Here is a 461,373-nt window from a genome sequence, read left to right on the forward strand (position 1 = left end):
AAGGAAGAAAAAAGAGGAATCATTATAGCAACTCATGACGAAGATATTCTTGCTCTTTGCAATACAATAATCGATTTGGAAAAATTAAATAGTTAGAATTTGAACTCAAAAGATATATAACATTAGATGATAAAAGTATTGAATAGATAGTCCTATATAAAGTTGAATAACAAGTTAAATTTTACTATCCTTGATGTAGCTTGAGATTTATCTTATAACGAATAAATCAGTGGCCTACGTGATCTTCATCCCTTCAGTTGCAAGGTTAATCATCACTAATAATAATGATAATGAAAGGAGAATTAAATCCATTCTAGTCGGTTTCAAGTTTCTTTTTCCATTAAACTTACCGTAAAGTTTTATCGTATATGAAGTGTAAAGATCTTCGGCTACTTTAACCATCTGAACAACAAGAGGTAACACTAACTTAGTTATATGGAAACCAATTTTTCTTGCCCTAGCGTTAAAACTTATTTCAGAAGCTATTCTGTAAAAAAGAGGATAATACGCAAACCCAACAACTAATGGAACTCCTTTTTCTCCTAAAATGTTTATGATTGAGTTATAATCAACATATTCACTCATTATAAAATAAAGGTTAATATAGGAAATTGCTCTTATCGTGTAAATAAATAAACTTTCTCTTCCAACCAAATGAAGAAATATAAAAGAGATTAGAGTAATTATAACTTCTACTACTAATATTCTCCATCTTTTATAAATAAGTCCTCCAGTAATGATAAGAGAAAAGTATGTGGAGTATATGGTTGTTTCTACAGCAACAATTACAAGAAAAATTATTGAATAGAGAAAAGTTGACTTTGGCAAGCTCATCCCTTAATTATTCCACTCTTAAGTAAATATGAACCCAACTTATAAGATATTATACCCATTATTGCGCTTTCTATTAGATATATCACTGTGAATACTATGTAAGCTAACATAAGGTCATTGAAGGGTGTTACACCATAAAGTTTAACCATTATTATTCCAAAAACTACACTTAAAATTCCAGCAAGAGTTCCAACTACTGTTGTATTTATTAGAACAGCTCTAAAACTTCTATATCCAACAAACCAAGTTATTACCTCATCTACAACGCCAGCAATTATTAAAGTTGGAACCATAAAGAGTAATCCAGTAGCAGCATATAATGCTGCATTAATTAACGTTAAAAGTAATACGCTAAATTTTTCGTTCATTGCTTGTAATCCTATTGATATTAAAATTAAAGGTACTGTAAGGGTTACTATAGGGTCAGCAAAAGAGCTTAATACATAAGCACCTATACCTAATGCTAGAACTGCAGCGGCTGCGTAAGATGCTATAGAAAAGATAACTCCATAAATTATTGTTCTCCTTTTCATAAGATGAATTTTAGCATTGTAGTTTTTAAATGTACTTATCAAATTTTGTTAATGTGTTAAATAAAATAGCTAGTGATACTTAGTATTCTCTTTTTGAAAAATTAATCCTTTAAAAATTAATCTCTGATCATTTTATTATGAAAAAGTTAAAAGCTTAAATTTTAAGTATGTACATATGCAGTATAAGTGGATTGCATTAAGTAATACGACTGTTGGAGTTTTAATGGCATCAATAAATGGTACTATTACAATAATATCCTTGCCAGCGATATTTAATGGAATCCACATTAATCCCTTCACCTCTTTTCAATACCTTCTTTGGATTTTAATGAGTTATAACATAGTAACGGCAACTCTTTTAGTTTCTTTCGGAAGACTTTCAGACATTTATGGAAGGGTAAGGTTGTATAATTTAGGTTTTTTAATATTTACAATAGGCTCTATTCTTCTATTTATTACACCAAATACTGGTGACTTAGGTGCTTTAGAACTAATTTTGTTTAGAGTAGTTCAAGGTATTGGTGGTGCCTTTTTATTTGCTAATAGTGCTGCGATTTTAACTGATGCCTTCCCCCCAAATGAGAGAGGAAAAGCTTTAGGAATTAACCAAATAGCGGCTTTAGCTGGTTCATTAATTGGTTTAATCTTAGGAGGAATACTTTCAACTATAAACTGGAGGTATGTTTTCTTAGTTAGTGTTCCTGTTGGTTTATTCGGTACTGCATGGAGTTATTCTAAGTTAAAAGAGCTCTCAAAGCCAAACAAAAACGAAAAGATAGACTGGATAGGAAACACTTTATTTGCTGGTGGTTTAATTTTAATTCTTATTGCAATAACTTATGGTCTCTTACCTTATGGATCCTCACAGCTAGGTTGGGGCAATCCTTACGTCATTGCATCCTTAATTAGCGGATTAGGGTTAATTGCTGGTTTTATTTACGCTGAAACTAAAGTAAAATACCCTATGTTTAGGCTCGAACTATTTAAGATAAGAATTTTCGCCGCTGCCAATATTGCTAGTTTTCTAAGATCAGTTGCCTATGGAGGATTAATGATTATGTTAGTAATATTCCTTCAAGGAATATGGTTACCTTTACATGGTATACCTTATTCAGAAACTCCATTTTGGGCTGGAGTTTATACAATTCCCTTAATGTTAGGTTTTGTAACTATGGGACCAATTAGTGGTTGGCTTTCAGATAGATATGGTAGTAGACTTTTAGCTACTCTTGGCATGGTCATTGTAGGTATAGGATTTCTTTTGTTAACAACTTTACCTTATGACTTCAACTACCTAGAATTTGCTTTAATTATCTTTATGCTAGGAATAGGTAATGGAATGTTTGCTTCTCCAAACACAGCATCAATTATGAATAGTGTACCATCACAGCATAGAGGAGCTGCCTCTGGCATGAGAGCTACTTTGCAGAATACGGGGCAAACTATGAGTATTGCAATATTCTTTACTATTGTGATAATATCTTTAACCTCATCTTTGCCATCAGCACTGCAAAATGCTTTAATTCAAGCGGGAGCACCTCAATTAGTTCCTTACGCTCAGCATATACCAGTAACTGGTGCTTTATTTGCTGCTTTCTTAGGTTATGATCCAGTAAAGACTATGTTAGCGTCTCTACCCCCTGGTGTTAGTATTCCACAATCAGCTATCCAAATAATGGAACAACGTACTTGGTTTCCTACTGCTATTGCACCAGCATTTATGTACGCTTTAAGAAATGCATTTTATATAAGTGCTATATTAGTATTTATAGCTGCAATTGCTTCAGCATTAAGAGGAACTGAGGTGAGGCAAAGTGTTAGAGAGTAATGAAGATAGAATTCAAGTAATGTCAAATATTGCTAAGATATATAGGGCTATGAGTAGGGAGTTAAATAGGAGATTAGGAAAGCTAGGGCTTTCTTATCTAGACTTTTTAGTTTTAAGAGCTATTACTGATGGTCCTAAAACTATGGCTTATTTAGCAAATAGATATTTCGTCACTCAATCTGCAATTACAGCATCAGTTGATAAGCTCGAAGAAATGGGGCTAGTAAAAAGAGTTAGGGATAAGGAGGATAGGAGAAAAATACTAATTGAAATAACAGATAAAGGAGTTGAAACATTTAAGCAAGGCATTGAAATTTATAAGGGTTTAGCTATGGAAGTCACTAAAGATCTAAAAGAGAGTGATGTTCTTATCATTATCGATTCTCTATCTAAAGTACTAAAGAGATTCGAAGAAATGGAATAATCAGTTGGTAACCACACTGTCATCAATCCATCTCCCCTAAAAATCATCATTAAAAAAGATTCTTAATTATTATGATACATAAATTATTATCTTAAAAAGATTATTGAAAATCTCTCCCGACTTGTGGGTCATAAAATTCTGTTGGATATAGTGAAATAAACGGAATTAAGAGTAAGACAAATATTTTTCTGAGACTTAATATTTATTATGTCAACTAACAGCACGGTGATTAACTCTTCTTCTTTACTTTCACAGTATATTAACTTTATTGAGTTAGGAATTGTAATACTCACCTTTGTTATCCCCCTAATTTATTTAATATATTTTATGAGAATGATGAGAATAGGTCATTCTCAGCAAAAACAATTAGAGAAAAGAATGATTAGAGTACCCTCTATAACCTGGGACCAGATATTTGATATGAAGGAATTAAAACAGAGACTTGAAGAAATAGCTCAATATGTAACGACAAAGAATAAGGCTTATGGTGTTATCTTATTCGGTCCACCAGGAACTGGCAAAACAAGTATTGCAAAGGCCCTAGCAAACAAACTTAGGTGGAATTACTTTGAATTAAAAGCTACAGATATAATGAGTAAATGGTATGGCGAAAGCGAATTTTTACTTGATAACTTCTTTAATACAGTAGAATTAAATGCACCAGCAGTAGTTGTTATTGACGAAATAGATAGCTTTACTTTAAAAAGGGAAGGAGACATTCATGAGGTTACTCATAGGTTAATTAACATTTTTCTTATGAGGCTTCAAGATTTGCATGATAAAAATTTGCCAATAATAATTATAGGAACTACTAATATACCACAAGAGATCGATGAAGCTCTCTTAAGACCAGGCAGATTTGATGAAGTCATTTACGTACCTTTGCCGGATGAAAAAGCTAGGGAAGAAATATGGTGTGGTTACACTCAGAATGTAGATTGCAGAGAGTTAGCTAAGAGAAGCAATAGACTTTCTCCAGCTGATATAAAGGAAATAGCTGAAGAGGTAAAAATTAAGGCAGAAAAAGAAGGAAGACAACCAACTACTGAGGACTTTTTAAAAGCATTAGAGGACTACAAACCCTCTGTATCAATTCAAACATTAATAAAGTTTGAGAACATAGCCAAAAAATACACGAGACATAAATTAGGAGAAAAACCCTTTGGGGTCCCAGATGTTAAATGGGATGATTTAGGTGATTTAGAAGATGTTAAGAAAGTGATAAGAGAGTCCATTGAATTGCCTTTAAAAAACAAACAAATTGCCGAAAAACTTAATATAAAACCTGTTAAGGGAATCTTACTTTATGGCCCTCCTGGGACTGGTAAAACAAGTATTGCAAAGGCCCTAGCAAATGAACTGAACGCAACTTTCATAATACTTTCTGGAGAAGAGATTTCATCAGCTGGTCCATTTAATGCTGGTGAAATTATTGCTGAGAAGTTTCATATAGCTAGAGATAATGTTCCAGCAGTAATATTCATAGATGAAATAGATATGATAGCTAGGGCAAGAGGAGAAAATGAATGGAGAACTGCATTAACTGAACTACTTTCTCAAATGGATGGTGTCAGAGAGAATGAGGATATCATTGTAATTGGTGCTACAAATAGGCCTTGGGATTTAGATCCAGCAATCCTTAGACCTGGGAGATTTGATAAAATAATTTATGTTCCTCCGCCAGACGAAAAGGGAAGAGTAGAAGTTTTAAAAGTACTATGTAAAGGATTAGAAGTAGATGAAGATACACTTCAGAAAGTTGCTAAGATTACAGAGGGTTATACTCCAGCTGATTTGAAATTGGTAATTGATGAAATAAGGAGAAATTTATTAAAAGAAGCTACAACGACTGGAGTAGTGAGAACAAAAATAAACTTTAATGATTTTGTTAAAGTTTTAGCCAATGTCAAACCTAGTGTTGATAAAGAGACTGTGAAAATGTATGAAGATTTTAGAGCTCAGAGACTATAAGTTTGTTTTACTGTAATTATTTTAGCATATATCCATTATTAGTTCATTCTAGAAAGCTTCATACATTACTTTGTTTAACTTTAATTTTATTATCATTGTGTTTTATAATTTATAAACTTTATTATAATTTAATTTGAATTATTGGCATTTATCTTAAAACTGGAATTATTTGTGAAAAATGTATTTATAAATTAAATAAAATAATATCTATATAATTAAAATATTAACGAAGATTATTAAAAGTATTTTCTCATGTTAATCTTTATGACTAGCTTTCACAAAAAACTTAGGTTTCATGAGAAAAGTTTATATATAGCCAGACCTTAAGGTAATAAGCTCTTAATGTTTTAATACTTATTATTATTAATACTAAATTAAAAGATATCATTAAATTTATTTATGATAATTATAATATAATTATTATTTGAAAAAAGAAATATTATTACCAAAGTTAATTTCTAGTAAACTATATAATCTTATTTAATTTAAGAATGATATTGCTAAAACTGGGAAAAACTAAGATTCCGAGTGCTCATAACTCAAATTACGAGAACGTAAGAATTTTACTCATATCCAGCGATATAAGAAGTCCTATAACATAAACATTAATAAGGGTGTTCTCTTGTTTTCTTACGCTCTACTCTTGGCTCATTTACTAATCTATTTTTGTATTCATGAACTTTGGAACCCCCCTTGGCCTTAAATGCTACATTGGGCAGTTTTCTGATTTTACTTCTAAAGTCTAATTAACAAGAGTAATATTTGCATAATCTACTATCGTATTATTTATTGTGAATAAAGGAATTATGGATTGTTGGGGAATAAAGCCCTGAATTCCAAAGAAAATGGTTATATTATAATATCCTTTGGGTAATGGTACAAGTAAGTAATAATTATCTGAGGTTAAGTTACCGTAAAGTCCGCCAGATAAATTGAAAATATTATAATAAAGTAACATGGAACTATTATTAGGAGAATGCCAACCAATATAATACAAATTTGAATTATAGGATATACAAAAGGTAATGTTTTTCCAATTGCTTGGAGTGTTCTTTATGAAGGTTATGTATCCCTCAGAGAGATTAAATAACAGGATTGTATTCTGTGTTACGTTTAAGGAGAGTATTCCAATATACTTACTGCTATAATACTCTGAAGGGTTTGTAATATTCACTGTCAGATTAATGTTATATGTTCTAATAAAAACTATATTATTAATATTTATATAATGCTCACTTTTAACATTATTCTCTTTATTCTTAATTATTGAGAATTTTATATTTAATAGTGTTTGAGTATAAAATGAATAAACTACTAATGAAATTAAAATAGCTAGAATTATAAATATCGAAATATAGGCTTTCATATGAGTATATCTGAATAAAGTTATATATTAAAGTATGGTTTCAGTAGAAAAGTTTATATATAACCTTGTTTTGAAACCGAGCCAACTTTTATATGAAACCTTTTAGAGAAAGTAACTTGAGAAAAAATGAAGACAAAAATATTAATTCCAGCTATAATAGGAATAACAGTAAGTTTAGTAGCTTTAGCATCTTTCGTTTTTATTGGAAATCTGGTAAATGTAACTTTTACAGTTAATCCTTCATATGCGCAATTTAATTTAATAACAATTAATCTAGGAAATTTAACAACAAGCCAGTATGGTTATGCTACATCAACTATAACAATTAATATAGAGAAAAGTGGAGATTACCAATTTGTGTTAGAAAATCAACAAATACTACAGCAAGAGTTTTCCAATTTCACTATTGTGTTATCAGTAGTAAATTCAACTGCGTATTCAAGAGTAATTATCGGGGGCTCTAATATAACTGGCTGGATTGCTAATGATACGCTTTACTTTAATACTGGGACTTACACAGTTTCAGTGGCAATATATTATACTGTCTCGTCTAATGCGCAACCTCTAACCTTTGATGGAAACATTGTAGGTTTAAGATATGTATCTTAAAAGTAAATCTTTTTTTATTTTTTCCATATCTAATCATGTGATAACTCTCTTACAGTTTATACCAATCGATATATTATTGGGAGTTTTGGCTTTTTTCATTTCATGGTTCATTATAAATAGAAAAGAAAAAGATAGTGAGGAAGTAGTCTTAGTAGATAAAGACAATTTAGATGATAAAGAGGTAATTGTATTAGAAGCAGTTAAGAATGGTGCAAAGAATTTAGGTGATGTGATGAGAATGACTGGGTTACCTAAGGCTACAGCTTATAGGAAGATAAAAAGTCTCATAAAGAAAGGGAAATTAAAAGTAAAATCCGAAAATGGTAAGAGATATATTTATATTAATAATGAAGAAAAAAAGAAAAATAATAATAATAAATAAAATTTGAAATATATTAAATCTTGAAATTAACATTAAATAATAAATTAAAGAAACATGCTAAATTATCTTATTGAATAAAACTCCATAAAGCTACTGAAACACTATTCATTGACATAGCTAAGGCTGCATACTCTGGTGGTAAGTAAAAAGGATACAAGACTCCAGAGGCAATAGGTATTAAAATAGCATTATAAGTAAATGCCCATACTATATTTTCCTTTACTTTCCTTACTGTTTTATTAGAACGATTTAAGAGGTCTCTTAAAGAGAGGACAGAAGGTATTATTATATCTCCAGCGTATTTAGCAATATCAGTACCACTAGAGACAGCAATACCCACTAAAGCTTCTTTTATAGCTTGAGCATCATTAACTCCATCGCCAATAAATATTGCTTTTCCTAATTTCTTTATTAATTCAACCTTATCGTCTGGCGTTAAACCTTTATACACCTTAACCCCTAAAATCTCACCTATTTTATCTGCAAAGTTACTTGAATCCCCGGTTGCAATTATAATCTCATATTTTTTCTTTAGCTCATCTATTAACTCCTTCACTCCTTCCCTTAGCTTATCCTCTAAAATAAATCCAGCTTTAACTTTTGAATCAACACAGACTAATATATCAGCGTTTAAATCTCCCTCACAGTTCCTTAGTATAAACTCTCTCTTGCCAACAATTACATCATGATTATTTACTTTGCCATAAACCCCTTCGCCTTCAAATTCATTGAAGTCTTTAATTTCTGCAGAGTAATTAGAAATTGAAGCAATTACTTTTGCCACTGGATGTGAGCTTAACCTTTCTACAGCAGAAGCTAACTTAATTGCATCTTCATCACCAACCTTCTTAAGACTAAACTCTCCAGTTGTAATAGTACCAGTTTTATCAAACACTATGTATTTTGCTTCACGTAATTTCTCTAAACTTTCTCCATCTCTTATAATAATACCTTTCTTCACTAACTTTCTTATTCCAACCATTATAGCCATAGGAGTGGCTAAACCGAAACCACATGGACAAGCTGATGCCAATACTGAGACTGATATAAGGATTGAAAAATCTAAGGAGCGAGTTAAAAGATACCATAAGGAACCGACAGTTACAGAAATTAAGATCACCACGGGAACAAATATTGATGAAATCTTATCAACTAAACTTTGTATCGGTAGCCTTGTAGTTTCAGCCTCTCTTATAGCTTCAATTACTTGAGAGAGATAAGTTCTATTTCCACTTCTTGTAATATAAACCTTTAAGTAACCAGAAACTAATATTGAACCACCTATTACTGGATCTCCTTTTTTCTTTAGCACTGGTAAAGTTTCTCCGGTATAAATAGATTCATTAACATATCCTTCTCCCTCATCAATCACTCCATCAGCTGGTATTACCTCTCCAGACTTAACTATTACAATATCACCTACTTTTACATCATTAATGATCTCTTCTTTTCCGTTTCTTAATACTCTAGCTTTTACTGACTGAAGTTTTACAATATCATTACTTGTCCTTTCTTTAATGTAGGCTTCAAGAGTTTTTCCAGCCAAAATGAAAGTAATTAATAAAGAAGACGCATCAAAGAAAGTTTGAGTATGAAAAATGAAAAGAGAAAGTACACTGTAAAACCATGCAATGTTTGAAGATAGGGAAACTAAAGTATCCATATTACTTGTCTTATTCTTTAATGCCCTAATGAAACCTAAATGGAATCTTAGTCCAGAGTAAAACTGTACTGGAATAGATAAGATAAATTGTAAGTATACTGGGGTAATGAGAATAAGGGGAGAAAGTATTACTCCAACAATTAATCTTTTCAATAAGTCTTGAAAATCACTTTTACCTTTTACACTTTGAGTAACTATTTCAGCCTTATATCCTTGTTCTTTCAATTTCTCAACAATCTCCTCAGCAGAAGTAGATACTGGATTAATTTCTATAACTATAATACCAGATGCTGGATTTATCTTAACATCAATAACTCCCTTTTGACTTTCTATTAATTTAACTAATTTTCCACTTTCCTCTTCACTTATGTGAACCTTAAGTGTAGCTTTTTGTGTTATTACATCATACCCAGCTTTTCTGACAGCATTAATAACCTCTTTAAGCTTAACGTTATCTTTAGCAATTATCTTTGCCTCTCCAGAGGCTAAATTTACATTAACATCTTCAATTCCTTGTACACTCTTTATTGCTTTTGAAACAGTATTAACACAAGTTGCACAATGCATTCCAATTATTTTTAACTCTTCCTCCTTCTTTATCCTCAAACTCACATTGGCATCCCCTTAGGTCCTTCTCTTAAATAGGTCTCCGGATCTTTTTCAAACGCTTTTTTACAATGTGGACTACAAAAATAGTAAACTTTTCCCTTATACATTGTCTTATAGGGAGAAGATTCATCTACTTCCATCCCACAAACTGGATCTATCATATGATAAAATTGTTTACAAAGTTTATTTATTCAACGTTTACAAAGAGACTTTTATCCCATAAATCTTCGTCATAAAAATAAAAGTGTAAATTCATAAAGGATATATAATGGCAAAAGTAAATCAACTTGAATATAAGATTTTACAAATGTTAAAGGAAGACTCAAGGAAAAGCGCAAGCAAAATAGCAAAAGAATTAAACATTAGTAGAGCAACTGTAGCAAAAATAATTCATTCATTAAAAGAAAAAGGGGTTAAGTTCACAGTAGACTATTATGAAGAAGGAGAGTTAACAGCATTTATAATTTCTGACAAATGTTTGGAAAATTCTGAGTGTTACAAATTGATTAACGGTGAGTTTCTGAGCTTAGTAAAGGGTGATATGAAAGAAATACATAAGAGACTCTCAGATATTAAGGCTGAAAAATTCTTCCTATCTATAGAAAAAATGAACACTGAGAAAATCGAAAGGAGTGAATTATATTGTGATTATTGTGGTAATGAAATTAAGGGAAATCCATTTCTTTTAAAGATAGGAAAAAAAGTCTATTACACTTGCTGTAAAACTTGTCAAACTCAATTAAAGAAAAAATTACAGAAAGAATAGAGAGATAAAGATGTCCACATTACAAAAAGTGTGGAAAGAAAGCCTCACCCCTTCAGGGCGTGGAGGAAGTCAGTTCACATATCCATCTTTCTGAATCTCCATATTCCAATAAGCAGAGGGATGGTAATCCACAAAATTTCCGATAAAATACTAATTCCTACGTTAAATCCAGAGAAGTTATAATTGGTAGCGTAATATGTTAATGCACTTTGTAAAGATGTCGGACTTATGTAATATTGTAATGATATAGCATCCTTAGGGAAAACTAATACTAGTATAGAGAATAAAACGTTTAAAATAAAATATAATACTATACCCAGTCCTAAAGATGCTATTGGTGATAGTAATGTTGATAAGAAGAATTCTAGTGTATACCAAACTATAATTCCTACAAATATAGATATAAAGAAATAGATAATGAGTAAAGAAGGAACTAACTTCAGTAAAATTAAAGAAGAAATTCCTATTGCTAAACTAAACACAAGGGATGATAAGAGAATTGATAAGATTCCTGCAAAATACCTAATCAAATAAAACTGAGTCCTAGTTATCGGTTTAGATAATATGAAAATTAATCCAGCGTTTTTAAGTCTTCCAAATATACTGTATGCAATATAAATAAAGATTATACCAAACCCAAATAAGAATATTCCTGCGCTAGAGAACATTGCTTCTCCTAGCTCACTTTCAATTTCTGGAATTGGTAAGAACCTAAAATTTTGAGTATATACCTTAGAGGTAATAACACTAATATAACTGGTTCCAGAAGGAATATGAATAATGAAGTTACCAATTCCATTTACAGTAACGTTTGTCTCTCCCAATAATTTTCCACCAACTTTATTGTAGAATTTTACAGCGAAAGTTCCATTACCCGCTACTATTAAATGAGCTGTTTCTCCGTTATATCCAAAGATTGTAATTATTGGATATCCATAAAAGAAGGATTCACCTAGTCCAAATGGTGAAATGAAAGATGTTGGTGTGTTAGTAAATTCAGTAATATTTTCAAATGTAAAAATATAAATAGGGCCACTAGGATAAGAATACGGAGCAATTCTAGCAAGGGAAATAGAAGTCTCATTCTGTTTATTATAATTTACTATTAAGACAATCGTTAATGGTATCTTTATAGATGTTAAATTATATGAGAAAATTCCAGAAGCATTAGTAGTAAAAGAATACATTTCGGGATCTTTAACACTATTATAATATACGATATTAATATTCGAAACTGTAGGATAAATCAACTTAAGATAAACTTTAACATTAGATAAGGGATTACCATTATTATCAAACACTAATCCTAAAACATGAAGACTATGCGTGATATTCGAATAAGTTGCATAACCTACAAAATTAAAGCTATATAGAGCTGATGACGAAAGTGAAAGAGTTTTATATGCTAAGTATGTTAGTCCAATTCCACCTACAATAAAGATTATTAGAAATAAAAGTACTGAAACGCGTAAGAATGATCTTTTAAAGTCATAAAGAATAGGATTCATACTTAATAAGCTCAACAATGAAGAAGTATTTAAAATTAATCAAAATAAAAGAATTGTGCCCAAAAATTCTATTATTTCAATAAAAACTTGAGAAAAATTCTACTTATAAAGATTTAAGCAAAAACAAAATATTGAACAGGGAAAAACCAAAGAGTATAAGAATGTTTTACATAGCGTCTTTATGTAGTTAAAAATTTTACATATTTTATTTCTCTTCATTAAGTTAAATGGGAAAATACCTATACTTGAATGTTCTAAAAATAATTTACGTCCATTTAACGATGCTATGGACACGCACGCTTTATTTATAATATTAGCCGGTGGTTCTGATACTCGTCTTAAGCCTTTAACTTATACTGATAATAAGCTCACTTTATAAATAGCTAATGGTTCTATACGCTTTCGAAACCTCGTTAACGCTGGGATAAAGGATATTGGAGTAATTATTTATCCTCTTAAGGAAACCACGATTGAAATTCTATCACCCGTTAATTTTTCTAACATTTAACTTACTTCTATTAAGCAAACAGATCCTCTCGGTCTAGCTCACGCTGTTATAGCAACTGAACCTTTTCTGAAAGACAAACCTTTGAGTGTGTTAAACAATTTTTATTAATAATTTTATTAAATAAATAGACTTAAAACAGAATAGTGTTATCATAAAGATATAAATTACTTCTAGAACTCTTTAGTTATTTAATTTCGTCTTATCTTGATGAAGATACATTACATAATAAAATTTTCAACTATCTGATGACAATATGGACACATGTTCACGGGAAAATTATATCAATGCCCATTGTTTTTGCTATTGCTTTTACCTTGTCTGGATATTTATCATGAATGAAAGGAGTTACTACTATGACTCTTGTAATTTTAACATTCTTCTCTTTTTCGTAGAATTCCTTTTCCTTCTTTATTGTTGGTAAGTCACCTCTCTTCACAGCCGAGGTTACTTCCACCATTATTATCTCATGATCCTTTATCACTATGTCATATTCAACATCTGATGGTTCTCCATAAGCATCCTCTTGCTTATCATAAAGAATTTCATAAGTAACGTCAAAGCCCTCTGTCTTTAAAATCTCATACATCCCACGTCTAAAAGCGTCCTCGCCTATTAGTCCCCATCTGGCACCCAAACCCACTATTATTGTTTCCAGTCTATTAATTTCTTTTTTGAACTCATCTTTTGTAACAAAGTTTTTAGCGTCCTCATTCGTAACCAAATTCTTGAGATCTTCTTTAGTTGCCATATTGCGTTTGATCTCCTCAACATCACTTTTTAACTTCTCTACTTCGCTTAGGAGAGTTTGCCAAGGCATTAACTTAGCTAACACTTCATATAAAATTGCTGGTTTTTGCATTAAAGCCTCCACTATAATTGATGGGTTCTCCTTTAGCACTTTCTTAATCTCTTCTTGTAATGACATCTAATTAAACATCGCATTTATTCAATTAAAACTTGACTATATTCATTATTCTGAGAATTCATAAAACGACTAAGTCGCAGGGAGTTACTCAAATAAACGTTATATTTTTAGAAAATGATCCATTAGTATGCTAATTTAAGCTCATTATTTTATATGAAAATAAGCATATATTCCTTAATATGGAAGTGTTTCCGATAATTAAATCTAATGTAATATTATCTGTAATTATTTTCATGTTTTATAGCGTAGTTATTAGATAGATATTGTTTTTCATGATAAGTGCAAACTCACTTATAATTACCTTTAATAAAAGATTGGCAGATTTATTAACGATATAAGGAACAGCATTATTTATAATATCTAAGGAATTCAATATCCTATTCAAAGTTTAAAAGATATTATACATCTTGTAGAAGATTTTTACATTTATCGGAAAGTTTTAGAACTTTAACAATGTGAGAACAGTTAAAAACTTATCATAATTGAAATATGAAGAGAAACAAATAACTAAAAGGTAAAATTACATTAGATATATTAAAGGATCTTCCATTTTTCTTTTTCTTATGCTATTGTAATAGCTTGGAAACTCGTTTTTAAGATACTCATCTGGTAATTTTGCTAGGTCATATAGTGGAAGCTCTACTTTTTTGCTCTTTGATTTTAATATCATATTTTTCATCATTTATATATTGTATATTATAGTTTAAAAAACTATGTCCATCATTTTAACATAAATAAATTTTTCAACACATGCATAAGCATACTATAAAAAACTGAGTAGATAATACTTCAAATTGTTCTATCTTTTTTATTTTTGAAATCGCGTACGAGTGTATAGTAATATTTTTAAAAAGATACGTATTACGAGGAATTATGAAAAGACTAATTTTGTCTCTATTATTTTCATTATCAGTAGCGTTAATTATCAGTAGTAATCTTAACTCTAACAATGGCTATATTATATTTAGTTCTACTTTTTTAATGGACTTTATTCTATCTCTAGTTTCATTCATTCTTGTAATTTATTCTTTATTAAGAAAGCTAAGCATTTAACCTAAGACCCATTCTTTTTGATTTAATTTTGAAATCAGAAAACCCTTTAGATATTCAAAGTGGAAATCTAAAAATTCCTTAAATTTATTTTTTCTTAGATCTTTTAGATAATATTCAATGCATACTAGTATTCCTACTCTACCTTTATTTATTGCATAAATTTCTATGAAATCGTTAAATATTACTCCTTCATGATTTCCTAAAAGAGATAAAGATAACTTATAAGGAGATAACCTAAGCTGACTTTTGAATAAAATGAAAGGAGCTTCATCTATTATTATATCATACAATAGATTTGATGCAGAAACACTGAATGCTAAATACATTTTTCCTTTTCTATGACTAAAGAATGAATAAAGAAGTAAAGAAAAAGAAATAAAAACTATAATTCCAATTTTTTCGCTTAAAAAGAATATAGAAGAAAATAATAAGTAAAAAGAAAGAAATTTAGGATCAACATTCTTTGCCACTTCAGTGCCTAATAAGTACCATAAAGGAATGAGAATTAATGAAAAAAGATAGAAGGAAAAAAAGGAAATAAAAATTATAATAATTGAAAGTATAGTATAAGTAAACAATAGGAGAGGAGATGTTTTCTTTATGTTGATCTGTTTAGTATCTTCATAAATAGGTTTTATAGAACTAATCTTAGAAAGATACTCTTTATGACTCAAATAAATATTCTTGTCATCAATAACGTTCCATGGAATTGACATATTTGTAAATTCAAATGACTTACCTAGATATATTATTTTCGAATATAAATAAATCTTAAAAAATCATTCATAGCGTTCAGTAATAAATCTTTTGGTCAGAAATTTTGCATACTCCCCACTTATATAAGTGTCGTTAAGTATGTAAAAAATTTAAAGTGTTTATAATCTATTTATAAAAATCAAAGAGAAGATTCATATGTTATTAAAACATTTTGAGAAATCGTAGAAATTATTCATTGTGTAGCCATTAAGGGGTAATTCAGGTTTTCATTGCTATTTGTATTTATCTCATTCAATTATAATAATGCAGTGAAGAAATACGTGAAAATATGTATATTGTGAGTACGATTGTTTTTATATTCATTGTGTTGATGGCATTACGTAATGCCCTTGCCCTTATCCCAATCACTTGCAAATATTCTCAAAATTTTTTTACTGTTACTGATTTTTTTACAATTAGCAATGGAGCCCTGAATGACTCCATTAAGGAATAAAATTAAGATATCTATAGTCTTTACACTAAGGTTGAAAGAAAGTTTATGTATAATGAAGGTTAAATTCTATCGAGAAAATCATAGAAATAATTTATATCTTAGTAATGACATAATGAAATTATTTCTACTTTAATGTAGTATATAATCATCTATCTACTTTTTAACTTGTTCTAATGCCCACATCATGGGGCAATAACCTCCACACATAGTACAAGCTTTTACTTTAGGTTTGCCAAATTGAGTATAAACTTTCATAGCTCTTTCTGGGGCAATTAACAGGGAAATCATCTTATCCCATTCTAATTTTCCTCTATAATAACTTACTAAATCATCCCATTTTCTTGATTTCTTACCAAGCTTAACTATATCACCAGCATGAGCTGCTATCCTATAAGCAATTGCTCCTTCTTCGACTTGTTGCACATTTGGTAAACTTAAATGTTCCGCTGGAGTGAGGTAACATAAAAGATCAGCACCACTGGCTGAAGCAATAGCAGCTCCTATAGCTGAAGCAATATGATCATAAGGAGCTCCAACATCTATTGGTAGAGGTCCTAAAACATAATATGGCACACCATTAGTTAGCTTTTTCATTAATTTTACATCCCAAGCTATTTCGTTTAACGGCACATGCCCTGGTCCTTCTACCATTACCTGGACTCCTTTAGATAAAGCACTTTTTACTAATCTAGCTGTCTCTAATAATTCACCTATTTGAAATTCGTCATGCGCATCTCCAGTTGCTCCAGGCCTTAAGGCATCCCCTAAAGATATGACAGCATCGTATTCTTTAAACATTTCTAAAATATAATCCCAATTTTTCCTATATGGATTTTCAGAATTATTGTGAATCATCCATCCAGCTATCATATCTCCTCCTCTTGAAACTATAGGAATTATTCTGTCACTTTTTAGAGCCCTTATTGCAAGATCCTTAGTTAAGCCAGCATGAATAGTCATAAAGGCTACACCATCTTTCAAATGTTTTTCTATAGTATTTAACAATTCGTCTTCAGTAAAGTATGCGCCACCTGATTTTTTCTTAAAAGATTCTATAAATACTTGATAAACTGGTACAGTGCCTACTGGCAATTCTGAGTTCCTTATAATTTCTTTCCTTATATAATCAAGATCTCCACCAGTAGATAAATCCATTAAAGTATCTCCCCACTTATTAGCTACCTTAACTTTCTCTAATTCCATATGTAGATCTACTACTTCGCTTGATGTACCAATATTTACATTAACCTTTGTAGTTAAGCCTTTTCCTATTGCGACAATCTTCTTGGAAGGATACTTTACATTTCTTATTAACATAATTTTTCCTTCAGCAATTCTCTTCCTAATTTTTTCTACTGATACTTTCTCTATTTCACTTATCTTTTTCATTTCATCTGTAATTATACCTTTTCTCGCATCATCAATTATAGCCATGATTTTAATTCATATAAGTAACTTATAAATTTTATTATATTCAATTTGACTATGACTTTTTGATTTTTCAAAGATTAAGTTTAATTGCTCTAGTTCTGACTTTACTCTATGATAGTAGTTATAGGTTCTGGTCCAGCCGGATTATATGGAGCTCTTACTGCGTCACTATTGGGAGAAAAAGTGAAATTAATTGAGGAAAATGAAAAACTTGGAGGAACATGTGTTCTTTATGGTTGTATACCATCGAAAGCAATGCTTCATCCCTTAGCTTTAAAGTACTCTCTTGAAAGAATAGGAAAGAAAGTTGACTTTACCTATGAAGAGTTAACTAAATTAGCTCAAGATGCAATAAATAGGCTTTCTAAAGGAGTTGAATATATGTTAGAGAGTGCAGGAGTAGAAGTAATTCATGGTAAAGGTATTTTAAAAGGAAAAGAAGTTGAAGTTAGTGGACAAGTTCTATATCCAGATAAAGTATTAGTCGCAACTGGAACATTAAAGCCTGAAATAAAAGGGACTATTGCTTCAGATGACTTGCCTTATTTAACTAAAGATTTCAACGTTGTTACAGTTATTGGAGGAGGAGTTGGTGGTGTCGAATATGGTTGGTTATTACATAAGGTTGGTAAGGAAGTACACATAGTTGAAAAGGATAATCTTCTTTTACCTAAACATGATATGGATTTAAGAAATAGTGTAACAAATCATTTTAAGAGAATAGGTGTTAAGCTTCACTTAAGAACTGAGGCTAAAATAGAGGAAGGAAAAGTAAAACTTTCTGATGGAAGTGAAATTAAATCAGACATAATACTAATGAGTTTTGGAAGAAAACCTAACTTGAACGGAATAGAAAGCCTACCACATGATTATTGGATTAAAGTAAATGAATACATGGAAACTCCTTTAAAGGATATATATGCTGCCGGAGATGTAACGGGGTCATTTACTGCACATGAAGCAATACATAAGGGTTATATAGCTGGCTTAAATATGAAAGGAGTAAAAAAGGCGTATGATGGAACTGCAGTTCCTAAGGTTATTTATACAATGCCTCAAGTTGCTTATGTAGGCAATACTGATAGAGGTAGGTGTGTTAAGGTAGAATTATCTAGTTTAGGTAGGGCAATAACTGAAAAGAGGACTGAAGGCTTTGTAAAAATATGTGAAGAAAATGGTAAAGTAATTGGTGGTGTTGCTTTTTCAGAAAGAGCTGAAGAGATTATATCACTTATTGCCTTAGGAATAAAATTAAAGGCTACTGTGGATGAGTTATTAGATTTTCACTATCCGCATCCTTCTTACCTAGAAATAATTTGGGAAATACTAAGACGTTTTAAGTTGGGATAAGTATTTTCTTTTTATCTAACTCTTTCAAGAATAATGCGTTTTGATATACTTCATTTTCATTGAATTTTAAATCATTAAGAAGTTTTTTTGCAATGCTACAATCATATTTAGTTCCTTCATATCTTATTAAACTCCTAATTTCTTTTGGTAATGCTGATTTTACTATGCCTTTAGGAATTGGGATTTTAATTGTCTTTTTACCTAAAGCCTTAGAGTATATTTCAAAAAAGGAGTCTAAAGATACTGGTTCACACTCAGTTGCGTAAAAATAAAGTAATTCTGGTTTTTCCTTAATTAATTCTAAAATCATTTTACCAATATAATTAGCACTTATAGGCATAAACGATATACCAGTTTTAGGGATTATTCCCATTTTTACAAGCCTATACATAATTACGAATTGAATATGTGCAGCATATTTTCCATAAACTAAAGTTGGCCTAAGGATTACTAAAGGAAAATTACCTTTAGCAATTGAATATACTTCTTTTTCACCTTGTAATTTTGTTATCTCGAAAGGTGTCTGAGGATTGAACCCTTCTCCTAATTCTTTTTCAATTTTCACTTCCCCGGTAATTCCATATGTCGAACCGGAAGTATGGATAAAAAGAGCCTTGTTATTTACTTCCTTTATCGTCATTGCAATTATTTTAGGTATTTCTACGTTAGCAATATAAAGAGTTCTCTCATCACCACTAATTTCACCTATAAAATTAATTATTACATCACTCTTCTTTATTTCTTCCTTTAATTTATCTCTTTCTGTCAAGATATCAAGTTTTATTAATTTGACACCTTTTTCTTCCAATATCTCTTTATATAACTTTTTAACAGGATTTAGGTTCCTATAAGTTAATATAACTTCATTTGAAGAGGATAAAATTTCAGCAACATGAGTTGCAATAAATCCTAAACTAGTTATGAAAATTCTCATAAGAGATAGGAAGAGGGAAAAAATAAATTATTTTATCAGTTATTGTTGTTTGCCTAATTCTCTCGGAATTAATTGACCAAAAAGTTCAGCACATCTCTTGAAGTCATTAACAATTTTCTCAATTAATTTTTCTGTGGGTATAGCTTTGTATATGTACCTTGGTCTTCCTCCCTTAGAAGAAGAGTCCTTAACTCTCTCTACAAATCCTAAGGAAACTAATTTGTTAACACTCCTATTTATGGAAGCCTTGGATAGTTTTAACATTTCAGCTAACGAATCTTCGTTTTTACCTTCGCTATTTAGTAAAACTTTAAGAACTTGGAAATCTGTGTCCGAGATATCGTAGCAGAAACTAAGGGCCTCAATTATTCCTACTTCTTTCCCGCTAGGAAGTCTTATTTTAGTTACTTCTAATTCCATACTTTATCATGATATATACTTTAAATACAAGTATTTAAATCTTTGTATTTTAAGCAAATAGATTACCCAAGTATTAAAACCTAATCTTCACATTTCTAATTATTTAAAAGAATAAAACTAATACCACAAGTATAGAAATCCTTGGTAATATCAAGAATCTCTTAAACATAAAGGTTAATTATAACCTAATAAACTTTATAATGTGGATCAACCAGAGGGAATACTAATCGAAGAGAAAGAAATTAAGGACCTTAAAGATAGGAAACGATTAGAAGAACTAGGATATAAAATAATTAAGGAGAAAAGTGACGAAAACATAATAAAAATATTTGATGAAGATAAAACAGTATTACTTTGTGATAGAAATGAAACTATTTTCAGAGTTAAACTGTTGAATTCTACTCTTTGTAGGATTATGATAACAGATAAACTTACTTCTATTATCATTTTCTCAACTAAGAGAATAAGGACTTTTAGTTTTAAAATTCAGAGATCGACCTCTATTAAGGGACTGAGAGAAACTTATTCAAGATCTAACTCATATTTAGACTTTATAGAAAAATATATTAATTTCCTAAAGGAAAACAATGACGAGAAAGTAATTGAATGGTTAAAATATTTTATGAAAGAAAAAGATGGAAGAAAAGAGGAAGAAGAAAAATAAAGAACTTTTACAAGTACCTCTTTAATACACTCATTGGATTCGTCAAGTTCGCATTTAACAATGCTTCCTCTGGGGAGTGACCAAATGCAAAAGCTAACAACTGACTGAAATACACTACTGGCATTCTTAGATCTTCACCGTATAGTTCAGCAATCTTATTCATATTATTCTCAAAAGCTACACCACCTAATGGACAGTCAACAACTAACAATTCAGCACCGTTCCTTCTCGCTTCTTTTAATATTCTTGCTTCCAGATTTAGAGCAACATTTGCATCAGAATATACATGAGGTCCTCCACAGCACATAGTCTTTGCTTCAAATGGAACTGGTTCAGCTCCGGTAGCCTCTAATAACTTGTCCATGAAGAATGGTCTTTCTGGGTCATCCTTAATTTTCATATATCCAGTGAGTATGTATTGCTTAGGTCTTGCATATAAACAACCATAGTAAGGGGCAACCTTAAGCCCATTTAATGGTCTCTTGACTCTAGCCTTAATTCCTTCTGGTCCTACAGTGTTATAAATAAACTCAACAGCATGAATCATTAATAGTTTTAAATCATATGGTTTTTCTCCCATCTTCTCTAGATAAGCGTTTACTTTCTCTTTTAATTTAGGATACTTTGTCATATAATAGTGAGTTCTTGATAGAGAATAGTGACAACCCGGACATGCAGACATTACAGTGTCTGCTCCCATTTGTCTTGCTAATGATAGATTTCTTGCAGGTAGTAATAAACCAGCCATTGTATTAACGTTCTTAACTTCCAATGCACCACAACAGTTATAATCTTCAATTTTTTCATATTCTAATCCTAAATCTTTCGCTACTAATGCTAATGATACATCATACATTTTCCCCATACCATCTAAGGAACAACCAGGATAGAAGGCTACTTTACCATAAGGATTATTTATTCTGAGACTCATTCTGGTAACACCTCCTCTTGCATTGCTTCTTCTAAAACTTTCTTTATTCTATCCCAATTCTTTACTTTATTTGGTTTTAACAAATCTTTAACTAACCCAGATCTTAACATAGCTCCACCCATAACTATAAGATCCTTAAGACTTAACGTTAAGAATCCAGCTTTAGCTGATGCTGCACCAAGTGTCAATTCTGAAATTCTTCCTCCATTACTCATAACAGTCTCTAGAAATAGCTCATCAAATACCGTACCCGGATCTTTCTTTACTAAACCATGTTTTAGTAAGTAATTATGAATTGCATGTACTACTTCCTCTACTAATACTCCTTTAGGACATCTGTGAGTACATTTTTGGCAGGATACGCATCTCCATAAACTGTTTTGTAATTCAATTAATCCTTGTTTGTCTCCTTTTCTAGCTAAGTCAATAAACCTTCTTGGGCTGTAGTTTGGATCGTATTCTCTCATTGTACAACCTGAGGTACAAGTTCCGCACTGCCAGCATGCACTAATAGTATAGCCTTCTAATGTATTTGCTATTTCATCCCATACTGAGGGATCATAACCAGTTTGTGTTCTCTCTATTAAAAATGCGTTCCAAGTACCGTCTAATTCTACACCATCTACTATTACTTTATCTTTTTGAATAACTCCTTTTATAATTGGTTTTTCTAACTCAGGAATGGGCATATTTTATCACCTTAATAAAGGGTTTTAACCCAAGAACTAAAGCTGTAGTTGTGAGATGAGTGGGGAGTAACCCCGCGGCTTTTTTATCTATTGCAAGGTGTGTAGTATAATCTAAAAGCCTAACATATGCATAAACTAAAAAAATTGAAGTAGGATAATAATTTCCAGTATCTAAACCAAAAACATTTAATACTGATTTAAGTTCAGATAAAGCTTCAAAAAATTCTGAAGGAGATGTAAGCGTAATATTATCTTTTAACACATAAGTAATTGATCCAGTGTTTCTCTCCTTATTCCAAATCCATCTTGTCCATAGAGGATATTTATCTGGCTCAATAAAGTGAATTATCTCTTTTGCCATATCTTCTATGTCTTTCTTATTTCCTCCTTTAACAATAGAAACAAATCCTTCTACTCTTTCATCATATGATTTAGAAGTATCTTTTAATAAAGAATAAGCTTTAGATAATTGTGGTAATCCAGTTTGTGAAATTACTTCATCTGCATATTTCTTTGCATAAAATATAATCTCAAATAATTTCTTTGCATCTTCATGAGTAGTTATGGTAAGTTTACTAAGAAAATCTGACTTCATTTTCATTGAATCTAAAATTAAAGAAAGTGATTTCTTTGGATCTGATGCAGTATTATTTATATCCTTATCTAACATAGCATTAAAAATATCTCTAACATAATCAACGTTTAAAAAATTCATGTTAATGATGAGCCACCTCAGCAGTAGCTACCTTTACTGGTTCCTCCCATGTACCCTTCATTATATATTCATAAGCCTTCATAGCAGCTGCATATCCTTCGGTTATCGAATCTGATATTGTCTTAGGACCAGTTATAGCACCAGCTAAGAATATTCCTTTCTTTGTTGACTGTACTGGTAATCTATCTGGATCTAATGGCTTTACGAAACCATGACTTTCAAACTCTAATCCTAATACTTTAGCTACTTGTTTTGATCCTAAACCTAGCTCCATACCATTTGCCAATATTACCATATCGTATGGAACTACTAAAGCTCTGTTAAGATTCATTGTGTCTTCTCCCTTAATTATTACTGTATCATTTGGCCCTCTCATGAACTCAGAAATTCTTCCTCTAATAAATCCTACTCTATAATCTAATTGTGCTTTCCAATACAATTTATCCTCCATTAATCCATAAGTTCTTATATCCATGTAGTAAATGTGAACTACTGCGTCAGGAATTCTTTGCTTTATCTCCATAGCTTGTTTAATTGACACTGCACAGCATACTCTTGAACAATAAGTATTTCCAACAGTAGCATCTCTTGAACCTACACATAATAATATTGCTACTCTCTTTGGTGGAGTTCCCTTAGTAGTTACTAATCTATTTTCTGATAACATTCCCTCAATATCAGAAATCTGATAAATGTTTGGTATTATACCATAACCATATTCATATTTTCTCCTTGAGTCAAAATGTTCAAAACCAGAAGCAGCTATAATAGCATTTACTTTCTCAGTAGTTATCTTTCCACTCTTATCCTTAATATTTACTGTAAAACCATTTCCTTCTTGCTTAACACTATCTACTATGCTCTCAAGATAGATCTTAACATTTTTATTTTCTTGAACAGATTTAATTAATGGATCAATTACTTCAGCAGCAGGCCTTAATTCTGGAAATAATAAACTATACTTTAATCTTTTAGGAGTTCCACCTAGGAATGATTCCCTTTCAACTAGTACTACATTAATACCCAAATTAGCTAACTCCTTAGTAGCAGATAATCCTGCTGGTCCAGCACCTATTACGAGAACTTTTTCACCGGCCATTTTTTCACCAACTGCATATTAATTAAATAAAAATAATTTAAAAAACTTTGCTATTCACTTTTGAACAGCTTGCTCTCCCTTATACCACTTAACTCTATCTGGTAAAGCTAGGTAGAAGTCAATCTTTCTATGTGGTTTGTATATATATTCTGGTTGCCTCTTACCTTCTCTTAGATCAGCTAAGTATTGCAAGAACTGCTCCTTATATTCATCTACTGGTACTCCTACTTTTCTTAAGAATCCTTCTACGTCAGTAGCATGCCAATGTATTTGACCAATCTTGTATGGATCCGCACCCATCATTATTGCTGCAAACTGAGCATCAGCCAATACTGGTAAGTTATAGTTAAAACCATGAGCCTTTCCAGCCCACTGGCTCTTATCTAATGTAGTTACACATCCAGTGTCAGAGGTTACAAATACATCAGCATGACCTTCTTCTACTGCTGGAATTACTTTCTTAAATAATGCAAAGCTTCTACTGAATTCTCTCTCAGTTAATATATGCCTAAATCCGAAACCACAGCAGTCCCACCAGGTTGAGTAATCAACAATCTTAGCACCAAAGTTTAATACTGTTCCAGTTGGTGCTGCTGGTCTTCTTCCCTCAAATACTGATGGATCATAAATTGTATCTTCTGGTACTAATTTGTAAACGTGACATGGTGTGTGAACTGCTGCTTTTATGTTGCTTAAATCGTATTTCTTATGCTGAGCAGCTTTTTTACTCATAACGAATAGCCATTCAGAATAGTGTACAACTTCCTCTGGAACTACAATATCCATATCTAATTTTCTCATTATTGGTCTTAACTTATCTCTAATTTCCTTATGTAATACTATCATGTTTCTTACTTCTTTGTAATGTCCAAATGATGTTCCACAGTGTATTAATGGGAAGTATCCAGTTTCATAAGCCCTCCACATGTTTCTTACATATACACCAGCTAAGGCTACTGGATTAGAGGCACCAGATGCATGATAATTCCAACCAGTACATGAAGTCTGATGAGGTTCATCCAAATAATCAATCTCTAGTTTATTCATTATCCAGAATACTGATGTTGGGTATCCAGGAATATGACCACATTGTCCACAGCTCTTATGATTCCATAATTTTGTAGTTGGTATTTTCTTTGGAAAACCATTTAATGTTTGTACTTCTACTGGATTGTTATAAGGCTTTATATGATGGACAATTATTTCTCCTTCATCCTCTAATTTGTATAGTTCTTCTTTAACGTGCTGTAAACCGTGAGGAGTACTATATTTGTAAATAATTCTTTGATATACTTCATTCCAGTCTACATCTTCGGCATAAGGAAAGGCCTCTTTTATCTCTTCATGCAACTTTTTTTCTTCTTGAGTAACCATTTTACCACCTTTACATACACCTATGTTTTTTGACATATATAAATTTTTATTTTAAACATTTTATGAGAACATGTAAATTAGCTAAATTTCAATTAAATAATACAAAAAATATATTTAACTTATAAATCCATCCAATTATCGGGTAGTTCGTCTTCGTTGAGTTCTCCTTTCATATACTTCTCTTTTATTTCCTCTAGTTGCTGCTTTCTTTCTTCATACATGTCCATAATCATTTCATACAAATCCTCATCAACGTTCTTTATTGCATCTAATACTCCAGACTCTATGAATATGGTCATTAATTCTACTGCTGTCTGAAGAGAAGTTTGCCAACCAATATCTGTTCTTTGCATTAAATCTACTGGAACTGCTTTTCTATAAACATCCATATTCTTTGACTCTTCAACTGCTTGTGGGCCCCAATCTGGGAATGCCTCTGGCTGAATCATATTTGGTGTAACTTGGTTACCAGTAGTCATTACAGTATACAAAACTCTTCTATATGGAGCTAAGATTTCTTTAGCTGATGGTAAACCAAATTGTACTGCATATTCTCTCAAAAGCATGATTAACCCAGCTATTTCATTGTTAAATGGACACCTCATTGAGCATGTGTAACACTGTACGCAAGCCCAAACTTTCTTATTAACGAATTCCCATATCTTGTCTACTGCATCTCTCATCATATATTGGATCATTTCTCTTGGTCCAAAATCGTAGAACTTAGCTGCTGGACAACCTGATGTACAAACACCACAATTTAAACATCCTCTTAAGTATTCATTAAACCTAAAATCTGATTTTACAGCTTGCCAATATTTAATTGCAAGTTCCCTTTCTTCCGGTTTTAATTTGCTTTCAAAATTTCTTAGTTCTTCTGGTTCTATCGCTTGAACATCATAAGCCATATCCATAACTCTTGGATCGTCTGGTAGAGGAATAGCTTTTACTGAAGCCATCAAATAAAAGTAGGAAAACTAACTTATAAATTTTGTTAAAAAAATAAATTAATATCCTTTACTTAACTCTCTTTATTAGTATTCTCGTTACTCCGCCTTGTTGTTGAATATCTAAAATTTGTTGGCCAGTCCTTCTAGCCCAGGCCTCAATATCTGGTTTTGCAGCTGGATCTGTTGCTAATACTTCTAGTACTTCTCCAATTCCAATTTGCTTAATTGCCTTAGCAGTTTCCATCACTGGCCCTGGACAATACATTCCCTTTACATCTAATGTTTTTGCAATCTTAATCTCTGCCATTTTTCTCACCTCAAATGAACAAAGTTGTTCCTCCTTCTGCTCTATCTAAGAATGTTGCAACTCCTACTACATCATCAACAAATTCTGCTAAGTCTTCTCTCTTTATGCCGAAGAATTCCATTGTGGTACTGCATGCAAATACTTTAACTTCTCCTACTTCCTTTGCTTGCTGAATTAATTGATACCACATTGGATATTTCATTTCTTGCATTTTTTGCATCATCATTGGACCCATTTGTTCATAGTTTTTATCTATTGGAGCTGGTTGTCTCTGAAGTCCAGATTTCGTTATATTTGTTAACCCCCAGAATGTGAAGAATAGGTTTACTTCATATCCAGCTGCTGCAGCGCCTGATGCTAATATTCCTACTGGCATTAACTTATCAATTGTTCCAGAGAAGACGATTATAGATAGTTTTTTCTTTTGTTCAGCCAAGGTTTTTTACCCAAATACTCTTTTTTATCTCAAATTATATAAGCTTTTCTCATATTCATTTTTAAAATAATTTCGTAAGGATTTTCACTTTTATTTAGTATAAACTAAACTTAGTAAACTAAAAATATCTATTTCTTTTACGTTAAAAGAATAGAAAATTTACATTTTCTTACTATAAGAAAAAATATTTTGCCAAACTTTCATTGAGTAAATTTGTTTGATAAAAAATTTAAGTTGGTGTTTTTAACTATTATTTAGGAGGATTTAAGATGAGTGAAGGAGAGAAAAAACAAAAAGTTCTAGTAGTAGTGACTCATGGACCAGAAGATTTAGATAGAACATATGCACCTCTTTTTATGGCCTCAATAGCTGCCTCAATGGAATATGAAACATCAGTATTCTTCATGATAAAAGGACCAAAGTTATTAGATAAGAAATGGCAAGAGGAGGAGAGGAAAAAAGGAGGAAATCCATTCATACACTTCTTCGATATGGCTAAAGACAATGGAGTAAAAATGTATGTATGTGTTCAAAGCCTTAAAGATATGTGCCATATGAATGAAAGTGATGTAGTGGATGGAGTTGAAATAGTTGGCGGTTCTACATTAATAGATTTACTATTCGATGCTGACAGAGCATTATTCTTCTGACCTAACATGGAATATGATGTTGTAATAATAGGTGGAGGAACTGCCGGCTACACAGCTGGTATCATATTAAGTAGAAAAGGTAAAAGAGTAGCAGTAATAGAAAAAGAAAAGTTTGGAGGAACATGCGTAAATTACGGATGTGTTCCAAGTATTTTTTTGTCAGATATTTCTTTTTTGTATTCACGACTTTCTGAATTAGGTAATTATAAAGGAATTGAAATTAATTTAAAATTAAATAATTTCTTTTCTAAAAGGGACGAAATAATAGATTATTTGAGTTCGGCGGGTAAAAAACTTATTAAGAACGCTGGCGGAGAGACTATCGAAGGAGAGGCATTTTTGCATGATAATCATAATGTAGAAGTAAATGGAAAGATACTTAACACTAAGGAAATATTTTTAGCTACTGGTTCGAAACCTAAACCGCCAAGAATTGAAGGAATAGAAAATACAATAAGTGAGGATCAAGCTGTTAGGCTTACATCAATACCTTCATCAATGATAGTTTTAGGTGGAGGAGTTGCTGGAACAGAAATTGCACAAATTTATGCTAAATTGGGCACTAAAGTTACTCTTATAACTAGAGGAAAAGTCCTAAAGGATTTGCATGAAGAAAGTAGAAAATTATTATTAGATTCATTAGAGTTTGATGGAGTGGATATTGTCGAGAATTCTAAAGTCGAGAGAATCCATGGAGAGAAAGTGTATACAAATAAAGGCGAATATGAAGGGGATATCATAGTTTATGCTACTGGTAGAGAACCAAATTATCCTAAAGGTTTTGAGAAATTAGGTATTGAAATAGGTAAAGAAGGAATAATAGTTAATGAACGAATGCAAACTAACATTAAAAACGTTTATGCAATAGGAGATATAGTAAATAAGGAAAAGAAAGTTGCTCATGTAGCTTATATGGAGGCTATAATAGCATCTCTAAATTCACTAGGAACTTGCGAATATATGGATTATTCTGGTACTCCACAAGTTATTTACACAGACCCTCAAATAGGAGTAGTCGGAGAAAAAGATAAGGTGGTAAAATTCTTAAAATTCCCATATAATGCTAATACTAGAGCCATAATCAAAGGACTAAGAGAAGGCTTTGCACTAATAGGAATAGATAAAAATGGTACTGTAGTTTATTCAGAAATTGTTGGAGATAATGCTGAAGAGTTAGTAAATATAATGGCATTAGCTATAAGGAAAAGAGTGACTATAAGGGACTTAGCATTTACGATATTTGCACATCCTTCATTAAGTGAAGTTCTAATTAACTCAGCCAGAGAAGAATTTGATTTAGATGTTGATATATATAAATGAGAGGAATCATGTCTTCACTTGAGGAATATCTAAAAAGGAAAGGTTTTCAGTTAATTAATGAAATAAGAAAAGAAAAAGTAGTTATGGATGATTATGAGTTTTACATAGAAGAAAATAGTGTTAAGTTGCCAATTCCTTTACCAACTGGAAAAGAAAGTCTTGATGATTTAGTCTCTATGGGAATTAAATATGCTAGAGCATCAAGAATATCGCAAGGATTAGGAGCTCCTCTAGAATATTTAATTTCTGGTAATGTTGTATTTGTAATAAAGACTTTTAACGATAGGAAAGAGTTAGAAGAAAAATTAATTAAAGCGTTAGAAGGAATAGAGAGTTTGAGGTACTTTTTATGAGTTACGATTACATAGTCTCGCAATACTTGTCTTATATAAATGGTTTAACATTAGAAGGATGTAAAATCGAAGAAATTTTCGATTATTTCAAGGATAAACTAAATATAGTTAATAAAGAAGGTTGTAATAAACCATACCTAAAAGTATATAAAAACGATAGACTTTATTTTACTTATTACGGTATACCCACAGTAAATGAGTTTTGGCCATTTTTAAACGCATTGGTTAGGATTTCAAATAACGTTATTCAATTAGATGAAAAGGAAAAAGAACTTGCATCTAAAATTTCTGGTAACATTAAATTATTTGTAACACCAGATTGTACTAAATGCCCAATAGCAGCAGAACTACTTTATCAACTTCCCATCTACAATCCAAACGTAAGCTTAGAAATTATAGACGTTACAATGTATGAAGAAGAGGGTAAAAAATATAGGGTTCTTAATGTACCTAAAATTATATTAAATGAAAAAGTGGAAATACCAGGTAGTTTTCCTCCAACAATAATTCTGAAAATGTTAGCTAAGGGTAGCGAACAACATTGATTCCCATTTCTTTTGCAATCTTTTCTATCTTTTCATCTGAAGTAACCAGTTGTGCAGATAATTCTTGTGCTACAAGTATTGCCTCTGAATCAGCTTCATCTAAGTCAAAAATTTTTACTGGTTTATGAGAATAGGCTCTTATCCAAACATTCTCATAAATTAATGGGTTTAACCCTTTTTTTAATGCCTTGGAATAAGTTAAAGTAGTAACAATAACTTTCTTATTCTTATAAATGTTAATTAGATCTTTAAGATAGTTAAGAGAGCTAAATGTAATTACTACAAACTCAGCCATAATTAAACTATATAAATAAAAATGTTAATAAATTTGTGGAGATAGAATTGGCTCAAACGATTACAGACCCATTGGAAAAATTAACATCCCCAGAAAATATACAAAGATTATCAAAATTGGTAGATGAATTGCCAACAATAGAAAAGTTAATGGATAAATTAAGTGAATTAGATAAGAAAGGAGAGTTAGATCAATTAATAGCATTAACTGATCAAGCATTATCAATAATTGATGCTGTTCAAAAGGCTGACCTAATAAACGCACTAATATCCTTCGGAATGGACCAAGTAACAAAAATACAAGCACTATGGCCACTAATAGAAAAACTAACAAGCGATAGAGCATTAAATCTTATACAAAGCCTTGATGTTGATGGACTCCTTACTGCAACAGAGAAATCATTACCATTACTTCAAAAATTAACTAGTGATAAGGCATTAAAAGTAATTGAAAGCATAGACATAGATTCACTCCTAGGAGCAACAGAAAAACTAACACCAATACTACAAAAACTAACAAGCGACAAAGCACTAAAACTACTAGAACAAATAGACATAGATAATCTATTAGATACAACTGAAAAAATGCTACCATTACTTAACAAATTAGCAACGATGACAGCGGATATGCAAAAGAAAGGACAATTAGATATGTTAATTAACTTAATGCAACAATCATTAGACCTTCTTGATGCTGTTCAAAAGGCTGACCTAATAAACGCACTAATATCCTTCGGAATGGACCAAGTAACAAAAATACAAGCACTATGGCCACTAATAGAAAAACTAACAAGCGACAAAGCACTCACATTATTACAATCATTAGATATTGACAGTTTGCTCAACGCAACAGAAAAGATGTTGCCATTACTTAATAAGCTTACTAGTGATAAGGCATTAAAAGTAATTGAAAGCATAGACATAGATTCACTCCTAGGAGCAACAGAAAAACTAACACCAATACTACAAAAACTAACAAGCGACAAAGCACTAAAACTACTAGAACAAATAGACATAGACTCAATGTTAAATTCGTTAATAGCATTAACCCCATTACTTAAGCAATTAACAAGTGAAAAAACAGTAAAGCTATTAACTCAAATAGACATGACATCCATGCTTGCATTATTAGAGAGAATGGCTGAGTTACAAAAAGCCGGCGTTCTTGATAAATTAATGAAAGTATTTGAAGTATTAGGAGACCCACAATTGATAGACGGTTTAGTTATGATAACGCAGAAGATGGGTGTTGCATTAAAGATGTGGATTAATGATCTACCAAGTGTTAAACCAGTAGGAACATTCGGATTAGTTGGTGCACTAGGTAATAAGGATACTAGTTATGCTATGGGAGCGTTGCTAAAGTTTGCTGAGGACTTAGGAAAAGCCTTGAAGGAATAAATTAACTTCATTTTTTACCTTTTCAATTTTCTCTTTATCAGAGGATGTTCTAGTTTCAATCTCTTCTTTTTTACCTTCTAATCCTAACAAAAAAGAAACCATACACTCTGAGCTCATTTTCCCATAACCGCCACCACCATAGCCTATTATCTTCGACTTATGAGCAATTCTTTTAACCTTTAAGCCAAGTAAATTGTAGGAATTACAAGTTAGGTTTAGGGATTTTAATCCATCATCCTTATGTCCGTCAACGCCAGCAACGACAATAATATATGTGGGATTAAAATCTGGAATAATTTCTAAGATGCGTAAAGCCTCTTCAAAAACATCATCGCCAGAATATAAAGGAAGCTGAACGTTGTAGTTTAGTCCTTTCCCCTCTCCAATACCCCTTTCCTCTATTTTCCCAGTTCCTGGGAAGAATTTTCCATCATATGCAAAAATGTTTATCTTCAATATCGGTTTATCGTAAAGATATTCTTGCAAACCATTACCATGATGCGCATCAATATCAATAATAGCTATCCTTTCTCCCTTTTCCAACAAAGTTAAAGCAGAAAAAGCAACGTCATTTATAGGACAAAATCCCATTGCTTTCTCTCTTAATGCATGATGAAATCCTCCTAATGGAATGAAAATCTTTTCAATAAATTTAGAATATTTTATTGCAGTAATTGATGCTCCAAGAACAAGTAATATATCATCAAACATTCCAGGGTAATGAATGGTATCACCACTATCTAGAAAGCCTATATAAGGAATCTTACTTACTTCCTCAAGTTTCTTAATGTATTTCTCGTCATGAATCTTTAACAGATCATATACAGTAGCCTTTTCTGGTTTAATCTCTACGAAATGTAATTTCCTCCTAGCAATTTCAATGAACCGTCTTATTCTCTCCTTCGATATATCCCTAATCATTGGATGTGAGAATGAGATTTCTTTAAATTTCTCATCCCATACGATCCCTAACATTTTACATCAGCTCTTTTATTAATTTAAGTTCTATTTCGTCGCCTTCCTCTAAATCAGTTTTCCTAAAAACTCTTATTCTTGGAGGTATTTTGTAACCTAATACTACTTCAACAAAGGCGAAACCACATATAGGCTTATTAGCCAAAACTTTAAATGAGGCTGATTTCTCCCAGTTCTTTATTATTCCCTTCTTTCCCTCAAACATGATAAGATTCTTTCTTTTTAATTTATAAGGAAAGCCTAAATTAAAACCTAAAAAGTTAAGGGTATTATTCCAATTTCCGATAATACCACCATAACAGCTGTAAGGAAAGCTAACATTTAATAAACCACCACAGCAACCTAAACCATAGAAGTTGCCAGCAACTGCGTAATCTTTTATTTCAACATCAAAGTATTCCTTTTCTTTATTTACTATTCTTCCTAATGTTGATTCTCTATAAAATTTTACCTTAGGAAATTTTAGCGTTATTCCTTCTATATGTGCATGCTTAAAATCTCCTCCGGTGTATGGAGATTCTAAAAACTTACCAATTTTCTCTCCTTCCTTTATTTCGTTCCCTTCGTTTACGAAAGGTTCTATATGAAGAATCTTAATCCTTTTCCCATTCACATTAACTTGAATTAAAACATCGTAATCTACTTTTGCATATTTATTTGGCCTTCCTATGTTAAACTTTTCTATTCTCTCTATAAAACCATTAAAGGGAGAGTAAAAATACTCTTGATCTGGAGAACTTAAATCTATAGCTTTTACTTTAACATGTGAAGGAAAACCACTCGAGAAAAAACTTAAGAGACTTCCCTTAAGGATTTTCATTGTTTTTGCTCAAAGTATTTTATAACTGACGGTAATTTACTTTGTTTAATTGCCTTTAATGCCTTATCCCTTGAAGGATACCATGGGATATTTCTAAACTCCATGTTAGGCCTTTCATTAGAGTAAGGCCTATTGCATCCTGGACAACCAGAAGTCATAAATGCTGGTGCAATTTCATCAATAGTTAAATCTGGGGGTAAATCGATATCTATTAATACTCCATCATCGTTAAACTTAAAAGCCGAATAATCGATTAAGTCGTTTTCAATAAGCCATCTAGCTAATTGCATTCTCCTATATACATTTACTGGAGCTGGCTTTACTTTTTCCATTGGAGTACCTTGCTCTGGATAGAATGCAAATAGCGTTATTTTGGCTCCTCTAGTGTGAGCGTACCACATAATATCTATAGCCTCTTTCTCAGTTTCTCCTAAACCTATAATTAAATGTATACCGGCATTTCCTTTTCCAAACACTTCCACAGCTTCATCAATACCTTGCAAATATCTTTCCCAATTATGCATACTTCTTACTTTTTTACCCCTTGTTTCTTCGAATACTCTTTTACTAGCAGCGTCTATTGCAACATCAACCATGTCTCCACCAGCTTTTTTCATTTCTATTAAATGATGCTTAAAAGTATAAGTCGGAGTAATTAATTCTGAAATTGAAAGTTCAATTCCAGCTTCCCTTATTCTTCTAGTAATTTCAATAGAATCTTGGGCAGCTCTAGGGTGAGCTAATTGACCTACACAAATTCTTTGCAAACCATATCTAGGATCTCCTTGCCTTTCTTTAATCTTCTTTATCACATCATCAAGCCTTCTTAAAGGCCATTCTACTCTTATTAATGTTTTACACTCTGGACCTTGAGCAACTTCTCTAGCTTGACCACAATAAGAGCAGTTAGCCTTACATCCATCTGGATAGTATTGTAGTAGGTTTATTGTTGTATTTAATGCATTATGTAAAAAAATTCCTGGACTAAAACCTAATACCATATCTGCTCCAAAACTTAACCTAACCCAATCTGGACTACTTACCATTCTTAACATTTAAAACACCCCCCAAAGCATCAAAAATTACATTCCCACAACACGCATTACTAAAAATAACTTCCCTTTTATTCATAGCATAAGGAATAATTTCTTCTTCTGGAAAGGCTATCCCATCAATTTCATAATCTACTGCAAACTTATCTACCTCAACATAACCTTTACCTCTAGGTCTAGCACATCCCAGCATGATGGGAACTGAAAATTCGTCTCTAACTTTCTTTAATGCAAGCTTTAATTCATCTGGCGAAGGTTGTCTAGTGTTCCTAGTACCGACTAACGGCATTAAACCAACTATAATAACAGTATCTGGATTTACTTCTTTTAGAAGTTCAATAGCGTGCAAATCTCCTTCTATTCCTCTTTTACTTAAACCAACAATGACATGAGGAGCAATTTTTATTCCAACAGACTTTAGGTATTTGAAGGAGTTAAGATAATCATCAACTGTAAATGGTTGTTTTAACACTTCTTTTATTGTTTCATTATCACCGACCATGTCTAAAAGGGCTATTTTTATCCCCGCTTTTGCAAATTTTTCAGCTATTTCCTTGTTTTTAACAACTCCAGTATGTGCAATAAAAGTCAGCTTGTTAGCATATTTACTTAAAATTTCCTCATAACGCCATATAGGAACTTCTCCTCTTATTGTAGAACCTCCTGACAAAACCAAACCTTTATGACCTTCCTTTATAACTTTCTCTATAATACTTTTCATTCTCTCTTTATTTGAAGCATCTTCCATGCCTTCTAAAATTCTCCTATTACAATGATCACAGTTAAAAGCACAAGCAGTACCAGTAACTGAAACCATTTTCCAACCATTATCAGATGTGATATAATCTGTTTCATATTTCTTTAAAGCTGGTGCATAAAGATATAACTTTTTCATTTAGACAAAACCTCCTTAAATATATTTACTAAGTCATCAGCAGATATACCAATGATTTTAACTTCCTTATACCAATCTCTAATTTCTTTTTCAACATCTTCAACTCTCGACCATTTTAACCTAGCTTCAAGGTCATAAATTGCCCTTCTTGGTTCAATAAAGAAATCACCAGTTATTAGGACAGACTCAATAATCTTTTCCCCAGCCATTTTAACTTGAACCTTTACTAATCCTCCGGGTAATTTCTTTTCTATGTATTTTATATCACCTTCTAAAGGTTTCCTTAAGTTAAATATCCATTCTGGAGAAGAGTATTTCATTCTTAACTCAGAAATAAGCTTTTCTTCCGTTTCAGTATATGTGGAATTTTCAAGCTTAACGTTAAGAGCTTCTTCGAACGATGCCTTAGCTAATTCAATTATTTGTGACATTTCAATACTTTTGCCTAATTCTCTATTTATCCAAGTGAGTCTATCTCTAAAGTCTTTTGCTAATTTATCCTTCAATTTTTCAGAAGTAAGTCTTAAAACTGAAACCATAGACTCAGCATTAAAATCAACTAGAATTGTACCAGTAACCGCGATATATTTTCCTTGAGAGAAAGCACCAATTCCAGATATCTTTCTTCCGTTTACTTCTACGTCATTTTTAGGTCTAAAATTAGCCTTTATTCCTAATTTTTCAAGAGTCTTAATTACACCTTCTGCACCTCTTTTTATTGCTTCCTCTGGAGTATAACCAACTAAAGAAGCATCAGCATAAATTTCCCAACCTAGTTGTTCTTTTCCCATTATTATTGTTCCCCCTCCAGTTGGTCTTCTACCTATATCCCAGCCTCTTTTCTTTACTTCGTCAATATTTACTTCCTGTTCCACAGCTTGATGATATCCAACTAAAACGGCAGTAGGATCAAATATTACAAATCTAAGGATTGGCTGTGCTCCGTTGCTTATACTTTCTAATAGTGCCTCTTCACCGGCTAGTATTTTATCCTGAGATCCTTGTTCTACAATAAATCTAAATAGCGTCATCCTTAAAAAATAAAGTTATTTTATTTATTTAAAGATTTCTATTAAGAGTACGTACTGAGTAAATTAAATAGTCATTATATTAGTTAACTCGTATCTATCATACGTTTTAAACTTTGAGAAATTTTTAAATATTTAAAAAGATAAGGTATTTAATGATGAAAGAAAAATTAGAGTCAAAAAAGGAAGAGATTAGATGTTGTTATAAAATTACAGATACAGATGTAGCAGTGTTATTAAAAATGGTAGAAATCGAGAAACCAATAACATCAGAGGAATTAGCAGACATTTTTAAATTAAGTAAAACTACAGTAGAAAATAGTTTGAAGAAATTAATAGAACTTGGACTAGTAGAAAGAACTAAAACTGAAGGAAAGAAAATAGGAAGACCAAAGTATTACTATTCTATTACCTCAAATATTCTAGAGAAAATAAGAGCTGACTTACTTGACTGTGCAAAAAGAATGGAATTAGCAGCCACCTAGTTTAACATCTTTAATTTCTTTACTACTTTCTCCTTTTTCAATTATCATTGAATAGATTCCATCTTGATTTACAGTTTCTACAATTTTACAATCCATTAATTTAACTGCTTCAGTTATCATATCCACACATTTAGGATCTTTAAAAATAACTTTGACAGTACCAGATTTAATACTCATTAACTTTGCTACAGTTTTCATAAATGGTTCAGGGCATTCAGAGTTAGTTGCATCAATTACTTCCATAACTTACATTAAGAGTGCAAACTTAAAAATGTATTTAGTTTTCTTATGAATATGAAAGTTGTTTGTCCAGTGTGTAACAGGCTCTTTGAGGCTGAATGTACACCTTATAAAGTAACATACAATGAGATTGTATATTATTTTGATACAGAAATATGCCAATTAGCTTTTATGAAAGAGCCAGAAAGATTTGTTTTTAACTGCCAAAAGAAGAACGAATAAATGTAGGCAGTGTATTAATAAACATTTCTGAACATTTCTTGAAATCTTCAGTTATTTTTTTGATTAACTCTTCTTTCTCTAATGATTTATATAGATACTTTGGTCTTCCTCCCTTGCTTGATTGCACTTTTTCTCTTTCTATAAATCCTAGTGAGACTAATTTATTGAGACTTCTATTTACAGAAGCTTTAGACAATTTTAATATTTCTACTAGTTCGTCCTCTGTTATAGTTTTCTTCTCAATTACAGTTTCTAATACCTTAAATTCTGTATCTGATATGTCATAACAAAAACTTAATGCATCGATTAATTTTGCCTCTTTACCAGAGGGTAACGTTATTCTTTCCATTTCTACTTGCATATAAAATATTTCATAAACCATATATTTAAATTTTATCAAAAAAACTTATTTAGTAAAGTCTACTGGTTAAGCCCAATAACCTTTATTTATATCCTCAATTTTTGTAAAGAGAGCGATTTGGAAATACCTAAATGCTTCTATGGTAAATTTTACTGCTGTCTGATCATCAAATTGCGAAATTTTATTTAATAACTCATTAAAAAACCTTGATAAATCATTATAAGTTGCTTTATCTAAATCTGGATATTGAGATAAATCAAGGGCTTTCGTTATATCTTCTTTAGTCTTAGCTGCCTTCACTTTATCATATATAAGAATAACAACTCCTCTTCCTCCCTGTTTTCCAAATAATGCCTCTTGCGGGTTCCTAAGCCATCTAGCATAAGTTGCTGCTAATTTCTTCGCTTCGTTTTCAACAGACACAATTTATAATTAGAATAAAAAGTATTAAAATATAATTATGAAAGCATTACTTTTAATGTCCGGTGGACTAGATTCGTCCTCTGCAGCTTATTACTATACAAAGAAAGGGCTTGACTTTGATTGCCTATTCGTAGATTATGGACAAAAATCTGCCAGAATGCAGTTAAAAAGTAGTAGCATAATTTGCGGAAAATTGAACAAAAAACTGTTGGTAGCTAATATAAAGAAGCTAAGAAACTTATTTATTTCATCAGAAGATTGGTTAAAACCACATGAACCAATAGTTCATAGGAACGTGATAATAATTCCTATTGCAATAGCTTTCGCTAAAGAGAAAGGTTACCAAGAGATAATCATAGCAAGCGTTAAGGAAGACTGTGAATATGAACAAAACAGGTATGAAATTATGAATGAACTAAAACGCTTAGGAGAAATACTAGGAGTTAAAGTCTCTACTCCCTTTGCTGGTATGCCAAAGTCTTTTCTTTTAAAGATAGGAGTATCATCTGGATTAGATCCCTCGCTAACTTATTCTTGTTTATTAGGACATAAGTATCATTGCGGTCAATGTAGTCAATGCACAAAAAGAAAAGAAGCTTTTAAAGCCGCAAATTTGCCAGATCCCACTAAATATTTAAAGTTTTCTTAATCTTCTTAGAGAATTAAGTAAAGAAGGAAGATCTTTTCCTATTATATATGGACTGTACCTAGAACAATCACTAAATCTCTCTATACAAGCGACTTTTATTCTTGAATCATAAAATCTAGCTGAAAGTAAGTCAAGTGGAGATGAACCAATTGTAATCACGTTAATAGGATCCCAACCAGTCCTTCTAATTAGTTCCTCATAAGGGGTCTTAGATGGCTTTGTTTTACCATTATTACTTATATAAGGAACATTAATGCCTAATTTAGTTATAATTTCTTTTGTGTTTTTCTCGTCATAAGGTGACAATAAATAAATCTTATCTTTAATATTGAAGATCTCTTTCCAATCCTCAAAAGTCTCTGTAGTGATAGGTATATTTGCTGGTTCTCCTTTATAAATTCTATAAAGAATATCAGTTAAATCTATCTTTAGAATTACCCCATCTAGCCATACTGCGTATTTCATTAATTAATAATAAAAGTTAATAAGATTAAATTTTATACCTTTATCTATGCAAGTAGAAGGTTTCGATTTTCCGGACGATCTCTATTACTATCCAGAGGAACATGTTTGGCTAAAAATTGAAGGGGATATTATAACTGTGGGAATAACTTCTCTAGGCCAATATATGGCTGGGAAAATATTCCAAGTTACAACTAAAAATAAAGGAGAGAAAGTTAATTCAAGAAGTGTTTTATTCACTCTTGAATCAGCAAAGTGGATCGGAAAATTTAGGTTACCAGTTGAAGGTGAAATAATAGACGTTAATGAGGAAGTAATAAAAAATCCTACTTTACTTAACGAGAAACCTTATGAAGCTTGGATTATTAAAATAAAAGGGGCTGTTAAAGGAAAAATAATGCCTGTTTCAGAGGCCATAAAACTCTTTGAAAATGATGCTAAAAGAGTAATAAGATAATTATTTTAAATTTCTTTTTCGAGCAAAACATTTTTATTATATTTCTTAGATATAGTAAAGAGAGGGTTTCGTATGGCAAACGTTTCAAATTGTGAAATTCCAGAAAATTTATTATATTTCATTGAAGGAAAAAACACAGTTTGGGCTAAGCAAGAAGGAACAGACGTTATTGTAGTTGGAATAACTGATATAGCTCAAACAATGGCAGGGAAAGTTGTTAAAGTAAGATTAAAGAAAAAAGGAACAAAAGTAGAAAAAGGCAAACCTGTAGCTACTATGGAGAGCGGAAAGTGGGCAGGACCAGTCCCAGCTCCTGCCAGTGGAGAAATAATTGATGTTAATCCAGACGTTGAAAAGAATCCAGTTTTAGTAAATCAAGATCCTTATGGAAAAGGATGGCTAGTAAAAATGAAAGTAAATAACCCGGAAGAATTAAAACAACTAGTAACTGGTAGTGCTGCTGTATCAAAATTAACTGAATTAATAAATAGTGAAAAATTACAATGTAAGAGGCTGTGAAATGTCTTGGAGATTTGTGTCTCTCCCTCCCCAAGATGGCTATCATATGGTAACATCTTTTGTTGCAGTGGCTGATTACGTATCAAGGGGAGGGAAAAATACACTCCTAGTTTTTTACTCTGATAAACCTTTTGTTAATGTTGGGGTTCATCAAGAAGTATGGTTAGAAGTTAACCTTGACTTCACAAAGAAAATGGGCATACCAGTAGTTAGAAGAGATTTAGGCGGAGGAACTGTTGTAATAACGCCGGGTGAACATGACTATTTTATAGTAGTTAAGGCTGAAGAGGTACCATCAAATCCTAAAGCACTTTATGAAAAGTACTTAACTCCAGTAGTTAATGTTTTACGCTCTTATGGTGTTAACGCACAACTTAGAGACCAGGATATTGTTGTTAATGGTAAAAAGATAAGTGGAAACGGTGCTATGACATATAATAAAGCTGTTGTTATAACTGGTAATATTCTACTTCATTTAGATGTGGATTTGATAAGCAAATGCATTAGAGTCCCAACTGAGAAATTCAGAGATAAAATGGCTAAAGAGATGAGTGAATGGTTAACGAGTTTAGAGAAAGAGCTAGGATACATACCTCCTAGAGAAGAGATAAATAAGAAATTAAAGGAGGAATTTGAAAAATATTTAGGAATTAAATTTGAAGAATCTAATTTAACTCCAGAAGAAATAGAAATTTGGGATAAATTAGCAAAAGAAAAGATGAATGAGGAGTGGATTTACTACAAAGATAATAGACACCCAGAATTACATACTGAAAGATGTGTTAAGATAAATAGTGCTGTAGCTTTATGTCATTTAGATTATAAGGCTAGAAAATTATTAAGAATCACAGTTAAAATAGTAAATAAGAAATTTGATGAAGTGTCAATCTCTGGTGATTTCTTCTTAATGGGACCAAAAGATTTCATAGAGTACTTAGAAGACTCGCTTAAAGGAGTAGAAGCTACTGATTATGATAAAGTAATTAAGAAAGTATTTGAGGAGAAAAAACCAAATATCTTTGGTTTTACAGCTGAAGACTTAATTAATGCTTTTAAAGAAATTATAAATAAGCCAGAAGTCCAAGAAGTTATATAGATAATACTGCTAATATTTCTCTTTCACTTATACTGCCTAATAATGAGATAGCATCTACTACTGGAAGAAAGCCTATGTTTTTCTGAGCCATCAGTAGTCTTGCTGTTTCTAATGAAGAATCTGGAGTAACTTTGTAAACGTTTATACTCATAAATCCTTCTGCATTTACTTGAGAAAGATCTTTTTTGGCTAAAAGCGCTCTTCCTATATCTTTAGCAGAAATTACTCCTATTGGTTTTTTATCATCTACAATAACTGCATGTCTTTGCCAGTAAGATTTCATAAAGTCAGCTATATCTGATAGTTTAGCATTTTTTGTTGCAACTAATGGATCCACATTCATAACATCTCCAACCTTTGTATCCCCTTTAACTTTACAATTTCTAATTAGATCTCTTTCAGTTACTATCCCTACTATTCTTACTCCATCACCAACTATTAAAGAACCAATTCCCTCGCCTGTCATAATTCTACAGGCCTCTTTTATATTAGAAGTCGGGGTAATGAATACCAGATCTCTATTCATAATTTCATCTACTGTACCATTGATTTTTTTCCAGTTATATACAATATCTCTGATCGTTATTATACCGTCCTTCTCTACAAGAAGCCTTCTAATATTATTTCCAATCATTATTTCGAGAGCTTTAAAAATTGGAGTACCTTTTGAAACAGTAACTACATCTTTTGTCATTATATCTTTTACTATCATTAAGTAGCCCTCTGTGGATTAACACCATGTGCTTTAAAACATTCCTCTATAGAGACATATTTCCATAATGCTTCAGGTTTGTAACATTCTAATGCTGGATTTTCATAATCCTTTTGTTGAGTAGTAACCATCATGTGAATTCCCAGATAAAATTATATTTTAAAAAAGAAAAAAATTTTACTCATATGAAAGTAAAAGTTGGAAACCTTGATTTAGAGATTGTAGGTGAAATAGAACTTAATGGAAAGACCTATAAAATTGTTGAAGTGCCTAGCGCTGACGAGTATAAAGGTTTTCCTCCTTCTTGGGAATTTGTTAAGAGCTCAATGCTTAATTGGAGACCTTATTTTAAAGGTAAAATGATAGAGGTCGATGAAAAATTAATACCAGTTGTTAATGATGAATACGTTTTATATCTTGATGAAGAAACTTATGAGCTTTTAATTGACCTATATTATACTTTTAAAGTAAATAAACCTCCTATTGAAGTAAACGTAAGTACTGTTGTTACAAGACAAATAGAAAATTATGAGGCTAAATTAAATAAGAATCTTACACCAGAAGAGAAAACTAATTTATATTTAAGATACTCTATTGAATTGGCTATTTTAAAAGATATTGGGATGATATCATGATAACCTTTACTGCTGAAGGAACTCTAGAAGGCGATAAGGTTAAAATAAATATTAAAGATACCGATTTTATCATAGGACTCCTAGGCTCCGATTATCCAACACCAGAAGAAGTTTTACTTGCTTCAGCCCTATCATGTTTAATGTTAACTGTATATTATGTGGCTAACGAAAAGGGGTTAAAGATAGAGAAAATGAATGGCTATATTGAGGGAAATTTAGACCCAAAGGGATTTCAAGGAGACCCCAATATTCCACCTGGATTCCTTGATATATCTTATGAAATAGAAGTGAAAGCAGATAATAAAGAGTTACTTGAAAAAGTTCTTGAAGAATCTGAAAGAAGATGCCCGCTTAAGGATACTCTTACGAGGAGTATTAAAGTTAATGTGAAATGGAAGGTAATTTAAAACTTTTTAATTTAAAAAATTAAATTATAATTATGATGGTAGAAGAAGAACTTCTCAAACCTGGGGAAAGAGAATTAAAAGAAATGCAACCATATATTTTTGATCTCATAGATCAATTAAACAATATACTAACACAAAACGAAGACATTTTGACACAAAATGGTTTAGCAAGGAAAATTTCAGTTGTTCTCTCTATAATGACTATACATAGATATTATCCTGATGTTTTCATGAAAGAAGTATGGGATGACGTAATGCAAATCGTTGATGAATTAAAGAAAATTCCACAAATTTCAAATCAATTAAATGATCTTCTAGCTGATGTAGATAAATTAAACGAATTAAAAAAACAAGCTGGTTTATAATTTTTTCTTTTTTATAGAGCATTCAATATTTTTAATATTACAAAATTTTCCGAACTAATAAAAAAGTCTTAAAAATCCAAAATCTTCTTTGAATTATTGTTAAAATTAGTTTTATATTCTATTTAGAGAATTTAACCTTTCATAACTTTCTACGCAGATTGCCAAAACTTAAGGGATAAAGCTTATTAGTAGCATTGAATATATTTCTTTACGATGTGGCGTAAAAGAATTACGACAAGTGAAAGAACAATTAATTTCATAAAATTCTTTGGTCCCGCATGGCTTGTAATGATGGCTGATATGGATGCTAGCAGTATAATTGGAGCTGCACAAACTGGAGCTGTGTATAATTATGGTTTAATATGGGTTCTTTTACTTCTAATCATCCCTCTTTATATTATTCAAGAAGCATCTGGTAGAATTGGTATTGCTACTGGTAAAGGGTTAGGCGAAGTAATTAGAGAAAATTATAGCAAAAAAATAGCTATCTTAATGGCAATGCCTATGGCAATTACAGATGCTTTCACTTACGCAATAGAATACATGGGAATCGCAATAGGTTTCGAAGTTCTTGGTATTCCTCTTTTTATAAGCATACCTTTAATCTTCATAGTTCATATAATTGTAGTGACAACAAGAAAATATATACAAGCAGAAAAAGTACTTTTAGGTATTTCCTTTGCATTAATTGCTGGATTAGTTGCTACTTTAGGACTTAGAGGAATAAAGTCCTATTCTCCAATATATTTTAGGCCGACTCCACTCTTTTTCTTTCTGGTTGCAGCCAATGTTGGTGCTGTAATAATGCCATTTATGCTTTATTTCCAAGCCTCAGCAACTGCAATTAAGCTAAATGAGATAGGCGCTTCTGAATTTAAAAATGATGCTATAAGACATATGAGAAAAGAAACCTTAATCGGTGCTATTGTTACTGAAGTACTAATGGTTATTGTGGAAATGACATTTGCTGGAATTAAAGGAGCTTCTGATCCTTCAACTTTTGCTAGCGCATATCAACTTTCAACCGTTATGGAACCGCTAGCTGGTAAATACTCTCCTATATTTTTCTCCATAGGTCTAATAAGTGCAGGATTTTTAGCACTAGTAGTAATTTCTTTAGGTAGTGCTTGGGGTGTAGTAGAAGCTTTAGGTATACCTCAAAGGAATTCATGGAAAGTTTACGTTATTGAGAGTATACCCGCTGTCTTAGCTACTCTGTTGTTACCATCAGATATGTTAATTAATACAATTCTTGATCTACTAGTATTCTTCGTATATGCACTAATAGGCCCGATTATTATTCTTGGAATAATTTCAAGAAATGAAAAAATAATGGGAAAGTTTAACTCTAAAGGGTTAAGAGAAATAGCTTATTGGCTATCGGCTATAATAATTCTTATGGTTGCAATTATTGCAACCTTTTAAAAGTTGAAGTTAAGCCATTTGGTATTATACTTCCTCTCCTTTCCTTAATATCGAAACCTTGTTGTTTAGCATAATTAAAAAATATAGCATCTAAATTCTCTTTATTAACTTTATCTAACTCTCGAAGTAATTTATTTAAACTGCTTACTAACTGAGATAAATATTGCTTGTCTTCTTCAATAGGTAAATCCTTATCTGAATGATACCAAGGTATTAAATCGTCATTATACAGAACTAGTGCAGGAAAGCCCTCAATTACAAAAGGAAAATGGTCTGAGTAAGGAGTTGGCATTTCAATTCTCTTTAAATTAAAGAACTTAGAAAAAGCAAAAAGATCTGGCGTAGCAGAAAAAACAACTCTGCTAGGGAATAATGCATCTAAAGATATCATAACGAATGTACCCTTTTTATCATATTGTATTGACCCATTACAGCATCTTGGACCTTCTTCAGAAGAGAAAAATACAAATTTGAGACCGTGATGTTTTAAATCTGCTTTTATATTTTCTATTATATCAAGTGAAAATAGATTATCATGATATCCGGATAACCAATGATCAACATGAGCTCCAACAATGATATAATCTTCTCCTGGTATTACTTCAACTTCAAGATTATAACTAATTGAATCAACTAATTGCGACTCTGCATTAATCTCAATCTCGTCATCATTTTTAAGAGAAATTGAGGAAAAAATAGCCGGAATCTTAGTTCCTACGGCAATTCTTCTTAACTTTCCTTGATCATAAAAAATTACAGCATCAGCTCCCTCTTTTATGGCTCTATCATAAAGATCTTTTACCATAAAAGGATGAGGGGGCATCTCATAATATTTTATATTTTTACCCACTTTTCCTTTTACATATCCAGAAGTATAAGGAAGGAGAGAAGCTTTAACTCTTTTACCATTAGCATAAAAATCAAAATGGCTTAAGATCCATTCTTTAGTTCTTACTTGATGAAGTGTACCACCAAAATGTTGTCTAAGTATTTCTAAAACCTTTTTCTCTTTTTCACTACCATGAATAATTTCTCCCAATTTAAACAATTCTAAAGAAAGCACAAAAGAAAAATACAAAAAGAAAAATAAAAACTATTTTTCAAAAAATGACTTTATTTAGCACTCTCGTGTTCCTCTTTTTCTTCAATAGGTTTCCCTAAAACTGATGGTGGAAATTGACTATAGATCACACCAGCTATTACTAAAAGTAATGCCACTATATATCCTACAGTAGCTACTTGGGATGGAGTAGGAGAAAATCCATTATAGTTCTGTGTTTCAGCAATTGCAACTGCAAAGATTACTATAAGTCCAATGATAAATATTATCTTAAATGTTTTGTCAAGTTTATTCAAATATTCTTGATTTTGAATGACTGCCATCTTTTCACCCCCTATATACTATCTTAGCAGTTATGATCATTGCGACCATAACCATGACACCAAACCATAATCCGCTTATTGCCATCTGTAATGCTCCACTTAATATATGGCCAGAAGCACATCCATCAGCCATTCTTGCACCGAACATCATTAATGCTGTACCTCCAAATGAGCCTAAAGCTCTTATAGCCTCATTATTCCCAAATCTCTTTGCCCAACTTGGAGGTATATTCTTTCTAAATACAGTAAATCTCCTTGTTAAGAACGTAGCAGCAAAGAATGCACCTAGTAATGTACCTATATCACTAAATGGTTCCCAACCAATTCCTTTAAACACTATTTGGCTATACTTAAAGTTTGGTAAAAATAATGCACCAGCCATCCATGAATATGTTGTTGATTCGCCAAAGATTTGATGCAAAAACATCTCAGCAACTACTGTTAATCCTACTATTGCACCAACAGAAACCATATAATATCTAGTAACGTTGCTTTCAACAGCCCAGTATTCATTTAGTTTCTTTGCCACGCTCTTTTCATCATAAGGTAATCCACCATAAGTTAGGAACATTGCAGTATCAAGTCTTTTAGCTTTTTCAAAATCAGTTATTTTCCCTTGTAATGTACCTCTTAAACAGCTATGAGCACCGCCCTTATATCTTGGCAGATAATATGCTATAGTAAAGAATATGCCAGCATATACTAATGAAATTAGAAATAAATCAACTGGTGTTAAACCTCCCCATGGTATTAAGTATTCTTTACCAGCTTGATGAGTTGCACCAATTATTACACTTCCAAAGTTCAACGTATTAACTAACCATTGTCCTGCCGGAGTCTGATATAAAGCGGTCCATGCAGCAGCACCTACTAAACCTCCTAAGATTGCATATATCGCATCCCTTCTTCCTTCGCCTAGAGCCATCCATGTAGAACCAGGGAAATAACCACTAATTGCTAAACCAATACCAAATAGAAATCCACCTAATCCTACACCAATTACGTATAAAGGCTTTGGCGACCAATGAAAACCTACTCCTAAGGCATAAAGACCAAACATAACTGGAGTAGCTACAGCAGCACCTAGCAATATACAATCAACAAAAAGTCTATCTTCCCATTTTGCTAATCTTATTAATGTTTCAGGATTTCCAATTCCCCATGCTTCTGCTGCTGCTCCGATTATAAAACCAATAACTATTCCAACCCATAACGGTGCAGTATAGGTTATCATTTTTTACTTTCACCAATTTTTTTATATTTAACAGGGTAAGTATAAATTTTAGTTACTAAAATTTGTTCGATTTTAATTAACTCTGTTAATCATAAGAAACGATATATCTATTTAAATAAATATTACTTTTTATAATTCTCTCTAAATATATTTTATCTTTAACTAAAGAAGTATAAAGATATTGCTAACTTTATTAAACTAGAAAACAATCCTTCAAGTAGTAAATGTGTGATACCATTCATTATGAAAAAATATCTGTCGTCTAACCTAGTCCTTTAAGTTCTTAGAACTTAAATATACTGAATAACCTAAGCATTTATGAGAATTTACTTAACTATTATAATGAAGTTTAATATTATATTACATTTAGTGCATACTTTAAAGTATAGAGTAAAGTTAATAAATAGGTAATACAATTAATACTTATGCAAACCTACATTTTACAAAAACAAGAAACAAAATTAAAAAGCGAAGAAGAACTTAATGAAAGAGTTGTTGATTTTACAACGATAACAGAAAGAAGAAACTTAGATTGACTTTTTAACCCTAAAGTCTTTTTCTTATTTTTTGATGATTAAACCGCTTACTTCTGGTCAACAAGAACTATTAAATGCCCTTAATGATGATAAATATCAAATAGTAGGCGTCTTTGGACCTACAGGTACGGGTAAAACATTGTTAGCTTTGTCTTATGGAATTGAAGCTATTAAACAAGGAAAATTTAAAAAATTTGTAATAGTAAAACCAATCGTTGATGTAGTAACTAAAAAGGAAATAACAGTAACTGAATTAACAAACTATGCTGAGGTAATCCTTAGCTATGTAAAAGATGTAATTGGAGAAGAATATTACAGCACGGTTGATGAATTATATAAAACTGGAAAACTTGAAATCCTTGACTCAAGGTTTTTGAGAGGGAGAACTTTTGATGATTCTTTGATCTTTATTGATGAAGTTCAGGAATTACAACCAGAAAGCATAATTGAATTAATTATTAGAATTGGAAGAAATAGTAAACTAATTGTTGCTGGTGATCCCATTTTTCAGTCATTACAAATGCAGACAGTTAAAGATCCTTCAGAGTTAATTAGAGAAGTTTTACTAAATGAAGAAGACGCAAAAGTTGTAGATCTAGGAGTAAAGGATATTATAAGGACTGGGGCAAAAAGAGGCCTTAGACTTTTAATTGAATATAGGTTAAGGAGTAGAAGTTTATCTGAAGATGAAAGTAAGATACTAAATATTGTAAAACAACATTCGCCAGATGCTGACATTGTAACTATAGTGGATTTAAGTAATGAAAAGAAAAAATTAGGCTTAGAAAATCTTACCACTTTGCCAGATAGTGTAATAGTAGTTAAAGAAGGAAATCTGGGAAGGTTGGTTGGAAAAGGTGGTGAAAGAATAAATGCTTCTGAAAAAGATTCTGGCAAAAAACTTAGAGCCTTAGAGCTTTCACTAGATTTTAAGGAGTACATTAAGGCTATGCATCCTTTACCTTGGGTAGTAAAATATATTGAAGATGCGGACTTTAAAGGAAATGAATTAGCCGTTAAAATTAGAAAAGAAACTGGTGCTTTTATGGGACAAAAAGGATCTTATGTAAGATTCCTTGACGAGGCAATTAGAAAACTTTTAGGAGTTGGTATCAGAGTTATAACAGAAGAGAATGAAAATAGTTAGCTGGAATGTCAATGGACTTAAAGCAATTACTAAGAAAGGAGCATTGGAATCAGTATTATCTTATGATGCGATTTTATTACAAGAAATAAGGAGTAGCGATTTACCTTTAGACCTATTAATGAGTGGGTATAATATCGTTTCTTTTCCAGCAAAGAAAAAAGGGTACAGTGGAGTAATGACTTTAGTGAAGGAGAAACCTAAGAGTGTAGTTAAGGGATTAAATCAAAAAGAGTTTGATGAAGAGGGAAGAACAGTTACTGTTGAATTAAGCAATTTTTATTTAATAAATGCTTACTTCCCTAGGGCTGGTGATGGTTTGTCTAGGTTAGATTTTAAGATAGCATTTGATAAAAAAATTGAAGAGTTTATGGACGAGTTACGCAAAACAAAACCAGTAATTATATGTGGAGATTTTAACGCTGTGGTTGAACGAAGAGACTCTTCTTTCTGGGACGAAAACGAGCCTGGTCTTTCACCTAAAGAAAGGGAGTGGATGGCTCATATTTTAAGTAAAGGTTATGTTGACGCTTATAGGTTTAAAAACCCTAATAAAATTGAATATAGCTGGAGAAGTTATAGGTTTAAGTGGAAGGCTATGAGAATAGATTATTGCATTGTTTCGGAGGAACTTAAAGATAAAATAAAAGATTGTAAAATTTTAAACATTGAAGGCTCAGATCACTACCCTATCCTTCTTGAGATAGATGTTTGATAGATATTTTGCAATATTGCAACTAATTGAGTTATTATTTGTTTTAATTCAATATAATTATCTTGCATTCTTAGAGTAAAAGCTTGTTGATACAAATAGTTTATTTGAGGATTTTGTATCGACAATGTTTGAATAACTCTATCAATATCTTCCTTTGTATAATATGGCAAACCCATTTTTATTGCTATAGCCGATATTAAATTAATTAAAGACACCCAAAGATAATTCATTGCCATATTAGCATCTCCTTGAGACTCATAAGTTAACGCTTTTGCCCAATTTTCTCTATATTGGTTATAATACTGATAGTCAGGTGGATTGAATAATGGAATTTGTTGGTAATATTGTGTAACAGGCTGTTGAACTTCAACGTATTTATCGGCAATTTTTTGTAAATATTGATAAAGAAAATATAATCCGACTAATATTGGTGCAGAAGCAGCCCACATTATGTAAGGATTTGGAACAAAGAATAAGCTGGCCTCTACTAATGCAGCTAAGAAAAGTTCTATAGGAACTATAATGAATGTTATTAATCCTCTCTTCCAATCTTTTCTTCTTAAGAGAATATAAGTACCAGAACCGGCAGCGATAGCATATGAAGGTAACTCCACAAATGAGTGAGGAAGCGTTAGTAAGGCTAAGGCTGCAACTATTCCTGGAATATGATTAGCTGTCATAACAGCACTAAGGATCATACCAGTATCGACTATCGAATAGGAAAGCATAATTATTCCTATTGCAGGAATAAAGTCAAGTATTGCAACTTTGATATTGTTTGCAAATATTGATAAAGCTATTGAAATATACGATTGATTACGTATTGAACTTTCTATGCTATTATATTGTTGAACTAGACTTGGAGAATTTACTGGTATTCCAGCAGATATTAGAAATATAATAATCTCGGCAACAAAGAACATTAAGATAAGCTTACTTATTGGTCTCATAATTTTAAATTTTAACTCCATTAAATAAAAGCTTTCATAAGTTTGTTTATGCTTTCTCTTAATATTTCTTCTACCTCCCTTGGTGTTTTACCTAGACTATAACCTATATGGGACCAACTTTTTCCTTGTAAAACTCTCCCTACGAGAGTTGCTTCTTCAATTATATCTAACTGCAAGGGCATTTCCCAAAAATACTTCTCCACAAGAATACTTACTGAATCAGCAACAGAGTTATATGGCAATATCCCTTCTAAGTAAGCTTTAATCTTTTCTATTTCTGTGTCTTCTATTTCTTCGACCTTTTTATAAATTTTCAAACTATCTAAAAGTTTAGCTAAAGTTAAAGGTGAAACATTGAAGTAAACTTGGTGAGAAGTTCTAAGAATTTTTCTTTTTAAATTATATGCAAGCTTTTGACTTATTTCTTTAGCTTTCTCTGTGATAGGATAAATCACAATGACTGAATAACCATTTAATCCTTCATTTTTTCTTGTAGCTAAATAAACTGGGTAAAATGCATTTTTAACCCAGAAATTTAATACTCTATAATCAAGAACAAAAGAAGAGCCTACCCAGTCAAGTCCTTCTGATATAGCTTTTTCTTTAATGTAAGAAAGTAACTTAGAGCCCAATCCTTTATTTTGAAGTTCTGGTAATACAGCAATTCTTATAACTCTCCATCCTTTGAGTGTTCCAAACTCCTTTATTCTTTCATACTTTATTAATCTGTGAGGAATTAGATGTCCTAAATTACTTTCTCCTTTCAATATTGAATTAATTCTTTCTTCATTAAGACCACCTTCATATATAACTTGAGAGACAGCAACGTCATCTAACGAAAAAATACGTTGAAAATGTAAATCGCCAAGAAGCATTAAATCGTCTGGAGAATTCCTATAATGCGCTGAAACTAATATGCCATATATTTGCCTTAATCTTCCATCGTTCTTAAAAAGTACTTGCCTGTCTATTTCTTCTATCTTATATTCAAGCTTTTTAGTCTTAGGTTCGGCATCTAAAAGCATAACGTCGTATATAAACCTTTCAATAGGATCTCCTTTAGAGTATCTTATTGGAAAATCTAAGGTAATATGTTTAAAAATGTACTTATTTTTTAAAGAAAGAAGATATTTTAGGAAAGCTTTCCCTGAGCCTTCATACCCATGAATAGTAGTTATCAAAATTATTTTGTCCCAACTTCTTGTTATATATTCTAATGTTTCTAAACCTAATGCTGCAGCCTCATCTACAACAATTAAATAGCCATTGAAGTCTTTCGCTAAGTCTGGGGCAAGCCATCTAACTATAACTTCTCCGGCAGATATCCTCATTATTTTTCCATCCCTCGATTTAGTTACAGTATGTCTAATATTTAGACTATTTAATCCTAGTAGTAAAAACTTGAAAATTTCAGAAGAAGAATAATAAGAAGGAGAAGTTATAATAATAATTGTAGGTTCTTTTAGTCTCTCTTTTATTACATAAGCAAGAAAGAGACCAATAACGGCACTTTTCCCTCTACCTCTTGGTGCAGTTAACGCTATAGTCCTTTTTTTATCATCATGAAATAGGAACGTCAATTCTTCTAAAGCCTTATTTTGATCTCCACTTACACATAACTTATGAAGTGTCAGAGGGACAGAAGAATTATCATAAATTTTTGGTTTTGGTCTCTTTAATTCATCAACTTTAGGTTCTTTAAAACTCTTTAGATTGCCATCTTTAATGTATAATATAGCTGGGTATGATTGAATTTTATTAAGAAACCTATCCTCAAAAAAATTATCTACAACTCCATCTCTGATTAAACTATTTTTATAGAGCTTGTTTTTATAAATATCATCACTATATATTGCTATTAAACCTCCTCCTTTTGCCATATCCACAAGACGAGAGATATAATTAGGTCTAAAATCATCAACAGAATCTAATATAACAATATCAAAAGTTTCTCCAAGGTATTTTTCGGAAGAGGAATAATCAATATCAACCATTGGTAATCCAATTTGTTTGAAAAAGTCTAATCTTTCTTTTGCCTTGTTTACCCAAGGGTGAAAAGCATATGCAATTTTTGGATTTTTGTTAACTTCAAGATATTGATTTAAAAAATTCAAAGTAGAATTAAGGAAATCTTTACCTTGAACAAAGAGTAAATGCCTATAATAAAAATCAATAGCTTTTTGAAACTCCTCTTTCATATTTTAATGTTTCCTCCTACCTCTTAATGCTAATGCTATCACTATTAAAATTATTATGATAACAACAACTATTATAGCTATCCAACTAATTGTGTATTTTGTGCCATTTACTTCTACTATAATACCTTGAGATAATAAGTTACTTAGGGCTGATGGTGAAACTTGTACAGTGAATTTATCATTTTGGACAAATGGGAATAATCCACCAGTCTGATTCCATAATAATGTTACAGCTAAAGAGTAGTTACCAGCTGAAATACCACTACTTACATCTACAACATAAGTTACATTTACTTCTTCTCCTGGTGCAATATCACCTAGATAGGCCTCTGAGGCAGTTAAAGCCATTAATGGGTTTGAGCTACTTACATATGGATAAATGACATCACTAGAACCTAATATTGCTTTCACATTTTTTGCAGTAGCATTTCCAACATTTTTAATAGTAATAGTTATGGGTACTTGGGATGCACCAGAAGTAAGGCTAGGATAATATACTCCAACAATTTCTAAGTTAGCCTTAGGATAAACCTCAATTTTTACTGATTTAACATACTTTCCTCCATCATAATTAACTGTAAAGTTGAAATAGTAATAGCCTGGCTTAGTATCATTAGGTATATTAATTAGGAATGTTGTATTTGCTGGAACTCCTTGAGGTAAGGCACCTATTGTAAATTGGTTTGAGGATATTACTGGAAAAGGAGAAGATAAAGATACAGTCACATTATTAGCTAAGGCTTCCCCATAATTAACAATAATAGCCTTTAATTCCACATCATAATAGCCTGGAAATATTTGTGGAGGTACTGTAAACGCATTCAACGTTATATTCGGAGAGTAAATTAGAATTGGTGTATAGATTGTAGTTTTAGTCTGGAAATATTGTAAAGTTACCGGAATATAATAAACGCCAGGAGTTGCATTTGGATATACATTAACTGTAACAGTCACATAATTGTATTCACCAGCTGGTACAATACCTAAATATGCTGTTTTTTGTGTAAAGTAAATTGGATATGAGGAATCTAGGTCAAGTGAAACATTAAGTGCATTAACATCACCTAAGTTTCTAACTATAAACGTCAATGGTACTTGAGTCTGCCCAGAGGAAACAGTTATCGGAGAGTTTATTGACCCCCAAACGGTTGAGACAGAGAAATTCATATAACCATTTACACTAACCGTCATATTGGTAGTTATTTTAGAACCATCAAAATAATCTATTTCTATTGGAACTTGATATACTCCTTCTGATGCATTTGGATAAATACTTGCATAAGTAGTTACTTCTACTGGCTCACCAACAGGTAAGTATCCTACATGAATTATCTGATCCTCAAATTTTACTGGAAAAGTAGATTTTAAGATAACTGATACGTTAGATGCAATTACGTTTCCAGTGTTTACTAAAACTATAGTTAGTGGTAAGTTATTTTCTCCGGAGCTTACTACAAGTGGAGAGCTTAAAGATCCCCAAACAGATTGTGCAGAAACTGAAACGTAACCTAATATTGGAACTGTGGCGGAAACATTTTTACTTACTGTAGTTCCGTTAGGCAATTCTCCAGTTACTTTAAAGTATACTTTATAAATTCCATCTGAGGCTGTTGGTGAGACCTTATATAAGAAAGTTACGTTTAATGAATTTCCAGATTGTAACTCTGGTATTGTTATGTTCTCAGTTTGATTATAATACTGGTAAACTGTAAATGGATAAACTGATAATGGCGTTACATTAACATCAAACAATGTTGATCCTAAGTTGATTAAAGTGTAAGTTATTGCTACTGGGCTCATCCCTGGTGCAATAAGTTGAGATGGATGGGCTATTGCCATTAAGTTTACCGAATAACTAGATGGAAGTGAAAAAACTGTTAAAGATAATATGAATAACGAAATTACAAAGAACCCTAAAGCCTTGTTTAATATCTTAAATTTCATAGGAGAAATAGATATATCGAAATTAATAAAACTAACTCAGCAGGATCCTTTCATTCACCTATCATCCCTTGTAAGGCTCATCATTCTTGGCCACCAGTTATATTTCTTCAATATTGACATTATTGCTGGAACAAATATAGGCCTTACTATAAAAGTGTCGAAAAGTATAGTTAATCCCACTCCTAATCCAATTTCCTGAAGAAAGTGCATATCTGAAGATAGTAAAGATAAAAATGCTCCAGAAAGAATTAATCCAGCAGCAGTTACTACTAGTCCAGTATTTTTTACAGCGTTTACTATTTTATTCTCTTCCTCTCCCTTTTCTTCAATTATTCTTATAATTATGAACATATCATAGTCTATTCCTAAACTATACATTATTGCAAATACTATTAATGGTGTTAACCAATATAGAGAACCATAAATTAGATATAGAACCGAAACACCAAATAGAGAACTTAAGAGTAAAGTTAAACTTAATCTTATTGGTACTATGACTGAACCTAATGAAATTACCAAGTATAATGTGATTATCAATATAGTGAGAGGCAAAACTTCCTTATAATATAAACTTACTGTATTATCAACAATGTTTACTCTTTCTGCATTGCTTCCTCCTACTAAATAACCTTGCTTTATTAGCTCTTTTGTTAGGTTAATAGCTCCCTTGCTAAATACTGGATAAGGTAAATAGACTTCAAGGAGAGTATACCCATGAGAATAGTAATAAGTAGTAATCAAGGTTTCATTCTTAATAATAGTTTTACCAATAGAAAATGGACCATAAACTAATGCTCCTTCGCCTATAAGTTTCTTTGTTAAATTATATATCTGTAAGTATGACTGGTTAGGATTACCTTGTATTATAATATAATCCAGACTATAATTATAGAATTTAGAAAGTTCATTTTCACCTATTACAACTTTAGAACTGGAAGGAACTATCTCACTTATAGCTACATTAGTATGATGAGATATAAAAATTCCATAAGAGATTATTCCAAGGATGATCATTAATACCAAGACTAAGTATCTATAATGTATTGCCTTTTTAGATATTTTTTCTAGATATTTTTGCCTAACGTCAACTGGATTAGGAATTTCCTTCTTAGGAAAACTAAGAAACCTTAATGGAATAGATGAAATAGCTGTCTTTATAAACAATAGTGCTGGAATCAAGGAGGAAATTGACGATATAACTAGAGCAATACCTATATTTCTAAGTAACGGAGAATTTGAAATAATAAAAGAGGAGAAACCTAAGGTTATACTAAGCCCACTAAACAATACGGCTTTTCCAGCAGTTTTAAACGATCTATATACAGGATCTTTTGTTCCCTTTCTTACTTCCTCAAAATATCTGTAAAGGAATAATATAGAATAATCCACTGTTATTCCAAAAACTATAGGCGGTATAACAAGCCCAGAGATATAATATATTGAATAACCAAGAAATGTGGCTAAATATAACAAAGAGTAAGCAATTACTAAACCTATTAATGCAGTAGTTACTAGTATTAATATTGGTATTATAGATCTTATTAGAACTATAAGAAGAATAATTAATATTATTACAGTAACTATGTCAATAGTTTTTAAATCATCTTCAGTTACTACAGCGGATTCTGCATAGATCGGTAAGTGCCCAGTTATAATAGCTTCATTAAGATTTTTCATAAAGTTCTCTACGTTAATCAAACTTTCATTCGATGGCACTTGAACAATAAAGAGCCATTTATCTCCCTTATGAAACTCATTTAAACTTATTGGAGGTGGTGGAAATTCTTTCTCTACATAAGTAATAGAGAAGTTGTATGGATCTTCAATCTCGTCATTAGTTACATTCTCTTTAGTTATCAGACTCACTAAGTAAGAATAATTAGAGAAATTATATAATGTCTCTCTTATCAAGGTTAGATTAGTATAGTTATTAAAAGAGAAAAGGAACACGAAAGGATCCTTAAATACTAAATAACTGGCATTCCGAGCTCTTTCCAAAGAACTTCCATTTAAGTGCGAGTAAATAGCTAGGAACTTTATTGCCGTAGAGGAATTAGATTTAAACATCATTTTAGGAATTCCATAAGTTACGTTAAGTTGATATTCTAAAAACGTAAGATTACTTAGAAGTTCATCTCTTAACAAAGTTAAATTTTGATATAAAGCATGCAAAGAAAGAATTTTATTGTAAACTTTTTCTATTAAAGGCTCTATTGTAGCAAAATAAGTTTTGTTAGTTTGATTTAGAAAAGAATATGGTGAAATTACTTGAGCGTTACTTAAATATCTTGGTGCTGTTTCATTAATTAGCTTTTCAGCATAAGTATAGTTTCCTTTAATTATAATGTAAATATTATCTTTACTTGAATAATTAAAGTACTTTATTAATATGTTTTTGACTTCAACACTACCATATTGATTAGTAAGGAATGGAGAATCAGAATATACAAATAAATGTTGAATGTTAATTGCAATTGGAGCTAATGCTACTAGAAGAATAAACCACAAAATTAGATAAGGTTTCATAAGTCAAGAATTGTCTTATTAATTAAAAACGTTAGTCATAATAATTATTACATTAATCGTTCAAACTTTAACCATTACTACCTTATTTATCACCTTTTTTGTTAATTGAGAAATCAGATTATTCCAAATTTCATTCAAGGTTCTTCCTTTCGGTTTAATCCTTAACTGAGATGCAACATTTTTTACTCCATATTTACATTCAGCCTTAACAGGGCAAGTTTCACATTCATACTTATTTGAATTTAAGTCAATTAGGACTAGACCATTCTTAGTTACACCTAATAAAGCTTTATCTAGGACAATTTTGTCATTTTCAGCTATAAAAGGAATTATAATACTTGCAGTTAACGCATTATCTTCAATTATACCAATACTTTTATAAAAATCTAAAATATAGTAATAATAACTTTTACTTAAACCATTTCTATTTTGAGAAACTAACACCTTTAAATATTTTTCATCAAATATTTTGTTAAATATTTCCCTATTCACTAATAATACTCTTTCAGTTTTTTTCAAAGGTCTATCATATTTAATTAACCTATAATCACACATCAAATAAATATTTTGAAAAAGTGAATTATATTTCTTAAACGTTGGACTGATTAAAAATCTTATTAAAGTCTGAAAATCATTGCATATAAGAAATCGCAAGCTTTGCTTACAACTGCCTATAGTAGTAAATCGATTTTATGAATTCTGCATGACTCCAAACTAAGGGAGAAACTGAAGGGTAAGAACCCTTAGGACTAATTTGTTCTGGGATTACTCCAGTTGGTAGCATATGGCTTACCACCCAGTCAATATAACCTTTTGCTTTCTCCTTATTTCCTTCTAAAATATATTGCTGCGCTAACCAAAGCGTAGTTATAAACCAAGCGTTCGGCTTCTCATCTTGTTTTAAATACCAATCATTTTCATATCTAGCTATACCACCATTTACATTTAGCCTTTCTTCAACTATCTTTCTATTACTTATTACTCTTGGGTCCTTGGGATCAAAAGCACCTAATATGGATGCAAATAAAGTACTTGCATCAACAGTTTTATCAATACTTTTATCTTCATAAATAGTCCTTGCAAAATGATCCCCCACATAGAATTTTTCTAATCCTTTTTTCACCTCATTGGCTGCAGTTAGATACTTATCCTTAAGGTTCTCATCTCCAAAAAACTCAGCAAATCTGTGAGCTGCTACTAATCCGGCATAAACTGCAATAGAGGTAAAGAAATGAGTTCCTAATCTTTCCTCCCATAAATCATATGAAGGTAAGGGTAAACCTGTTTCTTCATCTCTATATTCAACTAAGAATTCAGCAATTCTTTTTACAAAAGGAGCATATAAAGGTTTTACAAAATCAATATCAGTAAATCTACTAAAGTGAACCCACAATGCATACAGCATTAATGCTGTTTCGTCTTCTTGAATAGGTATACTTCTTGGACTCCAAGGATGCCATGTTGAACCCCAATTACCATCACAAGTATATTTCTGAAATAGAAATCCATTAAAAATCAGAGGCTTAGTGAAATGAAATAAATTTCTTACCGGATCTTGGTAACCATAAAGGGTTAGTGCTATTGCTGAAAAGGCAGCGTCTCTATGCCAAACATAATTATACGTATCCTTATTAAATCTCATAATGTCTGTATCTAATGAAGCTGGTAAAGCACCATTGTTCTGCCAATGCGCTATAATAATAAGAAGACTTCTCCTTACTAAAGTATCATAATCTCTAGCTTTTACTAACCAAGCCTTCCAATAATTATCTGTTCTTCTTATTAATTCTCTTGGCGATTTTCGCAATACGTAATTGTTCTTTTGAAAAACCTCATTATAATTTTTTCCACAAACCAGCCAACAGTAAAAGACAGTGTTTGAGGAAATCCTTATGCTTGCTACTGAATCAACAGCACCTTGAGCTATTGGATTTCCAGATAGTTCTCCATCTTCAGCATCTTTCCAGGTACCTAAATATCCTCCGGTTTCTTTATATCCAGTAGCAAACTGATAGAATGGAATATCACATTTAAATAAGAACCATTTATCCCTTTTGTAATGAATTATAGAAGATGTGAAAGGATCATATAATGCTGTATCCCCGATCTCATTTCCATTTATATGAAAATCCCAATGGAAAAATATTCTAGTTTCTTTATTTGTTGTAACGCTAAATTCCCTAACGAAAATCTCATATGCCATATCAACAGCGTCCTTGACCTTAATTTTAACACCATTAAATTCAGTTTCTGCTAAAACGGATAAACTATCATCTTCATAAGCTACTTTAATTGGTAGATCATTAAACCATGAAAATTTACCTTCTACCCATAAGCCAATCTTACTCTCATGTAGATGATTATCTATTGGAAGAGGATAATATAATTCTCTATAATTTAATTTTGAATCAGATAGTAAAGTTAAAGAACCATTGCCTAGTATAATATGTCTAACCATATAAAAAAATTAAAATTTAAACTAAAAAAACATTTAATGGTGATGATGCTCTTCATGAGTAGGTTTAAGTATCTCTGGAAGCTCTCCTCTGATAAATTTCTCTAACGCAGTCTTCACGTCTAATCCTTGACCTAAATAGGCTTTAATTTTGAAATTTTGTATTAATCTAAATCCAGGTGGACCCATTTCAGCTACTATTAAAGCATCAATTTTTCTGTCTATTGCGGATTTTAACATATGAGCTCCTCTAGCAGCCATTGCGCTTAACGCTGGGTTATCATATTCTTCAACTAGCTTATAACTTCCATCTTTAACTTCATATATTTGTACTTTTAGCGCTTCTCCAGGACCTTCTACATAACCATTTGTGACTGGAATTGCTACTCTCATTTCAATATCTATTTTGATATCAGAAATTAAAAAGTTATCTCATTTGTTTGAAATTAAATAAAATTCTATAAACTATCTAAGTTTTCTTCTTCTTTATTAAATAAAGTTTTTATACACTAATCTGTGAAGTATAAGCAAACTTAAAAAATTTATATTACTCAACGTTATTTATTCTTATGTCAGTAAACTGGGCCCTACCATTCGAAGAGAGAATTATACCTAGTAAATATCAAAGCAAAGTAATTTCTCCTTCTACATATAAAGATTTACATAAAATTGCTACTGAAAATTATAGAGAATTTTGGGCATCTATTGCATCACAATTAGAATGGACTAGACCATGGGATAAAATTCTTGATGAGACGAATCCTCCATTTTATAAGTGGTTTGTAGGCGGGGAAATTAATGCGTCTTATTTAGCAGTTGATAGACATGCGAAAAGTTGGAGGAAAAATAAAGTAGCTATAATTTGGGAAGGAGAACCAACAGAAGGGGATAAGCCTAAAGATATAAGATATTTAACTTATGGAGATTTATATAGAGAAGTTAATAGAGCTGCTTACATACTAAAAGAAGTTTATGGATTAAAGAAAGGTGATGCTATATCCCTCTACTTACCGATGATTCCAGAACTACCAATATTTATGCTTGCTGCTGCAAGACTTGGTATAGTGTTTTCAGTAGTTTTCTCTGGCTTTAGCGCACAAGCATTAGCAGACAGAATCAATGACGCAAAAGCTAAACTATTAATAACTGCCGATGGTGGATGGAGAAGAGGTAAAGTAGTCCCATTAAAGGAAATTGCAGATAAGGCACTAGAAAGCGCACCTTCAGTCAAAAATGTCCTAGTAGTTAGAAGGACTGGAAATAATGTAAATATGAAAGAAGGTAGAGATGAGTTCTTTGATTCTGTATATAAGCAAGTTCCATTAAATGTTTATGTAGAACCAGAAAGAACAAAAAGCGAGGATCCTTTATTCATACTATATACTTCTGGAACTACTGGAAAACCAAAAGGAATAGTTCATGACATTGGTGGATATATGACTATTCTTCATGCTACTATGAACTGGGTATTTGACATAAAAGATACTGATATAATGTGGACTAGTGCTGATATAGGATGGATCACCGGGCATTCATACATAGTATTTGGCCCATTATTAGAAGGAGCAACAACCATTATGTATGAAGGAGCATTAGATTATCCAACTCCAGATAGATGGACCTCAATAATTGAAAGATATGGAGTAACAATATTATACACTTCGCCCACAGCAATTAGATCCTTTATGAAGTTTGGTGAAGATACTTATAAAGGAAAAGACTTTTCCACAATAAGGTTAATGCACTCAGTTGGTGAGCCAATAAATCCAGAAGCGTTCAAATGGTTCTTTAAATTAGTAGGAAAAGAAAGCATACCATTCGGAAGTACTTGGTGGATGACTGAGACTGGAGGTATAATGATTAGTCACTTACCCGGGTTATATTTAATCCCATTAAAGCCAGGGACTAACGGTATGCCTTTACCGGGTATTGATGCTGATGTAGTTGATGAGAATGGTAATCCGACAAAGCCAGAGGAAAGAGGATATTTAGTCATAAAGAAACCTTGGCCTGGAATGCCATTAACTATATGGGGAGACCCCGAGAGATACATAAAAGTATATTGGTCCAAATTCCCTGGAATATTCTACCCTGGTGATTTCGCTGTAAAGGATAGTGATGGATACTTCTGGATTTTAGGAAGGGCTGATGAGGTAATTAAAGTTGCTGGACATAGATTAGGTACATATGAGCTTGAATCAGCACTAATACATCATCCTGCAGTCGCAGAAGCTGCAGTAGTAGGCATTCCAGATCCTTTAAAGGGTGAAGTACCAGTAGCTTTTGTAGTTCTAAAGGTTGGTCAAAAACCATCTGAAGAGTTAAAGAAAAACTTAAATGATTGGGTGAGAGAACAAGTGGGACCAATAGCTAGCTTAAGCGGTATTTACTTTGTTACAAAACTACCTAAAACTAGAAGTGGAAAAATAATGAGAAGAGTTGTAAAGGCAGTATTAACAAACCAACCAATAGGAGACGTGACGACATTAGAAGATGAAGCTTCGGTTGAAGAAGTTAAAAAAGCATACGAAGAGTTAAAGAAGGAAATTTCATAAATTGTTTTTTATGAATATTAAGATTCTTTCGGTTACAAAAAAGGATAATTTGTATGAAGTAGAAGGATTAGTTCCAGCTAAATGTGCTGTAGGTTATTATCACGTCAAAATTAAACTCCAAGGATTTAGGATAATTGAATCTAAATGTGATTGCGGAGAAAATTTTTGTACCCATGCAATAAAACTTGAATTCGCTTATGTTAAAATGAAAAATAAATTATCTAGTTAACCAATCCTGCCACCAGAAGGTTATTATTGCATATAATGAGGCAACATATTGTACAGCCAATGCAATGGAGCCAAATATTAAAGTTCTCATTTTATCTTCTGGAATTAAATATATTATAGTTAAAACGAATGGTATAATCGATACTATACTACCATAATGTATAAATAAATATAGTAAATAGCTTTGGGAATGAAATCTTGCTTGAATATCTAGCAGAAGAAATATTTTTGATGATATTATTTTAGTTGAAGAAAACAATTTCATAATCTTCGAAAAGTCCATATATACAAATAAAATTGTAAAAAGTGGTAATAAGTTAGTATATATAGCATCAAAAACGTAAAGCGTTCCCCTTTTACCTATACTTCCATCAGCTATCTCCCTTATAAAATTCAAATAATTAGCTCTCGTCCACCTTATAACTTGCTTAGTAAAAACTTTAATATCAGAGGGACATTTTGTATAAACTATGGCATCAAAGACTCTTACCGCTTTATAGCCAGATTTTATAACATAATTAGTAAGGTCCCTATCATCAGAAATTACTATACGTTTACCTAATAGTTTAGGCTCTAAAAATTGGCTTGAAGTAACATAAGGTTTGACTAAATCTGTTCTATAAACTGCACATTGACCGCTTAAAATTATAGCACTACCAAAATAGCTTACAGCCCTATTTACTATTTCACTTAATCTTTCAAAAAATTCACTATAATAGTAAGCATACTTATTTCCTTCGCTCATAATTCTTATATTAGGTCCAACTCCGCCTACATCTTCTGTAAATCGTTTTATCATTTTTTGTAAAGCATCTTTAGTCACTATAGTATCACTATCCAAAAACATTACTAGAGGAGAATTTACATATTTAATTCCCTCAGCTAAAGCATATCTTTTTCCTTTGTGCTCTTTTAGATGAATAAACTTTCCTCCATATCTTTCAGTAATAGATTTATAAGGCTCTAGAGAACTATCACCTACAACAACAAATTCTATGCCTATATCATATAATGCTCTTATAACTCTTTCGAATAAATTAGCGTTCTCTTTATAAACTGGAATAACGGCCGTTAAATCAGAAAGAGTATACATACTGTGTTTTTCAATTTTTTTCTTGCTTTTAATTGCAAAAAATGAATTTAATGAAAAATAAAGAATAGTTATAATTGTGAAAGAAAGAGAGTAAACAAAATACGAAATTCCATGAAATAAATGCAACATTATACTCACTTAATTAGTCGATATCGAAATATATAACGATTTTCATTATTTTACCACTCAAATTCTCCATTAAGGAAGGGATTAGTTATTTTTTCGTAACCTAAAGTTGTAAAGAAACCATGACCGGGATAAACTGTTAACCCATCGTTAAGATGCATGATTTTATTTAAACTCTTCTTTAATAATTCCTTATCTCCGCCTAAATCATATCTTCCAATACTTCCATTAAATAACGTATCACCAGTAAATATTCCTTCATCAAAAAGATAACATACACTACCTAATGTATGGCCTGGGGTCTCAATAACACTCAATACTTCATTACCTATTTGTATTTTTGTATTTTCATCTACGAAGCCGTCAACAGTAATATCTTTAGTTCTTTCATCATTATTTATTAATTTAAGATCATTTTTATGTACAAAGAAAGGAACATTAAAGTATTGCTTTATTTGTTTAACTCCTAAAACATGATCAAAGTGCCCATGAGTAGCATAAATAGATTTTAGTCTTATGTTATTTGATAAAATATAATCTACTATTTCACTAGGATTATCACCAACGTCAATTAGTATAGCCTCATTTCCAGAAATCAATAAGTAAGAGTTCGTAGAGTATTCCCCTACAATAAAGCGCTTAACTATCATTAATTAAAAGTTTTTTAAAAGCCTAAATAAGTTAACGCAAAAGTAATTAATGATTAATACTTTTCTTATATGATGAAATACACTGAGACAGCCCCAAAACTTTTTATGAACACTGGAACAAAATTCCCTAGAAAAATTATTTGGGCAATGGGATTAATAAAATATGCCTGTGCTAAGGTTAACTCAGATCTATCACTACTAGAAAAAGATATTGCAAAGGGAATTATGCAAGCTGCAAGAGAAGTAATGGAAGGAAGACATGATGATAAAATAGTCCTAGATGTCTTTCAAACTGGCTCGGGTACTGGACTAAATATGAATATAAATGAAGTCATAGCTGATAGAGCAACGGAAATTATTGGCAAAAAAGTTCATCCTAATGATCACGTAAACTTAGGGCAATCCTCAAATGATACAGCACCTACAGCTATGAGAATAGCTGCCGTATCAGCAGTTGAAGAGCAATTAGTACCAGCTCTTAGTAAGTTTATCTCTTTCTTGAATAAAAAAAGTGAAGATTTCAAAGATATTATAAAATCTGGAAGAACACATCTAAGAGATGCTTTACCAGTAACTTTAGGGCAAGAACTTTCAGCATATGCAGATGCTTTTTATCACGATATGGTTAACTTACAAGAAGTTCTTGAGTACGTAAAAGAACTTCCTATAGGTGGAACTGCTGTAGGGACTGGATTGAACTCGCACCCAGAATTTCAAATACGAGTTGTTCAAGAGATCAATAATGAAACTGGATTAGGGTTTAAACCAGCTAATAAGTTTAGAGGGCTCAGGCTCTTAACTGATTTATTAAGCTTAAGTGGTATAATGAGAACTATTGCTGTAGACTTGTATAGATTAGGACAAGATATCAGATTAATGTTTTCTGGTCCTATAACTGGATTAAATGAGATTGACCTACCAACACAAGAAGAGATTGCTGGAAGTAGTATCATGCCCGGGAAAACTAACCCTGTAACAGTTGAAGCAACGCTTTTAGTATCTGCCCAAGTGGTTGGCTTAGATCACGCTAATCAGTTTGCTTCAATGCTGGGAGAATTTGAATTGGCAATGGGAGTTCCATTAATAGGATATAACGTAGTTACTGAGATAAACTTACTTACTGAGGCCTTAAACAAGTTTGGAGAGCTAGTAATAAATGGCATGGTACCTAACGTCGAGAAGATGAAGAGATACGCTGAAAGTAGCCCCTCTTTAATCACAGTTATATCACCAATAATTGGCTATGATAAGGCTAGTGAAATCGGTAAGAAATTAAATAAAGGAATGTCTATTAGGGAGGCATTAAAAGAGTTAGGATTTAAGGACGAAGAAATAGATAAAATATTGGACTTAAGTAAATTAGTTAAACCAGGGTTTCCAGCTAAATGAAAACTTGCTTAGTTATAATAAAGAAAAACGATTTTTTTCTGTTTATACGAAAATTGAGGGGTTTAGGTAAGGGTTTTATTACTTTTCCCGGAGGTAAAATTGAAGAAAACGAATCTGAAAAAGACTGTGCCGTAAGAGAAACAAAAGAAGAAATAGGTATAAAAATAGTTGAACTAATTCAAGTAGCTAAAATAGATTTCTATTTAGAGGACAAACTAGCAGAAGAAATGACAGTTTTCATAAGTAGCAAATTTGAGGGAATCCCTACAGAAACGGATGAAGCAATACCTATGTGGTTAAACTATGTACCTTATGAGGAGATGTGGGAAGATGATAGGATATGGTTACCATTGGTTCTAGAAGAAAAGAAAATCTATTGTAAATTCACTTTTAGTGATAATTGGAAAAAGTTCCTAGGAGGAAACTGTAATTTATGCGAATTTACATGATTTTTTCTTCGCAAAAAATATATTATAAACTTTGCTTAGACAAATTTCTTCATCATCCTTACATTCAAATAATTTGAAACCATTAGAAATCGCATCTTTTAGATCTTCGTCTTCAATTTTTTTGACAACTAGAACGTCAATCTTGATATCTTCTTTCGTTAATTCAGCTATTGTGTTCTCGTCAATACTGAAGAGTCTTCCATTCTTAAATTTTATTATTGGCATCACAAAATACCTTGCTAATTAAGGATAAAGAGATATCATATCTAAAATTAGTATTAAAATGCCCTCCATCATATTCCTCGAATTCGTGCTTAATATTATACTTTTGCATTTTTTTATGCAGAATTCTTAAACCATAGTTTATCTTAAACTCGTCCTTGTTCCCCACATCCATATATATTAACTTTAGTTTTCTTAGGTTTTCACAATATTTATCTATTAATCTTACAGGATCTTTTTCTAGCCATTTTTTCCACACATCCTCAATAATCTCCCCCGTATCCAAATCGAATGGTAATACTATTTTATCTCCATCTGGAGAATAGAAAGCTGACATTGCAATGATATTTAAAGTATTTAGATCTTCTTTGTCTTTTTTATTTGCCTTACTCCAATATTTTTCTAACCATTTATAGTGATCTCCCTCCTTTCTAATATGCCTTATAACGCTAGGGAAGTAAGGAAGATAAACATACTCAAAATACGCATCACCAGAATGGTTAATAACTCCCTTAATAATTTCAGAGTATTTCATTCCTAATACGATAGAACCATAACCACCAGAAGACTTACCCATAAGTATTATATCTTTTTTTCCGTAAATGTCAAACAGATATGGTATTAGTTCTTTAACTATAAAATCTTCATACATTCCTACTGCCGTAGAATTTATATACTGATTTCCTCCTAATTTCGTAAACAAATCTGGAAGGATAAAAATTAGATTTTTAACATTTCCTTCTTTTTGTAATCTCTGTAACTTCTCCGTGATTGACTCTGAAAGAGGATCATAATTAAGTAAAGTAATCGATGAAGACAAGAATCCACTTAAATAAATAACTATAGGAGCACTTTCAACTTCTCCTACTTCTATTGAATAAATCTTCCTTACATAAGGGTCCTTTAAAGGATTGTCTTTGAGAACGTTACTTTCTATTTCAAAACTTTTAATTAACATACAATAATAGTTATATTACAATAAAAATAATTATCTATTGTGACAAGTGAGCTTACTAGCTTAGCTGAAATATTAGTTATCGCTAGTTTCTTAGGCTTACTACTTAGACGAATTAATGTTTCTCCAGTAATAGCTTATCTAATTTCTGGATTTATTGGAGTAGAACTTGGATTAAATTATAGTACTTCTGTATTTCAATTCTTAACTTTCCTTGCTGTAAATCTTCTCTCCTTCGAAATGGGAGTTTCTGTTAACCTAGTTGATTTAAAGAAGATATTTCGAAGAGCAGTATTTATAGTATTAATAGAATTCATTGTAACATCTTTAATCGTATTACTTATATCTTTAATAGTAAAGTTAAATTTCTTGAGTACAATTTTACTTATAGTTATTGGATTTAACACAAGTTCTTCAATTGCTTATAAATTGGCTGAAGGAAAATTAGATCCAAGCGATTTAAAGTTAGTTCTTTCTGTATCCTCTTTGGAAGATACACTAGCTTTTGTAGTTTTAGGCATAATAACTTCCAGTAACTTTAATTTTCTAGAGATAATCTTAGCTTCTTTTATATCATTAACGTTGGGTTACTTAATTTCAAGATTACTTATAAATCCTACAATTAATTTTTCAGAAGATTCCATAGTTTTATCTGGCGTTGCTTCAGTATTCTTATTTAATATTCTTAGTCAGCTATTAAACATCCCATCAAGTTTAGCTTCCTTTTTATTAGGTATAGGAACCTCATATGCATCTACAAATAATGAAAAGATTGTAAATAGCATAAAACCTTTAACAGATTTTACATTGATTCTCTTCTTCTTTGTTGCAGGAAGTTACATGAGATTTTCGCCTTACATTCTTTTTGCAATACCCATAGCAATAATACTTATACTAACAAAATATATTGCTTTTAGTACTGCTTATTGGGTATCTGGCGTAGAATTTATCAGAGCATTTAGGACTGGACTTTTCATGAGTTCATTGAGTGAGTTTGGAATTGTTATATCATTAACTGCATTACAAGAAGGCTTACCAGTTTTACCAGCATATAATATCTCGACAATAGTCGTTGCTATATCTTCAACAATAGCGAGCATAGTAACTTATAGAAATAAAAAAATTATTCCTTTGATAAACAAGATTTATAATAAACTTGAACTAGAGAAACTAGATTCTATTATTAAAAAATACTCTTCTTCTTATCATATAAAGATACCAAGTATTATAATTTATTTGGCTAAATATATAATCCTTAGCATTACAATTACCTTTAGTGGAGCATCATTAATATATTTATTGTTAACTCTTAGTCCTTATTTAATTTATCTTTCTTATATTCTTGTCATATTAATTCCTACAATGTTATTTATCTTACTTTTAACTAGTATAAATAACATAAAAGGTAAATACGCAGAATTTGAATTTATTCTTGAGTTCGTTCTAGTAATGGTTTTTGTGTTTAATGTCCTAGAATTCGAAATATTTTTCTTGAAGATAGTGTCCTTCAATTTAACAGTATTATTATTAGCAATAGGGGTAAGCTCATTAGTAACAATAATATCTTATTCTAGGATTAGAAAGCTACTTGAAGAGATTGAGAAGATATTTTGAAGCAATTATTACCTATCTTTGTTATACTAATTTTCTCTTTTGGCAAAATATATATTTTACCGTCAATTGAAGAAATTTCTTCTGCCTTACCTATGTAATAATAAAGAGAAACTAAGGAACAAAGAACTGCATCCACAATATCCTTCTTATTAGCTAAAGATTTCCAATTTAGGCTAATGTTTTTCATTGAGGAAGTTGGATGAGTTTCTATAACTGTGGTTTTGAACATATTTTTTAAAGTTATAGCCCTTTCAACTAAACTTTTCATCCATGATGGTGGTAATACTTTATAGCCTCTTCTTATCATCTCTCTATCTACATTCCTAAATCCATTAGAATAAGTTAAAGGAGAATCGATAGAAACAACTAAAGAATTCTTACACTCTTCATAAATTTCATCATTACTAATTAGTTCTTTCACACATACAATATCCCCTTCTAAAATCCCTACAGCAGAAGGTCGTTTTACAGCTAAATCAATACCGCAAAACTTCAATATTCCCTTACCAAAGATTAATTGTGAAACCACCTATAATATTAATAAACTATAAGGCATATGAAAACTCCTATGGAGAGAAAGCAATAGAAATTTCAAAAAAGATAGAAAAAATTAGCAAAAATTATGGTATACCAATAATAATATCAGTACCAGCAACTATGATTTACAAGCTATCTCAAGAAGTAGAATTGATTATCTATGCACAGCATGTAGATAGCGTTAGACATGGTGCACATACTGGATCAATCTTACCAGAAATGATCAAAGATTCTGGAGCTAAAGGATCTCTATTAAATCATAGTGAAAAGAAAATTAGATTAGATGAAATACATGAAGCTTTAACAAGAATGAAAAACCTTGGATTGGAAAGTGTAGTTTGCATAGACTCATATGAACTAGTTCACCCTCTAGCATTATTAAAACCTGATGCAATTCTAATAGAACCGCCTGAGCTTATTGGAAGTGGAAGAGCTGTCTCAAAAGAGAGACCAGAAGTTATAACGAAAGCAGTTGATGAGGTCAAGAAAGTGCCCGGAGTATACTTATTGGCTGGAGCTGGAATTACTACTGGAGAAGATGTATATAAGGCTATACAGTTAGGTGCAGACGGTATTGGAGTAGCGAGTGCAGTGATGAAAGCTGAAAACCCAGAAAAAGTGGTAGAGGATTTTGTAGCTAATGCAATAAAGGCTATTGATAAAAGGCAATAAAATCTGTTATAATATTAAGATAATCATGATATTTATTAATTATCTCTAGTATAATTTCTTTTTTATTTTGTATTCTCATTTTAAGATTTATATATAAGATTAATGAGTATAAGATATCGCAAAAAGAATAATATCTAGTTAAAAACTCTATTACGATTATATTTATTTTTATCTTCTTATCTTCTATGTAAAATGGTTTAATTCCGGAAAATAATTCTATTTCATAATCTCTAAATTCATCTATTTTATTGGAACATAATATCGATAAGTCGATAAACAATGGAATTTTCACCGAAATACTTTTTTATAATATATCTAGTTTTCTCTACGTCATTTAAAAATGCATAAATAATAGCTATTAACAGATAAGAAGAAGAGATCTCATATTCTCCGCTACTCTGAACAGAAAAACTTTCAAATCTCACAGAATTTATTTTAACTGTATTACCATCTAATTTAGATATACTATTGAATGGTAGGTCAGTTATTAAGACATTAAAATCTTTATAGATGCCTTCTTTTTTGAGAACATCCGCAGCTATTATTTTTACACAATTTAAATCTTTACATTTTAACATCATCAGTTGAACAACCCATCATCACTTTTCAGTTAAGGTTGGTTTCCTCATTAATTAATTTTCTTCTCTCATTATTTTTAAGTCTCACGTTTAAAACTAAAATAAACAAATATCCTAGTAGCAACAACTAAGATCAATGAAAACAATATAAGAGTTGCTGCTTCTACGATAGATGCATTAAAATAAGTTAGAAATGTATTATACACACAAACAGAAGCTACAGGATCTCCATTAAATATCCAACCTGAAACATAAGGAGCAACTATTACTACTGATCCAAACTCACTTATTGCTCTCGCCATAGAAGTAAGTCCAGCTGAAATAATTCCCCTAATAGATGATGGTAATACTATCCTGAAAAATGTCCTTAATTCTGATGCTCCAAGACTTAAAGCAAAATACTCATGACTTCTAGGAAAACCCTCATAAAAGTTTTGCATTGCCCTTATATAAATTGGAGAAGATACAATAATTAATGCTGTTATCAAACCTAGATAAGTGTAAAAGAAGTTTATTCCATGATGGAGAAGAAATTTACCTAGTGGGTTTAACGGACTATCGATGAACAGAAGAGCAATACCCACAACTGGGTGAGGAACAGAAGCTGGAATATCAACTATAGCTTCAATAACAGGATTCTTATGCCTTGCTAAATAATAAGCTAACGGAGTAAATAATAAAATAATAACTAGTATGCTAATTGTTGATGCAAAGAATGTAAGTTCAATAGAAGTTATTATATTTTTCCCAAATGCATAAGATTTTACGAAATATGGACCGTAACCATAATATAGAATTGCCAAAATTGGAAATATAAGTAAAAATGCAAGGAAAAAAGCGACTGCCTTAAAAAAGTTAAACTGCACTGAAATTCCCGCCATATTGTAATACTCCCTCGTTAAGCAAATTAAGTATTTGCGAAGGAACATAGCTCTTAGATTGATAGAATAATATTGGATGAGTTACTGGAGTAACTCCAAAAATCGATAACTCTTGTACATGCTGAACTATAAATTCAACAAATTCTATTGCTCCTTGCTCATTAGTCGCATTAACTGGGATTGTAATATATAGATAGACAGGATTACCATAGATCTTTAACGTTTGTCCATTTACATTTATCTTATAGAAGAAGAAACTATACCATTTAGTCTCATTAGGATAATATCCAAAGCTTAACCATGGAGGTAATTTTAGATAATCTAGATGCTGGGATATTGCGTATGAGACATATGAGAATGTAAAGTCTAGTTGACCACTCTTTAAAGGAGCAACGAAATCAGCAGTGGTAGAAGCATTTCTTAAATTAGGATTCTGATCAACTAATTTTATGAAGTAATCAAAACTCTTATTAGCGTATAAATACCCAGCCATCTTTAAGATTAAATATGCATACAAGCCTTCTGGATCACTACTAGGATTAGATATTCCTAAACTAAATTTTGTCGTGAGTAAATAGAAGAAATTGTACCAATACTGACTCTCATTAGTTTTCATAGCCATAGTGTAATTAGAGTATAATTCATTCCAATATGGACTCTGAGTAGTATAATTAGAGTAAATTATTGCCATTTGATCAGATATAAATGCTATAGCCCAGCCTGGATCCCTATTCCCTTCAAGTTCTACTGCTTGTATATAAGCTACTGGAACAAACACACTAACTTTATCACCAGCAGCTATCTGTGAAGCTAAACTAAATGATCCCCCAGGAACTACATCAACAGTAATACCAGTTTGATTTTTAAATTGTTGAGCTAAATAGTCAAATATGGCTTTGTAAGCACCTGCTACATAAACGATAACTGGGCCACTTGAAGTTGTAGAGGTCGTTGGCACAGTTGAAGAAGGAATACTCGAAGAGCTTACTGGGCTAGTAGTTGTTGTTTTAGAAGGATGATAAAATAATAATACTGCAGCTACTGCGACTATTGCTATTACTATTATTGCGATTATTAGATAAGAAGATATAGCCTTATATAGTGTTTTTAACGCATTTTTACCTTCAGCCATTTGTGTATAATAAGTAATATTCCAATATTTAAATATTTTCATATTTCCATAAATGAAAAGAGCATATTTATATAGTCAAAATTTTTTTAAACTTTTAGATAAGAATTAGAAATAATGATTGAGACTGAGGTTGAAAAGCATTATCCTAGTTTTACGCTTAATATCAAGTTTAAAGATGAAGGCATACTTTCGATTATTGGAAGGAATGGTAGTGGAAAAACTACATTCTTAAAGATTCTAGCTGGACTCATAAAACCAGATAGGGGTTTTGTGAAATTAGACAATATAGATATAACAAATTTACCTATAAATAAAAGGAATATAATTTTAGTTAATCAAGAAACTTATATACCTAACTTTAAAGTAAAAACTCATTTACTATGGGGTGCAAAAATTAGAAAAATTAAGATTGATGAAAAAGAAGTGTACGAGATCGCTAAAATGTTAGATGTACCCATAAATGAAAATAAGAAAGTTTCAGAATTAAGCTTAGGAAATAAAGAAAAAGTAGCCTTAGCTACAGCACTTATAGCAAAACCGAAGGTAATTCTAATAGATGAAGGATTCAGTAATATAAGTAATAGGAAAACTTTCATAGAAAATTACATAAATTTGGCTAGAGATTATAAAATAGAAATCATTTACGTTACTCAGGATATTGAAGATGCAAAACTTAGTGAAAAAGTTTATAGAATGGAAAATGGTACCTTAAGATTCTTCGATTCTATTAGTTAGTTCAACTACATAAATATTGTTCACATTAGTGTAAGTATAACCAGTCTTGATCACATTTCCTATTTTCTCTAGTGCCTCGTAAGAGGAATGAGTAGAAATATAATATTCAATGTTTTCTATTGTCGTATTATTATCAATAAAACATCCTGCATATTCACTATTTCCATCTATTCCATCAGTTGCTATTGCATATAATTTAAATCTATATTGAGGATTCTTTTTTACCCATTTTAAGAATCCTAAACAAACTTCACCGTTTCTTCCACCCTTTCCAGCCTTTGCTTCAATCTTAACATCAGGTTCACCTCCAGCAAGAAGCGTATAAGGGGGGGTAAACCCTAATCCGTTTATGGATGTGTTTACTATCCCAGCTAAGTTTTGACCAAAAGAATACGCATCCCCCCTAACCTCACCAGATAGTACTATTGGATTTCTTACCACTTTTTTCAATTTACTAAGAACAATATTCACGTCAAGAATCAAATAATTAAATACGTTCTTTGTTTCTTTTTCAGTTTCAGTTAAATATTTAGAATAATCTTCAAGTCCAATTCTCTTTAATATTATCTTAGCGTCTTCTACTGTACTTTTATCTGGAACTGTCGGCCCACTTCCAACAGAACTTAAATCTCCTCCAGGTACATCACTCACAATTAAAGAAATAATAGGACCTTTTGAATATCTAGAGAGTTTCCCACCTTTTATTAATGATAGATGTTTTCTTACAACGTTTATTTCATTTATACTTAAGCCAGATTTTACGAGCTTTTCGTTTATTTCCCTTAAAATCTCATATGGGGCTGTCGAATATTCCATTAAAGCTGATGCACCACCAGATAAAAGAAACAAAACGATATCATATTCTTCATCTTTAAGAAAACGTATTACCTCATATCCTGCCTTTATGCTATCCTCAGAAATCTCAGGATGAGTAGACTCTATAACTTTAAGTCGAGGTAAAGAAACAGAAGAACCTTTAGGTACTATAACTATGCCATCTATATTCATTCTATCTATGAAAAACTTAGCCATTTTATATGAAGCTTTACCAACTGCAATAAGAATTGGTTTCTTAAACGTAAATCTGTCAGAATTAACTATTATTTCTTGGTCATGTACTATTACTTTTTCCTCTAGAGCTTCATATGGATCAGAAAATTTAAGAATTTTATTCACTAACTCTTCGACTTTCATTCTTCTTTAATCTCCTTATATAATTCTGAGGCAATCTTCTTACCTTTTTTTGTTAAGTCATAGTATATACCCTTAGGTTTATGATCTAACTCCCTAGCCTTAACTTTTAACCAGGGTTTGACAGATGATGTTACACTTCTCTTCAAAGCACCTTGAAACCTTTGGAGTAAACCTTCATCTTCTAACTTTTTGCATGCTTTTTCTATTTCATCTTCGTTATATTTTGGTGCCCAACCACTCTCTCCTAATAATCTCCTTGCCATATACCAGGGGTTATCTGGTCCATATTTGTAAATATGAACTAAAATTTTCTTTTCTAGGTCAGAAAGTTCATTCATTTATTAACACCTCTTCAGCTAATGCCTTAGGAATAGTTCGTATCTGATTATTAATTTCAACAATAAAATCATTTTCATTCTTTTTAATTATTTTTATTTCATTTCCCGGTTTAATATCTAGCTCATCAGCCATGGAAAGAATCCATTCATCTTCTCTTATTATCATAACAACTTTATACGTCTTTCCGTTTTCAGCTTCACTTAATTTAATCCCAGTTATTTTTACTTCTCTGCCTGGAATAGGGTGACCGTGAGGACATGTTAATGGTTTGCCTAAGACTTGATCCATTTTATCAATGACATCTTCTGGCCAAATGTGTTCAAGTCTATGAGCTAATTGATGAGCTCTAATCCAATCAAGCCCCAATATGTCAGTAAGTAATCTTTCAGAGAGTCTATGAGCCCTAATAAGTCTTTCCGCTAATTTTTTCCCTTCTGGAGTTAATTTTATTCTTTTGCTATTTCTTTCTATAAGGCCAAGTTTTTCCATCTTTTCAAGAGCTTTACTTATAGTACCAGGAGAAACATTAAATGAGAAAATAAGATCAGATACCCTTGCATATCCTTTCATAAGTTCTAGTTCATAAATCTCTTTTAAATAATTCTCCAATGCTTCGGAAAGTTCCATGCAAAAAATTTACTTCACAATAATTTTAGTTTTTACTGTTTGAATAAGCCTTGGTGTTTCCCCTTCTTCTCTAACGAAAACATTTACATTAGCTTGAAATTTTCCTTCATATCCTTGATTCTTAAGATATTCTTTTACCTTATCAAGGGCCTCATCGATAGCTGATGAAATATGTTCATGCATTTTAGAAGAAATTTGAGGAATATCTAAATCTAATTCAGTTATTGCATAATATTTTTTTCTTTCTTCAGATAGGCCCATGTATATCCAAAATTAAAATCGTTTTCATCAAATTAAAATTTAAGGTTTTATTTTCGAACTAGAAAGCTTAATATAAAACGAAATGAATTTTATTATATATGTACAAAGTTGTTTTTAAGGTCTTCAGCAATAACTCTTACATAAACTCCCTTAGAGAACTAAGAAAAGCAGGATTTATTCCTATTTATTTCAGAAGAAATAACGGAATTGAGGAATATACTACTCTTTATAATTCTAATGATATTAATGAAATAAAAGAAGCAATTGTAGATTTTGCATATTTAATTTCAAAACAAGGTAAATCTGGAGGTTATGATTTTGCAAAAATATACAAAGTTGAAGATAAGTATATTGGCAAGATAGCTGGTGGAAGTTTAGGTGCATTGCTTGGTTTTCAATTTGCTGGTATAGCTGGTTTAATATTAGGAACATTAGGGGGAATATTTTTAGGTGAGCTATTCGATATTGAATATGGACAAACACTTGTGGGGTTAGTAAATTGGCCAACCCAGTTAGTCAGTTAACAAAAAGAAGTTTTAGCATACTTCTAGGAGTTCTAATGTTTGTGACTTCAATCTATCTTATCCTTAAAGTTCATGTGGGTTTATCAGAAATAATGTTCTCCTTTAATCCTTACCCTTTCTATTTCATTGGCTTAATATTTGGAATTGAAAGAATATTTTATGGAGTATCTGGTAGTTCAAAACTCCTTTCCTTAATGATGGGAGGAGGAGAGTATTCCTCACTAAGTACTTTGGCTTTATTCATATTCTTCCTAAGTTTTGGAATTTATGTTCTTGTCTATACTATTGCTTATACTCAAGTATTAATAGAAATATTAAATGCACTTAACGGAATTAGTTATTTACTATTCTCTCTATCAATATTTAAGGCTTGGCACACGTAAAGAATGTCCATGCTCCAATTTTTTCATATTCTACTTCCATATTCATTTCTTCAAAAATCTTAATATAATAGTCTATTGGATAAATATTCAGTTTCCAAATTTTTGCAAGGAAATTACTTATAGCATTATTTTTAGTAAGAACTGTAGCTACACATTTTTTACCATGCTTTAACACTCTGTTAATTTCTCTAATCGCCACTAAAGGAGAAGGGAGCATATGAAGGACAAACATTGCAGATAAACCATCTAAAGATTCATCAGCTACTGGCAACTTTAATGCATTTCCTCTAACAGCTAAAACATTAGGTCTTTTCTTTTTAAGAATGTTAAGAAATTTAAACGAAACATCTAAACCTATGCAGATTTCACATTTGGTATAATCAAAAATTTTCCCTGTACCTGTACCTATATCTAATACTATTGTTCCAGATATTAGTTCACCAGCTTTTTTCATTATCCAATTATAACTTTTACCTGCAGTAAGAGTAAAACCAATAGGTGCATAAACAGACTCATATAAGGGTGCTACAATATCTAATAATTTTTCAGTTTTTATGTCTTCAGTAAGTAAATCTATAACTCCATTAGATTCAGAAAACCGATGCCCTTTTTCACAAACCCATTTGTCAACAAATTTACTTCCATCAATTGGACATCTTAATATGTCACTCATTAATCTTACTTACTCTAACTAGTATATTAAATTTCTTAAAGCAAAATCAACTAAATCTTTTAAAGTTACAATCTCTATGGTTTTAGAATTAATCACAACAACACTTCCTATATTTCTAGTAATCATAGTACTTACAACTTTTGAAATTGGCTCCTCTTTACTAGTATAAAAAACTTCTACTACCATAATTTTACTTACGCTAAGATTAAGATCAATATCATAATTATAAACTAAGTCTCTAGCCGAGATTATACCATACAAGGACTTTTCGTACACTGGTAAATGTCTTATCTTGTTTTTAATCATTATTTCTCCAGCAGTTTTTATCTTTGTATAAGGTTCTACAAAAATAGCTTGTTTTGAGATTTCACCAATTAATCTATCTGTTTTATTCCAGTCAATTTTAGAGACAATATCTTTATAAGTAATTATTTTATCATCATAAAGCACAGAATCAACATCATATCTTACCATGCTTCCCATAACTTCTCTTAACTCGTTATCGCTTACTCTAATTGGATTTTTTAGTTTAGCATCTTTAAGTTTACATTCAACGTCATTATTAATTATATGATATAAAGCTTCATCTACACTAAAAATACCTAAAATATCCTTGCCTTTACTTACTACTATTCTCCTAATGTTATTTCTCTTCATAAAGAATATGGCATCTATTACGTATGCCTCTGGATCTATGCTTATTATTTCTCTCCCTTTAATCTTCAATCTTTACTTCCCTTATATTCAGATACCTTAACAAATTATATAACAGTAATGTTATTGTATCATTACACTCAATTTTTTTACCATCAACTATTATCTTCCCTTTTGTCTTACAATTTTTAGTTTCTTCTATAATCCTTTTACTAACTTCGTCAACTTGATTAGGATTACTAATTTCAATTTTTTTACCCAGATCTAATTCTTTATAACCCTCAATTAAAACTACATCAACTGGTAAAAAATGAATTAGATCTGGGTTGCATTTATAAAATAATACACATTTAGAATTGTTAAAAGTAACTATATCTGAACCAGCGTTCCAAAACTTGTAAGTATCTTTTCCTTGTAAATCAATTTCATGATGAGAATGTTTTACAACTGCAACTGTATAGCCATTTTCTTTGAGAATTTTTACAGCCTTTTCTATTGCTGAAGTTTTTCCAGTATCTTTTTTACCTATAACTTGTATTATACATGGCATAAGATAATTTATACCACTAAGTAATATTTTATCTTGTGCTAATAAACTTAGAAGAAGCTAGAAAAATAATAGATGAACAATTTTCCATGAAAGATATTTATTATAGATATGAAAACGTTTATAATTCTATAGGGAAAATTATTTTAGAAGATATATATGCAATAAAAAGTATTCCTGAAGTAAATTTATCAGCTATGGATGGATTTGCCTTTAGAATTAATGACTATAAAAAGTATGGAAAATTAAAAATAGCTGGAAAGCTTTTTCCTTCATCAAAAAACATACCAGAACTTAAAGAAAGAGAAGCATATTATGTAGCTACAGGCTCTCCCATTCCAAGAGGCGCTGACGCTGTTGTTAGAATTGAAGCATGCAAAGTAATTAATAATGAGTTGATTATAGGCGAAGAAGTATATGAGGGAAAAGATATAAAGTATGCTGGTGAAGATATTAGAGAAGGAGAAATAATATTAAGAAAAGGAGAAATTTTGACTCCTTACTATTTAGGTATTTTAACCTATCAAGGTATCACAAAAGTTAAAATTGGTAATCTAAATAGTTGTGTCATAGCGTCTGGGGATGAGATAACTCCATTTACTAATCCAACTGAAAATCTTATTCCAGATTCAATATCACCAATATTAATTCCACTACTTGAAAAAGTAGGAAAAGCTAATTATTTAGGAGTAGTAAAGGACGATAAGGAAAGTATAAGGAAGACATTAGTAAAGTCAAAAGATTCTTGTGATATTATTTTCTTTATTGGGGGTTCTTCAGTAGGCGAAAAAGATTACGTTAAGAAGATTATAGGAGAACTAGGATCATTATTGTTTGAAGGAGTTAGTGTAAATATAATAAAAAGGGGTGGAGTAGGAAAAATTGAAAATAAACCTATTATAAGTCTACCCGGACAAGTTGTTTCTGCAATAACTGTATTTCATGAACATGGTTTACATATTATATCTAGAATGTTAAACACCGAAATTAGAAGATTTGTAAAGGCAAAACTAGGTAAGGATATAAATGTTGAACATAAAATGGATTCTACTTACTTATTTAAATTAGAAAATGGGGAAGCATTTCCTTTAAGATGGGGAACAGGTTTATATAGTGAACTTATTAAAGCTGATGGCTTTGGATACTTAACTAGAGGAAGGCTACATAAAAGAGGAGAAGAAATTGAAATTCAAAGATTTCTTTGACGTAATTATTCTAGCTGGAGGGGAATCAAAAAGATTTGGTTCTGATAAGTGTTGTTTTGAATTTAATGGAAAAACATTCTTAGAAAGGATAGTTGAGAATTTTAATAATCCTATAATAGTCACCAATAAACAAAGGAAAGTTCAAGGTATACAAATTATAGATAATATCAGAAAAGGACCAGTTAAAGCAATAGAATTAGCTTTATCATGTGTGTTTAGGGAAAAAGTCTTTATAACTGGTTGTGATTTTCCCTTTATTACTTATGAATTAGCAAGCTTTATTTGTAATAAAGAGGCAGATATAAGTTTAATTGTAGAGGAAGAAATACAGCCACTATTAGGTTGTTATTCCACAAGTTTTCTTAAAAATTACATAACTCATGTTAAAACGCTATATCAATTAATTAATTATGCAAATACAGTTTATTTTATAGGGACTTATGAGTTAAAATTACACGGTTTTTCATCAATTCAACTCAAAAATATTAATTCATGGAAAGATTTTTTGATAAATCAAGATAAATACACACTAAGCAAATATGTGATAAAGGGTAACAAAAGTGCTAGTACCCTTTGTGCCAACACCAGACGAAGTAGCAATTGAAATGTTAAAATGTGCAAATGTTAGAAAAGAAGATATAGTTTTAGACTTAGGTGCCGGTAACGCAAGACCCCTAATAATAGCTAAAAAACAGTTTAACGTAAGACTAGCTATTGGCGTAGAACTCGATAAGAGATTATGTAAGGAAGCATATGAGGATAAATCTGTAGAAATAATTTGTGGTGATATGCTTACATTGGCCCCAATTTTAATACCAAAAGTTAACGTCTTGCTTTCCTATCTTTCTACAAGAACTAATGAACTTCTAGAGCCTTATATCATAAACTATGGTAAAAAAGGATTAAGAGTGATTTCACATGATTTTAGATATGATCATCTAACACTCTATGATGTTAAAAGAGTTAAAGCGATGGGATTATTAGGAGAAACCGAGCATACAATTTATTGTTACAAACTATGAAAGTATGCGTATTGTACTCTGGAGGAAAAGACAGTACTTATTCTTTACATTGGGCAGTATTTAAAGGATTTGAGATTAAGTGTCTAATAACACTCTTGCCAGAAAAAGAGTACTCTTGGATGTTCCAAGTACCAAACGTTGAACTAACAAAGTACCAAGCTGAGGTCCTTGGATATAATTTATTACAGATAAAAACTTCTGGAATAAAAGACAGAGAATTGAAAGATCTAAAAATAGCATTTATCAAAGCTAAAGAACTAGGTGCAGAAGGTATTGTAACTGGAGCTTTACTTTCAGATTATCAGAGACTAAATATAAATTTAATAGCAGAAGAAGTTAATCTAAAAACTTATTCTCCTTTATGGAGGAAAAACCAAGAGGAATACTTAAGGGAAATTGTAAAAGAGGGATTTAAATTCATTATAACTTCAGCTACAGCTTATGGGTTTCCTTTTCATCTATTAGGTAAAGTGATAGATGAACAAGATGTTGAGGAAATAATAGAAAGAGCAAGAAAATATGGTTTTAACCCAGCCTTTGAAGGCGGAGAAGCTGAAACATTTGTAATTTACGCACCACTGTTCAAAAGAGAATTAAAAGTAGAAGGATATAAAAAGAAAATAAGTGAATACGAGTGGAGATTTATAATAACTCATATACACTAGAAAATTGCAGTTATATTATTAATTTTGATTCTGTTATGAGAGACAAAAATATCGTAATAGAAGATGGATTAATTAAAAGCATAGGTGAAGAGAAAGAAGGAGATGAAATAGATTGTACTAACTATATCGTTATCCCTGGCCTAGTGAATGCCCATACTCATACTCCTATGAGTATTTTAAGAGGATATTATGACGATGCAGAACTTAATGAATGGTTAAATAAAATCTGGGAATTTGAAAGAAACTTTGACAAAAGGTTAATGAAATTAGGCTCAGAAATCTCTATACTTGAAATGTTGATTAACGGAACAACAGCTTTTGTTGATATGTACTTTAATCCTCTTGATGTAAAGGAGTTGGCTGAAAAATATAAGATTAGAGCATTTGCTGGTTACACTTTCTTAGATTCTATGTTTGAACCTTATGAAATAGATAAACTTCAGAGAAATTTAACACCATCAACCTATTTTAAACCTATAATAAATGTACACAGCATTTACGCAGTTAACGAGAAAACATTAAAAATAGCAAAACAATTAAGAGATGAATTAAATGAATGGATACACATTCATGTTTCGGAAACAAGAAAAGAGATTTATGAAATAAAGAAAAAAACAGGCTTATTCCCAGTAGAATATCTTAATTCGATTGGGCTACTTAACGGGAAAATTCAATTAGTACACTTAGGTTGGATAGCTAGTTGGGAGATCAACTTATTAGATAATGCTACAGTAACATATTGTCCTACATCTAACATGAAACTTGCAACTGGAGGATCTTTTCCTTTATACGAAATGTTAAACAAAACAAATATTACTTTAGGTACTGATGGGCCAGCAAGTAATAATTCACTTGATTTATTTAGAGAAATGAAAATAGGTGTTTTACTTCAAAGACAAATGTATTGGAATACTAACGTTAAAGCACATCACTTATTTAAAATCGCTACTTATAACGGTTACAAATTATTAGATATTCAAGGAGGGTATATTAAGCAAGGTAATGTTGCAGATTTAGTTTTATTAGATAAAAATAGAATTTATCCTTTATTTAAAGACAGACTTCTATCCCATTTAGTATATTATATTTCAGGAGATTACGTAAAGGGAACTATAATAAATGGTATCTTTAGAAAAAGGGTAGACATAGAGAAAGTTTTACTTCAAAAAATTAAAGAGCTTTACGACATACTAAACTCTTGATCCACTAATTGAGCCATTTTATCAGCACAGTCTTTAATGTCATTAAGTATTTTTTGCTTTAATTCATTATAATCTTTTGTTTTATATAAATATCTAGGCCTACCAGCTTTATTACCAGGTTCCTTAATTCTCATTACTAATCCCATTTCTAGAAGTTTATTTAAACTTCTATTAATAGAAGCCTTTGATAATTTTAAGTCCGTCTCTAAATCTTCTGTTCCTCTAGCTTCGGATTTAGCCAAAGCTATTAATACTTGCACATCAGTTTCTGATAGGCCATAGCAAAATGATAGTATGTCGACTAACCCAGCATCTTTTCCGGAGGGTAATTTTATTCTTGTCCCACTAATCTGAGTTTGAGACATTTATATCACAAATAAAGATTCTATTATTACCTCTATTTATATTTTTTCGTTATAATTAATGAGACCTTTACTAATCAGTTAAACTTACATATCAATATTTATTGCATAAGGAATTGAAATTAGCATTTTGTATAAATGAAGAATTACCACATTTACTACTATTTTTGCTTTATCTATTTAAATCTGACTTTTGCCTACTATAGTAAAGTTTTAAATATGAGTATCAATATACATTAAATTGTGAAGTATATGCCTGTGGAAGAAATAGTTAAAGTCTCAAGAAATTATCAAGTAACAATACCGGCCAGAATAAGACAAAAATTCCAAGTTAAAGAAGGAGATCTAGTAAAAGTAATTTTCGATGAAAACGAAAATGTAATAAAGATCCAAGTCCTAAGGGAACCTTGGAAATAAATATATTTTATTTTTCTCCTTTCTTTTAATATGCTAATAGATGTACATGCACACATAGATACAAAAGAATTTGATAAAGACAGAGATGAAATAGTAAGAAAATGCAATATCCTTATAGTTAATGCAGGAGTCGACCTAGAAAGTAACTTAAAGTCATTAGACCTAGAGAAAAAATATAACAACGTAATTGCTGCAGTAGGTTTTCATCCAGAATTCATTAAGGATAAAATAAATGAAGTAGAAAAATGCTTACAACTTACGAAAAATGCTAAGATAATTAGTGAAGTAGGAATTGATTATTATTGGATAAAAGAAGAAGAATACAGGAAAAAACAAATCGAAATATTAGCTAAATTCCTTGAAATAGGAGAAAAAGATCAAAAACCAGTTATAATACATGTGAGAGGAGGATTAAGTGATTTAATTAATTTAATAGAATCTTTTAAAGTAAAATTTGTTATTCATGCTTTTGAAGGAAGTATAAAGAATGCTAAAAAGATAATTGATTTAGGTGGTTATATATCAGTTCCACCTATACTTTTGAGAGATAAACAAAGACAAGAAATAGTAAAAAACATTGACCTTGAATATATACTTACCGAAACCGATTCACCATTTATGGCTCATGAAAAAATGATAAGAAATGAACCTTGCAATGTTAAACTCACTATAGAAAAATTAGCTGAACTTAAAAAAATGAATAAAGAAGAAATTGAGAAAAAAATAGAAGATAACTTTAAAAAATTAGTTCATTTATGACTTTCTTCTTCCTCAGTAGGAGCAAAATAGACAAACAAGAAGTACGCTAGAAATCCTATAAAGGCGGATATTGTAAATGGCAATACATATGGTACGGCAGCTTTATGTAACGTTATCTCACTTATTTCCCAAACTAATCCAGCTATTGCTAATACATAACCAATTCCTAATAACCTAAAGAAACTTACCATATTTTATCACCCCTCTACTAAAATTGTTCCCCACAAAGACATTAAATATCCAGCTTGCTCACCAGTTAATAGGTTTGACATATCATCTAGGTTATAGACATAGTATGCTGGATATATTATTCCATATACATACGCTGGTGCTGTTGCCTTGAAAGTAAATGTCATATAGGTATTGTATGTTGAAGAGTTCAACACTTTATAAGCTACTGGAGTTATAGTACCATTCCACCATACAGCATATACTCCTACATAAAGTCCTGTCATTGGCTGAGGAGTGCCTGCAGATGTATAGTTATATAACCAATTGTGATCATTATTTGGAGTCGGTATATATATTTTCAACGTTGCAGTAGAATTCGCATTTATTACAAATGTTGGTCCTGGTATAGAATCATTAAATGCTGCATATTTATCGCTTACAGCATATAGTACTGGTGAAGAGCCACTAACAACTACTATTGGAGGATTATATGGATCGCCAACTAAACCAGATGAATGAGCAGTATTAGAAGAACTAATATAACTGCTAATATCTGATGGAGAGAAATAACCAGATGTTGGAATCACTAAAATTTCACCAATATCATATGAGAACCATGGACCATTATACTCACCATCAAGAAAAGCATATGCACCCTCAGCAATTGGTGAACCACTAGGAGTACCAGCATACCATACTGCATACTGTGTTAACCCTGGCACTATCTGAGTGTCTACAACATATTTTGAATTATAAACTGGAATAAACATATTTTCCGTAGCTGTTTTTCCCATTACAGCATACATAGTCATATTAAGATATTGACCAGGGTGAACAACCATTAAATTATAATAATATGGTAAAACAGTTCCATTCGGTAAAACTAATTCTGAAGATATTCCACCACCTTTTTCATGAATCATAAATACATATTGTTCAGCATATACGGTAGTTTGTACTACCATTGATGAGGGAGTATTAGCTGGTATATCAACTTTAAATACTGATGGAACACCACCAACAGTAAAAACTTCTGGTAAAGTAGTTACCACTACTATAGCTAAAAGTAAGATTGCAAATCCAGTCCAAATCCATTCCCAAGTTTCCTTTTTCATCTATTATCACCCAACTTTACAAGTTTTAAAATAAACTTCATTTAATAAAAAATTAACTAACTTTAAACCGTATTAGCCCCCTTAAGGGCACCAACAGCAGATAAAATAATACCTAAAGTTAACATACTAATCCATGCCCATTCTAATGGATCAGCTGGATTAGAAGCATTACCTACAAGGACTAATGGAATGGCACTTATAATTATTAATATAGCACCTAAAGCAGCAAGACCCCACCATGCACCCAAAGCCCTCTTTGATATTTTTGAATGATTAAACACACTCTGAATCCCTCTTATACTAAATCCAGCATTGTTCCAATCTAATTGCATTGCAACAGTATTTATTAATTGTCCTAATGATAATCCTTCAGCTTTTAATACTTTACCTTTTACTAATGTCATTACTAAATTAAGGAACCATACTAATGTAGCTAATTGTGCTATTACTGCACCTACAGTAGCTAGATTCTCTGCATCAATAACATATGGAACTCTTGGTACAATTTCAGCCCTTCTTAAAATACCATCAAGACCTAATAACTCAAAACCGATAATCAATAGTGCTGAACCAATTAAATATCCCCAGAAGTGAATCCATGCAGCCTTTATTGAATACCAAGTTCTTCCAGTCATCATTGGTAACATGAAGTATAATACAGCCATAGCCTCTGGTACAATACCTAATAATATCATAGCGTGGAAGTGTCCTACTACCCACATTGTGTTATGAACTATTGCATCAACAGATATTGTTCCATTTGAAATTCCAGTTACACCAGCCAATATAGATCCAGCCCAACCAGTTGCAGTAAATGCAGTTATAACGTTCCAACTTACATTAGCACCTTTAGCAGTAGCCCATAAGTTTAGGAATGTCATAAAAGTTGGTATAGTTACTGCATAAGTAAGTATTTCTTGAAGTACCTTCAGATCAACTGGCAAATTAACCATATAGAGGTGGTGTATGGGGATATTGTTAGAGAATATTAAGTATAATACAGCAGCAACTCTACCCATTTTATCACTATATAATGGTTTGTTAGCTAATGTTGGAATTAGTAAGTACATTGCACCAACTGCTGGCAACCATGCCATATAAACTACAGCATGACCAAATATCCAGAATGCTATTTGATTGGCAATAACATTTAACCCTACAACACCAGCAAAAGCCAATATATCCCATACATCAGCCACTGTTACACCAGAGTATCCTATCATGAATAATAAGATAATCATTAAGAAGAATACTAATGGGACTGGTAATTTCTCTTTAATTTGCTTCGAGGCTAAGTAATAATGATAAACAATCCAGAAACCAGCCAAATAAACGAAAGCATCATTCAATATCCAGCCTATAAAGAATAATGGACTCATTACATATAGAGAATAACCCGGTATTCCAATAGGTGATAAGTAATACCATGACCCAGCAGAGAAGTAATTATCAAAACCTTGAGCAGCTGTTATTAAAATTGGTCCTTCCATAAACATCATAGAAATATTTAATAAAACAAAAGATAAGTTTAATAACCATTTTGCTCTAGGTTGCAAATTAAGTAATTTTATAGTAAAGTAAATAATAATTGCATAAATTACTTGTTGCGCAAAACCAAATAGGTCTCTTTCAGCATGTAATGTAATACCAGCATAATACTCTTGTGGTGTAAATGGTAATACTCCATAAGTACTCCACATAGTCTCTTGTATTCTTACCATTAATGAATCTATAACACCCAGTAATCCCCATATTACACCTAAGACTAACATTCCCATAACAATTCTAGTAGTCCAATCCTTATCTAATTGGAATAATGCAACTATTAAATCCTTAAGTCCCACTAAAATTCACCAATTTTAGTTATTCCTTACCCTTTTTAAATCTTATTTTGATAAAAGTTACGTTTTTTATGATTAACTGAGTTTAATACTATTTAATGAATCAAATATATTATTAATTATTTTTTTTGTGAATATTGTTTTTATCAAATTATATGAATTTATATTAAAAACTTTATATTCTAGCTTTAGCTCACAGTTGAGACTGTTTCCATGAGAGTATGTACTACAATTTCTAGGCTTTGAATGTTTAGTGGAGAAAGATCTACAAATTTCCTTTCTTCTTTAGATAGTATAAGTTAAAATGTAATTAATTTCTAGGTTAATTAGATGTTTAAAGAAAAGGGAGAATGTAATTATTTTTTGATAAAAATTAAATTGTTGAACACCTTATTTTTAGATCTCACTCTAAATGTGTTTTGTAAATACCTAAATAGTAATAAAGAAGCTCAATGTGCTAATCTCATTTGAGGTTTCCCACTAGAGGGATGAAGAAGGATGATTTAGTATCCATTACTTAGGTGAAATTCAAGGACAGAGTTTATGAAACTCAATGAGACCAAAAACCATGTAAAAGAGTTAAAACCACATCAAGTTATTTCTAAACATGGATAATATAACTACCTTGATAGCTAATTTCATGATATAGCGATGTACAAAGTCTGCAAAGCATTTTGCATATACTAAATTATATAAGAACCATGAAACATCTGATTGCCATTTACTGTGATATATCGTAAAAAATTATAACCATTTAAATATGTTCTTAATAGCATTTGTAACATCATTAGCAATTGTCTCAATAGACTTACCAGCTTGAACACCCTCACTAACAATCTCACTAACTATATCATGACCCTCAGTACCAAGATTATTTATCACAACACTGCCCAGCTGAGAAGTAACAATTTGTAAAACTGTACCAATAGTCGCTAACAACTTTATGGTTGAATTGAAGAAATTGGAAGCACCAAAACTGTTCGCTAAATTCATAGCCCATGATAAAGTAGGATTATCTGAAATAGAGAATTTTAACATTTGATAAATAGCACCAGAATTCTCATTAGCCTCAACTCCGTTAACCATACCTACAAATGATGGTTCATAACAATTACCACCACACTCTGAAGCAACAAAAATAGGAGCACCAATAATAGCATTACTACCAAGAATCTTACCCCAACGTATTGCTGTTCTGTCACCAATTTCCATAACGTCCGCGAGCTCGGGAGCTAATTTCTCTAGTAATGGGTAAAGTAAGCTTTTGTTAAATGAACCAATCATTGATGGTAAGAATGTGACAAGTTGAAAAGTTCTTATTTCATCCTCAATGATGGAAATTGGACCACCTAAAATTAATTCGGGAAACCATAAGGATGGACTATCCTCAGAAATATATCCTAAAGCGCTATCTTTTATGATAACTTGAGGTCCTTTACTAGTTTCAGAAACAAAGCCTAAAGAAGGACCAGAACCTAGAATAGGATTAGTAACCCTTGGGGATGTAGCCATTTGTGCTGAGTAATTAGGCATAGTTGCAAGTATCCCAGCCCAGTTCAGAACTGTATTTTGTGGAGATAACTGATTTCCACATGGTGTAGTAGTTTTTGGATTATACCACTCCTTGTTACCTATTAGATAATTGTCTCTTGTAGCAACAGATTGAGGTTTAATTACACCAACAACTAAATTACCAAATGTTTGTTGAAGAGCACCAGTATCGAAAGGTAAATAGAAGCCAGCACCACCTTGATATACTCTTGCGGGTCTAGCTCCTAATGCATAGGCTGGAGGTTTACCACCTATATAAACAAATGCATAATTATAATTTGTATTACCCCCATAAATTTGTTGAATTTTATCTTGCATAGTATCTACTTTTACCCTTAAGACAATACCATGCCTAATAATCTCATAACCGGGAGTACTATAATACCGTTGCATAAAAGATTCTGCTGCTGATAAACGTGCTGGTATCATAAGTGCTGGCCAATATGCAAGGTTTTGATTACCATATCCAAAGAAATAATTTCTTTCTTGCCAAGTACAAGTAGCATTTTGTATACTTTGCAATACGGTAGTGAATATTATAGTACCTATTGCTCCTCCTTCTACTAAATCACTTAAACTTATCTTTGTTTGCGGACCTGTATATTTATCTGTAGACATTCAGATCTAATTATAATTTATTCTTGTCATTTCTATATTTTTCTCCCCTATAAATTGTAGCTATAACATATTTAAAATAACTAACTACACTCATTCTCTTGGGCTTTAAATCACTAACATCATTTTTACTATTCTACAAGATTAAGCTCAGATTAATACTATAGGACTATAAAATATTGCCCTTTAACAATGAGTAACATATGTAAAAATTATAGGCGCCGGCGGCGGGATTTGAACCCGCGCGGGGACGGACCCCAGCGGCTGCCCGCCCTTAATTAGCAGGCCGCCGCCCTACCAGCTAGGCCACGCCGGCATTATTAATTATTTTTTGCAAATATTTAAATCTTAGGGTCGGCCCCCTTATACCATGACCCTTTCCTCCCCAGATTTACCTCGGCCCTTCTCACACCGGTGACCGGTGAACGCGGACGGCCGGACACGGTTGCTCCCTTCCGGACCTGGCCGATTCCTCCGGTTGGCGTGATATCCCCTCTCCCTCCAGAGAGGAGATTCACGCCCGTCTCGCCCCACCGGGCGGTGCTCATCGTTAGACCGAGATCTGAAGGAGGTAGGTATCATGGTATAAGGGTTACTGGTGCCCCTTTACGCCATGAGGTTACAGGAGGTGGCGAACCTCCCCACCCTACCCGACCCAATTATATTTTAACAACTTACCTTATGAGTTTAACTCCTTAAGTATCTCGCAAAGGGAGTTAACAATTTTTGCCCCTAAAGCTATGACTTTGCTATCATCTATAGGAACCTCTGACCTGACAAGGTATATTTTATATAATCCGGCATTTTTAAAGGCTAATACATCTACTTCAGTATCCCCTACACCTATAGATAAAGAAGGATTAAGATTTAGCTTTTTTAAGGCTAGAATTACACCTTCGGGATCTGGTTTGCCATTCTTTACTTCATCTGATGTAATAAGTAAATCTGGGTTTATTCTTATACTATTCAAAACTTCTTTAGCTGAAATATAATTAGAAGAAGTAACTATAGCAATTTTATATCCGAGTTTTCTCGCTTTATCTATAAGTTCAATCGCACACTCTCTACCTTTAGCTTTCTTCTTTACTAAATCAAGGTAAATCTTATTTTTAATTTTCATTAATTCTTCCCATCTTTCTTTTGCTAGAATCTTTGCAATATCTGCTGTTTTTCTCCCTAATAACGTCTCTATTCTTACTTCACTTTTTATATTAAGGCTAGATAATGCAAGTTCCCATGCTTCTTTATGAATAAAAGCAGTATTAGCTAATGTACCATCTAAATCAAAAATAATACCTTTCATGGAATTATCAAACTTCTTATAGCTTCCCCTTCCTCTAATAATTTTACTGCCTCATTAATTTCTTCTAGTTTATATCTTCCAGTTACAAGCTTAGAAGGATCGTATTTTCCAGTTTTTACTAATTCTAATAATCTAGGCATATCTATTCTGGGCCTTCCGCCATAATTACCAATAATCTGTATACCGTTTCTAACTATCATTGCAATTCTGAGAGGAATTTGAGCAGAAACTGGAGGCAGGCCTACTAAAACTACCCTTCCCCCTATCCTAACGCCTTCAATAGCCATTTGTATGGTTTCTTGTGTGCCTCCAGCTTCAATAACTACATCCGGACCTCCACCAGTCATTTCTTTTAATGCCTTAATAGGATCAGTCTCTTTAGTATTTATAACGTCAGTAGCACCTAATTCCATAGCTTTCTCTAATTTCCATTTCTTAGTTCCTAAGGCTATTATCCTACCAGCACCACTAGCCTTTAGAAGCTGAATTACTGATAAACCAACACCACCAACACCAATTACAGCAACTGTTTCACCTGGTTCTATTTTTGCTGAATTAACAGCTCCATATCCAGTTATGCCAGCACATCCTAAGACAGCAACTTTCTCTAAATTCATATCTTGTGGTACGACTGTTAATGCATTTTCATGGACAATTGCATATTCTGCAAATCCTCCACCGAGAAAAGTCCTAACTGGAGTACCATTTTTTAATCTTAATCTAGTTGTGCCATCAAACATTGTACCTTTTAATCTTACAGAAGAAAATGTTTCGCAAAGATTTTCATGACCAGATATACAATTCCTACATTTTCCACAAGGATGGATAAAAGCTGAAATAACCCTATCTCCAGGTTTAACCCTAGTAACATTTGGGCCTACTTTCTTTACAATCCCAGCTATTTCATGTCCTGCAACAACTGGAGGAGGGACTGGTGTGGCTCCAACAAATACATTAACGTCTGAATGACATAAACCGGTAGCAACTATTTGTACCATTACTTCATTTTCTTTAGGATCATCAATTTCTATGTCTTCAATCTTTAATGGCTCCTTATAGTTGAAAAGAACTGCAGCACGCATGATTTAATAATTTGCTTAAACAGTATAAAAAATTTATATCCTTATCGTTATAGTTTGGAAAATTATAGCTAATATTGCAAATATTAACTCAATTCCCCATAATATTGCAACAACTTGATATTCTTTAAATTTACCCATTTTCATAACAATATGGGTTAATGAGTTTGGTTTTTCATCCCAATAAAGATATCCTTCTGGAGATACTTTACCAAAAGATACTCCTTTAAATTTTGTTCTAGCTTTGAGAATAAATTCTATAGCATATGGTATATATAAAAAGAATAACGCAGTATACATAAATCCGGCTATTCCTATAGATCCAATAACTGATCCTATGAAATAAGTACCTATATTACCCGGAAAAACCTTTGCTGGATATTTATTAAATAGAAGAAAAGCGAGTAAAACGAAAGCTAAAATTAAAGCAAGAATGCCAGCATAAAATGAAGGACCATCTGATCTAAGCCCTATATAAGCTAAAGCAGAGGCCATAATTAGCCCCATTCCAGCACCTAAACCATTTAAACCCTCTAGCATGTTAAATGCATTAGCTGTTATAGTTAAAACAGCTGGTAAAATTAAAATGTAGAAAAATATTCCAAAGTCAACTTCTCCGAAAAATGGGATCGAAATTATAGAGTGTCCAGAACTATATAGAATTAAGGGAACTGAAGCGAACACTGGTAGGAAAGCCCTTATTGACTGTCTTAAGCTAAAAATGTCATCTAAAATTCCTAAATAACCTATTAACAAGGAAGATAAAAGAACTGATATTATGACTTTTTCTATTGTTTCTGAAGCGTTCGATCTATCTGTGAATATTAAATAGGCAAATGAACCAGAAACAAAACCAGCAACTATGCTAATTCCTCCCAGTACTGGAATTTCTGGTTTATCTAATTTATTAATATCTTTACCTACAAAACCCTTAGCTTTTGAGATGTTAATTATCCATTTAGTTACTATATAGGTGATCAGATATCCTATAATTGCAGAAATTACTATACTCGCTGGATTCATTTTCTCCTTTTAACCGTAAACTCAGCTAAATATTTTAAAGCCTTTCCAGCCTCATTATTTTTCCAGCTAATAGACTCTAAACTATCTATAGCTTTTTTCATATATTCTTCAGCTTTAGTGTAAGCGTATTCTAATGAGTATTTTTTAATAATTTCAGCAACAGCACTTAATTCATCTTTTGTAGCATTTTTATTGCCTAAGGTTTTTAGTATTTTTTCTTTTTCATCTTCCTTTGCTTCTTTAATCGCTTTTATAACTAGAATTGTCTTCTTTCCCTCCCTAATATCACTATACACTGGTTTTCCTAATTCTTTTTCATCAGCTACCAAACCTAGAATATCATCAATGATCTGAAATGCAATACCTAGATTCAAACCATATTGAGCTAATGCTTCTACCTCTTTTTCATTTTCAGTAGCAATTAGACCTCCTAATGCTGCAGAAGCGGAAAATAACATTGCAGTTTTCCTAGTAATCATATCTAAATATTCTTCCTCACTTACTATGCTTCTGTCTTCAAATTGCATATCTAATGCTTGACCCTCAGATATTATTATTATTGCCTTAGTAAAAATTTCAAAAGCCTTACTTATTTTATTGTTTGAAGTTCCTTTAAACGAGTCATTAAGAATTTCAAAAGCCTTGGCATGAAGTAAATCACCAGCTAGTATTGCCATTGGTATTCCCCATTTTACATGAACAGTTGGCATTCCTCTTCTTGTTGTATCTTCATCCATTATATCATCATGAATTAAAGTAAAAGTATGTAGAACTTCTACTGCAGCACCAGCTAAATATGCTCTCTCTCTTTCACCGCCTAAAAGGTCAGAAGAGGCAACAAGAATTAGTGGTCTAAGTCTTTTCCCTCCAGCTTTAAATAAATAATAAGAAGCTTCATATAATTCTTTTACATTCCCTTTTATATATTTTTCAATCCTTTTGTTCACGTTATCGACTATGGTATTAAAATAATCTTCAAAACTCATGTTCTTCTCTTTCTAACACTATCATAATAAGATAAATTTATCCCCCTAGAGTCTAGCCATTCCCTAAGTTCCTTAGTTATAACAATTGGAGTCTTTTTTAGCCCTTGCAAATCCTTATTTCCACTGAGAAACATTGCTACCTTAAGTTCAAAGATAACTCTCTTCAGGAAATTCATTAAAGCTTCTTTCCCTTGTATTGCAGCCTTTAATGCTGGCAAAGCAAAACCTCCAATATCTGCCCCTAAAGCTATAGCCTTAGCTACTTCTAAGCCATTTCTTATTCCACCACTACCAATAATTATACTATCTGGTGCGCTAGTTCTAACTTCAATTATAGATGCAGCTGTAGGAATACCCCAATCTAAAAATAATTTTGCACTATCGGCTTTCCAATTATTTTTCCTTATTCCCCTATACATTTCAACTGATACCCAACTTGTTCCTCCTTTTCCAGAAGTGTCAAAATATCTTATTCCATTTTCGTAGAACAATTTAGCTATCTCCATAGATAAGCCTGAACCAGATTCTTTAATTATTATTGGAACTTTAAGAGATTTTGAGATATCAATAAGTTTATAAAGGATTTCAATAGAATAATTCGGTTCTCCTTCTGGTTGAAATACTTCTTGGGCAGAGTTGAAATGTATTGCTATAGCGTCAGCCTCTATCATCTGGATAGCTTCTTCGACTTGCTTAATATCATAACCCTTAACAAATTGCGGAGCTCCTAAATTTGCAATTAATGGAGAGTTTGGCGCTTTTTTTCTGGTTATAGCAAAGGTCTCTCTAGTTTCTTTTCTTTCTATTGCAATTCTTTGGCTACCAACTCCCATACCTAATCCTAATTCTTCAACTACTTCAGCAATGGTCTCGTTAATTTTACCTAATTCTGGAAGTCCCCCAGTCATTCCAGTTATTATGATAGGAGCACTCATCTTTTTTCCCAGAAAATTTGTTGTAGTATCAACATCAGATAATGAAAAACCTGGCAAAGACTGATGAACTAAGCTAACATCCTCTAGCAACGTACTTCCAAATTCAACATCTTCATATAAGCATATTTCTACATGTTCAATTTTACGATTAGTTATTGAAATTATCCTCACCCCTTAATTCAATAACACTAGCCCAATTTAAATCCCAAATTATCTTCCAGTCTAATCTTATTGGTGGGGGAATAGAATACAAGGAAAACCATAGTCCGTTTTCCATTCTAATTAAGTTAAGATCTTGAGTTTCAGCAAACTCAACGGGTAAAATACCTACCAGATGAATTAACGAGTTATCTATATAATTAAAACTTTGGGGAATTGGATATGAATAGAGTAGTTGAATCTTAAACTTTTTAACGTTAACTTCAACGGGGTCTTCACCATCTCTATAAAGAATGTCTTTGCCCATTAGTAAAGCTTTTCTTAGCCCACGTATAACTTCGGAATTGTATAAAGTATCATCTATCATTATAAGAACGTCGTTCATTTCATTATCCGAGATTGGTAAATTACACTTCTTTATTGCTTCTTTAAAATAAAGATAGGATAGATAAACATATTTAGATACAAATGGTATCTTTCCTTTCAAATTAACATTTACTGTACATTCAAATCCAGTTGCCTCCTTAAAATACTCGAAAAACTCTTGTGGTAAATCCGGTGTTTCATTAGTTATTTGAGAATTGGTAAATGCAAACATTATAAGAATAGGGTTATTTACACCTTTTAAAGGAATACCGAAAAGAGGTATAGGTAAACTAATCACCGAACCTCACTGAAAGGTAACCAACAACAGAGCTTTTGTCTCCAGAAGTATCACCAGAGGTTGCATGCTTTAAAATATATGGTTTCTTATTGAACTTCTTTGCTAATATTAAAACTGTCATTATAGGACCGTAACCACAAGCAGTAACATCTTTTTCCTCAACTACGTTAAAAAGACCTTTATAATCTAACTTCTCTATTTTTTCAATAGCCCAGCTATCTTTTTCTAACGTTCTCTCATGTGGTTCATAATGATTAAGATCACTACTAGCTATTACTACTATATCTTTCTGATTATATTTTTGTATTATTCTATAAATTCCTTCAGCTAAATATTCTGATACTTCTGGAGTTTGCATCATTATAACAATTGGTACAATTTTAAATCTAGAATCAAAGAAATACTGCAAAAAAGGAACCTGAACTTCAATAGAATGCTCATACAAATGTGCTTTTTCGTCGATGTCTATCATTTCAGTCTCTTTTACTAAATCCATAGCTATTTGTTCATCTATTTCAACTTCTCCCAAAGGGGTCTTCCATTTACCTTTAGGCCAAACAGAAACATAAGAACCTAAACCAGTATGATTAGGACCCAAAATTATTACAGTATCTGGAGTACCTTCTGAAACTAAATAATAATAAGCGTGAGCAGCTACTGGTCCACTATACATATAACCAGCATGTGGGACTATAAAGAAAAGATTATTTCTTCTACCTTTCTGTTCTGGAACTTGAGGAATCTTACCTGGTCCTAATGGGTGTAAAAAACTCCATTCAATTTGTTTCTTTAACTTATCTTCATCTCCTTCATAAAATGACCCAGCCACCGCAGGTAATCTTATCATTCCACAAGCCTCGTTTCAAAGTCTTCTACCCTTTGTGGAATATCTCCTTCTGGAGGAATCTCCTTTCTCTCTCTAAGAATTTGCCTTGCTAAAATCCAGTAAAGTAATGCTAAAGATTTCCTTCCCTTATTATTTGCCGGAATTATAAAGTCTACAAATTCAACCTTAGCATCAGTATCTGCAAATGCAACTACTGGTACACCAACGCTAGAAGCTTCCTTAATTGCTTGTAAATCAGTCCTAGGATCAGTAGCTACAATTACTTCTGGTTCAATATGATTAGGTAATTGTGGATTAGTTAAAATCCCTGGTGGAAATCTACCAACAATAGCTTTTCCTCTGATAACCTCTGCAAATTTTGATACTGGAGTAAAGGCATAAGGTCTTGATGTTACAGCAATTATATTTTCTGGATTAAAACGAGCTAAGAACTTTGCTGCAATTCTAAGCCTCTCGTCTATTTTTCTTACATCTAAAACATAAAGTCCTTCTGGTCTAACTCTATACACAAATTTCTCCATATACTTTGTACACGTATGAGTTCCTATGTGAACTCCAGCAGATAAGTAAGTATCTAAGGGTACTAGTAGTTCTATTACTGCACCTTTTTCTGACTTTTGTAGTTCAGCTTTTTCTTCTTCACTTAATTGACCTTCTTTTTCTTTTTCAGACATAAATTACACCTCAAATCGGTCTTGTATAATGAACTACCTCTCTTATGATATCTACATGAGATAAAAGCATTCTCCTACAACAATACCTTTTAACCCCTAAATCATCTAATACTTTACCAGGATCTTCACCTGCAGATACTCTGTTTATAAATGGTTCCCATTTATCTCCAATTAAAGCTCCGCAAGTAAAGCATCTAATAGGGATAATCATACAATTTCACCTATAAGCCTTCTGCCTCCATCTTCTAGCACTATATCTCATCCATTTCTCTGATTCAGTTTGTCTAGGATCTCCAGCCAACATTGTCCTATCATATACTCTGTAAATTTCTAAAAGCTCTTTACTTCCAGTAAACCTTACTAATGCTCTAGCTAATGCCATTCTTGCTGCATCAGCTTGACCCATTACTCCTCCACCATTTACATAAATCTTAGCATCTATAGAAGATGATATTTTATTACCAGCTAAAAGTAAAGGTTCCATAATTTTCATCCTTACAACTTCCATAGGAATTATCTCCAATGGTATATCATTTATGAAAACCCTACCCTTACCTGGTGTTAATATACATTTAGCTCTAGCCATCTTTCTTCTTGCATAAGAAATTATAACCTGGGATTGTTGGCTCATTGAGCGAAACCTCCTAATAATTTCGATAATTCACCAACAGTTATATATTTACCTTTCAATCTTTTTACATCAGCATCTTCAAATCTTATCATTTGCTTATCTTTATATTCATTAGGTACTCCAATGTAAACAATTAAATTCTTTAACATCATTTTACCAGACTTATTTTTTGGTAACATACCTCTAACAGTTCTTTTCACAATATTAATTGGATTTCTCGGCCTCTTTATTGTATTTTTCTCTGGATTTTGGAATTTTCTAACAGTAAAGATTAAACTATAACCTTGAACAACTCTAGCTCTAGGACCACTAATAACAGCTTTTTCAGCGTTAACAACAACAACTTTCTTACCTTGAATTAACAGCTTAGCAATATGAGTAGCCATTCTTCCTAAAATCTCATTTTCAGCGTTAACAACTACTATCTGTTCACTCATTGCTTCATCAACCTCACATTCTTAAAGTCTTTTATTTCTTCAACAGCTTTATATAAACTCATTACTTTACCACCGCTTTTCTCTATTTTCTCTTTAGCCGATTTTGAAAAAGATAAAGCCACAACTGTAACAGGGTGATCTAAATTACCTATTCCTAAAACTTTACCAGGAACAATAACGATATCATTAGACTTGGTATATTTGTTTATCTTATAAATGTTAATATATGCACGTTTTCTGCTTGGTTTCTGTAATTCCTCGGCTACTTTTTGCCACAATGGTTTTTCTTGTTTATCTAACAAATCTATGAGTTTTCTAATCATTATATTAGTGCTTCCAGTTCTGGCGACCATGTCACAATCCCTCTGCTAGCTTTTTTAATTGATCAAGTTTACGTAATAAACTTTTCCCAGCCTCTATTAAAATTCTCTCTGGCCTTAAACTTCCTACAGATTCAATTTCTAAAATATATTTATTATCAACTGACGAAAGGAAAATATTATTTTCACAGTACTTTAAGCATTCCTCACAAAGTGTACAAGCAAGCTCATTTTTGACTATAAGTTGATTATTTTCTATAGCAAAAACACCTTCAGGACAAACTTCAGCAGCTTTTTCGCAATTTCCTTTTACTTCAACATGAGGATAATATCTTACTATAGAAATAGAAACTGGACTAAACTTTATATGCTCTTTACCATATCCTAAACGTAATCTAGCTTCTAAAGTAACTTTCTGTTTAGGCCCTAATAATACAATTGGAATGTTACCAGAAATAGGAGTTATAGCCGGATCATCAGACTTTAAATCTTTAGAATATATCATTAAAGTCTCTCCTTCTCCAGTACCTACATCTAAATAAACTCTCGCATAACATCCTTCACAATTTTCTTTACATTCTACACATTCCTCTGGTGGTCTATAATGGTCTATTGCTTCTTCAGAAGAAAAAGGTATCATAGCCAGTCTATGAGCTAATATTTCATCATAAAGAGGGCTATTATTCTCTATAAAGTATACTTCATCCACAGCCATAACTGGAACATATAAAATTGTTGATCTTCTTATTGAGTTAACTAATTCTAATGGATAACCCTCAACTACTAATTTAAGGGAATTTTTGTCTTTACTAAGTAAAGAAATAGGCATAGTACGTCAGACTCTTCTCCCTCTCCTGCCTCCAGGCCTTCTTATACTATCATGAGGAATTGGTGTTACGTCTTCAATTCTTCCTATTATAAACCCTGCTCTTGCTAAAGCTCTAATTGCTGGTTGTGCGCCAGGACCAGGAGTTTTTGAACCATAACCACCTTGAGCTCTTACTTTTATGTGTATAGCTGAAATACCTTTATCAAAGGCTTCTGTTGCTGCTTTATTAGCTGCTAACATAGCAGCATAAGGTGAAGGTTTCTCTCTATCAGCTTTTACTACCATCCCACCAGAGGCTCTAGAGATAATCTCAGCACCAGTTATATCTGTTATTGTAATTAATGTATTATTTTGAGATGCATATACTCTTGCTATTCCCCACCTAATTTCACGCCTGCTGGACATTTTCCTCACCTTGTTGAGTTGGAGGATGTTGTTTGAATGGAGAGGTTGGATAGAAGTCTATTAAATCTTCCTCTCCTCTCATTACGATATATCCCGGAGAAGTAACCCTCTTTCCACCAACTGCTATATGCCCATGAACTATAAGTTGTCTTGCTTGATAGATTGTCCTTGCTAGTCCTTTCTTATATACTATAGTTTGAAGCCTTCTTTCGAGATAGTTTTCCTCAGTTAGACCTAATACGTCATCTAATGTTGCATTATCTTTTTCTATAATACCCATCCTATATAATTTTTGTATTAATTGTTTTTCTCTAGTAGCTCTTTCTGCTGGTGGTAATGCTAGCAAAGATCTAGCTTGATGCCTAAAGTTTCTAATTATTGTTTGTGCTAACCACAGTTCTCTTTTGTTTCTTAAACCATATTTACCTACTAAAACTTGTTCTTTTTCTAAGTTTACTCTAATCCAAGGATGACCAGGGCCTTCCCATTTTCTTCTGCTTTTCTTCGGATCACCCATTCATATCACCCTTGTTTCTTTTCACCACCAGAGGAAGAAGCCTGAGCTTTCTGCTGTTGTGCAGCAGGTTGAGCGGCTTTTGATCTTCTTACTCCGACTGTGGTACCAGTTCTGCCAGTTGTTCTTGTTCTTTGACCTCTAACTTTTAAGCCTAATGAGTGCCTAACTCCTCTCCAACTTTTGATTTTCTTTTCTCTCTCTATATCATTTCTAACATAGAAAATAAGGTCTGAAGTAACTAAATGTAAATCAATTCCATTTTCATAATCCTTTCTTCTATTATACATCCAATACGGGACATCTGGAATTTTCTTCTCTGTTAAATAATTTTCAATTTTCTTTATATCCTCATCACTTAATTCTCCTAATCTTCTATCCTTATCTAATCCAAGCTTAAAAATGATTGCCCTTGCCGTGTTATACCCTATGCCTTTAACCATTGCTAAAGCATAAGGGACTTTCATAGTACCATCTACGTCTTGGCCAAAAAGCCTAACTATGTATTTAAACTGCTGTTGCTGAGACATTAAATATCAACTGATACACCTAATATTTAACTCCCTTTTAAAGTTTTCAATACTTTTTCCTTCTTAGCTTTAGCTAGTTTTGTAGCGATATTAAGAGCGTTTGCTAAGGACTCCTCAGTGTATGGAGAATAATTTCCTATAACTTGTTTTATTGGAGTATAAGGAGATTCTCTAAACATTGGTTTAATAGGATTGTCATTTTCATCAACAATAGGAAACTCATGAAACTCAGTTACTTTCCCTATTATTTCTGCTCTTATGCCTCTTGAATTAAGTTTACTTTTAATTAATTCTGGATATTCCGTGAAAATCAATATAGAATCAATTGATATTCCAAAAGGATCTATTTTAAGTTTATGTAACATGTCCAAGACTTTAGAATTTATTAGTGAAAGGAACTTTTCCTTATCAATTTTAAAACTTACATTATTTTCAGATATTTCGAGAGCAGAAGCCCTAATTCCACCATTAGTTACATCTGTCATAGAACTTACATATTGATAAACATCCTTATTTATCATGTCACAAGTTAGTAGATCCTTTATACTTAGAGTTTCACTAACTACCTCATAAAATCCATTATATATTGCTGTGGTAGTTATTGTACCTCCACCACTTCCTTCTGTCATAACAATATATTGCCCCACTTTAACGTTCTTTCTAGAGAAGTAGTTATTTTTCAAAATTCCAATAGCTCCTATACCACCACTTATCCTCTCCCCTATTACCATATCTCCGCCTATTCTTAAGGTGCTTCCAGCTAATATAGATACATTTAAGGCTTCTGAAACAGTAGCTACTCCAGCTTCAAAATCAAGTAACATCCCTACATCACTATCGTCTGATAAATGAATATCGACAAGTATTCCTAATGGTTCAGCACCTTTAACCATAATATCTCTTAACGCTGCTTTGGTAGCATGAAAACCAGCAAGAAAAGGAAAATAAGATAAACGTGAATGAATACCATCTATCGATGCTATTATATTTCGATTAATTCTAGCATCTTCATATCCTTCTAAATTAGCTAATTCTAGTACCTTATTATGTATAATATGATCGCCAATCCCTCTTGATCCTAACCCGGCCTCTCCAGCCTTTATGTTTGTTCTTGGAAATTCAAAAATTTCCCCCTTTGCATTTATTGATGTTTCTACTTCTTTAACTATTGCCTCAATTATCTTATCTTTTAACGGATAATTTTTACCTTTATAAAACTCTATTTCTTCTCTGAGTTTCCGTTTAATCTCTTCCTTATTTGGATAAAGTTTTCTTGCTATACCCTCTAAATCCATATATTTCCCTTATACTATTATAGCTTATGAAAATAATTACAAAGGAATTTACAGTTAAGACGAGAAGTAGATTCGACAGTATAGACATTACTGAACAAGTGAGTGAAGCTATAAAGGGAATTAATAATGGTATTGCTTATGTTATTGTAAAACACACTACTTGTGCAGTTATTATTAATGAGGCCGAAAGCGGGTTAATGAAGGATTACTTAAGCTGGGCTAAAAAATTAGTTCCACCAGAAGGAGAGTTTGAACATAATATAATAGATAATAATGGGCATGCACATATCATTTCTTCAATTATTGGTAATTCTAGAATAGTTCCTATTATAGAAGGGAAATTAGATTTAGGAACTTGGCAAAGAATCATTTTGTTAGAATTTGATGGACCCAGAACAAGGACAGTATTAGTTAAGAGTATGGGAGAATAATAGCTTTTTTACCACTTTTTTATTAATTATCTCTGATATTCCATGCCTCCTGGGTTTTTCTCTATATTTGATAAAATTCAATATTGTTACACTTCCGAGTGCATAGAAAAGGTAGTTAATGAATATCTTTATTCGTTAATTAAAGAAAGAGAAAATTCTACAGAAATGAGGTTATTCGATGATGAAGATTCAATAACTGAAAAAGAGTTCTTTAACTATTACAAATTTAGTGAAACTTTAGTAGAAAAAGCGATAGAAAATGATATAGATTTGTCTGTAGTTATAAATGACTTAGAAGGAAAACTTGGTAAGACTCATCCAATTGTAGTTCTTTTGAAGCAGTTTCTAATTGAGGAATAGAATTTTTTACTACCTCTACTTTTCTTTAGTTTGGGGATACTTACTTTGAATGTAGAAGAGAAGATTAAAATTATATCGAGAAATACAGCAGAAATTGTAACAATAGAAGAGCTTAGGAAAAAACTAGAGGAAAATCAAAAATTAAAAGGATACATTGGATTTGAACCTAGTGGACTATTCCATATAGGTTGGCTAATATGGGCTCAGAAGCTTAAGGATTTAATAGAAGCTGGAATAGACATGTCAGTTTTAGTGGCAACATGGCATGCTTGGATAAATGATAAACTTGGAGGTAATTTAGACAAGATTAAATTAGCTGGTCAGTACGCATTAGAAGTCTTAAGTGCCTTTGGAGTAGATATGTCAAAAATTAAAGTAGTTTACGCTGAAGATTTAGTAAAAGACAGTAATTATTGGGCTTTAGTAATCAGAATAGCTAAGAATACAAGTCTAGCAAGAATGAAGAGAGCTTTAACTATTATGGGAAGAAAAGCAGAAGAAGCAGAATTAGACACCTCTAAACTTATTTATCCGGCAATGCAAGTTGCTGATATTTTATATCAAGACCTTGATATAGCTTTAGGTGGTACTGATCAAAGAAAAGCCCACATGTTGGCTAGAGATGTAGCTGACAAACTAAATAAGAAGAAAGTAATTGCAATACACACTCCATTATTAATAGGCTTACAAGGAGGACAAAGAATGGAAGGAGTTGAGGAAGATGATTATTTGGCCAACGTAAAGATGAGTAAATCAAAACCAGAAACAGCAATATTTGTTCATGATTCCCCAGAGGTAGTAGAAGCTAAACTGAAAAGCGCCTATTGTCCTAAAGGAGTAATAGTAGATAATCCAGTACTTCAGATTAACAAATATCTTATCTTCTCAAGAGACGGTGCTACATTAAAAGTTGAAAGGGATATTAAATACGGCGGAGACATAGAATTTAAATCGTATGAAGAATTAGAAAAAGTTTATTCAGAAGGGAAACTACATCCATTAGACTTAAAGCTTGCGACAGCGAGAAAATTAAATGAAATACTAGACCCAATTAGGAAAAAATTAGAATCAAAATCCGAGTTCACACTTCTCATAGAAGAACTTGAAAAAGGGATAACAAGGTGAAAAAATGAAATACAATATAGTACTCAAATTTGAGGTAGAAGGTATCGTAGATAAACCAGACGTGATTGGAGCAATATTCGGCCAAACCGAAAACTTGTTTGGAGAAGAATTTGATTTAAGAGAATTGCAAGATAAAGGAAGATTAGGAAGAATCTATGTTAACATTAATACAAGTAAAAATAAAACTGAAGGAGAAATAATAATACCATCTAATCTTGATCGAATAGAAACAGCATTAATAGCTGCTATGGTTGAGAACGTTGATAAGGTTGGTCCTTATAATGCTAAGTTTAAACTAGTTGAAATACAAGATATAAGAGAAGAGAAAATAAAGAAAATCATTGATAGAGCAAAGGAAATATTAGGAACTTGGACTAAAGAAAAGACTCTAGATATTAAAGAGGTAATTTATGAAATTTCTTCTGCGGTAAAAGCTGGTGAACTGATAGAATATGGACCCGATAGATTGCCTGCAGGGCCAGACGTCGATAAAGATCCAGAATTAATCATTGTAGAAGGTAGAGCAGATGTAATAAACTTACTAAGATATGGTTATAAAAATGTAATTGCTATTGAAGGGGCTACCGGAAAAATACCACAAACTATAATTGATTTAGCTAAACAGAAAAAGACTGTAATAGCATTTCTTGATGGAGATCACGGAGGAGATTTAATCCTTAAGGAATTACTTGCAAATAACGTGAAAATTGATTATGTTGCTAGAGCACCAACTGGAAAAGAAGTAGAAGAATTAACTGGAAAAGAAATTAACAAATCCCTTGCTAACATGATGACAGTAGCTCAATTTCTGAAGAAACAACAAGAAGCCCAACAAGCATTAAAAGAGGCTTTAGCCCCAGAAAGTCAACCACCAGTAGTAGTTACTAAGCCAGCAGTAGAAGAAGAAGTGAAAGAAATAACAATTAAAATACCTCAAAACATTATTGAAGAAATTAAGAAATTACCAGGAACATTAGAAGGAATAATGTTTGATGATAATTGGAATCCAGTTGAGAGAATTCAAGTAAGAGATATAGTACAAAGACTAGAAAATTTAGGAGAGAATCATAATATTAGTTATATAATATTTGATGGAGTCATTACACAGAGACTATTAGATTTAGCTTCGGCAAAGAATATTAAGGCTTTAGTAGGTGCTAGAATAGGTGGAATATCAAAAAGACCTAAAAATGTTGAAATATTAACAATAACTGACTTACTTACTTCTTAAAGAAGCTGAGAATATCAACTCCTCCAGTCTTAAGGGAACTTTCTTTTATTCCAAATCCTTCCAAAATTCTCATAGCTACCGGGATTATTTGTTTATCCACATAATATTCTACGTCAATTTTGTTCTTCTCCTTTACCATAAAGTAAGGCTCAGCTCTATCAGATATTTTTCCAGCACCTTTTACTATAACATATCCAATTTTAACACCCTTAGAAATTAAATAACCAGCTTTAGCTGCTTTCTTAGCTGCAACGACATGAGGAGCAGTAACATCATATTCATCTAAGTTTTTATCTATACTTTTCCATATTATTAAATCCTCAATCTTAAAGTTATATCTTCTTAAATCGAATATAACTGATTTAACATATTTAACGGCATCATCTACTTTACCAGTTTTAAGTATAAGCTCAATAACGTTAATTTGGACTTGTTTAGCCAAGTCACACCAGTCTCCTCTCACTGCTTCAAAACCTACTATATCTATTTTACCGTCCTCTGTTAAGCCAGCATAACGTTTCTTGTTCTCCGTAAAGAATACACGTTTATATACTTTATCTATCTTTATCTCAAGACCGAACTTTGTAGAAATTTCATTAATCAGAGAATTAACATCCCCTTTTCCTTTAACAAATATCGAATCAGTATCCCCATAAACAACTATAAAACCTTTCTCTTTTGCCATTTTTGCCGCTTCAGAGATTATTGCCCTACCCCAAGAAGTAACAGCTTCAGCACCTTCTTTGCTATACCATCTTGCCCCTAACCAACCCATATAACCATAAAAAGCATTAGCCATAATTTTTAATGCCCTTTGCCTAGCATCTAGTACTCTTCTTTCATATTCATCCGTAGTCTTTTCCATTAACTCTTTTACTTCTTTTCTTTCTTTAACTAATTTTTGCAAAACGTTCTTATATAAACCTGGAGGCTCTTTTCTAAACTTATACCCTGCTGGAGAAACCCAACAATCATCGCAATCTCCTTTAATTAAAGTATCTGGACCAATGTTATACTTAATCATTATAGAGGGATACATAGAAGAGAAATCTAATACGGTAACTTCTTCATGAATTCCAGGTAAAGGAGAAATTACAAGACCTCCTTCGTAACTTTCATATTCTCTTTCCTCTTTATTAGGTATTAATTCATTATACTTAAAAGCCTCCCTCATTAATAACCATTCTACTCTATACCCTACACTCGCCATGGAAAGTTGATCTAATGGCAAACCACTAATTTTTGTTAATTCTATACCAAATGGTACAAATACTTCGCCTAATAAATAAGCCGATTTTGCATCATCCATGTTGTATTTGAGGAGAATATCTCTTTTCTTCTCATCATCCCAATACTTAGGAATATCGTACCATTCTATAAGAGACCTTTTTTCCTTTGGCAATACCCCAAGATAATCAGCAACATTTTCTAAAGTTTTGACTTTTACTTCTTGAATGGATTGTGCAAATCCATAAATATCAACATTTAATCTCCCTGTAACTGAATAGTGACCATAAACACCTTGTGAAGGTTCTCCATTTATTCTTCTACCTACATCTAGTTTTAATCCTCTTATGTTTGCCCTTTCTAATAAATATGGCCAATCAAAATTATTCACATTATAACCAACTATAATGTCTGGGTCATATGTCTGAACAAAGTTTATGAAATCTCGGATTGCCTTTATGTCATCATATTTATCAGCTAAGAATTGTTTACCTCCTTCTTTAGTCCACACTCCTATTATAATTATAGGATCTCTCCTAGGATTAGGAGAACCGTACTTATTATAAACTTCGATATCAAAAGCCATCATTTTTAATTCTGGCATTTTATCCTCATAAATTCTGTTTATTTTCTTTAATTCATAAACCTTCTTTACTCTAAAATTATTCTCTTTCGCTTCTTCTATTTCAGCTTCTATCCAATAGAACGGTTTTAGATCATTATCTATTGCATATCTCATGTAAAAGCGAATATCAGCTTCTAATACATTTTTTACTCCATTGATTTTTGTTACCTCGTCACGGTAAACTCTGACATATGCTGGGATAACTGTTTCTATTCTAAGTACTTTTACTGGAGATCCAAAGTATTTCTTATCTTGTACTTCTTCTACTTTAGTTATAGGAGAATAAGATTTACTTAGTTTCAGAATTTCTTTCTTTATTTCTTCTATGTTAGCATTTTCATCTACTAATACATAAAAGTAAGGACGAAATTTCTTTTCAAGTAATACTACCCTATCATTATTCTTATCAATTGCCCAAATATAAATAACTGGCTTATTTTCAACTACATCATAAGAGAAATCAAGTATAAAGAAATTATCTATCATAAATAATTACTACTTATAATGAGATATATTTTTAATCATTCAAAACCTTTATCTCCTATAAAACTTTTAACCATTATAAAGGCGTGCTTTCCTTTTCCGTAATAGTTTTTCTGTAACTTAACTACCTTATAACCTAGCTTATTATAAAACTGTATTGCTGCTATATTTTTGTAATTGACTTCTAGATAAGAGTAAGTACATTTATATTCCCTAAATTTACGTTCTAACTCCATGAGTAATAATTTTCCTATTCCCCTCTCCCTAAATTCAGTTTTAACAGCGATAGATACGACATGTCCTCTGTATCCAAACTGAATTATCCCTAAGCTGTAGCCTAACACTCTTTCTCCTTCTTTTGCCACTAGAAACAATTCACGAGACAAATAATAATATGCTTTTAGCAAGGAATAAGGATACGGATCTTCAAAGCTTTCAACTTCCACCTCATATACCTTCGGCAAATCTGCTTCGGTTACATTAGTTATAATTACCACTATCTATCGTATTAAATATGAATTATGAAGATTTTAGAGTTTGATGATAAGAAAGGCATAATGAAATTACATGTAGAGAACGAGGATGATCTGTGGGTATTACATTTAATTCTAAAGAAAGGAGACAAAGTAATTGCAAAAACTACTAGAGATGTTAGCATGGGCAAGGAAAGTAGAAGAGTGCCTATGATAATAGAACTTGAGGTCGAACACACAGAATTTCAGTCTTTTACAAGTAGGTTAAGGATTCATGGTAAAATAATGGATGCGCCAGAAAGATTCGGAATAAAAGGAGCTTATCATACTATAAACCTCGATATAGGTGACGAAATAGTTATCGAAAAAACACACTGGAGTAAATTTGAGTTAGATAAAATAAAAAGACAATCAGAGAAACGCATAAAGCTTTTGATAGTCTTAGTTGACTTTGATGAATATCTTATTGCATTACCGATGACACAAGGAATAAGAATCTTGTCAGAGAAGTCTTTAAGGACACCAAATAAGGAAGAAGAAAGCATTATCGAAGATAATGCTAAGGAAGTTGCAAATGAGATTTTATCTTACGTAAACTCACTAAGAATAGAAATAGTATTACTTGCTGGTCCAGGACCATTTAAAGAAATAGTATCTAAATACCTTAAAAATATAAAAGTTTACATAGACAGTGTCTCATCGGCAACAAGAGCGGGATTGAATGAAATTCTCAGAAGAGATATTATTGACCAAATAAATAGAGATTATGAATTATCAGAAGAAACAAAAATAATGGAGAAAATAATGGAGAATTTAGCTAAAAATACTGGATTAGTGGCTTATGGAAAGGATGAAGTTAAGAAGACTGCCGAGTATGGAGCTATCGATAAATTATTAGTCATAGAAGATTTATTATCACCAGAGAATGAAGAAGAAAGAATACAAATAGAAGAAATAATGGAAAATGTAGAGAATAAAAATGGTGAGGTGCTCATAGTCCCTAAAGATTCGCCAATTTATTATGAAGTGAAGAACTTAACTGGACTAATAGCTTTACTTAGATTTAGAATAAACTAACTTTTCAGATACTTTTAATCTCCTAGAATCTGGATGCTCTTCTACTAACCAAACTTCATCAGCGTTTATAGAGGAAATTAGATCTGGAGATATGCTCCAATAGTCTCCTTCTTTCTCTCCATAATCAGAGAGATCATCTTTACTTTTAACAATAGCTCTAACAATAGTTCCTTCACCAGTGTAATTCTCATAAGGTTTAGATGAATATTTTATAATTCTGAGAAACCTTGTCCTTGTTTCTACTATATCTTTATAAATAGAGCTACAATAATGTAGAGCAATTTTAGAGTCTTCAAATTTGCGTAAAAGTTTTAACGCCGTTTCAAAACTACCTTTCACTCCAGCAACTCCATGAGTTATTTTAAATCCCTTAGCATTGAGTTTTTGATAATTTCTTTCTGTGAGTTCAAGTTCATTTATATTAACGAATTTGACCTTTTTTTCTATTGCCCATTTTATTAATTTCTCGGCATACTCTTCTTCCCCGGGAATAGATGGAATCTCTAAACCAACATCAAAATTAAACTTTAAAGCTTTCTCTACAGCGATCAAATACTCTTCTTTGACAGGATGGAAACGAATCTCATCTAATCTTACTTTCTCTAACTCCCTTAACACGTCTAAAGTTACGTATCTTCCACTAGTATAAAGATGAATATGAAAATCTTTACCAAACTCCTCCTTTAGCATTTTTATTAAATTAACTACTCTATCTAAAGCTAAAATAGGATCTCCACCGGTTATTCCAGCACCTAATGCATTCATTCTGTAAGCTTCATAAATATAATCAATTAACGAGGTAACTTTTGCTTCATTAGCATACATAACATCTTTACCAAATCTTTCTAAACTAACTGGACAATAATAGCAAGAATCACCGCACTCTCCAGTTATGTAAACAACTAACTTCCCTCCCAATCTACATAATTCACAACCCTTAGGTAAGAACAGATTATAAAGGCCTATATCTGGGTTACCTTTCAGCAAGTTTACTCTCAATATATCTTCTTACACATTCCCTTTTAACTTCATCTAAAAGTCTTCCTAATTGTCTTTTTTCATCCTCTTTATTAAGCGGTTTATTTGCTTGCAATTTAGGTGAGCCTTCATTTCCACCCTCTGGATAGTACCAATCCTTAAACCATGTAAATCCAGCCTTCAGTAAAGAGAAACCTAATGGAGTATCTGGCGGAGAAAAACCCTTATACAACATCTCTCTTGTTTCATTATCCCTAATGTAAGTTACAAATAATTTTCCGCCTGCTGGTAAGAAATGATAAATAAAAACAAAAAATTGTTCTTCTAATCCTTCCTTTCTTAACCAAGGATCATAATCAATTTCTAACCAAGGTGAGTAATATCCTCTTCCAGAAAAGTAAAACGCTAAGCCTAATTTTTTACTATTAACGTAAATGTCAAACTTTTTTAGTTCTCTTATGTGAGTATTTGAAATGTTCTTACTCTCAATTAACAAATTTCCAATTTTACCGTTAAGCATTCATCATCCTCCTAAAAAACTTGTTATTTTTACTTAAATTCCTAATAGCATACTCAAAACTTTCATTCTCGTCTAACTCATATTTTAGGAAAACACCCGTATGCCCTCTTTCTTCTCTTTTTTCAAGCAGTTTTTCTCTTTCTAATATAGTATCATGAGATATTTTGAGCAATTTAACAGCATAATCTTCATTTCCAACTAAAGGAAGTTGGATATGTCCTTTTTCAGAAGGAATAATTAATTCTAATATCTTGTTGACTCCAGCTACTCGTTTATTTTTAAGCAAATCATCAAATGATACTAAACCACCAAAATGATAGAATTCTATTTCTTTTCTTTTCAGTTTATTAAGTGGAAAAGATATTATTTCTTTTTCTTCTTCATCAAGTGAAATATAAGCTTTAGGAGTAGAAAAAGGAGTGGCTTGAACAATAAATTTATGGTGATGAGGAACAAGTTCAAGTTTCAACAGATCTGGGTTAAAAACTATAATATCTATATCACTACCCTTTTTTACATCACCTCTTGCTACTGAACCATAAACATAGCCTTCTATTCCTAATTCCCTTAAATTTCTAAGTATTTCTATTGCTCTATCTCTTTTATTCTTTAAAAGTTCCCAATGTTCTCTACTATACTCTATTTCCATAACTATTTAATAGTTTGAAATACTCCTTATATTTTGTGAATACAGCCGAAATATTTGGTATTTCACTTATTGTCTTTTGGGGAATAATGTACTTACTGAGAAAGAAACTTGAAAACAGAGGTTTTCAGATCTATCCTTTTTTACTATTATGGAGAAAAAGTACAAGAAGTGAGTGGCTACCAAATATAGCTAAGAGCAAAGGGTACAGAATATTTGAAAAAGTTGGAATAGGATTAGGAATAATATCTATGATAGCTGGTATTGCATTAATTATATATGTTATAAGTGAATTTATTACACCTAAAGCCCCTCAAGCAGCTTCTTTACGATTAGAACCAGTTATACCTGGAGTAACAATCGGAATTGACCAATTACCTTACATTCTTCTTGCAATTGGAATATCTGTAACTCTTCATGAACTAGCACACGCAATCTCAGCCACGTCTAACAATGTAAAAGTAAGGAGTGGTGGGTTCTTATTCTTAATCTTTTTCCCTGGAGCATTTGTCGAGCCAGATGAAGAGGAATACAATTCTTCAAGTTCTTCTGTTAGACTAAAAATATTATCAGCCGGTTTAGCTGTAAATTTAATATTAGCAGCAGTGTTTTTCCCATTAGCTGTATATTTACCTCCACTGGCATCACAAGGATTACAAATCGTAGGAGAATTAAAAGGATATCCAGCTTATAATGCATCAATTCCAGTAAATAGTGTAATACTAAAAATAGATGGACATGCAACTCATACTCCTTCTGAATTAGAAGCTTATTTACATCAAGGAGGAATACAGACACTTACGCTTTTGTATCCTAATGGTAGTATCAACAACGTTAAAGTTAATATTTCTGACCCTCAACATCTATTAGGAGTCTATTTAACATACTATTTCCCTTCATGGCTTTATGCAATACTAGATTTTATAACTTGGATGTTCACAATTAATTTTAGTTTAGCCTTATTTAATGGTGCTCCGTTAATAATAACTGATGGAGGAAAAGTATTCAATGAAATCCTGAAAAAACTTGGAGTAAATGAGAGGACTTCTTATCTTATACAAGGTGTAATAACAATGTTATTTATATCCGCAATTTTGCTCTCAATCAATCCTCTTCAATGATTTTAGCACTTAACATTGGGAATGGAATTACTTCTTTTATACTATAATTATTTGTTAATAACATTACTAATCTATCAATACCTATTCCTAAACCTCCAGTTGGTGGCATACCATAACTTAAGGCCCTAACAAAGTCTACATCATATGGGTGTGCCTCTTCATCTCCTCTTCTGAACATCTCTTGTTCTTGTTTGAATAATTTATCTTGAAGGAGAGGATCATTCAGTTCAGTATATGCATTAGCCAGCTCCATGCCTGCAATAAACAATTCAAATCTCTCCACTAATCCCGGTTTAGATCTATGAGGTTTACATAGTGGTGTTGTCTCAATAGGATAATCAAGAATAAATGTGGGCTGTATAAGATTTGGTTCCACTAATTTATCGAATAATTTCTCTATCATTAGACCTCTTATGTACATATTACCTCTTGGTTTTAACCCGTACTTGTCCATTAAGGCCTTCAACTCATCATCACTTACATTATCAATATTTTTACCTAAAGCTTCAGAAAGAGAGTCGTATAAGGTTATTTTCCTAAACTGTGAAAAGTCAATTACAAATTCCTTCCCGCCTAACGAGTATTTAATTTTTGTATCGTTAAAGATACTTTTAACTACATATTGTAGCATGTCCTCTGTCAGTTTCATGATATCATTATAATCTGCATAAGCCCAATATAATTCCATCAAAGTAAATTCTGGGTTGTGAGTGACATCTATATCTTCATTTCTGAAAACTTTACCTATTTCAAAAACCTTATCAAACCCACCTACAATGAATCTCTTTAGATAGAGTTCCAACGATATTCTTAAATACCAATCTTCATCTAGATAATTTACATGACTCTTAAATGGTTTAGCTAAAGCTCCACCATAAACTGGTTGTAATATTGGTGTCTCGACCTCAATAAAACCTTTAGAGTATAAATATTCCCTAATAAGTCTTATCACTTTGAACCTAATTTCCATAGCTTTTCTCGCACTATCGTTATAAAGGAAATCAACATATCTATGGGCATATCTAAACTCTGGAGAGAGTTTGCTCCAATCTGGTGGTTCTATTAAAGACTTAGCTAGCATTGTATAATCCTTTATTCTTAAAGTTAATTCGCCTTTAATCGTATATAGAAGATCACCTTTAACTCCTATTATATCCCCCCTATCTACAATTTCAAAGAATTTATCATATTTTTCACCTAGCTCATTTACCCTAAGTTGCAATTGTAATTTTTCACCTTCATCAAAAATATCGACAAAAGATATTTTCCCATGCCTTCTTATATTAGCAACTCTTCCAGCAGTTGATATATCAAACATAAATGGATCTTGTGGTTTATCATTTCTTTCAGAGGCTATCTTCCTTATTTCCGTAATAGTATGAGTTATTTCATATTTTTGCGGATATGGGTTTATTCCTTGTTTTCTTAGCTCTTCAATAACTTTTATCCTTCTTTCGTCCCACTTCAATTGTAATCAATATAAAGGGATAAAAAGGAGATTAAAATATTTCCGTAGATAATCAAAGTGCTCAACGTTAGGGGTTTGGATCCTATTGAATCTCACATAGTATTCAGTTCTAGTTATTGAATTTCATCGAAGTCATGTTACTCAATCTTCCCCATTCCTTTCGCAATAAGCCTCATGAAGTAAAACACTAGTAAATCGATTCCTAAATTATCTGATCTAAAGTAGCTCAAAACTTATCGCAATAATTACTGCACATTCTACAAGTATTCATGCAGACAGCATAAGCCGTATAGATTACCCCCTTCATAAAATTATGAATAGCAGAAGCATAAGTAGAACATAAAAATGATAAACCAACAAAACCCTTCCTTTAGCAAATTAGTCTTCACATTACCAAACTGCATCAATTATATCGTTATTAAAGTTCAAGTCTCTTCATATGTCTCTCTAAGTTTTTGCCGTATGTATCCATTATATTGTTATTAAAGTGTAAATTATTTCTACAACTTCCCCTATAGGACTTAGCCTTGGTTTTCTTTCATCCTTCATATAGAGATTGTAGTTATCTTAATTTCGTACTTAAACGATGACATAATGGACACACTTAGAATAAGTCCTAGAAAACACTTGAGATAATCAGAGTTAAGCTTATTTTATAAAATCACTATTAATTAGTTAGTGATCGATAAAGGGCCCGTAGCTCAGCCAGGTAGAGTGCCGGGCTCCAGCTTTTCATCGGGTCTGCTGACCCCATTTGGGGGATGAGTTAAAGCTGGAAAGGAGAGACCCGGTGGTCCGGGGTTCAAGTCCCCGCGGGCCCATTATTTTCTTCTTGTTCTAAGTTAAGAAGATACTTTCATGAATTCTAATTCTCTACAAAAGGGAAGAATCAGCGCTTGCAGTCCTCTTCATCTATCTAGAGCCCGGAAGCTCATCATGATATATCATAAGGACATGCTTGCTCTTGCTTTAATATTTTTCTCCTTGCATAACTGCATAAAATACAAAGAGATAAGGGATCTGCACCATTGTCATTAGAAACAATCTTTTGTGTAAATGAATTTAGAAGGTCCATAAAATCTGCGTCACTACTCAAAATTTTCTTCAATTGTTCATCTCCTCTCTTACCTTTTAATAGGTAATTCACTTCTGCTATAGAAATGGTTAATATTTCAGCTATTTCTTTCTGACTAAAACCTCTAGCTGATAATTCAGTTGCAATTAGAGCTTTTATTGCAGGGATTACATCTTTTACAGCAACTTCACAAGGTACTATTATCTTCTTAGGCAAGATTCTCATTTAACAATATGTAATGACATTTAATAAAATTACTTTTATACTATCTTACTATGTTTTTTCTAAAATAACATTCTCGTTATTCAAATCTAGATATGCATACACTTCATCTTCTCTTTCTATTATTTTAAAACCTAATTTTTTACCTATTTTTATCATAGGATAATTTTCAGGTAAAGTATAAAATTTTACTTTCTTAATTCCAGTCTTTTTTGCAAATTCGATAAGTCTTTTTACCAATTCAGTGCCTATTCCTAATTTCCTATAATCTGGGTGAACTACAACAGCAAATTCTCCGTCAAAATAAATTGAAGCCTCTCCAATTATTTTTCCATTTATTTCTGCAATAACAGTATAATGCTCTCTAGTATCAGCAATCTTCTTAGCTTCTTCTTCTGTTAATTTATGAAATGTAAAGAATCTTAAGTATAAATCATCATCAGAGAGAGAATTGTACAGTTCAAGAATTCCTTTCCAATCATCTTGCTTAGCCTTTCTGTAATTTACGTTTAAAGTCAAGCTCACACTTATATCTTACAATTCAAATTTAAAAATTTATACTACTGTTTAATTCTTAGCAAACAGACCGTGATATTTAATAATCAATAAACTGTTTTACTCATAATGATACAAAAAATAGTTGTCGTAGGAGCAGGAACGATGGGTCATGGAATTGCAGAAGTGGCAGCCTTATCCGGTTTTAGAGTTGGCGTGATAGATGTTTCGTGGGATTTCCTCAATAGAGCAAAAGATAGAATAAAAGAATCGGTAGTTAGATTATATGAAAAAGGTCAGCTAAAGGAAAAAGCGGAAGATATCCTTGCTAGAATAGAATTTAACACTTCTTATGATATCGCTAAAGATGCAGATTTTGCTATTGAAGCAGTACCAGAAAACTTAGAATTAAAGAAAAAAGTTTTTACAACATTAGATGAAATTGCACCTCCTCATGCTATTTTAGCAACAAACACTTCATCTATTCCAATCTCTGATATTGCAGAAGCTACTAAAAGAAAAGAAAAAGTAATTGGAATGCATTTCTTTAATCCTCCAGTTATAATGAAGCTAGTAGAAGTAATCCCAAGTAAATACACTTCAGAAGATGTAACTAACATAACTGTTGATCTTGCAAAGAAAATGAACAAAATACCAGTAAGGCTAAAGTATGAAATACCAGGTTTCGTTAGTAATAGAATATTCATAAGGCTACTACAAGAAGCATGTAGGGAAGTAGAAAGTGGTGAAGAGACTATTGAAGAAGTAGATAGTGCTGCAAGAAATAAATTAAAACTGCCAATGGGATTATTCGAGTTAGCTGATTATGTTGGTTTAGATGTAGTTGTAGATATATGGAATGTTTTAACAACAAGAGGCACTCCAGACGTTAAGTGTAGCATGTATAGGAATAAGGTAAATGAAAAGAACTTAGGTGTCAAAACTGGTAAAGGATTTTATTCTTATCCGTCACCCGGCAAATATTCAAAAGTTCAATTGCCTAATGAAAGTAAAACAGACCCAGCAAAGTTAATATCATTAGCAGTTAACGAGGCTAGTTGGATGATAGAAAATCAAATAGTTAATGCCAAAGATGTAGATACCGTAATGATATATGGTTTCAACTTCCCTAAGGGATTACTTGAAATGGCAGATGAGCTAGGTTTAGATAATATTTACAAGTACTTGAAAGAGATTTATGCAAAAGGATATGAAGCTTATAAGCCTACTTCAATCTTAGAAAAAATGGTAAATGAAAGAAAGCTTGGAAAGAAGACTGGGGAGGGTTTCTACAAGTATTAATATTTTTTAAACTGCTTATACAATTTAAGCATATGTCTAGTGTTTTATCTGAATATGAGGCTATCCACAAAGAATTAAGAGAACAGGGATACATTAGGACAGATTATCCTCCAAATCCCTCTGAAATCCTATGGAATAAAAAAATAATGTCAATGCCAAGAGAAGAATTAAATAAGATAAAGACTTTTAGACTAAAAAGAATTGTAAAATGGGCCTGGGATAATATTCCTTTTTATAGAAGATATTGGAAAGAAAAAGGATTTGAACCAGAAATGATAAAAGACTGGAAAGATATAGTTAAAATTCCTATATTAAGGAAAGATGAATTGAGGAAAGATTTACAACAGAATCCTCCCTTCGGAACAATATTTCACCCAGAACTAGCTAAGAGAATAAGATTTGTAGGAGCTACTTCTGGTTCTACTGGATTGCCGACATTTCAAGGATGGGGTGCATTAGAGATGGACTACTTCCAGGAAGGGCAAGCTAGATATTTATGGACGTTTGCTGGAGTAAAACCAACAGTAGTTTATGCAAACTATCTAAACATGAGCGGATTCTATAGCTGGGGACCCCCAGTAGTTGAAACTGCCATGTGGAGATGTGGTGCTACAGCAATTGCTGGCGGTGGAGAAACCTTCTTTAGTTGGAAAAATAGACATATGTTAATTTTCAAGTTGTGGAAAATTGATGTGTTTGCAACTACACCATGGTTGCATAGATTAATTGGCGAAGAGGCAAAGCTAGAAGGATGGGATACCCCATTTAAAGTCTTATTGCTTCATGGTGGTGCAGCAGCTGAAAATACAAAGAAGAAATTATTTAGTGTTCATCCTAACGCAGAATTAGCAATAAACGTATGGGGAACTACTGATGGTCATATGGCTATTGAGGTACCTGGTTCTGAAGGACAGTTAGTTATATGGGAAGACATGGAAATATTTGATATTGTAGATCCTAAGACTGATGAGCCAGTGAGTGAAGGGGAAAGAGGAGAATTAATAGCAACACTTCTAAATCACTTTACAATGCCATTAATCCGTTACAGTCTCGGTGATTATGTTAAAAATGAGTTTATTACTGATCCAGATCCTAGATTTGGAATCACCCATATGAGGTTTGCTGAACCAATTCCAGGGAGAGTTGAATGGATGTTTAGAGTAAGAGGAAAACTATTATTCCCAATATATGTGGAAGATGCAGTAAATGAAATTCCAGATACTACTGGAATGTATAATATTATCATATATGATAATGAGATGGATAAATTAAAAATAAAGATTGAGACCAGAAGAGAATTTGTTGATTCACAATATGATAAGCAAGCAAGAGAAATACTAGGAAGTAGACTTGGAATAAATCCAGATGATGTAGAAATTGATTGGTTAAAACCAGGAAAAACAGTTTGGACTGGATATAAATTACAAGTGTTCCTAGATCAAAGAAAGAAAAAGTAAAATAAAATATTGTTTTTGTTATCAAATTTTTACTTTATTTCTTTCCAGATTTTTCTAACATTTGTATTAGTTCTTTTGGTGCATCTTTTTCGCTTACAGCACCTCTGCCAGTTTTACCATTGTCGTCATAAGTGAATGATATCATTTTTCCTACTCTCCAAACCTTCTTTATCTTTGAAATGTCTACTTCTTTTTCCTCTCCCTTATACTTGAACTTTACTGTTACCATGTTTCCTCAAGATATCTTACGATACTCAGATAAATAAACCTTACGGTATTAACTTAAGGATTACTTATGATATTACCTTAGAGAGATTATAGGGTTTTAGGGTTTGAATTTTAATGAGAATAATGTATTAAAAAACGGTTTGCATAATTAAATTCTCTTAATAGACATAAACTAAGACATGAAAAATATCTATAGCTTGTAAAGATTTAAAGACTATGTAGAGAATTTTCTTTTTACCTTATTTTACTTGCCAGACGAAATTATCATAAATTATTTATCAATTATTAAATAATTCTCTATCTAGATATCCTAGGATAAAAATAAGATTACCCTACTATTGAATGAGTGTGTTCATAGCATCTTCGTTAAGGTATTAATTATTCCTATAACTTTTCAATATTCACTAAATGTCTAGCATATATAAACATTTTCATTTAATCTAGATATAAAGATCAGTAATTCCTTGAATTTATACCTAAAAGACGACATTATGGACATACTCCGCCTGAGGGAAAAAAATTTAAAAGCATACTCATAAGTATAGGATAAATGTAGTGGGGCCGTAGTCTAGCCTGGACTAGGACGCAAGGCTTGGGCCCTTGTGGTCGCGGGTTCAAATCCCGCCGGCCCCATTCTATATAAAAATTCTTAATGTGTATCATACTAAAATTTAAGCAATTTAAACTTACTATATAATGATGAGCCAAAAGAGAATTAAAGTTCTAGTTGCGAAATTAGGTTTAGATGGTCACGATAGAGGAGCTAAAGTAATAGCTAGAGCATTAAAAGATGCTGGTATGGAAGTTGTATATACTGGATTACGACAAACACCAGAGCAAATTGTTAAAGCAGCAGTTCAGGAAGACGTTGACGTTATAGGTATCAGTATACTAAGTGGAGCTCACTTAGAGTTGGTCCCGTATGTAGTTAACTTAATGAAGGAAAAAGGCCTAAATGATGTTGTCCTTGTAGTAGGAGGAGTTATACCACCACAAGATGTGCCAAAATTGAAAGAAATGGGAGTTGATGAGGTATTTTTACCTGGTTCGAGTTTGAAAGAAGTTGTAGAAAAGATAGCGAAAGCTGTAGAAACCAAAAGGGGTATAAAAGTTGCTTCTTGAAAAAGCGTTAGCTGGTGAAGAATTAGCAATTTCTAGGCTTTTAACTAAAATAGAGTATTTTACACAAGAAGGATTAGAAAGTTTACAAGAATTAATTAAAAGGTCTGGAAAAGCACATGTAATAGGCATTACTGGTTCTCCGGGAGCAGGAAAAAGTACGTTAATTTCTGAATTAATAACAGAGTATATCAAACGTGGTCATAGAGTTGGAGTTATTTTAATTGATCCTTCTAGTCCATTTAGTATGGGCTCCTTTATGGGTAATAGAATAAGAATGGTTGGGAAAGATATAAACGGGAATGTTTTTATCAGAAGTATTGCCTCAAGAGGTAATTTAGGTGGTATATCATCAGAAGCCTTAATGTTAATTGAAGCTCTTGATGGCTTAGGGTTTGACAGGATAATTGTAGAAACTGTTGGTGCTGGCCAAACTGATACTGATGTTGTAAGTGGTGTACATACAATTGCTGTAGTTAGTGTTCCAGGCACTGGGGATGAAATTCAAGCACTTAAAGCTGGAATTATGGAAATAGGAGATGTTTATGTAGTAAATAAGGCGGATAAAGTTGAAGCAGAGATGTTATATGACGCAATTAGATTTGCATTAGATTCTTCTGAAATCAATTTTAGAGATGGCTGGACACCTAAAATAGTAAAAACTGTTGCAATAAAAGGAATTGGAATAAGGGAATTAGTAGATAATTTTGAGGAACACTTAGCCTTTATTAAAGAGAAGGGATTGTTCGAAAAAAGGATTAAAGAAAGAAGAGTTAAGATGATTGAGTTAATGTTGCGAAAAAAAGTGAATGATGTGATAAATAATGTGATTAAAGCAAATTCAGATTATATATCGAATGAAATTAACGAGAAACATAATTTACTTAACTTAATAAATGAAATGTATAGTAAAGTAAGAGAATCTTTCTAGTTATTTTGGTAATATACCTTTTCTTTTTAATTCTCTTACTACAAGTTCACCTATTCTAGATAAACCATAATACTTATGATGAGTCCTAGTTTCTTTTTTAGGTTTAGATCTTCTGTCGATAAACTTAATTATCTTTGCATTCTTTTCCTCGATTAACCCAGTCATTTCAAGTTCTTCTAATTTTGGAGTAACTTCCTCTAAAGTCTTATGCAATAATTTGGCATATGTTAATGCATGATCAGCGTTAACTTCATCAGCTATTCTTAAAATGTCTAAAGCGAATTGATCATTCTTCACTAATTCGATATAGCCTTCAATTAAGGTGTTTTCATCTAATTGTCTAAGTAAATGATCTCCTTCTCTTGTTAATCTATAATACGTGTGATGTTTATGTACCTCTTTACTTAACTTAAATTTTGCTTCAGTGTTTTTTAAAGTTGCACCATGAACTCTTTCAATTAAACCAATTTTCTCTAATTTGTCAAGTAAGTCTACGACTTCTTGTATAGGTATTTTAGTGTTAAGCATTATTGATTTTCCATAATCTACATTAGCTTTTTTTAAATGTTTAAGGATCTCTAGCATTCTTTTGTCTTTAAGTATTTCGATAAGTTTTTGTTTTAACTCTTCATCCATTATTCACTCTCCCTTTAAGAATTTTGTTAACTCGTCATTAAATCTCATTGGATCATCTAAATAACATGCATGTTGTTTCCCTACTATAACCAGCTTAGCAGTTTTAACATGATTTAGTATTATTTCTGCGTTTCTTCTTGGTGATACTGAGTCCTTCTCGCCCCAAATTAAAAGTATAGGTTTACCATCTAAGCTTTTCAATTTACTTTCGTAAGAAGGAACTCCAACAGCACCAACTAAAACTAATCCTTCTACCATTTCTGGATTATTAACAGCAAATCCTAATACAGCTTCACCACCCATTGAAGCACCCATAAGATAAGCTTTCTGAATACTCATTGCGTCCATAAAATCTTTTATGAAATCTGAAAGAGAATCAAAATCTCCATTTTGTGATTTTCCAAACCCTGGAAAATCTACCGATATTGCTTTGAATCCCGCTGATGATATACTTTTTACAGTGTTTGTCTCTACCCAAGTATATGCGTTAAATCTTGCTCCATGAAATAATAAGAATGGTTTTCCTTCTCCTTCTTCTACAAAATGTATTTTTACACCTTTCACACTAATAAAATCGTCTTTCATAGATGAATAGTTAATTTTTAAGACTAAAAAATTTGTTATCTGGTTAAAGATTTATTTTCAGATTCTAACTTTTATACTTTTCTTCTTCCTCTATTTTATTAGAAATAAAATCAATTAAGCTCTTATCTATTACGTTAACTGACGGATATATTTTCCAGCTAGTTACTTTAGAGTATTTTATGAATGTTGATACTTTTATATTCCATGGGGGAGAAGAAAACAACTGGAGAACTTTTTTGAAATCCTCCAGAAGAAAAACTTTACCAGGAGATACAGCAAATACTAAGTCAACATGAGTTGAAAGGATTGTAGGGGCTAATGCATCATTGTAAGATTCTATTATTAAGTTTGAATTGGATAGTAGCGATACAACATAATCTGCAATATGAGGAGAAGAATCAACTAATTCTTTTAATTTCTCTGGCTGTAAGTTTATTGCATTAACTTCATTAATGAAATCCTTAAGATATGTTTTTATAGAATCTGGAATAATCGACAGATAAGATGAAGAGTAAAAATGGTATACTTTGCTTCCGTCAAAGTATCTTACCATAATTGGTAAGCCTAAGTTAACTAATTCGTTATATAATCTAACGTCCATTCTAAGCTTTTCTAAGTCAGGTGGGGCTATTAATAGAGCAAATGGATTAATCTCTTCAATTCTTAATCCAGTGTCGTCATAATATTTTAATGCATCATTTCCAGCTAAAATTCCTAGTTCCTTACTTCTAAGTAAAGTAGAAAAACTAAACCAAACGTTGTGTCCAGCAATAGGCTTTAATGGCCTAAAATTATAACCTAGATTTTTCAGCTCTCTTAATAGATGTAAGGAAAAAGTAGTCTTACCAGAATCGTATTGTAGTAAACCATTGACTAATATTTTCATCCTAATGATTTTCTTATTTTAGCCATCTCTAAAAGATAACTCTTTGCCTCTTCAACATTCCCTTCCTTTAAGGCTATTAAAGCTAAAGAAGACATTAGAGCATGCTTTCTTCCCACAGAATTATTATCTCCAATTCTTATACCTAGTGTGTGTTCTGCATATGATAAATCGTCCTTAATTTTCTTTATAACTTCGTTATTTATATTCCAAATCTCTTTTATTAGTTCTATCGACTCAAAACTTACATACTTAGCTGCTGTTTGTAAATCATGCCTCATATACTTATAATTCTTTTCTAGAATATCCCATTCATTTTCTGATAAAGATGAGAGAGATGAAATCCCTATTAACTCTGGTGGAATACCAACTGAGTACAATGCACCAGTGAATGAAATGGCTCTAGGCAAGGTCACCTTTCCAGTACTTCTTGAATAGCCAAACAGACCTATATGAAGTTTTCTAGCTCTTCTCCTAGGTAATAATAACGCAATCTTATTTATTACATCTGCTAAGCTTTCTATTATTGGTTGATAGACAGAAGTATATACGTTAGCTATTCTATTCAATATTTTTTCTTCTTCCTCGCTTAATATCTCAAAATCTGATATTTGCCTTTCATTAATTTTTCTTATTGCATTGGCAACTTCATCATCTTCATAATCATACTTGAAAGCTGATTGAACTGTAAAAGTATAAACTCCCCTATATTCATCGATGGTTTTTTCAAAATTTTGAGGATTAAAGTGTCCTCTAAATGGTAATGAACCAACGCCAATTAATGGAAATATCTTTAAGCTAAACTCTTTCTCAATTTTTCCTAGTCTGTTTAAAGCATATTTTACCGCAAGAACTGCAGAAATTAAACCATAATTCATTGCAGGATCAGATCTCGCTAAGAAGACTCTCATATAAGGAGGTTTGATTGCTTTTATGTAACCTCTAACTATATCATCAATTCTAAACATTGAATCTTTATCTTCTATCAAGGGTATGATTTCAATTGATTTTGGATTTATTTCTCCTATCAAATCTTTCACATATATATCATCAACAAGCTTTACGTTTTCTTTGCTAACTATCGCAATCTCGTAATACTTCACTATCGCAACTAACTCTTTATAATCAGTAGTAAATGGAAGAATAACTTCAAAGACTGGTGGAGTTGGTTTTGTTCCAAAGAATTTTTCAGCTAAATCATAAGTGATTGGTATACTTTCCATGGTTTCAGCAAAGACTTTTTTCTCAGCTCCTTCAATCTTAGGGTTTGGTATTCTATATGTTAGAAATATATCTCTGCCTAAAACTCTCTCTTTAAAAAACTCAGGGTATTGAGTTAAAAGTTTCCTTACCACATGGGTATCTACATCTTTACCTTCAGCATCCCACATCACTTCATCAACATTGTAGTGCTCGTATGCGAGATAAGCCTCAATAACTTCAGCTTCACCACTAATTACTTCACTTTTACTCCACTCTGGAACTCTAGCATTATCTGGATGTTGAGTAGACATAGTTTTCGGAATCTTTCGCATTTCCTTAATAACTCATGTTTTGCCTTTTTAAACTAAACTATAAAAATAAGTTCGAATTTAGTTTCCATATGCCAATAAATGTGGGAGAACCTGCACCAGATTTCGAAGCAGAATCAACTACTGGTAAAATAAAATTATCTGATTTTAAGGGAAAAAATGTTGTACTTTATTTTTATCCTAAATCATTTACCCCTGGATGCACAAGAGAAATTCAAAGATTTGTTGAATTATATGAAGAGTTTAAGAAATTAAATACAGAGATTATAGGAGTAAGTGCGGATAGCTTAACGACACAAAAGAGATTTGCTGAAAAGTATAATGCAAAGTTCCCAGTTGTTGCAGACAAAGAAAAGAAAATTATTGAGATGTACAGAGTTTTAAATGAAAAAGGGACTAGTGCGCAGAGAGTGACCTTCATAATAGACTCTGAAGGTAAAGTAGTTGAAGTTCTTAAAAATTTGAAGAAAGCAGAAGAGCATGCTGATAAAGCTTTAGAAGTAATAAAGAAAATTACTTCTACAAAGTAATAACTCTCTTGTATATTTTTTTCTTGAATGACTCTATTGGATCATTGAGCACTACTGGTATTTTATTTAAAACATCCGTAGGAGTTATATGAGGCCCTAATTCTGAATAAGCTAAAGTCCCGGCTAGACTATTTATAAAAACTCCAATAGATGCAGCATCTAGTGGAGAAAGTTTTTGTGCTAACAAAGTTCCAACTACCCCAGTTAAAGTATCTCCCGTACCTCCAACAGTCATCCCAGGATTTCCAGTCTTATTTAACCTAAAGTCTTTTCCATCACTTATTACATCTACATATCCCTTAAGTAGTATTGTACAATTATATTCTTTGGCTTTCTCTATTACTTGTTGAATTCTTTTTCTAATTTCTTTTTCGGCTTCTTCTTTAAAAAATATCTTAAACTCTCCTGCATGAGGAGTGATAATTGCATTACTATACAGCTTGGTCCCGGATATTGCTTTTAGTGCATCAGCATCAATTACTGCTGGCTTATTATTTTGCTTCAAATAGTTAACTATTAACTTAGACGCTTCTATTGTTTCTTCTGCTAATCCCATTCCAGGTCCTATTATAACGACATCAGCCTTATCTATCCATGGCTTAAGTTCTTCAAAATTTTGAGGAGAAATATTTTTACCAGAAAGTTTTATCGTAATTAAATCTGGCGAATAACCAGCAATTATCTTTGCTGTTTCTTCTGGTGATGCTACATAAACTAGATCGGCTCCAGTTCTAAGAGAGGCTAATGCTGATAATGTAGGGGCACCAGTAAAAGTATAACTACCACCTATAACTAAAACCCTTCCATTGTCACCTTTTTTAGATTTATAATCCCTTTTCTTTACATTAACTATAACATCTCCTGGACCTACGTAAATCTCTGCCTCTGGAGGGATACCTATTTTCTTTACAATAACGTTAAAATTGTATTTTGCCAAACCTTTCTTTATATCATGAAAAGTAACAACTAAATCTGGTTTTACATACTCTCCTTGAGCTTCTCCAGTATCAGCATCTATTCCAGAAGGGAGATCAATTGACACTTTATAACCTTTACTTTCGTTAAAAACTTTTATTGCTGTTGCAAAAGGTTCTCTTGGTTTTCCTCTAAACCCTGTTCCTAGCATTGCATCTACTAACACATCAGCCTCTAATGGTTTTAGATCTGAAGGATCTTTAATTTCTATTAAATCTATGCTATAATCCATATCTTCTATTGCATTAAAGTTTAAAACTGCATCTTTATGCTTATTTTCGCCCAGCGTAATTACTTTCACTTTAACCCCTTCTCCAGCCAGATGCCTTGCAGCTACTAAACCATCTCCTCCTTTTCCACCATGCCCAACAAAAACTATAGCATCTTTTGGCTTAGTTCTACTCATAATTTCGTCCTTTACACTTCTTCCAGCATTTTCCATTAATAATAAAGTGGGTACTCCGAAGGCTTCACTATTTATTTCTATGGCTCTCATTCTTTTAGTGTCTATCATATGTAGAAAAATGTATAAAGATATTTATCTCAGTTTCGGGTTACTTCTTCATCCTTCAGTATTGAAGTCATTCATCATTTCTTTTTAAATATTTTTATATTTCCACTAATATCCTTTACTTATGAAGGGAACAAAAACCGAAATGGGATTAAAAGAATTATTCTTAGCTAATAGTGAAGATCATCTTTTCCTATACTTTTTATCTGAAAAACTTGAAGAACTTAATAAAAAAGAAGAAGCGAAAATGATAAGAGATAAGGCCTTAGTTGAATTAGGTCATGCAAAGGGAATTTTTGAGAAAATGAACAAGTATTTAGGAACTGAATATTTGCAAAACTGGCTAAATGAGTTAGAAAATACAGAAGCTAAAGAAATTAAAGAAAAATTTGCATATACAGCTACGCAATATATGTTAAGTAAAATACTTTCAGAAAAAGTAACAGACGAAAAAGTTAAACAAGAGTTATCAGCTAAGGCTAGTCAAAAATATAATGAAGCTAAACAATGGTTTGAAGAATTGTTAAAGAGTGGATCTGAATTAATGTAAGAAAAAATATTTTTAAATATAAACGTAAATGAATAAACAAATCTTTATATATTCAGAGAGAACATATTTAGTAGGGGGTTTTCCATATGGCCCTCGTAGAAATAAAACAAGTTCTAAATAAATTTGTAGAAAAGGAAAGTGAAGAACACGTAAGTACATATAATAATGTTGCCTTAACAGCAAAAGCAGAAGGATATGCAGACATAGAAGCAATGCTATGCGCATACGCTGAAGAAGAGAAAAACATAGCTGAAACAGCTAAAAAAGTACTCGAATTACTATCTGTAAAAGATGTATTAAGCAAATTTGCTGAGAAAGAAAGTGCTGAGCATGTTGCAACTTATAATAATGTTGCCTTAACAGCAAAAGCAGAAGGATATGCAGACATAGAAGCAATGCTATGCGCATACGCTGAACAAGAAGCTGAGATCGCAAAAACCGCTAAGAAAGTAGCGAGCGCACTTTAAAGCTAATTTTTTTGGTATTACCTATTTTTATAACGAAATCATTTAAGTCACGATATTATTATCTATTTTTATATGATAATTGGTTATGTAGTTGGTTCAGCAACAACTCAAGAAGCTAACGTATTACTTGAGAAAAAAGTTAGATCAGGTTATTATGTTACCCTTGAATACGATGATGAAAAAGTTCTTGGTTTAGTAACTTTAATTACTACTGGAAGTCCGTTAGTTGATGATAATTTAAATGATATTGAACTCATCCAAAGAATAAAACAGATGGGCAACAAAATACCATTCTATATGAAGGCTAAAGTTAAATTACTTTGTAAACTTGATGGAAAACTTTCACAACCAGATTTACCTCCTGTGGCTGGGACACCAGTAAGATTAGCTACTAGAGAAGAGCTCAGTAACATATTTTCAGAAGGAACAATAAAAATTGGAAATTTGATTGGAAGTGACGTAGAAGTTAAACTTAGAGTTAATGCACTAACAAGACACTTAGCTATATTAGCTGCAACTGGGTCAGGAAAATCAAATACTGTAGCTGTTCTCTCCTCAAGGCTTTCTGAGATTAATGGCTCAGTAGTTATTTTTGATTATCACGGAGAATATTATGAGAGTGATATTAAGAATTTGAATAATATAGAACCTAAAATTAATCCTCTAAATTTAACACCTAATGAATTTGCGACGTTACTTGAAATTAGAGAAAATGCTATAATTCAATATAGGATTTTAAGGAGAGCATTCAAGAGCTTCTTAAATGAAATAAAAGAAAAATTAAACCAGAGTACCATTAATTATGAAGATCTAAATAATAAATTTAGAGAATACATTATTAAAAAAGTTGAGGAAGTCAGCAAAACAGAAAAAAGAAAAGATAGTAAGGACGAAGTCATAAACAAAATAGAGGATTTCTTAGATAGATATTCCGATATTATTGATTTCACTGCCGGTGATGTAATAGAAAAAATTAGAATTGGTAAAGTTAATGTAGTCAATTTAAGTTCTTTAGATGAAGATGCGATTGACGCAATTGTTTCTCACTATTTGAGAAAGATATTGACTTCTAGAAAAGAAAATAAGGTAAAAAGAAAAACAGGTTTAAGATTTCCAGTACTAGTAGTAATTGAAGAGGCTCACGTTCTTTTGTCAAAAGATAGTAATACACTGACAAAATTATGGGCTAGTAGAATTGCTAGAGAAGGTAGAAAATTTGGTGTTGGATTAATCATTGTTAGCCAAAGACCAAAGGGAATAGACGAAAACATTTTGAGTCAAATGACAAATAAAATAATTCTTAAGATCGTAGAACCGGCTGATAAAAAGTATGTTTTAGAGACTAGCGATAATCTAAGCGAAGATATAGTTGAAGGTTTATCATCTTTAGACACTGGTGAAGCTGTTATTGTTGGAAACATCGTAAGAATGCCAGCAATAGTTAAGATTGACAAATTTGAAGGTAGATTAGCTGGAAGTGATCCTAACTTAATTGAGGAATGGAAAAATGCTAAAGAAGAAGTGGAGGAACACAGTGATGTGTTAAATTGGGGTGAATAGATGCATATTCTTCACATTTCTGATACTCATCTAGGGAAAAGACAGTATAACCTTGATTCAAGAGAAAATGATGTGTATGAAGTTTTTCACCAGCTAATAAATATTGCCATAAAAGAGCACGTTGATGCAGTTGTCCATACTGGAGATTTTTTTGACGTAAATGATCCTCCAAATAAGGCAGAAGTAGAGGCTGTTAAAGGATTAAAGAGACTTAAAGAAGCTGGAATTCCCTTTATAGTAATTGCTGGAGATCATGATAGTCCCAAGAAAAATTATGCTATTTATCCACAAAAATTACTAGAAGAATTTGAGCTAATCAAATTTTTATCAAAACCTACTACACCTTACAAGCTAGGCGATATCAGCATATATGGCTTATCTCATATCCCTAATGTAGCCAGAGAGAGATTAAAAGACGTCTTTAGTAATTTAAAGCCAGAAACAAAAAAGAGTATATTACTATTACATCAAGGTCTAAAAGAAATACTTCCTTATGAAGGAGCTTGGCAAATTCAAATAGCAGACTTACCAAAGAATTTCACTTATTACGCTTTAGGACATTTTCACTCTAGGAAGATTATGCATCTAGACGGAGGAAGAATAGTTGAAATAGCTGGATCTCCAGATATTATGAGAGAAGAAGAGATAGAAGGTTATGAAAAAGATGGGAAAGGAGCTACTCTCATAGATTTTTCTGGAGATTTACCTACAATTCAGTATATCAATGTAGATATTAGAAAACAATATGTTATCAATATAGATACTGGAAAAATAAAAGATGATATAAGAAAAATAAAAGAAAAATACAAAAACAATAATTCAAAAAAGCCAATTTTTCACATTATTCTTAGTGGAATTACTATACCTAAAGACGAATTAATGAGACAGCTTCGTGAGCTAAATGAAGTTGCAGAACATTGGAGGATTTATAAAGATAATACAAAAAGAAAAGAAGAAAAAGATACTAGTGATTTACCCAATGAAACAACCATTGAAAAACTCATTTTCCATTATTTAACTAAAGTAGCACATTTTTCAGAGAATGATGCAAAAATAGTTTTAGACATTATTGAAAAAGCTGACGATAGAGCGTATGTAAAAGAGCATCTTAGAAAAATGATAGGTGTTGAAAATGATCATAAGGAAAATTGAACTTAAGGACTTTTTAAGTCATAAAGATACAACAATAGAATTTAATGGTACTATAAACGTTATCATTGGCCATAATGGGGCCGGAAAAAGCTCCATAATAGACTCTATAATGTTTGGTCTATTTAGAAAGCCCTTAAGAGATGTGAGGAAACAAGAGGACTTAATAAGAAAAGGAAGTTCTAGGGGGTCAGTAATTTTAACTTTAGAGAACAAAGGAGTAAACTATACTATAAAAAGGTATTTGCAGAACAGAGGAGGTTCAACTGAAGATACTATTTCTATTAAAGACCAAAATGGATCGAAAACTTTAGGATATGGTGCACAAAACGTCACTCAGAAAATAAAGGAAATGTTAAACTTAGATGACGAGGTACTAAGATCTACAATAGTTGTAGGACAAGGTAAAATTGACTCAGTATTTGAAAACTTGCCCAATACAATTAAGGCTATTCTAAAATTAGATAAGATAGAAAAATTAAGAGATAGTAACGGACCTATTAAGGAGTTAATAGATGAAATTCAGTTAGAAATTAAAAATCTTAATACAATAGAAGAATGGCTAAAAAAATATATACAAGAAAAGAAAGAAAAAGAACAAAGATTAACATTTTTAAAAAACGAGCTTTCCACTTTATCTAAAAAAGAAGAAGAAGTTTCAAAAAGATATGATGAAATTAAAAAGCGAGTAGAAATAGAAGAAGAGAAAGAGAGAAAGTATTCAGAACTCAACTCTCTCCTAGGAAAACTAAACGAAGAAATTAGTAGGTTAGAAAAAGAAATAGAGAAAGAAAAAGGTTTGAAAGAAGAGAAGGAGAAATTAAGTTTAGAAACTATACAGCTTGACCAACTAAGAAGAGAGAAGGAGAAATTAATTGAGATACAAAATAAATTTAAGTTGCTTGACTCAGAACTTAACAATTATTCATTATTAATTAAAGACTTAGAAACTCTAAAAGAGAAATTAAATAAAAAGAAGGAGTTTTTGCCTTATTATAATGAGTATCAGCAGATTGAAGAAAAAATTGCCACCCTAGAAGAAAAGGAGAAAGAGTACGATACTCTTCTAAAGCAAATACAAAAGTTAGAGAATGATATTGAACAAATTAAGGCTAAAATAATGGGAATGGGTAATATTCCTGATCCTAAGAAAATTGAAGAAGAGATAGAAAAATTAAACAAGGAAATAGAAGAAAAAAGTAGACAAAAAGAGGATCTTAATAATCAAATTGGAGAAATAAAAGGAAAAATTAGTGAGTTAAATAGAATACTTGAAAACTTAAATGAGGTAAAAGGAAATACATGCCCAGTATGTGGAAGAGAATTAGATGCTCACCATAAGATTAAAATTTCAACAGAAATTAAGGTAAAGACAGAAGAATTAAAGAAAGAGCTTCAAAATAAACTATTAGAATTAAATTCCATAAGTAAGCTAATTTCAGATTATAATCAAAAAATAAATGAAAAAAGAAAAGAACAACAGATTGCTATCAAGAAGAGCTCAGATTATGAAAGTCTTAACTCAAGAAAAGAGGAACTAATTAAAGAAAGAGAGAAGATTTATAACAGAATAGAAGAGTTAAAGCAATATCATGAGTTATATAACGAACTAAAGAAAAAGGAAAAAGAGCTTAGACCTAAATACGAAGAGTACTTAAAGTATTCTGACGTAGATGAAGATAAAATAAAGGAAAAAGAAGAACAAGTCGCTAAATTAAAAGAGGAAATAGAAAAACTAAAAAAAGAAACTTCAGGTTATGATAAGAATACGATTGGAGAACAAATAAAAAACATAGAGAAAAAAATTAAAGATTTAGAAGAGAAAAAGAACAGATTAAATGAGATAGAAAAAGAATTGGCAGTAATAGAAAAGTATAAGCAAATTTTAGTGCAAGACAAGGAACAAGTAGTGAAACTAAAGACAGAAATAGAAAATCTTAATTTTGATGAAAACAAACTAAAGGAACTAAAAAATACAAAAGATGAAATAGAAAAGAAACTAAATGATATTAGAATTAAAAAAGGTGAAGTTAGCGGAGAAATTAATGCTATAGAGAATAGTATTAGAGAAATAGATCAAAAGATTAAGGAGTTGGAAGGAAAATTAAAAAATAAGCAGACTTTACTTTCTGCATTTGATAAACTTAAGAAACTTAGGGATGAACTCTCTGAAACAAATTTACAAGCATATCTTATGAATACAGTAAGAAACTTAGTGGAAGATTCTCTTAATAATATTCTTTCTAGATTTGATTTAGCATTTAGCAGAGTAGAGGTAGACTTTAATGGTAAGGAAGGAATTTATGCCTATAATACTTCTGGGCAAAGATTGTCTATAAATCAGCTAAGCGGTGGTGAAAGAGTTTCTATAGCTTTAGCTTTAAGATTAGCGTTAGCTAAATCACTAATGAATGAAGTAGGTTTCTTAATACTTGATGAACCAACAGTTAATCTTGATGAATATAGAAAGAGAGAATTAATTGACATAATAAGGTCTACAGTAGAGGTTGTGCCACAAATCATTGTAGTAACTCATGATGAAGAATTATTACAAGCTGGAGATTATGTAATAAAAGTAGAGAAAAAAGGAGACTCAAGTAAAATAGAGGTGATTAATGTTGATTAAAGATGTTTACGAATTACTATTAAAAAACAAAGATGAGATAAAAAATGAAATAAGATTACTTTATGAGAAAAAAGATGATAATTTAAATAAAAAAGTCCTAGAAAAATGGACTGAATATTGTCCAACTGAATTTAAGTTTTCTACATTTTTAGCCATAGATGGAGGATTATGGACTAAGGAGCTACGTTATGGTTTTGTATATATAGTAGATGCAGAAATTGTAAAAGCAGAGGGATATAATACTACTCCAATAGATTCAAAAGCGTACATAGGTGTTATAAGACCAGGAAATTTAGCTAAGGAAAGAGTGTCTCTATTAATGCAATTACTTGAACTTAAATTAGCTCTTAAACATGGAAACGAAGCAGATTATATTTTATTTGATGGGAGTATTACCAAAAAGATCGGTAAATATAAGTTATCTTCTAAAATATCATTGCTAGATGATATAGATCCTTTATCAGATAAAATTTATTCACTAGAAGAGCAAGACGAAGAACTAATGTATAAATATTTGATCGCTGAAAACCATCTAGTTATATCAGAACTTGTAAATAGATATAAAAATAAACTAATTTGGGTATCAAAAAATAGTAAATCAATTGAACTATTCAAGGAAGGTATAAGTGATATATCTATTCTTGAGATGTTTACCAGAAACTGTGGATATACAAAACCTTTACAAAAACAGATAAGTGGAGAAAATATAATTTCCACAAAAGCATCACAAACATTAGATCAACAGACTTACTATTCATCATATATAAGACTAAAAGAAGGCGAGAAAGTATTGAAAGTAGACTCATTTACTAATAATGTTGAAGAAATTATGAACATTTTGACTCCTATCAATATAAAAGGTTATCCTTATCCATTATTAAAAGTACATACAGACGTAAAAGTGTCTAAAGAAGATAGACAAAGAATAGAGCAATTGTTAAACATAAAGAAAAGGGATATTGAGTGGTGGCCTAATCAACTCTTTTAGATTCAAATTGTACAGTTATATGATCTATATCATATTTTTCTCTAAGAACTTTTTCTATTTTTTCTCTTTCCTTATCTAATTCCTTAACTGTTAATTTCTCGTCTACTTCAACATGAATAGTAGCCACTTTTATATGCCCACAAATTGCCCAAACGTGAATGTGATGAACTCCCGAATTTATATTTTTAAGATCTTTTTCTAATTCCTCAGTATTAACTGTAGACCCCTCCAAAATAATTAAAAACGACTGCTTTAATGGTTTCATCGAAATAACTATACTTAAAATTACAATACCAAATACTCCGATTATTGTTATTATTGTATAAGGTACAAAGTAATATACAAGTAAGATTATAATACCAATCACGTAAGCTAGTACGTCAAAAAGTGCATGAGTAATTACGGATTTTTTATTTAGATCTTTTTCATCTTTATCTTTTATCGTAAGTAACAAAAATATTGCAATTAATGAAAGAATTGCTACAAGCAAAGAATAATTCTCAATTGGATTTAAGAAAGTTAAATAAAGAGTAAGTAAAGCTCCTACTATTATGACAACAGAATTAATTATTGCAGAAAACACTTCTAATCTATGTAAACCATAAGTGAAAGTTGATGAGGAAATATTAGCAATCTTTGTTACATAATAAGAAAATGTGACAGTAACTGCATCAATTAAGTCATGAAATCCCTCGGCTAATGCTATTATGTTTTTGCCTAATATAAAAGGAATTAGAAACTCAACAAATATTATCCAGTAAATTATTACAGCACGTTTCATCATAATTTATTACTTTAAACTTGGATAAAAGTGTTAGGTCTGGTAGGATCACTCCCATGAGAGGCTACAAAGCTTCGATGAATGGGAGGCCGCTATTTTGCTTTAGCTTCGATACACACAAAAGAACCATTATCATTGTCCTCTATTTTATCTACTTTTTCACCCTCAGATGGTGTTATAAACAATGTAGATTTTACCTTAACTATTTCAAAATATTTCTTTAATATATCATATAGTTCTTTTTTCTTTATAAAATTAGCATAAGAATAATACTTATGACCTTTTAATCCTAATTCATAATAATGCTCTCCCCATGGTGAATCACGAGGTACAAAACAAGTTATGACTCTACCCTTCAAAACTCTACTTATCTCCTTATAAAAATCTTCTATATTACTGAGAAAACATATAGTAACTGAGATAAAAGCACATTCAAGTGATTTGTCTCTAATGGGAAGATAATGAGCGTCAGCTAATATCTTATCTTCATTTTCACCTAATTGCTTAAGCATAAAAATCGATATATCAAGAGAAATTATTCTACCAGAAAACACTTCATGAAATATTCCTGGACCAGAACCAATATCTAAGCAATTAGTGGGTTTAAATTGAGAAACTAAATTCCTTTCTGACTCGTAAATCTTTTCATGAAGTTCATACCATTTTTTATAACCAATTGGATCAGTAAAAATCTCCATTATTTAAATGTTTTTAATAATTCCTTTAATACTTTTATTTTAGTAGATACATCATTGAGAAGAGCAATTAGATCGTCTCTTCTTCTCCTAAGGGATAAAGGAAAATTTATTCCAATCATTTTATTTTCAATAAAATTTAATTCTCTTTCTATCGTCTCTCTGAGTTCTTCATAGTATAATAAAATGTCAAATAAATCTAAAACTATCTCTTTTTCCTCAAATCTTATTGAAAAATAAGGACAAATATAACATATTATTGGATGAGGATTCATTCTATTGTTACTTATCCAATTTGCCGGAACGTTAGTATTTGTAACTTTAAATTTCTTACAGTAATTGCCATCATAATATGCACATAAATCTCTCTTCTTCTTTCCTTCAAAAAGCAAATCCCGGTAATTAGGAATGTGTGAAGATAAGGTAATGTCTATTAAAATTTCTCTAAACTTTTCCATCAAATAATAAACTAAGCTTTTATGTACTTAAATTTTGTATACTAAATTGATGAGTATAATTAGAGAGCCTATAATAGTGAGACCACATGATAGTTTATTACATGCAATAAAGATTATGACAATGGAATACGTACCAAAGCTTGTAGTAGCAGATGAAAATGAAGTTCCTTTGGGTTCTTTATCTCAAAAAGATGTACTTAATTTTATTTATAAAATGGGGGAAAGAGACTTAGATAACGTTTATGTTTCAGAAGTAATGAGAAAAGATATTATAACAGTAAATAACTCAATTGAACCATTAGAAGCATCACAAATTATGATAGAAAAGAAAGCTCCATTGTTAGTAGTTACTACAGATAGTGGTAAACTTTTGGGAATGATTATTAAAAGTGATCTAGCACAGTATTATGCTTCACTGGTTAAAGGTATTCATAAAGTTAATGAGTATATGAGCAAAAATCCTATCTCAGTCAATAAGAATTCGACACTAGATGAAGCAATAAAAATACTTCTAGATAAGAATGTCGGAAGATTAATAGTAGAAGATGAAGGAAAAATATTAGGTACTATAACAACTACTGATCTATTATATTTAGCTCCTGTCTTGAAAATAAAGGATATAAAAATAAAAGTTAAAGAAGTTATGACACCAACTATTGTAGTTATGGACGAAAACGAGGACTTGAGTTATGCTGCCAAGTTAATGGCTAATAGAAAGGTAAAAGGAATACCTATCGTTAGTGCTAATGGAGAAGTTAAGGGAATTGTTACAACCACTGATATAGTTAAAGCTCTTGCTGATGAAAAAGTTCGAAAATACTTACTAGAGTTAAAACTATACACTTCTACTTTTTAATTACTTCTAGTTTATGATCTATACTATTTTCTTTATCTCGTCTATCGTCTATTTTTAATAAAGTTACCACTCTTTTTACTCCCATTTTTTCTAGCTCATCATTAATTTCTTTAAGTAAATATCCAAGTTGTGTTAAATCGTCTAATTCTATCGTTGTCATTGAAGGAGCGGGATAATACTTTATACCTTTCTTATCTAATATTTCTAACACCTTCCTAATATATTTTGAAATACTTGTAGATGAGGTTCCCAGAGGTTCAATAGCTATATCAACTAGAACTTTCATATATTATACTTTCTCATTTTATTTTTATCTTTTATGCTATTAAAAAACAAGTAGTTTAAAGGAAATTTTAAATGGTTTTGTTATAATAGTTATTACTTGATGGAAGTAGAACTAGCTAATCTATTAAGAAGCCATGGACTAAAAGTAACCCCACAAAGATTGTCAATACTTAGAATGCTTTATAAAGGAGGACACTTTAGCGGTGAGCAAATATATAATGAATTAAAGAAAACAGAACCTAGCATAAGCCTTTCTACAGTTTATAATACTCTTAACTCATTAGCAGAAGCTGGAATACTTAACTCATTTGAAATTAATGGGATTACTTGGTACGAAATAAAGAGAGATTTACATGTAAATGTGTATTGTCAGGACACAAATGAAATAATAGATATTTCGAATGTAGATCTGAAATTCCTATATGACGAACTAGAAAAAAACGGAATTCATGTTAAAACATTAAATATAGTAGCTATTGCTGAATGCTCTAAGCTTTTGAAAGAGCCTCAAACAAGTACTTCTTAAACTTTAATGAGTCTACCTTAGTTACTATTTCAGCATTAGGTTTGCTTTTCTTTAAATTATACCAGTCTATTAGCATTGCACCTCTAGATTTAGAACATAGATCTACTGTTACATATTTATTTATCTTTTCAGCTATTAATGAGTTATCATAGGCAATAGTTACTGTAAGAGAGTCGGGATGAACACTTCCTTTTGATCCTACTGACTTAGAATATTCTCTTAGTGTACGATTTACTCTTATAAAAAATTCCGATCTTTTACTTCTAATTTTTTCTATCTTATCCCATTCCTCATCAGTTATAGTTGCTGTCTCTTCAGCAACCTCCCAAGGCACAATAGTAATGTTAAAGCCAGCATTAAGAATAATGTCTACTGCCTCTGGGTCTACCCAGAAGTTAAATTCTGCTAATTCTGTTGTATTTCCTCTAGAAAAAGCTCCTCCCATTACCCATATTTTTTTAATTCTATTTGCAATATGAGAATCTTTTAGATAGGCTAACGCTATATTAGTTAGAGGAGAAACGGCCAAAATCTCTAACTCTCCATTATATTCCTTAGAAAGTCTAATTATTGCATCCACAGCAAATTCACTTTCAGGTTTTTTTGACGATTTAGGATATTCCCAATCTCCAAATCCGTTTTTACCATGTACCTCTTCTACAGTCCTCCATTGACCTAATATAGGCCTTCTCGCACCTAAAAAGACTGGAATATCTGATTTACCTAAATACTCCAAAGTAAATAGTGCGTTATTAACCTCATTTTCGTATTTCACGTTTCCTGCTACTATTGTAACACCTACAACTTCAAAAAAATCTAATGCTAGCATTAAGGCTATTGCATCATCACTTGCTGTGTCTGTATCAAATATTACCTTTCTCATTTGATTAAATAATCTTTAAAAGAAATTTTATCCTTATGGCTAGACTAATATGTCTAGTTAAAAATTTTGTAGTAAATTCAGTTTATACTTTTTAACCTCTAATTTATGATTATTTCTATAGTATATGTAATATGTAGGCATAATATTTTTAAGGTATAAAAATAAAAAGCAATCAATGAAGATAAGAGTATCAAATATAGGAGGAATAACTAGAGAACTAACTTTGTATATGGAAAAAGGACTAACGTTATATAAAGCACCTAACGCCTATGGAAAAACTTCTCTTACAAAGGCATTAATTTCATTGCTAACCTCATCAATAACCCCTGCAGATCTCTTAAACGTATTTAGTGATGAAGGCTATGTGGAAGTAGAATTGGATGGAAAACTTTATTATAGAAGATTTCACAGAGTTAAGAATAGAATAGAAGAAGAAAAGAACTTAATAATGGACGATGATAGAGCACTATTACTTTCTTATTTCTCCCCAGAGAATCAACTATTAGCTAGAATTATAACAGGAGATGAAAACGTAGAATGGTTCATATCTAAAACATCAAAAGTACAAGAATTAAAAACTAAAAAAGAGGATTTAGAGAAAAAATTAAATGAATTAAAAGCTCGACATGAAGATCTAAATAAAAAGTATCAAGAGATAAAGGAAATAACTAGGGAACTTGAAAGAGTAGACGAGGAAATTAAAAAACTGGAAAGAGAGAAGAAAACCGCTGAAATAAATACAACGCAGACTATAATACTGACTAGACAAAATAGATTAGCTGAACTTAAAGCCAGAGTAGATGCTAGGCAAAAAGATCTTAAAAATTATAAAGCTAGATTAGAAAAAATAGAAAAAGAAATAGAAGATTTAAAGCAAAGAGCTAATCCTGAGCTCAAAGAGAAAATTAAAAATGAATTAAGCGAAATTAATAAGAAACTTCAAGATTTAACTTCTAAGCGTAATAATATTGAAATAGAATTAGGTGTGTTAAACCGAGTATTAGATGAAGTTAAAGAAGCAGAGAAAGCGCATGCATCCACATGCCATGTTTGTGGAAGCAAAGTAGATCCTTCAATCTGGAAAACTAGAATTGATATTATATTAAAAGAAATAGAGGAAACAAGTAGAGCTAAAAATGAAATAGTGAGTGAACTAAATACATATCTATCAAAGAAAAATGAGTTAGAAGCTAAACTTAATGAAATAGATAAAGCTGAAAAGTTACTAACTGAAAAGATGACACAAAAAGAAAACTTAGAAGCAAATATAGAAACCCTTCAACACCAAGTAGCTGAGCTAGAAAAACAAATTAAAGAATTAGAAGAAAAGATAAATGAAATAACTACTTCTTACTCTATGGAGACAACTGAGAGCGAAATAGATAAGAAGTTAAATGAACTAAGGAAGAAAAGAGGAGATTTAGAATATCAGTTACAAACCTTAGGTGTATCTAGTAAGATTCTTGAAGAAATTACTTCAATACAAAATCAAATAGAAGATTTATCTAAGCAAATAGATGAGTTACAAAGAGAGTATATTAGAAGACTTACTGTAATAAGAGAAAGATTCACAGAAATGGCCACCTCATTACTTAGAGAACTAGAATTTGATTTTACCGCTGAGATAGATAATAATTATAGGCTTATTATCAAGAGAAAAGGAGCTCAACTAGAAATTAGAAAATTATCTTCTTCAGAAAGGACAACTGTTGCCCTCATATTAGTTCTTGTAGCATTAAAAGAATACTTTAAGACACCATACTTCATCGTTGACGAATCATTTATGACATTTGACCAAAGAAGATTTGAAAAATTACTAAAATATTTAAATGGAGTAGTAGATTACATTATCATAACAAAGAGTGATGAAATGGTGCAACTAACTAATGAGACAGTTCCGGTGACCATGGCACATCAAGTTGTTTCATAAGCAGTTTATTTAAATCTGTTTTTACAGCCTCTTCAACATCTAGAGGAACTTTTGTAATTTCAGTAAACCAACCTACTAAGGCAACCATTCCTAATTCTTCTGCTTTTTGTTTTAACCACAAAGCTACAGCTAAACTAGCTTTTGTTGGTTTAAATATAACTACGGAAGCGCCTATAGACGAACTAGAAATTTTTATTGCATGTTTAGATACTGTCTTCCATCTAGTCTTCGTTATTATCTTAACCAACTCTTTTGCTCTGTCTCTTTCACCTATTGCATAGAATATTATCATTAATTTAAAAACCGAATTCTAAGTACTTAAATCTATTTACAAAAAACTAAGAACATTATAATGTCTAATTTATTAATTAACCAGAACCAGCTCCGCAACCGCAGTATCCATATTCATCTATTTCCATACCACATACTGGACAAATATATCCAGTGCCCTTTACTTCTTCAGCCCCTTTTTTAAATTGAAAGAAGTGAGGATCTAAAATAGCTTTCGATAAATCTCTAATTGAAACTATTCCTATAACCTTTCCATCTTTACCAATTATTGGTAAATGTCTAAAACCATGATCTAACATAACATCTAAAGCATCGGTAACTGGAGTTTCTTCTGTTACGCCAATAACATTTTTTGTCATGTAATCTTTTACTTTTGCATCTATTTTTCCATCAGCTACAACTTTAACCAAGTCCCTTTCAGTTATAATTCCAGTGACTTTTCCAGTCTCATCTATAACTACAAGTGCACCTAAATTATGCTTTTTCATTTCTTCGGCTGCATCCTTAATACTGTCATTTTCTTTAATTACATGGACAACTTTATTTCCTATAATACCTACTGTCAGATCCATATTATTTATACTGTATTTATAGTTGAAAAATCTTTCTTACGATAATAATATTAAGATTTAACGCAAAAAAGATATGATGACATTAATAGCTTTCATAAGACATGGGCAGTCAATTTCTAATGTAAATAGAATTCTATCTGATGAGTTGAACGCTTATCCATTAACTGATGAAGGAAGAAGACAAGCTCTTAATACTGCTAATGAATTAAAAAAACTTAATCCAGATAAGATATACAGTAGCCCAGTTCTTAGAGCATATCAAACAGCTATGATAATAGGGGAAGTCCTTAATATTATTCCAATAATTGATGAAAGATTAAGAGAAAGACAATTGGGTGAATTAAATAACACAAAAATTGACCAATTAGATCACTGGAAATTAAAAATAGCAAGAAAGGAGATTAATGTTAAAGGAGTAGAACCATGGGATTCTTTAAAGAGAAGAATGGTAAACTTTGTCGAAAGTATACTTAATGAAGGTAATACAATAATAGCTGTAAGTCATTTTGATCCAATTAGAGCATTTTTAGCTTATATTTTAGATCTTGATGATATCTCAGCTTGGGGAATTCATATTCCTAATGCAAGTATAACTCTTGTTAATTGCAAAGATATATATAAGTGTAAGATTTTATCAATAGGCGCGCCAATTATCACAAGTGAGTTATTATCGAGATTGAAACTGTAATTTATACCTAGATAAAACTCCGATTATCTTCTCTCTTATTTTCAAGTTCACATTATCAAATATTACTGTATCAATTTTCTCTGCTGTTTTTTCGATAGTCTGCAGAATTACATTCTCAGTTAAATCTGTAATGTAATATTTAGAGATAATATGACCTATGCAACTCTTGTCAGCCAGTTTAGAAAAATATGGAGTATAATGAGTTCCACCGAAACCTACTATTCTCCTTTCACATTCTATCTTATCCAAGTTATCTATTCCTTTTAATGTAGCTTTAACAAGCTTATTAACTATATTTTCGTTTTCCCAATATTCTTCTGAACTCCCTACTTCTACAAAAATAATGGGAATATTCTGATAAGTAGGACCATGATGTGTTGCTTCTATAGTTTTTTCTATATTAATATCAATCTGTTTTATTTCCCTAAAAATTGAAGTTAAAAGAGAAGGAAATGCAATTGCTAGTTTTCTTGGTTCTCCTCCCATTGTTTTGTCACTAGGATTTCCGGGATAATGAACAGTTAATGATGGGATTTTAGACGAACTCTCATGCCTAGAAAAAATTACAATTACATCTCCTTTTTCATACTTAAAATCGATTACATCTTCGTTTATTTCTTCAAATTTATATCCAAGTTTTTTTATTGTCCTTCCTACAGCATCAGAAATAGAATATAAGATCCTAATGTCCATTTACATCCCCTCAATTATTTTTAAAGCTTCCCTAGCTAGAAAAGGAGCTAATGCAAAACCAAACCTAAAACCAGAGACTATAATAGTATTTTTAAATACCTTTTTTATAATAGGCTCGCCATCATTTGATACACTTCGAATACCTACTCTAATCTTTACATTTTTACTAATTGGAATAATTCTAGATACGATATTTAAATGATCTCTTACTATGTTGTAATTTATTTCTAACGAAGCATCCTTATTTGAGTCCCCGTTTATGTACAAATTATTCTCACCTTTTACTATAATTTTGCCCTTATAATGAATAATTCCATTTAATGAATAGTTAGTTGATGTCACAATAAGATGACCTTTAAAAGGATTTAAATTAATTGGATAAAGTTCATTTATCCAGTATCCTCCAGCAATAATAAGCCTTTCTACTGATACTCTCTCATTTGAGCTAAATCTTATATATTTAACTTCTTCATTTTCTACTTCTAATGAAATAACTTTCTTTCCTAAAAATACGTTATTTGTTGAAACTAATTTTTTGATCAATTCTTCCCCTTCTATGAAGAAACTATTTTCTATTTTTCTTATCTCACCATTTAACCTTATATTCGGTTCTAATTCATGTAATTCGTCTTCACTTAATAGTGTACCATTTAGTTTCTGATCAGTAAGAGTATAAGTTATTTTACTATATACGCCATATCTCTTACTAATATCTTCATAAAATTTAATTGAGTCTAAACATTCTTCCATATACTTGCCACATAAAGGGGGTATAATGGTCCAAAGACTAGCATTAGAATTAAGGTTTTCAATATTCTTAACTTCTTCATATATTTCACTATTCCCTTTATAAAGACTTGAAATTAATAACCCCGTTATTCCCGATCCAATAATAGTCAAATCAGCCATAAATTATTTATAAAACATAAGATAAAATAAACTTTTTAAACAACGAGTAAAGATAAAATTAGTATGACAACTGAAAAAGACCCCGAATTAGAAAAGCTATTAGAGGAGAAAGCAAAAAAACTAATAACACAAAAACCTAAAGGAGAAGTAGTTCATTTGGATAGCAAGAACTTTGATTCTTTCTTGGCATCCCATAAAATAGCAGTAGTGGATTTTTGGGCGGAATGGTGTGCTCCTTGTCTAATTTTAGCTCCAGTAATTGAAGAACTTGCAGAAGATTATCCACAAGTAGGATTTGGGAAATTAAATAGTGATGAAAATCCAGATATTGCCGCTAGATATGGCGTTATGAGCTTACCTACAGTTATATTCTTTAAAGATGGTGAACCAGTAGATGAAATAATTGGAGCAGTTCCAAGAGAAGAAATAGAGATTAGAATAAAGAACTTATTAGGTGAGTAAGTTGAAGCCTATCCTTTTAGGGATACCAGGTTTAAGTTACTCAAGTTTTATGAAATGTAATCCTAGATTTTTACTAATGCTATTTAGTAGTACTTTTAGAGGAGTTGTACTAAATAATAATTTAAATTATCATCCTACACCAGCATGGTTAAGTGTTCTACAAATGGATTATGTAAAAACTGATCAGTTTCTGACTGCAATACCAGATCTTAAATTAGCCAAAATGACTGATGCTGTTTTAATAAATATACCTGTTACTAATCCTACTTATGGAGTAGTAAAACTGCCCTATGATAGTTCAATTTCTGTAGAAGAAGAATTAGGCAAAGTAAAGGAAGCTGTCTTTGAGTACATAGACGAATATCCAGTTATAGCTAGTGTAAATGCCATTGATAGATTACTATTAAATGATGGGAAAGTGAACAAATGTGAAATATATAAAGCTGTGGACAACTTCGTTAAAGAAATTATAAATAAAGTAGAAGACTTCATATTATTCTCCCCGTATGGAGAACCAAAAGAGAATAAGCTTAGAGAACAGTACGGAATATTCTTAGCCTCAATACCTAGACCGAATGAACACGAAACAGTAAAGTTACCAGAAATTGGACAACTCTTCTTAAGGCTTTCTGGAAGATAATTACTCTATCTTGTTATAAAATGGATAAAGTGCTGCAATAACTGGTTGAACATAAAGATCTTTCCTTGTAATAACTTTTGTTAAGTAGCCAATAGCACCCTCATGTTGTTTGCTTCCTTTTGTGGAAAAAATTAAATCAGTAGCTTCTCCTAATTCTTTTCCTTCAAGAATATGTTTTACCATGATAGAAGGTAAGGAAAAAGCCATAGAAAAGGAAAAGTTTTCTTTCCCTTCCTTATTTGCAGCATAGACTACAGCAAAAGCCATATATCGTTGTTCATAAATACAAATTCCTCCTTCAATACCTATACCTATATCAGCATTAGCAAGCTTTAACGCGTTATAAGCACGGTTTTTTGCTCCTACAAAAGTCTCGTGACAAAAAGGTTGAGACGAAACATTAGAGTCTACATTAACACTTATCACCTCGGCCTTTATTCCAATAATTTTCAATGCCTCCTTTACGGCTTCTACTTTTGCCCTATTTGTTGACCCTACTGCAACAAACATTTTTATTATCACGCAATATACACTTTAGTATGGTAACAATAAAAGTTGGCCCATTAGCAGATTCTGGTGATTTGTACCCTTTTATTCCATTAATTGAAGGTATAATAAAACCGGAAGGTATTAATCTAGAATTTGAAGTGATTTCTACAGTCCAAGATACTAATGAAAAAGTGTTAAAGAAAGAGGTTGATGTCGCAGTTCCATCTGCTGCTATGTACCCTTATATTCAAGATGATTACTACATACTAGGAAATGCAATAGCATCAGCAATAGATGGAATAACAGGGATGCCAATAATTTCTATATCTCCCCTTTCTATAGAAGACTTAAAGAATTCAAGGATAATAGTACATGGTCATAATACCACTGCATTTACTTTATATAAACTCCTAATAGGTAAGTACAATAAACTAGTTATCGTAAAGAAAGTATTAGATGAAATAAAAGCTTTAGGAAAAGAAGGTGATGCATTAGTAGCTGTTCATGAACTAAAGATGATGTATGCACTAGAGAAATTAGGAGTTAAAGTTCATAAGATAACTAGCATGTGGGAGATGTGGAAAAACTTGGCTGGAAATGTACCTATGCCTATGGGAACAGTGGTAATTAATAAAGATTTAGGAAAAGACGTGGCCTTAAAGTTTAAGGAAGCATATGAGAAAAGTAAAAGATATGCAGAAAAGCACATAGATGAGATAATAAAGAAGGATGCTGAAATAATGAGAGAAGCACATAAAGAAAATATAGACGAAGAAATAATAAGGAAAACAATATGGGCTGATATACAAGAATATAATGTGCCTTTAGAAGATGTTAAAAGAGGTATGGAAATATTTTATAATTTAACAGCAGAAAGAGGAATTTTACCTAAAGTGAAGAATATAGATATCATATAATCCTTTTTGAAGAGAAGAAGCTATCTGTTGCGACAATTATTTGACATTTATTTGCTTCACATATTTCCTTTACTGTTTTGATAACAACTTTAAAGTATCTTTCAGGTACAAATAGTTCTACTAAATAAAGTGGTAAGTCCTCCTCATTTATTAAAACGTATTCATATCGGATAAAAGGAATGTACTCTAAGACCTCAATTACTCCTAAATCATAAGTTAACACGTCTACATAAAAATCCCTTTTACCATAATCAACAATAAAACCTTTTATAACAGAAGATCTCACCATGCTCGCTAATGGTTCTTTTAAAGATAGATATTTAAGAGTAGAAACTGTTTCATGTCTCGCAAATTCATCTGGTAGAATACTTACATAGTTACCTCGTTTATCTAATGATAAATCCCAATCATCTGTTAGAATATTAAAAGCCTCAGCGACCCCTGAAAAATTTCTTATCTCCTTGACTTTAAGATTTCCTTGAATAGAAACTCCTTTGTTATTTTTTATACTTCTTCTTATCTTACCATCTTCCTTAATAGACAACGAAGTTATTTTAGTTATCGGTGTAAATTCTAAATATGGAACTTTTTTCAGAAAATTAAATAAAAGTTTCTCATCGTGTTTAGTTAATACTGATAAAAGTCTAATATTAGGACCTATGATTCTAAGTATTTTTACTATTTCAGCAAAGTCCACATAAGTTTATTGGGCTAAAGATTAATTAACTTTACAAAGCTCACAGAGTTTAATGGAGTTTTTATAAGATATTGGACAATAAATTTATTAATGATAAAAATAAGTATTTTTAGTTAGGTGAAAATTATGGCTGAGAAGAAAAGTCAAGAATATGAAATTAACTCTTTCGGCGATTTAATTAAAGCTTTATTTAAATATGATAACTGGTACTTAGGAGGTTTTGTGATCCTTCTAATACTTTTCGTAATATTTGATATAATAGCCTTCACTCCACATCATTGATTTTTTATAAATTAGGAAAGATAAGCTATTTAACATTCATTTTTTAATAGTATTTTGTGGTGTAAATTTGCCGAGAGTGAATATTGCAGCAGACTCAGATATATTAGATGAACTTGAGCAAGAGGCTAAGAAAAAGGGTTATACTTTATATGCTATTACTAATCTTGCATTAAAAGCTGTAGCTGAAATACTAAAAGAAGGTGGAAATTCTGAAACTTTAGTATCATTAGTAGAATATTATAGGATAATTAGAGACTTAGAAATAGTTCCAGTTACCGTATGGTACCTTGAAAATTTAATTAAAATAGCATATGAGAGCGATCAAAAGAAAGCAATAGAAATTTGTGAAACAACGGGAATGCAAGTAGCCTCTTATTTAAAAACAAAAGCGTCAACTCTTAGTGAACTTTTAGATATATATGATAAAATTAAAGAGATGTTGCCGATAAAGGATATTTCAGTAAAACAAAACGGAGATTCCATAGATTTTAGAATTACGGGAACTGGATTCGGATTAGAGTCAACTACTTGTGCTGCCCATATACTTAAGAAAATACTTGAAGAATACGGATTTAATATATTATCAATAACTCCTTCTCCTGGCGGTATAATATTAGTTAAAGCTAAGGCCAACCTAGCTGTTGAAGACAGGAGGAAATAAGTCTACAAATGACTTGATGAGTCTCTAATTTATAATTGCTTATAGAGAAATATTCATCTGCTACTTCCTTAACTTCTTCAGAAAAATCACCATGAGGAAAGGCTCCAATTCCAAGCAACCATTTTTCACCTAAATTACATAGCTCTTCTGGCTTTACTCTTTTTCCGCCTTCACTAAGTACTCCTAATTTGTATTTTTGTTTTAAATCCTTTAATCTAATGTCTAATACTTTCATTAAACTTTCATTACTATTCAAAGGGACTTTACCATAAACTAAAAGTTGTTCTGCTAAACCAACAAATCTATTGTAGTTTTTTGGAGGCCTCATTTCATTGTTAACATATATGAGTTTACTATCTATAGTGTGAATATAAAAATCTCCTTTTATTGGAGCTTGTTCTGTTAAAAACATTAACATTGCTAAATGTACGATGTCTGGTCTTCCTCTTTTTTCTCTATTAGGTAAATCTTTCATAGCGTGGTAATGTAATGATATATCAAGAAGAGTATGTTCTGCCTTTTTATTTCTCTTTTTAGCATTTCTGATAACAGCTGGATGAGATATTATCTCTTTTGGTACAAGCTCTAGGGAGGAGTCAAGCAATATAAGGTTAATTTTCACAGTAATAATGGATAATGGCAAAAGTAAAAAATGTGAAGATTTACAAGAAAAGAGCGATACAGCTCATAAGGCTTGCTATTGAATTAGCAAAAAATAACGATGTTGAACTGGCTAGGATGTATATTAAGCTTGCTATACTTTATTCTAGGAAAATAAAATTTAAAATACCATTGGAATATAAAAGACTGTTCTGTCGGAAGTGTTTTACCCCACTCATTGTAGGATTGACAGAAAGAAGAAGAATAAAAAATAAAGTCTTAGTAAGAACTTGTTTATATTGTGGCTGGACAAGAAGATATAAATTACAATATCAAACAACTCATAAAAAAAGCAAAAGCTAATCATGCTGATGTTAGAATAGGAAAGAAAGGAGTTACGGATGAAGTCATTAATGAAATTAAAAAACGTTTAAAATCACACAAAGTAGTTAAAGTAAAAATAGGTATTGACGTAGATGATAGAAGAGAATTTGCTAGAAAAATAGCTGAATTGGCTGAAGCTAAACTTATTGAAGTTAGAGGTTTTACATTTATATTAGCTAAGGAAGATGATAGCAATTGATTTAATTAAAGCTTATGGGCATCCAAATGTTAGAGGTACTCATAAGACAACATTAGAAATAACTAAAGATGATTATTTAACACCAAGAGGGGACTGCATAATAGGAATAAAGGCAAATAAAGGAGCATTTGACCTTTCTTCAGAGGTCAAACTTATGATTAAAAGCAATTCTTATGTTTATGTTGTAATAAAAGTAGACAACTTATTTGATATTATTCATGGATATGGAGATGAAAAATTGAGCTTAATTGACGAAAACAAGATAATACTTCGAAAATCTACTTACATTTCAGATGCAACAATTATGATAAAAGCTGATAAATCAGCCAGAGATATTAAAAGAGAAATTTTAGATAAAATGAGAAATGAAAAGACAGAACTAAATGCTTTCATTATTGCATCTGACAAATCCCTTAAAGATTCTGAGATCCTTAGAATAGTCATTAATAGGTATCCATCTATATCCACCTAATTTTTCTTTAGCTTCTTTTTCGTCTTTGGCAAGTACATAAAATAATACTTCATGGTCACTAACCCTACATAGTTCTTCTTTAAAACTACTTATCACTGTTGGATTATCTGCTATAACTAAATAAAATGCCTTATCTCTAAAAGGGAGAAAGAAAGCATCATATTGCACTATGTCTACATACCCTGGCAACTTGTTTAATGATAAGGATTTTTTTAACATATAAAGTCCATCTAAGTTTAAGTCACCAGCTACTACATAACTACACTTCTTTAATAAATAGAGAGTAAATGCACCATAGCCACAAAAAGCATCCAAAATTATTCCTTTACATTCAATTTCGTCCGAAAGATTTTTTCTTTCTGCTGATAAGCTAGGATTAACATAGACTTTACTTATATCAACGTAGAAATTAATACCATTTTCACGATATACAGTGGTTGTTTTATATTCTCCACTAATAAACTCTAGTTCATTTATTCTTAATTCTCCTTTAACTTTTTTCCTCACGAAAATACTTTTCACTCTAGGATTTACTCTTAAGATTACTTGTCCCAAGAGTTGCTTGTCAATTTCCTTTTTTGGGGAAATTAGTAAAATATCTCCAAGCAGATAAAAACTCCTTATCCCTTCAAATATATCACTTAATTTAGGAGTCCTTTTCTTTATTTTGTCACAATTAACAATTTCATATCCTTTATTTTCAAGATCCTCTATTTTATCATTTAGTTCTATATAAATATTTTTTCCGTCTGTAAATATAGAAGAAATATTAGAAAGAAAATACCTAATTTCTTCTATTATTTTATTTTTATCTATTTTTACACATATCATTTCTTGAACTTATCCATTTCAGAGCTATGACCAGCGAATAAGGAAGCGTTTGGATCAACATACTTTTTAGCTACGCTAATAGCTATTGCAGCTTGCCCAAAACCTACTGCTATTAATGCTAATTTTGGTGCACCTTCTTGAGATGCAATATCTCCAGCTGCATATACTCCAGGCAGATTGGTTTCCATCCTAGCATTAACAATAATATCTCTCCCTTTCATGTTCATACCCCATTTTGGCATATTGCCTAAATCTCCTTTAAAACCAATACTTATTATAACAGCATCTACATCTAACACTTTTTCATCTTTAGTCCTATTATCAAATATTACCGCTTGAGTCACTCTATTACCGTCTCCTTTTACTTCTTTTAATTCGTGCCATGTATACACTGTTGCAACTTGAAATAGCTGTTTTACACTTCTTTCATGTGCTCTAAACTGATCCCTTCTATGAATTAATGTTACAGATTTTGCCACGGGAGCTAAAGTTAATGCCCAATCTACTGCTGCATCTCCTCCTCCTACTATCAATACTCTTTTACCTTCAAAGTCTTTTTTCCTTCTTACAGTATAGTAGACTCCTTTATTTTCATATTCTATCTCTCCTTTAGCTCCTAACCTTGAAGGAGTCATTCTTCCTATTCCTGCAGCTATTAAAATAGTTTTAGTTTTGAATGTATTACCCTTATCAGTTTTTACCATCCACATATTATCGGATGTTCTCTCTATCATATCCGCCCATTCTTTTATTCTAATATCTGGAGAGAACATCTTAGCCTGTTCAACTAGTTGTTGTGCTAATTCATATGCAAGTATTCCCGGAAATCCACCTACATCGTATACCATTTTTTCTGGATATAAAGTAACTAATTGGCCACCTAACTCGTCTTGTGCATCTATTAATAATGCTTTCATATCTCTTAATCCTGCATAAAAAGTCGCATATAGCCCTACTGGACCTCCTCCTATTATTACTATATCGTATTCTGTCAAAATAATTCCCCATAATCACCTTTTGCTTATACTATTTAAACCTTAATGTCTATGTTTATATCGGACAAATAATGAGCCTCTTCATATTTATCATTACAATTTATTTCCTTGGTTTTATATTATTAATAAATATGTGGTTTAGATATTATAGAAAAGTAATAAGAGCTGGAATAGACTATGTTGGCAATAACCCCTCGCAAAAAATCATAATTTTAAAGCCTAGTGAAATCGTTAAAATCAATCTTAATGGTAAAGCGACTATAATTGTTTCTGGGGTAAATCCTTGGCTAACCATAAAATATAATGGAATAAAACAAAAAGTCTACAAAATAAGGTTATTAAACCATGTAGGCGAGATAGAGTTAATAAACGAAAGTAAAATATTTACCTTATCTGTAACTATTTTAACGGAATAGAGGAGAAAGTACAAATGAAATTAAAAATATTTACAAAAAACTCACCAGATGCAATTGAGTTTAGTAAGTATGTTAAAAACCTAGCTGAGGATTTAGGTTTTAAAATAAGTGAAAATGACGCAGATGCAATCATTGTAATTGGTGGTGATGGAACTCTTTTAAGGGCAGTAAAGGAGGGTTTACCAGTTATCGGAGTAAAATTTGGAAGAAGATCTGCATTGTTAGATATTAGACCAGAAAATATAAAGGAAGCGTTAGATTTACTTTCCAAAAATAAATATGTAGTAGAAGAATATTCAATGTTAGAAGCAAAAAGTAATAATATAAATACAATAGCGTTTAATGAAATTGCTATACTATTCAATAACCCAGAAACGGTTTACGGCAGTGTATCTATAAAAGAAAGGAAAATACTCTTTGAAGGAGATGGAATTATGGTTTCTACCCCCCAGGGAAGCTGGGCATGGAGTTATTCAGCTACAAGAGTATTACTTCACAAGGACATAAATGGAATTGAAATAACGTTCGTAAATGCTATACTTCCAAGTATTAAAGCTATAATAATTCCTCAAAACGAGAAGATAAAAGTTAAACTAGAAGATAAGGGAAGAGTTCAAAACGTTAGAGTAATTAGTGATGGTGAAACAGTAGGTAATTTAATAAGCAGAGAAGATGAGGAACTTCTTATATCAATATCTGAAAAGAAAGCAAAAATATTAAGATTCTTTAACCTAATAGAGTTTGATGGATTACTCTCATAATATAATCTTTGATACGGCTGGGTTTCTTGCTGGTTTACAAAATTACTACAACAAAATTTACACTACTTCATTTGTTGTAAATGAGGTAAAAGATCTCAAATCACGTGAGTTGCTAGATCTCGCAATTTATGCTGGTAAAGTTATTATTATGGAACCACAGGAGAAGAGCTACAGTATAGTTAAAGACGTAGCTAAAAGATCATTGGCATTAAAGCTATCTGCAACAGATTTAAGTGTTGCATCTCTTGCTTATGAATTAAAACCTAGCCTGGTTTTTACTGATGATTTGATGCTACAGAATTTATTACTAAATTTAGGTATTGAATACAAATCTGTTAAACTCAATATCAAAATAAAGAATAAGAAGATATATGAGTATGTTTGTACTGGATGTGGGAAGAAATTTACCAAATATGTTTCTATATGTCCTTATTGTGGAAATAAAATTATAACTAGGAGTATATAGATAAAAAACCCTGATTACATTGTATATATTCTTAACTAGAAAAATAAATATAATTCAAACCCTTCAATCTTTGAAATTATGTTATTTTATTTTTATATATTCTATATAAGCTTATTTATTTTCTTTGTTAAGTACTTTATAATGGAAGATGATAACTTTAAAAGGAAAATAATTAAGAAGATAAAAAGAGTAGGAGGAAATTTACATTACATTTCATATGTCACAGATATACCTATCTCAAAAATACAAAAATTATTTAAAGATCTTCTATTATTTCATAAATTGTCTATTTTTCCGCTTATCGAGATGGAAAGAATAGGATTAAATAAAGCTGTTATATGGTGCAAAAAAACCTCGTTAAAATATGAAACAGCTAAAAGTCTTATGGGACCTCTAGCAAGTCTTTTTAGAGGAGACTTAGAAGAAAACAAGTTTTTATTAATGTTCTATACGAATACTTCAAATTATAAATACTATAAAGAGAACCTTGATACCTTATTTGAAAGAATCGGTTCTGAATGCGAGATTCTTTATATAAAGAAATATTATAGATATATAAATGATGAAGAATGTTAAGATTTTAGTAATAAGAGATGGATTTGTGATAATAAATCAGTTTATGTTTCATTTCCTTTGGATACATTAGTAAATTTACATAAACAAGATGTAGATTTATTAGTAAAAATCCAAGTGAACCCCTATTCACCATTTATGAGAGATCTTCACTACACTCACATAAAGAATTACGTTAAAGGATTTATGTATACACTAGGAAATTTAGATTACTTAGTTACAGTAAGAGGAAATTACTTTATTACTTCACCTTACTTAATGTGGACGATAGAACTAGATGATGGAACTTACATATCTGAATATCATGTAGATAAGCAAAATTTAGTGAATTTAACCAAAGAAATTAATGAAGGAGATATAATTGTTTCAACAAAAGAGCTCACATTTGCTCATGGATTTAGTGTTCCTTATGAAGTATTTAAATCTAATAAATGGGAAATGCCTAAAATAGTGATAGAATAGTATGGATTATTTCAGCCTTTACCAATTCTCCATTGAAAAGCCGGAAGAATACTGGAATCAATACGCAAAAAGATTGTATTGGTTTTCTGAGTGGAACAAAACAATACAAAAAGATAGATATATTGCAAAATGGTTTGTAAATGGAAAAACTAATATAGCTTATAATGCCATTGATACTCACCAGGGTACTGCATTAATATGGTATGGAGAAAACGAAAAAAGAATAGAACTATCTTTTGATGAACTAAAGAGGCTAAGTAGTTCTATTTCAAATTTGTTACTAAAAAAAGGAATATATAAAGGAAATAGAGTAGCAATATATTCTCCCAATTCAATTTTAACAATAGCTTCAATTTTAGGATCTGCAAGAATAGGTGCAATCTACAGTCTTATTTTTGCTGGTCTAGGAATAGATGCAATAAAATCAAGATTAGATGATTTTAAACCAGATATAATAATAAGTTCTACTAAAACATTTAGAAGAGGAAAAGAAATACCTCTTCTTATTCAAGGGGATATAATTTTTGATAGAAAAAATGACGAAGAGGAAATAAGAAAGCACTTAGATTCTGAGATTATTCCCCCTATTGAAGTTGAAGCTAATGAACCTCTCAAAGTCATGTATACGTCTGGCACCACAGGAAAACCTAAAGGTGTTATTTTATCTCACGGAGCCTGGATGGTTGGAGATTATACAGTTTTTGATCTACTATTTGATTTAAAACCCGGAGATAAAGTATTAACTACAACAGATGTAGGCTGGATAACATTTTCTAGGATCATGTATGGTACATTACTTCATGGTTCAACTTTTATCTTTTTGGAAGGAGCACCAGATTATCCTAAAGATAGGTTGATTAAAATAATTGAAGAGGAACAACCAAAAGTATTATTTACATCTCCTACCTTAATTAGACTCCTTATGAAGTACGATATAAGACTACCAAAGGTAGAATATATTGCAACTGCTGGAGAAATTTTTGATGAGAAAAGTTGGGAATATGCACTAAAAATTGCTGATAAAGTTACTGACGTTTATGGTCAAAGTGAGTTAGGCTATGTCGTAGGAATTCCTTATGCATTAGAAGGAGTAGAACCTAAAATAGGCTATGCAGGAGTTCCTTTACCCGGAGCAGTACTAGATACCTTGGATGATAATGGTAAACCTATAAGGAATAATCCCGGATATTTAATTGCTAAATCTCCTTTCCCAACACAATTTATAGGAATATTAAACAACGAGAAGAAGTTTTTAGAATACTTCGATAAATTTGGATATCATGACACGGGCGATTTAGCAATATTTGATGGCACTTATATTAAAATTGTAGGAAGATCTGATGACATGATAAAAGTAGCGGGACATAGAATAACTAGCGGAGAAGTAGAGAGTGTAATTTCAAAAATAGATGGGGTAAAAGATGTAGCAGTTGTTGGTATTCCAGATGAAATCAGAGGAGAAAAGTTAGCTATATTTGTAGTAGGTAATGTGAACAAGGAAGAAATAAAGAAGAAAATAGTTGAAGCTTTAGGCCCTATTTACGTTATTCATGACGTATATTTAGTTGAAAGATTACCTAAGTCAAGAAGTGGAAAAACAGTGAGAAGGATACTGAGAGATATACTACTTGGAAAAGAATTTGACCCTTCAATACTTGAAGACCCAGAAGTTGTAAAGGAGATAAAAAATGCAATTTCATGAAGAATTCAGAAGTCTAGTTCCTGTAGTTAATGAATATATATATTTAAATCATGCAGCCATATCACCAACTCCTTTGCCTGTCCTTTATGAGAGTCTAAGATATCTACTTGACGTTGCTAAGTATGGTTCTTTACCAGTGAATAATGAAGAAAATGATGATTTTTATCATCTGAGGGAGAAAGTTGGAAGACTTATAAATGCAGATCCAGATACAATTTCATTCATACCAAATACTAGTTTTGGAATTAATATTGTTGCTCATGGACTAGATTTGAAAGAAGGAGATAATATAGTTACTGATAGTTTAGAATTTCCTGCAGTTACATATCCTTTTTTAAAGTTAAAAAACAAAGGAGTTAATGTAAAGTTAGTAAAACCTAGAATAGAAAATTTCGAGGATGATATTCTTTCTGCATTAGATAATAGGACTAGATTAATTGCAATAAGCCATGTAAGTTTCAATACTGGAATAAAAGTTGATCTAAAAAGAATTTCAAAGGAAGCAAAATCAATGGGAGCATATATGCTTGTTGATATTATACAAAGTGCCGGTGCAACTGATATTGACGTTAGGAAAACAGACATTGACTTCGCTGTAGCTGGAGGATATAAGTGGTTGATGAGTCCTCAAGGTTCAGGCTTTATGTACGTTAAGAAAGGTTTATTACCAGATCCGCCATTTTACGGTTGGAAATCTTCATCAACTTATTTGGAATTTAATGCTGAAAAGTTTATCTTAGAGAACGGACCTAGAAGATTTGAAATAGGTACAATAGATGTTGCAGCAAATTTAGCTTTAGCAAAATCATGCGAAATCATTACACAACATAAAGAAGAAATATTCAGCCGAATACAATATTTATCTGATTATACTATAAAATATGCAGAGGAAAATGGATTAGAAGTAATTACACCAAAAAACAAGAAAGCCGGTATTATAGTAATCAAAGTGAAAGAACCTAAATATATAAGTAAAGAACTGTTAAAGAACAAAATAGTAGTATCACCTAGAGGAGATGGCATTAGAATTTCTACTCATTTTTATAATACAGAAGACGAAATAAAAATAACTATAGATAGGATTAAGAAGTTAGCAACGTGAAGATATACTTATATAAAGTTCTTCTAAATCTTCCATAATTCTAACTAACATGCTATAAATTATACTATCATCAATTTCATCAATTTTATTAACTAATTCTATCACATCTATGAGTTCTTGAACAATATTAGGACTTATTATCTTTAGTTTAGCTAACTCCCATATTGCCTCCTCTCCTTTCTTATTTACACATCTTTCAACTAATGCCATTACGTCAGTATAAAGACCTTTAATTCCCTTTTTGACCTTCTTTTTTAATTCCTCATTGCTTAAAAACTCATCAAGATTAACCTTTGTTCCTTGTTCAATTAATCTATAATGGTCCCAAAACACACATTTCAACTTTAAAATAAAGAGTATAAAATTACCCCCGATGGACATAAAAACATTTAACGGAGATTTCTTTATACCTAGTAACGCTAAAACTGCGTTTGTTTTAGTTATAGCTACAACAGATGTAAGTTTAATCCCTGGAATAACCGTTGCTGGTGCTACACCGGAATTAACTCATTTTACTCCTGCAGCAGATGCAGAGTTTCTTATAAAGGGGAAATGTTTCGTAATAAATACTGTTCCAGTTACTCCTACTGGTATACCTACTCCAGCAATAATATCTAGAGCCTCATTAGAACTAGTCAAGATACCTAAATTTGTGGTTAATGCTGGTAGTAGAGTAAAGCCAAATTTGCCTTTTATTGATCTTGGCGGTGAGCCAGGAAAAGATATTAGAAGAGGTAGTATGGAGAGAGAAACTGCCGATAGATTAATTAAAAATGGAATAACTTTAGGAGAAGAATTATCAAATGCTTTTGATTTCTTAATAATTGGGGAATCTATACCTGCTGGTACGACTACAGCTATGGCAGTGTTAGTGGGCTTAGGTTATGATGCATTAGATAAAGTAAGTTCTGCATCACCAGAAAACCCTAAAGATCTTAAACGTAGAGTTGTTTTAGAAGCAATAAAAGATCTTCCTTCAGAACTGTTATTAAAGTTAGCTAAATTATCCGACCCCATGCTATTGGGAGTTGCAGGAATAGCACTTGGATTTAAGGGAAAAATAATGCTAGCTGGAGGAACTCAAATGACAGCTGCAGCAGCAATTATTAAAGAATTTGATAAAGAAAAACTAAAGAACATAGTCATAGGAACAACTAAATGGATAATTAATGATCCTTCCTCTGATATTCTCTCTTTAGCAAAAGATATAGGCATTCCCATATTAGCGGCATGGTTAGATTTTAGTAACTCAAGGTTTGAGGGTTTAAAAGTTTACGAGAGAGGTTATGTAAAGGAAGGCGTTGGTGCAGGAGGATCTTCGATTTATGCAATTAGCAAAGGATATACTGCCACTCAAATACTTCAAAAAGTTGAAGAAATATATGAGAGTATAACTAAATAGTTTAATATAATGCAAACAGACTTCGATTTTTTATCGGTGAGAGAGAAGATAGTGATATTACTGAAATATTCTGAGAAGCCTCTAACCGCAAAAGATATAAAGAAAAATCTCGGTATTAAAAGAGAAAAAGAAGTGTATGAACATTTATATCACATTGCAAAATCATCTAAGCATAAAAATTATCAATTAGTTGTTTATTTACCTTACTGTAGGGATTGTGGATATGTTTTTAACTTAGATATACCAAAAAAACCGAGTAAGTGTCCTAGATGTAAAAGTGAAAACATTGAACCACCTAAATTCCTCATACGGGATAAAAGATGAGAAGAGTTATCTTTGTAGATATGGGAGAAACTCTTGTTAGCTTCACACCCAAGTTTCATCAACCTATTTACTATTTTCTAGTAAAAAAAGGGTATAATGTGACTGAGAAGAAAGTATTCAGAGCAGTCTACAAAATTCTTGGAAGAGATCATTTTCCGGATCCTATATTAGGGGGATTAAGTGTATTAGATTATAAAGAGCTTTTATCAGAATTAAAGATAAATCCCAAACAATGTTTAATAAAAGAATTAGAAAAAGTTCCTTTACTTTCAAATAAATGGGATCTTTTTAAGGACGTAGAACTTTTTCTTAAAGAATTGAAGAAAGAGAACTTTAAAATAGTGATGATAACAAATGCTACAAGATCTGTTTACAAAATTATTCAAGATCTAGGATTAGATAAATATATAGATGATGTTATAGCCTCATGTGATTATGGAATAATGAAACCACATCCAAGAATATTTAGAATAGCAATAGAAAAATATGGAACTCCAATATTTCATATTGGCGATGTTTATGAGATTGACTACTTAGGAGCTTTGAGAGCTAACATAACTCCTCTACTTTTAGATAGATTTAATTTTTATGAAGATCTTAATATAAATAAGGTGAATAATCTATTTCAAGCCCTAAAATTAATAAAAAATCCTTAGAGATTTTCTTGGAAAAAATACCTTTACATCCTAATCCAAATTATGAATTAGAACAATATTTAACACCTTCTGATTTAGCTTCAGAAATAATTTGGACCGCTTTCTTAAGAGGAGACGTAAAAAATAAAGTGGTCGTGGATTTAGGTTGCGGAACTGGAAGACTTTGTGCTGGAATATCACTCTTAGGTGGTTATTGTATTTGTGTTGACATAGATTATGAAAGCTTAAAAGTTGCAAAAGAATTTTTTGAAAACGAAAATATAATTGCAGAATTTGTAAATGCAGATGTAAATAACTTAGAAATTAGAGCCGATACTGTAATCCAAAATCCTCCATTCGGAGTAGTAAGAAAAGGTGCTGATCTAATTTTTTTAGATAAGGCACTTAGTATAGCTAAGACAGTTTACAGCATACACAAATCTAATCCCGAGACATTACAGTTAATAACTAAATTAGCTACATCTAAAGGATTTCAAGTTGAATATTTAACCCACAAGTTTAGAATGAAAGCATACTATCCATGGCATAGAAAAAAGATTCATGAGTTTTTAATCGACATATACCTATTTACTAAACCTTTTAATAGGCAATGAATCTATGTTAATCTCTCCATTAAGAATTCTTAATAAAAAATCCTTAACTCCTTCTCCATCCTCTTTATCTAAAACGATATCTGCCATACTTTTTATCTCTGGTAATGCATTTGCAACAGCAACTTTTAAATCAACTACATTAAAAAGAGGAATATCGTTTTGGCTATCACCTATTCCTATAGTTTTTCCTTTAAATCCGAGATAGCTCTTTAGAAAGAGTACCGCATTACCTTTACTAACATTATGTGGCATAATCATAGCATCATTTCTATTCCACTCTACTTTCGCCTCAACTATTTCTTCTAATTTCCTCTTATTTTCAAAAGCAGAATTAACATAAATTATTACTTCTCCTACGGAATAAGGTATTCCTTCTTTATCTAATTTCTTTATTATTTTTTCTCTTATAGAATACCAATTTTCGTCAGTGAGCTTTATTTCTTTATCTTTAATTAATATTATTCCTCCGTTTTCGATTATCCAACCAGTAGGTGAAAGGCCCCTAGCTAATATATTTATATATTTCCTTTCTCTACCAGTTACTACAAAGAATAAATATTTTGCTGAAAAGTAATTTACTATCTTAGCTACATCCTCCCTTAATATGAAACTTTCCCTATCGCTAGAAAGCGTTCTATCAAAATCAGATAATACCATTAAGCTCAAAATTTATACCCCAAATCCTCTAATATTTTCTTCATTTTTAATGCGTCCCTTTCTAACTCAGGACTCTCACATATAAGTGTTATAGATATATCTCGTTTTAATATCTCTCTTGCTAAAGGTTCAAAAGGTGGAGAGTTATTATCTATAGGTAAATGCTCATCTACATATTTGCCGTTTCTGTAAACTAAAGACTCAAAATGAGAGTTTATGTGAGAAAGGCCTAACTCTTTTATAAGCCTATCAATTATTTCACCATAATCTATTTTACCACCTTGTCTTGCAAAAGTATGAGCCCAGTCAATGTAAGGAACAACTCCTTTTATCTCCTTAGATATAGAGATAACCTCATCCAAAGTTCCAAAAGCTGAATCTTTTGCCATAGTTTCAACCCCAAATTTTACGTTTTTAATTCCCATAGATCTAGCCGTGTCAACAGTAGCTCCTAATTCTGATTTTACTATTTGATAACATTCCTCTGGCGATTTTTTACCATAAAAGGCTATATGAATAGCTATTGTGTCAGCCCCCATTCTTTCAGCTCTATCAGCAGCGTCTAGGAGTCTTTTTTTAGATGCTTCTACTTTTTCTCTCTCTTCAGAACATAAGTTTATAAAGTAAGGTGCATGAACTGATAATCTGACACCTAATTCTTTAGCAACTTTTCCGGCTTCCTCAGCACTCTCTGGACTCATTCGTACTCCTTGAACAAATTCTACTTCCATAGCATTTAAACCAAGCTCTTTTACTGTCCTTATTCCATCAATAGTATTCCTTTTCTTTGAAGAATGAGGAACTCCAGCAGGTCCAAGGTAAATTTTAGGCATAATTATAGTTTACGTTTAAAAATTAATAAAAGGATTGAGCTTATTAAACGTTAATTACCTTGACGCTCTTCTCCTTTAGCATTTGCTCATTATCCCGTATTAAGAATATTAAGGAAGACTTAAGTACAGAAGCATCAAACTCTTCAGTACTTTGCCTTTTTACTTGTTCTACGATTCCGTCAACAACAGTGTCAAGTTGAATTGTTGAAACTATAGCATTTAATTCCTTAGTTAAACTTCCTAGATAAGCAATTAGATCTTCATATTTCATCCCGTTCTTTTTCTTTTCCTCAACCAAAGATGAAATATAATTGCTAATTTGTAAAGTTGCCTCTTCAATTGCTTCTTTGACTAATGGTTCTATGATTTTCTTATATTCATCTACTCCACTTGATGTAAATGTTACAGTATCAACAATTAAGCTAATACGTTTTGTTAATGCACTTACTATTGAGTTTAATATGGTAGCTTGTAACGCATTTTTTTCAGTTGCAGAGAGCTCTATTTTAGTAACCTTAATTTCTGTAGGTACAGCTATTTTGAGCTTTTCAGCTAAGAATTCAACTAATGTTTTTGCTAGAACACCACTTTCTCTAAACTTAGCAGCAGCTAGCGGACATAAAGTTATTAACATAGGATATTTAGAACCTAAAGCTCTTGCCATCATATCTGCTCTTTTACCTATATTCTTTTCTAATACAGCGCCAGAACATCCTTCAACTTTTCTTACTCTAAATCCCATTTCAGTCAATCTTCTTATAATTTCATTAGCATAAGAGGTTGAGAAGCATGCCACATGAAGATAAATTTCCTCTCCTTTTCCATCTAATTGAATAGACTTTAATACTCTAATTTCAATTGGAGACACTTCATAGCTAATCCTTAAACCAAGCATATTTGAATAATCTCTATATACTTCTGATAGTACTTTATAATCCTCTGGAGCTATTGTAATGACTTCTAAAGAAGTATTAAGAAGTTCCTCATTTTTCTTAATATGTTGTTGAAGCCTTTCTCCCCCACTTATATAACTCATAAATCCACTATCATAGGTAGTTCCAGCTAATCTCACTTTTAGACCAAGCATCTTTATAATTTTTAATGCAGTTATTGCTACTGTAGGATTGTCGGTAAGATATTTACCTACCCATAAAACTATATCACTATTATTATTAACAACACTTGCTACATCTGGGTCTTGTGTTAAAGGTATATCTACTGGTGGTTCTTCTGGAACTTTCTTTGCAACTATACTATTTAATTTTACTAAAAGAGATGATATCGGAATCTTTGCTGGACAAACACCATCACATAAACCACACTTATGACAACCAGAAATTTCAGCAATAGCTGAATCTGGGATATCAACACTACCATTTAAGTGATAATAAGAGATAGCACCCTTTACAAAGTCAAACATACCCTTTGGTGCATAAGGCGCTTGAGGAATTAACTTAAACTGTGGACATACTGTAACACACATAGCACAATCTATACATTCCAGCGAGTAATCTGTGAAAATATCAAGAAATCTTTTAACTGCTGTAAATCCGCTAATTTCTCCCCCAGGAACTATCGCTTTTACAAAACCAATCCCAAACCTAAATTGTAAAGCTTCTTGTTGCCTTTTAACTATCTCAAATACTATTCTTCCTCTTTTTCTAGGCTCTAACACTTTTCCCGGATTAAATAATTCATCTGGATCCATTTCCTCTTTGTATTTCTTAATTACCTCGTATCTGTCAATACCTAATTGTTGGAAAGTTTTGCCCATTGCTGATAATCTATTTCTAGAATATTTATGCCCAAACATTCCAATAGAGAGTAAGGAACCTCCAACTTTTATGAACGAGTCCATCATTAGCGTGTTTTTAGCTAGATCATAAATCAGCTTCTTATCGTTAGGTTTTAAAGATACTTCTGTAAAAGCATTAACTAACAGGACCTCTCTCTTTTCTAGGTCTATATCCAAATCGAACCCTTGATTAGGAGATAATTCACCTAATTGACCTAAGAAGTTTTTTAGTTCATTTACAAGTTCATTAATCTTAGTATAATGAATTAATCCGTGCTGATGAATTAACAACCCTTTAGTTCTTAGGGCAGCCACAACTCCATGATTAAATGACCACCAGCCAGTCCACTCTCCTTCATTTATAGTAGCTCCAAATGCTTGTGCTATTCTATAGAGTTTAGGTTCAACTAAGGATGAACGTAAAGAAGGATAAAGTACTATCATATTCCATTTGCCTGGTGATAACTTCGCATTAAACTTTTGAGCTATATAGGAGGAAATTGCAGGACCTCTAACTTGAACATGCCAGGCTGGTATTACCTCTCTATAAAATTCACCAACAGCCCTCATTGCTGTGTCGAATGAATCAAAGGAAAGAACCAAAGCCTCTGTTGGAGAATATTTTCTAAGTCTTATTCCGGCTTTAACTATAAAACCTGTTATTCCTTCAGCACCAGACACTAAAGCTAAGTTACCTCCTTCAAGGTGAACTAATTCTCCTTTTGGATTAACCATGTCAACAAAACTTACATTATCAGAAATGAAACCATATTCATAAGAACCTATTCCTAATGCGTCACCAGCTATTCCTCCACCGACAGTAGAATCATACGATGAAGGGAAAGTCCTTAACTGTAAACCTTTACTTTGAGCTGCTAAATCAACTAATTTCCAAGTAGCCCCTGGTTCTGCAATAGCAACCATATTGTTTTCATCTACATCAACTTTATCCATCTTAGAGAAATCTAATAATATTCCTCCTTCTGTAGTTAATGCATTACCATATCTATTAGTACCTCTACCATATGGTGTAATAGGAACCTTATATTTTAAAGCAATCTTAACAGCATCAATTACGTCCTCTACAGATGTGGGATAAATAACATAATCCGGAATGATATTAATTTTAATATTTGCCCAAACTAATTGAGGTAAAAATCCCATATCAGCCGAATGTGAAAGACGTTCTACAAGGCTATCTGAAAAGTTATTGCCAAATCTAGCTTCTAATTCTTCTTTTAGCCCCACTTATCATCACCAGTTTTTCTTTTTAACTTTTCGATTGACTCCCTAATAATCTTTTGCAATAATTCATAATATTCCTTACTCTGTTCTCTTCTAGGTTTGAATGACTTAAAAAGTTCTGGGTAATCTCCTTCCCATGTGGGAATAACATGAATATGAAGATGAAAAATTACTTGCCCAGCACTTTCTCCTATATTAGTTAGTATTCTTAACCCATCGGCTTTTACTGCATCTTTAACCCCCAAAGAGACTATTTTAACAACTTTAGCTAACTCAGAGAGTGTATTATCATCAGCGTCTAAATAGTTTTCAAAATGCTTTTTTGGTATAACTAAGGTATGTCCAGGGGAAATTGGATACTTGTCCAAAATAGCTACATAATTATTATCCTCATAAATAAAGAAACCTTCCAATTCTTTATTTATAATACCACAAAATAAACACATATGGATTAATTATATAACATTTTGCTTATGAATTTTTATTTATATGAGTATCCCTTTAGCAGTACTATTACTTATATTTAGTATAAGCTTTATTACTAACATATTGCCATTTGCCGGAGCACCATATACTTTAATTGCTACAGACTTTCTACTAGCTTATGGAAAAAACATAGAAAATATTCTAATCGTAGTTTTAATTTCTGGAATAGGGGCAGCTTTAGCTAAAACTTTAACATATGTTTTAGGAATTGCTTTGAAAAAACCCTTAAGAGACAACAAGAACATACCATTAATACATAAGTTTATTAAAAGTAAATACTTTCCTTTAGCTCTTTTTATTACTGCCATACTTCCTGGATTACCACTCGACGACTATTTATACATTGGCGGAGGAATAGTTAGGGAATCTCTTAAAAAGATGTTAATTATTACTATTCCATCAAAAATTCTAAAAAGTATGATAGAAATTCCCCTAGAACTTTTTGGTATTATAAAAATAAGTGATTTAGCAGATATAAATCCCTTATATCTTTCTATCGCACTCACTGTTATTTTCATTATTTTAGGTATTCTATTAATTAAAATTGATTGGTATAGCTTATACGAGAAAGTTAATGAAAAATATTTAAATAAGAGATTGTAGGTTTAACTATGCGAATTTTCTCATCACAGAAGTTTGATGTGATTATAGATAAATTTTCATTACCTAATGGAAAAGAAGTAGAAAAAGCTTATGTGAAACATAGAGGTTCTGTGGTAATTGTTCCTTTCCTAGACAAAGAGACAATAATAATGATAAAACAATATAGGCCAATAGTTGGAAAATGGCTATATGAATTACCAGCTGGAACTATTGAGGAAAATGAAATTGAAGAAAACACTGCCAAAAGAGAGCTCGAAGAGGAAATAGGATATAAAGCTAATAATTTGAAGAAGCTATTTTCATTTTATGTTTCTCCAGGTGTTACTACAGAGATAATGCACGTTTATATAGCAAAAGATCTAGTGAAAACTTCCCAACACCTGGAGGAATATGAGATTATAGAGCCTTTCGAAATAAAACTTGGTGATGCTATAAAAATGGTTTTAGACGGAAAAATAGAGGATGGTAAGACTATGTTAACTCTACTATTTATTTCACAAAAATATCAAGAGCTCCTAACTCTCCAACTAATATAGGCTCTTCTAAAGTAATCCATTTTCTTGCTTTTGCTTCTCTTAATTTTTCAACAACATTTGTCCATCTATATAAATCTGGAATTTCATAAATAACAACAAATTCATAATCTCCTATTCCAAAAGAATAAGTAGTATAAGATCTTATCCCTTCATTATCTGGATGCGTTCTAGCAATCTTTATATGCTCAGCCATTATATCTTTTCTCTCGTTGAAGGGTAATAAATACCAGTCTGGTGATTTTTTCATAGGATAAGCAACAAAATACTTTAAAGGAGGTATTTTTAAGAAAGATGACAAATCTTTATTTCCTCCCATAGTATAAGGAGATTCCTTAAAGACAGAAAATAGAGATATTTTCTCTTCGAGATAAGAAGTTGAAAGCAAATCGTATCTAAATTCATTTAATGGTGTAGTATTAAAATCTGAAAGCCAATAGATTATATCACCATCATATCTTAATGAGATAAACCTCTTTAATGAAATTATTTTCTTTTCATAATCTTTTTCCATTTCGTCTATTTTTGAAATTATTTTCTTTTTCTCTTCTTTACCTAATTTCCACCATTCATGAGAAAATTTAAACATATTAACAGTCATATAAACATAATTCGACATTCATTTCACAAAACTATATAATGACAGCTAAATAAATAAACCTAATGAAACTAATCGGTGTAATTCATTTACCACCTTTGCCTGGGTCTTTCTTTTATAATGAAAACTTTGAAGATATAATTAATTTTACCTTGGAAGAGACTAGAAAGCTTGAAGAAGGAGGTTTTGACTCATTAATTTTAGAAAATTTTAACGATAAACCGTTTAGAAAAAAAGTGAGAAGAGAAACTGCAATTGCGATGGGTATAATAGCTAGGGAAGTAAAAAAATCAACGAACTTACTTGTGGGCATTAATTTATTACGTAACTCAGCTTATGATTCAGCAGTTATTGCGAGTTTAACTGGGGACTTTATTAGAGTAAATGCATTATGCGAAACAATTTCTTCACCAGAAGGAATAATTGAACCAGCAGCAATTGAAGTTCAAGAAGCATTGTACTATACTAAGAGGAAAATAAAAATATTAGCTGACATTCATGTAAAACATGCGAGCCCTTTACATCAAATGGATATATATAATATCATAAATGATTGTAAAGAAAGAGGTTTAGCAGATTATATTATTATCACAGGAGAAAGAACTGGTAAAAGTCCTAATGTGAACTCTTTTAATAAAATAAAAGAGATCTCCCCTTTACCAATATGTGTAGGAAGTGGAATAACGCCACAGAATATCAAAGATTATAAAGCTGATTGCTACATTATCGGAACATACTTAAAAGATGAGAATGGAAGAATTAATATTGAAAGAGTGAAAGAAATTGTCAGAGCGTTTAAGAGTATACATAACTGGTGAACCTGGGGTAGGGAAAACTACTTTATTTTTAAAAGTAGTTAAAGAACTTGAAAATAAAGGATTTAAAATATCTGGATTTTATTGTCCAGAAGTAAGAGAAAAAGGAATAAGAATCGGCTTTAAGATAAAAAGTCTAGATAATGAGATTGAGGATTGGCTAGCTAGCGTTAATTTAAGAAGTAACATTAGAGTTGGGAAATATTACGTAATAATTAATGATTCTACAATAAAGAAATTATACGAAAAAATCGAAAAGGCTAATATAATAGGAATTGACGAAATAGGTCCTATGGAGTTTTCAATACCGAGTTTAAAGTATTTAATAAATTATGTATTAAAAGAGAAAAAATACGTTATTGCTGTAGTTCATAGAAAAATATCTTTCAAAGATGGTAAAAATTTTGTAGTAACTCGTGATAACAGAGATCAATTACCTTATCAAATACTTAACTACATAATATCTTCCTTGAATTCTCTTGATTAGTTATTTATATTCTATTTCTGTTATTAATATGTGGACAACCAATTAAGACACAAGATTGTTTACTTAATATTAGCTTCAGTAATGCTTTACACACTCTATTTTATTAATTACAAATTCAGTGTCTTAAGTAATCCTGTTTCTGCTGCAATAGTTTCTATCTCTTTTTTCTCAGTAATATCTATAATTATAATATCTATTTACCCAGAATTACTTAACCCTAATAGAAATCTATCAAAAGTTGATGATTACGTTGTATTTATAGCGACTTCAACTTTTCTTATAGTTAGTATTTCTTTAATAACTAGTTTTGGTACGGATGACATGGAATATATTTATCAAGCTTTAAATTATCTCTTTAGCGGAAAAGACCCTTACACTATGATATATCATCCGGTGTCTGTAAGTCCTACATATTTAATATCAGGAAACATAGCCACTAATTATATTTATCCTCCTCTTTCATTTCTAATTTATATTCCGTTTTACTTTTTAGCTAAACTAGTAAATGCTCCAGGATATTATATTAATGTTATAAATGTTATATTTGATGTTATCCTTGTTATAATGATTTACATAGAGGGAAGAAAAAAACAAGATCCATTTGCTGTTTTACCAGTTATTTTTCTTTATTTATTAAGTGCAGTAGCAATTCCTCCATTCTATGGAGTAAATGCGGTCATACCAGCAACTTTTTTACTTATCGCCTATTTACGCAATGATAAATGGGGAGGAATAAGCTTAGCGTTAGCTACTTCCTTTAATCAAATAAGCTGGTTGGCTTTACCATTCATTTTAATCTATAAAATAAAAGATAAAATATCATCTTTTAATTCCTTTATACTCTATTTCATAATTACCATATCAATATTAAATATTCCATTTTTACTAATGAATTTTAAAGATTTTGTAACCAATATATTTACAACTGATATAAATACCATTCCGGTTGGTGATTTAGGTTTAACAGTCATAAATTATTCTGGTTTATTTCAACTTCAGCCCTGGTTCTTTACTTTTTCTGAAATTGCAGTATCTTTATTTCTTATTTATATCTATTATAAATTCTTTGACATTATAAAAAATACTTTGTGGATTTTTCCTATGATTATTAGTTGGTTTTTATGGAGAACGCTTACAGAATATTTCTTTTTATGGATTCCTTTGCTTTTTGTTGTAATCTATAAAATGGATTATAAACTTTCTAGTATACATGTAAATGTTAGAAGGGACATTGGACTCCCATTTTTAATGCTTTTTGTAGTGTTATTTTCAGTAGGAGCATATGCACATGAATCATACATCACATCAAATCCAATTAGAATTTTAAACGTACAACCTCTTGGTAAAGAACCAATTTCCTCAATTCTTATTGAAGTAAAAAACATAGGAAATAAACCACTTAATATAACCCTTGTAAGAGTTTCTTTACCAGATAACTTGAATATGATATGGAATTTTACATATGCTTATGTTCCACCGAATTCAACCTCTGTGTTTTATGCCTATGCACCTTACTATAATGAATCAATAAATTCAACAGTTTTTACTGTAGAAGTTTACTCTTACTATTACTTCGCAACATATAAGGTTAATGTTAGTAACATAACTTAGTATGATGCCAGAATATGTTAGACAAAAGCTTACGTTAGATTTTGGACAAGTATCTTACTATCTTGTAAAGAGAATAAGAGAATATATTGAGGAAAGTAAAAAAGATGGAGGAATAATTGGATTAAGTGGGGGAATAGACTCATCAGTTACAAGTATTCTTCTTTCCAAGGCTACTTCTAATTTTCATATATTACTTATGCCTTCTTCTTCTACAACAAAAAAAGATATGGAAGATGCAATGAAAATAATAAAACTAACAAAAGCAGAAGATAAATACACTTTAGTAAATATTGATGAAATTGTAAACAAATTTTCTTCAGCTGTAAATACTTCAAATAATGTAATTATCGGTAATATAAAAGCTAGAGTTAGAATGATTTTGTTATATGCATTTGCTCAAAAAATGAACTATTTAGTTGTTGGTACTGGAGATAAAAGTGAAATTATGTTAGGTTATTTTACTAAGTATGGCGATGGTGGAGTAGATGTTCTACCCATAGGGGACTTGTATAAAACTCAAGTAAGGATGTTAGGTAGTTACCTAGGTGTTCCAGAAGAGATCGTTGAAAAACCTCCTTCACCTGCATTATGGGAAGGACAAACAGCCGAAGGTGAAATAGGCTTAGACTATGAAACCATTGATTCAATCCTATACTTAAAATTCGAAGAGATGAGAGAACCAGAAGAAATAGCTGAGTTAACGAAAGCAAGTTTAGATAAAGTAATGAAAATAATTAACATGGTTAAAACTTCACAACATAAGAGACTTCCACCAGAAATTTTTAGATTAAGTGGAAGAGCAATAAACTCTGATTGGAGGTATCCTAGACAATGGGGCTAAAAGTGGAATTAGCACAAATAAGACCTAAGTTAGGAGATGTTAAACGTAATTTAGAAAAACACCAGGAGATAATTCAAACATCAACCGCTGATTGTATAATATTCCCAGAATTATCCTTAACTGGTTATGTACTAAGAGATTTAGTTTATGAAGTATTTAAAGAAAGTGAAAGAGCAATAGATAAATTATCTGAGGAAAACAAATGTATTATAGCAGGATTAATAAAGGAAGTTAGGCCTGGAATACTTAGGAATAGTTCGGCTATAATCATAAATCATCAGGTTAATTTTACATATAAATTTTATTTACCAACTTATGGTTTATTTGAAGAAAGAAGATATTTTCAACCCGGAGATCCTAAAAAAGATCTTAAAATATTTGAATATAACGGAATAAAATTTGGTGTTATTATATGCGAAGATGCATGGCACTATGAACCTATTGAAGCCCTAACACTAATGGGTGCCGATGCTATTTTCATTCCTTCAGCATCTCCAATGAGAAGAATGACTACAAAACTAGGTATTCAGGATAATTGGGAGGCATTATTAAAAGCTCATTCTATAATTAATGGTATTTGGACTGTATTCGTTAATAATGTAGGTAGTCAAGAAGAGGAATTCTTTTGGGGAGGTTCTATGGTTGTTTCTCCCTTTGGAGAAGTAGTAAGCAGAGCTAAATTGTTTGAAGAAGATCTGATAATATCTGAAATTAGGCTAGATGAAGTTAGGAAAAATAGATTTTTCAGCAGTTTCAGAGAACATAATAGGGATTTTCACGGAGTATTAATGAGCCTCTAAATTTATTTCCTCTTATGCAAAAATATATTTAGTCATGATAACTCAGAGAGTAAATATCTTAGAATTATTAATTCTTGTAGTATTAATAATACTTCTTATAGCCTCACTAATTAACCCCCTCTTACTATTTCCTGCTATAGGAGTTTCAATGTTACAAGCAGGATTCAATAAAGGTTTTTTACCAATACCTTTCTCCTTAATCTTACTGCTTTTATTAGGCTTAAGAGGGGATTATTACTCAATAGCAATAATGACAATTCTTGCATTTCTATTGCTATTACTTATTACAGATAGGATAAAGTATTATCCTTTTAGATAAGCATATTTTAATAAACGTCCTTTTTAAAAATTACATATGAATAGGCTAATGTTTATTCTAGTCATAATAGATATAATTTTTACATTAACATTGTCTAATCTTTTTGTATTTAATCTCACTTTTCCTGCAATAAAAATAATTTTAAGCATTAACAAAAGAGAAAAATTGAAGCAAAAAAGAGCTTAGATTTAATCAATATTTAGGACAAGTAATAACACATGAGCATACTAAAAATCGATGATATATTTGAACTCCCTGGCTGGGATACAAGAAAAAGAATAATGGAAGAATTAAGAAGCGGTCCAAAGAATGCGTATGAATTAGCAAAGATATTAGAGCTTAATTACTCTACAGTGAGATACCATTTAGAACTCCTACAAAAATTTGGTTTAGTAAATGTTAAGAAGGGTAAAAAATATTACTACGAACTAACTAAAACAGCCTTACAAATACTAAATGAGGAAAAGTAATACACCCATTTGATTTTTAAATACTCTTTTTCAAACATTAAATTATGAAATGTAGTACTGAAGGAAATAGGGATATTAGAGGTTTTAATTTTCTTTTAGATAATTGTAATAAAGAATATTTAAGCAATAAATTTCAAGAATTTAGAAAATTATCGAATGATAGTAATAAAACTTATATAATAAGACTTGCAGATAGTAACTATTATAGATTTGAAGTAATTATGATACCTAATTCTGTTACCTTGCTCTCAATAGCAACAGCTAGAGGTGTAAATAATATAAACCTTAGGGATTTTTCAGCATTAGAAGAATTAGCAACATTAAGCTGTTGTGCATACCAAAACGAGAAATTAAAAGAATTAGCAACCCAATTTTTAGGAGAACAAAGAGAATATGAATCTGAAATCGTTGATTTAGAGGAGAAAAAGATTGAACTTGAGATAAATCCAGATTGTAATAAAGTTGAATGGAATGAATTAAAATTACCCGAACAAATAGAAGGAAAATGGACTACCTCAGAATTAGCCTATACAGATAGATTAATACTTAAGGCTTTGGTTGGGCAAGGAAAATTTATAACAATATCAACAGAAAGACCTCAAAATTCAATAAAGTTCAATTCATTTGAAAGACTTGGCAGTCTTTGCTGTTTTGTAAACATAATTCTTCAGAAACTAAAGGAATGTAACGGGTTAATAGAAGCATTAACACCATTATTGCAACAAGAAACTGGAAAAAGGAAAAGGAGAAAAAATGAGTGAAAATATAAAACCAATTTACGCTAGAGGCTTTTTTAATATGAATAATTTGGGAGAAACTAATCAATTGGTTATTTTTTATTATTATGATAAGGATTCTTACTATGCTTCTCTTAAAAAAGACGAAATAAAAAATGAGCTAAACAAATTAAAAGATAATATGCAATATTACTTAGATAGAGAAATAATTAAGGTAAATGGCAAAAGAGTAAAAGCAAAAGTTCTTTTTACAAGATTAGGTTTACTTGATGTAACTCATCCTTATGTCGAATTTATTATAAGATTTTACGGAGAATTAAATCAAGGTGAAAATCTATATGAAGATATATATGAAGAGGAGATTGCTGAATACCCCTATGAAGCAATCTGGGTTTTACCAGGTAAAATTATTTCATACTCGTTATCTGGGAGAGTTAAAATAAAGAATAATATTCTTTTTGTAAAGGTTAAAAAAGGTACAAAAATTAAAGGGAATGAAAAAATAGTGTTCTTTATAGAGTAATTTCATCAATTTTTTTAGCCAGCTCTATATCTAAATCTGTAAGTCCACCTACATCATGGGTAGTTAATTGAACAATAACCTTGTTATAGTATATACATACATCAGGATGATGATCCATAGAATCCGCTATTGGTTGTATTTTTAAAACAAAAGATACCGATTCCTTAAAATCATTAAATTGAAACGTTTTTTCTATTGTATTTCCTTTTAAAATCCATCCTTTTAATTCCTTTAAAGCTTGGTATACTTCAGAATCTGATAGCTTTTTCATAGTTTAACATATTGTTTTAAAGGTATAAAAAAATCAGCACTTAAAGGACTCTTCACTATTCAGTCTGGGGAGTTTTCATCCTCATTTTAACTCTGCTGACATCCTCTTAATAAGTGTATATATTAATGGTACTAAAAGTATTGCAAAAGCAATAGCTAAACCCCAAGCTAAAGTTTGTAAAATTGACAAAACTGAACTAAATGGTTGAACAATTATTGCAATAGCTATTATAAGAAATATTGTATATAGTAGAAATCTTCCATATGTCGAGATATATGAAGCATTAGGATCTGTTTTTGCTATACTATCTATTGCTTTATCTATTATCGTAAAGCTAAATAGTAGCACTATTGAACCAATAATAATATCATAGAAAAGATATGGACTTATAAAAGGTATCCAGTAAAATATAGCCAATGTAGCTGCTAAAGTTATAATTATAGCATATAATCCAAATTTAAGGACACTAAATATTGTTGTCATAAATGGATCATTAGTAATCATTTGTTTACCCATATAATCTATAAGGACATTTACTAATGTTATCCCTAATGTTAGTAATAAAATGGCTCCGGCAAGATAAGGTAAATATCTTGCCACATCCTCTATATAAACACTAGCTGGACCTAAACTAACAACAGTCAAACCTATTGATAATGATATAAGAATTATTAAAGCCTTTACAGTTCCAGCAACTAAGCTGGCACTAATTTGAATAGTAGAGTGAGAGAATAATCTTACAAGAACTCTTTGAATAACAGAACTAACTATCTCCGCTATTACGTACCCTACAAAAACTATAATAAGAAATAATATAATTGATGGAATTGCATCTATAATTTCTGTCGCTAACGTTGTTAAAGCTTGTGAAATTGTTTCATCAATTACTATCATGGTTGTAGTACTATCACATTTCAAATTTATAAGATTAGCTATTATTATTTTCCTCTACAATTTTAGAAATTCTATATAGAATTCTATCAATTTTCTCTTTTTCCTGCTTTAAAGCTGAAAGTTTGCTCCTATATTCTATTGCTTTTTTAAGCTTATCTTCAATTTGGCTCGGATCCTTACCTATATATTTGCTTTTTAGCCTACCATCCTCCCAGTAACGAAGATAATAATATTTCTTCCCATTAATTTCCTTAACTTCTAAATGTCCTGTAGGTAAAGATTGAAGAGCTTTCTCTAGTTCTTGAATTTGGTCCAAAAGAACTTTTTGCCTATCTTCAAGTTCCCTAATCTTTTCCCATATCATGAAAAACACCAATACAGTATATAAGCAGAGTTACATTTGATCTTCATACCCTAAATCCATTGTATCTTCAATAGCTTTTCTTATTTTTTCTTTATCAGTTACTTCTATATATTTTCTTATACCACCAGCTCTTCCTTTATTTATGATTTTAACTTTTATTATTCCAAACATATCTAACTCTGATATTATATCAGAAAATCTTCTATATGATAACGGTTTTTGCTTATATTGGTTACATAAATCAGTATAAATTTTATGTGCTGTAACTACATCTTCAGCTTCCATAGTAGCCATTAAAGCTAGTTTGTAATGAAATGGAAGTGCCTTAATCGCCTCAATTAATCTTTCTTGTTCATATTCTATTATTGCTCTATCCACATGTTCCTTTCTTATAAAACCTTCTCCAGAAGCTAATTGTGCAGCTCTGAACAATAAGTTAACTGCTTTTCTTGCATCTCCATGTTCTTTAGCCGAAATAGCTGCAATATAAGATAGAATATTATCATCATAAGTACCTCTATAAAGACCGTATTCAGCGTAAATTGATAATATGTGCTTTAATTGTTCTGCATCATAAGGTTTAAAGAATACCGTAGGACCTAAAGAAGAGAGAACTCTTGGTTCCATGTAATCTCTTATATTTATATCATTACTGACCATTATTACTGATATATCTGCATCAGCTCTCAATAGTTGATAAAGTACAATATCTCCTCCTCTTCTTTTTATTAAAGTATCAACCTCATCTAAGTAAACTAAAGCTTTCTTATTAGCTAATTCTTCTTTAATTTTCTCTAAATATTCGCCAAGATTGATCCCATGTTTAGGCACCTCATCATTAGTTAGCCTCTCTGTTAAAGCAGATAAAACAGCTTGAGGAGTACCTCCAACTTCTCTACAATTTACATAAGCTTGTTTCACTTTACTATAATCTTGATCTTCATGCTTTACCTCTTCAATCTCATTTAGCATATATCTAGCTACAAATGTTTTCCCTGTACCAGTTAATCCTAAAAATAGAGTAGAAAAACGAACATCAGACTTTACAAAATATCTAACTGCGATAGCAACCTCTCTCAATATATCTTCTCTAAAAGGAATATCTTTAAATACAGTTAAAGGATCAATGAAAACCCTAGGATCCTTAATAACCTCTCCTTTTCCACCTTTCAAGGCATCTCTAATTGACACATTTACTTCTTTGTTTCCTACGTTATTTTAGTTATCAATTATTTCTCATGGTGTTACCGCGTCATATGAAACGAAAAGATTACTTTTGTTTAACTCCCCAGTTTTACAGTAAATTTCCTTCGTTTCCATAGTATTATATTCTCTAAAAAATGAAAATTAATTATATTCGTATTATTTTTTCGATATATTGTTTTAATTCTATATATTAAAAATACCATCTCTAACAGTTTATATAATATAGGTCAACAGAGAGTGTGAATTTCCAATGTTTCTATACCACTTATTATAATATATACTAGTAAAATGTTTGTATAAAGTATAATAAGGTTGATAGAAAGAAAATAAAAAACATTTGAAATTCTGAGTCAGTCTCTTTTGATTAGGGAACGGAAGACAATGGAAACAAATGAAATTTACTGTAAAACTGGGGAGTTAAAGAGTATCAATTATATTTATTAGCTCGTCTCCATATTCTTTTGTACCTAATGCTTTTACTCCCATAAATCTAGCTATATCTTGTGTAACTTTCTTTTGTTTAATAGCTATATTTATAGACTTTTCTATTAGCTCTGCAGCTTCGTTCCACCCCATCCATCTGAGCATTAGCTCTCCAGCTTTTATAATACCAGTAGGATTGGCTACATTTTTCCCTGCATATTTTGGAGCAGTTCCATGTATTGCTTCAAACATTCCTCCTTCATCACCAATATTAGCCCCACCTAGCATTCCAATATTTCCAATTAATGCTCCAGCAGCATCTGAAATATAATCACCATTAACGTTAGGGGCTAAAATTATATCATACTCCTCGGGTCTAATGATTATTTGTTGGAACATATTATCAGCTATTCTATCATTTAATACTACTTTTCCTTCATGGCTTTTTCCTTGATTAATTTCTTCTTCTGTTACTATAAAGTCTCTAAATTCGTTTAAAGCAACTTCATAAGCCCATTCTCTAAATGCTCCTTCAGTATATTTCATTACATTTCCCTTATGCATTACAGTTATTTTCTTCCTCTTATGCTCTATTGCATATTGTATTGCTAACCTAGTTATTCTCTGAGTTTTATATTTACTCATAACTTTTATTCCAATCCCTGTATCATCTTCTATTTCAACTTTGAACTCATTTCTTAGGAATTCTCTAATCTTTTTTGCCTCTTCGCTGTTAAATGGATATTCTATTCCTCTATATAAATCATCCGTATTTTCTCTGAAAATTATCATATCTACTTTTTCAGGGTTTTTTAATGGGCTTTCAAGTCCTTCAATGTATTTTACGGGTCTGATATTAGCATAAAGATCTAACATGAGTCTTATAGCAACATTAACTGATTTCCAGCCTTTCCCTATTGGTGTTTCTAATGGTCCTTTTAATACAACCCTATATTTTAATAACATCTCTTGTGTATCTTTAGGAAATCTATCTCCAGTTAGCTTTTCGGCTTTTTCTCCAGCATATACTTCTAGCCATTTAATTTCTCTTGAACTTTTATAAGCTTTTTCTACTGCTTTATTAATTACCCTTATAGCTGTAGTAGTAATCTCTGGTCCAATTCCGTCTCCTTCTATATATAATATAACAGGTTTACTAGGAACTATCCACTTACCTTTATCGAATTTTATTTTTTCTCCATCATCTGGTTCTTTATACAACATTTGTATTTAACGTAGTCGTATAACCTATTATATCTTACTTAACTCAAAAACATTCTTGTCCAAATGTTTCTCGCAATAGTGAATTTTAATTTATGGATACTGTTTTAAATTCTATTAATCTCATGCAAATATAGCTGGTTAATTTTTAAAAGATGACTAGATCAAATTATCATTACTCCAACTCTGTTAAGATAAACTAAGATATAAATTTATCCTACTAATATTAATTTAGTAAAATCATAAACCTAAAACTATTCAGTGATACTCAATACTGATGGAATAAATGGAATAATTAGTCTTTACCTTTCTTGTTAACTTGAAAAAGATTGTTATTAGTAATCGAAAATGATATCAAATTATATTGTGTGTGTTTCTTTAAGTTTTAAGTATATGGAAAAGTTATAAAATATGTGTTCAAGTAATACTACTTGATGTGGTCCTTATTATTCTTAATTTTAATAGCATCATCAGTTGTTCTTCCTTTATATCTTCAGCCTAATGTTTCTGAAATTTCTAGTAATCAGATTGTAAATGTTTCTATTGTAATTCCGCCAAAGAACCTAGAATTATTACAGTTATATGTAGAGGAACATCATATAGTCAATTCATCTGAACTAGAGACCTTATTCATTCCTAATTCTACAATTAATAAAATTGTCAACATGTTAGTAAATAATGGGATTCAGCCCGAGGTCACTTTAAACGTTATATCATTTCAAGCAAAAGCTGGAATAGTTGAAAAGTTATTTCATGGTCAATTTATTACCACAGAAATTTTAGGAAAGAAAATATATTATTTTATTAGCAGTAGTACTTCTTTCCCAGGAATTATATTAGCAACTAATTTGACTTATCTATTTTTGTCTAAACCAAATAATCTAGTTAACATTACACAAGCTATAGCCTATAATATGATAACGCCAAGCGAATTACAATCAGCGTATAATATAACCTTTTTAATAAAGCATGGAATTAACGGAAGTGGAGTAAATATTGGAATCCTTGATTTTGAAGGTGATCCATATATTTATCAGCAATTACAAGATTTTGACTCTCAATACAATTTGCCAAATCCTCCAATATTTAAAGTAGTGCCAATAGGTCCTTATAATCCAAATGATGGTATCCCTAGTGGATGGGCTTTAGAAATTTCATTAGACGTTGAATATGCTCATGCTGCAGCTCCAGGTGCAGGTATAATACTTTATGTCGCGAATCCATCAATATCAATCCCTCAAGCTATAGCATATATTGATCAGCAAGATCAAGTAAGCGTTGTTTCACAAAGCTGGGGAATTCCTGAAATTTACTTTCTATTAGGTCTTTTACCAATTTCTTATTTACAATCTATGATTTATGAATATTGGCTTGGAGAGGCAGAAGGGATTACTTTTATAGCAGCTTCTGGTGATGCAGGAGGAAATGGTTATAATTTCTTTCTAAGTCCCTTAGGCTCCACTATTGTTCCAGCATCAATTCCTTATGTTCTAGCAGTCGGAGGTACAACGCTATATGTATCTGAAAATTCAACCTATCAAACAGCATGGAGTGGTGAAAGTATAATAGGATCTACGACTGGTGGCTACAGTGCAATATTTCCTTCTCCACCTTATCAAGGATTAGAAGGATTTAGAATTACTCCAGATGTTGTAGCTGACGCAAATCCATATACGGGAGTACCAGTAGTTTACTATTATAATACAACTTATCTGGTTGGAGGTACATCTTTAGCTACTCCAATAGTTGCTGGAATAATAGCTCTAGCAGATCAAGTTCATGGGAAATTAGGGTTTATTAATCCTTTAATTTACTCGTTAAATGGAACGAAAGCTATAGTTCCAGTAAGCTTAGGGTATAATACACCTTATATAGCAAATAATAGTTTAAATCCCGTAACTGGATTAGGATATATAAATGCAGGATATTTTGTGTCCTTATTAAGGATTCCTACTGCTTCTTTATCATTAGCTGTTCAAAATACTACATATTTGCCTGGACAAGCTATAAAAGTAATAGGCTATCTTAATGGAGTTTCATCTCCGCCTGTAACCTTGACAGCCTACGTATATAATGGTTCTGCTATAGTTTCAACTTTTACACTTTCATATAATGGTTCTGCTTATATAGGAGATATTACATTATCTAAATCTGGAATTTATGAAATTTATAGTAAGTTTAATAATATTTATGGGTTTACTTACGTTACTGTTGGTTATCAAGCAGTATTTGTTTTTCCAATAGTAGCTATTTATCCTATACCCTCAAATATTCCAGTAATAGTCATGATAACATATCCAAACGGGACTCTTGTTTCTTCGTTTAATACTACTAATTTGACAGTGTATAAAGAAAATCAATTAAACGGAAAGATACAAGAAGTTACTCAAGTGAAACTTAATAATTTACCAATTATTAATATATCTCAGCTCGGCATATATATCAAGTTTAAATCTGGGATATTAGAAGGTTATATTAATTTAACTAGCAAAGAATTCGGAGGAGTATATGTTTTAAGTGTGAACAATACTATAGGTCTAGATGAAATAGTATTAGGAATGTACGTTGTACCAGCAGTAATTCCAAATTCATTTAGTGAGCCAACTTCATTGTATTCTGGTGAAAACGTAACATTAGAAGTTTTAGTTGAGAGTCTAGGAATGCCTAATGTAACTGTATCATTTATAAAGGATGGTAAGATCTATTATTCAACGCCAGTTAATTCTATAACAGTTGGTTCATCATCCTATTACATTGCTCAAGTAAATATCCCAAGGCTACCTAGTGGATATTATACCATAGAAGCTTACGCAGATTACAGTAATGGAACTTATATTGCTTATGGAGTTGGTTACACACAGATTTACATTTCTAACGAGAGTTTAGTTTTGCATGCAAAAGTAAATTCAGTAACGTTTGAGAACGATACAATAACTATTTCAGCAAATATTTACTATCCGAATGGAACTCCAGTAAAATATGGTGTATTTAGTGCAATATTTGTGCCAAGCTACTTACTAAGTGATATAGATTCTTTGCAAATATCATATTCTGTCCCTTTAACATATAAAAATGGAATTTGGATAGGTAATTTCACTGTACCTGCTGGTAGTTATAGTAACTCTGGAGTTACTGTTGGAGAAATAGCTGGGACTTGGAATGTTTATATAGTTGGTTTATCAGCTAATGGAATCCCACTTCCATTTGATTCAACTATTAATTATAATACTTTAAATATAGAACCTACATCAACAGAACTATCATTTTTAGTTTTACCATTCAATTATATTCCAACTTTTACTGGTAGCTATGCTTATCATATATATACTCCAAATGCTATAATATCCAATAAAACGGTTGTCTTAGTTAATTCGATCATAGATAATTTAACAGCAATTAACTCTGTGATTTACTCCTATAATTCTGAGATATATCATGTAACTTTAATTAATTCTAAGATCGTTAATATCTCAAACATTTCTAACATCTCTAATAATATAAAAGTAATAAATGATACAATCATTTCTACTTCAACTTCTATTAGTACTTCAAATAATATAACTGCAAGTCAATTATTAGGATTTGGAGATTTATTCATGATAGAATTAGTTATAGCCTTAATAATAAACAGCATAGTAGTTATGATCTTTGTTATTGGTGATAAAAATAAACGGTAAACTATTTTACATCAGTTATTATTCCCATCCAAGCATTTTCATCATAAATTAAATATTCAACTTCTAGGTAAATTTTTTTGATTCCATGTTTAGTCTTTATTTTTAAAGGATAGACAAAGTAATATACATCTCCTTCGACGTCTTTCTTTGCTCTTTCTGGGAACTCTACTTCATATCCGTAGCTTTCTATTATTTCTTGAATTTTAGTTGTTAGCTTTGCAGCAATTTCCTTTAAAGTCTCGCCATAAATGGGTTCAAAAGTTAAAGCCCTTAATTCTTTTTTAAGTGCTGCAATGCTTTCAGACGCTCTTTTACGTCCTTTTTGCTTTGATTTGTTCTTTTCCACAAATAAAAGATGTGAAACAATGCTTTAAAAAGAATTGTGTTAAACGTAATATTCGTTCAAAGTTCTTCTGACCCCCCATCCTTCATTATATAACTCCTCGAGACCCTGTTCTATTAGTGGCTTAATTGCGGGATTTCTTAAGTTATCCTCAATTCCACCATATTTAGTTGCTAATATATTTAAAAATGTATTTAAGTTAATTTTCATATTATCAGTCATTTCTGACGGATCCCTCTTAAAGAAACCGAAGAAAGAAGATTTTTTAGTATTATTGTAAATTTGAGGTGGAACTATTATAATATTGTTATTCATATCGACAACAAGTAAAAATGGTAAAATTACTTCTACTTTATCTTTATCAAATGGAGCTCTTCTATAAAAGGATTTAATTTTCTCCAACTCATCATTACAAATTGCCTTTATGCTTTCTAACTGATTTATGATGCTTTTCTGTAATTCATCTAGTTCTCTTATTTTAGAATCAATGCTTTCTAATTCCTTTTGTTTTTGAGTGTTGAGTGATTCAATTTCATGAACAATATTTCTTATCTCTATTCTATATTTGTTCTTAATCTCAGCTATCTTGCTTTGTATTTCACTAAGATACTTCGATCTTAACGAAATTAAATTATCTAAATCTTTTTGTAAAGATGGATTTGCTTCATAATCAAGCTCAGCTTTTCCAATTAAAACTTCAATATCTCCCATTTTAGAGTAAAGCTTGGACGCTTCATTAAGTATTTCTGTTTCAAGATTCTTTTTAGAAGTTGAAAGACTTTTCTTCAATAATTCACTCTTTTCTTGAATTAGTAAATTATACTTGTCTTCTATTTGCTTTCTTTCTTCTGCTCTTTTTCCCTTAATTATGGTTAAGATCGTATTTATTTTTCCTTCTACATCGTTTATTTTATTGATGTTTTCATTAATTAAGTATTCTCTATTATTAAGGTCGTTAATAGTAGTTTCGACATCCAATTGAGTGAGAGACTTTTCCAATATTCTTAATGGTAACTCCGGGCTTCCATAAGAAAGAATGGGAGCTAAATCATCAATAACTACTCCTTTAAAAATTTCTTCTTCTTTGCCTTTAACGTCTTTCCATCTATAAGACTTTAGAGTTGCTAACACTTCTGTCTCGTTTTTATTATTCTCCAGATTATCTATAATTCTTTTATAGTCTTGTAAAACTACAAATTGAAGCTTAGTTTCTATATTAATAGTTTCATCAAATATTATATATCCACCGGATTTTTCATGTTTAACTAATAATAGTGGCCAGCCTATTAGAGTGGCTTTTTTAATTCGTGTATTCCTTAAAGTTGCCTTAACTAGTGCAACAGCTAATTGCTTACTTACGGGTAAAGGTTGATATGCAGAGTCAACGGCTAATGGTAAGTATACACTACTCACAAAATAAATTTAGATCAGTAAAATATATGTGTTTTTATTTGACCATATAATTATGAGCTTTAAAGTACTTATAACATTTAAGTTCTTCCAGAATTGGATAGAAAAAATAAAAGAGCACGCCGAAGTAATAACATGGAACGAAGAGAGAGCACCAGATAAAAAGTGGATAATAGATAATATTAAAGATGTCGATGGACTATTATGTACTTTAATAAATAAGATTGATAAAGAAATAATTGATTCAGCGAAAAAATTGAAAGTAATTAGTACTTATAGTGTAGGGTATGATCATATTGATGTAAAATATGCTAAGAGTAAAAATATTAAAATTGGTTACACACCAGAGGTATTAACTGAAACTACTGCAGATTTAATATTTGGATTGTTATTAGCTGTTTCAAGGAGAATAGTTGAAGGTGACAAATTAATTAGAGAAGGGAAGTGGAATATTCCTTGGCAACCCGACTTTTTATTAGGTTATGATGTCTATGGTAAAACTTTAGGAATCATTGGTATGGGAAGGATAGGTAAGGCTGTAGCTAGAAGAGCTAAAGGATTTAATATGAGAATTATTTACAATAGTAGGACTCCTAAAAATGATGTTGAGGCCGAATTTGTTACGTTAGATCAATTACTTAAGGAAGCAGACTTTGTAGTAGTTACAGTTGATTTAAATGAGAGTACTTATCACTTAATTAATGAAGAAAGACTAAGATTAATGAAACCAACCTCGTTCTTAATAAATGCATCTAGAGGAAAAGTAGTTGACGAGAATGCGTTAATAAAAGCGTTAAAAGAAAAGTGGATAGCCGGAGCAGCAGTTGATGTATTTGAAAATGAGCCTATTAGCTCTAACCATCCCTTAGTAAGATTTAATAACGTTGTTCTTACTCCTCATATTGGAAGTGCTACAATAGAAACTAGAAATAAAATGGCGGAAATAGCTGTTAATAATTTATTAAATGGTCTTTTAGGTAAAAAGCTTATTTACGAAGTTTAAAAATAATTTAAATCATTATTTATTTGTGAATAAAGTTTTTCAATTTCTTCTTTTAATTCTTCGTTTTTCAATTCTCTTATATCATTAATTGTCTCATTAATTCCTTTTTCTAATAAAAGTTTGTCGAATATTAAGGTTTTAGATGCGATTAGATATCTTAGTTTAATTTTCTCTTCTTCTAGAAAATCTATAAGTTTATTTTCTAAGTAAAGTGCTTTAAGTATATTCTCTCTATTAATAACTCTAATCCAATCTTTTTCCCCTTTTATTTTAGTTAAATAATCGCTTTCATACGCCATTTCTCCTAGTATCGTGTATATATCAGATTTTATCTCATTCTCTCTCCTATTTAGAATATCTTTAACAAAGTCTGTAACAAGAGATTCATTCAATTTTAAGTCAATTCTTTGTGGATAATTAGAAAATCCTAATCTTGATGCAGTAGAGGAAATTTCGGTAAAGACAAAATCTATATCTTGATTTATTTTATCACTTTCACTTCTTCTTGATAATAAAATAGAAGAAACTGAATGAATTACTTTAACATCTAACGTAATAAAGAGCGAGATGATTTCATCTATTGCTGAATCAAAATGAGAATTGTACCATATTATAAATTTTTTAGAAAGGTATTTCTTTGGCCAATTGTCTAACGAATAAAGAATCGGATATTTTGCATAATATAGAGAAATATAATATCCACCAGAAATTTTCTTATATATATTAACAACAAGACTTTTATCAAATCCTAGACTTTCAGCTACTTTAATGTAATCCAAAAATAATCAGCCCTGCCACTTTATTCATCAAATCATAAAAGGGTGAGTTCATCAGAAAAAAGAAAGAAAAGATGAAATAAAAAATTTACTTTTCAATGTAGCCTTTTTCGATAAGTAATTCAGCAGCTAAGATTCCTCCTCCAGCGGCTCCCCTAACTGTGTTATGAATTAATGATACCATCCTTATCATTCTCTTATTCACTTGCTTTACTCTACCCACTACTATACTCATTCCAGGTACATCTCCAGCCCATCTGTCAAAGTAAACTTGTGGTCTTGTGTCTTCATTCATTACAATAATTGGCTTTGATGGTGCAGTAGGTAATTTTAGATCTTGTGGTTCTCCTCTAAAGTTCTCTAAAGTTTCTTTAACTTTTTCAACTGGAGTTTCCTCTTTGAAGGAGACGTATAATACTTCATAATGGCCATGTATTGTTGCAATTCTGTGAGTAGTAGCAGCTAAGCTTACATCTTCTAGTTTTGGTTCATTTACGTTCCTTTTAACCTCACTTAATATTCTTGTTATTTCTTTGATTGTTTTTGCATCATATCCGTCTCCTAACGGTAGAATGTTGTCTACAACGTCAAGTGATGGAATACCAGGATAACCAGCACCAGATAAAGACTGAATTGTTGTTATATATGCACCATCCATTTTATAATCCTTAAATATTACTCCTAATGGAATAGCAGCACCTTGTGCAGTACATAATGGTGTAGTTACGATAAAACCTTTCCATTCTCTTCTCTTTCTTTGCTCGTCTATTAAGCTAATAGTATGTGGATTTAGTTCTGGAACTAATAAAGGTACATCTGGATCAAATCTATGATCTGGAGAGTTACTAATTACTGGAAATCCTTCTCTTGCAAACTGTTCTTCAACTGGTCCAGCAGCTCCTTGAGGTAACGGGGAAAATACAATATCAACATCGTCCATCAATTTAGGATCCGTCGGTTTAACTTCCATATCTGCTACTTCTTTTGGAACTTGACCAATTGTTTGCCATCTTACGACTTCTCCGTACGGTTTCCCTACAGAACCTTTACCAGCTAAATAAGCTGGCTTAATGTATGGGTGATTTGATAACATTCTTACATATTCGATTCCTACTAATCCAGTTGCCCCTAATATTGCGGCTTTTAGTGTTCTCCTCATGAGTATCACCATATATATGAATTTCAAAAATATAAGCTTACTTTAAAAATATAAGCTTTACAATTTAGTAAAATACAATTAAGTTAAAAGTACAGCACCCATTGATGACGATGACACTAATTTAGCATATTGTGCAAGTAGTCCGCTTTTATATCTGGGTGGTGGTGGTGTCCATTCGTCAGCTCTCTTCTTTAGCTCTTCTTGTGATAACTCTACATCTAATTTTCCTTTGTTGGCATCAATAATTATAGTATCGCCATCTCTTAGTAATGCTATAGGACCTCCAACTGCAGCCTCTGGGGCAACATGTCCTACCATAATTCCTCTAGTAGCTCCAGAAAATCTTCCATCAGTTATTAGTGCTACTTTTTCTCCTAATCCTTGACCTACAATTGCACTTGTAACTGCTAACATCTCTCTCATACCGGGACCTCCTTTAGGTCCCTCATATCTTATTACTACTACGTCATTTTCCTGGATTTTACCTTCTAATACTGCTTTAAATGCCTCCTCTTCTGAATTGAAGACTTTTGCAGGTCCCTTATGATATCTTACTTTTGTGGCAGAAACTTTTATTACAGCACCTTCTGGTGCTAGGGATCCTTTAAGTATTCTAATACCACCGGTTGGATTGAAAGGATTAGAAACATCCTTTACGATGTGATCATGTGGTACATTTGGTAATTTATATTCCTCTAAGTTTTGTTTTAGTGTTTTACCAGTTACTGTAATTACGTCTCCGTGTAGTAATCCAGCTTCAAGGAGTTTTTTCATTATTAGAGGAGCTCCACCAACTCTATGTAAATCATACATTGCATAATCTCCACCAGGTTTCATGTTTACTATTTCCGGCGTTCTCATACTTATTCTGTCAAAATCATCCAATGTTAGTTTTACACCGGCTTCATGTGCAATAGCTAGTAAGTGAAGTACAGCATTTGTTGATCCTCCACTAGCCATTAACACAGTTATAGCGTTTTCAAAAGCTTCAAAAGTCATTATGTCTCTAGGTTTTAGTCCTATTTCGATTAAGTTCATTAACGCTTTGCCAGTCTCATAAGCATACTTAGTTCTTGCTGAGTCTACAGCTGGTGGAGAGGCACTACCCGGTAAAGCTACGCCTAGAGCTTCAGTAATTAATCCCATTGTATTTGCTGTATATAATCCTCCACATGTTCCTGGTCCAGGAATAGCGTTATCTTCCATTAATCTAAGGTCTTCTGCTGTTATTTTGCCTTTTGAATAGGCACCAACTGCTTCATAAACATCTTGAATAGTTATTGGTTTACCCTTAAAATTACCTGGAAGAGTAGTTCCTCCGTACATAATTATTGAAGGAATGTTTAATCTAGCCATTGCCATCATCATTCCCGGAGGTGTTTTATCACATCCTGCTAAGGCTACAAAACCATCATATCCATGAGCGTTTACAACTAACTCTACAGTATTAGCTACAATCTCTCTACTAACTAGGGAGTATTTCATTCCTTCACTTCCCATCGCAATTCCATCTATAACTACAGGGGCAGTAAATACTCTTGGAGTTCCTCCACCACTCCTTATTCCTTCTTTAACTACATTGGATAACCCTAAGAGATGTATATTGCAAGGCCCAGCCTCATTCCATGCTACTGCTACTCCCACTATAGGTTTTGCAATGTCTTCATCTGTTAATCCCATAGCTTTTAAGAAAGCTCTGTTAGGAGCTTTTTCGTATCCTCCATAAACTAAATTTGACCTTTTTTTCTTTTCAGAGCTCATTTCAAAGATTTATACAGTATAAGCAAATTAAAAGGTTTGTAGCATGTTTGTTTATTTATTTTGAAATAAAAGTCTAAAAAATTTTAAATAGAAAACAAACTGATTTATATTTGATGATTGAAAAAGAAATAACATTTACGCTTAATGTTAAAAAACAAGACTTTATGACACTTATTGCCAGTCCTTTAAATTTACCTCAGTTTTGGATGTTCCTTAAAGATATAAGGATAATTAATGAAACTGAATATATAGCAAAATTCAAAGTTTTTATGAATTTTAATTTTAAAATGAAGAGAGTTATCTTACCTAATCAAATCATTCATGAAGGTATAATGGATTTTCCAAAGGCTTTCTTTAGATTTACTGTTACTCTATTGGAAGGGAGAAAAGAATTAGTAGTTAATGTTAAGGGTGAGTATCAAGGTCCTTTTGAGTTTTTAGCCAAATCTCCTATGAAATCTTTTCTCGAAAACTTTAGAGATAAAGTTATAACATATTACGAAAAAAGACAGCAAGCTTTTACAGTACAAGAATTATTTAAGAAATTAAGTGAAGATAGCAAAGATAAAATCATAATGGCTACGATAGAATTTAACTCGAAACCTTATGATTTAGTCTTTAAAAAGGGAAAGTTAGAAAGAGTAGAGGGAGAAGATTATAATACTTTCTTAACACAAATACTAACTTATACTGGATTTATTAAACTTTTAAAGGAAGAAGAAATATATGAGGAGGAGTTTAACAGTTTAGATGAACTTTTAGAAAAATTAAAAAGTGAAAGTGAAAATAAAGAGATAGTTGCTATAGTTGAGATTAAAGACAAAAAATATACTGTAATAGTTAAAAATGGACGCGTTATATACAGCGAGATTGACCCTAAGTATATTGGGAAAATAAGGTTAGTTGAAGTAAATGAAAAATAAATTTTTTAAAACCTTAGTTTTCTTTGTGCGATTAGAAAAAGTTACAGAGCCTATTCCTCTTATTGGGCATATAGCTTTTGGAATAATTGATCGTGGAACTAATATGCTTCAAGTTAGACCTTTTAGTAATTGTCCTATGTCTTGTATATTCTGTTCTGTTGATGCTGGCCCTAAATCAAGATCAAGAGTTACTGAATATATTGTTGATGCAGATTATCTGATTGAATGGGTTAACTATGTAGTTCAAAAGAAAATTCATCAAGTGTCTATTCTAATTGATGGGGTCGGCGAACCGATTTTACATCCAGACATTATAAAAATAGTTAAAGGGATAAGAGAAAACAAAAAAGTTTTTGAAATAGCTGTAGAAACTCATGGTCTTCCTTTGACAGAGAGATTGGTTAAAGGTTTAGCTAACGCTGGCTTAGATAGAATAAACTTATCTTTGGATTCATTAGATGAAAGCAAAGCTAAGTATTTATCTGGGCATCAAGGTTATAATGTTTCTAACATTCTGCGAATAGTAGACATAGCTTTAAATGAAGGAATAAAAATTATGCTTACTCCGGTGTGGATTAAAGGGATCAACGATGAGGATATAATAAACATTGTAAAATATGGGAAAGAAAAAGGGCTATTTTTTGGAATACAAAAATACGTTGAACATCCTAGAGGTAGAAAAATAGGAAAAGAGGTTAGCTGGAAAGAGTTTAGCGAATTTCTATCTGAAATAGAAAAAATGCTAGATGTAAATCTTTTTCTTTCTCCTTCTCAATTTAAGATTTACCCGGATGTAAGATTAGGCCCTGTGTTTGAAATTGGGGAAAAAGTTATTGGAGAGATAGTGCTTGATGGATGGATGAAAAATGAGGTAATAATTTCAGCTAGGAATAGGGTAATAACAGTAGTTGGCGTTAATAATATTCCTAAAGGTGTTTCAATGAAAGTTAGAATAACAAGAAATAAAGATGAAATATATTTAGCTAAAATCAGTTAGGTTTAGCAATAATAGTCATTTGTGGATCATTTATTTCGAAATTCTTCCACGAATAGCCACTAAACACGTCTAATATTTTAAATCCTGCTTTTTTCATCAAATTAACTATTTCATGAAGGCTATAATATCTTTGTGAAAACTCTATTTTTTCTATTTCTTTTCCATCTTTAATATAGGTTCTAATTACGTAAAGCCTTGAAGTATATGGGTCAAATCTATTTTGATCAATTATTAGAAATGGTGGAACAAAGGAGTGGAGTATTTCTGGCTTATTATAAATCATAAAATCTCTATTTTCTAAGTTTACTATTACTATTCCATCTTGTGAAGTTACTTCTCTTAATTCCCTAAGAATTTTTAAGTCGTCTTCTTCTTCATAATAACCAAGGCTATTAAAGATATTTATCACAATATCAAATTTCTCTTTTACTACTTCGCTTAATTTTCTCATATCTCCTCTAATGAAAATTCCTTGTTTTACATTTTCTTTCGCTTTATTTATCATCTTTTCAGATATATCTACGCCAGTTATATTATATCCTAGTTTATTTAAGTAATAAGAAACTCTTCCAATACCACATGGAACATCTAGAACTTTATTTCCTTTTACATTGTATTTTTTTGTCACTTCATTAATCCATTTAGCCCACTTTTCTCCTTCCTCCCAAATCTTTAGCATCTCACTAATGTAAAGGTCTGACTCAAATATCTTTAGCCAATACTCTTCCATTAAACTCTTTTAGGAAGAAGACATAAATAAAATTGATGATGAAAAGTGAAACCATTAATCATTCTTCTTCTTTTCTTGTTAATGTCACTAGCTTTCCCTTTAACCTCTAATGAGGTTTTAGTATATCAAGTTGTAGTAACTCATGGAAATGAAGTCAATGTTTATAACTATACGTTTATTATAAATTCTATTAAAAATAATTTCGTTAATTTCACTATGATTGTTACAAATGAAAATAATGGTAGCGTAATTGTTAATAATACTTATGTTTATCCAGAGGATAATCTGAAAGTACTACCAGTTAATGGCATAGTCTTTAACGGAGAGAACTTCTCATTTATAGGTTATTCCAAGTATAATGGACAAAACGCTACAATGTACAAAGGTTATTTCGTTATAAATAGCATAAAAATACCATCAACAGCATTCTTTGTAAACAATACACTATACTATTTAAATGGAAGTTATGATGGATATTCAGTAAGTGTCTCTTTAACTTCAAAATATAGCTTAATATCTTCTCCAGGTTTTGGAGACTACTTAATAATAGGGATTATAGTAGCTTTTATAGTAATTGGTGTAATACTATTAATAAAAATAGGGAAAATATAACTAACTCATTAAATCTACTCCTACCTTATCTAAACTCTTCAGCCAATTAATGAATTTCTTTACGTTTTCTCCTTCAAACACTGAACCATGTTGAGGAGCGATCACATTTATTTCTAATCCTTCAATTTTCTTTAACCAAGCATCAATTGCCTTTTTTGACGCAATGTATCTTCTGTGAAATGGTTCCATAAGTTTTACATGAGAATCGAAATCCTCTACAATTAGATACCATTTATCTTTAAATATTGCTGCACCTAAATCACCAGAAAAGTAAATTTTTGAGTATGTGTCATAATAATGGAAGTTTCCTGGAGAATGCATGAAGTGTGCTGGAATAGCTTTTATAAAATCTATCACCATACCTTCGTCTGGGATATCTACAATTCTGTTTTTTAGTTCAGCTCCTAAATGTGGTAAAAATCTTTCCCATAATGCAGAGACATAAAAAGTTGCATTAGGAGCAACATCAACCCAAAGGTTTAAACTACCTATCACATCCGGATCCTGATGGCTGAAAAGTATTGCTGTAATTTTTTCTGGTTTAACGTATTTAACTGTATTTTCATAAACTCTTTCAAATACAAAATATCCTCCAGGGTCTAGCAAGTAACCTTTATCATTATGGACTATTAAATACTGATTAGTAAGTATGCCTTTCTCATTTTCACTTTCATCTAAGCCTAACCAAATAAACTTATGTTTTTCGTCTTCAAATAAAATATATGGTTCATGCACCTTCATTTATAACACCTTTTAAAATCTCTTCTGGCATTAGAGAAACGTAAATGTTAATCTTAAAATGACCTTCTAACTCATTTAATTCTTTTTCGTCAAAACTTTCTTTTCCTTCAATATTAACATAAACTCCCTTTTCTTCTCCATTTATGAAAATTAATCTAAACGAAGAACTTACAGATGTGCCAGAGACATAGATTATCTGATATCGTAAAAATTCTTGAATTATATTTAAAATTGAAGAAACAAGTTGTCCTTTTCCTACTGTTATTTCATCTGTTTTTACTAACCTTGATTTCATAAGAAGTTTTGTAAGGAAACTTAGCTTACTAAGGTTTTCTGAGAAGTTAGTTGAAATTGTTATACTCTCTGCTCTTTTGCTTTCTTCTTTTATTCCATGAGATATCGAAGATGCAATTTCATGTAAGAATTTGCCTACTATCCATTCTTTCTCTCCATCATATTTAATGGCAATGTTAACATTAGTCTGATTAGGCTTTTCTTCTTTAATAGAAATAAATATTTCTAAAATGTCTCCTTTGCTTGATTTCAAAACGTAAGTAACCATAGATTTAGTATCAATTTTATTTTCTAGTTTAAACGTCTGCTTATAACTAAATAAAAGAAATCTTGTAAAGCGTAAAGTTATTTCATTGTATCCTCTTTCTACTTGATATGGTATATATGATAATATATTATCAAAGTTTTTAATAATTGAGATTATTAAATTAGAATTTCCGCTAATTTTTTCTTCTACTATATAAGTTTTCACATTCTTCATTTCTCAATGGTCTAATATAACACTATCTTAGTAAAATGTAATGATAAAATCTTTAACAGAGTTAATTCATAAAAAATAATATGATTATATTAAATTCAAAGGATTTAGAGGAAGTTCTGACACCAGAAGTAAGTATAAACGCTATAAAAGATGCTTTTTCCTTTTATTCGTCCGGAAAGATTATTCAGCCTCAAAGGCAAGTATTAACGATAAAAGGGAATTGGTGGGGAATTATGCCATCCTATACGGATTTTTCTTTTGTAACAAAAATAGTAAATGTAATTCCGTCGAATAAAGAAAGAAATTTACCATCAGTTCAAGGTGTAGTAATATTAATGTCACCAGATACAGGTGAGCCATTAGCAATTATCGAAGGTTCAACATTAACTGCCATAAGAACTGCTTCAGCTAGTGTTTTATCTACAGAATTAGCGTTAAAAAGAAGAAGTATAGGTACTTTAGGAGTAATAGGTGCTGGAATGGAAGCAAGATATCATTTAAAGATAGCCTTAAAATATTTTTCAGTTTCTAAAGTTTTAATTTCAGCAAGGAAAAATCATTATCAACTAGCTAAAGAGTTTGGAGGAGAGGCAGTAGAACTAGAGAAATTGTTAAGAGAATCAGAGGTGATTTATGCTACTACATCTTCAGATAAACCAGTAGTTTTAGGTAAATTTCTAAGTGAAGACTTTCATGTATCAAGCATAGGAGCACATACACCTAACGCCAGGGAAATTGATGATGAGACAATTAAGAAAGCTAAAACATATTTTGTTGATTCAATTCAAGCTGTTTTAAATGAGACTGGAGATTTTATTCAACCAAAAAATTTAGGCATATTACCAAAAAACGTTTATGAGATTGGTGAAATAATAAACAAGGGGATATCTATAGAAAGACCCTCAATATTTAAAACAGTTGGTATAGCGTCACAAGATAACTTGACAGCTTATGTAGCTTATAATGAAGCAATAAAGAAGGGCATAGGTATACAAGTTTTCTTATGAGCCTTTACCTTTCCATATTACATTTGGATTGTTAGTTCTTTTATTAACAACTAAAGCCATTACGAAAAGTAATGAAGAAAGTCTATTTAGATATCTTACATGTTCTTGTTTGCATTTATTTTCCTTAAGGAGAGAAACTACACTTCTCTCTGCTCTTCTGCATATAGCTCTTGCTAAATGTAGAAAGGATGAAGCTATATGTCCTCCTGGCAATACAAAGTTCCTTAAAGGTTCAAGCTCCTTACTTAATTCGTTTATTAAAAATTCTAAGTAAGTTATTTTACTTTCATCAAACTTCATATCAAATCCAGCTATTTCTGATGAGATCTCAAAAACATCACTCTGTAACTGTTTTATTATTTCTGAAAATTCAGGATACAGAGATGACACAACACCTAATACAGAGTTTAACTCATCTAAATTGCCCAATGCTTCAGTGATTAGACTATCCTTCCATACTTCTCCTACTGAAGGTACCTTAGTTTTTCCCGAATCACCAGTACCAGTATACCACATTACTAGTTGATTTTTAATTATTGGATAATAATATAGGTTTCGCATTGAGGCAATATTTACCCATTTTAGGAGTTGTTTTAGTATGGAGTTCAGCATACCCACTAATTAAGATTGCTTTAATGTACATGTCTCCAATTATTTTAGCAATAATTAGGCTTACTATAGGTGGCCTTATCTTACTAATTTATGGTAAAGGTTTAATTTATGGTATTAAAGAGTTTATAGGAGCTTTACTAAATGTAGCTATTTTCATGATATTTCTAAATCTAGGCGTGCTTCTATCAACTAATCCAGCCTTATCAGCAACTTTAATTTATACACAACCAGTATTTGTAGCAATATTTAACTACTTTCTTTTTAAAGAGAGAATTGGAAAACTCAGATTTTTAGGTATTATAATAGCAATTAGTGGAGCTATTTATGCCTCTGGAAATATTTCTATAAATATAGGAGCTCTAATTTCATTATTAGGAGGATTTTTGTGGGCTATAGGTACAGTATATTATAGAAAATATTTACTTGACAAAGATGTGATCAAGCTTAACTCTTTTTTCGCTTTAGTTTCCGTTCCAGTATTACTTCCATTGGTTCCTTACCAAAATTACTTTAGATTTTCATTGTTAGGCATTTTTACGGCTATTATAATAGGTTTAACTGCACAAGCCATGGGTTTCATTTTGTGGTTTACTTCTGTGAAAACTTTAGGAGCGTTTAAATCAAGTAGCTTATCATTGCTAGTTCCAGCATTATCTTACTTTTTCTCTTATCTAATTCTAGGTGACATACCAACAATAACTGAAATTCTAGGTTCTTCTTTAGTTTTAATAGGTGTTATTCTAACAAATTTGGCAAGTATAAAGCATTAAATTTTCGCTCCAACTTTTAGTATTTCTCCATGCTTTATTTCAGTTTCTGGAGAAATCAAAGCACCTAATTTATTTACCTTTCCTCTCACAACCTTTGCAGGATAGCTTGAAGTTATAACATTAGCACCTATTTTAGCTTTTTCACCAACAATGGTGTAAGTTAAATAGGATTTAGAGCCAATTTCAGCTTCAGGTTGGATTAAACTATGTGTAATTTCACAATATGCACCTACTTTAGCTCCTCTCTCTATAGAAGAATAATCTCTTATTAATGAGAAATTACCTATATAAACGTTTTTACCTATATACGCTGGACCTTTAATTATTGTATAATCATCTATAATAGCATTATCATCTATTATAACTCCTTTACCTATGATTGCTGTTTTTGAGATTTCTGCAGAGTCTGAAATTATAGATTTTTTATTATCTAAAAGAAGTTCTACTGCATTTATTAAATCTTCTGGATAACCTATATCAATCCATTTCTCACTCCAGACGAAGTATTTTAACTTATCTTTCCTAGAATTAAGATATTCAAGAAAATCGTCAAATGGTTCATTCTTTATTACATAAGCTCCAGCTAAAGCTAAAGTTGAATCGCTTTCTGTAATTTCTATTTTATCCCCCTCAATTCTTGCCAAACCATAAGTTGATACTCCTTCACTAACTGGCACTAATGGGACAACGTAATCAGCTCCTGTAGTTAAATAAGTATTAATTAGACTAACGTAAAACTCCTCCGGAGCAACAATGTCACCAAAAGCTATAACTACATTATTATCAGAAACTTTTTCTAACCCATCTTTTATCGCTCCATTTATTCCTTCCCTTTTCTGTATTATAACTTCAGCAGAAACGCTTAATTTTGATAATTCTTCTTCTATCTTATTTTTCCCTTTATTTGAGGTAACAATTACAAAATCGTTTATCCCAGCTTTCTTTAACCCATTGATACTATAAGATATAATAAGATTGCCTAGAAGACTAATTGTTTCTTTTTGATATTTTTCAGTATAAGGTAATAATCCCTCTCCTTTTCCTCCAGCTAAAATAACAGCTTGCACATTTAATTCTCTTCCGAAGTCTTATTAAATGTGATAGAAGTTAAAGTTCCCCTGAAACTTACACTTTTTGGAGAGCATGCAGTAGTTTATGGTAGACCAGCAATAGCTTATACTATTTCAGAATATTTAACGATAAGATTTAAAGAAAGTAATAAGTTTTATATTAAGTCAGATAATTTGCAAATAAAAGGTGTGAAAGTAAATATAGATGAATTCAAGGTAGAAAATGAGAACATAAAGAGAGTCTTATCATACATTATTGAGGCAATAAATTACTTTGAAGCTAAAAAACCGGTAGAAATTGAAATCGAATCACCTGTTGAACCTTCAGTAGGTTTAGGTACAAGTGCTGGAGTAGTTGTTGGTACAGTAGCTGGGTATTCTGCATATTTAGGAATAGAGTTAACTAACGAGGAAATAGCTAAAATATCTCATGAAATAGAATTAAAAGTTCAAGGAATAGCTAGTAGAATGGATACTTATACAGAAACATTCGGTGGTTTTATTTTTATACAGGGAGATAAGTTTGAGAAAATAGAGAGTAATTTATCATTTTCTGGAGGGTACTTCAAGAGAATAATGACGACCGCTGAAATGTTACGAAGAGTTAAAGAAATGAAAGAAAAGAGAAAGGAACTCTTTGAAACGATATTAGATACGATAGGAAAAGTCACAGTAGAAGCTAAAGACGCTCTTTCAAGTAATGACAAAAAATCTGTGGGAGAGTTAATGTATATAAATCATGGTCTTTTATTCTCTTTAGGAATAACAGTACCTCAAATAGATGAGTTTATCTCGACGGCTAGAATGGCTGGAACTGATGGTTGTAAAATAAGTGGAGGAGGTGCTGGTGGAGCTGTAGTTTGTACTAAAGATGAAAGGGCTGAACTTTTAATGAATGCAATGGGTGGAAAAGTAATAAATGCTACACCCTCATTTGGGGGTGTTAGAGTAAAACACTTAGGATAAAATTAATTTTAATGTAAACTGATTATTTAATGTGTGCGGAATAATAGGAATAGTATCACTTAACGAAAGTAAAAAACTTGCTGAAATGACTGTTTCCGCTTTGAAGAGACTAGAATATAGAGGATATGATAGTGTGGGAGTTGCATCTTTAAGTGCTTCTGGTTTAGAGGTAAGAAAAGCAAAAGGAAAAGTGGAAGAAGTAGTTTATCAGAAAAAAGTAGAAGACATGAAAGGTTATGTATTTCTCGGCCATACTAGATGGGCAACTCACGGCCCACCAACAGACTATAATGCCCATCCTCACATAGATTGCAGTGGTAACATAGCTGTAGTTCATAATGGTACAATAAAAAATTACAAAGAATTAAGAGAAGAACTAGAGAGTTTAGGTCATAAATTTAAGAGCGAAACCGATACAGAAGTTATTCCTCATTTAATTGAAGAGTTTATGAAAAGAGGCATGGAACCATTTCAAGCATTTAAGAGTGCAATCAAGAGTATTGACGGTAGTTACGCGGTTTTAGCAATTATAAATGGTGAAAGGAGAATTTTCTTTGCTAAGAGAGACAATCCATTAGTCATTGGTTTAGGAGAAGGGCAAAATTACATAGCAAGTGATATTCCAGCATTTTTACCTTATACTAGAAGAGTAGTTATAATTAAAGACGGTGAAATAGGCTTTATAACACCAGAAACGGTTTACATTGAAGACCAAGAAGGAAATGTAGTAAACGTAAAGGAAAGAGTGAGGGTAATAGATTGGGACATAGAAACAGCTACTAAAGAAGGATACCCACACTTTATGATAAAAGAAATTCATGAATCTCCAAAAGCTGTAAAGGATACAATTGAAGGTTTTATCTCAGAAATTGACTTAATAAAGGAAGTTGCTGACGAGATAAAAAATGCTAATAGAATAATTGTAATTGGAGCTGGAACAAGTTATCATGCTGGTTTATACTTCTCTCTTCAGCTACAAAGGCTAGGATATACTTCAATACCCATTATAGCATCTGAGTATTACAACTTAAAAGCGAAAAAAGGAGATATAGCATTAGCAATTAGCCAAAGCGGAGAGACAATAGATGTCCTTCAAGGAATAAGGAAAATGAAAAATGAGGGGGCAAAGATAATTTCTTTGACCAACGTTATCGAAAGTGCTATAGCTAGAGAAAGTGATTATAAGCTTTATATGAAAGCTGGTCCTGAAATAGGAGTAGCTGCTACTAAAACTTTTACCACGCAGTTAGCTTCCCTATTGTTTTTGACTGAAGTCTTACAAGGTGGTAATATAAACAAACTAGAGAAATTGCATCAAGAAATTAGGGATACAATAACTAAAGTAGAAGGTATTACAAAGAGAATTGGAGAAAAGCTCTCTAAAAAGGCAAATATTTATTACTTAGGGAGAGGTCTATCGTTACCATTAGCTATGGAAGGAGCATTAAAAATTAAGGAAATAGCTTATGTACATGCTGAAGCTTATCCTGCTGGCGAAAGCAAACATGGTCCAATCTCATTGGTAGAAAAAGGTTTCCCTGTTGTGATCATAAATGATGGAGAATTAACTGATCTCTTGCAGAACAACTTAATGGAAATGAAAGCTAGAGGTGCAGAAATTTATACAGTGAGCGTAAATAAAAAAATGAAGGATTCAGACATAGAAATATACTTAGAGTCTGAATTTCCAGCGATAGTAATTTCTCCAGTAATTCAGTTAATAGCCTATTATGCATCAGTCTCAAAGGGTTACGATCCCGATAAACCAAGGAATTTAGCAAAAACAGTTACTGTGGAGTAAAAAGACGAAAAATCTTTTCTAGAAGAAATTTATTAAACTCTTCCCCTCGTTAAAAACACAAGTATAAATGAGAAAACTTAAATTCACTTAAACAATTTGTTATCATTTTAATGTTTGATATTTCTTATTTCTTCTAGATAACATTAACGGTAAATTACTCTTTAATCTTAATGTATCTTCACTTTCAATTTCTCTATTCAATTCATCAATAGTATAACTTCTTTGCTCACTCCTCTTTCTTACCTTTACTGTTAAAGAAAGAGTTTTTACTTCTCTTTCTCCTAAAACAATGACATAAGGTACCCATTCCTTACCAGCCCTAGCTATCTTTCCTCCTAAACCATCTTGTAAATCATCAATATCAACTCTTGCGTTAAGCTTTTCAGCTATTGAAATAGCATCATTCACAAATTCGGACTTTACTGGGACAATCCTGACTTGAATTGGAGAAAGCCATAGAGGAAGAACAGGTGGTGATTCCTTTTGCGAAGATAAAATAAAATAGTAAGTCAGAAGATTTACATCATATTCAAAATAACCTTTTCCCTCCTTCACGATCTGATAAATATTCTTTGAGTCAGAAAAAGAATCTGGTATTCCCTCAATTTTATTTTTAACTCTAACTAGAATATGAGGAGACTCATTAATACAAGGTAATCTTCTGCCTAAAGGTTCCTTATAAATTACTGAAATTTCACTCTCTCCAAACTCCTCATCTTGGGTAATTGATAGAGCATTACTTTTCATTCTTAAAAACTCAAGGACAGCATTCCTCATAAAATAAGCGTGAGGAGAAGAGGGAAAACCAAACTTTTCGCAAATTGAAAGTTCATCACTTTTTTGATATTCAATCTCGTGTCTAATTCGTTTACTTAACTCACTTAGTGGATGGCCATAACAGTTAATCATAAACTGTTTATACCAACCAAATGGAGTTCTATAAACTTCAACGTTACTCTCCTTTATCTTTTTCTCCATCCTTTCTAAAATAGAAATTGCTAAAGAGGGAGATTCCAAATTATCTGAAAGATGCGCGTAAGGATAAATAACTATTGATGAGGCCTTCACTTGCGAATAAACATTAAGAATTTCCTTAACGGCCCTTTCAACTATTTCCTCATCATCACCTTTTTCAACAGTAGTAAAAGCAACAAGAACATTCTGTTTTTGTAAAGATTGAAGTTTAGGTTCCTCCGGATTTTTTATAGCTTTTTCCTTTATAGAAAAGGAGAAATCAGATGCATGAATCAAAAGAATTATCATCTTTAATCACAACTTGATCTCCTGTCCATTTTCAGCAATTATAACTTCTACTCCGATCTCTCTTTTTAACTCTTCTGCCAAAACTGATGAACTGTCCGGTGAACCATGAACTAAAATAACTCTTTCAAGGTTTTTAGCACTCTTTATCATTTCTTTAAGTTGATTCTTTCCAGCATGACTTGAAAAATCAAATATTTGAAATCTAGCTTTTAGCATTGGCGAGTATTCATCAAATTTTCCAGTCTCCAAAAGTCTTCTTCCTGGTGTATTTTCAGCTTGATAACTTACTAAAAACACTGCATTTTTAGGATTATCTGAAATCTTTTTAAAATAATAAACAGCAGGACCACCTTTTAGCATACCTGCACTACTTACTATAACTCCTTCCCCTTTAGTTGCTTTATTCCTATCGTTCCAGCCATTTACGTACTTGAAATAATTGTAAGCCTTCTTCAACGACTCATAATCATTAATAAACTCTGGGTTTTGAATCATCAATTCTGTAATTTCTTTAACCATACCGTCGTAATATACTGGATAGTCAAAGTTTCTACTTGATAAAACAGAAAGAATTTCTTGGCTCCTTGATAAGCTAAAGGCTGGAACTAACACAGTTCCTCCTCCTTCGACAACCTCTTTAATAGCTTCAAAGAACTCATCCTCTACGACTTTTCTTTCTGGGTGATTAAATCTTCCGTATGTACTTTCTATAACTAAAGTGTTGGCATCTCTTAAAAAATCAACCTCAGCAGACTTTACTAGATGAGTATTAATTACATTAGTATCACCAGTATAGACAATATTACCTTTTTCAGTCTTTACTTTTATCATAGCACTTCCTGGGATATGGCCAGCATCTCCTAACTCAATTTTAAAAGTTGATAATTCAAATTCTTCATGATAGTTTACTGACCTAAAATTATCCATTACTTTCCTAACTTCAGTCCACTCAAATGGAACCTTTGGACCAGAAAGCTTTAGAAAGTCCTTTAGCATTAATTCTGTTATAAGCCTAGTTAATCTAGTTCCATAAACTGGATAATTGCCAGAAATTTGATATAAGGGTAAAGCTCCTACATGATCTAAATGAGAGTGAGAGACAATAAACCCCCTAACCTTGCTAGGAACTTCTTGTAAAGGCAAATTTGGATTATCATTTGGATCAAAGTTAACCCCATAATCAAGGATAATACTATCTGTAGATGTAGAAACCTCTATAGCAGATCTTCCTACCTCTTTGCCTCCTCCTAAGATCTTAATATAATACTCCATTATGCTTTAAAAATTAAACAACAAACTATTAAGTTTGTTTTATAATATTAACTTGTGAAACCAAAACCTAACCAGTTCAAAAACTTAGAAAGAATGTTAGGTTTAAAGACAGAACAACTTGACGCTGTTAAAGTTACAATCGAATTAAAAGATAAAGTATTAGTCATTGAAAATCCTACAGTAGTCAAAATGATTGCTCAAGGACAAGAAGTTTATTCAGTTATTGGCTCAGCTAGAGAAGAGGCAAAAGAACAACCAAAAGTTGAAATAAAAGATGAGGACGTAAAGTTTGTAATGGAGCAAACCGGTAAAAGCGAAAAAGAAGTAAGAGAAGCACTTGAAAAAAGTAATGGTGATATAGCAAAAGCTATACTTTTACTGACTGGGCAAGAGACCTAATCCTTTTTACTATTTCCTTTTCGTCTTTGGAAGTTGAAATAATTATTGCCATATTATCCTTTTCTGCTAAGTAAAGGGCCAAAGGATCAAACTTAACTGGCCTATGAAAAACAACTAAAGGAGGCTTAATTGGTGCAATCTTTAAAGCAATCATTGGAGATCTACCAGAAGTGACGTTAGTGAAAACTACTACTCTTCCTATCATAAAGTTCAAAAGTTGATAAAACTCCATTCCCTTTAAACTCGTTATAGCCTTAATACTATCAGTAACCAACCAACCGTAAATCTTAACGTCAGGAATTGAAGAGTTAGGAATAAAACCGTTTACAGCAGTCACGATTTCATCAACACTAACAGGGGTAGGGAAATCGCCTATGTCATCTATGTAAGGTAACATCAAAGTATAACCCTTCAAAAGTTCATTAACTATTTTATAACCTCTCGAAGCATCAATCTCTAGTAATGCTTGAACATATTTTCTGAGAAACTCAACTCCAGGCTTCCTTCTACCTCTCTCATAATCTGCAATAACTGACTGAGTAATTCCTAAGTATTTTGCTAATTCTCCTTGGCTAATCTGAAAAGCCTCCCTCCATTTTTTCATAACTTGTCCTGGTGAAGGACTCCAACTAATATCACCAAGAATTCTCTTAGCTAAACTTTCAATTAGATAATCCACAGAAAAAGCTATAAAATCGAAAGAAAAATAATTTATGGGCCCGTGGTCTAGCCTGGACTAGGATGCAGCGCTCGGGCCGCTGTGGTCCCGGGTTCAAATCCCGGCGGGCCCAAGGGCCGGTAGCTCAGCCTGGAAGAGTGCCTGGCTCGCACCCAGGAGGTCCCGGGTTCAAATCCCGGCCGGTCCATAAATAACATAGTATTGCCATCAGCTAATAAGTGATTTTTATATAGTGCTTTTCATAGTAAATGCAACGCCAGAGTGAGAGGTCGTATGATAGAAATTTATCCGTTGCATTTTCAATGAAAATGACTATATAGCTCTTATCCTTTGGTCTCTTTATAGAGATAACTACTGCACTTAATACATCCTTATATGTAATAGTTTAAGTAAATAAGACGAAGAATAAAAAAGAATTAAATTATCTTCTTAACACAATTACAGCTGCTATAGCTGCTATTATTATAACAACTACTACAATTATAATATCTGTCAAAGGTAAGCTACTTGTTGTTGTAGAAGGAACTGGAACAGATGTACTTGTTGTTGTACTAGTTGTAGTGGGACTTGTTGTAGTTGTTGATGACGAAGTAGTTGTTGTTAATGTGCTAGTTGTAGTAGTTGGAACTGTTGTACTAGTTGTTGTAGTAACAACTGGCTTTACATTTATCGTTATCGTTCTATTTGTACTAACACTATTATATTCAGCAGTTATTGTTAAAGTGTAAATTCCGGGAGAACTAAATGTGTAACTTATCTCATACTCATTCTTGCTTATCTCTGTTACACTTACTGGCATACCATTAACTTTCACAGTGACATTTGGAGTTATGTTAGAATTAGTATTTACTGTAAAAGTTATAACAAGTTTAGTATTTACAGTAGTATTTACTATTGGAGTTATAGCAGATCCATTTACTTCTATATTACTAATTGTTATTTGTATTGGCGTTAAATAAATCTTTACTAATGTTGAAGAGGAAACTGTAACTGTTGTTGAATTTGACAAATAGCCTAAAGCAGAAGCGTATATTTTAACTTCTTCTCCAATAGGTAAAGTAAGAGTTACCATTCCAGAAGAATTAGTAGTTAACTTACTTATCAATGAATTAGTAGTTACATTATAAATACTAACAACAGCATTTGGAATTGCCACTCCTTGCTGGTTTACTACTTCAACATTAAGCTTTCCTAAGGTTACCTTTGGTGGAATAGAAACAGATATTGTTCCAGTAGGTGTTGAGATGGTTATAGATGCAATTCCAAATTGAGGTAATTTCACTATTATACCGTTAGGACTTATTGCAAAAGGAACAGAAGAACCATAGAATAATGCATAATATCCTGGACTACCTCCTCCATATGCATAATTCGTTGCAGTCATATTTCCAATAGTATAAGTTTTAGAACCTACAGTTATCGTATAACTATTCTCATAGGAGAATGGGTATTTAATATATAAGTAAGTAAAACCGCTGATGTTTTGCATACTTATTGTTACTCCATTTTCCGTTAAACTTACTGGAGAGGATAGTTGTGAGATTCCATAAGAAACATTTAATATAATGACACCTAAAGAATAGCCTAAAACTTGATTAACATTAGTATAATTAGTATACTCTAGATACACATATGCAAAGTAAACTCCTTGAGGGATTCCTTGAGGAACTTGAACCTCAATATAACCATTTTCATAAGTTGCGCTAACTAATGGATAATATGTAGGATTTACGTGGAAAAAGCCTAAATCACCAGTTACCATGCTAAATCCAGGTGTTGTGTTAGGAGGCATTTGAAAAGTAACATTAAAGTAGTAGATCCCTCCAGGCTTTACATTAGCCACAAAAACGTTCTGAGTTCCATTAATATATACTGGAATTTCTCCGTAAGGTGCTTTGATTACATTAACTAAGAGATAATTGCCGTTTACAGAGACATTATAAATACCTAAACCTAACTGCAGTTGTTCATCAACATAACTATATGGTGAAATTGTAACAACAGTACGTTCACTTCCATTTACATATATTGGTACCGACTCTGAGACAAATGTCGGGTTAAAAAGATATAGATTTAATATAGCTTGTGATTGAGTAGTAGTTAATGTCATTTCTTCTAAAGATAAATATGAATGTTGATACATTAATGGTGCAGTAGTAACTATAACATTAGAGTTAGTCTGCGCATTTACTATAAAAAATCCCTCTAATATAAAGATTCCTAAAAGTATTATTGGCAGAAATTTTCTTAACATCATGTTGTAAAACTTGTTTGTATAAGGGTAATTAAGTCTTTTGGCAATAGAAAAGATCTTTAAACAAAGTCGTTTACAGTTCCACAATGAATTGTAAAATTACAACCAACAAGGAAAATTTTAAATGTGATATTTTTAAGGCTACGTGCTTTTACTCAATTTTTGAATTTAATTATCCGATATGACTAACAATTTTGTTTTTATAAAGTTTATTAAAAATAAGATAGTTACGTTACTTGATTTTTTCCTATTTTTATAATTATTTTTTCACGTTTTATGATTCGGGCCGAGAACATAGTTTTACAACTTTCTATCGCAATAATAAAATTATTATACAAACTCATATCGTCTTTAAAGTATAAATTCAAGGCGTTACTGATCTCTATGTAAAGACGAGAATGTTTATATACACTAAAAGAATATATTGAAAAGTTATAGAAATAATTTGTACCTTTATAATAACGCTATGGACACATTCATAGAGTAATTAAAAAATTGAAACAAAAAATTTTTGCTTTCATTAAGCAATTTAAAGTTTGTCATTTTTCATTAAAAATTATAATGACTTAATTTCAGCCTATAAACCCTTCGCTTCAATATAAGGTTTATGATAAAAAGTAGCATATTTAAGTACTTGGTGCGTTAAACTCAAAAGAAAACTAAAACTTGTATACAATTGTATAACCAATTTTTTAAACCCATTCTCTTTCTTTGATTTTAGAAGTGTCATGAATAAGACCCTAGGTTTAATTCTATCTATACTATTTGTATTTGAAGTATTTCTATTTGGAATACCATTAACAACACAAGCAGCGTTACCACCAATACCACAAGGAGGAGTAGTAGCAATATATCTGCCACAATACAGTAGTGTAGCATTTATTTTTAACGTATCCAAAATACCAGTAACACCTAATAATATATCCACATTATTAAATGATCTAATGTCTGACTTCTATGTGTTACTAACATTTGACAGCAGCACTTATAATTTAATATTCCCACCAACGTATGGATATTATTCAACTCAATTAAAAAGCGTAATAATTGTAACTACTGTACTAGGCAATGATGTGGTTACTACATCCAATCAAGTTCCAATTTCTTATTTGCAAGAATATACTGGACCTTTAGGAGCAGTGTATAATTATTCTGGTATAGCTGTAACAAATTTAACCTCTCCTGGTGTTGGAACTCTGAAGTGTCCTAATGGAAAAACATTACCATCTCAGGTTATCACCTATTTAAGCAATCCTGCTGGCAAGAGCTTTTATGAATATGTTCAAGGCCAAATAATTAACACTATTACAATAAGTGGTGTTACAATAACTCCAACATTATCTAACCAGTTATTAGTATTTGCTCCATTCTCATTTGTTTCACCCTTATTTATACCAACTCCAGAAGCAACTGGATTCTTTAACACTATGCAATTGAATGGTTTCTTAGGTGCTACATTACAATCTGAAGCATCAACTAAACCATATATTTGGGGTAGAGCGTTAGTTAATGTCAGTATAGTAGATCCATTTGCCGTGAGCGGAAATTATGATAACATATCATTCCAGTTAAACTATTCTACTCCAGGACCATTACAAATTAATTTAGCACAAATGGGATATGTCGCTGCAATAAATAATTATCCAGCTAAATTCTCATATCAGTCCTATAAGTTTGTATCTGGATATTATAGTTTCTTAGGATTCATAACTGATGGTGATAATCTAACAATAAATGAAGTGCCTGCTCCTGAAAGCGGTAACTTTACTTTACCTGCTTTATCTGGAGATCCATCTTTCTATGTTACATTGATAGCGATTTTACCATTAACTTCAACTAGTCCTCCAAATGGCACTGTGTTAGAGTACTTTAGTAATTTAACAATTTATTACCTTAACCTTAGCAGTGGAAAACCTGTTCCTGTTAATGTAACTCACTTCAAAGCTAAGAATTATACACTACCAGTTTATGTGTATTCTTACCCAGTTGGATCAACATTAACAATAACTGGTTACTTTAATGGTCAACCATATACTACAACTATAGTTGTTAGTAGCACTCCAACTTTAGTATCTTATACTGCATTGACAACTTTATCCGCTACAGCATACGAAGCTGGTAATATTACCGGCGCTTCATATTATCTAACATCTGGAATTATGTCAACACCACCATCAGAAGTAGCTATAAAGGGTCAAACTCAATTTACTGCAGAAGGTACATTTAATTCACAAGAAGCAACAGCGAACGTAACATTATTAACAAATGCAACATTATTATTTGAAAATGTTCCATTACCAGGATATTCATTTTCTGGAATTATTGTAACTCCAGAATATCCAATAATTAATGGTAGTATAGCAATGCAATATATGGGAACAGCACAGTACTTTACTGTTGGTAGTGAATATGAGTTAGCAATATTAGGTTCTGAATTACCAATGCAAATATCTACATTTAATGGAGAACTTAACTTCATATTATCTGCTCCAAGTTATCTAAGCATGCCGTTCTCATTAACATTAACAGTTCCAACTGTACCTGCTGTAGAAACTGGTACTGGTCCATTATTAATAGTCTTCGAGACTATTCCACAATATACTTATATAACTCTAGTTGACTTTGGATTATGGGGAAATGAGACAGCAGTTGTAGTAACTGGATATTCTCTTAAAGGTGGTATAACAACAGTTAATAAAGGATATTTCTATGGTATTGTTATACCTCCTCAAATAACTACATTACCTACACAAATAACTGCACAAGACTTTGAGTGTTACAATGCACCTGATGTGGTATTATATGATCCTGATGCAGTTCTAGTACCAGGTTATCCAAATGGTCAATACACTTATGCTGTAAATAATAGTGACATTAACTTTAGTAATACGCATTTCACTGGAGCTATAATATTCTATGGTGGTAATGTATATAAAATAAGTGGAACATTCGGAAATAAAGGATTTTCAAAGACTTCAGTAGGCACTTTCAGTTATGAGCTAGAACCAATTCCTAATTCTAAATTCTCAGCATATCAATTAACATTTAATGGAAAGACTATAATGCCAATGCCAAATGCTCCAGATGGACAAACTAATGTTACAGCATTGCAATACTATGCTGATAATAATCCAACTGATAACATGTATTTTGAAGAGTCATTTATTACTGCTAATGGTAATGAGATTGAACCAGCATATGTTGCAGGATTAAATGTAACAAGTGGAAATAACATATTGTCTCCATTTATGCAAATTGGATATGAAGAAATAATTCCAGCGCCAGCACCAATAACTACATTGATACCTGGCTCTTCTGAGCCATATTATGATATTGCTAATTATGTAACATTCAAAATAGTATCTACTCCATCTACACCCTCAGTACCAGCTGGACTATATCCAGCAGATGAAAATACGTTTGTAACTGTAACAACTAATTCCACATTTGTTGGTACTACTGATAATTATAAGTACGTATCAACTGACTATGCAGTATACTATTACTTCTTACTAACTAAGATGTATAAGGTAGAATTAACTGTACAAGTTCCTAATATAACTACATCATTATACTTCTCCTCTTCAGTAACACCATTATATGCACCATATGCTACATTATACTTCAATGAATCATACTATGGAACTAACTTACCAGATTACTTAAGCATTGGAACTAATGGATTATTAGTCTGGAATGCACCATTATATCAATTATTAGGTGTCTCTGCTACAAGCCAGTTATTATCAAAGATGATGTATGTAAATGTTACATTACCATCTGGTACAAAGTACAGTATAATGCTAACAACTAAGAACTTAACCACCTTATTCCCACAATTAGTTGCACAGCAGTTACAGTACTGTAATGGTACATATGAGTTTGAGTTAAGCATTTCCGGTTTAGAGTCAATATTACATCTAACTGTAACTCAATTAAATGGTTCGATATTAACTGTTGGTGTATATGATTATGTAACTCATGAATTAGATGTTGCAACTACTAAATTAGTTGCACTAAAGACATTAGCATTGGTGCAAACTCAACCAGGCTTAGTATTCTACTTCTTAACATTCAAGCCATCACCAGTAACGATAACTGGTGAAATTCCATGGTTTATTGCCTCTGCAATGTATAAACAACCCTTCATGAGCTTCAGTGATGAAGAATATGCTCATACAAATCCAACATCAATATTGCATCTAAATGTGTTAAACATAACTATATATCATAACGGAAATAAGGCTATGATATACTATAATGCAACTGCTAAGGAAACTGTAATAGTTAATGTATATGGGCAGATGATTACTATACCTGGTAATGTTTTACCAACAATACCAGAAACTGCCCCATTAAGTGGATTATTCAACGGAACATTACCATTAACTATTATACAAAATAATACTTTAACTACATTAACGTTCAAAGGTGAGCCAGTATATACAAATGGAACATTAGCTTTTATATTGCCAAATGGTACTCCTGTTCCATTAGGTCCTGCTGGTCTCTTCGTTTTGCCAGAAGTTGAAGCATATCCAAATATAACTGTAGGTTATAATGCTAATGTAAGTGTAACTGTAACTGATTCAGTCACTACATTAACAGTATCTACATACATATCCTCAGCTAATATAACACCAATAAGATTAGCTCCAATTCCAATTATTCCACCATTATCTAAGAGCTTATTAACACCAGAGGATACATATATTGATAATCAAACAATAGTTATTACAGCAACAAGTCCAGTAATTGACATTTATGCAACTAGCGTGCTAAAGTATCCATATGAGTTCTTCGTGTATGCCTTAGTATATAAGCATGGAGTTTACACTGGTGCACCATTATATGCAGCATATCAAGCTATAGTTCCTGGTCCTGAAGGTTTAGGAACCTCTGCTATTCCATACTTAGAAATAGCTGTCCAAATGGCTGGAATAACATCATTACCAGCGGGTAACTATACTGTTGTAATGTATGCTGTACCATATCCAACTGCCATAATAACAATATCAGAGTATCCAATAGCATTAATATTCTATAACGTGGAGCTAGTTTCATGAAGTTAGGAAAAGATTTAAGTTATGTTCTTTTTTATTATGTTTTAAAAGTGTATATGGTGAATAGGTTATGAGGTTTACTCTCGTTTTGGGATTAATTTTGTTGATATCAATAGTAGGATTAATATGGGTAGATAGTAATATTTTAGCTGGAACTAGCTCTTTAACTATAGTAACGCCATATCAAGGTGAAGTATTTCATTATGGTCAAGAGTTAGTCATTGAAGTTCAAACTACACCAAATACTCCAGTAAGTATTGGTGTTGTTAATCCTTTAGGTAAGGAGACTCCATCAGCGCCAGTAGAATCTAATTCTACTGGATATGTGGTTGTTAACTTCTGGACATGGGGAACTATTGCTGGTGTAAACAATTATACTGGTGCTTATGAAGTTATAGTTACTGCTCAAACTCCATCTGGTATAGTAACTCAAACAGTTACTGTTTACTATGAACCATATACTGCTACTATAGAAGTAACTGTTGTAAATGAGCAAAATGTTCCATTAGCTGGAGCTACTGTTAAAGCATATAATGTAACTAATGGTCTTCATGAGTTTTTAACTAGTGCTGTTACTAACGCATCTGGTACTGCTATACTTCATGTATACGCTTTTAACTTTACTGAAAATATAGAGATAGTAGCTTCTTATCCAGGTTATGTGAATTCTAGTGCCACTGTAGCTGTAAAAGCTATGCAGACTATTCCAGTTACGATAAAGTTATATCCTGCAGTCGTAACAATTTTAGCCGTTGAAGAACTGCAAAATAATAAGATAATTGCTCCACTCAATCCATCTGGTTATACATCATTTACTGGATATGCAGGCGATGAAATTTCTATATTATTTGAAGTTCTATTTGCTAATATGAAGGTTACAAATGCTACTGTAAGTGCTATGGTAGTAACTCCGGAAGGAACAGTTAGCATAACACCAACTTTAACTTCATCTGGTTATTATAACGTAACTTTCATGTTGCCATCAATAAATTCAACATATGAGGGTTATGTTGAGATTAATGCTACTTACAGTGGAGTTACAAATACATTGTCAGTTCCAATTGAAGTACAAGTAAACTTTACACAACTTATTGATCAAGAAATTAACAAATTAAATGCTGAAATTCAGACTCTTAATACCACAGTTTATACTTTAATGAATGAGATTAAATCATTAAATGACTCTATATCTTCATTAAGTGGTGAGTTATCAACTGTTAGTAGTGATATATCTACTTTAGAGAGTGAGATAACTACTCTAAAAACTTCAGTTAGTTCATTAAATACTACTGTATCTAATCTAAAAGGAACTGTTCAAAGTTTGTCTAGTGAGGTAAATAGCTTAAATAGTAAATTAAATAGTATTACTCCATTAGTATATGGCGGTTTGATAGCTGGAATAATAGGTTTAATAGTTGCGATAGTTGCTATAGTGTTAGTTTATAGAAAGATAAGCTAAACTTTTTTTATTGATTTTGTTTTTTATAGTTTGAGTATTTTTGTTTTAGTAATTTTTTTATATAGTTTAACTTAACAGTATGGTGATTGATTTTATTTCTTAATCTTCATTAATTTAGACAGATTCTCTTAATCTATACTTATAAAGTAGTTATAGAAGTTATCTTTCATTCTATTTATGTATTGTCAAAAAATTGAGGGGATTTCAAAAAGGTTTAATTTTATAATGCGGCCGCCGGGATTTGAACCCGGGATTACTGGCTTTCTTCGTCTAGCCTTGGAAGGCCAGCGTCCTAATCCAGGCTAGACGACGGCCGCATTATAAAATATGAAGTTGCCAATTTAAAAATTTGTTGTTGGAAAAAGTTTCCCTAAAGGATATTTCTTTTAGTGTAAATTATTTTTAGCTTTCTTATCTCAAGTGTGAATGATTAATTCTCGAATAGTGAATGGAACTTAGGATGTGCGATTTTCCGCGAAATGAAGAGAGAAGAATGATTAGGTAACTATGGCTTCGATGAAATCAGATAGCCGATGTTATATGCTGTCGCCTCTAACTAATTTACGCTTTTAAAATTAGTAGGATACAAAATATAAGGGATTTAAAGATATGCAAACTCACTTAATATATGATTCTCTTTCGAAATATAAGGTTTTATAGCTATTTACATATATCTAGATTGTATAGTGTTAAAACTTTCCTTTACTAGATTCTGTCTATAGGAAATTTTTATTAGAAATAATTTGCTACATTCTTCAAAAAGTATCTATAGAATTTTCGATGATTAAATTAAATCCTCTTGTAATTGGTAATTATTAAAAGTAAAAATTTATTTTTAATGGAGGGAGTTATGGTTTTAATTTTTTTCGTTTTATTTTTGTTTAAAGACTCTCATAAGTGTTTTAAAATCTTTTAATTTATTCTTTTAATCTCTGAACTATTTTGATTTTTAATGAACAGATATCCTGTGTTGTTTAAACAATGGTAAGTAAGAGTTTCTATTAACGTAAGTTAATTTATTAGATTAGAACTCTATTTAGTCGTTTTTTGTACTTATGTCTACCTAAATAATCCTATAAACAAATATATAGTGTTATATTATATTTAGATTTTGACCCCGATTGCTTGTCATCAAGCAATACTTACCTATACCGAAACAAACTGATAATGAATTTTGGACTGTTGAGAGAATTGAACATATTCGTAAGCTTGCCTTGACTGGTAAGCCACAAATGATTTTTCCAAAATGGAACTCTTTAAGAATTCTTGATCGAGTTCGTTTTAAAAAAGAAGATGGAAGTATTTCTGATTCTCCTAAGGCTAAAACTTTAACTAAAATTGCTGGAATTGAGATGTCAGCTCCTCTTTACCTAGGAGATATGTCTTATGGTGCTTTAAGTGGAAATCCAAATATTATAATTGCTAAGGTTGCCGATCTTACGGGTACTTTAGCTGGCACTGGTGAAGGTGGTCTTCATCCAGAAGTTGCTAAGTCAAAAAGAATTTTTGTTCAGTGGGCTTCAGCAAGGTTTGGGGTTGATTTTGATGTTTTAATGCATGGAGCTGGAATAGTTATTAAGATTGGTCAAGGAGCTAAACCCGGTATAGGTGGACATTTACCAGGCAGTAAGGTGACAGAACCTATTTCTTTAACTAGAAGAATTCCGATTGGTATTGATGCTATTTCTCCAGCACCTCACCATGATATTTATTCAATAGAGGATTTAGGTCAAAGGATTGAGGCTTTAAAGGAAGCAACTGGCAAGCCAGTCTTTGTAAAAGTCGCTGCAACAAATTACATTCCTTATATTGTGTCTGGTATAGCAAGAATGGGTGCTGATGGTGTTATAATCGATGGACATGGCGCTGGTACTGGAGCTACTCCTATTGTTATAAGGGATAACGTTGGTATTCCTATTGAGTTAGCTGTTGCATCAGCTGATAAGGTTTTAAGAGAACAAGGAATGAGAGAAAAGTTTACAATTATAGCAGCTGGAAGGGTTGCTGATGCTACTGATGCTGCTAAGTTGATTGCTTTAGGTGCCGATGTAGTTAGTGTTGGTACTGGAGCTTTAATTGCTATGGGCTGTGTTATGGTACATAAATGTCATATTGGATCTTGTCCAACAGCGTTAACAAACAAAATAGACGGAACTAGAATGATTGATATTGATTTTGGTCTTAAGGTTTTAGTTAATTATATTCAAGGCTTTTCCCTTGAGCTTGCTAATATATTAGATAATTTAGGTTTATCTAGTATTAACGAGCTTAAGGGAAGGAGAGATTTGCTTATAGGTAAAGGTCTTTCAAGAGAGACTTTAACAATCTTAGGCATTGAAGGAGAGGAAGAGGAACTTCCGCCTAAGCTAGGTGAACTGTGGTCTAGGAGGAGAAAAGTTTACTTACATGAGTTGGTGAATAAGGGAGATCCAGTGATAACTAGTATGGGAAGTACTGCTCCACCAGATGTTGAAAAGCCTGCAAGGATCGTTGATTGGTTAAGAAGTGATGGTGCTCAAGTAACTAGACCCTCAATAGATCCTTATAGGGAGGATATAGATACTAGCTTTTATTTAGCTGGTGGTAAAATATATCTCTCTTTGCCGGTAATTTTTGATATAATAGATGCACCAGAGGATGAGAAGAACGCTTTGCAATGGGCATCTTTAGCTTTAAGCTCAGCTGTCTTTACTTATGAATCTTCTCGTTTCTATGAAGAGATTTCAATAAGTCATGATGAAAAAGGTATAATGAAGTGGAGTAAGGATTATGAATTAGGTAGTTATATATTATTGCCTAGTGATGAAAAATCAATAGAGGAGGTTGTTGAACTTAAAGGTATTCCTGGCTTCATAATTGATGAGGATTTAGGAAATCAAGATCTTGAAATTGTGATTTCAGAAATTGATACTAAGTTAAAGAAGATGGGAATTAGGAAGAAGTTTGATTTAATAGCAAAGTCCTCAAGGATTAGAGATTCTGGAGATGTGTTTAAGTTTATAGCCTTAGGTGCTGATTCTGTTATAATGTCTTATAAAGTGTTTGAGGTAGCTTTAGGAGAGGGAAATAGGTCTGATTTGAAGAGTAAGGCTTTCAATTTAATTGCTGGTTTTAAGAAGGAAATTGCGTTATTAGCTGGTGCAGCTGGAGTTTATTCTGTTCAATCTACTTTAACTGGAAATAGGGAGTTATTAAGGGCTGTGAATTTGAACTCTTACATTTTACAAAAATTAAGGGTTAAGGTGGCTGGTTCTCTATGATTCATCCATCTGGTTGTGGGGTTTTAGGAATACTAAGGAAAAAGAACGCAAGAAAAATTACTGGGGATGAAGTTGTTAGAGGAATTGAAAGGGTTAGATATAGGGGTAGTGATAGGGGTGCTGGATTTGCTGTTTTTGATAAGGACAAAGGGAATAAGTACATTCTTAAGGTTTTTTATGAGGGAGATCCTTTAAGTTTAAGGAATATTTTAGAATCTCATGGTTTAAAAGTTGATAAATATGAAATTGAATATACTGACACTGATGTTTGTGATTGTAAGTACTACATTACTTTAGACGATATTACTCAGGGTAAAAAAGCATTTAGGAATATAAATGAGATTATATGGTCAAATAGGAAAGGAAGGCTTTATAGTTTTGGTACTTCTCTTCAAGTGTTTAAAGGTGTTGGTTATCCTAAGGATGTTGCACAAATGTATAAGGTTGAAGAATATGAGGGTGACTTATGGTTGGCTCACACTAGGCAACCTACTAATTCTCCGGGACATTACCCTTATTGGTCTCATCCTTTCTCAACTTTTAATATTGCAATAGTTCATAATGGTGATGTTAGTTCTTTTGGTGCTAATGTTGAGTATTTGTTAGAAAGAAACTGGGAAGGGTTTGTAGGTACTGATAGTGAGGTTATTGCTTTTCTTTTTGAAGAGTTAATTTCAGAAGGCTTTAGTGTTGAAGAAGCTGTAAAAATTTTAGTTAATCCTTCAAGGCGTTTTTCAGCTCTTCCAAAGGAATTAGATTATTATTACAGAAACGCTAGGTTAGATGGCCCATTTACAGCTGTTATCGGTTATGATTCTTGTGATGATCTTTATTTGATTGCCTTAGCTGATAGATCTAAATTTAGGCCAGCAATTATTGGTGAAGATGATAATTTCTATTATGTTGCTAGTGAGGAAAATGAGATTAGAGAAATTAGTCCTAATGCTCGGGTTTGGACTTTAAAGCCTGGTTCTTATTTCATTGCTTCTCTTAATAAAGGGGTAATTAGTTACGGAAGAGATGAGGCAGAGTTAAAGAGTTTTTCTCATCCACCAATTTTTACTCCTCCAAGTTACGATATAAACGCTAGAAATGTTGGTTATAAAGAGTTAAATGAGTTGATAGTTAAAGAAATCAAAAGAGGTAAAAGAGAGGTAACTGTTGCTAACGTGTTAGGTCACCGTTATATTGGTATTAATTTTAAGCGTTTTGGAGTTTCTAACATTAGAGTAAATCTTTATGGTGTTGTTGGTAATTCCTTAGCAAATCTTAATGAGGATAACTACTTTTACGTTTATGGGAATGTTGCTGATGACTGTTGTGATACTATGCATGGAGGTAAAGTAGTTATATATGGTGATGCCAGAGATGTTTTAGCTCAAACTTTTCAGAACGGTAAAATATTTGTGAAGGGGAATGCTGGTAATAGGGTTGGCATACAGATGAGAGAATATAAGGATAGAAGGCCTTATTTAGTAATTGGCGGTATGGTTGATGATTATTTAGGAGAATATATGGCTGGTGGTGTTATTATTGTTTTAGGGACTAACATTAATCATGAACCAGTTGGAAATTTTGTAGGTACTGGCATGGTTGGAGGAAGAATTTACATTAGAGGTAAAGTATCTCCATCTAAGATAGGTTTACAACCACCGAAGGTTGAAGTTATAAAGTTATTAAAGGCTTTATACATAGATAGTCTTATAGACGAAGATACATACGAAAGGTTAAGAGAGAAAGACTACATAGAAATTATGGACCAATTAGAGGGTAAAGCTAAAGAGTACGCTAAAAGGTTATTTGAAGAAAAAGTGGGTATTCCTAAAGTTGAGTACAGAGAATTAACAGAGGAAGAGTTTAAAGAGGTGTACCCTATTCTCTCTGAGTATAGTGTTGATATGGGAAAAGATTATACAGAGTATTTAAAAGACAAATTCACTGTCATAACATCTAGAGGTAAGCTTTAAAGAGGTTTTTAGTCAGTTAATAGATTTTTATAATACGAAGTAGAAAAGTATTATGGGTTGTATTTTACTCGAGTTAGAGTTTTAGGAGAGGGTGAAATAGCAAAGAAGATTTCCTCTATTCTTTCTACTTTAGGTTACGAATTAAAACCAGAAAAACCTAACTTATATATTATTGTTGGAGAAATAGAGAGAGCTTTAAGGTTTAGTAATAAGAAATCTGGTTTGATCTTTGTTTCAGAAGATGGAGAATATGTAATACCTTTAAAAGGAGAAAGTAAGGGAGTCTCTTTCATAGCTTCAATTATTGCAGACACTTTAAATTCAAATTTGATTACAACTTCTAAATTCTCTCAATTAGGATTATACAGTGTAGAAGAGTTCTCATGGTTAAATGCACTTTTCACAAGGCATAAAGAGGAAATTAGGCAATTAAATAATAAATTGATTGAGAAGAGGAAACTATATGTTTATACGGACGGATTAAAGTTAGTTTTTCCAGAAGGATATATTAAAGTAGAAACACCTTGTGAAGCTGACTTAATAATAGGAGAAGGAAAATGTAATGGTTTAGTATTAAAGCCTATAAAGATTATTGTTGGGTTACATTATATTGAAAGGGTTCCTTTTGAGGTTCTTTTGTATTCTATAAAATTAACGATGAAAAGCCTATATATTAATGAGAATAGAGTTGATGTTATTGTTACTCCAGTTAATGATAGGAATGTTAAAGAAGTTAGTAATTTACTAAACGCTGAACACGTTGTTATTAATGCTGAGACATGTGAAGATATGTTATATAATTATGGTGGAAAAATTTTACTTAAAGAGGTTCAGAGAGCTTATGGAGTTATAACTTGTTTAGCCGGGTTATTTCTCTAAAAAAAAAAGTTAAATTTAGGTTGGTTAAATAAACTCTATGAAAGTTTATAACGAGATACTCGATGAATACGTTGATGTTCCTAGGCCTATAAAGAAGATTGTTAGTTTAGATCCAGCAACTACTGAAACGTTATTTATGTTAGGATATGGTGATAAAATTATTGCAACGGATGCCTTTAGTTATAGGCCAGAAGAGGCAAGAAGAATACCAAAAATTGGGAGTTATACTCACGTTAATGTAGACTTTTTAGAGAGAAATAAGCCAGACATAATTTTCTCAACAACTGGTGCACAAAAGGAGTTAACAAAGAAGTTAATCAATTTGGGTTTTACTGTTTATCCTATTGGTGTAGCTACTTCTATTTCAAGAATTTTAAATAACGTAATAATTATTTCAAACGTTATCGGTGCCTTAAATGAAGGTAGAAAATTGTACATGGAGTTATTCTCTGCCTTATCATCTTTTATAAGAACTTCGCCTATTAAAAGGGTTAAAGTATATATAGAGTTTGATTTAGGTGGTCCTATAACTGCTGGTTTTCCAACTCACGTAAGTGATGCTATTTATCATGTAGGTGGTAAGAACATTTTTGATGACAAAGAAGACGCATACTTTACCCCTAATCCAGAAGATATACTATCAAGAGAGCCAGATGTTATAATATATGAACCTAAGATGTATAAGGATTATGAGGTTGAGAGATTTAAAAAAGGACTTATAAATAGAGGTTTATCATCTCTTCTTGAGAAACCTATTTTAATTACTAAGGGTGATTTTTTAGCACACCAAGGCCCTAGTTTTATAACTGAAGGGGTTAAATGGTTATTTCTTTCTCTTGAACCTTTTACCAAAAAATGATGCAATTAAACCGTAACCAGCAGCAACTACTCCTAATGCAATGAAGAATTCACTTATAGTAGTTATAACTCCTAAAGTTGAATATAAGCTATTTATTTCGTCATAAGTAAAGATAGCATGTCTAAGAGTAACATATTGATATGTATTTGTTGGATTTGCAATTGCAATGTAATAAGTACCAGGGTAGACTTTTGTTATTAAAACTTCTGAACTATTTGCAACTAACCCAGAGGAGTTTATAACTTGTAAATAGACTGAGGATGTATTTGCAATAAGGTATATAGTATTGTTTGATTCTGTAGTGTTAATAGTTAAAACCTTTATAGTTTTACTAGGGGGAACTTCAACAATTGTGTAATTATTTTCCAATGCTTTATCGACAACTTTATAATAGGGTAAATAAACAGGTGTTAAGATATATACGGAAAGAAATATAACAATTAACAAAACACCTACGACTATAAATAGAGAGTTTCTGTTCATAATGATATCACTTCTGACTATAAGGTTTATAAGCATTAATAATAAAATTGATCTCATGTCCGGTGTTTACGAAATCTGTTGAGGTATTGGATACTACTTTAAGAGATGGAGCACAGTCTGCAAATGTATCTTTCACATTAAATGATAAAATAAGGATAGCACTAGCATTAGATGAATTAGGAGTGAATTACATAGAAGCTGGCTGGCCTGGATCAAATCCAAAAGATGAGGAATTCTTTAAAGAAATAAAAAAATACTCTCTATCTAAAGCAAGGATTGCGGCTTTTGGAAGTACTAGGAGAAAAGAATATAGTGCAAAGGAAGATCCTAATTTAAATGCTATAATAAAAGCTGATGTAGATGTTGCTGTTCTTTTTGGGAAATCTTGGCTTTTACACGTTACTGATGTTTTAAAGATAAAACCAGAAGATAATTTAGATATAGTTTATGATAGTATAAATTATTTGAAATCTCACGGATTAACAGTAATATTTGATGCTGAACATTTCTATCAAGGATTTAAAGATAATAGAGAATATGCATTAAAAGTTGTTAAAACTGCAGAAGAGGCTAAGGTTGATGTTATAGCATTAGCTGATACAAATGGTGGAACTCTTCCTCATGAAGTTTATGAAATAACTAAGGTTGTAGTTGGAGAAGTTAAAACTAAGGTTGGATTACACATGCATAATGATTCTGGCTGTGCAGTAGCTAATAGTTTAATGGGTGTATTAGCTGGAGCAAGGCATGTTCAAGGAACTATAAATGGAATAGGAGAGAGGACTGGAAATGCAGATTTAGTTCAAATAATTCCTAATTTAGCCTTAAAGATGGGCTTTAATGTATTAAAGGGAAAGGAAAGTTTAAAGAAACTAAGAGAAGTTTCTAGGCTTGTATATGAATTAGCTGGATTGCATCCAAATCCATATCAACCTTATGTTGGTGATTTTGCATTTACTCATAAGGCTGGGGTACATGCAGATGCGGTAATGAAAGTTGCAAGGGCTTATGAACACATTGATCCTTCACTAGTAGGAAATACTAGGAGGTTTGTAATCTCTGAACTATCTGGAACTTCTAATTTAGTTACTTATTTAGAGAACATAGGAGTTAAAGTTGATAAGAAAGATGAAAGGCTTAAGAATGCTTTAAAGAAGATAAAGGAGCTTGAAAATAAGGGTTATAGTTTTGATTTAGCTCCATCATCAGCCATATTAGTTGCTTTAAAAGAACTTGGACTTTATGAAAAGAAGATAGATGTCGAATATTGGAAAGTAATAAATGAAAGTAGTAATCTATCAATTGCTGTAGTTAAGGTTAATGGTCAATTAGAAGTTTCTGAAGGTGTTGGTCCAGTTCATGCTGTTGATTTAGCCTTAAGGAAAGCATTACAAAAGGTTTATCCAGAGATAACTAATGTAAAGCTAACTGATTATAGAGTAATACTTCCCGGAGAAATAAAGAACACTGAAAGCGTTGTAAGAGTTACAATTGAATTTACTGATGGTAGTATAACTTGGAGAACTGTTGGAGTTTCGAGTAGCGTTATTGAAGCTAGTATATTAGCCTTAATTGATGGTTTAGATTATTATCTTCAGTACAAGAAGTTAAAAACCCTAAAAAGTAATTAATTCTATGCAGTGGGATCCAGGAGGAGCGACTGAAAGCAAAAGTAAACTTTACATTTATTTAAGGTTTCTTAGGATTGAACAAACTTTCTTTAGTTTACCTATGGCCTATATGGGAGCTTTTGTTGCTATTAAAAAAATACCTCCAATTTACATTTTGTTTTTAATATTTTTATCTCTCTTTTTCTTAAGAATTGCAGGAATGACTAATGATAATTTAGCTGATAGAGATATAGATGCTAAGAATCCGAGGACAAGAACAAGACCCTTAGTTACTGGAAAAATTACCGTAAAAGAGGCTAAGCTCTTGATAATAATTTCCCTAATAGCTTTCTTTATATCTGCATTTTTTGTTAATTTTTACGCTTTCATACTTTCTCCACTTGTAGCTTTAGTTGTAATGACTTATCCTTACATGAAAAGATATACGGCATTTGCTAATTATCAAATCGCCACTGTTCAAGGATTAGCTGTATTTAGTGGTGCTGTAGCTTCCTTAGGTCTATTTGTCACTTCTTTTTCTCAGTTAATTTTAGAAATACCATGGTTATTTGTAATAGCAACAATATTTTGGGCAGTTGGTTTTGATCTTTATAATCATATTCCAGATGCAGAATTTGATAAAAAAATGGGATTACATAGCTTTGCTGTTCTTTTAGGGAATAAGGCATTGCCTTTTGCTGGAATTAATCAAATACTTTCTGTTGCTTTAGCTTTTGCTGGTGATTATTTTTACCATTTAGGCTATATAGCATATTCAGCTACTATTTTACACGGTTTAATTATGGCTTATGCATATTATTTAGCGAGTAGAGGAGATTTTGGAAGAGCGTTCTATTATAACATCTACTCTTCAGTGGTTTTAGGAATTGGAGTTATTTTAGCTGTTGTTTTTAGTTAATTTTTTCTAAATTTTTGAACAAATAAAAGTCAGCGTCGGCCAAGGTCATCAAAAATCAGTGAGGGGTTCTTTCATCACTCAGACTCGGGTTCTCTCTTCATTAATCCGCTAAGGGCGGGCATCATCACAAAAGTCCAGAACTTATACAGTTATTTCCCCATCCTCTCTTTAAACCTTGGATAATTAAGCTTAAATATTCTTCTGAGGGCTTTTCTTGATTTCCTTTGTCTGGAGAAACATAAGCATATGCGTAATATTCTTTTCCCTTTTCGTCAATAACTTTAATAACTTCTCTCATATATTTCACTAGATGTTGCTCAGCCTTATCTAGTGTATTTAATTCATCTTCGTGCATTACATAAATATAACCACAGACTTTTCCCTTTTCATCTTCTATTAAATTTGCACAATATTTCCATCTACAAGGTATGTTGAATATCATTTTGTAACCATAAGCAATTGCATTAATTTTTTTCAATATCTTTTTTACTCCTCTTTGTCTAAGTACTTCCTCATTAGTATTTTCAGCATAGGCAAAGTAATTTAGAATTACTGGCATTCTAACATATTTAGAATAATCCCCTTCATCGATGAGATCTCTCCCAGAAATATCTTGATTATAAACGTAAATATATACGTCAGATAAAGAGTATTTTCTCTTATCATCAAAGTAAACTTTAGTCTTTTCTCTTATATACAAATCATCAGGTCTTCCTCTATAATCTTCAACTCTATCAAGAAGGTTAATAGTATCTTCATCTACCTCATAAACCTCTCCATAAATTATTCCATCTCCTTTAATCACACCGGGATAACTTCCTAAATCATACATTTTATAACCTTCAGTAAACGCTAAGCCCACGAATCTTGAGTTTGATAATAAATGATGTAATTCAAATCCATACCTTAATGACCCATAAACGAATAGGTAGGGCACTTTTATTCACCTAAATATTCTATCCATAGCTCTAATTCACTTTCATCAAGTTTTCTCTTTTTAATATTTCCTTCCATTACATATGCTTCAGTTATAATAACTTCATCACCCACTTTTTCTCCTAAGATTTCAATATATCTATTAACGTTTTCAACATCTTCATCTGAGCTCATAGCTTCATTGATAGAAGGAGGAGTGTAATGAATTATTACTTTATCTTTATCTTCAGTTACTGAATATCCGGAGTTTTTTAACTTTTGAAGTACTGTAAGCTTAATTTTTATCATTATCTGTAAGCTTTTTAACTTTTAATTTTAAACCTTCCATTCCAGTAACTATTACTTTTTCTCCCTCAACTATAGGCTCTTCAGCAATCGCCTTCCACATTTCTCCCTCAATCATTACATACCCTTCTCCGTTTTTTGGTATATCCTCAATAGCTTTCCCTATTTTACCTACATAAGTATAAAGATTTCTCCTCCTAGTCTTATATATAACGTAAGCTATTCTATATGATATAAAACCTACAATCGCCATTGAGGGTACTGCAACTATAGGATTTGCATATTGTCCAGTTAAAATAAGTGCAGCTACCACAATTGCGATAATTATGATCGGAATTACAACATGGCTTACCATAATATTTAATAGGTAATGATAGAAAAATATTTTTGTGAAAATTTTAGCGTTAATACTAATATTATTTCTTTTAGTAGAACCGTTAGTTTCATTTTCTCTTTCTAGTTCAGCATTTACTATATCTTACCCTATGGGAATGTCATTTTATTCTTTATTTTCAACGTATTTTACTAATGAGGTAATGGGAGTAATAAATATAACCTTTATGAGTATTGGTTCCTCGTATCTACCGAATGGTCAGTATTTAACTACCGGTAATGCTTCTTTACAGTTAAATGCTATGATTAATGGCTTATATTGGGCTCAAGATGTTATTCTTTTCCATCAGATTTCCAAAAATGAGTTTGAGGCAAGTTTAGTTTTAAACTTATGGAATTTAACTGGTCCTTTCACAATTCCTTTGAATGGAAGTGCAACAACATACCAAGGTTTAGGGGTTATATGCTATAAAGGTCCGACATTTAATGTAACTTTACCAATATCAATATCTTTGTTTATGATAGATAATTCTTCGTTATATTTTGGTTATATTATTCATAATAAATCTGGAATATTCTATAAAGCTCCTATAAGTGGGGAGTTTCAGATTGGAGGACTCTCTATAGCTGGAATTCCAAATGATTTAGAGTTTGTTTTTGGCGGTCCAGGAGGTGGAAGCGTTGTTGATATGCAAGTTGAAGGTTCAATGAACTTATATTTTATGCAAAATGGAAAGTTAAGTTTAGTTCCTTATGCTTATTCAATTGGTTTCGATACAGCAGAGTCAGCTGTTGGAGTCCAATCAACTGCAAACCTAACTAATTTATGGAAACCAGATACAATTCTCTCAAGCGGGCCAGACGATGCTATAGTTTTATGGCCTATAAAACCTAACATTTCAACTTATGAAAAAAACAATAGTATTTATGTTAATATCACTTTTGAAGGAAAGCCATTAGCAAATCAACCTATATATATAGAAGATGTAGGACTAACGGGACTAAATATAATAGCTGAAAATTATACCAATCAATCTGGTTATGTAAAATTTGAGAATGTGTCTCCTTCCTTATATGTAGTTTATTACCCTGGGAACTTCACATTATCATCTGATTATATAGTTTCTTCTCCCATTATAAATTCTATTATAATTCACCTTCAAACAATATATGATAAGATGGTAAACTTTTTGAAGAGTTATAACTTTAAAAAATCTCTTTCTTCATTTTTCAACAACATTCATGAAGTAACTTATAATCAATCAGCAGGTAGTATAAACTATGTAATTCTAATTTACATATTAGGATTTAGTGCAGGTTTAGTAATTTCAGCTTTGCTAATAAGATTTAAACTCTGAAATGTATATTATATCATGGTATCTGTTGCAGATATAATAGGATTAGTATTTCTTATCATAATAATCCTTATATTTCTAGCTATGTCTTTTAGAGTTGTCGCTGAATGGCAAAGGGCTGTTGTATTAAGATTAGGAAGAGTTTTAGGTGTTAAAGGCCCTGGAATAATATTTCTAATACCTTTTGTAGATAGACCTCTTGTCGTTGATTTAAGAATAGTCACTGTGGATGTTCCACCTCAAACTATAGTAACTAAAGATAACGTCACTGTGACAATTGATGCTGTAGTCTATTATAAAGTTGTAGATCCTATGAAAGCTGTAGTAAGTGTTAGTAACTATCCAGCAGCTGTGTTAAACTATGCTCAGACTTCTCTAAGAGACATTGTAGGACAAATGGAATTAGATGAAATCCTGACAAAAAGAGAAGAGATTAATAGGAGATTACAAGAGATATTAGATACTGTAACTGAAGGTTGGGGAATAAAAGTTACTCAAGTCACTGTTAGAGATATAAGACTATCTCCAGAGCTTTTATCAGCAATGGCTGAGCAAGCTAAAGCTGAAAGGCTTAGAAGAGCTAAAATAATTTTAAGTGAAGGAGAAAGACAAGCTGCGAATATATTAGCTGAAGCCTCTTTATCTTATCAAAATAACCCAGTTGCCTTGCAACTTAGATTCTTGGAGATGTTATCTGACATATCACAGAGAGGTAATATGGTAATTGTAGTCCCTGCTGGACAAGAGTTTTTTGCAACTCTTTCAGTACTTAAAAATACAGTAAAACAACAATAATCAGCTGGACTAGGACACTTCATCTTTCAAGGTTGTGGTCTCTTCATCATCTTTTTAATTATTTTTGATTTACTTGTATATATGAATGAGAGAGAAGAAGTTTTAATAAAACTAAAACAAGCTGTAGATAACTTTGTAAGTGAAGATAGGGCATTTTTGCTTATCCCAGAAATTCGTACTAATATAGGTTATGCTTTAAGTAATGCTAAAGGAGTAGAAGATGTTGCTGCAATTCCGGGTAGGCTTTCAGTGGCATTTAATAAAGTCATTTATTGTTTACCTCCCGCTTTTGGTGCTTCAGATCACGTTGCAAGAGTAATTCTTACTGCAATGAGTTTTGATAAAAAGAAAAGAAGTGCAATTAACGTTAAATATTATGATGAAATAGTTAATAATCTTCCTAAGGATAATGTATTTATATTCAATAGAAAAGAAGAACCCGAAGAAAGTAGAAAAATGGAAGGACATACTATGAATTATATGATAAGAAAGGCATACGAAAAACTTGGCAAGATCCCAAATTTCGTTGTAGATTTAGGAGACTACGGCAAAGAGCCTTCTATTTTCGTAATTGATGAGGATCCTCTAATAGTTGTTAAAAAAACTTTAGATCTACTTAGATTTCTCAAATAAGCTAACAACTTCTTTTTTACAATTCTGCAAAATAGTATTAATTTGTTTAAGTTTTTCACTATCAATATTCTCTCTATTTATATAAATTAAATATCCGATTTCGAATAAAACATCCACTATTTCTCTTTTTATTTCGCTGTTACTAGAAAAGAAGTCTTCACGTTCTTTCTTTATACGGTTAAATTCCTCTATTCCTTTTTCTGTCAGTTTGTACATTCTTTTCCCGTTGTCTTCAAAGGATTCAACTAGTCCATCCTTTAGTAAAGACTTTAAAACTGGATAAATTGATCCTGGACTGGGTTTATAGAATCCATGAGTTTCAGAATGAATATTTTTTATAATTTCATAAACATACATAGGTTTCTTAGCCAAAGATGATAATACTAAAGATCTAAGTGCACCTCTTTTTATGCGATCTAGTGAGATTTTTCTCATCAGAAATACATTAAGATTTCTCCTAAAATAATTTAATGCCATATAAAGTGATAAAAATTGGAGATTTAGGGTTATCCTAAACTTTATAAAATAAGTTTTTATGGAATAAATGATAAAAAGGATAACGTCATGAAAAGTGTATTAGTTATAGGAGCAGGTAATGCAGGAACTGTTGTTGCAAATAATTTAGCTAAAGATCAAAACTTAAGTGTAACAGTAGTAGAACCTTCAGAGTATCATGTATATCAGCCTGGAATAATAGATGTTGCCATGGGATTAGAAAAAGAGGAAAGTATTAGAAAAAGAGTAGGTAATATTTTAAATCAAAAGATTCAGTTAATTCAAGATAGAGCAGTCAAAGTTGACATAGAAAATAGAAAAGTTATAACTCAAAAAGGGAAAGAACTAACTTATGATTATTTAGTTTTAGCCCCTGGTGTTATAAATAGAGAAATAGGCTTACCTCATTGGCATAATATAGACGGTGCAATAAAAATAAGAGAACAAGTTAACTCTTTTAACGGTAAAAAAATTGTAGTTGGATATTTCGGAGTTATAAAGTGTCCAATGGCTCCCTTTGAGTTTGCCTTTTTATTAAGGCAGAAGTTTCCTAAAGCAGATATTACTTTAATTAATCCAGTTTCTCAACCTCCTGAATTACAAAAGCCTATGGCTGAGAAGCTTGGAAAAAGGGCTAAAGAGTTACATATAGAAGTCTTAAGAGGAGTGAAAATTAAGGAGTTAGATAAGGAAAAGAAAATAATTTATACCGAAGACGGGCAGAGTATTAACTACGATTTGGCTTTAGTTGATACACCAATAAAAGTTAGTGATGAGTTCTCAAATTTAGTAGATCAAAGCGGTTTTATTCCAGTAGATAAAGAGAGCTTAAACTACAAGAACTACTCTGATGTTTTTGTTATTGGAGATGCCACTAATATTCTATCACCACCAAAAACTGGGGCTATAGCTCATTTTCAAGCTCTTACTGTAGCTAAAAACATAATTAATGATGTATTAGGTTATGGAAAAGAAAAGTTTGATGGCAAAGCTATGTGTGCTGGATATGCTGGTTATAATGAAGGGATGTTTGTGTATATGGATTATAAGAAAAGCAAGGCGTTAGGTCCTTCAAAGATATTTGACTCTGCAAAAAGAAGCTTTCTACATTTGTATTGGTATTCACTTACTGGAAAAATTGATTTTATGTTAGATTTAGTTTCAAAACTAATCAGTGGTGGTCCGACAATCACCTCTCAGTAGTGCTCGACGTCATCATCAGCTTGGGAGCGATCTTCATCTTAATCTGTTTCTTCCCACTTCATCACTCAGAAATTGCGGGTTCAATCACCTCTCAGTAGGGGTGGAACAACATCATCGTTTTTAATTTCAAATTTAATTTTTAACTTATGATTTTAGATGAGATTATCGAGGAATTAAAGTTTGCTATTAAAGGTAAGAAATTAATAAACACTTGTGTTGGTGTTTCTTTTACAGCTTCTTTAATAAATGATGGAAGCTTAGGGATTGCACATACTGTATTAGATGGAGATAATTCATTAGCTGGAGATTTAATGGGAATGGACTTAGAGGAAATAGTTAATTCTCTTAAAAACAACTCGATTGAAAGGAGTATTTTATTATCAATATTAAATGCTGTAAGCGATATACCAAATCCTACTGAGGGAGACCCATTGGACACTTTAGAAGGAGGAAAACTATGTGTTTTTGGTTATTCACCTAAAGTTGATACTACGAAATTTTCCTCAATAGTTGCATACGATTTTGTAGCGAATAAAGAGGCTAATTTAGGTAAAATTATAATTAAGCCTTTTTCTTCATTTTCCAGTGAAGTTTGTGATTCTACAGTTATTTTTGGCTCAGCTTTGGTTAATGGTACTATTGATAAAATTGTAAAGTCTATTTCAACAAACAATTTAATCCTAGAAGGAATTTCTTCTGTTTATGCTCCGAAGACACTAAAGAATTATGGATTTTCTATGATAGGAAAAATAGTGGCTATTGATAAAATGAAGGCATTTAGAATAATTTGTGAGGGAGGGAGTCCCATAAAATTATCAACTTATACTAAGAAAATCTATGTTAAAATAAGTTAAATTCTATTTTATCTAGCGAGTCATAGCAAGAGTCTTTATATTTATAGTCTTCTTTACATCCATTATCTTTAACTATTTCAACTCTTATATCATTTTTTACTTCTTTCTTACTCTTTATTAATTCATTTAATTTTATATAAGCAATGGCAACTCTTGATAATACTCTTATGTCACTACCTAAAGTAAAGGCAATTTTTAATGCCTTTTCAGCTTTCTCTCTTATTTTTGAATCATCTGTAATAGCCCATAATTTTGTAAAGAATATAGAAGCTTCAGAATTAGCTAAGGGTTCAAAATATTCATGTTTAGTTATTGGGTCATTTACTGGGGAATCTCTAAACCCTATATCGCTTTCTAAGTTTTTTATTATCCAATCATAGATTTTTAGAGAGAGATTTAGATATTTATCGTCAAAAGTTCTTTGATAAAGTGATAGTAATGCAGATCCTGTTATAGCCTCATCAACTAGTAATCCAATAACTTCTTTCCTCGAACTTCTAAAAACAGTCCCATCATCTTTAATCCTCTCTAAGAGTTTATCTTTAACATCAGAAATGTTATAAATTGTCTCTATAGCTAGGATGTTAGTGTAAGTTTCGTCCAATGTAGTTTCTAGTTTTCCATTAACGAGAAATTTTCCTATAGGATCTAATGGTGTTATAATGTTTAGTAATCTCTCATAATCTTTATGGACTTTTGCATAAAAGAGAAGAAATTCAATACCTCTGAAATCTATTGGATTTCCATCCATAGCGAAATTAACTATATCGAAAAATTCTGCAACGTTAATTTCTTCAACAGATTTTGGCTTTGGGAACTCTATTCCGGGCAATTTGTCTCTTTTAGAGTAAATTTCTCTTAATTTTTCTTGAATATAATCTATATCTATAGATTCTATAACTGCTATCATTCTTCCTTCTAAATCAATAATACTTAAGGAAGGAATTATACCTCTTGTTAGTCTAACTGTATATTGTAAATACTCATTAGCATTTACTTTAAAAAGGTAATATTTTTGTGATATTGGCAATTTCCTTATTTTTTCAAATAACTCATCACATATACTGCAGTTTTCACTTGTGAAGAAGATTCCAACTAATTTATCATAAAACTTCGCATCCAATAATACTTTTTCGCTTATCATGAATACCGCAATGCTTATTATGAATTAATGTTTTACTGTCTGTGATGAGTAGGCCACAAACTAAATGGACATGTGGATTTTGCGGAAAACCAATTTATTGGGATGAGCTTTTCACTTTCTTATCTAATAAAGCAGTAGTTCATTATACATGCCTAAGAGAAAGAGCTGTAAAAACCAGCAAAGTAAGCCAAGATGTAATCAAAGTAGTTTTGGATTCTCTTGAAGATGAGTTAAATAAAATTGTGATATATAAGCAAAGAATTAATCAAGTAGGAGACAATGAAGAAATCAAAAAGGTTTTAGATCAAACAGAAAAAGACGCAGAAAAGAATGCTGCTCAATTCACTCGTCTAGTAGAAAAATTAAGTAATGTGATTGGTTAAGATAGGTTTTGGATTAATAAGTAATGAGCAAAAAGTTTTTTCACTCTAAACTCATAATGTATTTTTTAAATGAAAGTTGAACTTGTTTCTTATACTAAAGATGGAGAGAGAGTTATTGCAATTGCCTCTAAAATGAGTAGATCTAGGAAAGGTTGGGATTACCATGCTCAAACTATGACTGATGAGGAGATTGAAACATGGATAAAAGATGCAATACTTCATGGTTATTGGAGTGTGTTAGAACATTCTGTTTATACTTTTTCCATAGAGGGTATTTCAAGAGTAGCTTCACACCAGCTTGTGAGACATAGGATAGCATCTTATACTCAAATGTCTCATAGGTTTGCAAAACCAGTAGATGAGTATTATAAACCCGTCATACCGCCATCAACAGAAAAAAGGGCTAATGAAATTATAAATGAAGCTTACAAATCAGCTTATGAACATTATTATAAATTACTAGAGAACGGTGTGCCAGAAGAAGATGCTAGATATGTTTTACCTAATGGGGTAAACACTAACATAGTTGTTACGATGAATGCTAGAGAGTTGTATAATTTCTTCGCACTTAGGCTTTGTAGTAGAGCACAATGGGAAATTAGGGCTATAGCATGGAAAATGTTAGAAGAAGTAAAGAAAGTTCACCCGCGTTTATTTAAGTATGCTGGTCCAAATTGTATAATTCATGAAAACTTCATAAGGGAAGAACCAATAACTTTAGATGAAGTTCTTTCAAACGATAAAGTAGAATTTATTTCACAGAGGTGTATTGAGGGAGTAGTAAGAGATGGAATTTTAAAATGCATAAGAAACTCTAAACAGATATTGGAACATTTAAAGTAAATTCACTTTTTTTGAAAGAGGTTATACAAATGCTCTAAATTAATTTTTGCTTTTAAATTACCTTTTTCAAACAATTAGTAGAAAAATATATTAGGACTCTACTTTAATGGTTATTGATGGCATTAACTCAAGCTTTGCTCGCTTTTGGCTTACCCGTTATATTATTTCTTTTGGCAGGATATGGTGGTTATAAAATTCTTTCAATGATTGTTCCTAGTGAATATAATCCAATAAAAGTTAGTAGGTTTGAAGCTGGAAATATACCTTATGGTGAAGGAAGACTTTGGTTTCCATTACAATATTATGGTTACATTTTAGTCTATACTTCAATTGAACCAATTGTGGTTTTACTCTTTGCGATAGCTGAGGCTGCTTATGATACTTCCTTTATTTTATTTAGGAATCTTTTAATAATTATTCTATCAAGCATTGTAATCTTATATCCAATACTTTATTATGCGGTGAAGCAAGTTAACACTATTGAATATTGGCTCTTAAGGTGATTACATGGCTCAGACTCAACAATCTATTTTGAATAGCATTATTGCTCAAGTACAGCAAAAATTCAAAGTTGCTGGTAAAGCTGAGAGTGACAAAAGAGGATTTATTCAAGTAGATAAATCACAGATTCTCCAAGTTGCTGAGTTTCTTAAAAGTTTAGGTTATGATCACGTCAAGAGTGTTACTGCAATTGATTATCCAGAAACTCAAGAATTTGAGATAGTTTATCATGTATCTTCTTATTCTAACTTAGACTTAGCAAAAACAATACTAGCTTTAAGAACAAAAATAAAATATGATAATCCTAGATTGCCATCTTTATATTCTATTTGGGAGAGTGTTTGGACTGGAGAAAGAGAAACTTACGAGATGTATGGAATAATTTTCGAAGGTCACCCAGATCTTAGAAGGTTGTTTTTGCCAGAAGATTTTGAGGGAGTATATCCTATGAGAAAAAGTTATAAAATAAAGACGGAGGGGTTATTTGTTGACAAACCAGGCTGATATTCCTTACCCCACTGGAATGGAAGTTGAGTTTATTCCAGTTGAAGGAGAACTTAATGTAGGGCCTCAACATCCTGGATCTGGCCACATGAGAATTTATGTAAAATTAAATGGTGATATTATTGTTGATGCCGATTTAGATGTTGGATATGTCCATAGGGCAGTAGAAAAATTAAGTGAAGTAAGGAATTATATGCATTTAATACCGTTAGTGGAAAGGCCAGCTATCTTAGATTCTATACATATGAACTTAGGTTATATAATGGCAGTAGAAAAAATTCTTGGAGTTGATGTTCCAGAAAGAGCTCAATACTTACGCACTTTGGCTGCAGAAATAAACAGAATTGCTAGTCACTTATATGGTACTGGCATTTTGGCAATTTTCTTAGGGCACTCTACTGGATTTATGTGGGGATTTGGAGATAGAGAAGTTTGGGTTGAAATACTTCAAGCACTTACTGGGGCTAGAGTAACTAACTCTTACATCATACCGGGAGGAGTTAGAAGAGATTTAACACCAGCAATAAAGGAGATGATAGAAAAAGCTATCGCATATCAAAGGAAAAAAGTCCAAGATTGGTATAAAATTTTTGTAAGAAATCCTAACATTAGGGATAGGCTTGAAAACGTAGGAGTTATGAGCAGAGAAAATGCAATAAAGTGGGGTGCTGTTGGACCAAACTTAAGAGCTTCTGGAGTTTATTATGACGTAAGGAAAATTGAGCCTTATGCAGCTTACGATAAAGTTGATTTTGAAATTCCAGTCTATAAAGAAGGAGATGCTTATGCTAGGCTTTTAGTAAGATTTGAGGAAATAGAGCAAAGTATGAGAATACTAGAGCAAGTTATTAAAAATATACCAGAAGGCAATATACTAAGTGATAGGTTCTTTAAACAAATTCCTCCAACAAGACTAAAAAAATGGTGGGAAGGGCAAAGGAGAATTGTTTTTCCAGGATATTATGCATCATTTAGACCACCTAGAGGAGAGGCAATTTCAAGGGTTGAAGCGGCTAGAGGTGAACTTGTATACTACTTAGTTAGTGATGGGTCTCCGCATCCATATAGGTTAAGAATGATAACTCCTTCGTATCGTTTAATTTATGTTTTTAAAGAATTAGTAAAGGGAGCTCGTTATGCAGATTTAGTTGCAATTTATGGTAGTTTAGATTATTTCCCTCCGGAGGCTGATAGGTAATGGTTGATATTCTTTCTGCAATTAGATATTATTTCTTTTATCCATCCTTTTTTGCTGTAATTATATTTCCAGGATTAATTTTTACAACAATAATACTATTACTTACGATATGGTTTGAAAGAAAAGCTGCTGCTAGAGTTCAAATGAGAATAGGTCCTCTTTATGTTTCAAAGAGAACTGGTGGAATTCTTCAGTTAATTGCTGATGCTGTAAGATTAGTATTTTCAGAAATAATAGTACCAGTAGGAGTTAATCCTACTTTATATGTTTTAGCTCCAATATTTCCAATAGCATTCTCTTTTATACCAATGGTTCTTATTCCATTTTCATCAATTCCACAATCAGGATCTATACTTTCACCTTACTATCACTTCTTCTATGATTCTAACATAAATATGGGTGTTTTCGTTGGTTATTTTGTTCCTTATAATATGGTTCTAATATTCGGATTAGCATCTATTGTACCAGTTTTTATACTATTGCAAGCTTGGGCTACTAATAACAGATTTGCTGTAGTTGGTGCAGTTAGAGAAGCTTTGTTGGCTGTTTCTTATGATGTTCTATTAATAATGTCAGTTGTTGCTATGGCTATTGAGTATCATACGTTAGATATAGCGAAGGTTGTTGAGTCTGGGATACCTGGAATAGTTGCAAATCCTTTAGCTGCAATAGTATTCTTAGTTGGTATGCTTATGGGAACTGGTAGATTTCCATTCGAAATAGTCGAAGCTGAAAGTGAGTTAGTTGTTGGCCCTGCAACAGAGTACAGTGGATTTTTATTTGTTCTAGCTATGGGTGGTAGTTATATTGCTACTTTTGCTTTGTCCTTTGTTTTCTCTGACTTATTCTTAGGTGGTTGGTTACCACTTAACGGCTTACCAGGGGCTTTATTAAATGCAATAAAAGCAATAATTGTTTTATGGTTTACAGTGTTCTTAAGAAGTGTTTATGGTAGATATAGAATAGATCAAGCATTAAGAGGTTCGTGGAAATATTTACTTCCCGTAGCTTTCGCATCTTTAGTTTTAGGAATGGTGGTGGGATGGTTATGGATAAAGTAAAAGAATATAAAAAGGAAAAAAATCCATTTAGATTATTTGCAGATCATCTTAATGCAGTAGGCACCGGAATAAAATATATGATTCAACCTCAAAGAATAACAGTAAAGTATCCTGAAGAATCACTCACTTTGCCAACTGGCTATAGAGGAATGATTAGGCTATATAAAAATGTATGTATAGGCTGTACTTTATGTGCTCTTATTTGTCCAGCTGATGCGATGAAAATGGTAACTGAGGGAGGTAAAAAGTTTCCTACAATAAATTATGGCAGATGTGTTTTTTGTGGTTTTTGTGTAGATGTGTGTCCGGTAGATGCGTTAAAGGAAACTAGAGTTCATGATGCTGTATTTACGAATAGAAGAGATCTAGTGTTTAGACCAGATAGGTTTGATCAAGATTTTGATCAACCAATTCCTTCTCAAGGTGTAGTAAAGAAACTTAAAACTGTGATAGATGAGAAGAAGGGGATAAAATATGTCCCTGACGAGTGATTTTGAAATATCATTTTTCATATTTTTTGGTGTAATAAGTATAACATCAGCATTATTTATAACTAGGCAAAAGAATGTGTTTTATGCTGCTATAGGTTTAGTCTTCCTTGGCATTTCTGTAGCAGCTATGATAGCATTAATCAATGTTTCTTACGCTTTCTATTCAGCATTTCATATTCTCCTTTATGTAGGTTCTACTGTAGTCTTTCTTGCTATTTCTTTAGTGATGTTTAGAGGGCTAAATGTTAAAGAAGTGAAAATTCCATGGGCTCCAGTAGTAGCTTTAGTTGTTGGAGTTTTCATATTTGTTGATTTACTTATAACTTTCTCTGGAATAACTCCAGTCTCATCGTTACAAGCATTTAGTTTACAAACGTTAGCTAATGATATATTACAAAATTATTGGTTTCCAGCAATCATTCTAATAATAGCTTTACTTACAACAATGATCGAGGCAATTTCTTTGGCTAGGAGGGATTAAAATGCTTCTACCATATCTTGGTTTGGTTGTTGGAATCTTAATTGGTAGTATTGGTGTTTATGGACTGTTAAATAGCAAAAATATTGTTAGAATACTATTATCTTCAGAGATTATTTTCAATTCAGCTATACTTCTTGTTTTTTCTGCTTCTGCAATTCTAGGTAGAGTTTATCTTCCTATTGTTTTTTCTATTTTTGCAGTTAGTATGGGTTTGGTTGAAGTTGTAGTAGCTTTTGCAGCTATAATTCTCTATTATAGAAACAAGGATAGTTTGGAGGTTGAATGAAAAATGATGTCTCTTTTAATTTTCATAATATCCTTTTTAATTGTATCATTAGTATTTTTTGTAAAAGATAAAAAAATAAGTGCAATATTATCATTTTTATCAATAGTTGTTAATGTTTACTTTTTATTTAGATATGGTTTATTTTATGAATTTTACGTAACTAATTATATAGGAAACTTTGGATTTACAGTAAATGATCTTAATTATCCATTTATAGTAACTATTCTAGTAGTTACTCTAGTTACTGTATATTACTCCTTAAGATACATGGAGAAAAGATTTCATGAACTTAAATATGGAAATTGGGGCTTGTATTACGGGCTTTACTCATTGTTTGCTATATCTATGCTTTATGTTGTGATTTCAACCAACTTATTAGAATTATATATTTTCCTAGAGATTTCTCTAATAACTTCATTTTTGTTGATCCTTCTTTATGGTTATGGCGATAGAAGGAGAATTAGCTTACTTTACTTTATTTGGACTCATGTAGGTACAATACTTACTTTATCATCAATCGTTATTTTAGGATTAATATCTGGGAAGATGGATATTTACAGTGGTTTTGGTGAAGTATATAATTACTCCACAATACCTTACGCATCTTTAGTCTTCTTAGCAGGAGTAATAGGAATGTTAGTGAAAGGAGCTCAAGCAGGATTTAATATTTGGTTACCTTATGCACATGGAGAAGCTCCTACTCCAATTTCCATACTGTTAAGTCCTAATATGGTAGGGTTAGGAATTTTTGTAATAATTGAATATTATTATCTATTTCCATCATTCTCATATTTGGCTCCTATCTTTATAGGCTGGGCTTTAATAACGATGATTTATGGAGGTATCAATGCTTTAGCTCAAAGAGACTTTAAGAGATTCTTAGCATATTCTAGTGTTTCTCAAATGGGATATATGCTACTTGGTGCATCAATAGCCTTCTTTATGGGCTTATCTTCTTCAACGGTAGATTTGCCTCTTGGTGTAATTGCATCAGTTTTAATCTATTCATCTCACGGTTTTGGTAAAGCTTTACTTTTCATGAGTGCTGGTGCAGCTATAACTGAATTAGAGGAAAGAGATATAGAAAAGTTAGGAGGACTATATTTGGTATCTCCTTTGCATACTACTTTATCATTTATAGGAATTCTGAATATCATAGGATTACCACCAACTATTGGATTAGTTAGTGAGGTTCTTCTGCTTCTTTCAGCTGGTCAATTAATTCCATTAATAGGCGAGGGATTCTTTATACTTCTTGTAGCTCTATTAATGATTGCAATTGGTATGTCTTCTGGCTATGCTACTTATTTATTTAAGAAAGTATATAGCGGAGTAAAAGAAAGGAAACAAAGCTTAGATAATATTAATGAATATTCTATTCCAATGTTATTAATAGCAATAGCAAGCATAATATTCTTCTTCTTTCCTCAACTCTTAGTTCATTCATTTAATAACTTTATACAATACTTCACTAACACTTCATTCAATTTATTCTTTATAGTGTTCTTACCAGCAATTGGTTCTCTTCTGTCTTTGATAATCCCAATGAATCAAGATGTTAGAGGAAGTTTAGTTACTATTTTGATAGGAGTATCTATGGGATTAGCCATATTAAATCTAATCAATTCATTACATTCTTCTCTATTTATTCCTGAAAGTGGGGTTACAGCATTTAGTTACTTTACATTCAGCTCATCACTACTTCAAGCAATCTTAGGAGTATTTGTGTCTTCTTTAGCTTTCTTTATCTCTATCTATAGTATAGGTTATATGAAAGAGGACAATGTTTTAAGGAGGTACTGGGGCTTTTTCGGCTTTTTCGTTTCTTCGATGTTAGCGGTAATTTATGCTGATAATATCATATTGTTTTTGGCCGGTTGGGAAGGGACAAGCCTAGCCTCATATGGTTTAATAAGCTACTGGCTAGACGATAATGAAAGAAATGTGGTAGGAGATTTTGGAAGAAAGGTATTTGGTATAGAATATTTATCTAAACCAACAACAAGTGGTATACGAGCCATGATATTTACAAGAATAGGTGATGTAGGTCTAATTACTGCGTTAGGATATTTATTATACCTTACTACTATGTCTGATTATTCTGGTATAACTACTATTTATTCTGGTTTGTTTACGACTTTCAATTTATTATATAAACTTCCTTATGCATGGGTTATATTACTTTTAATGTTCTTAGGTGGATTGGGTAAGAGTGCGCAATTCCCATTAACTCAATGGTTATTAACCGCAATGACTGGCCCTACTCCAGTAAGTGCATTAATACATGCAGCTACAATGGTTAATTTAGGGGCTATATTAACTTTCTTTGTTTATCCCTACTTAATTTATCCAAGCTCACAAACTACTCTATTCATGAGTATTATGGTTGGTGTTTCAATGTTTACTGCAATTTACACAAGTACATCAGCCTTAGCTTCTAATGAGCAAAAGTTAATACTAGCTTACTCTACTGCAGATCAGATATCTTTAATGATTTTATCATCATCAATAGGAGGTTTATTAGCTTCAATTTATTCTAATTCATCTTATCTATATGCTGGTATAATTATTGGCTTAATCCAAATGTTTGCTCATGGCACTTACAAAGCCTCATTATTTATGAATGCTGGTAGCGTTATTCATTATACTGAAAACAGATATGTAGGTGTTTTCAAAAAACTATATACGAAATTAAAATCAGTATTTGTACTTCAGTTGCTCGCTGCGTTAAATTTAGCAAGTATACCTCCACTTGTAGGTTTTTGGGCTCATAATCTAATAGGAGTTTTAGCAGCAAACACTCCAATATTCCCATTATACGTTATAACAGAATTCTTAGGAGGTGTTTATATAATAAGATACATTGTAAAAGCCTTTTTATGGGGAAATGGAGAAGAAGTTCATGAGGAAGGTCATGTACATCCATTAATGGTTATAGCTCCAGCGTTTTTAGTTTTGGCATCAATAATTTTAGGAGTTATATTTCTGCCAATTTTGGTTCCATTCTTTACAAGTATTGGTCTAAGTTCTTCTTATGTGACTTTTGATATACCTTCACTGTCTTTAGCGATAATAGGTGTAATTATAGCATTAGGAATATATCTTAACGGTCTTGATTTAGGTAAATATAATAGTGCAAGACCATTAATTAACTTCCTATATTACGGCTGGTTTATAAATCCAGCTTTTGATAAGTTTGGCATTGCTAGCTATAATTTTGCTTTAGGAGTTTATCAGAAATTTGAATATGGGGTTATTGATTTGTCATTAAATTATAATCTTCCACAAGGTCTAATTAAGGCTGGAAACAATATTTTCAAAAGGACTGAGACTGGAATATTGAGAGATTATATTTTTATGTATCTAGTTGGTTTAATTATCTTAGCTTTTCTTGTAATATTCTTCTTGATAGGGGTGTGATGAAAGATGATACTTCAATATATTCCGATAGTCCTTCCCTCAATATTAATAGTATTTTCTTCAATAGCGGTTCTTTACATAGATGATGGAAGTCGTAAGAGATATATGATGTCAGTAGATTTAAGTTTAGGAGCTCTGTTAATATCATTCTTAACATTGATAATATTTTACTCTTTGGGCTTCTATGATTATCCTTTATTTTCCTCTACCTTATATTTAACTAACTTTGGATACTTTATTTCTATATCTGCTATTATTGCAACAATCATAACAATTTATGGAGGAATCGATCATCTTGAGAGTTCTAGAACAAGATCGTCATTTCTATCACTAGCTATGTTAACTGATCTAGGAGTAATGTACTTAAGTTTTGCGTATAATGTAGTTACTATTTTGGCATCTTGGGGAATAGCTTCAGCTGCTACGTATGTAATAGCAATGATAAGGAAGGATTATTCATCTACCATAGCTGGAGTAAAGTATATTGTAATGGGATTGTTGTCAAGCTCATTAATGGTTTTGGGCTTTGCGTTCTATATCTTAGGAATAGGTTCTTTGGCTCTCGACGCTTCAATAACTTATCAAACGTTAATTATTCTAGGTATTATGTTATTGTCTATTGCGTTTCTCTTCAAAATTGGAGCATTTCCATTTCAAGCTTGGCTACCTGATGTTTATTCAATGTCAGATAGAGTATCAGTAGCTTTTGTATCTAGTGTTGGAAAAATAGTTGGCATAACCCCATTATTTGTCATTATTTACTTCTTGAAACCTACTGGTTTACTTGCTCTTTCAATTTTCGTTATATTTGCATTGATCACTGTTATGAGTCTAATATTTGGAAATATTGTAGCCTTCTCAAGGCAAGATTTTGCTTCGATGTTAGCTTATAGTAGTATCACTCAGGTAGGATTTATGTTAATTGCAATAACTATGTTGCCTTATAATCCTACAGTAGCCACAAGCGGTTTAATGATCTATTTATTAGCTTATTCAATTGCTCAAGCTGGTTTATTTATAGCCTTATCTCACATAGAAAAGGTTACTGGTACTAGTTATATTGAAGGTTTTAGAGGGATGAGCTCAGCTGATAGAGTATTAGCATTCTCTGTTACTGTGCTTTTACTAAGCCTTTTAGGTATACCACCAATTTTAGGCTTTTGGGCAAAATTATTTGTTTTAGAAGCATCTTTCTCCCAGCCATGGCTTACTGTTATAGGATTTCTAAATAGTGCAGTTTCCGCTGGTTATTATATTCCTCCCATTAGAGAAATATTCAGAGAAGGTGAATTTAAAAAGGTTAATTCTACAGAAAGAGAGGCATCTATTATAGCATCAGTTTTAAGTATTGCTTTGGGTATAGTTGCTCCATTGATAGTAGGTGTTATATTTTGATCAAGGTAGCTATTTTTGGTGTAGGAAATGTTGCTAGTGCTCTTTTACAAGGATTAGAATGGATAAAACAAGGTAAAAATTTGCCTGGTTTATTAGATCTTCCTTACTCTCCAGCAGAAATCGAAATCGTAAAGGCCTTTGATATAGATAAAAGAAAGGTTGGGAAAAAGCTCTCTGAAGCAATATTTATGAAACCAAATGTTGTAAACAAATATGTTGAAGTTAACTCAGATGTGATTGTAGAAAGAGGTCCAACATTAGATGGTTTAGATGGCTCTTTAATGAATATTATTGAAGAATCTGAAGAAAAACCAGCTGATGTTGAAAGTGAATTAAAAGGTGTTGATGTTTCTATTAGTCTTTTACCAGCTGGAACTCAAAAAGCAAATGAGTACTATGCTGAAGCCTCTCTTTCAGCTAATACAGCTTTTATAAATGCCTCTCCAGCAGAAATAGTGATAAATTATTCTAATAAGTTTGCAGAACGAAAAATACCTTTACTAGGGGACGATTTACTTAGTCAAATAGGTGGAACTATACTACATACTGGTATAGTTGAGTTCTTAAAAAACAGAGGAGTAAAAGTTACAAGGACTTATCAAATAGATATTGCGGGTACAACTGAAACGTATGTTACATTAGAGGATTGGAGAAAAGATTTAAAGAAGGGAATTAAATCTAATTTTATTGCATCTCATGCTGATGATGCTGAGGTTGTTGCAGGCACTTCAGATTATGTGGAATTTCTTGGTGATAGAAGAGTAAGTTATATGGTTATTGAGGGATATTATTCTTTTGGTGTTCCTTTCAGAATTGACATTTCCTTCAAAACACAAGATGCACCGAATGCTGTTGTTCCTTTAATAGACCTGATAAGGATAGCTAAATTTGCAAAAGATAAGGGAATTGGTGGTGCTATTCCTCAAATATGTGGTTATTATTTTAAGAGACCGCCAAAAATTTATTCAAGCTTAGATGAAGCTAAAAATGAGTTAATGAAGTTTTTGAAAATGATGACTGAACCCCGGTTAGATAGATGATATGGCCGTGTGAGAGCTGATCAGATCTCTACAATTTCGGCTTCTTCTATCAATTTTTTATAATCAATGTTAGCTTCTTCTTCAGCTTTTATTACTTCCTCTAATTTGGCGCTTGTTGTTGACTTAGAGGAAATTGCACAATACTCAGGCATTTTTGATGAGTATTCATAAGTACCAATCTTTCTAGAGAGTTCTATAATTTCTTGTTTATCAAACCCAATTAGGGGTCTAAATATGGGTATATTTATGTTATACTCAGTTACAAATAAGTTCTTCATCGTCTGGGAGGACACTTGAGACAAAGACTCTCCGGTAGTTATTGAGTACGCATTAATTTCTTTTGCTAACGTCTCTGCTGTTCTGTACATTATTCTCTTTAATGTTATGACTCTAATATAACTATTCACTTTTGTTAAACTAGTAAGCACTTTAATTCCATCTACAAAGAAAATCCTAATTTTATGTCCACTATTCCATTCTGAAAGTATCTTTGCTTCCTCAATTACAGTGTTCTTATGAATTTCACCACCTAACTTAAAATTCAAGAGAATAACTAAAGCTCCTCTTTTCATCATCATCCATGTAGCAACTGGTGAATCAAATCCGCCAGAGAAAAGTACAACTGTTTTTCCAGTAGTTCCAATTGGGAGACCTTGAGGGCCATGAAAGACTTTATCATACACATAAGCATAATCTTGTCTAATATCTACAAAGATTTCAACATCTGGATTTTCTAAATCAACACCAGAAGAATAAGGATATAATGTGCTTCCAATTACTTTTGCTGCATCTAAGCTAGTAAAATTGTGCTTTCCAGTTCTTTTAACTCTAATTGCAAATTTCTTTCCTTTTACAACCTCTGAATATTTATTCCTAACATATTCTGAAATATCCTTCAAACTAGAAAAAGAGATAACATCTGCTGGAGAATATGAAGAAATTCCAAAAATTTTATTTAGTTTGTTATAGTCTCCTTCTACGTCTAATATTATGTAGCCTTGATCTATTTTAGCGTTTTTAACATTTATCACATTTTTTATGTTATTTATTAATGAATATTCAAAGTTAGCTCTTGACCTAGGTGATTTAATTCCTATCTCTCCAGCAAGTCTAACAATAATTAACATTATGTTAAAGATTATTAACTGACTTTAAATAACTTCTCTATTGGCCTTAGAATTCCTCTCCTTTCCATATCAACTGTAAAGTATGCTATCCAAGAACCTAATAACCATCCTCCAAGAATATCGATTGGCCAATGAACTCCCACATAAACTCTTGAATAAGATACTATCAAAGCCTCAATCATGAAAGGAATCCACAACCATTTTGGCGAAGTCTTATAGAGAACCATAGCACCATCTCCAACTATAAGTGCATGACCAGAAGGATAACTATAATCAGTAGGTTTAGGAACTAAAAGATAGTCTGGATAAATATAATAAAATGGTCTTAGTTGTGCCATTAGAATTTTTGATGCTTCTCCAAGAATTATTGCTACTATAAATGATGCTGCTAATGTTATTGCTATTTTCCTAGTTTTTTTAAAGATAAGCAAGATTGCAGTTAATGGTATCCAAACATATTCTCTTCCATATTTAGAAAAAAAGACGAAGAAAGGATTTAAGTAAGAGACTTGATGATAATTGATAAGTTTAAAAACTGTTGCATTAAGAGGAAAATTGTTTTCTCCAACAATTTTTAAATAAATTGATATAATTAGGAAAATAATTAGAATGATCCAGTATTTAGGCATATTCATTTAACTTACAAAAATGCTTATAAATTTATTACAAAAACGGAGCGTCTACTTCATAATGTAGGATAAAATAAAGTGTATATTGCGAGTAATTAAACAAATGATGTTCTCTATCGTTGTTTTGGGTAAAAGTTTAAAAATACTAATTTACGAACTTTTTTTGACCTAAAATGAAAGGGATTTCGAACATAATTTTCGCAGTAGTTGTTGTAATATTATTAATAATAGCGGCAATTGGTTTCTACGAATACTCTACTGTTTCAAGCAAATACTCTTCTCTACAATCCTCTTATTCATCTCTTTCAATGATGTCTTCAAAATACATGAATTTAAGTAACGAGTATATGTCGTTACAAACAAAATATAATCAGTTAGCTAAGAATTATTCAGCATTAGAATCAATGTATAATGCTTTACAAATGTACTTAAAAGGTAATGAATCATTGCTTCAAATGTATCAAAGTTTATACATGCAAGCTGAACATAATATAAGCCAATTAGAAGCTCAATTACAAGCTACTAAGACTACTTCCGGCAAAGAAGGGGCAGCATTGGATGTCGTTATGCTATTTTACGACGGTATTGCAATTGAAAATCCAAATGACGTTACTCCCTTCCTAGCTCCTAATTTCACAGCAACAATAATAGGTGTTCCATTTGCTGGAACATATACATTATCAACGTTTAATTCAACCTGGTTATCAGATTTCTTTTCTACTTATGAAACTGTGTACTTCTACACTACTGCTTTACCAACAGTTACGGCAATGAATAATAATACTTACCAAATAACCGATGTTGTTCAATACTTTGTAGCACCAACAAATGATCCAGTATATTTGCAAGTCTTTAACGCTTCTAACATAATCACTGTTCAATATATTCACGGAGTTCCTTATATAACGAGTTTAATGTGGAAAGGAAATGAAGTTCCTCCATCTGCTGTTATTGCAGGTTATCCATCACAGCATACGTTACAGTCAAATCAAGTTTTAGAAGAGTATTTATACGAAATTAATGCATTAGGTGCAGAATTCCCACCGAACGTTATTGCTCAGTATTTCTCACCATCTGCAACTCTAGTTATTAATGGTTCATTGCCACCTGGATTAAAAGCTGGAACTTATCAAGGTTTAAGCAATATAGAGAACTTCTTCAGTAGTTGGGATAATTACTTTATATTTGTACTTGAATATTTACAAAACTTGCTACCAAATGGAACTGTCGTTCCACCAACAGTCCAAATTAACTTATCTCCTTCTGGAGCTAATGCTACATTAACTGTTAACGATACTGTGATATTTGGTTTTGTTAATCAAGGCCAACCTGGATTCCCAGCTATATATGATATGCACTCTGTAGTTACTACATACTTCATATACAATTCAACTGCTGCAGAATGGCAAATAGTAAAACAAGTATGGAATGTTCAGATGGTTCCAATTGCCTCTGATACTATATACTATCCATTAGGGCCAGCAACATTCATAGTAAATAGTGAAAGTACTGTAACTGTGAATGCATCACAAGGAGCTGTTGTAACTGACGGTAATATAATAGTAACTATTGAGCCAGGCACATATGCTTATAACACAAAGACTAATACAACTTTATCAGTATACAACTTCTCAGTTATAACATTTAGTATGGAGGGAGTTTACGCACCGCCAAATACATCTTACACACCATTGTATGCATTTGCATTTGCAATTAACGGTCAAATTTCACCAGTATGGGAATTAGTTACTGCCTCTAAATCCCCATCTCCAGCAATAACTGTAGTATTGGGCGCAACAGATACATGGACTTCATGGACATGGTTTGGTGGAACATTTAATGGAACTACTTATGTTGGAGGAGGTTACAAGTTCGCTGACCACTGGTTATACGGGAATGGTGTAATAGCTAATATACAATTCTTCAAACCAGTCATTTGGATATTTGAAGCATCTCAAACTCCAGTAGGACAACCACCAATGTCAGCTTCAGTTTCAGTTTCTCCAGTATATGGAATGAACCCAGTGATGGCATATACTTATACTGTAAATGGAACGGAAGGTGGTGTAATATTTGCTGGTAATATAATTACTATAATTAAACCAGGCTCTTATATAGTAAATACTTCAAGTAACACAACATTAAAGACTTATGAATTCTCAATAATTTATTACCAGTTAAATAACTTGCCAAATGCTCCCAATGGTCAAACTCCAATATTAGGATTTGCCTATGCTATAAATGGACAAGTAACAACTAAATTATACTCTACTGAGCCATGGATTACCTTAATAATAACCCCAGATTCACAGCAAGTTACTATGTGGACATGGTTATCTAGCGGATATGCGTTTAAAGATCCGATAGTAATAGGAAATGGAGTTGTAGTGAATCTAACGTTCTTCAGACCAGTACCATGGATACTCACAATGCCAGCAGTAACATCAACCACCTCATCCACTACATACTCATCAACTGTTGGTTATTGGGCATAAAAAGCTAAATAAAAATTTTTTATTCATAATTTTTATTCTATTTTTAGAAATATTCTTCCATCTCTATTTTTATCAAATAATGCTTTTAATGCTTCTTGTCCCTCTTCTAATTTCATAACTTTCCATGTTTTCACTCTCAGTCTTTTTGCAATTCTTGCTAACTCAACTAGTTCTTTTCTGTTTCCTCCAGTTGTTCCAACTAGACTTGCATGTTTTCCATATATCATTCCTAAATCTAAGTTTACGTTACTTCCAGTTATTCCTCCGAAGAATAGGAGTTTACCATTATTTCCTAAAACTGAAAGACTCTTATCCCAAACAGAAGATCCGACCGAATTTATTACTATATCTGCCATCTTACCATCAGTTAATTTTTTCACTTTCTCCTCAACTTCATTATAACTTACTACTTCATCTGCACCAAAGTCTTTTATCCAGTTTTTACTAGTTACAGCTATTACATAACCTCCCATCATCTTCGCCAATTGAACAGCAAATTGACCAGTGTTTCCGCTAGCCCCGAAAACAACTACAGTTTTGTTAAATACTTGGACTGTATTTAGCGCATGATAAGCTGTTAACCCAGCTACTGGTAAACTAGCTGCAATTTCTTCACTAATGTCTTCAACTTTTACTACATTATGTTCTGGTACTGAAAAATATTCTGAGAATCCGCCGTTAGTAATTACACTTATGATTCCGCCATTTCTGCATAACATTTCCATGCCTTCTAAGCACATATCACACTTTCCGTCAAAGACTCTATTATAAACAACTACTCTATCTCCAATTTTAATATCTTTTACGTGATCTCCAACTTTTACAACTTCTCCGTAAATTTCTGCACCTGGTATGTGAGGTATTGGTTTTACTGGAATGAAATTAACAACAAAATAATCAATAGGATTTACTCCAGTCATTTTTACCCTTATTAATACATCGTGTGTTCCTATCTCTGGTTGATTCACGTCTGATAGTTTTAGGTTTTCTAAACCAGATTTTTCAAAAACTAAGGCTTTCATAAGAGAATATTGGATCTATTTATTTTAATTCTAACTTAACTTAAGTAAAGCTAGTTTCCTTTAATTTATAAATAGCCATGTTTATTAAAAATTACATTTTTATAAATTTTTTCCTTCTTTCTAATGCTTCCATATATGCTTTCTTTTCTTCTTCAGTTAAAGGTTGGTATTCTTTTACTTTAGCCGGTTTTCCATTTTTATCTATTCTTACATAATTAAAATAAGCAGTAGTTACATGCTCTTCAACGAAGTTTTTTGTATCTAGTCTTATTACGTTTAATATAACTTCGAATGAAGTGCTTCCTACATATGAAATTCCTGCACGTATTTTTATTATATCTGACAATCTAATAGGAGTGTAAAAACTAGTACTGTTTACGGATACTGTAACAACAGCCCCGTTTTCTGGGTTATAGTTCTCATAATTTATGTAACTTAAACATAAGGCTCCACCTATATCATCCATAAGTTTTAATAATTTTCCAGCAGAAATTATCTTTCCATCATATGTCATTTCTGGAGTAATAAAGTAAGTTGATTCTGATCTATATCTTAACCCTACTGTAGGGTCTGAAGTATCATATCTTTTCTTTATTCTATCCTTTATGCTTTCTGCTTTTTCTTGCCTTCTATGTAATGCTTTGTTAAACTTATCAAATTCTTCTTCAGTTTCTGGTACTATTTTGTTTTCTATAATAGTAGGTCTTAAAAATTCATCAACTTTAACATAAGTGCCAGTAGCTTCCACTAAAGTTTCGTTTCCTTTTAATGCTCTCATTGAAACTTCCATAGATGTATTTCCTACATAATCTACTTCTGCTTCAATATCTATTATATCTCCAAGCATTATTGGTTTTTTAAATACTACGTCATCTAATGACGCAATTACTGCCAATCCTCTAGCAACTCTCATTGAAGCAATCATTCCAGTATCAACTAAGAAACTTAGCATGTCTCCGCCATGTAGTCTACCTAGGAAGTTAGTATTCTCATAATGTATAATTCTTTTAGTAATTACTTTAGTTTCAGAGATTCTCAAATATGACACCGTTAACTTCATCTGCAACTTTTAAGAATTTTTTATCTAACTTTGAATATTCTATTGCATAATCCCTTAATTGGTCTAGTATTTCTTTCCATTTTTCTTTTACTTCTTTTAATACGTCGTCTGGCACTTTATCTATATCTATTCTTTTGTGATTAGCAGAAAAATAAGGCAAAAATTCATCTTCCGATAGGGAAATCACAACTATTCCTTGCCTATCTAAAACATATTCATGAACTCCTTTTTTTGTTATAGTTATACCAAAATCGTCAGAAGGGGGAAGTAATCTCATAACTTCTCTTAGGAATTGAAGAATGCTTTCTTTATCTCCTTTTATTTTCATTTTTTTTAAAGATTGTGAAAGTTCATTCATTTTAACCAGCCTTAGATAAATCGTAATGCCCTAATGGAGGTGGTACTGGTACTCTTATTTTAATCTTTCCTTCTCTTAACCAGGGCGAAAGAAGGAAAGCTACACCATTCTTTTCCCAACTTAAAATTTTTGCATCACTTTTAGATATTCCTAAGTTCTCAGCAACTTCTGGTTTTATTCTAAAAATCACTTTTGTGTTTGCTAATTGAACTATTATATCTGAAAGGTCGTTAGGATTATGGGTTGAAAAGATGAAACCAATCCTTCTTCTCCTACCTAATCTCATCATGGTAGATATTTTACCAGCTACTCTTCTCACATAATTAGCATCTTCTTCTCCTCCTTTACCAGAAGGAAAGAACTTATGAGCTTCATCTATTATAAGGACCAGTCTGTCCTTAAGATTTCCTTTTTTCATTTCCAGTTCTCTTAATTCGAAAATTTTATCAAGGAAATAATATGTAATTATCTTCTGGGAGAAATCATCTAACTCACTATTGTACAAATCTAAAACTAATAACTTGTAAGGTTCATTAAGTATCTTCTTAAGCGGTTCTTTTTTCACTCCGACATCAAACAATCCTGTTTCTTTCAGTAGATATAATCCTCTAATTATGTTTTCCTTAGTACTTTTATGAATACTTATCTTTTCTATGTCGTCAGTATCCATAGCCTCAATTAAATCGTCTAAAGAATTGTATTGCGACCCTTTCTTTTTTATTAAGATTTTAAGAAACTGAGTTGCTTGTTCAGAAAAATATGGATTTAGTCTATGTAATATTTTCTTTATATCATTAAATTTGAAATAAAAAGGGTAAATGTAAGTTTCAGCTTTCCACTCACTATTACTTATAACAATATTACCTGGATTAACTGAGATATAAAAATTAAACCCTTTTTTTCTTAAATAATTCACAATAGGTTCTACGTATAAATTATAATAAGAAGAAGTAATTGATAATAAGTCTTTCTTTCCACCAGTATATTTTTTGAGCCATTTTCTTGAAATGGGATAGATAATTCCAAGCTTGATTTCATTAAACTTAGAATATAAAGATTCAAACATTGAAAGGCTCTCCTTAACGCTCTTATTATTTTTATCTGGTGGTAAAAATATGTGATAGTAATCTCCAGTTGCATCAAAGACAAAGACCTTTGTATCATCAGCTATTTTGTATATTCCAGCTATAAGATCTTTAACGAATGACGTTTTACCAGCTCCAGTAGTACCTAAAATTAACATATGATAATTTAGATCATCGAGACTAATACTAACTTTAATTTTATTTTCTGGTGAATCAAGAAGACCCAATCTTAACAATCCTCTATTTGTATCTAATGCTCTCTCTATTATATCAGGATTAGGAAGAATGACTGGTGATTGAGGTTCTATGACTATATCAGCAGCCTCTGGTTCAGTAGACTCAAGTACATTTATCTTAGTTAACATTTCACATTTAACTACTACATTAGAAACTAATGATCCAGGTTCTTCATCTCCAGTTTCATTGACTGAAATTAAAGGAGAATCGGAAAAGAGTAACGAAGATACATCACTTCGTTCATAACCAATTACTCGCAAAAGAACAAAATACAAAGTTTTAATATCAATTGCACCGAGAAGAATGCCAATTCTTCCTAAGAAGGGATATTTATAATAAGTTTGTGCATCTAAAACAATATTTACTGTATTGTTTTCTTCATCAATTTTATTTGGTATATATTTCGCTACTCTTCCTACTATAGTGCCTAATGTTATGGCTAAAGCCTTAGCTTTCTCCATACGGTCTTTAATAGATGATATAAAATCCTCAGACAAGATTATACACCTCAAATTTACTCTTGAAGCTTTCTTGAATTCCTAACCTGTCTATGGAATAAATAATGTACTTCAGAATTCCACTAGAAAGATCTTTTGCTGTTTTGTCAGCTACAGACAAAATCTTAGGAATTCCATCTACTGAAAAAGGTAAAGAGGCCACGAGATTTATAGCTTCTTTGTTTAAGGATTCTATTCTTAAAATAGAAAATTTAGGAATATATTTATGATAAGGAATAATTAAGTAATTTATGTAATACCTAACTTTTTCTACTTCTCTTATTAATGGTCCTACAGCTAAATTAGGATAAGGAGGATTATAATTAAATCTCACTAATTGATATAAAAAAGCCTCATCTGATAGGAAGCTACTCGGACTAATTTTATATTTATTTTGAAAATCCTGGCTATTTCTTAATGCATTGACTAGAATGTTTGATTTATCTAATCTTTTAACTATTCCTATATAGTTATTGTCTATTATTTTAGTTCTTTCTTTGAATAATATAGTTTTTACTTTATCGGGCAAATAAACGTATGAAGGAAATAGGGGACCATCAATGATCGTAAGTCCCTTATCTTTGGTTATTTTTAATCCTTCAGTTTCAAGTACACTTCTTATCTCAGTTTCGATTCTTTCAGGCTCATATGTAGATAAAAAGGGTTCTCCAGTAAGCGAGATAGATGTAACATAAGGATTAGAAGAATATATGAAAGGTTCTATTTTACCTTTTGATGGATTAGTGGAAGCGAGTCCGATAAAAGGTTTTTTTATTGGTAAAGAAGGTAAACCGAAAACGGAAGGATAAACGCCATAAATAGGATAAATATGAGAAGAAATAGCTAAAGTACTAATACTAATTATACCACCTGCTGAAATTAGGCTTCTACTACTTCCATCAATAGCGTAAATGCTTCCGTTATATTTTCTTGGTGAAACTTCAGTTACAATCTCTTTTTCTTTTACGCCTATCTGTATTTCAGTATTAATTTTCTCTTCATTACCACTTACAAGGAGATTAAAGTAATCTCTTACGTATTTTTGAATGATCTCATCGAGTAATACAAAGAATCCCTTGTTCTCAGCCATCTTTCATATAAGAAATATCGATAGAAATATTTAAATATGGCGTAATACCAACGGGTATTACCACTTCTTATTCATCTTTCATTAATTGTCTTATTGCAACAATAACAGGATCCCATACTCTACTTATTGCTGGTAAGTAACCCATTTCTATAAAGAATGTATCCTCAATTATGAACCCTTTCATTATTGCAGCTGCTAACATATCAATTCTGCCTAGTACTTCTTCTCCACCAACTATTTGCCCACCTAATATTTTCTTGCTATTCTCGTCAGCAATAATTTTTATATGAATATCTTTTGCATCTGGGTAATATCTAGCTCTTGTTTTCCCAGATATAGTTGCTGCAATCGGTTTAAATCCATATCTTTTTGCTTCATCTTCTTGAAGACCAACTCTTCCTATGTAAAATTCTTTGTACTTTGTTATTTGTGTATTTACAACACCTGGGAATTTCATTTCATGACCACCAATATTGCTTCCAGCAACATATCCCATTTTATTTGCTACTGGTGCAAAGGGTACCCAGTATGGTTTACCGGTAACTATATGAATTGATTCCGTATTATCCCCAGCAGAATAAACCTCTCTATAATTTGTCCGCATATGTTCATCCACTTTAATTGCTCCAGTTTCCCCTAGTTTTATCTTATCTTTTACTAATTCAACATTGGGCGTTACACCAACCGCAACTATAGTTCCATCAACTTCATATTTACCCCTATCAGTTATTATTAACCTTCCTCCATTCTTTATGGTTTCCACTCTTTCATCTAACCTTACTTCAGCATCTTTCATTATCCTTTGAGTGATAATATTTCCTAACTCTTGGTCTAAAGTCCTATTAAGCAAATATTTTCCTCTATGGATCAGAATTACTTTCTTTCCTAAGTGAGTTAAAGCCTCGGCCATTTCTACTCCAAGTATACCTCCACCAATAATTGCAATATTATTTAAAGACCATAATTTCTCCCTAAGCTCAACTGCATTAGCTGGATGATGGGCATAAAATATTCTATCATTTCCGTCTTCTACTGAAAGTTTTTTTGGTAAAGAACCAGTGCTTATAACTAAATAATCATATTCAGCTTTTATCTTACCATCTTTAGATTCAGCGTATACTATCCTAGAATCCAAATCAACCTCAGTAACTTTAGTATTAATCTTTACATTTATCTTTCTTTTTTCTTCAAAAAATTGAGGCGTATAGGTCATAAATAAATTTTCATCATTAAATAAGCCCTCAACAAAATAAGGGATTCCACATGGTGCATGACTTACCATTTTAGTTGCTTCGAACACTGTAATTTCCATATCTGGTTTAAGCTTCCTCGCTCTAGAGGAAGCACTCATTCCAGCAGCTCCACCACCAATTACTACAAGTTTATCCATAGATTAAAATAAGAGAAGACCTTTTTATATAGTATTTATAAGATTCTTTTATGGAGACTACAAGATCACTTTTTGAGGATTTAATAAAAAAACTGGAGAATACAAGTGAAGCTGGACTAAGTTTTAATGAAGCTGAAATATTAAAATTTCTAAAGGCTGAAAGTAAAAAGCAATTAGAGATATATGATAAGCTAGAAAATGCTATCAAATCTCAGAATTGGAGTGAAGCAATATCAAACTTTTTGATTCTTGTAGAGAGAATAAATGTTTCATTACTATTTCTTATGCAACCTACTAATTATTCTGTTTTGGTAAACAGTAGAATATCTCCTTTATTTGAGGAATATCTTTCAATTATTTCACTTTATGTGTCATCTTCACTCCTTGAATTAAGACCTAATTTAAAGAAGATAGGAATAGAGAGTATAACTGCATCTATTTCCTCTAATCCCCCCTCTGTGAATATATCTATGGTGATAAAGAGTGAATAATCCTTATGAAAAGTGGCCTGATTACTTTCAAGAGGCAAGTAATCATGATATACCTTCTATTTGGAAAATTGAGGATCTTGTATATTTAGGGATTGGAGGAAGTGGAATACCCGGTAAAATATTAGAACTTCTTAATCTTCCAGTAAGCTATCGCTTATATCGAGGATATAAGGTAAATGTTAGTGAGAAAAGTACAGTTTTTGCAGTAAGTTATTCTGGTAATACTACTGAAACAATTGTTGCTCTTTTATCTTCTCTAAAGAAAACTAAAAAGATAATTGTTATAACTTCTGGGGGTAAAATAGAGGAAATAGCTAACAGGAATGGTTTACCAATAATTAAGCTTCCTAAAGGTTTGCAAACTAGATATGTCTTTCCATATATCTTTACTTATTTAATAAAGTTGCTTAATGAAGGATTAGGAACTAACTATAACATAAATGAACTCTCAGAGAGTGTTAAAGAAAGCTATTCTAGAATGAATGAGATAGGAGGACTTCTAGCGTCACAAATAGTAGGGAAAATACCAATAATTTATTCATCTACTTATCTTCCAATTGCTGAAAGATTTAAACAAGAGATAAATGAAAATGCAAAATATCCTGCATTTTATAATGAATTGCCAGAAGCAAATCATAATGAGATAGAATTGTATTCTTCTTCGTCAGATTTTTATCCAATAGTTTTAGTCTCTGACAAACTTGATGAAGAAACTGCAAATCTAATTAATGCATACAAAATTTATCCACCTTATTCATCAGTGCTGAAAAACATAGCTAGTTTAACATTATTAGCCGGTTTAGCATCAGTTAAATTAGCTTTATTGTTAGGGGTTACCCCCGAAAGGCTAAATATCATTCCTAAAATTAGAGAGAAGACGTTTAAGTTATTTGAAGGTGAGATAAATGCAAGTTAGAATTTTCAATACAATGGGTAAGAAATTACAACCATTAGAAACTGTTGAGCCTCAGACAGTAAAAATGTACGTTTGTGGTCCTACAGTATATGATTATCTTCACATAGGTCATGGTAGAACCTTTGTCGCATTTGATGCTATAGTTAGATATTTAAAGCTTAGAGGATATAACGTAATTAGAGTTCAGAATATTACAGATATTGACGACAAAATTATAAAGAAAGCACAAGAAACTGGTAAAGATTGGACAGAAATAGTGGATTTTTATACTAAAGATTATTTAGAAGCATTAAATCAGTTAAAAGTCGAAATTGATCAACATCCAAGAGTAACTTATCACATAAAAGAAATTATAGATTTCATACAAAAATTAATAGATAAGGGGCATGCATATGTGGCTCAAAGTGGGAGTGTCTATTTTGATGTTGACTCCTTCCCTTCATATGGCTTACTTTCTGGAACAAAAAAAGAAGAATGGAATCAGGGAGAAGAATTTATAAAAGAAAAAAAGAATCCTTATGATTTTGCTCTATGGAAAGCATGGAAACCTGGAGAACCATATTGGGAATCCCCCTGGGGTAAAGGAAGGCCTGGATGGCATATAGAGTGTTCTACAATGTCAATGAGATATTTAGGTGAGACTTTTGACATACATGGAGGAGGAATTGACCTAGTATTTCCTCATCATGAAAATGAAAGGGCACAAAGTGAAGCGTTATTAGGTAAAGAATGGGTTAAATACTGGGTTCACGTATCATATTTAACTATAAGAAAGGAAAAAATGAGCAAGTCTTTAGGAAACATAATCCCATTAAATGAAGCGTTAAAGAAGTGGGGACCAGCAACTTTGCGATATTGGTATTTGTCTTCACATTATAGAAGTAGTCTCGATTTTAATGAAGAATCATTAGAACAAGCAAAGAATGCCTTAACAAGGTTAAAAGACTCAATGAGTATAATTAGAAGTGTAATCAAAGAAGGACCTAAATATTATTCAAAGGATGAAGATATTCAAGTCCAAAGAAGTATAATAGAATTAGTTAAAGGATTTCATGCTGCTATGAGTGAAGATTTTGATACAGCTAAGGCTTTATCATATATTCATGAGATTGTAAGTTTAGTTTTTTCAAAAGTTCAATACAGTAGAGACTTTATGTCAGCTATGCTTGCTCTTGATGCACTAAGGCAATTTAATTATGTATTTGGTGTTATGGACGAGGAGTTTTTCCCTACTTATGAGATGTTAAATAAAGTTATTGATGCAGTTATTGAAATTAGAAATCAATTAAGAGCAAAGAAAATGTATGATTTAAGTGATCAAATAAGAGCTATTTTATCTGCTGCTGGAATAAAAATCCTTGATAGTAAAGATAAATCTACATGGAGATTTGAGTAACCTTCTCTAAGATCATTAAAGGTATTTTTTCTCCATTAAAATATTTTCGTAGCATATCGATAGTAGTAGGACTAGAATTTATTTTATCTAGCTCAGCAAAACTAAAATACTTAGCATCCTCAGCATCGCTACCTGGTTTTAAAATACCGTTTTTAACTTCACAAATAAAGTCTAATATAACATAATGAAAGCCTTCCTTAATTATTTGAATTACTGCTAATAAATCTTTAACTTCTACTTCAAGGTTAGTTTCTTCTTTAATTTCCCTCTTTACAGCCTCTTCTAAGGTCTCTCCAAATTTTACTTTTCCTCCTGGGATTGCCCAGCTTCCCTTGTTGGGTGGATTTTTTCTTTTTACCAATAAAATTTCTTTATTTTGATTTAAAATGACTCCACCTACAGCAACTAAAGGATATTCCATATAAAGTTTTCATAGGAAAAAAGTTAATATAAAGTTCGTTTACGTAGAATTGATATGATTAAAAGTATTTTCCTTCTGAGCTTGATATTCCTTTTGCCAGCTGTTTTAGTTCACTCATTACCATCGATATATACAAATTATAATCAAGTTAAAGTCATAAGTACTATTACAATATATAAGAATCTAGAGTATAAAATTGAATTACAGAAACAAGTTTCTATTAATCAAACAAAAACTAGTTTAGTAAATACAACAACCACAACAGTGGTTACAACTACTACTATTCCTAAAATAACGGCAGTTTATTTAGCTAACTATAGTATTACTGGAATTAATGGAACTGAAATAAGTGTGGAAATAACAGGTAATTTCACTAAGAACTTTACTTTCATAAGCCAGGGTAATTTCAGTATTAACTTATTTGAAGATGTAATAAATCTTCATTATCCTTATATTTTACCATTTCTTTTACTTAATAATACTTACGCATTATTGAATAAACAGTCTACATATGTCATGATTTATGATAAATCATTAAACTATACTTTAAATGGTAAAAATATTACAGCATATGATTTCTTTATTGTATATAACTCTTCATACTTTGCATCCTATGAAATTCTAAGCTCTGGCTATTTAGCTAACTATACAACAACATATAACGGTTCTACTCTTATCATGAGCCTTGTAAACTACTACAATTTAGTCAACATTACATTAAATACTAATTCTAATCCGTATTTGTCGAAGCCATATCTTTATCTAGAATATTTATATAGTGGAGAATCAAAGACATTACAAGCGAATAGCTATGTAGAAACTTATTATCCTCTAATAGCTGGAAATTATATAGGTCAAATAGTTTACTTATTATATCCTCAAGAGGGAAATTTAGTAGAACCTAATACATTTTATGGAATAAACGTTAATTATGAACTATATTTTAAGCCTATTGGAGATGAAGTTTTAACTTATTTACCGTCAAATTCCTCTACCATAATGTGGAATGGGAGAGTTTACACTCTTGTAAATACTACCTCAATTAAATTAGTTAATGGAAGTACTGTTCCCGCTTTACTTTATAGAAATGCTAGTGAAAATGTTACTGTTTACATTTATTTCTCTAAGAGTTCTAATATTTTACTAGAAGAACTTGTATATAATGCACTATTTCATAATTATACAGTAGAATTAAAATATCTTGGTAATGAATATATTAGTCCTAATATGAAATACATAAATGTAACTTTACCTAAATACACAACATTACCATATTCTTTAATAAATTTCAATGAAGGATTAGTTATTGCCATTGTTCTAACAGTTATAATCTCAGCATTAATTATTCTTTTTAGACAGAGATAAATTGGAAGTTAAAACATGTAAAGTAAAGTATATAGATAAGTTAAAATTTTTAGATTAGGAATATAGAGAATGAGAATATATGAATTCGGCCATACAAGAAACTCTTTCTTCCAATCTTTATGATCAACAAGTTAAAAAGTTATATCATGTAGGTCAAATTCTTGGGTTATCACAAGATGTTATGCAAGATCTGGCAACACCAGAAAGAGTAATTCAAGTTAAGATTGAAATTAAAGGAAATGATGGCAAAGTAAAAACGTTTATTGGTTGGAGATCTCAACATAATAGTGCTTTAGGTCCTTATAAGGGTGGAGTGAGATATCATCCAGATGTTACACAAGACGAAGTAATCGCCTTATCAATGATGATGACCTGGAAGAATTCGCTATTACAATTACCTTATGGAGGGGGTAAGGGAGGAATAAGAGTAGATCCTTCTAAGTTAACAAAAGAAGAACTTGAAGCATTATCGAGGTGTTATATTGATGCCTTATACAAATATATTGGAAGTGACATAGATGTACCAGCGCCAGATGTAAATACTAATCCGCAAATTATGGCATGGTATCTCGATGAATATATAAAAATAACCGGAAAAGCCGATTTTGCTGTTTTCACTGGTAAACCAGTCGAATTAGGAGGATTACCAGCGAGAATTTACAGTACTGGACTAGGAGTAGCTACAATAACTAAAGCTGCTGCAAAGAAATTTATAGGTGGAATTGAAGGAGCTACTGTTATAATTCAAGGCTTTGGTAACGTTGGTAGTTATACAGCTCAATTTTTGCAAGAAATGGGAGCTAAAATAATTGGAGTTAGTGATTCAAAAGGAGGTGTAATAGATCCTAACGGCTTAGATATAAAGAAATTGCTAGAGGTAAAAGAGTCTACAGGATCTGTAATTAATTATCCTTCTGGCAAAAAAGTTACAAATGACGAACTTCTTATTTCGGAATGTGATATTCTGATACCAGCTGCCTTAGAAAACGTTATACATAAGTTTAATGCACCCAAGGTAAAGGCGAAGCTAATAGTCGAAGGAGCTAATGGTCCTCTTACTGCAGATGCTGATCTTATTATGAAAGATAGAGGGATACCAGTAGTTCCTGATATTTTAGCTAATGCTGGTGGTGTAGTAGGAAGTTACGTAGAATGGGCAAACAACAAAATGGGAGAGATAATGAGTGAAGAAGAAGCAAAGAGGTTAATCATTCAAAGAATGGAGAACGCTTTCGAAGGGGTATATCAGAAATATAATAAGCTAGAGGATCAAGATTTAAGAACAGCAGCTATGGCTATATCAGTTGAAAGAGTAGTTAATGCTATGAAAGCTAGAGGTATGTTATAAGAGTAAAGATAAGAAATAGAACGAAAATTATTACTCCTATAATTAACATTACTCTGGCTATTTTTTTACTACTACCAAATACAATAGGGATTGGGCCGATAAATATTACTCCTCCATATTCGGTTCTTTCTTCGTTTTGTTTATTTTCTTCTTTTTCGTTTTGTTTTTTCTTATTTAGTTCAAGTAATAATCCACCCATTATAAGAAGAAGGCCTAAAAATACAACTGTCAAACCTATAGCAAAAAGTAGCTCGTTCATAATAGGTTATATTGATTCTAAAGATTTAATTTTATTTGCAAGTATCTCCATTTCTTTTGGCATTTCAACTCCATCATTCATAGTGACCAATTCTCCTATACTGTTTCTAATTTTATCATAATCTAATCCTCTCTTCTTAAATACATTTACTAACCAACGATAAGTTTCTTCTTTTGTTAAGTCCCTTAACTCTTTTTCATCTGGATACACACCAAACTTTCTTATTACATCTATTAATCTACTCTTTGTATAGTAATTTTCTATTTCTCTTCCTAAAGGTACACAATAATCCTTTAAGCTAACATCAATTTTATCACAAAGGCCTAAGAATATAATATCTAAGCCTAACATTTCTCTCATTCTAAGCCATAATTGTAATTCTAGTTCATTATTTACTTTGTAAATTCCTATTCCTAGCTCTTCATTTGATATACCTATTCTTCTTAACCAATTTAAAATAACTGAAGGTTCGGCTAATTCACTAGTTAGAACAATTAACTTATTAAATAAGAGTTCTCCTAAGCTTACCCTTAATATTCCATTAATAGTCCTTAATTGCTCGTCTAGCTTTACTTTTATAGCAGAAGAGATTCCGTTTCTTTTCTTCATTATGATATAGTTGTCAACATTAGAAGATATTACATATGGTGAATGAGTCGTTATAAACACTTGAAAAACATTATTATTTGTCCATTCTTTAATAAGCTTCATTATTCTTGATTGTAATGTAGGGTACATATTTACTTCTGGTTCTTCAAGTAATAATATCTTTCTTCCACTCAGCCATAAAATGAATAGCATAAGAACAACTCTTTGAAATCCACTAGCGGCTAAGTCAATATATATAGGTAAATTTTGGATGTTTAATACTAATTTCCCAGAATCCCAAAACTCAATACCTTTAATTTCTGGTATAACTTCTCCTATCAAGTTAACAAAATCATACCATTTTCTTCTCATGTTTATTGGACTTCTGTTCATCTCGATCATTTTCTTTAACGTAGCATCGAAATAGGTCTGATCAAATATCGGAACATATTCTATTGACTGTGAAGCTAAAGAAAATAATGATTTAATTTCTTCAAACTGATCTCTAGTTGGGGGAGAATTATTTATGGTAAAAGATTCTAAACTCCATTCAATAAATTTGTTATTATATCTTAATTTGTTAATTATCTCAACTTTTAATCTTTGAGGTTTTCCCAAACTTTTTATTACTTCTTCTTCTGAAAATTCAATAGTACCTCCAATAGTTATGGGCTTTGTAATATCATAGTCTTTCCAAAGCAACATGTATTCTTGGTCTCTGTCTTCAATGCTTCTTTTCTCTATTCCAGAACTGAGATTCTTAACAAATAAGTATATTGCTGTTAACAAGTTTGTTTTTCCATAACCGTTGTAACCAACAATTACGTTTAGACCGCCAAGGTCCTCCAGCTTTACATTTGACAAACTTCGGAAGTTGTCCACGTAGAAGTTGATAATCTTCACTTTTCCTCACTCTACGCATATTTCTCCTTCCTATAATATAATCGTTAACCAGCTATTTTATGTCGTACTCTAAAAAGAGAAAAAAAGGAAGTATTATTAGTACTAAGAGTTTTAAAGGGTAGCTTTTATTAAACCACCATCTACTGGTATTAAAACTCCGTTGACGTAACTAGCTAAATCTGAAGCAAGAAATAGAATAACATTAGCAACTTCCTCTGGTTTAGCCATTCTCTTTAAAGGAACTTCTTTAACAATTTCTCTTATTACTTCTTCTTCTTTTCTGTTTTCTCTTCTTGCCCTATCTTTAACTAATTGATCTACTCTATCAGTTAACGTCCAACCTGGCATTATACCATTAACTAAAATACCTCTTTCACCTAATTCCTTAGAGGCAACTTTAATTAAACCAGCAAGAGATAATCTTACCACGTTAGAAAGATCCAAATTACTAATAGGCTCTTTAAGAGTCATTGAAGTAGATAATATTATTCTTCCATTTTCACGCATTAGTTTTCCTGCTTCTCTAACAGCAACCACAGCACTCATTAAAAGTAGATAAAATGCGTTAATCCAATCATCATTACTTAACTCAAATATATTACCAGGTTTAGGACTACCGGTTACATAGACTAAAACGTCTAAACCTCCTAGTATATTGTAACCATTTTTTATAAGATTCTCAACTTCATTTGGTCTTGTTAGATCCGTTACTATATAGTATACCTCTCCAATTTCTTTTAATTTTTCATATGCTTTCTTTAAATTATTCTCATCATGAGATGATATAATAACTTTGGCTCCTTCTTCCAAAAATCTTTTCGCAGTTGCAAAACCAATACCTTTACTAGCTGCTGTTACTATTACTTTCTTTCCCTTTATCCCTAGGTCTATTTTGACCACCTAGGAAATAGTCAATAGTATATCTTTTTGACGTTTTCGTAAGCTCCCTAATTTTCTTAAAATCTTCCTCTAATGTTTTCCTCAAGTTTGGGTTATATAATGCTGCAGCAGGATGATAAGTAGGGAAAACAATTATTTCTTTATCTTTATATTTCCACGAATAGCTTTTTCCTCTTACTTTTGTAATCGAAGAAAAACTCTCTCCCATTTTATTAAAAATATATTTTGTAGAATGTCTTCCTAATGTTACTATGATTTTTGGCATAATAATTTCAATCTGTTCGTCTAAGTATGGAGAACATGCAGTTATTTCATCTTCTTCTGGATCTCTATTATTTGGCGGTCTACATTTGAGTATATTAGTTATGAAAACTTGTTTTCTATCTAGTCCTAAAATCTCATTAATTAATTGAGTTAAAAGTTTCCCAGCAGCACCAACAAAAGGTCTACCTTCTTTATCCTCACTTTCGCCAGGGGCTTCTCCAATGAACATTATCTCTGCGTTAGGATTACCTTCGCCAGGGACAGCATGAGTTCTTGTTTGCCACAATTTACATTTTTTACAAGTTATAATCTCTTGAGCTATTTCATCTAATTTTTTCATCAGAAAATCGACCCCTCTTCATTTTTCAGTTTATGTCGGCGTCATCACATGTTCCCCACTCGGCTGGGGATCCTCATTGTATAAAATGAACTCAGATCCCGGAGGAGAGTGGGGTACCTAAGATTTTAATTTCAAATGTAATTATTAACTTTAATGTCCGTAAACAAAAAGTATTTTCAACTACAAGATTTAATCTTAGTAAAAACTTCTATAGAGAAAGTATTACTTCATTTGAATGAAAGAAAAGAGAAGAGCGTTTTTAAGTGGATAGATAGAGAACTAACTGGTTTATGGAATTTAAATGATGAAGAATTAAAAGCTGACATTTCAGAGCTCAAACAATACATCAAAAAAGAAGATTACACTAATGTAAAAAATAAATTAGAAAAAATAAAGACTAAAATAGAAGAAAAAATAGATAAACTATACAAAGAAATGTTAAATTATTAGTGTGCTAATGCTATGATTGCGTAATAGTTTTGATACATAATATATATTGCCACAGCAATAATAATTATTGCAAACACTTTTCTCAGCATTCCTCTAGGCATACTAGATGCTATTTTTGCTCCTACATAACCTCCCGCAATTCCTCCAACTAGATATAACACACTTATTATTGGATCTATTTCACCGGCTAAAGCATAAGTAAGCGCACCAGTAACACCAAAAGTTCCTACTGATATTAATGAAGTACCAACAGCCTTAATCATACAGATCCCAGTACTGAAGAGCAATCCAGGTACTATAAGAAATCCACCACCAATGCCGAAGAAACCAGAAGCAAAGCCTACAGCAAATCCTATTGGAATAATTCTTTGCAATTTAACCCTTTGTAACAAACCTTTAGGAGTTTCCCCACCATTTGTATAAGTCTTTGACACAGAAGGCCTATCTTTTCCTCTAAATACCATAACAGCAATAACAATCATTAATATTCCGAAAAGAAATAGTAATAAGCCACCATGCACAATTAAGCCTACTCTAGCCCCTACATAAGTCCCCACTATTCCGGGTAAAGTGAAAAATACACCTTCCAGTAACCTTACATTTCCCTTTCTCCAATGAATAAACGCATTAATATAAGCATTTAAACCCACAGCTAGCGCAGTAGTACCAATTACAACATGATCAACATAATTTTCATTCACTCCAGGCAAATAGGCTAATCCAACAAAGTAAAGTAAAAGTGGTATTGCTAATATTGAGCCTCCTCCACCTATTAAACCTAAACTAAATCCCACAAGAAAGCCAGAAACTATTGACAAAACGTATTGCAAAAATGTTAGCTCAAGCATGTGTTACATATTTTTATTTTTTGTTTAAAAAGTTTTGTTTAATCAAAAGTTGATTTGCTAATAAGGAATATTTTCTCCATGAGGACATTTTTCAGGCTTACCTAAATATTCATAAATTCTTTCTATAACCTCTTCGGGCACAGAATAGTCGAACTGCTTTGTGTAATTGCATGCCTCCTCTGGAGTTAGACCAAGCTTTACTAAAAATGTCTCAATGACTCTATGAGCCCTCAAGAGGGAGTCAATTGCTTTTTTACCCTCTTCAGTTATTACAATACCTTTATTAGATTTCTTTAAGAAACCTTTACTTTCTAAATGAGAAATTTCTTCATAAGCACTTGCTGGACTAACATTAAGATCTTTAGAAATCCATACCAATTTTGCTGGTTTTCCTTCATCATTATATTTTTTTATTGATAATAAGTATGAGAGCTCTCTTCTTGATAGTTTCACAATAAGAATATTTGCTTTAAAACTATTTAAAATTAGGTGGTTATATGAAAGGAATAATACCAGCAATAGTAACTCCTTTTAAAGAAAATGAAGAATTAGATTTAGATGCATTAGAAACTTATATACAATTTTTAAAAAGAAACGGAATAGAGTACTTTTTCGTACTAGGTACTACTGGAGAGTTTAATATGTTAACATTAGAGGAAAAGATTCAATTTCTCAAGAAATTATCAAATATAACGAAAAATGCAATAGTAAATGTAACAGAGAATTCTCTTTATAACGCGCTAAAATTAGCAAAAACAACATTAGACTTAGGATTTCAAGAACTAGCAAGTTTACCTCCATTATATCATAAACCATCAGAAAAAGGAATTATAAAATATTATGAAGAACTATCAAAATTTGGACTTCCATTGAACATGTATTATTATCCTCAAAATTCTTATTCTATATCTCAGAACGTGATAGAAACATTAGTTGAAGAGGGAATAATTCAAGGGATTAAATACACTACAAACGATCTAGTTAGCTTTAAAAATCTATTATCTTTAAAAGAGATAAATAAAGAGTTTAATCTATTAATAGGAAATGACGAACTAATCTTAGATTCCTTTTTAGTAGGAGGAGATGGTGTAATTTCCGCTGTAGCAAATATAGCTCCAGAAATTGTGATTAAAGAGTATGAATTACTAAAGAACGGAAATATAAGTGAAGCAATAAAGATTCAAAAAATAATTGACAGAATAAACAAGGCAATTCAAATTGGAGACTATCCAGCTACATTAAAAAATGGGTTAAAGTACAGAGGCATTTATGTTGGTAGAGTTAGGAGTCCGTTACAAGAAAGTGTTGATGGTAATTCATTAATATATGGAATACTAAAAGAAATTGGTTTATGATGAAGGTCGATGTACTGACTGATGACTGAATATATCCCCGGCTGATTTATTTCATATTTTTAAGAATTTTTTCTTTAACAGAAGAATCTAAAGAACTCACAACTTCGTTTAAGATTTTACTATCTCTTTCTGCTAAATTCTTAGGTAGATTAGAAACAGCTTTAGTTCTTAGTAAAATAACTGCCTTAATTACGTTATCATCATACATTGATACGAGCCTTAGCATACTATCACACCAATTTTTATATTCTTCATCTGTAGCCTTAGACGCTAAAACAGTAAGAACATCCGTTAATGTCTTAACTATTGTCTGTTCGTCTAATGTTAGTAAAAATTGTAGCGTTTGATTTAATATTTCATTTCTTTTTGTATATGGAAGCCTTGCTATATCTAATGGGTTAAATTGTTGGCTCATAATATTTAATTATTATTATAATTAATAAAATTACTCTTCACTTTTAGGCTCTTTTATAGTTCTTTCAAATTTTAAATATCTTTTTATTGCGTCAATTAAAAATATACCACTTGCAATAAAACTTATTAGAGAAGCAAAAATTTCCATTGCAAAAGGATGAGATAACATAAACAAAATGATAAGCAAGGTTGATGTTAAAAAGAAGGAAGCAAAGAAAATACTCTTAGGTAGAATACTATTGAAAATCATTATATAATCATCATCAAGCACTATCCTATTTATAGTATATTTTCCATCAAAGGTTTCTCTTACAAGACCATATTCAATTAACTTTTTTACATGATATCTCGCAGCACTAGTAGAGGCAAAACCTAAATCTTCTTGTATCTGTCTTAATGATGCTTCCTTCTTCTTTAATAAGTAATAATAAACTCTTCTTGTCGGTGGTGATAATTCTAACTCCATTAAGTATAATTAGAAAGATCTTAAAATAAAATTTTCCCTTGTTAATTGGAATAGTTATTTAAAGTATTTCACGATAAAACTATATTGTGAATAAATTATTATTAATAGCAGCTGCTACTGGAGTATTATTTGCTATAGCAATTGCATTTGCAATCATAATTTTTACTGCTAACTATGATACTTCTACATTTGTAATTAAATCAACTTTTAGCTCTGCCTTTAATGAATCTAGAGTGATAAATGCTCCAGTATATATATTAAGTAATGCTAATTATATTAAACTTGAAAATGTTTCATTAGCTCAGCTTAATTCAACTATAGAAAATTCGAGTGACAGTATAGATGAAGTTAGAGCTAATATTAGTTTAGGACCAGCATTTACTTATAATTATTATGCCTTACTATCTAATCAATCACAAAAAAATAACGTATTTTATGTTCAACCTAACCTTCTGATTGCAAAGCCTAACACTACTGTCAGCTTCACTCTGTATTTCAATATGACATATTACAAGCTATATAATGACTCTATATATTCAGATGAAATCAAAGGATACGTGTATAATTTTCATATTACTCCTTTAGGTATGGTTTCTAATGGTCTTTATGAATATCAAGTTACTATGCAAATAGGTAATGTTAAACCTGGTACATTAATCTTACTCCCAGTCTATGATATGAAACTACTTGAAATACAGTATATTATAATTTTAGTTAATTAAAATTAAAGAAAAATTTCAATTTCGAAATAACAATTTTAGTTTTAAAAACTAAATAGATAAAAACTAATTATTTGTGTTTATACTAAAAATAAAAAAAGAATATTAATTTTATATTTTCAATGATTTTAGTAGCGAATGTGTTTTCTAGCATAAAAGAGATAAATGAAGGTAAATTTAATGAGTTATAGGATAGAAAAGCGCCGCGGGGAGGACTCGGACCTCCGACCACCGGGTTTCTATACTTTTTGAATATTTTCTATTTAACAGCCCGGCGCTCTGCCAGCTGAGCTACCGCGGCAATATAACATATTTCACTCAACCTTTTATGATTTTCTGTCCAGTATGCATAAGGAATGTAGCTTATTCTTGGGAATTTTAACTTAAGTTAAATCTATTGAGGAAAACTGATATTAAAGAATGTATACGTTATATATATGCATAATTATTTCTTATAAACAAGAATTTGAATAAGATTTACAAATTCAAAGTAAGATGTTTATATATGTCTGTTAAAACTCCACCAGCTCCACCAGAAACAGATTTATCAAGTTTAGCAGAGGCATTAGGGGCAATATTAAGTATATCATTGTCTTTAGGTTATGCTCAAGAGCAGTGTGTTATAAGTAGTTTAAAGAGATATCGTTCTTTAGCTGTTTCTGGTTCTTATCAGAAGTATGAAATTTATCCAGCAATAGCTGCTAGTCAGAGGGTTGTTAGTGAAGCCTCAAATGATCCTACAAAGATTTTTAGGCAAGGCATAGTTATTAGAACAACTGATACTGGAAAATGGTATTATATAGGTGGTATCTCACCTTATTGGGGTAGAGATACTTTAATAATTTATCAAGGAGGTAGTAAAGTAACATCAAGTGGTAAGATTGCAAAATCAGTATATGAAAAATTCTTAGAAAAAACTGGGGGATTAGGAGTAATCCCTTTAGTTAAATATAGGGTTCCCGAACCGAGGTATAATCCACCATTATTTAAGAATTGTCAAGGAAGTTTTGGCTTATTCTGGGATTTTCTAGCTGAAGCCTTCGAAGCTGGAATATTAGCAATGTCTACCTTAGCCCCTTTGATAAATATACAAGCTAGCCTCAAATCTTTCATCCAATGGACTTATGAAAGTGATTCCCATTATTACTTAACTAGAGAAGCAGAAGATATTATGAGGACTGCTTCAGATTCTTATCCATACTTGCAAATATTGTTAGGAACAAACCCACAAGTAGCTAAAACTCATGGCTTACTTGTATATCCATCTTTTACAACTAATTATCCTATTAAGCCTATGGTTAGTGAGTGTGACGATCTGATGAGTGACGCTGTATGTGGAAATCTTGAGTCAGGCAGACTTTATCTTTTTCAGTTAAATGATATGGATATAGGTGCTCCAGTGTTTGCTCAAATTCCGTGTGGTATAAATAGTTGTTCTCAATTTGGTTTGGCTGGTTTTGTTTTAGGTATAAATAGTTATAGATTAGTGAAAATAGACAATATTGATGTTACTATTTATTATGTAAGGATTGTTCAACCGCCTAGTGATTTTACTGAAACGGCAATAAAAAATTATGCAGACACTTTGGGGATTCTTGATGTTCTAAACGTACTAGAGAATGCCTCTAGTAAGGCTGAGAAGGGTGAAAGTGCTTTATCTGCTATATATCCTTTGCCTATTGCTGCTTTAGCAGTTACAGCAGTTGATTGGATAGAAAATTCATATGATGAAGCATATAAAGAGGCTGAAAAGGTTGCTGAGAGGCTTTATCAAATTTACAATAACGTTTTATCTTATGCAAATTCATGTATTGAGGCTCAACCTAACTTGCCTAGGAATGCTAAAGTGATGTATGAGCAACAGGTGCAACAGTATTTAAATAGTATTTTCTATGATATAAGCCCAGATTGGAATGATAATGAGATACAAAACTACCTAGAAAATAAAGTAAATGAATATCTATCAAATCAAGGAATATATTGTTAGTGTAAAATAGATTTAATCTTCTTAATATATAAAAAGATATTATCTATTCTTTTTTTGTAATTATTAATAGAAATTAAATCGTGTTTTGATATAAGGTTGAATGCTTAGCTGTCAAAAACTGTTTCAGTTAAAGTGTGAAATCAGCATTTCTTAGATCTTTATCCTGATGTTGATGATAAATTCTCGAATAATGATGCAGAGAGAAAAAGAAACGTAAGATGCGTGGGTTTCATTTGGGGTTTCCCCGCTAAAGGGTGGAGAAGAATGATTTAAGAACAACGACTTCGATGAAATCAAAAGGTCTAGAGTCGTATACGTTTCTAATCATTTTTTATTAGTGTATGAAATTTAATGAGAGTCAAACTCTCTGTCATAATAGTCTTAGGATAATATTCTAAAGATGCCGTAAGATATCTTATATGTTTCTAACCATAAAAAGTCAGAATCACGTATTCTCTTTATATCAAATTATAAAGGACTATAATGCCGTTTTATTTTAAAATATGCTTCACGTCCTTGGTAGGACTAGTTCTAGGTTTATAAGCTCCTCCTCTTAATATAGATGCACTAGCTCTTTTTACAGTCTTTGTATTACTATACAAATGAGTTATCTATAGTCTTTCATGAAGATTAAATGAAAGTTTATATATAATGAATACTAATTCTATAGGTAAAGTTATAGGAATAATTTATACAAAATGAGGACATAATGTTATACTCTAATAAAAACTAGATGAATTCATGGTCTTTTGTATCAAGAATTTTCATTCTTGTATTATTTTAATTCTCTTATTCAAGTAGTCTAGCCAAATAAAGAAAGAGAGGGAAAATCCAAAGAATCCCATAATATAAGCTTGAGTTATGTTATCTGGAGTTATTAATGCTGACAATGCGCTTCCTCCTGCACTGGCAATGCTTTCTCCGGCGTTAAATATTCCTAATATCGCACCTCTATTTTTCTTTAAGTTTTTAAACATTATTGAAAAGAATGAGGTACTATATATTGGGTAGAGGGAACCAAAGGATACGAATGGTATTACTATTCCTTCTTCTATGTTTATTCTGAAAAAGAGTAAGACAGCCATTGTTAACATTATTATTCCTCTTAAACTAGGAATTAAAAGGCTATAGTAGATTTCATTTCCCTTGACTAATTTAATTGATTTGTTATATACATATTCGTTTATGACATAGAGTAAAGAATAACTAGTAAAGTAAACATAATTAGGAACTTTAAATAACGTTATTGTTGGAATGTAGACTACATAAAATATTTCTGCTGACAAGTTAAATAATGAAAAAGATATTATTGCTTCCATTAATTCTCTCATTGTTTTTATCTTTTCAGTTTTGTCTTCTCTAATTTCACCCTTATATCTAGGTACTAAAGTAGCGTTAAGGAAAGCTGAAATTCCAAATAACGCTAAAGTTATGCGAAAGTCAGGTAATATTGCACCTAATATACTACCTATTATGTTACCGGCTAATGATAATTGAGATAATCTGACATTTCCAGTAACTGTTTTTTCTGCTTCAAGTTGTTCTAGTAAAAGTACAGAGTATAGTGGTCCATCTAGGGCTGAAAAGAATCCTAATATAGTGTAGCCTATAATTCCTAAAGATGTTCTGAAGATAAGGAATGATATTACAATTCCACTTACTGGTAATAATAGAAAATATGAATATCTTTCTTTTCCTTTATCTAGAACAGAACCCCAAAAATAAGAGCCTATTCCATTAGCTAAGTTATTTGCTGTTATGCTTATTCCTAAAAGTGCCATTGAGTGTGTTTCTTGATAGAGTGATATAGGGTATAATAAAGAAAGTAAAGTTAAACCAGCAACAATAAAGGTTTGTCCTAGGAAGAACTTCACAAGTTTGGGCTTATATCGGTTTGTTTAAAAGGAATTGACCTCATCATTAAATAATCTTTTAGCCTTTAATCTGTTTGTAAAAATGTGTGTATATATTAGCCTTAATTATTGCAATAGTTGTTTATGGTATGATTGCTTTTAGAGGTTTAACAAAAGTTCCACCATGGACTTCTATGTTTTTTGGTGGTGTGTTAATGATTGTAACTGGTGTGCTAACTGTTGATGAGGCTCTTCAATCTATTAATCTTGACGTAATTCTTTTTCTTATCACACTATTTATATTTGCATCTTCTCTAGAAGTTTCTGGATTCTTAAAATATCTTGCATATATGATCGTAAATAAGTATAAAGAGTCTAGGAAAGTTATGTTTTATATTCTTTTTTATTCTGGTCTTTTATCAAATTTAGTAACTAATGATGGTGTTTCAGCTAGTTGGACCCCAGTGATTTTAGAGGTCTCTAAATACATGGGAGTTGATGAAATGCCTTATCTTTACTCATTAGCTTTTGGTGTTACGATAGGGAGTGTAATGATGCCTACTGGAAATCCACAGAACTTACTTATTGCTTTAGAAGGAAATTTAAGGGAACCTTTTGTTATCTTTTTAGAATATTTGGCAATACCAACAATTTTGAATTTATTTGCGTCTTATTATGTTATGTTAATACTCTTTAGGAATAGAATAAAAGATATAAAAATCGATGATGTTAAAGTAGATATAAAACTGAATAAAAGACTAGCATATTCTTCCTTAACTCTTCTTATAGTTACTGTAATATTGTTCTTTATCCTAAGTTTTGCTAGAATTGATATCCTTCTAGGTTCTCTTACTACATCCTCAATTCTCTTACTTGTAAGTAAAGAAAGGAGAGAAATAATGAGTAAAGTGGACTGGTCAACTATCATTTTCTTTGTTGGATTATTCATATTTACTGAAGGTCTTTATAAGGGTGGTGTTATTCAATTAATTTACCGAGTCTTACCTCCACCTACTAATGTTTTGTTAATCATGATCTCAAGTATTATACTGAGCCAAGTTTTAAGTAATGTGCCACTAGTAGCAATTTATATTCCAGAAATGTATCAAATAGGGGCTACTTCTATAGTAGATTGGATTGCATTGGCTGCTGGAAGCACAATAGCTGGTAATTTTACATTAATTGGGGCTGCAAGTAATATAATAATTTCAGAAGCTTCAGAAAGCAGAGGGGGAAAAAGTTTTAATTTCTTTGAATTTATGAAATATTCTTTACCGATTTTAGCTGTAAACTTTGTTATTTTGTACGTTTTTATTTCTTTGGTTGGAAGAGTCTAGAGACTGCAACTAACTGCATCTCATTTGTTCCTTCAGCAATTTCCATTATTTTTGCATCCCTATATAATCTCTCAACTTTTGATCCTCTATTAAGTCCATGTCCTCCGAAAATATGCAAGGCTAGCCTTGTTACTTCAGTTGCTGTTACTGCTGCAAAATACTTAGCCATTGAGGCTTCTGTTGTCGCTTCATAGCCATTATCGAATAGTTGTGCTGCCCTCCAAGTTAGTAGTCTTGCAGCTTCAACTTTTATATAAGCATCTGCTAAATTAAATGATATCCATTCTTGCTCAATTAAAGCTTTACCAAATTGTTTTCTGCTTTGTGCCCTAGCTATAGCTTCTTCTACAGCTCCTCTTGCAATTCCTACAGCTATTCCAGCATAACCATTTCTACTAACCATTAATGCTTTTAATGCACCTCTATAAGCATCTCCTTCTTTTCCTATAATACTGTCTTTTGGAATTCTAACATTGTTAAACTTTACATAAGATACTCCAGCACCTCTAATACCCATTAAGTCAAGTTTATGTATTTCAATTCCAGGTAATTTAGAGTCTATTAAAAGTAAAGAAATTCCTTGTCTATCTCCAGGATTTCCACTAGTTCTTGCCAATACTACCATTTTAGTAGAGAATGATGCTGCACTTGTGAATATTTTTTCTCCATTAAGTACTAATTCATTACCATCTGGTTTAGCAGTAGTTTGTAATGCTCCTAGATCAGAACCAGCTTGGGGTTCAGTTAATGCTACTGCATAAATTTCTTTTGCTTTAATTCCCTTTTCAATCCACTCTTGGGCGGAATCTCCTCCAACAGATATTAGCAGTTGTAAAGCATTTTGCTGAGTATGTAAAGAGTGAGAGGCTCCTCCGCTTTCTGCTCCTAATTCTTCTGTAGCAATTGCAAAAGCCATTTCACCTAATCCTAATCCTCCATATTTTGTTGGTTGTTTCATTCCTAATAGTCCCATTTCTCCTAAGTCTTTTACTATCTTGTCTCCTCCATCATTTGTTTCATCCATTTGTTTTGCATATTCTCTTACAGTCTTCTGAGCATATTCTCTAATTTTAGCCCTATATTCTTCCAACTCCTTACTGAGTGACAACATCATGTATAAATTGTATAAACAATATTAAATTTTACGAAAAAAGGGAGAAGGATTTGCAAGACAATCAAGTTAAGTAAGAAATATAAGGCAAAACAAATATTTTAATCATAAGGGGTATCTAGCCCTCAGACAGCCCCGCAGAGGGTGGAGTGATGAGGGCTTCCTGCCGTTGGGTGTAAGTTTCCTTGATGATAATCTATCTTATTCAAATAATTCTAACTTCAATAATGCTATTACATACCTCTTATTTGGATCTTAAAACTAGAGAAATTGACTTAAAAATATGGCTAATATATTCACCTCTAGTTATTCTATTTATTTTTGAGTATAAGCATCTTTCTCTTTTTCTATATTTATATTCAGTCATAACAACAAACATGTTAATTCTCGTTTTTTATTGGTTATCTTTAATGGGTGGGGCTGATTTATTCCTTTCACTTATACTTTCCTTTAGTAATGCATCAGTTAAACCCTTTCTTTTTCCAGCTCTTTCCATGTTAGGTTTAGAACCTTTAACAATTCTACTTTACTCATCTGCTATGATTTTCTTTGCTGGAGTTCTTAACCTATTAAAGAACTATAAATATACTTCTGGCTATCCATTTACAACTAGATTAACTCTTTCATTGTCTGGTAAAAGAATAACTGTAAGAGAATTCTTAAATTCTAAATTCCTTTTTCCGTTAACCCAAATAGATGAACAAAGTGGTACCATTACGCTTAGGACTACATTTTCTGTTGAGGAAGATGATGCTGAATGGAGGAAGAAGTTTAAGGAATATGTTGAAAAAGGATTGATTAAAGAAGATGACTATATATGGGTAATGTGGGGTGTACCAGTTATTCCTTTCATTGCAATTGGATATTTTCTAAGTTTAATAGTAGGATTACCAATTTAAATTCTAAGTATATAATAAAGTATTATTAACCCGATTAAACTTAATGACGCTATAACAGCTGAAGGATAAGCATACATTGGATTATCGTAAGAGGACCACATCATAAATGCTGAGAATAAAACTAGTTCTTCTGCTACTAATATAATTCCTAAGAGAGATAACGCAACAGTTAATTTTGTTTTATTGATTTTTCTGACTTGAAATAATTCGAATGCAATAAGACCGGCTACTATTATAGAAACTATAACGATCGCTAAGTTAATGGTCCAGATATGCATCATATATTATCATATCTTTTTTCGTATCTTTTAAATTTTTACCAAGATCTATAGATAAAGTGAAACATTTTAAGGTTTGAATAAAAAATCTAATCTCTCTGATTTGTTTATAAGATCTTCCTATATGTTAGTATAATTGATTACTTATGCTAATTAACAGAGGTTTAAAAATGACAACTTCTTACTTAATTGAGTATAAATTCAAATATAGAACAAAAAGTGATAGATATCTTAGGATAAGTGGAAATCCTTTGGGTTCTAATATTCTGAGAAGCGATAAACCTTTAAGTAAGTATATTTTATAAGAAATTTGTGGACCCGTAGCTCAGCCAGGATAGAGCGCCGGCCTTCTAAGTGAAGGCCGAGGTAAGCCGGTGGTCCCGGGTTCAAATCCCGGCGGGTCCGCTATCTTTTTGGGTGTTTAAAATGCCTTGGATTCCAGTTAAATCAGCTGATAAGCTAGTATATGGCCAAGTTACTAAATTAGAGAAAGGTAAAAAATTGAGAGTTGAGAGTTTTAAAGGGGATAGATGGTTAGAAATTACTAAAATTGATGAAAATACTTTTGAAATAAACGAACATGGGTTTAATAACAATGTATATAAAACTAATTTGAAGGAATTAAAGAAGTTGTTAAAGGAATTAATCGAAGAGGAATTTCCGAGAAGTCATCAGTTAAGGGTATCTATTACTTCATGATTATTCGTATTCTCTCCAAACTTTTCCACATTTTGTACACTTATAAAATCTAGTTGGTGGTTCATCTGCTCTTCTAGTTTGAAGAATCCAGAAGTAAGCTTCATCATTTCCACAAGCTGGGCATGTTACTCCTTTAGTTATTTGTGCTCCAACTGGTGGTTCATCGCCATCTACTACTAATGTTTTCTCTTTAACAGAATGCTTCACTACTGTCTTTACTTTCATTGAACCAGATGATGTTGCTATCTCTTCATAACCACACTTTGGACATTTATAAAGTGTTTTTCCATTTTCTTTTCTTGGAACCATAATGGAACCACATTTTGGACAGAATTTCATTTAAAACCACCAATAGCTATATCTACTTAACTAATAGTTTATTTAGTTTTCGTTCAATTTTTTCTAATATAAGTTTGCAATACTCTTCTTTCTCTTTATCATGACTGATGTTCTTTACTTCACCACTAACGCTAGATTTTAAGAATTTTTCTTCTAATAATTTAATATCGGATTCAAAGAATATTTTCTCTAAAAAATCTCCTCTAAAAATGCAAATTGCGTAAATGTTGTTTCCTTTAGCTACTACTGCTATTCTTTCACCTTTTTTCAATATTTTTCACTTCTTCAATGAACTTATTTGTGTCAGCCTCTGCTAATTCTATAGCTTTTATTAAAGCCTCTTTAGGAGAAATACTTCCATCTGTCATAATTTTTACTATTATACTGTCAATAAGTGGGTGAGGTTTAGCATAAGATGCAAACTTTACTCCTTGAACTCTCATAAGATATCCCTTTATTAAATTGCCCAAAGTGTGCTCTTCACCATCAATTTGTAATTCAATATAATTTTCGCCAGCTTTTAGAACTTTAATTTCCACCTTTCTTCACCTGAAGTAAGGCTATTTTTCTGCTTTCAATATTACCACAGTTAGGACACCTTAAATGTTCTTCGTCTTTTTTAACCATTTTTGTACCACAAATTGAACATTTAGCATAAATGACTCCTAAGTCCTTTTGCTTTATTGTTAAAGGAAGTGGTAATGAGAAATTCAGTGATTTTGCTCTTATTATATCCCCAACTTTTAAAGCCTCATTAATGTTATTTAGATATTTATTAGCAATTTGAGAAATATGTATATAGCCAGTTAAGGGAACATTAAGAGGTTTTTCTTCGATAGAATATACTGAAACCAAAGCTGAATCTTCCTTTATATTTGTCACTAAACCAATTACATATTTTGCTTTTTTTAAAGGCAAAAAGCCCGGTTTCTTGAAACTAATTGAATTACTTCTTCTATTTATCATATCATAAAATGCTTTTCCAACTACACTAGAGTAAACTTTTCCTTCATATTCGTAGGTACCTTCACCTGGTGTAAATTCTTCTATTATGCTTAATTCATCCCCTGGTAGTAGTAGATCTCCTTGCTTTTTCATAAGATCACCACGGGAATATATATTTATCAAAATTGTTAAATATAATCATTTTTGCTTCTCCAGGAGTTAAAACTGGTTTCTCAAAATCATAAAGATCATCTATTGGAAGTCTAGGACAAGATGTAACTACAAATACTTCCAAGGAAGGACTCAAATTCCTTAAAACGTCTTTTGTTAAAACTCTATTGAGAAACACAAAGACATTATACCCTTTTTCCTTTAGTTTTTTCTCGAAATATTTTACCATTAATGGTCTGTTTTGTCCAACCATTGTACCTTGAATAATACCCCAATTTCTTTTATCCATTGCTTCCATTATTTTTGCATAACGTATTTTAAGAATCTTATAAACTTCATTAGTTAGATCTTCAACCTTTCCAGTATAAGGATCAATTTTTACTGTAGGTTTGCCAGTAGCTAATCCTACCCCCAAAGCGTGAAAAATACCTCCAGAGACATTTACATATAAATCTGCCTCAACACTTGTAGCTGCTTTATAATCGCAGCCTAAGACTTGTCCATCAACCATAAAGCTAGAAGATGGTTTACCAATCATTACTTTGTAATACCTTGATAAATGATCAGAAATTTTCTTCAATAATTTTGCATGTTGGATTGTTGCAGTTAGACTAATTGTTCTTGCTTCGTATTTTTTGCTAAGTTCTATTACCTCATTAATTTGTTCGTCAGTAATATCTAAGTTGCTCTCTACCGGAACAAAGATTGTTGGGAATTTAGGGTAATACCAGGTATAAGGAGTGTGACCAAAATGAACTATTAAGTCAGCATTAATGTTTTTAGCTTCGTCCTCTGCTATATCACAAGCTCCCCAGTTTGGATCAGATGATATATAAAATTCTACATCTGGTAATAATTCTTTTAATTTTTCTACGATAGAAGTAGAAAAAATCTTTAAACCTTCAGGAAATTGAAGAAGAACTCGTTTAACATTTCTTTTCTTTATTTCCTCTGCAACAAACTCCTCCTGAAAATTATAACTCACTGTACAACTGCCTCTTTAGCTAAAGGTACAATCTCTATTCTAGTCTTTAAAGGTATTTTTGAGGCAGCTGCTTCAAATGCTTTCTTAGCAATCTCAAGGTGTTCTTTCTTCACTCTTGCTATCATTATAATATCTCCTAATTTTTCAATTCTTGCTGCTGTCCCTATTGGCTTTCCAAAAGATAATCTCATGCCATCTTGTAATCTGTCTGCTCCAGCGAAAGCCATCATCTTATTTTCTCTAATAACATGATGAGGATATTTTAATACTATAAGTGCAAAGTTTTGGTCCGAGCCAGTTTTATTTGTTAATTGTTTTAATGCTAATACACGCGAGGCTTCTAATGCGTTATGTCTTATTTGACCTTTTTCTAATGCAATAAGCTTTATTTCATAATCATAATTGCCATTTACATTTCCCATTGTGAATTTTGTTATTTTAGGCATTGGTACTCCTGGAATGTATTCTTTCCTTGTATATGCTGGTCCAGAAAAGTGCCTATAACATCTGCCTGGTCTAAGTGGCATGATATACACTTATTTATGCTACTTTAAATGTTTTACTAGTTAAATTAGTGGGATAGTTGGGATATAGTTTTTTCAATAGCAGATATATGTTGTAATATTTCGTCAATTGTGTTTCTAAGTGTTAAGATATTTCTAGGTTCATTAATTTCCATAGTGATATTCACTATTATTTTATCCTTTTCATAATTAGTCTCTATTATCATTCCTTGAGGTAAATTAATGTTGTCCACTTTTATACTTTCAGCTATTTCCTTTGCATACTTTGTGTCATAAGTTACCCTTATTGAGATCTTCAACTTTATTAAGACCCTCCTTTATTTTTAACACTTGGGTTCTACTTGTAAAAAATCCTTCTGGTAATTTTATAATTATTGGCTTATTTCTTTTTATTTTATTCATTTGTAAAAGAATTAGTTGAATAAGTAATGGCGATTTTAAATTTGTTTCCACGATATAATAATTGTTTGTCTCTTCCACATTTTTAATAAAAAATCCTTTGCTTAGCTCGTCTCTGAATTTATAAATAATAGTTTCAGCATAATTTGGTGAAATTGTAAATTGAAACAAATCTCCACTTCCTTTAAGATCTAGGAAATAAATTAAGGATAATGCTAACTCTAATGAGTCATATTCGAGATAATAAGCCCTATCTGTTATTAAATTTTCTCTAGAAAATCTAGGATTTATCTTAAGTGTATTAGATATAATTTTATATACCAAGGAATTTAATTTAGCTTCGTCTATATCTTCAAGTCTATCAGTTTCTGATATGTTAATTTCTTTAAGCATTTTTATTGAGTTCTCTCTGTTTCCAGTTACTTCTGGTATATAAGGGTCAAAAGATAACATTAGTGAGAAAAATAACGGGAGAGACTTATAGTTTGGTATTTTTAAGTTTTTCTCTGTTATAACTCCAAGTTTTACTAGATCATTATTTATAATATCTAACTCAAGTTCAGTATAGTTCCTTCTTTCTAGTATCATGCTAGTCGTAATTCCAGCTAATATTGGTAACACATCGTCTGTAGATACTGGAAAGATTGAAGTGAAAGCGTTTCTTCCAATGTAGAACTGTTGGTTATTTATTTTTATAATTTTTCCTGCATCATTTGTAATTAACTCAATTTTGCATTCATTTGATGTAAAAGAAATTGAATTTTGTTTTCCATATTTTAGAACAAGAAAAGCAAAGATCAAATCATCTGGTGTGTAAGATATTCTAATACATGTTTCACTTTCGCTTAATATCCTTGAGGCTAATTGTCTTAGTTCATCTTTGTTAGGTTCTTTTAAGAAGTTTTCCATATTTCTTTCACTTCTTTCTTTATTACTTCTAGTTTAATTTCTTTTGTATAAATAAAACCTAAGGAATAAGAAACTAACTCAAGTATTCTCACTTGAATCACATAAATTGGAGGTAAAATAGCTGATAATGCTAATTCTGCAATACCAGCTGCTGAAGGTATAGGAACTAAAGTTGCGACTAAGTAGGTTTGGTTAATTAAGTAATCGAAAAGAAGATTTTTATAAAGAAAATAAAAAGGTAATGACTGAAGGAAATAACCTAAAGCAGTTAGAAAAATAGAGTACAATGTTATCTTTTTATCTTTAAGTTTTGCTCTTAATATATCTTTTAAATTCATATAACTTTCAACTAGTGGTTTAAAATATTTTATGTTAAAAATTTTCTGCTCTATTCTATTTAATTTACCAGAAGTAAAATACGCATATCCTAAACCACTACTCCATCCTAAAATGTTACCTAAGGCAATAAGAATAAGTATTGTTTCTAAAGGAGACAATTTTATCCAAAAGAGCAATAAAAATAACGCTGTACCTACATTAACATCGAAAAATGATTCGTAAAGTGCTAAAGTAAAGGCTTTGTCTAACTTTACGTTTTTATGAACATAAGTTACTGCTCTACTTAAATCTGGACCTGCTGCTCCAGGAATTGCTAGGCTTACCGCATTTCCTAAAAATCTAGCTTTGAAAGACGTGTAGAAATCTAGGTTAGTTATAAGGGAGTCTCTATAAGATACAATCAAAATTTGACCTATATATGCAAGAAAGAAAGACAAAAGAAAATCTAGTTTTATACTGAGAATAGCATGAATTATATTTACGTGAAATATTTCAGAATAAGCAATAATTACAATAATGGGAATAGTGAAAGATACTAGTGTCTTCTTATCCACAATGAATTATCTAGATACTTTCTTAAAACATTTTCCATTACTATAACAGATTATTAATTCGTTATTACGCTTTTCAATACTAAATTCATTTTTTAGAATTTTATTATCAATCCTAATTATTCCACAATTAGGTTTTTGTTCTTTTCCATGCAAGAATTTAAATTCATGCAAGCTACAAGCCTGACATTTCTCATTTCTTTCAATGTTAATCTTATCAAATCTCATATTCTTGACGTCGATGTAGTAGAGATAATTATCCTCAATTCCTCTAATATGATTTAACATTAACTGAACTTGAATGCTTGCTGTAATTGTTACAACAGTGTCCAAAGTTCCTATTGTTTCACAAACGTTTTCTTCGTCTCCTTCATAATTTAAGAAACATGAGAGGCATGCATTCTTCTTCGGTAAAATAAGTTTTACTGATGAGTACTCACTCATAACTCCTCCGTATATTAATGGGATTGAGTGTTTAACGCATGCATCATTAAGGAGTAGCCTAAAATATAAGTTATCTAATGCATCGAAAACGTAATCACTACCTTCTATTAGACTTTCTACATTATTCTCGTCTATAATGTCGGTAATAGTATCAACTTCTATTTCATTATTAATTTCTTTAGCCCTTTCTTTACATACTATAGCTTTTGGTTTTCCTATATCTTTTTCTGTAAAAAGATGAGTTCTATGTAAATTGCTTAGTTCTACTATATCAGCATCAATTACTCTTATATGTCCTACTCCTAATCTAGCTAATAATTCAGTTAACGTAGAACCTAAAGCTCCACAACCAACAACAGTTACTTTCAAATCTTTTAGTTTTCGTTGTGTTTCAATACCTAATACTAATAACTGCCTTGAATATCTTTCCATATGATATTCTTCAAAAAAGCTTATAATTAAGAATTGTTTATTATCCGCGGGGGCTTGGTTTTGCACCAATGGAAGGAGGGAGACGTGATGGAATTCCAATATCAATAGAAGAATTAAATAAATTAAAGAGCATAGCTGAAAAGGCAAGAAGAAACGTTGTAAAGATGTTATTTTATGATCAAACAATACATGTGGGTTCTTCGCTTAGCAGTATAGAGATATTAACTACTCTATTATTTAGATATGTAAGAGAAGGAAAAGATCCGATAAATAGAGACTGGTTAATTCTAAGTAAAGGTCATGCAGCACCAGCGTTATATGCAATTCTAGTAGAAAAAGGATATATAAATGAAGATGAATTATGGAAAATTCAAGATATATCTGGATTATTACAAGGTCATCCGGAAATTCATATACCAGGAATTGATATGTCAACTGGAAGCCTTGGACAAGGATTAAGTTTTGGTGTTGGTGTTGCTCAAGGCATTAAAATGAGAGGTGGCAGTGGTAGAGTTTTCGTTATAATGGGTGATGGAGAGCAAGATGAAGGTGAGATATGGGAAGCTATGACACATGCTGTGACAAGAAAACTTGATAATTTAATTGCATTTATTGAAATGAACGGTTTTCAGTTAGACGCTGCAACATCAGAGGTAAAGCCTAAAGACTTCTTACCAGATGTTTGGAGAGCTGTCGGTTGGAAAACATTAAGTTGTGATGGACATGATTTCATAAGTTTGATTAACACAATTGAGGAAGCATTAAAGGCAAAGGCGCCAGTGGTTATATTTGCAAAAACAAGGAGAGGAATGGGCTTTAAGCCAATTGAAAATACTGAAAAACAGAGGGCGAGTCCAGATGATGCAAAGAAGTACCTTACCAATGCGTGATACATTCGGAAGACTTTTAGCTGATCTTGGAGAGAAGAATAAGGATATTATTGTAATAACTGCTGATGTTGGGAATTCAACTAGAGCTATGTATTTTAGAGAAAGATTTCCAGATAGATACTTTAATGTTGGTATATCAGAACAAGATATGGTTAATTTCGCTGCTGGTTTGTCAGTAACTGGATATAAACCAATTGTAGTTGGCTTTGCAATGTTCGTAATGAGAGCATGGGAACAAATTAGAAATTCTATAGCTAGAATGAATCTTGATGTAAAAATAATGGTTACTCATGCCGGATATAGTGATAGTGGAGATGGCTCTAGTCATCAGTCTTTAGAAGATATAGCATTAATGCGAGTTTTACCGAATATGAAAGTGATAATTCCAGCTGATTCAGCTGATGTTAAAAGATCCTTACCAGTTGTTGTTAATGAGTTAAGAGGCCCATTATATTACAGAATGGGACGAGATTATACACCAGTTATTACTGAAGGATTAGATTATGATTTTAAGCTAGGAAAAGCTTACGTTCTAAAGGATGGTGACGATTTAGCTATAATGGGTGCCGGAGTAGTATTAGCTGATGCATTAAAAGCTGCTGAAGAGTTAGAAAAAATGGGCATAAGTACTGCTGTCATTAATTTAATGAGTATTAAACCTATTGATGAGGATTTAATTGAGTATTATGCAAGGAAGACTGGAAGGATAATAACTATCGAAGAGCATTCGATATATGGCGGTATAGGCTCTGCCGTCGCAGAAGTTTTAGTTAAAAAGTATCCAGTTCCAATGAGATTTATTGGCGCTACAACATTTGGTAGATCTGCAAGGAGTGAGAGAGATTTACTTGATTACTATGGTATCAACTATAAATCAATTATTAATGCAGCAATGGAATTAGTGAAGTGAATGAGCTCTGAGATTGAGGAGCTCAGAAAAGAGATAGAAAATATAGACAAGCAACTTATAGAGCTTCTATCTAAAAGGCTTAAGATAGCTGCAAAAATTGGAGAGATCAAGAGCAAGGTTGGTAGGGACATCACTGATGAGAAGAGAGAGCAAAAAGTACGAGAATATTGGTATACTTATGCCAGGAATACAGGGATTCCAGATTCTTTAGTCGATAATATTTTACCTATTTTGTTTTCTTATTCTAAAATGGTTCAAATTAATCCCGGTAAAAAGAAGAACATTACAATTATTGGATATGGCGGGATGGCTAGATCACTTGCTTCCTTGTTTTCTCTAGTAGGGCATAACGTTGTCATAACTGGAAGGAATAAAGAAAAAGCTGAAAGATTAGCTTCTGAATTTAGATTTGTTTATATGGATTTAGACTCGGCCTTAAATTGGGGAGAATATATAATTTTAGCTCTTTCTCCTTCCTCTATGGATTACATTATTAAAATTTCACCTAAATTTTCAAATAAAGTTGTTATGGACATTTTTTCTTCAAAAAATGAAGTTTTTAGTCAATTAGAAAAATTATCTGAAATTTACTCTTTTAATTATATTTCTACTCATCCATTATTTGGTCCTCTTCTATATCCAGTAGGAGAGAGAATAGTTCTCATTCCTTCTAAATCAACTAAAAACTTAGAAGAAATAATAACATTTTGGAGAGAATGTGGGCTTAATACAACTGTATCAAGTGTAGAAGAACATGAAAAGGCTATGGCTATAGTTCAAGTTTTAGCTCATTTTTATATTTTGGGACTAGATAGAAGTGTTGAGATACTAAAGAAGGAGTTTAAGATAGAGAACTTGTCAGATTTTTTTACAACTAATTTTAGGGAAATAAATAAGATAATAGAAAAAGTAAACAACATTCTTCCAGTTATATTAGAGATACAAAAATCTAACCCCTATGCTTATAAAGTTAGAGAGATAGGAGTAAACGAGTTACAAAAAATAAGGAAAGAATTGGGTGAATAAAATGTTATTCATTTTGAAAGAAAAAGCAGACTACTCTACTTTAAAAGAAAAACTTCAAAATTCTTCTGCTTCGTATAAGTTTTTAGACTTATATGGAAAGAAAGTAGTAGTAGCGTGGCCAGACGAATATGTTTTGAATATTACAGATCCAAGTATAGAGATATCTGTAAAACCTAAGAAACCTTATCAGTTGGTAAGTAATGAGTGGAAAAAAGACCCTACTAAAGTTAAAGTAAAGGATGTTGAAATTGGAGATAATAAAGTAATAGTGGCTGCCGGTCCATGTGCAGTTGAAGATGAAGAACAAGTAATAACTGTTGCAAAAGCTGTAAAAAGAGCTGGTGCATCTATTTTAAGAGGAGGAGCTTATAAACCTAGAACTAGTCCTTATTCTTTCCAAGGACTAGGAGAAAAAGGTCTTCAGATTTTGAAAAGAGCTTCAGAAGAAACAGGTTTGCCTGTTGTCTCAGAAATAATGGACACTAGAGATACTGAAATATTTAAGAAGTACGTAGATATGATGCAAATTGGAGCTAGGAATGCCCAAAATTTTGATCTATTGAAAGAAGTAGGAAAAGCTGGACTACCAGTATTATTAAAGAGAGGAATGGCTAATACTGTTGAAGAATGGCTACTTACCGCAGAATACATTTTATTGGAAGGAAATGGAAACGTAGTTTTGTGTGAAAGGGGAATAAGGACTTTTGAGAAGGCAACTAGATTCACAATAGATATAGGTGGAATGGTTGCGGCTAAACTACAAACTCATTTGCCAATATGTGCTGATCCTAGTCACCCTGCAGGGAAAAGAGAGTTAGTTCACTCCTTAGCTTTAGCTGCTGTAGCTGCTGGTGCTGATATGCTATTAATTGAAGTCCATCCTCATCCAGAAAAAGCTTTAAGTGATTCAGAACAGCAATTAACTCCCGAATCTTTTGAAGTATTAATGAATAGAATTAAAGCTTTGGCTAATGCAATAGGTAGAACAGCATGAGGATAATAAATGAGAGTCTTTGTGATTCAAACATTTCAGTAATAATTGGAAAGGATGCTTTAGCAGAATTAGAGGAACTAAAGGACAAAAAGGTGGCCCTTTTTTATTCACAGAAGATTGATCCCTCTAAAGTGAAGAGTCATCTCAAAAACTTTATCGAAGTCCCTATTATTGATGGAGAGGAAGCAAAAGATATTCATTATGCATTAAAGCTTGCAAAGATTCTTTTTGAGAACGGATTTGATAGAGGAGATTATGTCATTGCATTAGGAGGAGGAACAGTAACTGATGTTGTTGGTTTTGTCGCATCTATCTATATGAGAGGGATAAATCTGATTAACATTCCTACTACTTTGTTAGGTATGGTCGATGCTTCTATTGGAGGTAAAACTGGAGTGAATTTTGAAAACGTAAAAAACGTCTTAGGTACTTTTTATCAACCATCAATGATAATTTCAGATCTTTTATTTCTAGATACTTTACCTTTTGAAGAAATAAAGAAAGGATTGGCAGAAGTAATAAAATATGGTTTAGTTCTAGATAAAGAGTTATATGATTTTTTAGCTATGAATAAAGAAAAAATCTTCTCTAAAGATGAAGAAGCATTAGAAGAAATAATATATAAATCAACTTTAGATAAACTTTCAGTTGTAAAGGCTGACGAGAGAGAGACTAAAGGTATTAGGATAGTCTTAAACTTTGGTCATACAATAGGCCATGCTATAGAGGCTGGGAGTAACTTTTCAGTTCCTCATGGTTACGCAATATCTGTCGGAATGGTCTGTGAAGCTAAAATGGCTGAAGAAGTTGGCTATGCTGAGGAAGGAGTAGTCGAAGATGTAACCTGGATTCTTTCACAATATGAATTACCATTAACAGTTGATGCATTAAATGCTAAAATCGATTTAGAAAAAGCTATGTCCGCAATTACTAAGGATAAAAAAGTTAGAGGAGGTATAGTTATGATGCCTTTTCCAACAAGAATAGGAGATTGGAAAAAAGTTGATGTCCCTATTGAAACTTTAAAGGGGTTTGCTGAACAATGCTTGAGATAAATTATAATACTAAACTTTTAGGTGTCGTTGGAGAAAACATACCTTACACTCTTTCCCCTGCAATACATAATTTCTCTTTTCAAAGCTTAGGTATAAATGCTGTATATTTGGCTTTTGATATAAAAAAGAAAGACTTTGATCAAATATTTCGTGGCTTAGTAAAGATTACTTATGGGTTAAATGTAACAATTCCTTATAAAGAGGACGCTATGAAATATGTAGAACAAACTGACATCATAAAAAGAATTGGAGCTTTAAATACAATTTTTGAGGGGAAGGGTTATAACACTGACTATTTAGCAATTAAGAGTTTAGTTAGTGAAAGGGTAGATAGCTTTAATACTTGTACAATTTTTGGAGCTGGCGGAGCTTCAAGGGCTGCTATATTTGCATTAGCTGATTTAGGTTGTTCAATCAGTATAATAAATAGAACTAAGGAGAAGGCTGAGAAATTAGCAAATGAGCTAGAGGAAAAAGGGATTAAAATAAAAATTAACTCTTATTGTAATGCTGACATTATCGTAAATTCTACTCCTAACTCTGATTTTGTACCAGATGAGTGTATTAATGGTAAGTTAGTTATAGATTTTGTTTATAAACCAGTTGTTACGTCATTAATAAAGAAAGCTCAAAGTAAAGGAATAAAGACTATAAACGGGCTAGAAATTTTAGTAAGACAGGCTATGGAGGCCGAAAAAATTTGGTTTGGGAAATCATTAGAAGATGAAGAAGTGGTGAAATACTTATATGCCAGGAAACTCGTTTGGTGAGCTATTTCGAATAACAACCTTTGGAGAAAGTCATGGCCCTATGGTAGGTGTAGTTATAGATGGAGTACCTGCTGGGTTACCTTTAAAGAAAGAAGATATTGAATTTGAATTATCTTTTAGAAGACCAGGAAGACAATTTGTTACAGGAAGAAGAGAGAAGGATGAGCCAGAAATAGTAAGTGGGATATATAACGGAAGAACTACTGGTGCACCAATTACAATTTTAGTTAAAAATACAGATATTATTTCCTCCTTATATGAGGAAGTACATTATAAACCTAGACCTGGCCATGCCGATTTACCATATATAATGAAGTACGGATTCGAAAACTGGGATTATAGAGGAGGTGGTAGAGCTAGTGCTAGAGAAACAGTTGGTAGGGTTGCAGCATCAGCAATTGCAAAGAAATTGTTAATGATTACAGACACATGGATAGCTGGCCATTTAAAAAGTCTAGGTTATGTAGAGTTAAACGAACCAGTCACTTTTGAGGAAGTATTATGTTCAAAATATAGTCCAGTTAGGGCTAGCAAAAAATGGCTTGAACAAAAGTATGAGGAGTTAATTAAACAAGCAACTGTGGACGGAGATAGTTGGGGAGGCATTGCAGAAATAATTGTTAAAAATACACCAGTGGGTTTAGGTGAGCCTGTTTTTGATAAATTAAAAGCCGATTTAGCTAAGGCTATTTTATCAATACCAGCTGTAACTGGGTTTGAATATGGTTTAGGTTTTTCTGCTGCTAAGATGAGGGGAAGTGAAGCAAATGATGAGATAATAAAGAAAGGAGATAGATATGGTTGGAGGTTTAATTATTCTGGTGGAATATTAGGTGGTTTATCTAATGGAGAAGATATCATAGTTAGGTGTGCTTTTAAACCTACAAGTTCAATAAGAAAGCCTCAAAAAACTGTTGATTTAAGAACTGGTGAGGAAACTACAATATCTGTTATAGGTAGACATGATCCTGCTGTTGCTATAAGAGGGGTTTCAGTTGCTGAAGCTATGGTATCTTTAGTTATTGTAGATCATGCTATGAGAGCTGGTTATATTCCTACGGTTAGATTAAATGAGGATCAAATAAAAATAATAGAGGATAGATGGAATAAGTATATTAGCTCATGCAAACCTACGCAGGAGTCTCAGTAGTAAACGCTTTACCTAGTTGGTATGGTTCATCAATGGCTGTAGACTTGAAAGTAAATGTTAGTATAAAAGAAACAAACAATTGTGAAAAGAAATATAATATTTTAATCGATACAATACTAGATTTTTTCAGAGAAAAGTTTAATATTCCTTGTCTTGATGTTCAGATTTCATCTGAAATACCAGAGAAAAGCGGGTTAAAAAGTAGTAGTGCAGTCTCTACGGCTCTAATAGGTGAAATAGCAAAAAAATACGGGTTAGAAATAGACGTTCCTAAATATTCAGCAATATTATCTTTAAAGGCTGGTGTCTCTTATACTGGAGCTTTAGATGATGCGTCTTCTGCCTATTTTGGCGGTGTAGCTTTTACGTACAATAAAGAGTTTAAGATTTTAGATATAATGCAACCGCCAGAGATCTCTATACTTATACTTCCTAGAGGGAATAGAAATATTAACATAAATCTACAGTATCTTCAGAAATATAGATTAGTATTTGAAGAGATATTTAGAATAGCTAGAAAAGATATAATACAAGGTATGAAGTTAAATGGGTTATTAATTGCATCAATTTTAGGTTACGAAACAAACGAAATAGAAATAGCGTTAAAGAAAGGTGCTTTAGCTTCTGGCATATCTGGTAATGGTCCCTCAGTTTTTGCCGTAACTAAAATTGGTGAAGAAGGCCCAATTATAGATTCTTTTTCTCGTTTTGGAAATATAATCTTAACGAGGCCTATTGATTATGTTAGCAGAAATTAAACCATCGAAAATACAAGGAAAAATAAAAGCTCCTCAATCTAAGAGTTTCGGAATTAGACTTGTTCTATATTCTCTAATCAAGGAAAGTAAATTAGAAAACTTAATTCCTTCGGATGATGTAAATGTTGCAATAAATGTTGTTAAACAATTTGGTGTTTCTGTAAATGGCAATCACTTTAAACTTGAAGGTAAATTAAAAGTTCCTAGTTATTTGTACTTTGGTGGATCTGCAACTACATTAAGAATGACTATACCAATAATATCTGTACTAGGTGGTGAGACAGTAATAGATGGGGACGATAGTCTTAGGAAAAGACCATTAACAGCTATAATTAAAGCCCTTCAAGGAAGTGTGAATTTCTCTTCTCAAAATCTTCCGACTAGAATCTCTGGTAAACTCAAGGAAAACTATGTAAGAATAGACGGAAGTGAAAGCAGTCAATATATTTCTGGTTTTATTTACGCTTTTTCTATGATCGGAGGAGGAGAAATAGAAATAATTCCACCAATTTCCTCGAAAAGCTACATTTATCTAACAAGTGAATTGATAAATAGTTTAGGTGGAAATGTAAAGATAAAAGGAAATAGAATATATATAGAGAAAGGTGATTTCAAACCTTATATAGGTAAAGTTCCAGGGGATTACGCTTTAGCCTCATTCTATGCCTCTTCGGCTATAGTTTCAGGTGGAGAAATTGCAATAGAAGATGTATATGAAATCCCACATTTTGAAGGTGATCATTCTATTGTTGATTTTTATGTCCAGATGGGTGCAGAATCTTATGTAAAGGATAAGGTATGGTATGTTAAGGGTGGTAAGGAACTCAGAGGTATTAAAGTTAACGTTGATGATTTTCCAGATTTAGCTCCTTCTATTGCATCATTAGCACCATTTACTAATTCTCCAACTATTATAGAGGGAGTAAGAAGATTGAAAACAAAAGAAAGCAATAGAATATTAACAATTTCTGATGCTTTATCGAGGTTTGGTGTTTCTGTATATTCTGACGATGAAAAAATAATTATTGAACCTGTTAAAGAAATAAGGAATGCGTCAATTGTATGTCCAAATGATCATAGAATTGCTATGATGGCAACAGTTTTAGCTTTTAAAGTTGGTGGAAAAATTGATAAAGCCGAATGTGTAAATAAAAGCAATCCTAACTTCTGGAAAGATTTAATTTCTCTAGGCGGTAAAATTATATTAACATGACTTTAATTGTTGCGTCTTTGCCTATAAGAAGTGAAGAAGATCTTAAAAAAATTCCTAGTTTTTATGATGCTGACTTAATTGAATTGCGTCTTGATTATTCTTCTTCTCTTCCTTCAATAGATAAAATAGAGAAGTTTAAGGAAAAAGTATTAGTTACGATTAGAGATACAAGAGAAGGAGGAATTAATTTTATAGATCCAAAAATTAAGGCTGACTATCTCCAAGAGTTGTATAAAAGAGGAATACTGTATGATGTTGAAGCTAGATTTGCGAAAGAATATAATATACCAACAGATGGTAAAATTGTATCAATTCATTACTTTGACAGAGTTCCATCATATGATGAGGTCATAGAAATTCTGAGAGATTTCGTTAATAAGTCATGGATATTAAAAGTAGCTGTAGTGGGTAAAGATGGTTATAAAGAACTTTTAGCTAAATTACTAAGTCTAGGAAATGTTGCAGTATTGCCAATGGGTACCAATCCATTAGAAAGGGTTGCTTTTTCAATTTTAGGTTCTAAGCTTATTTATGGGCATACTGGTGAAGAAACAGCTAAAGGTCAATTACATTATAAGGAGTTTAAGAAAATCTTAGATTATTTAACTTCAATTTCTATCTCGTCTCCTTCTATTTTAATGGGGTAAAGAATTAGCGGATTTTTTGTAGCCCCCTTTAGTGCTTTTCCATCTTTTAAAGAAAAGTGTGTAAAGTGACACTGACATATTAATTCCTCTCTTATAACTACACCAACTTTTGACAAATCACAGCCTAGATGAGGACATCTATTATTCACTGCATAGAATTTATCTCCGCCTAGATATATTATTAGAATCTCTTTGCCATTGATAATAATTTTCTTTTTCTCTCCGACTTTGAAATCAGATTTTTTAAGTCTCACAAGTTATGAATATAGTTTAAATCCTTTAACCCTAATTCTCTAAATTGTAGTAATATCCCTTGTTAGTTACTAAGTATTTATAATATTTCTTCAACTTTCATATGCAAAGTATTTATAATGTCAAAATCATATAGTATAATTAGTAAATGAGGTGAAAATAGTTGAGTATAAATGAAGAGAGACTGCTAAATAAGATTGACTACAGAATAATTGAAGTAAAGAATATATCACCATCGGCTGAGGTAAGAGCTATAGTAATAACTGAGAAACAGCCATCATCAGAAATTGTAAACGATATGTCAAGCTTAGTAAAAGTAGAACTAGTTATGCCATTCCTTTCAACTGTTAAAGTAAAAGCAAAAGCAAAGGATCTTATAACACTTGCTGAAAAGGATTATGTAAAATACATAATGTTAGAAGAAGTTTTAGCTAAGCTTGAAGAATTCTAAGAAGTGGAATTAAGAGAATGGCAGAAACAGTTAAAGGATAAGGTTATTGAGGCAGTTAAACAAGGTTTTTTAGTTGCGTTAAACTCCCCGACGGGGAGTGGTAAAACTCTTTTTTCTCTTCTTGTAGGTTTAGAGGTTAAGGGAAAAATTCTATATGTTGTAAGAACTCACAATGAATATTATCCAGTTTATAGAGATTTAAAGAAGATAAATTCTTCTCTAAAGTTCTCATTTATAGTAGGAAAACCTACAGCTTGCCCTTTTGCTATAAAAGATGTTGATTCGGAAGATATAAATTGTAAATATTGTGAAATAAAAAATGCTATAGAAGTAATTATAGATAAGTCACCTTTTGAAAAGTTAAATGAGCTAAAAAGAAAGGCTATTGAAGAAGGCTTTTGTCCATATTATTCATTATTTGAAACTTCTAAGGATGCAGATGTAATAACAATAACTTATCCATATTTTTTTATTGAAAAATATAGAAATACATTAGAAATAGAATTAAATGATTATTTTATAATAATAGATGAGGCACATAACATAGATAAAGTTAGTGAAATAGAAGAGCGAATGTTAAGTGATTTTACATTGAATATGGCTATAAGGCAAGTGAAAAGTGAAGAAGTTAGGAAAATACTCTCAAGAGTGAGAGAAGAGCTTAAGAACTTAACTTACCCTGACGAGAAATATATTAAGCTTAATAAAGTTCCTTCATTATCAGAGGAAGAATTATCGATTCTTGTTGATGAGTATGAAGAATTAAGAAAAGAAGCAATAAAAAATAAAGTAATCTCAAGAATATATTTAGGTTCTGTTATACGATTTTATGCAACTTACTCAACTGGTTCATTTATTCCTTTTTCTTTCTCTAATCGAATAGTTTTAAAGACATTAGATTTAACTCAATATTATAATCTGTTAAATGACGAGAGTTTATCAATTCTATTAATGTCTGGGACTCTACCTCCTAAAGATTATCTAGAAAAAGTTCTTGGTATAACAAGAAAAATATATTATATAGAAGTTGAAAAGATAATTCGAAAGAAAGTTACTGGTAATTATACTTGTGCAATTGCACTTGATGTGACTTCAAAATATGATTTTAGAAGTGAAATAATGTGGAAAAAATATGCATCTTATTTGCTTAAGATATATTATCAGGCAAGAAAGCATATTTTAGCAGTATTTCCTTCTTATCAAATAATGCAAAATGTAATGAATAATATTAATGTTAATAAAATCTTAGAAACCGAAGAAACTAAAATAGATGAGATAATTAATATAATAGGACAAAATCGTGATAAGAAATATATAATAGGAGGTGTAGGGAGAGGTAAGATTACAGAAGGAATAGAATTAACTGAAGATGGAAGAAGTTTAATCTCTGATGTTGTGTTAGTTGGAATTCCTTATCCACCGGAAGATGATTACATGAAAATGCTTTCTATGAGAATAGCGGAAAAGTTAGGTGGGAAAGATAAGGAATATTTGATAATGATCCCAGCTTTAATAACTGTGAAACAGGCTATTGGGAGAGCTATAAGGAATGTGAATGATAATGCCAAAATTTGGTTACTAGATAAGAGATATGATTCTTTATGGTGGAAGAAAAACCTAAATTGTTTTAACTCAATTAAAGTAAGGCTATGAAGGTAGAAATATTTACTCACAGAAATTGTATAGAATGCAATTTTCTAATCGAGTACTTGGAAAAAAATGGTTTATTAAGTAAAGTTACTATAATAGATACAGAACTTTATCCGTTTCTAGCATTTGAAAGAGGTGTAATTTCTACCCCTTCAATTTTTGTTAATGGAAAACTAGTATTCGCTGGTCTTGTTGACTACGATGAGTTAACAAAAATATTAAGTGGGGAAAGTGTTAGTGTTAATGTTAACAAGGATGAGCTACTTGATAAGTTAATGTTAGGAATCATTAACTCGTTTGCTGCAACAGCTTGGTTATATGTAAATAAAGATTTTGATGCTTTAATGGCACAGAAAGATTTTGTAACAGCAGTTACTGGATTGGCTTTAGTTAATGAAAAAGAATCTGAAGAATTATACAATTATCTTCGTAACGTCATAATAAAAGAAGGAGAAACATATTTTGAGAAATGGAAAGATAAAATGAAAAGGGTTATCTCATCAAACTTCATAAGGGAATTATATTGGCTCTATGAGAAGAAATTAGAGAAGAGCGAAGTTCTATCTAAGTATCCTTTAGAAGTTTTTGCCCATTGGTTAATGGTTAGAGGCGGTGCTGTAGGAAGAGTAGGTTTAAGGATTCATCCATTAAGTGAGAAAGAGGTTATTATGAGGATAAGTGAAGTTTATATGTATTTATTCGATAATTATGATAATTTATGGGATAAAGTTATTAAAGAACAAGAAGAAATTAAAAAAATAAATAAAGAGCAAGTTAGATTCTTAAGTTTTTAAATCCTCAATACAATGTATATGATATGTCCCAGCAATATAAACTCGACCTTAGAGGTAAGTCTTGTGAAGAATATATCTTAGAGATATCAAAGATCTTAGTTTCAATGAAACCCGGAGATGTATTAACAGTGATAGCTGATCAAGATAGAATAATATGTACGCATCAACTTCTAAGGAATTCTCCAAGATATTTATTTAAAGGTGATATAGTAGGAGATCATGCAGAAATTCTTATAAGAAGATTAAGGTAGAATTATTCTTTTGAGTTTATTTTTAAAAGAATCTTATTTCCTTCAACTTTAGCGTTAAAACCTTTCTTATTTAATAAAGCTATAATAAAATTAACATACTTATCATTTATTCCAACTTCATCTAAGTTAACTTCACCTGTTTCTAGTATTTGAGGTAATAAAGTTTCTACTAGTTCACTCAATTGTGTCAAAGTATCTTTATTGTTTGCTAATTCTATTGCCTCTTTTATTTCTGAAATAGAGTTATAAAGCCTTGATATTTTTTCACAATAAGGCATGTCTGGTGTTTGAAGTGTTTGAATCTCAATATTTATTAAATTTGTAAGATTATCTATTTCTGGCAAGTTATAAATAGAGGAAAGCGCTTTCAAACTATTGTTTAGTGCACTTAAATCTACTAAAAATATATTGTTAATTTTTTCTAGTATTTTTGTGGCATTATTTAATTTGCTTACAGTGAATTGTTGTAATGATAAATCAGCTAATGATTTCTTTAATTCGTAATCTTCTTCATTACCAAATACACTGACTACTTCTAAAGCTTTACTTGTACATGAATTTAATTTTTTATCGATTAAGGAAACATCTATACCATTTAGTTTAGAACTTATAAAGTTCATATTTATTATAGTTATCTTATCTTGCATGATACCTAGATCTTTGCTTAAATTCTCTATCATATTATTTATAATATTAGTAGCTAAAATTAAATTAGATTCTATTGTTTGTTTTAATTGCCTATAAAAATTCACAATTTCTTCTATTTTTATTTCCTCTTTAGGATATTCTAATTCAGTTAAGTTAACTCCTATTTTCTTTAGTTCTAAAGTAAAGTCATTATATTCTCTTATTAAATCAAATAATACGTTATTTATTTCTATAGTTAATATTCTTTTTGAGTTATTAAGCTCATCGTTTATTTCATTTAAACACTTTAGGTTATTACATTCATTTAACTTGTTTTGAAGTGAAGATAAGGAAGTTTGTGTAGTATCTAATAGTTTTATTATATCACTTCTCTCCTTTCCTATATCACTTTTTATAGAATATAAAGCAGTAGTGATATTTTTTATTTCTTCAGTTATTTTATTTTTCAATGCAAAAAAAGCTTCCTTATTTTCTTTTATATTTTTTGTAGTATTTATAACTTTATCAATTACGTTAATAACAGCACTTAGAATGATGCCATAATATATAGTAGATATTCCGAAGGTTGTTGAAAGATAATAGGCAGAAATTGCTAATGGGAAGACTCCTATAATACTATAAAAATGCTTATTATATGAATAGATTATTGATGCTATAAGCAAAAATATTAATGGTACTATCAAATTATGAATATTATAATTAAATAATAGATATATAAAAGGAAGGAATGATAATATACCATCAATATAGTTTTCATTAAATGAAATTCCAGAAAAGTAGAATATGAAAGAATACGTTGGATTAAAATACTGTAAAATTAAGCTGCTAGCTGATATTAATCCTCTTGAATTTTTCCTTACAGCTAAATGAATTATCGGAACTATTAATAAGAAAACTATTATTATCAAAATTTTTTCTATTAAAGTTGTTGAAATAGAAACATTCCCCGATAGTAGTGATTGAAACACACTAAGGTTTTCAATTATAATTGAGCCACCTATTAATAGTGGCATTAAAATCTCTCCAACAAGAAAAGAAATAGCCAATACCAAACCGAACATTATATAGGAGAAATTCAAATTAGTGAGATGTAGACTTAAATAGAAAGTGAGCAATCCATTAATAATCATAATTATAACTTTTTTAACAAGTTCGTTAACATTGTTGATAAGGAAGCTCATCTTAAGTTAATTAATAGAGTAGAAGATAAATAAGTTTTATTTGATGTTAATAGAGTAATATAATCTTTTTCACAATTGTAAAATTTATCGTTTAGTAGTTATTCTAAATAAGATATTTAACCTACTACCACAAATCTCTATTATGGCAATTCAAATACAGTTTAAAAAGTACGAACTACCTCCACTTCCCTATAAAGTAGATGCGTTAGAACCATACATAAGCAAAGATATAATTGATGTACATTATAACGGACATCATAAAGGGTATGTAAATGGAGCCAATTCTTTTTTGGATAGATTAGAGAAAATTATTAAAGGAGAAGTAAGTACAGGGCAGTATGATATTCAAGGTATATTAAGAGGATTAGTGTTTAATATTAATGGCCACAAGCTTCATGCTTTATATTGGCAAAATATGGCGCCTAATGGGAAAGGTGGAGGAAAACCTGGTGGAGTATTGGCTGATTTAATTAACAAGCAATATGGTAGCTTTGATAGATTTAAACAGTTATTCACAGAAGCTGCAAACAGTTTACCAGGTACTGGATGGACTGTGTTATATTATGATACAGAGTCTGGCAACTTAGAAATAATGACTTTTGAAAATCATTTCCAGAACCATATAGCAGAACTACCAATAATACTAATATTAGATGAGTTCGAGCATGCCTATTATTTGCAGTATAAAAATAAGAGAGCAGATTATGTAAACGCTTGGTGGAATGTCGTAAATTGGGATGAGGCAGATAAAAAGTTACAGAAATATCTGAACAAGTAATTTTTTTATCCTCTCTTCAAATATTTTTTATGGTTTCCGCAATAGTGTTAGCTGGTGGATATGCCACTAGGTTAAGGCCATTAAGTTTAACGAAGCCTAAAGCTCTTTTACCCATACTCGGTAAACCATTGTTAGATTACATTTTAGATTCGTTAGAAATGTCCGGAGTTGATCAAACTTATCTTTCTTTACGTGTTATGGCAGACAAAATACTTTCTCATATAGAAGGAGAAAACAGAAAAGTAATCCCGATAATAGAGAAAGAGAGACTTGGAGATGCGGGTCCATTAAAATATATCTCACACAAATATGAGTTATCAGATGACGTTCTTGTAATATACGGTGATATATACCATGAAATAGATATCAAATCTTTACTAACTTTTCATGAAAAACAAGGTTGTGATGCTACTATTGTAGGTAAGCCTGTAGAAGATCCTAGAAGGTATGGTGTCCTAATTACTGAAGGAGAGAGATTAGTACAAATCATAGAGAAACCAAAAAATCCCGTTTCCAATTTGATTAATGCAGGCGTATATATTTTTAAGAGGAAATTATTTGAAAACATAAATGGTCAAAGTATAGCTAAAGATTTCTTACCTAGATTATTAAGTGATAAAACATGCGTTGCTGTTTATAAATATGATGGTCTATGGATGGATATAGGAGTTCCTTCTGATTACATGAAAATTAATCTTGAATTGTTGTCACTAAAGTATCCAAAGGGGTTTATAGCAGAAAATGCCAAGATAAGTGAGAAAGCGGACTTAATACCTCCATTTTATATAGGAAATAATGTGAATATAAGTGGTGATTCTTATATTTTTAACAGTATTATAGGGAAAAATTCTATTATAAAAAACGGGGTTTATATAGAACAAAGCATATTAATGGATGATGTCAAGATAGATAATTATAGTTATATCAAGGATAGTATTTTATCTGATAAAAATAACTTAGGAAAATGGGTAAGGATAGACTCAGCTATTCTAGGAGATGAAGTAATAGTATATGATGGTATCTTCATAAATAAAGATACTATAATACTTCCTTACAAAGAGGTTAACGAATCAGTTTACGATAAAGGGAAAATAATACTCTGATTCTACTCTCCTCTTTATATACTCTACACTATTCGGATGAGAATTCACTTATTTTTATTCCTAATAGTGATATTTTCTTTAGTAACTAACTCATACACATTAAAGTTAATTATTAATGGGCCAGTAACTGTAATATTTAGTAACAGTACAACTACTTTTCTAATTACAAATAGTACTATAGTAAATTTTAATAATAGCGTTAAGATTACAGTGTTTTCTTCAAATCCTAGCTATTATATTGTTGTTAATGGAAGTAAATATTATAATGAATTTACAGAAAATATAAATAAATCAGAAATCTTAGAAATCAAAGCCTTACCAGAGTTCATAAAAATTCAAATTAATCTAAACGGTACAGGGAATTTAAGAATATCATTAAATAATGGTTCTTTTCTAGTCATAAATAAATCCACATCATTTTTTGTTTTAAATAACTCGATCGTTTACATAAATTCAGTAAAAACTATAGATATTAATGGAATTAAGACGAATTTTTATGTTTTTGTAGTAAGCTCAAATGAAACATTAAATATTTCATTTGTGAAGGAAAATAACTCTGCTATGAGCCCAAAAATTTCTTCACAAGGATTTCTAGGTATAGGTCTAGGATTAATAGGTTTATCTTTGTATATCTTTTTTAGAAGAAGACAACAATAATGCAAATAAATTTATTCTTATATTCAATTAAAGTATGTTAATGAATAGACTAAAAAACAGTAAAAGTGCTTTTCTTCTTCAATCTGCTGATAGCCCTATTGATTGGTTTCCTTGGTGTGAAGAAGCTTTTGAAAAAGCTAGAAAAGAAGATAAGCCAGTTTTAGTTGATGTTGGAGCTTCTTGGTGTCATTGGTGTCATGTTATGGATGAAGAAACTTATAATGACCAGGAAGTAGTAAAAATAATTAATGAGAATTTCATAGCTATAAAAGTAGATAGAGATGAGCTTCCAGATTTAGATAGAGAGTTGCAAAATACTGTTAGCGCAATTACTGGAGAATCTGGATGGCCTTTAACAGTCTTTATGACTCCCGATAAGAAAGTTTTCTTTGGTGGAACGTATTTTCCACCAGAAGATAGATATGGTAGAATAGGGTTTAAGAGACTGTTATTAGAAATTTTAAGATTATGGAGGGAAGACAGAAAGAAAATTTTAGATGTAGCTAATGCTTCTTCATCCTTAAAGATCACATTTAATACTTTATCTCCAGAATGGGAATTAATAGAAAATTCCATTTCAAGCATAGTTTCCGTATATGATTTTGATAATGGTGGTCTTCAAGGCCAAATGAAGTTTCCACATCCCACTGTAGATGAGTTCCTTCTTGCTTATTCTTATTTTACAAAAAGTGATACAGAGAGAAAATTAGCTCTCTTTACTTTAAAGAAGATGTATTATGGAGGAATTTTTGATCAAGTTGGGGGTGGATTTCATAGATATACAGTAGATGACGAATGGTACGTTCCACATTTTGAAAAATTGCTTATTGATAATGCTGAACTTTTACTGGATTATATTCAAGCGTACCAATTTACTCAAGATCTTGAGCTATTTGATGCAATTAATCAAATTTATAATTTCCTATTGAGGGACATGAAAATTGAAGGAGGTTTTGCAAATAGTTTGGATGCTGATTCTGAGGGAATAGAAGGATACTATTACACGTGGAAAGATGATGAGTTTGCTGAAGCATTAAAGGGAGAGGATATTGAATATTGGTCGAAGTTCTTTAACTTAAGAATTGCAAAAGAGGTTGAAGGGAGGAAGGTTTTAAAAAGGACTATAGACTCTAGAGATTTATTAAAAGTTTACTCTTTCGACAAATTAAACGAGATTAGAACTAAGCTTCTAGAGTATAGAGAGAAGATGAGAAAGAAACCTTTCAGAGATGAGAATTTGTATACTTATCCTAACACAAGAATTGCTGAGGCCTTACTAAATCTTTATCCAATAATAGGTAAAGGGTTAAATGAGGCATTAGAAATTGTAGATAAACTAAGCAAAGTTGTTACAAGAAGACTAGATGGGGGAAAAGAAGGATTATTAGAAGATTATTCATCTGCAACTTTAGCTTTAATCTCTGCTTATGAAGTTACTGGAAACGATAAATACAAAGATTTAGCAGTTTCAATTTCACAAAACTTGAAAAACATAGAAGGATATCCAATAGATTCACCTAATGAATCCCCAGAATCTTTAAGATTAAAAAGTCTCCTTAAAATCTCTCTATTAACTGAGGAGAAAATTAATGTTAATATTTATGAGGGCTCTCCCGCATTTACTTCTGGTATACTCTATAACGTTATGTCTTTCATGAAAGGATTAGCTCATATTGTTGTTGTTAATGAAAATGATGGAAAAGCTAAAGATTTACACAATACGGCCTTAACAACCTTCTATCCGTTGAAGATAGTAGAAATAATGGATGAATCTAAAAAAGATTATGTTCCTTCATATATGCGTTCAATGATAAATTATAACAAAGGAACTAGTAGAGCTTTTGTGTGCGTTGGTAATAAATGTAGTATGCCTTTAACTTCCCCAGAGAAATTAAGATTATACTTAAGTGGTGGGGTAATGTGAGGTTAAAGGGTAAACGTATTCTTATAGTAGGTGTAAGTAAAGGATTAGGATATGCTTTAGCATATTTTCTACTAAAGGAGGGTGCTAGTGTTATTATAAACTCTAGAAATGAAGATAAATTAAAGGAAATAAAGAAGAGTCTAGAGAGTATAGGAGAGATAAACTATGTTGTTGGAGATGTCTCGACTCTAGATGGGGCTAAAGAAGTTGTTAATAAGTCTGGTGATTTTACTGACTTAGTTGTTACAGTTGGTGGTTATGTTGAAGATACAGTTACCGAGTTGTCTGGTTTAGAAGAGATGATAAGGAATCATATAAAAATTCCCTTATATGTTGTGAATGCTTCATTAAACAAATTAAAAGAAGGTTCTACAATAGTTTTAGTTTCTTCTATGGCTGGAATATACAAAGCTGATCCTTCTCAGTTGTCTTATGGGATAGCTAAAGCCGGGTTAGCTAAAGAAGTTGAGATCTTAGCTTCAGAGTTGTTAAGTAAAGGAATAAGAGTTGTAGGAATAGCTCCAAGCACAATAAGTGGTGAATTTGTTCCTAATAGAGATTGGAGGAAATTAAGGAAATTAGGTCAATCTGATGCTCCACCAGAGGATTTTGCAAGGGTTATAGTTTGGCTCTTGACTGATGAGGCAGAATGGGTTAATGGAATTGTTATTCCAGTTGATGGAGGGGCTAGGTTAAAATAATAATCGTAGATTTTCCTATATAACCAACTTGGTTATCTACTTTTTTAATTTCTATTTCGAACCTTCCATGTATAAACGGTATATATATTTTTTCTCCTTCGTATACTGGTTGTTGATAGAGAATTTTCTTTATATAATCATCTAGACCATCTATTTTAAGAGGCGTCTCAACTATTATCTCTCTAGACTCTTCTATCTTCTGTGGCTCTACTTCAGCTTCCTCTTCGTTATTTATGAAGAGTCTACTTATTCCAATCTCATCATCTTTTATTTTATTACTAACCACTACTTTAAGAATAAGTTCCTTATTTTTAGTTACTACCCTTACATAATTACCTAAGTAGTCAGCGTTTTTCTTAGATAATACAGCATATCTTTTTCCTTTATATGGTGAGGGAGGCGATACTATCTTTAATTTCATTAATAAAATATTAGAATTCAAAGTTTTAAATCCAAATAATATTAACGTTGAACAAGACATAATAGCTGATGAGTGAAGTTAGTTTTCACTTTAAATGTAATCAAGATTCTATACTCTTCAATTGCAATTATAAACTCTATAGTATGGAGTATTCTGTGATGCAAAATAATGTTATCATTAGACTTAATTCTCCAAAGTCTAGAGTAAGTTTTGAGAGAGGGAAATTTTTCGATATGCATAATTTGTTAGTCAAGAAAGGAATAGAAGGGGAAGAATTAGTTAAACCTATAATAAAGGAGTTTTCTGATATTATGAAAGAGGGAATAGTTCAGTTTTCTTATCAGAATAATGTTCCTATAGGACTTTTACTTAGATTTTTACAAGATTTGGATAAAATCTATTTAGATCCTAGAAAATTCCTAGATTTTGAAGTAAATAGCATATTAATTGATGTAAATAAAGAGTTTCAGAAAGATAAGCCAGGTTTTACTACTAATAGGAAAATAACTATTGAATTAGGTTCCAAAAAAGGTTGTGCCAAAGTTATACTACCAGAAGAAGGAAACGTGTCTCATTTATTCTCTCTAGATTGTTCAGAGTGGAGTGAAGACTTTTCACGGTATAGGGATATACTCTATTCAATTCACCCAACAATAACTGAAATCTCTGAACTCGTTGAGTTCATGAAAAAGGTTATTTAAGTATTTTTACTTGATAATACTATGGCTTTAGTATTAACTAATCCTAATTTCGATGAAACATATAATTTTCTAGCTAATAATGTTTATAAAAAGTTAGTAACAGTGTTTGCTGATTGTGAAATTCAGTATTCTGGCAGAGCTACTTCTTATGCCTCTTTGGCTTCTAGGCTGATCATTATAAAAGTTGATGGTAGTGTTATTGTTCATGAACACACTAAGAGAGAGCCAATAAATTGGCAACCTCCAGGGAGTATAATTAGTATTAGAAAAGAGTCTGGAGTAGTAGGAATAGAGTCTATACGCAAGAGACCAAAAGAGAGACTTTACATTATTCTGAGAAGAGTTTACTATCTAACTTCTGCGGAAGTAAATAGCGGTGAATTTAATCTAAAAGGAACTGAAAAAGATCTAGTAGAAATAGTACTAGAGAAACCTAACTTAGTAGAAGATGGTTTCAAACCATTACAGAGAGAGTATAGAACTCCATATGGTATTGTTGATCTATTAGGATATGATAAAATCGGTAGACCCTTTGTTTTAGAGTTTAAGAGAAGTAAGGCAACTCTCCAAGCGGTTTCTCAGCTTTATCGTTATTACATGTTCTTTATAGAACAATACGGGAATGCTAGAGGTGCATTAGTTTCCCCAGGAATATCTGAGAAAGCTTTAAATCTCCTTAATAAACTGGGATTAGAGTACATTGATGCTAATAGAATTCTTAATTCTATTACCAATTCTAGCAAACCTATTATTAATTTATCAAACATTAAAGGAAATTGAGCTTCGCAAGATAAGTGGAAACTTTATGGGTTTTGCCTCAGTTATTATACCTATAAAGGGGCTTGACGTAAATTTAGAGGATAACGTATTATCTTTGCTTAATCAAGATTATCCAGCGTATGAGGTAATCTATGTCGTTGATAGTTATGAAGATATATGTGTACCAATATTACGTAAATATAATGTAAAAATAATAAAAACAGAAGATGTTTGTTCATTATGTAGTGGTAAGATAAGGGCTCAATTAACTGGATTAAAATATGCTAAAGGTGAAATAATAGTATTTGGTGATTCTGACACTTGGTATCCTAAGTATTGGCTTAGAGAGTTAGTAAAACCTCTATCAAATTTTGTTGCTACTACAGTTTTTTCTTGGCCAAAACCGTATAAGCTTACTCTGAAAAATTTTATAAGGGCTGGATTTTGGACTTTTGGTTTTGAATCTCAAGCAGTAGGTGGTACTTTTCTTTGGGGAGGAAGCATGGCTTTTAGAAGGGATTTCTTTGACGATTATGTGATTAGTGAACTTAGTAAGAACTGGTGCGATGATTGTACTTTAACTAGAATTGCAAAAGAGAGAGGTAAGATTGGATTTGTTATTAACGCTATGCCATTAAATATTTTTGACGAAAATGATTTGATTAATTGGTCTAAAAGGCAAATGATAACCGTTTATTTATACTCTAGGCGAGGATTTTACGCTTTCATTTTGATTGCTATTTTCATGTTATTTTTTCTAATTCTCTCGTTCTTTTCTTTAGTTTTTATAACACCTCTTATAACATGGATTATAAAGAATATAATAAGGGGTTTTAAAACTGGTTATGCGATAATTCCAAGCTTAGCTTCAGTTGTTGCAATATTTTATACCCTTTTACTTACTCCCTTTACTTTAAAACAAAAATATATAATTTGGCGAGGAAATAAATATAAAGTGTGATTTGGAAAAAATTACTTGTTATTGGTATCCTACTATTCCTATTTGCTGTAGGTTTAGGAGATTATCTCCTTAGTGTTAATTATAAAGTAATAACTTTAAAACCTTATCAAACAACAACGATTTCTCAAGCTGAAGTTTTAGCAAAACAACCTATTTCAGCTCAGTCAGTTATTGGTACTTTAGTTCAAGGTTCGACTACTTATACACTTTATTATAATTCTCAGACGCTAGTTAATAACAATACTAAAACAACTACATTAATTATATTGCAAAACAATTTCTTACTTTATATTGATTATTCTCTTATTATTCTTAGTTTCGGTATAATACTATTTTCTGTTTTGGGTCTCTTCTACGAATATCTTGTAAAGAAAAGCTAACCCTTATGAAAAAATTTGCCATAAAAAGTCAGTGTGCGTAATACTAACTCATATCTTTCCAGATTCCTTTGCTACTTTTTCTGCTATCTGGAACAAATCTGGATACATCTCTTTTAATCCTCTTTCTAGGGCTTCTTTCGCTGTCTTACTCATCTTAAACCCTGGTATTGTATTATATAAGTACTGAAGAAGTAAATAAGCTGGGTAACTCCATATTCCAATTTTAGGATCTTTTTCGATAAACTTTCTCATAATTTCCTCCACATTAGACTGTGCTTTGATTCCTTCTGGTTTACTCTCCTCTTTCTTTTCTTCTACTTTCTGCTCTATTTCTGGTTTTTTATCTTCTTCTTTTATACTCTCCTCTTTCTTTTTTCTATTAAATATTAAATCTAGTTCACTCAACTTTCTAGCACCAGTTTTGAAAGTTCCTCAAATATTGGAGAAAACTTGGGTTTCTTCACTCTGAACTCTTCATATCTTACTGCTGGAACTCCAAGTCTAGATGCTTCATAGAATAGCTTAGATGGAGGAACTGTTAACTCTACACTCTTTACTGAAGAGAATTCAATCTTCATTGCTTTCTTCGACATGTTAGTAAAAGCAATTGCTTGTTTCTTTAGACTTGCTAGTCTAGAGTCTAAATTCTTTGCTGCTTCAATAGCTAAAGGTTGTGGTGTTATTGGTGAGATTATTTTATCAGCTGATATCATTGCTGAAACGGACAAAGTACCTAAATTGGGTGGAGTGTCAATAACTAGAACATCAAAACTTTCAGAGACTTTCTTCAGTCCTTGAACTATTGATTCTACGTCTCCATTTAGTTCTAATCTGAGGAGTCCTATATGGGCTGGAAAGACTTCAACGTTAAAAATATTTACGCTCTTTTCTCCCAATTTCAGTTCTCTCTTTTCTCTTTTCATTCCAAAAGAAACAGTCGCACCTCCTTCTGGATCCAAATCTATTAAGGCTACATTTTTAAATTTACTAAGACTATAAGCTAAATTAACTGAAGTGGTAGTTTTTCCTACACCACCTTTCTGATTAATTACTGTAACTATCATGTCTAGAGTCTTAACTCGATACTCCTAATTTTAGATTCTTCATATAATACTCTGGGATATATGGTTGGTATCTCTAGTAAGTAAAAAGGTTGTAATAAAAGTAATAAAGTTTATAAGAGATCTGCAATATGTAAAGGCTTTAATCCCATTTTAAGAAATGCTAAAGAGCAACTAGGATTAGTAGATACTACTGTATTCAGTCCACTTTTTAGAGTCTTCTCCTTTTTCACTTCCATAACTTTACTAGCAATCTCCTCATGGAAAATGAAATAATCTCCTCCAGCTCCACATTCAAAAGAGGGTTCTTCAGACTCTCTTATTTCAATGCCCATTCTAGAGAGAGCCTCTCTAGTATACTTAGTTAATCCAAGTAAGTTTGCATGACAAGGATCATGAACTGTAAGTTTTGTATTTACTTTTGGTAAAGGTAAGTTGAATTTGACTAAAAATTCCGCAAAGTCATAAACCTCAAGATTGTTTTCTTTCATATGTGCAGTACAATTTGAAGATAGAGAAACTACAGTTTTTCCTTTAAACTCTTTTCTCAATTTTTCTATTAACTCCTTACTTCTATTAATTTCTCCTACATTTTTGTGGGCTAAGCCACAACAACCATTATAAATCTTCACTCTGTACCCTAGATTCTTCAGATACTGCAATGCTTTTTCCACAGTGCTTCTAAAGAATACTGACATTATGCATCCTGGGAATAAAACTATTTCCTCATTAACATCTTTGTGCTCTAAGGGCTTTTCTGGTTTTATTGGAATCTTTTTAGCAAATTCTCCTTTGACGAAATAAGGTAACAGACTAGGCCTTTCAAGAATATTTAACATGACCTTTTGAACCGTATTAGGTCTCCTAACTCTCGTTATTATCTCTGAGTAGACTACACCACTAGGACAAGCTAATTCACATCTTCTACAATACATGCATGTTTCTATTCCCTCACTGTTAATTCCCAGTTTAACAGCTGTTATTCTACCTCTTGGTGAGTGAATCTCAGACCTTGTCACTACATAAGTTGGACAAGCCTCTAAACAAAATCCGCAATGAACACATTTTTGCAATTCTTCTTCTAATCCCATTCCCACAGCACCTTTAGTTCTCTAGACTCTTCTTTACATCCACCAAACATTTTACAAGGATTAAATAAATTATCAGGGTCGAATGTTCTCTTAATTCTTTTAAGTACATTTAGTTCAGTCTCGTTATAATATACGCTTAAATATTTTATTTTTTCAATTCCTATTCCGTGTTCCCCAGAAGGAACTCCGCCTTTTTCAATAACATATTTCTCGATTTCGTCACTAGCTTTAACTGCTCTGAGAAAGCTTTCAAAGTCATCCGGATAATAAGAGATTAAAGGATGTAAGTTTCCGTCTCCAGCATGGAAAACGTTAGCTATATAAACTTTATACTTTTCTGCTATCTGAGATATTTTTTCTAATACATCTGGCAAATCACTTCTCAATACATTGCAATCTAAGGTTATGTAAGCTGGAGAAATTGAGCCCATGGCTGGAAAAGCTCCTTTTCTTGCATTCCAGAATCTAGAGTCATCAGTAGTTGTAATTTCTTCCCCATCATTATTAGCTATTGCAGTCTTCACTCTATTCTCTTCCTCTTTGACTTGTTCTTCATGACCATCAAGTTCTATTAATAGGATTGCCTCTACATCTGGTAATCCAGCTTTATATCTGCTTTTCTCAATAGCTCTTATAGCATTTCTATCCATTAATTCAAGTGCGGAAGGAATAACACCTTGTCTAAAAATGTCAACTATTGTATTAGCAGAATCCTTAATACTATTAAAAATCCCAACTACGGTTTTCTTAACTTTAGGTTTAGGGAAAAGTCTTAATCTAGCCCTTAATACTCCACCTAATGTTCCTTCTGCTCCAATGAATATACTCGATAAGTTGAAATAAGGGGAGGGAGAAAACTCCTCAACTTCACCATTAGGTAAGATAACCTTAATGGATATAACACTGTTAAAAGTAGGACCATATTTTACTACATGGATTCCTCCAGAGTCATGAGAGATATTTCCGCCTATACTAGAGACTTGAAAACTTGCTGGATCGGGTGCATAAAAAAGATGAGGAGGGGCATTTTTTGTAACCATAGCGTTTACAATTCCAGGGCCTACTTCTATTTCTAATCCTTTTTGAGAATAGATTTTATTTAATCTAGTAAGCGAAACTATGTACTCATCTCCTTCAATTGGAACAGTTGCCCCACTTAAACTTGTTCCAGACCCTCTTATAATGATTTTCTCCTTGTTTCGAATTAATTCTCTAATAACTTTAATTGCTTCTTCCTCGTTACCAGGTAAAATAACAGCTTTTGGCTCTTTCTTAATAGCAGTTAAACCATCAAAGCCATAAAGCCTTTTTTCATCACTTGTAATAACCCAATTATCGCCAACGATCTCTTTTAACTTTTTTAACATCAGTAATGATTGATTTATGTAGTTTAAATTGCTTATACATAATGTTTACTGTAAAGAAGTCTATGAGCCTTACTCTTATGAGGAAATAGTAGAATTAGTAAAAAAAGCTAATGAGGAAAAAATTAAGGTTCATCCTATAGGTTTAGGAAATAATCATATAGGCAAAAAGATAGTAGCTGATATTTGCATTTCTACCTCTAAGCTAAATAAAATAATAGAGATATCTAAATCAGATTTATATGTTACAGCACAGGCTGGAGTAAGTGTTGATTTACTTCAAAAAACTGTAGCAGAGTACGATTTATTTCTACCATTTATTTACTCTGGTACTTTAGGTGGTTTAGCTTCTACTAATAAACCCTCTATTTTTTCTTTACTTTATCCTTATCCTAAAGATTTTATTTTAGGAGCAAAAATCATAACTGGAAAAGGAGAAATAATAAGAAGTGGAAGTAGAACTACTAAATTCTCCAGCGGATATAAGATATGGAAAGTTTTGTCTGGTAGTTTAGGTAGTTTAGGAGTGTACACCGAATTAACCTTTCGTCTTCTGCCTAAGCCAGAAGAAATAAAATATACAGAAGTTGAAGACCCACTTAAATATATCTCATTAAGACCATGGGGGATTACTTCAATTGTCAGAGACGGTAAAATTACAAATTATCTTATATTTGGAAGTTTTAGTACTTTCTTTGATAGAATATCTAGAGAATTCTCATTTACTTTTTATGATGGAATACCAGAAAGTAAATTAGATTGCGAGAAAATTTTTGGGATTGTAACGTCTAGGGGAGAAGAAATTGAAGTCCTTAAAAGATTTAGTAATGGTATAGCGTATGTAGGGGCAGGTTATGTTAGAGTTTGTGAGAAAAAAGCTTTAGAATTGAGAAATGAAGGATATAATGTTATAATCGAGAAAGGATGTGAAGCTAGTGAGGATTGCTTTGGATTTAAATATTTAACATTTGATATGCTAAAAATGGCATTAGATCCAAATAATGTATTTGCATGAGGTTATGATAATGAGTGAATATTTTCTAAATTATAAAGGCGATAAGATATTTGTTATACTCTTAGGTTACTCTTCAAACAAATACTATCTTTATTATCCAAAAGGAGATACTTTAGTTATTTTAGATGATAAAGGTAATATAGAAATGAAAGAAATTTTAGAGGTAATTGGTGAGGCTCCATCCGGATTTAAAGTAGCCGACCTAATTGAACCATGGGAAAAAGTTAAAAACAGAGTAGTTACATGGAAAATCCTGGATAAGGAGATTGAGAGCGATAACGTCTACGTTGTGATTAATGATCCTAAGAATTATAAAATAATTGAGAATTCTTCAGCACCAGATAGACTTAAATACTATATATTTAAGGATCAAGATCCTTGGGAATTTAAGGATTGGTGTTGTGTTTTAATAGTGTCTACAAAAGACATAGATAACCTGCCTATGTCATTTAAGAAAATTTACTTTTAAGCAAAAATAGGAAAAAGTTAGTCAACTTCTCTTTCTTTCAATAAAGGGTCTAGTATAGTAGTTAGTTTTCCTTCTTTTTCAATTATTTGTTTTGCTGGTGGATTATCAAGGTATGCTGGAGAATTAGCTTTTATACGTTCCTCATAGCTAGGAACGGTCTCATTCTGGTAGAAAATTCCTATTGGTATTTTATCTCCCCATTCTAAGCTTTTATCAATAGCTTTCTTTATCTTTTCGCTAATGTCTTCTGGCTTTTTAACAACTGGATCCCAATCTGGTAACGTGTCTAATTTATAAATTCTCTTATCGTACCATTCTTTAGTGTTTATATCATTATAAGTTGGGCATGGCTGAAGGACATCAATAAATGCCAACCCCTTATGTTTTACGGCCATTTTAATTAATTCCTTTAAATGCTTAACGTCATATGCATATCCTCTAGCAACAAATGTATACCCAGAGGATATTGCTAATGCTATCGGGTTAACTGCATCGTTGATATTAGGTCTTGGTAAAGACTTTGGTTTTTCTCCTCTCTTAAGCGTAGGAGATGCTTGACCTTTTGTTAACCCATAAACTCCATTATCATGAAGAATAACTACCATATCAATATTTCTTCTACCTACAGCCACAAAATGTCCAGCTCCAATACCTAGTAGGTCTCCATCTCCTCCATTAACAATTACCGTAAGTTCTGGGTTAGATAGTTTAATTCCAGTAGCGAAAGCTATTGCTCTTCCGTGTAGAGTATGAACTCCAGAGACTGGAATCCTAAAGAAGTGTGGTATTTTACCAGAACAACCAATGCCAGATACTATGACTACTGACTTAGGATCTATTCCAAGTTCTATTATAGCTTGTTGTTCAGCATTTAGTATTCCAAAGTTTCCACAGCCTGGGCACCAATCATTCCATTCAGGTTTAAATGCCGCCATTTACAACCACTCTCTTTTCACCATCTTTTATAACCTTAAGTAAGGCCTCTTCTAATTCATCCATTAAGAAAGGTCTTCCGTTCCATTTCAAAATTGAACTTGATACATCTTTTCCAGTATACATTTTTATTACCATAGCAGTTTGAGCCATATAATTACCTTCAACTGTTATTACTTTCTCTTTTCCTTCGATTAATTTGCTTATTAAGTTCTTAGGAAATGGAGAGAACATCCTTAACTGTAATAATATAAAGTCTATGTTAGACTCTTCAAGGATATCCTTTAAAACGCTAGTTGGAGATCCCCAAGTAATAACTAAATATTTAGCGTTGGGATCTCCATAAATCTTAACTCTTTCTTCTTCTGGTATTTCTTTGTCAGCTAATTCTAACTTTTTCATTCTTTTCTCGTACATTAAAGTTCTATTTAATACATCTTCTGATATGTGACCCACTTCATTATGCTCATCGCCAGTATAGTACATTACTGCCTTTCCTAACGGTGCTCTAGGTGAGACTCCATCTTCTGTTATTTTAAATCTTTTATATGTGGTATCTGCAGACTCTACTATCTTCCCCCTCTCTGCCTTTAACTTATCTAATTCTAGCTCTTTTTCTGTAACAGTTGAATAAGAATTAGCTAAAGTTTTCTCTATTAAATGAATAACTGGTGTTTGATATTTTTCTGCGAGATTTAAGGCCCATATAGCATCCTTAAATGCTTCAGCATGATCTCCGGAGGCTATTACTATTTTCGGAAATTCACCGTGTCCAGCAAACATTGGGAAGATTAAATCCGATTGACTAGTTCTAGTTGGTAATCCAGTTGAAGGTCCTCCTCTAATATAATATGTGATAACAACAGGAACTTCGTTCATTCCAGCCCAGCCTAATCCCTCAACCATAAGTGAAAACCCTGGACCAGAAGTTGCTGTTGCTGCCCTAACTCCAGTTAAAGCTGCCCCAATGGCCATATTAATTGCTGCTAATTCATCTTCAGCTTGAACTACTACTATAGTACCTTTCTTTTTATCACCAGTTAAAGGATCTTCCATAAGGACGTCTTGATGAGCTTCGATGTAAACGCTTTCATCCGAAGCTGGAGTTATTGGATAATATGATTGAAACCTAACACCACCATATATTTTACCAATTGCTACAGCGGTGTTTCCATCTAGCCAATATCTTTTCTCTTTAGGTAAAGGCTTTAAATTAAATTTAGAATTAACCAAATCATATGAATCTTTTACGGCTATCTCATTCATTTTTCTATAAAGATCTTGCTTAAATGTATCATTTATCGCGTCTATTAAGTATTTAATGTCTAAGCCTAAAAGCTTGTAAGAAATTGTTATTCCAACAATATTCTTTACTCTTTCAGCTACTGAAAGTGGAATTTTTAATTCATCTGCTACCTTTTTAGCAATTTCATCATAATTAACTGGTATAAGCGCAACGTTCTTACTCTTCACATAATCTAATGCTCCTTTAACTGTTGGCTCATAATTATTTTTGATTAAGAAGTTTGTAATTCTTTCTGCTATTTCTGGTTCCATTGACTGAACTGTATCTATTTTTGTTCCTTCAACAGCTTTATTATAAATCAAAATTCCATTTACATCTAGGAAGTGTTGAAATATTGTTTCAGCATCGAATGAGACAAGGATATCTATCTTTTGAGTATTACTTCTAACTCTTTTATCACTTATCGTTAATGAAAAATAGCTATGTCTTCCTTTTATATTTGAATAATATTCTCTATTTCCAAAAATATAATAACCAGCTCCAGCCACAGCATTTCCAAAAATATTTGCAGCTGTATCTATACCAGTTCCCTGTGCACCACCTATAACCCAACTAAGTCTCATAATTGTCAATAATCTTATTCTTTTTGAGGTATATAAGTAAATTTGAAAAATAACTAATATTTCCCTACATTTTTTTAAAATGTAAATACAATAGAATTTTAGGTATAACTCAGATTTTATTTCTATAGTTCTACATATTTGGTAATTTGTAGATTAGACCTTGCAATATTGTTCTCTCATCAATCATCTTTTTCTTGTAATCATAATATAACTCGGCTTTGCTTTCTGCAGTCAAAGTGTTTCCATTTATAACGTCTTCTTTTGAGGCTTTCCCTTCTAATATACTAAATTCGAATTTGTCCTCTTTATATGTTATTTCGATTTTATTTTTATATGGATATACATTATTACTGATCATAGTAAAAATAAAGATTGAATCTAATGAAGTAAATAAATTAAGACTTACTTTATTTTTTGATTGAATAATTTGAGTAACGCTTCTAAAATCAGTAAATATATTTCTTTTTCTATCATAATTTTTAACAATTCCATTTTCGAATTCTACAACTATATCATCATCATTTTGAGTCTTTATTGCTTTCTCTAATTCTTCTATGTCAGAATATGGCATAAAAGTAAATCTAACTTTTCCATTTAATATTACAGCTTTTGGAGGTATCCAATTATTTTTTATTATCATTATTTCAGTTTTTTCACTAATTGGTGTAGCATAATAAATAAAATGTACGAAATTTTCTTTTTGTTCAGAATCTAATACTTTGATAGCTTCTTTTATGAATAAATCTCTATTATAGCTAAATTTTCTAAAAATTTCATTTAATTTAGGATCCAATTTTTTAATCAAGTTCTTTAATAAATCTTTTTCTAAATAAAATGATATTAAAGGCACTAAATTATTTTTATTTGCATAATCTAGAGCATGTTCAGCTAGCGATTTAGTAATATTTGTTTCCATGAATTGTTCTAACGAATGCACAAAGAGATATTACTGAAACAATTAAAAACCTATTTGCCCATAAAAAGACCAAAAGATTTATAAATATATAGAAAATAAATAGTTTAAATATAGCATTTCAGTTATGAAACGAAGTGAAACTATGTTAACTATTTAATAGCGAAACGTTCAGAGTAAATTTGATGAAGGCTCTAGTACTCGGTTTAATAGCAATGGTAGCTATAGCTACTGGAATATTCATAGCCGGTGTAGAAGGATATGGTCCAATAGCATATATTTCATACCATGTGCAAGTATCAAATTCTACTGCAGAAATAATACCAGCATACATAAACTTAGGTAATTTATCGTCTGGTATGAAAGGTAATGTAACAGTAAATGCAACTATAGTTATATCTAATAATGGTACGTATGTTATTCAACTTCTCCATTCAGAAAAATTAAGTAAAGTATTTAGTGAGTTTAATGTCACTATTGAAATTGCAAACAAGACATTATTACTTAATTTAGAACAAACCAAAGTCAATGTTAATTTAACAGCAGGAAAATATATAGTGTACATAAAGATATTCTATGAAGTTTCAAACCATCCTAGAGGAGACTTAAATGTAAATAAGGAACCATTATTAATAATACATCCTAAAGGAGATAAAGATTAAATCTTTTTTCTTTCAGTGATGAACGCGTCCTTATCTGATTTGTGAAGACATCCACCGGGACTGATTAATCCAGTTCATTAACGTCGAATTGCCTATATTCTTTTAACCTCTCAATTCTAAAATTCATATAAGAAAGAGGATTAATATCTACAACGATATATCCTTCCTTATCTCCTAACTCACCTACGGGTTTTGGTTCAATAAATCTGCCTCTTAAAGCTGGGATATAAGCAATACTCATTCCCAGATATTCTGGGGGAGAAAAAGTGTTTGAGTTAACAATAGCAATCCTATTTTCTAATACTCTAACTTTTAAATACTCTCTCCATAAATCTATTCCATCTACGGGTATTTTAGAAGGAACTAACAAAATTTCAACACCTCTAAGAAACATTTCTCTTATGATTTCTGGGAAATCTATGTCATAACAAATAGATATTCCTATCTTAACTCCTCTATATTTAAAAATAGTTGCAGAACTTCCAGAAATTAATCTGTTTTTCTCATCTCCAAATAGATGAATTTTCTTTGCTATAGATTTAATGTTACCGTTTGGGTCTATTATTGGAGAAATTATTGACACGCCATCTTCAACAGCTCCAGGTATAATATATGCAGTGTACTTCTTAGCTAATTGTTGGAAACTCTGTAAAGGTAATTCATCAAGGGTTTTTACCCATTTTTCCGGTAACAGTACTATTTCAGCGCCATTCTTTAGAGACTCTTCAGTGAGAAATAATGAATTAGCTATATTTGATGGTTGTACAATACCAATCTTCAACCTTCCTCTGCCTTTGGCTTTCTTCCTTTTGTTTCAATTTTTCTTAATTCTCTATTTACTCTTTCTTCTAACTTTTCTACTGCTTTTCTAACAGCAGTTACTGGATCCCAGTCAGACTCTTTACTTATAAAATCACCTATTTTAGTTACAGCCCTTGCAGTTACTTGGTACATTTTCTTATCTTGACTCTTTGCTACTTCTTTGAAGGTTACTTTAAAGTTTATGACCTCTGTAAGTTTTTCAAGTCTTGATAAATATCTCTCCAATATTCCATCAATTAATGCTTTAGTATCTCCTTGTCTTAAATCACTACTGAGTTTTGCTTCTATAGGCATTTCTAACTCAAATTTCTTAGCTATTAAATTAACTACATCTATACCACTAAACATTCCAACAACTATTTCTCCTTCAACGACTGGCATTCCAGAGATTTTCCTTTTTAACAAAGTTTCAACTGCTTGCTTTACTGATTGATTTCCATCAGTTGTAATAACTGGATAATTCATTATTTCTTTGACTGGTAAAGCCATCAATCTTTCTTCTTCTGTTAATATTGATGATTTCTTCTTACCCCCTTCTGAATATAACCTATTTACGATATCTCTAGTAGAAACTATTCCAACTAATTTCTTTTCCTCTAATACTGGTAACTTAGAAATGTGATTATTACTCATTAACCATCTAGCCCTAGCAACTGAATCGTTTGAGTTAACTGTAATTACTGGAGTAGTCATAATTTCTCTAACTTTTGCATCTGGAATTTCTCCCCTATTAAGATAATATGAGAGAAGGCTTTCTCTAGTTATTATTCCAACTAATCTTTTTTTATCATCGACTACTATTAAAGCTCTAGATTTAGTTGTAAAGAACTTAGCTACGATCTTTGCTTCATCATCTGTTTCTACTATGTTATTAGAAGGAGTCATTAGATTAATAACCTTAGATTCTGGACTCACCTTTCTTCTCAATAACTCATTGTAGCTTATTATTCCGATTACAACCTTTTCTCTTATTACTGGAACAACCCATTGATTATTTTCTTGCATCTTAGAAATGAGGTCCCTTATTCTATCATTATATGATGCAATAACCTTTGGTTCCTCTAAGAGCTCTTTTGGTATCATTAAGGAAAAATCCAGATGTACACTTATATAGTTTTTCAACGAATATATTGTGTGTGCACAAAACAGCATTTATATGGGATGATAAGTATCTTGACTATTCTTTTCCGGGGGATCATCCGTTTAAATCTCTAAGAGAAGCTATGACTAAAAAATTTCTTGAAGAGAGAGGAGCATTCCATGAAATAGATATTGTTAAACCTAAAATAATTAGCGAAGAATTATTATCTCTTATACATTCAAAAGAGTATATAGAATTTGTAAAAAAGAAAAGTGAGACTGGAGAGGGTTTATTAGATGATGGAGATACTCCAGCATTCAAGGGTATTTTTGAGGCTTCTCTAATAAGAGTAAGTGGTACAGTTACAGCAGTTGAATTAATAGGTAATTCATCTTATGATCATGCTGTAAATGTAGGTGGTGGTTTTCATCACGCTAAACGTTCTGAAGCTTCTGGCTTTTGTGTATTTAATGACGTAGCTCTAGGCATTAAATTAGCTGAAAGAAAGCTTAAGAAAATAGCATTAATAGATATTGACGGACATCACGGGGATGGTACGCAATATCTACTCTATGATGATCCTAACGTTTTAAAGGTTTCTTTACATATGTATCATCAGAGGTTTTTCCCTGGGACTGGAAGTGAAGAGGAGATCGGAGAAGGGAATGGAAAAGGTCTTACTATAAACATACCTTTACCTCCTGGTACTGCTGATGATATGTATTTATATGCATTTAATGAAATAGTTGTTCCCAAAGTTAAGGAGTTTAAACCGGATCTAATTTTCTTACTTAACGGTGGGGATGCTTATTATGAGGATCCTTTAGTTGAGTTAAAGCTTTCTACAAAAGGGTATTTAGAAGTTGTTAGGACTATACATTCCCTTTCTCATCAGTTATCAAATGGAAGGCTAATAATGACTGGAGGAGGAGGATATAACTATGAAGCCACAGCTAGAATTTGGACTCTATCTATAGCAGAAATAGCTGGGTTAGATTTTACTGAATTTGAAAATTTAGAGGATTGCTGCTTTATAGCTTCTAGTGAATTTGTGAAAAAAAGAGTAATGGAAATTGTAGAAAAATTGAAGAAAATACATGGAATTAAGTAACTAAGATCAGTGAAGAAGCTTTTCTTACCTTCTCTTTTGCTTCCTCAACAGTATTCCCAGTTGCTAAGACTAATCCCATTCTCCTTTTATAGTATGTTGAAGGTTTTCCAAATAGTCTCACTTGTACACCAGGTATTTGCAAAGCTTTTTCAACATTTATAAATTTAGGAGCCCAACCTTCGTTATTTGCTAGAATAACGTGAGCTGCAGCGGGAGAGACAATTTTTGTTTCTGGAGTAGGTAAACCCAAAGCACTTCTAATGTGAATTTGGAATTCATTAATATCTAAACTTGCCATAGTAACCATCCCAGTATCATGAGGTCTAGGTGAAACTTCACTAAACAAAACCCTATTTCCAGATACAAGTATTTCAACTCCAAATATTCCAAATCCTCCTAACTCATTAACTACTCTTATAGCATATTCTTGAGCTCTTTCTATAATATCTTTATCTGCAGTAGAAGGTTGCCATGATTCAACATAATAATAAACGTCAGATGGTCTTTGATGCTCTATTGGCGGTATAGTTTTAGTTACAACTCCATTATCACTTAAATATCTATAAGTAAGTACAGTAAGTTCTCTGTCAATTTTTACATACTCTTCTACTATGACTTTTTGACTTTTGCCTCTAGCATGTAATAATGCTTCTTTAAATTTCTCTTCAACTTCATTTTCATTATAAATAACTTCATGCCCATGCCCACTTGAACTCATTTCTGGTTTTATCATACATGGATAACCAATGTCTTTACAAATTTTCTTAACTTCATCTGGTGTCTCTGCAAAACCATATGAAGTAGTAGGCACTTTGACTTTTTCAGCAGCTAATCTTCTTAATTCTAATCTGTTCATACAAATCTTTACTGCTCTAGCGTTAGGAACTACTTTGAATCCTTCACTTTCTAGTTCTAGTAAGGCATCCGTATTTATTGCCTCAATCTCAGTTATTATAGCATCTGGACTTTCTCTCTTTATAATGTTTTTTATTGCTCCTCCATCAAGCATATTGACTACATATTTTCTATGAGCTACATGCATCGCTGGTGCCATGTCATATCTATCAACAACTATTGTTTCTATTCCCATTCTTTGAGCCTCTATTACCATTTCTTTTCCTAGTTCACCACCACCAAGAAGAAGTAACTTTTTTGCACCTTCGAATAAAGGAGTTCCTATTTCCATGATTTGCATTTACTTGATCAATGTAATAAATCTTTCTATTTTAACTCGATAATTTACTTGTTTAAGTAAATGCCTATCCAATCTATTAAAGGTTTCGAGTCTTTAATGACGTAATAAAAACATCTCCATTTTCTTGTTTTGCAATTCCCAGACCATGGAAAAACTATAGCTCCAATTTTAAACCTCTTTTCATAGTCAATAATTTGACTAACAGAATAATCTCCTACTTTTGCTTCAATTGCAATCTTATTTTCAACTATGAAATCAGGCTTATTGTGAGATTTAAATCCAAATTTAGAGAGGGAGATAAAAATCTCTTTATTTCTTTCCACTCTATAATATCTTGAAAGTAAAGAGTACACATATTCTTCAAAAAGGTATCCAATTATCTGATTTACTCTTAGTTTTCTAGATGAAATATCAGGATAAGCAAGTGCATAATTTACATTTACTTTAATATTGACTACTTTTTCTAATTCATGTAATTTCTCTAAAAGTACATATTCATCTCCTAAAAAAGAAAAGTTATAATTAGTTATTTCATTTCCTTTATTATCAAAAACTTTTACGTTATCTTTATCAACTATTACTATTATATCTCCATCTTTAGAAGGAACCAACTTATCCTTATCGAGTTTGTATAAAAACACTTGCACATTATCGAATGAGTGAACTTATAAATAAATAAATTATCTCTTCTTGTATGGTTTTGCTTACAGTAAGGGATGTAATATGGGGGATTATTCTTACTGTCTGGGTCGCAGTTGTCACTCTTTATATTTCTAAAATTGTGAGTAAGCATACTAGTATTTACGTTGCAAGGAAAGTAATTCATATGTTAGGTGGTGGTTTAGTTGCAGTATTAGCGCCTTTTGTGTTTACATCCCCATTAGTTCCAATAATTGCCTCATATACTTTAATGAGTTATTTAATTTTTAAGAGATTCAAAGACGGAATAATGGGTTGGTTTCAAGAGAAAGATAATTATGGTGAGATATTTTATACCTTTTCTTATGGTACATTACTTCTTCTAATGTGGGTATTAGATGGTAATTATTGGAATACAAAAGATGTTTTTATAGCTTTACTTCCTATATACTATATGTCATTTGGTGATGGTGTAACTGGAATAATAAGGAATTATGTTTACAAGAGGAGAGTTAAAGGATTTTGGGGTAGCGTAGGAATGGCTATAGTTAGCGTTCCTTTAGGTTATTATTTCTTTGGAGTACCAGGGGCGATATCTGGGTTGATTGCTACAATAGTTGAGGTATTACCATTGATAGACGATAATATAAGTATTCCATTTGCCTCTTTCTTATTCCTTTATGCCATCATAAAACTGTTTTAACATATAGAAACTTTTACTATCTATTATATTGATTTTCATTGCTTTTGCATTAACAGTTATAATTCCATCTATTCTAGAACTTTTAACATCACCTAAAGTGATATCGGGAGTTTTAGAGTATTTTCTTATTAATCTCATTATGTTTTTAACTTCTTCTTCAGTTCTTTCATTAGGATCTTTTAATAATGCTCTAGGAATTGGTGGTAAATAAAACGAGGGAACAGCAATATAAAATTGTTTTGCTGTACTACTATATCTAGCCGTTTTGAGTGCTAATCTACCCATTAAGAATTCTTCAGCATTTATAGCATTACTTGGAGGCACATAACCAGTTTCTACTTCTATTCCAATATCATAGCCTTTTATAGCATAAATATCCATAACTCCACCACTTACCTCAACTTCTACGTAAACCTTATATCCATTATTTGCAAGATAACCAGAAAGAATAAGTTGTAATACAGAATGGTTTATATTGAGTATGCCAACTTTACTTAAACCTAATAATTTTTTGTAAATGTCCTCTAGATTTGCACTTTTACCATAATACATTATGACCTTCTCGTAGATATGTTGTAAATCTTTAACTCTATCCCCTTTCATTTTTATCACTTCAGGCTGGGAAGCGTTCTTCACCAATCAGTAAACCGTCGTATCATCATTAATTGGAAAATAATTTAACATATGAGCTTAAAAATAATATATATGATAAGCTGGCTTATAGGTTCTTCTCCTCCGCCTTGGCATTACTTAAATGATTTGTTTAAAGATTATAGAAACGTAGCAGTTTATTTAAATGTATATGGTAATATCGAGCTAGTAAAGGTTAGTGATATTGATGAATTTTATGCCCCAACTTCAGTGTTAATCAGTGGTTATCATTTACTTACACTGAAACCATATTATATAAAATTAAAGAAATTTATTGCTTTTCCATCTAAGCGATTAAAAGTTATAAGAAGTTTAATAAGTCGACAAAAATGGAGAGCGATGGAATTTTATTACAAAGAAGAATTCTTAGTCGGATGGATAATATACGACTGTGAAGATTGTATTGAAAAACAAAGATTACACTTAGAAGTAGATGAAGATCACTTAACTGATGAGGAAATAATAGAAAGACATCTAAAGATCTACAATTCGTGAGGTTCTCTTCCAAGTTCAAAATCTGACATTGGGGGGAATCTGTCTATTAAGTATTCTTTTTCTTCTTCTCCTTTTGTTATAAGATTAAACAATAGTCTAGCTAATCCAGGCCCTACCTCAGCTCCATATCCATTAAGACCACCTATTATATATAAATTATCGGATATCCTACCATATATTGGTCTCATATCTGGCGTTCCTTCACAGTATCCTTCTCCTCTATATACTGGTTTTAAGTCTCCTAGTCTTTTCTTAGCTCTTTCTACTGGGGATAAATTTCCAAACTGCTTTGTGAAAGGGTCAGTTACTATTGTGTCACCATCCCCTATAATATTTATCTTCATTCCTAATCCAAAAAGTGGTCTAGAGTAATATCCTATTTCATAATCATAAACAAACACTTTATCCAAGAGGGGGTTAGAATTTACTGTTACCCAAGCCCAGCAATAGTAAGACTTTACAGGGAGCTTAAAGTCAATGTTATATCTATTCCATGCCCCGGAAGAAAGTACTATAATGTCAGAATCTATTTCCTTTTCGTCTACAAAGACTCTTCCATTTCTAATTTCAGCTTTTCCTTCAATATAAGGTACTGCATCAATTAATTTCCTAACTCCTACAAGTGCATCAGTTTTTTCACCTATTATTGTATAAGAGCTAAGCCAGTCTACAAACTTTTCCGAAATGTTAAAACCATATGAAATCCATTCATCAATAATTTTACTGTCTATATGACCTATAGTGTAGGAAGGATAATAGACAAGAGGTATTTTATGTTTCTCATAGAAGTTCTTGCTCTCTATAGCTAATTCGATATCTTTCCCCTTTAATAATACTGAATGAATTAAGGTAGGATAAAATTTTCTAAATCCAGATTCAATAACCCTGACGTTATAACCGGCTTCCTTAAACATGAAGTATAAAGAGCTTCCAGCTATCCCTCTGCCAATGATTGTTACTTTCACAATTTTTAAAAGCTAGATAAAAAATTAAAAACTAATGATTGAAGGGTATATGCTGAAATATAAAGACATAATATGGGCAGTTAAAGGATGTTTCCATCCAGATAATTATGCTGTTGCTGTTCCAAGATACTATAATGGGATAAAAATAAAGAAAATGAATGATGCCATTAAGCTTGTAAAGGATAAGTTTCCTTTCTTAATGAAGTATGTTCCAGAAATAGGGTTTGAAGTTCCTTTAGTTCCTTTAGATGAGGCTCAAGTTCTTGATCCATTCAATGCTAAAATTTGTGATGAAAAAGTTAAGAGATTTCTTTCATTTTTTCAAGGAAAAGTAGGAATTACCGGAAGTTTGCTTTATTCTTTAAGTTATAATGATATGGACTTTTTAAGCCTTAACGATTCTCACTACTTTACCCTAAGAAAGATGAGGGAAAAAGGGATAACAAAACCTTTAGACTTTGTGAATTCTGACGAGGTCGAAATAATTGATAAAGAGAATTTTAAAGCATTAAAAAGAGAAAGGGCATTAGAAGGCATATTTGAAGGAACTCCCTATACTTTTAAAATTGTAAAATGTGTGGATTTTGGCATAGTAATAGATAAGGTAGAGTTTAAAGGTATTGTAAGGATTGTGAAAGCTGAAAAACCTTTTTCATTACCAGTAATGTATTTAACAGACAAAGGCTATTATATAACTTCCTTTAGGACTAGATTTACTGAAATAAAAGAAGGTATAGTAATATACATTAATGGAGTCTTATTAAAAAGGGATAAATTCTTTGATTTAGACTTAGATATAGCTAAGGAGGTTAAGATTGTATGAGCCATGCTCATAAAAAACATAGAGAGAATGCTCCAAAAACTTTAAATTTCTATGTCATTACGATAAGCACTTCTAGGTATGAAAAGTTTCTAAAGAAAGAACCGGTTGTTGATGAGTCTGGGGATATAATTAAACAGCTAATAATTGAAAGTGGACATAAGTTAGTAGGATATTCCCTAGTTCCAGATGATAAAATAAAGATTCTGAAGGCTTTCGCTGATGCGTTAGATAATAATGAGGTTGATGTGATTGTTTCAACTGGAGGTACTGGTTACTCGCCGACTGATATGACAGTTGAAACTATAAGAGGATTATTTGATAGAGAGATTGAAGGATTTTCAGATGTCTTTAGGCTAGTTAGTTATAATGATCCAGAAGTTAAAGCAGCTGCTTATTTAACAAAAGCCTCAGCTGGAATTATAGGTAAAAAAGTGATTTACTTATTGCCAGGCTCGCCAGATGCTGTAAAATTAGCTCTTAAAGAGCTAATCTTACCGGAAGTTGGGCATTTAGTTTACTTAATAAGAAGTTGAGGAATTTTTTGTTCTAAATTCTTTTTATCTTGTTGGTTCAAGTCCACATTATCTAAATATAAATAAAGTAAAAGTAATTCCTCTTTTGGCACTTCCTGTAAAGCATAAGTGTATAAATTATCTGATATTTGAGAATATAAATCATCAGCAATCCCAGAATACCATATAGCATCATCTAACAATTGTGACGAATCTTTTAGTTTCTCTTTTATTTTATTTACAGTTTGATTTATAATACCTAAGTTAATTGTAGGAATAAGTAAATCTAATGGTGTCTTTATATTTAGCTTTCTAGCTGTTAAAGGACAAAGAGTTATTTCATCCTTTATATTATTAGGTACAGATGTATTGTTTAGGATATCTAAGAAGGCGAAACTACACTTACTAGGTTTGATTTTTTTCTCCAGATCTTTAAGATAACAAGGAATATGTAATTTCTTGTAATCAATTTCAATCTCTGGTAAAACATAGTCTTCAATATAAGAAATGTCAAGGACTAAATATTGTTTCAAAGGTTGTAAATAATAATATTCTTCTGGTGTCAATGTGATAATTTGAGTAATCCCAGTAAATTTAGTTGAAATACTTTTCCAATCTATCTTGTTCTTAATTAAATCATTTATATTTATATCTAGATATTTTATTCCGACTATAGAACCTTTTGAATATAAATAAAGTAATGCTTTAACTAATCTTTCTTTAAGATCTAAACTAATTGGAGTAATAACAATAACTCTATTTGAATTTAATTCTTTTATATTTAAAGAATCAGAAGTAGTTTTTACTTCATATGTTGCAGTTTTTGAAATATCAGAAAGTATATCTAAATTAGCTGGACATACTTCCACGCATTTACCACACATATGGCAATTAATTTGAATTGATGAACCTAGAGCTTGTAAAACGTAAAACCCTAAAGGAGAATAAACTGGCGAGCCTTTGTATTCTGAATACGGACATACTTCCACGCATTTACCACACATTATGCAACCATTTAATAAATTAGTTTCATTAATATCAGAAAAATTATTTAATTCTATACCGGGAAAATTAAGAAAGGTATTAGAATATATAGAGAAATATATATTTTTAAATCCTATTCTTAGAAAGGCTCTTGTAGATTTGAGTATTTGATCTTTTATCTTATAAAGATCATCAAAACTAACCACTCCAAAATATCTATACTTATGAGGAAAATTTAGATCTTCGTATAGAATTTGTCCTTCAGGAAAATCTGAAATAAAATTCTTAAGCAGTTCCTCTCTTACCTTTGTGTATGTGACGTTTAAAACAAATTTGCCATTATTCCACGCTACTGTTATATCTCTGAATGCTGGATAACTAGTAGCAAACCAAGATTTTATCTTATAATAAATAACATCAAAATCATTACTTTCGAATGATTTAGTTACTAACTCTTTACTTTCTTGCCTTATTAATACAGCATAAATAATTCCACCCTTATATTTGCCTACATATTTATTGCCATTTAAATATGCCTCTACTTCAGCTCTATCTTTTATAAATCTAAATTCATTAAATCCAAATCCAGCATCACTATATTCAATTGAACCAGCTACTGAAAAATCAAGATTTCCAAAAATTTCGGGATTATAACTAATAACTTCTCTCCAATGTGTTCCAGCTAATACTCTTAACTTATCGTCTTTCCTTTCAATTCCTTTTAGGTTAGTTAAATCAACAATTATTTTACCTTCAATTCCTCTGGTATATTCGTATCTTCCTACTCCTTCACTTATATTCTTTAAATCTTCTTCTGATTTCACAGTAACTACTCTATCAGGAAGAATAGAAGATTTTCTAGTTAATGAAAGTTGTGAATATAATAAGTTCAACATTAGTTACACTATTTTATTGAAGGATTAATAACTTTTATTTCATAATATTGTTTATGCTATTGGGTTTCCATATATTTCTTCATCAGTATTATCAGTATTTGAATAATTTTCCTTTAGGTAACTTATAAGTCTAAAAGACTTCTTCCTTGAAAGAACCTTATTGTTATTACCACAGTAGGGACTATAAATGCATTTGGGACATCCATCTTCACAATCGCATTTACCAGTTATATCTAAGGCAATATCATAGCTATCTTCTAATCTTTCATAAAGGAGTTTGCTTACTCCACTACCGCCAACCACAGCATCATAAATAATCACATGACCACTAGGATAACTTATTCCAGCTAAATCTGTCATAGACGCACCAGCAGTTATTTTAGCTGAACTAATCAAAACATGTTCGGTAGCATGAAAAGCTTCAGCAGCATCAAATTCATTAAACTCTGAAAGAATTGGATGTTTAATTAATACTCCCTTAGTTATATAAGAAAACGTGATTGGATTTTTATAATATCTTTCCTCTCTCGGTTTATTTTTCTTTCCCATAATATCATATACTACATAACCGTCAACAGAAACTAGTATCTCCGCCTCTCCGTACTTTACTGGCATATTGAACACTTTTCTGCTCTCAATTTCCTTAAATGAGATCAAATGAGTACTATAAAGGGGTTTTGTATAGAACGGTAATTCTTCCTCTACTCTCTTCACCTTAGCTATTAGCGTGGAAATATCTATGCTTTCTACTCTGTAAGTCCTCTTAGAAATTAAATAAATAGCTTCTGGGTAAAGATCATATAACGCTACTGGTAATTCCCTCTCTCCAACTTTTTTATCTCCTTCATAGATTTTTATAATAGGCCCTGTTGATCGTAATGAAGTGGATCTTACAAGTTTAATTAATTCTGGAGTTGAATAAACGTAATCTCCATTAACTTTCACTGGAAGATCTTTCAGTACCTCAATCCAGGATTTAGGTAACTTGGATATTTTAACTCTTCCTTTTTCTACTATATAGGCTGAAACGTGAATTTTTATTACTTCTTTATTAGATATGTCAAAGGGTAAAGGAGTTAATTTTCTGTTAAAAAATTCTTGAGGTCTTCTGTTATAATAAGAATCTATAGGATCGTCTCCTAGTAATGTAAATATATAACCAACTTTATATCTTCTTCCAGCTCTTCCTGCTCTTTGAAGATACTTTGTGTAACTTGGGGGATTTTCAGCCATGATAACTGCATCTAAATCACCAATATCAATACCTAGTTCTAATGTTGGAGTAGCAACTACACCCATTATTTTTCCTTCCTTAAGATCCTCTTCTACTTTTATTCTCTCCTCTGGATTTAATCCTGCTCTATGAACTGGTATATCAAATCCGAATCTCTTTATAATTTTAGCTAAAACCTCTGCCATTTGTTGAGAATCAACAAAGACTAAAACTTTCAATCCTTTCTTCATTAAGAATGAAGCTAGGTAAGCACCAATAGTCCATCTACTTGCTGATCCAATATTTAATAATACGTGAAACGCGATCCCTTTTCTTCTATTCGTGCCTTGAATTATTTCTCCTTCAACTCCAAATAATTCTTCAAATAGAAATGGTGAAGCTCCTATAGTAGCACTAGATGCTATAACGTGATAATCTAAAAATTCTCTAATTCTATCACTTATCATCCTTAGATGAGAGCCTAATACTCCTTCATAAACATGAACTTCATCAAAGACAAAATGTTCTGCTCCTCTAAGCAAAGTCCTAAACCTATGGCTTAAAGCTAAACCTATATGGATCATATCTGGGTTTGTTATAAGAACTGATGGTGGATTATTGTAAAGTCTCTCTCTTTCACTATTTGGTGTATCACCATCAAAAACGCCTACATTAATCCCTAAAGCGTGTGCAAAGCTTATTATTCTATCTAACTGATCTCGAGCTAATGCTTTTGTAGGGTAAACTAATACGCTTCTTTCGCCTTTTAATGCAAATTCTAAAATTGGAATCATGAATGCTTCAGTTTTTCCAGTTCCAGTGCCAGATATTATCATAACGTTTTTTCCAGCAAGAATTTTTCTCAATGCTTCTTCTTGAAATTTATAAAGTCTATTTATTCCCCTAGCCTTAAGAGAGTCCTTTATCCTTCGATCAATAGGTAAATTTTCGACAATCTCACCAGGTTCGGGATCAAGGGATGTTTCTGTATAAACGTGAGTAATTTTAACATTAAATAAATCTAAAGCTTGTTTAACCTCTTCTAAGTCCACAACTACAAAATATAAGCTTAGATAGATTTATTTCTTTGCATGGAAGATTAAAGGCTGTGTGTAGTGTTTCTGGTGTATTAATACTTAAACCGGAAAACTATAAGAAAATAGAGAAAAAGTTTATTCAGATTCTTAAAAAAGCAGAAGATAGAGGAAGAGATAGTTTTGGTGTAATTATTATAAATCAAGATGGAACTACTAAAAGTGTTAAATCTTTAGGAAAGCCTTCATTACAGGAGGAAAAACTTTATGGAATATTTGATGAAAAATCTAGGGTTGTAATAGCAAACAATAGAGCAGAGCCTACAACTGAATATGTTAAACAAAAAACGATAGATGACATACAACCGTTTGAAGGTGATAGATATGTAGTGACTCATAATGGAATAATAGCTAATGATATTGAATTAGAGAAAAAATTTCAAGTCATTAGGAAGACCAAGATAGATAGTGCTGTTATACCTCCGATCTTAGATAAATATTGGAGTGGAAATCTCGAAGAGTTAAAAAACTTATTAAATAATATAAAAGGGAGCTTTGCTTTTATAATTGGTGATAAAAAAAGGCCAGATAGAATATATATTGCTCAAAACTTTAAACCAGTTTATATGATGTATGACAGTGAATTAGGGGCAATATTTTTCACTTCTTTAGACGACTACTTTGAAGCTTCTCCTTTTAACTCAGTTATAAAATTAGATCCTTATTCTATCGTAGAAGTTACAAATAAACTACAAATAAATAAGGTTGAATTACTTGACAAGAGGAACAAAAAAGTTCTTGTTATTGCTAGTGGAGGTTTAGATTCTACAGTTGCTGCTACTTACCTTTTAAGGCAAGGTTATGAAGTCACACTATTACATTTCAATTATCATCACAAAGCTGAAGAAAAGGAAAGAGAAGCAGTTAAAAAGATTTCTGAATATTTACAAGTTCCTTTAGTTGAGATTAACACAGATCTCTTTAAGATTATTGGTCATACAACTCTTCTTAAAGGAGGTGGAGAAATAGTAAAGGATAGACAAGGTGAAGAAGGAGCAGAGTTTGCTCATGAGTGGGTTCCAGCAAGAAACTTAATATTCTTTTCAGTTGCTTTAGCATTAGCTGAGGCTTATGGTTATGATGCTATAGCATCTGGGATAAACCTTGAAGAGGCAGGAGCTTATCCAGATAATGAAATGGAATTTGTAAGACTTTTTGCAAAATTATCTCCTTATGCTACTGGCCCTAATAAGAAAATTGATGTTCTTATGCCAGTAGGTAATTTAGTAAAGCACGAAATAGTTAAACTTGGTGTTGAAATAGGAGCTCCATTGCATTTAACTTGGAGTTGTTATGAGGGTGGATCCAAGCATTGTGGTAAATGTGGACCATGTTATATGAGAAAGATGGCCTTTAGAATTAATGGTTTAATAGATCCAGTAGAGTATGAAAGTTAGCCTTGATAATAGAAATATCTTCCTTTTCTAATTACTTTATTCTCTCTCATTAACTGAACCAGTGCTGAATTAACATCTGATGCTGGAAAATTAACGTATTTTATTAAGTCACTGAAAGTTATCCATTCTCTTTCTTTTAATATTTTTTCAACTATGTTTTTTATTTCATTAACTTTGTCTGAGTCCATAAAGATTAACTATAATCTGTTCCAAATAAATTTTGTGCCAAGTTGAAGAAGCAACAAGAATATAAACTGATTATTAAAAATATTCATATGAAACTATTTATTCCATTAATAGGTAGTGCCATAAGTCTAGGAATTGGTGGTATTTTGTTATTTAGTATTGTTCCTTTTATTCTCTCAATAGGAACAATAATAGCCGTATCTTTATTCCTTATTTCTGCTTATTTAATTTATAAAGATGTTAAAATAGGGTATTATTTAGGTTTTGTTCTTTCTCTTTTAGCTATTATCTCTTCTGCAACTTCAACTACACATGATAAAGCTTTATTAAGCTTTGGCTCTTCTTTTTTTATTTCTATTTTAAATATTCTTATGATTTTAGGATTCTATATTTTTCCTCTGACCTATATTATACTTTTTGCGAAAAAGTTAAAAAGGAGTTTGACTAATAAGTAAAGTAATGCAAACTCAAGTACCTATACTTTCGCCCTCGGCTAGAGTTGCTGATCTATTAGGTTTACTAACAGTATTATATAATAGTTTTGAGGGAAAGACAGATATCTATCTATTGGAAAAAGAATTGGAAGTAGATATAGATGATTTCATGCCTATAGTATATGCCGCGAATACGTTGGGCTTTGTTACCATTGGGGATGGTGATATTATAATAACTGATAAAGGAATAGAGTTTCTTAAAGGTAATATAAAGAAAAGAAAGGAATTACTTAAAGAGTCTTTACATAAAATAGAACCTTTTGCCACAGCTAAGGAGTTAAAAAGATTTAGTATTGATGATTTGATGAAAAATTTAGAGGAAAAAGGGATAACAGCTTACTCTGGTCCAACTGGATATCATGATTTGCAAATTATATTAGCTGAATGGGGAATTTATTCTGGTTTTCTTAAATTAAATGATGATGATATTTATGAAGTAACAATTAGTTAATTTACGATAAGGCGTAATCCAAGAATGTTTTATAAAGTTTACATTCCAATTTGTTAATCATGGAAAATAAAAACCTTGAAGAGCCAGTAATCCATTATACTCATGAAGCTGATACTTTCAGAACAAGGGTTTTCGGAATACAAGATGGGTTAATTGGAGTAGGTGCAATAGCTCTTGGAGCAGCTGGTTATTCTCAAGATCCACTGCTAGTATTAGTAACTGGATTAATAGCAACTATTGCTCAAGCATTTTCTATGGGAATTGGAGAATATATATCTACTAGAGTAAGAAATCAAATTATTCAGAATGAAATTAGAAAAGAGCGTTATGAAATAGAGAAATACCCAGAGAAAGAAAAAGAAGAATTAAAACAATTTTATTTAAGTAAAGGGTTGTCAGAAAATGAGGCTGAAGAGATTGCTGTAAGGTTAATGAAAAATAAAGATATAGTTCTTCATGAGATGATGATTCATGAATTAAAACTTTTCCCGGAGGAATTTGAAAGCCCAGGAAAGCTTGGGTTAATAATGGCTATGTACCTCATTATAGGAGGATTAATTCCTTTATTACCATTTATTGTATCAGTATTTGTAAAAATACCTTTCATGATATCTGTGGTTATTTCAGTAATTTTAGTATTACTCACATTAGGTGTATTTGGATTAATGACAACTAAATATACTGGCTTAAGCAAATGGAGAGGTGCTTTAGAACAAATTGGGACTGGTTTAATAGCTTTAGTAGGGAGTTATATTGGGGGATTAATAATTGGATACTTTATACCAATTCATGTTGCAATTTAATTAATTATCTCCAGCATTTAGTAATTTAGCTAAACCTCTAGGTATTTTGGCTGGTTTATTTTCTTTTTTAAATAACTCTCTTCTATTTGCTTCTAACAAATTTGGTTCTAATCCTAAGTACTCCGCTGCTGAAATTACTTTACATCCTACATCTTTTGCTACTTCTTTAACTGGTTTTAAGATTGTACTATGGTTAAGATCCCTTAGGACATGATGATCAATTATAGCATACTGAAGCCCGTTTTTTACAATAAACTCCATATTTCTGATAGACTTATCTAAATCTTCTTTAGAAAGAGCTCTGCCAAGTAAATAACTTAGAGGACCGTCAATAATAATAATATTTGGCTGTATTTTCTTAGTAAATTCGACATGTTGATCTTTTGGGGCTCCTTCAATATCAGATGTAAATAAAACTGTCCCATCCTTGTCCGTAATTCCCACTTGAACAACATAACCAAGTCTCTCATCAGCACCATGTGGAACAGCATTTGAAAAAATAATTTTTGTAGAACCAAAGGTAAACTCTTTACCATCTGCTATTTCGATCTTTTTAGGTTTGTCCTTAATTGCTTTTAGAAACTTAGGAGCTCTTCTAAATTTTTGGCTATTATTTATATTATTTGTAGGATCTTTAATAAATACAATTTTATCTTTATAAATATCTATTGGAACCACATACCCTGGATCATGATGATCATAGTGATAATGAGTTATAACTATTACGTCAACATCCTTAGATACTTCATAAATTTTCTTTGCTAGTTCTGTTAGTTTCTCAACTTCTAATTGATGAGGAGGAAGTCCGTATCTTCTTGGAGCTAAAGACACTGCGGGATCTATAAGAATTCTAACATCTTTTGTTTCTACTAACGTTGCTTGTGATCTAACTCCAAGGCTTTCAAATGCTAATGGAGTTATTTTCATTTTATCAAATTACATTATAACCTCATAGTATTAATATCTAATAATGTTTCTCTCAGTCTTCTTTTGAATTCCTCTAGTTCTTGATAAGCTATTCTTAACCCATAATTTGTTCCTCTTTTCTCCATATATTTGCCGATTCCATAAATAGCTAAGCCAGATATTGTGGTAATGTGGAATGGATCATCAAGACCAAAGGCTATGAATTTCCCAATAGTTTGTGTAGTTTTTCCTTTTGGCTCATAGTCACCTAAAATTTCTTTCATATAAAATAAATTTTACATTTAACGATTTAAGAAGTAAGGTAAGGTAATATGGTATTTGCTTTTGTTATTTTATCTAAGGTACTATATTACAAAGATTTCATCTTTTTGTAAATTATTCATTACTATACCCTTGTTGTTAACGTATATCATATCTTCTATTCTAATTCCAAACTTGCCTGGTAAATAAATCCCTGGTTCGACTGTAAAGACCATATTTTTTTCGATTTTTCTCTTATAGTTTGGGGCTATATAAGGGTCTTCATGCACATCAATTCCAATACCATGACCAGTTCTATGAATGAAATACTCGCCATACCCATATGATGAAATCACTTGTCTTGCTATCTTGTCTATTTCACATGCTTGAATCCCTCCCTTTACTGCATCTTCTGCTTTAGCTTGAGCTTCCCTCACAATTTCGAAGATTTTCTTAACTTCCTCTGAAGGCTGGCCAATACTCACAACTCTTGTTGTATCTGTTGAATATCCGTTATATTTTACTCCAAAGTCAAAAATTATAATGTCGCCAGTTCTAATTTCTCTACTTGTAGACCTTAAGTGTGGCATGGATGTATTTGGACCAGAGGTCACTATAGGTTCAAAAGATACTCCTTCTGCACCATTAGTGATAAACTCATCAACTAGAATCTTAGCGACTTTTCTCTCACTCATTCCAGGCTTTATTTGATTAATCGTGTTAAGGAACGCTTTTTCAGCTATTTGTAAGCCTTTTTTCATAATTTCGATTTCCTCGTCTTGCTTAATTATGCGTAATTCTCTCATAATCTCACTTGCTTTAAGCAGTTGTGAAGGGGTAAAATAATTTATAATATCAACAGTAAAGGAGGACCATAATGTATCATCTATAGCAATACTTTTTCCTTTTTCTAATTTTATTTTTTTATATGGATTCTCGTCATCATTATAAGAAATTATGGGAAAGTTAAATTTTGATAATTGTTCCTCATAAAGCTTAGGGGCTAAGAAATATGCATCCCAATAATCTACAATGAAAAACAAAGGCCTTTCCATTTGTTCTTCAGTAAATCCAGTCAAGTAAAACATGTTACTCCCTGGACCAAGAACAATGTAATCAATTTTTTTCTCTTTCATAAATTCTCTAAGCTTGCCTATCTTTCCCATATAGCCTTTTTAAGCCAAAGAGATATATAACTTCTATGGCTTTAATACCTTTAATTTATTCAGATGTATATTTATTACATCAAAGTAAATATCATCATGTGGAAAATCCAGAGAGAGTTAGATCTATTCTTAATGAGTTAAAAGATCATCAATTTATCTCTCCATACAAAGTTAGTGAAGAAGATGTAAAAATGATTCATGACATAGATTATATTAATTTAGTTAAAAAAACTAGTGAAAAAGAAGGATGGTTAGATGCAGATACTTATACTAACAAAAATACTTGGGAATCTGCATTATATGCGTTAGGTGGTGCATTAAAAGCATTTGAAGTAAATGGTTTTGCCTTAGTTAGACCTCCTGGTCATCACTCTGGAAAATCAGGAAGAGCGTTTGGCGCCCCTACGTTAGGATTCTGCATATTTAATAATGTAGCTTTTCCGATAAGAAAATATAATCTTAAAAGAGTTGTAATAATTGATTTTGATGTTCATTATGGAAATGGAACGCAGGAAATATTTTGGGATGACCCAGAAGTAGTTCATATAGATATTCACCAAGACCCTAAAACTCTTTATCCTGGCACCGGTTTTCCAGATATGATCGGAGGAAAAGAAGCTGAAGGAACAAAAATTAATCTTTTAATCCCGCCATTAGGAGGAGATGACTTATATGAGGAACTTCTACCTATAATTCAATCTATTATAGACGATTTTAAACCTAAAATAATTGCATATTCTGCTGGTTTTGATGCCTATGAAGGTGATGGTCTAGCCAGTATTAGAGCTACTGAATGGACTTATTATAATATGGGAATTTTATCTAATAGATTTGAAAGAAAGTATGCAGTATTAGAAGGTGGTTATACTGTTGGTTTAAAAAATGGAGTTAAAGCTTTTATACAAGGCCTAGAGGGAGAGAAGAAAGAATATAACAAAAATACTTCATCTGAATCAGTAAAAAGTAGATTCAGAGATTATTTATCAGAAGAGAAAAGGATATTGAGAGAATACTGGAAGATTTAACACGTATAATAGCATTTTAAAGCTAAATTATAGGCTGCATTGAAATCTCTATCTGCTTTATACCCACACGCTGGACAAACAAATAATGGTCCTAACACTTCTCCTCTTTTAAACCCGCAATTTGAGCAAATCTTGCTTGTATTATAGGGATCGATAAGCTTATATCTTATACCTCTAGCATATAACTGCTCCTCTAATTCAACCTCAATATTCCTTAGTGTATTTCCTACTTTATTCTCGAAAATTCTCAAATCCTCTAGGGCAACAATTTTTGGGTTCAAATCTTCAATAAACTTTACTATATCTGAAATTACTTTTTTTACTTTACTTCTTATGTTTTTAATTTCAGTTATTCCTTGTGGATCTCCTAGAATTTTAATCATTTCATCAGTTATTAATTCTTTTCCCCAGAATCTAGTTTTCCATAATTTTCCGTTTCTCAGTGCTACTACTGTAATTAGATGTCTTACACCAATATCTACGCCAACTATTGATTTTGGTTTTTCGTAAGCAAGGTAAACCTTTATATCGTTAGTAAAATCAATTATTGCATAAAGCGGAAGTCCTTCTCTTTCACTTTTTACTAATGCGTCTATGCCTTTTAATTTATAGGGATTTTTTCCTATAATTTCAATTGGCCCATATTTTACTTCGTTTGAAGTTAAGGCTAAATAGTATAGTTCTCGAGGAATGCCTAGTGGAGGAGGACCCACATCAGCACCTTTCATTTTTAAAACTCTTGAATATTGTCTTATGTATTGAACTTCCTTAAATAGGTCCTTTAACTTTCCAAACTCTATAATTTTAGCTTCAACTAACTCCTCATTCATAAATATAAATTCGATTATCTATTTAAATGTTTTAGCCAACTACTTCATTAATTGATGCAAAACTTAATTCTTCAACATGTTTACCTAAATAGTAAGCTACAGTAGAAGAGAATATATAGTTTTCATATCTATAAAGTTTATAGTACTCTTCCATTTCTTTCATTCTACTTTTATTATAATAATATCCTACAAAAATTTTAGGACCTTCTTGGCTGTTAAAAGTTAACAAAGCAGAGTTTAAACTTGAAGCATATGGAGATAATGCTGAAAGTGCCTCTAAGTAAGCTATTTTGAAATCTCCTTTAACATTATAATTCTTAATGATTTCAAGAAAGAAGAGATAGCTATCAGTTGATGGATAATTAGGTTCAGAGAACGCCTTTCTATTTATCGAGCCATTATGTACGAAATATGCGTCGTGTGTAGATAATCTATAATAATAAGGGTGATTATGTCTAACGCCTAGGAGAAAGCTTTTGCCAGCCTTTCTAGCATGAAATATAGCGTAGATCTCATCTCCTTTTAGTAAGTTTATATAATCAAGAAAAGATTGATCTTCATATATTGGTTCACTGGTCTTATAGTATAATACTCGCCATTTTCCGTTTCTAAGTATATAAGCTACAAAACCCCATCCATCAGAGTGTGAACCATATTTAAAATAAACGTCATTTTTACTTGCATTAAGAAACGCTTTGAGAACCTCTAAGTTAGGCTCACCTTTAGCCTTAAAAGCTAATATTCTACACATCTAATATCATACCATCATATGCTAAAATATATCCTTTTGCTATCTCTTTCACTTGATTTTCTATTTGTGATGGGATATGCGTTATTATGACTTTCTTCGGTTCAAATAAATTCATGATTTCACCAATGGATGTATGACCGTACTGTTTACAATCATTTACGCAACTTCCCTCATGAATTATTAAATTAGCGTCCTTAGCTTCGTAAAGAATACTTTCACAAGGTTCAGATGTATCTCCAGTATAAAGTATCTTTTTTTCTCCATCAGTAATTACATAGCTAACGGCATAAATACTATGGCAAGCCTCAACAGAATATATTTCAATATCCTTAATTTTTGCTTTTGGCAACTTACTTTCCTTAACTATAGCAGAAATATTATTTCCAGTTTGTTTATAAGATTCAAGTAGTTGGTTAAACCCTGGTGGAGAATAAATCTCTATCTCTGGCATTCTTAATACTTTTCTTTGAACTAAATGATCAAATATTCCACTGACATGATCAATATGCAAATGAGTAACGAAGATCGAGGAAAAATCAAGAAGATTCCAATCCTCTATCTTAAAGTTTGCACCAGTACCTAGATCAAGTAATATTGAAGTTCCATCGTCACTTTTTAAATATATTGAAGATTTGACTCTTTTAGATCCGAAAGTTGCTCCAGCACCAGTACCAACAAAGACTAATTTCATAAATCATCCCTCTCGTTTATATCTACTAAATCATCACAACACAATCCTATACATTCATGTCCTTTAACTTCTTCTTCCTCTTTTTTACTAATTCTCATTTTCTTCTTCTTCAATTAATCTTTTCACCTCTTCATATCTAGGTCCAAGTGCACCCATAATTGTTGTTGAATAGGATGCCAGTTTATTTGCTAGTCTAACAGATTTGCGTAAATCGTATCCTTTTTCTAAAAATACAGCCAAAGCTGCATTAAACACGTCTCCTGCACCAGTAGTATCAACAGGATTTACTTTTAGTGTTGGTACTAAAATCTTTTCTTGTCTCGTAGCAATTAATGCACCTCTTTCACCTAACGTTATAATTACAGCTTTTTTAATTTTCTTTAAAAGTACACTAATTCCATAATCAAAATCGTCAGTATTTGTTAATTCTTTAAATTCTATCTCATTTGGTGTCAGAATGTCCACGTAGTCAAGAATTGAATAATCTTTAAGAACTGCTGGAGCTGGGTTAAGTATTCTTATTCCGTTAAATTCTCTTAACGCTTTTTTAACGACTCTCTCGTCAATTTCAAGTTGAGTTAAGAGTATATCTCCGGATAATGAATTATCTAAATCATCTTCATCTAGTAGTGCGTTTGCACCTCTATTCACAACTATCATGTTTTCACCTCGTGAGTTAACTATAATATAAGCTGAGCCAGTTACTGAGTTTTTAATTTTAACATAAGCTGTATCTAATCCTTCATCATCCCAAAATCTCAAAGCATTCTTACCAAATTCGTCATTTCCTACAGCGGCAATTATCCTAACTTTTGCATTTAACCTTGAAGCAGAAACAGCTTGATTTGAACCTTTACCGCCATGATTTATGTAAATCTCTTTTGCAAAAACCGTCTCCCCTTCATTAGGGAATTCGTCAACCTTTAAAATGAAGTCAATGTTATAACTACCAACAACAGTAATCATAGTTCTCTCATCCTCCTTAATTTATTTATAATGTCAGAAATAGAATCTCCTACTAAGTAGACTTTTCCTTCGCTAATTATAACATCACTATTTATCCCGCTTTCTGAGATTTTTATTAATCCTTTCTCAGAAGCCTCGAGTAGTTTTTTAGTTATAGAGATTGAAAGTAAGACTTTTTTATTAAACTGTTTGGCTTTTTCTGAGATCTCGTTCTTGATGTTTAAGAGGATAGGTCCATCTATTTTTATCTTATCTAGGTACTTTATAACACCACCAGCTAATGTCGCAACATCTCCATAATCTGTCATATAAGCTACATTAGCTTTTCCATTTTCGTCAAGTACTTGAAGTAGTAAAGATGGATCCCTTTCAAATTCCCAAAGTAATTTTTCAATCTCTTGCCTAGCGTTTTCTCTTTGTATAATAATATCGGCTGGCACAAAAGGATCTACGGGACCATGTCCTTTACCTAAATCTAAGGAATACTTAATAGCTAGTGTAACATACTCTTTTGCCTTAAGTAATGCGTTTTCGAGCTTTTCTCCTTTTGCTAAATATGCTGTTAAAGAAGCTGAAAATACATCTCCGCTACCATGAGTATTTTTAGTATTTATTGGCTCACCTTTTAGTTCAATTTCTTTACCGTCTATGATAGCATAATCCAATCCATTTAATGAACTTCCCCCCTTAACAACAACATTAACTTTAAAGCTATCGTAAATTTTTCTAGTAGCCTCTTTTAGAGAGGTTATATCAATTATTTTCATTTCTGCTAATTTTTCAGCCTCATACTTGTTTGGCGTTATTATAAGAGAATTTTTGATTAATTCTTTTAGAGCATTAACTGTATCTTCAGTGACTAAAGGAGCTCCAGATTTCGCTACCATCACTGGGTCTAAAACTAATGATATGTTATATTCAACTACTTTCTTTCTAACAGCATCAATAATTTTACTTGAAGACAACATTCCGGTTTTAGCATATTTAGGTTTTAGATCTGCCATTACAGCATCAAACTGAGCTTCAATAAATTCCGGAGGAACTTCGAGAACTTTTGTTACTGAATAGGTATTTTGTGCTGTTAAACCTGTTACTATTACTGTTCCAAAGACCCCTAAGCTAGTAAAAGTCTTTAAATCAGCTTGAAGACCAGCCCCTCCTCCAGAATCACTTCCGGCTATTGTCATCGCAACTGGTCTTATCATAATTTAGAGATTAATAAAGAGACATATTTGTTTATCTCATTTAATCTTTTTAAAAGGACAAATAGAAGAATATATGCAATAACTACATTCCCACGAATATCTAGGAACTTTAGATTTCTTTAATGTTTCTTCAGCTAATCTAATCACTCCTATTTCATCTGCCGGCTCTTTAATCTCGTATTCAGTTATTCTATCTGGAGTTATGTAAACTAGCAAACCTTTCTTTATTCCAGTCATCCATAAGTAAATTTGCAATTGTGCTTTATGATGCTCATGTGGTAAACCTTTATCAGCCCTTGCACTTTTTATTTCAATTACAACTTTCTCTCCATCTATTTCAGCTATAGCATCCATTCTTCCCTTTATCTTTATTGTTTGATTATTCACTGGAATTTCCTTTTCTATTTCTACCTCCACTTGTGAATTTGGAAATGCAGATTTTATAAATTCCTCAAGTCCAGTATGAACCATGTCCCCTAATACTGTTGCTGGAGTAAAAATCTCGGCTAAAGCTAGTTCTTTATAGACTTTCTCATAATATACCTTCATTGGACATCTAATAAGATCAGTAACATATAATGTGTTCTCTTCTTTCACATGAGAGTAATAATCATCTAATTTTTTCTTGAATATTTTTTCGATAAGCATTGTATTCACTTCCCTAGTTCGGTTAAAATTTTTCCACTTCTTTCAGTTTTGACCCAAATTCTAGGTCTTCTAGTTATTTCAAGTATTAAAGCTATAACGTTTAGTAGTATCACAAAGTTCATGTAAGCTAAAGATAGCAGAGAGTAAGGAAACTCTATTAAATGTTTCTTAGAAATTGCTAAAGCCGTGATAAAACTTGTAAACGAGGCTACAGATACAAATGCTGTAGTTATTATAAAAAGAGAAGTAGGGTATATCAGAATTAAAGAATAGTTAACAAGATTTAGTATCATGAAGATAGGAGTTGAAACTATGAGAATTCCGTCTATGATTCTAAAATCTATTCTTCCTCTATTAATTCTTAGAGTAACTTCGAAATGTCCTCTATACCATCTCAGTCTTTGCTTAATTAACCATCTTAGACTAACTGGTACTTCTCTCCAAGCTATAATGGATGGCAAGTACACGATCTTATATCCTTTAGAAGCTAGTTTTAAACTAAGATCTAAATCTTCAGTTAAGCTATATTCATTCCATCCCCCAACTTCTTGTAAAGCTGATTTTCTTACGAAAGTACAAGTACCCTCCAACGGTACAAAAAGACCTAACCTAGCCCTTCCTGCAATGGAATATTCATAATAAAGTTCTTCTAAACTAGCAAACCTAGCTATTATGCTTTCCCTAACGTTTATTGGTATTAACTTTCCTTGTACTCCTGCGACTTGTGGATCAGAAAATACAGTAGAGGCATAATTTAATATATCTAATCTAGGGACAGTATCAGCATCAAATATCCCAATAATTTCATATTTCGCAATTTTTATTGCATGATTTAATGCTCTACTTTTACCATTTGGCACTTTAGCTGGAGGAAGCTTCACACATTGAACTAGATTATCGTATAAGTTTTCATACTGTTTACAGATTTGATAAGTATTATCAGTCGAACCATCTTCTACTACTATTATTTCGTATTTAGATTTATCGTATTCTAGATTTACCATTCTATCAAGGAGTCTACCTAAAACTTTTTCCTCGTTCTTTGCTGGGATAATTATAGAAAAAGAATGCTCAGAGAAATCTTTCGTGTCTATCCTTTTCCATGTTATCCCGTAAATCGCTAGAAATGAATTGTAAACGCTCCAAGAGGATACTAAGATACTTAAAAAGGCTATTAATTCATCTAACATTATGTAAAAGTAGTAGTTCTTTTTTATATTTCTTTTCTAAAGAGATTATATGTTATTCCAAGCAGATTTTAATATTCGTACGCCTTTTTTAATGTCCTCTTCCGAAGCAACAGAAATGCTTAACCTAGCCATGGTATCTCCTCCTCTAAGGAAGAAGGGTTTTGCTGGTACAAAACTTAAACCCATTTTTACAGCTTCTAGAAACACTTTCCAACTATCCTTTTTTAAGTCCAGTAATAAGAAGAACCCGCATGAGGGTTTATTAAAATCTGTAAATCCTACATCTTGTAAGGACTCAATTAGGATTTTCATTTTGTTAGAATAATGGTTATAGAGGTAATTCATTCTCTCCTTAACTATTCCTTTCCTTAATAACCTTGACACCACGTATTGATTAATTGTTGATGTGGAGAAATCTAATTGTTCTATAAGAGAAATTTTTTCCGCAATTTCTTCATTAGCTAAAATAAATCCGACTCTTAAGCCTGGAGCAATTATCTTACTAAATGAGCTTATATAAATCACTCTTCCGAATTTATCGAAGTATTTTATAGGTTTAGGTACGTCACCTGCTATTGGCCTATATGGATCATCTTCAAGAATATAAAAGTCGTGCAATTCAGCTAGTTCAACTAATCTTTTTCTTCTTTCTTCGCATAAATTAACTCCAGCAGGGTTATGGCAATTTGGAATAACATAAAGAAATTTTATATTTATGATTTTTAGTAAATTCTCTAATTCATCAACTACGATTCCATTTGAATCCAAACTAATTGGTAATACTACATTACTTCTTAGTTTCATAGCCATAAACGTTTCTATGAAAGTGGGATTTTCCACTGCTATAGTGTCATTCTCGAGAAAGTATTTCGATAAAAGCTCAATTGCATGTTGTGCACCACTTGTTACTATAATCTTATCTTTCCCCTCAGATAACCCTAACAAAGGGAGATAATTCTTAATTTCATTAATGAGTTCTTCTTGTCCACCTGCTCCAGGATAAAAGAGGACTTTACTTCCGTACTCTTCTATCACCTCATTATATGCTTCTTTTATCTCTTTTATTGGCATTACTTTAGGATCTGGAGTACCACTTGCTAAATTAATCTCAACTTTTTTTGCTGTCTGTGAAGCTAATTCCACTGGAGAAAGCTCGACCTCCTTTCCTATACGAGATACCATTTTCCTCTTATATCAATCTCACTTCCTAACCCATATTTCTTTGCTTTCTCATAAAGTAGTTTAAGGACTGCAACATCTTCAAGACCTATTCCCATTGATTTAAAGACTGTAATATCATCTTCACTATTCCTCTTAACAACCCCAGCTATTACTTCTGCTAACGTTTTTACTTTATTCCAATCTAACATGTTCATCTTTTCAGCCATGATTAAGTCTCCAGCCTCTTCTTTTGCTTGATCCTTATCTTCTACCACTATAAGTGATGAATTTTTTATTACTTCTGGATATAGTTCAACTCTTTCTGGCAAATTAGATCCAAGGGCGTTAATATGTGTCCCCCTATTTAGGAATTCATATTTAAGAAAAGGATCTTTAGAATTTGTAATAGTTACGATAACATCAGCATTACAAACATCTTTGTAGTCCTTAGCTTTTTCTACTTTTATGCCTTCTTCTTCTATCTTCTTTAATTCTTCTTCTAATCTTTCTTTACTAAAAACTTTAATTTTTATTCCGGGCTTTAGTTCATAAAAAGCTTTAACTTGAAACTTGCCTTGCTTACCTAAGCCTATGATACCAACTGTATTATAATCTCTTTTAGCTAGGTAATCTGAGGCTAAGACAGATATAGCACCAGTTCTTATTCTTGTAATCAAATCGGCTTCAGCCATAAGTAAAGGATCTCCAGAATCATTAAATAACATAGAAAAGAAAGTTCCTTTTACAAAAACTTTAAAGCCTAAATAATGCTCAATTCCACCACTTTGATAGGTTAATACACTACCATGAAATGAGGTTCTAACTCTTTTAGTGTTTGTGGCTAATTTTTGATAAAGTAAAAGAAAAGCTTCTTTAACAGTTTCGTATGAGTCTTTGAAATTTAATATTTTTTGCACATCACTTTCCTTTAATAATAGTACCAATGTTCTCATTATTTCTTATGCCTTAGAGCTTAAAAGCAAATATTATGGTAAGCTTAAGAATATGGAGCTAACCCCAAGATTACAAGATATTATTTCTCTTTTAAAGGAAAAGAAAGAAATAAATATAAAAGATCTAGCATTAGAGTTAAAAATCTCTCCAAAAACAGCTAAAGGATATGCAAGGGAACTATATCGTTTAGGATACGTAGAAATTGTAGATGAAAACATTAAATTAAAAGATGATCGACCAGTATCAAATGATGAAATAAAGAAAATTTTAGAGCTACATGAAAATGAAATAGCTAGTTTAAAGAAAGAGGTAGAATCATTAAAGGAAGAACTTTCTAAAATGAAGAAATCAAGAGGAAAGACCTAAAGATAATTTTAAGACATAAATAAACCAATCTAGAATTTTTTCACTTCCTAATTTACTCTTTCCTTTACTTCTATCCCTAAAAGTTATTGGTACTTCAATAATTTTTAGTCCTGCTTTTTCAATTCTATAAACTGCACATATTTGAAACTCGTAGCCATCTGCATTTTCACAATTTTTAATTAATTCAATTGCATTTCTAGAGTAAACCCTATAACCCGAAGTACTATCTTTTACCTTTAAATGAAGTAAACTTCTTGCTAATATATTAGCACCTTTACTAATTATTCTTCTTTTTAAAGGCCAGTTTTCAATTCTTCCTCCTTCTATGTATCTTGAGCCTATGACTAGATCAGCGTTTTTTGCAGCCTCAAACATTTTTGGTAGATAAACAGGATCATGACTTAAATCAGCATCCATTGTTGCAATATATTCAAAACCTAGTTCGATTCCTTTTAAGAGTCCAAATCTTAGTGCACTGCCTAATCCTCTTTCATTCTTTCTAACAAAAACAATTGCGCCTAAACTTTCTGCTATTTCTGCAGTTTTATCTGGGCTATTATCATCAACTATAATAATTTTAGCATCGGATACATTCTCCTTTATTCTGGGTATTAGTTCCTTAAGGTTTTCTGCCTCATTATAAGTTGGAACCAGAACTCCTTTCATTGCACATTTCCCATATTTTGTCATTTAAATAATGTAAATTTATTCCAAACTTACCTTTCTTTTCAGCTAAAGCTTTCTCTTTATCCAGTATTACCTTAATAATAGCAATAGGAATGTTAGTTTTAGTCTTTACTAGAACAATATCCCCCTCTTTACACTCACAATCATATTGTACTATTCCTGGGACAAAAAGATCAGCACCATTTACAATATGTTTTACAGCTCCTTCATCAACTACAACTGAGGGAAGTTGTAAGTTATACTTTCTTATAAAGCAAAGGGTGGGGATTAAATCATCTGAAAAGAAGGAGAGAACTCCATCTATAAAATAATAAATCTCTTTTTTTTCTTTACCTACTTCTATTCTTCCTTGTATTTCTATTTTATATTTATTTTTTATTTCAGAAAGAATCTTTCTGGCTTCTTTCTCAGAAAGGAAATGTTTTTGCATTATTTTATCAACTCCTCAAATTTTATAGGCATTTTAGTTATTCTCTTTCTAATGCATTGTTCAACAGCATTTATAATTGTCGGTGTTCCAGCAATAGCTCCAGCCTCGCCAATGCCTTTACTTCCAGTCGGATGATTAGATTTGCCAATAACCTCATAATGCCATTCTATTTGTGGGACTTCAATAGCACTTGGAATAGGGTAATCTTGGAAATTAGTTGTTAAAAGTTGGCCGTTCTCGTCAAAGAAAGCACCTTCTAGTAAGGCCTGCCCTAATCCTTGTACTATTCCTCCAATAGCTTGCCCTTCAGCAAGTAATGGATTTATTACGTTACCTATATCGTCAATTGCAATATACTTTTTAACATAAACTTTTCCAGTATCATCTACTTTAATTAAAGCTAAATGAACACCAAAGGGCGTGGTTGGAGGTTGATTTACAGTATATATTGATGTAACATCTAAGCTTTCGCCCATTTTAAATGCATTTTTAACTATCTCTAGGAAGCTTATCTTATTACCACTCCTTTTATGTATAACTTCACCATTTTTATATTCTACTTCTTCTTTATCTGCATTTAGCATTTTGGCACCGACTTCTATTAGTTTTTCCTTTAATTTTTGTGAAGCTAAAAGAACTGCAGAACCTCCAATAGTAACTGTTCTACTTCCCCACGTACCAATTCCATCTTCAATAATTTCTGTATCTCCCCATCTAACTTCAATTTTTTCTATTGGTAATTCCAATATATCTGCAGCAATTTGAGCGAATGCTGTAGCATCTCCTTGGCCATGAGGTCCTGTTCCCGTTATAAGAGTTACTTTACCATCATATTTTACAGAAATTCTAGCAACTTCCCAGGGACCAAAGGCAGTAATTTCGGTATAGGCTGTTATTCCTATGCATCCGTCCTCTTTTTTTAGTTCATCATAATATGGTTTAGCTATTTCAAGTAGTTTCTTTATGTTTCCAGAATCATAAGTTATTCCAAAAATGTTCTTATAAGGTGTTGAATCTATCGCGTTCTTTAATCTAATTTCATATTGGTCAATTCCTAATTCATTAGCTACAATATTAACTATTCTCTCAATAAAGTAAATCCCTTCTGGCCTACCAGCTCCTCTATATGACTGTGTTGGGGTTATGTTAGTATGTACTGCATAAACGTCAATGTCTGCTCCTAATATTTTATATATTCCGGGTAACATTCTAACTGTACTTTTTACGTTTCCAGCTTCATCATCGTTAGCATCTGGATAAGGTGCTCCAAGATTTGCAATTAATGTCCCTCTTAAACCTAATATTGTACCATCTTTCTTTACTGCTACTTCAAACTTTAGCTTTTTATCTCTTCCATGGCCAGCTGAAATAAACTCCTCTGTTCTGGTAGGAATCCACTTTAAAGGTTTTCTTAGCTTAATAGCTAATTTGGCTAATGCATATTCTTCTGGATGAGCAATAATTTTACTTCCAAAAGCTCCACCAACATCAGGTTGAATAACTCTTATGTTTTCAAAACCAAGGAAGTCAACTAGATTTCTTCTTAGATAATGAGCAGATTGGGTTGAGGAATAGAAAGTTAGTTTACTTCCGTCAAAATAAGCTAATGCTCCTCTAGTTTCTAATGGTGATGCTATTACTCTTTGATTTATTAAGGTATCAGAAATAACTAAATCAGCTTCTTTAAACGCTTTTTCAACGTCTCCTCCTTTCCATCTTTCATGGTAATATATATTTGAGGATAATCCAGAATAAACTCTTATTTTATCTTCTAATGCTTTTTCGGGGTCAATTACGTAATCTAAAGGCTCATATTCTACCTCAACTGATTCAATCAAGTCATAAGCTTCATATCTATCTTTTGCTATTACAATTGCAACTGGTTGTCCTACATAGGTAGTTTCTTTTGTTGGTATAGGAAAATCTTTCCCTGGGTTTATGTCTTCCCCAGTATATACTCCCTCAGTTTTTTTAATTTTTATTCTTGCATGAGGATATTTACTTCTAACAAATGTAACAAAATGAGTTCCGGGAATTTCAATATCATCAACGTAAGTTCCCTTTCCAGTTATTAGTTTTACGTCTTCAATCCTCTTTATAGGTTTACCAATGTACATAAATAAAAATATAATGAGGAGATTTAAAATATATTTTTTGTGAAGTAGTTTTGAATATTCTTCTAAAAATAAGTTTAAAGTTTGATGATTCGATCTTAAAAACTTTCTTATGTTGTGGCAAGCATTTTTATTCTTACATCTGCATTGGGATGGGTTGAAAAAAGTCCTATTTCATTGTCACCGTATTTATAGATTACGTTTTTTAACAAATCTCCGACAACCCTATAAGCTAATCTATCGGCTTCTATTTCTTGCTTTTTTGAAATATAATTTTGTAAAAGGAATGCGAATATTAAAGCGATAAGGGATATAAAAATGTTAAATTGAAAAAGGAGGAAGGAGACTCCTAAACTGATAATTATTATAGATCTCAATTTATTATAATGATTTAGGGTAACATGTGCTAATTCATGAGCTAAAATAGCTTTTTGCTCATCCTTATTGAGGGTTAGAAATCCCTTAGTTATTACAAGATTGTTTCCAATTATATACGCGTTAATATCAGTACTATCGTCAAGTAAAACTTTCAAATTATGAAAATTAAACAAGAAGCGAAATTTTCTAATTTTTAGTCTATCAACTATAAATAAAAGAGGGAGTAAACCAAAAATAAAAATATTCATAAGTATTTTTACGCGGTATTACTATATATCTTTGCTTAAAAATAAAAAGCAGTTTCATTACACTTGACTTATTCTACTTTGAACGCTCTCTAAGCAAAAAGAGATTTAATTCTACTCTTCTTCTTTCTAATTGTGAAAGCAGTACTAATGGAAAATGGTAAAGCTGTAGTAAAAGAAATACCAAAACCAACTATAAAGGAAAAGGGAGATGTAATAGTTAAAATGAAAGCATGCGGACTTTGTGGTACTGACATAGAAAAAATATGTGGGCAATATACGGCTTCACAACCTATACTTGGTCATGAACCTACTGGTATAATAGAGGAATCAAGCGTTGATTTTCTTAAACCGGGACAAAGGGTTTTTGCTCATCATCATGTTCCATGCTATGAATGTTATTATTGTACCCATGGAAGCCCTACTATGTGTCCTTATTATAGGAAAACAAACTTAGACCCTGGAGGTTTTGCTGAATATTTTAGGGTTCCAGCATGGAATGTATTGAGAGGTGGAATCTTAGTATTACCAGATACAGTATCTTTTGATGAAGGTGCTTTTATCGAACCTCTAGCTACTGTAGTTAGGGCACAAAGGAGAGTGAAAGTTAACAAAGGTGATAGTGTTTTAGTTGTAGGAGCTGGACCAATGGGTTTATTACACGTAATGATGGCAAAGGCTAATGGAGCTGGAGAAGTAATAACTTCAGATGTAGCTGATTATAGAATTGAGTATGCAACTAAAGTTGGTGCGGATTACTCATTAAATGCTAGAAAAGTTGATGTTCCTACTGAAGTTAAAAAGTTAACAGATGGAAGAGGAGTCGATGTTGCAATAATAGCTTCTGGTTCCCCTTCAGCAATATTGTCTGGCTTACTATCGGTTAGGAAAGGAGGTTATGTTTTACTCTTTGGTGTTCCATACAAAGGTACAATATTAAATTATGATATAAGTGAACTACTTAATAACGAAATTTCCATAATCTCAAGCAATGCAGCAGTAGAAGAAGATACAAAGGAAGCATTACAACTTATATATGAGAAAAGAGTTGATGTAAAGAAATTAATTACACACAAATTCCCATTAGAGGAATTTAATGAGGCCGTAAGGATAGCTAAGGAAGGAGAGGCCATAAAGGTAATAATATATGATTGAAATCATTAAGATGAAAAGAATGAGTGTAACTTTAAATATTTTTAACGCTATTTTAACGTCATTTTCATTTGGTAAATTTCCTCCTCCAACAGAATAGTAACCAATTTTTTCTAATTTTACATTTAAAATTGCTGAAGCAAATGAAATAGGGTACCTAGCGTTTATACTCTCAATATTACTTTTCTTTAGAGTTTCTATTGTATTTCTAGGTTTAAAACCAAGTAAATAAGCTGAGATTAACATAAGAATTGCTGTTAATCTCGCCGGAATATAATTTAATATTGTATCAACTTTCGCAGAAAACCATCCCTCTTTTATCAATTCTGGCGTTTTATATCCTACCATACTGTCCATAGTGTTTGCTAACCTTTGAAGTAAAGCACCAGGATAACCTAAGATAAGGAACCAAAAAATAGGTGAAGTAATTCCGTCCACCAAACTCTCAAACAATGATTCGATTACTGCTGAAGCTACATGAGGATCGTCAATTATATAAACGTTTCTCCTAACTAATTGTTGAGCATATTTTCTATTTTCTAAGTTAATAGGAATTGATTTTCTGACTAGTGAATAAAGTAATCTTATTGAAAATGTGGTTTTAAGGAATAATACAAGTAGTATAATCTGTATTAATTTATTAGGAATGTATAACGGAAAGAGAAGAAATATAAGAACTGGAATTACTGAAGTAATCCAGATAAAAATACCGTAAGCATATCCACGATAAGGTTTAATTAATTTTTCAGAGATTTTACCAGTCCACACTACTGGGTGTATAAATAAAGGTGGCTCTCCTATTAAAAGATCAAGTAAAATAGCGAGATAAAGAATGGGTAACAACTTCTTTCAGCTATTAAAAGGAATAAAGGAAATGATAAAGTTATTATAGCTCCAACAAGATCACCAGAACTTCCCTTTAACGTTTTATAACCTAGGAAATAGAAGAGAAGGAATAGAAATAAAAATGAGATAATCACTAAAATATTTCCTATTAATGCTATCTGAATTAAGAGACTAATAATTTTCCATTTATTGTTTAATCTTTCATGGAAAACTCTACCCATATAACTACCTTCCATTGGTTTCATTATAGAAAGTATAAGAATTCCTAACCCTCTACTCTCAACTTCAGCAATTAGCAATGGAAAGAAACTCAAATTTTTCATAGATAAAATCACAGATAAAAAGAGCGAAAGATAAACCAGAAATAATCCGATGCCTCCAGCTCCTACCTCTACGTCATGTAAAGCCTTTAATCTTTTGTTGTAATCTTTAGTCATTAAAGCGTCTCCGAAATCAAGAAGACCATCAAGATGATGAAAACCTCTTATTATTTCAACTGTAGGTATAAGAAGAATAAACCCATAATTTCCAAGGACTTTAATACTTACATATAGTACTGTATAGTCTATTAATGCTGTTACTAAACCAACGAGTATAGGTGAAATAAAAGCCATATTTGCTGTCTCTTCTAATGTAGCCTTAACTGAAGGAATGATAGTGAAAAAAGATATTTGAGATGCAATCTCCTTAAATACTTTCATCTTCTTGTGATAAAATGTGGCAATTATTATAGCTTCAACTATGAGTGATACTGGTAAATCTACTGTAACTACTGGGATAGTAAAGACCCTTGGTTTAACTCCAATGAAGATTCAAAATATGTCGTTGAATAGTTTTCCTACTATGGATGGAGGAGAAATAGCATTTATTCAAGCTTATCAAGCTTTTGCAAAAGGAGTTGAACCAGAGCGATATATGAATCCTATTCTATTAAAACCATCGGGTAAAGGAATAGAAGTAATTTATTTTGGTACTCCTATAGGCATTTTTTCTACTACTGAATACTATTCTAAAGTAGATTATTTATGGGAAAAAATAAGGTACTATATAAAAGAAGATCTAGTAATAGAATCTGCTGGAGGAATTGAACCTAATTTCATTGAAAAAGACGTTACTATGGTCAAAGTAATTAAGGATTTTAATATTCCAGTAATACTAGTTCTTGATATTGACAGAGGAGGTGCATTTACATCAGCATTAGGAGCATATTATACTATTCCAGAGAATTTAAGAAAGAACCTGAAAGGTTTTATAATAAATAAGTTCCGTGGTGAAGAGAAGTTATTAGAACCAGCGATAAAATGGTTAGAAGAAAAAACTGGCATGAGGTTTCTTGGGTATCTTCCTTATTTGGATGAACCCCCCATAATGCAGGAAGATTCTATGAATATTTACGAAATTGGAGAAGGAGAATTAGAGATAGGAGTAGTCTCGTATCCTTTTATGAGTAACTTTAATGAATTTTATCCTTTTCAAAAGTCAAATGCTCATTTAAGGTTTGTAAGAAAACCTTCTCAGTTAGCTAAGGTTGACCTTGTAATTTTGCCTGGTAGTAGGAATACATATGAAAGCCTAACTTGGCTAATAGAAAATGGATTTGTAGAGTATATACGAAAGAAACCAGTTTTAGGAATATGTGGCGGTTTTCAGATATTAGGCAAAAAGCTCGTTGATCCGTATGGTTATGAAACTGGTGAGAGACGAGAATACGATGGTTTAGGAGTATTCGACTTTGTTACGACCTTCGATAAAGATAAAGTTATAGCAAGAAGCTGGAGTGATATTGAGCTAAACGGATATGAGATTAGAAGGGGAAGAATCTTTTACTATAGTGATAAGCCTCTATTAACTATAACAAGGCGCGGTTTTAATGAAGTTAATGTAAAAGATGGTGCCCTTAAAGGAGATAAAATGGGATTTAGTATTCATGGCTCTTTATTTTCTAAAGGAGGAAAGAAATTACTAGAAGAACAATACGGAATAAAGATTTATGCTTCCAGTATGGAGGAAGAAATCAGAGAACAAGCTGATAAATTTTCGGCTATTTTTAAAAAACACATTTATGTCGATTTACTTAGTCAAATAAATATAGAGCAGAATTTATTAGGGTAATTTTTAATTAGATAAATCAATGGAGTTCAACCCGGAAAAGTTTATCGAGGAAATTTCACCACAATTAAAAGAGATAGTTGATGGTAAAGCTATTGCAGCTGTAAGTGGTGGAGTTGATAGTACAACAGCATCTGTTCTCTCATACAAAATCCTTGGAGAGAAAATAATTCCAATAATGATAGATACTGGTTTTCTAAGAGAAAACGAAGCTAATAATGTAAAGAATATGCTTAAAGATATTATGCCTTTACAGATAATTGACGAAAGTGAGAGATTTATATCTGGGCTTGAAGGACTCTCTGACGCAGAAGAAAAAAGGAAGAAATTTCGACAACTTTTCTATGATACTTTATCTAGACTTGTGAAGGAATATAATGCTAAATATTTAATTCAAGGTACAATAGCAGCTGATTGGGTAGAAACGCAAGGAGGAATAAAGACACAGCACAATGTTTTAGTTCAACTTGGTATAGATACTGAGAAAGAATGGGGTTTCAAAGTAGTAGAACCATTAGCTGATTTATATAAAGATGAAGTTAGGGCTTTAGCGAGATATTTAGGACTTCCAAAAGAGATATATAATAGGCAGCCATTTCCTGGTCCGGGATTGCTCGTCAGAACTGTAGGAAAACTAACTAGGGAAAAACTTGAGTTAGTTAGGAGAGCAACTGCAATAGTTGAGAGAAATTTATCTAATCTAAATCTCTCACAATACTTTGCTGTTATTTTTGAGTCTGACGCCGAATACAATGAGAAACTAAGTTCAGAAGTAGGGTGCAAAGTAAAAATTTACAAATCATTAGCTACTGGTGTAAAAGGAGATGTAAGAGCTTATGGTAATGTTGCCGGTTTAGAATGTTCTAAGGATTACGAATCTTTACGTGAAATTATGGAAAAAATAACAAAATATAATATAACTCATGTAGTGGTAAAGGTGAAGGATAAAGATCCTAATGGTGTTTACACTGTAGGGATAAGGGCTGTAATAACACAAGATTTTATGACTGCAGACTTTGCAAAAATAGACTGGGATTTACTTGAAAAAATAGCTGATGAAATTAATATACAAAAAATTAAGGAAATTGTTTATGATATTACTACAAAACCTCCAGCTACTATTGAGTATGAGTAAGTTTTTCTAGTAATTGTATCCTCTTTGCCGGATGAGGATGATCGCTTAATAGATCAGCAAATGGGCTTACTTTTATATGTTTCCAGTATTCTACAAGTTCTTGAACTTTATAAGATGGAATATTTTCTTCTACATGAAATCCAGAGAATAATAACATACTGCCTATTTGTCCATATTTCTTTTTGTATCTCTCTATAATATCAGGATCAGTTGAAAGAACTATTTTTGCTAAGGCTGTTTGCAAGTTTTTAGCACCATTAGGAACTGTTAATGCAGAATTAACATCAGCATAGGCTTCTCTCATTCTATTAAGGAATAATACAAATAAGTTAAAGACAAAACTAAATGCTATTAAAGCTATACCTACTAGAAACATTGTTCCAGAGTTATTATTTCTTCCTCCTCCACCGCCTAATAATCCTCCCCACCATAAGCTATATCCTATCCAATATAGTAAAGTTGGAATAAGACCTACTGCAAGTAATAATTCAGTATCCTTATGTTTTAGATGGCCTAATTCATGTCCTACAACAGCTTTTATCTCTTCCGGTGTTAACATTCTTAAAAGTGGCATCGTAATAGCCATGTTTTTGCCATATATTGGGCTTTCAAACGCAAAAGCGTTAGGAAATGGAACGTTAGCAATATATACTTTAGGCATGCTTATTCTATTATAATAAGCTACTTCTTGCACCAAATTGTAAACCCATCCAAATTGTGGATCTGTAGGCTCAACTTCTGTGAGATGATAAAATATTTTGATTAATGCTGGTCCAAATAACCATTGAAGAATTGTAAAGAAAGTCACTAAAATTAACGAAGCTGTAATAATTATTGGGGCATTTGAGAATCCGAAGAAATATCCTAAAATTCCATATATCAAACCAAAACCTAGTAGTACGATAGCAATAGCTGATAATATCATACTTATTCTTAATTTAGTTACTTCCCAAAACATTTCAAAAGTGATATCGAATTAATTGTTTAAATATTTTTTCATAATTGATGTTAGTTATTTCAAGTTAGGTTTGAGGAAAACTCTTATTAGTCTCTTCATCGAATATTTCACTATGGAGGAAGAGACTGTTAAAGAATATATGAAAAGCCAAGTTATTTCAATTTCTAAAGATACTTCTTTAAGTGAGATAGCAAAGATAATGACAGAGAAAAATATAGGTTCAGTTATAGTTGTTGATGGCAATAAACCAGTAGGGATAATTACGGAAAGAGATATTGTGAAGGCAATTGGAAAAGGAAAAGGTCTAGATGCAAAAGCTGAAGAAATAATGACTGCTTCTCTTATAACCATTAGGGAAGACTCTCCTATTACTGGAGCGTTAGCATTAATGAGACAATTTAATATCAGGCATTTACCAGTAATTGATGATAAGGGTAATTTAAAAGGAATAGTTTCTATAAGAGATATCGCTAGAGCAGTAGATGATATGTTTGAAACTATGGGTGAATATTAAAGTCTTTTATTCTTCCTTTTTCTTATGAAACTTAATATACCAAAAGAATGGTATGAGATACTCTTAAAGATTAGTAAAGATAAGAAAATAAATCTTTCAGCTCTATTAATTCAGATATATAATTCGTCTGAGTGTCTTAACCTTTCTTACATAGAACCTTCTAGTTATAAAAGTATCAATATTCAATGCGAGTGTAAAGATTTGATAAAACATTTAAAGTACTATTTGTTCTGTTTGCATGAATGAAAGAAAAACAGCAAGAGGTTAGACTTGTTTACACCGGGGTCAGAAACCTATTTTTACGTATAATTACCGCCCCATTGTCTTTTATATTTACATACTTGGTTGCAAAATACCTAAGTTCCTTACCTAATGGAGAAGTAGTATTTGCTTCTTGGCAGTCTTTATACGTTTTAGTTTTAGGCTATTTTACTATTCCAGCAGATATTTTTTCTACGTTAACATCAAGATATGCAAGTGAAAATAAACCTGTTGGAGGAATAATTTTCTTTAATCTCTTAATTGGTACTATAAGTAGTTTAATCTATGTCTTTCTTGTACCTTTCTTTGTTTCTGCAGTTAATTATCCAGATTATACGGCTTTTTATATGGCTTCATTAATGATAATCTCTTTTTATCTTTATAGAATAACTTACGCTATAGCCAGAGGTAAAACACCTTTAGTTATTGGTAGTATAACTATGGCTTTTCAAATAATAAGATTAGTTACTGTCATAATAGCTTTTTATGTTTTTCATTTATCCATTCTTGGTGTTATATATGCCTATTTTTTAGGCTATTTAACCCAAACAATTTTAAGTATTTCTAGAATAAAAGCAAATTTAAAAATTGATTTCAAATCAGCATTAATTACGATTAAAAAGTCAATAGTGACAGTTATTTATTATATACAACTTATCTTAGAGGCAACAATTGTATGGATAACTATAATACTTCTTCATAACGATATACCAGTTGCCTATTTTGAATCAGCTTTAATAATTTCTAATGTAGTAACTTGGTCTTACTCTTTATATGACGGACTAATTGCAAAACTTAGTGAAACTAAAGATCCTAGTGTGTTAACTACTTCATTAAATTTGTTTTTCTTCCTATCAACCCTTTGGTTAGTATTAGTAATATCTGAAGGGCACGCCTTACTTTATCATATAAGAAGAGACTATCTTACAGCGATATACTCATTAATAATTTTATCGATATCATTTTATTTACGCGGTTTATATTCTATATTTTATACCTCAATTGTAATGAAAGATAAATCATTAGGATTGGAAGACTCTGAGAACCCATTTAAAGGGATAACAGCTAAGTTAAATGGTACCAACATAAAATTAAGTGCAATTGGTGTTATTATCTCGGCTATTGCTGTTTATCTTTTGCGTGATAAATCACCAGATCTAATAGCAATAGGGATGAGCTTAGGTTTGCTTATAAATTCTTTATGGTTAACAAGAACATCATACTCAATAGCTAAAAAAGAATATAATTTTAATTTACCGAAAAAGGAGATCATTGTATCACTCCTTATCGGATTACTTCTATCTATTATATTTCTTCATTTTACTTTTGTTTCTTATACGGACATGATAATTTATGGTGCTCTAGTTTCTTTCTTGTATTTATTGTTAAGTTATTTATTTAATCCATATGCAAGAACATTCGTTAAGTCTACAATAAGAGAGATAAGAAAAATTCTTATGTAGATAAGGCTACTATAGTTTATGTCTGGTTTAGAAATAAGGATGAGGAAACTTTTTGAAAGAGGAAAAGCTTTCGTTGTAGCCCTAGACCATGGTCTAGTTATGGGTCCATTAAAAGGAATAGAGAGAGTAGGTGAGGTTGTTAGAAAAATTGCATTTAATGGCCCAGACGCATTGCAAATGACTCCCGCAATGGTAAAACTTGTTAAAGAAAATTTCTTTTCTAGAGCATCGCCAATGTTAATTGCTAGATTGGATACAGCTAACGTATGGAGACAGCAATATAGAAAATATGAGAGTGGTTATTACTCAGCTGTATATACAATTAGAGACGCTATTGAAGCTGGAGCAGATGCTGTTGTAACTTATCTCGTAGTAGGATATGGGGAAGATCAAGTTGAAGGAGTTAATTTAGATACATTAGCTATACTAAGGAGAGAAGCAAATGATTATGGAATCCCATTTATCATAGAGCCATTGTTCGTTTCTCCAGACAATCCAGACTCAATTAAGGACCCCGAACTAGTAAAATATGTTACCCGTTTAGCTTCAGAAATAGGAGCTGATATTTTAAAAGTAGACTATACTGGAGAAAAAGAAAGTTTTAAGAAAGTTGTTGATGTAGCTTTTGCGCCAATTTTAATTAGAGGAGGCCCTAAGACCAGAAATGATGAAGAATTTCTTACAATGCTAAAGGATGCTATTGAGGCTGGAGCTTCTGGTGTTACAGTTGGTAGAAATCTATGGCAAGCCAGAGAACCAGATAAGATGGCTAGAGCTATTTCAGCCTTAGTTCATGAAAAGAAGAATGTTGGAGAAGTTTTAAAAATGTTAGAATAGACGTTTTTTTAATGAATAAAATTACTTTAGTTTCGATTATAGTTCTTGCTGTTGCCTTGGCAATTTATACATATTACACAGTAATCACTTTTGGTCCGGTTCAAGGGTATATAGGTGATGAAGTTTGGTATCCTACAGCAGCCTATAACATCTTGAAGTTTATATTTCACGTTCAACCTCCAATGTATTTTCCTTATTCTAATGAGCAGAATATTCAAACTTATATAAATCCAGAACACCCACCCTTAGGCAAGTATTTTATGGACATATTTATTTTGCTTTTAGGTTATAAACCAATTGCATGGAGAATACCAAGTTGGATTATGGGAGATTTAACTGTTATAGTTTCTTTCTTATTAACTAGAAAACTGGTAGGAAATGATTTATGGGGTAATGTTGCTGGTTTAGTTTCTGCTGCCCTAATAATGCTTTCACCAAACATATGGGTAATTCATGGTATAGCGATATTAGACGTCTATGTAGGATTCTTCTCTCTATTAGCAATGTATTTACTCCTTTCTGATAATAAACTTTTATGGGCTTCAGTTGCCTTAGGCTTAGCTTTTGCTTCTAAAGAAAGCGCATTTCCTTTACTTTTACCATTTTTATTTTACGTTGGTGAATTAAGGAAAAGCCCAATACAACGTGCTGTTTATGGTATAGGAATACCGGCGGCTACGTTCGCAATAGTTTCTATTCCGATAATGGTATATTTTGGAAGTTTAGATGCGTGGTTCCATAATTCCTTTTTGTACATGTTAGGTTGGGATGCAACAAATGGCCATATAGCATTATCCGCTGTTACTCAAATCTCGACTCCTTGGGACTGGTTTTTAGATGTTCATCCTTTTTATTTAGGTTATAATTTTTACGCCTCAACGAATCCACTGATAATGTGGTTATGGGTGGCAACAACTCCTATTGCATTTGTTCTAAAAGATACAAAGTTGATCACTTTAACAATGGCAGCCTGGACAATGTGGATAGCTTTTGTTGCAGTTTATTTCTTAGGCAATCACACTTTATTTAGTTTTTATGTAACTGATTTTGCCCCTATATTAAATACTTACATAGCAGCCTCAATATTTAAATTAATAAAGAATATAGATTTAAAGAACGTGGTAAAAAATGGTAAGTAAAGCTGTAATAACTGCTGCAGGAAAAGGAAGTAGAATGAAATATATTACATCTGTTTTGCCTAAAGCATTATTACCACTATTTATAACTGAAGATGGAAAAATAGTTATGAGACCAGTTATAGATTTAATCATGGATTCATTACAAGAGGCAGGAGTAAATAAGTTTTGCATAGTTGTAGGTAGGCATGGAAAGCTCTTAATGGACTATTTATTTGAAAGAGGAGTGACATTTGTCTTTCAGCCCGAACCCAAAGGGTTTGGTGACGCTGTTTTGAGGGCTGAGGATTTTTCGAATAATGATCCATTCTTTGTTCATGCGGATGATGGTGTATTAACTGGAGGATACAAAGAAGCAAATTCTCTTTTTGAAGAAAATAAACCAGATGCTATTCTTCTAGTAAGAGAAGTTAATAATCCTAAAAGATATGGTATAGTATCTGTAAAAGATTTAGGTGAATATAAAGGACATAAGTTATTTAAGGTTTTAGAAGCTCAAGAGAAACCAAATGAACCTAAAAGCAATCTTGCTATCTCTGCTGTTTACGTATTTTCTCCTAAGATCTTCAATGGTTTAAAAAGCATTAGGGTTGAAGAAGGGAAGGAATTAGAATTAACTTATGGTATTCAGCACATTATAGAAAATGGAGGAGAAGTGTTTGCAATAAAACTTGAAAATGAGAAGTGGCTTAATGTTGGAGATCCTCAGAGTTATTATGAGGCTTTGAACTACTCATATAAGAGACTAGGAAATATAGAAATAAAAAGATAATTATTTCCATTTAGTTTTAGGTAATATAGCGTGTTTAAATCTTTCTAATCTTTCCTTATACGGCAATAAATCTTTTATTATATTTTTAATCTCATCTCTTAAATTTTTCTTAGGATAGAATCCTAAAGAGGGTAAGACTTTCCTTTCTGGGTTATAATAGTGTTCTTCTGCCTCTACTCTTGGGTTTGGTAATGGGCCAATTTCTACGCTTAATCCTAATTCTTCTCCAGCTTTTTTAACCATCTCGGCAATTTGTTTAACACTATAAATTTCAGCAAATTGGTTAGCTACTCTATACTCTCCTTGGTTCGGTGGGTGTTCTAAAAGAAGTGTTAATGCCTCCATACTATCTTCTAATGATATAAACCCTCTAGTTTGTCCTCCTTTTCCGTAAACTGTTAAAGGTATTCCTAAAATTGCTTGTACACAGAACCTATTAACTACTGTTCCCCAAGTTTCATCAAAATCAAATCTAGTTCTTAAACTCTCATCAACAATTTCTTCAGTTCTAGTTCCGTAAACTGGTCCTTGCATTATATCTGTTACTGTGAGTCCCCAAAGTTCATGGAAGTAAAGTAAAAAGTCAGTGTCATGAACTTTAGTCCAGTGATATACTGAGCCAGCTTTTCTAGGTACAATAATTTTATCTTTTTTACCATTGACAATTGCCTCAACATAAATGTTTTCTGGTATGTCAAAGTTTGGTGTACCGTATTCTCCCATAGTACCCATCTTAAGTATGTGAATAGATGGGTCGACGTTCTTAACGGCATAAATTAAATTCAACGTGCTTACCTCATTATTGATTACCGTATAAACAGCATGGTCTCTATCCTTCATAGAGTAAGGAGCAGATCTCTGTTCGGCAAAATGAACAATTGTGTCTGGTTTATGTCTTCTTATCACGTCAAGAAGGAAATTATAATCAGTAACGTCACCGACGTAAAAAGTAATATCAACATCAAGGTGTTTTTTTGCTTCTTTTACTCTATCTTCTGGCTTAGGTAAAGGAAATGCTGAATCAGAGCCAACTTCTTCGGAAAATCTTCTAGTAGAAAGATTGTCTATTCCAACTACTTCATGGCCTCTTTTAGCTAATCTTAATGCTAAAGGCCATCCTAAATATCCATCAATTCCTAATATTAATACTTTCATCATAATCTTTAATTATCAATAAGTAAAAAATTTATTCGATAAGGTGTTTTTTATGATTATTGTAGGTGTGGATGCTGGTGGTACAAAAACGAAAGCAGTAGCTTACGACTGTGACGGAAATTTTATTGGCGAAGGTTCATCCGGACCAGGGAACTATCATAATGTTGGCTTAACACGAGCTATTGAAAATATTAAAGAAGCTGTAAAAATTGCTTCAAAAAAAGAACCGGATGTAGTTGGAATGGGAGTTGCCGGTTTAGATTCTAAATTTGATTGGGAAAATTTTGTACCTCTTGCTTCTTTAATTGCTCCTAGAGTTATTATTCAACACGATGGCGTAATTGCTCTCTTTGCTGAAACTTTAGGAGAGCGAGGAGTAGTAGTTATCTCTGGTACTGGGAGTGTTGTTGAGGGATTTGATGGAAGAGATTTTATTAGAGTAGGAGGTAGAGGATGGTTAATATCTGATGATGGTTCTGGTTATTGGATAGGACGAAAGGCTTTAAGGAAAGTATTAAAGATGATGGATGGCATAGAGGAAAAGAGTGAATTATATTATAAGGTCTTGAACAAAATAAATGTGAAAGACTTAGATGAATTAGTAATATGGACTTATACAAGTAGTTGTCAAATTGATTTAATTGCATCTATTGCAGTGGCAGTAGATGAAGCAGCAAATGAAGGAGATGAAAATGCTATTAATATCTTAAAAGAAGGAGCAGAATTATTAGCGAGTCAAGCTGTTTTTCTAGCTAAAAAAATAGGAGTAGATAGAGTATATCTAAAAGGCGGAATGTTTAAGTCTAAATATTATTACAAGTTCTTTTCTTCTTATCTTGAAAGATATGGTATAAAAGGTGATTTAGGTAAGAGAAACCCAGAAATAGGTGCTGTGGTATTAGCCTATAAAGAAGTTGGGTGTGATATTAAAAAATTAGTTAACGACTAAAGCTACTCCTTCACTTCTAGGATCAGCTACAGCTATACTATATTTGTTTGTTCTTTTTAATGCTTGAACAACTCCTACTTCTGGAGAGTAATAATCGAGTTGTTGATATTTTGTTCTTAATCTTTTTTCTGCAACTACTTTGCTTCCTAGAAACATAAAACGAGGAGCATCAACTGCCTCATCTATTTCCATGTTATAGTCTACATAATATTCAAATACTTGCGAATGTATTTGAGGTCTAAGATCCCCTCCAGCACAGCCTATTATCAAATTTTCTTTGTCTTTTTCTGCCATTAGAATAGATAGTGTATGCAAAGGTCTTTTCCTAGGCTCTGGCTTATTTCTTCCTTCAGTAAATCCAAAACCTCTATTATTAAATGGAATATCCTTAACTACTATTCCAGAGCCAAAGGCAAAGAATAAGCTTTGTATAAAGCCTATCTCATTTTCTCCATCTGAGACTACAAAGAACGTAGTATCTTGAGTATTCATACTTGTTGCTGTTACATTAAAATCTTTCATTCTCTTCATTAAATACTTTTCATCGAGTAAATTAACATCAAGGGGATAAAATCTGGGATCAGTAATATAATTATTTCTATCACTATACACTATACCATATATTTTAATATGTTCATTAATTCTAGTATCATCATCGTAAGGAAATCTATTTATATTACTTAATTCAACTAATTTAAGAGCTTCCAAAGTAGAAATTCCTTGAGTATTAGGAGGTAATTCATAAACTTCATAATCTTTGTAAGTAGTCTTTATAGGCTTAATTTCTTCCCCTCTAAAATTTGCGAAATCTGAAAAGTCTACATTTACTCCTTGTTTTCTTAATCCTAAAACTATATCTTCAGTTATTTTTCCTTCATAGAATTCTCTTGGATCCCTAGAAATTATTTTAAGAACCTCTCCCATTTCCCTTAATTTCAATATGTCTCCTGCCTCTTTATTTCCGTAAACTTTTCTCCAACTCTCACCTAAATCTTGAGAATTCTTTATCGCTTTGGCAAGAGATTTACTTATATAAAACCCATTTATAGCTAAGCTAATTGCAGGTTTTAGGAGCTCATGCAAACTCATTGTGGTATAATTTTCTACAATATAATTCCAAAGGTCAACTAATCCTGGTACTACAACCGTTGAAGGATGTCTTGGAGAAGGTATTTTTTCAACATTTAATCCTTTTGGTGACCAACCAGATGCATTATAAGCAATTATTCCCTCTGGAGTTTTTGCTAATAAAAAACCATCACCGCCGATGCCACTTGTATAAGGCAAAACCACTGAAAGTGTGGCACTTATTCCAATTGCTGCATCAAAAGCATTACCACCATTTTCCAATATTTTTGCACCAACATAACTCGCAATATAATTTTGTGAGGCTACGACTTTTTTGCCATAAGCTACTTTCATCAGTATAATTTTTTTAATGAAATAAATAAATCATCATGTATAATGAAAATACCAGATGAAATAAAGTCTCAACTAAAAGAAGGGAGTTGTATAGTTTGCTGTGATGAGTATGTACTATGCATGACTGAAGATTTGCCAAAACGTACTGATGTAAATATTGATCTAGAAATAGATAGAGAAGAAGGTGAAGTAGTATTAAGGAATATAATTCATGATGATCCTTCAAATCCTCTTTATCTAGAATATTTTATAAACAAAAAATTTGTTCAAAACATCTCAGAGAAAGGAGAAATTCAAGTGTTCTTTGTTGATAAAAATTTCAACGAAAAAATGAAGATGAATATAAAAATTGATAAGGATGATATTAGACTATTAAAAAGGGAACTAGGAATTGGAAGTTAAATATATTCAAGAGAAGCTTAAAGAATTATATTTCGAGAAAGATTCAGAAAGAGGATTATATGCAACATTTACTTGGCTAGTTGAAGAAGTTGGTGAGCTTGCTGAAGCTCTTCTTTCTAAGGATAAAAACTCTATCGAAGAAGAATTAGCTGATGTTATTGCTTGGGCCATATCAGTAGCTAACTTAACTGGGATAGACGTAGAAGAAGCTTTAAGGAAGAAATACAAGATATAAGTAATGAATAAAGAGGAGTTCTTTAAGCTTCTTGAAGATAGTATTAGAGATAGTGTTCAGCGATATTATAGAAACTTAATATTTATACAAGATAAGGACTATTTAACACACTTAAGGGAAATTCTTGAACTTTACCTCAGAGTTAATCCTAACCCTTCTGTAGCTTATGCGTTTCATCCATGGGTTTCCGGAGCAAAAGATAGATTGCATGAGATAAAGAAAATAGTGAGTTTAACTGATATTGATTATTCATCTTCAGAAAGGTATCTTGGTTCAACATTCGATGTTGTCATTTTAGATTTAGTGGATAATTTCGAACCAAATTATATTGGTAGACTTGTAGACCTTATACGCGGTGGAGGAATAGGAATTCTTTATACTGATGATTTAAAAGAACACAAACTGTTTAGGAATTCTATAATAAGAAATGGCAAAATAAGAGATGTGTATGAGAATAGATTTCTAAGGAAATTGAATGAGCATGAAGGTATATTCATGATTATAAATTCAGACTATATCGCAAGGCCTTTTGATGGCGAAGTAAAGGAAAAGCCTTCTCCTCAAATACCTAAAAAACCTTCAATGCCAATTGAGTTGCATAAGCTTTGTATGAGTAAAGATCAAAACAAAGTACTTGAAAGTTTTAACTTTATCAGGGGAGGTTCAAGAAGAGTTCTAGTAATAACTTCAGCAAGAGGAAGAGGTAAAAGTGCTGTGACTGGATTAGGTTTAGCTGGATTAATCTCTAAGGTAGAAAAGAGAAGAAAGTTCAAAATAGTTATAACTGCTCCATCATCAACTGGAATATCACAACTAATGCTATTTTTAAAGAAAGGTTTAGACGCTTTATTAATTCCTTATAAGACAAAAGATTCAATTTATGGCTATCCACTTTCTATTGAAGGCCCCAATTTTAAAGTGTATTATGAAATACCGGAGGCTACATTAGAAGATGAAGGAGATTTATTAGTAGTAGATGAAGCTGCTGCAATAGGAATTGGTTATATTGACTCAGCATTAAAAGTTTGGAAAAAAGTGGTTTTAGTTACTACAGTCCATGGTTATGAAGGTTCTGGTAAAACATTTTTACGATACTTAAAAAAGATATTAAACTCAAGAAAGGTTGCCGTTAATTGGCAAGAAATGGTCAAACCACTTAGATATGCTGAAGGAGATCCTATTGAAAAGTGGCTTTATGATACTCTATTGTTAGATGCTGAGCCAGAAGAACCACCAGAAGACGTTTCTCACTTATTATTTGAGACAGTATCACCAGAAGAGTTGTTTAGTGATGATAAAAAGTTAAGACAAATATATGGAATTTTAGTGACTGCACATTATAGAAATAATCCTAACGATTTAATGATAATGGCTGATGGAGTTCATCATAAAATAAAGGCTTTAAGTACTTTGGATGGGAAATATGTAGGTTTAGTTCAGATAGCTGATGAAGGTGGATTACCAGATAACTTAATTGATTTAGCTTTAAGAGGAGGAACTTTTGATGGTGATTTAATTCCAGATAGACTCATCAAACATGTTAGGCTTAAAGAATTTGGAAGAATGAAAGGATGGAGAATTGTGAGAATTGCAGTAATACAAGAGTTACAAGACATGGGTCTTGGAAGTACAATGTTAAAGATGGTTTATGAAGATGCAAAAGAAGAAAATATTGATTGGGTAGGCTCAGCTTTCATGGGAGATATAAGGGTTTTAAACTTTTGGATTAAGAATGGTTTTGTTCCAGTTCACGTTTCACCTAGGAAGAACGAAAAATTAGGTGATTATCCTGTAGTTGTAATGAAACCAATAAGTGAAACAGCAAAAAAGGCAATTGAAGTGGCATCGATGATACTTAAAGATAAGATACTAAATACGCTTCATGACATTTATTTCAGCATGGATCCAGAAGTAGCGAGAGTTATACTAAATGGTATAAAGGTACACAGAGAGGTGTATGTCAATAAAATCTATGTTGATAAGATATTGGCGTTTGTTCAAGGAGTTAGCCCTTATGAGTCTTCTGCAGATGGAATACATATGATTACATTAAAGTATTTTTGGGATGCAAAAAGGGATTGGTCATTATCCCCAGAACAAGAAATTATATTAATAGCGAAGGTACTTCAAGGGAGACCCTGGAGGTTTACATCGTCTAGTTTAAATTCAAATAGGACAACAATTAATGAACTATTATATGAGGCAATAGCTGAACTCCTATATAGGTATTATGGTTTGACGCCAGATTCAAAAGGAGGTCTAGAATTAAAAAAACTAGATGATGAGTTTCACAAAAATGAGTTGTGATTGAATGCACCTCAGCTGAAGAATATCAATGAAATTACAACAGCTAAAGAGAATAATTGGTGCAATCCTATAACAGCTCCAGGTTTAGTCGGGTTTTTATTAATTTGATAATAGGTCCATAATCCTACTGCACTTTCAATTAACGCAAAGACTAATGGAATCCAGTACCTTAAGATTATTAAAGCTATAAAGAATATTGCTCCAACAATTCCATGTATAACCCAAGCCCATTGAAGTTTATTTTTTGGTTTTCTAACATCTCCTATACTTAGTTTCATTCTCCTAGTCCCAGTTACTACTCCTCCCATAAATATTACAAAATATAGGAAATGTGGAGGTGTTATTGCACTTATTAAAAATCCTATGTACTTAGAAGGAGGAATATAATTTGTTGCCAAAATAAGGTAAGTAATGAAAGTTGTGTAAGCTGCAATATCATGAAAACCTTGAAATACTGAAGGTAATTTCCCTGCAAGAACGTATAGTGTAGCCATTCCTAGAAGGGCTGTAGCAACTATGCTTATGAAGCCTATAACAGTTAACGTGTTAAAATCTATAACAAGTAAAACGAGAGAAAGTAATCCAACTAAAGTAGCAACGATTCTGTGGATTGCTTCTGGATCTCCTTTCCCAGCTAATTCTACTATATTATTTGTATAAGGCCAATTTGTACCTAAAGACAATCCATATCCATACCCTTCAACTATTCCACCTAAAACTATTGCAGAACCAGCCAAGACTGTGGTGACATATCCCAAAATTTCATTAATCATAAATTAACTTCAGAGATAACTCTAATAAATCTTAGTCAGTCTATTTAAAATGATGAATGAAGAAGTCCTTTCAATATTGTGGAGGGTTATAGATAACGATATTCCACTGGTAAACGATGATATGACTACATTTCTAGTAAAAGATGGAGAAATAACAGAAGAAGATTTAAAAATATGGAATGATGCAGTAAAGAAGATAAAGGAGGCCTATAAAAAAGTTAATTATAATCAGAATGATGCAAAATCACTTTTAAATTCTGCATTAGAACTATTAAATTCTATTAAACCTAAAAAGCCTTTCCCACCAGAAGTAAAAATAAGGTTCGATGAATTGAAAAATTCAGTTTCAAAATGCATAGAACTATTGAACAAGACCTAAATTATCAGGAAGTTTATATATTTTTCCTGTTAATTGTTAAAAATCATTTCATGTGAAATTGAATAATTTTTCTTCTACCTTTAAGCCTATTTTATACTGTTTAAGGTCTTCTCCCTTTAAGCTTTGCTGAAACTATCGGTGGAAATTTAGGAAAGATTTAAAAACTTTTAGGACAGAAAAGCTTAAAGGGCGATTATGATGGGACTTGCTAAGGGATCTTTAAGTATAAGAGAAGCTTATGGTCAAGCTATGGCAGTTACTGCACCTTTAGGAAGCGTTGTATCTACTACAACAGCAGCAATAGCATATGCTGGGAAAGGAGTAGTATTTGCAACTATCTTAGCTTTAATTGGAAGCGCTTTATGGATTTACACTCTTACAAGATATTCTTCAAAAATAGCATCAGCTGGCGGATATTACACTTATGGAGCAGCAGCATGGAGAAATAGAACATTAGCTTATTACGAAGCAATATTAGAAGTTGTAGCTTATTCAGCATTAAATGCTGTTAATGCACTAGCTATCTATTTGCTTGTTCAGACATTTCTCCAAATGATTAATGTTAGTATACCTAGTATTTACTTGGATCTTTTTATAGTCCTGGGTTTAGTATATCCTACGCTCATATCATTTACCACTCATATAAAGAACTTGTTAGGTCAAATAGTAAGTATAAGTGCTACACTTGAAGTAATTATACTTTATGCAATGTTTATTTACGCCGTAGCTACTAAAGGCTTTAACTTATCTTATTTTAATCCTTCTGGAGTTTCATTAGGTTCATTGGGTACAGCAATGATATTATCAATTGTTAGTATATCTGGAGCCGGTGCCTCAACTTATTTGGGTGAAGAATCAAAGGTTCCAAGAAAAACCATAACGTTAGGAATGTGGTTATCCCTTATTATAGGGGGTTCAGCAATATTAGCAGGAACTTATGGTTTAGTTGCCTTATGGAATGGTTCTATAACTAGTTTAGAAAATGCTAACCAACCATTGATTCAAGAGCTATTTGGATTTGGTTTACCAATAGTGATGATAGGATTATTAATGTCAATAAATAGTTTATTAGCCTCTAATATAGGTACTACTGTGGGTAGTGCAAGAGTTTTATTTAACTTGGCGAGAGAAAAAGCAATGCCTAAAATATTGGAAAAAGTAAATAGAACACAAGAGCCAATCATTGCGACAATTATTATTGGTTTTATCTCTACATTGTTCGTGATATTCTCCACCATAATAACGGGATCTATCTCTAATGCATTTAATGAGATCAGTGTGATAACAAGCGTATTTTGGCTAACTGGAAGAATAATTGATGGATTTGGAGTCCCAGTATTTTACTGGAGAATAAGTTCCTTAAATATAACAACGTTAGTTATTCCTATCTCAGCAACATTAATTAATCTAACTGGAGTTGCACTATCATTTCAGACTCCAGACCTATTCCAGAGTGTTTCGATTATAACTATATTAGTATTAGCAACTTTGTGGTATGGACTTAGAGCCAAAAAGAGCTTGGCTGGAACTTATGTGGTTGATGATAATAATCAGTTAATTACAATAGATGAATATATAGAAAAATTGAAAAGAGAAAAACAGGTTGTTGCACAATAGTATTTATCACTTTCATTTCTCTTTGTTTAATTTATCTTCTTGATATTCTAGATTAAGTTGATATTTATTTACGCTATATTATTAAACAATTTTTAATTTTTTCACCTTTAAGAATATATACTTGTTTAACCAATTCTATCTTATGAAAATTTTGATAGCATATGATGGTTCAGATCACTCAAAAAAAGCAGTGTTTTTTACCTTAAACTTCATCAAAAAAGAAGATGAAATATATTTAGTAACAGTAATAAAAGAAGCACCTAAATCGCCAGAGCAAAAGATAATCCAAGCTAGGGAAGAAGCTGAGCAAAAGCAAAAGGAAGTACTTAAAGATCTTGAAGGCTATAAAGTAACCGCTGAAATTCTAGAAAGTCCAGATGTCTCATCTGCATTAATTGAATATTGTAAAAAAGTAAATTGTAATATGATTGTAACTGGTAGTAGAGGATTAACTGGATTAAAGAAGGCTATTCTAGGTAGCGTATCATCAGAATTAGTAAGTAAATCTGATATACCAGTACTCGTTGTTAAATAACTATATAAACTATATAGTTAACAATAGTTTATATTGTTAACTATATGCTCTATACGGTAAAATTATAAGCTATAATAAATACTCTTACTCGAAAGTAAAATGTCTAATAATCCATTTAAGTCCATTGATTCCCTAAAACTCTCTTTTAATCATATAAAGATATGGTATACAGCAGGAATGGGGTTTTTTACAGATGCATATGATTTGCTAATCATTTCGTATATTTTAGCAACTATAATTGATGCAGATAAATATGCAGGAATAGTTATACCAGGCTTTACAGAGTATTTAATAGGTCCTTCTTCAGTATTCTGGACTGGTTTACTAGCTTCTTCAGCAATTTGGACAGCAATACTAGGTCAATTACTTTTTGGTTATTTAGGTGACAGATTAGGTAGAAAGAAAGTTTATGGAGTTGAGGCAGCACTACTGACTTTTGGAGCTTTTGCAAGTGCTCTTGCTTGGAACTTACCAGCTTTAGTAGCATTTAGAATGATAATGGGATTTGGAATCGGTGGAGATTATCCTATATCTTCAACGATTATGAGTGAATATGCTAATGTGAAAGATAGAGGAAAACTAGTTGCCTTAGTTTTCGCAAACCAAGGAATAGGTTCAATAGTTGCCGCTGTAGTGGGAATTGTTTCTGCACTAACATTGCCACCAGATATCGCATGGAGAGTCATGGCTGGAATAGGTGCTATACCAGCTGCAACAGTTATATATTTAAGAAGAAAAGTCCCAGAGACACCAAGGTATTCTTTACTTGTAGAAGGAAAAGTTGAAGAAGCTAAAAAAGCAGCAAAGATCCTAGGAACAGAACTACAAGTTGATAAACCAGTTGTATCTAAGAAAATAAGTATATCTGAATTTTTAGCAAAATATGGAATGTTATTGATAGGTACTGCTGGGACGTGGTTTATATTAGATATTGCTTTCTATGGAACTGGAGTTTATTCCTCAGCAGTGATTGCACCAGTATTTGGAAGTCCATTCCCAAGTGGGCATGTTACTTTAACTCTTCCAGATTTTCAAGCAGATTTAGCTAGAGTCTTATTTCAAGGTGCTATACCATTCTTAGTTGGTTTCCCTGGATACTTTACAGCAGTAGCATTAATGGATAAGCTAGGTAGAAAAATAATACAATTACAAGGTTTTGTGATGATGGCTTTGATTTACGGAATAGTTGCGTCTTTGGCTATAACAGCTGGAACAAAAATAACCGGTTTCGTTATTCCTTCAATTATGGCTTTTGCAATATACTCCTTATCATATTTCTTCATTGATTTTGGCCCTAACACAACAACCTTTGTGGTGCCAGCAGAAGTTTATCCTGTAAGATATAGGACTACTGGTCATGGTATATCTGCTGCTAGTGGTAAACTGGGTGCTGCTATAACTACATACTTCTTCCCAGCTTTGTTAGCTTCTATAGGTGTAAAAGATATTTTAGTAATGCTAGCTATTTTAAGCATAGTAGGTGCTATATTGACTTACTTCTTTGTACCAGAGCCAAAGCATAAATCATTAGAAGAAGTAGCAAAAGAAGAATTAGAAGAGGAGCAGATTCAAAGATCGTAATCTTTTTTAATCTTCTATTATTTTATGAGTTTTACCAAACTCTGTATATTGCATTTAAAATGTATGTGTTTAATCTAATCAAAATGTTTATATCTTGCATTTTTGTAATATACGGATATGAAAAGTGTTTTATCAACTATCGTATCCCTTATAATATTATTTAGTATTTTAACAATAATAACTCCAGTAAATGGTTATAGTGGAACATATATTGGACCCACTTTGAAAGGAGAAAAGATAGGAACTATTTCATCAAGTACTATAATTACAATTGGAATACTCATACCTCCAAAAAATATGAACTTACTTTATTTAACAGCTGAAGAAGTAGCCAATCATCAAACCAAGCCCATGTCATTTAAACAAGTTTTTTCAATGTTTGCTCAACCTCAACTAGAAAATCAGATAGCGAAATATTTAGAAGAAAAAGGTTTTTCAATATCATTAAGTAATCCTTTTGTAATAATTGCAGAAGCACCAGCATCTACTGTAGAAGAGACATTTCATACAACTCTTTATTTGTATAAATATGGGAATATCACATACTATAAGCCTTATTCTACACCAATATTTCCATCATTCTTTAATGGTGTTTCAATCCTTGGTTTAACTAATTATACTACGTATCAATATCAGCTTAATACTGAAGTTTTAGGAAAAGTTGTAAACGGGAAATTAATACCTCAAATTCCTCAAGTAACTACATTTCAATTTTCCGCTGATATGTATTCTCCAGAAGATATTGTAGGAGCATATAACATCACACAAGGAGGTAAAAACGTGACCGTAGCTATCATAGACGCTTATGGAGATCCTTTAATTTATCAAGATTTACAAGCATTTGACAAACAATTTAATTTACCTCAAGCTAATTTAACAATAATACCAATAGGGCCTTATCATTCTATATTTGGATTAGCAACAGGATGGGATGTAGAGACAGCACTAGATGTTGAGACTGTTCACTCTATTGCTCCTTACGCTCATATAGACTTAGTAGTTACTGCTTCAACTGGTTTAATCCCTGCTGCTATCGATTATATTGTAAGTGAAGATTTAGCGCAAGTAGTATCAATGAGCTTCGGAATAACAGAAAACTTAATTGGAGATACAGGATTTTATTTTGTCTTTGATGGAATCCCTCAACCTAATTTACCCTATTGGGATTATTACTTTGAATTAGGCACAGTTGAAGGAATATCATTCTTTGCTGCTGCTGGTGATGAAGGTGCATACGGAGGAACTTTAATATCCTATGGTGGTGTTTCGTTCCCAGCTTCTTCTCCATTTGTAACAGCTGTTGGAGGTACATCACTCTTTGTCAATGTAACTAGCGGTTATCTTTCTTCACAAAACTCAACAGCAACTTATGGCTATGAAACTGGTTGGAATATTTTTGATCTAGATTTTCCATTTATTAGTGGTGGAGGAGGCTACAGTACATATTTTCCTAAGCCTTGGTATCAGTATATAATAAATGGCACTACAAAAGCCACTCCAGATGTTGCAGCTGACGCTAATCCTTATACTGGTTTAGTTATTTATGTACTCGGACAAGAGGAAGTTGTTGGTGGTACTAGTTTAGCTACACCAATATGGGCTGGAATGGCTGCTGATATTATTTCAGTAATTCATAAACCATTGGGATTGTTCAATAATATATTATATTGGATATACTCTAATTCTACGCTTTATAATGAAGCTTTTCATCAAATTACATTTGGATTTAACGGAGTCTATTCTGCTCATTCTGGATATAATTTAGTTACTGGTTTAGGTTCACCAGATTGGTATGGGTTATTAAAAGCAGTTGAAGAATATTTTGCCAAACCAAGGTTATCAATTTCTGTAACTGTTACAGAACCGGGTGTCCCATATCCTTGGTTTATGTATAATTCAACATTTAACATAATTGCAAAAATAAGTTATCCAAACACTACTATGGTAACTAACGGTAGCTTTTTAGCCTATATCTTTACTACCAAAGGATTATTGAAAACTGTTCCTCTCACATTTAATGGAACTTATTGGGTAGGCAGTTATACTATTACACCCGGCAATCCTCCAAACATATGGTTAGTTGTAGTTAATGGGACTTCAGCCGGTTTCTCCGGTGTTGGGGCTTATGAAATAACTGTTGGACTTTCAATTGATATAATAGAGCCAATTCCATATCCGTTTGAAATAAGTATACCACCCAATGAAGTGTTCCAAGTAGAGGCATGTATATACTATCCTAACTTGACACCAGTAGAATATCCGTCATTTACAGCTTACTTTATTCATAATGGAAAAGATATCTTCAATGTGACTCTATTACCCACGTCAGCTCCAGGTTTATATGAAGGAATATATGCATTGGTCACACCAGAGCCAGAAGGACTATACGTTATGGTAATTAATGATTCATATAGTTCGGCATACACTTATGAGACTTTTGGAGGGATAAATATTGAAACAGTAGTATTTACTCCTATAGATGATGGTTTCTCTTCAGTCTCTCCTGGACAAAATATTACAATATTTTCATTTACTTTTGATCAAAGTGGATTAGCAATATTTTCCTCAAACGTTACTGCTTTTATTTATAATCCACAAGGAAAATTGATAGCCTCATTACCAATGAAATTAGCCCCAGATACAGTGCAATTTGGTGATATTATAGCCTTTGGAACCCATGAGGTAAACTACACTATTCCATTAAACGCTACACCAGGAATTTACACTATCATTACTGAAGCCTGGTATAATAGTTCAATTGGTGTGGAAGAATTCAATTATACTGACTACATATATGTATCTCCTTATATACTTCATGCTCAAGTTAAATACCAGACTACTTTGTATGAAGGTGAAAATATTATCATTTATGCTAATATTACTTATCCAAATGGAACTGAAGTGAAATATGGTGAATTTCAAGCCACACTAGTGCCTTCAGAATTACAGTTCGAACAGTTGGCTTTAGAATTTTACACAGAAATTCCATTACAATATAATTCAACGCTTAATGAATGGGTAGGGATAATAAAAGTGCCTTCAATAAACTCTACTAACATTTATCAAGGTTCCCCAGTTTATACACTTGCAGGTCCTTGGAATTTAGAGATTAGTGGAATTTCTCCAGAAGGAGCAATAATAGAGTCAATTAATAACTACTTAACTGTTTTACCATACACAGATATAGGAACTAAAATATTATCTCCAATTAATGCTACTAGTATACCTTTAACTTATTATAACGGTAATGCTTTAGAATTATCACAAGTATATTCACCATCTTTAACGTTAGAGAACGGTAACTTCATATTAGATAACGTAATAATTGGTAGTTTAACTGTAAAAGATGCTACTGTAACTGTAATTGACTCTAAAGTAAATACAATTAATGCTATCTCATCTAATGTAGATTTAGTATCTACTAAAATTACTGATAGTAAAATTGGCATTAATGCTATCTCATCTAATGTAACACTATCTTCAGTTGTTGCAGATAACGTAGAATACTTGATAAACCAGAGTGCTAACACTAACATAATTCTTCACGGAGTAACGTTAAATAATGTTACTAGTCTCAGTACTATTCCAGAACCTAAAATAACCTATCCAACAAACATAACAAGCTTAACGTCAAATATAACAATAACTGTTACTGGTAAATATCTTAAAGTGTTAGGAGTAAAAGTGAACGGGCAATCAGTACCTTATACCACCTCGACAACGAGTAGTGGAATAGCCGTAATTATTCCATTTAACTCTCTTTCTTCTCCACCAGGGAATAATATAATAACGATTAAATTATCAGATGGTATTGAATACAATTATACCGCTATTATATACAACGACTATCCTTTCATTCAAATTCACTCTACACTTAATGATCTGAGTAGCTCAGTAACTACTTTAAGTTCCTCGCTTTCAAGAACTACTGGTTTAGCTATAGGTGGTTTAGTTATAGCCATAATTGCAGTTATTTTATTCCTTATACTCTTTAGGAGGGGTGGTAAGAAATGAAGGTAAATAAAATCCTTTCTCTTCTATTAGTTTTATTTTTAATATCCCCAATTTTAGTAAATAGCTTACCTACAAATATACATATAGAATTACAACGTCCATTTTTACCTCTTAATATTACTTTACCAGCTTATCTAGACCCACATTATTATTCATTTGAAGCATTTCAAATAAAGCCACCGACTAACGTGACACCAATTATAATTCCAGTCGCTGTTAATGCAACTTTTAATAATACTGGTTTGATGCCAATAGTTAAGAGAGTGTATATTCCTCCAGGAAATTATAGCTTAATCTTGATGAATGTCTCTATATCTGAAAATAATGGTCCGCAATATGATAGAGCTGCATACATATTCGTTAATGGTATTCCAATATTCTGGGGATCAACTCAAGAGCTAGCAAATTCAACAGCTCAAGTTGATGTGACTTTATTTGAAAACTTACTACAAGGCAATGTTACTTTCCAATTAGTTATAGAGAATTTCTATGATGCTAAAATTGGAATAACTGGGTTATACCATATGAATGTAACTCTCATACTATATCCTGGGCAAAAACCACAAGGTTTGCCAAATATGTTTATACCACTTTATTTATCAAAGTACAATTATTCATATCAAATATTAAACCCATTAATGCCTAGTATAACTCAAGAAGTCAAAATACCAAACGGAACGTACAAAATGATGCTCTTATTATATGAAGAAGGAGGAGGATTAGATGAGTTTTGGTATGCTAATGAACCAGCAACTAGAAGTATCTTAGTTTATTATGATAACTTATTAGCGGGTGTTGTTAATCCTTATGAGACTATTTATACTGGTGGGATCGATTTACTATGGTGGAAACCATTAACATCTATAAACACCCTTTCTTTCCATTCCCCAATTATGATTGATTTAACTCCAATGTTAGCTTATGGTTTAACTGCAAATATAACAACTTGTGTAACAAATTTAATTACTGCTTATGAAATAACAGGATCTACTGCTTTTGACTGGGATATATCAGCTGTCTTAATGTTATGGGTTAATCAATCTAATCCCTTAGTTTCTGCAAAACCACTAACCTCAATATCACGCTTTATTGATTCTACTCCATTATTTACTTTTGGTTACAGTGCTGAATATTACCAAGAAGATGGAAACTACTTGCTTAACTACTCCTCAGAATTAGTGTTTAAACATGGTACAGAATTTGCGTGGACATTGCAAGAAGGGAAATTTGTAGCTTATCAAACATTTAATCAAATATTTGAGAAAGCTTATTTAGATGAGAACTTCTACGAAATAGCTGTAGATAAGGGTATTTATAACTCTACGATGGTGATTAAAGGTAATTATCCAATATTATTAGATTTTAGTGCTTTTGCTGTTCCAATAACAAATCCGCATGTAATACCATATAACTTATCTTACTTCCAAAACGGAACATTATCTCTAGGGCTAAAGTATTATTACGAGTACATATTTGGAAACTATAACTTTACAGTAAAGACTATTGAGAATTTAACTACAATAGGTGGTTTTGGTGGAATAATTGAAGTCATAAATAGTTATGGTGGAGCAATACTAGTTAAATTAACAGCAAATTATGCCAATACGCAAAAGAATTTAACTTCTTGGTTCCTTATTGACAACACAGGATATAAGGAACTATTCTCTGCTGAAGGATTACAAAATAGTACAACTAATCTAACTGGGTATTATAAATATGTGCACATTAATTTTGTTCCAATAAGTTAATATTTTTTCCATGTTCCTTTTACAACCCACACTGGTTCTTCTAAAACCTCTAGTTCTTTTGGCTCAACCTTTAAACTCTCTATTAATTTCTCATTGATACTTACTCCAATACCAGGCTTTTCAGGCACTTTTACATGTCCATCTTCAACTTTTGTCTCGTCGTAAACCACATCTCTTTTCCACTGTGGGAACCAATCATAAAAGTTCTCCAGTAAATATAAGTTTGGAGTAATTGAAGCCAATTGTAGTGAGTAAGCATTTTGTATTGAACCGAAGGCGTTATGGAAGGCAATTTCAACATCAAAAGCCTCAGCTAATGAAATAACTTTCCTTCCTACTGTGATTCCTCCAATATTACACAAGTCTGGTTGCAAAATATTTACTAATCCCTCTGAGACGTAAAACGCTGCTTCTTTTAAACTAATAAGTCTTTCTCCTAAAGCAATATTTAGACTTGTGTGTTGCTTATATTTTCTTAAACCTTCAATATCCTCATGATGAACAGGTTCTTCCATAAACATTGGATTATATTTTTCAAGTCTTTTAGCAATTAATATTGCGCTATTAGCGTTAAATCTTCCATGATGCTCAATTAAAATGTCAATTTCATCACCAACAGCCTCCCTAACAGCCTTAACTCTTTCCTCAGCTTCTTTTAATCCCTTTTCATCAATCCAATTGTAATAAGGACCAAAAGGATCAAATTTTAGTGCCTTATAACCTTTTTTAATTACGTCTTTTGCTTTCTCAGCAAAATCTTCTGGTGTAACAGCATCTTGATACCAACCATTTGCATAAACTGGTATTTTATCTCTAACTTTCCCACCAAGTAGTTTGTAAATTGGTGCTCCTAACTCTTTCCCAATAATGTCCCATAACGCTTGGTCTATAGCACTTGTTGCGGTTGCTGACTCAAAAGATCTTGCTAAATAAAAGTCTTGTTTATACCACTCTTGGTAATTCTCTTCTGGCTTTTCTGCCTCTTTACCTATATAACCTTTGCTTACTTGCTTTATAGTGTTATAGACGTTAATAACTCTTAAAGTTGGTACTGCTTCACCGTAACCTACTTGGCCATCTGAAGTAATTACTTTAACTACTATCATAACTGAAGCCCAAGTTGCACTCCCTTTTTCAGAATGGGCTAATACAATTGGTTCTATTTCAGATATTTTAGCCATATAATAATTTCTACTTAATCATATTTGTATTTTTTGTATTGTGAGAAGAGAGAGTTTTGCTAAAATAATTTTTATATGTTAATATATGTAGATGTTAATATGGCTGAAATTAATTACAATGAGATCTTTGACCTTATGGATAGGGCTAAAGATATTTTCAAGGAAAATAAAACTGTAGCTGGAGTTTACAAGGTAAGAAAAGTTGCCTTTGTTGGAGATACACACGGCGCTTTAGATGTAACCCAATATGTTTTTAATGAAATATTTGATAAGGTTGACTTACTAGTTTTTTTAGGCGATTATGTAGACAGAGAACCACAGCTAGGAATAGAAAATTTAATGTTAATATTACAAAAATTTCTTGAAAACAGAGACAAAATTGTAATTCTTCGAGGAAATCATGAAAGCCCAATAACAAACATGTATTATGGTTTTTATGATGAAGTTTCCGTAAAATTTGGTGATGAAAAAGTTTACGAGAAATTTAAAGAGTTCTTTTCTTATATGCCTTATGTTGCGATTGTGAACAATTATTTTTGTGTTCATGGAGGTTTGCCGGGAAAGGTAACTAATGACAGTCAAATGAGCTTAGCAATACATTCAATAGATGAAGTTCTATCTTTGCCATATCCAGATATAGAACCAAGTGATCCCACAGCGTTCCAATTATTGTGGAATGACCCTAGAGAAGGTTTAGATGATTTTGGTTTCTTACCAAACATTAGAGGAGAAGGTACTTATTACTATGGAGAAAAAATAGTGAAAGAATTTCTAGATTCTACTGGATATTCTGGAATAATTAGGGGTCACGAGGCAGTTGATGGTTTTAGGATAGATATGAATAAAAAAGTTATTACTGTGTTTTCAAGTAGGTATCATGGTCAATCTGCTGGAGTTCTTTTAATGGACGAAAATAAAATAAAAAGGATCTATCTTCATCTAGACGGTTCTATATCTTCCTTTGATGGACTTTAACAACTCTCATAAGCTTCCTCGATTAATTGCTTAGCTAATTCTTCTGGTAATTTCTTATTTACTTTGTAATTCTCATGAAGCACAATAACCTCAATGTCTGTGCTTTTTGCTCCTTCTAGATCAAAAGTTAAATATTGAACAGTACTAAATTCGTCACCTTGTTCTCTTCCACCTTCTGGTTCTCCTTGAATTAATTTATCTCCAACTTTCAAAAATACTGAATTATATATTCCTTTAAGCTCTTTGAAAACTTTCTTTAAATCATTAAAGTCATAAGCATTTATATAAAGTGTTGCCTTAATTTTTCCATCACAAGGTAATAGTGATGAATAAACTTTAATTTCATGTTCGATTTCTTTTTCATTTTCTAATCTATCTAGATAAACCATCTCTTGTATTTGATGTAATACCGTATCCTTATTTTCAAAGAGTAACGTAAGTCTATCTCCAAGTTCTATTCTTCTTTTCTCCTTAACTTGAGATATCCACTTTATTCTTTCCATTCTGATTTTCTCATACTCTTTCCAAGGAATTATATCTGAAATAGAAATTTTACTCATTTTTTAACACCTCCTTTAAAATTTGAATTGGATGAAGGGGTTGTTTCCCAGAAGCTTTTTGAATCTGTAAACCTGCTAATGGACATTCAGTCATAAATATATCTGCTTTGTTTTCAGCAAAGGCATTCATCATTTTACTTCCAATTATCTTTGCTTTTTCATAATTCCTTAACCCCCATCCGCCATCAATACCAGAACAGCCTTTATCAGAAATTTCAACTTTAGCTCCTAATTTTCTCATTAGTGTAACTCCTGCGTAACCTACCTTAAGATACTTTAGATGACAAGGAGGGTGATAAAATATACTTTTATCTAATTTTCCGCTTATTCTTATTTTTCCTTCTCTATCGAGCTTGAGAAGATATTCCATTGCATCATATACTTTTATCCCTTCTTTTCCGAGTATAGAAGGATACTCTTTACTTAACATAAGCGTGCAAGTTGGTATAGGTGATACAATATCGTAACCTTGTTCTATAAATTTCTTAAGTAAGGAATAATTATACTCAGCGTTCTTCTTTAACCTTTTTATGTCTCCTACATCTAACATTGGAGCTCCACAACACAAAAAGTTAGCAGTGATAACTTCTATTCCTAACTTGTTATAAACTTCTACCAAATCAAATCCTAATTCTGGGTAAAAATTCTCTACTAAACAAGTATGGAATAGAACTACTTTAGCAACTGGCTTTTCTATCTTTTTTATCTTAACCTCTCTTATGAATCCTTTTTCTTTAACTATAGGCATGGGAGCTTCTTCATTTATTCCAAGTATTTTTTTAGTATGAGGATAGAGTCTAGAGACTAGAGGTCTTGCTATGTTAGTCCCATCAACTAGTTCATAAAGGAAATCTCTTAAACTAAGAGGTTTTTGTGATCTAAAATATAACCATGCCCAGTCCATTAGATCAGCAAAATCCATTGCAAATTCATGCGGTGGAGTATAAGGGCAATTGTTATAACACATCTTGCAATGAAAACACTCCGAAGAGATATATTCTAAATCATTCAAGGTAAGATTCTTTGGTCCTTTCTCATCAGTTAGTTTAAATAGCTTAGGAAATGCAAAGCAGTAATTGAAACAAAGTCTACAACCATGGCAAATAGATGCTTGCCTTATAAATTCGGAGAGGAGTTTAGATGAATCAAAAAAAGATTTATCTTGTGGGTTTAAACTATACATAACTTCATGTTCCTCCTTTTAATTGCTTCAAAACAGCCTGGAACTTTTCAGCATGACTCTTTTCTGCTCTGGCTAAGGTTTCGAACCATTCTGCTACTTCTGGGAATCCTTCTTCTCGTGCAACCTTAGCAAATCCAGGATACATTTGTGTCCATTCGTAAGTTTCTCCAGCTATTGCAGATTCAATCATCTGTTCTAATGTTCCAATGGGTTTGTCTGTTGCTGGATCTGTTAATCCTCCTTGTCTTATAAAGTCTAAATGACCAAAAGCATGTGCAGTTTCTCCTTCCGCAATGCTCCTTAATAAACCAGCTATTTCTGGATATCCTTCTTCATCAGCTCTTTTCGCAAAATAAAGATATCTTCTATTAGCCATTGATTCTCCAATAAATCCTTGTTTCAGGTTTTCTGCAGTTTTAGTTCCTTTTAATTCCTTCATTTGTAAATATTATCTTTTCTAATACTTAAAAATTTTTCTCATTTAGTTTAGCTTCTAAATAATAGTTACTTTTAATAGATGAGAATTATTAATTAAAAATAATAAAAATTAAATTTACCAGAAGGCTAAATCCAATGCTATAGCACCTACAGCCTTTGCAACATCTCTTATACTTATTACTCCTTTCACTTTTCCTTCATGGTCAACTACTATGAGATGTCTAATTTCCCTTGAGGTCATTAGTGCAATAGCTTCGCTAATATCGCTATTTTCTTCGATAATAACTGGATTTTGACTCATTATTTCAGAAACCGGTTTATCCAAAGGTATTTCATCTGCTATGGCATATAATAAATCTCTTTCAGTTACAATTCCGACAGCTTTATTATTCTTATCAACTATAATAAGGGAGCCAACCTCCTCCTTTTTCATAATCTTAGCAGCTTCCTTTATGGATATTTTTTCGTTTGCAATCACGGGTTTTTTTGTAATGAGTTGAGAAACAATCACAATTATAATTCATTCTACTCCTTTTTATTCTCTTCATATCTTATTTTGTTACCTTCTCTGATTTTCTTAACATACCCTAAGCTAACAAGCTTTTTAACTCTTCTATATACTGTAGCTCTTGATAAGCCCGTCATTCTTGATATTTTAGCTATCGAATCTGCTCCTTTTGAGATTGCGTCTAAAACTAATCTATCTCTTTCATCTAAACCAGAAATTAATATAGGTTCTTCAATTTTTCCCTTTCTAATGTTCTTTAGCAATAAGTAAGTAAGAACTCCAGTTGATAATAAACTTAGAGAAAATGAAATTAGAAGAAGTATAAAGATGTTAGAATTTGGAGAGAAAGAATTCGATGATTGTGAATAATTTGTATAAATAAGTGTTAGATTAGAAGTATAAAAAGTAAGATTAAGTAAATTATTCTGAAAGTTAACGAAATCAGGCGATGTTGAAAGATATGTTATTTGAGAAGTTGATGTTATGATAATATTAATAGCAATGTTGTAAGGTTCATTTATTTTTATTTCATTCTTTATATCCGAAGAATAAATTAGAGTAGCATTAGAAGATGAAAGGAAAATCGTGTTATTAAATAACTTAAAAGGAGTAGTAGAATAGATTTTTGAAATATTCTGTAACGGTAAATAAAGACTAGTTTGGTTAATGACATGTATGGTTATAGTTCCATTATAGTATACAGTAGTAAAGACTGATGAGTGAACAGTTAATGTGAGCATAACAAGAGGAAGAAAAATAAGGATAATGGTTATCTTTTTCACAACATTATAATCTAAGTAAGGAAATATAAATCGATTAGATATAGGAGAGTTATGCTTCAATGAATTTCATGAATTTTGTATCATCTGTTTTTAAGTTTTATAACATTTCATAGTAATTTCCACATCTTAGTCAGTCTTATTTGATGCCATTAAGAATATAGTTATCATCTGAAATTTTTGAAAGTTATAGAAACAATTAAATCAACTTTATCAAGTTTGATTATTAACTTACTAAGATAAATATATACACTCACAAAGAAAATTCAGTTTGATAACTGCTCACAATTAAATACAAAAAAATCATGGATTAGTTTTATTCATAGTAAAAGCCTTGGCATTATTAATATTGCAAATAGCATCAAGAGAAGCACAACTAAACTTATCGTTACATATATTTTATCTCTTTCAAATAGATAAATTAAGACTTGTTCAAAAACGATAAGGATTGGTATCGAGATTAAAACTACAACTCCGTATAGAGTTATAGTTAAAGGATCCATATAATCTGTTAAGGGAATACTACTAGTATTAAACTTATATATATCTGAAGGAGATTTATCACTTATAATAAAGATTATTAACCCAGCTATCACAAGAATCGAAGCTATAATTACGCCATATCTAAGAGTAGTAGTAATTATTCTCTTCTCATCCAAATATCCCAAACCCCCTTAAAATAAGTTGTATTCCTAAAATTACTAAAACTAATGTAAATAATTGCCTTAATCTTCTACTCATTAATTTGTTAAGATATCTTGACCCAAGATTAGATCCTAAAAATACACCAGGAATTGTAACTCCAACAATTATAGGGTTAACTATTCCTAAAGCCCAGTAAACGCCAGAACTAGTAGCTGCTGTGACTCCTATCATAAAGCTGCTGGTTGCCGTACTTATTTTAAAAGGTAAGTTCATTCCTAAATCCATTGCTAAGACTTTTAATGCTCCGGATCCAATTCCTAAAAGTCCAGAAACTAACCCAGCTATATACATTCCTAAAAGTCCAAAAGGATACCTAACACCATGATACTCTATTTCTTTCTTCAATGCTTCATCAAAGTATTTTCCATTAAATTTTAATTTTGATGATATACCATCTGGGTTAACGTAAACTGGAACCTCGCTTTTCATTCTCATAAAGTTAGGAATAACTGAAAAAATCAATACTATACCAAAAATAATATCTAATAAATTGAAAAGATGTTCTTTCTCTACGACATACTCTAGAAAGGAACCAGTTATTGCACCACTTGTAGTTGCTAATTCTAATGCTATTGCAATTCTCATATTAGCCAACCCTGATTTTAAATATCTACTTCCAGATGATGCTGAGGTTGCAATAGTTGATATTAGGCTTGCCCCTACAGCATAAGGAATTGGAACTCCTAAAAATAAAACTAGTATTGGAGTGAGTACTACTCCTCCGCCTAATCCCGTTAATGAACCTAATAATCCAGCTATTATTGAGGCTATGAAGAGTAGTACTAATAAGGTTAGTAGCATAAAGTGTAGTTTTAATTTAGTAGTAAAAAATTATCTCTAATTAATGTATGAAAAGCGGTAATATAAATATAGCTAACATTAAATTAAAGAAGACAATTATTGTTATTATAGTATATAGTATATTTCTCTCTTTAGCAAACTGTATTATTCCAATTAAGACTCTAATTACTGGAGTTGCTATTAAAACCATTAAACCCAGAAGTATTAGATCTAATCCGTTACCAGAAAAAGCACTTATTGGAACTTTTGTAGGATTTATTACAGAAGTATTTACTCTGGACGTAGGTGATACTAATTCAGAGAAGTCTCTATTACCGGATAGAAAAGCAAGTCCTATAATGATTAATATTACACTAATTATAACTCCAATTCTTAACGCATAACCTATTACATCATTTAAATCCATAATTGGGCGCCCCTAATTATCATTTCAATCCCTAGAAAAGCTAAGATTAACATGAATATTAACCTAAGTCTTACGTTTCTAATTTTCGGTAAAACTTTGCTTCCAGCAAAAGAACCTATTAATACACCAATAGCAGTTATTCCAGCCATTAATGGTTGGATGTACCCAAAAAACCAGTATAATGAACTACTTGTAGCTGCAGTAACTCCTATCATAAAGTTACTTGTTGTAGTACTAACTTTAATTGGTAGATTCATTGCCCAGTCCATTCCAATAACCTTAAGTGCTCCGGATCCAATTCCTAAAAGCCCCGAAATCATACCAGCAAAAAACATAATTATTTCCCCTAACCACCATCTAACTCCATAATATTCAACCTCTTGATGTAAAGCAATATCATAATACTTTCCATAAAGCTGGAAAACTCTAGTAGTCCAATCCGGTTTTATAGGTTTAGGAAGCTCTAATGAGGCTTTCTTAAGTTGTGGATAAATTGAAGTTAATATAACTATACCAAAAATTATAAACAAAATAAAAGCGAGATGATGTTCATAGATATAATGAGCAATTAAAGAACCTATTATAGCTCCAGTAGTAGTAGCAATTTCTAGACCCATACCAATTCTGACGTTTGTTATTCTATCCTTTACATACGCACTAGCAGCTCCACTAGAAGTAGCAATAGTAGAAATTAAACTTGCGCCAGTAGCATATTCTATTGGAATTGATAAGAAAAGAGTATAAATCGGTACTAAAACTGTAGCACCACCTAATCCTGTTAATGAACCTATAAACCCGGCTATTATACTTGAGATCAAGAGTGAAAAAATGAATAATATGTCATTCATAGCAAGAATTTTTACTTTATCACTTAAATTATTATCTTTTTAGTTTTCAGCTTTATATGCAATGTTAACGTAAATACCTAGATTATTTATCGAAATATTTCTAACATATTCAACTATATAGATAATTTTCGCATAATAGTAATCGTGAGATAGATGAATTATTCTATAGGTTTGATTTGAATTAAGTTCTACTATTAGAACTTTTTCCTTATGGTTATGATTAATTTTCATTAGTTGTATTATAGCATTAACATAAGTTATATTTCTGTTTTTAATTTCTAGATAAATTATATATTTTCCAGATTTCACAGCATTAAATGTTTCATTATAGGTAAGAATAATTGTATATATGGTTTTAGTTCTATTTATTTGCTGAGCAGTATGAGTAGTAAAATATCCTAAATATACATTTAAGGCTAAAGAAATGGATAATAAAATTGCTATAAGTTTTATATTCACAAAATATAAGTGAGTCTTAAGTTTAAATCTAATTATCAATTAACTTTTAGTTACTTTAAGGAAGTAAAAGTTAGTGAACCTAGAGATATGTAAAGATGAGAAGAATATAGGTATTAAACTATCAGACAGGGTATTAACGTTAGTAAGCAATAAAATTATTGAAATTAAACCTGTTAAATGCGAAAAAATAAGCATTGAAATTAAAGAAAAAGAAGCAGTCTACAAGGGCATAAAAATACCACTCTACTTCCCATCTATCGAGCTAAACTTACTAAGATTACTTTATATTATAAAAGGTGAAGTAGCTCACGATATTTTTTATTATAAAAATTCAGTAGAAATCCATATTGATAGTAAACTAAAGGATATGAGACTTATGGATGAGAGTAAAGTCACATTTACTCGGTTTTGCGGTAATTATGGTTTACTTTTTCCAAATTATTGTATAGGAAATGAAACATTTGCTATATTCAGTAAAAATAAAAATGATGTAATTTCAGCATACAGAGAGTTTAAGGAATTCCTAGAGTATATTAGAAAAATTTTATTAAACTTAGGTATAAGTTAAGCCTAATGGCTCAAAAAATAACTACCTACTATTCCTACGTTTTAGCCTTAACTATTATTTTACTTATTTTTGCGTTAGCCTTAGGCCCTTTAGCTCCAATAGATGAACCAACACAATTTCCTGGTTACGATCTACAAATCCCAGTAGGGTTAAGTTTTTCAGGGTTTATTTTATTAATTATCTTTATAATATCCACGATTTTGTTTTGGGGAAGTAAAAATGTTTTTTTAAATGTTCTTATTGATTCCTCTGCATTGTCATTCTCAATAATTAATTACATAAATTTTTATATAGTTTATGAAATTTGGAAACCTATAATGATAATTCTTCCCTTTTTCTTTTATATAAAATATGATGGAGTTTCATCTCTTACATTTGATTTTGGTCAAATAAGCTTAATAATTTTCTTTTATCGCTTATATAAGAATCTAAAAACAAGAAGGACTTTTAAGTCTGTATAATAACTAATCTTTTATGTCTCAGAGTTCGTCAACAACCTTACTTTACAAGAATCAAATAATAAAGTTACTAGTGATTTTGGCTGTATTAGCTGCAGTGGACTTTGTTCTAAAGGACATTGTAGATATATTAACATATGATTTTCCTAAACTGTTAAGTCCTTATCAATCAGCAATCATAACTGGAATTGACGTTATTATAATAGCCTTGGGTGGCATTTTTATAATCAGATTCATACAGAATATTCTATCAATAACAGTTTATGGAAAGCTTGAAAAAGGAATGGCTGGCATGCTAAAGTTTGTACTAGATGTAATTCTCTATACTCTTTTAGTATTGGCAATTTTAGCAGCATTACATGTTAATTTGACTAGTGTTCTAGTTGGTGGTGCTGTTGGTGGCGTAATAATAGGTTTAGCTGTTCAAACTGTTGCTCAAAATTTACTCTCAGGAGTGTTAGTGACGTCAAGTAGAACAATTAAGCCTGGGGACGCAGTTTCATTACTTTCATGGATTTGGGGTACACCAATAATAGGGGAAGTAACAAAAGTTTCATTATTATTTACTGAAATAAAGAGTATTACTGGGAATATTTTTAAAATACCTAACACAGCATTTTTAGGAAATACAGTTTTTCAGAAATTAGAGGGTGAACATTCTCTTGTTTATCCATTACAAGTAACAGTAAATGCTGATGTTGCAGCAGAAAAGGTACTATTAAGAGTAAATGAAATATTAAAGGATAAAATTAAAGATGAAAAGAAAATAGAGATTTTCTTTACGGCTAAAAACGGCGGAACTAACGTGTTTACGGCAATAATCCATTTTGATAGGATGGATGATTTAAGAGAATTAATAGATTTAGTAAATAGTGCTTTTGATAAAGCTTATTGGAGTGCTAAGTCTTAAGTTTTAATGTGAAAGTAAAGATAGTTAAGGGAGATATTACTGAGATAGAAGCTGATGCAATAGTAAATGCTGCAAATTCTTACCTCGAACATGGTGGAGGAGTGGCTTTAGCAATTGTAAAGAAAGGGGGTTATATTATTCAAAAAGAAAGTAGAGAGTATGTTAAAAAGTACGGACCGGTTCCAGTAGGAGGTGTTGCTGTAACCTCTGCTGGAAAGTTAAAGGCAAAGTATGTTATTCATGCTGTTGGTCCTCGATATGGTCTTGAAGGAGAGGATAAACTAGAAGAAGCTATAAGAAACTCTATCAGAAAAGCTGAGGAATTAAGACTCACAAGTATCGCATTACCAGCTATTTCAACTGGAATTTATGGCTATCCTTATGAAATTTGTGCGATGAAAATGGCTAAAGTAATAAAGGAAGAATACAAAAATCTCAAACACCTAAATATGATTATTATAGCCTTATACTCAGAAGAGGCTTATAGAATATTTGTGGAGATTTTGGAGAGAGAATTAAGTAGTGAAAAAAGTATTACCTTAGAAGAAATCCAAGAATTTAACAACTACGCAAATTTGAAGTAAGGGGAAATTCCCTCAATACCTCTGTATTTTTCAAAGCATTTTTTCATTCTCCTTTTGCACACAAATATAATCTTTAACACTTTAGGGAATACTAAAAGTGTTAACAAACCAAAGAGTATCGCTAATAACGAAGCGTAAATTGTTGGCAAAAATGGTGAAATAACAAATAATGCTGTCGCTAATGTATATCCAATAAGCCATAATGATATTTCAACCAGAGTCACTTTCACTGAATCCTTAAGATCATTGATTTCAACGTTATCTACTCCTAATGCAGTTAAAGCTTCTGATATTCCGTAAAACATTGCTCCAAAAGGTAATATACTATTTGTTGAAATTAATGAAAAACTCAATAATGCTAATGACAAACCTCTTTTCATTTTGCTGAAGTAAGTTGCCATTAATATTCCTATAAACTCTCCTATTGCATAAATTACCGGAATTAAACTCAAAGGAATTTTAATATAAAGGTAGGGGAGTGAAATTGAAAGAGGAAGAATCGTAAATATGAGTGGAGTGAAATTATTATTTTTACCAGTTGCCACTCCCCTACCTTTGATCTCAACGTTAATTATTGGTACCGCCGTAAACGCCATTATTATTCCAGAAATAATAAAGATATATCTAAGACCTAGCGAAATTATTATATTTTCACTGATAAACGGTATTAATAAAGCTGGTAGCATTGATATAGCCCAAATTTTAGCTACCTCATCTCTCATAAGTAGATAAAATACTGGTACTGAGACCCAATACATGCTGTAAAGAATAATCGATATGATAACTGAAATTGGATTAATAGAGAACGATAGAAGTACTAAACCTAACCCAGAAAGTATCAGAGATACAATAGTTACTTCTTTAACCTTATTTGTATATAAGGGAATTATTGCATAAACCAAACCTACTAAGGAAGATAGTATGTATATAACTCCTATAAAGTCTTCTTTAACTATACTCTTTAAAAATACTGTTAAATATGGAGAATAAAGATAGTAAGCTAAACCCCATAAAGTCCATGAGATAGCTATAGCCTTTATTGACCTCAATCCTCATCACCTCAATATCCCTCATTTCTCCTTCCTATTATATTATATATTTTTAAATATATAAAAATTTTTTTCTTTTGGCTTGCTCGGGCAAATAATACACAATATGTATACTGTTAAAATCAAAAATTTGCCAATATCATAATTTTTTGATAATGATAAATATGTAAAATCTGATTGATAAATATAATTTTTACAGTCTTTTTTTAATAAATTCTTCATAGTACATTACAGCTTTTCTTAGGTTCTCTAGTTCATTTTCTTTTTTCGAAAGTTCAACATAAGCTCTTGCCAGAAAGAGATACTCGTCCTCTTTTTCAGCTATGCTTATAGCTTGCTTTAAAAAATCGACTATTCCAGTTCTTTTGTAAAGTTCATTAAGTAACTTTATTTTATCTTGCGCAGTCCCCTCTCCTGCTTCCTCAAGTTTTTGTAATGCCTCATAAAGAAGCTCTGGCTTATAGTAAGATAATTTATACAAAGCCCTAGCCTCTCCTTTCACATCTTTTAACTCTCTAAACAACTCTAAAGCTCTCTCTATCTTCTCTTTATCGTCATAAGAAATCAAAGCCTCAGCTAATAATCTTTTGTTCTTAAGTAGTTCAGCATATTTCACTGCTTTATCTAAGTAATCTTTCTTATTAGAAGTGTTTCTTCCTAAGAAAATGTAGGCTACAATTAAATCCTCATTTGGTTCATCAAAACCTTCTAATATAGCCCTTGCCTCTTCAACGTGTTTAATATCACCAAAACTTAAACAAACTTTAGCTAAAAGCCTTTGAGCATGAGTCTTTAGAGAAGTATTAGATAATTGCCTTAATATTTCATAAGCCCTCACTAAATCCTTTTCTCTATAGAGGGCTAAAGCCAAGTTAAAATTAATTATATTCTTATCATCAGAACTCTTTGCCTTTTTTAAAGCCTCTTCAAAACATCCAATTGCTTTTTTATTTTCTCCTTTTTCTAGATATAATAAACCTAACTGATTTAGAGATAGTACGTCTTTTCTATCCTGTAAAAGTCTTATTGCTTCTTCAAGCTTTTCAATATTCCTAGTCTTCTTATACTCTTCATAAAGGAGCTTAGCCCTTTCTAAGACTCTGCTATCTTCCATATATATTTATAATATTCCTCCGCGGTTTTATTCCAATCGTATTTTAATGAACTTTCATAACTACGTTTTGATAAGTATTTCATTACATTTTCATCCTCTAATATATAGTCAAGTCTCTCAGCAGCCTTATTAAAGTCTTGATAAGGAACTAAAAAACCATTCACTCCATCTTCAATTATTTCTGGCATAGAACCAGTAGAATAAGCAATAGAAGGAGTTCCACAAGCATTTGCTTCAACAATAGTCATACCCCATCCTTCTATAAAAGAAGTCGAAAGGATAGCCCAAGACTGCTGATAAAGTTTTACTTTCTGGCTTTCAGATACTTTACCTAAATAGATAATATTTTTATTACCTCCAATTGCCCTTCTTACTTCTTCCTCTAAATCACCTCCACCTGCAATATAAAGGGTGGCGTTTGTTTTCAATTTTTTAAAAATCTTTATAGCATCTAATGGATTTTTATACCTCTTCATTCTTCCAATCCATAAAACTATAGGTGTACTAGGCTTCTCTCCAGGCTTATACTTTTCATGATCAACACCATTATGAATTACACTTATTTTACTCTCATCTACATGTAACCTTTTTACGAGCTCGTTCTTCGTTGTATTAGATACTGAAATAACATAAGGGTAGTTTTTAATTTTCTTTTCTAACTGCCTTACGAGAAATGCCAACAAAGGGTTTAGTTCATATTTAACAACATCCTGATGAACATGATGAACTAAAGCAATTGACTTTTCATTAACTCTATAAGAAAAGAAAGGAACAGCGTGAGCAACACTATCAATCACAACATCATAATCTTTGGCATAACGCGAAGATATAAAGTGGAGAGTATATTTTCCTCCAGCATGAATAAACTTAATCCCTTCCAATTCATCATCTGGGTTTCCTACATCCTCACTAAGCCAACTTACTTCAATTCCTTTCTTTACTAACCTTCTACCTACCTCATAAATTACTCCTTCAGCACCACCAGCTTGAGGATGAAAAATATCTCTGTGATTTATAAATAATAATTTCACGAAATAAATTAGGTTTACAACTTTAAAAAATTAAAGAGCCGAGGGGACAAAGGGTTCTCATTGAGCCCTAATGGGCACTTGAACCCCGCGGCTTAATAATAAAAAAGATTTAACTTTTTTAACTTTAACTTTTATCGAATTTCCAGAGTAATGCTGATACAGCAATTAAAATAACATCCAAAATCCAGCTCTCAACTACATAAATGTTTACTGGTAAAGGTTTGCCTATGAACAGTGCTGGTGCTGTTCTAGTTTCAGTAAGTAATAAGAAATCGATAACGTAAAAGATTAATGCTGGCAAATAAAGATTTCTAATTCCTAAAATAAACGCTACAGCAGCTACTATTGCTAAAGATGCTGTAAAGGCGAAGAACGTTGAATATATTTCTGTCGCTAAAACATTTTTAGGAAAAGCTACGTGGGATGCTAAAACTATATGTACCCCAGCCCATAATGCTGATCCTAGCAGTCCAGTCCATCTTAGTGCTTGTGTTCCAAGTCCTATTTTGCTTGCCATATGCACACGTTAGAAACTTAAATATAACTATGTTTTCCCAAAAGTATGGGAAAAAATTTAAATAGTATCATCTTTTTCGACTTCATTTATTAAAATATTAAAGAATTCTATTACACAAGAAGGATCTTTTACTTTAGATAAAAGGGATAAAATTAACTCCTTATATTTCCCCCTAACTTCTTCTAATACTTTTTTTCCTTCATCAGTAATTTTAACAATTACTACTCTTCTATCTTCGGAATCCCTCTCTCTAATTATATATCCTCTTTTCTCTAACTTATCTAGAACTTCAACCATTGTAGATTTATTTACATCAGCGAAATTAGCCAAAGAAGTCACGTTCTTTTCTCCATTCTTAAGAAAGTATAAAACTTGAACTTCAGTATATGATAACCCAAACTTTTCAGCCTCTCTCTGAAGGAGCCTTCGAAATTTCTTGTTTCCTTTCAACACTATTTCCCAAGGTTCCAAATTAAGACACCTTAATTTACCATTGAAAATATTGTATAGATAACTATTAAAACTGTTGAGCCTTTTAGGTAATAAAATAGTTTAAATTTCCTTAGATTTCTATAGTTTAATTCAATTAAAGAAGTGAAATATATGGATAAAAAACTATAATTTATAAAAATATAGTTTTAATTCGTATTAGTTTCTTTATTTATATTACAGTTTCTAAACCTTAATCTATATACGGCTTTGTTTAAATCTCTCAGATTAAAAAGAAGAATTAAAACCGAACTAATCGGTAATCCGTACCATATAAATCCGAAATAAATTGGAGATGCAAGTATAGGTAAAACAGAAGATACCATTCCCAAATCTAATGCAACAAAGTATATAACTAAACTAGGAAGGGAGAGACAACAACTAGTGCCAGAAACAACTCCCAAGGCTGGAATAGCTATTAGAGCTGTACTTCTTTTATATGAAGTTAACATATCTTTTAGTTCCATAATTTTTTGAATATTACTACCAATTAGGAAGGCTAAAATAACTCCAATGAAAGTTGTGAAAGGAAAAATTCCCATATCATATCCAGCTATAATAATACTAATTGAGGGACTATTTGAAATCCAATACAAAAAATATGGCAAAGGAGGTGTAATTGAAGCATCAACATATATAGTATATATTGGGTAATATATTATAGCTCCTAAAATTATATAATAGAAGAAACCATATAAAATTAAGTGAAAAAGAAAATATAAAGAAAATGATATCCAATAAGCTCTTCCTTTATTTATATTCCAAGTTAAATCAAAAAATCTCTTCGGAATAAAAAGCCATAGACCTATCCAAAAGGTAAGCGTTAAGATAGAACCTAATAGTAAATAGTGAAGGGAAACAAAATAACCAATAATGGAAAATAAACATAAAAAAATTCCTATGATGACTTTGACATTCATATATTATTATTTTTCCCTTGAGATAATAAACTTAATCTGAAGTCTTTCGGTGTCTTTGGGAATAAACTGTTATAATGAAAAGCTAAGCCTAATGCAGTTAAAGGTGGAAGTAAAATGTAAGCTAAAAAAAGTGCAGTATTCCCTATTGGTAGAAAGAAGAGAACATTTGCGGCTGGTATAACTGATGCTAAGAGTATAGGTAAAGAAATACAACAACTTCCGCCAGCTATCACTCCTAAAATTGGAGCAATAAGTATTGCTTTAATTTTTATAGTTTTACCTATCTCTAAGACCCTCATTATCGTCGCAGTAACAATTGATCCTATTATAAAACCAAGAACTATTGAATAAGCTGAAAGTTCAATATAAAAGTTAGGAGGAAAACCAGTCGTTATGGTAGGGTTAAAAAGCAAATTTATAAAGGTAGTGTAAATGCTTGGCGGATAGAAAGGAGTAATTGACGCAGAAAAGAAAGGAGAACTAACGTAAAATATTTCTCCATAAAAATTGGTTAATAACTTTTCTAATGCAATACTATAAACAAAATAATGAACGGATAGATAACTTACTAGTATAGTAATTGACATTTTGTTTAAATGTTTTCCTAAATAGGTGAAAACCCTTCTAAGTAATTTTCTTATCAAGAGTAAAAGCAACGATGACCAAAAAAGAATATTTCCTAGAGTCACGTAAGCTTCGTAATTTAGTGAGAGAGGGGAAATATAAACTAAAATAAATCCTAAAAAAAGAATAATTAAATAGTAAATTGTTTTTGCCATAAAAATATCTTAAGGATAGGAATTAAAAAATTTAACTTGAAGAACTTGATGAAGATGGTACAGTAAATTGAACTGGAGCGAATGTTATTAACTGTTTCTCATCTTGTGATAAAGTTCCAATTTTCACTATATTTACCCAAGCCCACTTTACCATTTGGTTATCAGTCACTGGATCAACTGTTGGAGATGTTAATTGATTAGCACCAGGACTGGTTGGATAAGCCATTGCAACAAACACTTGACCGGGAGCGACAGTGTTAGATATCCACGCTACACCAGTTATTGATCCCCAGTCATTATACAACATAAGGATATCACCATTATTCCAACCATTGGCACTAGCGTCTTGCTGGCTTACTGCAATTATCGGGAATGGAACTCTTCTGTATATATCTGGAATCTGAAAGTCAGTCCAACCAGACTGGAATATAATATTCCATCTTCCGTTATTGACCCAGAACTTGTATTTCGATTGTAATTGTGAAGCATAGCCAAATACTCCTACATAAGGCATTGGGAATGGATTGAGACCGTTAATAACATATTTCATTAGTGTGTTGTAATCATAACCAAACATGGATTGTAAGTCATTTATGTTAATATATGTAACCTCTCTAGTAATTAGTGGAAGCTGAGTGTTTCCTACAGTTACTGACTGATTAGGATTGACAGTTACAGCTTCTACTCTAAATTGACCGTTAATCGCTCCTTGAATACCAGGTTCAGCGTAATTTACCAATCCGTATAGTGTATAACTTCCATCGGAGTTAGTAACTTTACCCAGTATAGGTAATTGAACACCAATAGTTCTGGTTGATTTTAAGTCACTTAATGACATTTGACTCCAGCCTGGTGCCCAGTGAGGTACGAAATAACCATAAGGCCATGAAGAGAAGTTAGTTGGTCCATTTGCTACGTAGTAAGTCCATAGGTCACTATAGATGTTAAACCAGTTATAATCATAGTAGAATTGTGAGAAACTTGAAAGTTCTGATAACGATAGAGGCTGTGAGTTTTGTGTCATATTATTCATTAACGAAGTCCAAATTTGGTTAAATGCCGTATATAATCTTTGAGCTTGCGGCGAATTCTCCATTCCATTTTGCTTAAACATCTGATATATTAAGTAAGATAGAAGTCCGTATGTCCATACATCTGGCATAGCATTTCCAGGTGGGGAGTGGAATGGCTCAACTAACCTTAATCTCCTATCATGTCCGTTCCATCTAATCTCATAAGTTTCACCATGATTAGCAGCTGCAGGTAATATAATATGAGCTGCATTTTCTAGCAATCCGTTCTGATTAAGTATAATATCATGACCTACAATAAATAATGCTCCTGGCGTTTTATTACTTCCACTTAGGCATGATATTACAGCATCAGCATATTGGTCTGGGTCTGGAAATTGTGGAATAGTTGAACTAACTGCATTAGTATTATAATATGGTGAAGATGATATTATTGATGAAGTTGAACCAGATGGTACTCCAGCGGATAGAGTATTTTCTACACATTCTTGTAAAAGTTTTGATCTATGATTAATTGTCTGTGCTAGTTTACCTCCTGCCATAGTTAGCTTATATGGTACAGCTGTGAATACCCATAATACTTTTCCATAACCGCTATATATGAGATAGTCAACGACTGGATTATACTGATAAATTTGAGGAACTAAGGAACTTGTGTATTGACTATAGAAATTCTTTATAAATTCGGCTATTGTTGTACCACTCACAGTTTGTCCTTGAGACTTTAGTTGTTGAGGAACATAACTACTCATTTGTATCCATAGTTGCCTTCCTTGATTTAACGATAGTCCAATATTAGGATACCATGGTGGTGGTGGAGGCAATGGGAATGCAGCACCTCTCTGATGGCCAAATCCAGTAGATATCCCACAACCTGGTCTACCAGATAATGCTCCAATTATTATGGCTAAATTAGCTAAGGAATATATTGGAGTGTAATTTCCAGACCAAATTATACCTTTTTCAAATTCAATTACAACTCTTTTATAATATGTCTGCCCATTAGAACCAGTTTTTGGTTTAGCTAGCATATCACCCATCATTTGTATGATATTTTGAGACACACCAGTTATTGACTCGGCCTCAGATAACCATTCGCTTAAGCTCTTAGATTGTAAGTATTGTAAATAGTATTGATAGTTTGTATTATTAAATGTGAATGCATTATTACTATTGCTTTGAGCTTGCTGATACATGTTAATGAAGTTTTGAACTGTTGTACTTCCATAAGTATAGTAAATATAAGCTGCTACAGCATTTATTAGCTCAGTATCTGTACCTGGATTTACTAATACAACTAGAACTTGTGGTAATCCATCTTGAGATTTTCCTACGTTACAAGTGCCATTCATTGCTTCTTCAACTGTACATCCTACCGCAGCTGCGACAGCATGTGCTGTTTCGGACGGTCTCGCTTCAACGACAATTGCCATTCCGGGTGGTGTAGGTTCACCAGGCTCAAACCACTGAGCTTTTCTGCTCTGTGTAGCTCCTCTTAAATTATCGAAAATGTGCTGAATAAGATTAACAGTTGATGTAACATATTCGTTAATTCCCCACATTACCATTACATCTGTTATGCTAATGTCTAACATGCTAGACGTATCAGTACCATTACCATTAGTTGCCTCCATTAAAGCATCTTCTGTTAGAGAGAAGGCAACTTGATAGTGAAACCTTATAAATGGAGTAGCTAAACCCATATGAATGAATAATCCCGGCATTAAATTACTGAATACTCCTCCACCTTCCCCACCTCCGTGGTCGGATCTTATAGCCATAACTTCTGTTGCAGCTGGGCCTACTGGATAATCAGTCGTTTCGTTTGTTAGATAATAATACAAGATTTTCGCTAATACTTTAAACACATAACTCCATCCAACTGGCTGTAGCGTTCCATTCCATCTTATCATAGGAGTCTTTATTCTGGTTTCATATACTCTAAATCCAGCAGCATTATCAACTAATGGACTCCATATTCTTTGAGCATTCCTTCCTCCTCTAGTGGAATAATTTCCTTCATTGACTGGACATTCAGAGCTAGGGACTTCTAATATATATACTTCTTCCCAAGTCTGAGTATTTGGATTATATGTTATTGTTTTACTAACCATTCCTTCTCCAATCCACGGGGTTCCAGAATTAGCTGAAAGTGAGGGTAAAACTTGAGTATAATCAGCTTTATAATTCTGTAGATTTCTGTTAAATACTTTATCTACCATGTTATAAACTATTGCGTTTTGTCCTGCTTGTGGACTACCTTCTTGTCCTACTGGAAAGACAAAAACATCATAACCACAGCCAACATTACAGAATCTACATGTAACATGGTATATCTGTGCTGTAACTGGTGGTAAAGGCACTTTATTATTTGGAACTGGTGTTATTTGAGAAGTTGAACTATTCATACTCATGAACTACCACCTCCAGAGGAAGAAGACATACCTTGTAAAGCTGTGTTATACGTACCATAGACTAATCTATTAAAACCTAGGGCATATATGTCACCAGTAGATGAATCATACTCTAAAATAAGTTGGGTTAAATACTGATTTGGATGTCCTACGACTTGCATACCACCTCTAGTAACATCATATTGGCTAAAGTGTTCAGGACATAAGAGACAATTAGTAGCAGGATCAAACTCTAATATATATCCCATATGTGCGCAATATGCTGAAAAACCTACTATATCATTATCTGGGCCTACACCATTTTCTGAAGGGACTCCAGTCTTAATTATATAAACTAGGTACCCCATATAGTTTGTTGTTACATATTGTCCGGGAGATGATAATTGAGAAATATTAGCTACCTTCTGTTTTACATAGCCTATTTGCTTAACAGTAGTTGTTGTCACAGTTTTTGTTACAGTAGAAATTTCCTTTTCTACTGTAACTTGAGGTTGAACTACTTTAGTGGTTCTAGGGAAACCATAACCACCTATAACAATACCCGCTGCAATTCCAGCAACAGCAGCTGCACCACCAATTATAACAGCACGCCTATTAGGGTCAACATTCCCCTTCTTATCCTTTCCTTCGGCCATCCTAGAACACCTATTGTTATTAAAAATTAAATAACATATTTAAAAAACTTAACCTTCGAAAATATATATATGTCTGAGTAAACATATTTTTCTTTATGAAAAATATTTTAATTTAATATTAGTAAATTTTAGTAAAAATTGACAAAGTTTAAAAAAGCTCAAGTTTTATATTGTAGATATTTAGTTATTTATTATCATAAAAATTAAAATAAGAAAAGAATAGTTTATATAAGAACATAAGCATTATTATGAAAAATCTTTTAATCCACTATTTAAAACTATAAATCAACATGGCCTCGAATACACCTATAATAGTGGCTGTAGTAATAGCCATAATTCTTGTTGCTGTAGCAGGTTACTATATAGCAACAAAACCATCACTTACAATAACTACGACAGCTCCTCCTACAACTATTGGCACAATAACTCAAACTTCAACAACTCCTACTACAACTACTCCTACTACTACTACGATTGTATCTACTACAACCTCAACTACTACGACTTCTGTTTCCTTACCTCCTGGTGCTATTAAGTTACCTTATAATCCTAGTAATCATACTGTTTTCTTATATATAGCTTCCCTATCTACTGGTTCACCATTCAACTTTAATGGTACTTCTAATGGTCAATTGCATATTTACATTCCAGCTGGTTGGACTGTAATAGTTTATTATACTAATGAAGAGAGCGGTCTTGCACACAACTTCTTAATAGTACAAAATGATACAGCAACACCAAATAACGCCAATGTAGCTCAAGATGGCAAAATATTACTCTACGTAGGAACTAGCTCATCATCTTATGAATCCACAGGATTAATTAGTGGACAATCAGCAAGTGGAACAATAACACTATCACCCGGATACTACTGGTTCTGCTGTGGAATAGCAGGACATGCACTAGCAGGAATGTGGGGAGTAATAATAGTATCATCATCAGTAACAGTACCATACGCAATAACAAGCTAAATAAGGCAATGGCAATCACTACACTAAATTAAAAAGACATTTTTTGTTTCAATTTCTCATTTTTTTATAAAAGTAAGTTTCCATCAGATTGTGTTCATAGTGTTCAGTAGTAAATCTTCTGGTTAAAAATTTCGTATACTCTGTGATTTTTCTCATTTTAGTAAGGCGGAGAAGTTTGTTGCTTATTGTGGTTTAGATCCTGTTACTGAGAGGAAAGCTTCTTATGAGAGACCTTACCCTTTCCTCTCATTATAATACTTAAAGCTGTTTTAGCAATCCTCCTTAACAAATCCCTCCTCATATCCTCAAGCTTAAGAAGCTGTCTTGCTAGTAATTGTTTTTGCTTAACTTGTGAGATTTAGTATCGTAAACTGTTGAGTTGCAATTTTTTCACTTGTATTTCTTTTTCCTCTTGATGAACCGTTTTTTATTATTTGACTTGCATTTTGGGCAAGTTATGTCTGAGATTCTTTCTCTCCTCTTCTTTATTCCTAACTTGTTAATGTAGTAGATTGTTGAAGTTGGTAAGTTGAGTTTGTTTAGTAGTACTCCTAATTGTGCTAAGGATAGTGAGATGTTGTTGTGTTTTTAGGCTTAATGTTTTTATTCTGAAGTATCATATGTATTAAGTGTGCTAGGGTTACTATGTTCATGTATTATACCCCCAATTATTACGTAGTAACAAGTGTTTTTCGCTAGGGTATTACGTTTGATATTCATATAAAATAGACTATTTTTACATTTTGAATTTTTTACGTATTACGTTTAGATTTTCATGACTGCAATTGAACACTCCCTAAAAACCATAGAAATTCTTTAGTCTATAAAATTTTATAATGATAAATATTTTACACAACTTATCACATTTTGAACGTTCTCCTCAATAGTAAAATCTGAATTAAACATATTAATCATACATTGATCTATTATCTCCTCAAGCTTTGCAATTTTTTCACGAATATAAGCATTTCTCAGCTCTTCCCAACTGACATTACCAATTACTTTTTGCTTAACTTCCTCCTTAACCTTTATAGCCATTTGGACTACATTCTCAGCATTTTGTAAATCTTCACTCTCATTACCAGTAAAATCAACATTTTGCAAAACTATCTGAGCCATAGAATCACCATATTTGTTTTTAATATAGTTATAAACGTCAGCTTCTGAAATACCTATGACTATTGCTAGATCTATAAGGGATTTAAAACTCTCGCCAAAGTATGAGCCTAAATACTCTTTAATTTCTGGCAAAGTCATATTACCATAATCCTTATATGGAATAGTCAAAAATACAGGGGCAGTACCTAGCTCTATATCACCAATCTTACTAGAATAAAGTGTTGCATAAGCTACTATTTGAGCATCATTACCATATTGTGTACACTCAGGACAGTTATCAGAAGACTGAAGTGGTGCTCCGATTACAGACTTATTTATAGAATTATCAGAATAACTTATTACCCCAGCAAGATATCTTACTACTTCTGGGAAATATACTGCTAGTGCAAATCCAAATATAGCTTTTAAGCCAACATTAATCTTTAACGTAATATAGAAATCCGGTAATAATTTTGTTATGTTGTAAAAATCATGCACTGATTGGTCATTAAGTACTATTTCGTACCCTGATTTTTGTTTTCCATATGAAGTTGGATTTATATCTTTGAAATAATCTATTGCTGCTGCAGTATAAAAGGGCAGAATCTCGCATCTAGTTGCCTTTGAATAAATAAAATTAATGATATCACCCCAAAATGCTTCTAAAGGATTACTTCCACTACAATAACCCATTTGTAATGGGTTGATCCATTGTGTTATACTACTTCTTGCTAATACATCTTCTCTTTTTCCTAAATTAATTACACCGAATTCAAAGGCATTTACATTAAATTTCGGACCTTGAATCTCTACAGTCTTCATCGGTAAAACATTCTGTATATACGATAATATTTCAGTTAATTTATTACCTAGATAACCAGAAAAAGTTTTTATTCTTTTTTGTATTGCAAATCCTCCTTGGCCTAACCATATTCTAGTCCAATTTGGACTAACCCTACCAATGTAAAGCATATAATCATCTTTAGTGTTTACGAGTATTCCGTGACCCATTAAGTCTGGTAATTCTACATTTCTATCTATAATTCCAGTTGCAAATGTAAATGCAGGTCTAATAGTCTCGCTAAAGGGATTAGGCGGCGAATTTACTTGGGTTATCTGTCTACTTCTAAAGGCTTGAGTAATTTGATTAGAAATGCAATTTAATTCACTTAAATAGATATCAACGCTTGAGAGAGAACGTAAGATTATTCCTGCTGAATTACCTACTATTTGGCCTAATAACAAACTTCCTATATCTGCTCCTGCCTCTCCTATAGCCATAATAAGTAAAAACTTTAATAATTATATATAAATTTTTTCATAAGAAAAAAGTATGCCATAATACCGTTGTAAAGATATAAATATGAAATTCTTAGCTATTTTATCCTTCATTTCTTTTTTAGTCTTTATAACGAGATTATAAATATCTTAAATTTTTACCTATATGATGTTATTGATATACATAGTGTGTTTTCCATAATGAGCTAGTATAGGTAGAAATTCTGAAATTAGGTTCTTTACTTAACTTATGTTTTACTCGAGCTTTTTTGTTATAATCTTGAACATACACTAACCCTAAACTCAGCAAATATTGCTTCAGATGGAAAAATTCTTTAACTATCAGTGCTTCATTTGAGTGTGCCTAACAACTTATCTAGCTTGCCACAACGGTAAAGTAAGTGGAGAACCAATTCCAGGGAAAGTCCATCTCGGAGAGTCTATGGTTTAAATACTTGTTCAACTCTGCTCCCTACCCTAAAGATGCTGTAGTCATGTTCTAGCAAATGGATTTAATGAGTTTCTGACTTCCTTCCCGCTCTGAGGCTTTCTGCACACGCCATTGTGTAATTTACTATCCAAAGAGAAAATAGGCTTTGTACTTAAATTCACTTTTTCCCTTGAAAAGCTTACTATACGTAAGAGCTAAGAAAGTAACATATATTCTGCTTCTATAGAAACAATAAAAGATTTATAAATAAAATATCTTGAAAAATTAATAGTAAAAGTAAATACTTTTATTTTTAAAGTTCTTGGACTAAAGGCTAATTAGTTTTTATAGCTAAGCTAGTATTATCATTTTTTATAAAAAAGTTAAAATGAAGATGAGAAGATTATATAGATATTTACCTAAAAAAGTGTTTTTCACTTTAAATAGTGACACGTTTTACCTCTTTTTAATTTAGCTTGTTATTGCGTATGGTACTGTTACTGATGATGATACTATTATTACTCCCCACATTCCTGCTAGTGCATGTCCTGCTATTCCACAGCAGAACCAGTAGTATCCGGGTGATAGTGTTATTGTTCCACTTGCTGATTGTCCACTAATTAATCCTGTGGATTCATAAGATGATGAGCTAGTTCCTACGTAGAGTAATATTTTGCCATCTTGAGCTACATTGGCGTTATTTGGTGTTGCTGTATCATTTTGTACTATTAAGAAGTTGTGTGCAAGACCGCTCTCTTCATTAGTATAATAAACTATTACAGTCCAACCAGCTGGAATGTAAATATGCAATTGACCATTAGAAGTACCATTAAAGTTGAATGGTGAACCAGTAGATAGGGAAGCTATATATAAGAAAACAGTATGATTACTAGGATTATAAGGTAACTTAATAGCACCAGGAGGTAAGGAAACAGAAGTCGTAGTAGTTGTAGTGGTGGTAGTAGTAGTCACAGAAGTAGTTGTAGTAGGAGTAGTTGTAGTTAACATTACTGCTGCATGTGATTTAGGTAATGGATATGTGACTATCATAAAGTTATATGCTATAAATCCTGCCATTACTGCTGTTCCACCAAATATAATAATAAGTAATGCTATTCCTAGCTTATTCATAGCTTATCTCAATTGTCATGATTAAAAAAGTAGTATTTATTTTTATCTATTTTTACCAAAAGCTTGTTTATGATTTTATTTTCCTATTTCAATTTTTCATTAATTTTAGAAGAATAAGATTTATGAAGAAAAAGTAGTAAAATTTATTAATAATTGTTTATTATGTGTAATATGACCCTAAATGTTATTGTTTGCAGAGCAAATAGTATCTCTTCCAAGTTTATATACTATGGTATCAACTATTGCTCCTCCTTCGAGTGTTCCATTTGAGGATGTTTTTGGATTTGCTCTAGCTGGCGCAGGTATAGCTTTTGGGATTATTTTCTATCTCCTCATAAGAAAGAAAACAATTAATATTTTCTAATTTAAGTTATCATTTTTTTAAATAAATTCTCATTTTATATTTTATTAGTTTAAAAAGTGCTATCAAACTATTCATTTATAGTAAGAAAAACTTATAAACTAATTAATATATTAAAATAATTGAGTGAGTGGTAGTGAGTGAGCACAAGAGAGATTGGGAGAAAATATGGTTTATAGTTATGTTAGTTCTTGTAGCTGCTTTTACTGGATATAGCTATGTGAGTATAATAACTGGCTCTGCTGCTACATATAGGTACGGATTACCATTAGCTAGTGGTGTTCCTAAGCCTTTACCAAACGGTACAGTTATTGTTTATATGCTAGCTGTGCAATGGTCATGGATTCCACAAAATGCTACAGAAATAATTTATTTGCCAAATGGTAGTATGGAGAATATTAGTGTTACTTCTACAGTTATTGGGTATGTTAATGGTTATCCATATATTAAAGTAAGTCCCGGACAACCAATACTATTAGTACTTTATAGTAATAACGTGATACATGCTTTCTACCTTAGACTTCCTCATGGTCCTCAAAATTGGAATATAGTTCCTGGTGTCAATAGTTATGCATTTTTCTATGCTCCAACAACTCCGGGTAACTATACTTTCCACTGTGCAGAATATTGTGGTATAGGTCATTCATACATGTATGGTTATTTGTGGGTGATGTAAGATGGTAAAGTTGTATCCTAAAACTAGTTTAGGAATGGGATTACTATACATATCTGGAGCTATTTCTTGGTTAGTAGCAATGGGAATTGCAGCGTTATGGTTTAGAACAATTTTGCTAAACCCACATACTAATCCTAAGGTAGGTTATGCAATTTCGCCACTTTATTACTTCTTAGTCACTTTTCATGGAATGTCTGCAATGTATATTATAGTTGATGATTTGGCTTTAGGAATTTTTGCATACGCATTATATAAAAGTGGAATGTCTATTGTTCACTTTAAGACATTAACAGTTCTATTTTGGATACTAAACTTAGCACCAATAGTTACTTTTGCTGGAGGCCCAATAACAGGTTGGTACATGTATCCTCCATTAGCCTTACAGACTGGTTCTTGGCTAGTATATCATACCAACGCTTTGATAGGTCTTGCTTACTTCTTCTTATTCCTAAACGCTTTGGCAGTGATATTATCCTCTTTAGTTATGTTTATTGATGCTATAAAGACTAGACCAAAAGAAGGCAAAATACCGATATTTGCTGCATACGCCATGATGTTTGCTGGCGCATTAATTTTCTTAACAGAGCCAGCCTTGGCAGCGGGTGAACTATGGTATACTCTATATTTCTGGGCTGGTGTTTCAGTAAACCCACTAACGTGGGTAGTTTTGTTCTGGTTCTTCGGTCATCCAGTAGTTTATTATGTTCCATTTACCGTATTTGGTGGGCTTTATGCTTTAATTCCTCAATATGCTGGAAGACCATTATACAGTGAAAGATGGGCAAGATGGAATATCATATTATTATTTACTTTTAGTATGCTAGCCTGGGTTCATCATTTACAGACTTTTCCATTACCAGTTTATATTAGAGCATTTATTACACCAACTACTTTAATATTAGCTGCTGGTTCTGGTTTAACAGTATTAAACTTGGCACTTACTATATTCTATAGTCCGAAAGGATATAATTACAAAGATCCAGTAGGGTTTGCTGCATTAATTGCTTATATAGGATTTATATTAGCTGGATTACAAGCCTTAATTCTTCCTATAAATATTACTAATATAATCGTTCATAACACCTACTATGTCGTTGGTCACTTTCACCTAATGATATGGACTATAATTCTTGTAGGTAGTATAGCAATAATCTTAGATATGTTAAGGAGTAAAGTAGGTGCAACATTAGATTTTTCATCATTAAGTAGAGGCTTATTATATGCTGGTTTGTCAATGTGGACTGTTGGTGCATTTATTACTGGATATACAATGAGTGTTGCAGGATATTTAGGCTTAATTAGAAGATGGGATGCTTATCCAGTACAATTCCAGCCTTACATGGATATCATGACTTATGGCGCAATAATTATGGGTGCAAGTTTTGTGTTTATTGCTTTACCTATAGTATTTACATTACTTAGAGTTGGTATTCCAATATTTTGGACACCCACTACTGGAGTTACTACACCGTCAACAATAACCATGAATATAAATTCGCCAAAAGGCGGTTCTGGATCAATAATTAAAGAAATAAAGGAAACGAAAGGCAATACATTAGATAATAAGATAACAAAGTTAAAATAAATTAATCTTTTTTTCCTTTAAATGTGTTTATTTTTTAAAAGTAAATTTTTTTAACTACCTTTATGAGAATTATTATATGATAAGGTATAATGGTACAAAAATAAGTGTGAAAAACCTTATACTTCCTATCATATTTGTTATTGCTTTTGTTAATCCAATAGTTGAAGCAATACAATATTATAATCCTCTTGTATATATGCTAGATCATTACGCTCTATATGCTGCAGGAGTTCTTATAGGCTATAAATTTTTTAAAGGTTCTATATGGTCTTTTATTTTAGGTATGATTCCAGCAGGATTCTGGCATATTCCTCTCTTTTTTGCATTAGCTGCTGCTTTTCCCCTTTATAGAGGATTGTGTGAATTTACTTTGCTTTTAGGCGGAATTTTGGCTGGTTCTTATATTCCAAAAATGTCATTAACATTTAAAGTTGGTGCTTTAGGGATCTATATGTTTGCTGATTCTTTACTTAGTATTTTCTTTGTTTTAGGATATCCTCAATACTCAAATGTTGATTTTAAGTTTTTATACTGGGGAACTAATTTATTGCCATTTGTTGGTATTGAAATGTTTATAGTTATGAATATTGTATTAGTTTATTCGCTTTATAAGCTATTAAAAAACATTTCCCTTTTTTAAAACTTGATATACTCTTTTTTAGATCTAGGAAGTAGGTTATAACTAACTGATGCTAAGTATGTTTTAAAAAAGTTGTACTATATGGCTAATTTATAACTTGAATATTCCTTCATTGATATGTTAATTTTATGAAAAGTATGGTTATAATTTACGCAGAATAAGGTATATGATTATATTTAACGTAAACTTTTCCATATTAGAATTATTATTCCTTAATTCTTTCTACCATCGCAAGAAAGCTTGAATAGAGGATTTCTTTCATATTAACATCTCTAAGTTGTGGAGACTTTACATTGTCATTAATGTTCGAAATAAGTATCTTTATGTTCGATTTCTTAAGTATTCTGTATGAGGGGAAACATAAAGATCCATGGGGAGCAATTACTTTATCAGCTTTTAGTTTAACACATTCCTTTGCAACTGCTGGCCTTTTCATTGGAGATTTTAGAGCAGGGTTTTCTTCTTTAAAGATTATTTCATTATTCTTCTCGTCAATTAAGACAATATATCTTGCTTTAGAGAATTCCTCTAAAGTTTCTAGGTCTTCTTTTACTGTAGTGCAAATAGTCATTTTTCACAAGCCTCTTTGATTTTTTTATTTCCAGTAATTATAATTAATTCGTGCTCTTCATCTAACTTTTTCAACAATCGAGTTACTTTATCAATTTCTTCTTCTGTTAAATATTCCTCTGGATATTCTATTACTATTAGCGTCTTTCCTTTTATAGAAGATAAAACACTATCTATTACTGCTAAAGATTTAACAGAAGGTGGTGCTTTAGTTATGCTTTCATTTTTCCAATATAGTACACCATTTTCATTTTTTATATCTTCTGAGAAGAAAGGTTTGAAGTTTTTTATTCCTTCTTTTATTCTATTAATAGTAAGAACACATTTTTCTGAAAATAGTTGTGCTATTTCTTCGTTTGATAGTGCAGACTCAGAGGCATTTAATAATAATGCTCTATCTGATGGAATGTAAATGAAGTCGTTAAATCCTGCTTTTCTCTCAAATTCTTCTCTTTCTCTTAAAAGTATTGGTTCTATCATACTTTCTATTAAATTTTCTCCTATTTCATCTAACTGAGATTGACTAATTAGACTTTTTTGATTCACTTCTCTTGATGTAACTTGAAGGAGTTTGTTTATTTCTTCATCGCTAACACTTTTTGAAATTCCTTTACTTTCTATTTTTAATGAAATGTCAAGTTTTGCCTTTAACTTTCTTTCAGCAAGTTCTACTTTTGCTTTTATTTGAAAGTTCTTTATTCCAGTTAATTCGAAAAGGTCAATAATAATACTTGATTCAGTTTTTTCATCAAATGATGTTTCAGTTTCTATTTCTATTGGTTCTTTAAGGGTTATCTCATTATTTCTCCATGACAAGGGTAATGTAGTATTAATTTTATTAATTATAGAGGGTATTACGTAATTGGGATTAATCATTCTGAAGTTAAGTTCTCTCATAATAGTTGAGATTTCGAAAATAGTGAAATATAAGTTTCTTAGTTTTTCTGAGTTCTTTCTCTGTAGCTTAAAGTTTAGATCAAATGCTATTCTCTTTTTATAATTAGTAAATCCTGTAGGATCTAAGATATAATATTCTCTTAATTTCTCTGACAAATCATCATAGCCGTAAATTACTTTGCACATGTTTAATAATTAGTTTTCATCAAATAAAAATTAGTTTTAGGAAATTTCTAATTTCCCTTTGCCACTCTTTCTTTTAGAAGTTTGTAGTAAATATATCCTCCTATTGCCTGTAATATTCCTCCACTAAATTCTGGTAAAGGTAGCCAAACCTCTAAAAGATACCCACTAAGTCCACTGCTTAGCTGAGCAACTCTAGTTGATATTCCTTGTATGCTTGTAGCTGCACCATAATCCTCTTCAGATATCCCTCTAACGTTTACTGCTGTTCTATTTGGTGCTCCAATTCCAGCATTTAACCCTCTTATTGCATATAATGCAGCAGCTAAGTAAAACCAAGGTGAAAAAGCTATTCCTATAAGTAATACTCCGTTAAGGACTCTAGTTATTGAAGCTACTTTAAGAGTATCAAATTTGAGTTTAGTTGCTAGGAATGAACCAATAGATGTTAATGCATAAGATACAGTAAAAACTAAACCAATGACAAAGTCGTTAACATGGTAAGCTATTTTAAACCATAAAGGGAGTAACGGGATTGCTAAACCAATTCCAAAGCCAGTTACTGTATTTGATGCTACAACTTTAGATATATATATTAGACTAGATTTTTTCATTATTTTAGTAGTTTTTTTAGGTCTTTGCACTTCTTCGACAAAAATGAGAGAAACAATGGAAATAACTAAGAGAATAGAAGAAAAAGCGAATATAACTCTAAAATTTTCTTCTGGTGAGAAAGGTAAGAATTGTTTTATTGAGACCAAAAGGCTTCCAACTATACTAGCTGCTGATGCTGCTGAACTAATTAGGCCAAGTTTTTTAATTCTTTCCTTCTCATCCCTCCAATTAGAAGCAATTAATGCTGAAATTCCCGGACTCCACATGCCTCTTAGTCCTCCAGAAGCTCCTCCGCCAATTCCAGTAATCACTAGAAGAGGAATTATTAAATGTATGTTAGATGTGAAAGCCAAAATGAAGGTTCCAATTGCAGGCAAGGCATCGCCAATAATTAAGCTTTTCTTATATCCTATCCTATCTCCCAACATACCTAAACCCAAAGATAATAGAGAATAAAATCCTACAACTCCAAATACTATTAATCCTATAGTTATTGGAGATAATCCTAATAGAGAGAGGTAAAGTGGAATTGATAAGCTAACATAAATTAAGCTTATGCTCCTAGCGACTCTCGATATTAGGAGGAACTTAAACGTTTCATTAGACATATGTTGTATTTAGTATTTCTTCCTATAAATTTCCTTTTTAAAAGACTAAAACTTAGTTTGAAGTCAAATAATGTAGATTATTAGAATAGCGAAATATTTTCAGTTATGATATTTTGAATAATGTTTATTCCTCTTTCAAAGTAATATTTATTTGGTTTCAAACTAGATATATCTTAATGAAGAGAGATTGGGAAGTTATTTTAACAGCAGACAGAGGATCATTCACAGATTATGGTGGATCTAGTGTATTAGGTTATGTAGCTTGTATGCCATATAGACTTGTCCCTAGATTATTTATGGATAAGTTCTTTACCCCTCCCATTAAGGTTGATAAAGAAGGGAAAGCTATTTATGCACCATATGCATTGAGGAAAATTGAAGCCTCATTAATTTCTCATGGATTTAATGTGGCTGTTATCCCTCCAGAGCATTTAGAAGATTCTGTAAGTGAGAAAACAAAAGTAATTGGAATAACTGTTCATGACCCATTTGGTTTAAATCCAGTCTCCTTTAAGCTGTCAATGCTTTTTGGTGGAGGAGCTACATGGACAGCTAAGTTTTTTGAAGAGTTAGGAGATAAGCTATCTAAGCTAAAGACTAAGTATAATTTTAAGGTAATTGCAGGTGGACCGGGTGCATGGGAATTATTAAATAAGAAACCAGAATGGATTGATAATGTGTTTATTGGTGAAGCTGAAATTACTTTGCCAGAGGTAATGAAGAAAATTATTGATGGTGAATCAGTCCCTACAATAATAAAGGGTAAAGATCCTAAAGCGGATCAAATTCCGCCAATTGTAAATCCAGCTAGATTGGGAGAAGTACAAATTACTAGAGGTTGTCCTAGAGGTTGTCAATTCTGTTCAGTTACTCCAGAAACTTTTCGCTCTATTCCTCTTGATGTTATAAAGAAGGAAGTTGAAGTTAACATGAGGGGAGGATGGAACAGAGTGGAATTTATAACAGATGATGTAATGTTATACGGCTCACAAAAATTGAGAACAAATCATGATGCTATCGTGAAGTTATTTACAGAAGTAATGAGTATGGGAGTTGATGGAATATGGTGGCCTCATATTTCTGCGCCAGCAGTTAAAGAAAGTCCGAAGACTGTAAAGGCTATGGCTGAGATTGCGCGATATAATTTTGATAGAGCTGTTGCGCCAGTTGTTGGTTTAGAGACTGGGAGCACGAAAATTATGGAAAAGTACATGAGGGCTAAGGCATTTCCTTGGACTCCTAAAGATTGGGCAGATGTAATTATTGATGCTACTGCAATAATGAATGACAATTACATATTCCCATGTTATACAATGACTATTGGTTATCCAGAGGAAACTGATGAAGATGTGCAACAGTCTATCGACTTAGTTCAAAAGATTATTGACCATGGTTTCATAGCTTGGGTATTTCCATTGCCAGTAATTCCAATGGCTACGACGAGAATTAGAGATAATCCTTTCCCATTTATGGATAAGTTACCTTCAAAATATTGGGACTTGCTATATATGAGTTGGAAATATAATTTTAAGATTACTAGGCAATTGATTCCTATTCTTACTAGTGGTATAAAAAGTAGTGTGGTAAGGAAGATTGTAAAGGTAATGATTGATAGGGTATTTGATTCAATAGATCAGATCTTCTATGAATTGAAAGAGACAAAAGGTAAGAAATCCATGGAGTTTTCGAGTATTAATTTAAATAACACTATAGGGGTTATAAAGTCTATATATTGGTTAACTAGATTAGCTTTCAAAAACCAATAAAAACCAAAAATTTTTTTCTTTTTACGATAAGGTTTATTATCTCATTGTTCTTTTAAATTTCTAATGAATAAATATCAAATCGGTTCCGTTATCATCGGGATACTACTAATTTTATCAGCGGCAGTATATTTACATCAAGTTTATCTTCACAAAGTCCCCTCCACTGGGATACATACTTTAACTACTACAAACATTGCCCCTAATTTTATGAATATATTAGGAACAAATTTATCGGTTAAATTAATTCAATCTGTCCCAGAATTCACAAAGGGTTATGAAGGAAATACAGTAATGTTTGAGGGTAATCCACAACATTTATATTTTATCCCAACTACTACTGGCTATTTTTTAATCAATGTGAGTGGAGCAATAATTGTTCCTCCCTCAATATATAAGGATCTTCTAATCGTTACTACTTCTGGTCCTATGAACATGACAACAAGGAATTTACCATTTAATATCGGTTGTATTTATGCAATTAATCTCAGTAATGGTGAAATAATCTGGAGTGAGAAATTTCCTAATCAAATAATGACTCAACCAATAATTGTAAATGGTATTCTAGTAATAGGTTTAGGTAATAATATGTTCGTAAACTCTACTATAAGAGGTACTGGGGTTAATGGAATTATTGCACTAAATGTAACAAATGGTCATGTATTATGGAATTATTCAACTTTAGGAGAAGATATGCCAACTCCAGTATATTATAAAGGTATGATAATTGAGGCTAATGGTAATGGAGAAGTTTTTGCTTTGAATATTAGTAACGGAAAATTAGTGTGGAGTGATTACATAGCTTCCTATGTGAGTATGAGTTCTCCATTACTAGTAAATAATATTATTTATTTTGGTTCTGCTCATCCTTATATTTTCTGGGCTATAAATGCTGAGAATGGTAAGATCTTATGGTATGATAACTTTTCAGAGAACTTTTCATCGTTAGGTGGTTTAGATGATTCCTCACCAGCTTATGCTAATGGTATAGTAGTAACTTCTTTAGCAATTCATTTCTCTAATAATACAATGGAAGAAGCTTTAGTAGGTATGAACGCTTTTAACGGTAAAATATTATGGTGGCTTAATGAGGGTATTTCTCTTATTCCACCAAATCTCGAATCTCCACCACCAGTAATATTTCATGGAGTTGTTTTTCATGATTCTCCAGTTGGTCTTTTATATGCAGTTAATTTAACTAATGGAAAGGTCTTATGGAGTTTTTATACTGGTTTTACAACGAGTAATGTAAACATCGTTAAAGGTAGGATAATTATACAGAACCAACAAGGTATTCTATTTGTACTTAATTTAAATGGAAAGTTAATAAAGAAAATTATAACCCCTGTACTGCCGGGACCAGGGAATATCTTAGTAACGTTGAATTCAGTCATTCTAGTTGGAGTAAATGGGATCATTGATTCTATTCCTTTACAATCAATAATTAGTTAATTTTTTTATTTAAAGAAAACATATTTTTTAAAAGTTTTTAATATTACCTTTTAAACCATTTAAAAGTTATAAGACTTTACGTGGGAAAAAGAATTTAAACCTTACGTGATATGATGAAGTGTGAAACGAATAATAACATTAAGTTTGGAGGATTTGACTGACGCTAAAGATAAGGTGAAAAAGGCATTAAAGAAATTAGAATATGAAGACGAAATTATACTTATTTCTAAGGTTGATGTTTCTTATCTTTTTAGGGGTTATACTGTTGAGAAAGAGAGAAATGAAGAAGGTTTATGGATAATTAGGGTTAAAAAGAACTAAACTTTACCTTATTTCATGTTAATAAAAAATGCTAGATTATTAGATGGTAGAAAAGTAAACATTTACATAGAAGATGGAATAATAAGATGTTTCGATTGTAAAGAAAATGATGATGAAGTGATTGATGCTGAAAACAATTTAGTAATACCCCCATATTTTAATATGCATTTTCACTTGGATAGTGTATTTCTTCCTATAATAAATAAAAGTGGTACTTTATGGGAGGGGATAAGAATCTGGAAAGAAATTAAAGGTAAACTCTCTGAAGATGATGTTATCAAAAGGGTTATAACAGCAGTAAAGTTAATGGTAGCCCAAGGTACGTTATGGATTAGGACTCATGTAGATGTTACAGAAAAGTCACTAACTCTATTAAATGCATTATTAAAGGTAAAAGAGGAAGTAAAAGAGATTGCCGAAATAGAAATAACAGCATTTCCTCAAGATGGTATTTTCACAGAAAAGGGAAATGATGAGTTATTAAGGAAAGCTATTGAGAAAGGAGCAGATAATGTTGGTTTAATTCCTCATAATGAGATGACAAGAGAAGATGGAGTAAGATCAATCAAGTTTGCTTTTGATTTAGCTAAAGAATTTAACAAAAAAGTTGACGGTCATATTGATGAAACTGATGATCCAAACTCAAGATACTTAGAGGTATTGGCTAAGTATACTTTAGAATATGAATATCAGGAAAAAGTTTCTGCTGGACATGTTACGGCTATGCATTCATGGGATCCTGCTTATAGGTATAGAATATTACCAATCGTTGCTAAAGCTGGAATAACTGTTATTCCTAACCCTCTAATTAATGTTTCTTTGCAAGGTAGATTTGATAGTTATCCTAAAAGAAGAGGAATGGCACCAATTAAGGAAATGATTAATAATGGTATTAATGTTGCTTTAGGACATGATTGTATCATGGACCCATGGTATCCTTTGGGAAGTGGTAATATGTTACATGTCTTATTTATGGCTATCCATTTAGATCAAATGCTTTCTCCAGACGAGTTAAATTACTCTATTAACTTAATTACATATAATGGAGCGAAAGCTTGGCCAAAATCAAATTATGGTATTGAAGTTGGAAATGAGGCTAACTTACTTGTCACTTCTGAGGATAATTTAATAGATCTTTTGCGTTTTATGAGCCCACCGTTATACGTAATTAAGGGTGGAAGAGTGGTTGCTAAAGATGGGAAATTAATTTACTACAAAGGGAAATGGGAAAAGGTATTGAAAAAACCAGTATAGATATGATAAAAATTCAATCTCATGTAAGAGAATAGGTATTAACTACGAATGATATGGTAACACCATTCGTGGAAAAAATAACCTAACTAAACATTATTTACATAACTGACAAAATCAAGAGGAAAATGTTCAACTTCAACGGAAAGAAAAGTGCATAAATGTAAACTTATTATCGATCAATTTTGCGTTAATTTTTAACAAGTTTTATTTTAGTATTGCTTAATAACTGGAATTAGATATCTTATTTTAGACCTAATATGGCAAAGAAGAAGAAGGAGAGCCAAGGCCAACAACAGAGTGGACAACAAAAGAAATAAGCATGATAATGTTATAATGACTCCTAATAAAGTTAATTGTTTTTTATTTTCATATTTTTCATCATAGTCATGATTATTTCATGTATCTTTACTTTTCCAAAATAATCATAATTAAGTTGAACTATGTTTTTATTAAACCAAAATGCATTATAACTTATGATAAGAGGAATATATGGTATATTAAAAGGAAGAGAAACAATAGACGGTGCTGGAGTCAAGCTTTACAGAGTATTTGGTGGTTCAACAACAGTACAATTAACGGATCCTTTTTTACTCTTAGATTTCTTTGGTTCAGTAAACCCAGAGGATTATATTGTAGGCTTTCCATGGCATCCCCATAGGGGTATAGAAACTGTAACTCTTCTTTATGAAGGAAAGGTTGAACATGAAGACAGTGAAGGGAATAAAGGTGTCATTTATCCTGGTCAAGTTCAATGGATGACTGCTGGAAGTGGGATATTTCACCAGGAAATGCCAAAACCATTAGAAGGAATAGAAGTTGCTAAATATAATCAGAATCCTCTTTCAGTTAAAGGTTTGCAATTATGGATTAACTTACCTTCATATAAGAAGATGACAGAACCCACTTATAGGAATATAAAGTCTTTACCTAAAGAAAGGTTTGATTTTGGCGAAATCACTATTTTGGCTGGAGAGTATAAAGGAATAGAAGGACCAGTGAGGGTAAAAAGTGATGTAGACCCCATGTATTTAGATGTAAATTTAGATGGGGAATTTAGGCTTAACGTTAAGAATGGTTATACTGCCTTAGCTTTTGTGGTTGATGGTAAAGCAAAGTTTAGTCCTAATGTACCAGAAATAGAAAAAGGCAATTTAGTTATATTTAATAGAGAAGGAGAAGAAATTGTAGTTAAGGGGAAAGCAAGATTCATAATACTTTCTGGTAAACCCTTAGAAGAACCGGTAGCATGGTACGGTCCAATAGTTATGAATACAGAGGATCAGATTTTGGAAGCCTTAGCAGATTTAAGAAGAGGTAGATTCATAAGGCATAAGCAAGTTAATATTGAGGATTATTAGATATTTCATGGGCCATTTCAAGAATTTTTATCCAATCTTCCCACTTTAATCTTCCTGTTTTTGTATTTTGTGCACTTGGATGATAACTAGCTATTAACTTTTTGCCATCTGGTAAATCTATTATAACTCCATGTTTAAACTTTATCCTCATTCCATAAATTAACAGTATAGATTCAAATGCTATTCTTCCTAAGGCTACTATAACTCTTAGGTTTTTTAATGAGAGTATTTCCTCTCTTAGGAAATACGAGCAGTTGAGTATTTCCTCTTTTGTTGGTTTATTCTCCGGAGGAACGCATTTAACAGCATTAGTTAAATAAACTTCCTTTATTTTAAGTCCATCATTTCTATTTATTCCTTCCTCCTTGTTAGATAATCCTAACGTATAAAGTCCTTTTATCACCCATTTTCCAGATTCGTCTCCAGTAAACACTCTACCAGTTCTGTTTCCGCCATGAAGAGCTGGAGCTAAACCTACAATAAGAATTTTCGCGTCTTTATCGCCAAATCCCGGTACTGGTTTATTCCAATATTCCCAGTCTTTAAATCTCGGAGGGATCTTGAAATTTTTTACATATTCTCTAAGTCTGGTACATTTATTGCAAGAAACTATTTTATCATATAATAAGCTATCCATATGAGAAATAGATTGAAGAGCTGAATATAACTTCTTCTTCTATCTGTAATGATTAAAAAGTCAATTTTTATAATTAAATATTTTATTCCAGTTAATAGATTCAATATTATGGACGAAAAGGAAATTGTACTTAAGGCATTAGATAGGATTGATAAATGGTATGTTATGTTAGCTGGAATTAAAGACAACAATCTATTAATCGTTTCTAAGAAGGTTCCTCCTAATGTAATCAACATTGACGGTGTAGATTATACTATTAAATATTATGATCCAGAGGATTATTTGAGAGTCATAACTCAAAATGAGGAAGAATTTCGATCTTATAGAATTTACTATTTTGTAAAAGTTTATATGAGAAAAGTCCTTGACATTCTTTCCTCACTAGAAGTACAGAGGATGAGCGAAGAATTTGAGAAAAGCAATGAATTTTTTAGATGACTTTTTTAACGCTAAGCATTTTTCACTATTGTGAGAGGAATACCAATTTTTATAGCAAGAGTTATTTATGGAGCTAGTTGGTTCTTCCTATCTCCTTACATACCTTTCATTTTAAGGATGTTTTCTTCCTCTAAAAATTTCGCTAATTTAATACCTTTTTCTTTCTTTGTTACAGCAGCTATAATGCAAATACCAGCTGGATTAATATCAACAAAACTAGGAATGAAGAATACTTATACTCTAGGTCTCTTTATCATGGGCATTTCAGATACTTTAATTGGTTTAAGCAAGAACATTTATGAAGTTCTCCTACTTTATTCTTTAACAGGCTTTGGTGCTTCATTCTTTTTTTCGTCAGCTGGAGGTACATTAGCGGTAATAAATGAGGGTAGAACTGTTCTTGTAATGGGTTTATATAATGCAATGTTTTCCATTGGAGGTATAATAGGACTTAATTGGGGTTTAGTGGATTCCTTATTAGGTTTCTCTAATGCCTCTTTTCTTCTAGGTTTTTTAACTATTTTAGTCAGTGTTATAAATTATTTAACTTCATACACTAATGTTAAACCAGACTTTAAGGTTTTAAAAAACAAGAATGTATTCTTGGTTGCATCTTCTACCGCTGGTGTATGGGGTTCTTATTACGTTGTTAGTGAATTCTTTCCATCATTTGCCTTTTATGTAATGAAGACTTCTCCAGTTGTTATAGGCTCAATCTCCTCTCTCTTAGTTTTCTCATCGGTTATTGGGGGCATTTTTACTTTCATTATGTCTATAATAAAAAACGAGAAGGCACGTATAATAATTACCAGCATTTTAGGAGTAATACCAGTTCTTTTGCTATATAATTTTTATATAATTGGACTAGTTATTATGGGAATTTTTAATGAAATGGCAATATCAATAATTTATGCTTTTGTTATAAGGGAAGTAAGAAGTGAAAATTCTTCTTTAGCTTTAGCGGAAGTTAATTCTATCCAAATAGGTTTGGGAATGTTAGAATTACTTTTACCATATATTTCTATTTATAATTTATGGTATCTAGTAGTTATAGTCTCACTTATACCACTTTCTATTTTGATGAAGGTAAGATAACATTTTAATATCTCTCGTGAAAGTTAACAAGTGAATACTGATCAAATTAATGTGTTAGTTAAAAAAGCATTAAAAGGAGATATAAAAAGCCTTGAAGAAGTATTTAATTTCCTAGAAAAATTTAACGTTCCAATAACTAAGTATGCAATGTATTCAATCATCTATCAATATGTTATGAATAACGTATTAGATTTGGGAAAATACTGTGAAGAATGTGGAGGAAAATGCTGTAAGTCTGGTTTGCCAGTACCAGTTTATAACTTTGATTACAAAGAACTTAAAAATAGATTGAGTAAGGAACAGTTGAATAATTTTAGAAGAGTGAACGGGTTTTATATCCTATCTAGGCCATGTCCTTTTCAAGAGGGTTGGCTTTGCAAGATTCATCAGTATAAACCCTATGCATGTATGTCATATCCTTTCGCTACAGAGGATGAACAAAAAGAAATAATAGATAGTTATAAAGATGGTATACCGGATTTTAAGGTTCCAGATTTTTGCATAGCTGGAAAAAAAGTAAAAGAGTTTATGTCTAATAAGGTTGATGAGCTAAGAAAAAAACTTGGAAGAGATCCTACACCCAGAGAACTATTAAGGGAAATCGTAAAGTCAAGTTAATGCATTTTGTTTTTAAAATTAATTAATAGTTAGGTATAAAAAATTCTAATCTACATTAGGGGTGTGAATCATATAAATAGGCTTGCCATTATCGGAGCTTTTAGAGCTTTAGGTGGATCAATAATTTGGCCCTTCACTGGTTATGCCCTTTATACTGTGTTTAATTTCCCACTATCTATAGTTTCAATTTACTATCTGATTCAGGCTGTTTTTAGTGTTCTAGCATACATTAGTGGAGGATATATTACAGATTTCTTAGGTAGAATAAAAGCTATGATAATATCAATACTTTTATCGTCACTTTTTCTTCTTCTTTCTTTTTTATTTTATCATCCACTTCTAGTAGCTTCTTTCCTTCTTTTGCAGTCTTTTTTTAATAACGTATACAATGTAGCTAACACTACTTTAGTCGGAGATATAAATAAAGGTGAATTTAAGAAATTAGTTTCATCATTTAGCAGGGTAAGGGTTGGGATTAATGCTGGATGGGCATTTGGTCCCTTAATAGGTTCTATTATATTTGAGTATCAAGGATTTAGACAATTACTCTTAATTTCCTCATTTATTTTGCTCATTCCTTTGATATTTGTTTTCTCTTTACCAGATTTTAAAGGAATAAGAAGATTTTACTTCTCTATACATAAAGAATTTGCAAAATTCCTACTTCCTACTTTCTTAACCTTCATGCTTATGAGCCAGCTTGGATTTTCACTTTTAACATTCTATACAGAGGTGGTGAAACTCTCAGTAGAAGATGTAGGGTTTCTTTTTATGATTAATGGTTTATTAATAGTGATTTTACAGGATATTATAGGTAAATTTCTTAAGGTAAAAACTATTATCCTAGGAATGTTTATCTATTCTTTTTCTTATCTAGCTGTTGCTTTTATAACAAGCTTCATTTTTGCTTGCATAGATGTCGTGTTTATAACTTTAGCCGAGATGATAGTATCTCCTCTTTCACAAGCAATAGCTTCTTCTTTAACCAAGGATGAGGAAAGAGGAAGAGAAATGGGAGTTTATGGGATGGTTACTGCTCTCGGAAGGTTAATTGGGTCTTCTTATGCTAGTTACTTAATGTCGTTCTTTCTCTTTACTCCTCTCTATCTATGGTTTTTTATTTCTATTCTTGGTTTTTTATCTATACCATTATATTTATTAAGTCTTAAGAGGATTGAAACAAATGGATAGTGGGGCAAGATTAATACTTAAGGGACTTAAAGATTTAGGTGTAGATAAAATATTTATGGTATCTGGTACTGACTACGCCGCATTTATAGAGGAGAAAGTAAGAGATCCTTCATTGCCAGAATTTATTATAGTACCTCACGAAATTACGGCTACAGCGGCAGCAATAGGCTATTCATTATCTGGTAAAATTGGTGTAGTAGCACTTCACACAATACCCGGAACAGCTAATGCGTTAGGCATGATAATCAATGCTTATACTTCAAGAATTCCTTTGATTGTATTAGCTGGAAGAAGTCCTTATACAGAAGTAGGAAGTCCAGCAAGTAGGAATTTAAGAATTCATTGGACTCAAGAGGCTAAAGATCAAGGAGAAATTGTTAGGCAATGGGTTAAATACGATTTCGAAATAAGAAGAGTAGAACAAATACCAGAAGTATTGTCAAGGGCTTTTCAGTTAGCATTTAGTGAACCAAAAGGACCAGTATATATAGTTATTCCAAGGGAAGTTAGTATCGAAAAAGGAGAATATAGAAGGGTAAGAATGTCAACTTTTGAGCCTGGAGTTAAGAGAGAAGATTTAGAAAAGGCAAAGAAAATGATTAATGAAAGCGAAAGACCATTAATAGTTACTTGGAGAGGGGGAAGAAGGAGAGAATGGTTTGATAGCATAAAAGCGCTCGTAGACAAAGTTGGAATTCCTATAATAAATTATGTTGGTGAAGTGGTTAATTATGAAGGAGAGATGGGTTTAGATATGATAGATTTTTCTACTATTGATCTTTTAATAGTAATCGAAAGTGAGGTCCCTTATATACCAAAGAAGGTTAAGTATGAGGGTAAAATATTAAAAATTGATGTAGATCCATCTTATTCTTACATACCGTATTATGGATTCTCTTGCGATTTATGTATTCAATCAATTCCTTCAGAAGTGTTAAGTCAACTTAACGTTAATCCTAAAGACGATTGGAAGGAAAAAGTTAAAGAAATGTATTTTCAGCAAGAGAAGAGGAAAGAGGAAGAAATTAAAAGATTAAAAGGAAAGAGGACTATTCATCCAAGATATTTAAGTTATGTTATAGGAAAAGTGATTAGTAAAGAGGACGTTATTCTGAATGAATATCCTTTTAACCCTAGATATGCTAAGCTATCTTTTGGTCAGTATTTTGCTGATCCATCTTTTGGCCATTTGGGTTGGGCTTTAGGTTCCTCATTTGGCTTTAGTTTATCTGGAAGAAAAGTTATTGCAACTGTTGGGGATGGAGCTTTTATTTTTGGTGTTCCAGAAGCTTTCTACTATGCTATTTCAACCTACGGTGGTAATGTCACTGTAGTTATTTATGATAATGGTGGTTGGTTAGCTAGTGCTGAGGCAGTTGAAGAAGTTTTTCCAGAAGGATTAGCTAAGGCAAAGCAATATTTTCCAGGAGCAGACTTTAAGAGATATAATATTGGTGAAACTGTTAAGGCTTTTGGAGGTTATTATAGGCTTGTAGAAAGTACAGATGAATTAGAGGATGCTGTGAGAGAGGCTTATAATCAAAAAGGCATAGCTGTTTTACAAGTCATTGTTGAAAGGGAAAGATGACTTACTCTTTTTTTCTTTTAATTCTCTTCTCATAACACTTTAACATTTCTTCAAGACTAACAATTCCTATAAATTTTTCTCCTTCCGTAACAATTACATAACTTGATCTTGTTCTAGCTATTACTTCCCAAGCATCTTCAAGGTTAGAGTTTAAAGATACTGTAGGAACTCCTCTAATAACATAATCTCCAATCCTTCCTTCTTTTCCTTCTATGCTTTGATAAAATACTATGCCTATAAATGTTGAGTTCTTATCAACAACTGGCATTGATGTTAATCCATACTCTTTCATTAGTTCTATAACTTTTTCAACTTTCTCATCTGGGTTAATTTTAACATCTTGTAGTTTACACTGCCTAATTTTAACCTTTAACATAACTGGTATTTCGTACTCACTTCTATGAACTGGGGATTCTTTTCTGGTTGGGAATTGAGAAGGATATAAAGTGTGTTTACCAGAAATAACGTAAGCAATTGCTACAGCAACCATTTCACCTGGCAAAAGTTGTAAAGAATAAGTCATTTCAGTAACTATAATCATAACTGAAATTGGCGCCTTTGCTCCAGCACCAAATAAAGCTAACATACCAATTATTACAAAAGGTGCTATGAAAGGAACTATTGAGGGAAATAGATTATGAAAAATAATTCCAACAATTGCACCAATTAAAGCTCCTATTTCAAAAGAAGGGGCCTCAATACCTCCACTTCCTCCAGATCCTATAGTAAATGAGGAAGAAATCATTTTTGCTACTGCAATAAGGAGGAGGAAAAGGAGTAGAGGAATTCCATAAGTGTTTATTTCATTAATTTTTCCAGCTTCAAGAATATAATCCCAACCATAACCAGTTCCTATTAATTCTGGTAAAAAGAGGAGAAGAATGGAAGAAAGAAAAGAACCTAAGGTTGTTTTTACATATTGAGGAACTTTCATTTTTCTAAACATGTTTGAAATTTCATGATATATTCTCACGAAGAGAATTGTTGTTAATCCAATTAGGATACCAAGAATTGCATATAATGGCAATCTTAATGGAGAAAAAGTGTAAGGATAAATTCCAAAAATAGGTTGAAAACCAGAATACAACCCATAAATTGAATAAGCTGTGGCTGAAGATATCATTGAAGGTAAGATAACTTCAGACTCAAAATCTCTTCGATAAAGTATTTCAGCTGAAAGTAATGCTCCACCTATTGGGGCTTTGAATATTACTCCTATACCACTTCCAATACCTATAGCTATTGCTTTCCTAATATCTTCTGGGGTTAAACCTAAAACTTCAGTTATTAAAGATGCAATAGATGCTCCAATTAATCCCATAGGTCCTAAATCTCCAGCACTTCCTCCTGTTCCTAAAAGAATTGAAGATGAGAAAAGCTCAATAAAAGCTACTCTTTTCCTTATTTTACCTCTATTATGATAAGCTTTAATTGCAAAATCAACTCCTCCTCCAGATGCCTCTGGAGATAACATAGTTAATAAACCAGAAATAAGACCACCAAAAGTAACAACTAAGATTAAGAGTGGGTTTACAGTGTAAGAGAAAGTAGGATTAAGTGGTTTAGGTAAAGAAAGGTGAAGAATGTCGATGAGAAAAATTGTGTAGAATAGCCGATATAAGAAGTCAAAGGCTATAGCACTTAAGCCTATAAAGATCCCTATTATAAAACCTAAAATTATCCATTTCTCGAAATAGGGAAGTTCACTGAGTTTTAGTAATCCTCGCATATCTTATATTACATAATACTTCATTATATTTTAAATCCCTTCTCTAGCTTCAACAGTTTGTGGAATATCAAGAAAGGTAAGAAATAGGGATGTAGGTATTATTTTTTCATCAATTACATCTTTTGAAAGGTAAATAAAATCCTTTATTTTTCCAATCACCTTTTTAGCAACATTTCCGTACTTTATCTCTATTCCCTTATACTTATCTTCCTCTTTAATTATAACATCCACCTCTTTTTCTCTTTTTAAATAAAAAGTTGGGTAAAGCCTTGATAAATGAGCAACCACAACTGATTCTAAAATTTTACTTTCATCTGGCATCTTCGTAAATACCCATTTTGAAAAAGCATAATAAAGGAAAGGATCTATTAAATAGAGTTTCTTTTCTTTTTTCGGAATAGGAGTTCCATCGTTTGGATCAATAGCAAAGAGGACTATGAGATAATAAAGATGTTGAAGTAATTCTATGTAACTAATTATTGTTTTTACATTTCCAATGCCTTTAGCTATTGTATGAAAACTTACCTCACTTGAAGTTCTATCTATTATTCCTTTTAGAACTTCCTTGAAGAAAGTTTCACTCCTTCTCAGTTTATTTATCTCTAAAATCACTGTAGAAATGAAATCAGAGACCATTGAATCGTTGATTTTTCCGTGTGCATAAACGTCTTTTATAGGATTTGGAAATCCGCCAGTTTTTAAATAATTTTCAAAGAGTTCCTCAACATCCTTTCTAATTGCAAAATTTTCCTTAGCTAAATTTACAGCTTTATCAACATTCTGAGATGGAAAAGGAATCTTAAGAAAAAGTCTAACGTACTGAGAGAAAGAGAGAGGATACATAATTAATGTTTTTCCATTACCTCTTCTTCCAGGGAAATTTTCTACTTCTCCCTTTGCTTTCATCGATAAAGAACCGCTTAATATTAAAACGTCATTTTTAAAATCCCCTTTGTCTATCCTATATTTTATTGTCCTATACCATTCTTTAGGATAAGTTACTTCATCAAGGATAATATAAGACGTTTTTATTCCTTCTCTTTTCTTTACCTTCAAATATTCTTCAAGAATGCTATCTAACTCCTTATAATCAGCCAATTTTTCGCATGAAAAGTAAAAGATTGCTTTAGGGTTAACATGATTATCTAATAATTTCTTTATAAAGAGAATTAAAGCTGTAGTTTTTCCCACTTGTCTAGGGCCAAATAAGAAGTTAAGTGAAAATGGGGAAAGTGACACTTTATCTAAGAAGTCTGGATACCACTTGATCTTAGCTTCCAGGTATTTTTTGTAAGTTTCAGATTCTTCTATTAAGTCCTCAGATATCCACCAAGGATTTTGTTCTTCAATCATTGTGTATTCTGATTACACAAATATTTAAAAAATTTGTGTATTCTGATTACACAAGTTCTTATTAATCTGCTTATCTAAAATTACAAATAGTTTGTTGACTATATTATGTATCCTAAAGTAAATTTACTTAACTTTGCATATTTATTGTAAAGGGATAGTTTAAATTAAAATCTTACTAGAATTTACTTATATACTTTGACCTTGGGTGTATATCCAACAATATTTTTATTAATTTAAATTAATTTGGTAATACTTTATTATTAAGGGATATTATCTAGAGAAACACGGATAGTTAGAGGATTAACCTAAGTCTTCCCTCTTGCCCTAAGTTATTTTCTTAAGCCTTTTTCTCATAGGTTTTGATGTTGTTAAGGCTCTTGCTTCTTATTACTTGGTTTATTCTTGCGTGTTCCTAAGATTACAAGAAGATTTGGTAACTTCTATCTTGTTAACGAGATTAGGCGTGATCACCATCTCACTTTATAAAAAGGTGAGAAAAATTATTGGACACACAGAATATTACACTATTATTTTAAAAATTGAGTAGACCAACCAAACTCACCATAGATTTCTCCGTTCAAATATGATTCTAATGCTTTCCTTACATATGGCACCATATTTTGTGGTAAGCTTGATAATGGAAACCAATCTAAGGCGTCAGCTTTATTTGGTTCCATATTTTTTGGTTCAATACCAGTTTTTGAAGTTCTAAAGAAGAAATCAACTCTTTCTTGATTTTCAAACCTATGCATGAAATAAACTGGCTTTAATTCCTCTGGTTTGAAATCAACTCCTATCTCTTCTTTTGCTTCTCTGATCATAGCATAAGTGGCACTTTCTTTTGCCTCTACATGACCAGCTGGAACACTCCAATAACCATCCATATAACCAGTATTATATCTCCTTAGAAGTAAAATTTTGTCATTTACAATCCAAAAGAGATGTACAGACAAAATCTGCGGATAATATTTTCTCATAATCTATGTTTATCATGATGATTTTTAAATTTAATCGAAGTATTTTACTCTTATTATGGTTGAAATTAGTAAAATAAGAAGAATTAAAAGATCGAACATAAAAATATGGATGGGATAATAAAATAATGTAAATAGAAAAATGGAAAGAGATAAGGAAGATTCTCTAATTAAAAGAAATGTACTCATATAAAAGTTTCTTTCTTTTTCACTACTATATTTACTTATAAAATATGCTGAAAGAGGATATAAAATACCATGGGGGATACCTAATAATATCATTGATAAATACCAAAGCAAAAAGATTGGGAAAATGAGAAGGATTATTCCTATAATAGTTAAAATTATTGAAAAATAAGAAGTATAGAGTTTCTAATGGAATATTTAGCAGAAATATATCTTATAATTGTTGATGAAATGAAAAATGGTATAAATAATGAATAAGCTAAGCTTTCGCTTATGTGAAATGTTGAAACTGCATATATTACTATAAATGTAGAAACAAATGCTAATGGAAGAACATAAACTATAATGCTTATCGAAGATAATATTACTCCTCTATTTATTTTTAATTTTAAACTATTTCTACTATTAAATGGAAATTTTATAAATATAGAAGATAAAAGAAAATAAAGAAACGAAAAAGAAGCACTTATCATAAATACTGTAAGAATATTTGTAAATGTTAGCAGAAACGTTTCTATTATTGGTTGAACTACCGATGCAATTCCCAAAGATACTGAATATAAAAACAGTGAAGATTTACCATAAAATGATGTTATTGTTAGCATATAAGCTATAATTATCCCAAAGGCAAATCCAAATAGGAAACTTCCTATAAAAAATAAAGTTTTATAAATTAGCATTAAAGAAGAAATAAAGGCCAATATAGTAGAAAGAATGTAAATTTTCCTATAAAATAGAAAACCTGCCAGTAGAGTACCAAGTATTGAGGAAAAATAAAGAAGTGATTCAGCTATTCCAGCATAAGGAATCTTAAAATAATATTCTCCAAGTGGAACAACTGAAGTGTATGCAGTATTATATACTCTACGTGAAATAAAAGTTAATAATATTATTATCATAATAAGATTAACTTTTGAGAAGCCAGCCATTCTGCAGTCTACCTTCTTTTATTAGTGTATTCCAAACTGGCTCATCCTGGTCTGGCCTAAATGAAAAACATAAAGGTACATATTTATCGCTATATAATTTGACTTGATTAGTGCAAGGCGTATATTCATTTAACTTATGCCTATATGTTTCATTTTGATACTCTTCCCATGTAATTTTTTTATCGTCATAGTTTGCAATATGGTAGGGACTTGAAAGAAGCGACGAACATATTCTTATAGTATGATCTGGATGAATAAGCACTCTCTCACCCATCTTTACAGGACAATAACCATAAAATTTAGGGTTCTCGTAAAACTTTTCTTTTTCTATTACTTGCAACGGTAACCTTTCTTTTATTTTATATTCCCCTCTATTTATTTTCTCTTTAATTTCCTTATATATATAAATCCATGTTTCTGGGTTTAATGCTCATATGTGATGTTCGTGCATCTATCTCGGTACCCATTTGAAATACTACATGAAAGTTTATTGTGGTAACCCCTAACTTTTTCAGCAAATTTTATCATCCCATCTATGAGTTCTTCCTTATTATTTTTCTTAATTAAGTACTTTGTTATTGTAGTATTCTGATTTTCTTTCATTTTTATTACTTTAACCCAAAATAAACTTTTATTCACTTTTTTCCTCTTAGTTGGTAAAAACTGTTTATTTGAAAGTTATTTTTCATTCCAGTAAAAATTATATCTTTTAATCCTTTATTGTACCTATTTCTTCGAAATTTATAATTACAGTTTTTATAATTGATATAAAGATTAATTAGTAAGAAGAATTATCAAGTATAAACTCTCAAACACTCACAATTTTCTTTAGAATATCTTCTGGTATTTCAACTGATTTCCAAACTTTAGGATTTATAGCGACTTGAATAACATATCCTTCAGTAGTAACTTGTCCTTCTTTTAATATTTTAAAATCAAATCTAATTACCTTTTTTGATAAAGCTTTAGGAGAAAGAAGTATCGTTAATCTATCCCCTAACTTTACTGGTTTCTTGTAAGTTGCATGAGACTCAACCATGACAAACCATAATTCATCATTTACATTAGGATAGGGTATTCCGGCTTTTTCTCTCATATACTTTTCTATCGTGTTTGTAAAGAATCTGTAATATGAAGCATAATGTGCTATTCCTTGTGCGTCGGTATCATATATTCTTACTGTTTCCTCAAAGATAAATTCAGCTGAGGACATACTTTATTATTTTTCTTTGAAGCTTTTAATCTCTTCTAATGACTGCAGTCATACAATGAATTCCTCCAGCTCCACCAGTTAAATTTTCAACATTTACTTCTATAACATCAAACTCTTTAAACTTCTTACTATTTTTTGGAGAGATAATTTTACCATCATCAATAGTTAAAAAGTTTGTTAAATGTTGTTTAGCTTCTCTTTCACTTATCTCTATTAAATTAAATCCTTTTTTTCTTGTTATATAATCGTAAAAAGTAGTTACCTCGATAAGCTTGCCGTAATAATAAACCTCAGTTTTACTTTCTTCCATAAGCTTCTTTACTCCAACTACAGTATTTGATGAAGGAACATTAAAGAACGTATCTAAATGAAAGAATTCCTTTCTACTTTCATGAACAACCGCAACTTCTCCGTAATTAAAAAGCTCAGAAACTCCATCAATGTCACTTCTATTCCCAATTCCTATTAATAGAAAATCGTCCATTGGGAAAAAGTCTCCTCCCTCTAACTTTCCTTTCCTTATTTCTCTATAATTAATTCCAAGAGCTTCCCAGAATAGTTTTGTTATCTCTACTTCCCTTTCTCTTTGTTTTGTTGCCATCTTACCGATTATAATACCATCTTTTACAGTAATTTGTTGATCTCGCATGAAATAAAGGTTAGGTAACGGGTCGGAAATTATAACTTTTCCTTCACTTATTGAGGGTCTAAGAATGAGTAATTCGACAAGGTAATTGGGATCATCAAGGTTAGAATTAACTATAGTTTTTATTTTCTCACGAAACTGCTTATCTCCTTTTATTTTTCTAATGAAAGTTTGTCTTAATCTATAAACCTTTATTCCTTCTTCTTCTAACGTTTTCCTAAGTTCATCATGTTCCTTCCTAGCTTTGCTTAGATTAAATGATCTTTCAAAAAGGAACTCCGAGGGATTAAGTAATGCAAATATAACCTCATTTCCGGGTTTATGGACAGCTACTTCCCTAAGCTTTGCCCATTCGGATTTTGCTGACATGAATATACATTTTATTTAAACGTAAAAAATTAGGATGAAATGTAAAACACTCTTCCATCTTTTAAAGTAATCTTTTTACATGTCTTTCCTGGCTTTACATTATAATAAGAAGTTTTACCATCAATAGTCGTTCCAGCTACAATAACTCCCTTCTCGTATAAGTTCATTATCATTTTGCATATATCATCTGGCGGTACAGAATCCTCTATTTTTTCTACATTCTTTTTATTTATTCTTATCGGTTGGAAATTTGGGATTTCAATAATTATCTCATTTTCTGTTTCTTGCATATTTAGATATATGAATGATAAAATTAAAAAACTTTCGAATAAAAGAATCTAAAGACTTCAGATGCTGTAGGCCTCTTTGTAGGAGAAGTCATGTACATAATAAAATTTGCTACATCCCTTTCAACGATATTTAAAGGAGAGTAGTCTCTAGTAACATATAACTTAAGATCTAACACAGACAAATTCATTGTTGCAAAGAAATCTTCGTAAGCTTTAATCATTTGTGGTGAATTAAGTATTTTTCCAGTTAACAACTTAAAAGCTGTTGCACCCAAAGAGTATATATCATCAAATGGTGTAATCCCTCCTAAAATCATAGACCTTACATGCTCTATTGAAGCGTACTCTGGAGTCAATTGAATTGCTTTTTCACCCACTTTAACTGCACTCCCTAAATCGCTTAATTTAACTTCAATCTTCCCAGACATTAACGCTTTCAAATTCTCATCTGGCTTTTTAGTTAAAGGAGAAGTAAACAGTATATTATGAGGTTTTACATCAGAATGAACATAACCACTCTTATGTATTTTATCTAAGCTAGAGGCTATTTTTGCTATAATTAGATAAACAACTTTTCTCCATCTAGGATCTGTGAAATTGTAATCATTCGCTGAACCACCAGCCATATACTCTAGGACTATATGAGGGGGGTTTAGAATATAATTTGTAATATCACCCTTTAAAATAGCATAGATATCTGGCTCATCGAAATGAACCGCATAAACTTTAACAATATTTGGGGATTTTTCTGAAAGTTGTACTAATACGCTTTCTTCATTCTTTATATCCATTAACATATCCTTTATACTTCTTGTTGTAAAACTACTTGGGTTAAGTTTTGGAATTTTTATTGCATATAATTTTCCTCCTTTTTCAGCTTTAAGGACATAACTTAATCCTCCTTCACCAATCACATCAACAATCTTATAACCGTTTATTGTACTTCCTTTCCACATAACTGGCTTCCATTCTTTACATGCTTGTTTAAACCCATCTTTACATGCTCTCACCAATAGCTCGTTTCTCTTTTCTTGATAAAAATGGGACAAAATGTAAAGATATTTGCCCGGTAAATTCATCTCACTTAATTTTTCTAAGTCTTTTTTCCTCATTTTTCTAATAGTTTGAACAAAGTAGTACTCCGCATCAGCTCTTGCAAAGCATTCAGCAAATTTGATTAAATTTCTGCAATTTAAATAATCATTCGATTTTTGTACGTATCTAAGGATTACTCTACAATTGTTCTCTCTGCATATATTCCATCTTAATCTATAAATCAAAAAAGCCACTGCTCCCCCAATTCCTCCATCAATTTCATATACATAAGGAAAGATTTTTGCAAATTTTAGAATATAAAAAGCAACAAAAATTAAGATAATAATGATTGGAATTTTTAATCCTTCAATTAGGGCTTTTTTATAGTCTCTATAAAGTAAAAGGAGTGCAAGATAACCTAATAAGATAAAAAGAAAAGCAAAAGGTAGGAGAAGTAGATCGTAAACTGAAAGAAGTGCGAGAAGTATACCTAACGAAAAAACAACAACTCCGAAATTATGAACTAACTCTCTTAACACAATTGAATATTAAATATAAGATCTAATATATTCAACGAAAGGATCTAACTCAGTTAAATCCGTGTCAAAGTGCTTTATAAGAACCTCCTTTTTAAATGGAATTGTGAAAATAAACGTATCTCTAAAATATTTTCTAATGTTATCGTAATTAATCTGATATCCACTCTTTACTTGATTAACTATAATTGCTAATGGATTAAATAATCTAGAACTAGTTTTTATGTTAAAGTTCTTCTTTAAGAGATCTGAAAGAAAGTCATTGATAGGTAACATAATCCTCATAGTGTAATCAATTATCTCGTCTGGAGGGGCTAAAATTGGAATGGCCTTATAAACATATTCATTGGTAGCTAGTATCCACGAGGTTAAATCCATTTCAAAGCACTGATCTGATGGAAGAGGAGGATTATCTACAATAATTATATCAAAATCTTTATATTTTCTATATTCTTCTACAATTTTTTCTCTTTCTAGTGACATAAAGCTAGTAGAGCAACTTAGATCAACTATTCTTATACCTCCAACATCTTTCCAATATACACCGCTTGGAAATTCGTCCTTTATGCCAAAAAAGTTAGAAATAGTTTTTGAGAATGATCTATCTATCAATGCGACTTTTCTATTTATTGAAAGTTTTTTAGCTAATTGAAAGGCAATTAAAGATTTACCGACCCCTCCTTTTAAACTTATAATATTAATCCTATTCATTATAATTATTATTCTCTTTTTAAGACTTATAAATATTCCTTATAAAATATAGATAGTCAATTCTTCATTAAAACTTAAGTACTTCGTTTTTAGTGAAATACAAAATAACATAATTTAATATTTATTAGCTTATCTTTTTTGGTATATCTCGATTCAAGAAACTACTAAAGCTCATTACGATAGGAATTATCGAATATACTAAGACTGAAATAATTGCTATATTAATGTTATTAGATATAGTGGGCAACAAATCGATTGCTTGAATTAATATACTAAAAGGAGAATTACTAACTAAAATAAATGGTAATTGTGTTGCTCCCCATGATGGTAAGTATTCAGCAATTGTAATATATTGAGGAGAATGAGTTATTAGATTGATAAATTCAAGCACGTCAGATACTAAAATTGAACCTATTAGAATTGAACTTGAAATTATAAAGGATAAGCTACTTCTTCTTAATACTTCACCTATCATAAAGGCAATATTGAAAAATACTAAAGAAGAAAATAAAACAGAAGCAACAATTTCGGGTAAAAGATAAACATCTTGTTGACTCCCAAAAAGAGAAAAAGACATTAAAAGAGAAAGGATTACCATAATACCATAAATGAAAACTAATAAGGTAAAAGAACCTAACCATTTTTCAGTTATAAACCTGCTCCTAGTAATAGCTTTTGTAAGAAAGAAATCTATAGTTCCTTGTTCATATTCTTCTGACATAGATCCGGAAGAAATTGATATTGCTAAAAAGTGAAGTAAAAGACTTTGAGGCAAAAGAACTCCTAAAGCCCACATGTATGGATAAAAAGGAGTTAGTAAAACTTTAACCCTTTCTGAAGGAACAAAAGCTACTGCTAAGTATACAGCAATTTCAAAAAAGAGAGAAACAATAACTAAAACTATAACTTTCTTCCTAGAAAATGCCCTTCTCCATTCATAAAGCATTATTTCCAACACTATTTATCGCCCTAGAATAAGCCTCTTCAAGATTTAAATCTAAGTAAAAACCTTTAATCTTAAACCCAGAAGAAATAAGCTTTTCAAGCAATTCCTCTCTTTTATCTTCTGACATAGAAATTATAACTCTGGAACCCTCTTTAAACACTTTTTTAACATATTCAAGCGAAGAAAGAAAGTTAACAATTTTCTCTTTATCATCATCATCACTCTCTATAATCACTTGAATTCCTAGGAATTTCTTCACTAAGTCTTCAACGTTCCCTTCAAAGATTATTTTACCTTTATAAATCATATAAACCCTATCAGACAATTTCTTTACATCCTCTAGCTCATGAGAGGTCATTAAAATTGAGGAACCTTCTCTTTTAAGTCTATCAAAAATCTGTCTTACCTTTAGCGTAAAAATTGGATCAATACCTATATTTGGTTCATCTAAAATTAGAATTTCAGGATTTCCTAAAAGGGCCTCTGCAATGGCTATCCTCTGTATCATTCCCTTACTATATTTAGCAATTTGCCTATTAGCAAACTCAGTCATACCAACAACATCTAGTATTTCGTCAATTTCGTCTTTCTTTACTCCTTTTATTTTAGCTGATAATTCTAAGACTTGCCTTCCTGTCATAAAAGGAGGAAGATTAGGCAATTCTTGAACATAACCAAGATTCTTAAAGACTTTCTTGTCTTTAAAAGGATTCTTTCCTAAAATTCTAATTTCACCTTTATCTGGTCTTATCAAAGTTAAGATACTCCTAATCATAGTTGTTTTACCAGCACCATTAGGGCCTATTAATGAAACAAATTCTCCTTTTTTAACATTAATCGAAACATTAGAAAGAACTTCCCTATTGCCATATCTCTTAACAAGCCCAATAACTTCAATCATAACTTAAATTAAGATTTCAGAATAAAAAACATTTTAACCTTCAAAGCTAAGAGAATAGAATATGAGCAGAATTGTGTGGATGATAGGAGGAGCACAAGGGCTCGGAGTTGACACTTCAGCTAACATCTTTGGAAATGCCGTTGCTAAAGCTGGCTATTATCTTTTTGGTAACAGAGAATATTATTCTAACATAAAAGGTAGACATAGTTATTTTGAAGTTGTAATAAGCGAAAAACCTGTGAAGAGTCTTTCTTCATATACAAACATATTGGCTACATTTGATGCCGAAACAGTATTCCAACACTTTACTGAAGTTACAGATTATTTAATCTATAACATTGAATTTGAAAACACCTCAGTAGATTTAGTTAAATCTATGGAGCCTGAAATGGCTGAACAAGTGAAAGATATTTTGCGAAAAGAAGGACTTGGATTTACTCTTAAAGACGTACTCGAATATGTAAAGAAAAGAGGAGTAAAAACAATAGGATTTAATTATACAGAGTTAATAAAGAAGATTGCAGACACATTTAAAGTCCCAATGTCAGTTGTTGAAAGAGCTAAAAACATGATTGCTGTTGGAGCATCTTACGGACTACTAGGCTTAAAATTTGATTACATTAAAGATGCTATTACCTCAACTTTCAAAAATGAATTATTCGTAAAGTTTAATACCATGGCTGCTGAACTAGGTTATAATTCTGTTCCTAACACATATAAATTACAAGAATATAAAATAGAAAAGCCAAGAATTCAGGTTGACGGTAATACAATTTCAGCATTAGGTAAGCTTGCTGGTGGATTAAGATTTCAGTCATACTATCCAATAACTCCTGCATCAGACGAAAGCGTCTATATTGAAGCTAACCAAAACTTAGATATGATAGTCGAAGGAAATGAACTAAGAAAAGGTGGAGTAGTTGTCGTTCAAACGGAAGATGAGTTAGCAGCAATCAACATGGCAAATGGAGCAGCATTAACCGGAGTTAGGGCAGCAACGGCAACCTCTGGGCCAGGATTTTCACTAATGGCTGAAGGAATAAGCTGGGCTGGGATGAACGAAGTACCTGTTGTTATAACTTATTACATGAGAGGAGCTCCATCAACTGGCTTGCCTACCAGATCTGGTCAAGCTGACTTAAAATTTGCATTAAACGTAGGACATGGAGAGTTCCCTAGAATAGTTATTGCCTCTGGAGATCATGTTGAGATCTTTTGGGACGCAATTTGGGCCTTAAACCTTGCTGAGAAGTATCAAACTCCAGTAATTCATATAATTGAAAAAACATTAGCAAATGCATATTCAGTCTTTGACGAGGAACTAATAACTAATAAGCCTTATGTAATTGAAAGAGGGAAAATAGTAAAACCTAATGGAGATTACTTTAATAGGTTTGAGATAACTGAAGATGGAATATCGCCAAGAGCATTCCTTGGCGAAGCTAGTATTTTCCATTGTGGAGATGAACATAACGAAGAAGGTCACATAACTGAAAACAGTATTAATAGGATGAAGATGTATGAAAAAAGAATGAAAAAATTAGAAACTGCTGATAAAGAAATACCAGAGGAACAAAGGGTTAACATTGTTGGGGATTCTGATATAGTATTACTTACGTGGGGTTCTCCAAAAGGAGCAATATTAGAAGCAATGGATGAATTAAGTAAAGATGGGATTAAAGTTATGATGGTTCAAGTAAGGATGTTTAATCCTTATCCCAAAAACTTGATGAAGAAAGTACTTTCTGGTAAAAGTAAGATCATTGCAATTGAAAATAATTATCAAGGCCAAGGAGCAGAAATCTTAGCTGAACAAACTGGAATTTTTGCCACAAATTATATATTAAAGTGGACCGGAAGACCTATAACTAGGGAAGAAGTAATAGATGGAGTGAAAAAGATTTTACAAACTGATCAAAAGAGGGTGGTATTGTATGGCGGAGCGTAAACCAGTATTTGTAGATTGGTGTCCAGGCTGTGGAAACTTTGGTATATTAAGAGCTGAAGAGATGGCAATTAGAGAACTAGGAATAAATCCTAAATCAATTGTTATTGTCTCTGGAATCGGATGTTCGGGTAAGTTACCACACTTTGTGAATTTGCCAATTTCTGGCGTTCATACACTTCATGGCAGATCTATTGCATACGCTACTGGAATAAAATTGTCTAATCCCTCTTTAGAGGTAATTGTGAACATAGGAGACGGTGATGGTTTAGGAATTGGAATGGGTCACTTTGTCCATTTAGGAAGAAGAAACATTGACATAACAGTTTTAATACATGATAATGGAGTTTATGGTTTAACAAAAGGACAAGCTTCTCCAACTTTGCATAGGGGAGAAAAGACTAAATCATTACCTAAACCAAACATAATGGATGCTGTAAACCCATTAGCTGTTGCTTTAGCTAGCGGATATACATTTGTTGCAAGAGGTTATGCATATGACGTTATTCACCTTAAGGAATTAATAAAGAAGGCAATACAACATAAAGGGAGTGCATTGATTGATATTCTTCAGCCATGTCCAACATATAATGATATAAATACTAAAGAATGGTATGATAAAAGAGTTTATAAATTAGATAATACACCAGGTTGGGATCCCGTAGTTAGAAGAGAAGAAGAAGCTCAAAAGAAGTTTGAACAAGCATTAATGAAATCTTATGAGTGGGGTGATAAAATCCCAATAGGAATATTCTATCAAAATGAGTTTGTACCAACTTTTGAAGACAGGCTAACTATGAATATACCTAACTATAAGGACTTTTATCCAGCAAAACAACCAATAGAAATAAACGGAATAAGTACTACAAAAATTGATGAACTTATTAAGGCTAAAAGAATTTAATTTTTTACTCCGCACGTTCACTTTTTATTATTGGAGTAAAACTTATTACTACATAAAATGTAGATAATCTTGTGAGCTGGGTTACAATATCAACCAAAGTAAGAAGAGACTTATGGGAAAAAGCGAAAAAGTATAATATTAATATTTCTGAGGTGCTAAGGAGAGCTCTTGAAGAAGAAATAAAAGAAAAGGAAAAAGAAGAAGCCAGAAAAAGTGCTCTAATTATTTCCAAGGAATTAAACTTATCATCACAAGAAATCGTTAAAATAATAAGAGAGATCAGAGATGAAAAAACTTGAATACGTAATTGATACAAGTTCAATTATAGAGTTAATTTTAACCAAAAAAGATAAGTCAATAGACATATTGGAGAGATGTATAACAGCAGATTTAGTCTTTTATGAAATAGGAAATTTCTTATGGAAAACAAAGAAAATGGAACTACTTCATCACTTTTTAAACATTCTTAATCTTATTCAAATTGAAAATGTTAGCCTAAACAGTGAAGTGCTTAAACTCGCAATAAATGAAAATCTAACGTATTATGACTCTGTGTACTTATACCTAAGTAAAAAATATAACTTAACGTTACTAAGTGAGGATAAGGATTTAAGAAGTAAAGGAGCTAAATCAATACATGAGATATTTTCAAATTAGAGGGAAAAGTTGGACTTTATTAAACCTAAAAGATTTAGTTACCTACTAAAATGAATTTTTTAGTTTTTCTGTCTTCTATAACTCTTCCCTCTTCTGCTAACTCATATAAAGCCTTTCTTATCTTCTCATCACTTGCTAAATTAGTTAACACTGAATGAATTTCCTTTACGTCCATTGGCTTCTCTTTAAGTAAATCAACAATAACTCTCTTTAATTCATCTTCTTCTGGCGCTATTACTACTGTAACCTCATCATCGTCATAAACGACTTCTAAATTCTCCTCTATTTCCTTCCTCTTCTTATTTACTAATGCACTCATGACTATCCATTATATAATATGTAATACTAAAATATAAACTTTTGTTAATCATATTTGAAGTGTTTAAATCCATTGGTTCAAATATTATAATTACAATTAAAGGAAGTAAATGAAGGAAAAGATATGATCACAATTTGAGGTATTATTTTATTAAACCATTAAAGCATTAGCATCTCTAACAACATTGTATTATATAAAAAATCATTCTCTTTATAAATAGTTAATTAGAAAACGAGATATTAATTAGAAAAATAATTTATGCCTTATTAATCACACAAAATTTAAACTTACTTAATTTGTTCTGAAACTAATTCTTCACCAGAAGCAACTTCGAGTGGTTTATTCTTTGTCTCTGGTATAAAGAGTAAAGTTATTATGGCTGCAACAAATGCTAAAGAACTTAAGAAACCAACTGCAAATCCTTCTCCATACATACTGAAAAGTTCTGGAAAAACAAAGGACGTCAACGAAGCTCCCGTTCTTCCAGCAGCAACTGTAATTGACTGGACAGTTCCTCTTACTTTTGTTGGTGCTAATTCAACTCCTAATAATCCGGCTGCACTTATTGAACCTGGTCCTGCCTGCATAAAGAAATTTTCCATACCGTAGAGTATTAAGGCCCCAACAGCTGGTATATAAGCTTTTAATGCTGCAAATGCTAGTAAAGAACTAGCCATTCCAAAGAAACCTAAAACTTGCATAGGTTTTCTTCCTATTCTATCAATGGTAAATATTGCAACCAATCCACCAGGTATGACGAATCCAAATTCCATAATAAATTGAAATATTGCACTATTATTAATCCCTACGCTCGAAGCTATATCAGAAGGACCAAATAAAATTCCAGCGTAAGCTACAATATCAAATAAGAACCAAAGTAGTGCAGCTGGAACGAATATTTTCCAGAACTTCTTAAAGTATACGCTAAATGGTATATCATCTTTCAGATTTGATGATACATTAGTCTCTGTTTTTGTTAAAGTTCTTACTACCTCCTTAAACTTCTCAGTATCACCTTTGATTCTTAGTAAGTATCTGGGTGTTTCTGGGATTTTTCTCCTTAAATAAATTACTGAGGCAGCTGGAATTGCGCCAGAAGCTAAAACAATTTTCCAAGCTATCGAGGAAGGTACTCCTAAAGCTTGTAATATTAAGTAAATTGCTGCAGCCGTAGTAGCACCAAAGCCCCACATCATTCCAAAACCGAAAGCAATTAATTTTCCTCTGTCCTTAGCATTAGAGTGTTCTGCCATTATCATTGGCGAAAGAACGTAATCAGCGCCAACACCTAGACCAAGAAGTCCCCTAACTATAACAAGTTCTAATGATGAAGTCACAAAAGCTTGCAATAATGCGCCTATTGAAAGTAAGGCCACGTCAATACCGTAGAATGTTTTCCTACCTCTGTTTGAAAGAATTCCAAAAACTATAGCACCTATTGCAGCTCCTATTAAAGCTGAGCCAGCAATAAGGCTATCCCACAAAAGATAGTCTGGAGAGTTTTTAGTTATTCCAAAAGTTGCTAAAACAGTAGTTAATACTATTCCTATTGAAGAAAGATCATATCCATCAGTAAAGACTCCCATTCCAGTAGTTAATAAAGACTTTATATGCCATACGTCGAAGTTTCTGCTATCGAGAGGTTTGAAAACATCTGATAATTTCATTTTAAATTAAGATATTATTAATCCTTTATAAAGATTATGTATTTATTCCCTATAATAATATAGTTATATTAATAGCTTATATAGGTATATATAGACTTGATAGGGAAACTATATATATCTCGTCACACATCTTATCTCATGGGATATACAATTAAGGATCTTTTAGATGAAAACGGAAATATTAGAAAATTACCTAAAGGGTTCTCTACAATAGAAATAAAGGGACCTAACAGAGTTTTAATATTCAATGATAAGTTCAGTATTTTATTGGTAAGAGTATATAAAAATATATTTGCATCTAGAATATCTACAAGAAAAACAGTATTGTACAAATTCTTAAAGACAGACGATGAAATAATTACGGAGGAAGGAAAAATAAACGTAGGAAGGGAAGATTATTTAAGGAAAGCTTTAGATAAAGTAATTAAAGAAATTGAAGAAAACTTTGAGACAGAAAAAGCTAAAGATGTTCTGTTTTACCTCTACCTAATAAGAGGATGTATTAAGGGTGACAAATCCTCTTGTAATGAATTGCAAGATTTAGTATATTTCGAAACTGTAAAATAATTATTCCTTTGAAAAACCTAATCTACCGTTTCCTTTGTTTAGATATTCGTAAACTAAAGAAACAAAGTCATTATCTGGGTTTTTTGATTTTAACACAATATATCTGAAAGTTTCTAGCTCTAAGGCAGAAATTCCGTAAATTAAAAGAAATAATCCACTCGGTTTATGGTAAATAGATATAATGTTCCCTTTGAACACTAACAAGGACAAAGTGTTTCCCTCAGTTTTTTCCAAAATTTGAAAATCGGAGAGCTTAAGTTTAGTTAATTTTTCACTCCACAAACTACTTAGTAATCTTACTTCATTTTCATCTCCACCTTCTAATTCAACAAATTTTTGAATGACATCAGTCACGTATAAACTTTTTACTCTTCCTTTATAAATATATATGTTGATCGTCGGAGTAACGTCTGAAGGGGAACTAGGGGAATCTATAGCTAACTTCTTTGATAATGTTATAGTTATAACTTCACCGCAAAAAGTTATTGAAGAGAAACCTACTGTAGTAATTCATACTTTTGAAATTCCTTATTCTGAGGCAAACAAGAATAAAACATTAGCTTGGAACATTAACGCTTGGTATGCAATAAATATAGCTAGGGCTGCAAATAAGATAAAAGCTGTTAATGTCTATTTATCAACTTTTATGATATTTGATGGAAAGAAAGGTTATTACTCTGAAACTTCTACACCAAACCCGTTAAACTATTATGGCTTAACGAAATTGGTTGGAGAGTCTGGCATAATGAGCTTAGGAAATTATCTTATTATAAGGTTAGGATTACTTTATTCTATGCAATATAAAGGGCTTCTCTTCCCTTTTATAAAAACAATGATAAAGAGAAGGAAAATTAAGTGTAACGTTAATTTCTATGTTTCCCCAATTACAGTTAGTGAAGCGAGTGAAATAATTTCTTCTCTGATTAAAAAGGAAATAAGGGGAGTGGTGAACTTAGGAGGAAAGAGAAGGAGTATATATAATGTGTGTAAAGAGCTTGGTGAAATGTTTGAGACTGAAGTTATTCCTTATGAGGGAGGCTACTTCGACTTTTCTTTGGATAGCTGGTTACTAAATAGTCTTGGTTTTTCTGTCAGAAGTTAGGAAGAACTTATATCCTTTAGTCATCATTACCCTATCCATTTCAGAGACAAAGTTCTGCATGTAAAAATCTATATAGGGGAATTTTGTAGTAACTGCTTCATACCTCATTAAACTGACTATGTGAGAAAGTCTCTCTATCTTACTGTCTAGGCTCTCTTCTTCATAGAGAAACTTTGTAATTTCTCTACCTAAAGATCTACTAATTTCAGCTTTTCTTCTATACATGAGTCTCAATAACAAGAATAAGGATTTACCAACTCTCCTTAGTAATTCATTAGCGTTATTCGCGTTCTCAATATCATAAACTGCGGTAAAGTATAATTTTTCTAGTTTTTCAACTTTCATAAGTCATATTCTCATTCCAAGCTTAAATATTTTTGCCATATAGAGTATAATGTGGAAGATTTCCTAAGCAAAGTTCTCTACTTCGTTGATAAAGGATATCCATTGCCCGTTGCGTATAAGAAAGCAAAAGAGTTAAGTAAAGATGAAAAAGACTCTTACGAAGAGGCTAGACAATTAGTACTTTCCTATTATTCTCTTCATGGAAAAAGCTATAGGAAGAAAGTAAAAGAGTTCCTCAAAGATGGTGTAAAAATTACCTTTCCACAATGGCTAGAAAACGAACTAAAAGAAATATATGACATCGAGAAACTTAAACAAGCGTTCTTAGAAAAAACTACATGGATTAGGGTAAATACTTTAAAAGCTGATGAGGATAAGACAATTAAAGAATTAGAAAAAGAAGGAATAGAGCTTGAAAGAGATAAAGATATTAAGTACGCTTACAAAGTTATAAAAGGAAATATTAGAGGAACCAAGCCTTTTAAAGAGTTTAAAGTTATCATTCAAGATAAGGCTAGCATGGCAGTTGTAGAAGCTTTAAAACCTGAAAAAGGAGATCTCATCTTTGACATGACTTCCTCTCCGGGTGTTAAAGCGTCTTTAATAATGGCTTTAACTGAAAATCAAAGCAAGTTAATAATATCTGATATTGATTTTAAAAGAATTGAAAGAGAGATTAAGTTTTTACATGATGTTGGAGTAAACTTTGATAAAATTCAAATAGTTCATCAAGACTCTACTAAAAACAGTATCATAAAGAGTGACAAGGTGTTATTAGATGCACCATGCAGTTCTACTGGAATGATAGGAAACGAACCAACAGTCTTAGTAAAACTTACCAAGGAAAGGATAACTGAACTTTCAACTCTACAAAGAAGATTGTTAGATAATGCTGTAGCTATTTCTCCCTTTATAATATATGCTACTTGTTCTTTATTACCAGAAGAAGGAGAAAATATAGTAAAAGATTATAAAGCAAAGTCTCCACTAAACTTTGGTCTTAATGAAGAGATTGGAAATAGATTTATTCCATACTTGCATCAAACAGAAGGTTTCTTTGTTTCTAAAATAACTGGATAATTTTTGAAAGCTTCCCTAAAGCTTTTCCTTATCCTTCTTGTTTTTAGATCAACCAGCATAATTACTCACTTATCAGAAATACTTTATAAAGCGGAGGGTTAATCGAAGGATATTTTAAAAGTTTCAATCAGAATTAATTTATAATGCTAAAAATTATATAAATTCACATTTAGAATTACGCCTAGCTATGTATTCGCTTTTAATTTAATTCCCTTTTCTTTTTATGCAATTTTAAGAAGTTTGCTTAAGCACCTTTAAATCGTGTTTAAAATCATATTTTATTCTATGAAACAATATATTCATAGTACAATAATTTCTACTTTAGCTTGGGCAGGAAACATTTATGATTTACTGTTACTTACATACGTGTTTCCCTTTTTCGAAAAAACCTATGGTTTAAATTTGTTCTCTTTTTCAATACTTTTTGGTTTTGGATTAATAGGAAGAGCGATAGGAGGAAGTTATTTTGGTAGATTAGCAGACAAAATAGGAAGAAAACCAGTTCTCGCAATAGGTACTTCTGGTTATGCATTGTTCCAATTACTTTTAGCTTTTGCTCCAAATGTTGAAATTTTATTTGTATCAAGATTTCTTCAAGGAATCTTTATGGGCGCTCAATGGACTGCAGGAACAGTAATAGCTTATGAGAACGCACCCTTGAGTTTAAAAGGAATAATAACCGGAATAGTACAATCTGGTTATGGAATAGGTTATGCTCTTACTGGTATAACTTACGTCCTTGTAGGAAATGATCCAAGGATATTCTTACTAACTGGTAGTTTACCATTAGTTCTTCTTCCTTATATGAAATTATTAAAAGAGAGCAAAAACTCAAGTTATACTTTCAAACCAAGATATAAAGACTATATTGCTTTACTCTTGAAGGCCACTTTAGGAATGAGTGGAATGTTTGTAGCATATTTTGCAGTATTTGGAAACTATACTATAATTGCTGAAGAATATTTACATATGGGCTCAACGACATTAGGCTTGCTTCTATTCATAAGTAATATAGGCTTAGCTATATCCTTCATTCTTTTCGGGAGATTAGCCGATAGAATAGATAAAAAGAAACTAATCTATATTGGAGTAATAGGTTTATTAATTTCATTACCTTTTGCAGTACCTATTTTCACTAAAGAAATTGTAGTTTCCGAAATTGGTACTATGATATATGCCTTTTCTACGGGCTTCTGGCCATTAATGCCATTACTTTTAGCTGAAGCAGTACCTAGTGAAGTTAGAGGTTTACTGTCTGGGTTATCCTACAATATTGGAGGATTAGTCGGTGGAATAAGCAATATAGTCTTAGGGTTAATAGCAACATTATATAGTATAAATGCTTTAGTTGACGCAATTAATTTCTTTGGATTTTCGGCAATCGCTTTAGTTCTAGTTAGCATTATAAAATGGCCAAAGACCAAAACACCTACAGTTATTTATTCAAGCTAATCTTACAAATATTTTTAATTTTTGAATCAAACTTTATGCTATGGAATATTTCAGATTTGGTAACTTAACTAGTATAGTAGCTGGCTTTCTTATACTTGCTGTTTTAATACAAATTGCTTTTTTTGGACTTAAATCAGTCTTTACATTACCTATTCTAGCCCAGTTTTGGATAATTTGGATTCTATCTATTCCAGCCTTTCTGTTCTATCATAAATCTCCATTGAGAAGAAAGTTCTTTATGAATTATATGGCTCCATTAGCAATAGGAATAACTCTTATAGGGTTAATCCTTGCTTCATTTCATTACTTTTTAGGTTTAGAGCTTATCGTCCTTGGTTATATCTTTGAACCAGTAGCTGGAATTTCAATATATTTAACTGTAAATAAAATTCTATTAGCCTCTAACTTATTTTTCTGGGGAGCAGTAATCTATACAATAGGACTTCCTCTGTATTTATTCAACATTTCTGAAGTTGCTATTCTTGGTGACGTAATAAAAATAATAGGACTTATTATATTAGGAGAAAAGATAAAAGAGAGAAAAATTTTGTAATTTTTAAAATAATGTATATGTGTGCAGAATAACATAAGTGTATATATTTTTTTGTATTTAAACAATAGCAATTTAAATTTATGAAAATTAAATATTAGCATATGAGATTTGAAAAATCTTTTTTATTATCGTTGGTAACAATGTTCTCATTATTCGATGTAATAACAACTTATATAGGAATAAGCAGAGGATTAACAGAAGAGAATATATTCTTATCCTCTTTACCCGGAAACCTAATGTTTATTGTAATGACTATACTAAAAATTAGTGTCATTCTATTATCTTACATTCTTCTGAAAAAAGGATACATCTTACCCGTGATAATTGTAGCAATAATAATGGGATTTGTTGTATTAAACAATCTGTTTCTTCTTATCTAGTCACTTTATTTCTACTCTTTTTGATTTACCCTCCCATCTAGGCAATGTATTAGGGGCAACGAACTGAATTTCAGGAGTTGCGAAAGCTACTCCCTGGATGTCTCCTATTAATTTTCTCCTTAATTCTTCTGATGGTTTATCTGTTTCAACAAGGATTTCAAACTTTGCAGGCTCTTTAGTTATCACTATCTTATATTCTTTAATTTCTGGATATTTCATTATAACTTCATTAATTGCTGTAGGATATATTTTAACACCTTTATAAAATATTACATCATCAACTCTTCCTTTTATAATAGAGATTGTAGGATAAGGTATATCATCCTCGCTTTCCTCAACTTTGGTTATATCTCTAGTTCTATATCTTATTAAAGGCATTCCCTCTCTCGTTAAATGAGTTATAACTAACTCTCCTTCTTCTCCCTCTCCAACTCTTTCACCAGTATCCGGATCGATGATTTCAACATAGAAGTGATCAGTCCATATGTGCATCTTTTCATGTTTATCTTCTGGACATTCTTGTGCGACTCCAGGGCCTATTGCTTCAGTTAAACCATAAATCTCTCTTGCTCCGCCCCCTCTGACTCTTAGCCCTAATTCTTTTTCTATTCTGTAAAGCATTTCTGTAGTCATTGCTTCAGCTCCAGGGATAGCTAAGCGTAAGTTTAAGTCTTTCTCTGTATCAATTCCTGATTCTCTTATTTTCTCAGCAACATAAAGTTCATAAGACGGTGTACCAGTTATTACTGTAACTTTGAAATCTTTTAAAATCTTCACTAATGCCTCTGTTCTTCCAGTGCCCCACGGTATAACCTTAGCTCCTATTTTTTGTCCACCTATATGTAATCCTATACCACCCGTGAAAAGGCCATAACCATATATGTTCGCAATCACATCATCCTTAGTAACGCCAGCTGTCCTTAAAGATCTAGCAACTAAATTAGCCCATAATTCTATGTCAGATTTTGTATAAGCTCCAACTGTTGGCAACCCAGTAGTTCCGCTAGTCATATGCCAACCTACAATTTCACTTAAAGGAACAGTTAAGAAATCCCCTCCATAAGGATAAGCATATTTCCTTAAATCTTCCTTAGTCGTGAAAGGTAACTTAACTAAATCATCAGGAGTTTTTATGTCATCAGCAGTTAATCCTTTTTCTTTAATAACCTTATGATAAAAGGGACTTGACTCTAACACTCTTTTTATCATTCTTCTGAATCTAAACTGTTGAACAGCCTTTATTTCATCTTTTGTTAGTGATTTAGGATCAGTTTCATCATACTGAATCATTCAATCACCTCACAAATGAGTCTTTGCCCATCTGTAGTTAACTTCACTTTTTTACCCACTTTTGGTTCTCCTTTAACCCAACACATTAAATTCACCCCATCCAAATTTCTAACTATAGCTACAGTATAATCTGGAAAAGACTCAAAACCTTGAGGTTTTTGCTTAACAATGCTAAAGGTCATGAGTTCTCCCTCTTCCTTTAATTTAACCCATTCCATATCAGATGACATACATTTATTACAGTCCCTTTGAGGGGGAAAGTACAAAGAACCGCACTTTTTACATCTACTTGCATAAATTTCTCCTTTCTTTAGCCCTTCCCAGAACTTTTCATATAATTTATCTGGAACTGTATATTTAAATAAAAGAGGAATTCCGTCCATTTTTCTCACCTATTAAAAATCATAACATAAGCATAATGACCTGTTCCTCCAACGTTGTGGGTCAAAGCCAAGTACCTTTTAAAAGAATGTTGAACTGGACCAGCCTCTTCCCTAAGTTGTTTTGTAATTTCATAAATCATTGAGAGACCAGTTGCACCTAGAGGGTGACCCTTAGCTTTTAACCCACCGAACAAATTAACAGCCACTCTCCCATCTTTCTCTGTTTGCCCTTCTCTAAGTAATTCAGCACCTTTTCCTTTATCCACAAAGCCTAAGTCTTCATAAGCCATTATTTCTGCAATCGAAAAACAATCATGAACTGTAGCATACTCTATATCCATTGGAGAAACCTTAGCCATCTTATATGCTTTTACTGCTGCATCTCTAGCTGCCTCTAATCCAATCCATTCTCCCCTTGCTGCAATATAAGACGTATCACTGCTATATCCTATTCCTTTTACCCAAATTGGCGTATCAATTTTTAATTCCTTAACTTTTTCTTCTGAAGCAAATATTACTGCTGCAGAACCATCACTTATGGGAGAAGAATCAAGTAATTTTATTGGCCAAGAAATTACCCTCGATTTAAGAACGTCCTCTACTGTAATTCTATTCCTAAAATGTGCTTTCTCATTTAGAGAAGCATACTTATGAGCTTTAACTGAGGCCAAAGCCATATCTTCTTCTGTGGTCCCAAAAACAGCCATATGCCTAGTAGCATATAACGCATAATATGTAGGAAAAGTTGTCCCATAAAGTTGAAACTCCCAATAATAGTTTCCTCCTCTTCCTCCAATAGCTAAAGAAGTTGCTGTATCAACTTCAGTCATTTTGTCTACTCCAATGGCCATCACTATATCGGCTAATCCAGAAGCGATCAAATTTATTGCTGTAAATGCAGCAGAACTACCAGTTGCACAAGCTGCCTCCACTCTTATAGGACTCTTACCTACAAATCCACAATACTCAGATACTGGAGGAGCTGGATAAATTTCTGTTCCTCTATATGCTGTACTTCCTATTACAGTTATATTAATGTCTTTCTGAGTTAATCCTGCATCTTCTAGAGCTTCTTTTACTGCTTCCCAAGCTAACTCCCTTATAGTTACATCATCCCTCTTACCAAACTTGGAATTACCTACTCCAATAACGGCTACTTTTCTGTTCACGCTAATATAAATTGTATAAATGCCTTATATATCTTACTCATATATAATGATAATCATTTAAATATCATCAATAGTCCAATATTGATTAAACAAATAATATATATGAAAAATGAAAGAAAAATAAAAATTATCTGGTTTTTATCCGTAAAAGTTTTATAATTCTCAGTAATCTAAAGAGTGATGGTAAACGAAATTTTAATCGAGGATAGGGGAAGCATAAGTGTAATAACTCTAAATAGGCCGGAAAAGTTAAACGCAATGAATAGCGAGTTAAGAAGTCAACTGATAAAAACCGTTAGAGATTTTAACAGAGATCCTAAAAAGAAAGTTGCCGTAATAACTGGTTCTGGGAGGGCTTTCTCAGTTGGTGCAGATATATCAAACATAGCAGAAGATTTAGCGGAAGATTTAAGAAATTCATTTCATCAATTTATTAAAGAAATTAGATTCTCTAATAAAATATTTATTTCAGCTATAAAAGGAGTTGTCGCTGGGGCTGGAATAAGTTTAGCATTAGCTACAGACATTAGATATGCTTCTAAAGACTCAAGATTCGTTATGGCATTTCATAACATTGGTTTAGCACCAGATAGTGGATTAGTATTAATGATGCTAAGACTAGGCGGAGTTAAATTTGAGAAGTATCTACTAACTGGAGGAGAGTTTAATTCAGACGTAGCTAAAGAATTAGGATTTGAAATAGTAGATGATCCTTTGTCAGAAGCACTAAAGAAAGCTGAAGAAATTGCAAATGGTCCATTTAAGAGCTATTCAGCTAGTAAAAGGCTAATTAATAGAGTTTTGTATTATGATCTAGAAGAGTTTCTTGATTACGAGGCAGCTATGCAAGGTGCATTAGGAAAGACTTATGATTTCAAAGAAGGTATAAAAGCGTTCTTAGAAAAGAGAATCCCACAATTTAAGGGTGAATAAAATGGCGAATACTGTAATTTATGAAATTAAGGATAACATTGCTATAGTAAGGTTAAACAGACCAGAAAAATTAAACGCACTTAACATGGAGATGGTATGGGACTTTGTTAATGTTTTTAATGAACTTGAAAAAAACAAAGATGTAAAAGTTGTAATAATAACTGGTAGTGGAAGGGCATTTTGTGCTGGGGCTGATGTAAATGAGATGGCAAACATGAAAGTTGAGGACATAGTAAGAGTTGGGCATATGCCAATGTGGGAAAGGTTAAGAACATTTAGAAAACCAGTAATTGCAGCTCTCAACGGTCTAACAGTAGGGGGAGGTTTAGAATTAGCCATGGCTTGTGATATAATAATAGCTTCAGAGAATGCACAACTTGGACAACCAGAAATAAACCTAGGAATTATACCGGGTGCTGGCGGAACTCAAAGGCTAACAAGAACTATTGGAAAATATAAAGGAATGGAAATGGTACTCACTGGGAAGTTAATTTCTGCGTGGGAAGCTTATAGAAGAGGTCTAGTAGTTAAAGTAGTACCCGAAGAAGCTTTATTAGATGAGGCTATTAGGTTAGCTAAAGAAATTGCTTCTAAATCATCATTTGCTGTTGAACTAGGTAAAGAGGCTGTGAATAAAGCATTTGATACTACACTTCAACAAGGACTTGATATAGAGAGGAGAAACTTCTACACTGCGTTATTTAGTGAAGATGGAAAAGAAGGAATGAGGGCTTTTATAGAGAAAAGAAAGCCTAATTGGAAAACATAATATGTATAAGAGAAAATATTTTATACCTTTTTATTTTAAAATAAATACGTATAAATTATGAGCACTAGAAGACTCCAAAAGATCAAAGGAGGAAGTTATATAATTTCTATCCCTAGTGATTGGGTAAGAAAGAATGGCCTTGATGTAAAAAGCGAACTTAAAGTTTATGAGGTTTATGATGGTTTAAAAATAAAACCAGAGAGAAAAATAAATGACGAAAAGGAAATACTTCTTAGAGATCTCGATGAAACATTATATTTAATATCCGTTTATTATATGCAAGGAATTAGCAGAATAATTGTTAGATCAGAAAACGTTATGAGCCAAGAAATTAAGAAAGCTTTAAGAGAGTTACAACTTACTCATGCTGGTTTAGAAATTGAAGATGAGACATTTGACAAAATTGTGTTCAGAATAAATTTGCCTATAAGTACTAAATTGAACGACATGGTTAATTCGTTTATAGAGAAAATTAGAAAATTATTGATTGATCTTAAAGTGTTAGAAAGATTTAGTAAAGAGATTAAAGAGGACCTTATTACTAGATGTGATATTCTAATGAAAGATTATAGGGTTATAATAAGAAATATAGCTATTGGAGTTCAATTAGATGATACTTATAATTTCAATTTACCGACAAAAGATATAATATTATATGCCATTTTGATGAGAGATTTAGGAAGATTTATCTCACATTTGAAAACATTTTTAACACTAATAGATGAAAATAACGTAATTAATAAAGAGATGATAGACTTACTTATACAAATGTTTGATAAATCTACTTCTATGTTCATAACTGAAAATTTAGCTGATATCCAAGTAATTAGAAAAAATATGAAAATACTTGAGGAGAATTGTAATAAAGTGTCCGATCCTTGTAAAGAGTTTGTGAGAATGGCATCCTATTGTATAGCAATAATGGATGACGCTGTGCATAAATCAGTTAGGTTGATATAATTAAATGCATATAAATGTCATTATTATGCCATTTAATTGAATGATGAAGATTTATAAATTAAAAGTATAAAATATATTTTGATGAGTTCCAAATACTCTAATCTTAATTTTGAGGAGGAGCCAGATTTCCCAATAGAAAACATTTACCCTCCAAGGTGGAATTTCGACAATGAAAAAGCTTGGCAACTTTACAGAAGAGCAAAAAGAGAACAATGGGACGAAGAAAACATAGACTGGAAAGAAGTAAAAGATTATGCAACAGGATTAGACAGAAAACAAAAACTAGCAATAGCATACTGGTGGAGCCTTCTTTCAAACTTTGACAATGCAACTCCAGTCTTCGCCTATGCAGTGATAAAATCATTTGAACAACATTTAGATACTGCTGTAAAAGGAGTACTAACTACAATAACTTACGATGAAAATAGACATAACGTTATGTGTGGATTAGCAATAAATAGTGTTTTACCGGGATTTCCTTTTGATTTTAAGCCACAAGATGATCTAGAGAAAAAAGCTAAACTAAACGTTTTATGGACGTGGTGGAATGGGTCTAGATATTGGAAGGCCTATTTAGAAGCTTATAAAAAGTATACATTTGACGTACTATTCACATCTTTTATGATGGGAGAAGCAGCAGCAACAACAGTATTCACAACAATGTCAAAAGGAGCAAAACTAAAAGCATTCCAAGAACTATTCAAAAACACAGCAGTAGACGAAACAAGACACTACGCATTCACACATCTTATAATGTCTCAAAATGCCCAAAAAATGGATGAAGAGAGAAAAAAACTTGTAACTAAACAGATAAGAGCTGGTTTTGTGTTTTTATCTTTAATTACTTATAAACCTCCAAAGGACTTTTGGAAACTACCACCATGGTTCACAGAAGTACATGAAAAAATGGAAGACATAGCAAGAGACGCAGGATTCTACATACCAACAATAGAAGAAAAAGAACAAGCATGGAAACAAGCAGTACTAAGAGTAGGGGCTTCATTAAAACATTATGGTATTAAATTACCCGATATGCCAGAATTAGGTATTTCTGGAGAAGTAATTGAAGAAATCAGCGAGGAAGATTATATTCCGGTGTTCTAAATGAAAATTGCTGTTATAGGAGCTGGAGTTATGGGACATGGAATTGCTGAGGTCTTTGCTATTTATGGAAATAGTATTTATCTGTATGACAAGTATCCGGAAGCGTTAAAGAAAGGGTTAAACAGCATTTTGTGGTCTCTGCAGAAATTAAAAGAAAAAGGGAAAATAGAAGATGTAGACAAGATTTACTCAAGGATATTTCCAATTAATGATTTACAAGACATTGAAGATTCTGAGTTAGTAATAGAAGCTGTACCAGAGAACTTTGACTTAAAATCGTCTATATTTAAAGAAGTAAGTGGAATAGTAAGCAAAGATACTTTAATTGCGACTAATACAAGTAGTTTACCTATTTCAGAACTTGCTAAGAACGTTGTAAACCCTAGTAGATTTCTAGGATTGCATTTCTTTAATCCACCCGTGCTAATGAAATTAGTTGAGGTCATTAAAGGTAATGAAACAGACACATCCGTTTTTAATGAAGGAATAGAAATAGTTAAAAGAATTGAAAAAATTCCTATACCAGTACGAAAGGATGTAATAGGATTTGTTGTGAATAGAATATTATTTAGGGTATTTACATCGGCGTGTAGATTACTTAACAAATATACCGTAGAAGAAATAGATAGTTTAGCTAAGTATGTTTTAGAGTTCCCTATGGGGGTTTTCGAACTCCTAGACTATACTGGAATAGATACAAACTATTTGATTTCTAATGAAGTGAAAAAGAGAGGTTTTGATTTCACGTGTAATAAATTAAAAGAGCTTTACGAAAAAGGGTTTTACGGAACTAAAGTAGGAAAAGGATTTTATGATTGGAGTAAAGGTAGGCCGAATATTACAAAGACCGAAAAAATGCCTTCACCGGAGCAGCTATTAAAAGACGCAATAAATGAAGCTATATGGTTAGTTGAAAATGGGGTATCTACAGAAGATGAAGTAAATTTAGCTACAAAACTTGGTTTAGGTTGGAAAAAGGGTATTTTTGACTACGCTAGAGAATTATCTATTAAATAAATATATTGTTATACAATAGTTTAATTTATGGGAAAAGTAAAATCAATGACTATTGGAAATTTTTTAAGACTTGTTAAAGGAAGAGGCATTAAAAAAATGCCATTAATTGCTGGGCATAAATTACTTTATTCATGCAACTTAAGATGTAGAATGTGTCCTTTTTGGAGAAGAAAAGATGAGAGACTACTTTCTCTAGAAGAAGAAATAAAAATGATGAACGCATTACAAACTGCTGGAGTCCTTTTTATGGGTTTTGAAGGAGGAGAACCATTACTTAGAAAAGATTTGCCAGAAATTTTAGAAGAATCTTCTAAGAGATTTTACACTTCATTAGTCACTAATGGATGGCTTCTGAAAGATAAGGTAAGAGAAATAAGAGATTACGTTGATTACCTTTTCGTTTCTATTGATGGAATTGGAGAAACTCACGATAAAATTAGAGGAATTAACGGAGCATTTGAAAGAGCGATTGAAGGAATAAAAGAAAGTGTAAAACAGGGAATTCAAACTGGAATAAGTTTTACTTTAACTGAGGAAAATACTAATGAGATCATTAACGTTATCAACTTAGCTGAAAAACTTGGTGTAAGAGTAAATGTTCAAGTTGCTTATGATTATTCAACTGCTGAAAAACTTTCTCCGTCAGGGGAAAAACTTAAGAAAGCCTTAGAAACTTTAATAGAATTAAAGGAGAGAGGAAAACCAATAATTGAAAGTGAAGATTATTTTAAAGCAATTCTTAGCAGTTGGTTTTATAATATTCCTTGGATTTGCAAACCATGGATAACTATAAATATCGACCCTCAGGGGAAGATAATCCTACCATGTTATGTAATTGGTGAATATCGTGGAGATAAAAAAGTTTGGGAAGTTGATATTGTGAAATTGTGGAATGAATATGACTGGGATAAATATTCTCTATGCAATAAATGTGCTTTAAGTTGCTATCTTGAACCCTCACTTTTCACTTGGAGAAATCCACGATTAGTTAAGGAAAGAATAGTACAACCAATGATAGAAGTAATTTCTAGTAATTTTAAAAAAAAATTAACCAATAAAAAAATAATATAATTAATGAATAGTCTTCTTACGTAATAATTAAAGAATAAAATCGGTATAAATACAAGAAAAACTGGTCAGAGAAATTAGATTATAGAAAATATTTAGAGTTTAGGATTAAAAAGTATCCAGACTTCCTGGATAAACTGCTACTCTTCATTTCTCACTTTAATTTCATAATTTAAACTTAAGGCAAGCAAAGGCAGACTCAGCTTCCTCATAAAAAGATTGCTAGATAACTGAAAAAAGTTAGGGCAAGCCTCGCCATTTACGTTACTCCCTAAAATCATCACCTTAAAAATAAATCAAGGTAGATAAAAAGTGGTTCTATAATTTTAATCAATTAGATAAAAATTCATCTTGTTGTATCTCTCTTAGGAAAAGCAAAAAGTGAAGAAGCTTAAAACCTTTTTTATTATTAAATAGGAGTCTTGCCTAGGTTAGTTAATATTAGTGTTTTTATTTCTTCCCTTGAAGTTTAGGAAGAAGAAAAGTGATATATAGGCTAGTTTTGGAATTGTGAGAGGGTAGGGTTATCATGCATTATTCCAATTCTAGTATTACCTACTCTCCCACAAATGTTTTTACCTATATATTCAATTTATTTCTTAAGTTTTAATTCAAATTTTTTCATTAATTTAAAATAAAATTATAGTAATATTTTTCATGAATTGAATTTGGGGAGTACCGCAGAGAGGTGAGGCTTTCTGCCCACACTTTTTGTAAAATTACGGGTTCTAGTGATCTTGATATTGCAATTTTTTTACGATGAACCTCTTACTGATAAAGAAAAGATAAAAATAACGTTAGATATATTAGATGAGCTAAACGAGGAGATTCCTGGCGTAGATCTGAAGGTTTTAAGGAAAGATGAGGAAGGATATTTTCTGAAAATGATTAAGGATTTTGTGAGGGGTTTAAAAAGAGAAAGAAAAGAAAAAACTCTCACTCTTTTATCTCCTTATACGTGAACCACCAGTCAAATGGTTGATTTAATCTCATTTTAGCGTCTTTCACTGTCCTTGGTGGTGGGTTGATAACCTTATTCCCTATTAACTCGTTATTAGGCCAATTTGCTGGTGTAACTACCCCAGCCTTGTCCACTAATTGTAAAGCCTTTATTGATCTTAATATCTCATCGATGTTTCTACCAATCTCCATAGGATAATACATTATTAACCTTACAACACCTTTGTCATCTACTATAAAAACAGCCCTAACTGTTGACGTGTTTGATTCAGCATGAATCATTCCTAACCTTTTTGCAACATTTCCCATAGGGTCTGCTATGATTGGGAAAGGTACTTCAACCTTAAGGTTCTTCTCTATCCACATTACCCATTCTATATGTGAAATGTTACTGTCAACAGAAAGTCCTATCAACTCCGTGTTCAGTTTCTTAAATTCCTCATACTTTTTAGCAAATGAGTAAAACTCAGTAGTACATACTGGTGTAAAATCTCCTGGATGGCTGAATAAAACGAACCATTTTCCTTGGTAATAGTCTGGTAGCTTTATTTTTCCATGTGTAGTTATTACTTCCATTTCAGGGAATTTCTCTCCTATTAAGGGTATTCTTCCAGTTTCACTCATTTTGTATCTAGTATTAATTTGTAGTTACTACTATTTAAATTTAACTCACTTCTAATTCGAAGTTATTTTATGTTAAAAGCAATTTCAAGTAACTGTTTTGCATTCCTATATCTCCAATAATCTTCAATAATTTCGCCGACTTCTCCAGTACTCTTAGTATGTTGCTTATTACATGCGTTTATATTCCAATCTGGAATTATGACTATAGTTAATTCTTTGACTTCTGGTGGAACAGGAAAAAGATCATACATTTCATCACCATATTTCTTTTCAGCCTCATCTCTTGGTAAGACTTCTATCAATATTGGTACATTTTCTTTAACTTTTTCATTTCCTCGTCTGTTGGTTTTCTATTAAATTGTACTGTTAACCTTCCGTGATTCTCCTTTACATATGTGCTTGCAGTCCACTTTGCTCCTAAAACTTTTCTTACTGCTCCTTTTAAAACATGTAAAGCTGTATGAGTTCTTATCTCAATCATAATTAATCATTTTTCTTTTTTCTTATATAAGATATTTATGGTGATGAAAAGCCCATCAACTGAGTAATGAAGAGATGCGGGTAGACTGATAATATCTTTTCAATATTTTTAACTTATATAAATTCAGTTATTTACATTCAATAATAAATTTATTAAATAATTAAATCAATAATTTTTAATATATTTGATATAAATTTATATTTTCAAAGGAGTATATAAGATTAATGAAAGTATATGGGAATAATTTTCCCAGACAAGATGAAGAGAGTATTCATTATTGCTAATCTTCACATAGCTGAGAAACTAGTTCTTGATATATTGAATCTTGGTGTTTTTCAACCAGAAAAACCTATTTATTCGAAAATATTTAACAAAATAGAATATGTTGATGAATATTTGGCCTTAGTTAAAGATTATTTAACTATCACAAATGAAATTATCTCATTTTATTCTTTTCCTATTAAGAGAACTGGTGAATTAAAATTCGATAACCTTTCAAATGTCATAAAAAGTCTTTCTAATGATGTAGAAAGGATTAAACATGTTTATGAGAAGATTATAAAATTAAAGCAAAATAGAGAACAGATAGAGGATTTGTACACTAAAATTGAAGAGTACAAAGCCGAAAATTTGCTCATAGAATTAAATAATCTTTTAATCGAGGAGAAAGAACTTCAGAATTACCTTAGAAAAATTAAGTCAGAAATAGAAACTGAGGTTATTTCATTGTATAACAAATTACTCACCATTCAGAACTATTTGGAAATACTATTTTATGCTAGAAAAAGTAGATTCTTTTTCTTTCTTGAAGGTTATGTAAAAGAAAAGGCATTTTATAACTTCAAGGCAGTATTAATGAATAAATATAGCAAAAATATCATTATTGAGGCAGAAAATCCAGTAAAATATGTCTCTACATTAGAACCTCCTCCTACTTCCTTTTCCTCCTCAAGAATCATAAAACCTTTCGAAGTAATAACTAAATTTTATGGTACTCCAAATTATTGGGAGATAAATCCAGCTATAGTTTATGCATTGGCATTTCCTTTATTTTTCTCTTTAATGTTTCCTGATGCAGGTAATGGAGTTATTTTATTCATTTTTAGTCTTCTATTATATAAATATTCTAAAAATAGAAATAATCAAGATCTTTCACAAATATCTATAGTTTTGGCCATTTCTAGCTTTATATCAATAATTTTTGGACTAATAGATAGAGATTTTTTTGGACCATTATTAGTTGGAGGAGTTAGAGAAATTATTAATAGTAAAAATGCTACTGTGGGTCCTTTGTACAATTTATGGCCTATACCCTCGTATGTTTCTTTTAATTTACGATATCTAATACCTTTCGGAATTTATTCAATTCCAGAAATTAGCTTGATTAACGGAATATTGATCAGTATCTCTGTTGGAATAATTTTTATGGTGAGCACTATAATTTTAGGAATTATTAATCTTATTTATAAATATAATTTCAGGGATATATTTCTTGATTATTTGCCTTCTTTTATTGTTTACTTTTCAGTATTTTTATTATTTGCTTATGGATTCGTGTCTCCTTTTCAGTATTTTTACCGAGTAATATCTATTTTAAGTGAAATAGAAAAAATCGTAGTACACTTCCCAGACAACTTTATGGAGTCATCAGAAAGCATTTTATCATTTAGTATAATAATCGGAGTTCTTATCGGTCTTATTTATGGAAGTTCAATCAGATATTATATCTATAAATCTAAAGGGAGAAAGGGTGTTAAAACGTCACTTTTACAGTCCTTTATAGAAGGATTCTTCGATCCTTTGATTGTTTTGATTTCTAATATTATATCATTTATAAGACTCATTGTTCTTGGATTAGCTCATTATTATCTTTTGTATGCGTTCTCTTATTTTGCTATAATGATTGCTGGTTCATTTAATACACTTCAAGTTCTAACAAATCCTTCTTCGTTATTCATACTTGTTCTAGGAAATTTAATAGCTATAGCACTAGAAGGTACTCTAGCTTTTATTCAGAGTTTAAGGCTAAATCTTTATGAATTAAGTGGAAAATTCTGTAGATGTGATGGAAGGCCTTTTACTCCTAAGAAAGCTTATGTAAGTATCAAGGAATAAAAGCTTTTTAACTCTCAAGAGAATTTATAATTATGAAATTTGTTGCAAAAATAGTTGATAATAAATTAGAAATAAAAAACGCTAGTAAAGAACCGGTATTTGTAACAGCGGTCTATGTAAAATTTAGAGTTTATGTTAAGTCTGAAGAACTTATAGGTGTTGAAGCAATAAGAAATTTAACTGAAGAATATGACATAAACAGAATTATTACTGATAATTTTTATATTCCGATTCCTTATAAGGACGTTGCTGAAGTTCAGATAAAATATAGAAAAAATAATGAAATAGAATTAGAAAAAATAGAATTATAAGGTTTTTAAAGTTTATTTTTCTTGAAATAATTGCTTTTTCTGAATATATCAATCAATTTTGTTATTATAATATAAAGTTGAACAGCTTGCATTCTCTTCATAAAACATTAAATAATAAAGACTAAATTATAAAAATAGGGAAAAAGCAAAAATGTGATTAGGGTCTCATTGAATTTCATATATTTTGTATTCAATTCTCGACCCTTGGAGTTCACCGAAGTCGCAGATTAGACCCTTCATTCTTCTCATCTTCATTAGGGGGATTACCCCACACACCCTTATAGGGAAACCCCCACATCTTGAGGTTAAACTTGTTTAGAAACCTCTTCATAATATTAAGTGAAGCGTTATACTGTCTATCAAGTGTTAACCCACATTTCTCACACCTAAAAGTCTTGCCAACCATTCGGGAAACAACCCATCCACATCTAGGGCAAGACCTAGATGTGAAGTGTGGGTTAACTTCCACTATTTTACAACCATAGAAAGGAGCTTTACATTTTTACCAATAACCTTCCTCAGCGTTGTTTTTACTCTTACATAACCCTTCTTAATTAATGGTGATTTGAATTTGCTTCTCCCCTTTTCAAATCTTCTTATCCAGGATTCAAGGATAGAGTAGACGTCGTGAATTGCTTGGTCTAATGTTTTGCTAATCCTTGCGTATTTTCTCTCGTCAAGTATCCTCTCAATTCTTTGTATGTTTCCTTCTTTTTGGTAACTCTACTTTTCTTTTCTTCACTTTAATTCTACTAAACACGTATTTTATTCCCTTGTTTAGTATGTTTACGTAAGCGTGGATTAGTTCTTTACTTTTCTCTTTATTATTTCTTATCGCATACGTGAGCTATATATATTCTTTTTTCTTGTGGTGTGAATGTTTAATTCTTAAGTTCTTTTACACTTTTTCATACTTATGACTTCTCATTTTGCCAGAGAACGAGATGCTAGTTAGGTCTTCAATTACTTCTTGTTCTGGTGTTTCTTCTTCTTTTTCTAGGACTATTATTTCGCAACCGTGTGTTTTGCATACTTGCTCGAGTATTTCGAATCCGAATGTTAGTAGCCTATTTGGGTAAGCAACAATAATTTTGCTTGCTTTGTTGTTTAGTATCATTCTGAGTAGTTTTTGGAGTCCTTTTCTTTTCATGTTTATTCCAGATCCTATGTCTGTTATTATGATGTCGTGTTCTGGTATAAGTAGTTTACCTGATTTAGTAGATTATCTTTTTGTGTGTTTGATGATACGCTATCATAAAGTACTTTTTTCTTATTATTTCCTTAAGTATTTCTACATCCTCTTCTCTAAATCTCATTTTTCCAGACGGTAATCTTACTGGTGTTATTGTACTTTATATATTCTTGTAATGTTGTGTATGATATTCTTAATCTCTGGCATACTTCTTTGGTCTTAGCATCGTAATTAAATTTGTATACAGAGCGTTTAAACTTCATGCTTATATGAAAACAGTTTTCAACGGCTTATCTTATGCTCGTTTATTTAATAGATTTTGTAAAAACAAAAATTGTTGAACATGCTCACTTTTCCTAAGTTAACTTTATATATTGGATAGGCTATCCATATATTAATGAGCAAAAATTCATTCACGAAAAAAACACTAATGGGATTATTTTTCATTTTAAATATAATTTTAACGATTATTTTTTTCTCTTTTCTCTTCTCCTTACCAAGAGAAAATCTTAATATTCAAACTGACTCCGGTGTACTTACTGGTACCTTTATTACACTAGGTATTTTAGCATATACTTTTGGTCTAAGACATGCAGTTGATGCTGATCATCTTGCAGCTATAGATAACGTCACAAGGAAAATGTTGCAGGAAGGGAAAAATCCACTTTTTGTAGGTACGTTCTTCTCATTAGGACATTCTACTGTAGTAATACTACTTAGCTTAATGTTAATTGTAGCAACTAGATATGTCGTATCAAATCTAGCTAACATAGAGAATTTAGGTAGTATAATAGGAACAATAGTCAGCGGATTTTTCTTGTACATAATCGCTTTGCTTAATACCTTAGTGCTTTTAGAGCTATACAAAATATATAAGGCAGTCAAAGAAGAGAAGAATATCAATGAAGAAAAACTAAACGAACTTCTCATGAAAAGAGGTTTTATGAATAGGTTCTTTGGTAGACTTTTCAAAATAGTAACTTCAGAATGGCAAATGTATATAATTGGATTCCTCTTTGGTTTAGGTTTTGATACTGCTACTGAAGTAGCGATATTAGCGATTTCAGCAACAGTAGCTGGAGCTTTTTCTTCAATTCCAGTTACAACAATATTAGTACTTCCAGGGCTTTTTGCATTAGGTATGAGCTTAATAGATACATTAGATGGACTATTTATGAGATCAGCCTATGGTTGGGCATTTAAGAACGCTTTAGGCAAATTATGGTATAATCTCACTATGACATTTATATCTATCTTTATTGCATATGGAATAGGTACGATAGAGTTGTTAGGTCTTTTAGTTAGCGAGTTCAATCTTCATGGACCATTATGGGATCAAATTAATGCATTAAATAACATCTATTGGGAGTCAATAGGCTATTTTGTTATTGGAACTTTCGCTGTCACATGGGTTCTCTCAGCGATCATTTACAAGTTAAGGATAATGAGAAATAACAAAATATGAAATTTATAAATATAATATGTGTATCGACTTCTCTCAAAAATAGTCTCCTTTTCTTGCTTCTCTCATGATTCTAAATATTTGTAAAATAATGTCATCTGGCAAAACTGAAGGTACTTTTGGTTCGCATTCTCCATAATAGTCACAATTATAAAGATACTTTGCTAGATAGCCTGCAAGGAAAGTTTTTCTTCCTATTCTTTTATCAATAAAATTTCTAAGTATTTTTTTCTTGTTATCAATTGATAATGGAAGCAAATTTACTTTATTAACAAAACATTCCCAAGGATCATTCTTGCTACTACAATACTTGAAAATCTCTGGTAATATATAATCTTCAAAATAATCCATAAGTAAGGGATTCCTTCTTTGATCCTTAAAAAATATTTGCTCACATAATTTCATACACTTCTCCACCTACTAAACCTCAATGAGACGTAGTAAAATGCTACCGTTTCTAATATGAGTAAGATCCATGAAAATACTAATAAATCATTATTTATTGAAACTAGACCGACTGATTCTTGTGCTATTATTGCTGACAAAGTAGTTGGTAATAAATATAATATATAAAATGCAATTTTAGGTAAAAGGTAATAAGGATAGAATATTGGTGGAATTATACTTAAGAATGTTGATAATAAACCCCCAATACCCCAACTATATCTCATGTGAGGAATTAATGTACTAATAAAGAAGCCAATAGCGGAAGTATTAAAGAGTAATAGTATCATAACTACTAACACTAAGGGGTTAAAGACTTTAAATAACAAGGACAGTATAACGTAAACTATTACACCGGGCAAAGAATATACTAGATTTGATAGCATTAAACCTAAAATATAGTCGTTAGGAGAAACCTCACTAGCCACTAATAAATCTTGTAATTTTATTTCTAATCTTAGATATGCAAAATCTGCTGTAGATGATAATCCATTACTAGCTATTACGGTAATTAATCCTCCGACTATTCCAAATCCTAAGAAAGTTCCGTGAGATATCATATAAATTAAGAATAGTTCAGCTAATGGGATTGCCATGTAAGTTAAAACGTAGATGAACCCTCGTCTTATAGATGAAATTCCATAAAAGCGTATAAAAGCTAATAAAAAGTCAATTTTCCTCAAGGCTCTCACCTGTATATAAAATGAAAAGATCTTCCAAAGTTATTGGTTTAACTACGTATTTTCCTAGGTACTTAGATGCATCTTCTTTATCTACATAAGAAATTCTCAGTCTGCCTACTTTAATATCTCCGACTCCCTCAACCCTTACCTTATCTTTTAATTTATATAGAAGAGAATCAATTGTACCTTTTGCTATTATTTTCCCTTTGTGCAAAAGAATAATGTCATCAGAAAGTTCCTCGGCTTCTTCCATGTAATGAGTTGTTAAAACAATTTTACTTTTCATAGTTTTCAATATTGACCATATTTCAGTTCTTGAATATGGATCAAGACCAGTTGTTGGCTCGTCTAAAAATACTACTTCTGAATTAGAAGCTAAAGCCATGGCAACGAATATTTTTCTTTTCATTCCCCCAGAAAGCTCATCAGAGGGTTTGTCTTTTGATTCCCAAAGGCCAACTTCTTTTAATACATCTCTTGATATCCTTTCTGCTTCAGATAAAGAGTTACCTTTAGCTGTTAAAAACATAATTAAATGCTCATAGGGAGAAGCCATTCCAACTGGTTGAGCCTCTTGAGGAATTGATGTAATTATTTTCCTAACCTTATTTGCGTCTTTAACAATATGATATCCCTCGATATAAGCTTCTCCTCTGGTAGGTAAAAGTTGTGTAGACAAAATTCTAGTTAAAGTAGTTTTACCTGCACCATTCCTTCCTAATAGAGTTAATACCCTTGAATTGCTGGAAAATGAAATATTATCAAGTGCAACTGTTCCATCTTTGTAAATCTTAGTTAAATTAATAGTTTCAATCACAAATTACTATTAATGAGTGTTTGTTTTAAGTACATTGGTTATATAAAGAGAAAAGACAATTCAGCTTCAAGACATGAAATAGTTGAAGTACATGTTAACAAAGAATATGAAGATGGTCTTACTGGAATTGAAGAATTCTCTCATCTAATCTTGGTTTATCACCTTCATTTAGTTAACTTTGACGGTAGGCTTTTAAGAGAAAGAGAAAACAGACAAATAGGGATATTTGCGACTAGGTCTCAACATAGACCTAATCCTATAGGAATATCAGTTTGTGAATTAATAAAAAGGGAGAATAACATACTTTATGTTAAAGGAGTAAATGCATATAATGGCACACCAGTCTTAGATATTAAGCCTTATGATGAATGGGATAGAATAGAAAAAATAAGAGTACCTTCATGGCATAATGCTAGATAGTTACTCTTTATCTTCTTTTATCTTATTTCTAAGACCTTTTATGAAAGACTTACTAACATCCATGAAATTCTGAGACATATGAACAGCAATATTTTCGGCTTTTTTACCAAGATCGATCGAAGCTTTAACAGCTTCAGAAGTTATTTCCATAGATTTTGTGACTGCTTCTTTCATGTATTTTCTATCCTCGTAAGCTTTTTGAATAGCTTCTCCTATTTTTTCTCCCATTTCATTAGAAGCTTTTATCATTCTTTCCTTTAATTCGTCTTTTTTATTTGAATTTTCCACCATATCATACCACCTTAGGGTACAATCATAAAACTGTAATTTTCTTAACGAATTTGCATTTTTGTAATAATAAAAGCTTATTGATGGTAGACGGGACAACAACTTCATCTACAGAAATGATTGAATCAATGTAGGTATCTATTGTTTGTTGGTCAATATCATCTAAGATTAATCTCTTAATATTTCTGAAAGAAACAGGTTTACCAAGACTTACTATCTCATTCTTTGTAATTCTTAATTCCTCAAGGTCTGAAACAATAAATATGTTTTTTCCAGCCTCATTATAACCTTCAATGAAGGCTTTTCCAACCGAAATTGTTTTTTGCGTAGCTTCATCTATTTTTTCACCGACCTTTCCGGCAATCCCTAAGAAAGTCATCATTGCTTGATTCATAACTTCTCCTACTGTTTTACCTGAATTTCTGGCAATATTTACCATTCTCTCGTACAAATCTTTATTCACTCCTCTTATGGTAATAGTCTTTTTGTTCTCATCTTGTTGATTGTTTGACATGTCAAACATGTATTACAGTTTTACAAATAAAAAGTTTTTGGTAATGGAAATTTAGTAGAAATCGTAATCCATTGTACTGTCAGCTAAATATGAATTATTTCATAGTTGTTGTGTTTATTTTAATAAAGTCCTTTTAAAGAGAATTTAGATAATTTTATTTATTTAATAAAATTAGAGAATTACTCAACAATTTTACTCACATCTTTGAATTTTGATGGATCACCTAGAACAAAAAGTATCTCTCCAGGCTTTACTTCAGTTTCTTGTGTAAAATAAGGATCGAGTTTTCCGTTATGTAATATTGCTATTGGAATTACACCCTGAGGCAATTGATTTAGTTTTATGCTTTTCTGAACTTTAAAAATTCCAATTGAATAGTCTCCCTCGGCAGAAGGGTACACTATTCCAGCAAAGTTCTTCGATATTGCAGCTGACGCCATAATTCTTCCCATAAAATCCTCATAAGGTATTACAATATCGGCGCCAGCAGTTTTAAAAACGTCAATTAGAGAAGAATCTTTAACCATTGTAACTATTGTTAATGGTGGATTTAATTTTTGTACTTTTAATGTAATTAAAAGCGTCTGAGAGTCATCATCCATAGCGATTATAGCTGAATTAGCATTCTGAATTCCAGCAGCTATAAGATTATTTTCATCTTGCGGGTCACCAAATATGACTTTATCACTCTTTAGCTCTTCATAAAGCTTTTTAGAACTCGTTACTACAACATAGTCATTTCCTAATACTTCAAGTCTTCTTACTGCTGATAGTATACTTTCTGTATTTCCTATGAGAACATAATGCCCTTTCATTAATTTTCCTCTCCATCTTGCCCTTGCGTCTATCCATGTATTCCTGTTTAAAATAGTTGATATTAAAGATTGAGCCATGCTAGCAAATAAACCTACTGTGAAAAGTATCATAATAGTTAGGAAAAGCTTTTCTTGCGAAGGCATTTGATTAATATTTGGAGCATAAAGCCCTACAGTAGTGATCACATTTACAGCAGCATAAATTGCTGAAATCCAATCTAAGCCTTGATAATATACAAATACAAGGGCAATAATGTAAACTACTATACTAAGTAATATTAACTGAACGTAAATTCTCCTTAAAACTGAATACGGAGCTGCTATAAATTCAAGAATACGTATAACATACTTATTCCAAAATCTTAATCTGTCCACAATCTATGATATTCCTTTGTATGTTTAAAGTTTTCTAATGTTAAAGTAAGTTTAAATTATCATTATCAAAATTCAAACTTACTTAAAGCTTATATATTTTTAAACTATATAAATTTTGATGGCCGATAAACCCTCAAAAGATCAAATCTATAATAAAGTAGCTGAATTAACTGCAAGAATTGACAGACTACCTACTATGGTACTACCTATATCAGTAATTCTTGCATTAGCATTTGGTTATTTTATTGCCTTATATGATGTAATTGATATTGGTATTGCATTTTCTGGTACTTCATTACCGTATACTGGATTAACACCATCAGAAGCATCAACCGTAGTTTCAATGGGATTAGCAGGCTACATTCCTGGCGCTATAATATTAGGTTATCTAGCGGATAAATATGGAAGAAAGCCAATGCTAATGTTTACTGCATTATTAACCGCTATAGGAAGTTTAGGTAATGCTTTATCATTTAATTATCCAATGTTTATAGTTTTCAGATTCATTACTGGAATGGGAATAGGCGGAGATCTAATTTTAGTGCCAACTTATATAGTGGAAATGGTTCCAGCTGTCAAAAGAGGGCAGTATTTTAACCTAGTTTATATTGCCGGATGGGCTGGATTAGGTTTAGGTCCATTTCTAGCATCTATTATTGATCTACTTAATCCAGCTATAGGTTGGAGAGTAATATTCTTAATAGGTGCAACTCTAGCATTCATAGTCTTAATAATAAGATCTCATGCATCAGAAACAGTTAGAATGCTTGCGTTAAAAGGAAGGATTAATGAGGCTGAAAAGATAGTTGCAGAGATGGAAGAGAAAGCAGTCCAAAAGACTGGGATTTCCCTTCCTCCTTATAATCCATTAAATTATAAAGTTGAGGAAAAGAATCCACTTGCAGTATTTAAGAACAAGAAGTATGCTGTAAGGATTATATCAGTTATGTTATCAATATTCTTCTTCTATTTTGGTGAATATCCGTACTTAACAGAGTTCTTATTATGGGCTGGTGGTTTAAAGAACTTAACTCAAGCGCAAATAAATGAACTAACCTTCTATTATGGTTTAGCGGGCGTAGCAACATTTTTAGGAGCTATAGCATTAAGGTTCATAGTAGAAAAAATTAGGAGAGCTATACTAACAACAATTGCCTATTTTGTTGGAATGTTATTAGGAGTATTGATAGCCACTTTAGGAACTATTAACTTAAATATTCCATTAGCATTTGGAGGAATGTTATTAACAAACTTTATAGGTGTAGGATGGAGTAATCAGTTAAACTATTTAAATGGAACTGAAAACGTACCAACTTATGCGAGAGCTACATCGTTTGCATTTAGCGATGGTGCAGCACATTTAGGGGCTGCGATATCTACAGCAATAATCTTACCTATAATTTCAAGTATTGGAGCTTT

The 461,373-nt window shown here is 31.7% G+C and carries 500 protein-coding genes, 8 tRNA genes, 1 other RNA gene and 3 pseudogenes (2 of these 512 cut by a window edge); 244 read left to right on the top strand and 268 right to left on the bottom strand.

Features of this window, described 5'->3' with window-relative positions; translation table 11 throughout:
- Nucleotides 1-96 carry the final stretch of an ATP-binding cassette domain-containing protein gene (locus ACAM25_RS01475; RefSeq protein WP_369610586.1) on the top strand. The gene continues 1,005 nt to the left of window position 1, outside the view, so only the last 96 of its 1,101 coding nucleotides appear in the window; its start codon lies beyond the left edge, outside the window; it ends in the stop codon at nucleotides 94-96.
- Nucleotides 97-234: 138 nt separating this feature from the next.
- Here ACAM25_RS01475 and ACAM25_RS01480 read toward each other — a convergent pair whose 3' ends face one another.
- Complete coding sequence (locus ACAM25_RS01480) at nucleotides 235-834, bottom strand: hypothetical protein (RefSeq protein ID WP_369610587.1); 600 nt, start codon at nucleotides 832-834, stop codon at nucleotides 235-237.
- A complete protein-coding gene (locus ACAM25_RS01485) occupies nucleotides 831-1,367 on the bottom strand; it encodes a hypothetical protein (RefSeq protein WP_369610588.1) in 537 nt (178 codons plus the stop codon). The genes ACAM25_RS01480 and ACAM25_RS01485 overlap by 4 nt, the downstream gene beginning before the upstream one ends.
- Nucleotides 1,368-1,542: 175 nt before the next feature.
- Here ACAM25_RS01485 and ACAM25_RS01490 point away from each other — a divergent pair, with 175 nt between their 5' ends.
- The 3 genes from ACAM25_RS01490 (at nucleotide 1,543) to ACAM25_RS01500 (ending at nucleotide 5,590) form a co-directional block, all read left to right on the top strand.
- Complete coding sequence (locus tag ACAM25_RS01490; protein WP_369610589.1) at nucleotides 1,543-3,195, top strand: MFS transporter; 1,653 nt, start codon at nucleotides 1,543-1,545, stop codon at nucleotides 3,193-3,195.
- Complete coding sequence (locus tag ACAM25_RS01495) at nucleotides 3,182-3,619, top strand: MarR family winged helix-turn-helix transcriptional regulator (protein WP_369610590.1); 438 nt, start codon at nucleotides 3,182-3,184, stop codon at nucleotides 3,617-3,619. The genes ACAM25_RS01490 and ACAM25_RS01495 overlap by 14 nt, the downstream gene beginning before the upstream one ends.
- 207 nt (nucleotides 3,620-3,826) lie before the next feature.
- Complete coding sequence (locus tag ACAM25_RS01500; RefSeq protein WP_369610591.1) at nucleotides 3,827-5,590, top strand: AAA family ATPase; 1,764 nt, start codon at nucleotides 3,827-3,829, stop codon at nucleotides 5,588-5,590.
- 742 nt (nucleotides 5,591-6,332) lie between these two features.
- Here ACAM25_RS01500 and ACAM25_RS01505 read toward each other — a convergent pair.
- The gene (locus ACAM25_RS01505; protein ID WP_369610592.1) at nucleotides 6,333-6,956 is read right to left on the bottom strand and encodes a hypothetical protein; all 624 of its coding nucleotides are present in this window, start codon (nucleotides 6,954-6,956) and stop codon (nucleotides 6,333-6,335) included.
- A gap of 126 nt (nucleotides 6,957-7,082) precedes the next feature.
- Here ACAM25_RS01505 and ACAM25_RS01510 point away from each other — a divergent pair, with 126 nt between their 5' ends.
- Together ACAM25_RS01510 and ACAM25_RS01515 are read left to right on the top strand one after the other, a co-directional pair.
- Nucleotides 7,083-7,565 (top strand): hypothetical protein, encoded by a 483-nt coding sequence (locus ACAM25_RS01510; RefSeq protein WP_369610593.1) that lies wholly within the window; start codon nucleotides 7,083-7,085, stop codon nucleotides 7,563-7,565.
- Between the two features lie 37 nt (nucleotides 7,566-7,602).
- Nucleotides 7,603-7,947: a helix-turn-helix domain-containing protein gene (locus ACAM25_RS01515; RefSeq protein ID WP_369610594.1), complete on the top strand. Its 345-nt coding sequence runs from the start codon at nucleotides 7,603-7,605 to the stop codon at nucleotides 7,945-7,947.
- A gap of 67 nt (nucleotides 7,948-8,014) precedes the next feature.
- Here the strand turns inward: ACAM25_RS01515 and ACAM25_RS01520 are convergent, their stop codons facing one another.
- On the bottom strand, nucleotides 8,015-10,222 hold the full coding sequence (locus ACAM25_RS01520; RefSeq protein ID WP_369610595.1) for a heavy metal translocating P-type ATPase: 2,208 nt from the start codon (nucleotides 10,220-10,222) through the stop codon (nucleotides 8,015-8,017).
- Entirely contained in the window at nucleotides 10,219-10,380 is a 162-nt protein-coding gene (locus ACAM25_RS01525) for a YHS domain-containing protein (RefSeq protein WP_369610596.1), read from the bottom strand. The genes ACAM25_RS01520 and ACAM25_RS01525 overlap by 4 nt, the downstream gene beginning before the upstream one ends.
- A 107-nt stretch (nucleotides 10,381-10,487) precedes the next feature.
- Between ACAM25_RS01525 and ACAM25_RS01530 the strand changes: the two genes are divergently transcribed.
- Complete coding sequence (locus ACAM25_RS01530) at nucleotides 10,488-10,985, top strand: TRASH domain-containing protein (protein ID WP_369610597.1); 498 nt, start codon at nucleotides 10,488-10,490, stop codon at nucleotides 10,983-10,985.
- Between the two features lie 74 nt (nucleotides 10,986-11,059).
- On the opposite strand, the gene ACAM25_RS01535 is transcribed toward ACAM25_RS01530, so the two are convergent.
- The 5 genes from ACAM25_RS01535 to thiC form a co-directional block, all read right to left on the bottom strand.
- Entirely contained in the window at nucleotides 11,060-12,493 is a 1,434-nt protein-coding gene (locus tag ACAM25_RS01535; RefSeq protein WP_369610598.1) for a hypothetical protein, read from the bottom strand.
- 773 nt (nucleotides 12,494-13,266) lie between these two features.
- Nucleotides 13,267-13,926, bottom strand: coding sequence for a DUF3782 domain-containing protein (locus ACAM25_RS01540; RefSeq protein WP_369610599.1), 660 nt, complete (start codon nucleotides 13,924-13,926; stop codon nucleotides 13,267-13,269).
- Nucleotides 13,927-14,446: 520 nt separating this feature from the next.
- Nucleotides 14,447-14,596 carry a hypothetical protein gene (locus tag ACAM25_RS01545; RefSeq protein ID WP_369610600.1) on the bottom strand — a complete coding sequence of 50 codons (150 nt, stop codon included), beginning with the start codon at nucleotides 14,594-14,596 and terminating at the stop codon, nucleotides 14,447-14,449.
- Between the two features lie 379 nt (nucleotides 14,597-14,975).
- On the bottom strand, nucleotides 14,976-15,695 hold the full coding sequence (locus ACAM25_RS01550; RefSeq protein ID WP_369610601.1) for a hypothetical protein: 720 nt from the start codon (nucleotides 15,693-15,695) through the stop codon (nucleotides 14,976-14,978).
- Between the two features lie 647 nt (nucleotides 15,696-16,342).
- Nucleotides 16,343-17,623 (bottom strand): phosphomethylpyrimidine synthase ThiC, encoded by a 1,281-nt coding sequence (thiC, locus tag ACAM25_RS01555; protein ID WP_369610602.1) that lies wholly within the window; start codon nucleotides 17,621-17,623, stop codon nucleotides 16,343-16,345.
- Nucleotides 17,624-17,731: 108 nt separating this feature from the next.
- Between thiC and ACAM25_RS01560 the strand changes: the two genes are divergently transcribed.
- The gene (locus ACAM25_RS01560) at nucleotides 17,732-18,970 is read left to right on the top strand and encodes an FAD-dependent oxidoreductase (protein WP_369610603.1); all 1,239 of its coding nucleotides are present in this window, start codon (nucleotides 17,732-17,734) and stop codon (nucleotides 18,968-18,970) included.
- On the opposite strand, the gene ACAM25_RS01565 is transcribed toward ACAM25_RS01560, so the two are convergent.
- Entirely contained in the window at nucleotides 18,957-19,904 is a 948-nt protein-coding gene (locus ACAM25_RS01565; protein ID WP_369610604.1) for an NAD-dependent epimerase/dehydratase family protein, read from the bottom strand. The two genes, ACAM25_RS01560 and ACAM25_RS01565, sit on opposite strands and share 14 nt — an antisense overlap.
- A gap of 39 nt (nucleotides 19,905-19,943) precedes the next feature.
- Complete coding sequence (lrs14, locus tag ACAM25_RS01570) at nucleotides 19,944-20,324, bottom strand: HTH-type transcriptional regulator Lrs14 (RefSeq protein ID WP_369610605.1); 381 nt, start codon at nucleotides 20,322-20,324, stop codon at nucleotides 19,944-19,946.
- A gap of 202 nt (nucleotides 20,325-20,526) precedes the next feature.
- Here lrs14 (ACAM25_RS01570) and ACAM25_RS01575 point away from each other — a divergent pair, with 202 nt between their 5' ends.
- On the top strand, nucleotides 20,527-20,988 hold the full coding sequence (locus ACAM25_RS01575; protein WP_369610606.1) for a hypothetical protein: 462 nt from the start codon (nucleotides 20,527-20,529) through the stop codon (nucleotides 20,986-20,988).
- Between the two features lie 7 nt (nucleotides 20,989-20,995).
- Here the strand turns inward: ACAM25_RS01575 and ACAM25_RS01580 are convergent, their stop codons facing one another.
- From ACAM25_RS01580 to ACAM25_RS01615, 8 genes are all read right to left on the bottom strand, one after another.
- Entirely contained in the window at nucleotides 20,996-21,919 is a 924-nt protein-coding gene (locus ACAM25_RS01580; RefSeq protein ID WP_369610607.1) for a CoB--CoM heterodisulfide reductase iron-sulfur subunit B family protein, read from the bottom strand.
- Entirely contained in the window at nucleotides 21,916-22,608 is a 693-nt protein-coding gene (locus tag ACAM25_RS01585; RefSeq protein WP_369610608.1) for a 4Fe-4S dicluster domain-containing protein, read from the bottom strand. Before ACAM25_RS01585 ends, ACAM25_RS01580 begins: the two co-directional genes overlap by 4 nt.
- The gene (locus tag ACAM25_RS01590; protein ID WP_369611707.1) at nucleotides 22,595-23,278 is read right to left on the bottom strand and encodes a hypothetical protein; all 684 of its coding nucleotides are present in this window, start codon (nucleotides 23,276-23,278) and stop codon (nucleotides 22,595-22,597) included. Before ACAM25_RS01590 ends, ACAM25_RS01585 begins: the two co-directional genes overlap by 14 nt.
- A 46-nt stretch (nucleotides 23,279-23,324) precedes the next feature.
- Nucleotides 23,325-24,422: a CoB--CoM heterodisulfide reductase iron-sulfur subunit A family protein gene (locus tag ACAM25_RS01595; protein WP_369610609.1), complete on the bottom strand. Its 1,098-nt coding sequence runs from the start codon at nucleotides 24,420-24,422 to the stop codon at nucleotides 23,325-23,327.
- Between the two features lie 54 nt (nucleotides 24,423-24,476).
- Nucleotides 24,477-25,796 (bottom strand): heterodisulfide reductase-related iron-sulfur binding cluster, encoded by a 1,320-nt coding sequence (locus tag ACAM25_RS01600; RefSeq protein ID WP_369611708.1) that lies wholly within the window; start codon nucleotides 25,794-25,796, stop codon nucleotides 24,477-24,479.
- A 119-nt stretch (nucleotides 25,797-25,915) separates the two neighbouring features.
- Entirely contained in the window at nucleotides 25,916-26,755 is an 840-nt protein-coding gene (locus tag ACAM25_RS01605; RefSeq protein ID WP_369610610.1) for a 4Fe-4S dicluster domain-containing protein, read from the bottom strand.
- A gap of 58 nt (nucleotides 26,756-26,813) precedes the next feature.
- Nucleotides 26,814-27,053, bottom strand: a complete 240-nt coding sequence (locus tag ACAM25_RS01610; RefSeq protein WP_010979944.1) for a sulfurtransferase TusA family protein — start codon at nucleotides 27,051-27,053, stop codon at nucleotides 26,814-26,816.
- A gap of 10 nt (nucleotides 27,054-27,063) precedes the next feature.
- A complete protein-coding gene (locus ACAM25_RS01615; protein WP_369610611.1) occupies nucleotides 27,064-27,489 on the bottom strand; it encodes a DsrE/DsrF/DrsH-like family protein in 426 nt (141 codons plus the stop codon).
- Between the two features lie 269 nt (nucleotides 27,490-27,758).
- Between ACAM25_RS01615 and ACAM25_RS01620 the strand changes: the two genes are divergently transcribed.
- The 4 genes from ACAM25_RS01620 to ACAM25_RS01635 are packed head-to-tail and all read left to right on the top strand — an operon-like array spanning nucleotide 27,759 to nucleotide 30,357.
- Nucleotides 27,759-28,139, top strand: coding sequence for a DsrE family protein (locus ACAM25_RS01620; RefSeq protein WP_369610612.1), 381 nt, complete (start codon nucleotides 27,759-27,761; stop codon nucleotides 28,137-28,139).
- A gap of 6 nt (nucleotides 28,140-28,145) precedes the next feature.
- Nucleotides 28,146-29,459, top strand: a complete 1,314-nt coding sequence (locus tag ACAM25_RS01625) for an NAD(P)/FAD-dependent oxidoreductase (protein WP_369610613.1) — start codon at nucleotides 28,146-28,148, stop codon at nucleotides 29,457-29,459.
- A gap of 8 nt (nucleotides 29,460-29,467) precedes the next feature.
- Nucleotides 29,468-29,812: a hypothetical protein gene (locus tag ACAM25_RS01630; protein WP_369610614.1), complete on the top strand. Its 345-nt coding sequence runs from the start codon at nucleotides 29,468-29,470 to the stop codon at nucleotides 29,810-29,812.
- Nucleotides 29,809-30,357, top strand: coding sequence for a thioredoxin family protein (locus tag ACAM25_RS01635; protein ID WP_369610615.1), 549 nt, complete (start codon nucleotides 29,809-29,811; stop codon nucleotides 30,355-30,357). Before ACAM25_RS01630 ends, ACAM25_RS01635 begins: the two co-directional genes overlap by 4 nt.
- Here ACAM25_RS01635 and ACAM25_RS01640 read toward each other — a convergent pair.
- Nucleotides 30,335-30,652, bottom strand: a complete 318-nt coding sequence (locus ACAM25_RS01640; protein ID WP_369610616.1) for a PIN domain-containing protein — start codon at nucleotides 30,650-30,652, stop codon at nucleotides 30,335-30,337. The genes ACAM25_RS01635 and ACAM25_RS01640 overlap by 23 nt on opposite strands.
- A gap of 47 nt (nucleotides 30,653-30,699) precedes the next feature.
- Here ACAM25_RS01640 and ACAM25_RS01645 point away from each other — a divergent pair, with 47 nt between their 5' ends.
- A complete protein-coding gene (locus tag ACAM25_RS01645; protein WP_369610617.1) occupies nucleotides 30,700-32,052 on the top strand; it encodes a DUF1641 domain-containing protein in 1,353 nt (450 codons plus the stop codon).
- Here ACAM25_RS01645 and ACAM25_RS01650 read toward each other — a convergent pair.
- From ACAM25_RS01650 to ACAM25_RS01670, 5 genes are read right to left on the bottom strand one after another with little or no spacing between them, the layout of a single operon-like run.
- Entirely contained in the window at nucleotides 32,029-33,027 is a 999-nt protein-coding gene (locus ACAM25_RS01650; protein WP_369610618.1) for a histone deacetylase family protein, read from the bottom strand. The two genes, ACAM25_RS01645 and ACAM25_RS01650, sit on opposite strands and share 24 nt — an antisense overlap.
- A 1-nt stretch (nucleotide 33,028) precedes the next feature.
- On the bottom strand, nucleotides 33,029-33,847 hold the full coding sequence (locus tag ACAM25_RS01655; protein ID WP_369610619.1) for a hypothetical protein: 819 nt from the start codon (nucleotides 33,845-33,847) through the stop codon (nucleotides 33,029-33,031).
- Nucleotides 33,844-34,902, bottom strand: coding sequence for a radical SAM protein (locus ACAM25_RS01660; protein ID WP_369610620.1), 1,059 nt, complete (start codon nucleotides 34,900-34,902; stop codon nucleotides 33,844-33,846). Before ACAM25_RS01660 ends, ACAM25_RS01655 begins: the two co-directional genes overlap by 4 nt.
- Complete coding sequence (locus tag ACAM25_RS01665; protein ID WP_369610621.1) at nucleotides 34,883-35,794, bottom strand: radical SAM protein; 912 nt, start codon at nucleotides 35,792-35,794, stop codon at nucleotides 34,883-34,885. Before ACAM25_RS01665 ends, ACAM25_RS01660 begins: the two co-directional genes overlap by 20 nt.
- Nucleotides 35,791-36,825, bottom strand: coding sequence for a biotin/lipoate A/B protein ligase family protein (locus ACAM25_RS01670; protein ID WP_369610622.1), 1,035 nt, complete (start codon nucleotides 36,823-36,825; stop codon nucleotides 35,791-35,793). The genes ACAM25_RS01665 and ACAM25_RS01670 overlap by 4 nt, the downstream gene beginning before the upstream one ends.
- Before the next feature lie 152 nt (nucleotides 36,826-36,977).
- Here ACAM25_RS01670 and ACAM25_RS01675 point away from each other — a divergent pair, with 152 nt between their 5' ends.
- Nucleotides 36,978-37,307, top strand: a complete 330-nt coding sequence (locus ACAM25_RS01675) for a helix-turn-helix domain-containing protein (protein ID WP_369610623.1) — start codon at nucleotides 36,978-36,980, stop codon at nucleotides 37,305-37,307.
- Here the strand turns inward: ACAM25_RS01675 and ACAM25_RS01680 are convergent.
- A complete protein-coding gene (locus tag ACAM25_RS01680; protein ID WP_369610624.1) occupies nucleotides 37,293-37,550 on the bottom strand; it encodes a sulfurtransferase TusA family protein in 258 nt (85 codons plus the stop codon). The two genes, ACAM25_RS01675 and ACAM25_RS01680, sit on opposite strands and share 15 nt — an antisense overlap.
- A 51-nt stretch (nucleotides 37,551-37,601) precedes the next feature.
- Here ACAM25_RS01680 and ACAM25_RS01685 point away from each other — a divergent pair, with 51 nt between their 5' ends.
- Nucleotides 37,602-37,769: a hypothetical protein gene (locus tag ACAM25_RS01685; protein WP_369610625.1), complete on the top strand. Its 168-nt coding sequence runs from the start codon at nucleotides 37,602-37,604 to the stop codon at nucleotides 37,767-37,769.
- On the opposite strand, the gene lrs14 (ACAM25_RS01690) is transcribed toward ACAM25_RS01685, so the two are convergent.
- Nucleotides 37,744-38,130 carry an HTH-type transcriptional regulator Lrs14 gene (lrs14, locus tag ACAM25_RS01690; RefSeq protein WP_369610626.1) on the bottom strand — a complete coding sequence of 129 codons (387 nt, stop codon included), beginning with the start codon at nucleotides 38,128-38,130 and terminating at the stop codon, nucleotides 37,744-37,746. The two genes, ACAM25_RS01685 and lrs14 (ACAM25_RS01690), sit on opposite strands and share 26 nt — an antisense overlap.
- Nucleotides 38,131-38,196: 66 nt before the next feature.
- Nucleotides 38,197-38,553, bottom strand: a complete 357-nt coding sequence (locus ACAM25_RS01695) for a hypothetical protein (protein WP_369610627.1) — start codon at nucleotides 38,551-38,553, stop codon at nucleotides 38,197-38,199.
- Between the two features lie 37 nt (nucleotides 38,554-38,590).
- On the opposite strand from ACAM25_RS01695, the gene ACAM25_RS01700 reads away from it, so the two are divergent.
- A complete protein-coding gene (locus ACAM25_RS01700; protein WP_369610628.1) occupies nucleotides 38,591-39,202 on the top strand; it encodes a 7-cyano-7-deazaguanine synthase in 612 nt (203 codons plus the stop codon).
- On the opposite strand, the gene ACAM25_RS01705 is transcribed toward ACAM25_RS01700, so the two are convergent.
- Nucleotides 39,188-39,667 carry an HAD family hydrolase gene (locus ACAM25_RS01705; protein WP_369610629.1) on the bottom strand — a complete coding sequence of 160 codons (480 nt, stop codon included), beginning with the start codon at nucleotides 39,665-39,667 and terminating at the stop codon, nucleotides 39,188-39,190. The genes ACAM25_RS01700 and ACAM25_RS01705 overlap by 15 nt on opposite strands.
- A 46-nt stretch (nucleotides 39,668-39,713) precedes the next feature.
- Between ACAM25_RS01705 and ACAM25_RS01710 the strand changes: the two genes are divergently transcribed.
- The 3 genes from ACAM25_RS01710 (at nucleotide 39,714) to ACAM25_RS01720 (ending at nucleotide 41,736) form a co-directional block, all read left to right on the top strand.
- A complete protein-coding gene (locus ACAM25_RS01710; RefSeq protein ID WP_369610630.1) occupies nucleotides 39,714-40,121 on the top strand; it encodes a glycine cleavage system protein H in 408 nt (135 codons plus the stop codon).
- Between the two features lie 72 nt (nucleotides 40,122-40,193).
- The gene (locus ACAM25_RS01715; RefSeq protein ID WP_369610631.1) at nucleotides 40,194-40,640 is read left to right on the top strand and encodes a glycine cleavage system protein H; all 447 of its coding nucleotides are present in this window, start codon (nucleotides 40,194-40,196) and stop codon (nucleotides 40,638-40,640) included.
- A gap of 1 nt (nucleotide 40,641) precedes the next feature.
- Nucleotides 40,642-41,736 (top strand): lipoate--protein ligase family protein, encoded by a 1,095-nt coding sequence (locus tag ACAM25_RS01720; RefSeq protein WP_369610632.1) that lies wholly within the window; start codon nucleotides 40,642-40,644, stop codon nucleotides 41,734-41,736.
- Here the strand turns inward: ACAM25_RS01720 and ACAM25_RS01725 are convergent.
- Complete coding sequence (locus ACAM25_RS01725; RefSeq protein ID WP_369610633.1) at nucleotides 41,729-42,448, bottom strand: CBS domain-containing protein; 720 nt, start codon at nucleotides 42,446-42,448, stop codon at nucleotides 41,729-41,731. The genes ACAM25_RS01720 and ACAM25_RS01725 overlap by 8 nt on opposite strands.
- A complete protein-coding gene (locus tag ACAM25_RS01730) occupies nucleotides 42,448-42,582 on the bottom strand; it encodes a hypothetical protein (protein ID WP_369610634.1) in 135 nt (44 codons plus the stop codon). The genes ACAM25_RS01725 and ACAM25_RS01730 overlap by 1 nt, the downstream gene beginning before the upstream one ends.
- Nucleotides 42,583-42,633: 51 nt before the next feature.
- On the opposite strand from ACAM25_RS01730, the gene ACAM25_RS01735 reads away from it, so the two are divergent.
- The 4 genes from ACAM25_RS01735 (at nucleotide 42,634) to ACAM25_RS01750 (ending at nucleotide 45,280) form a co-directional block, all read left to right on the top strand.
- Nucleotides 42,634-43,083, top strand: coding sequence for a hypothetical protein (locus tag ACAM25_RS01735; RefSeq protein WP_369610635.1), 450 nt, complete (start codon nucleotides 42,634-42,636; stop codon nucleotides 43,081-43,083).
- A complete protein-coding gene (locus tag ACAM25_RS01740) occupies nucleotides 43,080-43,490 on the top strand; it encodes an OsmC family protein (RefSeq protein WP_369610636.1) in 411 nt (136 codons plus the stop codon). The genes ACAM25_RS01735 and ACAM25_RS01740 overlap by 4 nt, the downstream gene beginning before the upstream one ends.
- 32 nt (nucleotides 43,491-43,522) lie before the next feature.
- Nucleotides 43,523-43,855: a hypothetical protein gene (locus tag ACAM25_RS01745; protein WP_369610637.1), complete on the top strand. Its 333-nt coding sequence runs from the start codon at nucleotides 43,523-43,525 to the stop codon at nucleotides 43,853-43,855.
- 213 nt (nucleotides 43,856-44,068) lie between these two features.
- A complete protein-coding gene (locus tag ACAM25_RS01750; protein ID WP_369610638.1) occupies nucleotides 44,069-45,280 on the top strand; it encodes an NRAMP family divalent metal transporter in 1,212 nt (403 codons plus the stop codon).
- On the opposite strand, the gene ACAM25_RS01755 is transcribed toward ACAM25_RS01750, so the two are convergent.
- The 3 genes from ACAM25_RS01755 to ACAM25_RS01765 are packed head-to-tail and all read right to left on the bottom strand — an operon-like array spanning nucleotide 45,264 to nucleotide 47,897.
- The gene (locus tag ACAM25_RS01755; protein ID WP_369610639.1) at nucleotides 45,264-46,343 is read right to left on the bottom strand and encodes a M28 family peptidase; all 1,080 of its coding nucleotides are present in this window, start codon (nucleotides 46,341-46,343) and stop codon (nucleotides 45,264-45,266) included. The two genes, ACAM25_RS01750 and ACAM25_RS01755, sit on opposite strands and share 17 nt — an antisense overlap.
- A gap of 50 nt (nucleotides 46,344-46,393) precedes the next feature.
- Nucleotides 46,394-46,663: a hypothetical protein gene (locus tag ACAM25_RS01760; protein ID WP_369610640.1), complete on the bottom strand. Its 270-nt coding sequence runs from the start codon at nucleotides 46,661-46,663 to the stop codon at nucleotides 46,394-46,396.
- Between the two features lie 4 nt (nucleotides 46,664-46,667).
- The gene (locus ACAM25_RS01765) at nucleotides 46,668-47,897 is read right to left on the bottom strand and encodes a YeeE/YedE thiosulfate transporter family protein (protein ID WP_369610641.1); all 1,230 of its coding nucleotides are present in this window, start codon (nucleotides 47,895-47,897) and stop codon (nucleotides 46,668-46,670) included.
- Between the two features lie 570 nt (nucleotides 47,898-48,467).
- Between ACAM25_RS01765 and ACAM25_RS01770 the strand changes: the two genes are divergently transcribed.
- Complete coding sequence (locus ACAM25_RS01770) at nucleotides 48,468-49,580, top strand: PhoH family protein (RefSeq protein WP_369610642.1); 1,113 nt, start codon at nucleotides 48,468-48,470, stop codon at nucleotides 49,578-49,580.
- Nucleotides 49,567-50,292, top strand: coding sequence for an exodeoxyribonuclease III (locus ACAM25_RS01775; RefSeq protein WP_369610643.1), 726 nt, complete (start codon nucleotides 49,567-49,569; stop codon nucleotides 50,290-50,292). The genes ACAM25_RS01770 and ACAM25_RS01775 overlap by 14 nt, the downstream gene beginning before the upstream one ends.
- Here ACAM25_RS01775 and ACAM25_RS01780 read toward each other — a convergent pair.
- The 7 genes from ACAM25_RS01780 to ACAM25_RS01810 all read right to left on the bottom strand — a co-directional run bounded on the left by ACAM25_RS01780 (nucleotide 50,262) and on the right by ACAM25_RS01810 (nucleotide 60,758).
- Nucleotides 50,262-51,242, bottom strand: a complete 981-nt coding sequence (locus ACAM25_RS01780) for a stage II sporulation protein M (protein ID WP_369610644.1) — start codon at nucleotides 51,240-51,242, stop codon at nucleotides 50,262-50,264. The genes ACAM25_RS01775 and ACAM25_RS01780 overlap by 31 nt on opposite strands.
- 20 nt (nucleotides 51,243-51,262) lie before the next feature.
- Nucleotides 51,263-53,440 carry a tRNA(Met) cytidine acetyltransferase TmcA gene (locus ACAM25_RS01785; protein ID WP_369610645.1) on the bottom strand — a complete coding sequence of 726 codons (2,178 nt, stop codon included), beginning with the start codon at nucleotides 53,438-53,440 and terminating at the stop codon, nucleotides 51,263-51,265.
- 3 nt (nucleotides 53,441-53,443) lie between these two features.
- On the bottom strand, nucleotides 53,444-55,384 hold the full coding sequence (locus tag ACAM25_RS01790; protein ID WP_369610646.1) for a COG1361 S-layer family protein: 1,941 nt from the start codon (nucleotides 55,382-55,384) through the stop codon (nucleotides 53,444-53,446).
- A 54-nt stretch (nucleotides 55,385-55,438) separates the two neighbouring features.
- Complete coding sequence (locus ACAM25_RS01795) at nucleotides 55,439-57,910, bottom strand: MMPL family transporter (protein ID WP_369610647.1); 2,472 nt, start codon at nucleotides 57,908-57,910, stop codon at nucleotides 55,439-55,441.
- Between the two features lie 60 nt (nucleotides 57,911-57,970).
- On the bottom strand, nucleotides 57,971-58,465 hold the full coding sequence (locus ACAM25_RS01800; protein ID WP_369610648.1) for a hypothetical protein: 495 nt from the start codon (nucleotides 58,463-58,465) through the stop codon (nucleotides 57,971-57,973).
- Between the two features lie 106 nt (nucleotides 58,466-58,571).
- Complete coding sequence (locus ACAM25_RS01805; protein ID WP_369610649.1) at nucleotides 58,572-60,368, bottom strand: glycoside hydrolase family 15 protein; 1,797 nt, start codon at nucleotides 60,366-60,368, stop codon at nucleotides 58,572-58,574.
- Nucleotides 60,369-60,401: 33 nt separating this feature from the next.
- Nucleotides 60,402-60,758, bottom strand: a complete 357-nt coding sequence (locus ACAM25_RS01810) for a NifB/NifX family molybdenum-iron cluster-binding protein (protein WP_369610650.1) — start codon at nucleotides 60,756-60,758, stop codon at nucleotides 60,402-60,404.
- 176 nt (nucleotides 60,759-60,934) lie between these two features.
- Here ACAM25_RS01810 and acs point away from each other — a divergent pair, with 176 nt between their 5' ends.
- Nucleotides 60,935-62,920, top strand: a complete 1,986-nt coding sequence (gene acs, locus ACAM25_RS01815; RefSeq protein WP_369610651.1) for an acetate--CoA ligase — start codon at nucleotides 60,935-60,937, stop codon at nucleotides 62,918-62,920.
- A gap of 10 nt (nucleotides 62,921-62,930) precedes the next feature.
- Nucleotides 62,931-63,149, top strand: a complete 219-nt coding sequence (locus ACAM25_RS01820; protein WP_369610652.1) for a hypothetical protein — start codon at nucleotides 62,931-62,933, stop codon at nucleotides 63,147-63,149.
- Here ACAM25_RS01820 and ACAM25_RS01825 read toward each other — a convergent pair.
- Complete coding sequence (locus tag ACAM25_RS01825; protein ID WP_369611709.1) at nucleotides 63,138-64,370, bottom strand: glycosyltransferase family 2 protein; 1,233 nt, start codon at nucleotides 64,368-64,370, stop codon at nucleotides 63,138-63,140. The genes ACAM25_RS01820 and ACAM25_RS01825 overlap by 12 nt on opposite strands.
- A gap of 50 nt (nucleotides 64,371-64,420) precedes the next feature.
- Nucleotides 64,421-65,017, bottom strand: coding sequence for an MBL fold metallo-hydrolase (locus tag ACAM25_RS01830; protein ID WP_369610653.1), 597 nt, complete (start codon nucleotides 65,015-65,017; stop codon nucleotides 64,421-64,423).
- 72 nt (nucleotides 65,018-65,089) lie between these two features.
- Here ACAM25_RS01830 and ACAM25_RS01835 point away from each other — a divergent pair, with 72 nt between their 5' ends.
- Nucleotides 65,090-66,406, top strand: a complete 1,317-nt coding sequence (locus ACAM25_RS01835) for a class II fumarate hydratase (RefSeq protein ID WP_369610654.1) — start codon at nucleotides 65,090-65,092, stop codon at nucleotides 66,404-66,406.
- The gene (locus ACAM25_RS01840) at nucleotides 66,403-66,855 is read left to right on the top strand and encodes an 8-oxo-dGTP diphosphatase (RefSeq protein ID WP_369610655.1); all 453 of its coding nucleotides are present in this window, start codon (nucleotides 66,403-66,405) and stop codon (nucleotides 66,853-66,855) included. The genes ACAM25_RS01835 and ACAM25_RS01840 overlap by 4 nt, the downstream gene beginning before the upstream one ends.
- Here the strand turns inward: ACAM25_RS01840 and ACAM25_RS01845 are convergent.
- Complete coding sequence (locus ACAM25_RS01845; RefSeq protein WP_369610656.1) at nucleotides 66,838-67,080, bottom strand: hypothetical protein; 243 nt, start codon at nucleotides 67,078-67,080, stop codon at nucleotides 66,838-66,840. The two genes, ACAM25_RS01840 and ACAM25_RS01845, sit on opposite strands and share 18 nt — an antisense overlap.
- A complete protein-coding gene (locus ACAM25_RS01850) occupies nucleotides 67,061-68,035 on the bottom strand; it encodes an alpha/beta hydrolase-fold protein (RefSeq protein WP_369610657.1) in 975 nt (324 codons plus the stop codon). The genes ACAM25_RS01845 and ACAM25_RS01850 overlap by 20 nt, the downstream gene beginning before the upstream one ends.
- A 39-nt stretch (nucleotides 68,036-68,074) precedes the next feature.
- Between ACAM25_RS01850 and ACAM25_RS01855 the strand changes: the two genes are divergently transcribed.
- Complete coding sequence (locus ACAM25_RS01855; RefSeq protein ID WP_369610658.1) at nucleotides 68,075-69,646, top strand: cation:proton antiporter; 1,572 nt, start codon at nucleotides 68,075-68,077, stop codon at nucleotides 69,644-69,646.
- Here ACAM25_RS01855 and ACAM25_RS01860 read toward each other — a convergent pair.
- A complete protein-coding gene (locus tag ACAM25_RS01860) occupies nucleotides 69,609-70,175 on the bottom strand; it encodes a DUF429 domain-containing protein (protein WP_369610659.1) in 567 nt (188 codons plus the stop codon). The genes ACAM25_RS01855 and ACAM25_RS01860 overlap by 38 nt on opposite strands.
- Here ACAM25_RS01860 and tpiA point away from each other — a divergent pair.
- Nucleotides 70,166-70,855, top strand: coding sequence for a triose-phosphate isomerase (tpiA, locus tag ACAM25_RS01865; RefSeq protein WP_369610660.1), 690 nt, complete (start codon nucleotides 70,166-70,168; stop codon nucleotides 70,853-70,855). The genes ACAM25_RS01860 and tpiA overlap by 10 nt on opposite strands.
- 245 nt (nucleotides 70,856-71,100) lie before the next feature.
- On the opposite strand, the gene ACAM25_RS01870 is transcribed toward tpiA, so the two are convergent.
- The 3 genes from ACAM25_RS01870 to ACAM25_RS01880 form a co-directional block, all read right to left on the bottom strand.
- Nucleotides 71,101-71,436, bottom strand: a complete 336-nt coding sequence (locus ACAM25_RS01870; protein WP_369610661.1) for a hypothetical protein — start codon at nucleotides 71,434-71,436, stop codon at nucleotides 71,101-71,103.
- Nucleotides 71,437-71,510: 74 nt separating this feature from the next.
- Nucleotides 71,511-72,314, bottom strand: coding sequence for an ABC transporter permease (locus ACAM25_RS01875; protein WP_369610662.1), 804 nt, complete (start codon nucleotides 72,312-72,314; stop codon nucleotides 71,511-71,513).
- A complete protein-coding gene (locus tag ACAM25_RS01880; protein ID WP_369611710.1) occupies nucleotides 72,289-73,446 on the bottom strand; it encodes an extracellular solute-binding protein in 1,158 nt (385 codons plus the stop codon). Before ACAM25_RS01880 ends, ACAM25_RS01875 begins: the two co-directional genes overlap by 26 nt.
- Nucleotides 73,447-73,560: 114 nt before the next feature.
- On the opposite strand from ACAM25_RS01880, the gene ACAM25_RS01885 reads away from it, so the two are divergent.
- A complete protein-coding gene (locus ACAM25_RS01885) occupies nucleotides 73,561-74,181 on the top strand; it encodes an ATP-binding cassette domain-containing protein (protein ID WP_369610663.1) in 621 nt (206 codons plus the stop codon).
- Here the strand turns inward: ACAM25_RS01885 and ACAM25_RS01890 are convergent.
- Genes ACAM25_RS01890 through ACAM25_RS01905 form a run of 4 tightly spaced genes read right to left on the bottom strand, consistent with a single transcriptional unit; the run spans nucleotide 74,155 to nucleotide 76,602 of the window.
- Entirely contained in the window at nucleotides 74,155-75,375 is a 1,221-nt protein-coding gene (locus ACAM25_RS01890; protein WP_369610664.1) for a glycerate 2-kinase, read from the bottom strand. The genes ACAM25_RS01885 and ACAM25_RS01890 overlap by 27 nt on opposite strands.
- On the bottom strand, nucleotides 75,372-75,713 hold the full coding sequence (locus ACAM25_RS01895) for a hypothetical protein (RefSeq protein ID WP_369610665.1): 342 nt from the start codon (nucleotides 75,711-75,713) through the stop codon (nucleotides 75,372-75,374). Before ACAM25_RS01895 ends, ACAM25_RS01890 begins: the two co-directional genes overlap by 4 nt.
- Entirely contained in the window at nucleotides 75,706-76,341 is a 636-nt protein-coding gene (locus ACAM25_RS01900) for a metal-dependent transcriptional regulator (RefSeq protein ID WP_369610666.1), read from the bottom strand. The genes ACAM25_RS01895 and ACAM25_RS01900 overlap by 8 nt, the downstream gene beginning before the upstream one ends.
- 9 nt (nucleotides 76,342-76,350) lie before the next feature.
- Entirely contained in the window at nucleotides 76,351-76,602 is a 252-nt protein-coding gene (locus tag ACAM25_RS01905) for a hypothetical protein (RefSeq protein WP_369610667.1), read from the bottom strand.
- Nucleotides 76,603-76,700: 98 nt separating this feature from the next.
- Between ACAM25_RS01905 and ACAM25_RS01910 the strand changes: the two genes are divergently transcribed.
- Both ACAM25_RS01910 and ACAM25_RS01915 read left to right on the top strand, forming a co-directional pair.
- Nucleotides 76,701-77,126 carry a hypothetical protein gene (locus ACAM25_RS01910; protein WP_369610668.1) on the top strand — a complete coding sequence of 142 codons (426 nt, stop codon included), beginning with the start codon at nucleotides 76,701-76,703 and terminating at the stop codon, nucleotides 77,124-77,126.
- Nucleotides 77,102-77,509, top strand: a complete 408-nt coding sequence (locus ACAM25_RS01915; protein WP_369610669.1) for a hypothetical protein — start codon at nucleotides 77,102-77,104, stop codon at nucleotides 77,507-77,509. The genes ACAM25_RS01910 and ACAM25_RS01915 overlap by 25 nt, the downstream gene beginning before the upstream one ends.
- Here ACAM25_RS01915 and ACAM25_RS01920 read toward each other — a convergent pair.
- The 3 genes from ACAM25_RS01920 to mobB are packed head-to-tail and all read right to left on the bottom strand — an operon-like array spanning nucleotide 77,490 to nucleotide 79,386.
- Nucleotides 77,490-78,182 (bottom strand): class I SAM-dependent methyltransferase, encoded by a 693-nt coding sequence (locus ACAM25_RS01920; RefSeq protein ID WP_369610670.1) that lies wholly within the window; start codon nucleotides 78,180-78,182, stop codon nucleotides 77,490-77,492. The two genes, ACAM25_RS01915 and ACAM25_RS01920, sit on opposite strands and share 20 nt — an antisense overlap.
- Before the next feature lie 18 nt (nucleotides 78,183-78,200).
- Nucleotides 78,201-78,908, bottom strand: a complete 708-nt coding sequence (locus tag ACAM25_RS01925) for a CBS domain-containing protein (RefSeq protein WP_369610671.1) — start codon at nucleotides 78,906-78,908, stop codon at nucleotides 78,201-78,203.
- A complete protein-coding gene (gene mobB, locus ACAM25_RS01930; protein WP_369610672.1) occupies nucleotides 78,898-79,386 on the bottom strand; it encodes a molybdopterin-guanine dinucleotide biosynthesis protein B in 489 nt (162 codons plus the stop codon). Before mobB ends, ACAM25_RS01925 begins: the two co-directional genes overlap by 11 nt.
- 35 nt (nucleotides 79,387-79,421) lie before the next feature.
- On the opposite strand from mobB, the gene ACAM25_RS01935 reads away from it, so the two are divergent.
- The 5 genes from ACAM25_RS01935 to ACAM25_RS01955 are packed head-to-tail and all read left to right on the top strand — an operon-like array spanning nucleotide 79,422 to nucleotide 83,477.
- The gene (locus ACAM25_RS01935) at nucleotides 79,422-80,588 is read left to right on the top strand and encodes a molybdopterin molybdotransferase MoeA (RefSeq protein WP_369610673.1); all 1,167 of its coding nucleotides are present in this window, start codon (nucleotides 79,422-79,424) and stop codon (nucleotides 80,586-80,588) included.
- Nucleotides 80,566-81,192, top strand: coding sequence for a molybdenum cofactor guanylyltransferase (locus ACAM25_RS01940; RefSeq protein ID WP_369610674.1), 627 nt, complete (start codon nucleotides 80,566-80,568; stop codon nucleotides 81,190-81,192). The genes ACAM25_RS01935 and ACAM25_RS01940 overlap by 23 nt, the downstream gene beginning before the upstream one ends.
- Nucleotides 81,149-81,610: a hypothetical protein gene (locus ACAM25_RS01945; RefSeq protein ID WP_369610675.1), complete on the top strand. Its 462-nt coding sequence runs from the start codon at nucleotides 81,149-81,151 to the stop codon at nucleotides 81,608-81,610. The genes ACAM25_RS01940 and ACAM25_RS01945 overlap by 44 nt, the downstream gene beginning before the upstream one ends.
- Nucleotides 81,607-82,275 (top strand): diphthine--ammonia ligase, encoded by a 669-nt coding sequence (locus tag ACAM25_RS01950; RefSeq protein ID WP_369610676.1) that lies wholly within the window; start codon nucleotides 81,607-81,609, stop codon nucleotides 82,273-82,275. The genes ACAM25_RS01945 and ACAM25_RS01950 overlap by 4 nt, the downstream gene beginning before the upstream one ends.
- Nucleotides 82,245-83,477, top strand: coding sequence for an amidohydrolase (locus tag ACAM25_RS01955; protein ID WP_369610677.1), 1,233 nt, complete (start codon nucleotides 82,245-82,247; stop codon nucleotides 83,475-83,477). The genes ACAM25_RS01950 and ACAM25_RS01955 overlap by 31 nt, the downstream gene beginning before the upstream one ends.
- On the opposite strand, the gene lrs14 (ACAM25_RS01960) is transcribed toward ACAM25_RS01955, so the two are convergent.
- Nucleotides 83,456-83,842, bottom strand: coding sequence for an HTH-type transcriptional regulator Lrs14 (lrs14, locus tag ACAM25_RS01960; RefSeq protein ID WP_369610678.1), 387 nt, complete (start codon nucleotides 83,840-83,842; stop codon nucleotides 83,456-83,458). The two genes, ACAM25_RS01955 and lrs14 (ACAM25_RS01960), sit on opposite strands and share 22 nt — an antisense overlap.
- Before the next feature lie 249 nt (nucleotides 83,843-84,091).
- Between lrs14 (ACAM25_RS01960) and ACAM25_RS01965 the strand changes: the two genes are divergently transcribed.
- Complete coding sequence (locus ACAM25_RS01965; protein ID WP_369611711.1) at nucleotides 84,092-84,256, top strand: AbrB/MazE/SpoVT family DNA-binding domain-containing protein; 165 nt, start codon at nucleotides 84,092-84,094, stop codon at nucleotides 84,254-84,256.
- Nucleotides 84,257-84,286: 30 nt separating this feature from the next.
- On the top strand, nucleotides 84,287-85,015 hold the full coding sequence (locus tag ACAM25_RS01970) for a TatD family hydrolase (protein WP_369610679.1): 729 nt from the start codon (nucleotides 84,287-84,289) through the stop codon (nucleotides 85,013-85,015).
- Here the strand turns inward: ACAM25_RS01970 and ACAM25_RS01975 are convergent.
- From ACAM25_RS01975 to ACAM25_RS02085, 23 genes are all read right to left on the bottom strand, one after another.
- Nucleotides 85,006-85,206: a hypothetical protein gene (locus tag ACAM25_RS01975; protein ID WP_369610680.1), complete on the bottom strand. Its 201-nt coding sequence runs from the start codon at nucleotides 85,204-85,206 to the stop codon at nucleotides 85,006-85,008. The two genes, ACAM25_RS01970 and ACAM25_RS01975, sit on opposite strands and share 10 nt — an antisense overlap.
- Before the next feature lie 6 nt (nucleotides 85,207-85,212).
- Nucleotides 85,213-86,301 carry an oxidase gene (locus ACAM25_RS01980; protein WP_369610681.1) on the bottom strand — a complete coding sequence of 363 codons (1,089 nt, stop codon included), beginning with the start codon at nucleotides 86,299-86,301 and terminating at the stop codon, nucleotides 85,213-85,215.
- A gap of 62 nt (nucleotides 86,302-86,363) precedes the next feature.
- The gene (locus ACAM25_RS01985) at nucleotides 86,364-88,145 is read right to left on the bottom strand and encodes a cbb3-type cytochrome c oxidase subunit I (protein WP_369610682.1); all 1,782 of its coding nucleotides are present in this window, start codon (nucleotides 88,143-88,145) and stop codon (nucleotides 86,364-86,366) included.
- Nucleotides 88,146-88,886: 741 nt separating this feature from the next.
- Nucleotides 88,887-90,311 (bottom strand): hypothetical protein, encoded by a 1,425-nt coding sequence (locus ACAM25_RS01990; RefSeq protein ID WP_369610683.1) that lies wholly within the window; start codon nucleotides 90,309-90,311, stop codon nucleotides 88,887-88,889.
- Nucleotides 90,312-90,527: 216 nt separating this feature from the next.
- Nucleotides 90,528-90,624: transfer RNA gene (locus tag ACAM25_RS01995), tRNA-Ser, on the bottom strand.
- 35 nt (nucleotides 90,625-90,659) lie between these two features.
- Nucleotides 90,660-90,965: signal recognition particle sRNA (gene ffs, locus ACAM25_RS02000), an RNA gene on the bottom strand.
- Nucleotides 90,966-90,987: 22 nt separating this feature from the next.
- Nucleotides 90,988-91,611 carry an HAD family hydrolase gene (locus ACAM25_RS02005; RefSeq protein WP_369610684.1) on the bottom strand — a complete coding sequence of 208 codons (624 nt, stop codon included), beginning with the start codon at nucleotides 91,609-91,611 and terminating at the stop codon, nucleotides 90,988-90,990.
- A complete protein-coding gene (locus tag ACAM25_RS02010) occupies nucleotides 91,608-92,693 on the bottom strand; it encodes a zinc-binding dehydrogenase (protein WP_369610685.1) in 1,086 nt (361 codons plus the stop codon). Before ACAM25_RS02010 ends, ACAM25_RS02005 begins: the two co-directional genes overlap by 4 nt.
- 33 nt (nucleotides 92,694-92,726) lie before the next feature.
- Nucleotides 92,727-93,713, bottom strand: coding sequence for a glycosyltransferase 4 family protein (locus ACAM25_RS02015; protein ID WP_369610686.1), 987 nt, complete (start codon nucleotides 93,711-93,713; stop codon nucleotides 92,727-92,729).
- Nucleotides 93,710-94,699, bottom strand: a complete 990-nt coding sequence (gene gds, locus ACAM25_RS02020) for a geranylgeranyl diphosphate synthase (protein ID WP_369610687.1) — start codon at nucleotides 94,697-94,699, stop codon at nucleotides 93,710-93,712. Before gds ends, ACAM25_RS02015 begins: the two co-directional genes overlap by 4 nt.
- On the bottom strand, nucleotides 94,696-95,799 hold the full coding sequence (fni, locus tag ACAM25_RS02025) for a type 2 isopentenyl-diphosphate Delta-isomerase (RefSeq protein WP_369611579.1): 1,104 nt from the start codon (nucleotides 95,797-95,799) through the stop codon (nucleotides 94,696-94,698). Before fni ends, gds begins: the two co-directional genes overlap by 4 nt.
- A complete protein-coding gene (locus ACAM25_RS02030) occupies nucleotides 95,783-96,457 on the bottom strand; it encodes a hypothetical protein (RefSeq protein ID WP_369610688.1) in 675 nt (224 codons plus the stop codon). The genes fni and ACAM25_RS02030 overlap by 17 nt, the downstream gene beginning before the upstream one ends.
- Nucleotides 96,450-97,304 carry an AmmeMemoRadiSam system protein B gene (gene amrB, locus ACAM25_RS02035; protein ID WP_369610689.1) on the bottom strand — a complete coding sequence of 285 codons (855 nt, stop codon included), beginning with the start codon at nucleotides 97,302-97,304 and terminating at the stop codon, nucleotides 96,450-96,452. The genes ACAM25_RS02030 and amrB overlap by 8 nt, the downstream gene beginning before the upstream one ends.
- Entirely contained in the window at nucleotides 97,301-97,978 is a 678-nt protein-coding gene (gene rpsB / locus ACAM25_RS02040; protein WP_369610690.1) for a 30S ribosomal protein S2, read from the bottom strand. The genes amrB and rpsB overlap by 4 nt, the downstream gene beginning before the upstream one ends.
- Nucleotides 97,979-97,988: 10 nt before the next feature.
- Entirely contained in the window at nucleotides 97,989-98,189 is a 201-nt protein-coding gene (locus ACAM25_RS02045) for a DNA-directed RNA polymerase subunit N (protein ID WP_369610691.1), read from the bottom strand.
- Between the two features lie 6 nt (nucleotides 98,190-98,195).
- Nucleotides 98,196-98,609, bottom strand: coding sequence for a 30S ribosomal protein S9 (locus ACAM25_RS02050; RefSeq protein WP_369610692.1), 414 nt, complete (start codon nucleotides 98,607-98,609; stop codon nucleotides 98,196-98,198).
- Nucleotides 98,606-99,046 (bottom strand): 50S ribosomal protein L13, encoded by a 441-nt coding sequence (locus ACAM25_RS02055; RefSeq protein WP_369610693.1) that lies wholly within the window; start codon nucleotides 99,044-99,046, stop codon nucleotides 98,606-98,608. The genes ACAM25_RS02050 and ACAM25_RS02055 overlap by 4 nt, the downstream gene beginning before the upstream one ends.
- Entirely contained in the window at nucleotides 99,043-99,399 is a 357-nt protein-coding gene (locus ACAM25_RS02060) for a 50S ribosomal protein L18e (protein WP_369610694.1), read from the bottom strand. Before ACAM25_RS02060 ends, ACAM25_RS02055 begins: the two co-directional genes overlap by 4 nt.
- A gap of 1 nt (nucleotide 99,400) precedes the next feature.
- Nucleotides 99,401-100,195, bottom strand: a complete 795-nt coding sequence (locus ACAM25_RS02065) for a DNA-directed RNA polymerase subunit D (RefSeq protein WP_369610695.1) — start codon at nucleotides 100,193-100,195, stop codon at nucleotides 99,401-99,403.
- 6 nt (nucleotides 100,196-100,201) lie between these two features.
- Nucleotides 100,202-100,600, bottom strand: a complete 399-nt coding sequence (locus tag ACAM25_RS02070; RefSeq protein WP_052846715.1) for a 30S ribosomal protein S11 — start codon at nucleotides 100,598-100,600, stop codon at nucleotides 100,202-100,204.
- Complete coding sequence (locus ACAM25_RS02075; RefSeq protein ID WP_369610696.1) at nucleotides 100,584-101,117, bottom strand: 30S ribosomal protein S4; 534 nt, start codon at nucleotides 101,115-101,117, stop codon at nucleotides 100,584-100,586. Before ACAM25_RS02075 ends, ACAM25_RS02070 begins: the two co-directional genes overlap by 17 nt.
- Nucleotides 101,118-101,122: 5 nt before the next feature.
- A complete protein-coding gene (locus ACAM25_RS02080; RefSeq protein WP_369610697.1) occupies nucleotides 101,123-101,644 on the bottom strand; it encodes a 30S ribosomal protein S13 in 522 nt (173 codons plus the stop codon).
- A gap of 26 nt (nucleotides 101,645-101,670) precedes the next feature.
- The gene (locus tag ACAM25_RS02085) at nucleotides 101,671-102,939 is read right to left on the bottom strand and encodes an AIR synthase related protein (RefSeq protein WP_369610698.1); all 1,269 of its coding nucleotides are present in this window, start codon (nucleotides 102,937-102,939) and stop codon (nucleotides 101,671-101,673) included.
- A 26-nt stretch (nucleotides 102,940-102,965) separates the two neighbouring features.
- Between ACAM25_RS02085 and ACAM25_RS02090 the strand changes: the two genes are divergently transcribed.
- Genes ACAM25_RS02090 through dnaG form a run of 4 tightly spaced genes read left to right on the top strand, consistent with a single transcriptional unit; the run spans nucleotide 102,966 to nucleotide 106,086 of the window.
- Nucleotides 102,966-103,370, top strand: coding sequence for a secondary thiamine-phosphate synthase enzyme YjbQ (locus ACAM25_RS02090; RefSeq protein ID WP_369610699.1), 405 nt, complete (start codon nucleotides 102,966-102,968; stop codon nucleotides 103,368-103,370).
- A 42-nt stretch (nucleotides 103,371-103,412) separates the two neighbouring features.
- Nucleotides 103,413-103,730 carry a hypothetical protein gene (locus ACAM25_RS02095; protein WP_369610700.1) on the top strand — a complete coding sequence of 106 codons (318 nt, stop codon included), beginning with the start codon at nucleotides 103,413-103,415 and terminating at the stop codon, nucleotides 103,728-103,730.
- Between the two features lie 45 nt (nucleotides 103,731-103,775).
- Nucleotides 103,776-104,855, top strand: coding sequence for a tyrosine--tRNA ligase (locus ACAM25_RS02100; protein ID WP_369610701.1), 1,080 nt, complete (start codon nucleotides 103,776-103,778; stop codon nucleotides 104,853-104,855).
- Nucleotides 104,856-104,859: 4 nt separating this feature from the next.
- A complete protein-coding gene (dnaG, locus tag ACAM25_RS02105) occupies nucleotides 104,860-106,086 on the top strand; it encodes a DNA primase DnaG (RefSeq protein ID WP_369610702.1) in 1,227 nt (408 codons plus the stop codon).
- On the opposite strand, the gene ACAM25_RS02110 is transcribed toward dnaG, so the two are convergent.
- Both ACAM25_RS02110 and rimI read right to left on the bottom strand, forming a co-directional pair.
- Nucleotides 106,076-108,424 carry a DNA-directed DNA polymerase gene (locus ACAM25_RS02110; RefSeq protein WP_369610703.1) on the bottom strand — a complete coding sequence of 783 codons (2,349 nt, stop codon included), beginning with the start codon at nucleotides 108,422-108,424 and terminating at the stop codon, nucleotides 106,076-106,078. The genes dnaG and ACAM25_RS02110 overlap by 11 nt on opposite strands.
- Nucleotides 108,425-108,459: 35 nt before the next feature.
- A complete protein-coding gene (gene rimI / locus ACAM25_RS02115; protein WP_369610704.1) occupies nucleotides 108,460-108,918 on the bottom strand; it encodes a ribosomal protein S18-alanine N-acetyltransferase in 459 nt (152 codons plus the stop codon).
- 24 nt (nucleotides 108,919-108,942) lie between these two features.
- Here rimI and ACAM25_RS02120 point away from each other — a divergent pair, with 24 nt between their 5' ends.
- Entirely contained in the window at nucleotides 108,943-109,971 is a 1,029-nt protein-coding gene (locus tag ACAM25_RS02120) for an mRNA surveillance protein pelota (protein WP_369610705.1), read from the top strand.
- On the opposite strand, the gene ACAM25_RS02125 is transcribed toward ACAM25_RS02120, so the two are convergent.
- The 3 genes from ACAM25_RS02125 to ACAM25_RS02135 are packed head-to-tail and all read right to left on the bottom strand — an operon-like array spanning nucleotide 109,948 to nucleotide 112,118.
- Nucleotides 109,948-110,958 carry a radical SAM protein gene (locus tag ACAM25_RS02125; protein ID WP_369610706.1) on the bottom strand — a complete coding sequence of 337 codons (1,011 nt, stop codon included), beginning with the start codon at nucleotides 110,956-110,958 and terminating at the stop codon, nucleotides 109,948-109,950. The genes ACAM25_RS02120 and ACAM25_RS02125 overlap by 24 nt on opposite strands.
- Nucleotides 110,945-111,469: a DUF1122 family protein gene (locus ACAM25_RS02130; protein ID WP_369610707.1), complete on the bottom strand. Its 525-nt coding sequence runs from the start codon at nucleotides 111,467-111,469 to the stop codon at nucleotides 110,945-110,947. Before ACAM25_RS02130 ends, ACAM25_RS02125 begins: the two co-directional genes overlap by 14 nt.
- Entirely contained in the window at nucleotides 111,462-112,118 is a 657-nt protein-coding gene (locus tag ACAM25_RS02135; protein ID WP_369610708.1) for a nucleotidyltransferase domain-containing protein, read from the bottom strand. The genes ACAM25_RS02130 and ACAM25_RS02135 overlap by 8 nt, the downstream gene beginning before the upstream one ends.
- A gap of 35 nt (nucleotides 112,119-112,153) precedes the next feature.
- Between ACAM25_RS02135 and ACAM25_RS02140 the strand changes: the two genes are divergently transcribed.
- Nucleotides 112,154-113,236: a site-2 protease family protein gene (locus ACAM25_RS02140; RefSeq protein ID WP_369610709.1), complete on the top strand. Its 1,083-nt coding sequence runs from the start codon at nucleotides 112,154-112,156 to the stop codon at nucleotides 113,234-113,236.
- Here ACAM25_RS02140 and lysS read toward each other — a convergent pair.
- Nucleotides 113,220-114,704 carry a lysine--tRNA ligase gene (lysS, locus tag ACAM25_RS02145; RefSeq protein WP_369610710.1) on the bottom strand — a complete coding sequence of 495 codons (1,485 nt, stop codon included), beginning with the start codon at nucleotides 114,702-114,704 and terminating at the stop codon, nucleotides 113,220-113,222. The genes ACAM25_RS02140 and lysS overlap by 17 nt on opposite strands.
- A 690-nt stretch (nucleotides 114,705-115,394) precedes the next feature.
- Between lysS and ACAM25_RS02150 the strand changes: the two genes are divergently transcribed.
- Nucleotides 115,395-115,525 (top strand) — tRNA-Trp (locus ACAM25_RS02150).
- A gap of 113 nt (nucleotides 115,526-115,638) precedes the next feature.
- Here the strand turns inward: ACAM25_RS02150 and ACAM25_RS02155 are convergent.
- Together ACAM25_RS02155 and ACAM25_RS02160 are read right to left on the bottom strand one after the other, a co-directional pair.
- The gene (locus ACAM25_RS02155) at nucleotides 115,639-116,004 is read right to left on the bottom strand and encodes a transcriptional regulator (RefSeq protein ID WP_369610711.1); all 366 of its coding nucleotides are present in this window, start codon (nucleotides 116,002-116,004) and stop codon (nucleotides 115,639-115,641) included.
- Between the two features lie 48 nt (nucleotides 116,005-116,052).
- A complete protein-coding gene (locus ACAM25_RS02160) occupies nucleotides 116,053-116,526 on the bottom strand; it encodes an N-acetyltransferase family protein (protein WP_369610712.1) in 474 nt (157 codons plus the stop codon).
- 96 nt (nucleotides 116,527-116,622) lie between these two features.
- Between ACAM25_RS02160 and ACAM25_RS02165 the strand changes: the two genes are divergently transcribed.
- Complete coding sequence (locus tag ACAM25_RS02165; RefSeq protein ID WP_369611580.1) at nucleotides 116,623-117,798, top strand: 3-hydroxyacyl-CoA dehydrogenase; 1,176 nt, start codon at nucleotides 116,623-116,625, stop codon at nucleotides 117,796-117,798.
- A gap of 32 nt (nucleotides 117,799-117,830) precedes the next feature.
- Nucleotides 117,831-119,255 carry a phenylacetate--CoA ligase family protein gene (locus tag ACAM25_RS02170; RefSeq protein ID WP_369610713.1) on the top strand — a complete coding sequence of 475 codons (1,425 nt, stop codon included), beginning with the start codon at nucleotides 117,831-117,833 and terminating at the stop codon, nucleotides 119,253-119,255.
- Between the two features lie 34 nt (nucleotides 119,256-119,289).
- Here the strand turns inward: ACAM25_RS02170 and sul7d are convergent, their stop codons facing one another.
- Nucleotides 119,290-119,484, bottom strand: coding sequence for a Sul7d family chromatin protein (gene sul7d / locus ACAM25_RS02175; protein ID WP_369609289.1), 195 nt, complete (start codon nucleotides 119,482-119,484; stop codon nucleotides 119,290-119,292).
- Nucleotides 119,485-120,040: 556 nt separating this feature from the next.
- Here sul7d and ACAM25_RS02180 point away from each other — a divergent pair.
- The 3 genes from ACAM25_RS02180 to meaB all read left to right on the top strand — a co-directional run bounded on the left by ACAM25_RS02180 (nucleotide 120,041) and on the right by meaB (nucleotide 121,533).
- Nucleotides 120,041-120,116: transfer RNA gene (locus tag ACAM25_RS02180), tRNA-Pro, on the top strand.
- Between the two features lie 60 nt (nucleotides 120,117-120,176).
- On the top strand, nucleotides 120,177-120,605 hold the full coding sequence (locus tag ACAM25_RS02185; RefSeq protein ID WP_369611581.1) for a cobalamin B12-binding domain-containing protein: 429 nt from the start codon (nucleotides 120,177-120,179) through the stop codon (nucleotides 120,603-120,605).
- On the top strand, nucleotides 120,595-121,533 hold the full coding sequence (gene meaB / locus ACAM25_RS02190) for a methylmalonyl Co-A mutase-associated GTPase MeaB (protein ID WP_369610714.1): 939 nt from the start codon (nucleotides 120,595-120,597) through the stop codon (nucleotides 121,531-121,533). The genes ACAM25_RS02185 and meaB overlap by 11 nt, the downstream gene beginning before the upstream one ends.
- Here meaB and ACAM25_RS02195 read toward each other — a convergent pair whose 3' ends face one another.
- The 4 genes from ACAM25_RS02195 to ppcA form a co-directional block, all read right to left on the bottom strand.
- Nucleotides 121,534-122,172 carry a DUF2250 domain-containing protein gene (locus ACAM25_RS02195; RefSeq protein ID WP_369611582.1) on the bottom strand — a complete coding sequence of 213 codons (639 nt, stop codon included), beginning with the start codon at nucleotides 122,170-122,172 and terminating at the stop codon, nucleotides 121,534-121,536.
- A complete protein-coding gene (locus ACAM25_RS02200) occupies nucleotides 122,173-122,754 on the bottom strand; it encodes an alpha/beta fold hydrolase (RefSeq protein ID WP_369610715.1) in 582 nt (193 codons plus the stop codon).
- A 64-nt stretch (nucleotides 122,755-122,818) separates the two neighbouring features.
- Entirely contained in the window at nucleotides 122,819-123,640 is an 822-nt protein-coding gene (locus tag ACAM25_RS02205; RefSeq protein ID WP_369610716.1) for a hypothetical protein, read from the bottom strand.
- Nucleotides 123,637-125,172 (bottom strand): phosphoenolpyruvate carboxylase, encoded by a 1,536-nt coding sequence (gene ppcA, locus ACAM25_RS02210; RefSeq protein WP_369610717.1) that lies wholly within the window; start codon nucleotides 125,170-125,172, stop codon nucleotides 123,637-123,639. The genes ACAM25_RS02205 and ppcA overlap by 4 nt, the downstream gene beginning before the upstream one ends.
- Nucleotides 125,173-125,246: 74 nt before the next feature.
- On the opposite strand from ppcA, the gene ACAM25_RS02215 reads away from it, so the two are divergent.
- Entirely contained in the window at nucleotides 125,247-125,699 is a 453-nt protein-coding gene (locus ACAM25_RS02215) for a peroxiredoxin (RefSeq protein WP_369611583.1), read from the top strand.
- On the opposite strand, the gene ACAM25_RS02220 is transcribed toward ACAM25_RS02215, so the two are convergent.
- The gene (locus ACAM25_RS02220) at nucleotides 125,689-127,188 is read right to left on the bottom strand and encodes an NAD(P)H-hydrate dehydratase (protein WP_369610718.1); all 1,500 of its coding nucleotides are present in this window, start codon (nucleotides 127,186-127,188) and stop codon (nucleotides 125,689-125,691) included. The two genes, ACAM25_RS02215 and ACAM25_RS02220, sit on opposite strands and share 11 nt — an antisense overlap.
- 121 nt (nucleotides 127,189-127,309) lie before the next feature.
- Between ACAM25_RS02220 and ACAM25_RS02225 the strand changes: the two genes are divergently transcribed.
- The 6 genes from ACAM25_RS02225 to nurA all read left to right on the top strand — a co-directional run bounded on the left by ACAM25_RS02225 (nucleotide 127,310) and on the right by nurA (nucleotide 134,525).
- Entirely contained in the window at nucleotides 127,310-127,735 is a 426-nt protein-coding gene (locus ACAM25_RS02225; protein ID WP_369610719.1) for a hypothetical protein, read from the top strand.
- A gap of 86 nt (nucleotides 127,736-127,821) precedes the next feature.
- On the top strand, nucleotides 127,822-128,202 hold the full coding sequence (locus ACAM25_RS02230; RefSeq protein WP_369610720.1) for a hypothetical protein: 381 nt from the start codon (nucleotides 127,822-127,824) through the stop codon (nucleotides 128,200-128,202).
- A gap of 72 nt (nucleotides 128,203-128,274) precedes the next feature.
- On the top strand, nucleotides 128,275-129,762 hold the full coding sequence (herA, locus tag ACAM25_RS02235; RefSeq protein WP_369610721.1) for a DNA double-strand break repair helicase HerA: 1,488 nt from the start codon (nucleotides 128,275-128,277) through the stop codon (nucleotides 129,760-129,762).
- Nucleotides 129,763-130,914, top strand: a complete 1,152-nt coding sequence (mre11, locus tag ACAM25_RS02240; RefSeq protein WP_369610722.1) for a DNA double-strand break repair protein Mre11 — start codon at nucleotides 129,763-129,765, stop codon at nucleotides 130,912-130,914.
- On the top strand, nucleotides 130,895-133,537 hold the full coding sequence (locus ACAM25_RS02245; protein WP_369610723.1) for an AAA family ATPase: 2,643 nt from the start codon (nucleotides 130,895-130,897) through the stop codon (nucleotides 133,535-133,537). The genes mre11 and ACAM25_RS02245 overlap by 20 nt, the downstream gene beginning before the upstream one ends.
- Nucleotides 133,530-134,525 carry a DNA double-strand break repair nuclease NurA gene (gene nurA / locus ACAM25_RS02250; protein WP_369610724.1) on the top strand — a complete coding sequence of 332 codons (996 nt, stop codon included), beginning with the start codon at nucleotides 133,530-133,532 and terminating at the stop codon, nucleotides 134,523-134,525. The genes ACAM25_RS02245 and nurA overlap by 8 nt, the downstream gene beginning before the upstream one ends.
- On the opposite strand, the gene ACAM25_RS02255 is transcribed toward nurA, so the two are convergent.
- From ACAM25_RS02255 to ACAM25_RS02265, 3 genes are all read right to left on the bottom strand, one after another.
- Entirely contained in the window at nucleotides 134,509-135,306 is a 798-nt protein-coding gene (locus tag ACAM25_RS02255) for a cation diffusion facilitator family transporter (RefSeq protein WP_369610725.1), read from the bottom strand. The two genes, nurA and ACAM25_RS02255, sit on opposite strands and share 17 nt — an antisense overlap.
- 92 nt (nucleotides 135,307-135,398) lie before the next feature.
- On the bottom strand, nucleotides 135,399-136,004 hold the full coding sequence (locus ACAM25_RS02260; RefSeq protein WP_369610726.1) for a class I SAM-dependent methyltransferase: 606 nt from the start codon (nucleotides 136,002-136,004) through the stop codon (nucleotides 135,399-135,401).
- A complete protein-coding gene (locus ACAM25_RS02265; RefSeq protein WP_369610727.1) occupies nucleotides 136,004-136,459 on the bottom strand; it encodes a hypothetical protein in 456 nt (151 codons plus the stop codon). Before ACAM25_RS02265 ends, ACAM25_RS02260 begins: the two co-directional genes overlap by 1 nt.
- Nucleotides 136,460-136,508: 49 nt before the next feature.
- Between ACAM25_RS02265 and ACAM25_RS02270 the strand changes: the two genes are divergently transcribed.
- Nucleotides 136,509-137,315 carry a CBS domain-containing protein gene (locus ACAM25_RS02270; protein WP_369610728.1) on the top strand — a complete coding sequence of 269 codons (807 nt, stop codon included), beginning with the start codon at nucleotides 136,509-136,511 and terminating at the stop codon, nucleotides 137,313-137,315.
- Here the strand turns inward: ACAM25_RS02270 and ACAM25_RS02275 are convergent.
- Entirely contained in the window at nucleotides 137,305-137,601 is a 297-nt protein-coding gene (locus tag ACAM25_RS02275) for an MTH1187 family thiamine-binding protein (protein WP_369610729.1), read from the bottom strand. The two genes, ACAM25_RS02270 and ACAM25_RS02275, sit on opposite strands and share 11 nt — an antisense overlap.
- Nucleotides 137,602-137,700: 99 nt before the next feature.
- On the opposite strand from ACAM25_RS02275, the gene ACAM25_RS02280 reads away from it, so the two are divergent.
- Entirely contained in the window at nucleotides 137,701-138,126 is a 426-nt protein-coding gene (locus ACAM25_RS02280; RefSeq protein WP_369610730.1) for a Fur family transcriptional regulator, read from the top strand.
- Here the strand turns inward: ACAM25_RS02280 and ACAM25_RS02285 are convergent.
- Nucleotides 138,089-139,009, bottom strand: a complete 921-nt coding sequence (locus ACAM25_RS02285) for a nucleoside hydrolase (RefSeq protein ID WP_369610731.1) — start codon at nucleotides 139,007-139,009, stop codon at nucleotides 138,089-138,091. The genes ACAM25_RS02280 and ACAM25_RS02285 overlap by 38 nt on opposite strands.
- Before the next feature lie 175 nt (nucleotides 139,010-139,184).
- On the opposite strand from ACAM25_RS02285, the gene ACAM25_RS02290 reads away from it, so the two are divergent.
- Nucleotides 139,185-140,939, top strand: a complete 1,755-nt coding sequence (locus tag ACAM25_RS02290; RefSeq protein ID WP_369610732.1) for an archaea-specific SMC-related protein — start codon at nucleotides 139,185-139,187, stop codon at nucleotides 140,937-140,939.
- On the opposite strand, the gene ACAM25_RS02295 is transcribed toward ACAM25_RS02290, so the two are convergent.
- Together ACAM25_RS02295 and ACAM25_RS02300 are read right to left on the bottom strand one after the other, a co-directional pair.
- Nucleotides 140,893-141,231 (bottom strand): hypothetical protein, encoded by a 339-nt coding sequence (locus ACAM25_RS02295; protein WP_369610733.1) that lies wholly within the window; start codon nucleotides 141,229-141,231, stop codon nucleotides 140,893-140,895. The genes ACAM25_RS02290 and ACAM25_RS02295 overlap by 47 nt on opposite strands.
- Before the next feature lie 76 nt (nucleotides 141,232-141,307).
- Nucleotides 141,308-141,802, bottom strand: coding sequence for a CBS domain-containing protein (locus tag ACAM25_RS02300; RefSeq protein ID WP_369610734.1), 495 nt, complete (start codon nucleotides 141,800-141,802; stop codon nucleotides 141,308-141,310).
- 76 nt (nucleotides 141,803-141,878) lie between these two features.
- Between ACAM25_RS02300 and ACAM25_RS02305 the strand changes: the two genes are divergently transcribed.
- A complete protein-coding gene (locus tag ACAM25_RS02305; protein ID WP_369610735.1) occupies nucleotides 141,879-142,490 on the top strand; it encodes a 2,3-diphosphoglycerate-dependent phosphoglycerate mutase in 612 nt (203 codons plus the stop codon).
- Here the strand turns inward: ACAM25_RS02305 and ACAM25_RS02310 are convergent.
- Both ACAM25_RS02310 and ACAM25_RS02315 read right to left on the bottom strand, forming a co-directional pair.
- Nucleotides 142,470-143,183, bottom strand: coding sequence for a D-aminoacyl-tRNA deacylase (locus ACAM25_RS02310; RefSeq protein WP_369610736.1), 714 nt, complete (start codon nucleotides 143,181-143,183; stop codon nucleotides 142,470-142,472). The two genes, ACAM25_RS02305 and ACAM25_RS02310, sit on opposite strands and share 21 nt — an antisense overlap.
- Nucleotides 143,184-144,092, bottom strand: coding sequence for an FAD-dependent oxidoreductase (locus ACAM25_RS02315; protein WP_369610737.1), 909 nt, complete (start codon nucleotides 144,090-144,092; stop codon nucleotides 143,184-143,186).
- 63 nt (nucleotides 144,093-144,155) lie between these two features.
- On the opposite strand from ACAM25_RS02315, the gene trxA reads away from it, so the two are divergent.
- Together trxA and ACAM25_RS02325 are read left to right on the top strand one after the other, a co-directional pair.
- Complete coding sequence (gene trxA / locus ACAM25_RS02320; protein WP_369610738.1) at nucleotides 144,156-144,554, top strand: thioredoxin; 399 nt, start codon at nucleotides 144,156-144,158, stop codon at nucleotides 144,552-144,554.
- Between the two features lies 1 nt (nucleotide 144,555).
- Nucleotides 144,556-145,194 (top strand): hypothetical protein, encoded by a 639-nt coding sequence (locus ACAM25_RS02325; protein ID WP_369610739.1) that lies wholly within the window; start codon nucleotides 144,556-144,558, stop codon nucleotides 145,192-145,194.
- Here the strand turns inward: ACAM25_RS02325 and yjjX are convergent, their stop codons facing one another.
- Nucleotides 145,195-145,704: an inosine/xanthosine triphosphatase gene (gene yjjX / locus ACAM25_RS02330; protein ID WP_369611584.1), complete on the bottom strand. Its 510-nt coding sequence runs from the start codon at nucleotides 145,702-145,704 to the stop codon at nucleotides 145,195-145,197.
- A 29-nt stretch (nucleotides 145,705-145,733) separates the two neighbouring features.
- On the opposite strand from yjjX, the gene ACAM25_RS02335 reads away from it, so the two are divergent.
- Nucleotides 145,734-146,600: a menaquinone biosynthesis family protein gene (locus ACAM25_RS02335; RefSeq protein WP_369610740.1), complete on the top strand. Its 867-nt coding sequence runs from the start codon at nucleotides 145,734-145,736 to the stop codon at nucleotides 146,598-146,600.
- On the opposite strand, the gene ACAM25_RS02340 is transcribed toward ACAM25_RS02335, so the two are convergent.
- Nucleotides 146,593-147,297 (bottom strand): hypothetical protein, encoded by a 705-nt coding sequence (locus tag ACAM25_RS02340; protein WP_369610741.1) that lies wholly within the window; start codon nucleotides 147,295-147,297, stop codon nucleotides 146,593-146,595. The genes ACAM25_RS02335 and ACAM25_RS02340 overlap by 8 nt on opposite strands.
- 126 nt (nucleotides 147,298-147,423) lie before the next feature.
- Between ACAM25_RS02340 and ACAM25_RS02345 the strand changes: the two genes are divergently transcribed.
- Complete coding sequence (locus tag ACAM25_RS02345) at nucleotides 147,424-147,579, top strand: hypothetical protein (protein ID WP_369610742.1); 156 nt, start codon at nucleotides 147,424-147,426, stop codon at nucleotides 147,577-147,579.
- Between the two features lie 67 nt (nucleotides 147,580-147,646).
- Entirely contained in the window at nucleotides 147,647-148,240 is a 594-nt protein-coding gene (locus ACAM25_RS02350; RefSeq protein WP_369610743.1) for a hypothetical protein, read from the top strand.
- Here ACAM25_RS02350 and ACAM25_RS02355 read toward each other — a convergent pair.
- The gene (locus tag ACAM25_RS02355; protein WP_369610744.1) at nucleotides 148,203-148,862 is read right to left on the bottom strand and encodes a 16S rRNA methyltransferase; all 660 of its coding nucleotides are present in this window, start codon (nucleotides 148,860-148,862) and stop codon (nucleotides 148,203-148,205) included. The two genes, ACAM25_RS02350 and ACAM25_RS02355, sit on opposite strands and share 38 nt — an antisense overlap.
- Nucleotides 148,863-148,876: 14 nt before the next feature.
- Here ACAM25_RS02355 and ACAM25_RS02360 point away from each other — a divergent pair, with 14 nt between their 5' ends.
- Genes ACAM25_RS02360 through ACAM25_RS02370 form a run of 3 tightly spaced genes read left to right on the top strand, consistent with a single transcriptional unit; the run spans nucleotide 148,877 to nucleotide 149,895 of the window.
- Nucleotides 148,877-149,203: a ribonuclease P protein component 4 gene (locus tag ACAM25_RS02360; protein ID WP_369610745.1), complete on the top strand. Its 327-nt coding sequence runs from the start codon at nucleotides 148,877-148,879 to the stop codon at nucleotides 149,201-149,203.
- Nucleotides 149,142-149,423: a YhbY family RNA-binding protein gene (locus ACAM25_RS02365; RefSeq protein WP_369610746.1), complete on the top strand. Its 282-nt coding sequence runs from the start codon at nucleotides 149,142-149,144 to the stop codon at nucleotides 149,421-149,423. Before ACAM25_RS02360 ends, ACAM25_RS02365 begins: the two co-directional genes overlap by 62 nt.
- Entirely contained in the window at nucleotides 149,410-149,895 is a 486-nt protein-coding gene (locus tag ACAM25_RS02370; RefSeq protein WP_369610747.1) for a DUF371 domain-containing protein, read from the top strand. The genes ACAM25_RS02365 and ACAM25_RS02370 overlap by 14 nt, the downstream gene beginning before the upstream one ends.
- On the opposite strand, the gene ACAM25_RS02375 is transcribed toward ACAM25_RS02370, so the two are convergent.
- Complete coding sequence (locus ACAM25_RS02375; RefSeq protein WP_369610748.1) at nucleotides 149,803-150,726, bottom strand: class I SAM-dependent methyltransferase family protein; 924 nt, start codon at nucleotides 150,724-150,726, stop codon at nucleotides 149,803-149,805. The two genes, ACAM25_RS02370 and ACAM25_RS02375, sit on opposite strands and share 93 nt — an antisense overlap.
- On the bottom strand, nucleotides 150,723-151,721 hold the full coding sequence (locus ACAM25_RS02380; protein WP_369610749.1) for an NAD(P)/FAD-dependent oxidoreductase: 999 nt from the start codon (nucleotides 151,719-151,721) through the stop codon (nucleotides 150,723-150,725). The genes ACAM25_RS02375 and ACAM25_RS02380 overlap by 4 nt, the downstream gene beginning before the upstream one ends.
- 71 nt (nucleotides 151,722-151,792) lie before the next feature.
- Between ACAM25_RS02380 and ACAM25_RS02385 the strand changes: the two genes are divergently transcribed.
- The 7 genes from ACAM25_RS02385 to ACAM25_RS02415 all read left to right on the top strand — a co-directional run bounded on the left by ACAM25_RS02385 (nucleotide 151,793) and on the right by ACAM25_RS02415 (nucleotide 157,203).
- A complete protein-coding gene (locus ACAM25_RS02385; protein ID WP_369610750.1) occupies nucleotides 151,793-152,137 on the top strand; it encodes a hypothetical protein in 345 nt (114 codons plus the stop codon).
- Nucleotides 152,134-152,898 carry an NAD(+)/NADH kinase gene (locus ACAM25_RS02390; protein ID WP_369611585.1) on the top strand — a complete coding sequence of 255 codons (765 nt, stop codon included), beginning with the start codon at nucleotides 152,134-152,136 and terminating at the stop codon, nucleotides 152,896-152,898. Before ACAM25_RS02385 ends, ACAM25_RS02390 begins: the two co-directional genes overlap by 4 nt.
- Entirely contained in the window at nucleotides 152,882-153,364 is a 483-nt protein-coding gene (locus ACAM25_RS02395) for an NOB1 family endonuclease (RefSeq protein ID WP_369610751.1), read from the top strand. The genes ACAM25_RS02390 and ACAM25_RS02395 overlap by 17 nt, the downstream gene beginning before the upstream one ends.
- A 141-nt stretch (nucleotides 153,365-153,505) precedes the next feature.
- Nucleotides 153,506-153,940, top strand: a complete 435-nt coding sequence (locus ACAM25_RS02400; protein ID WP_369610752.1) for a hypothetical protein — start codon at nucleotides 153,506-153,508, stop codon at nucleotides 153,938-153,940.
- A 57-nt stretch (nucleotides 153,941-153,997) separates the two neighbouring features.
- Entirely contained in the window at nucleotides 153,998-154,399 is a 402-nt protein-coding gene (locus ACAM25_RS02405; RefSeq protein WP_369610753.1) for a hypothetical protein, read from the top strand.
- Nucleotide 154,400: 1 nt separating this feature from the next.
- Nucleotides 154,401-156,101, top strand: a complete 1,701-nt coding sequence (locus tag ACAM25_RS02410; protein WP_369610754.1) for an AMP-binding protein — start codon at nucleotides 154,401-154,403, stop codon at nucleotides 156,099-156,101.
- Entirely contained in the window at nucleotides 156,088-157,203 is a 1,116-nt protein-coding gene (locus ACAM25_RS02415; RefSeq protein WP_369610755.1) for an aminotransferase class V-fold PLP-dependent enzyme, read from the top strand. The genes ACAM25_RS02410 and ACAM25_RS02415 overlap by 14 nt, the downstream gene beginning before the upstream one ends.
- Here the strand turns inward: ACAM25_RS02415 and ACAM25_RS02420 are convergent.
- A complete protein-coding gene (locus ACAM25_RS02420) occupies nucleotides 157,192-157,536 on the bottom strand; it encodes a hypothetical protein (protein ID WP_369610756.1) in 345 nt (114 codons plus the stop codon). The two genes, ACAM25_RS02415 and ACAM25_RS02420, sit on opposite strands and share 12 nt — an antisense overlap.
- 40 nt (nucleotides 157,537-157,576) lie before the next feature.
- On the opposite strand from ACAM25_RS02420, the gene cobT reads away from it, so the two are divergent.
- From cobT to ACAM25_RS02440, 4 genes are read left to right on the top strand one after another with little or no spacing between them, the layout of a single operon-like run.
- Entirely contained in the window at nucleotides 157,577-158,605 is a 1,029-nt protein-coding gene (gene cobT, locus ACAM25_RS02425; RefSeq protein WP_369610757.1) for a nicotinate mononucleotide-dependent phosphoribosyltransferase CobT, read from the top strand.
- Between the two features lie 9 nt (nucleotides 158,606-158,614).
- Nucleotides 158,615-158,929 carry a transcriptional regulator gene (locus tag ACAM25_RS02430; protein WP_369610758.1) on the top strand — a complete coding sequence of 105 codons (315 nt, stop codon included), beginning with the start codon at nucleotides 158,615-158,617 and terminating at the stop codon, nucleotides 158,927-158,929.
- Complete coding sequence (locus ACAM25_RS02435) at nucleotides 158,926-159,585, top strand: HAD family hydrolase (protein ID WP_369610759.1); 660 nt, start codon at nucleotides 158,926-158,928, stop codon at nucleotides 159,583-159,585. Before ACAM25_RS02430 ends, ACAM25_RS02435 begins: the two co-directional genes overlap by 4 nt.
- A gap of 8 nt (nucleotides 159,586-159,593) precedes the next feature.
- Nucleotides 159,594-160,178 carry an METTL5 family protein gene (locus ACAM25_RS02440; RefSeq protein WP_369610760.1) on the top strand — a complete coding sequence of 195 codons (585 nt, stop codon included), beginning with the start codon at nucleotides 159,594-159,596 and terminating at the stop codon, nucleotides 160,176-160,178.
- On the opposite strand, the gene ACAM25_RS02445 is transcribed toward ACAM25_RS02440, so the two are convergent.
- From ACAM25_RS02445 to ACAM25_RS02460, 4 genes are read right to left on the bottom strand one after another with little or no spacing between them, the layout of a single operon-like run.
- Nucleotides 160,149-160,835: a phosphoglycolate phosphatase gene (locus tag ACAM25_RS02445; RefSeq protein WP_369611586.1), complete on the bottom strand. Its 687-nt coding sequence runs from the start codon at nucleotides 160,833-160,835 to the stop codon at nucleotides 160,149-160,151. The two genes, ACAM25_RS02440 and ACAM25_RS02445, sit on opposite strands and share 30 nt — an antisense overlap.
- A gap of 5 nt (nucleotides 160,836-160,840) precedes the next feature.
- Nucleotides 160,841-161,668, bottom strand: coding sequence for a TIM barrel protein (locus ACAM25_RS02450; protein WP_369610761.1), 828 nt, complete (start codon nucleotides 161,666-161,668; stop codon nucleotides 160,841-160,843).
- A 43-nt stretch (nucleotides 161,669-161,711) separates the two neighbouring features.
- Nucleotides 161,712-164,711, bottom strand: a complete 3,000-nt coding sequence (locus ACAM25_RS02455) for an FAD-binding protein (protein WP_369610762.1) — start codon at nucleotides 164,709-164,711, stop codon at nucleotides 161,712-161,714.
- Nucleotides 164,702-165,154 carry an HIT family protein gene (locus tag ACAM25_RS02460; RefSeq protein WP_369610763.1) on the bottom strand — a complete coding sequence of 151 codons (453 nt, stop codon included), beginning with the start codon at nucleotides 165,152-165,154 and terminating at the stop codon, nucleotides 164,702-164,704. The genes ACAM25_RS02455 and ACAM25_RS02460 overlap by 10 nt, the downstream gene beginning before the upstream one ends.
- Before the next feature lie 43 nt (nucleotides 165,155-165,197).
- Here ACAM25_RS02460 and ACAM25_RS02465 point away from each other — a divergent pair, with 43 nt between their 5' ends.
- Entirely contained in the window at nucleotides 165,198-165,797 is a 600-nt protein-coding gene (locus ACAM25_RS02465; protein WP_369610764.1) for a hypothetical protein, read from the top strand.
- Between the two features lie 8 nt (nucleotides 165,798-165,805).
- On the top strand, nucleotides 165,806-166,333 hold the full coding sequence (locus ACAM25_RS02470; protein WP_369610765.1) for an NUDIX hydrolase: 528 nt from the start codon (nucleotides 165,806-165,808) through the stop codon (nucleotides 166,331-166,333).
- On the opposite strand, the gene ACAM25_RS02475 is transcribed toward ACAM25_RS02470, so the two are convergent.
- Complete coding sequence (locus tag ACAM25_RS02475) at nucleotides 166,287-166,949, bottom strand: chlorite dismutase family protein (RefSeq protein WP_369610766.1); 663 nt, start codon at nucleotides 166,947-166,949, stop codon at nucleotides 166,287-166,289. The genes ACAM25_RS02470 and ACAM25_RS02475 overlap by 47 nt on opposite strands.
- A 44-nt stretch (nucleotides 166,950-166,993) precedes the next feature.
- On the opposite strand from ACAM25_RS02475, the gene ACAM25_RS02480 reads away from it, so the two are divergent.
- From ACAM25_RS02480 to ACAM25_RS02520, 9 genes are all read left to right on the top strand, one after another.
- Nucleotides 166,994-167,746: a BtpA/SgcQ family protein gene (locus ACAM25_RS02480; RefSeq protein ID WP_369610767.1), complete on the top strand. Its 753-nt coding sequence runs from the start codon at nucleotides 166,994-166,996 to the stop codon at nucleotides 167,744-167,746.
- Nucleotides 167,712-168,230 (top strand): NTPase, encoded by a 519-nt coding sequence (locus ACAM25_RS02485; RefSeq protein ID WP_369610768.1) that lies wholly within the window; start codon nucleotides 167,712-167,714, stop codon nucleotides 168,228-168,230. Before ACAM25_RS02480 ends, ACAM25_RS02485 begins: the two co-directional genes overlap by 35 nt.
- A gap of 30 nt (nucleotides 168,231-168,260) precedes the next feature.
- A complete protein-coding gene (locus ACAM25_RS02490; RefSeq protein WP_369610769.1) occupies nucleotides 168,261-169,841 on the top strand; it encodes a hypothetical protein in 1,581 nt (526 codons plus the stop codon).
- A gap of 4 nt (nucleotides 169,842-169,845) precedes the next feature.
- Nucleotides 169,846-170,682 (top strand): NAD+ synthase, encoded by an 837-nt coding sequence (locus ACAM25_RS02495; RefSeq protein WP_369610770.1) that lies wholly within the window; start codon nucleotides 169,846-169,848, stop codon nucleotides 170,680-170,682.
- On the top strand, nucleotides 170,673-171,482 hold the full coding sequence (locus ACAM25_RS02500) for a nitrilase-related carbon-nitrogen hydrolase (RefSeq protein WP_369610771.1): 810 nt from the start codon (nucleotides 170,673-170,675) through the stop codon (nucleotides 171,480-171,482). Before ACAM25_RS02495 ends, ACAM25_RS02500 begins: the two co-directional genes overlap by 10 nt.
- 34 nt (nucleotides 171,483-171,516) lie before the next feature.
- A complete protein-coding gene (locus ACAM25_RS02505; protein ID WP_369610772.1) occupies nucleotides 171,517-171,801 on the top strand; it encodes a hypothetical protein in 285 nt (94 codons plus the stop codon).
- Nucleotides 171,802-172,019: 218 nt separating this feature from the next.
- Nucleotides 172,020-172,271: an ArsR/SmtB family transcription factor gene (locus ACAM25_RS02510; RefSeq protein WP_369610773.1), complete on the top strand. Its 252-nt coding sequence runs from the start codon at nucleotides 172,020-172,022 to the stop codon at nucleotides 172,269-172,271.
- A 44-nt stretch (nucleotides 172,272-172,315) separates the two neighbouring features.
- A complete protein-coding gene (locus ACAM25_RS02515; protein WP_369610774.1) occupies nucleotides 172,316-173,032 on the top strand; it encodes a hypothetical protein in 717 nt (238 codons plus the stop codon).
- Nucleotides 173,025-173,531: a hypothetical protein gene (locus ACAM25_RS02520; protein ID WP_369610775.1), complete on the top strand. Its 507-nt coding sequence runs from the start codon at nucleotides 173,025-173,027 to the stop codon at nucleotides 173,529-173,531. The genes ACAM25_RS02515 and ACAM25_RS02520 overlap by 8 nt, the downstream gene beginning before the upstream one ends.
- On the opposite strand, the gene ACAM25_RS02525 is transcribed toward ACAM25_RS02520, so the two are convergent.
- From ACAM25_RS02525 to ACAM25_RS02545, 5 genes are all read right to left on the bottom strand, one after another.
- Nucleotides 173,521-173,802, bottom strand: a complete 282-nt coding sequence (locus tag ACAM25_RS02525; RefSeq protein ID WP_369610776.1) for a 4a-hydroxytetrahydrobiopterin dehydratase — start codon at nucleotides 173,800-173,802, stop codon at nucleotides 173,521-173,523. The two genes, ACAM25_RS02520 and ACAM25_RS02525, sit on opposite strands and share 11 nt — an antisense overlap.
- 81 nt (nucleotides 173,803-173,883) lie before the next feature.
- Entirely contained in the window at nucleotides 173,884-174,696 is an 813-nt protein-coding gene (locus ACAM25_RS02530) for a hypothetical protein (protein ID WP_369610777.1), read from the bottom strand.
- A 34-nt stretch (nucleotides 174,697-174,730) separates the two neighbouring features.
- Nucleotides 174,731-175,060, bottom strand: a complete 330-nt coding sequence (locus ACAM25_RS02535; RefSeq protein ID WP_369610778.1) for a hypothetical protein — start codon at nucleotides 175,058-175,060, stop codon at nucleotides 174,731-174,733.
- Nucleotides 175,061-175,090: 30 nt separating this feature from the next.
- Complete coding sequence (locus tag ACAM25_RS02540; RefSeq protein ID WP_369610779.1) at nucleotides 175,091-176,251, bottom strand: Cdc6/Cdc18 family protein; 1,161 nt, start codon at nucleotides 176,249-176,251, stop codon at nucleotides 175,091-175,093.
- A gap of 432 nt (nucleotides 176,252-176,683) precedes the next feature.
- Nucleotides 176,684-177,910 carry an NADP-dependent isocitrate dehydrogenase gene (locus tag ACAM25_RS02545; RefSeq protein ID WP_369611587.1) on the bottom strand — a complete coding sequence of 409 codons (1,227 nt, stop codon included), beginning with the start codon at nucleotides 177,908-177,910 and terminating at the stop codon, nucleotides 176,684-176,686.
- Nucleotides 177,911-178,344: 434 nt separating this feature from the next.
- Here ACAM25_RS02545 and ACAM25_RS02550 point away from each other — a divergent pair, with 434 nt between their 5' ends.
- Entirely contained in the window at nucleotides 178,345-181,587 is a 3,243-nt protein-coding gene (locus ACAM25_RS02550) for a S8 family serine peptidase (RefSeq protein WP_369610780.1), read from the top strand.
- 1 nt (nucleotide 181,588) lies between these two features.
- Here ACAM25_RS02550 and ACAM25_RS02555 read toward each other — a convergent pair whose 3' ends face one another.
- Nucleotides 181,589-181,933 (bottom strand): hypothetical protein, encoded by a 345-nt coding sequence (locus ACAM25_RS02555; RefSeq protein ID WP_369610781.1) that lies wholly within the window; start codon nucleotides 181,931-181,933, stop codon nucleotides 181,589-181,591.
- Between the two features lie 39 nt (nucleotides 181,934-181,972).
- Nucleotides 181,973-183,343, bottom strand: coding sequence for a coiled-coil domain-containing protein (locus ACAM25_RS02560; RefSeq protein WP_369610782.1), 1,371 nt, complete (start codon nucleotides 183,341-183,343; stop codon nucleotides 181,973-181,975).
- A gap of 52 nt (nucleotides 183,344-183,395) precedes the next feature.
- On the opposite strand from ACAM25_RS02560, the gene ACAM25_RS02565 reads away from it, so the two are divergent.
- The gene (locus ACAM25_RS02565) at nucleotides 183,396-184,343 is read left to right on the top strand and encodes a 2-hydroxyacid dehydrogenase (RefSeq protein WP_369610783.1); all 948 of its coding nucleotides are present in this window, start codon (nucleotides 183,396-183,398) and stop codon (nucleotides 184,341-184,343) included.
- Here the strand turns inward: ACAM25_RS02565 and ACAM25_RS02570 are convergent.
- The 3 genes from ACAM25_RS02570 to ilvD form a co-directional block, all read right to left on the bottom strand.
- On the bottom strand, nucleotides 184,340-185,122 hold the full coding sequence (locus ACAM25_RS02570) for a hypothetical protein (RefSeq protein ID WP_369610784.1): 783 nt from the start codon (nucleotides 185,120-185,122) through the stop codon (nucleotides 184,340-184,342). The genes ACAM25_RS02565 and ACAM25_RS02570 overlap by 4 nt on opposite strands.
- A gap of 85 nt (nucleotides 185,123-185,207) precedes the next feature.
- Nucleotides 185,208-186,278 (bottom strand): aspartate-semialdehyde dehydrogenase, encoded by a 1,071-nt coding sequence (asd, locus tag ACAM25_RS02575; RefSeq protein WP_369610785.1) that lies wholly within the window; start codon nucleotides 186,276-186,278, stop codon nucleotides 185,208-185,210.
- 78 nt (nucleotides 186,279-186,356) lie between these two features.
- Nucleotides 186,357-188,039, bottom strand: a complete 1,683-nt coding sequence (ilvD, locus tag ACAM25_RS02580) for a dihydroxy-acid dehydratase (RefSeq protein ID WP_369610786.1) — start codon at nucleotides 188,037-188,039, stop codon at nucleotides 186,357-186,359.
- Between the two features lie 113 nt (nucleotides 188,040-188,152).
- On the opposite strand from ilvD, the gene ACAM25_RS02585 reads away from it, so the two are divergent.
- Nucleotides 188,153-188,962, top strand: coding sequence for a hypothetical protein (locus ACAM25_RS02585; RefSeq protein ID WP_369610787.1), 810 nt, complete (start codon nucleotides 188,153-188,155; stop codon nucleotides 188,960-188,962).
- 25 nt (nucleotides 188,963-188,987) lie between these two features.
- Nucleotides 188,988-189,959, top strand: a complete 972-nt coding sequence (locus ACAM25_RS02590; RefSeq protein WP_369610788.1) for a radical SAM protein — start codon at nucleotides 188,988-188,990, stop codon at nucleotides 189,957-189,959.
- Here ACAM25_RS02590 and ACAM25_RS02595 read toward each other — a convergent pair.
- A complete protein-coding gene (locus ACAM25_RS02595) occupies nucleotides 189,952-190,689 on the bottom strand; it encodes a class I SAM-dependent methyltransferase (protein ID WP_369610789.1) in 738 nt (245 codons plus the stop codon). The two genes, ACAM25_RS02590 and ACAM25_RS02595, sit on opposite strands and share 8 nt — an antisense overlap.
- 81 nt (nucleotides 190,690-190,770) lie before the next feature.
- Between ACAM25_RS02595 and ACAM25_RS02600 the strand changes: the two genes are divergently transcribed.
- Nucleotides 190,771-191,301 carry a hypothetical protein gene (locus ACAM25_RS02600; RefSeq protein WP_369610790.1) on the top strand — a complete coding sequence of 177 codons (531 nt, stop codon included), beginning with the start codon at nucleotides 190,771-190,773 and terminating at the stop codon, nucleotides 191,299-191,301.
- Here the strand turns inward: ACAM25_RS02600 and ACAM25_RS02605 are convergent, their stop codons facing one another.
- On the bottom strand, nucleotides 191,302-192,042 hold the full coding sequence (locus ACAM25_RS02605) for an MBL fold metallo-hydrolase (protein ID WP_369610791.1): 741 nt from the start codon (nucleotides 192,040-192,042) through the stop codon (nucleotides 191,302-191,304).
- Nucleotides 192,029-192,808, bottom strand: a complete 780-nt coding sequence (locus ACAM25_RS02610; protein ID WP_369610792.1) for a hypothetical protein — start codon at nucleotides 192,806-192,808, stop codon at nucleotides 192,029-192,031. Before ACAM25_RS02610 ends, ACAM25_RS02605 begins: the two co-directional genes overlap by 14 nt.
- An 89-nt stretch (nucleotides 192,809-192,897) precedes the next feature.
- On the opposite strand from ACAM25_RS02610, the gene ACAM25_RS02615 reads away from it, so the two are divergent.
- A complete protein-coding gene (locus ACAM25_RS02615; protein WP_369610793.1) occupies nucleotides 192,898-193,824 on the top strand; it encodes an ornithine cyclodeaminase family protein in 927 nt (308 codons plus the stop codon).
- On the opposite strand, the gene ACAM25_RS02620 is transcribed toward ACAM25_RS02615, so the two are convergent.
- On the bottom strand, nucleotides 193,819-194,385 hold the full coding sequence (locus ACAM25_RS02620; protein ID WP_369610794.1) for a cob(I)yrinic acid a,c-diamide adenosyltransferase: 567 nt from the start codon (nucleotides 194,383-194,385) through the stop codon (nucleotides 193,819-193,821). The two genes, ACAM25_RS02615 and ACAM25_RS02620, sit on opposite strands and share 6 nt — an antisense overlap.
- On the opposite strand from ACAM25_RS02620, the gene ACAM25_RS02625 reads away from it, so the two are divergent.
- The gene (locus ACAM25_RS02625) at nucleotides 194,385-195,206 is read left to right on the top strand and encodes a DMT family transporter (RefSeq protein ID WP_369610795.1); all 822 of its coding nucleotides are present in this window, start codon (nucleotides 194,385-194,387) and stop codon (nucleotides 195,204-195,206) included. The genes ACAM25_RS02620 and ACAM25_RS02625 overlap by 1 nt on opposite strands.
- Here ACAM25_RS02625 and ACAM25_RS02630 read toward each other — a convergent pair.
- The gene (locus ACAM25_RS02630; RefSeq protein ID WP_369610796.1) at nucleotides 195,203-196,273 is read right to left on the bottom strand and encodes a sugar phosphate nucleotidyltransferase; all 1,071 of its coding nucleotides are present in this window, start codon (nucleotides 196,271-196,273) and stop codon (nucleotides 195,203-195,205) included. The two genes, ACAM25_RS02625 and ACAM25_RS02630, sit on opposite strands and share 4 nt — an antisense overlap.
- Nucleotides 196,274-196,303: 30 nt before the next feature.
- On the opposite strand from ACAM25_RS02630, the gene mvk reads away from it, so the two are divergent.
- Together mvk and glmS are read left to right on the top strand one after the other, a co-directional pair.
- Nucleotides 196,304-197,242: a mevalonate kinase gene (gene mvk / locus ACAM25_RS02635; RefSeq protein ID WP_369610797.1), complete on the top strand. Its 939-nt coding sequence runs from the start codon at nucleotides 196,304-196,306 to the stop codon at nucleotides 197,240-197,242.
- 31 nt (nucleotides 197,243-197,273) lie between these two features.
- Nucleotides 197,274-199,043, top strand: coding sequence for a glutamine--fructose-6-phosphate transaminase (isomerizing) (gene glmS, locus ACAM25_RS02640; RefSeq protein WP_369610798.1), 1,770 nt, complete (start codon nucleotides 197,274-197,276; stop codon nucleotides 199,041-199,043).
- 102 nt (nucleotides 199,044-199,145) lie between these two features.
- Here the strand turns inward: glmS and ACAM25_RS02645 are convergent, their stop codons facing one another.
- Together ACAM25_RS02645 and ACAM25_RS02650 are read right to left on the bottom strand one after the other, a co-directional pair.
- Nucleotides 199,146-200,306 (bottom strand): threonyl-tRNA synthetase editing domain-containing protein, encoded by a 1,161-nt coding sequence (locus ACAM25_RS02645; RefSeq protein WP_369610799.1) that lies wholly within the window; start codon nucleotides 200,304-200,306, stop codon nucleotides 199,146-199,148.
- 6 nt (nucleotides 200,307-200,312) lie between these two features.
- The gene (locus ACAM25_RS02650) at nucleotides 200,313-201,578 is read right to left on the bottom strand and encodes an MBL fold metallo-hydrolase (RefSeq protein ID WP_369610800.1); all 1,266 of its coding nucleotides are present in this window, start codon (nucleotides 201,576-201,578) and stop codon (nucleotides 200,313-200,315) included.
- A gap of 93 nt (nucleotides 201,579-201,671) precedes the next feature.
- Here ACAM25_RS02650 and ACAM25_RS02655 point away from each other — a divergent pair, with 93 nt between their 5' ends.
- The gene (locus ACAM25_RS02655) at nucleotides 201,672-201,977 is read left to right on the top strand and encodes a nascent polypeptide-associated complex protein (RefSeq protein ID WP_369611588.1); all 306 of its coding nucleotides are present in this window, start codon (nucleotides 201,672-201,674) and stop codon (nucleotides 201,975-201,977) included.
- On the opposite strand, the gene ACAM25_RS02660 is transcribed toward ACAM25_RS02655, so the two are convergent.
- Nucleotides 201,946-202,656 carry a helix-turn-helix domain-containing protein gene (locus ACAM25_RS02660; protein ID WP_369610801.1) on the bottom strand — a complete coding sequence of 237 codons (711 nt, stop codon included), beginning with the start codon at nucleotides 202,654-202,656 and terminating at the stop codon, nucleotides 201,946-201,948. The two genes, ACAM25_RS02655 and ACAM25_RS02660, sit on opposite strands and share 32 nt — an antisense overlap.
- Before the next feature lie 36 nt (nucleotides 202,657-202,692).
- On the opposite strand from ACAM25_RS02660, the gene ACAM25_RS02665 reads away from it, so the two are divergent.
- Nucleotides 202,693-202,768: transfer RNA gene (locus ACAM25_RS02665), tRNA-Pro, on the top strand.
- Nucleotide 202,769: 1 nt separating this feature from the next.
- A tRNA-Ala gene (locus ACAM25_RS02670) sits at nucleotides 202,770-202,843 on the top strand.
- A 234-nt stretch (nucleotides 202,844-203,077) separates the two neighbouring features.
- Here the strand turns inward: ACAM25_RS02670 and ACAM25_RS02675 are convergent.
- Nucleotides 203,078-204,913 (bottom strand): hypothetical protein, encoded by a 1,836-nt coding sequence (locus tag ACAM25_RS02675; RefSeq protein WP_369610802.1) that lies wholly within the window; start codon nucleotides 204,911-204,913, stop codon nucleotides 203,078-203,080.
- Nucleotides 204,914-205,638: 725 nt separating this feature from the next.
- On the opposite strand from ACAM25_RS02675, the gene ACAM25_RS02680 reads away from it, so the two are divergent.
- Complete coding sequence (locus tag ACAM25_RS02680; RefSeq protein WP_369610803.1) at nucleotides 205,639-209,976, top strand: hypothetical protein; 4,338 nt, start codon at nucleotides 205,639-205,641, stop codon at nucleotides 209,974-209,976.
- A gap of 67 nt (nucleotides 209,977-210,043) precedes the next feature.
- On the top strand, nucleotides 210,044-211,432 hold the full coding sequence (locus ACAM25_RS02685; RefSeq protein WP_369610804.1) for a carboxypeptidase regulatory-like domain-containing protein: 1,389 nt from the start codon (nucleotides 210,044-210,046) through the stop codon (nucleotides 211,430-211,432).
- Nucleotides 211,433-211,658: 226 nt separating this feature from the next.
- Here ACAM25_RS02685 and ACAM25_RS02690 read toward each other — a convergent pair.
- A tRNA-Gly gene (locus ACAM25_RS02690) sits at nucleotides 211,659-211,749 on the bottom strand.
- 804 nt (nucleotides 211,750-212,553) lie between these two features.
- Between ACAM25_RS02690 and ACAM25_RS02695 the strand changes: the two genes are divergently transcribed.
- Genes ACAM25_RS02695 through ACAM25_RS02710 form a run of 4 tightly spaced genes read left to right on the top strand, consistent with a single transcriptional unit; the run spans nucleotide 212,554 to nucleotide 218,397 of the window.
- Nucleotides 212,554-214,692 carry a glutamate synthase-related protein gene (locus ACAM25_RS02695; RefSeq protein WP_369610805.1) on the top strand — a complete coding sequence of 713 codons (2,139 nt, stop codon included), beginning with the start codon at nucleotides 212,554-212,556 and terminating at the stop codon, nucleotides 214,690-214,692.
- Nucleotides 214,689-216,659, top strand: coding sequence for a glutamate synthase (locus ACAM25_RS02700; RefSeq protein ID WP_369610806.1), 1,971 nt, complete (start codon nucleotides 214,689-214,691; stop codon nucleotides 216,657-216,659). Before ACAM25_RS02695 ends, ACAM25_RS02700 begins: the two co-directional genes overlap by 4 nt.
- A gap of 57 nt (nucleotides 216,660-216,716) precedes the next feature.
- Nucleotides 216,717-217,538 (top strand): hypothetical protein, encoded by an 822-nt coding sequence (locus ACAM25_RS02705; protein WP_369610807.1) that lies wholly within the window; start codon nucleotides 216,717-216,719, stop codon nucleotides 217,536-217,538.
- 37 nt (nucleotides 217,539-217,575) lie between these two features.
- Nucleotides 217,576-218,397 (top strand): ABC transporter substrate-binding protein, encoded by an 822-nt coding sequence (locus ACAM25_RS02710; RefSeq protein WP_369610808.1) that lies wholly within the window; start codon nucleotides 217,576-217,578, stop codon nucleotides 218,395-218,397.
- Here ACAM25_RS02710 and ACAM25_RS02715 read toward each other — a convergent pair.
- Nucleotides 218,362-218,880 carry a hypothetical protein gene (locus ACAM25_RS02715; protein ID WP_369610809.1) on the bottom strand — a complete coding sequence of 173 codons (519 nt, stop codon included), beginning with the start codon at nucleotides 218,878-218,880 and terminating at the stop codon, nucleotides 218,362-218,364. The two genes, ACAM25_RS02710 and ACAM25_RS02715, sit on opposite strands and share 36 nt — an antisense overlap.
- Nucleotides 218,881-218,942: 62 nt before the next feature.
- Between ACAM25_RS02715 and cimA the strand changes: the two genes are divergently transcribed.
- Together cimA and ACAM25_RS02725 are read left to right on the top strand one after the other, a co-directional pair.
- Nucleotides 218,943-220,511, top strand: a complete 1,569-nt coding sequence (gene cimA / locus ACAM25_RS02720) for a citramalate synthase (protein ID WP_369610810.1) — start codon at nucleotides 218,943-218,945, stop codon at nucleotides 220,509-220,511.
- 4 nt (nucleotides 220,512-220,515) lie between these two features.
- On the top strand, nucleotides 220,516-221,409 hold the full coding sequence (locus ACAM25_RS02725) for a 4-hydroxybenzoate octaprenyltransferase (RefSeq protein ID WP_369610811.1): 894 nt from the start codon (nucleotides 220,516-220,518) through the stop codon (nucleotides 221,407-221,409).
- A gap of 124 nt (nucleotides 221,410-221,533) precedes the next feature.
- On the opposite strand, the gene ACAM25_RS02730 is transcribed toward ACAM25_RS02725, so the two are convergent.
- Genes ACAM25_RS02730 through ACAM25_RS02740 form a run of 3 tightly spaced genes read right to left on the bottom strand, consistent with a single transcriptional unit; the run spans nucleotide 221,534 to nucleotide 222,985 of the window.
- Nucleotides 221,534-222,346: a gamma-glutamylcyclotransferase gene (locus tag ACAM25_RS02730; RefSeq protein ID WP_369610812.1), complete on the bottom strand. Its 813-nt coding sequence runs from the start codon at nucleotides 222,344-222,346 to the stop codon at nucleotides 221,534-221,536.
- A gap of 2 nt (nucleotides 222,347-222,348) precedes the next feature.
- Nucleotides 222,349-222,633, bottom strand: a complete 285-nt coding sequence (locus ACAM25_RS02735; protein WP_369610813.1) for a hypothetical protein — start codon at nucleotides 222,631-222,633, stop codon at nucleotides 222,349-222,351.
- On the bottom strand, nucleotides 222,620-222,985 hold the full coding sequence (locus ACAM25_RS02740) for an NfeD family protein (protein ID WP_369610814.1): 366 nt from the start codon (nucleotides 222,983-222,985) through the stop codon (nucleotides 222,620-222,622). Before ACAM25_RS02740 ends, ACAM25_RS02735 begins: the two co-directional genes overlap by 14 nt.
- 34 nt (nucleotides 222,986-223,019) lie before the next feature.
- Between ACAM25_RS02740 and ACAM25_RS02745 the strand changes: the two genes are divergently transcribed.
- The 3 genes from ACAM25_RS02745 to ACAM25_RS02755 all read left to right on the top strand — a co-directional run bounded on the left by ACAM25_RS02745 (nucleotide 223,020) and on the right by ACAM25_RS02755 (nucleotide 225,746).
- Entirely contained in the window at nucleotides 223,020-224,321 is a 1,302-nt protein-coding gene (locus tag ACAM25_RS02745) for a thermopsin family protease (RefSeq protein ID WP_369610815.1), read from the top strand.
- A 12-nt stretch (nucleotides 224,322-224,333) separates the two neighbouring features.
- Entirely contained in the window at nucleotides 224,334-225,113 is a 780-nt protein-coding gene (locus tag ACAM25_RS02750; RefSeq protein ID WP_369611589.1) for a slipin family protein, read from the top strand.
- A gap of 81 nt (nucleotides 225,114-225,194) precedes the next feature.
- Entirely contained in the window at nucleotides 225,195-225,746 is a 552-nt protein-coding gene (locus tag ACAM25_RS02755; RefSeq protein WP_369610816.1) for a thiamine-phosphate synthase family protein, read from the top strand.
- Here ACAM25_RS02755 and ACAM25_RS02760 read toward each other — a convergent pair.
- Complete coding sequence (locus tag ACAM25_RS02760; protein WP_369610817.1) at nucleotides 225,726-226,181, bottom strand: PadR family transcriptional regulator; 456 nt, start codon at nucleotides 226,179-226,181, stop codon at nucleotides 225,726-225,728. The two genes, ACAM25_RS02755 and ACAM25_RS02760, sit on opposite strands and share 21 nt — an antisense overlap.
- 129 nt (nucleotides 226,182-226,310) lie before the next feature.
- Here ACAM25_RS02760 and ACAM25_RS02765 point away from each other — a divergent pair, with 129 nt between their 5' ends.
- Both ACAM25_RS02765 and ACAM25_RS02770 read left to right on the top strand, forming a co-directional pair.
- On the top strand, nucleotides 226,311-227,444 hold the full coding sequence (locus ACAM25_RS02765) for an NAD(P)/FAD-dependent oxidoreductase (RefSeq protein WP_369610818.1): 1,134 nt from the start codon (nucleotides 226,311-226,313) through the stop codon (nucleotides 227,442-227,444).
- A 146-nt stretch (nucleotides 227,445-227,590) separates the two neighbouring features.
- A complete protein-coding gene (locus ACAM25_RS02770; RefSeq protein WP_369610819.1) occupies nucleotides 227,591-228,298 on the top strand; it encodes a DUF364 domain-containing protein in 708 nt (235 codons plus the stop codon).
- Here the strand turns inward: ACAM25_RS02770 and ACAM25_RS02775 are convergent.
- Nucleotides 228,285-229,442 (bottom strand): hypothetical protein, encoded by a 1,158-nt coding sequence (locus tag ACAM25_RS02775; RefSeq protein ID WP_369610820.1) that lies wholly within the window; start codon nucleotides 229,440-229,442, stop codon nucleotides 228,285-228,287. The genes ACAM25_RS02770 and ACAM25_RS02775 overlap by 14 nt on opposite strands.
- Nucleotides 229,443-229,486: 44 nt before the next feature.
- Here ACAM25_RS02775 and ACAM25_RS02780 point away from each other — a divergent pair, with 44 nt between their 5' ends.
- The 12 genes from ACAM25_RS02780 (at nucleotide 229,487) to ACAM25_RS02835 (ending at nucleotide 241,045) form a co-directional block, all read left to right on the top strand.
- Nucleotides 229,487-229,825: a DUF2175 family protein gene (locus ACAM25_RS02780; protein ID WP_369610821.1), complete on the top strand. Its 339-nt coding sequence runs from the start codon at nucleotides 229,487-229,489 to the stop codon at nucleotides 229,823-229,825.
- Nucleotides 229,826-229,894: 69 nt separating this feature from the next.
- Nucleotides 229,895-230,668 (top strand): FAD-dependent thymidylate synthase, encoded by a 774-nt coding sequence (gene thyX, locus ACAM25_RS02785; protein WP_369610822.1) that lies wholly within the window; start codon nucleotides 229,895-229,897, stop codon nucleotides 230,666-230,668.
- Nucleotides 230,669-230,784: 116 nt separating this feature from the next.
- The gene (gene ndhC / locus ACAM25_RS02790) at nucleotides 230,785-231,171 is read left to right on the top strand and encodes an NADH-quinone oxidoreductase subunit A (protein ID WP_369610823.1); all 387 of its coding nucleotides are present in this window, start codon (nucleotides 230,785-230,787) and stop codon (nucleotides 231,169-231,171) included.
- A gap of 4 nt (nucleotides 231,172-231,175) precedes the next feature.
- Nucleotides 231,176-231,673, top strand: coding sequence for an NADH-quinone oxidoreductase subunit C (locus tag ACAM25_RS02795; protein WP_369610824.1), 498 nt, complete (start codon nucleotides 231,176-231,178; stop codon nucleotides 231,671-231,673).
- 19 nt (nucleotides 231,674-231,692) lie between these two features.
- Entirely contained in the window at nucleotides 231,693-232,871 is a 1,179-nt protein-coding gene (locus ACAM25_RS02800; RefSeq protein ID WP_369611590.1) for an NADH-quinone oxidoreductase subunit D, read from the top strand.
- Nucleotides 232,871-233,932, top strand: coding sequence for an NADH-quinone oxidoreductase subunit NuoH (nuoH, locus tag ACAM25_RS02805; RefSeq protein ID WP_369610825.1), 1,062 nt, complete (start codon nucleotides 232,871-232,873; stop codon nucleotides 233,930-233,932). Before ACAM25_RS02800 ends, nuoH begins: the two co-directional genes overlap by 1 nt.
- On the top strand, nucleotides 233,920-234,423 hold the full coding sequence (nuoI, locus tag ACAM25_RS02810) for an NADH-quinone oxidoreductase subunit NuoI (RefSeq protein WP_369610826.1): 504 nt from the start codon (nucleotides 233,920-233,922) through the stop codon (nucleotides 234,421-234,423). The genes nuoH and nuoI overlap by 13 nt, the downstream gene beginning before the upstream one ends.
- Nucleotides 234,407-234,904 (top strand): NADH-quinone oxidoreductase subunit J, encoded by a 498-nt coding sequence (locus tag ACAM25_RS02815; RefSeq protein WP_369610827.1) that lies wholly within the window; start codon nucleotides 234,407-234,409, stop codon nucleotides 234,902-234,904. Before nuoI ends, ACAM25_RS02815 begins: the two co-directional genes overlap by 17 nt.
- 1 nt (nucleotide 234,905) lies before the next feature.
- Complete coding sequence (locus ACAM25_RS02820; protein WP_369610828.1) at nucleotides 234,906-235,190, top strand: NADH-quinone oxidoreductase subunit NuoK; 285 nt, start codon at nucleotides 234,906-234,908, stop codon at nucleotides 235,188-235,190.
- A 3-nt stretch (nucleotides 235,191-235,193) separates the two neighbouring features.
- A complete protein-coding gene (locus tag ACAM25_RS02825; RefSeq protein WP_369610829.1) occupies nucleotides 235,194-238,610 on the top strand; it encodes a proton-conducting transporter membrane subunit in 3,417 nt (1,138 codons plus the stop codon).
- 6 nt (nucleotides 238,611-238,616) lie between these two features.
- A complete protein-coding gene (gene nuoN / locus ACAM25_RS02830; RefSeq protein WP_369610830.1) occupies nucleotides 238,617-240,005 on the top strand; it encodes an NADH-quinone oxidoreductase subunit NuoN in 1,389 nt (462 codons plus the stop codon).
- On the top strand, nucleotides 240,002-241,045 hold the full coding sequence (locus ACAM25_RS02835) for an inositol-3-phosphate synthase (protein WP_369610831.1): 1,044 nt from the start codon (nucleotides 240,002-240,004) through the stop codon (nucleotides 241,043-241,045). The genes nuoN and ACAM25_RS02835 overlap by 4 nt, the downstream gene beginning before the upstream one ends.
- A 20-nt stretch (nucleotides 241,046-241,065) precedes the next feature.
- On the opposite strand, the gene thiI is transcribed toward ACAM25_RS02835, so the two are convergent.
- Nucleotides 241,066-242,172, bottom strand: a complete 1,107-nt coding sequence (thiI, locus tag ACAM25_RS02840; protein ID WP_369610832.1) for a tRNA uracil 4-sulfurtransferase ThiI — start codon at nucleotides 242,170-242,172, stop codon at nucleotides 241,066-241,068.
- A 14-nt stretch (nucleotides 242,173-242,186) separates the two neighbouring features.
- The gene (locus tag ACAM25_RS02845; RefSeq protein WP_369610833.1) at nucleotides 242,187-242,801 is read right to left on the bottom strand and encodes a phosphatase PAP2 family protein; all 615 of its coding nucleotides are present in this window, start codon (nucleotides 242,799-242,801) and stop codon (nucleotides 242,187-242,189) included.
- 173 nt (nucleotides 242,802-242,974) lie between these two features.
- Between ACAM25_RS02845 and ACAM25_RS02850 the strand changes: the two genes are divergently transcribed.
- Nucleotides 242,975-245,296 (top strand): hypothetical protein, encoded by a 2,322-nt coding sequence (locus ACAM25_RS02850; RefSeq protein WP_369610834.1) that lies wholly within the window; start codon nucleotides 242,975-242,977, stop codon nucleotides 245,294-245,296.
- Nucleotides 245,297-245,328: 32 nt separating this feature from the next.
- On the opposite strand, the gene ACAM25_RS02855 is transcribed toward ACAM25_RS02850, so the two are convergent.
- The 6 genes from ACAM25_RS02855 to ACAM25_RS02880 form a co-directional block, all read right to left on the bottom strand.
- Nucleotides 245,329-246,318 carry an alcohol dehydrogenase catalytic domain-containing protein gene (locus ACAM25_RS02855; protein WP_369610835.1) on the bottom strand — a complete coding sequence of 330 codons (990 nt, stop codon included), beginning with the start codon at nucleotides 246,316-246,318 and terminating at the stop codon, nucleotides 245,329-245,331.
- Nucleotides 246,319-246,409: 91 nt separating this feature from the next.
- Nucleotides 246,410-247,366 carry an acyl-CoA thioesterase gene (locus tag ACAM25_RS02860; protein ID WP_369610836.1) on the bottom strand — a complete coding sequence of 319 codons (957 nt, stop codon included), beginning with the start codon at nucleotides 247,364-247,366 and terminating at the stop codon, nucleotides 246,410-246,412.
- Nucleotides 247,344-247,736, bottom strand: coding sequence for a hypothetical protein (locus ACAM25_RS02865; RefSeq protein WP_369610837.1), 393 nt, complete (start codon nucleotides 247,734-247,736; stop codon nucleotides 247,344-247,346). Before ACAM25_RS02865 ends, ACAM25_RS02860 begins: the two co-directional genes overlap by 23 nt.
- 1 nt (nucleotide 247,737) lies before the next feature.
- Nucleotides 247,738-249,519, bottom strand: a complete 1,782-nt coding sequence (locus tag ACAM25_RS02870; RefSeq protein ID WP_369611591.1) for an ATP-binding protein — start codon at nucleotides 249,517-249,519, stop codon at nucleotides 247,738-247,740.
- A gap of 28 nt (nucleotides 249,520-249,547) precedes the next feature.
- The gene (locus ACAM25_RS02875; protein WP_369610838.1) at nucleotides 249,548-250,645 is read right to left on the bottom strand and encodes a DNA double-strand break repair nuclease NurA; all 1,098 of its coding nucleotides are present in this window, start codon (nucleotides 250,643-250,645) and stop codon (nucleotides 249,548-249,550) included.
- Between the two features lie 67 nt (nucleotides 250,646-250,712).
- Nucleotides 250,713-252,035 (bottom strand): FAD-dependent oxidoreductase, encoded by a 1,323-nt coding sequence (locus ACAM25_RS02880; RefSeq protein ID WP_369610839.1) that lies wholly within the window; start codon nucleotides 252,033-252,035, stop codon nucleotides 250,713-250,715.
- Between the two features lie 50 nt (nucleotides 252,036-252,085).
- Between ACAM25_RS02880 and ACAM25_RS02885 the strand changes: the two genes are divergently transcribed.
- Genes ACAM25_RS02885 through cysS form a run of 3 tightly spaced genes read left to right on the top strand, consistent with a single transcriptional unit; the run spans nucleotide 252,086 to nucleotide 254,838 of the window.
- On the top strand, nucleotides 252,086-252,526 hold the full coding sequence (locus ACAM25_RS02885) for a hypothetical protein (RefSeq protein ID WP_369610840.1): 441 nt from the start codon (nucleotides 252,086-252,088) through the stop codon (nucleotides 252,524-252,526).
- Nucleotides 252,519-253,442 carry a bifunctional phosphoglucose/phosphomannose isomerase gene (locus tag ACAM25_RS02890; RefSeq protein ID WP_369610841.1) on the top strand — a complete coding sequence of 308 codons (924 nt, stop codon included), beginning with the start codon at nucleotides 252,519-252,521 and terminating at the stop codon, nucleotides 253,440-253,442. The genes ACAM25_RS02885 and ACAM25_RS02890 overlap by 8 nt, the downstream gene beginning before the upstream one ends.
- On the top strand, nucleotides 253,432-254,838 hold the full coding sequence (gene cysS / locus ACAM25_RS02895) for a cysteine--tRNA ligase (RefSeq protein ID WP_369610842.1): 1,407 nt from the start codon (nucleotides 253,432-253,434) through the stop codon (nucleotides 254,836-254,838). Before ACAM25_RS02890 ends, cysS begins: the two co-directional genes overlap by 11 nt.
- Here cysS and ACAM25_RS02900 read toward each other — a convergent pair.
- Nucleotides 254,819-255,259: an NUDIX hydrolase gene (locus tag ACAM25_RS02900; protein ID WP_369610843.1), complete on the bottom strand. Its 441-nt coding sequence runs from the start codon at nucleotides 255,257-255,259 to the stop codon at nucleotides 254,819-254,821. The genes cysS and ACAM25_RS02900 overlap by 20 nt on opposite strands.
- Nucleotides 255,260-255,313: 54 nt before the next feature.
- Between ACAM25_RS02900 and ACAM25_RS02905 the strand changes: the two genes are divergently transcribed.
- On the top strand, nucleotides 255,314-256,624 hold the full coding sequence (locus ACAM25_RS02905; protein ID WP_369610844.1) for a hypothetical protein: 1,311 nt from the start codon (nucleotides 255,314-255,316) through the stop codon (nucleotides 256,622-256,624).
- A 91-nt stretch (nucleotides 256,625-256,715) separates the two neighbouring features.
- Nucleotides 256,716-257,972, top strand: coding sequence for a Glu/Leu/Phe/Val dehydrogenase (locus ACAM25_RS02910; protein ID WP_369611592.1), 1,257 nt, complete (start codon nucleotides 256,716-256,718; stop codon nucleotides 257,970-257,972).
- Here the strand turns inward: ACAM25_RS02910 and ACAM25_RS02915 are convergent.
- The 4 genes from ACAM25_RS02915 to udg all read right to left on the bottom strand — a co-directional run bounded on the left by ACAM25_RS02915 (nucleotide 257,956) and on the right by udg (nucleotide 261,226).
- Entirely contained in the window at nucleotides 257,956-258,231 is a 276-nt protein-coding gene (locus tag ACAM25_RS02915; protein ID WP_369610845.1) for a TIGR00304 family protein, read from the bottom strand. The two genes, ACAM25_RS02910 and ACAM25_RS02915, sit on opposite strands and share 17 nt — an antisense overlap.
- 6 nt (nucleotides 258,232-258,237) lie before the next feature.
- The gene (locus ACAM25_RS02920; protein ID WP_369610846.1) at nucleotides 258,238-259,722 is read right to left on the bottom strand and encodes an ATP-dependent endonuclease; all 1,485 of its coding nucleotides are present in this window, start codon (nucleotides 259,720-259,722) and stop codon (nucleotides 258,238-258,240) included.
- A 111-nt stretch (nucleotides 259,723-259,833) separates the two neighbouring features.
- Nucleotides 259,834-260,613, bottom strand: a complete 780-nt coding sequence (locus ACAM25_RS02925) for an SDR family oxidoreductase (protein WP_369611593.1) — start codon at nucleotides 260,611-260,613, stop codon at nucleotides 259,834-259,836.
- Nucleotides 260,567-261,226, bottom strand: a complete 660-nt coding sequence (gene udg / locus ACAM25_RS02930; RefSeq protein ID WP_369610847.1) for a type-4 uracil-DNA glycosylase — start codon at nucleotides 261,224-261,226, stop codon at nucleotides 260,567-260,569. Before udg ends, ACAM25_RS02925 begins: the two co-directional genes overlap by 47 nt.
- A 153-nt stretch (nucleotides 261,227-261,379) precedes the next feature.
- Between udg and ACAM25_RS02935 the strand changes: the two genes are divergently transcribed.
- Nucleotides 261,380-261,676, top strand: a complete 297-nt coding sequence (locus tag ACAM25_RS02935) for a hypothetical protein (protein WP_369610848.1) — start codon at nucleotides 261,380-261,382, stop codon at nucleotides 261,674-261,676.
- Here the strand turns inward: ACAM25_RS02935 and ACAM25_RS02940 are convergent.
- Both ACAM25_RS02940 and ACAM25_RS02945 read right to left on the bottom strand, forming a co-directional pair.
- The gene (locus tag ACAM25_RS02940; protein WP_369610849.1) at nucleotides 261,673-262,524 is read right to left on the bottom strand and encodes a sulfite exporter TauE/SafE family protein; all 852 of its coding nucleotides are present in this window, start codon (nucleotides 262,522-262,524) and stop codon (nucleotides 261,673-261,675) included. The genes ACAM25_RS02935 and ACAM25_RS02940 overlap by 4 nt on opposite strands.
- Nucleotides 262,525-262,581: 57 nt before the next feature.
- Nucleotides 262,582-262,980 (bottom strand): metal-dependent transcriptional regulator, encoded by a 399-nt coding sequence (locus tag ACAM25_RS02945; protein WP_369611594.1) that lies wholly within the window; start codon nucleotides 262,978-262,980, stop codon nucleotides 262,582-262,584.
- Nucleotides 262,981-263,021: 41 nt separating this feature from the next.
- Here ACAM25_RS02945 and ACAM25_RS02950 point away from each other — a divergent pair, with 41 nt between their 5' ends.
- Nucleotides 263,022-263,879 carry a dihydrodipicolinate synthase family protein gene (locus ACAM25_RS02950; protein WP_369610850.1) on the top strand — a complete coding sequence of 286 codons (858 nt, stop codon included), beginning with the start codon at nucleotides 263,022-263,024 and terminating at the stop codon, nucleotides 263,877-263,879.
- A 46-nt stretch (nucleotides 263,880-263,925) separates the two neighbouring features.
- Here ACAM25_RS02950 and ACAM25_RS02955 read toward each other — a convergent pair whose 3' ends face one another.
- Nucleotides 263,926-264,294 carry a hypothetical protein gene (locus ACAM25_RS02955; RefSeq protein WP_369610851.1) on the bottom strand — a complete coding sequence of 123 codons (369 nt, stop codon included), beginning with the start codon at nucleotides 264,292-264,294 and terminating at the stop codon, nucleotides 263,926-263,928.
- Nucleotides 264,295-264,324: 30 nt separating this feature from the next.
- Nucleotides 264,325-264,759 (bottom strand): winged helix-turn-helix domain-containing protein, encoded by a 435-nt coding sequence (locus ACAM25_RS02960; RefSeq protein ID WP_369610852.1) that lies wholly within the window; start codon nucleotides 264,757-264,759, stop codon nucleotides 264,325-264,327.
- A gap of 86 nt (nucleotides 264,760-264,845) precedes the next feature.
- Between ACAM25_RS02960 and ACAM25_RS02965 the strand changes: the two genes are divergently transcribed.
- Entirely contained in the window at nucleotides 264,846-265,481 is a 636-nt protein-coding gene (locus tag ACAM25_RS02965) for a hypothetical protein (protein ID WP_369610853.1), read from the top strand.
- A 198-nt stretch (nucleotides 265,482-265,679) separates the two neighbouring features.
- Here ACAM25_RS02965 and ACAM25_RS02970 read toward each other — a convergent pair.
- Nucleotides 265,680-265,779: transfer RNA gene (locus ACAM25_RS02970), tRNA-Asn, on the bottom strand.
- A 204-nt stretch (nucleotides 265,780-265,983) separates the two neighbouring features.
- Between ACAM25_RS02970 and ACAM25_RS02975 the strand changes: the two genes are divergently transcribed.
- Nucleotides 265,984-267,465 carry a hypothetical protein gene (locus tag ACAM25_RS02975; protein ID WP_369610854.1) on the top strand — a complete coding sequence of 494 codons (1,482 nt, stop codon included), beginning with the start codon at nucleotides 265,984-265,986 and terminating at the stop codon, nucleotides 267,463-267,465.
- Nucleotides 267,466-268,229: 764 nt separating this feature from the next.
- Here the strand turns inward: ACAM25_RS02975 and ACAM25_RS02980 are convergent.
- Nucleotides 268,230-269,339: an MFS transporter gene (locus ACAM25_RS02980; RefSeq protein ID WP_369610855.1), complete on the bottom strand. Its 1,110-nt coding sequence runs from the start codon at nucleotides 269,337-269,339 to the stop codon at nucleotides 268,230-268,232.
- An 86-nt stretch (nucleotides 269,340-269,425) separates the two neighbouring features.
- Here ACAM25_RS02980 and ACAM25_RS02985 point away from each other — a divergent pair, with 86 nt between their 5' ends.
- Complete coding sequence (locus tag ACAM25_RS02985) at nucleotides 269,426-270,655, top strand: anion transporter (protein ID WP_369610856.1); 1,230 nt, start codon at nucleotides 269,426-269,428, stop codon at nucleotides 270,653-270,655.
- On the opposite strand, the gene ACAM25_RS02990 is transcribed toward ACAM25_RS02985, so the two are convergent.
- Complete coding sequence (locus ACAM25_RS02990) at nucleotides 270,630-271,766, bottom strand: acyl-CoA dehydrogenase family protein (RefSeq protein ID WP_369610857.1); 1,137 nt, start codon at nucleotides 271,764-271,766, stop codon at nucleotides 270,630-270,632. The two genes, ACAM25_RS02985 and ACAM25_RS02990, sit on opposite strands and share 26 nt — an antisense overlap.
- A 185-nt stretch (nucleotides 271,767-271,951) precedes the next feature.
- Between ACAM25_RS02990 and ACAM25_RS02995 the strand changes: the two genes are divergently transcribed.
- Nucleotides 271,952-272,665: an A24 family peptidase C-terminal domain-containing protein gene (locus ACAM25_RS02995; RefSeq protein WP_369610858.1), complete on the top strand. Its 714-nt coding sequence runs from the start codon at nucleotides 271,952-271,954 to the stop codon at nucleotides 272,663-272,665.
- Here ACAM25_RS02995 and ACAM25_RS03000 read toward each other — a convergent pair.
- On the bottom strand, nucleotides 272,662-272,946 hold the full coding sequence (locus tag ACAM25_RS03000; protein WP_369610859.1) for a hypothetical protein: 285 nt from the start codon (nucleotides 272,944-272,946) through the stop codon (nucleotides 272,662-272,664). The two genes, ACAM25_RS02995 and ACAM25_RS03000, sit on opposite strands and share 4 nt — an antisense overlap.
- Nucleotides 272,947-273,257: 311 nt before the next feature.
- Here ACAM25_RS03000 and ACAM25_RS03005 point away from each other — a divergent pair.
- Together ACAM25_RS03005 and ACAM25_RS03010 are read left to right on the top strand one after the other, a co-directional pair.
- Nucleotides 273,258-273,348: transfer RNA gene (locus tag ACAM25_RS03005), tRNA-Arg, on the top strand.
- A gap of 21 nt (nucleotides 273,349-273,369) precedes the next feature.
- Nucleotides 273,370-273,642: a hypothetical protein gene (locus ACAM25_RS03010; RefSeq protein ID WP_369610860.1), complete on the top strand. Its 273-nt coding sequence runs from the start codon at nucleotides 273,370-273,372 to the stop codon at nucleotides 273,640-273,642.
- On the opposite strand, the gene ACAM25_RS03015 is transcribed toward ACAM25_RS03010, so the two are convergent.
- From ACAM25_RS03015 to ACAM25_RS03060, 10 genes are read right to left on the bottom strand one after another with little or no spacing between them, the layout of a single operon-like run.
- Nucleotides 273,643-273,981, bottom strand: a complete 339-nt coding sequence (locus ACAM25_RS03015; RefSeq protein WP_369610861.1) for a transcription factor S — start codon at nucleotides 273,979-273,981, stop codon at nucleotides 273,643-273,645.
- Between the two features lie 22 nt (nucleotides 273,982-274,003).
- Nucleotides 274,004-274,252 carry a hypothetical protein gene (locus tag ACAM25_RS03020; RefSeq protein ID WP_369610862.1) on the bottom strand — a complete coding sequence of 83 codons (249 nt, stop codon included), beginning with the start codon at nucleotides 274,250-274,252 and terminating at the stop codon, nucleotides 274,004-274,006.
- Nucleotides 274,239-274,520 (bottom strand): DNA-directed RNA polymerase subunit L, encoded by a 282-nt coding sequence (locus tag ACAM25_RS03025; RefSeq protein ID WP_369610863.1) that lies wholly within the window; start codon nucleotides 274,518-274,520, stop codon nucleotides 274,239-274,241. The genes ACAM25_RS03020 and ACAM25_RS03025 overlap by 14 nt, the downstream gene beginning before the upstream one ends.
- On the bottom strand, nucleotides 274,510-275,079 hold the full coding sequence (locus ACAM25_RS03030) for an exosome complex RNA-binding protein Csl4 (protein WP_369610864.1): 570 nt from the start codon (nucleotides 275,077-275,079) through the stop codon (nucleotides 274,510-274,512). Before ACAM25_RS03030 ends, ACAM25_RS03025 begins: the two co-directional genes overlap by 11 nt.
- A 4-nt stretch (nucleotides 275,080-275,083) precedes the next feature.
- Nucleotides 275,084-276,082, bottom strand: coding sequence for a diphthamide biosynthesis enzyme Dph2 (dph2, locus tag ACAM25_RS03035; protein WP_369610865.1), 999 nt, complete (start codon nucleotides 276,080-276,082; stop codon nucleotides 275,084-275,086).
- Nucleotides 276,079-276,609 (bottom strand): 50S ribosomal protein L16, encoded by a 531-nt coding sequence (locus tag ACAM25_RS03040; RefSeq protein ID WP_369610866.1) that lies wholly within the window; start codon nucleotides 276,607-276,609, stop codon nucleotides 276,079-276,081. Before ACAM25_RS03040 ends, dph2 begins: the two co-directional genes overlap by 4 nt.
- Nucleotides 276,610-276,653: 44 nt before the next feature.
- Entirely contained in the window at nucleotides 276,654-276,905 is a 252-nt protein-coding gene (locus tag ACAM25_RS03045) for a KEOPS complex subunit Pcc1 (RefSeq protein WP_369610867.1), read from the bottom strand.
- Nucleotides 276,877-277,914 carry a single-stranded DNA exonuclease gene (locus ACAM25_RS03050; protein ID WP_369610868.1) on the bottom strand — a complete coding sequence of 346 codons (1,038 nt, stop codon included), beginning with the start codon at nucleotides 277,912-277,914 and terminating at the stop codon, nucleotides 276,877-276,879. Before ACAM25_RS03050 ends, ACAM25_RS03045 begins: the two co-directional genes overlap by 29 nt.
- Entirely contained in the window at nucleotides 277,899-278,807 is a 909-nt protein-coding gene (locus ACAM25_RS03055) for a lysylphosphatidylglycerol synthase domain-containing protein (RefSeq protein ID WP_369610869.1), read from the bottom strand. Before ACAM25_RS03055 ends, ACAM25_RS03050 begins: the two co-directional genes overlap by 16 nt.
- 6 nt (nucleotides 278,808-278,813) lie before the next feature.
- Nucleotides 278,814-279,680, bottom strand: a complete 867-nt coding sequence (locus ACAM25_RS03060) for a ThiF family adenylyltransferase (RefSeq protein ID WP_369610870.1) — start codon at nucleotides 279,678-279,680, stop codon at nucleotides 278,814-278,816.
- 68 nt (nucleotides 279,681-279,748) lie between these two features.
- Here ACAM25_RS03060 and ACAM25_RS03065 point away from each other — a divergent pair, with 68 nt between their 5' ends.
- Genes ACAM25_RS03065 through ACAM25_RS03110 form a run of 10 tightly spaced genes read left to right on the top strand, consistent with a single transcriptional unit; the run spans nucleotide 279,749 to nucleotide 289,093 of the window.
- Nucleotides 279,749-280,570, top strand: a complete 822-nt coding sequence (locus ACAM25_RS03065; RefSeq protein ID WP_369610871.1) for a transketolase — start codon at nucleotides 279,749-279,751, stop codon at nucleotides 280,568-280,570.
- Nucleotides 280,539-281,480 carry a transketolase family protein gene (locus ACAM25_RS03070; protein ID WP_369610872.1) on the top strand — a complete coding sequence of 314 codons (942 nt, stop codon included), beginning with the start codon at nucleotides 280,539-280,541 and terminating at the stop codon, nucleotides 281,478-281,480. The genes ACAM25_RS03065 and ACAM25_RS03070 overlap by 32 nt, the downstream gene beginning before the upstream one ends.
- A complete protein-coding gene (locus ACAM25_RS03075; RefSeq protein WP_369610873.1) occupies nucleotides 281,481-282,506 on the top strand; it encodes a chorismate mutase in 1,026 nt (341 codons plus the stop codon). It begins immediately after the preceding gene.
- Nucleotide 282,507: 1 nt separating this feature from the next.
- Complete coding sequence (gene aroF / locus ACAM25_RS03080; RefSeq protein WP_369610874.1) at nucleotides 282,508-283,500, top strand: 3-deoxy-7-phosphoheptulonate synthase; 993 nt, start codon at nucleotides 282,508-282,510, stop codon at nucleotides 283,498-283,500.
- Nucleotides 283,497-284,555 carry a 3-dehydroquinate synthase gene (gene aroB, locus ACAM25_RS03085; protein ID WP_369610875.1) on the top strand — a complete coding sequence of 353 codons (1,059 nt, stop codon included), beginning with the start codon at nucleotides 283,497-283,499 and terminating at the stop codon, nucleotides 284,553-284,555. Before aroF ends, aroB begins: the two co-directional genes overlap by 4 nt.
- Nucleotides 284,543-285,325, top strand: a complete 783-nt coding sequence (locus tag ACAM25_RS03090) for a shikimate dehydrogenase (RefSeq protein WP_369610876.1) — start codon at nucleotides 284,543-284,545, stop codon at nucleotides 285,323-285,325. Before aroB ends, ACAM25_RS03090 begins: the two co-directional genes overlap by 13 nt.
- A complete protein-coding gene (gene aroC / locus ACAM25_RS03095; RefSeq protein WP_369610877.1) occupies nucleotides 285,303-286,475 on the top strand; it encodes a chorismate synthase in 1,173 nt (390 codons plus the stop codon). The genes ACAM25_RS03090 and aroC overlap by 23 nt, the downstream gene beginning before the upstream one ends.
- Entirely contained in the window at nucleotides 286,448-287,233 is a 786-nt protein-coding gene (locus ACAM25_RS03100) for a shikimate kinase (protein ID WP_369610878.1), read from the top strand. The genes aroC and ACAM25_RS03100 overlap by 28 nt, the downstream gene beginning before the upstream one ends.
- Entirely contained in the window at nucleotides 287,217-288,446 is a 1,230-nt protein-coding gene (aroA, locus tag ACAM25_RS03105; RefSeq protein WP_369610879.1) for a 3-phosphoshikimate 1-carboxyvinyltransferase, read from the top strand. The genes ACAM25_RS03100 and aroA overlap by 17 nt, the downstream gene beginning before the upstream one ends.
- Nucleotides 288,443-289,093, top strand: a complete 651-nt coding sequence (locus ACAM25_RS03110) for a type I 3-dehydroquinate dehydratase (RefSeq protein WP_369610880.1) — start codon at nucleotides 288,443-288,445, stop codon at nucleotides 289,091-289,093. The genes aroA and ACAM25_RS03110 overlap by 4 nt, the downstream gene beginning before the upstream one ends.
- On the opposite strand, the gene ACAM25_RS03115 is transcribed toward ACAM25_RS03110, so the two are convergent.
- Nucleotides 289,045-289,347 carry a Rieske (2Fe-2S) protein gene (locus tag ACAM25_RS03115; protein WP_369610881.1) on the bottom strand — a complete coding sequence of 101 codons (303 nt, stop codon included), beginning with the start codon at nucleotides 289,345-289,347 and terminating at the stop codon, nucleotides 289,045-289,047. The two genes, ACAM25_RS03110 and ACAM25_RS03115, sit on opposite strands and share 49 nt — an antisense overlap.
- 161 nt (nucleotides 289,348-289,508) lie before the next feature.
- Between ACAM25_RS03115 and ACAM25_RS03120 the strand changes: the two genes are divergently transcribed.
- The 4 genes from ACAM25_RS03120 to ACAM25_RS03135 are packed head-to-tail and all read left to right on the top strand — an operon-like array spanning nucleotide 289,509 to nucleotide 292,491.
- Nucleotides 289,509-289,796 (top strand): hypothetical protein, encoded by a 288-nt coding sequence (locus ACAM25_RS03120; RefSeq protein WP_369610882.1) that lies wholly within the window; start codon nucleotides 289,509-289,511, stop codon nucleotides 289,794-289,796.
- A 3-nt stretch (nucleotides 289,797-289,799) separates the two neighbouring features.
- A complete protein-coding gene (locus ACAM25_RS03125) occupies nucleotides 289,800-291,449 on the top strand; it encodes a helicase C-terminal domain-containing protein (RefSeq protein ID WP_369610883.1) in 1,650 nt (549 codons plus the stop codon).
- Nucleotides 291,446-292,240 (top strand): thioredoxin family protein, encoded by a 795-nt coding sequence (locus tag ACAM25_RS03130; RefSeq protein ID WP_369610884.1) that lies wholly within the window; start codon nucleotides 291,446-291,448, stop codon nucleotides 292,238-292,240. Before ACAM25_RS03125 ends, ACAM25_RS03130 begins: the two co-directional genes overlap by 4 nt.
- A gap of 23 nt (nucleotides 292,241-292,263) precedes the next feature.
- Nucleotides 292,264-292,491, top strand: a complete 228-nt coding sequence (locus ACAM25_RS03135) for a sulfurtransferase TusA family protein (RefSeq protein WP_369610885.1) — start codon at nucleotides 292,264-292,266, stop codon at nucleotides 292,489-292,491.
- Nucleotides 292,492-292,493: 2 nt separating this feature from the next.
- On the opposite strand, the gene ACAM25_RS03140 is transcribed toward ACAM25_RS03135, so the two are convergent.
- A complete protein-coding gene (locus tag ACAM25_RS03140) occupies nucleotides 292,494-294,152 on the bottom strand; it encodes a hypothetical protein (protein ID WP_369610886.1) in 1,659 nt (552 codons plus the stop codon).
- Between the two features lie 310 nt (nucleotides 294,153-294,462).
- On the opposite strand from ACAM25_RS03140, the gene ACAM25_RS03145 reads away from it, so the two are divergent.
- The 5 genes from ACAM25_RS03145 (at nucleotide 294,463) to ACAM25_RS03165 (ending at nucleotide 299,483) form a co-directional block, all read left to right on the top strand.
- Complete coding sequence (locus ACAM25_RS03145) at nucleotides 294,463-295,098, top strand: superoxide dismutase (RefSeq protein ID WP_369610887.1); 636 nt, start codon at nucleotides 294,463-294,465, stop codon at nucleotides 295,096-295,098.
- Between the two features lie 29 nt (nucleotides 295,099-295,127).
- A complete protein-coding gene (locus ACAM25_RS03150; protein WP_369610888.1) occupies nucleotides 295,128-296,201 on the top strand; it encodes a sugar phosphate nucleotidyltransferase in 1,074 nt (357 codons plus the stop codon).
- A gap of 66 nt (nucleotides 296,202-296,267) precedes the next feature.
- The gene (locus ACAM25_RS03155) at nucleotides 296,268-296,858 is read left to right on the top strand and encodes a hypothetical protein (protein ID WP_369610889.1); all 591 of its coding nucleotides are present in this window, start codon (nucleotides 296,268-296,270) and stop codon (nucleotides 296,856-296,858) included.
- A gap of 40 nt (nucleotides 296,859-296,898) precedes the next feature.
- A complete protein-coding gene (locus ACAM25_RS03160; protein WP_369610890.1) occupies nucleotides 296,899-298,782 on the top strand; it encodes a thioredoxin domain-containing protein in 1,884 nt (627 codons plus the stop codon).
- Complete coding sequence (locus tag ACAM25_RS03165) at nucleotides 298,779-299,483, top strand: SDR family NAD(P)-dependent oxidoreductase (RefSeq protein WP_369610891.1); 705 nt, start codon at nucleotides 298,779-298,781, stop codon at nucleotides 299,481-299,483. Before ACAM25_RS03160 ends, ACAM25_RS03165 begins: the two co-directional genes overlap by 4 nt.
- Here ACAM25_RS03165 and ACAM25_RS03170 read toward each other — a convergent pair.
- Nucleotides 299,470-299,904: a hypothetical protein gene (locus ACAM25_RS03170; protein WP_369610892.1), complete on the bottom strand. Its 435-nt coding sequence runs from the start codon at nucleotides 299,902-299,904 to the stop codon at nucleotides 299,470-299,472. The genes ACAM25_RS03165 and ACAM25_RS03170 overlap by 14 nt on opposite strands.
- 158 nt (nucleotides 299,905-300,062) lie before the next feature.
- On the opposite strand from ACAM25_RS03170, the gene ACAM25_RS03175 reads away from it, so the two are divergent.
- Genes ACAM25_RS03175 through ACAM25_RS03190 form a run of 4 tightly spaced genes read left to right on the top strand, consistent with a single transcriptional unit; the run spans nucleotide 300,063 to nucleotide 302,705 of the window.
- Nucleotides 300,063-300,605, top strand: a complete 543-nt coding sequence (locus ACAM25_RS03175; protein ID WP_369610893.1) for a hypothetical protein — start codon at nucleotides 300,063-300,065, stop codon at nucleotides 300,603-300,605.
- 21 nt (nucleotides 300,606-300,626) lie between these two features.
- Nucleotides 300,627-301,385 (top strand): endonuclease NucS, encoded by a 759-nt coding sequence (gene nucS / locus ACAM25_RS03180; protein ID WP_369610894.1) that lies wholly within the window; start codon nucleotides 300,627-300,629, stop codon nucleotides 301,383-301,385.
- Nucleotides 301,309-302,325 (top strand): glycosyltransferase family 2 protein, encoded by a 1,017-nt coding sequence (locus tag ACAM25_RS03185; protein ID WP_369610895.1) that lies wholly within the window; start codon nucleotides 301,309-301,311, stop codon nucleotides 302,323-302,325. The genes nucS and ACAM25_RS03185 overlap by 77 nt, the downstream gene beginning before the upstream one ends.
- Entirely contained in the window at nucleotides 302,322-302,705 is a 384-nt protein-coding gene (locus ACAM25_RS03190) for a hypothetical protein (RefSeq protein ID WP_369610896.1), read from the top strand. The genes ACAM25_RS03185 and ACAM25_RS03190 overlap by 4 nt, the downstream gene beginning before the upstream one ends.
- Nucleotides 302,706-302,753: 48 nt before the next feature.
- On the opposite strand, the gene ACAM25_RS03195 is transcribed toward ACAM25_RS03190, so the two are convergent.
- The 4 genes from ACAM25_RS03195 to ACAM25_RS03210 all read right to left on the bottom strand — a co-directional run bounded on the left by ACAM25_RS03195 (nucleotide 302,754) and on the right by ACAM25_RS03210 (nucleotide 306,224).
- The gene (locus tag ACAM25_RS03195) at nucleotides 302,754-303,110 is read right to left on the bottom strand and encodes a hypothetical protein (protein ID WP_369610897.1); all 357 of its coding nucleotides are present in this window, start codon (nucleotides 303,108-303,110) and stop codon (nucleotides 302,754-302,756) included.
- The gene (locus ACAM25_RS03200) at nucleotides 303,107-303,769 is read right to left on the bottom strand and encodes a ParA family protein (protein ID WP_369610898.1); all 663 of its coding nucleotides are present in this window, start codon (nucleotides 303,767-303,769) and stop codon (nucleotides 303,107-303,109) included. Before ACAM25_RS03200 ends, ACAM25_RS03195 begins: the two co-directional genes overlap by 4 nt.
- 110 nt (nucleotides 303,770-303,879) lie before the next feature.
- Nucleotides 303,880-304,857 (bottom strand): (Fe-S)-binding protein, encoded by a 978-nt coding sequence (locus tag ACAM25_RS03205; RefSeq protein WP_369610899.1) that lies wholly within the window; start codon nucleotides 304,855-304,857, stop codon nucleotides 303,880-303,882.
- Complete coding sequence (locus ACAM25_RS03210; RefSeq protein WP_369610900.1) at nucleotides 304,848-306,224, bottom strand: FAD-binding oxidoreductase; 1,377 nt, start codon at nucleotides 306,222-306,224, stop codon at nucleotides 304,848-304,850. Before ACAM25_RS03210 ends, ACAM25_RS03205 begins: the two co-directional genes overlap by 10 nt.
- 28 nt (nucleotides 306,225-306,252) lie before the next feature.
- Here ACAM25_RS03210 and ACAM25_RS03215 point away from each other — a divergent pair, with 28 nt between their 5' ends.
- Nucleotides 306,253-307,236: an FAD-binding oxidoreductase gene (locus ACAM25_RS03215; protein WP_369610901.1), complete on the top strand. Its 984-nt coding sequence runs from the start codon at nucleotides 306,253-306,255 to the stop codon at nucleotides 307,234-307,236.
- A 10-nt stretch (nucleotides 307,237-307,246) separates the two neighbouring features.
- The gene (locus ACAM25_RS03220) at nucleotides 307,247-307,705 is read left to right on the top strand and encodes a hypothetical protein (RefSeq protein ID WP_369610902.1); all 459 of its coding nucleotides are present in this window, start codon (nucleotides 307,247-307,249) and stop codon (nucleotides 307,703-307,705) included.
- A gap of 17 nt (nucleotides 307,706-307,722) precedes the next feature.
- On the opposite strand, the gene ACAM25_RS03225 is transcribed toward ACAM25_RS03220, so the two are convergent.
- The 3 genes from ACAM25_RS03225 to ACAM25_RS03235 form a co-directional block, all read right to left on the bottom strand.
- A complete protein-coding gene (locus ACAM25_RS03225) occupies nucleotides 307,723-308,640 on the bottom strand; it encodes a 2-oxoacid:ferredoxin oxidoreductase subunit beta (RefSeq protein WP_369610903.1) in 918 nt (305 codons plus the stop codon).
- Nucleotides 308,627-310,507 carry a 2-oxoacid:ferredoxin oxidoreductase subunit alpha gene (locus ACAM25_RS03230; RefSeq protein WP_369610904.1) on the bottom strand — a complete coding sequence of 627 codons (1,881 nt, stop codon included), beginning with the start codon at nucleotides 310,505-310,507 and terminating at the stop codon, nucleotides 308,627-308,629. The genes ACAM25_RS03225 and ACAM25_RS03230 overlap by 14 nt, the downstream gene beginning before the upstream one ends.
- A gap of 130 nt (nucleotides 310,508-310,637) precedes the next feature.
- Nucleotides 310,638-311,444, bottom strand: a complete 807-nt coding sequence (locus tag ACAM25_RS03235; protein ID WP_369610905.1) for a hypothetical protein — start codon at nucleotides 311,442-311,444, stop codon at nucleotides 310,638-310,640.
- A gap of 161 nt (nucleotides 311,445-311,605) precedes the next feature.
- Between ACAM25_RS03235 and ACAM25_RS03240 the strand changes: the two genes are divergently transcribed.
- A complete protein-coding gene (locus ACAM25_RS03240; protein WP_369610906.1) occupies nucleotides 311,606-312,082 on the top strand; it encodes a hypothetical protein in 477 nt (158 codons plus the stop codon).
- Between the two features lie 64 nt (nucleotides 312,083-312,146).
- On the opposite strand, the gene ACAM25_RS03245 is transcribed toward ACAM25_RS03240, so the two are convergent.
- The gene (locus ACAM25_RS03245; RefSeq protein ID WP_369610907.1) at nucleotides 312,147-312,863 is read right to left on the bottom strand and encodes a carbon-nitrogen hydrolase family protein; all 717 of its coding nucleotides are present in this window, start codon (nucleotides 312,861-312,863) and stop codon (nucleotides 312,147-312,149) included.
- Entirely contained in the window at nucleotides 312,860-313,987 is a 1,128-nt protein-coding gene (locus tag ACAM25_RS03250) for a CBS domain-containing protein (RefSeq protein WP_369610908.1), read from the bottom strand. The genes ACAM25_RS03245 and ACAM25_RS03250 overlap by 4 nt, the downstream gene beginning before the upstream one ends.
- 53 nt (nucleotides 313,988-314,040) lie before the next feature.
- On the opposite strand from ACAM25_RS03250, the gene ACAM25_RS03255 reads away from it, so the two are divergent.
- Nucleotides 314,041-315,096 (top strand): acetoin utilization protein AcuC, encoded by a 1,056-nt coding sequence (locus ACAM25_RS03255; RefSeq protein ID WP_369610909.1) that lies wholly within the window; start codon nucleotides 314,041-314,043, stop codon nucleotides 315,094-315,096.
- Here ACAM25_RS03255 and purT read toward each other — a convergent pair.
- Complete coding sequence (gene purT, locus ACAM25_RS03260; RefSeq protein WP_369610910.1) at nucleotides 315,089-316,282, bottom strand: formate-dependent phosphoribosylglycinamide formyltransferase; 1,194 nt, start codon at nucleotides 316,280-316,282, stop codon at nucleotides 315,089-315,091. The two genes, ACAM25_RS03255 and purT, sit on opposite strands and share 8 nt — an antisense overlap.
- Before the next feature lie 53 nt (nucleotides 316,283-316,335).
- A complete protein-coding gene (locus tag ACAM25_RS03265; RefSeq protein ID WP_369610911.1) occupies nucleotides 316,336-316,938 on the bottom strand; it encodes a hypothetical protein in 603 nt (200 codons plus the stop codon).
- 47 nt (nucleotides 316,939-316,985) lie between these two features.
- On the opposite strand from ACAM25_RS03265, the gene ACAM25_RS03270 reads away from it, so the two are divergent.
- Nucleotides 316,986-317,633, top strand: a complete 648-nt coding sequence (locus ACAM25_RS03270; protein ID WP_369610912.1) for a phosphatidate cytidylyltransferase — start codon at nucleotides 316,986-316,988, stop codon at nucleotides 317,631-317,633.
- Here the strand turns inward: ACAM25_RS03270 and ACAM25_RS03275 are convergent.
- The gene (locus ACAM25_RS03275; RefSeq protein ID WP_369610913.1) at nucleotides 317,601-318,236 is read right to left on the bottom strand and encodes a hypothetical protein; all 636 of its coding nucleotides are present in this window, start codon (nucleotides 318,234-318,236) and stop codon (nucleotides 317,601-317,603) included. The genes ACAM25_RS03270 and ACAM25_RS03275 overlap by 33 nt on opposite strands.
- A gap of 102 nt (nucleotides 318,237-318,338) precedes the next feature.
- Here ACAM25_RS03275 and ACAM25_RS03280 point away from each other — a divergent pair, with 102 nt between their 5' ends.
- Nucleotides 318,339-318,779: a hypothetical protein gene (locus ACAM25_RS03280; protein ID WP_369610914.1), complete on the top strand. Its 441-nt coding sequence runs from the start codon at nucleotides 318,339-318,341 to the stop codon at nucleotides 318,777-318,779.
- Here the strand turns inward: ACAM25_RS03280 and ACAM25_RS03285 are convergent.
- Nucleotides 318,767-319,744, bottom strand: a complete 978-nt coding sequence (locus ACAM25_RS03285) for an FAD-dependent oxidoreductase (RefSeq protein WP_369610915.1) — start codon at nucleotides 319,742-319,744, stop codon at nucleotides 318,767-318,769. The genes ACAM25_RS03280 and ACAM25_RS03285 overlap by 13 nt on opposite strands.
- Before the next feature lie 34 nt (nucleotides 319,745-319,778).
- On the opposite strand from ACAM25_RS03285, the gene ACAM25_RS03290 reads away from it, so the two are divergent.
- Entirely contained in the window at nucleotides 319,779-320,567 is a 789-nt protein-coding gene (locus ACAM25_RS03290; RefSeq protein ID WP_369610916.1) for a hypothetical protein, read from the top strand.
- Entirely contained in the window at nucleotides 320,564-321,100 is a 537-nt protein-coding gene (locus tag ACAM25_RS03295; RefSeq protein WP_369610917.1) for a molybdenum cofactor biosynthesis protein B, read from the top strand. The genes ACAM25_RS03290 and ACAM25_RS03295 overlap by 4 nt, the downstream gene beginning before the upstream one ends.
- On the opposite strand, the gene ACAM25_RS03300 is transcribed toward ACAM25_RS03295, so the two are convergent.
- Together ACAM25_RS03300 and ACAM25_RS03305 are read right to left on the bottom strand one after the other, a co-directional pair.
- Nucleotides 321,082-322,959 (bottom strand): 4Fe-4S dicluster domain-containing protein, encoded by a 1,878-nt coding sequence (locus ACAM25_RS03300; protein ID WP_369610918.1) that lies wholly within the window; start codon nucleotides 322,957-322,959, stop codon nucleotides 321,082-321,084. The genes ACAM25_RS03295 and ACAM25_RS03300 overlap by 19 nt on opposite strands.
- A 51-nt stretch (nucleotides 322,960-323,010) precedes the next feature.
- Entirely contained in the window at nucleotides 323,011-325,224 is a 2,214-nt protein-coding gene (locus tag ACAM25_RS03305) for a DEAD/DEAH box helicase (RefSeq protein WP_369610919.1), read from the bottom strand.
- Nucleotides 325,225-325,280: 56 nt separating this feature from the next.
- On the opposite strand from ACAM25_RS03305, the gene queC reads away from it, so the two are divergent.
- Nucleotides 325,281-326,663: a 7-cyano-7-deazaguanine synthase QueC gene (gene queC / locus ACAM25_RS03310; RefSeq protein ID WP_369610920.1), complete on the top strand. Its 1,383-nt coding sequence runs from the start codon at nucleotides 325,281-325,283 to the stop codon at nucleotides 326,661-326,663.
- On the opposite strand, the gene sul7s is transcribed toward queC, so the two are convergent.
- Nucleotides 326,660-326,851, bottom strand: a complete 192-nt coding sequence (gene sul7s / locus ACAM25_RS03315; protein ID WP_369610921.1) for a winged-helix single-stranded DNA-binding protein Sul7s — start codon at nucleotides 326,849-326,851, stop codon at nucleotides 326,660-326,662. The two genes, queC and sul7s, sit on opposite strands and share 4 nt — an antisense overlap.
- An 87-nt stretch (nucleotides 326,852-326,938) precedes the next feature.
- On the opposite strand from sul7s, the gene ACAM25_RS03320 reads away from it, so the two are divergent.
- Genes ACAM25_RS03320 through ACAM25_RS03330 form a run of 3 tightly spaced genes read left to right on the top strand, consistent with a single transcriptional unit; the run spans nucleotide 326,939 to nucleotide 328,597 of the window.
- Nucleotides 326,939-327,304 carry a hypothetical protein gene (locus ACAM25_RS03320; RefSeq protein WP_369610922.1) on the top strand — a complete coding sequence of 122 codons (366 nt, stop codon included), beginning with the start codon at nucleotides 326,939-326,941 and terminating at the stop codon, nucleotides 327,302-327,304.
- Between the two features lie 4 nt (nucleotides 327,305-327,308).
- Nucleotides 327,309-327,794, top strand: coding sequence for an AAA-associated domain-containing protein (locus ACAM25_RS03325; RefSeq protein ID WP_369610923.1), 486 nt, complete (start codon nucleotides 327,309-327,311; stop codon nucleotides 327,792-327,794).
- Nucleotides 327,795-327,853: 59 nt separating this feature from the next.
- Nucleotides 327,854-328,597, top strand: coding sequence for a VIT1/CCC1 transporter family protein (locus tag ACAM25_RS03330; protein WP_369610924.1), 744 nt, complete (start codon nucleotides 327,854-327,856; stop codon nucleotides 328,595-328,597).
- On the opposite strand, the gene ACAM25_RS03335 is transcribed toward ACAM25_RS03330, so the two are convergent.
- The 3 genes from ACAM25_RS03335 to ACAM25_RS03345 form a co-directional block, all read right to left on the bottom strand.
- Nucleotides 328,598-329,524 (bottom strand): MBL fold metallo-hydrolase, encoded by a 927-nt coding sequence (locus ACAM25_RS03335; RefSeq protein ID WP_369610925.1) that lies wholly within the window; start codon nucleotides 329,522-329,524, stop codon nucleotides 328,598-328,600.
- Nucleotides 329,525-329,538: 14 nt separating this feature from the next.
- Nucleotides 329,539-329,787, bottom strand: a complete 249-nt coding sequence (locus tag ACAM25_RS03340; RefSeq protein WP_369610926.1) for a hypothetical protein — start codon at nucleotides 329,785-329,787, stop codon at nucleotides 329,539-329,541.
- A gap of 81 nt (nucleotides 329,788-329,868) precedes the next feature.
- A complete protein-coding gene (locus ACAM25_RS03345; protein ID WP_369610927.1) occupies nucleotides 329,869-330,930 on the bottom strand; it encodes a M24 family metallopeptidase in 1,062 nt (353 codons plus the stop codon).
- Between the two features lie 35 nt (nucleotides 330,931-330,965).
- Between ACAM25_RS03345 and ACAM25_RS03350 the strand changes: the two genes are divergently transcribed.
- Nucleotides 330,966-331,955: a histone deacetylase family protein gene (locus ACAM25_RS03350; RefSeq protein ID WP_369610928.1), complete on the top strand. Its 990-nt coding sequence runs from the start codon at nucleotides 330,966-330,968 to the stop codon at nucleotides 331,953-331,955.
- Here the strand turns inward: ACAM25_RS03350 and ACAM25_RS03355 are convergent.
- From ACAM25_RS03355 to ACAM25_RS03395, 9 genes are all read right to left on the bottom strand, one after another.
- A complete protein-coding gene (locus ACAM25_RS03355) occupies nucleotides 331,952-332,785 on the bottom strand; it encodes a transposase (protein WP_369610929.1) in 834 nt (277 codons plus the stop codon). The two genes, ACAM25_RS03350 and ACAM25_RS03355, sit on opposite strands and share 4 nt — an antisense overlap.
- Nucleotides 332,786-332,816: 31 nt before the next feature.
- Nucleotides 332,817-333,536: a class II glutamine amidotransferase gene (locus ACAM25_RS03360; RefSeq protein WP_369610930.1), complete on the bottom strand. Its 720-nt coding sequence runs from the start codon at nucleotides 333,534-333,536 to the stop codon at nucleotides 332,817-332,819.
- The gene (locus ACAM25_RS03365; RefSeq protein WP_369610931.1) at nucleotides 333,529-334,227 is read right to left on the bottom strand and encodes an MBL fold metallo-hydrolase; all 699 of its coding nucleotides are present in this window, start codon (nucleotides 334,225-334,227) and stop codon (nucleotides 333,529-333,531) included. The genes ACAM25_RS03360 and ACAM25_RS03365 overlap by 8 nt, the downstream gene beginning before the upstream one ends.
- Before the next feature lie 87 nt (nucleotides 334,228-334,314).
- Entirely contained in the window at nucleotides 334,315-335,193 is an 879-nt protein-coding gene (locus tag ACAM25_RS03370) for a ribokinase (RefSeq protein ID WP_369610932.1), read from the bottom strand.
- Nucleotides 335,190-336,401 (bottom strand): bifunctional hydroxymethylpyrimidine kinase/phosphomethylpyrimidine kinase, encoded by a 1,212-nt coding sequence (gene thiD, locus ACAM25_RS03375; protein ID WP_369611595.1) that lies wholly within the window; start codon nucleotides 336,399-336,401, stop codon nucleotides 335,190-335,192. Before thiD ends, ACAM25_RS03370 begins: the two co-directional genes overlap by 4 nt.
- A gap of 33 nt (nucleotides 336,402-336,434) precedes the next feature.
- Complete coding sequence (cas4, locus tag ACAM25_RS03380; protein ID WP_369610933.1) at nucleotides 336,435-337,046, bottom strand: CRISPR-associated protein Cas4; 612 nt, start codon at nucleotides 337,044-337,046, stop codon at nucleotides 336,435-336,437.
- A 5-nt stretch (nucleotides 337,047-337,051) separates the two neighbouring features.
- On the bottom strand, nucleotides 337,052-338,236 hold the full coding sequence (locus ACAM25_RS03385) for a glycosyltransferase family 2 protein (protein WP_369610934.1): 1,185 nt from the start codon (nucleotides 338,234-338,236) through the stop codon (nucleotides 337,052-337,054).
- 45 nt (nucleotides 338,237-338,281) lie between these two features.
- Entirely contained in the window at nucleotides 338,282-339,418 is a 1,137-nt protein-coding gene (locus tag ACAM25_RS03390) for a PLP-dependent aminotransferase family protein (protein WP_369610935.1), read from the bottom strand.
- Entirely contained in the window at nucleotides 339,403-340,314 is a 912-nt protein-coding gene (locus ACAM25_RS03395) for an ornithine cyclodeaminase family protein (protein WP_369610936.1), read from the bottom strand. The genes ACAM25_RS03390 and ACAM25_RS03395 overlap by 16 nt, the downstream gene beginning before the upstream one ends.
- 88 nt (nucleotides 340,315-340,402) lie before the next feature.
- Between ACAM25_RS03395 and ACAM25_RS03400 the strand changes: the two genes are divergently transcribed.
- A complete protein-coding gene (locus tag ACAM25_RS03400) occupies nucleotides 340,403-340,717 on the top strand; it encodes an HTH domain-containing protein (RefSeq protein ID WP_369610937.1) in 315 nt (104 codons plus the stop codon).
- On the opposite strand, the gene ACAM25_RS03405 is transcribed toward ACAM25_RS03400, so the two are convergent.
- The 4 genes from ACAM25_RS03405 to ACAM25_RS03420 all read right to left on the bottom strand — a co-directional run bounded on the left by ACAM25_RS03405 (nucleotide 340,700) and on the right by ACAM25_RS03420 (nucleotide 344,481).
- Nucleotides 340,700-341,383 (bottom strand): polyprenol monophosphomannose synthase, encoded by a 684-nt coding sequence (locus ACAM25_RS03405; RefSeq protein WP_369610938.1) that lies wholly within the window; start codon nucleotides 341,381-341,383, stop codon nucleotides 340,700-340,702. The two genes, ACAM25_RS03400 and ACAM25_RS03405, sit on opposite strands and share 18 nt — an antisense overlap.
- Complete coding sequence (locus ACAM25_RS03410) at nucleotides 341,355-341,834, bottom strand: RNA-binding protein (RefSeq protein WP_369610939.1); 480 nt, start codon at nucleotides 341,832-341,834, stop codon at nucleotides 341,355-341,357. Before ACAM25_RS03410 ends, ACAM25_RS03405 begins: the two co-directional genes overlap by 29 nt.
- On the bottom strand, nucleotides 341,834-343,951 hold the full coding sequence (gene cutA / locus ACAM25_RS03415; protein ID WP_369610940.1) for a glyceraldehyde dehydrogenase subunit alpha: 2,118 nt from the start codon (nucleotides 343,949-343,951) through the stop codon (nucleotides 341,834-341,836). Before cutA ends, ACAM25_RS03410 begins: the two co-directional genes overlap by 1 nt.
- 107 nt (nucleotides 343,952-344,058) lie before the next feature.
- Nucleotides 344,059-344,481 (bottom strand): M48 family metallopeptidase, encoded by a 423-nt coding sequence (locus tag ACAM25_RS03420; RefSeq protein ID WP_369610941.1) that lies wholly within the window; start codon nucleotides 344,479-344,481, stop codon nucleotides 344,059-344,061.
- A gap of 240 nt (nucleotides 344,482-344,721) precedes the next feature.
- Between ACAM25_RS03420 and ACAM25_RS03425 the strand changes: the two genes are divergently transcribed.
- On the top strand, nucleotides 344,722-345,726 hold the full coding sequence (locus ACAM25_RS03425) for a zinc-dependent dehydrogenase (protein ID WP_369611596.1): 1,005 nt from the start codon (nucleotides 344,722-344,724) through the stop codon (nucleotides 345,724-345,726).
- Here ACAM25_RS03425 and ACAM25_RS03430 read toward each other — a convergent pair.
- Together ACAM25_RS03430 and ACAM25_RS03435 are read right to left on the bottom strand one after the other, a co-directional pair.
- Nucleotides 345,655-346,566 carry a cobalamin biosynthesis protein gene (locus ACAM25_RS03430; RefSeq protein WP_369610942.1) on the bottom strand — a complete coding sequence of 304 codons (912 nt, stop codon included), beginning with the start codon at nucleotides 346,564-346,566 and terminating at the stop codon, nucleotides 345,655-345,657. The genes ACAM25_RS03425 and ACAM25_RS03430 overlap by 72 nt on opposite strands.
- Nucleotides 346,524-347,270, bottom strand: a complete 747-nt coding sequence (locus ACAM25_RS03435) for an adenosylcobinamide-GDP ribazoletransferase (protein ID WP_369610943.1) — start codon at nucleotides 347,268-347,270, stop codon at nucleotides 346,524-346,526. Before ACAM25_RS03435 ends, ACAM25_RS03430 begins: the two co-directional genes overlap by 43 nt.
- A gap of 16 nt (nucleotides 347,271-347,286) precedes the next feature.
- Here ACAM25_RS03435 and ACAM25_RS03440 point away from each other — a divergent pair, with 16 nt between their 5' ends.
- Nucleotides 347,287-348,681, top strand: coding sequence for a cobyric acid synthase (locus ACAM25_RS03440; RefSeq protein ID WP_369610944.1), 1,395 nt, complete (start codon nucleotides 347,287-347,289; stop codon nucleotides 348,679-348,681).
- Nucleotides 348,682-348,700: 19 nt separating this feature from the next.
- Nucleotides 348,701-349,813 carry an ATP-binding protein gene (locus tag ACAM25_RS03445; protein WP_369610945.1) on the top strand — a complete coding sequence of 371 codons (1,113 nt, stop codon included), beginning with the start codon at nucleotides 348,701-348,703 and terminating at the stop codon, nucleotides 349,811-349,813.
- On the opposite strand, the gene htpX is transcribed toward ACAM25_RS03445, so the two are convergent.
- Nucleotides 349,797-350,771 carry a zinc metalloprotease HtpX gene (htpX, locus tag ACAM25_RS03450; RefSeq protein ID WP_369610946.1) on the bottom strand — a complete coding sequence of 325 codons (975 nt, stop codon included), beginning with the start codon at nucleotides 350,769-350,771 and terminating at the stop codon, nucleotides 349,797-349,799. The two genes, ACAM25_RS03445 and htpX, sit on opposite strands and share 17 nt — an antisense overlap.
- A 112-nt stretch (nucleotides 350,772-350,883) precedes the next feature.
- On the opposite strand from htpX, the gene ACAM25_RS03455 reads away from it, so the two are divergent.
- The 5 genes from ACAM25_RS03455 to ACAM25_RS03475 all read left to right on the top strand — a co-directional run bounded on the left by ACAM25_RS03455 (nucleotide 350,884) and on the right by ACAM25_RS03475 (nucleotide 355,754).
- Entirely contained in the window at nucleotides 350,884-351,285 is a 402-nt protein-coding gene (locus ACAM25_RS03455; protein ID WP_369610947.1) for a CBS domain-containing protein, read from the top strand.
- A 242-nt stretch (nucleotides 351,286-351,527) separates the two neighbouring features.
- Nucleotides 351,528-353,009: a hypothetical protein gene (locus ACAM25_RS03460; RefSeq protein ID WP_369610948.1), complete on the top strand. Its 1,482-nt coding sequence runs from the start codon at nucleotides 351,528-351,530 to the stop codon at nucleotides 353,007-353,009.
- 18 nt (nucleotides 353,010-353,027) lie between these two features.
- A complete protein-coding gene (locus tag ACAM25_RS03465; protein ID WP_369610949.1) occupies nucleotides 353,028-353,846 on the top strand; it encodes a class I fructose-bisphosphate aldolase in 819 nt (272 codons plus the stop codon).
- Nucleotides 353,847-353,857: 11 nt separating this feature from the next.
- Nucleotides 353,858-354,985: a glycosyltransferase family 39 protein gene (locus tag ACAM25_RS03470; protein WP_369610950.1), complete on the top strand. Its 1,128-nt coding sequence runs from the start codon at nucleotides 353,858-353,860 to the stop codon at nucleotides 354,983-354,985.
- Nucleotides 354,975-355,754 (top strand): nucleotidyltransferase family protein, encoded by a 780-nt coding sequence (locus tag ACAM25_RS03475; RefSeq protein WP_369610951.1) that lies wholly within the window; start codon nucleotides 354,975-354,977, stop codon nucleotides 355,752-355,754. The genes ACAM25_RS03470 and ACAM25_RS03475 overlap by 11 nt, the downstream gene beginning before the upstream one ends.
- Here ACAM25_RS03475 and agl3 read toward each other — a convergent pair whose 3' ends face one another.
- On the bottom strand, nucleotides 355,755-356,909 hold the full coding sequence (gene agl3 / locus ACAM25_RS03480) for a UDP-sulfoquinovose synthase (RefSeq protein ID WP_369610952.1): 1,155 nt from the start codon (nucleotides 356,907-356,909) through the stop codon (nucleotides 355,755-355,757).
- Nucleotides 356,910-356,961: 52 nt separating this feature from the next.
- On the opposite strand from agl3, the gene ACAM25_RS03485 reads away from it, so the two are divergent.
- Entirely contained in the window at nucleotides 356,962-357,858 is an 897-nt protein-coding gene (locus ACAM25_RS03485; RefSeq protein WP_369610953.1) for a BadF/BadG/BcrA/BcrD ATPase family protein, read from the top strand.
- Here the strand turns inward: ACAM25_RS03485 and ACAM25_RS03490 are convergent.
- Nucleotides 357,844-359,280: a gamma-glutamyltransferase family protein gene (locus tag ACAM25_RS03490; RefSeq protein WP_369610954.1), complete on the bottom strand. Its 1,437-nt coding sequence runs from the start codon at nucleotides 359,278-359,280 to the stop codon at nucleotides 357,844-357,846. The genes ACAM25_RS03485 and ACAM25_RS03490 overlap by 15 nt on opposite strands.
- A gap of 42 nt (nucleotides 359,281-359,322) precedes the next feature.
- Between ACAM25_RS03490 and ACAM25_RS03495 the strand changes: the two genes are divergently transcribed.
- From ACAM25_RS03495 to ACAM25_RS03505, 3 genes are read left to right on the top strand one after another with little or no spacing between them, the layout of a single operon-like run.
- Nucleotides 359,323-359,682 (top strand): hypothetical protein, encoded by a 360-nt coding sequence (locus ACAM25_RS03495; RefSeq protein WP_369610955.1) that lies wholly within the window; start codon nucleotides 359,323-359,325, stop codon nucleotides 359,680-359,682.
- Nucleotides 359,672-359,917 carry a MazG nucleotide pyrophosphohydrolase domain-containing protein gene (locus tag ACAM25_RS03500; RefSeq protein WP_369610956.1) on the top strand — a complete coding sequence of 82 codons (246 nt, stop codon included), beginning with the start codon at nucleotides 359,672-359,674 and terminating at the stop codon, nucleotides 359,915-359,917. Before ACAM25_RS03495 ends, ACAM25_RS03500 begins: the two co-directional genes overlap by 11 nt.
- Nucleotides 359,918-359,920: 3 nt before the next feature.
- Nucleotides 359,921-362,224 carry a tRNA(Met) cytidine acetyltransferase TmcA gene (locus ACAM25_RS03505; protein ID WP_369610957.1) on the top strand — a complete coding sequence of 768 codons (2,304 nt, stop codon included), beginning with the start codon at nucleotides 359,921-359,923 and terminating at the stop codon, nucleotides 362,222-362,224.
- Between the two features lie 11 nt (nucleotides 362,225-362,235).
- Here the strand turns inward: ACAM25_RS03505 and ACAM25_RS03510 are convergent, their stop codons facing one another.
- Nucleotides 362,236-362,997, bottom strand: coding sequence for a cytochrome C oxidase assembly protein (locus ACAM25_RS03510; RefSeq protein ID WP_369610958.1), 762 nt, complete (start codon nucleotides 362,995-362,997; stop codon nucleotides 362,236-362,238).
- A 52-nt stretch (nucleotides 362,998-363,049) separates the two neighbouring features.
- On the opposite strand from ACAM25_RS03510, the gene ACAM25_RS03515 reads away from it, so the two are divergent.
- From ACAM25_RS03515 to ACAM25_RS03540, 6 genes are all read left to right on the top strand, one after another.
- Complete coding sequence (locus tag ACAM25_RS03515) at nucleotides 363,050-363,376, top strand: hypothetical protein (protein ID WP_369610959.1); 327 nt, start codon at nucleotides 363,050-363,052, stop codon at nucleotides 363,374-363,376.
- Between the two features lie 198 nt (nucleotides 363,377-363,574).
- Entirely contained in the window at nucleotides 363,575-364,993 is a 1,419-nt protein-coding gene (locus ACAM25_RS03520) for an APC family permease (RefSeq protein WP_369611597.1), read from the top strand.
- A gap of 142 nt (nucleotides 364,994-365,135) precedes the next feature.
- Nucleotides 365,136-365,528 (top strand): universal stress protein, encoded by a 393-nt coding sequence (locus tag ACAM25_RS03525; protein ID WP_369610960.1) that lies wholly within the window; start codon nucleotides 365,136-365,138, stop codon nucleotides 365,526-365,528.
- Nucleotides 365,529-365,627: 99 nt separating this feature from the next.
- Nucleotides 365,628-367,109 (top strand): MFS transporter, encoded by a 1,482-nt coding sequence (locus ACAM25_RS03530; RefSeq protein ID WP_369610961.1) that lies wholly within the window; start codon nucleotides 365,628-365,630, stop codon nucleotides 367,107-367,109.
- A 117-nt stretch (nucleotides 367,110-367,226) separates the two neighbouring features.
- Nucleotides 367,227-371,123, top strand: coding sequence for a protease pro-enzyme activation domain-containing protein (locus tag ACAM25_RS03535; protein WP_369610962.1), 3,897 nt, complete (start codon nucleotides 367,227-367,229; stop codon nucleotides 371,121-371,123).
- Nucleotides 371,120-372,871, top strand: coding sequence for a peptide-N4-asparagine amidase (locus ACAM25_RS03540; RefSeq protein ID WP_369610963.1), 1,752 nt, complete (start codon nucleotides 371,120-371,122; stop codon nucleotides 372,869-372,871). Before ACAM25_RS03535 ends, ACAM25_RS03540 begins: the two co-directional genes overlap by 4 nt.
- Here ACAM25_RS03540 and ACAM25_RS03545 read toward each other — a convergent pair.
- The gene (locus tag ACAM25_RS03545; protein ID WP_369610964.1) at nucleotides 372,868-374,052 is read right to left on the bottom strand and encodes an enolase C-terminal domain-like protein; all 1,185 of its coding nucleotides are present in this window, start codon (nucleotides 374,050-374,052) and stop codon (nucleotides 372,868-372,870) included. The two genes, ACAM25_RS03540 and ACAM25_RS03545, sit on opposite strands and share 4 nt — an antisense overlap.
- A gap of 99 nt (nucleotides 374,053-374,151) precedes the next feature.
- On the opposite strand from ACAM25_RS03545, the gene ACAM25_RS03550 reads away from it, so the two are divergent.
- Nucleotides 374,152-375,027 carry a metallophosphoesterase gene (locus ACAM25_RS03550; protein WP_369610965.1) on the top strand — a complete coding sequence of 292 codons (876 nt, stop codon included), beginning with the start codon at nucleotides 374,152-374,154 and terminating at the stop codon, nucleotides 375,025-375,027.
- On the opposite strand, the gene ACAM25_RS03555 is transcribed toward ACAM25_RS03550, so the two are convergent.
- The 10 genes from ACAM25_RS03555 to ACAM25_RS03600 form a co-directional block, all read right to left on the bottom strand.
- Entirely contained in the window at nucleotides 375,024-375,587 is a 564-nt protein-coding gene (locus tag ACAM25_RS03555; RefSeq protein ID WP_369610966.1) for a DUF3501 family protein, read from the bottom strand. The genes ACAM25_RS03550 and ACAM25_RS03555 overlap by 4 nt on opposite strands.
- Nucleotides 375,580-376,770 carry a heterodisulfide reductase-related iron-sulfur binding cluster gene (locus ACAM25_RS03560; protein ID WP_369610967.1) on the bottom strand — a complete coding sequence of 397 codons (1,191 nt, stop codon included), beginning with the start codon at nucleotides 376,768-376,770 and terminating at the stop codon, nucleotides 375,580-375,582. Before ACAM25_RS03560 ends, ACAM25_RS03555 begins: the two co-directional genes overlap by 8 nt.
- A 4-nt stretch (nucleotides 376,771-376,774) precedes the next feature.
- On the bottom strand, nucleotides 376,775-377,209 hold the full coding sequence (locus ACAM25_RS03565; RefSeq protein WP_369610968.1) for a rubrerythrin family protein: 435 nt from the start codon (nucleotides 377,207-377,209) through the stop codon (nucleotides 376,775-376,777).
- 114 nt (nucleotides 377,210-377,323) lie between these two features.
- Nucleotides 377,324-377,719: a CBS domain-containing protein gene (locus ACAM25_RS03570; protein ID WP_369610969.1), complete on the bottom strand. Its 396-nt coding sequence runs from the start codon at nucleotides 377,717-377,719 to the stop codon at nucleotides 377,324-377,326.
- A gap of 14 nt (nucleotides 377,720-377,733) precedes the next feature.
- Nucleotides 377,734-378,498 (bottom strand): helix-turn-helix transcriptional regulator, encoded by a 765-nt coding sequence (locus ACAM25_RS03575; protein ID WP_369610970.1) that lies wholly within the window; start codon nucleotides 378,496-378,498, stop codon nucleotides 377,734-377,736.
- Nucleotides 378,499-378,815: 317 nt separating this feature from the next.
- The gene (locus ACAM25_RS03580) at nucleotides 378,816-379,154 is read right to left on the bottom strand and encodes a DUF1634 domain-containing protein (RefSeq protein WP_369610971.1); all 339 of its coding nucleotides are present in this window, start codon (nucleotides 379,152-379,154) and stop codon (nucleotides 378,816-378,818) included.
- Nucleotides 379,147-380,001 (bottom strand): sulfite exporter TauE/SafE family protein, encoded by an 855-nt coding sequence (locus ACAM25_RS03585; RefSeq protein WP_369610972.1) that lies wholly within the window; start codon nucleotides 379,999-380,001, stop codon nucleotides 379,147-379,149. The genes ACAM25_RS03580 and ACAM25_RS03585 overlap by 8 nt, the downstream gene beginning before the upstream one ends.
- Nucleotides 380,002-380,041: 40 nt before the next feature.
- Nucleotides 380,042-380,407 carry a DUF1634 domain-containing protein gene (locus ACAM25_RS03590; RefSeq protein ID WP_369610973.1) on the bottom strand — a complete coding sequence of 122 codons (366 nt, stop codon included), beginning with the start codon at nucleotides 380,405-380,407 and terminating at the stop codon, nucleotides 380,042-380,044.
- Entirely contained in the window at nucleotides 380,398-381,255 is an 858-nt protein-coding gene (locus ACAM25_RS03595) for a sulfite exporter TauE/SafE family protein (RefSeq protein WP_369610974.1), read from the bottom strand. Before ACAM25_RS03595 ends, ACAM25_RS03590 begins: the two co-directional genes overlap by 10 nt.
- 39 nt (nucleotides 381,256-381,294) lie before the next feature.
- Nucleotides 381,295-381,714, bottom strand: coding sequence for a hypothetical protein (locus tag ACAM25_RS03600; RefSeq protein ID WP_369610975.1), 420 nt, complete (start codon nucleotides 381,712-381,714; stop codon nucleotides 381,295-381,297).
- 73 nt (nucleotides 381,715-381,787) lie between these two features.
- Between ACAM25_RS03600 and ACAM25_RS03605 the strand changes: the two genes are divergently transcribed.
- The 4 genes from ACAM25_RS03605 to ACAM25_RS03620 are packed head-to-tail and all read left to right on the top strand — an operon-like array spanning nucleotide 381,788 to nucleotide 384,234.
- Nucleotides 381,788-382,282 carry a hypothetical protein gene (locus tag ACAM25_RS03605; protein ID WP_369610976.1) on the top strand — a complete coding sequence of 165 codons (495 nt, stop codon included), beginning with the start codon at nucleotides 381,788-381,790 and terminating at the stop codon, nucleotides 382,280-382,282.
- 5 nt (nucleotides 382,283-382,287) lie between these two features.
- Entirely contained in the window at nucleotides 382,288-382,743 is a 456-nt protein-coding gene (locus ACAM25_RS03610) for a hypothetical protein (RefSeq protein WP_369610977.1), read from the top strand.
- Between the two features lie 13 nt (nucleotides 382,744-382,756).
- Nucleotides 382,757-383,650 (top strand): mechanosensitive ion channel domain-containing protein, encoded by an 894-nt coding sequence (locus ACAM25_RS03615; RefSeq protein ID WP_369610978.1) that lies wholly within the window; start codon nucleotides 382,757-382,759, stop codon nucleotides 383,648-383,650.
- A gap of 8 nt (nucleotides 383,651-383,658) precedes the next feature.
- The gene (locus tag ACAM25_RS03620) at nucleotides 383,659-384,234 is read left to right on the top strand and encodes an ADP-ribose-binding protein (protein WP_369610979.1); all 576 of its coding nucleotides are present in this window, start codon (nucleotides 383,659-383,661) and stop codon (nucleotides 384,232-384,234) included.
- Here the strand turns inward: ACAM25_RS03620 and ACAM25_RS03625 are convergent.
- The 9 genes from ACAM25_RS03625 to ACAM25_RS03665 all read right to left on the bottom strand — a co-directional run bounded on the left by ACAM25_RS03625 (nucleotide 384,216) and on the right by ACAM25_RS03665 (nucleotide 394,213).
- Nucleotides 384,216-385,283, bottom strand: coding sequence for a hypothetical protein (locus tag ACAM25_RS03625; protein ID WP_369610980.1), 1,068 nt, complete (start codon nucleotides 385,281-385,283; stop codon nucleotides 384,216-384,218). The two genes, ACAM25_RS03620 and ACAM25_RS03625, sit on opposite strands and share 19 nt — an antisense overlap.
- Nucleotides 385,284-385,476: 193 nt before the next feature.
- Nucleotides 385,477-386,397: a tetratricopeptide repeat protein gene (locus ACAM25_RS03630; RefSeq protein ID WP_369610981.1), complete on the bottom strand. Its 921-nt coding sequence runs from the start codon at nucleotides 386,395-386,397 to the stop codon at nucleotides 385,477-385,479.
- Entirely contained in the window at nucleotides 386,376-387,428 is a 1,053-nt protein-coding gene (locus ACAM25_RS03635) for a glycosyltransferase family 4 protein (RefSeq protein WP_369610982.1), read from the bottom strand. Before ACAM25_RS03635 ends, ACAM25_RS03630 begins: the two co-directional genes overlap by 22 nt.
- A gap of 124 nt (nucleotides 387,429-387,552) precedes the next feature.
- Entirely contained in the window at nucleotides 387,553-387,945 is a 393-nt protein-coding gene (locus tag ACAM25_RS03640; protein ID WP_369610983.1) for a hypothetical protein, read from the bottom strand.
- A gap of 57 nt (nucleotides 387,946-388,002) precedes the next feature.
- Entirely contained in the window at nucleotides 388,003-388,416 is a 414-nt protein-coding gene (locus tag ACAM25_RS03645; protein ID WP_369610984.1) for a MarR family winged helix-turn-helix transcriptional regulator, read from the bottom strand.
- Nucleotides 388,417-388,583: 167 nt separating this feature from the next.
- Nucleotides 388,584-389,354, bottom strand: coding sequence for a hypothetical protein (locus ACAM25_RS03650; protein ID WP_369610985.1), 771 nt, complete (start codon nucleotides 389,352-389,354; stop codon nucleotides 388,584-388,586).
- Nucleotides 389,351-390,133, bottom strand: coding sequence for a hypothetical protein (locus tag ACAM25_RS03655; RefSeq protein ID WP_369610986.1), 783 nt, complete (start codon nucleotides 390,131-390,133; stop codon nucleotides 389,351-389,353). Before ACAM25_RS03655 ends, ACAM25_RS03650 begins: the two co-directional genes overlap by 4 nt.
- A gap of 31 nt (nucleotides 390,134-390,164) precedes the next feature.
- Nucleotides 390,165-393,578, bottom strand: a complete 3,414-nt coding sequence (locus tag ACAM25_RS03660; RefSeq protein ID WP_369610987.1) for a molybdopterin dinucleotide binding domain-containing protein — start codon at nucleotides 393,576-393,578, stop codon at nucleotides 390,165-390,167.
- Complete coding sequence (locus ACAM25_RS03665) at nucleotides 393,575-394,213, bottom strand: Rieske 2Fe-2S domain-containing protein (protein WP_369610988.1); 639 nt, start codon at nucleotides 394,211-394,213, stop codon at nucleotides 393,575-393,577. The genes ACAM25_RS03660 and ACAM25_RS03665 overlap by 4 nt, the downstream gene beginning before the upstream one ends.
- Before the next feature lie 290 nt (nucleotides 394,214-394,503).
- On the opposite strand from ACAM25_RS03665, the gene ACAM25_RS03670 reads away from it, so the two are divergent.
- Both ACAM25_RS03670 and ACAM25_RS03675 read left to right on the top strand, forming a co-directional pair.
- Entirely contained in the window at nucleotides 394,504-395,184 is a 681-nt protein-coding gene (locus ACAM25_RS03670; RefSeq protein WP_369610989.1) for a sulfocyanin, read from the top strand.
- A 135-nt stretch (nucleotides 395,185-395,319) separates the two neighbouring features.
- Entirely contained in the window at nucleotides 395,320-395,439 is a 120-nt protein-coding gene (locus ACAM25_RS03675; RefSeq protein ID WP_369611598.1) for a transposase, read from the top strand.
- 576 nt (nucleotides 395,440-396,015) lie between these two features.
- On the opposite strand, the gene ACAM25_RS03680 is transcribed toward ACAM25_RS03675, so the two are convergent.
- Nucleotides 396,016-397,563, bottom strand: coding sequence for a hypothetical protein (locus tag ACAM25_RS03680; protein WP_369610990.1), 1,548 nt, complete (start codon nucleotides 397,561-397,563; stop codon nucleotides 396,016-396,018).
- Nucleotides 397,564-398,461: 898 nt separating this feature from the next.
- On the bottom strand, nucleotides 398,462-399,121 hold the full coding sequence (locus tag ACAM25_RS03685) for a sulfocyanin (protein WP_369610991.1): 660 nt from the start codon (nucleotides 399,119-399,121) through the stop codon (nucleotides 398,462-398,464).
- Nucleotides 399,122-399,302: 181 nt separating this feature from the next.
- On the opposite strand from ACAM25_RS03685, the gene ACAM25_RS03690 reads away from it, so the two are divergent.
- The 4 genes from ACAM25_RS03690 to ACAM25_RS03705 all read left to right on the top strand — a co-directional run bounded on the left by ACAM25_RS03690 (nucleotide 399,303) and on the right by ACAM25_RS03705 (nucleotide 402,383).
- The gene (locus ACAM25_RS03690; protein WP_369610992.1) at nucleotides 399,303-399,485 is read left to right on the top strand and encodes a hypothetical protein; all 183 of its coding nucleotides are present in this window, start codon (nucleotides 399,303-399,305) and stop codon (nucleotides 399,483-399,485) included.
- A 133-nt stretch (nucleotides 399,486-399,618) separates the two neighbouring features.
- A complete protein-coding gene (gene soxA, locus ACAM25_RS03695; protein ID WP_369610993.1) occupies nucleotides 399,619-400,158 on the top strand; it encodes a proton pump complex quinol oxidase subunit SoxA in 540 nt (179 codons plus the stop codon).
- Nucleotide 400,159: 1 nt separating this feature from the next.
- The gene (soxB, locus tag ACAM25_RS03700; protein ID WP_369610994.1) at nucleotides 400,160-401,743 is read left to right on the top strand and encodes a proton pump complex quinol oxidase subunit SoxB; all 1,584 of its coding nucleotides are present in this window, start codon (nucleotides 400,160-400,162) and stop codon (nucleotides 401,741-401,743) included.
- Between the two features lie 76 nt (nucleotides 401,744-401,819).
- Nucleotides 401,820-402,383, top strand: coding sequence for a DUF1404 domain-containing protein (locus ACAM25_RS03705; RefSeq protein WP_369610995.1), 564 nt, complete (start codon nucleotides 401,820-401,822; stop codon nucleotides 402,381-402,383).
- Between the two features lie 205 nt (nucleotides 402,384-402,588).
- Here the strand turns inward: ACAM25_RS03705 and ACAM25_RS03710 are convergent, their stop codons facing one another.
- Genes ACAM25_RS03710 through ACAM25_RS03720 form a run of 3 tightly spaced genes read right to left on the bottom strand, consistent with a single transcriptional unit; the run spans nucleotide 402,589 to nucleotide 405,256 of the window.
- Nucleotides 402,589-402,954 carry a hypothetical protein gene (locus ACAM25_RS03710; RefSeq protein ID WP_369610996.1) on the bottom strand — a complete coding sequence of 122 codons (366 nt, stop codon included), beginning with the start codon at nucleotides 402,952-402,954 and terminating at the stop codon, nucleotides 402,589-402,591.
- The gene (locus ACAM25_RS03715; protein ID WP_369610997.1) at nucleotides 402,951-404,036 is read right to left on the bottom strand and encodes a hypothetical protein; all 1,086 of its coding nucleotides are present in this window, start codon (nucleotides 404,034-404,036) and stop codon (nucleotides 402,951-402,953) included. Before ACAM25_RS03715 ends, ACAM25_RS03710 begins: the two co-directional genes overlap by 4 nt.
- Nucleotides 404,037-404,083: 47 nt before the next feature.
- A complete protein-coding gene (locus ACAM25_RS03720) occupies nucleotides 404,084-405,256 on the bottom strand; it encodes an MFS transporter (RefSeq protein ID WP_369610998.1) in 1,173 nt (390 codons plus the stop codon).
- A 176-nt stretch (nucleotides 405,257-405,432) separates the two neighbouring features.
- On the opposite strand from ACAM25_RS03720, the gene ACAM25_RS03725 reads away from it, so the two are divergent.
- The 5 genes from ACAM25_RS03725 to ACAM25_RS03745 all read left to right on the top strand — a co-directional run bounded on the left by ACAM25_RS03725 (nucleotide 405,433) and on the right by ACAM25_RS03745 (nucleotide 411,404).
- On the top strand, nucleotides 405,433-407,022 hold the full coding sequence (locus tag ACAM25_RS03725; protein ID WP_369610999.1) for a radical SAM protein: 1,590 nt from the start codon (nucleotides 405,433-405,435) through the stop codon (nucleotides 407,020-407,022).
- Between the two features lie 63 nt (nucleotides 407,023-407,085).
- Nucleotides 407,086-408,471 (top strand): PQQ-binding-like beta-propeller repeat protein, encoded by a 1,386-nt coding sequence (locus tag ACAM25_RS03730; protein ID WP_369611000.1) that lies wholly within the window; start codon nucleotides 407,086-407,088, stop codon nucleotides 408,469-408,471.
- Between the two features lie 120 nt (nucleotides 408,472-408,591).
- Nucleotides 408,592-408,792 carry a hypothetical protein gene (locus ACAM25_RS03735; RefSeq protein WP_369611001.1) on the top strand — a complete coding sequence of 67 codons (201 nt, stop codon included), beginning with the start codon at nucleotides 408,592-408,594 and terminating at the stop codon, nucleotides 408,790-408,792.
- 15 nt (nucleotides 408,793-408,807) lie between these two features.
- Nucleotides 408,808-410,046, top strand: coding sequence for an amidohydrolase family protein (locus ACAM25_RS03740; RefSeq protein WP_369611002.1), 1,239 nt, complete (start codon nucleotides 408,808-408,810; stop codon nucleotides 410,044-410,046).
- A gap of 473 nt (nucleotides 410,047-410,519) precedes the next feature.
- On the top strand, nucleotides 410,520-411,404 hold the full coding sequence (locus ACAM25_RS03745; protein WP_369611003.1) for a pirin family protein: 885 nt from the start codon (nucleotides 410,520-410,522) through the stop codon (nucleotides 411,402-411,404).
- Here ACAM25_RS03745 and ACAM25_RS03750 read toward each other — a convergent pair.
- Nucleotides 411,385-412,041, bottom strand: a complete 657-nt coding sequence (locus tag ACAM25_RS03750) for a uracil-DNA glycosylase (RefSeq protein WP_369611004.1) — start codon at nucleotides 412,039-412,041, stop codon at nucleotides 411,385-411,387. The genes ACAM25_RS03745 and ACAM25_RS03750 overlap by 20 nt on opposite strands.
- A 105-nt stretch (nucleotides 412,042-412,146) precedes the next feature.
- Between ACAM25_RS03750 and ACAM25_RS03755 the strand changes: the two genes are divergently transcribed.
- The 5 genes from ACAM25_RS03755 to ACAM25_RS03775 all read left to right on the top strand — a co-directional run bounded on the left by ACAM25_RS03755 (nucleotide 412,147) and on the right by ACAM25_RS03775 (nucleotide 416,971).
- Complete coding sequence (locus tag ACAM25_RS03755; protein WP_369611599.1) at nucleotides 412,147-412,479, top strand: hypothetical protein; 333 nt, start codon at nucleotides 412,147-412,149, stop codon at nucleotides 412,477-412,479.
- 30 nt (nucleotides 412,480-412,509) lie between these two features.
- A complete protein-coding gene (locus ACAM25_RS03760; protein WP_369611005.1) occupies nucleotides 412,510-413,574 on the top strand; it encodes an MFS transporter in 1,065 nt (354 codons plus the stop codon).
- A 30-nt stretch (nucleotides 413,575-413,604) separates the two neighbouring features.
- Nucleotides 413,605-414,192 (top strand): YkgJ family cysteine cluster protein, encoded by a 588-nt coding sequence (locus ACAM25_RS03765; RefSeq protein WP_369611006.1) that lies wholly within the window; start codon nucleotides 413,605-413,607, stop codon nucleotides 414,190-414,192.
- A gap of 63 nt (nucleotides 414,193-414,255) precedes the next feature.
- Nucleotides 414,256-415,383 carry an MFS transporter gene (locus ACAM25_RS03770; RefSeq protein WP_369611007.1) on the top strand — a complete coding sequence of 376 codons (1,128 nt, stop codon included), beginning with the start codon at nucleotides 414,256-414,258 and terminating at the stop codon, nucleotides 415,381-415,383.
- The gene (locus tag ACAM25_RS03775; RefSeq protein ID WP_369611008.1) at nucleotides 415,376-416,971 is read left to right on the top strand and encodes a thiamine pyrophosphate-requiring protein; all 1,596 of its coding nucleotides are present in this window, start codon (nucleotides 415,376-415,378) and stop codon (nucleotides 416,969-416,971) included. The genes ACAM25_RS03770 and ACAM25_RS03775 overlap by 8 nt, the downstream gene beginning before the upstream one ends.
- A 1-nt stretch (nucleotide 416,972) precedes the next feature.
- Here ACAM25_RS03775 and ACAM25_RS03780 read toward each other — a convergent pair whose 3' ends face one another.
- From ACAM25_RS03780 to ACAM25_RS03835, 12 genes are all read right to left on the bottom strand, one after another.
- Nucleotides 416,973-418,700, bottom strand: coding sequence for a chloride channel protein (locus ACAM25_RS03780; RefSeq protein ID WP_369611009.1), 1,728 nt, complete (start codon nucleotides 418,698-418,700; stop codon nucleotides 416,973-416,975).
- 30 nt (nucleotides 418,701-418,730) lie between these two features.
- The gene (locus ACAM25_RS03785; RefSeq protein WP_369611010.1) at nucleotides 418,731-420,053 is read right to left on the bottom strand and encodes an ATP-binding protein; all 1,323 of its coding nucleotides are present in this window, start codon (nucleotides 420,051-420,053) and stop codon (nucleotides 418,731-418,733) included.
- Between the two features lie 527 nt (nucleotides 420,054-420,580).
- Nucleotides 420,581-421,030, bottom strand: coding sequence for an NUDIX domain-containing protein (locus tag ACAM25_RS03790; RefSeq protein WP_369611011.1), 450 nt, complete (start codon nucleotides 421,028-421,030; stop codon nucleotides 420,581-420,583).
- Nucleotides 421,031-421,371: 341 nt separating this feature from the next.
- Entirely contained in the window at nucleotides 421,372-422,142 is a 771-nt protein-coding gene (locus tag ACAM25_RS03795; RefSeq protein ID WP_369611012.1) for a hypothetical protein, read from the bottom strand.
- Complete coding sequence (locus tag ACAM25_RS03800) at nucleotides 422,120-422,482, bottom strand: hypothetical protein (RefSeq protein WP_369611013.1); 363 nt, start codon at nucleotides 422,480-422,482, stop codon at nucleotides 422,120-422,122. The genes ACAM25_RS03795 and ACAM25_RS03800 overlap by 23 nt, the downstream gene beginning before the upstream one ends.
- Nucleotides 422,483-422,950: 468 nt before the next feature.
- Complete coding sequence (locus tag ACAM25_RS03805) at nucleotides 422,951-423,355, bottom strand: acyl-CoA thioesterase (protein WP_369611014.1); 405 nt, start codon at nucleotides 423,353-423,355, stop codon at nucleotides 422,951-422,953.
- 25 nt (nucleotides 423,356-423,380) lie between these two features.
- Entirely contained in the window at nucleotides 423,381-424,370 is a 990-nt protein-coding gene (locus ACAM25_RS03810; protein WP_369611015.1) for an arginine deiminase family protein, read from the bottom strand.
- A gap of 29 nt (nucleotides 424,371-424,399) precedes the next feature.
- Nucleotides 424,400-424,660, bottom strand: a complete 261-nt coding sequence (locus tag ACAM25_RS03815) for a hypothetical protein (RefSeq protein ID WP_369611016.1) — start codon at nucleotides 424,658-424,660, stop codon at nucleotides 424,400-424,402.
- Between the two features lie 23 nt (nucleotides 424,661-424,683).
- The gene (locus ACAM25_RS03820; RefSeq protein WP_369611017.1) at nucleotides 424,684-426,234 is read right to left on the bottom strand and encodes a protein kinase; all 1,551 of its coding nucleotides are present in this window, start codon (nucleotides 426,232-426,234) and stop codon (nucleotides 424,684-424,686) included.
- Between the two features lie 9 nt (nucleotides 426,235-426,243).
- Nucleotides 426,244-426,942: a ParA family protein gene (locus ACAM25_RS03825; protein ID WP_369611018.1), complete on the bottom strand. Its 699-nt coding sequence runs from the start codon at nucleotides 426,940-426,942 to the stop codon at nucleotides 426,244-426,246.
- 124 nt (nucleotides 426,943-427,066) lie between these two features.
- Nucleotides 427,067-427,900: an ABC transporter permease gene (locus ACAM25_RS03830; RefSeq protein ID WP_369611019.1), complete on the bottom strand. Its 834-nt coding sequence runs from the start codon at nucleotides 427,898-427,900 to the stop codon at nucleotides 427,067-427,069.
- On the bottom strand, nucleotides 427,878-428,789 hold the full coding sequence (locus tag ACAM25_RS03835) for an ABC transporter ATP-binding protein (RefSeq protein ID WP_369611020.1): 912 nt from the start codon (nucleotides 428,787-428,789) through the stop codon (nucleotides 427,878-427,880). The genes ACAM25_RS03830 and ACAM25_RS03835 overlap by 23 nt, the downstream gene beginning before the upstream one ends.
- 61 nt (nucleotides 428,790-428,850) lie before the next feature.
- Here ACAM25_RS03835 and ACAM25_RS03840 point away from each other — a divergent pair, with 61 nt between their 5' ends.
- The 4 genes from ACAM25_RS03840 (at nucleotide 428,851) to ACAM25_RS03855 (ending at nucleotide 432,295) form a co-directional block, all read left to right on the top strand.
- Nucleotides 428,851-430,737 (top strand): 2-oxoacid:ferredoxin oxidoreductase subunit alpha, encoded by a 1,887-nt coding sequence (locus ACAM25_RS03840; protein WP_369611021.1) that lies wholly within the window; start codon nucleotides 428,851-428,853, stop codon nucleotides 430,735-430,737.
- The gene (locus tag ACAM25_RS03845; RefSeq protein WP_369611022.1) at nucleotides 430,724-431,638 is read left to right on the top strand and encodes a 2-oxoacid:ferredoxin oxidoreductase subunit beta; all 915 of its coding nucleotides are present in this window, start codon (nucleotides 430,724-430,726) and stop codon (nucleotides 431,636-431,638) included. The genes ACAM25_RS03840 and ACAM25_RS03845 overlap by 14 nt, the downstream gene beginning before the upstream one ends.
- Before the next feature lie 71 nt (nucleotides 431,639-431,709).
- On the top strand, nucleotides 431,710-431,937 hold the full coding sequence (locus tag ACAM25_RS03850; protein ID WP_369611023.1) for a type II toxin-antitoxin system CcdA family antitoxin: 228 nt from the start codon (nucleotides 431,710-431,712) through the stop codon (nucleotides 431,935-431,937).
- Entirely contained in the window at nucleotides 431,924-432,295 is a 372-nt protein-coding gene (locus ACAM25_RS03855) for a type II toxin-antitoxin system VapC family toxin (RefSeq protein WP_369611024.1), read from the top strand. The genes ACAM25_RS03850 and ACAM25_RS03855 overlap by 14 nt, the downstream gene beginning before the upstream one ends.
- A gap of 34 nt (nucleotides 432,296-432,329) precedes the next feature.
- Here ACAM25_RS03855 and ACAM25_RS03860 read toward each other — a convergent pair whose 3' ends face one another.
- Together ACAM25_RS03860 and ACAM25_RS03865 are read right to left on the bottom strand one after the other, a co-directional pair.
- Complete coding sequence (locus tag ACAM25_RS03860) at nucleotides 432,330-432,614, bottom strand: hypothetical protein (RefSeq protein ID WP_369611025.1); 285 nt, start codon at nucleotides 432,612-432,614, stop codon at nucleotides 432,330-432,332.
- Between the two features lie 287 nt (nucleotides 432,615-432,901).
- The gene (locus ACAM25_RS03865; RefSeq protein ID WP_369611026.1) at nucleotides 432,902-434,281 is read right to left on the bottom strand and encodes an MFS transporter; all 1,380 of its coding nucleotides are present in this window, start codon (nucleotides 434,279-434,281) and stop codon (nucleotides 432,902-432,904) included.
- A gap of 138 nt (nucleotides 434,282-434,419) precedes the next feature.
- On the opposite strand from ACAM25_RS03865, the gene ACAM25_RS03870 reads away from it, so the two are divergent.
- Complete coding sequence (locus ACAM25_RS03870) at nucleotides 434,420-434,848, top strand: hypothetical protein (RefSeq protein WP_369611027.1); 429 nt, start codon at nucleotides 434,420-434,422, stop codon at nucleotides 434,846-434,848.
- On the opposite strand, the gene ACAM25_RS03875 is transcribed toward ACAM25_RS03870, so the two are convergent.
- On the bottom strand, nucleotides 434,849-435,202 hold the full coding sequence (locus ACAM25_RS03875; RefSeq protein WP_369611028.1) for a hypothetical protein: 354 nt from the start codon (nucleotides 435,200-435,202) through the stop codon (nucleotides 434,849-434,851). It lies immediately after the preceding gene.
- A 34-nt stretch (nucleotides 435,203-435,236) separates the two neighbouring features.
- Here ACAM25_RS03875 and ACAM25_RS03880 point away from each other — a divergent pair, with 34 nt between their 5' ends.
- Nucleotides 435,237-435,950, top strand: coding sequence for a sugar nucleotide-binding protein (locus ACAM25_RS03880; protein WP_369611029.1), 714 nt, complete (start codon nucleotides 435,237-435,239; stop codon nucleotides 435,948-435,950).
- On the opposite strand, the gene ACAM25_RS03885 is transcribed toward ACAM25_RS03880, so the two are convergent.
- Complete coding sequence (locus tag ACAM25_RS03885; RefSeq protein WP_369611030.1) at nucleotides 435,918-436,295, bottom strand: hypothetical protein; 378 nt, start codon at nucleotides 436,293-436,295, stop codon at nucleotides 435,918-435,920. The two genes, ACAM25_RS03880 and ACAM25_RS03885, sit on opposite strands and share 33 nt — an antisense overlap.
- A gap of 51 nt (nucleotides 436,296-436,346) precedes the next feature.
- Between ACAM25_RS03885 and ACAM25_RS03890 the strand changes: the two genes are divergently transcribed.
- The 4 genes from ACAM25_RS03890 (at nucleotide 436,347) to ACAM25_RS03905 (ending at nucleotide 439,760) form a co-directional block, all read left to right on the top strand.
- Nucleotides 436,347-437,375, top strand: coding sequence for an RsmB/NOP family class I SAM-dependent RNA methyltransferase (locus ACAM25_RS03890; RefSeq protein ID WP_369611031.1), 1,029 nt, complete (start codon nucleotides 436,347-436,349; stop codon nucleotides 437,373-437,375).
- A 285-nt stretch (nucleotides 437,376-437,660) separates the two neighbouring features.
- The gene (locus ACAM25_RS03895) at nucleotides 437,661-438,827 is read left to right on the top strand and encodes an MFS transporter (protein ID WP_369611032.1); all 1,167 of its coding nucleotides are present in this window, start codon (nucleotides 437,661-437,663) and stop codon (nucleotides 438,825-438,827) included.
- Between the two features lie 40 nt (nucleotides 438,828-438,867).
- The gene (locus ACAM25_RS03900) at nucleotides 438,868-439,380 is read left to right on the top strand and encodes a hypothetical protein (RefSeq protein WP_369611033.1); all 513 of its coding nucleotides are present in this window, start codon (nucleotides 438,868-438,870) and stop codon (nucleotides 439,378-439,380) included.
- A gap of 101 nt (nucleotides 439,381-439,481) precedes the next feature.
- Nucleotides 439,482-439,760 (top strand): hypothetical protein, encoded by a 279-nt coding sequence (locus tag ACAM25_RS03905; protein ID WP_369611034.1) that lies wholly within the window; start codon nucleotides 439,482-439,484, stop codon nucleotides 439,758-439,760.
- On the opposite strand, the gene ACAM25_RS03910 is transcribed toward ACAM25_RS03905, so the two are convergent.
- From ACAM25_RS03910 to ACAM25_RS03920, 3 genes are read right to left on the bottom strand one after another with little or no spacing between them, the layout of a single operon-like run.
- Nucleotides 439,761-441,050, bottom strand: a complete 1,290-nt coding sequence (locus ACAM25_RS03910; RefSeq protein ID WP_369611035.1) for a phenylacetate--CoA ligase family protein — start codon at nucleotides 441,048-441,050, stop codon at nucleotides 439,761-439,763.
- Nucleotides 441,047-441,433 (bottom strand): Zn-ribbon domain-containing OB-fold protein, encoded by a 387-nt coding sequence (locus ACAM25_RS03915; RefSeq protein ID WP_369611036.1) that lies wholly within the window; start codon nucleotides 441,431-441,433, stop codon nucleotides 441,047-441,049. Before ACAM25_RS03915 ends, ACAM25_RS03910 begins: the two co-directional genes overlap by 4 nt.
- A gap of 5 nt (nucleotides 441,434-441,438) precedes the next feature.
- Nucleotides 441,439-442,602: a thiolase domain-containing protein gene (locus tag ACAM25_RS03920; RefSeq protein WP_369611037.1), complete on the bottom strand. Its 1,164-nt coding sequence runs from the start codon at nucleotides 442,600-442,602 to the stop codon at nucleotides 441,439-441,441.
- Nucleotides 442,603-442,782: 180 nt separating this feature from the next.
- Between ACAM25_RS03920 and ACAM25_RS03925 the strand changes: the two genes are divergently transcribed.
- The 7 genes from ACAM25_RS03925 (at nucleotide 442,783) to ACAM25_RS03955 (ending at nucleotide 449,415) form a co-directional block, all read left to right on the top strand.
- Complete coding sequence (locus ACAM25_RS03925; protein ID WP_369611038.1) at nucleotides 442,783-443,535, top strand: enoyl-CoA hydratase-related protein; 753 nt, start codon at nucleotides 442,783-442,785, stop codon at nucleotides 443,533-443,535.
- A 1-nt stretch (nucleotide 443,536) separates the two neighbouring features.
- Complete coding sequence (locus ACAM25_RS03930) at nucleotides 443,537-444,304, top strand: enoyl-CoA hydratase/isomerase family protein (RefSeq protein WP_369611039.1); 768 nt, start codon at nucleotides 443,537-443,539, stop codon at nucleotides 444,302-444,304.
- Nucleotides 444,305-444,361: 57 nt separating this feature from the next.
- Nucleotides 444,362-445,264, top strand: coding sequence for an AbrB/MazE/SpoVT family DNA-binding domain-containing protein (locus ACAM25_RS03935; protein WP_369611040.1), 903 nt, complete (start codon nucleotides 444,362-444,364; stop codon nucleotides 445,262-445,264).
- Nucleotides 445,265-445,345: 81 nt separating this feature from the next.
- Entirely contained in the window at nucleotides 445,346-446,368 is a 1,023-nt protein-coding gene (locus tag ACAM25_RS03940; protein ID WP_369611041.1) for an aminobenzoate oxygenase, read from the top strand.
- Complete coding sequence (locus tag ACAM25_RS03945; protein WP_369611042.1) at nucleotides 446,369-447,385, top strand: 3-hydroxyacyl-CoA dehydrogenase NAD-binding domain-containing protein; 1,017 nt, start codon at nucleotides 446,369-446,371, stop codon at nucleotides 447,383-447,385.
- Nucleotides 447,386-447,412: 27 nt separating this feature from the next.
- On the top strand, nucleotides 447,413-448,456 hold the full coding sequence (locus ACAM25_RS03950; protein WP_369611043.1) for a PTO1314 family radical SAM protein: 1,044 nt from the start codon (nucleotides 447,413-447,415) through the stop codon (nucleotides 448,454-448,456).
- Nucleotides 448,457-449,190: 734 nt separating this feature from the next.
- The gene (locus tag ACAM25_RS03955) at nucleotides 449,191-449,415 is read left to right on the top strand and encodes a hypothetical protein (protein WP_369611044.1); all 225 of its coding nucleotides are present in this window, start codon (nucleotides 449,191-449,193) and stop codon (nucleotides 449,413-449,415) included.
- Here ACAM25_RS03955 and ACAM25_RS03960 read toward each other — a convergent pair.
- Entirely contained in the window at nucleotides 449,390-450,037 is a 648-nt protein-coding gene (locus tag ACAM25_RS03960; RefSeq protein ID WP_369611045.1) for a peroxiredoxin, read from the bottom strand. The two genes, ACAM25_RS03955 and ACAM25_RS03960, sit on opposite strands and share 26 nt — an antisense overlap.
- 62 nt (nucleotides 450,038-450,099) lie before the next feature.
- A pseudogene (locus ACAM25_RS03965) lies at nucleotides 450,100-450,518 on the bottom strand (alanyl-tRNA editing protein).
- Nucleotides 450,519-450,752: 234 nt separating this feature from the next.
- Here ACAM25_RS03965 and ACAM25_RS03970 point away from each other — a divergent pair.
- Both ACAM25_RS03970 and ACAM25_RS03975 read left to right on the top strand, forming a co-directional pair.
- Nucleotides 450,753-452,633, top strand: coding sequence for a V-type ATPase 116kDa subunit family protein (locus ACAM25_RS03970; protein ID WP_369611046.1), 1,881 nt, complete (start codon nucleotides 450,753-450,755; stop codon nucleotides 452,631-452,633).
- A gap of 32 nt (nucleotides 452,634-452,665) precedes the next feature.
- On the top strand, nucleotides 452,666-452,944 hold the full coding sequence (locus ACAM25_RS03975; RefSeq protein WP_369611047.1) for a hypothetical protein: 279 nt from the start codon (nucleotides 452,666-452,668) through the stop codon (nucleotides 452,942-452,944).
- A 165-nt stretch (nucleotides 452,945-453,109) separates the two neighbouring features.
- Here the strand turns inward: ACAM25_RS03975 and ACAM25_RS03980 are convergent.
- Nucleotides 453,110-453,830: pseudogene (locus tag ACAM25_RS03980) on the bottom strand (transposase).
- A gap of 12 nt (nucleotides 453,831-453,842) precedes the next feature.
- Nucleotides 453,843-454,399: pseudogene (locus tag ACAM25_RS03985) on the bottom strand (IS607 family transposase).
- A gap of 134 nt (nucleotides 454,400-454,533) precedes the next feature.
- Between ACAM25_RS03985 and ACAM25_RS03990 the strand changes: the two are divergent.
- Entirely contained in the window at nucleotides 454,534-455,601 is a 1,068-nt protein-coding gene (locus ACAM25_RS03990; protein WP_369611048.1) for a HoxN/HupN/NixA family nickel/cobalt transporter, read from the top strand.
- A 33-nt stretch (nucleotides 455,602-455,634) separates the two neighbouring features.
- Here ACAM25_RS03990 and ACAM25_RS03995 read toward each other — a convergent pair whose 3' ends face one another.
- Genes ACAM25_RS03995 through ACAM25_RS04005 form a run of 3 tightly spaced genes read right to left on the bottom strand, consistent with a single transcriptional unit; the run spans nucleotide 455,635 to nucleotide 457,542 of the window.
- The gene (locus ACAM25_RS03995) at nucleotides 455,635-456,003 is read right to left on the bottom strand and encodes a hypothetical protein (protein WP_369611049.1); all 369 of its coding nucleotides are present in this window, start codon (nucleotides 456,001-456,003) and stop codon (nucleotides 455,635-455,637) included.
- A complete protein-coding gene (locus ACAM25_RS04000) occupies nucleotides 456,000-456,734 on the bottom strand; it encodes an ABC transporter permease (protein ID WP_369611050.1) in 735 nt (244 codons plus the stop codon). Before ACAM25_RS04000 ends, ACAM25_RS03995 begins: the two co-directional genes overlap by 4 nt.
- Nucleotides 456,712-457,542, bottom strand: a complete 831-nt coding sequence (locus ACAM25_RS04005) for an ABC transporter ATP-binding protein (RefSeq protein WP_369611051.1) — start codon at nucleotides 457,540-457,542, stop codon at nucleotides 456,712-456,714. The genes ACAM25_RS04000 and ACAM25_RS04005 overlap by 23 nt, the downstream gene beginning before the upstream one ends.
- A 12-nt stretch (nucleotides 457,543-457,554) precedes the next feature.
- On the opposite strand from ACAM25_RS04005, the gene tsaA reads away from it, so the two are divergent.
- Nucleotides 457,555-457,962: a tRNA (N6-threonylcarbamoyladenosine(37)-N6)-methyltransferase TrmO gene (tsaA, locus tag ACAM25_RS04010; RefSeq protein ID WP_369611052.1), complete on the top strand. Its 408-nt coding sequence runs from the start codon at nucleotides 457,555-457,557 to the stop codon at nucleotides 457,960-457,962.
- Here the strand turns inward: tsaA and ACAM25_RS04015 are convergent, their stop codons facing one another.
- The 3 genes from ACAM25_RS04015 to ACAM25_RS04025 form a co-directional block, all read right to left on the bottom strand.
- Nucleotides 457,963-458,253, bottom strand: coding sequence for a hypothetical protein (locus ACAM25_RS04015; protein ID WP_369611053.1), 291 nt, complete (start codon nucleotides 458,251-458,253; stop codon nucleotides 457,963-457,965).
- Between the two features lie 22 nt (nucleotides 458,254-458,275).
- Complete coding sequence (locus ACAM25_RS04020; RefSeq protein ID WP_369611054.1) at nucleotides 458,276-458,764, bottom strand: hypothetical protein; 489 nt, start codon at nucleotides 458,762-458,764, stop codon at nucleotides 458,276-458,278.
- Between the two features lie 179 nt (nucleotides 458,765-458,943).
- Entirely contained in the window at nucleotides 458,944-459,954 is a 1,011-nt protein-coding gene (locus ACAM25_RS04025) for a TrkA family potassium uptake protein (protein WP_369611055.1), read from the bottom strand.
- Nucleotides 459,955-460,072: 118 nt separating this feature from the next.
- Between ACAM25_RS04025 and ACAM25_RS04030 the strand changes: the two genes are divergently transcribed.
- Nucleotides 460,073-461,373, top strand: the 5' portion of a protein-coding gene (locus tag ACAM25_RS04030) for an MFS transporter (protein WP_369611056.1). 121 nt of this gene lie beyond the right edge of the window; the window shows 1,301 of its 1,422 coding nt (coding positions 1-1,301); it begins with the start codon at nucleotides 460,073-460,075; the stop codon falls past the right edge of the window.

Source organism: Sulfurisphaera javensis, from assembly GCF_041154675.1.
GTDB classification, from domain to species: domain Archaea; phylum Thermoproteota; class Thermoprotei_A; order Sulfolobales; family Sulfolobaceae; genus Sulfurisphaera; species Sulfurisphaera javensis.

Excerpts from the sequence above, each read along its gene's own strand:
- ACAM25_RS01480 (WP_369610587.1), bottom strand. The coding sequence starts at position 834 with ATGAGCTTGCCAAAGTCAACTTTTCTCTATTCAATAATTTTTCTTGTA.
- ACAM25_RS01485 (WP_369610588.1), bottom strand. The coding sequence starts at position 1,367 with ATGAAAAGGAGAACAATAATTTATGGAGTTATCTTTTCTATAGCATCT.
- ACAM25_RS01490 (WP_369610589.1), top strand. The coding sequence starts at position 1,543 with ATGCAGTATAAGTGGATTGCATTAAGTAATACGACTGTTGGAGTTTTA.
- ACAM25_RS01500 (WP_369610591.1), top strand. The coding sequence starts at position 3,827 with ATGTCAACTAACAGCACGGTGATTAACTCTTCTTCTTTACTTTCACAG.
- ACAM25_RS01505 (WP_369610592.1), bottom strand. The coding sequence starts at position 6,956 with ATGAAAGCCTATATTTCGATATTTATAATTCTAGCTATTTTAATTTCA.
- ACAM25_RS01510 (WP_369610593.1), top strand. The coding sequence starts at position 7,083 with ATGAAGACAAAAATATTAATTCCAGCTATAATAGGAATAACAGTAAGT.
- ACAM25_RS01525 (WP_369610596.1), bottom strand. The coding sequence starts at position 10,380 with ATGATAGATCCAGTTTGTGGGATGGAAGTAGATGAATCTTCTCCCTAT.
- ACAM25_RS01530 (WP_369610597.1), top strand. The coding sequence starts at position 10,488 with ATGGCAAAAGTAAATCAACTTGAATATAAGATTTTACAAATGTTAAAG.
- ACAM25_RS01535 (WP_369610598.1), bottom strand. The coding sequence starts at position 12,493 with ATGAATCCTATTCTTTATGACTTTAAAAGATCATTCTTACGCGTTTCA.
- ACAM25_RS01540 (WP_369610599.1), bottom strand. The coding sequence starts at position 13,926 with ATGTCATTACAAGAAGAGATTAAGAAAGTGCTAAAGGAGAACCCATCA.
- ACAM25_RS01545 (WP_369610600.1), bottom strand. The coding sequence starts at position 14,596 with ATGATATTAAAATCAAAGAGCAAAAAAGTAGAGCTTCCACTATATGAC.
- ACAM25_RS01550 (WP_369610601.1), bottom strand. The coding sequence starts at position 15,695 with ATGTCAATTCCATGGAACGTTATTGATGACAAGAATATTTATTTGAGT.
- thiC (WP_369610602.1), bottom strand. The coding sequence starts at position 17,623 with ATGGCTATAATTGATGATGCGAGAAAAGGTATAATTACAGATGAAATG.
- ACAM25_RS01560 (WP_369610603.1), top strand. The coding sequence starts at position 17,732 with ATGATAGTAGTTATAGGTTCTGGTCCAGCCGGATTATATGGAGCTCTT.
- ACAM25_RS01565 (WP_369610604.1), bottom strand. The coding sequence starts at position 19,904 with ATGAGAATTTTCATAACTAGTTTAGGATTTATTGCAACTCATGTTGCT.
- lrs14 (WP_369610605.1), bottom strand. The coding sequence starts at position 20,324 with ATGGAATTAGAAGTAACTAAAATAAGACTTCCTAGCGGGAAAGAAGTA.
- ACAM25_RS01580 (WP_369610607.1), bottom strand. The coding sequence starts at position 21,919 with ATGAGTCTCAGAATAAATAATCCTTATGGTAAAGTAGCCTTCTATCCT.
- ACAM25_RS01585 (WP_369610608.1), bottom strand. The coding sequence starts at position 22,608 with ATGCCCATTCCTGAGTTAGAAAAACCAATTATAAAAGGAGTTATTCAA.
- ACAM25_RS01590 (WP_369611707.1), bottom strand. The coding sequence starts at position 23,278 with ATGTTAGATAAGGATATAAATAATACTGCATCAGATCCAAAGAAATCA.
- ACAM25_RS01595 (WP_369610609.1), bottom strand. The coding sequence starts at position 24,422 with ATGGCCGGTGAAAAAGTTCTCGTAATAGGTGCTGGACCAGCAGGATTA.
- ACAM25_RS01600 (WP_369611708.1), bottom strand. The coding sequence starts at position 25,796 with ATGGTTACTCAAGAAGAAAAAAAGTTGCATGAAGAGATAAAAGAGGCC.
- ACAM25_RS01605 (WP_369610610.1), bottom strand. The coding sequence starts at position 26,755 with ATGGCTTCAGTAAAAGCTATTCCTCTACCAGACGATCCAAGAGTTATG.
- ACAM25_RS01610 (WP_010979944.1), bottom strand. The coding sequence starts at position 27,053 with ATGGCAGAGATTAAGATTGCAAAAACATTAGATGTAAAGGGAATGTAT.
- ACAM25_RS01620 (WP_369610612.1), top strand. The coding sequence starts at position 27,759 with ATGAGTGAAGGAGAGAAAAAACAAAAAGTTCTAGTAGTAGTGACTCAT.
- ACAM25_RS01625 (WP_369610613.1), top strand. The coding sequence starts at position 28,146 with ATGGAATATGATGTTGTAATAATAGGTGGAGGAACTGCCGGCTACACA.
- ACAM25_RS01630 (WP_369610614.1), top strand. The coding sequence starts at position 29,468 with ATGTCTTCACTTGAGGAATATCTAAAAAGGAAAGGTTTTCAGTTAATT.
- ACAM25_RS01635 (WP_369610615.1), top strand. The coding sequence starts at position 29,809 with ATGAGTTACGATTACATAGTCTCGCAATACTTGTCTTATATAAATGGT.
- ACAM25_RS01640 (WP_369610616.1), bottom strand. The coding sequence starts at position 30,652 with ATGGCTGAGTTTGTAGTAATTACATTTAGCTCTCTTAACTATCTTAAA.
- ACAM25_RS01650 (WP_369610618.1), bottom strand. The coding sequence starts at position 33,027 with ATGTTAGGGATCGTATGGGATGAGAAATTTAAAGAAATCTCATTCTCA.
- ACAM25_RS01655 (WP_369610619.1), bottom strand. The coding sequence starts at position 33,847 with ATGAAAATCCTTAAGGGAAGTCTCTTAAGTTTTTTCTCGAGTGGTTTT.
- ACAM25_RS01660 (WP_369610620.1), bottom strand. The coding sequence starts at position 34,902 with ATGTTAAGAATGGTAAGTAGTCCAGATTGGGTTAGGTTAAGTTTTGGA.
- ACAM25_RS01665 (WP_369610621.1), bottom strand. The coding sequence starts at position 35,794 with ATGAAAAAGTTATATCTTTATGCACCAGCTTTAAAGAAATATGAAACA.
- ACAM25_RS01670 (WP_369610622.1), bottom strand. The coding sequence starts at position 36,825 with ATGACGCTATTTAGATTTATTGTAGAACAAGGATCTCAGGATAAAATA.
- ACAM25_RS01675 (WP_369610623.1), top strand. The coding sequence starts at position 36,978 with ATGATGAAAGAAAAATTAGAGTCAAAAAAGGAAGAGATTAGATGTTGT.
- ACAM25_RS01680 (WP_369610624.1), bottom strand. The coding sequence starts at position 37,550 with ATGGAAGTAATTGATGCAACTAACTCTGAATGCCCTGAACCATTTATG.
- ACAM25_RS01685 (WP_369610625.1), top strand. The coding sequence starts at position 37,602 with ATGAAAGTTGTTTGTCCAGTGTGTAACAGGCTCTTTGAGGCTGAATGT.
- lrs14 (WP_369610626.1), bottom strand. The coding sequence starts at position 38,130 with ATGCAAGTAGAAATGGAAAGAATAACGTTACCCTCTGGTAAAGAGGCA.
- ACAM25_RS01700 (WP_369610628.1), top strand. The coding sequence starts at position 38,591 with ATGAAAGCATTACTTTTAATGTCCGGTGGACTAGATTCGTCCTCTGCA.
- ACAM25_RS01705 (WP_369610629.1), bottom strand. The coding sequence starts at position 39,667 with ATGAAATACGCAGTATGGCTAGATGGGGTAATTCTAAAGATAGATTTA.
- ACAM25_RS01710 (WP_369610630.1), top strand. The coding sequence starts at position 39,714 with ATGCAAGTAGAAGGTTTCGATTTTCCGGACGATCTCTATTACTATCCA.
- ACAM25_RS01715 (WP_369610631.1), top strand. The coding sequence starts at position 40,194 with ATGGCAAACGTTTCAAATTGTGAAATTCCAGAAAATTTATTATATTTC.
- ACAM25_RS01720 (WP_369610632.1), top strand. The coding sequence starts at position 40,642 with ATGTCTTGGAGATTTGTGTCTCTCCCTCCCCAAGATGGCTATCATATG.
- ACAM25_RS01725 (WP_369610633.1), bottom strand. The coding sequence starts at position 42,448 with ATGATAGTAAAAGATATAATGACAAAAGATGTAGTTACTGTTTCAAAA.
- ACAM25_RS01730 (WP_369610634.1), bottom strand. The coding sequence starts at position 42,582 with ATGATGGTTACTACTCAACAAAAGGATTATGAAAATCCAGCATTAGAA.
- ACAM25_RS01735 (WP_369610635.1), top strand. The coding sequence starts at position 42,634 with ATGAAAGTAAAAGTTGGAAACCTTGATTTAGAGATTGTAGGTGAAATA.
- ACAM25_RS01740 (WP_369610636.1), top strand. The coding sequence starts at position 43,080 with ATGATAACCTTTACTGCTGAAGGAACTCTAGAAGGCGATAAGGTTAAA.
- ACAM25_RS01745 (WP_369610637.1), top strand. The coding sequence starts at position 43,523 with ATGATGGTAGAAGAAGAACTTCTCAAACCTGGGGAAAGAGAATTAAAA.
- ACAM25_RS01750 (WP_369610638.1), top strand. The coding sequence starts at position 44,069 with ATGTGGCGTAAAAGAATTACGACAAGTGAAAGAACAATTAATTTCATA.
- ACAM25_RS01760 (WP_369610640.1), bottom strand. The coding sequence starts at position 46,663 with ATGGCAGTCATTCAAAATCAAGAATATTTGAATAAACTTGACAAAACA.
- ACAM25_RS01765 (WP_369610641.1), bottom strand. The coding sequence starts at position 47,897 with ATGATAACCTATACTGCACCGTTATGGGTTGGAATAGTTATTGGTTTT.
- ACAM25_RS01770 (WP_369610642.1), top strand. The coding sequence starts at position 48,468 with ATGATTAAACCGCTTACTTCTGGTCAACAAGAACTATTAAATGCCCTT.
- ACAM25_RS01775 (WP_369610643.1), top strand. The coding sequence starts at position 49,567 with ATGAAAATAGTTAGCTGGAATGTCAATGGACTTAAAGCAATTACTAAG.
- ACAM25_RS01780 (WP_369610644.1), bottom strand. The coding sequence starts at position 51,242 with ATGAGACCAATAAGTAAGCTTATCTTAATGTTCTTTGTTGCCGAGATT.
- ACAM25_RS01785 (WP_369610645.1), bottom strand. The coding sequence starts at position 53,440 with ATGAAAGAGGAGTTTCAAAAAGCTATTGATTTTTATTATAGGCATTTA.
- ACAM25_RS01790 (WP_369610646.1), bottom strand. The coding sequence starts at position 55,384 with ATGAAATTTAAGATATTAAACAAGGCTTTAGGGTTCTTTGTAATTTCG.
- ACAM25_RS01795 (WP_369610647.1), bottom strand. The coding sequence starts at position 57,910 with ATGAAACCTTATCTAATTTTGTGGTTTATTCTTCTAGTAGCATTAGCT.
- ACAM25_RS01800 (WP_369610648.1), bottom strand. The coding sequence starts at position 58,465 with ATGTGTGATTATAGGTTAATTAAATATGATAGACCTTTGAAAAAAACT.
- ACAM25_RS01805 (WP_369610649.1), bottom strand. The coding sequence starts at position 60,368 with ATGGTTAGACATATTATACTAGGCAATGGTTCTTTAACTTTACTATCT.
- ACAM25_RS01810 (WP_369610650.1), bottom strand. The coding sequence starts at position 60,758 with ATGAGAGTAGCAATTCCAGTCACAAATGGTTATGTAGAAGGTCCTGGA.
- acs (WP_369610651.1), top strand. The coding sequence starts at position 60,935 with ATGTCAGTAAACTGGGCCCTACCATTCGAAGAGAGAATTATACCTAGT.
- ACAM25_RS01820 (WP_369610652.1), top strand. The coding sequence starts at position 62,931 with ATGAATATTAAGATTCTTTCGGTTACAAAAAAGGATAATTTGTATGAA.
- ACAM25_RS01825 (WP_369611709.1), bottom strand. The coding sequence starts at position 64,370 with ATGTTGCATTTATTTCATGGAATTTCGTATTTTGTTTACTCTCTTTCT.
- ACAM25_RS01830 (WP_369610653.1), bottom strand. The coding sequence starts at position 65,017 with ATGATAGTTAAGCGCTTTATTGTAGGGGAATACTCTACGAACTCTTAC.
- ACAM25_RS01835 (WP_369610654.1), top strand. The coding sequence starts at position 65,090 with ATGAAATACACTGAGACAGCCCCAAAACTTTTTATGAACACTGGAACA.
- ACAM25_RS01840 (WP_369610655.1), top strand. The coding sequence starts at position 66,403 with ATGAAAACTTGCTTAGTTATAATAAAGAAAAACGATTTTTTTCTGTTT.
- ACAM25_RS01845 (WP_369610656.1), bottom strand. The coding sequence starts at position 67,080 with ATGCCAATAATAAAATTTAAGAATGGAAGACTCTTCAGTATTGACGAG.
- ACAM25_RS01850 (WP_369610657.1), bottom strand. The coding sequence starts at position 68,035 with ATGTTAATTAAAAGTTTTGAAATAGAAAGTAACGTTCTCAAAGACAAT.
- ACAM25_RS01870 (WP_369610661.1), bottom strand. The coding sequence starts at position 71,436 with ATGATGTTAAAATGTAAAGATTTAAATTGTGTAAAAATAATAGCTGCG.
- ACAM25_RS01875 (WP_369610662.1), bottom strand. The coding sequence starts at position 72,314 with ATGGCGGGAATTTCAGTGCAGTTTAACTTTTTTAAGGCAGTCGCTTTT.
- ACAM25_RS01880 (WP_369611710.1), bottom strand. The coding sequence starts at position 73,446 with ATGGCTGAAGGTAAAAATGCGTTAAAAACACTATATAAGGCTATATCT.
- ACAM25_RS01885 (WP_369610663.1), top strand. The coding sequence starts at position 73,561 with ATGATTGAGACTGAGGTTGAAAAGCATTATCCTAGTTTTACGCTTAAT.
- ACAM25_RS01890 (WP_369610664.1), bottom strand. The coding sequence starts at position 75,375 with ATGAAAGTCGAAGAGTTAGTGAATAAAATTCTTAAATTTTCTGATCCA.
- ACAM25_RS01895 (WP_369610665.1), bottom strand. The coding sequence starts at position 75,713 with ATGAATGAACTTTCTGACCTAGAAAAGAAAATTTTAGTTCATATTTAC.
- ACAM25_RS01900 (WP_369610666.1), bottom strand. The coding sequence starts at position 76,341 with ATGGAACTTTCCGAAGCATTGGAGAATTATTTAAAAGAGATTTATGAA.
- ACAM25_RS01905 (WP_369610667.1), bottom strand. The coding sequence starts at position 76,602 with ATGGGCCTATCTGAAGAAAGAAAAAAATATTATGCAATAACTGAATTA.
- ACAM25_RS01910 (WP_369610668.1), top strand. The coding sequence starts at position 76,701 with ATGTACAAAGTTGTTTTTAAGGTCTTCAGCAATAACTCTTACATAAAC.
- ACAM25_RS01920 (WP_369610670.1), bottom strand. The coding sequence starts at position 78,182 with ATGAGTGACATATTAAGATGTCCAATTGATGGAAGTAAATTTGTTGAC.
- mobB (WP_369610672.1), bottom strand. The coding sequence starts at position 79,386 with ATGCCATGTATAATACAAGTTATAGGTAAAAAAGATACTGGAAAAACT.
- ACAM25_RS01950 (WP_369610676.1), top strand. The coding sequence starts at position 81,607 with ATGAAAGTATGCGTATTGTACTCTGGAGGAAAAGACAGTACTTATTCT.
- lrs14 (WP_369610678.1), bottom strand. The coding sequence starts at position 83,842 with ATGTCTCAAACTCAGATTAGTGGGACAAGAATAAAATTACCCTCCGGA.
- ACAM25_RS01965 (WP_369611711.1), top strand. The coding sequence starts at position 84,092 with ATGCCTGTGGAAGAAATAGTTAAAGTCTCAAGAAATTATCAAGTAACA.
- ACAM25_RS01970 (WP_369610679.1), top strand. The coding sequence starts at position 84,287 with ATGCTAATAGATGTACATGCACACATAGATACAAAAGAATTTGATAAA.
- ACAM25_RS01975 (WP_369610680.1), bottom strand. The coding sequence starts at position 85,206 with ATGGTAAGTTTCTTTAGGTTATTAGGAATTGGTTATGTATTAGCAATA.
- ACAM25_RS01980 (WP_369610681.1), bottom strand. The coding sequence starts at position 86,301 with ATGAAAAAGGAAACTTGGGAATGGATTTGGACTGGATTTGCAATCTTA.
- ACAM25_RS01990 (WP_369610683.1), bottom strand. The coding sequence starts at position 90,311 with ATGTCTACAGATAAATATACAGGTCCGCAAACAAAGATAAGTTTAAGT.
- ACAM25_RS02005 (WP_369610684.1), bottom strand. The coding sequence starts at position 91,611 with ATGAAAGGTATTATTTTTGATTTAGATGGTACATTAGCTAATACTGCT.
- ACAM25_RS02010 (WP_369610685.1), bottom strand. The coding sequence starts at position 92,693 with ATGCGTGCTGCAGTTCTTTTCAACTATAAGGAGCCATTAAAGATTGAA.
- ACAM25_RS02015 (WP_369610686.1), bottom strand. The coding sequence starts at position 93,713 with ATGAATCCAGCGAGTATAGTAATTTCTGCAATTATAGGATATCTGATC.
- gds (WP_369610687.1), bottom strand. The coding sequence starts at position 94,699 with ATGAGTTTTGAAGATTATTTTAATACCATAGTCGATAACGTGAACAAA.
- amrB (WP_369610689.1), bottom strand. The coding sequence starts at position 97,304 with ATGATAAGATTACCTGCGGTGGCTGGGTCATTTTATGAAGGAGATGAA.
- rpsB (WP_369610690.1), bottom strand. The coding sequence starts at position 97,978 with ATGTCTGAAAAAGAAAAAGAAGGTCAATTAAGTGAAGAAGAAAAAGCT.
- ACAM25_RS02045 (WP_369610691.1), bottom strand. The coding sequence starts at position 98,189 with ATGATTATCCCTATTAGATGCTTTACTTGCGGAGCTTTAATTGGAGAT.
- ACAM25_RS02050 (WP_369610692.1), bottom strand. The coding sequence starts at position 98,609 with ATGAGCCAACAATCCCAGGTTATAATTTCTTATGCAAGAAGAAAGATG.
- ACAM25_RS02055 (WP_369610693.1), bottom strand. The coding sequence starts at position 99,046 with ATGAGTGAACAGATAGTAGTTGTTAACGCTGAAAATGAGATTTTAGGA.
- ACAM25_RS02060 (WP_369610694.1), bottom strand. The coding sequence starts at position 99,399 with ATGGTCGCCAGAACTGGAAGCACTAATATAATGATTAGAAAACTCATA.
- ACAM25_RS02065 (WP_369610695.1), bottom strand. The coding sequence starts at position 100,195 with ATGCCTATTTCTTTACTTAGTAAAGACAAAAATTCCCTTAAATTAGTA.
- ACAM25_RS02070 (WP_052846715.1), bottom strand. The coding sequence starts at position 100,600 with ATGTCCAGCAGGCGTGAAATTAGGTGGGGAATAGCAAGAGTATATGCA.
- ACAM25_RS02075 (WP_369610696.1), bottom strand. The coding sequence starts at position 101,117 with ATGGGTGATCCGAAGAAAAGCAGAAGAAAATGGGAAGGCCCTGGTCAT.
- ACAM25_RS02080 (WP_369610697.1), bottom strand. The coding sequence starts at position 101,644 with ATGTCTCAGCAACAGCAGTTTAAATACATAGTTAGGCTTTTTGGCCAA.
- ACAM25_RS02085 (WP_369610698.1), bottom strand. The coding sequence starts at position 102,939 with ATGGATTTAGAGGGTATAGCAAGAAAACTTTATCCAAATAAGGAAGAG.
- ACAM25_RS02090 (WP_369610699.1), top strand. The coding sequence starts at position 102,966 with ATGAAAATAATTACAAAGGAATTTACAGTTAAGACGAGAAGTAGATTC.
- ACAM25_RS02095 (WP_369610700.1), top strand. The coding sequence starts at position 103,413 with ATGCCTCCTGGGTTTTTCTCTATATTTGATAAAATTCAATATTGTTAC.
- dnaG (WP_369610702.1), top strand. The coding sequence starts at position 104,860 with ATGAAATACAATATAGTACTCAAATTTGAGGTAGAAGGTATCGTAGAT.
- ACAM25_RS02110 (WP_369610703.1), bottom strand. The coding sequence starts at position 108,424 with ATGATAGATAATTTCTTTATACTTGATTTCTCTTATGATGTAGTTGAA.
- ACAM25_RS02120 (WP_369610705.1), top strand. The coding sequence starts at position 108,943 with ATGAAGATTTTAGAGTTTGATGATAAGAAAGGCATAATGAAATTACAT.
- ACAM25_RS02130 (WP_369610707.1), bottom strand. The coding sequence starts at position 111,469 with ATGCTTAACGGTAAAATTGGAAATTTGTTAATTGAGAGTAAGAACATT.
- ACAM25_RS02135 (WP_369610708.1), bottom strand. The coding sequence starts at position 112,118 with ATGGAAATAGAGTATAGTAGAGAACATTGGGAACTTTTAAAGAATAAA.
- ACAM25_RS02155 (WP_369610711.1), bottom strand. The coding sequence starts at position 116,004 with ATGAGAATCTTGCCTAAGAAGATAATAGTACCTTGTGAAGTTGCTGTA.
- ACAM25_RS02170 (WP_369610713.1), top strand. The coding sequence starts at position 117,831 with ATGTCTAGTGTTTTATCTGAATATGAGGCTATCCACAAAGAATTAAGA.
- sul7d (WP_369609289.1), bottom strand. The coding sequence starts at position 119,484 with ATGGTAACAGTAAAGTTCAAGTATAAGGGAGAGGAAAAAGAAGTAGAC.
- ACAM25_RS02200 (WP_369610715.1), bottom strand. The coding sequence starts at position 122,754 with ATGAAAGACGATTTTATTAGTGTGAAAGGTGTAAAAATACATTTTGTA.
- ACAM25_RS02205 (WP_369610716.1), bottom strand. The coding sequence starts at position 123,640 with ATGAAAATATTAGTCAATGGTTTACTACAATACGATTCTGGTAAGACT.
- ppcA (WP_369610717.1), bottom strand. The coding sequence starts at position 125,172 with ATGCGAAAGATTCCGAAAACTATGTCTACTCAACATCCAGATAATGCT.
- ACAM25_RS02220 (WP_369610718.1), bottom strand. The coding sequence starts at position 127,188 with ATGATAGACACTAAAAGAATGAGAGCCATAGAAATAAATAGTGAAGCC.
- ACAM25_RS02225 (WP_369610719.1), top strand. The coding sequence starts at position 127,310 with ATGAAGGGAACAAAAACCGAAATGGGATTAAAAGAATTATTCTTAGCT.
- ACAM25_RS02230 (WP_369610720.1), top strand. The coding sequence starts at position 127,822 with ATGGCCCTCGTAGAAATAAAACAAGTTCTAAATAAATTTGTAGAAAAG.
- herA (WP_369610721.1), top strand. The coding sequence starts at position 128,275 with ATGATAATTGGTTATGTAGTTGGTTCAGCAACAACTCAAGAAGCTAAC.
- mre11 (WP_369610722.1), top strand. The coding sequence starts at position 129,763 with ATGCATATTCTTCACATTTCTGATACTCATCTAGGGAAAAGACAGTAT.
- ACAM25_RS02245 (WP_369610723.1), top strand. The coding sequence starts at position 130,895 with ATGATCATAAGGAAAATTGAACTTAAGGACTTTTTAAGTCATAAAGAT.
- ACAM25_RS02255 (WP_369610725.1), bottom strand. The coding sequence starts at position 135,306 with ATGAAACGTGCTGTAATAATTTACTGGATAATATTTGTTGAGTTTCTA.
- ACAM25_RS02260 (WP_369610726.1), bottom strand. The coding sequence starts at position 136,004 with ATGGAGATTTTTACTGATCCAATTGGTTATAAAAAATGGTATGAACTT.
- ACAM25_RS02265 (WP_369610727.1), bottom strand. The coding sequence starts at position 136,459 with ATGGAAAAGTTTAGAGAAATTTTAATAGACATTACCTTATCTTCACAC.
- ACAM25_RS02270 (WP_369610728.1), top strand. The coding sequence starts at position 136,509 with ATGAGTATAATTAGAGAGCCTATAATAGTGAGACCACATGATAGTTTA.
- ACAM25_RS02275 (WP_369610729.1), bottom strand. The coding sequence starts at position 137,601 with ATGAAAGTTCTAGTTGATATAGCTATTGAACCTCTGGGAACCTCATCT.
- ACAM25_RS02280 (WP_369610730.1), top strand. The coding sequence starts at position 137,701 with ATGGAAGTAGAACTAGCTAATCTATTAAGAAGCCATGGACTAAAAGTA.
- ACAM25_RS02285 (WP_369610731.1), bottom strand. The coding sequence starts at position 139,009 with ATGAGAAAGGTAATATTTGATACAGACACAGCAAGTGATGATGCAATA.
- ACAM25_RS02290 (WP_369610732.1), top strand. The coding sequence starts at position 139,185 with ATGAAGATAAGAGTATCAAATATAGGAGGAATAACTAGAGAACTAACT.
- ACAM25_RS02295 (WP_369610733.1), bottom strand. The coding sequence starts at position 141,231 with ATGATAATATTCTATGCAATAGGTGAAAGAGACAGAGCAAAAGAGTTG.
- ACAM25_RS02300 (WP_369610734.1), bottom strand. The coding sequence starts at position 141,802 with ATGGATCTGACAGTAGGTATTATAGGAAATAAAGTTGTCCATGTAATT.
- ACAM25_RS02305 (WP_369610735.1), top strand. The coding sequence starts at position 141,879 with ATGACATTAATAGCTTTCATAAGACATGGGCAGTCAATTTCTAATGTA.
- ACAM25_RS02310 (WP_369610736.1), bottom strand. The coding sequence starts at position 143,183 with ATGGACATTAGGATCTTATATTCTATTTCTGATGCTGTAGGAAGGACA.
- ACAM25_RS02315 (WP_369610737.1), bottom strand. The coding sequence starts at position 144,092 with ATGGCTGATTTGACTATTATTGGATCGGGAATAACGGGGTTATTAATT.
- trxA (WP_369610738.1), top strand. The coding sequence starts at position 144,156 with ATGACAACTGAAAAAGACCCCGAATTAGAAAAGCTATTAGAGGAGAAA.
- yjjX (WP_369611584.1), bottom strand. The coding sequence starts at position 145,704 with ATGTTTGTTGCAGTAGGGTCAACAAATAGGGCAAAAGTAGAAGCCGTA.
- ACAM25_RS02335 (WP_369610740.1), top strand. The coding sequence starts at position 145,734 with ATGGTAACAATAAAAGTTGGCCCATTAGCAGATTCTGGTGATTTGTAC.
- ACAM25_RS02345 (WP_369610742.1), top strand. The coding sequence starts at position 147,424 with ATGGCTGAGAAGAAAAGTCAAGAATATGAAATTAACTCTTTCGGCGAT.
- ACAM25_RS02360 (WP_369610745.1), top strand. The coding sequence starts at position 148,877 with ATGGCAAAAGTAAAAAATGTGAAGATTTACAAGAAAAGAGCGATACAG.
- ACAM25_RS02370 (WP_369610747.1), top strand. The coding sequence starts at position 149,410 with ATGATAGCAATTGATTTAATTAAAGCTTATGGGCATCCAAATGTTAGA.
- ACAM25_RS02375 (WP_369610748.1), bottom strand. The coding sequence starts at position 150,726 with ATGATATGTGTAAAAATAGATAAAAATAAAATAATAGAAGAAATTAGG.
- ACAM25_RS02385 (WP_369610750.1), top strand. The coding sequence starts at position 151,793 with ATGAGCCTCTTCATATTTATCATTACAATTTATTTCCTTGGTTTTATA.
- ACAM25_RS02395 (WP_369610751.1), top strand. The coding sequence starts at position 152,882 with ATGGATTACTCTCATAATATAATCTTTGATACGGCTGGGTTTCTTGCT.
- ACAM25_RS02400 (WP_369610752.1), top strand. The coding sequence starts at position 153,506 with ATGGAAGATGATAACTTTAAAAGGAAAATAATTAAGAAGATAAAAAGA.
- ACAM25_RS02410 (WP_369610754.1), top strand. The coding sequence starts at position 154,401 with ATGGATTATTTCAGCCTTTACCAATTCTCCATTGAAAAGCCGGAAGAA.
- ACAM25_RS02415 (WP_369610755.1), top strand. The coding sequence starts at position 156,088 with ATGCAATTTCATGAAGAATTCAGAAGTCTAGTTCCTGTAGTTAATGAA.
- cobT (WP_369610757.1), top strand. The coding sequence starts at position 157,577 with ATGGACATAAAAACATTTAACGGAGATTTCTTTATACCTAGTAACGCT.
- ACAM25_RS02430 (WP_369610758.1), top strand. The coding sequence starts at position 158,615 with ATGCAAACAGACTTCGATTTTTTATCGGTGAGAGAGAAGATAGTGATA.
- ACAM25_RS02435 (WP_369610759.1), top strand. The coding sequence starts at position 158,926 with ATGAGAAGAGTTATCTTTGTAGATATGGGAGAAACTCTTGTTAGCTTC.
- ACAM25_RS02445 (WP_369611586.1), bottom strand. The coding sequence starts at position 160,835 with ATGGTATTATCTGATTTTGATAGAACGCTTTCTAGCGATAGGGAAAGT.
- ACAM25_RS02450 (WP_369610761.1), bottom strand. The coding sequence starts at position 161,668 with ATGCCTAAAATTTACCTTGGACCTGCTGGAGTTCCTCATTCTTCAAAG.
- ACAM25_RS02460 (WP_369610763.1), bottom strand. The coding sequence starts at position 165,154 with ATGTGTTTATTTTGTGGTATTATAAATAAAGAATTGGAAGGTTTCTTT.
- ACAM25_RS02465 (WP_369610764.1), top strand. The coding sequence starts at position 165,198 with ATGAGTATCCCTTTAGCAGTACTATTACTTATATTTAGTATAAGCTTT.
- ACAM25_RS02470 (WP_369610765.1), top strand. The coding sequence starts at position 165,806 with ATGCGAATTTTCTCATCACAGAAGTTTGATGTGATTATAGATAAATTT.
- ACAM25_RS02475 (WP_369610766.1), bottom strand. The coding sequence starts at position 166,949 with ATGTCGAATTATGTTTATATGACTGTTAATATGTTTAAATTTTCTCAT.
- ACAM25_RS02480 (WP_369610767.1), top strand. The coding sequence starts at position 166,994 with ATGAAACTAATCGGTGTAATTCATTTACCACCTTTGCCTGGGTCTTTC.
- ACAM25_RS02495 (WP_369610770.1), top strand. The coding sequence starts at position 169,846 with ATGCCAGAATATGTTAGACAAAAGCTTACGTTAGATTTTGGACAAGTA.
- ACAM25_RS02500 (WP_369610771.1), top strand. The coding sequence starts at position 170,673 with ATGGGGCTAAAAGTGGAATTAGCACAAATAAGACCTAAGTTAGGAGAT.
- ACAM25_RS02505 (WP_369610772.1), top strand. The coding sequence starts at position 171,517 with ATGATAACTCAGAGAGTAAATATCTTAGAATTATTAATTCTTGTAGTA.
- ACAM25_RS02510 (WP_369610773.1), top strand. The coding sequence starts at position 172,020 with ATGAGCATACTAAAAATCGATGATATATTTGAACTCCCTGGCTGGGAT.
- ACAM25_RS02515 (WP_369610774.1), top strand. The coding sequence starts at position 172,316 with ATGAAATGTAGTACTGAAGGAAATAGGGATATTAGAGGTTTTAATTTT.
- ACAM25_RS02520 (WP_369610775.1), top strand. The coding sequence starts at position 173,025 with ATGAGTGAAAATATAAAACCAATTTACGCTAGAGGCTTTTTTAATATG.
- ACAM25_RS02525 (WP_369610776.1), bottom strand. The coding sequence starts at position 173,802 with ATGAAAAAGCTATCAGATTCTGAAGTATACCAAGCTTTAAAGGAATTA.
- ACAM25_RS02530 (WP_369610777.1), bottom strand. The coding sequence starts at position 174,696 with ATGATAGTAATTGATGAAACAATTTCACAAGCTTTAACAACGTTAGCG.
- ACAM25_RS02535 (WP_369610778.1), bottom strand. The coding sequence starts at position 175,060 with ATGATATGGGAAAAGATTAGGGAACTTGAAGATAGGCAAAAAGTTCTT.
- ACAM25_RS02550 (WP_369610780.1), top strand. The coding sequence starts at position 178,345 with ATGTGGTCCTTATTATTCTTAATTTTAATAGCATCATCAGTTGTTCTT.
- ACAM25_RS02565 (WP_369610783.1), top strand. The coding sequence starts at position 183,396 with ATGAGCTTTAAAGTACTTATAACATTTAAGTTCTTCCAGAATTGGATA.
- asd (WP_369610785.1), bottom strand. The coding sequence starts at position 186,278 with ATGAGGAGAACACTAAAAGCCGCAATATTAGGGGCAACTGGATTAGTA.
- ilvD (WP_369610786.1), bottom strand. The coding sequence starts at position 188,039 with ATGAGCTCTGAAAAGAAAAAAAGGTCAAATTTAGTTTATGGAGGATAC.
- ACAM25_RS02585 (WP_369610787.1), top strand. The coding sequence starts at position 188,153 with ATGATTGAAAAAGAAATAACATTTACGCTTAATGTTAAAAAACAAGAC.
- ACAM25_RS02595 (WP_369610789.1), bottom strand. The coding sequence starts at position 190,689 with ATGGAAGAGTATTGGCTAAAGATATTTGAGTCAGACCTTTACATTAGT.
- ACAM25_RS02600 (WP_369610790.1), top strand. The coding sequence starts at position 190,771 with ATGTCACTAGCTTTCCCTTTAACCTCTAATGAGGTTTTAGTATATCAA.
- ACAM25_RS02605 (WP_369610791.1), bottom strand. The coding sequence starts at position 192,042 with ATGAAGGTGCATGAACCATATATTTTATTTGAAGACGAAAAACATAAG.
- ACAM25_RS02615 (WP_369610793.1), top strand. The coding sequence starts at position 192,898 with ATGATTATATTAAATTCAAAGGATTTAGAGGAAGTTCTGACACCAGAA.
- ACAM25_RS02620 (WP_369610794.1), bottom strand. The coding sequence starts at position 194,385 with ATGCGAAACCTATATTATTATCCAATAATTAAAAATCAACTAGTAATG.
- ACAM25_RS02645 (WP_369610799.1), bottom strand. The coding sequence starts at position 200,306 with ATGATAATTCTTTTGATTCATGCATCTGATTTCTCCTTTTCTATAAAG.
- ACAM25_RS02650 (WP_369610800.1), bottom strand. The coding sequence starts at position 201,578 with ATGGAGTATTATATTAAGATCTTAGGAGGAGGCAAAGAGGTAGGAAGA.
- ACAM25_RS02655 (WP_369611588.1), top strand. The coding sequence starts at position 201,672 with ATGTTAGGTTTAAAGACAGAACAACTTGACGCTGTTAAAGTTACAATC.
- ACAM25_RS02675 (WP_369610802.1), bottom strand. The coding sequence starts at position 204,913 with ATGATGTTAAGAAAATTTCTGCCAATAATACTTTTAGGAATCTTTATA.
- ACAM25_RS02680 (WP_369610803.1), top strand. The coding sequence starts at position 205,639 with ATGAATAAGACCCTAGGTTTAATTCTATCTATACTATTTGTATTTGAA.
- ACAM25_RS02685 (WP_369610804.1), top strand. The coding sequence starts at position 210,044 with ATGAGGTTTACTCTCGTTTTGGGATTAATTTTGTTGATATCAATAGTA.
- ACAM25_RS02700 (WP_369610806.1), top strand. The coding sequence starts at position 214,689 with ATGATTCATCCATCTGGTTGTGGGGTTTTAGGAATACTAAGGAAAAAG.
- ACAM25_RS02710 (WP_369610808.1), top strand. The coding sequence starts at position 217,576 with ATGAAAGTTTATAACGAGATACTCGATGAATACGTTGATGTTCCTAGG.
- ACAM25_RS02715 (WP_369610809.1), bottom strand. The coding sequence starts at position 218,880 with ATGAACAGAAACTCTCTATTTATAGTCGTAGGTGTTTTGTTAATTGTT.
- ACAM25_RS02725 (WP_369610811.1), top strand. The coding sequence starts at position 220,516 with ATGCAGTGGGATCCAGGAGGAGCGACTGAAAGCAAAAGTAAACTTTAC.
- ACAM25_RS02735 (WP_369610813.1), bottom strand. The coding sequence starts at position 222,633 with ATGATAAAAATTAAGCTTACAGTACTTCAAAAGTTAAAAAACTCCGGA.
- ACAM25_RS02740 (WP_369610814.1), bottom strand. The coding sequence starts at position 222,985 with ATGGTAAGCCATGTTGTAATTCCGATCATAATTATCGCAATTGTGGTA.
- ACAM25_RS02755 (WP_369610816.1), top strand. The coding sequence starts at position 225,195 with ATGAATGAGAGAGAAGAAGTTTTAATAAAACTAAAACAAGCTGTAGAT.
- ACAM25_RS02760 (WP_369610817.1), bottom strand. The coding sequence starts at position 226,181 with ATGAGAAAAATCTCACTAGATCGCATAAAAAGAGGTGCACTTAGATCT.
- ACAM25_RS02765 (WP_369610818.1), top strand. The coding sequence starts at position 226,311 with ATGAAAAGTGTATTAGTTATAGGAGCAGGTAATGCAGGAACTGTTGTT.
- ACAM25_RS02770 (WP_369610819.1), top strand. The coding sequence starts at position 227,591 with ATGATTTTAGATGAGATTATCGAGGAATTAAAGTTTGCTATTAAAGGT.
- ACAM25_RS02775 (WP_369610820.1), bottom strand. The coding sequence starts at position 229,442 with ATGATAAGCGAAAAAGTATTATTGGATGCGAAGTTTTATGATAAATTA.
- ACAM25_RS02780 (WP_369610821.1), top strand. The coding sequence starts at position 229,487 with ATGAGTAGGCCACAAACTAAATGGACATGTGGATTTTGCGGAAAACCA.
- thyX (WP_369610822.1), top strand. The coding sequence starts at position 229,895 with ATGAAAGTTGAACTTGTTTCTTATACTAAAGATGGAGAGAGAGTTATT.
- ndhC (WP_369610823.1), top strand. The coding sequence starts at position 230,785 with ATGGCATTAACTCAAGCTTTGCTCGCTTTTGGCTTACCCGTTATATTA.
- ACAM25_RS02795 (WP_369610824.1), top strand. The coding sequence starts at position 231,176 with ATGGCTCAGACTCAACAATCTATTTTGAATAGCATTATTGCTCAAGTA.
- ACAM25_RS02800 (WP_369611590.1), top strand. The coding sequence starts at position 231,693 with ATGGAAGTTGAGTTTATTCCAGTTGAAGGAGAACTTAATGTAGGGCCT.
- nuoH (WP_369610825.1), top strand. The coding sequence starts at position 232,871 with ATGGTTGATATTCTTTCTGCAATTAGATATTATTTCTTTTATCCATCC.
- nuoI (WP_369610826.1), top strand. The coding sequence starts at position 233,920 with ATGGATAAAGTAAAAGAATATAAAAAGGAAAAAAATCCATTTAGATTA.
- ACAM25_RS02815 (WP_369610827.1), top strand. The coding sequence starts at position 234,407 with ATGTCCCTGACGAGTGATTTTGAAATATCATTTTTCATATTTTTTGGT.
- ACAM25_RS02820 (WP_369610828.1), top strand. The coding sequence starts at position 234,906 with ATGCTTCTACCATATCTTGGTTTGGTTGTTGGAATCTTAATTGGTAGT.
- ACAM25_RS02825 (WP_369610829.1), top strand. The coding sequence starts at position 235,194 with ATGATGTCTCTTTTAATTTTCATAATATCCTTTTTAATTGTATCATTA.
- nuoN (WP_369610830.1), top strand. The coding sequence starts at position 238,617 with ATGATACTTCAATATATTCCGATAGTCCTTCCCTCAATATTAATAGTA.
- thiI (WP_369610832.1), bottom strand. The coding sequence starts at position 242,172 with ATGTTAATTATTGTTAGACTTGCTGGAGAGATAGGAATTAAATCACCT.
- ACAM25_RS02845 (WP_369610833.1), bottom strand. The coding sequence starts at position 242,801 with ATGCCTAAATACTGGATCATTCTAATTATTTTCCTAATTATATCAATT.
- ACAM25_RS02850 (WP_369610834.1), top strand. The coding sequence starts at position 242,975 with ATGAAAGGGATTTCGAACATAATTTTCGCAGTAGTTGTTGTAATATTA.
- ACAM25_RS02855 (WP_369610835.1), bottom strand. The coding sequence starts at position 246,318 with ATGAAAGCCTTAGTTTTTGAAAAATCTGGTTTAGAAAACCTAAAACTA.
- ACAM25_RS02865 (WP_369610837.1), bottom strand. The coding sequence starts at position 247,736 with ATGAATGAACTTTCACAATCTTTAAAAAAAATGAAAATAAAAGGAGAT.
- ACAM25_RS02870 (WP_369611591.1), bottom strand. The coding sequence starts at position 249,519 with ATGGAGAAAGCTAAGGCTTTAGCCATAACATTAGGCACTATAGTAGGA.
- ACAM25_RS02875 (WP_369610838.1), bottom strand. The coding sequence starts at position 250,645 with ATGGCTGAGAACAAGGGATTCTTTGTATTACTCGATGAGATCATTCAA.
- ACAM25_RS02880 (WP_369610839.1), bottom strand. The coding sequence starts at position 252,035 with ATGGATAAACTTGTAGTAATTGGTGGTGGAGCTGCTGGAATGAGTGCT.
- ACAM25_RS02885 (WP_369610840.1), top strand. The coding sequence starts at position 252,086 with ATGGAGACTACAAGATCACTTTTTGAGGATTTAATAAAAAAACTGGAG.
- cysS (WP_369610842.1), top strand. The coding sequence starts at position 253,432 with ATGCAAGTTAGAATTTTCAATACAATGGGTAAGAAATTACAACCATTA.
- ACAM25_RS02900 (WP_369610843.1), bottom strand. The coding sequence starts at position 255,259 with ATGGAATATCCTTTAGTTGCTGTAGGTGGAGTCATTTTAAATCAAAAT.
- ACAM25_RS02905 (WP_369610844.1), top strand. The coding sequence starts at position 255,314 with ATGATTAAAAGTATTTTCCTTCTGAGCTTGATATTCCTTTTGCCAGCT.
- ACAM25_RS02915 (WP_369610845.1), bottom strand. The coding sequence starts at position 258,231 with ATGAACGAGCTACTTTTTGCTATAGGTTTGACAGTTGTATTTTTAGGC.
- udg (WP_369610847.1), bottom strand. The coding sequence starts at position 261,226 with ATGAAAAAATTAGATGAAATAGCTCAAGAGATTATAACTTGTAAAAAA.
- ACAM25_RS02935 (WP_369610848.1), top strand. The coding sequence starts at position 261,380 with ATGTCCGTAAACAAAAAGTATTTTCAACTACAAGATTTAATCTTAGTA.
- ACAM25_RS02940 (WP_369610849.1), bottom strand. The coding sequence starts at position 262,524 with ATGCTTGAGCTAACATTTTTGCAATACGTTTTGTCAATAGTTTCTGGC.
- ACAM25_RS02950 (WP_369610850.1), top strand. The coding sequence starts at position 263,022 with ATGAAAGGAATAATACCAGCAATAGTAACTCCTTTTAAAGAAAATGAA.
- ACAM25_RS02955 (WP_369610851.1), bottom strand. The coding sequence starts at position 264,294 with ATGAGCCAACAATTTAACCCATTAGATATAGCAAGGCTTCCATATACA.
- ACAM25_RS02960 (WP_369610852.1), bottom strand. The coding sequence starts at position 264,759 with ATGGAGTTAGAATTATCACCACCGACAAGAAGAGTTTATTATTACTTA.
- ACAM25_RS02975 (WP_369610854.1), top strand. The coding sequence starts at position 265,984 with ATGTCTGTTAAAACTCCACCAGCTCCACCAGAAACAGATTTATCAAGT.
- ACAM25_RS02990 (WP_369610857.1), bottom strand. The coding sequence starts at position 271,766 with ATGTTGTCACTCAGTAAGGAGTTGGAAGAATATAGGGCTAAAATTAGA.
- ACAM25_RS03000 (WP_369610859.1), bottom strand. The coding sequence starts at position 272,946 with ATGATGCATATCTGGACCATTAACTTAGCGATCGTTATAGTTTCTATA.
- ACAM25_RS03010 (WP_369610860.1), top strand. The coding sequence starts at position 273,370 with ATGCCTTGGATTCCAGTTAAATCAGCTGATAAGCTAGTATATGGCCAA.
- ACAM25_RS03015 (WP_369610861.1), bottom strand. The coding sequence starts at position 273,981 with ATGAAATTCTGTCCAAAATGTGGTTCCATTATGGTTCCAAGAAAAGAA.
- ACAM25_RS03030 (WP_369610864.1), bottom strand. The coding sequence starts at position 275,079 with ATGAAAAAGCAAGGAGATCTACTACTACCAGGGGATGAATTAAGCATA.
- ACAM25_RS03040 (WP_369610866.1), bottom strand. The coding sequence starts at position 276,609 with ATGCCACTTAGACCAGGCAGATGTTATAGGCACTTTTCTGGACCAGCA.
- ACAM25_RS03050 (WP_369610868.1), bottom strand. The coding sequence starts at position 277,914 with ATGGAAAACTTCTTAAAAGAACCTAACAAAGATGAACTAAGACAATTA.
- ACAM25_RS03060 (WP_369610870.1), bottom strand. The coding sequence starts at position 279,680 with ATGGAAAGATATTCAAGGCAGTTATTAGTATTAGGTATTGAAACACAA.
- ACAM25_RS03065 (WP_369610871.1), top strand. The coding sequence starts at position 279,749 with ATGGAAGGAGGGAGACGTGATGGAATTCCAATATCAATAGAAGAATTA.
- ACAM25_RS03070 (WP_369610872.1), top strand. The coding sequence starts at position 280,539 with ATGATGCAAAGAAGTACCTTACCAATGCGTGATACATTCGGAAGACTT.
- ACAM25_RS03075 (WP_369610873.1), top strand. The coding sequence starts at position 281,481 with ATGAGCTCTGAGATTGAGGAGCTCAGAAAAGAGATAGAAAATATAGAC.
- aroF (WP_369610874.1), top strand. The coding sequence starts at position 282,508 with ATGTTATTCATTTTGAAAGAAAAAGCAGACTACTCTACTTTAAAAGAA.
- aroB (WP_369610875.1), top strand. The coding sequence starts at position 283,497 with ATGAGGATAATAAATGAGAGTCTTTGTGATTCAAACATTTCAGTAATA.
- ACAM25_RS03090 (WP_369610876.1), top strand. The coding sequence starts at position 284,543 with ATGCTTGAGATAAATTATAATACTAAACTTTTAGGTGTCGTTGGAGAA.
- aroC (WP_369610877.1), top strand. The coding sequence starts at position 285,303 with ATGCCAGGAAACTCGTTTGGTGAGCTATTTCGAATAACAACCTTTGGA.
- ACAM25_RS03100 (WP_369610878.1), top strand. The coding sequence starts at position 286,448 with ATGCAAACCTACGCAGGAGTCTCAGTAGTAAACGCTTTACCTAGTTGG.
- aroA (WP_369610879.1), top strand. The coding sequence starts at position 287,217 with ATGTTAGCAGAAATTAAACCATCGAAAATACAAGGAAAAATAAAAGCT.
- ACAM25_RS03110 (WP_369610880.1), top strand. The coding sequence starts at position 288,443 with ATGACTTTAATTGTTGCGTCTTTGCCTATAAGAAGTGAAGAAGATCTT.
- ACAM25_RS03130 (WP_369610884.1), top strand. The coding sequence starts at position 291,446 with ATGAAGGTAGAAATATTTACTCACAGAAATTGTATAGAATGCAATTTT.
- ACAM25_RS03135 (WP_369610885.1), top strand. The coding sequence starts at position 292,264 with ATGTCCCAGCAATATAAACTCGACCTTAGAGGTAAGTCTTGTGAAGAA.
- ACAM25_RS03140 (WP_369610886.1), bottom strand. The coding sequence starts at position 294,152 with ATGCCACTATTAATAGGTGGCTCAATTATAATTGAAAACCTTAGTGTG.
- ACAM25_RS03145 (WP_369610887.1), top strand. The coding sequence starts at position 294,463 with ATGGCAATTCAAATACAGTTTAAAAAGTACGAACTACCTCCACTTCCC.
- ACAM25_RS03150 (WP_369610888.1), top strand. The coding sequence starts at position 295,128 with ATGGTTTCCGCAATAGTGTTAGCTGGTGGATATGCCACTAGGTTAAGG.
- ACAM25_RS03160 (WP_369610890.1), top strand. The coding sequence starts at position 296,899 with ATGAATAGACTAAAAAACAGTAAAAGTGCTTTTCTTCTTCAATCTGCT.
- ACAM25_RS03170 (WP_369610892.1), bottom strand. The coding sequence starts at position 299,904 with ATGAAATTAAAGATAGTATCGCCTCCCTCACCATATAAAGGAAAAAGA.
- ACAM25_RS03175 (WP_369610893.1), top strand. The coding sequence starts at position 300,063 with ATGCAAAATAATGTTATCATTAGACTTAATTCTCCAAAGTCTAGAGTA.
- nucS (WP_369610894.1), top strand. The coding sequence starts at position 300,627 with ATGGCTTTAGTATTAACTAATCCTAATTTCGATGAAACATATAATTTT.
- ACAM25_RS03185 (WP_369610895.1), top strand. The coding sequence starts at position 301,309 with ATGCTAATAGAATTCTTAATTCTATTACCAATTCTAGCAAACCTATTA.
- ACAM25_RS03200 (WP_369610898.1), bottom strand. The coding sequence starts at position 303,769 with ATGATAGTTACAGTAATTAATCAGAAAGGTGGTGTAGGAAAAACTACC.
- ACAM25_RS03205 (WP_369610899.1), bottom strand. The coding sequence starts at position 304,857 with ATGGGATTAGAAGAAGAATTGCAAAAATGTGTTCATTGCGGATTTTGT.
- ACAM25_RS03210 (WP_369610900.1), bottom strand. The coding sequence starts at position 306,224 with ATGTTAAAAAAGTTAAAAGAGATCGTTGGCGATAATTGGGTTATTACA.
- ACAM25_RS03220 (WP_369610902.1), top strand. The coding sequence starts at position 307,247 with ATGAGTGAATATTTTCTAAATTATAAAGGCGATAAGATATTTGTTATA.
- ACAM25_RS03225 (WP_369610903.1), bottom strand. The coding sequence starts at position 308,640 with ATGGCGGCATTTAAACCTGAATGGAATGATTGGTGCCCAGGCTGTGGA.
- ACAM25_RS03230 (WP_369610904.1), bottom strand. The coding sequence starts at position 310,507 with ATGAGACTTAGTTGGGTTATAGGTGGTGCACAGGGAACTGGTATAGAT.
- ACAM25_RS03240 (WP_369610906.1), top strand. The coding sequence starts at position 311,606 with ATGAAGGCTCTAGTACTCGGTTTAATAGCAATGGTAGCTATAGCTACT.
- ACAM25_RS03250 (WP_369610908.1), bottom strand. The coding sequence starts at position 313,987 with ATGATACCAAAAGAGCTCTTAGAGGAACCAAAGGTTATTGCATCATAT.
- purT (WP_369610910.1), bottom strand. The coding sequence starts at position 316,282 with ATGGAAATAGGAACTCCTTTATTCGAAGGTGCAAAAAAGTTACTTCTT.
- ACAM25_RS03270 (WP_369610912.1), top strand. The coding sequence starts at position 316,986 with ATGGTTTTGCTTACAGTAAGGGATGTAATATGGGGGATTATTCTTACT.
- ACAM25_RS03275 (WP_369610913.1), bottom strand. The coding sequence starts at position 318,236 with ATGAAAGGGGATAGAGTTAAAGATTTACAACATATCTACGAGAAGGTC.
- ACAM25_RS03280 (WP_369610914.1), top strand. The coding sequence starts at position 318,339 with ATGATAAGCTGGCTTATAGGTTCTTCTCCTCCGCCTTGGCATTACTTA.
- ACAM25_RS03290 (WP_369610916.1), top strand. The coding sequence starts at position 319,779 with ATGATTGAAGGGTATATGCTGAAATATAAAGACATAATATGGGCAGTT.
- ACAM25_RS03295 (WP_369610917.1), top strand. The coding sequence starts at position 320,564 with ATGAGCCATGCTCATAAAAAACATAGAGAGAATGCTCCAAAAACTTTA.
- ACAM25_RS03300 (WP_369610918.1), bottom strand. The coding sequence starts at position 322,959 with ATGTTGAACTTATTATATTCACAACTTTCATTAACTAGAAAATCTTCT.
- sul7s (WP_369610921.1), bottom strand. The coding sequence starts at position 326,851 with ATGGACTCAGACAAAGTTAATGAAATAAAAAACATAGTTGAAAAAATA.
- ACAM25_RS03320 (WP_369610922.1), top strand. The coding sequence starts at position 326,939 with ATGAAACTATTTATTCCATTAATAGGTAGTGCCATAAGTCTAGGAATT.
- ACAM25_RS03325 (WP_369610923.1), top strand. The coding sequence starts at position 327,309 with ATGCAAACTCAAGTACCTATACTTTCGCCCTCGGCTAGAGTTGCTGAT.
- ACAM25_RS03330 (WP_369610924.1), top strand. The coding sequence starts at position 327,854 with ATGGAAAATAAAAACCTTGAAGAGCCAGTAATCCATTATACTCATGAA.
- ACAM25_RS03335 (WP_369610925.1), bottom strand. The coding sequence starts at position 329,524 with ATGAAAATAACTCCATTAGCATTTGAAAGCCTTGGAGTTAGATCACAA.
- ACAM25_RS03340 (WP_369610926.1), bottom strand. The coding sequence starts at position 329,787 with ATGAAAGAAATTTTAGGTGACTATGAGCCAAAAGGAAAAACTACACAA.
- ACAM25_RS03345 (WP_369610927.1), bottom strand. The coding sequence starts at position 330,930 with ATGGGAAAGATAGGCAAGCTTAGAGAATTTATGAAAGAGAAAAAAATT.
- ACAM25_RS03350 (WP_369610928.1), top strand. The coding sequence starts at position 330,966 with ATGGCTTTAATACCTTTAATTTATTCAGATGTATATTTATTACATCAA.
- ACAM25_RS03355 (WP_369610929.1), bottom strand. The coding sequence starts at position 332,785 with ATGAATGAGGAGTTAGTTGAAGCTAAAATTATAGAGTTTGGAAAGTTA.
- ACAM25_RS03360 (WP_369610930.1), bottom strand. The coding sequence starts at position 333,536 with ATGTGTAGAATATTAGCTTTTAAGGCTAAAGGTGAGCCTAACTTAGAG.
- ACAM25_RS03365 (WP_369610931.1), bottom strand. The coding sequence starts at position 334,227 with ATGAAATTAGTCTTTGTTGGTACTGGTGCTGGAGCAACTTTCGGATCT.
- ACAM25_RS03370 (WP_369610932.1), bottom strand. The coding sequence starts at position 335,193 with ATGATTACTGTTGTTGGTAGTTATAACATTGACTTCATTTTAAAGGTT.
- cas4 (WP_369610933.1), bottom strand. The coding sequence starts at position 337,046 with ATGCTTATCGAAAAAATATTCAAGAAAAAATTAGATGATTATTACTCT.
- ACAM25_RS03385 (WP_369610934.1), bottom strand. The coding sequence starts at position 338,236 with ATGTTAGATGAATTAATAGCCTTTTTAAGTATCTTAGTATCCTCTTGG.
- ACAM25_RS03390 (WP_369610935.1), bottom strand. The coding sequence starts at position 339,418 with ATGGTATCTCGTATAGGAAAGGAGGTCGAGCTTTCTCCAGTGGAATTA.
- ACAM25_RS03400 (WP_369610937.1), top strand. The coding sequence starts at position 340,403 with ATGGAGCTAACCCCAAGATTACAAGATATTATTTCTCTTTTAAAGGAA.
- ACAM25_RS03405 (WP_369610938.1), bottom strand. The coding sequence starts at position 341,383 with ATGAAAGGAGTTCTGGTTCCAACTTATAATGAGGCAGAAAACCTTAAG.
- ACAM25_RS03410 (WP_369610939.1), bottom strand. The coding sequence starts at position 341,834 with ATGCAAAAACATTTCCTTTCTGAGAAAGAAGCCAGAAAGATTCTTTCT.
- cutA (WP_369610940.1), bottom strand. The coding sequence starts at position 343,951 with ATGTACATTGGTAAACCTATAAAGAGGATTGAAGACGTAAAACTAATA.
- ACAM25_RS03425 (WP_369611596.1), top strand. The coding sequence starts at position 344,722 with ATGGAAAATGGTAAAGCTGTAGTAAAAGAAATACCAAAACCAACTATA.
- ACAM25_RS03435 (WP_369610943.1), bottom strand. The coding sequence starts at position 347,270 with ATGAAAGTATTTAAGGAGATTGCATCTCAAATATCTTTTTTCACTATC.
- ACAM25_RS03445 (WP_369610945.1), top strand. The coding sequence starts at position 348,701 with ATGGAGTTCAACCCGGAAAAGTTTATCGAGGAAATTTCACCACAATTA.
- htpX (WP_369610946.1), bottom strand. The coding sequence starts at position 350,771 with ATGTTTTGGGAAGTAACTAAATTAAGAATAAGTATGATATTATCAGCT.
- ACAM25_RS03455 (WP_369610947.1), top strand. The coding sequence starts at position 350,884 with ATGGAGGAAGAGACTGTTAAAGAATATATGAAAAGCCAAGTTATTTCA.
- ACAM25_RS03460 (WP_369610948.1), top strand. The coding sequence starts at position 351,528 with ATGAAAGAAAAACAGCAAGAGGTTAGACTTGTTTACACCGGGGTCAGA.
- ACAM25_RS03465 (WP_369610949.1), top strand. The coding sequence starts at position 353,028 with ATGTCTGGTTTAGAAATAAGGATGAGGAAACTTTTTGAAAGAGGAAAA.
- ACAM25_RS03470 (WP_369610950.1), top strand. The coding sequence starts at position 353,858 with ATGAATAAAATTACTTTAGTTTCGATTATAGTTCTTGCTGTTGCCTTG.
- ACAM25_RS03475 (WP_369610951.1), top strand. The coding sequence starts at position 354,975 with ATGGTAAGTAAAGCTGTAATAACTGCTGCAGGAAAAGGAAGTAGAATG.
- agl3 (WP_369610952.1), bottom strand. The coding sequence starts at position 356,909 with ATGAAAGTATTAATATTAGGAATTGATGGATATTTAGGATGGCCTTTA.
- ACAM25_RS03485 (WP_369610953.1), top strand. The coding sequence starts at position 356,962 with ATGATTATTGTAGGTGTGGATGCTGGTGGTACAAAAACGAAAGCAGTA.
- ACAM25_RS03490 (WP_369610954.1), bottom strand. The coding sequence starts at position 359,280 with ATGAAAGTAGCTTATGGCAAAAAAGTCGTAGCCTCACAAAATTATATT.
- ACAM25_RS03495 (WP_369610955.1), top strand. The coding sequence starts at position 359,323 with ATGAAAATACCAGATGAAATAAAGTCTCAACTAAAAGAAGGGAGTTGT.
- ACAM25_RS03505 (WP_369610957.1), top strand. The coding sequence starts at position 359,921 with ATGAATAAAGAGGAGTTCTTTAAGCTTCTTGAAGATAGTATTAGAGAT.
- ACAM25_RS03510 (WP_369610958.1), bottom strand. The coding sequence starts at position 362,997 with ATGATTAATGAAATTTTGGGATATGTCACCACAGTCTTGGCTGGTTCT.
- ACAM25_RS03515 (WP_369610959.1), top strand. The coding sequence starts at position 363,050 with ATGAATGAAGAAGTCCTTTCAATATTGTGGAGGGTTATAGATAACGAT.
- ACAM25_RS03520 (WP_369611597.1), top strand. The coding sequence starts at position 363,575 with ATGGGACTTGCTAAGGGATCTTTAAGTATAAGAGAAGCTTATGGTCAA.
- ACAM25_RS03525 (WP_369610960.1), top strand. The coding sequence starts at position 365,136 with ATGAAAATTTTGATAGCATATGATGGTTCAGATCACTCAAAAAAAGCA.
- ACAM25_RS03530 (WP_369610961.1), top strand. The coding sequence starts at position 365,628 with ATGTCTAATAATCCATTTAAGTCCATTGATTCCCTAAAACTCTCTTTT.
- ACAM25_RS03535 (WP_369610962.1), top strand. The coding sequence starts at position 367,227 with ATGAAAAGTGTTTTATCAACTATCGTATCCCTTATAATATTATTTAGT.
- ACAM25_RS03540 (WP_369610963.1), top strand. The coding sequence starts at position 371,120 with ATGAAGGTAAATAAAATCCTTTCTCTTCTATTAGTTTTATTTTTAATA.
- ACAM25_RS03545 (WP_369610964.1), bottom strand. The coding sequence starts at position 374,052 with ATGGCTAAAATATCTGAAATAGAACCAATTGTATTAGCCCATTCTGAA.
- ACAM25_RS03550 (WP_369610965.1), top strand. The coding sequence starts at position 374,152 with ATGGCTGAAATTAATTACAATGAGATCTTTGACCTTATGGATAGGGCT.
- ACAM25_RS03555 (WP_369610966.1), bottom strand. The coding sequence starts at position 375,587 with ATGAGTAAAATTTCTATTTCAGATATAATTCCTTGGAAAGAGTATGAG.
- ACAM25_RS03560 (WP_369610967.1), bottom strand. The coding sequence starts at position 376,770 with ATGTATAGTTTAAACCCACAAGATAAATCTTTTTTTGATTCATCTAAA.
- ACAM25_RS03565 (WP_369610968.1), bottom strand. The coding sequence starts at position 377,209 with ATGAAGGAATTAAAAGGAACTAAAACTGCAGAAAACCTGAAACAAGGA.
- ACAM25_RS03585 (WP_369610972.1), bottom strand. The coding sequence starts at position 380,001 with ATGCTACTAACCTTATTAGTACTACTCTTCATAGCCTCAATAATAGCT.
- ACAM25_RS03590 (WP_369610973.1), bottom strand. The coding sequence starts at position 380,407 with ATGGATTTAAATGATGTAATAGGTTATGCGTTAAGAATTGGAGTTATA.
- ACAM25_RS03595 (WP_369610974.1), bottom strand. The coding sequence starts at position 381,255 with ATGAATGACATATTATTCATTTTTTCACTCTTGATCTCAAGTATAATA.
- ACAM25_RS03610 (WP_369610977.1), top strand. The coding sequence starts at position 382,288 with ATGGCTCAAAAAATAACTACCTACTATTCCTACGTTTTAGCCTTAACT.
- ACAM25_RS03615 (WP_369610978.1), top strand. The coding sequence starts at position 382,757 with ATGTCTCAGAGTTCGTCAACAACCTTACTTTACAAGAATCAAATAATA.
- ACAM25_RS03630 (WP_369610981.1), bottom strand. The coding sequence starts at position 386,397 with ATGGAAGATAGCAGAGTCTTAGAAAGGGCTAAGCTCCTTTATGAAGAG.
- ACAM25_RS03640 (WP_369610983.1), bottom strand. The coding sequence starts at position 387,945 with ATGGCAAGCAAAATAGGACTTGGAACACAAGCACTAAGATGGACTGGA.
- ACAM25_RS03650 (WP_369610985.1), bottom strand. The coding sequence starts at position 389,354 with ATGAATGTCAAAGTCATCATAGGAATTTTTTTATGTTTATTTTCCATT.
- ACAM25_RS03655 (WP_369610986.1), bottom strand. The coding sequence starts at position 390,133 with ATGGCAAAAACAATTTACTATTTAATTATTCTTTTTTTAGGATTTATT.
- ACAM25_RS03660 (WP_369610987.1), bottom strand. The coding sequence starts at position 393,578 with ATGAGTATGAATAGTTCAACTTCTCAAATAACACCAGTTCCAAATAAT.
- ACAM25_RS03665 (WP_369610988.1), bottom strand. The coding sequence starts at position 394,213 with ATGGCCGAAGGAAAGGATAAGAAGGGGAATGTTGACCCTAATAGGCGT.
- ACAM25_RS03670 (WP_369610989.1), top strand. The coding sequence starts at position 394,504 with ATGGCCTCGAATACACCTATAATAGTGGCTGTAGTAATAGCCATAATT.
- ACAM25_RS03680 (WP_369610990.1), bottom strand. The coding sequence starts at position 397,563 with ATGGCTATAGGAGAGGCAGGAGCAGATATAGGAAGTTTGTTATTAGGC.
- ACAM25_RS03685 (WP_369610991.1), bottom strand. The coding sequence starts at position 399,121 with ATGAATAAGCTAGGAATAGCATTACTTATTATTATATTTGGTGGAACA.
- ACAM25_RS03690 (WP_369610992.1), top strand. The coding sequence starts at position 399,303 with ATGTTATTGTTTGCAGAGCAAATAGTATCTCTTCCAAGTTTATATACT.
- soxB (WP_369610994.1), top strand. The coding sequence starts at position 400,160 with ATGGTAAAGTTGTATCCTAAAACTAGTTTAGGAATGGGATTACTATAC.
- ACAM25_RS03705 (WP_369610995.1), top strand. The coding sequence starts at position 401,820 with ATGATAAGGTATAATGGTACAAAAATAAGTGTGAAAAACCTTATACTT.
- ACAM25_RS03710 (WP_369610996.1), bottom strand. The coding sequence starts at position 402,954 with ATGACTATTTGCACTACAGTAAAAGAAGACCTAGAAACTTTAGAGGAA.
- ACAM25_RS03715 (WP_369610997.1), bottom strand. The coding sequence starts at position 404,036 with ATGTGCAAAGTAATTTACGGCTATGATGATTTGTCAGAGAAATTAAGA.
- ACAM25_RS03720 (WP_369610998.1), bottom strand. The coding sequence starts at position 405,256 with ATGTCTAATGAAACGTTTAAGTTCCTCCTAATATCGAGAGTCGCTAGG.
- ACAM25_RS03725 (WP_369610999.1), top strand. The coding sequence starts at position 405,433 with ATGAAGAGAGATTGGGAAGTTATTTTAACAGCAGACAGAGGATCATTC.
- ACAM25_RS03730 (WP_369611000.1), top strand. The coding sequence starts at position 407,086 with ATGAATAAATATCAAATCGGTTCCGTTATCATCGGGATACTACTAATT.
- ACAM25_RS03740 (WP_369611002.1), top strand. The coding sequence starts at position 408,808 with ATGTTAATAAAAAATGCTAGATTATTAGATGGTAGAAAAGTAAACATT.
- ACAM25_RS03745 (WP_369611003.1), top strand. The coding sequence starts at position 410,520 with ATGATAAGAGGAATATATGGTATATTAAAAGGAAGAGAAACAATAGAC.
- ACAM25_RS03750 (WP_369611004.1), bottom strand. The coding sequence starts at position 412,041 with ATGGATAGCTTATTATATGATAAAATAGTTTCTTGCAATAAATGTACC.
- ACAM25_RS03775 (WP_369611008.1), top strand. The coding sequence starts at position 415,376 with ATGGATAGTGGGGCAAGATTAATACTTAAGGGACTTAAAGATTTAGGT.
- ACAM25_RS03780 (WP_369611009.1), bottom strand. The coding sequence starts at position 418,700 with ATGCGAGGATTACTAAAACTCAGTGAACTTCCCTATTTCGAGAAATGG.
- ACAM25_RS03785 (WP_369611010.1), bottom strand. The coding sequence starts at position 420,053 with ATGATTGAAGAACAAAATCCTTGGTGGATATCTGAGGACTTAATAGAA.
- ACAM25_RS03790 (WP_369611011.1), bottom strand. The coding sequence starts at position 421,030 with ATGAGAAAATATTATCCGCAGATTTTGTCTGTACATCTCTTTTGGATT.
- ACAM25_RS03795 (WP_369611012.1), bottom strand. The coding sequence starts at position 422,142 with ATGGCTGGCTTCTCAAAAGTTAATCTTATTATGATAATAATATTATTA.
- ACAM25_RS03805 (WP_369611014.1), bottom strand. The coding sequence starts at position 423,355 with ATGTCCTCAGCTGAATTTATCTTTGAGGAAACAGTAAGAATATATGAT.
- ACAM25_RS03810 (WP_369611015.1), bottom strand. The coding sequence starts at position 424,370 with ATGTCAGCAAAATCCGAATGGGCAAAGCTTAGGGAAGTAGCTGTCCAT.
- ACAM25_RS03815 (WP_369611016.1), bottom strand. The coding sequence starts at position 424,660 with ATGCAAGAAACAGAAAATGAGATAATTATTGAAATCCCAAATTTCCAA.
- ACAM25_RS03825 (WP_369611018.1), bottom strand. The coding sequence starts at position 426,942 with ATGAATAGGATTAATATTATAAGTTTAAAAGGAGGGGTCGGTAAATCT.
- ACAM25_RS03835 (WP_369611020.1), bottom strand. The coding sequence starts at position 428,789 with ATGATTGAAGTTATTGGGCTTGTTAAGAGATATGGCAATAGGGAAGTT.
- ACAM25_RS03840 (WP_369611021.1), top strand. The coding sequence starts at position 428,851 with ATGAGCAGAATTGTGTGGATGATAGGAGGAGCACAAGGGCTCGGAGTT.
- ACAM25_RS03845 (WP_369611022.1), top strand. The coding sequence starts at position 430,724 with ATGGCGGAGCGTAAACCAGTATTTGTAGATTGGTGTCCAGGCTGTGGA.
- ACAM25_RS03855 (WP_369611024.1), top strand. The coding sequence starts at position 431,924 with ATGAAAAAACTTGAATACGTAATTGATACAAGTTCAATTATAGAGTTA.
- ACAM25_RS03860 (WP_369611025.1), bottom strand. The coding sequence starts at position 432,614 with ATGAGTGCATTAGTAAATAAGAAGAGGAAGGAAATAGAGGAGAATTTA.
- ACAM25_RS03865 (WP_369611026.1), bottom strand. The coding sequence starts at position 434,281 with ATGAAATTATCAGATGTTTTCAAACCTCTCGATAGCAGAAACTTCGAC.
- ACAM25_RS03870 (WP_369611027.1), top strand. The coding sequence starts at position 434,420 with ATGGGATATACAATTAAGGATCTTTTAGATGAAAACGGAAATATTAGA.
- ACAM25_RS03880 (WP_369611029.1), top strand. The coding sequence starts at position 435,237 with ATGTTGATCGTCGGAGTAACGTCTGAAGGGGAACTAGGGGAATCTATA.
- ACAM25_RS03885 (WP_369611030.1), bottom strand. The coding sequence starts at position 436,295 with ATGAAAGTTGAAAAACTAGAAAAATTATACTTTACCGCAGTTTATGAT.
- ACAM25_RS03895 (WP_369611032.1), top strand. The coding sequence starts at position 437,661 with ATGAAACAATATATTCATAGTACAATAATTTCTACTTTAGCTTGGGCA.
- ACAM25_RS03900 (WP_369611033.1), top strand. The coding sequence starts at position 438,868 with ATGGAATATTTCAGATTTGGTAACTTAACTAGTATAGTAGCTGGCTTT.
- ACAM25_RS03905 (WP_369611034.1), top strand. The coding sequence starts at position 439,482 with ATGAGATTTGAAAAATCTTTTTTATTATCGTTGGTAACAATGTTCTCA.
- ACAM25_RS03910 (WP_369611035.1), bottom strand. The coding sequence starts at position 441,050 with ATGATTCAGTATGATGAAACTGATCCTAAATCACTAACAAAAGATGAA.
- ACAM25_RS03915 (WP_369611036.1), bottom strand. The coding sequence starts at position 441,433 with ATGGACGGAATTCCTCTTTTATTTAAATATACAGTTCCAGATAAATTA.
- ACAM25_RS03925 (WP_369611038.1), top strand. The coding sequence starts at position 442,783 with ATGGTAAACGAAATTTTAATCGAGGATAGGGGAAGCATAAGTGTAATA.
- ACAM25_RS03930 (WP_369611039.1), top strand. The coding sequence starts at position 443,537 with ATGGCGAATACTGTAATTTATGAAATTAAGGATAACATTGCTATAGTA.
- ACAM25_RS03935 (WP_369611040.1), top strand. The coding sequence starts at position 444,362 with ATGAGCACTAGAAGACTCCAAAAGATCAAAGGAGGAAGTTATATAATT.
- ACAM25_RS03940 (WP_369611041.1), top strand. The coding sequence starts at position 445,346 with ATGAGTTCCAAATACTCTAATCTTAATTTTGAGGAGGAGCCAGATTTC.
- ACAM25_RS03945 (WP_369611042.1), top strand. The coding sequence starts at position 446,369 with ATGAAAATTGCTGTTATAGGAGCTGGAGTTATGGGACATGGAATTGCT.
- ACAM25_RS03950 (WP_369611043.1), top strand. The coding sequence starts at position 447,413 with ATGGGAAAAGTAAAATCAATGACTATTGGAAATTTTTTAAGACTTGTT.
- ACAM25_RS03960 (WP_369611045.1), bottom strand. The coding sequence starts at position 450,037 with ATGAGTGAAACTGGAAGAATACCCTTAATAGGAGAGAAATTCCCTGAA.
- ACAM25_RS03970 (WP_369611046.1), top strand. The coding sequence starts at position 450,753 with ATGGGAATAATTTTCCCAGACAAGATGAAGAGAGTATTCATTATTGCT.
- ACAM25_RS03975 (WP_369611047.1), top strand. The coding sequence starts at position 452,666 with ATGAAATTTGTTGCAAAAATAGTTGATAATAAATTAGAAATAAAAAAC.
- ACAM25_RS03990 (WP_369611048.1), top strand. The coding sequence starts at position 454,534 with ATGAGCAAAAATTCATTCACGAAAAAAACACTAATGGGATTATTTTTC.
- ACAM25_RS03995 (WP_369611049.1), bottom strand. The coding sequence starts at position 456,003 with ATGAAATTATGTGAGCAAATATTTTTTAAGGATCAAAGAAGGAATCCC.
- tsaA (WP_369611052.1), top strand. The coding sequence starts at position 457,555 with ATGAGTGTTTGTTTTAAGTACATTGGTTATATAAAGAGAAAAGACAAT.
- ACAM25_RS04015 (WP_369611053.1), bottom strand. The coding sequence starts at position 458,253 with ATGGTGGAAAATTCAAATAAAAAAGACGAATTAAAGGAAAGAATGATA.
- ACAM25_RS04020 (WP_369611054.1), bottom strand. The coding sequence starts at position 458,764 with ATGTCAAACAATCAACAAGATGAGAACAAAAAGACTATTACCATAAGA.